This window comes from Pontixanthobacter rizhaonensis (assembly GCF_012972675.1).
Taxonomy (GTDB): domain Bacteria; phylum Pseudomonadota; class Alphaproteobacteria; order Sphingomonadales; family Sphingomonadaceae; genus Pontixanthobacter; species Pontixanthobacter rizhaonensis.
In genome coordinates, this window is sequence record NZ_JABCRE010000002.1 from 1,034,452 (window position 1) to 1,495,824 (window position 461,373).

Sequence of the window (461,373 nt, forward strand, 5' to 3'; positions counted from 1 at the left end):
ATAAAGGATTTTAGTGCGGACAATTCCCGCGCCGTGGAGCTGTTTCCCAAGCCGTCCTCGCGCCTGCTAGCCAAATGGGCCCGCAATGTGCCTGAGGTCATTTCCCCTATTTCGTTCCAACCACTATAATTTCCGCGTTCCAATAACAGTCGCGCTGCCGAAAGATATGCACGAACGGTATGTTCTGACCGTCTACGCCCTTGAACAAGGTGCTGTTGCCACTGCTCCAAGAAATCAGCTGCCGTCATGCGGACACCAAATCATAATGGACCAATTCACCCAGCAAGGCATCCAATACCGGTATTCCTTGAGGGGTCACGGTTAGGCGTGTGCCATCTTGCTTTACATATCCAAGCCGCTCCATCAGCGAGACTTGCTGCTGGTCAATCAATTGAGGCACCTGAAGGTTAAATCGATCAGCCAGTTGATGAACATCGACGCCCTCGCTCAAACGTAGCCCCATCAACAATGCTTCAGTGGCAGCTTCGGAGGTGCCAAGCTTCTGCTCTGATTTGAGCCCGCTGCCATTGGCCCCCACGCTGGCCAAGTAATTCTCCGGCTTCTTGTGGCGCAAGGTTGCCATACCGTTTCTACGTCCATGCGCACCGGGACCAATTCCGATATAATCCTGATACCGCCAATAGGTAAGATTGTGGCGGCTTTCCTGCCCGCACCGCGCGTGGTTGCTCACTTCGTACATCGGTATTCCTGCCGCATTGGTGAGTTCCTGCGTCACGCTGAACAGATCCGCTGACGGATCATCATCCAGCGGAGCAAATTTGCCAATCCGGACATCGGTCGCGAACCGCGTATTGGGCTCAATCGTCAATTGATATAGCGACAAATGATCAGTCCCGAACGCAAGCGCTGTGGTCAGTTCTTGCTGCCACATTTCAGCGGTTTGTTTCGGGCGTGCATAAATCAGATCACAGCTTACCCGGTCAAAGTTTTGTTGGGCCACATCCAAGGCCGACAGGCTTTCTTTGACGGAATGCAGCCGCCCCAAAAACTGCAACGCATCATCATCCAGAGATTGCAGGCCAAGGCTGACCCGGTTGATTCCGGCGAGCCTAAGGTCACCAAACTTATCCGCCTCTACTGAAGAGGGGTTTGCCTCCAAAGTGATCTCAATATCATCTTCAAACCCCCACAATCGTTCTGCCTCTGCCAGCAAAGCCGAGACAAGGGCGGGGGGCATTAAAGACGGAGTACCCCCGCCGAAGAAAATGGAATGGAGCCGTTCGCCAGAAGCAAGCTGCGCTTCATACCGCATGTCTTCCACCAGCGCTTTTTGCCACGCTGCAAAATCAACACCATCACGGACATGGCTATTAAAGTCGCAATAGGGGCATTTTTTCACGCAAAAAGGCCAGTGGATGTAGAGAGCGCGCGCCATCGTTCTTTCAGGACTTGTTAAACGCTTGAAGTCAAGGTGTAGCGATGCGGTTAAAGGTATCATCTTTCGTAGCGATGGCGCTGGTCACAGCCGGCATTGTCACGCACACTAGCGTAGCACAGGCGGAAACCAAGGCTTTGGTGTCGAGCTCACCCTCGAATGAGTTTGAGAAAGTTCTGCTCCAATTCCACAATACCGAAAGAGAACGGAAGGGCGCTGTTCCGCTGCGCTGGAATGACACTTTGGAGGATCAAGCAAGAGATTGGGCGCGGAGACTGGCGAAAGAGCGCCGAATGTATCATTCCACATATGAAGGCCGGCACCAAACTGGCGAAAACTTGTGGGCAGGCACAGCTGGGCGGTTCGGTCCGGATGCCATGATGACTGCATTCCTTAACGAAAGAGAATACTTCAAAGCGGGTCAATTCCCGAAAGTCTCTTCCACCGAAAAGTGGCAGGATGTGGGCCACTACACCCAGATCATATGGCGAAGCACAACGCATGTGGGGTGTGCCATTGAGAATGGCGGCGGGTTTGATTTTCTTGTTTGCCGATACTGGCCGAGCGGAAATGTAACGGGCACCTGGATCGACTAAGCGCCGAATTGCTCAGCAACTAATTTGGCAAAAGCATCTGCCCGGTGGCTCATCGCGTGCTTTTCAGCAGGATCTAGCTCGGCAAAAGTCTCTTTCCGCCCGGACGGCACAAACACCGGGTCATAACCGAACCCTAATGTGCCCCTTGGCGGCCAGGTCAGCGAACCGTCTATGCGGCCTTCATAGACCACGCTTTCGCCATCCGGCCAAGCCAGCGCCAACACACAAGAAAACCACGCATCGCGCGGCGTGTCCGGACCCTGTTCAGCCAGCAGCCCTTCGACCTTGCCCATTGCCATATACCAATCGCGGCCTGGCGAACCTTCAAAATGCTGCCGTTCTGCCCAATCGGCAGTATAAATTCCGGGGCGGCCATCCAACGCAGCGACCGAAAGACCACTGTCATCGGCCAGAGACACAATGCCCGATGCCTCGGCAGATGCTCTCGCTTTGATAAGCGCGTTTTGCGCAAAAGTTGTTCCTGTCTCCGGTGGTTCCGGCAGGCCCAGTGAGCCTGCCGAAATGCACTTCACACCATACGGGTCGAGCAGAGCCGAAATCTCTTTCAACTTACCTGCGTTATGCGTGGCGATTACAAGCGAACCGGAACCAAGACGTTTAGACACCCTTATGCCCTCACTGTGTCGCTTTAAGTTGCTCTGCGAAAATGCCGTCGCAGCCGATTTTGGCTAGGCGGAGTAGGCGCAGCAAGCCTTCCTCGTCATAGGTTGCGCCCTCCGCTGTTGCTTGCACTTCGGCAATCTGACCGCCCTCGATCAGGACAAAATTCGCATCCGTGTCTGCATCGCTGTCTTCTGGGTAATCCAGATCGAGAACAGGTGTGCCTTTGTAGATACCGCAACTGATCGCGGCGACCTGAGCAGTGATCGGATCATGGGTTATATCACCGGATGCCATCAAAGAATTGACCGCGAGACGTAAAGCCACCCAAGCGCCTGAAATTGAAGCAGTACGGGTTCCGCCATCGGCCTGGATGACATCGCAATCCAGAGTAATTTGACGCTCGCCCAGCTTCTTGAGATCAACAACAGCGCGCAGAGAACGCCCGATAAGGCGTTGAATTTCCTGTGTCCGACCGCTTTGCTTGCCGCGAGCCGCCTCACGGCTACCGCGGGTATGAGTGGCGCGGGGTAGCATTGAATATTCGCCGGTGACCCAACCTTCACCTTTGCCCCGCAACCATGGCGGGATCCGCTCTTCGACGCTTGCGGTACATAAAACTCGCGTATCGCCGAAACTGATCAGGCAAGACCCTTCTGCATGTTTGGTGAAACCAGTTTCGATAGTGATAGCGCGCATTTCGTCAGGCGCACGTCCAGAAGGTCGCATAGATTGTCCTTTGATGAATCGGTTGCGCTTCGTTAGGCCTAAGGGGCTTGAGCCTGCAAGGCCGTTGATTAGATTGACCCCATGACAAATGTACCTTTGACGGAATTGACGAACAGAGCGCGGGAGATATTCCAGCTCGTTGTCGAAGGGTACATTGAAGATGGCACTCCGGTTGGATCCAAGGCGCTTGCGAGTAACGACCGGCTGGAATTGTCACCTGCGTCAATCCGTTCTGTCCTTGCCGACCTCGAACAAATGGGGTTGTTAGCCGCCCCGCATACCAGCGCGGGACGGATGCCGACTGAAACCGGACTTCGACTGTTTGTCGACGGGATGATGCAGGTCGCAGAACCGTCCCGCACGGAACAGGCGGCTATTGAGCAACGGCTGTTAGAAAACGGTCCGATAGAGCAAGCCCTGGAAGCAACGAGCACGTTGCTGTCGGACATTTCTGGCGCAGCAGGCGTGGTCATGATTCCCAAGCGGGAGAACCGGTTAAAACAACTCAGCTTGATCCGCCTCTCTGAGACACAAGGCTTGGCGGTCTTGGTAAGTGCTGACGGGCAGGTTGAGAACCGCGTATTCGCGTTAGATGCTGCCGTGGACAGCTCTGACTTGGAACAGGCATCCAATTATATCACCGGGCGCCTGTCAGGCAGAACTCTAGCCGAGGCGCTGAAGGTTCTGAGACACGAAATCGCTTCCGAAAAAAATGCGTTGGACACAGCGAGCAAGGCCTTGGTTGAGAGTGGCTTGGCGGTTTGGACGCAAGATCCCGCACAGCGCCCTGTGTTGATAGTCAGGGGACAAGCTAATTTGATTGACGATGGCGCTCTGCAAGATATCGAACGTGTCCGTTCTCTGCTCGACGATCTTGAAAATAAGCAATCTGTGGCTGCTTTGCTGGAAGATGCCCGCACTGCCAATGCAACCAAAGTGTTTATCGGCGCGGAGAATCGGCTTTTCGCGCTGTCCGGATCTTCCGTGATTGCCTCGCCATATCGTGATGGCGAAGGAAAAGTGGTGGGAGTATTGGGAGTGATTGGACCGACCCGGTTGAATTACGCGCGCGTTGTCCCCATGATTGATTTCACAGCGCGTTCGTTGGGCAAACTCATCGGATAGCGAACCAAAAGATAGCTGGATTTAGAAAATGATGAATGACGATAAATCGGAGCCACAGGGTTCCGAAACTCAAGATGCAGCCGTTGAAGCGGAATTGAAAGGCGTTCCAGAGGAAATGCTGGCTGATGATGATGGAGAAGACGCAGCCGAAGAAGGCGGGCTTGAGGAAGCACTGAGCAATTTGCGCAGCGATCTTGAAGAGCAAAAGCAGCAAGTGCTTTATGCCCGCGCGGAAACGCAAAATGTGCGTCGCCGGATGGAAAAAGATATTGCCGATGCACGGGCCTATGCCGCGACCGGCTTTGCGCGGGATATTCTGTCCGTTGCAGATAATCTGTCACGCGCGATTGAAGCTGTGCCCGCTGATCTGCGTGAAGATGAGAAGTTCAAGGGGCTTGTAGTTGGTATCGAAGCCACTCAGCGCGAGGTCGAGAAGGTATTCGCCCAGCACGGGATAACAAGAGTTGCGGCGATGAACATGCCGCTCGATCCGAACCAGCATCAGGCCATGATGGAAATTCCAACCGATGCGCATGAACCCGGCACGATCATTCAGGAAATGCAATCCGGATATATGATCAAGGATCGCTTGTTACGGCCAGCGATGGTGGGTGTGGCTAAAAAGCCGGACTAACGACAATTTCAGCCAGCTGCGCCGGGAAACCGCACCAAAACGTCATATGCGGCTGCGCTGGCTACGCCTGCTAATTTGGCACCATTTCGTAGCATGAATGCATGCTTCACGATTTCGGCCTGTTGTTCGATCCCATATCGTTCCAACGGCCAACCGGGCTTTAGGGTGTAGTCATATCTGGCCCATGGCATTCGGTTAAATACCAGCCACCAGCGCCCCTTGCGCTGCGCTTGCCAAACGTGAACCATTTCGTGGATAAAGTGCGCCTGCGGGCCAATCGGCTGAACCGAGAAATCGTCACAATAGCCCATCGAACTGGGGTGAAAATGGATATGTCCGCTCGGCGCCATCGTGACGTTCCGCGGCTGGAATGGCATCCATTTTTTCCGTCGGATCTTGACCAAGCTGTAATCAATTGCAGAACCAAACACCGATTGGGCCAGCGTGACTTCGCCAGCGGTCAGGGGCCGTTCTCCGCCTGCCGGGCAGAATAAGGTCTGTTCCGTTTGAAGTTTGTTCAATTATTGCCCGATCAATGGCTATGCTCACGCTCGCCGCCAGCGGCAATAATTTTGGCCGGAACGCTTTGTTTGTCGCCACCAGAAACGATCAATGTGACTTCGGTGGTGCCGCCTGGTTTGAGCTCTGGCGAGACACCCATTGCCATGATGTGCTTGTCCCCCGGCTTAAAACTGACTTCCGTCCCCTTAGTCAGTGGAACCGGCAACATTTCCATCATCTGTACTTTAAAATCATACTCACCATATTCGTGCATCATAGCGCTTTCCGCACCTTCAACCGCGACCCGGCTGAGAGACACGGCCCGATCGCCTTCGTATTTCAAGTCCAGATAGACCGCTGCTGGGTTTCCTTCTACCGGAGCGAGCACCATCCGCACATTCTCAACGGTTAGCCCCTCAATACCTTCAGGCGCCTCGACGACCTCTTCGGAGGATTGCCCGCAGGCCGCGAGGGTCACTGTTGAAATACCCAACGCCAAGCTTGCTAGAAAACGTTTCGCCACGACAAAAGACTCCTGAATTGTTTCTGTATTGGGACTAGCTGTCTCAATCCCTTGTGCCAACAAAAACCGCACCTATATCCAGCTCCGAAGTTGCAAATTTAACAAGCTCTGTTGTGCAGCATTCTTGGACGATCGTTGGCAGCAGGGCTGAAACATTTTTAATCAAGTGGGGAATCCATGGCTAAAGTAATTGGTATCGATCTGGGCACGACAAATTCGTGTGTCGCCGTTATGGACGGAGGCAAGCCTAAAGTTATTGAAAATTCAGAAGGCGCTCGCACGACACCTTCTATCGTAGCGTTCACTAAAGATGGCGAGCGTTTGATTGGCCAGCCTGCAAAACGTCAGGCCGTCACCAATCCGGACAACACTCTGTTTGCCATCAAACGCCTGATTGGCCGCCGCTTTGATGATCCAATGACCAAAAAGGACATGGATCTCGTCCCGTATAACATCGTCAAAGGCAAGAACGGTGATGCTTGGGTCAAAGCTGGTGAAGAAGATTATAGCCCGTCACAAGTTTCCGCATTCATTCTTCAGAAAATGAAAGAAACCGCTGAAAGCTATCTTGGTGAAACAGTCACACAAGCTGTGATCACCGTTCCAGCTTACTTCAACGATGCGCAGCGTCAGGCAACCAAAGATGCCGGTCAGATTGCTGGTCTTGAAGTACTGCGTATCATCAACGAGCCGACTGCTGCTGCTCTGGCATATGGCATGGACAAAGATGACGGTAAAACTATCGCCGTTTACGATCTTGGCGGCGGTACTTTTGACATCTCAGTTCTCGAAATTGGCGATGGCGTGTTCGAGGTGAAATCTACCAATGGCGACACGTTCCTTGGCGGTGAAGATTTCGACAATGCCATCGTTGAATGGTTGGCTGGCCAATTCAAAAAGAAAGAGAACATGGATCTGGCAACAGACAAACTTGCTCTCCAACGCTTGAAAGAAGCCGCCGAGAAAGCGAAGATCGAATTGTCGAGCTCGCAAACTACGGAAGTGAACTTGCCGTTCATCACAGCGCGTATGGAAGGTGGTTCGTCCACTCCATTGCACTTGGTGGAAACAATCAGCCGTTCCGACCTTGAAAAAATGGTTGGCGATCTGATCAAGCGCACTCTTGAGCCGTGCAAGAAAGCTATTGCCGACGCCGGTGTTGATAAGAACGGCATCGATGAAGTTGTTCTCGTTGGCGGCATGACACGGATGCCAAAGGTTCGTGAAGTTGTTGAAGAATTCTTCGGCAAGAAACCGCACACCGGTGTGAACCCTGATGAAGTTGTTGCCATGGGCGCAGCCATTCAAGCTGGCGTTCTGCAAGGCGACGTCAAAGACGTTCTGCTGCTCGACGTAACACCGCTGTCATTGGGTATTGAAACACTTGGCGGCGTCTTCACACGAATGATTGATCGTAACACGACAATCCCGACGAAGAAATCGCAGACTTATTCAACCGCTGAAGACAACCAGCAGGCGGTGACTATCCGCGTTGGCCAAGGCGAGCGTGAAATGGCAGCTGACAACAAACTGCTGGGTCAATTTGATCTGGTTGGTATTCCGCCAGCACCGCGCGGTGTTCCGCAAGTTGAGGTGACTTTCGATATCGATGCCAACGGCATCGTGAACGTTTCTGCCAAAGATAAAGGCACGGGCAAAGAACAACAAATCCGCATTCAAGCATCCGGCGGCTTGTCTGATGCCGATATTGATCAGATGGTCCAAGACGCTGAGAAATTTGCGGACGAAGACAAGAAGCGGAAAGAATCTGCGGAAGCACGCAACCAGGCTGACAGCTTGGTACACGCGACCGAAAAACAGCTTGAAGAGCATGGCGACAAAATAAGCGCCGATCTGAAGGGCGAAGTTGAAAGCGCCTTGGCAGAAGCAAAGACCGCGCTTGAAGGTGAAGACACTGATGCCATCAGCGAAAAGGCACAGGCTCTGACCGAAGTTGCCATGAAGATGGGTCAAGAGATCTATCAACAGGAACAAGCCAATGCGGCACCAGAAGGCGAAGCGGGACCAACCGAAACTCCTTCTGATGATGAAGACGTGGTTGACGCCGAGTTTTCTGAAGTGAACGAAGACGAAAACAAGGGTTAATACCCTTCTTGAAACTCTGCCCGCCACCGGCATACGTTGCGATCAACGTGTGCCGGTGGCGGCAACGGTTTAGGATCGAACCATGTCCGCAGATTTCTATGACTTGTTGAATGTCAGCCGGGATGCTGACGATAAAACCATCAAGTCTGCTTACCGAAAAATCGCTATGGAGTGCCACCCGGACCGTAACCCGGGTGATGCAGACGCAGAAGCTAAGTTCAAGTCAGTAAGTGCAGCCTATGACTGCCTTAAAGACCCGCAAAAACGCGCTGCCTATGACCGTTTCGGGCATGAAGCCTTTGAACAGGGTATGGGTGGCGGCGGCCAGGGCCCGCAAGGTGACTTTGGTGATATTGGCGACATCTTTGAGACCATTTTCGGGAGCGCGTTCGGCGGCGGTGGCGGCAGACAACAGGCCCGGCGGGGGGCGGATCTTCGGTATGATATGGAGATCAGCCTCGAAGATGCATTCCACGGTAAAAATACCCAGATCGAAATCGAAGTTTCACAAGGCTGCCGGACTTGTGACGGCTCGGGCGCGAAGCCCGGGACCAGCAGCCGCGTTTGCGACTTATGCAAAGGCCACGGGAAAGTCCGGGCCAAGCAGGGGTTCTTTGTAGTAGAACGACCTTGCCCGAGCTGTAGTGGCCGCGGCGAGGTTCTTGAAAGCCCGTGCGACGATTGCCGGGGCGAGGGACGTGTAGATCGCCCCATCACCTTGGATGTCGAAGTGCCACCGGGCGTCGATACCGGAACCCGCATTCGGTTAACCGGTAAGGGAGAGGCAGGCCCTCGCGGGGCTGCTCCCGGTGATCTTTACATATTCGTTCATGTTGCGCGGCACGGTGTGTTTGAACGCGACGGGACCACTCTGATTACCCAAGTTCCGATCAGTTTTACTACCGCTGCGCTTGGGGGGAGTGTCGACATTCCTGATTTGGACGGCAGCACAAATACAGTAGACATTCCCGCAGGCATTCAGTCAGGCAAGCAACTGCGTGTACGCGGTGCAGGCATGCCGGTTCTGCAAGGGCGTGGCCGCGGGGATTTGGTGGTAGAAATTGCGGTTGAAACACCAACCAAACTAACCAAAGCCCAGAAAGAAATTCTGTGTCAATTCCAAGAAACAGAGACGGGCGAAGAATGTCCTGCTAGCAAAGGCTTCTTGGATAAATTGAAAGATGCATTTTCAGGCTAGGACACAGGGCTTTGCTGCCATCAATTTCTATTATTGATGATTTTTTGGTCGACCCTTGGGCAGCCCGGCAGCAAGCTTTGGCGCTCAATTACGATCCAGCCATGCAGCATGGGAATTTTCCGGGACGTAATTCTACCGAAGCCCTATCAACGAGCTCGATTGATCAGACTGTATCTCGTTACCTGGGGACCAATGTCAAAGGCGCGGTTGGCACAAATCACGGTTACTGCCGCATCACCGGCAAAGCAGATAAAGGGAAAAGCGGAGTCCACATCGACCCCGCATTTTTTTCTGGTATTCTGTTTCTTTCAAAACCGGAAGACTGCATTGCGCCAAGCGCAGGGGGCACAGACTTCTTCCGGCACAAGCGGACAGGTTTTGAGAGCATTCCTAGAGATGCTCCGTCCATTCAGAACGCAGGATATAGCGACGTTAATCGGTTGATCGAAGACGTCGTCAACAAAGACACGAACTCCCCGGCGAAATGGGAGCGGACAATGCGTGTTCCGATCCGGTTCAACAGGCTCTTGCTGTTCTCACCGTGGCAATTTCACACGGCGGCTGGCGGCTTTGGCAAGACCGACGATGATAGCCGGTTGGTGATGCTTTTATTCTTCGATAGGGCTTAACCAAGCCGCTCCAAAACCTCTCCTCGGACCGTCGTCAGCAGCTCCGGATTGGCTTTTAGGCGGTCTTCTTCCTCATCCAAGATGGCGAGGAATACCTGCCGCTTAAATCTCAAGCATTCCTCATCCGGAAGCTGTTCTTCTGCTGTTGAGCAAATCAGATCAATCATGCGTTCGGCACCGTGTAAACGGCCCCATAGATAGTCATTCTCCCGGTAAACCCGGCTAAAGAACGCCCCGAAGTTATAGAATTCTGTGCCGCGTAAAGTTGCATTGGTGCCGCCTTCGCGGATCGCCCGCGCATCATCGGGTGAAATGCGATCAACCTTGATTGGGTCAAATTCCGTCAGCCCCTCATTTCGCATCAATGGAAGAGTGGCCACGTCATAAAACGGGAACCCAAGATACGTCAGGAGCATCCGCCGCCTTAAGTTTTTAGGCATCTGATCTAGCGCTTCCGCAAGCAGTTCTTCCGCCTTGTCGTCTATCTCTGGCAACAGTCTGTGCTCCGCCAAATGGGTCAGTACCGCACCGGGAGCGAGCAATGAATTGCCAGCCAAAGCGGAAAAACCACCCCCGAGCACCTGTGCTTTCTCTTGATCGAAGTACAGGGCAAGAATCCGATAGATTGCCGCCCGCGCGACTTCCAAAGCCTCATCCGGGATTTCCGGGTCTGCCTCCCAATCGCGCGCGAGCCGGCGTGCCAACAAACGAAGCCTGCGGATGCGAAAGCCCAAATCGTGCGCTCTAAAGAACGCAATAGCCTCTTCTTTCGTCTCACCGTCTTGGCACAGAACATCAAGACCGTTCTGCGACAGCTCTGCATAGAAACTATCAGCAATTGGAGTGCTATCCGGTAGTCCGAGTTCTGGTGCAGCCGCGTGAGTGATCTGCGCCAGCTTCTCGACAATTCCAGTAAATTTCGCCTGGGCATAAGATTGGAAAGCATAGCCCGCTTCATCAGCCGCAGCCTGCTGGGCTTTACCGCGCCATGACGCCAAACGCTTAGGGGTAGGGCGGTTGAGAAACAGAGTCCGTCCAAATAATTTTTCTACAGCGCGCTCAACTTCCGGACGCAGCGCCATCACCATTCGCTGCATACGCTCTGCATCAAGAGACTGTTCTTCCAGATCTTCCAGATTATCGCGAATAGGCTGTTCGCGCGGAATGGTGGATAGGGATCCGAATATTGCAGAGAAGAAACCGATAGGCTTACTGTCCTTCTCCGCATTATCACTGAAACGGTCTGGGCGCGGATCGATATAGACGAACCGCCGATCAACCTGGCGCTGTGCCGGCCGTCCTTGTAGCGCGTCCAATGCCGCACCGAACGGAGCATTGACCAGAACAGACCCGTCAATCAGCACAACATCATCTGCGGAATTGGCCCGCGACCGCACCGGCATCACACGCGCGATAAACTTATCTCTTCCGGTCCATGACAAACCCTCGTGGCTTACCAGCTGATCTATTTCCTTCAATTGGAGCGGTGGGAACGCTCCGGGAAAGCTGGCTGTTGCCCTCGCAGCGACAGTCAATTCCATCGGATCAGCCAAGCTTCGCCCGCCATCACCCGGTGTCACGGCAGAAAAACCGATCGGAAGCCGGTGCTCGCTTTCTTCAACAACAGCAGGACTATTCAAGCGCAGCAGTTCGACATGGCCCCTAAAATCGGTTGCTGTTACGAGCAAATCGATTGGATGGCCGGGCGGTAACAGAGGCTTTTCGATGTCGCTATCCGCCATAGACTGTAACGCGTCATGAAGCAGTTTCGAGAATCCCAGACCTGAGAAGGGCGGTTCAAACCACCGGCCCTTAATCAATTGGGTAACTTTGCGGCGCACCTCCGCCCGTGTTTCAGGAGCCACGCTTTCAGAAACCGCATTACCTGGGCGTTTCAAAAACCACGAGACAAAGGGTTGCGACCAGAATTTGGCAAAACGCCAAACTGGACGGGCATCAGGATCGACGAGTTGATCGACGTCGGCATTTTCTAACCATAGGTCTGTTAGGGGCTCGAGAGATTGGCCGGAATGGATAGCTTGCGCCAAAAATACAGCGTTTATCCCACCCGCACTGGCGCCCGTCAGGATGTCTGGAAGCACACGAATACGCAGGCTTTGATGGCTTTCGATACGCTCTAGCAGATCACGGTAGACCCCTTGGACACCTTCACTTCGTTCTACGCCAGAATGATATGCGCGGCTCGCCTTGGCGAGTTTCCATATTTCTTTGGTGACGCCATGCATGTAAACCGCAAGGCTGACACCGCCGTAGCAAACAAGGGCAATTCTAAGTTCTTTTTGTCTCACTTCACCACTGTGACGGTGAAAAGCTTAGATGGCAATTGCGTTCCGCTTATGTTCTCACTAAAGAAACTGCATGGCGAAGGCAAAAAAACGATATGTTTGCGCAGCATGCGGCGCAGTTGCACACAGATGGCAGGGACAATGTCCGGATTGTTCAGAGTGGAACACGCTGACCGAGGATATGCCTGCGACTGTATTCTCACAAAAGCATGACTTATCCAGCGGCGGGCGAGCGGTCGAATTCGTCGCGCTCAACACGCCCAGCGAACCTCTTACCAGAAGGCCTACCGGGCTTGAAGAATTCGACCGCGCTTTGGGCGGCGGGCTGGTTCCCGGCTCTGCCATATTGATGGGCGGAGACCCGGGGATCGGGAAATCGACCTTGCTGCTGCAAGCCGCAGCCAAGATCGCTAAAGATGGGGCTCCCACAGTATATGTTAGCGGAGAGGAAGCTTCAGGACAGGTTCGGATGCGTGCCGCGCGATTGGGGTTGGCGGATGCCCCCATAAAGCTGGCCGCAGCCACTTCTGTTCGGGATATTCTGACCACTCTGGGCACCATGGAAAAACCTGCCCTGCTGGTGATCGATTCGATCCAGACGATGCACTCTGACACGATTGAGGGTGCTCCCGGTACTGTAAGCCAGGTAAGAGGGTGCGCCTTTGAGCTTATCCGGTACGCCAAAGAAAATGGCGTTGCACTGGTGCTGGTTGGCCATGTGACAAAGGATGGAAGCATCGCTGGGCCAAGAGTGCTTGAACACATGGTCGATGTGGTGATGAGTTTCGAAGGTGAACGCAGCCACCAATATCGTATCCTGCGCGCCCTCAAAAATCGGTTTGGCGCGGTGGATGAAATTGGTGTGTTCGCAATGGCTCAGCAAGGGCTGGAAGAAGTCACAAATCCATCAATGTTGTTTCTGTCTGGCCGGGATATTCCGCTGGCAGGAAGCGCGGTGTTCCCTGCGTTGGAGGGGACACGGCCGGTATTGATCGAAGTGCAAGCACTGATTGTGAGATTACAAAGCGGGGCAACGCCGCGACGCGCCGTGGTTGGCTGGGATAACGGGCGTTTGGCCATGCTGCTTGCTGTGCTTGAATCGAGGTGCGGGTTGAACTTCAGTTCGGCAGAAGTGTATCTAAACGTTGCAGGCGGATATCGCTTATCCGATCCCGCCGCAGATTTAGCCGTGGCGGCAGCGCTCATTTCGGCGCTGACGGATCAGGCATTGCCAAACAACAGCATTTGGTTTGGTGAAGTATCGCTGGCTGGCGAGATTCGGCCCGTTTCCCATGCAGGCTTGCGGATCAGAGAAGCGGCAAAGCTCGGTTTTACCGAAGGCAGTGGCCCCCAAGACGGCGAAACCACTAAGGGACTAAATTACAGGGGGTTAAAACAATTACGGAACCTCGTTGACCAAGTGATGCCAAAAGAATAATCATCACACGCATGGGCGGTTTTGATATCATTGTTCTGGCTATTGTCGGCGTGGCAGCGATCGGCGGTTTCGCCCGCGGCATTGTTCAAGAAGTCTTGTCACTGGCATCTTGGGTATTGGCTCTGTTTGCGATCCATTATCTCCATACACCGTTTTATGAGCTTTTAAGGGATTATATGGGCCCCGGCACGGCTGTTGCCGTATTGGCTTTCGCGATCCTGCTTCTGGTACCTTATGCTGCCATGAAGCTTATCGCTGGGCGAGTAGGGGAAGCCTCCCGAAATTCCATTCTTGGACCGATTGACCGCGTGCTGGGCTTTGGCTTTGGCGCGATAAAAGGGACCCTAATCGTCGTCCTAGGGTTCTCATTGCTGGTTCTCGGGTATGATACCGTATGGGGTGTTGCCGGGCGGCCCGCTTGGATGACGACGGCGAGAACATATCCCGTAATCAACGCAAGCGCCGATTCATTGGTGCAAATGATCGAAGATCGCCGTGCCCGTTTGCGGGACAGCAGCACCGCCCTTTGATGGCTCAAACAAACGCTGCAAAATTATACACACCTGATGTGTTGGCTTTGGCCGTTACTCTCGCTGATTTCCGATTGAAGCACGATAGCAGTCATCAAGCTGACGCCAGATCATCCACCTGCGGCAGCACCATTACGGTTGGAATGGATTGTGACGAGAGCGGCTTGATCGCTTCAATTGGCCTATCAGTATCGGCATGTGCAATTGGGCAAGCCTCCGCGGCCATCATGGCTCAAAACGTGATTGGGCGCGATCAAGCTTGGGTTCGGTCGCGGCAAAATGAAATTGAAACTTGGCTGTCAGGCGCGAAGCCTACTCCAAATATTCCATCTTTTGATCTGTTGGATACAGCAAAGCACTATCCCGCACGTCACGGTGCAATCTTGCTTCCGTGGAGAGCTGTCACTGCGGCGCTTTCCAACGAAGGATCAGCAAGCTAACACTTCGGCCTGTTCATAGGGGAGAACCGTTTGTCATGAGTGACGCAGCCGCATTGAAAGCGCATCAACCGAGCGAGAAAGAGATTCGCCTCGTTATTGCCGCATCATCCGCAGGCACGATCTTCGAATGGTACGACTTTTTTATCTACGGCACCCTGGCTGCTTTGATCGGAGCTGCTTTTTTCCCGTCGGACAATGAAACGCTGCAACTCCTGCTTGTCTGGGCCGGGTTTGCGGTGGGTTTTGGTTTCAGGCCACTAGGTGCGATCCTGTTTGGTTTTCTGGGTGATCGGCTGGGGCGGAAATACACGTTTCTTGTGACCGTCACCCTGATGGGCATCGCGACAGCCGGGGTGGGCTTCATTCCAAGTGCTGCCACTATCGGTATTGCCGCGCCCATAATCGTCATCCTGCTGCGCATATTACAAGGCCTCGCATTGGGCGGGGAATATGGCGGCGCAGCGATCTATGTTGCTGAACACGCTCCACCAGAGAAACGCGGATTTTACACCAGCTTCATCCAGGCCAGCGTGGTCGGTGGGTTTGTTTTATCGATCGTAGTCGTCTTGGCATGCCGCGCCCTGATCCCCGCAGAAGACTTTGCGGAATGGGGCTGGAGAATTCCATTCTTACTCTCGATCATTCTCCTGTTCATATCCCTGTGGATGCGGTTGAAGCTCTCAGAAAGCCCTGTGTTCAAGGCCATGAAAGAGGCCGGCGAAACCGCCAAAAATCCGTTTGTCGAAAGCTTTACTTATCCAGGCAACAAGAAGCGCATTTTTGTGACACTGTTCGGTGTCACGGGCATTCTGACAACGATCTGGTACACGGCGTTCTTTTCGGGCCTGTCGTTCTTGCGCGGCCCCATGCGGTTAGATCCAGGCATGGTAGAAATTATCATGCTTGTGGCTGGCGGCGCATCGATGGTTTTCTACATCCTCGTGGGGAAATGGTCTGACACTGTTGGCAGGAAGAAGCCGATTGTGGTTGGCGCTATCCTGTCGCTGCTGCTGTTGTTCCCAGTGTTCTGGGGAATTGGCGCGTTGGCCAATCCGGGATTGCAGCAGAGCGCGGTCGATTCTCCCATCACTGTCGCCGGAGAGTCATGCCAATACGACCCATTCGCAGAAGCTCAGGAAACCCGATGCGGGCGAGTGCTACAGGATCTGACATCGCTTGGTGTGAGTTACAACATCGCGCCCGCCAAAACGCTGACGGGTGATCAGTTTGCGGTATCGATTGGGAAAGAGCGAGCAGACTTCAACGAGGCATACCCATGGGACGATGGAGCCGCTCGTAAAGCGGAGTTGCAGTCGATGCTTGAAACTGCTGGCTACGACTTCTCGGTTCAAAATCCGCCTATGATTAACATCCTTGGGATAATCGCACTGTTGCTGGTTTTGGGTGTATTATCGGCGCTGACCTATGGTTCTGTCGCAGCATTGCTGTCGGAAATGTTTCCGCCAAAAATCCGCTATAGTTCGATGTCGATTCCCTATCACATCGGCGCGGGTTATTTGGGCGGCTTCCTACCGTTGATTGCAGGCTACATCATAGCTTCAACCGGGGATCCATATTCAGGGCTGTGGTATACTTGGGTCGTAGTAGCATTCGGCTTGGTTATCGCGTGGTGGGGCCTGCCGAGCGGGCCGCCTACTGACTTTGACGAGCATGCCTGAAGCCCCGCCTGCGCATCTTCGGCTGACAGTCGATACGGGCGCTTTGACAGACAACTGGCGCGCGCTTGACCATCTGTCTGGCAAGGCGGCAGCTGGCGCGGCGGTGAAGGCCAATGCCTATGGTGTCGGGGCCCAAAGCGTAGTGCCCGCTCTAGCCGATGCAGGCTGCAAATCGTTCTTCGTTGCCCACTGGGCGGAGGCGGCTGAGCTACTTAACTATGTACCCGCCGCCCAAATATCTGTCTTGCACGGCCCGTTGACCACGGCAGATGCCAATTTCGCGCGATCAACTGGGGTGAAGCCGGTCATAAACAGTCTGCATCAAGCCCGGCTCTGGCAAGATACAGGCGGCGGCATTTGTGACCTAATGATAGACACCGGGATCAACCGTCTGGGCCTATCCCCAAACGAAGTATCTGACAGGCGCATCGCTGAGTTGGATGTCGATATTTTGATGTCGCATTTGGCTTCTGGGGATGAAGACAATCCATTCAATCATATGCAGATGGATGCATTTCGTTCTGCTGCTGCGAGAGTAGGATATCAGCGGTTGAGCTTGGCCAACAGTGCCGGGATCGCGTTAGGCCACGAATTCACCTTCGATCTGACCCGACCTGGCCTTGCGCTTTACGGTGGTATTCCGCGGCAAGAATTGGACGGGATCATTAAGCCGGTGGTGGGTATCGACGCTGCTGTTCTACAAACTCGGATGCTGAGCGCAGGAGACACCGTTGGCTACAATGCTACCTTTACGGCGCCCCATTCTATGCGGGTAGGGGTGGTATCATTGGGGTATGCTGATGGGTATCTGCGTTCTTGGGCCGGTCGGGGTATGCTGCAATATCAAAGCGCAGCATTGCCGGTGCTTGGAAAGGTATCGATGGATATGATCGTCGTAGACCTCACAGACGCGGCAAATTGTCAGGAGGGTGACTGGCTCACTGTTCCATATGCGCTACCGGAGGCAGCGCGGAAAACAGGTTTGTCGCAGTATGAACTGCTGACCATTTTGGGACAACGATTCAGCCGCTGAGGACATTTTACCGACTTATGTTGCACTGCACATGCTGCACCTGCTAATGCAGCATCCATAGCGACATTTAGGACACTCCAATGGCCAAGCGCAACGCGCAACCCGGTGATAAAGTCACCATCAAGAAATACGCTAACCGGCGTTTGTATAACACCAGTTCATCTAGCTACATCACGCTTGATGACCTTGCAGCAATGACGCGTGAAGGTACCGACTTTGCGGTTGTTGATGCCAAAAGTGGGGAAGACATCACCCATTCAATTCTCACGCAAATTATCATGGATGAGGAAGCAAGCGGCAAACAAATGCTGCCGGTCAGTTTCCTGCGTGATCTGATTGCGATGTATGGCAATTCCATGCAGTCGATGATGCCGCAATATCTCGAAGCCACAATGTCCAATTTCCGGGCCAATCAAGCCAAGATACAAGACGCGTTGAAGGATGGCTTAACCGGCAATCCGATTGCAAAAATGGCAGAAACGAATTTGGCCGTGATGCGCGCTGTGGGCGAAGCTATTCTGCCAACTGGGAAAACGGCTGATACTGCGGAAAGCACATCTGACAGTGACGAGATTGCAGCCCTCCGCAAGCAAATGGCAGAAATGCAGAAAAAGCTCGACGAAATCGGTAAATAAGCCGCCGATATCACGCTGCATCCAATCTCTAAGAAACAGGAATTTTTGTGTCTAACATTCGCCACGCATTGAACGTGAAGCGCGCAGACGATTTTGCGCAATGGTACCAAGAAGTCATCTCGGCTGCTGACTTAGCAGAGGAATCTGGCGTCCGCGGATGTATGGTCATCAAACCGTGGGGCTACGGCATTTGGGAACGTATCCAGAGGCTACTGGATGACCGCATCAAGAATACAGGTCATGATAATTGCTATTTTCCGATCTTCATCCCGCTAGCGAATTTTGAGCGTGAAGCGGAGCATGTGGATGGATTTGCCAAAGAAATGGCGGTCGTTACGCATCACCGGTTGATCCAGGATCAGAAGGGCAAGCTGGTTCCCGACCCAGCAGCCAAATTAGAAGAACCTTTGGTGGTCAGGCCAACCTCCGAGACTATCATTGGCGACGCAATGGCACGTTGGGTCCAAAGCTGGCGCGATCTGCCCTTGAAGACGAACCAATGGGCAAACGTTGTGCGCTGGGAAATGCGCACACGAATGTTCCTGCGCACAAGTGAATTCTTGTGGCAGGAGGGGCACACAGCACATGCCGACGCAGCTGAGGCAAAAGAGCACACTCTGCGTATGCTGGAGGTTTACCGCGCTTGCGCTGAAGAAGATTTGGCAATGCCTGTTATTGCAGGTGAAAAACCAGAGAATGAACGTTTTCCCGGTGCCGTAGAAACGTGGTCGATTGAGGCCATGATGCAGGATGGCAAAGCACTGCAAGCGGGCACATCGCACTATCTCGGCACCAATTTTGCCGAAGCATCAGGGATTAGATATCAGGATCCAGAGGGCAGCCAGCAGCTGTGCCATACCACCAGCTGGGGCGTATCAACACGGATGATTGGCGGTGTCATCATGACACACGGGGATGATGACGGCCTTCGTGTTCCGCCCACAATTGCACCGCGCCAAGTCGTAATATTGCCAATGCTGCGCGGGAAAGAGGGTGATGATGCGCTGATTGAATATTGCCAGTCGCTGCATGATCAACTAGCCAAACAATCTGCCTTTGGCGAACGGCTGCGGGTCCTGCTCGATACACGGCCCGGTAAAGCGGCGGCAAAGCGCTGGGACTATGTCCGCAAAGGCGCGCCGGTGATTATCGAAGTTGGTGGCCGCGATATGGACAATGACGTTGTCAGCCTGCTTCGGCGCGACCAAATGTGGGCTGAAAATGGTAAGCCCGATTTCCAAACGCCAACGCGGGAAGAGGCCGCTAACGGGATGCAGGAGTTGCTTTACGCAATCCAAGCAAATCTGTTCCAACAAGCTAAAGAACGGCGGGATGCCAATATCCGGACTGACATTACCGACATTGAAGGGCTGAAAGAACACTTCGCTGACACAGCAGTTCACCCTGGCTGGGTTCAAGTAGCATGGTCCAAGCCGACTGGTGCCGATCTTGATGCGGTTGTTGAGACGCTGAAAGACATGAAGTTGACAGTCCGCAACGTTCCGATGGATGATACACCAACAACCGGTGCCTGCATCTTTACAGGTGCGCCGGCAGTTGAGCGCATCTACGTCGCAAAAGCATATTAGACTTAGGGGGAGGGGGCCGATGTTCGCATCTATTGCCTATAATCTGAAGAATCTGACAAACATTCATGGCCGAGATGGTCGTAAAGTGTTTTGGCTCTATGTGTTGTTCATCGTAATACTAAACGTTCTTGCTTCAATCTTAGCGAGCATTCCGATGATGGTGGCTGCCGCAGAAGTTGGCATCGCCGCTGCACAGTCTGGCAATCAAGCAGCAGCCGAAGCAGCCATATTGGATGAGGTAATCAACTATGCTCCGACACTGGTTTGGTTCAGCATCATCCAGTCAGCTGTCAATATTGTCCTGCTCGCGGCGTCTTTTATGCGCCGAACTCACGATGTAGGGCTGCCGGGTATTTTGGTCGCAGTACCCATAGCTATACAGGTTATTTGGATGTTTATCGCTTATCGCCAACTGGATGGAATTGCAGACACAATGCGGTCTGGTGCCCAGGCAGAACTGGCAGGCAACAGCATGCCTCTGGAACCGGGTATGATCGCACAAGACTTATTAGGCTGGCTGGCCTTTTTGATAGTTGTCTTGGTTGGATTGATGAAATCTCAACAAGGGCCCAACGCTTATGGTGAAGGCCCGAAAGTACTCTGAAGACCTTTCCTTCCCGGACAGCAGATATCAATAGCAGCGTGTTTGACTAAGTCCGTGACAGGGGCCGCGGCCCCGTCCATAGGGCGCAAATGGCCAAACAATCCAAACCACGCGCAGCTGGTCTGCCCACTCGCGAACAAATTCTCGAATTCATTCAGTCTGCCGATAGCATTGTCGGCAAACGGGAGATCGGAAAAGCGTTCGGCCTTAAGGGACAGGAGAAGATTGCTCTAAAACGTCTCTTGAAAGATATGGCGGAAGAAGGTTTGATCGACGGCAAACGCACCGCCTATCACCGTATGGGCGGCGTCCCGAAAGTCACCGTTTTCAAGGTTATGGATATCGAGGATGGCGAAGCTTTTGCCATTCCAGAAACCTGGCAACCCGATGACGCGACACCGCCGCCGCGGCTGAGGGTGATCGAAGGAAAGAAAAAGGGTGGTGGGCGATATCCCGCCCTCAAGATTGGCGACCGCATCTTAGCGAGAACGGAAGAAGCGGGCTCAAATCTAGAAGCGCACGTCATGAAAAAGCTACCGGCGAAGACCGATGGCTTGATGGGTGTTGTGGAAATTGACGCGGGCGGAAAAGCATGGCTGGCACCCGTCGATAAACGTATCCGTACATCATCCGCCATTGCCGATCTCGGCGGAGCTGAAGCGGGCCAATTGGTACTGGCCGAGCCAGCTGGTCGTGGCACCCGGGCAGGGGTGAATGTCATCGAAGTGCTCGGCGATCCACTGGCCCCCAAAGCTTTCAGCCTGATAGCTATTTCCAAACATGGCATCCCGAACGTTTTCCCGAGCGAAACATTGGCGGAGGCAGAGCGGGCAACAAAATTACCGGTAAGCACTGACAAACGGGAGGACTTGCGACACTTACCGATTGTGGCAATCGACCCCGCTGATGCGCGAGATCACGATGATGCAATATGGGCAGAACCTGATGGGGAGGGCGGTTTCAACGCATTAATCGCCATCGCCGATGTCAGCTATTATGTCCGCCCCGGAGGCGCGCTGGACCGGGAGGCACGGAAACGCGGTAACTCGGTATATTTTCCCGACCGTGTGGTGCCCATGCTGCCAGAAGTTCTGAGCGCAGATGTATGCTCCCTAAGGCAGGGGGAAGATCGTGCAGCAATGGCCTGTCATTTGCGGGTATCGAGCACGGGCAAGATTACATCGCACCGCTTCTCACGCGCGATCGTCCGGATTGACGAGGTTATTCCTTACGAGGATGCTCAAAAGAGAATTGATGATGGCAGCCCTCCTGAAAACCTCCGCAATCTATGGGATTGCTGGAAGGTTTTGGCAGCTGCCCGTGAAGCACGCGATCCGCTGGATCTCGACCTTCCAGAGCGGCGCGTTGTCTTGGATGATCAGGGCAAGATCGCAGAAATCGCCGTTAGGGAACGGCTGGATGCCCACCGCGTCGTGGAAGACTTTATGATTGCAGCCAACGTCGCTGCGGCAAAAGCTCTGGAAAGCAAAACTGCCCCTGTTGTTTACCGGGTTCACGAACAGCCGAGCCGCGAAAAACTGGTGGCCCTTCGTGAATATCTGGAAACTTTTGGTAAGAAACTGGCGCTGGGTCAGGTCATCACGCCCGCCTTGTTCAACAAGATGCTGAAGGATGTAGAAGAGACTTCAGAGAAGGCTCAGGTGATGGAGGCGGTACTACGGTCTCAAACCCAAGCATATTACGGCCCAAATAATGCGGGCCATTTCGGGCTAGCGCTCGGATCATATGCTCACTTCACTTCGCCCATTCGTCGGTATGCCGATTTGCTTGTTCACCGGTCACTGGTCGATTCATTTGATCTGGAACAAGCCAAACCGTCTTTTGATATTCCGGCATCGTCAGGACTATCAGACAAAGACCGCGATGATCTTGGTAAAATTTGCGATGCGATTAGCAAAACCGAACGCCGCGCGATGGAGGCGGAGCGGGATACCATTGATCGTTATGTTGCAGCGTGGCTTTCCGGAAGAGTGGGCGAAACCTTCGAAACCCGAATTACCGGGGTCCAGTCGTTTGGTTTCTTTGCCACAATCGTTGGATTGGGCGGAGATGGCTTGGTTCCGGTATCAACACTCGGGTCAGAATTTTTCCGCTATGACGAAGCGGCACAATCGCTGGTCGGCGAGCATAGCGGTACTAGCTATTCTTCCGGTGACACCCTCAAGCTCCAGCTAGGCGAAGCAAACCCTCTGACCGGCGCGCTGAAATTCGTTCCGCTCGACGGTGATGGCAATCCGATAGAGCCGCGGGGGCAAAGAAATGCGCCAAAGGCCAAGACGGGACATCGCGGCAAAGGCCCGCAAAAGCACATGCGTGGGAAGCGGGGACGACCTGGAAATATCCGTCACCAAGGGCGGAAGAAGCGCTAATCGCTTATCTAACTTGCGACGCGGTCAATATCGTCATTGGTAAAACTCCCGGGGACCACATAAAGCGGGCAGGGCAAACTGCCGGAATGTGACGAGAAATGCGATATTAGCGGCCCAGGTGTACCGTCTGCTGCCGCACCTAAAACCAGCGCCGCAACCTCGGGATGTTCGGCGAGATATTCTTTGATGACGGCATGGCCTTCACCAGTCTTCACAGAAATGGTCGGCATTTTGCCGCTTTCAGAAAATAGATTACCAGCGGCGCTGCTCGCCATAACTTCCGCCCGGTCTTTCGCTTCCTGCTCAATCGTCGCTTGCACAGCTCCGAAGGCATTGAAATTCTGCTTGGCGACAAGCGCCAAAATATGAACCGCTCCGCCGCTCGCCATCGCACGATGAGAAGCAAACCTAAGCGCTTTTCGCGCCTCGGCTGTCTCATCCATAATCACCAAATAAACACGCATATCGCTACTCTGCCCCACACCGTCAGGTGCGAGGTATCGGATGAAAACGTATTCGGCGCAAGAACCTTGCTCGAAACCGCTAAATTGGCCACAGAGAGTTTGTAGGCCAAAACAGGAAATTCAGACCGATATGCCCACCCCAATTAAGATGCCCGCATTGTCTCCGACTATGGAAGAAGGCACGCTTGCCCGTTGGCTCGTGAAAGAGGGAGATACCGTCAGTTCAGGCGATATCATGGCCGAAATTGAAACCGATAAAGCGACCATGGAATTTGAAGCTGTTGATGAAGGTGTCATCGTCAGTATAGATGTTGCCGAGGGCACTGAAGGTGTCCAAGTCGGTACCGTGATTGCCACGCTCGCTGAAGAGGGTGAGGACCCTGCAGAGGCAAAAGCTGCCCCGGTCAAGGAACCACAAGCTGAAACCAAGACAGAAAAGGCTGAGCCTGCGAAGGCCGCGCCTGCTGCTGCAGCTGCGGCTCCTGCTCCGACAAAGACACCCGAACCAAAAGGTGATCGCATTGTTGCGTCACCTTTGGCAAAGCGGATCGCGGAGCAAAACGGTGTGGACCTAACCGGTATCACAGGCAGCGGACCAAATGGCAGAATTGTGAAAGCAGACGTCGAAGGCGCCAAACCGGCAGCGTCGGCAGTCACCGCACCTGCAGCCACGCCGTCCGCGCCCGTTCAAACCGACCTGCCAGACTTTGACATTCCGCATGAGGATGACAAACTCAATAATGTTCGCAAAGTTATTGCTCGCCGCCTAACAGAGGCCAAGCAAACTATTCCGCATATCTACCTCACCGTTGATGTGCGTCTGGATGCGCTGCTGGACCTGCGTAAGCAGCTGAACGCTTCGCTGGAGGCGCAAGACATCAAGCTCTCGGTCAATGACTTGTTGATTAAGGCCTTGGCGAAATCTCTGGCGATGGTCCCGCAATGTAATGTCAGTTTTGGCGGAGATATTCTGCGGACCTACACTCGTCAGGACATTTCTGTAGCAGTGGCAGCCCCCAGCGGTTTGATCACGCCGATTGTCAAAGATGCCGGAAACAAAACGGTTTCCCAGATATCGACCGAAATGAAGGAACTGGCTGGCAAGGCCCGCGATGGCAAATTGCAACCACATGAATATCAGGGCGGCACTGCCAGCCTGTCCAATCTGGGTATGTTTGGCACGAAACAGTTCGATGCCGTTATTAACCCTCCACAGGCAATGATTTTGGCTGTCGGAGCTGGCGAACAAAGGCCCTACATTGTGGATGGCGCGCTTTCTGTCGCAACCGTGATGAGCGCCACTGGCAGCTTCGACCACCGTGCAATCGACGGTGTTGATGGCGCTAAGTTGATGGCGGCGTTTAAGGGATTGGTTGAAAGTCCCTTTGGCTTGGTGGCGTAAACCTTATGAATATGCTCACCGCCATTGCATTGGTTGCTCTGCAAATCGGACCTGCCGCACCTGAACGCTTCGACGATGAAGGCCGCGCGCCGATGATTGGGCTTGAGGGGCCATCAGCTGACGCCTGCCCGGGCATTGGCCGCATCGCCAGTTTTGAAGCGCGCAAGGGTGATTTCATGCGCGTTCGTGTGGATGCATATGAACTGGCGGCGACAAAAGACAAACTGCCATTATCGACGCTTGTCTGGCTGTGTGAAGCCGATGAAGGTTGGCAAGGGATCGTCTACCCAATGGGTGACAATCAAGATCTGGGGGACTGCCGCGTCAGCAGCGCTTTGGCTGTTTCGGAACCCTATAGCGGACCATGCCAATATGGCTGGATTCCAGCAAAACACATTGAACTGGTTGCTGGGTAAAGCACCACTTCCACAACGGAGTATCTATGGCTGCGCAATATGATGTCATCGTTCTTGGCTCGGGCCCCGGCGGCTATGTCGCGGCGATCCGCTGCGCTCAGCTGGGTCTCAAGACTGCGATTGTCGAACGTGAGAACCTTGGCGGTATCTGCCTCAATTGGGGCTGCATCCCGACTAAGGCGCTGCTGCGTTCGGCAGAGATATTTCACTACATGCAGAATGCCGGTGATTACGGGTTGAAGGCGCAAGGTATTGAGGCTGATCTGGAAGCGGTGGTAAAGCGCAGCCGGGGTGTAGCCAAACAATTGAATCAGGGCATCGGACACCTGATGAAAAAGAACAAAATCACTGTTCATATGGGTGAGGGGGTGCTGAACTCTCCGACATCGCTAACCGTGAAGGGCGATAGAGGCGAAGAAAAGCTCAACGCCAAACATGTGATCGTGGCAACAGGGGCGAGAGCACGGGATTTACCTTTTGCGCCCGCTGATGGCGAACGTGTTTGGACCTATCGTCACGCCATGACGCCAAAAGAGATGCCGGCAAAACTGCTGATAATCGGTTCGGGAGCAATCGGTATCGAATTTGCCAGTTTCTACAATGATATGGGCGCTGATGTGACCGTGGTTGAAATGCTGGACCGGATCGTGCCGGTCGAGGACAATGAGGTGTCCGCGTTCCTGCACAAATCGCTTACCAAACAGGGCATGACGATCATGACTGGTGCCGGTGTCGAGGATTTGAAAATCGGGACCAAAGGCGTAACTGCGAAGATCAAAGGCAAAGACGGAAAAGTCGAAACCAGCGAATTCAGTCATGTTATTTCAGCGATTGGGATTGTCCCAAACACGGAAAACATCGGTCTGGAAAAAGCAGGTGCAAAGATGGACCGGGGATTTATCCAGATTGACCCTTATGGACGTACCGCCGCAAAAGGCTTGTGGGCCATTGGCGACTGTACTCCGGGACCGTGGTTGGCGCATAAGGCCAGTCACGAAGGTGTGTCCGCAGCAGAAGCCATCGCGCAGGAACTTGGCAATAAAGATGTCCACCCTCATCCGCTTGACCGCAACAACATTCCGGGCTGCACATATTGCCACCCGCAAATAGCCAGTGTCGGCCTGACGGAAGCCAAGGCCAAAGAAGCAGGCTACGACCTAAAAGTCGGCAACTTCCCCTTCATTGGTAATGGTAAGGCTATTGCGCTTGGGGAAGCGGAAGGCTTTATCAAAACTGTGTTTGACGCCAAGACCGGCGAACTGCTGGGCGCCCATATGATCGGCGCGGAAGTCACAGAGCTGATCCAAGGATATACAGTCGGCAAGACGCTCGAAACGACAGAGGCTGAGCTAGGACAAACGGTATTCCCGCACCCGACACTCAGCGAAATGATGCATGAAAGTGTCTTGAGCGCGTATGGTAAGGCTCTACATATTTAAGCATGGCCCACGGAACTCACAGCTATCTCCCCGATCCGCGCAATGAGAACGTAATCATTGATGTAAACGGTGAGCACTTCGCTCGTCCTGAGGCAAAAATATCCGTTTTCGATAGCGGGTTCATGTTGGGTGATGGTGTGTGGGAAGGGCTCCGGCTGCATGCCGGAAAACTTGCTTTCCTGGATCAACATTTAAACCGCCTCTATCGCGGCGCCAAGGCGATCGCGATGGACATCGGTATCACGAAGAGTGAACTGACCGAGCGGCTTTATTCTGTCCTTGCCGCCAATGAAATGGACGGCGACGGGGTCCATATCCGCCTGATGGTAACGCGCGGCATCCGCTCGACGCCCTATCAAGATCCCCGTGTGGTGATCTCACCAGCAACAATAGTCATCATTCCAGAATGGAAAGAGGCCCTGCCAGAGACGGCGACGCGCCTGCTCAGTCTTTTTACAGTGCATGTTCGGCGTGGATACCCCGATGTACAAGACCCCAAATTGAACAGTCACAGCAAGCTGAACTGTATTACAGCCTGTATCCAGGCGACCCAAGCCGGCGCTGATGAAGCGTTGATGCTCGATCCGCACGGCTTTGTTGCCACCTGTAATTCGACCCACTTCTTTATCGTCAAGGATGGTGAAGTTTGGACATCGAGCGGCGATTATTGCCTCGATGGGATTACGCGGGGCATGGTAATCGAGATTGCGCGTAATGCTGGTATTCCAGTCTACGAGCGCAATTTTTCTCTAACCGACGTTTACGGCGCGGATGAGGCCTTCACCACAGGTACTTTTGCAGGCCTTGCCCCGGTGGGAACCGTCGATGGAAGAGAGCTGAGCACCAAACGCGGCCCTATGGTTAAACGGCTCCAACAGCTATATCTGGAAAGACTCTCCCACGAGGCAGCTGGCACCACCGGATGACTATTCGCATCGCCATGTGGTCTGGGCCGCGCAATATTTCCACTGCGATGATGCGTAGCTTTGGAGGGCGCACGGATTGCACGGTGAGCGACGAACCGTTTTATGGCGCTTACCTGAAACAGTCTGGCGAACCTCAGCCGATGGCAACTGAGATCATCGAAGATATGGAATGTGACTGGCATGCGGTAACCGCTGCTATGAACGGGCCACCTCCGGTTGATGCAGCAATTTGGTATCAAAAGCACATGCCGCATCACATGATTGATACCGTGGGGATCAGCTCTTTTCCCGATCATCGACATGCATTTCTAATCCGCGAACCAGAGCGTGTCATCGCGAGCTACGTTCGCAAGCGGGCGTCCGTTACGTTTAAAGATCTTCGCTATGACAAGCAGCTGGCATATTTCGAAGAAGCCGCGACGCTGTCCAACACACCGCCGCCCGTGATCGAATCGACGAGCTTTTTGAACGACCCGGAAGGTCATTTGAAAGCGCTGTGTGCCGCACTGGAAATACCTTGGGATGCCGGGATGTTGAAATGGGAAGCCGGGCCCCGGGAAACTGACGGGATCTGGGCCTCGCATTGGTATGACCGTGTGACAGCATCAACGGAATTCGGCGCCCCTCCGAGCGAGATGCCGAAGCTGACCGGTGATGCTTTGAAGTTGGCCGACCAGTGCCGGCCGTATTATGATGCAATGAGAGCCTTTGCCCTAACATCATCACATGAATAAAATCCCGTTCCAAAGAAGGGTAGGGGGGTGAGACCATCCAACCTTGGAACGGGATAGCACTAGGGTTAAATACTGCTCGCGCAGTACATACATCACCGCTGAAAAATTCAGCTTTGATGTGCGACCCCAAGGGCTCTCGATTATTTGCTTCGGCTGATGAGAGCGCGAAGCTTCGAGTTGATTTCGCCTAACAGAAACCATCGCCATCGGTTGTAAAATCATATAACGCAAACTGCATTGTAAGGTTAGCGTCAGTTTTACCCGCTATGCAGCGCGTGTATAAGTTTTTGTGTGTACCACTGAGGGATATGAACATGATCCGCCAATCACGTGTGCTTTTTGGGTTTATTACCGGCATTTTGCTCGGATCTTTTTCCAGCACTGCTGCCGTGGCAAATGACGACGCACCTATCACGTATAAGGTAGCCCAGGGTGATACGCTGTATTGGCTGGCGAAGCGGTACATGGTCGGACCGCGATCGGCAGAGATCGTGCGCCGGCTCAATCGGGTCACTCACCCCACGCAGATGCAAGCCGGTAAGGTGTTAAGAATTCCGAGGGAGCAATTGCGTTCAAAGCCTGTACTACTTCGGATCCAAAGTCTCAGCGGGCCGGTAACGCTGATTGCCAACGGGCAGCGTCTAGCTGCTACCAAAGGTGCTGTTTTGCGGCAGGGTATGGAGATCGAAACTGGCCGAAAAGGCTTCGTCGCCTTTAGTGGTGACAGCGGATCACTGGTTACTCTGCCATCGCGCTCTCATGCACGGCTAAAAAGCGCAAAGCGGTATCTCATAAATGACGCGCTCGACGTAGATTTGGAAATTGTGAATGGCCGGAGCTCGATCAAGGCGCCGAAACTCCGTGCACAGGAACGGTTCCGGACACGCACTCCTGTTGCCGTGTCCGCCGTTCGCGGTACGGAGTTCAGAGTGGGTTTTGATGCGGAGACTTCATTAGCCACAACGGAAGTTATTGAAGGCAGCGTCAATGTGTCTGACATGGCAGAAGCCGCCTTGGCAGACGCTGGTTTCGGAGTGGCGTCTAGTCCTGCCGGCATTAACGAGCCGGAAGCACTTTTAAATGCTCCATTGATGAATGACCCTACCCGGATCCAGACATCGGAATTGGTGGAGTTCTCTTTTGCCCCCGTAACCGGCGCGAAGGCCCACCGAGTGCAAGTCGCACAAGACGCTGGGTTCGTCTCAATTTTGGACGATCAACTTGTCGACGGCGATGACGCTGCCTTCCGTGAACTTCCAAACGGGCGGTATTTTGTGCGCACTCGCGCAATCGCCACAAGCGGGCTGGAAGGCTTGTCCGAGACGCATTCTTTCCGTCGGCAAAGGGTCGGCGTAACCGCCTCTGTCGCACAATCACCTCTGGATGACGGTTTCAAATTCGCTTGGCTGTCACAAGGTGATGGCGAAGTATTGTACGGCTTCCAGATGTGGCGCAAAGATGATCCGAACACCTTGTTAGTCGATGAGCTTGGAACGCAAGATAACTCTCTCACTTTGACCAACCTGAAACAGGGACGTTACGTTTGGCGGGTCGCCGCCTTGCAAATGCTGCCGGAAGGATTGGTGAAAGTCTGGGCGGATCCACAGGAATTGACCGTTGGGGAGTAAATCCGTACTTCCCACCAGGTATTCAGGGGTCGTGTCCTCACAGCAGATCAATTAGGAACAGCTAGTGCGGATTAGACTGATTGCGGAATGGCTAATTTTGCTGGCCTTCGCCTGCATTATTGCTGTTACCAGCCTCGTTACCGCCATTAGCAGCAAGGTTGATTTCGCGCTTCTCGATTACAGTACCGCCCTGATAGACCGTCCTGCAAATCAAGATATTACTATCGTTCAAATTGACGATGCCAGTCTTCAACAAGTCGGCAGTTGGCCTTGGCCACGCAATACGCATGCTGCCCTTGTTGATAGGCTGAGTGCAATGGGTGCCCGCCTTATTGTGCTCGATATTCTGTTTTTTGAAGAGACAAGCACCGATAGCGACGCAGCTCTGGGGCGAGCGATTAGTGATGCGAATAATGTACTCCTCCCGATATCCTTCCAAACCGCTTTTGATGGATCAGGTCGAAATGAAACCATCGAACCTATCGCTGAAATTGCCAGCGGAGCCATAGCAACCGGGCATGTCGCACTGGAATTCAGCGATGATGGAATTGTACGGCACATATCGTTAGCCCACGATCTAGATGGTCGAGAGGCCGTTCCCCATTTGATGATCGCCGCCCATCAGCGTGCCTATGGCGAGCTACCGGATCAAGTTCTGGGGCAACAACAGGGCGCACCGTGGCCCTTGCTAGATTTTCAACAGGCGGGGCATTTCAAGACTGTGTCCGCGGCATCAATTTTGGACGGTTCCGTCCCACAAAATCTGATTGAGGATCAAATTGTACTGGTTGGCGCAACAGCGCAAGGAATGGGTGACGCTTACGCCGTACCTGCGCATGCTGGCGGTATCATGAGCGGAGTAGAGATTCAGGCGAACCTGCTTGAGTCACTTCAAAGCGACCAGTTTATTTCCAAGAGCAGTTTTTGGACGACCGTGTTTGTTACGCTGCTGACAATCTCTTTACTGTTCCTTGGCTTTTGGCAACTGCCACCGCAATTCAGCCTTATCCTTACCGCATCGCTGGCCGGTGCGTTGCTGCTCATGTCAGTTGGAGGCGTAGCTGCGGTTGGATGGTGGTTTCCACCGGGATCCGCATTGCTCGCCATCGTCATCTCATACCCGCTATGGGGATGGCGCCGCCTTGCATCGGTCAGCAATTTCCTCGATCGGCAGGCTGTTAGCCTTGCAGGAGTGAGCACGCGCATCTCTGACCGGGGCGGGGGCGGTTTTGACTTTGTCGCTCGGCAAGTTGACCGGATGCGCGGCCTTCTCAGCGAGTTTAGTGAACGCTTTTCGTTCATCAGAAATATTATTGAAGCGGCACCAGACGCGATCATTGTGTTGGATAAAAACCGGCTGGTTACGATGAAAAACCAGAAAGCCGTGACGCTGTTCGGTCCTGAAGAGGGCGATCAATATCTACCTGAAATGCTGTCATCGGTTGGCGCGGTTTTGGACGGGGCGAAAGGGGATCTGAACCTCCCAGACGGCCGCAGCTATCTGGTAGCAGAAGCATCCTTTGCCTCAGAAGAGCAGCATGATGACAGCCATACAGGCCAGATCATGGTGTTGCGCAATGTCACGGAACTAAAGCGTAAAGAAGCTGAACGCCAAGAAATGCTGGAGTTCCTGTCCCACGATATGCGCACCCCGCAGGTCTCTATCATTGGCCTTTCTGGTCGCGACTCAGTTATTGCCGACAATGACAAACGGTTTGAGCGTATCCAGCAGCAGGCCAAACGCACTCTGAAGCTTGCAGACGATTTTGTGCAGCTTGCAAGACTGTCAGAAACCCCGGTAGAAAAGGAAGATACGGACCTTTGCGCGCTGATCAATGAGGCGGCTGACCGGTGTTACACCACTGCCAAAAAGAATGCGGTTACGATCCATCAAGAGCTACCTGATGATCCCGTATTTATATATGCAGACCCGTCATTACTGGCCCGGGTGTTTGATAATCTGCTCAGCAACGCCTTAAAATTTTCACCTGCTGGTTCCACAATATCGATTTGTATTGCCGAACTGCTCGAGAACGGTGAATATGTTTCGGTTAGCGTTGCGGACCAAGGGCCAGGCTTGCCAATCGAACGTCAGGACAATCCATTCGCACGCTTTGGCCACCATGATGATAGCGCTGGCCCAAGTGTAGGCTTGGGTCTCGCCTTTGTAGAAATGGCAGTGAATGCCAATGACGGGCTAATCAGTGTTGATACTGCCACGGGCGAGGGCACCAAATTCACTATTCAACTACCCGTGGCGCCAGAGATTTAAGGCATTAGCGATTGGCAGCGCTCGCGACGAGCTCATCTGCCATCACGGAAACTGCCGTTTCGGTAACCTCGCACACGTCCGACTCACGCATCCCGCGAAAAGCCACACTGCCATCTGACCGGTCAAATACGATGAGTGTAGCCCGTAGGCGCTCGCCATCACATTCTTGAAGAAATTTCCGCTTCCGCGCTGCCGAGACATAGGCCACTTCTTGGTCAGTATCCTTGACCACGGCTATTGCGCTATTAGATGCCCTTGCGGAGATCGCGAAATCAGCGACATATCTGCCGTCTGTGGCAATGGAAAAACCCCGACCACGGAAAGATTGCTCAAGCGCTTCTTTGTAAGCTGTATGGTAAGACCCATTGCCGGAACTATGAAGCGATACTGAATCCGTTTTACTCAGGCCAGGACCGTACCCTTCCAATGAAGGATTCCCGGCCAAGCTACAGCCAGACAGAATTACGGAAGCCGCGACCAGCAATGCCGATTTCGCATTCACCAATACCGCAGCTGAAACTGTTTTGCTCATGAATACACACCCTCTTTGGGATGGGTTAGTCGACTTCTAAATAGGTGTCCATTCTGTATCCGAAGCCGAAGACGGTTTGGATGACAAATCCATTTTCGGGTTTCAAGGACAGCTTTGATCTCACTCTGGAAATATGCATATCGAGCGTGCGTGTTGCGATGTCTTCTGACGTTCCCCAGACTTGCGAAAACAAGTACCCACGAGACAATGGCCGGTTCATATTTTCAAAGAACAATGCGCCGAGCTGGAATTCCTTTGAAGTGAGTTTAATTTCCTCGCCATTGACCAAGAAAGTGTTTTCCAAGCTGTCTATTTTGTAAATGCCGTACTCTTTGAAACGCTCACGCGTGACCTGTGCTTTCCCGCGTCTTGCTGCAGCTTCAATTCGCGCCAGAATAACAGCACTGCTTTCTGGCTTGATGACATAGTCACACGCGCCTGTCTCCAAACCACGGATGATGTCACCCTTACTGCTGCGGCTTGTCAGCATGATAAACGGTGGAGGCGATTCGATATTTTCTGCCGCCCAACCCAGTACTTCAATTCCGGTTGCACCGGGCATGCTCCAATCCAACAACACTACATCGAAAGTCTCACGCTTTATGGCATTTAGCACATCTTTACCGTTGCGATATGTCACACATTCATGACCCGCGCCGCGGATGGCCGCTTCAACTTGGCTGATAACTTCTTGATCGTCGTCTGCAATTGCGACCCGAATTGGCATATGCTGCGCCTCCTGCGTGCGGGCAATTATGTTGTTTACCTGTATTGGCAGCCCGATTTATTTTACAATTAGGCGGGATCGATCGGTTGGCCAAGGCCATGTTGCGTCATTTTACAAGTCTGTATTTAGCTTTGAAAAATAGGAGCAATCTATGTTTGAGCACACAGGCGCACGCATAGAAAACTCTCGGTAAGAGAGCCGCTGCAAAGATCGTGATAAAAAGGGAAATGGCGGGCAGTAAGGGATTCGAACCCTTGGAGGGCTTGCACCCTCGCTAGTTTTCAAGACTAGTGCATTCGACCACTCTGCCAACTGCCCGCAAGCGCATTAGTTGCGCTTCTCTCACAGGTAAAGAGCCAAGTTTGCCCCGAAGCCAAAAAATGTGACAGCCGATCATTTGATCGGCTTTCCCCATCATATTGACGAAATAGACTTGCAGTTATTCTGCTGTGTGACACCTATTAGCGATGAATTTCAAACCCATGCTAGCCGCGCTCGCGGCGATGATCGTTATGTCGCCCGCGACGCCGGCCCAATCCCAAGACATGTCATTTGATGCCTATGTGCAGCTGATGTCCGCCAAGGCGCGTGCGCAAGGTGTTAGCGAGCGCACGATCACTCGTATGACCGCCGGATTGACGCCGAACCAGCGCGTGATCCAGCTGGATCAGGGGCAACCGGGCTCTCCAACCCGGACCGGTTATCCGGCGCTGGCACCCTATATCAACACGCATGTGAACCCGACCCGCATCCGGCGGGGGCGTGAAATGTTTGGATCGACTCGCGGGATCCATCCCCGTGTTGAAGAAAAATACGGCGTCCCCGCAGAGATATTGATGGCCATTTGGGGGCATGAGACCAATTACGGCGGCTATAAGGGCAATTTTGATTTGTCGCGCTCGCTCGCAACGCTGGCCTGGGAAGGGCGCCGCCGCAATCTGTTTGAGAGCGAATGGATCGCGTTACTCAAGGTTGCAGAAAAGGGATATTCCCGTTCGGAATTGGTCGGCAGTTGGGCTGGAGCTTTTGGAAACCCACAGTTTTTGCCGAGCGTATACCTCCGTCTCGCCACTGACGGGGACGGGGACGGCCGTGCTGACATCTTCAACAACCGCGCTGACACGCTTGCCTCGATCGCCAGATACTTTCAGGATTCGGGCTGGCGTACCGGTCAGCCATGGGGCGTCCGGGCTTCTGTACCAAGCTCGCTTGATCGCGCCGCCATCGAAAATAAAGTCGTCTCGCCTGTGTGCCCTCGGGTTCATGAACGCCATAGCCAATGGAAAACCGTTGCAGAATGGCGCCAATTGGGCGTTCGGCCGCAAAAATTCTTGGCTGATGATGTGCTGGCATCCTTCTTCCAACCCGACGGTCCTGGAAAACCTGCTTGGCTCTTAACCTCAAATTATAGGGTTATCCTCGAATATAACTGCTCGAACTACTACGCTATGAGTGTGGGATTGCTTGCAGATGAGATTGTTAACTGACGTCCGTACCCGTTTCTTTGCCCTTGGCCTGACAGCCATGTTGGCGGCCTGTGGCCGTGGGGCAGACGACATTCCTAACTTCAGCAGCGCCGCGGAAGCGGCGCCGCAGACAGTCAGCTATGGCCCCGAGGCAGATTATCCGGTTGTCATCGGGAAGCCCTATACCGTCGAGGGACAGCTTTTCACTCCGGCGGACAGGCTAAATTACGATGAAGTCGGGTATGCCGGTGCTGATCCCCAAGGTGGAACCGGGATAACGGCCTCTCATAAGACGCTCCCTCTACCAAGTTATGTCGAAGTTACTTCACTCGACACAGGCAAGACTGCGCTGGTTCGGGTCGAACGGCGTGGCCCCATGACTACCCAAAGACTGGTCGGACTTTCGGCCGGTGCGTTGTCACAGTTGGGAATCAGTGATGGCAGCCCCATTAGAATCCGCCGCGTTAATGCGCTTGAAACCGATCGTGCAAAGCTACGCCGCGGACAAGCGGCATCAGAGCGGATGGAAACACCAGCATCTTTGGTCGCCATTCTGAAGCGCAAGCTTCCTGAAAGCGGCTCAGTAAGCCTTGCGCAAGCCAATCCGCCTGCTGCTAGCGTAGCCGGCGCAATGCCCGCCATGGCCAGCAGCAGTCGTGCAGTGCCAGAAAGCATAACGCCTGCTGCCGTCGCAGCCGCGAAGCCATCGACGGAGCTCCCGGCTGCAAATGCTGCGTCATTTGCTGATGCGTTTTCAAGAAACCGCGCGGCGGTAACGCAATATCCTTTGCCGCCCTTGTCTGGCGCAAGGCAAGCTGCCGCTCCTGTCCGGATGGCCCCTGCGGCCTCACCTAGAGCCGTACCAAGAGTGGCCCGCACCGCGCCGCCCGCTTCATCGGCCGTTACGAGCGGCGATATAGATGACGGTTTCGTTATCCAGGCAGCAGCGTTCTCTAGCAAAGCCAACGCAGAACGCGCTGCGAGTAAGATTGACGGATTTATTCAACAATCCGGGCGATATTACCGGGTTCGCAAAGGCCCGTTCGCCAATCGTGGACAGGCTGAAGCGGCACTCGCAAAGATACGCGCGGCCGGTTATAGAGACGCTCGCGTCTTTTCAGCAGGATAATAGCCGGTTCCTGCCCGGCGGCAGGAGTGGTTTTGTACAGTTCACGGAAATTGCTGGCTAATGCCGTTGCTGTTATCGCGGGCTTTATCAGCGCGCCAACAGCGTTGGGCACCAATATGCCAGACGTCAGCCAAACGGCGCCAATTGCGCTGTTGGTAGACGTTCAATCCGGGCAGACATTATTATCCCAAAACGCTGATAGACGCTTCATTCCGGCCTCTATCACCAAGGTGATGAGCGCATACGTTGCGTTTGAATTGCTAGCGGCAGGTAAACTCAGCCTCGATCAAGAATTTGCGATGAGCAATGAAGCGGCGGAAAGCTGGTACCGAACGGGTTCCACGATGTTTCTGGAACCGGGCGAACCCGTCCCGGTCGATCTGTTGCTCAAAGGCATATGCGCCGTGTCAGCAAATGATGGCAGCATAGTGCTGGCCGAAGGTGCTGCTGGGTCGGTGGAAGCTTGGGTTGCCATGATGAATGCAACTGCGCAGAAATTGGGTATGCGCAGCAGCCATTTCGCAACGCCAAACGGTTGGCCGGATGATGGGCAAACATTCACCACGGCGCGCGATCTTGAAAAACTGGCTAAAGCCATGATTACCTCTCACCCAGAATATTACGCCACGTATTTCGGCCAAGAAGGTTTGCGACATAACGGCTTTGCCCAAGCTAACCACGACCCGATATCCGGTATCATAGATGGCGCAGATGGCATAAAAACTGGCTATACAAACCAGGCAGGTCACGGCTTTTTAGGCAGCGCGGCACGCGATGGAAGCCGGCTGATAATGGTATTGGGCGGAATTGATACCGAGCAGAGGCGAGCGACAATTGCCCGAGAATTCGTTGAATGGGGTTTTGCCGGTTTTGAACGGAGGAGGATGTACTCCACTGGCGATCAAGTTGCCACGGCGAGAGTGCAAAATGCTGACCAGAGCTCCATCCCGCTCATTTCAGAACAACCTATCAATGTCGTAATGCCAACGGACTACACCGGCGACGTCACCCTGAATGTGATCTACGAAGGGCCTTTGAAGACACCTATTGCCCAAGGAGAAAAAGTCGCCGAGCTGGAGATATTGGTGGACGGATTACCTCCCGCACGTGTGCCATTAACTGCTGGTGAGACAATAAACAGGGCTGGAACGTTGCAGCGGATTTTCAACGCCTTTCAAAGTTGGATTAGCTGATGCGAGGCAAGTTCATAGCGCTGGAGGGCGGCGAAGGAACCGGTAAATCCACGCAGGCTAGACTGCTGGCTGCGGCGTTGGAGAAAAATGGCATCCAGTGCATCGTCACCCGGGAACCCGGCGGTACTGACGGTGCCGAAGCTATCCGGTCCCTGTTGCTGTCACCGCCTGGCTCTGGCTGGGGCGCGAAGGCCGAGGCACTGTTGTTTGCGGCCGCGCGGTCCGATCATGTTGAAAAGCTTATCCGGCCCAACATTGAGCGGGGCGCATGGGTAATATGCGATCGTTATTTGGATTCAAGCCGGGCATATCAAGGTGGTGCGGGCGGGATCGGCGATGAAGCAATCATCAAACTCCATGCGATCGGGAGCGATGGAATGCTGCCCGATCTTACCCTGTTGATAGATGTTCCTGCAGATCAAATTGCAGCCCGGCTGCAACAGCGGGACGGTGACGTTTCGGATGCCATTGGGGGTAGGGGAGTGGAATATCACTCTGCCGTGGCCCAGACATTCAAGACCATCGCCTCTGCTGAAGCCAACCGGTTCGCCACAATTAACGGTGCCGGCACGCCGGAGGAAGTTCATCACGCGATCTTAGCTGTCGTCCAGCAAAATTTGGGCGGAAAATAGTGGAACTAATCGGTCATCAGGAGCCATGGCGCCACTGGCACGATGCGATGTCAGGGGAGCGCATGCATCACGCGTGGATGCTGGCTGGCAAGCGCGGCATCGGGAAAATGCACTTTGCAGTTGAAGCGGCCCGGGCGTTAGTGTCGGACGGTGGTGTCTCCATGCCAGAGGGGAACCATCCCGATATTCTCACTCTTGAGCGTTTGCCGAAAGACGACAAAGAAGAGAAAAAGCGTGACGAAGGGAAACCCTTTGAAACCAAGCGCAACATCTCGGTCGCCCAAATCCGCGCGATGCAGAAACGGTTGACCACCAGGCCGACGCTCGGTTCAAAGCGGGCGATAATCATCGATCCGTCGGATGATCTGGAGAAAAGCGCCTCAAACGCTTTGCTCAAAAGCCTCGAAGAACCGCCGATTGGCACATTTTTTCTATTGGTTGCGCATCGCCCGTCACGCTTACTGCCTACCATTCGTTCGCGGTGCCGTATCATGAGGTTCCCCGATGTTCCCGACAGCGAAATGGATGCGCTGCTGAGCCGCGAGGCACCCGAGGTTGATCATAATACAAGACAAGCAGCGATTATGGCCGCAGCGGGATCTCCAGGCGTTGCGCTGGAGTTTGTCGAACGTGATCTCGGGCGTCTCTATTCTGTGATGCGGCAGATTGTTGCAGAGGGCGATGACGGCTTCGTGCTAAGAGGGCAATTGACGGACGCGCTCGGTGCACGGCCAAGCAGGGACAAATTGCTCGCCTCAATCGATCTTGCGCGGTCAGTATTGGCGAGCGGGATCAGAACCGCATCACCGGTCCAATATCCAGCAATTGTCGCTGCGCATGCAGAATTGGTGACCCTGTCTAGCCAAGCGCCAACTTACAATTTCGATTCCGGATTACTTATTGCAGAAATCGGGAGCTTGCTTGCATCTGCCGCCGGACCTAGGGACCGCGCCCATGTCTAAACCATACTATATTACAACCGCTATCAGCTATCCCAACGGGAAGCCCCATATCGGCCACGCATATGAGGCCATCGCTGCTGACGTAATCGCGCGGTTCCAGCGCGCCCAAGGCCGCATTGTTCGCTTCCAAACCGGAACTGATGAGCATGGCCTCAAAATGGCACGCAAAGCAGAGGAACAGGGCAAAACAGCGCGCGAACTCGCAGACGAAATGTCCGGTTATTTTCAACAGATGTGTTCCGCTCTGAACGTCAGCCATGACCGGTTTATCCGCACGGTGGAGGATGATCATCACCGCGCCAGCCAAGCGATTTGGCAAGCGATGGAAGCTAATGATGATCTATATCTCGATAGATATGAGGGATGGTACTCTGTCCGAGACGAAGCCTATTATGACGAGAAAGAGCTGACCGAGGGAGAGGGGGGAGAGAAGCTTTCACCCCAAGGAACTCCGGTTGAGTGGACCGTCGAGGAAAGCTGGTTTTTCCGGTTATCCAAATATCAAGACGCCTTGCTCGATCTCTACCAGAATACACCAGAGTTCCTCCAACCTGACAGTCGCCGGAACGAGATGATCGCGTTCGTTTCGGGCGGATTAAAAGATCTGTCAGTGTCGCGAACCAGCTTTGACTGGGGCGTTAAAGTGCCCAGAAGCGATAGCCACGTCATGTATGTGTGGGTAGATGCGCTGACAAACTATCTCACCGGCCTCGGCTATCCTGATATGGCTGGCGATATGGAAACGTTCTGGCCAGCGGATTTACACTTAATCGGCAAAGACATTGTACGGTTCCATACCGTGTATTGGCCCGCGTTCTTGATGAGCGCGAAGCTCCCCTTGCCTAAACAGGTCTTCGGTCATGGTTTCTTGCTTAACCGCGGGCAAAAGGAGTCCAAATCACTCGGAAATGTGACGGATCCCATCGCCTTGGCGGAGGCATATGGTGTAGACGAAGTCCGATATTTCTTGATGCGGGAAGTCGCGTTCGGGCAAGACGGAAGCTATTCAGCAGAAGCCATCGTGAACCGTTGCAACGCGGAATTGGCCAATAGCTTTGGCAATCTGGCGCAGCGTACTTTGTCGATGATTTTCAAAAATATGGACGGCGCGCTCGATTTCAAATGCGAAGCAAATCCCGCCGATGCTGCACTTGCTGCGACGGTGACAGATGGCTGTGACGCGCTGCAAAAGAGCTTTGAGAACCTTGCCTTCAGCGATGGGTTGGACGCCTGGATGAAGGCTGTCTTTGCTTGCAATCAATATGTCGATGAACAGGCACCTTGGACGTTGCGCAAAACAGATCCAGAGCGGATGAAAGCGGTCTTGATGACGCTGTTCAAACAGGTACGGGCACTGGCAATCGCAGTGCGTCCCGTTGTCCCCACGGCCGCAGACAAACTGCTCGAACAGTTAGGTATCGCCCCTGATGCGAGGGTCTATGCAGACTTGGCTGACGAGCAATGGCTGGCGAAACTTGAAGAAACAGGTTTTGTAGTAGAGAAACCTACCGGGGTATTTCCAAGATTGGACCTGCCTGAAACGGAAGCCGCATAATGTTGATCGATAGCCACTGTCACTTGGAATATAAGGGCCTGATTGAAGAGCAAGGCGCCGTGTTGGACAGAGCCCGTGCCGCAGGAATTCAGGGTTTCCTCAATATTTCCACTAAACAAAGCGAGTGGGACCAAGTCGTTGCGACGGCCGCTCGCGAGAATGATGTTTGGGCGAGTGTGGGTATCCATCCTCACGAGGCGGATCAACATGCCGATTTAGACATCGACGCATTGCGGCGGGCCACACAGCACCCCAAAGTCATCGCAATCGGCGAAACCGGCCTGGATTACTACTATGACAAGTCAGACCGTTCAGTGCAGCAAAGGCTGTTTCGGTCTCATATAAAAGTGGCGCGTGAAACAGGTTTGCCCGTGATTATTCACACGCGCGATGCAGAGGACGACACCGCCGCTATTCTTGAAGATGAGCTGGGGAAGGGCGCTTTTCCCGCTCTCATCCATTGTTTTACCGCCTCTTCCGAGTTTGGAAAAAAGGTTTTGGATTTAGGTCTGACGATCTCTCTATCCGGTATAGTCACCTTTAAGAATGCCAAGGAACTGCAAGAAATAGCAGCGGAACTTCCGCAAGATCGGATTCTGGTAGAAACAGACAGTCCGTTCCTTGCGCCGGTGCCGCACCGCGGAAAGACTTGCGAGCCTGCCTTTGTGCAAAACACTGCTCAGTTCATCGCTGATTTGCGAGGAACAACGATGGAGGAGCTTGCTGAAACAACAACAGAGAACTTCTTCAAACTGTTCTCAAAGGCAGCTGCCGCGTGAAGCTGATCGTCCTAGGCTCTGGAACATCAACCGGTGTTCCGCGAATTGGCAATGATTGGGGTGAATGCGACCCCAACGAACCGAAAAACCGGCGGACCCGGGTGTCTGTGATCGTTGAAAGCAATGCCGGTCAAAGGCTGCTGGTCGACACTTCGACTGATCTACGCCAGCAGTTTCTTGCCAATAATATTGACACCATTGATGGGGTTTTCTGGACCCATGATCATGCGGACCATTGCCACGGTATTGATGATCTGCGGGTGCTGCGATTTGATCGGAAAGGGCCCATTCCCGGCTTCGGATCGACCGAAACTGTGCGCCGTTTGCGGCAACGTTTTGATTATATTTTTGCTGGCCAGCATGGCTACCCGACAATTTGCAGTATCGATACGCTGGACCGGGTGCGGATGTGTGCCGGGTTTGGCGTAGAATGGTGCCAGATGCCGCATGGCCCAACCGAAAGTACCGCTTTCCGGTTTGATGCTGACGGTAAATCAATCGTTTACGCGACAGACTTCAGCGATGTGACCGATGAAATGGTTGATATGATGCGCGGAACGGACATCCTCGTTTCAGACTGTTTGAAGCGGAAAAAGCATCCAACGCATGCCAATCTGGAGATGGCACTCGATCTGGCCAAACGGACGGGTGCGAAACAGACCGTTTTGAGCCATTTGGACAAGACTATGGATTATGCGAGCGTAGCCGCCGAAGTGCCGGCAAATGTCCATGTCGGCTATGATGGATTGGAATTGATTGCATGAACCAGTTTGACGGCTTGAACATTGCATATCTGATCGGATGCCTGATCTTGGTCGGCAGCGCGCTCGCTGCATACAAGCTGAGTTGGAAACGCAGCATCCTGTATCTGTTGATGTGGGGATCAATATTCGCCGTCGTTACGTTAATTATCAACGCGGTACGGTAGTGATAAACTTCACCCCGCGCCTCACTCACCCATCGCTTACTTAACATAATATATATTATCATTCTAAGGTGTCCGTGGAATGACCACACAGATTTCCCGCCTACTCTCCATCATGACAACACTTCGCGACCCTAAGAATGGCTGCGAATGGGATCGTGCGCAGAATTTCCAGTCCATCGCACCGTATACGATCGAAGAAGCGTACGAAGTTTCGGATGCAATCGACCGCGGCGACATGGCGGATCTTCATGAGGAATTGGGTGACTTACTGTTCCAAGTCGTTTTCCATTCACAAATGGCCAAGGAGGCCGGCGATTTCTCCTTCGAAGACGTGGCCAAGGCCATATCGGATAAAATGGAAGCGCGGCATCCGCATATTTTTGGCGACGAAGACGGGCAGATGGGCGAAGCCCGTTGGGAAACACTGAAAGAGGCTGAACGCACACAGAAAGGTGCAGAAAGCGCGATGGACGGGGTCGCAACCACCCTTCCGGCCTTGCTGCGCGCGGAAAAGCTCCAAAAACGTGCTGCACGGACTGGATTTGATTGGCCTGATGTCGATGGCCCCGCCGCAAAAGTTCATGAAGAGATGGCGGAACTGTCTGAAGCCGATCAAGGACACCGTGCGGAAGAAGCAGGTGATTTACTGTTCGCTGCAGTCAATTTGGTAAGAGCGTATGGAATTGCCCCAGAAACCGCTCTCAAAAATGCCAACCTCAAATTTGAACGCCGGTTTCGCGGGATGGAAGCCAAAGCAGAAGGGAATTTCTCCGACCTATCATTAGACGAACAGGAAGCTCTTTGGTCTGCTGTAAAAGCCGGTGAAGCTTCGGGCGAAAGCTAAATAGCGCCAATATACCTAGCTAGATTGCGCGGACAGGCTTTCGAACCTGCCGAATTCCTTCGGCGTTAACCGCACCGATACGGCGCGAAGCGGGCCATCAGCCCCTTCCCCACCATCGGTCTCCGACAACACGTGCCCATGGGCGTACAACCAAGCAATTTTCTGGCCCGCGCTAGCAGGTAGAATAAGATCATACGAAACTGCCTCAGCTGTCAGAAGGCGATCCACTTCGGCAACGAACTCTTCCACGCCCTCGCCAGTTTCCGCCGACAATGGGAGGATATCTCGGTTGCCCGCAGCCAATTCAGACAGCTCTGTCTTGCTGTCCGATCCCAGTAGATCCCACTTGTTCCACGCTTCGATAATGGGGATTTCAGACGTTCCATCTTCTTGATCGAGGACGCCCAAATCGGCCAATACACCCAGCACTTGCGACTTTTGCGCTGCTGCCGCCGGATTGGCCATATCCCTGACATGGACAATAATATCCGCTGCCGTCACTTCTTCCAAGGTTGCGCGGAATGCCGCGACCAGTTGAGTGGGAAGGTCGGAAATAAAGCCAACCGTGTCCGACAGGATAGCCTTTTCAACGCCCGGCAACCGGATGGCACGCATAGTGGGATCGAGCGTAGCGAACAGCAAATCTTCAGCCATTACCTCTGCGCCGGTCAGGCGGTTAAACAGTGTTGATTTACCAGCGTTGGTATACCCCACCAGCGCGATGACAGGCCACGGCGCCCTGCCCCGCCTTGCCCGATGGAGCGCGCGAGTCTGGCGCACTTGCTCAAGTTCTTTGCGCAGCCGCGACATCCGCTGGCGGATCATCCGGCGATCAGCCTCAATCTGCGTTTCGCCTGGTCCGCCTAGGAAGCCGAAGCCGCCCCGTTGGCGTTCCAAGTGCGTCCAGCTGCGAACTAATCGGCTTTGCTGATAATCTAAATGCGCCAGCTCAACCTGCAACCGGCCTTCTGCAGTTGCAGCCCGTTCTCCGAAAATCTCCAAGATCAAACCGGTCCGGTCGATCACCTTGCGTTTCAGCTTTTCTTCAAGGTTACGCTGCTGGATGGGAGACAATGCACCATCGACAATAATCAGCTCGGCTTCTTCCAGCGTCGCTTGGGTATCGATATTGACCACTTGCCCTTCACCGAACAGCGTGTTCGGCTTCACATCGCGGACGGGAATAACCACCGCATCTGCCACGACAATGCCGATGGCTAGGGCCAGACCGCAAGCTTCTTCCAGACGCGACTCCGCATCCAGATCATACGCTTGGCGTTTGATATCCGGGCATATGACGATAGCTCGCGCACCGCGCGACACTTCGCCCATCAAGTTGTCGTCAAAGCTCAGTCTTCATCGCTTTCCCATTCGCCCGACAAATCGACATGGCGATCAGGTTGAATGGTGGAAACAGCGTGTTTGTACGCGAGTTGGACAAATCCATCGCGTTCAAGCAGCATACAAAACAGATCATAGGCAGCGATCACACCTTGCAGCATAACCCCGTTTACAAGGAACATTGTGACCGGCGCTTCCTCTTCGCGCACGCTCGACAAAAAAACATCTTGCAGCAGCCGCTGCTTGCGATTGCTGTCTTGGCTTGCGAATTCACGCGCGTTCATCGGCTGACTTGGCATGATTGTGGAAATCGCGTGCTTATAAACCAGCTGCGATTGGCCATCCCGCCGCAATAGAATTGAAAAATTATCGAACCAAGTGACAATGCCCTGCAGCTTGACACCCTTGACCAAAAACATGGTCACAGGCGCTTTGTCTTTTCTCAACTGATTGAGGAAAGCGTCTTGTAGATTGGCATGCTTGGTCGTGATTTCGGGTTCCGGTTTTTTCGGTATTGCACGCGCAGAAAGGGTCCGTCCCTCAGCCATTCTTTTTCTCCATTATTGGTGGACAGCTTGTGCCGGCCACTATCTGGTGAAGTACAATTTGCCCCTCACCGAAAAACTATGCTTAAACTATGGAGAAACAGGCCGCTTTACAACAGCAAATAAAAGACAGTTTTGTGACAAATCATTCCTCAGCGTTGCTCTTACGGTCACCCATACCCAAAAGCTTGAGTTTCCGGTGCAAAGCAGAGCGTTCCATACCGATGAAACTGGCTGTTTTTGAGATATTGCCAGAAAACCTGCGGATTTGAATGCTCAGATATTCGCGCTCGAAAGCCTCGCGCGCCTCACGCAGAGGCACGCCCATCAGTGCTGCGATACCGCCGTTCCCGCCCAGCTTTCCGCCAGTAACTTCGCTCGGCAACATCATCGCCTCCACCGTGCCTATTTCATCCCTCGGGGTGAGAATGATCGTTCGCTCAACCACATTGCGCAACTGCCGGACATTGCCCGGCCAATCGTAAGCCTGCAGTGCTGCCATCGCCTCTTCTGAAATACCCGGAGCGGAAATCCCTTGCTCTGCGGCATGGCGTGTGAAGAAATGCTCTGCCAAAGCCGGAATATCATCGCGGCGCTCTGCCAATGACGGAACCGAGACCGGCACCACATTGAGGCGATAGAACAGATCCTCGCGGAAGTTCTTCTCTTCCATTTCTTTCTGTAAGTCTCGGGCAGTCGATGATACCACGCGCACATCCACACCAATCTGCCGGGTTCCTCCAACTCTGACGAAGCTCTGATCGGTTAGGACTCTGAGAATTCTTGCTTGGGTGGATAATGGCATATCAGCCACTTCATCCAAGTAAAGCGTTCCTCCATCAGCCAATTCCAGCAGTCCTGGCCGCACTAGCTTGCCATTGCTTTCTTCGCCAAACAGCTCCTGCTCGAAGCGTTCCGGAGTAATGCGGGCGCTGTTTACAATCACAAACGCGCTTTGGTCTCGCGCGCTCCAACTATGCAGCAACCGCGCGGCGACCTCTTTCCCTGCACCCGCAGGGCCGGTGATCAACACTCTGCTACCCGTGTTCGCTACCCGTTTAAGAGTAGCCCGCACCTGATTAATTGTTGTGGAGTTGCCGGTGAACTCTTCCCCCCGGGCAAATCCTTGGCGCAGCCGGTCATTCTCGCGGCGCAAACGTTCTGTCTCAGTCGCACGGGCGACCAGCATCAACAGACGCTCCGCCTCGAACGGCTTTTCAATAAAGTCCATCGCACCGCGGCTGACCGCCGACACCGCGGTATCTATGTTGCCATGACCGGAGAATATGATGACCGGCAATTCCGGTTCGCGCTGCTTGATCGCATCCAGCACTTCCAGGCCGTCCATCTGGCTGCCGTGCAACCAAACATCCAACAGGACCAGGCTGGGCCGACGTTCGTCTATGGCTGCCAAAGCAGAGGTACTGTCGCCAGCGACGCGGCATTCATACCCTTCATCGCTTAGTACGCCAGAGACCAGATCACGAATATCGCGCTCATCATCAACTACGAGGATATCTAGCGCCATTGCGCCACGTCCTTTCCGGTACAGTACCGACTGTTTCCAAGGGGGGTAAAAACAAGAATGACACTTGCCATCATCACACCGTCTCCGGCTCTGCGTGGGAATGAATGGCCGTTGCAGGATCCCGAGCGAACTTTAGCGTGACCCGCGTTCCGCCTGTACCAACCTGGGTGAATGTCATTTCCCCGCCATGTTCTTCGACAATCTTATTGACGATCGCGAGTCCAAGACCGGTGCCTTTGTCCCGCGTAGTGACATATGGTTCGACAATGCGCTCACGCTCCTGCGGCAGCCCAACCCCGTTATCTTCCACCATAGCCATCACATAATCATCCGAGGCTTCGACGCGAACCAATATTCTGCCGCGATAATCGATGTCTGCCTGAGCTGATCGTGACTCAACTGCCTCAACCGCGTTTTTCATCACATTCGTCATCGCTTGCCCAACCTGATGACGATCACAGGCAATCGACAATGGCGGCTCAAGATCGGTCTGGAATGCAAAATCGACGTTCGGATGGGCGACCTCTTGAAGAAACAGCGCCTGACGCACGAGGTCCAACGCATCCTCATTACGGAACACAGGCTTGGGAAGCCGAGCAAAAGACGAAAATTCATCGACCATTTTGCGTAAGTCGCCAACCTGCCGGACAATAGTATCGGTCAGATCATCAAATAGCTCACCGTCACTTTCAATCTGGCGACGGTACCGGCGTTTCAAGCGTTCCGTAGCCAGTTGAATAGGTGTCAGCGGGTTTTTGATTTCATGCGCGATACGCCGGGCCACGTCCGACCAGGCGGCTTGCCTTTGATCAAGCAATTGCCGGGTAATATCTTCAAACGTAATCACTTTTCCATCAGGGGCATCGGCAATCTTGACCGCCAGCGTTAGCAAGTCACCCTCGCGGTTATAGGATACAATCCCGTCAGCCACTTTGGCATCAACAAGAGCGGTTATTTGCGGGGCAACTTCAGCAAGAGAACCACCGCTTCGATCACTTGACGCCTCACCCAATAGCACGGTTTGCGCCGTGCTGTTCATGAGCAGAATATTCGCATTGAGATCGATCGAGATGATCCCTGCCGAGGTGGATTCGAGCAGCGCTTCCATAAATGCACGGCGCTGATCCAACTGTGCGTTGGCGCCGACCAAATCAGTGGTTTGCTTTTCAATTTGCGCGGTCATCCGATTGAATGCCCGGTTGAGCAGTCCAATCTCATCCGCTCCTGTCCGACCTTCTAGTCGCAAGGCGAAATTACCGGCCCCGACCTTACCGGCTGCGAGAACGAGATCGGTGATTGGTTCAACCTGCCGATCTGCAAACCGCAGAGCGAACCAGACAGCCAACCCCACCAATCCAAGCGATACGAAAAACAGCGCGAGATTAAAGCGCAACTGCAGCGCACGCGCCCTTGTGGTGAGGATTTCATACGCTTCGGAAATTGCTGTTGCACTTTCCCAAGACTTGAACGGCAAAGCCTCTGAATTTCTGGCGGTATACAGGAAAATTCCCGAATCCTGATCAATGGCCGCGAGCCCTTTGATGCGCTCTGAATCGCCCTTTACGACGACTGCTTCACCCGCTGCCAAACGTTCAAATCCATCATCGGGCAGTTCTTGAACAGGGATAAGCTCTGTGCCCAAATTGACGGCAGCCGCAGTCCGGATGGTTTCATCCGGTAGTCTCTGGAGAACGGCGGATTCCGATAGCTCCCTTGCTTGCACTTGATACTGATAGAAATCGGCAAACGCTGGATCGCTGATCGGGACATTCTCAAGAATGGCCCGCATATCGGCTGCCATTGTGATGGTTTCATCCGACACTTGAAGCTGGTTCTGCTCGTAATATCCCTGCGCCAATTCATTGGCGTTCCGCATCAAACCGCGCGAATTATCAGAGAACCAGAAATCTACCCCTGACTGGAACAAGACGGCTGCAAACGCGACCACCAGCAGTGTCGGGACGGCGGCAATTAGGGAAAAGAAGAAAACCAATCGAACATGCAGACGCGCAGTACTGCCTGCAGCGCGGCGCAGCGCGACCCGGCGGCCAAACAATACCAGCAATCCCATTGCCGGAACCAGCGTGCCAATCAGCAACCAAGCGACTTGCGCCGAAGGCAATAAGCGCCCGTCCGGCGGCGCTGTTGTGAATGCCAGATAAGTGGTAAACACCATCACGACGACTGAGATAAGGGCAGCAATCTCTAGCAAGAGGAAGAAATTGGCCCGTCTGGAAGCAACAACAAGCCGCCGCCAAAATCGCGGGCTTTTCCGATCCGCCGTCTGAACTGAAATATCAGTGCCGCTCATAGTTGCAAACTAACAACACTAGTGTTGCCTGTTTGCAAGAGAATTCTGAATATGGCCCATCAGCCCATCCTGTTAGAGCACCGTTTCACCTGCCATAGTCATCGGCAGTGAGTTTCAGCTCTGTAATCCGTTTGCGCAGGGTGTTCCGGTTGATACCCAATAATTGGGCCGCTTTCAGTTGATTACCGCCTTTCTGCGTCAACGCCCATTCAAATAACGGTTTTTCAAAAGCACTGGTGGCAGCGTGGTACACGGTGCCCGGGCTCGGGCTCTCTTGCTCCAGCCAGAGATACAGCGTCTTGCCAAAACCATGTTCGGTGATTGCAGATACGGTTTTACCCATATCCTCAATGATGGCCGCCACGCTATCCGCTTCGATCACATCGTCCCGCGCCATAACAATCAAGCGGAACATGGCGTTGCGCAGCTCACGCACATTACCCGGCCAGTTTTGGTCCTTGAGGATGTTCAAAGCCGCCGGATCGATTTGCCGCGCAGGCAAGCCTTCCTCGGTCGCGACTTTTAAAAAGTGCTTTGCCAATGCCTCAATATCGTCCCGGCGCTGCCGCAACGGAGGGATCTCAATTGGCACTACGTTAAGCCTGTAAAACAAGTCTTCCCGAAAAGTGCCCGCTGCGATCATCGGCCTGAGATCGCGGTTAGTGGCCGCAACAATCCGGACATCAATCGCAATTTCCTGACGTCCGCCCACACGGCGAATTTTGCCAGATTGCAGCGCCCTCAACAGCCTGGTCTGGGCATCCAGCGGCATATCTCCGATCTCGTCCAAGAACAAAGTCCCGCCATTGGCTTGCTCAAACTTACCAATTGATTGCGCCACAGCGCCTGTGAACGCCCCTTTTTCGTGGCCGAACAATTCGCTCTCAATCAAATCGCTGGGAATTGCTGCGGCATTCACTGCAACGAACGGGCCGGACTTACGGTGGCCCAATTGATGGATAGCCTCGGCAACGAGCTCCTTCCCGGTCCCCGATTCTCCTAGCACCAAAACAGTCAGGTCATTGCGCAAGACACGGGTGATCATCCGGTACACGCCCTGCATCGCTTGACTGCGACCGACCAATGGCAATCCGCCACCGGCTTCTTCGGTATCGGGGGACTGTTCCGCCCGGGTGCCGACAGCCTGATTGACGGCGCGGCTTAGCTCATCAAGATCAAATGGCTTGGGGAAATATTCAAATGCGCCGGTATCCGTCGCCCGAACCGCAGTATCCAATGTGTTCTGCGCTGACAGAATGATGATCGGCATAGCAGGGTGAGCGGCCGTAACCTCTGGCAAGCTTTCAATACCATCGCCATCGGTCAACATGACATCCGTCAACATCACGCTGTAGCTTTGGCCGGTCAGCGCTTTATCTCGCTCCAGAATACTGGCGCACCGCGTTACAGAATATCCATCATCCTCCAACGCCGCGGACACGACAGTGGCAATGGCATCATCATCTTCGACCAAAAGGATGTTGTGCATGGGTGTTTGTTCGCTTTTCAACGGTCTACTCCGCCAATGACAGATGAAGGCGGAACTGGGTCTGTCCCTTTGCCGTATCACGCTTATGCGTGACTCTACCGCCCATATCGCCGATCAACTTCTTCACTAAGGCCAAGCCCAGCCCCTGCCCGTTCTTTTTGGTGGTCACAAACGGTTCAAACACGTGATCCCCTAGCTCCGGGTCTAAGCCTGGCCCGGTATCACAAACGGCCACTTCAATAGGTAACCGCACGGATTGGCCAGCCAATCCAACATTGGCAGCCAACCCGCTGACAAAGCGCGTGCGAACAATAATTCGCCTTTCATCCGATCCAGCGCATGCATCAACCGCATTGCTGAGCAGATTTATGAGCACTTGCTCGAGCGTGTCGCGATGCCCGGCCACAGCGGGAAGCGACGGATCGAACTCCTCGATCAGCTCGGCACGATCACCTGCAGCAGCCCTGACGCTGGCCATCGCGCTGCGAATAGACTCGTGGAGATTAACCGGCTTAACAGGTTCCACACTGCTACTGCCCAGCTCCTGCATTCGATCAATGAGGCGAGCGATCCGGTCTACTTCATCCGCTATCATTGATGTCAAGCGTCGGTCATTTTCGTCAAGCTTACGGGCAATCAATTGCCCTGCCCCCCGTATCGCTGACAGCGGATTCTTAATTTCATGTGCCAGAATGGCTGGTGCCTTTAAAGCACTGGAGGCGTCCACGTCGCTTCGCATATCATCACGCCCGGCGTCGGAAAGTGTCAGTACGCGCCAACCGGCATTTCCCAACACCGATGATGCCGTGAAATTGATTTGCCGATCATACCCGCCTAGCTTTAGCTGAATACCGCGAGCCACCAATGGGGCATCGCGAACTGACAGTTTTTCCGCCAACCCAACTTGGTCCAAGTCGATAATATCAGTCAGCAGCTGCCCGCATAATCGCTTGGAACTTCTCCCTAGCATGTCTTCTGCGGCATGGTTCACTTCGGCGATGCGCTGATCGGGATCGATCAAAACGACAGCAAACAGCAAACCTGCCAGCTGTTCATCAGAACTGGGTTTACGATGCGGCATGAAAAGCGGTTACGCGGCGCGGCGGTGCATGAACGGTTCGTAAAAACGCTCTATTTCACCCAGAACTTGCTCAGGGTCATCGATAAAGTTCACATGATTGCGGAACTCGGCAGAACCATGCATCCCCTTGGTGTACCAGCCCAAATGCTTGCGCGCGACTTTGCTACCAACCTCAGCCCCGTAATGGTCCAGCATACGTTTATAATGTTCGACAAGAACCGCATACTGTTCATCGAAACTGGGCGTGGCAATGCTCTCACCGGTTTTGAGCCAATGCATGACCTGCCCCAGAAGCCAGGGTTTGCCGTAAGCGCCGCGCCCAATCATCAGCCCATCAGCGCCCGATTGCTCCACTGCTTTTGCAGCGTCCTCGATTCCGCAAATATCGCCATTGACGATAACCGGAATAGACACCGCGTCTTTCACTTTGCGGATAAAGCTCCAGTCAGCGGAACCTTTGTACATCTGGTTACGGGTTCTGCCGTGAACAGTGATCATTTTGACCCCGATATCCTCGGCAATCTTGGCGAGCTCGGGCGCGTTAAGGCTCGCGTGATCCCAGCCCATGCGCATTTTAACAGTCACCGGAACAGACACAGCTTTCACCGTGGCTTCCATGAGCTTTGTCGCCAATGGAACTTCCCGCATAAGAGCTGAACCAGCCAAACCATTGGTTACTTTTCTTACCGGGCAACCAAAGTTGATATCGATAATCGCCGCACCGCGATCCTCGTTCAGCTTGGCCGCCTCTGCCATCGGCTCTGGATCGCACCCGACGAGCTGCATCGAAACCGGCTCTTCAACAGCGTCCCATGCCGCCTTTTGAATGGATTGCCGCGTTTCGCGGATCATGGCTTGGCTGGCGATCATTTCTGTCACGTTCAAGCCAGATCCATAGCGGCGCACAAGCGTTCTAAAGGGCATATCCGTGACACCGGTCATCGGCGCCAAAATAACGGGGCAATCGATGCGGATATCGCCAATTTCAATCGGCTTAAGCTCTGGCGGGGTTGGTAAAGTCGTCATGTTTTTGTGTGCCTAAAATTTGGGCAGCGCATAGTGCATTGCAGCAATCCACGCAAGCAGCTAGCGCGTGGGGCCATGTCTAACGCTCCATCATCCCAACCATTTGCCGCGATCATTGTTGCCGCTGGTAAAGGGCTGCGCGCAGGACAACCACTGCCCAAGCAATTTGCACAGTGGCAAGGCAAGCCCGTGCTACGGCATTCCGTCGAGGCTTTTATCAAAGCAGGGGCCAGCCCTATTGTGGTCGTTATTCCCGAAGGGGCCAGCGATATTGCGATGGAAACGCTCAAGGGACTGACAGGCGTTGCTTTCGTGATCGGCGGAATGACGCGTCAAGATTCCGTCCGCGCGGGACTGGAGGCCCTCGCGAGTCGGCATGCGCACCATCCCATCAGCTATGTCATGATCCACGATGCAGCAAGAGCGACCCTACCGCAAAGTGTGATCACTCGGTTGCGCCAAGCATTGCAGCAGCATAGCGGCGCCATTCCGACCTTACCGGTGGTAGATAGCCTGTCTGTCGACAAAGACGGCTTGATGGCTGGTTCCGCAGATCGTGCAGCCCTTCGCCGCGTACAAACGCCGCAGGCATTTCATTTTTCTGCAATTCTGGCGGCGCATCGCAACTGGACCGGCGTTACCGATGCAGGTGATGACGCTCAGGTTTTTGCTGCCTCGGGCGAGACTGTTGCCCATGTCTTGGGTGACGAAGCACTCAAAAAACTGACTTTCTCAGAGGATTTCATGACGACTTCACCAATATTCCGCACGGGCATGGGCTTTGACGTCCACAGGTTGGTCGAAGGCGAAGAATTGTGGCTTGGCGGATTGCATATACCGCACTCCCACGGGCTGGCGGGCCACAGCGATGCTGATGTGGCGCTGCACGCTATTGTTGATGCGTTGCTGGGCGCTATCGCTGCTGGCGATATCGGCGATCATTTTCCGCCCACCGACCCACAGTGGAAAGGGGCTGCGTCGTCCCGTTTTGTGGAGCACGCGGCCAAGCTGGTTCAGGAAGCGGGCTTTACGATCGCAAATGTCGATCTCACGATCATCTGTGAAGCACCGAAGATCGGCCCGCATCGCCAAACCATTCGGGAAATCATCGCTGGTCTACTGGCCGTTGACATCAGCCAGATCAGCGTGAAAGCAACAACCACAGAACGTCTCGGCTTTACCGGTCGGGGCGAAGGGATCGCCGCCCAGGCCATTGCTAGCGTGATAAAGGAAAGCCAATCATGATGAAGCCCAATCTTAGACATCTGTCAGCTGCAATCGCCGCTACGATTGCTCTGGCACAGCCCCAGATCGCTTTGGCCCAGCAATGCGTCGACCAAGACGATGTTGCTGATGCAACAGTCTATGCAATGCCCCTGCTCGCTTCAGCGTTCACTGGTAAATGTTCTGACAAGCTCGCAGCCGATGGCTTCATGATGACCAGTGGGGATGCTTTCGTTGCACGCTATGCTGAATTGCAAGATCAAAAATGGGCCGGCGCTTACAGATTGTTACTGAGCTTTGCCGCTGAGGGCAAAGGCGGTGGTCCGATGGCCGAGATGATGGCTAATTTACCCGAAGAGTCTGTGCGGCCGTTCGTCGACGCTATTATCGAACAAAAAGTCGCCGACGAAATCAAAGTCAAGGACTGCGCAAAGATCGAACGCGGGATCGAAATGCTGGCTCCACTGCCGCCAGAGAATATGGGCGGATTGCTGGCATTTATTATGGATATGTCCGGTGTCGATAAGCCATCACTCTGCGCATACGAGCCCAAATGACCGATTCAGTGCTCCCTGACGATATTGGTGAACTTGCCGCCCGAGTAGTAGCCGAGAACGCTGCAATAGGGCGCAAAATTGCAGTCGCCGAAAGCTGTACAGGCGGGTTGGTTGCAGCCGCAATTACCGAAGTCCCCGGATCTTCGGCGGTTCTGGATCGCGGGTTTGTGACCTATTCCAACGAAGCCAAGATGGAAAGCTTGGGTGTCGCCAGCGATATCATAGAAACCTTCGGCGCGGTTTCAATCGCCTGTGTGTGGGCGATGGCAGAAGGCACGCTTAAGAACAGCAATGCAGACGTTACAGTGGCGATTAGCGGTGTTGCTGGCCCAGATGGCGGAACAGAGCTTAAGCCAGTTGGAACAGTTGTGTTTGCACGGTCTATTCGCGGTGATGAAGGCGAGCCGGAAGGCGAACTGAAAAATTTTGGACAACTCAGCAGAGCTGAAATCAGGCGTCAGGCGACACTCTGTGCGTTGGAATTGCTATTGCCATAAAGCTCGTCTGCGCGGGCTTCAAATGCGGCGACCATTTTGCGAAATGCACGATCGAAGTACTGACCGGCCAGCTTTTCAAAAACCCTGTTCTTGAACGTAAATTCAACCGAAAAATCGACACGGCAACCGCCATTTTCTGCGGGTTCAAACGCCCACCGATTATCAAGGTCCCGCAAAGGTCCATCGACATAGTGAACTTTCAATTCCCCAGGCCGGGTTTTCAATACTCGCGACGTAAACTTTTCCCGTAACGATTTGAAGCCGACTACCATGTCAGCCACCATTTCAGTTTCGCTATCGGAGCGCACGCGGGTCGCAATAACCCACGGCAGAAATTCTTTATAGCTGCCCACATCTGCGACCAGATCAAACATCTGTTCACAGCTATAGGGCAGTTCCCGAAATTCGCGAATACCGGGCATTAGGTTGTCTGCTTTGCCGCCTGTTTCACAAACTTTGCCTCACGCGCTGCGCGCATTTCTGCAAAGTCATCGCCAGCGTGATAGCTCGACCGAGTAAGCGGGGAAGAAGCCACCTGCAAGAAACCCTTAGCGCGCGCAATGGCACCAAACGCATCAAACGCTTTGGGTGTCACGAAATCTTCTACCGTCGCATGTTTCGGCGTCGGCTGGAGATATTGCCCCATCGTCATAAAATCGATGTCTGCTGATCGCATGTCGTCCATGACTTGATGGACTTCCAACCGCTGTTCCCCCAGCCCGAGCATAATGCCGGATTTGGTGAAAATCATCGGGTTGTGGCTCTTCACTTCTTCCAACAAGCGCAGGGAAGCATAGTAGCGCGCGCCAGGCCGGATGGTGGGATAGAGCCTCGGGACAGTTTCGAGATTGTGGTTATAGACATCAGGTCCAGCCTCACAAATCGCCTCCACAGCTGCGCGCATTTTGCCGCGAAAGTCCGGTGTCAAAATTTCAATTGTGGTGTTCGGAGTCTCCCGGCGGAGAGCCTTGATCACCTTCACAAACTGCCCTGCCCCGCCGTCCGAGAGATCATCCCGGTCAACCGAAGTAATAACGATATGCTCAAGCCCCATTTTACCGGCGGCAATGGCTGTATTTTCCGGCTCCATCGGGTCGACAATCCGCGGCATTCCGGTTTTCACATTGCAGAACGCGCATGCCCTTGTGCACACGTCGCCCAAAATCATCACGGTCGCGTGTTTTTTGGTCCAGCATTCGCCAATATTAGGGCAAGCTGCTTCCTCGCAGACAGTATTGAGATTGAGTTCGCGCATCAACTTACGCGTTTCATGATACCCCTTGCTAACCGGGGCTTTCACCCGGATCCAGTCGGGTTTCCGCTGACGGAGTGGGCGGTCGCCATCAGGCGTTGGGGCGCTGGAGAGATCATTCATAACCGCCATTTAGGGGTCTAGCTTCAGCTTCGCAATGCCAGTCACGTGCAAAGCTATGCGAGCTATCATGCCATTATTGCAACAGATCGTGATCGGGGATGAAGCCATGGCTCGATTGCTCTTTTTCCGCTTGGCTATTAACGAAGATGTATGGATATAGCCGCCTTACAAACATTCACATCCCCCGTGGTGCTGTTCTTTCTCTTAGGCTTGCTTGCCGCAGTCGTGCGCTCGGACCTCGCAATCCCGGAAGCGATAGCAAAGGGCATGTCTCTTTATTTGATGGCAGCGATTGGTCTGAAAGGCGGGGTTGCTGTCTCCAAATCAGGGTTGGATGCCACAATCATCACTGCGCTCGCCGCAGGTATAGCCGCCAGCTTCCTGCTTCCTTTCATCGCCTACGCAGTTCTAAAAACTTTCGGCAAGCTGGATCGGCTAAATGCGGGTGCGGTTGCTGCGCATTACGGCTCCGTCAGCGTGGTTACCTATGTGACGGCGGTCGAAATCTTTGAACTGTCGGCTGTTCCCGCAGCCGGGTTTATGGTGGCTGTTTTGGCGGCAATGGAGACCCCCGCAATATTAAGCGGCCTCTTGCTGGCCAAAGGCGGAAGCAAAAATGGCGATCCAGAGGAACGCGGCGAAATGTTGCGGGAGGTGTTCCTCAACGCATCAGTCGTTCTCCTGCTTGGCAGTTTTGCAATCGGAATGGTTGCTGGCCCCTCAGGTTTTGCAGAGGTTAGCCCGTTCTTCGAAGCTGGCTTCAAAGGCGTCTTGTGCCTGTTTCTGCTGGATATGGGACTCATTGCCGCGAGACGAATGATGGATAGCCGCGCAATCACTTGGCGCTTGGTAGTGATCGCAATCGCATTACCGCTTTTCAACGGGGCTTTGGGAGTTCTGGCGGGAACGGCGATTGGATTGGATGTTGGTTCTGCGGCGGCGTTTGGGGTGTTGTGCGCCAGCGCAAGTTATATTGCTGTGCCGGCAGCCATGCGACTGGCATTGCCGCAGGCAGATCCCGGAATTTACCTGACAATGTCGCTCAGCATCACCTTCCCGTTTAATATTCTCGTCAATATCGGGCTACTGACCGCGTTGGCCAAAGCCTTAGGAGGAATGCCGCTATGATCGAAACTGTTGTCAGAAAGCGAATTGAGATCCTCGCCGATACACCATTGGCGAAACGCGTTACACGCGCGATCGACAAGGTAGAAATCAGCGGCTGGACAATCTTACCTGTTCAGTCTGGCAGCGGCCGTGATGGGCCGTGGCGTGACGAGCGCGTGACGGGTTCCGACAAATCCCTCATTCTCACCATCGCGTCTGAAGAAAAGGCCAGTCTCTTGTCAGAAGAATTGGTCCCGATTCTCTCCAGCCACGGACTGTTGCTAACAATGTGGGATGTTGAAGTGGTACGCGGGGAGCGCTTCTAATGCCAGAGTTTGCCCAACTACTAGAAGGCTACCGGCGTTTTCGCACAAACGGCTATCAGGCCCAAAAGGACCGGTACAATAGCCTCGCGGCCAATGGCCAATCACCCAAGTTGATGGTTATCGCTTGCTCCGACAGCCGAGTGGATCCTGCGCAGATTTTCGATGTTGATCCGGGTGAAATTTTTGTGGTGCGCAATGTTGCTGCGCTTGTTCCTCCATTTGAAACCAATCCCGGCCTGCATGGGGTGTCCGCTGCATTGGAATTTGCAGTAAACGTGCTTCAAGTTCGCCAGATAGTAGTCATGGGCCACGGATTGTGTGGCGGGTGCAAAGCAGCGCTCACTCAGGAATTAAGTGGCTCCGCTCCGGGCGAAGGTGGGTTCGTTGCAAATTGGATTGGATTGCTGGATCAGGCGCGTAAACCAGTGGTTGACAAATTTGGCCAAACTGGGCGCGACGCAGAGCGCAGTATGGAGCTTGCCGCCGTTAAAGTCAGCTTGGAGAACCTGCTGACATTTCCAAATGTAATCGCGCGGGTAAAATCTGGCAACTTGGTATTGCGCGGGACATACTTCGCGATCGCAGATGGCGTTTTGCACGTCCTCGATACAGATACAGGCGAGTTCTCGCCTCAGACATAAAAAAGGCGCGAGCATCGCACTCGCGCCTTTTAAGACTGTATTGGACTTGGCGAATTACATCGCTGAGGCCGCACTTTCAGCTGTATCAGCAACCGGCGCTGCATTTTGCTCCGCATAAATGCTCCACAAAGTCGCAATTGGGCCGCGAACCCCGGTCACCTTGGCGAAAGTCGCAGCGGCTTCTTGGTTCTTACCTTGGTCTGCTTGCGCAATACCAAGCCGGGTCAGTACCCGAGGCATATCAGCCCCGCTCTTGTTAGAGGCGATCATGTACATTTCCTCAGCCTTCGCGCTCATGCCGTAGCTCAGCATCGCATCGCCAGCGGCGGTCGCCGTCAGTGCAGTAGAAGAGGATTTACGCGCATCACGCTCCAAAGCGGGAAGGTCCGCCTTGTCAGCCGCCAAACGCTGGCTAGCAATAGATTGCGCTTCAACCACGAACGGGTCGTTTGATTCCAGCAAACCAGCAGCAACGCCTGCTGCGGCCACCCGCTTTACTTCGCCAGGCAAACGTCGAGCATCTGCGGACTCGATATAATCAGCGTAATCCCTTCCATCGCGCAAACTGCCGGTCCGGTCTGCCAACCGCAATAGATCCAGCATCGCATTATTGTCATAATCGAAATAATTGCGCTGGATTGCGATCGCATCGCCCCAGCTCGTCGTGGATGGATAAAGTCGCGCATATTCAGCGCTCAACACCACAGCCTCGCGCGCCAGATCATTCGTGTAGGCGACCGCGACACCGCGCCTCAACCAACCTTCATCTGGCAACAATCCTGCGCTTTTCTTCTTTTCAATCTCGTCTTTTAAATAGGCCAAACCTTCGGCGTATTTTTCTTCATCGAAATAGCTCTCTGCAATCACACCCTCCAGTCCAGGCGAACCGCTATAACCGCCTGCAATTGCGCGCATGAACATCTTCCTTGCAGCCGCAAAATCGCCATCGTCTGAGGCCAGTTGCCCAGCTGTGAGAATATACTGCTCTAGGCGGTCAGCTGGCAACTTTCCGCTATTTAGCATCATGTCCAAAGCCTGCCTCTGCAGTTTCAGATCTTTTGTGGCGATACCAATATTGTAGATCAGGCCACCACCAGCCAGTTTGTCATCGGCTGTTTCCATCGCAGCGACCACACCAGGTACGCCTGCTTTCAAGGCTGCAGCATCGGCAGCAGGATCCTGGGATAGCGTGTTGAGCGGCGTGTAGGCAGCAACAAAACCCTTCGAATAGTCAGGCTTGCCAGCCTTGTTTTTCTTATCCTTTTTTCTTTGCGCGTGTGCGGTGTCTGCGAACGCTGTCAGTCCAACAGCGGAACCGCACAGAAGTGCGATTGCTAAAGCGATGTGCGAGCCGGTTCGTTTGGCCTGCTTAGGGGCGGATACAGTCATCTGGGTCTCTCCCACGAGAAGTTAATTTGAAGCCTTAATAGGCTGAAAAGCAGTTACGATCGCAGCTAATGCCGGTTCGCGTCTGCTATTGCAATCGTCATAGCTCCATTGCCCTGAACAGGCTTTGAACGCACTTGGAGAAAGCACCGCGGCATGGTCCAGATGCAGACCATAGTGATATGTGGAAAACACCTCGATTCATGGCGCAATACAGGCCGCCCGAGTGGTGCAGAACACGCAAATGCTATATGCCGACGGTATAAATTCCCGCCCGGGAAGCAGTTAGAGAAGATATCCTTTGAGCGACGATTCCGAAACACTGACACCGCCTTCTCCATCAGATGAATATGCGCGCATCGACATCGTCGATGAGATGAAGACCAGTTATCTCGATTACGCGATGAGCGTGATCGTCAGCCGGGCGCTTCCTGATGTTCGTGACGGCCTAAAGCCGGTCCACCGCCGTATTCTATTTGCCAGCCAAGAAGGCGGATTCGTCGCTGGCAAGCCATATCGTAAATCAGCCAAGATCGTCGGTGACGTTATGGGTAACTATCACCCTCACGGTGATAGCGCGATTTACGATGCCCTTGCCAGAATGACGCAAGATTGGTCACTGCGGGTTCCGCTGATCGATGGTCAGGGTAACTTTGGCTCCATGGACCCGGATCCACCGGCTTCCATGCGTTATACAGAAGCCCGGCTTGCTAAAGTGGCAAATTCGCTGCTTGACGATCTCGACAAGGATACGGTTGATTTCGCGGAAAACTACGACGGGTCGCGTGAAGAACCGCAGGTTTTGCCTGCTCGCTTCCCCAACCTGCTCGTTAATGGTGCAGGCGGCATCGCGGTTGGCATGGCCACCAACGTACCGCCACACAATTTGGGCGAAGTGATAGACGGCTGCCTTGCATTCATAGAGCGGCCTGAGATCAGTTCAGAAGAACTGTTTGAAATTATCCCCGGGCCGGACTTCCCGACAGCCCCACTAATCTTAGGGCAGTCTGGCGCGAAGTCAGCGTACACCACAGGCCGCGGTTCTATCATTATGCGCGCGCGCCATGAAATCGAAACCAAGCGCGGTGATCGTGAGAGCATCGTTCTAACCTCTATTCCCTATCAAGTGGGCAAGAGCGGGCTAGTTGAGAAGCTGGCTGACGCGGCCAAGGAAAAGCGGATTGAAGGCGTTTCTGACATTCGGGATGAGTCGAGCCGCTTGGGTGTGCGCGTCGTGATCGACCTTAAACGCGATGCAACTGCCGAAGTTGTCCTCAACCAGATTTGGCGCCACACCCCTGCCCAATCCAGCTTTCCAGCCAATATGTTGGCGATCCGCGGCGGGCGTCCCGAAGTTTTATCGCTCAGGGATATTATACAGGCCTTCATCCAGTTCCGTGAAGAAGTCATCACACGGCGCACCAAATTTGAATTGAATAAAGCGCGTGACAGAGCGCACATCTTGCTCGGCTTGGTAGTTGCCGTTTCCAACCTCGACGAAGTCGTGGCGATGATCCGTAGCGCCCCCAATCCAGCAGAAGCGCGGGCAAGGTTGCTCGCCAAAGAATGGCCGATTGGTGACATTGCCCAGTACATCCGACTGGTCGAGGCGATCGAACCTGATGCCGATCAGGCCGGCGGAACATACCGCCTTTCGGAACGCCAAGTTAGAGCCATTCTTGAACTGCGCCTCCATCGCTTAACCGCATTGGGCCGCGATGAAATTGGTGACGAACTTAAGGTTCTGGCAGACGCTATCGCAGAATATCTCGCAATCCTTGCTGACCGGGTAAAACTCTACGCTATCATGCGTGAAGAGTTGCTGGAAATTCGTGAAAACTACGCCACACCGCGTGTTGCCGAAATTGCACCTGCTTGGGATGGTCTTGATGATGAAGACTTGATCGAACGAGACGAAATGGTCGTTACCGTGACACTTGATGGTTACATCAAACGCACGCCGCTATCGACTTTCCGCGCGCAGAACCGAGGCGGCAAAGGCCGTGCCGGAATGGCGACGAAGGAAGAAGACGCTGTCAGCGAAATGTTCGTGACCAGCACACACAATCCGGTGCTGTTCTTCTCCACATCGGGCAAGGTGTATCGCCTGAAAGTTTGGAAACTGCCGGAAGGCGGGCCGACTACTCGGGGCCGTCCGATTATCAACCTTTTGCCAGCTTTGGACGAAGGGGAAACCATCCGCACTGTGCTTCCTTTGCCCGAAGATGAGGATAGCTGGGAAGCACTAACCGTAATTTTTGCGACAGCGATGGGTAATGTTCGCCGCAACAGCATGGGATCATTCACGAATATCCCGTCCAACGGCAAATTCGCGATGAAATTTGACGATGATAGCAATGATAAGCTGATCGGCGTTGGCTTGTTAGAGGAAGGCGATGATGCCCTACTCGCGACTAAGCTGGGCAAAGCTATCCGTTTCAGCGGTGAAGATGTTCGTGAATTCCAAAGCCGGACATCTACCGGTGTTCGGGGAATGCGCCTGAAAGACGACGACCGTATCGTATCTCTTTCAATCCTTCATGGCGGTTCCGCTACGCCCGAAGAGCGCGATGCCTATTTGAAGGTTGCCCCGTGGAAATCGGATGATGATGCTGTTGAACTGTCTGCAGAACACGCAGAAATGGCAGAAGCAGAACAGTTTATCCTGACCGTTTGCGCCAATGGGTATGGCAAGATTTCATCAGCCTATGAGTATCGCCGTGCCGGACGCGGTGGCCAAGGTATCACCAATATCGACAATATTGCGCGTAACGGACCAGTCGTTGCCAGCTTTACTGCCACCAAATCGGATCAACTTATGCTGGTCACAGACCAGGCCAAGCTTATCAGGATAGGTTTGGACACTTTGCGCGTAATCGGTAGGGCAAGCGCGGGCGTCCGCTTATTCAACGTGGCGGATAACGAGAAGATCGTGAGTGTCGCAAAGCTTGACGAAGACAAATCCGAAGAGGAATTGGACGATAACGGAACGGAGGAAGGCACTGTCCCTGAAGGCAGCAATGGTGATGAAGCAACATCTTCCGCCCAAGACGAAAAGGACGCGCCAGACGCATGACCCTACAGATCGAACCCTCTGACAGCACGTGCGGTGCGCGTGTCACGGGGTTTGATCTGTCCGGGGCACTTGATACTCAAACCATTGCAGAGATCCGCCGCATTTGGCTGAAGCATCGGGTGATTTGTTTTCCTGACCAATTTTTGTCAGATGCGGCTCTGGAGGCGTTTACCGTCAAGATGGGTGGCTTCGGAGAGGATCCATTTTTCGATCCAATCCCCGGCCACGACCATATTGCAGCTATTCTGCGAGAAGCGGATGAGACCGCTCCCCTATTTGCAGAAAACTGGCATAGCGATTGGAGCTTTCTGGCAGTTCCGCCTGCGGGAACATGCCTAGCGGCAATTGAAATCCCGCCCACTGGTGGCGACACTCTTTTTGCTGATCAAATTGCGGCCTTTGCCGCATTGCCAGATGAACGCAAAAACCACCTGCGCAGCCTAACGGCGATCCACAGTGCAAAGGGCGCATATTCCACCGATGGGACTTATGGAAAGTCCGATATCGGCCGCAGTATGGCAATCAGGCCTAATGACAGCGCGCATCAGACACGCACACATCCTCTGGTTCAGACGCATCCGGAAACCGGAGAGGAAGCCATCTTCAGTTGCGCGGGTTATCTCGTTGGCATCGAGGGTATGAGTGACGAAGAAGGGTTCGCTTTCCTGGTGGATTTGCTTGCCTGGCAATCGCGCGATGAATTCGTCTATCGTCATGTTTGGGAACCCGGCATGGTGGTTCTGTGGGACAACAGGTCTGTTTTGCATAAAGCCACTGGCGGATATGAAGGCCACCGGCGCGAGCTGCACCGCACGACAATCGCAGCAGCCTAATTCATCCAGCGCTAGGCAGCTCTTTGCGCAAAGTCTGTATGACCCCGGTCGCAATCAAAAACTGTCCAAGATAATAGAGCGGCCACACCAAATTAGCGGACCATCCCGGCAAACCGCTGTTTCCCACACCCGCGAATATCAACCAGTCTGACACCACAAATACAATAGCACCGACACCAACCCGGTATCGCGAAAAACGGCTGAGCCAAGCAGTCGCTGCCATCCCGCCCAGTGCCAATCCGTAGATCGCAATTCCCGGATCATGAGAGACAAGCCAGCTAACCAACGGCGCCAAGGCCAGCAGCGCCAAAGCGGCAAACATTTGGCTTTTGGCAGGATTGTGCCGGCGGTTTTTCAGATAGAGAGCAATGGCAGCGAGATGTGACAGGAAGAACGCTATCCCGCCCCATATCAAATCAAGCTCAATCAACATATCGCCCGCCGCAGACAGCAGCATCACGATTGCCAGTATCTTTGCATCGATGCTGTTGTGCCGCTGGAGCGCATAAACCGCGAGCAGGCCCGCAGCACTGCCTTTTAGCAGAATTAGCCAAGTTCCGCCGATGGCAGTGTCTTTAAGGAAGAAATAGGCAATCGCGACGGCAATGCTCGCAAACAGCCAAGGGCGTTTTTCCGTCAGTGCTCGTTTAACCATGTGAAGCCGCCCCTTCAACTTGCCGCAAGTGTGATCCGATCACATCTTGCCCGACATACTATTGCTGCTATCCGATATCACCATGACACAACAAACACCAACCCACGACGTTCACATTATTGGTGGCGGATTGGCCGGCAGTGAAGCCGCCTGGCAATTGGCCAAGCGGGGTTTCCAAGTACGTCTTTCGGAAATGCGCGGAGCACCTGCTGATAAGGGCGGCGAGATGACCGCGGCACATCAGACGGACGGGCTGGCAGAAATGGTGTGCTCCAATTCCTTTCGGTCTGACGACCATGAACGTAACGCGGTCGGGTTACTGCATCACGAGATGCGGCGGCTGGACTCGCTCATTATGCGCGCTGGAGAAAAAGCCAGAGTACCGGCTGGCTCGGCAATGGCGGTTGATCGCGATGTATTTTCGCAAGAAGTCGAGCGTGAGCTACAGGCGCACCCGAATATCACCATTGTGCGGGAACGGATCGACACCTTACCCGATAGCGGGCCGACCATCGTTGCAACGGGGCCGTTAACAGCAGCCTCTCTAGCCGACAGCATCGTCAAGGCAACCGGGCAAGATCGTCTGGCATTTTTTGATGCCATTGCCCCAATTGTACACCGCGACAGTATCGATATGGATATTTGCTGGTTCCAATCACGGTGGGACAAGCCATCAGCCGGTGGTGGCAGCGGCAATGACTATATCAATTGCGCAATGGACAAGCAGCAATACGCCGCTTTCCATCAGGGGCTGCTCGACGCGGAAAAAACGGAATTCAAAGAATGGGAAGAAAACACTCCGTATTTTGAAGCCTGTATGCCGATTGAGGTAATGGCGTCTCGCGGGATCGACACATTACGTTATGGGCCAATGAAACCGGTCGGGCTGGATAACCCGCACGATAGAACGCCGGAATTCCCTCAAGGCCGCTGGGCTCATGCAGTCGTGCAGTTACGGCAGGACAACAAGCTCGGCACGCTTTGGAATATGGTCGGCTTCCAAACCAAGATGAAATACGGTGCGCAGGTTGAACTTTTCCGCACCATTCCAGGCTTACAAAACGCTGAATTTGCGCGACTGGGCGGGATGCACCGAAACACATTTCTCAATTCGCCGCTTGTTCTCGACCGGCAGATGCGCCTGAAAGACGCACCCCACATCCGCTTTGCCGGGCAAATAACCGGCTGCGAGGGCTATGTGGAAAGCGCATCTGTCGGGCTGCTCACAGGGATGATGACGGCCGCACAAATCGCAGGCGAGGATTGGACCCCGCCACCAGCAACCAGCGCGATGGGGGCCTTGTTATCTCACATCACCGGCGATGCTGAGGCTGACACCTACCAACCGATGAATGTTAATTTCGGGCTGTTTCCACCGATGCACGATGTGAAGAAGAAACAACGCAAAGAAGCATACACAGATCGCGGAAAAACAGAATTTGGCAAATGGCTTAACGCGCTGGAAGCTGTACCGGCGTAAATTTTAGCACCGGCAAGCGGGTTTGGCGGCCTTGCGCTTGGGGCGGGTTGTAGCGAACTCTTCCGGGGTGAGCTTCTCATTCCCGTTTGCATCAGCTTTGTCGAACCGGTTCGCCGTTGCCACGGCCCATTCTTCAAAGGTGAGCAAATTGTTGCCATCTTTGTCCAGCTTGCGAAATGCAGCACTTCGGGTCGATAGCATTTCGTTTCTTGAGATGGAGCGATCTCTATCCCGATCATAGCGAAAGAACCGCCGTTCCTCTCGGGACAATTCGGTGGCCTCTGGCGGTTTTGGGCCGACCATATCCCCTGCATCCGAAACCGGAATATCGGATGTTACGATTGCAGGTTCAGAGGCCTCAATTGCAGGAGGCGGCGCCGCTTCTTCCACTTGCGCCCTGCCCTGCCACCAGAACAAACCCAATCCAACCATCACAAGTGTAATCAGACCGCCTAAAAGCATCCGGTTCATTATCCGCTCCTTATGAAACGGAATACTATACTATCTACCGAACAATCCAACCCGGGTGACGGTAAGAAAATCTCGCCTGCCTTGGATCAATGGCCCTCCACCTTTAGAAATCGCATTCTCAGCCAGTATCCCCAAAATGGATAAAGACCTTAGCTGGTACGGTAATCGCTGATTGCGTACTTCGGCAGTTTGACATTGAGACAGAACAAACTGCTTTTCGTCTTGGTCACTCATACGAGAAAGCAAGTCCGCATATGCCCACACAGTACCGACAGAGTACGCCTGAGCCTTAGCTGAGGGTAAATCACACAAATGGGCGATGGCCGCGAAGCACTTCGCCCGGCCCTCTGTAAATTCTTGTGCGGCTGTATCGGGTAAAGGAGGCTCCGCCAAAAGCGCTTCCCATCCATCGACCAATGCAACCAAGGCAGATTCTTGCCTAGCCCAATGGGCTGATAGCGCATCCAATACAGGATCGCCTTCGGGTCGTTGTTCGACAGGTTTTCCCAATTGATCACGCCACCAAGCAATCCGCATTTGTGTCAGAACCGGTTCTTTCGACTGACTGACAAACTGCGCAAGACGGTTGTCTAGAACAAAAAAGGGTTCAATGATCCTCCGGTCCGCTGCAGCGCTGTGTGCGACGGCCAATTTTTGCGGAAGCGGAAGCTCATCGTGTACCATTGAAACGGCGCTGTCTCATCCAGCACAATTTCGCAAGATTAAAGGTTCATTCGCACTCAGAGTCGGAATCGCCGCCGGTTAACCCAGGAGTCAAATTCCGGTCGTCACGAATCAAATAGGCAGCTTCTTTACGTAGAGTACGATCACCGGAACCAAACGGGTTCTCGAACAACGCCTTATAAGTGTATTCAACCTCCACATACATCACCGCCATCCCGGATTGGGCAGTGACCTTGGATGCGCCCCGTCCCATGCCATTGATAGGTGAGCCTGTGAGCCCATTCAGCGTTGTATCGTTGCCGTATTTGGAATCTACATCCAAGTTTCCGCGGCAACGCTGCCACCGGATGAACTGACGGTCCGTAAAGTCGTCATACTCCAGGCTCGTCAAAATGATCCGCCCTTCGGTTTCGAGATCAATGGCCTGCCCGTCACGAATAGCTCCTGCCAGAACTGCATCCACATTGCCTTCGGTAATAGTTGGCGTGACACCACTATTATCAGTCTGCCCCAAACGCGAAGCGTTATCGGCGAGCGATAGAGCGATTTGGCTGAGCGTCATGTTGACTGTCGCCATTCGTGCGATTTCTGTCCCGTACAGCCCCATGGTGAGCAACACAGGAAGTACCAGCGCAAATTCGACCATAGAGACACCGCTCAAATTGGCCTTCAGATCACGAGCCAGGGCCCGAAAACTGCGGCGCCTTGGCGTAGCTTTGGTTGCGTTAAGCATCGTCACACACCCCTGCATCTGAGCCATAATTTGCCTGATCGGCGAATGGCTGGTTCTTTTTGACAGAAGAAGCGCTTAATTCCCGCTTTTCGGTGCCGCCAGGAATGAATGGGTTCGGGAACAGCGGATCATATTCAATTTTGACGGTGTAAATAACAACGTCGCCCGCGCCGCCATTACCTGCAGCGCCAATATCTTCGTCCCACTGCCCATTCCGGTTTTCGTCAGTGTAGGCTTCACCGCCATTGCAGAATCCGTCACCATCTTCATCGTTCCAAGATTCCGGCCGTTCGACATCTTCAAAATCGAAATAGCTCACTCGAGTGCTGGTAACCTCAGCATCAATGGCAACCACACGCACAGCATTGCGTACTTCCAAATCGGCAGCAGCCGTATTCGCGGTTTCAAGAGAAGACGACCGGGCCGCGTCCTGTACTGCGCCTTTCAAGATGGCGTTTGCATAAGCCATTTGCCCGAGGTCAAACAAACCCAACAGTAACGTCATGAACACGGTAATCATTAAACCGAATTCCATCACTGTCGCGCCGCGCTCGTCCCTCTTGAGACGGCGCATCAGCGCTACAGCGGGATGGCAGGCGAGCCGGATCATTGGACGACCCGCAATTCGCCAACATCTTTAGCAATCTCTTGGAAAGCGGCGTTGAGCTGGGACGCGTTGGCAGCGAGGAAGGAACTGTCATCGGATGAACACTCCACCAAATCTGAGGTGAGGCTAGATGCGAATGCAATCACCCAGACTCTGAGACCCTTAGCCTTGGCTTGTTCGCAAACGGCGAGAAACCTTGCAGTGTGACGGCTTGCGTGGTTCGAATATCCATTATCGGTAACACGTTGGTCATGGTATTCCAGACCATAGCTGCTCTGAATTCCGTAGTTGGGAACCATGGCACCATCGGTCATGAAGATGATATGGCGCGCAACGGAACCACCATTGGCTGGATCCTCCGTCACGTTGTCCCGGAAAATGCCTGTAGGAGACCCAATCCGCGCGCCCCAGATCATCCCGAGGTCGTGATATGTGAATCCTTCAGCACTGAGCGAGTCAGCATAAGCATCAAAATCACTTTCATCCATCTCGCCCAATGTACGTGCGGCTTGTGGACAATATGATCTAGCCGAGAAGCCCCAGTTACTCTCACTATTGCGAGTGTAATACCGACCGGACGAATCCGATGTTCGATAGTAAATCATCTCAGGCCACATGGGTTTCCATTGGGTCGCCGGATCTGAAGTGGGAGCCATGTCCACATCCAAGTCGAAGGCGCTGCTTGGGTTCAAACCAGTCAGCGAGTTCCAGCTGAAGGTTGAACTGGCAACTGTTTGACGTTCTTCAATGCACCCCTCCCAAGTCGAAGATTCATTCGAACCGTCTGGTCCCGTAACCGTGGAAACGCTGCTGAACGTCTTGTAGTCGCTTGTATCGAAATCGACCGGCTTATAAACGTAACGATCAAATTCGGTGGTCGTTGTTGTAATGTAGCGTGGGTCGCTAATTTCGATGTCTGATGTGTAGGAAGGCCGGGTCTCTGTCCGTACTTGGACGTACCACTGGCGCCGGCCAGTCCGTACACACTGATATGACGACCGGGTTTGGTTTTGGGTCACAGTAGTCGTTACAACCCGCTGACCGTTGCCGTTGATCTGGGTTTCAGTCGAAGTTGTGGTCGAACCCGAGTTTACCCAACTGGTATTGTTAGGCTGGCTACGCCGACAAATAAACCGAAAGCGATGCGGGCCGGAAAATTCCGTCCAGTCGCTGCCGGTTACTTCTCCAGTAGAGGTTTCTTGGTAATAAGTCGGATCTTCCCAGCCATCTGCGACTTGGACTTCTACTTCCTCGTAAACAGCCTCTTTCGACTGAATACGGGTAGTATCCGCCAGATATGACGAATCTAAATCATTCAATATTCCGCCTACATTCACGGATGAACTGTAGGGCACGAAGCCATAACGGATACGCGCGTTGCTGCCAGCGCTCGCAGTTTTGACTGTATCGTAGAAGCCTTTCATTGCGTCTTGCAACGCACGTAACCGTGTTTGACCGCCCAAGTTGCTGCCCATCGAGCCGGTCGTATCCAATACCATCACAACATCGCTGTTGCCGACCGACATGGATGCGGTGCAATCGACCGAAATATCGATCTCGTCAAAACCAAACAGGCTCATCACTGCTGTATCAAGCTTTGTCGTTGCAAGACCATCGATTCGGTTATCGTTTTCGGTCGCAGTCGTGACAAAGGTAGTTGAGTTTGATCCTTCGATCGCCTGGTCAAAGTTAGTATAGAAATAATTTTCAGCTTGGGTCGCCGCGGCAGTATTATAGCCGTTTTCTGCAACCGCGCGCCGTCCAGCGAGAACGCCGGAGTCGCAAGCGTTTTGCAGGCGGTTTTGCACCATGTAGCCGCGCGATATGTCAACGCCGCCGCCTACCATGCCAGCCATAGCAATCATTCCGATCGCTGCCATCGGCATAATATTCCCGCGCTGATCGTGCAGAAATTGTATGACGCCAGAGCGTTCGGTTAGCCCGGCTGAATTGTTTGTTCCGTATGTCGGCATTTCGTGTTTGCCCCTTTGCATGCGTCGAGGGACATACGAACAAACGTTAAAGAAACTCTAAATTCGGGGCGAGTTTCAACATTCTGTTACAAGTGACTATTTGTTAACCAAACTTCTTATCCGTACCATTACCGCAGCGCTCTAAATGCCGTGGAATGATCCGCAAATTTTCTTCCTGCGTAGAGCGCCAAAGCGATACTGTGCGCCACACCGGCTTCATGGCCCGTTTGGCCCATGATCGATCCGGAAATACGCTCGCTTTAGTTGCCGCATCGATCCTGCCGCTGGTTGGTTTGGTAGGTAGCGGCATCGATATGGGCCGAGCCTATCTTGCCTCAAGCCGCTTACAAGCGGCGTGCGATGCCGGTGTTCTCGCCGCTCGTAAAAGCCTTGGCACAGAAGCCGCTGTTACAGGCAAGATATCGGACAAAGTCGCAGCCGACGGATACAAGTTCTTCAATCTCAACTTTGCCGACGGCAATTATGGTACGGATAGTCGCGACTTTACCATGGCATTGGAAAGCGATTTCGCCATCACCGGTCAGGCGTCGGTGAATGTTCCGACGAGCATTATGACCGTCTTTGGTTTCGACAATGTACCGGTATCGGTGGATTGTCAGGCGCTTTTAAGCGTGAGCGACCTTGATGTAATGATGGTGCTGGATGTCACCGGATCAATGCGGCACGCCAATGACGGTGACACCCTGTCGCGCATGGACAGCATGAAAAGCGTGATCAGAGACTTTCACGCCCAGCTGGAAACTGCCAAAAACCCGAAAAGCGAAATTCGATATGGCTTTGTGCCATATGCGACGAATGTGAATGTCGGGCATTTGTTAGAAGATAGTTGGGTCACCACAAACTGGACCTATCAATCGCGCGAGATCGACAGTGAACAAACCACGACGACACCGCAGACGGTTACGCGAAACTGGGTGGCAGAAAGCGGCACCCGTACTCCTTGGACCACCGAGTCCGAGTATGCTGCGACATATGTACCTCCTACCTCCGGTGGCACTGGGGACACTGGCGGTACCACTGGCGGATATTACAGTTGCACCAATTCAGTGCCGAGCAGCACCTGGACCTTTGCTAACGAGTTGATCTCGAGCGAAACCGGTACCGATGAGAACGGCCAGCCCACGACAACCGAATATTATCGCAGAACCAGCAACGGGACCAATTACCGGCAAATTATCTCAGGCGACAAATGCCTGATCCAATCTTCGACAGACACCAACTACGTCGAGACTTTCGAGAGCTACAGCTACGAACAGACATCTTCGACTCCGGTGTATGAGTACAAGCCGATTGCGTCTGATGTGACCAATTGGCGCACTGATCTTAATGGATGTATTGAAGAGCGCCGCACGAGTGAGATCACTGATTACGACAATGTCGATATCACCCAGAATTTGGACTTGGATATCGACACTGTCCCGACAGCTGGTGATTCGGACACTCAATGGCGGCCATCAAATCCTAACGCCATTTATGCACGTTCGTTCGACTATTTTGGCAATGGATCGTTCACGCCTGAAGCTGTGAAGACAACAGAAGGGTTCGCACCGACCGGCCAATGGTGGTTTTCCCACTGCCCGGCCCGGGCTCAAAAACTCGCTCCGATGACGAGTGACGAGGTCGATACGTATCTCGCCACGCTTAGCCCATTTGGCGCGACTTACCACGATATCGGGATGATTTGGGGAGGCCGTTTGATGTCTCCAACCGGTCTATACGCGGCAGAGAATGCAGACGGCACCAATGGTCAACGCGCTCGCCACTTGATCTTTTTGACTGACGGCCAGACCGAACCTTACGATCTTGCCTACGGTGCTTACGGCATTGAAGGCCTTGATCGTCGCCGGTGGAACCCATCCTCAACACTGTCACTAGCAGACACTGTCGAGGCGCGGTTCGGCGTCGCTTGCGCCGAAGTGAAGAAGAGAAACATAACTGTATGGGTTATCGCTTTCGGCACCTATCTGAATGACGCGATGGTCGAATGCGCAGGCAACGGTCAGTATTTTGAGGCAGCCAATGCGGATGACCTCAACAATGCATTCACATCGATTGCCCGATCCATTGGTGATCTGAGGCTGTCGAAATGATGCAGAAAACAACACAACAAATTTGGCATGACGAGAACGGAGTTTCGATCGTAGAATTCGCGATGGTGGCCCCGCTCCTGCTTATGATGTTGCTGGGCTTTTTTGACGTCTCTTACAACATGTATGCCAACACTATGCTTCAAGGCGCAGTCCATGAAGCGGCGCGCGATTCATCATTGGAAGCAGCAAACGAAGCTGCCTTGGATGCAGCCGTAACGTCATCGGTACGCGAAGTGGCCGGCGAAGCGACATTGAAGTTTGAGCGTAAAGCCTACGCCACCTTCACCGCAGTTGCGAAGGCCGAGGAATTTACTGACATCAATAATGACGGCCAGTGCAACGATAACGAACCATTTGAAGACGCCAATAATAACGGGGTCTGGGATGCTGACCAAGGCGAGGCCGGCAGCGGCGGCGCCCGCGATGCGGTGCTCTATAACGTTACTATCCGGTATCCCCGTGCCTTTCCAATCGCCCCATTTATCGGAATCTCGGAATATCACGAAACCACTGCGACAACAGTTCTTCGCAATCAGCCGTTTGATGGCGAAATAGACCGATCAGCGATTGGGAATTGCATATGAATACGCTGTCGAAATTCGCCGTCGCCTTACGCAATGATAAAAAGGCCGCCGCGCTCACCGAATTTGCGTTAGCTACACCTCTTGTGTTGACGCTCGGCCTATGGGGCCTCGAGACGGCAAACCTCGCCATGATGCATATGCGGGTCAATCAGGCCGCTATGCAGATTGCCGATAATGCGGCGCGGATTGGCGACACATCGACACTATCCAACCAAAAGATCTACGAGGATGACCTCAACGACATTCTGCGCGGCATGGATATTCAGGCTGGGGAGAGCATCGATCTTTACCAGCACGGCCGCGTGATCATCAGCAGCTTACAAGTTGAACCAGGCAGCGACCCGGACCAGCAGTATATTGCATGGCAACGCTGCAAAGGCCGAAAAGAGGTTTCATCCAGTTACGGCGATCAAGGTACAGGCGTTGGCGATCCAAGCTTTACCGGGATGGGGCCAGCAGGTGAGGAAGTAACTGCCATTGCCAATGACGCTGTGATGTTTGTCGAAGTGCAATATAATTATCAGCCTTTGGCTACCGATGCGTTCATCAGCGACCCTGTCATCAGAAGCCGGGCGGCTTTTCAGGTTCGCGCAAGCCGCGATCTCACGCAGATTTATGAGCGCAATCCCGGATCACCTGCGGAAATTGCACGGTGCGACATCTTTGATTCCTACAAAGAAGCCCCTCCCCCGCCACGCAAGACCGGCGGCTGGTCGTGGATATTCAGCGATGACCCCAACGCTGGCGGCGGTAGCTCAAGCAGCTCTGGGGGATCCTCCAGCACTAGCGGCGGCAGCTCGGGTGGCTCGTCAAGCCCTGGCGGCGGTACTACCAACAACAGTGGCACGGGCGACGGAAGCGGCAACGGCGGAAATAATAACTCCAGCAGCGGCGGAAATGACGGCACCGGAGATGGCTCTAACGGCAATGGCAATAATGATGATGATGGACAATGGTGTCCGTCGTGGAACTGGTGGTGTTAAACCACCAACCCGTGCGCCGCACCCACCTTGGTCACAGCCGTTGATCTATACGTAGCAGACCTTTTTCACCGCCTCTACGATCCGCGGCGTGTCAATCAGTGCCAGCTTCTCCAAATTTGCGGCATAGGGTAGAGGTACATCTTCATTGCAAACGCGCATCACTGGCGCATCCAGATGATCAAAACCTTCTTCCATGCAGATCGTCGTTATTTCTGAAGCGATCGAACAGGTCGGCCACCCCTCCTCTGCAATAACCAAACGATTGGTCTTCGCCAGACTATCCAATACCGCCTGCTTATCGAGAGGTCGTAATGTACGGAGGTCGATAACTTCGGCGTCAATGCCTTGTTCCGCAAGCTCATCAGCCGCTTCAAGCGACAAACCCACTCCGATCGAATAACTCACAATGGTAACGTCACTGCCTTCGCGCATGATCCGCGCTTTGCCAATTGGCAGAACATGATCATCAAGTTCTGGCAGCTCAAAATTACGGCCGTAAACCAGCTCGTTTTCGAGGAATACGACAGGGTCTTCACATCGAATTGCGGCTTTTAGCAGGCCCTTGGCATCCGAGGAATCATAAGGAGCGATCACAATCAAACCGGGTACGCTTGCATACCAGGGGCCATAGTTCTGGCTGTGCTGTGCCCCTACCCGGCTAGCAGCGCCATTGGGACCGCGGAATACAACAGGGCAGCGCATCTGCCCGCCGGACATGTAGTTTGTCTTCGCGGCAGAATTGATGACGTGATCAATGGCTTGCATCGCGAAGTTAAATGTCATGAACTCCACAATCGGACGTAGACCGCCCATCGCAGCACCCGCGCCGATACCGGCGAAACCGTACTCCGTAATCGGCGTATCGATAACCCGCTTAGGGCCGAATTCATCAAGCAACCCCTGCGTGACCTTATAGGCACCTTGGTATTGGGCCACTTCTTCACCCATTACGAATACGCGTTCATCCCGGCGCATTTCTTCTGCCATCGCGTCACGCAATGCTTCGCGAACAGGTATGCTTGCCATATTGGTACCGTGTGGAACCTCGGGATCTGCTTTCGGCTGGCTCGGCGCTGGTCTTTCGGCCTTCTCAGCAACGATGGCGGGGTCTTCTGCTGGCTCCGGGGCCGCATCTTGCGTGTCTGTAGTCGTGGCGGCATCCTCGCCCTCACCCGACAGCATAGCTATTACCGTTCCGACAGCTACATTTTCAGTACCTTCGGCGACCAGAATTTGCCCGACGACACCATCATCAATCGCTTCAAATTCCATCGTGGCTTTGTCGGTTTCAATCTCTGCCAGAATATCGCCGGGGGCAATTTCATCACCCTCTTTGACAAGCCACTTCGCGAGCGTGCCCTCTTCCATTGTTGGTGACAGGGCGGGCATTTTGAGTTCAATCGCCATGCTCAATACTCCTCCACCAGAACATCGGTGTACAGTTCGCTCGGTTCCGGTTCGGCAGAGCTTTCCGCAAAATCAGCCGACTCAGCGACCCGTGACCGGATAGCCTTATCAATCGCCTTGAGCTCTTCCTCTGTTTTGCCCCGCTCAAGCAGAACCTTCTTGAGGCCCTCAATCGGATCTTTATGGTCGCGCATATCCTGCACTTCGTCCCGCGTACGGTACTTCGCGGGATCGGACATAGAGTGCCCGCGATAGCGATATGTGTTCAATTCCATCAGCACCGGGCCTTTACCGTCCCGGACGTGCTTGAACGCAATTTCAGCCGCATTGCGCACTTCCAGAACATCCATGCCATTTACATGCATACCAGGAATGCGGAACGCAGTACCCCGGCGGTAAAATTCTGTTTCTGCGGAGCTGCGGCTTACCGCTGTGCCCATCGCATATTGGTTGTTTTCGACGACGAATACGATGGGAAGCTTCCACAAAGCCGCCATGTTAAATGTCTCGTAAACTTGCCCTTGGTTCGCTGCCCCATCGCCAAAATAGGCAAGGCAAATGCCGCCATCATTATCGTATTGGTGCGCCAATGCCAGACCGCCACCAAGGGCGACTTGTGCGCCCACAATGCCGTGCCCGCCATAGAATTTATGCTCAGTCGAAAACATATGCATCGACCCGCCCTTCCCCTTGGAAATGCCCGCCTGACGTCCGGTCAACTCAGCCATAATAACATTGGGATCGATACCGTAGGCCAACATATGGCCATGATCGCGGTACCCTGTGATCACGCTGTCCGTATCTCCGTCGAGCGCGCTTTGCAGGCCAATGGCCACCGCTTCCTGCCCGATATAGAGATGACAAAAACCACCAATCAAACCCAAACCGTAAAGCTGGCCAGCCTTTTCCTCAAACCGCCGGATCAGCAGCATTTGCTCGTAAAACTGCAACAATTCCGCGTCCGATGCGTCATAGCTCGGCGCAACTTCATGCGCATCTTGTAGGCTATGGAGAGCGAAATCTTCGCTACTTTCAGCTTTGCTTGCAGCTGTTTTGGAACCCGCTTTTTTAGCAGGCGTTTTACGAGTCCGGGCTTCTTTGGCCAAAACGGAAAATCCTCAATTGTTAGGTACCTGGGGAGGCGTTGTCATACTATTTGATCTGGCGGGGGTATAGGCGCAATTTTACGCAACACGCAATGTTTGCAACAAGCCTGCATACGAAATCGTTACGCTACGGAAAAAGGAATTATCCGTCGGATTTAGGAAGTGTCAGAACCACTTCATCTGGGTGCACGACATTCAAATTACGGCGCAGTTCTTCACCAACCAAATCCGCATCGGCATGATCTGGATGCAGCAAATCGACGCGATTTTTCAACGCATCGCGCTCAGCAACCAGCGTCGCAATCTGGTCATGACGCTGCTCCAGCAGCTGAGAGTTTTCACCCCAAGCAAGAATGCCGCTAGGCCCGGCAATAGCCAATCCAAGGAGAACCAGCAGAGAGGCCAATGCCAACCTCTGCGTCAGTTGCTCTTTCGGTAGAGCAATTTTGTGTCCCTCTTTGGTCATGCCCCTTAGAATCACAGTTGATTCGCCGACACAAGAACTATTTCAAAATAATTTGCCGCAGCGCATCATTTAATACGATCTGGGTAGCCCCAAAACATGCTCTGCCAGGTAGCTCAGGATCAAATTAGTGGAGATCGGCGCCACAGTGTAGAGCCGCGCTTCGCGGAATTTTCGCTCCACGTCATACTCCTCTGCGAACCCAAAACCGCCATGCGTCTGTACGCACATATCCGCCGCAGCCCAGCTCGCCTCTGAAGCTAGCATTTTGGCCATATTGGCTTCTTCGCCAGCATTCCCGCCTGCATCAAATGCTTGCGCGGCATCGTGCACCATCAATTCCGCTGCCCGCATCTGCGCATAGCACCGCGCAATCGGGAACTGGACGCCTTGATTTTTTCCAATCGGGTTGCTGAAAACATTCCGGTCTTTTGCGTAGTCGGTCGCCTTTTCGATAAACCATTTCGCATCACCAATACATTCCGCCGCAATCAGAATACGCTCTGCATTCATACCGGATAAAATGTACCGAAAGCCCTTTCCTTCTTCACCAATCAGTGCCGAATCCGGGATGCGCATATCGTCAAAGAATACCTCTGTCGTTGAATGATTCATCATTGTGCGGATCGGTTTGATCGTCATTCCATTGCCGACGACATCGCGCATGTTGACGAGGAAAAGAGACAAACCTTCGGTCTTCTTCTCAACCTTGTCGCGGGGAGTGGTTCTGGCAAGCAGCATCATGAGGTCGGAATGTTCGGCCCGGCTAGTCCAGATTTTCTGGCCGTTGACCACGTAATCGTCGCCATCGCGCTGGGCAAAAGTGCGCAGACTTAGCGTATCGGTGCCGCTGGTCGGTTCAGATACTCCGAACGCTTGCAACCGCAATTCACCTGCCGCGATACCAGGCAGATAAGCAGCCTTCTGTTCTGCGCTTCCGTAACGCAGCAAAGTGTTCATCACATACATCTGCGCATGGGCCGCCGCCCCGTTGCATCCAGCAGCCTGAATCTCTTCCATAATAACGGCTGCTGCATCCAGAGAAAGTCCGCTGCCGCCAAACTGTTCCGGGATCAGAGCGGCCAAGAAGCCAGCTTTGGTCAACGCGTCCACAAATTCACCGGGATAGGCCCGATCGCGGTCTTTCTCCCGCCAATACTCACCGGGAAACTCTTCGCACAAAGAACGCACCGCACGGCGGATTTCCGCCAATTCTTCTGTATCTTTCATATTACGCCCTAGCGCCCCGTATTCATTAAAATCAGTTGCCAAAAAATCCGTCCAGCGCCGCCATTTCTACCATCGGATCAGAACGATCATCAAACTATGTCTGCAACGCGCGCCTCATTACCGCATGCATATCATACAAGCAGGTAATATATGTAAGTTCCAACATCTCTTAGTCGGAAAATATTGTTTCCGTTCCGCGAACAGCGCGTCTGGCACCCGCCCTCTATGCGTTACCAAATGTCTGGCCAGACAATGCATGGGGTTATCCCATTGGGCAAGAAGCAGGAGCGGATCTTTGACAAAACACCTTCGATGATCCATATAGTTTCTATTGTAACTAGTTTGGAACAACTGATGCCAGATCTTTTCGATAATCCCGCCGGCCTGGATGGCTTTGAATTCGTCGAGTTTTGCGCGCCGGAGCGTGGACAGCTTGAACCTGTCTTTGCAGCAATGGGTTTCACACTCGTCGCCAAGCATCGCAGCAAAGATGTCGATCTGTGGCGTCAAGGCGGCATCAATCTGATTGCTAACTACCAACCGCGTTCAGCAGCATGGTTCTTCGCACGCGAGCATGGCCCCAGCGCCTGCGGCATGGCCTTCCGCGTGAAAGATGCGGCCAACGCCTATGATCATTTGATCGCGCAAGGGGCAGAGCCTGTTGCAAATGAGCCTGGTCCGATGGAGCTACGCATTCCCGCAATTCGCGGGATAGGCGGAGCTATACTGTATCTGGTGGACCGTTACGCGGATGAGAACGGCGACGGCCTGTCAATTTACGACATCGATTTCGAGTATCTGCCCGGCGTTGAAAAACATCCGATTGGCGCGGGTTTCAACATTATCGATCACCTGACACACAATGTTTACACAGGCCGGATGGCGTATTGGGCTGACTATTATGAAAGCCTGTTTAACTTCAAAGAGATCCGCTTTTTCGATATCAAAGGCGAATATACCGGACTGACTTCAAAAGCGCTCACCGCCCCAGACGGTAAGATCAAAATTCCGCTCAATGAAGAAGGCGAAGGCGGCAAAGGTCAGATTGAAGAATTCCTGCGGGAATTTAACGGCGAAGGCATCCAACATATCGCGCTTATCTGTGATGATCTGGTGGCGTGTTGGGACCGGCTGAAGGAGTTTGGCGTCCCGTTTATGACCGCCCCGCCCCAGACATATTACGACATGCTGGACGAGCGTCTGCCCGGACATGCGGAAGATACTGAAGCACTTCAGATGCGCGGAATTCTGCTAGATGGCACAACCGAAGGCGGAGAGCCACGCTTGCTGTTGCAAATTTTTGCTGAAGCACAGGTTGGCCCGGTATTCTTCGAATTTATCCAGCGTAAGGGTGATGATGGGTTTGGCGAAGGTAACTTTAAAGCCTTGTTTGAAAGTATGGAACGCGACCAAATCAACCGCGGCGCTTTGGACGTCGACAATATGGAACCTGCCCAATGAGTACATCCAGCCCAGTTAAGCTAGGCGGCGTTCATCACGCAGCCTACCGCTGCAAAGACGCCAAAGAAACCGTTGAATGGTATGAGCGTGTGCTGGGTATGGAATACACATCTGCGTTTTCGGAAGATCATGTGCCGTCGACTGGCGCTTATGATCCTTACATGCATGTCTTCCTTGATGCGGGAAACAATAACATCTTGGCGTTTTTTGAGCTGCCACATCAGCCCGATATGGGCCGCGACGAAAACACACCCGCTTGGGTCCAACATTTGGCGTTCCGCGTGGAATCCGAAGAAGCGCTTTTGGCGGCGAAGGCGCATGTTGAAGGGTTAGGCATCGATGTACTTGGGCCCACCCATCACGGTATCTTTAAATCGATCTATTTCTTTGACCCCAATGGCCACCGGGTTGAGCTGGCAACCGATATCGGCACGGTAGAACAATATGCAGAACTGAAAAACGTTGCGATGCCAATGTTGGAAGAATGGAGCGAAACCAAAACAGCGCCCCGCCATGCTGACTGGTTGCACGAAATCGCGCGGGGCGAGCATAAAAAGCTTAAAGACTAAGAATCGGAACCTTTCTTGGGCCTGCCGCATTGGTTGCTTGAGAAAAGGAATTTCATGCAAACCGAAAACGCTGCACCATCGAACGATCAGATCGATACCACAATCAACACGTTGGCCACTTTACAAGACCAGTTGATCGGAATGGGTGAAAGCCTGATCCGGGCACTGCCCAACATTACGATTGCGCTGGTCATTTTGGTGATCACTTGGGTGCTTGCAAAGTTTGCTGTCAAAATTGCAGATCGCCTGACGAACAAAACCGATATCCGGCCAAGTCTTCGCACGTTGCTCGATACGCTAGTGAAACTGGCAATCTGGTTGATTGGATTGATGACCGCTCTAACGGTCATCATGCCGGGTCTAACCCCTGCAAGTCTGGTCGCCGGTTTGGGTATTGGCGCAGTTGCCATCGGTTTCGCTTTCCAGGATATATTCGAGAACTTCCTCGCAGGCGTGCTGATCATGCTGCGGGAAAAGATGCGCATTGGTGATGTGATCGAATGCGAAGGCATAATCGGTAAGGTGGAAAACATCACATTGCGTGAGACGTATGTGCGCAAACTCTCTGGTGAAGTTACGCTTGTTCCCAACTCCATCCTGTTCAAAAATCCGGTTGAAATCTTAACCGACGACACATCCCGCCGACACGAAATTGTTGCCGGGGTATCCTACGACACTGATCTGGACCACGCTGCGCAAGTTATTGTCGATGCTGTTTCCGAACTGCCAATGGTACAAAAGGATGAGGGCGTCGACGTGTTTGCGTGCGAGTTCAATTCCAGCTCCGTTGATTTCCGTGTGCGCTGGTGGGCTGGTAGCAAACCAAGAGACATGCATGAAAGCCGCGACGCTGTGGTTCGCGCAATAAAGCGTGGACTGGATGATGCGGGAATTGAAATCCCATTCCCTTACATCACCCACACCTTTAAGGAAGCGGTACCGATAGGCACGCCAGACGGCTAGGCCTCTTAAAAGTGGCTTATGGCAAATACCAACCAACCAAGTTCCTATCTGAGCCGCAAGGCTGAATTTACCTTAGCCACGGTTGGCGGCATAATTGTCGCCAACGCGTATTACATCCACCCGATCATTTCAGAGGTCGCTGACGATTTTTCAGTCAGCGCCTCTACAATCGGGTTGGTTCCAGCCTTCAACCAGATAGCCTTGGCGTTGGGCATATTTTTGCTCCTCCCTCTGGGCGATCGCTACAGCAATAGGCGGCTATCGATACTGTTCGCTGCCGGACAAACGATCTCTCTCGGGATCATGGTTCTGGCCAACAGTTTCATAGTATTTCTGGTCGGCTCGACCATTTTGGGCTTCTTCACTATCGGCCCATATTTGTTGCCGACATACGCTTCCAAGCGTGTCTCCCCGGACAGGCTGGGATCGGTCACTGCAACCCTCACCGTGGGCACTATTTTCGGCATATTGATCGCGCGGACTGGAGCCGGTGTGATTGCTCAATATTTTGAGTGGCAGCTCATCTATATCATTGCCGCGTGTCTGATGATTGGCACCACCATATCACTACCCTTCATCATGGAAGGCAGGCGTGAAACATCAGTGCCAGAGGACCGCCCAAACTATTTCCGGTTGGTCGGCTCGCTCTTTCCCTTGCTTAGACAGCACCCGCAGGTTTTTGTCTCAGGTATTATTCAAGCGTTTAACTTCGGGATCTTTCTGTCCGTTTGGCTGGGGCTAGCGCTGCATCTAACCAGCCCCGCGATGGGTTATGGCGTCGATATTGTCGGGTATCTCGCCGCTTTCGCAGTCGTTGCAATTTTCGCGACACCAAGGCTGGGCAAGTGGGCAGACAAGATCGGTCCGGAGAAGGCACGCTTACGGCTTGCGCTCGTCCAAATGGCTGGCGTCGCTTTGCTCTATCCTCTGGGTCAAAACCTATGGCTATTGATGATACCAGTGGTTGTCATGAACACAGTGGGGCCCGGCATTGATGTGACCGGGCGGATGACATCTTTGTCGCTGGCACCAGAGATCCGGACCAGGTTGATGACCGGCTATATTGTCCTGATGTTTGTTGGCGCGGGTTTCGCCAGCTGGGTGGGAACGGCATCTTATGAATGGGCAGGTTGGGCTGGCAGCTCTGCGATGGCTTTTGCACTATCAGCAGGATTGGTTGGATTATCCTGGCATCAGGCGCGCGCCGCTTTGCCGCATAGCGTAAACTGACTTGGCATTGCCAAGCCACGCCGCCAACCTTAAACGGCTAACTGGCAGCGCCCGTAGCTCAGGTGGATAGAGCATCAGATTCCTAATCTGGGGGCCACAGGTTCGAATCCTGTCGGGCGCACCACACAGTCTCGCAGGTACCTTTGGGTCGTTTCAGTTCACGTCTTCTGGCGGTGCTACCGGAAATAGCAGCGGAGCAACGGATACACCTTCATCCAGCAGATCTTGCGCCTGTTCCGGCGTAGCTTCCCCGTGAATAATTTCAGTCTTCTCTTCGCCATAGTGCATAGCGCGCGACTTCTCGGCGAAATCTTTGCCGACCCATTGGCTATCTTTGAGCGCCTTCGCCTGGGCCTCGGCAAGTTTCTTTACTGCCTTCATGACGTCAGCTGGAATTGGCACGTTCGGCACGGGCGCTGCAACGGCTTTACCACTTTTAGCCCCCTCGTTCTGAGGTGTTTCAGAAGATTGATCCCCCGCCGAATGCCGTACTTGATTGCCTTTTAGTGGTACCGCGGGGGCCATTGGCGCTTTGGTTACCGCAGCTGAACCGCACTCCGGGCAGGTGAGCAATCCCCGTTCCAACTGAGCGGCAAAGTCGCCGGATGAGCCGAACCAGCCTTCAAACCGGTGGCCATCTTCACAAGAAAGATCATAGACAATCATTGAGCAGACGATTGCGGAATATGGCGGCGATTGGCAAGGCTTGGCAATTGCGCCCTTACCTCTGCCAAACGCGCATTATCTAGGTCGACAAAAGCGATATCCGGCTTGTCCCCCATATCCAACAGAACCTCACCCCAAGGATCGATCACCAAACTATGCCCATAGGTGCGCCGTCCGTCAGCATGGGAACCGGCTTGCGCAGCAGCCACAACATAGCAGCTGGACTCAATCGCACGCGCGCGCTGGAGGATATGCCAGTGCGCCTGTCCAGTCGGCACGGTGAACGCAGCAGGGATTGCGATAACGTCACAGCTAAGCCTGCCAAGCTCTTGATATAAAGCTGGGAACCGGATGTCATAGCAGATGCTGAGCCCTAGATGGCCCGCTGGTGTTTCGATCGTGACCACATCTTGCCCCGGTCGGTAGGTCTTTGATTCCCGCCAGCTTTCGCCGCTGGCCAAATCCACATCAAACATGTGCATTTTGTCATACCGCGCGCAAATGCGGCCAGAGGCATCGATCACCAATGCCCGGTTCGCCCAACGCTGTTCACCAGCTAACACCGCACATGATCCAAGCGACAGCCAAACCCCGGTTTCAGAGCACGCCCTCCTAAGCCGTTCAATATAAGGGTTATTGTCCTCAGTTGTTATACTGCCACTAGCACGCTTACGGTTGCTATCGAGCGCAATACTCATCTCAGGAGTGAACAACATGGCGGCCGAGCCGCTCGCCGCTCTTTGCAGTGCATCAACGATCACATCGGTATTATCGTCCGGATCGACACCCGAACACATCTGAAGGACTGCAATCCGGGTCATACCGCTTCTAACGATTCAGCCGGCCAACAATGCGTCAAGCTTGCCATCACGCTCCAACGCGGCCAGTTCATCAGAGCCCCCCACGTGGACATCACCGATGAAAATCTGCGGCACAGTACGCGCAGTAGGCGCTCTCTCCAGCATTTCAGCTTTTTTGGGGCCGCCCATAGAAATATCAAATTCGTTGAATTCAGCGCCCTTTTTGGACAGCAAGGCCTTTGCCCGGTGACAGAAAGGGCACGTGAATTTCGTATAAATATCGATCGTTGGGCCGGTCATTGTGATCCCTTTGAAGCTGTAAGGCGGTAGTTTGCAGGTCTTGAAACCTGTCGTCCTTTGCCTAAATAGTCTGTTGTACCCTGTGCCGCAACGGACAGGGACAAAAAGCCGGAGCGCCGCTTGATGCGGGCTTCATTTACACAGATTGCTCAATAGAGGATTTGCACTATGTCTCGTTTTGATTTCACCCCATACCGCCGCAGCACAGTTGGCTTTGACCACTTGTTCGACCTGCTTGAGAACCAAGCTCGTAAGAACTCCGGCGAGAATTACCCCCCCTTTAACATCGAGCGCCGCGGTGAAGATAATTACCGCATAACTCTCGCTGTCGCTGGCTTTAAGTCCGACGATATCGAAGTAACCGCTCAGCAAAATTTGCTCACCGTCGAAGGCAAAAAGCGCGAAGATGCTGGTGATACAGGCGACATCCTTCATCTCGGCATCGCCAATCGCGGCTTTGAACGACGTTTTGAACTGGCCGACTTTGTGTTCGTGCAAAATGCGGCACTGGAAGATGGCTTGCTGATTATTGATCTGGTGCGCGAAGTGCCCGACGCTATGAAGCCCAAAAAAATCGCCATTAACGGTCAGGCAGCGTTAGAAATCGTCAAGGACGATAGCGCGGACGCCGCGTAAATTTCGGCTACTGATTTGACGCCCGGCTCACATCATGTGGGTCGGGCGTAATTGTGTCATGATAAAGCGGCATCGCTGCCACAAAGTATAAGGGGGTAGACCCTCAGACCCACCCCCAACGACGCATAAGCGCCGTCTTGTTTGAGCCTCATCGTCCGGGTCGCAAAAGACGATCAAGTTCAAAACAAGCCTTTCACAGCAAGAAAAGATCTTGCCGAACAAGCAGCTATTAACACCAATGTTAGTGAGATCGGTAAATTTTTCCAGTATAATCAACGGATAAAGTTGCAAAAACTGCAACACATTGATTACTCTGGATTGTTTTACGCTTTAGACCAAGCGCGACTTTTTCAAAGCAGCGGCGATAAAGCCGTCAAACAATGGATGCGGTTCAAATGGGCGCGATTTCAGTTCTGGATGGAACTGTACGCCAACGAACCACGGATGATCCGGCCGCTCGACGATTTCTGGAAGCAAGCCGTCTGGTGACATTCCGGAGAAAACAAGACCAGTGCTCTCCAAAGCGTCTCTATAAGCGACATTGACTTCATACCGATGACGATGGCGTTCTGATATGGAAGTAGCGTTACCATAAATACGGCTTACATGGCTGTTCTCTGACAGTTTTGCATCATAAGCGCCGAGACGCATTGTTCCGCCAAGGTCACCGCCATCTTGGCGCTGCTGCAACCCTTCTTTGCCCATCCATTCAGTAATGATCCCGACGACAGGCTCTTCCGTTGAACCAAACTCGGTCGAAGATGCTTCCTTATGGCCGGCCAAACGCGCGCCTTCGATGCACGCCATTTGCATGCCAAGACAAATGCCCAGGAACGGTACTTCCCGCTCACGCGCGAACCGTACGCTGGCGATTTTACCTTCCGAGCCGCGCTCACCAAAACCGCCCGGGACCAAGATAGCGTCAAGCGGCTCCAACTGGGCGGCAATATCCGAATCGTCCTGCTCGAATACCTCGGCATCTATCCAGCGGATATTAACCTTCACACGGTTAGCCAGTCCGCCGTGGATTAGCGCTTCGTTGAGAGATTTGTAAGCGTCTTGCAGACCAACATATTTACCCACCACACCAATGTTCACCTCACCCTCAGGATTGAAGTAGCGATCAGTGACATCCAGCCATCGGGTTAAGTCAGGTTTTTTCGCATCGGTTATGCCAAAGCCCCGCAGGACTTCGCTATCCAGACCCTCTTTGTGATATTGCAAAGGCACCGAATAGATCGAAGGAGCATCCAACGCCTGGATGACGGCCTCTGGCCTCACATTACAGAACTGCGCGATCTTGCGTCGTTCGCTTTCAGGCAATTCATGCTCGCTGCGGCAGAGCAACACATCAGGTTTGATGCCCAATGACGACAGCTCCCGCACGGAATGTTGCGTAGGCTTCGTCTTTAATTCGCCTGCAGCAGCGATGTACGGCACAAGTGTCACGTGAACACTTAGCGTCTGCTGCGGCTCCAGTTCATTTCGAAGCTGCCGAATTGCCTCCATGAACGGCAATGACTCAATATCGCCCACCGTGCCGCCAATTTCGCACAAAACAAAATCAAGGTCATCCGCATCCGACAAAGCAAATGCTTTGATCTCGTCGGTAACATGAGGAATAACTTGCACTGTAGCGCCGAGATAGTCGCCGCGCCGTTCACGAGCGATGATGTCTTGATAGACGCGGCCACTGGTCACATTGTCGCTCTGCCGCGCTGAGACGCCTGTAAACCGTTCATAGTGGCCTAAATCCAGATCAGCCTCAGCCCCGTCGTCTGTCACATAGACTTCACCATGTTGATACGGGCTCATCGTGCCCGGATCGACATTCAGATACGGATCAAATTTGCGAATCCGAACCTTATATCCGCGACCTTGCAGCAATGCTGCGAGGCTTGCTGCCATGAGACCTTTGCCGAGCGAGGAAACCACGCCGCCGGTGATAAAAATGTACCGCGCCATGGGAGGGAAGCCTTAAGGTTGGAAATGGAGTCGGCGCAAGCAGAATGACGCAGCGAATTGCCGCAATCCACAACTGCCCGGTAATTTTAGAAAAAATGTTAGTTTGGAGCGTCAGCCAGTGGATCGTCCGAAGGCGCCGCTGGAGCCGCTACCGGAGCACCTTCAGCCGGAGCAGTGCCGGCCAGTGGGTCCTGCTCAGACGTAACAGTTCGATCGATCGTAGATGTGATTTCGTCTGAGCCAGTTGCGTCCACAGCTACTGCTGCCAAAACAATCGACAAGGCCACGAAGGCAACCGCCAACCACTTGGTCGATCTGGTCAAAAAATCAGCAGCGCCGCGCGCGCTCATCATACCGTTCGGGCTGCCGCCAATACCAAGCCCCCCGCCCTCAGACCGTTGCATGAGAATGACGACTACCAAAGCGGCAGCGACTATAGCTTGAACAACGGTCAGAAACAGAAACAGGGACATTTTGATATACTCTATAGTGTCAGTGCGCGTTATCTAGTCGCGAGGCGGCTGTGAAACAAGCCCAGCAGCTAGCTCGCTCTATGGGTCTTGTGTCTCGGCAGCAGCGATCACGATGCCAAGGAAACTTTCTGCGGTTAGGCTAGCGCCGCCAACCAGTGCGCCGCCGACCTCAGCAGCGCTGAGAAGTTCTTTGGCGTTTTCCGGCTTAACCGAGCCGCCATATAGGATACGCACCTCAGCAGCCTGCTCAGCCCCGTAAAGCGAAATCAACAGAGAACGGATGGCTTTGTGCATCGATTCGATGTCATCAACTGTTGGCGTACGGCCTGTGCCGATTGCCCAGATTGGCTCGTAAGCGATTGTCAGCGCTTCTTCCGCCTTATTAAAATCGGACGGCAGCGACTCTTTCAGCTGATTGCAAACATAGTTTTCCGCATCACCCGAATCGCGGGTTTCTTCTGTTTCGCCGCAACACAGTATAACTCTCAGCCCCGCCTCAATTGCAGCATTGATCTTAGACTGCACAAGCGCGTTGCTCTCACCGTGATCCTGCCGTCGTTCGCTATGGCCAAGAATGACAAACTTCGCGCCGGAATCTGCCACCATGGCGGCAGAAATATCTCCGGTATTTGCTCCATCCGGGCCTGAATGGCAGTCTTGCGCACCGACGCCGATCTGCTCAACTTCCCGGTGGACCGCGTGAATCAGCGTGAATGGAGGAGCAAGAGCAACCTCTACTTTCATCAAACGCTGTGCAGAACGGTCTATTGCACGCGCTTCAGAAAGCATCGCGCGTGTGCCGTTCATCTTCCAATTACCAACGATATAAGGCCGATCGGCCATAGAAAAATTCCTGAAAACTATAAAAATCAAACGGTTGTCGTTTTACGATCCCGCGTCACAAAATCTACACGGCCCTTATATGGGACGAACAATCCGGTCCGCTAGCCGCAGAATGGTAATAGGTCAAAACAAGTCTCAAACTGTTGCCGTCGGGTCGCAGGGTCGATAAAGGCTTCATCTCGCGATTTCAGCATTTGGCTGCGCGCAGCTCATTTGGATTTGACCAAACTATGATTCAGACGTTCCGTAGGTTTTTCCAGTCGAAAATCGGTATTTTCGTAACCTTGGCCTTTCTTGGTGTGATTGCTTTTGCTTTCGCCAGCAGTGATGTCGCCAATACAGGCACGTTCGGCGGTGTCGCTGGCGGCGACCGAGTTGCAGTTGTTGGGGACGAGAAAATCAGCGCGATCGAGCTCAGCCAAGCGGCCACAAGCGCGATTGACGGCTTACGGCGTGAAAACCCAACCATTTCCATGCCATCGTTCATCGAACAAGGCGGGCTGGATCAAGTGCTGGAACAGCTGATCGAACGTGCGGCAATTGGTGGATTCGCTGAAAAATACGGATTGCGAGCCGGGGACAATCTGGTGAACAGCCAGATCATGACCATCCCGGCCTTTCGCGGTCCTGACGGGAACTTTGACGATGATGTTTATCGGCAAGCGCTGTCTCAACAACGTCTAACCGATGCCCAAGTGAGAGATGATTTGGGCAAAGGTCTGCTCGCTCAGCAAATCTTAATCCCGGCGGCATTTGGCGCGGGAACTCCCGACAAATTTGCGCAACAATACGCATCATTGCTCAAAGAACGTCGCCAAGGCTCTATCGGAGTTATCCCGTCTGCTGCTTTTGTACCGGAAGGCGATCCGACCGATAAACAGCTAAGTGCCTTTTACGAAGAAACCCGTGGTGATTACATTCGCCCAGAACGCCGGACGATCCGCTATATTGCCTTCGGTGATGACGCCATCAGCGACAATATTGATCCGACCGACGAAGAGATTGCAGCGCGGTATGAAGCAGATCGCGACAAATACGCCCCAAGCGAATCGCGCACTATCACGCAGTTGATCGTACCCACCCCGGAAGCAGCCGCAGCGATCCAGAAACGCGTTCAAAGCGGCACAGGTTTGGAAGCCGCAGCCCGCGAGGCCGGATTACAAACCGCAAAAATTGGCCCCATCACTAAGGCAGAGCTGACCGCTCAAACATCTGCTGCGGTCGCCAACTCAGTATTTGCCGCGGCCAGAGGAACGATTGCGGTGCCTGCTGCCAGCGGTCTTGGCTCCCACGTGGCGCGGATTGACGGAATTGAACGCCAACCAGGCAAAAATCTCGAACAAGCAAAAGGCGAAATCACCACTCTTCTGCGTGAAGAGAAAAGGCGCCGCGCGCTGGGTGATCTGGCCGCAAGTGTTGAAGAGCAAGTGGAAGAAGGTGTTTCACTTTCTGAAGTAGCGGAGCAGCTCGACCTGGAGATCACAACCACCAAACCGATTACTGGTGCTGGAATGGTGTATGGAAATGCCGAAGAGCGTGTTGCCGATATTGTCGGCCCAGCCTTGCAAACGGCCTTCCAAATGGAAGAAAGCGAACCGCAATTGGCGGAGGTTGTGCCGGGGCAAACATTCTTAGTGTTTGAAACAACTGACATCACTGAATCCGCCGCCGCACCTCTAACGGAAATCAAGGACCGTGTAGAAGTGGCGTGGCGCCTCTCGGAAGGCTCAAAAGCAGCTAAAGAGGCAGCCGATCGAATTTTGAAAGCGGTTGCCGATGGATCTTCGATAAGCGCTGCCATGTCGGCAGAGAGCGTGCCCTTGCCGCAAGCTGATACCGTCAATTTAACGCGCGAACAGTTGGCGGCCCAAGGGCGGCAAGTCCCGCCTCCGCTCGCGCTGATGTTTAGCATGGCCGAAGGCACTGTTAAAAAACTGGAAGCCCCGCGCGACGGTGGATGGTTTGTCGTCAATCTCACCGATATTGATGCAGGCACAATTGCCAAGGACGATCCAATTTTCGCGCAAACCAAGGCAGAACTTTCCCAAACAATCGGCCGCGAATATGGAGAACAACTCCGCGCCGCGATCAGTGCCGAACTGGGTGTGGAACGTAACGAAACCGCGATTGAAGCTGTCAGCAAGCAACTGACCGGTGAAAACTAAGCATTTTACGGTCGCTGGATGATGTCTTCAAACAGCACTGGTCTGCACAATGAAACCGCAGCGCTCTCTCAGCTGGCGGCAGGTCAACCCGCGCTCGTTTGGCGCAAGATTATTGCGGATACGGAAACGCCGGTTGGTGCGGCGGCGAAGCTCATCGAAGCTGGCCGTGGCGACTTTTTGCTAGAGTCAGTCGAGGGCGGTGAAATTCGCGGGCGATATAGCCTTTTGGGGTTAGATCCCGATCTGGTTTTTAGAGCATCGGGAATCAACGCAGAGATTAATTCTCAATGGCAATCTGACCGCGATAAGTTTGCCACCTGCGATGATAGCAGCCTGCCTGCCCTGCGAGCGCTGGTGGAATCGTGCCGGATCGACGTGCCGGAAGCACTCCCCCCGGCCCTCGCCTGTATTGTTGGGTATTTTGGATACGAAACCATTGGGCTAGTCGAGAAACTGCCACGGGCACCCGAGAACAATCTTGGTCTTCCAGACATGCTATTTGTCCGGCCAACCGTTATTTTGGTATTCGATGGTCTGACCGAAGAGCTGTTTGCAGTCGCACCGATATGGCCAACTGAGACGTCAGCGACGCAGCTAATGGATGCTGCCGCGGACCGAATTGACAACGTTTTGAGACGTCTTGAACAGTCGCCGCCCCGTATGGAAGCCCCACCCGAACTTCCGGAAATGACACTCACACCCACCATGCAAGATGGCGAATACGCCTCCATGGTAGCGCGGGCGAAGTCATACATAGAGGCAGGCGATATCTTTCAAGTCGTTCTGGCTCAGCGTTTCACCACGCCGTTCCCGTTACCGCCGCTGTCGCTGTACCGGGCACTTCGCAGGGTAAACCCCTCACCCTTTTTATATTTTCTGGATTTGCCCGGATTTGCGGTTGTCGGGTCCAGCCCGGAAATCTTAGTGCGGGTCCGCGATGGTGAGGTCACTATTCGGCCCATCGCCGGAACGCGGCCAAGGGGCTTGACCGAGCAGGCGGATAAAGCAGCCGAGAGCAGCCTTTTGGAAGACCCCAAAGAACTGGCTGAACATCTGATGTTACTTGATCTTGGGCGTAACGATGTTGGCCGGGTGGCATCTCGCGGCAGCGTAGAAGTCACCGACAGCTTTACCGTGGAACGATACAGCCACGTGATGCATATCGTCAGCAATGTGATCGGGGCACTATCGCCAGATTACGATGCACTCGATGCCATGTTTGCCGGTTTTCCAGCGGGAACTGTGAGCGGTGCCCCAAAAATCAGAGCGTGTGAGATTATCGCGGAATTGGAACCTGAAACTCGCGGAGCTTATGCTGGCGGCGTTGGTTATTTTTCCCCTGATGGCTCAGTCGATAGCTGCATTGTTCTGCGGACCGGTGTGGTTAAAGATGGGACTTTGCACGTTCAGGCCGGTGCCGGTATTGTCGCAGACAGCAACCCTGAATATGAACAACGCGAATGCGAGGCCAAAGCCGGCGCACTTATCGCAGCAGCACAAGAGGCGGCTCGCATCGCAAGTGAGCCAAAGTTCGGTCAATGATGAAGAAACTCGCCCTTATTGCCACGCTTGTCCTTGCAGGATGTAATCAAGAACCAGAGGGGCAGCCGGTTTTAAGAACAGAAATCGGCAGCGGCGTTGCAGAAGAAGTCCCAAAGCCCACTATCGCGATCAATGAAACGCCTGACGAGGCCGTGCCAGAGATCGCCTCAGCCTGCCGAGAAGTTACTTTCGAGAATGTATCTCTCACGCACTGCGTCGCGGATCCGGCGAAACACCGCATCTCGACAATTCTGTCCGGCGCCGATGGGAAACCTTACCGCAGCCTCGCTAGCTTAGCTGCGGGCCGCAAACCCGACGCTGCCCCGGTCGCATTCGCTGTTAATGGCGGCATGTTTAACGGGGAAGGCAAACCGATCGGATACTACGTCGAAGGGGAAGACCGGCAAAAAGAACTTAGCCGGACGGATGGTCCCGGCAATTTCCACCTTAAACCAAACGGTGTATTTTTCGGTAGCAACGGGAAGTGGCAAATACGGTCCAGTGATGATTTTTACCGTAATGTCGGAGACCGGCCAGTCTTCGGAACGCAATCAGGACCGATGCTCGTGATCAAGGGGAAACTTCATCCTGAAATCTCGGAAAACGGCCCATCCAAAGCGATCCGCAACGGTGTTGGTGTTGATAATGACGGGAAGGCCCACTTTGTTATCTCGAACGCACCGCTGTCATTTGGTATTCTGGCCAGATTCTACCGTGATGAGTTGAAAGTACCCAATGCTCTGTTCCTTGATGGAAACGTCTCTGCGCTTTGGGATCCTGCGAAAGATCGGCTCGACACCGGCGCCCCGCTAGGTCCGCTGATCGTGGTCGAGGATCGCCAATAGCGCGGGGCTGATGATGCAGAGCAAATCAACCATTCTCGTGATCGACAATTACGACAGCTTTACCTTCAATCTGGTTCATTACCTGATGGAGCTTGGTGCTGATGTCCGTGTTGAACGCAACGATGCCATATCGGTTGAAGAGGCAATTGCGATCGATGCCGCCGGGTATCTAATCTCCCCCGGCCCCTGCACACCGAACGAAGCTGGAATAAGCCTTGATCTTGTGGCTGCCTGTGCAGAGGCCCGCAAACCACTGCTGGGCGTCTGCCTTGGCCATCAGGCTATTGGGCAACACTTTGGCGGGGCCGTTGTCCGTGGCGGGCTGATGCATGGCAAGACATCGCCGGTTTCGCATGACAGCACGGGCGTCTTTGAAAACCTGCCCTCACCCTACACCGCCACACGCTACCATTCGCTGATCGTGGAAAACATCCCGGATCAGTTAGTTGTCAATGCAACCAGCGACACGCCGGGCGCAGACACTGATTGTGTTATGGGTTTCCGGCACGCAACACTTCCTATCCACGGTGTCCAGTTCCACCCTGAAAGCATTGCTACCGAACATGGACACGCATTGCTGGCAAATTTTCTGCGGATATGCGGCATAGAACCGAAAGCCATTTCATGAAGAATCTTCCCGCCGCAGACAGCCATCTGAATGAAGCCGAAGCCGAGGAAGTGTTCGGCATATTGCTCGATGGGCAAACATCGGAAGAAGAAATTGCCCGTTTTCTGACTGACCTGTCTGACCGCGGCGAAACCGGTGCGGAGATCGCGGGTGCGGCACGGGCATTACGGGCACGGCTGATACCCATTTCCGGCCCTGATAATGCGATTGATGTCTGCGGTACGGGCGGAGACGGACATCACACTCTGAACGTTTCCACGGCCGTATCGCTCGTGGTGGCGGCTGCTGGGATACCTGTTGCGAAACATGGCAACCGTGCCGCATCGTCCAAATCCGGAGCAGCGGATACGCTGGAAGCGTTGGGCCTCGATATGGAGGCTGCTGGCAAAACCGCCGAAAAGACACTGTCTGAAATCGGCATCTGCTTTCTCTTCGCGAAGAACCACCATCCTGCAATGGGCCGCATCCAACCAATCCGGCAAAAGCTTGGCCGCCGCACAATCTTCAATTTGATGGGGCCGCTATCCAACCCCGCTGGCGTAAAATCCCAATTGATTGGCATTGCTCGACCTGGCTACGTCCCGATTTACGCTGCTGCGAAGGCCGCTCTTGGAACGAAACACACCATGATCGTTTCCGGTGATGAAGGTTTGGACGAACTCAGCTTGGCCGGCGGCAACGAAGTGGCGGTCGTCAAAGGCGATAGTTTTGAGATGCAGCGCAAAAGTGCGAGTGAACTCGGCCTGCCATCTTCGCCCGTGGCCGCTATTCGCGGCGATGATGCAATATACAATGCGGCCGCCCTCACCGCCTTGCTCGATGGTAACCCCGGCCCGTATCGCGATGCCGTTATATTCAACGCGGCAGCTTCACTCATTGTGGCAGGCACCACCGAAGACTGGAACGAGGGCGCCGATATAGCGCGCCAATCCTTGGATTCTGGTGCCGCAAAAGACCTGCTCGCCCGCTGGATTGCGATGGCAAAATGAATAAGCTCGACGAAATATGCGCAACGACTGCCAAAGAAGTTGCTTCCCGCAAAAGCGCTCAATCATTTGCTGAATTGGAGGCGCTCGCCAAAGAACAAACACGCCCCCGCGGTTTCCACGCGGCTTTGGCAAAGAAAGCCGCGGACGGTTTTGGGCTGATTGCTGAAATCAAGAAGGCATCACCCTCCAAAGGTTTGATCCGGGAGAATTTCCATCCGGCAGAACACGCGAAATCCTATGAGCTTGGCGGCGCTGCCTGCCTTTCGGTATTGACCGACGCGTCCTATTTTCAAGGGCATGACGATTATCTCATCGCCGCCAGAAACGCCTGCACGCTGCCGGTTTTACGCAAAGATTTTATGGTGGATCCCTGGCAAGTGGTGGAATCCCGTGCGCTTGGCGCTGATGCAATTTTGATTATCGTGGCTGCGTTGACGGACGGGCAAATGGCAGAAATCGAAGCTGCAGCCATCCATTTTGGCATGGATGTGCTTGTAGAAGTTCACGATGAATTGGAGATGGAGCGGGCAGCTGCCCTCAAGTCGCGCTTGATCGGCGTAAACAACCGCGATTTGAAACGTTTTGTCACCGATTTGGCGGTCACTGAAAGACTGGTACCACTGGCTCCAGAGGGTGCTTTATTAGTCGGCGAAAGTGGAATTTCGGCCCATGCTGACTGCTTACGGCTTGAACGTTCCGGGGTCAGATGTTTCTTGGTCGGGGAAAGCCTGATGCGCCAAGATGATGTGACCGCTGCAACTAAGGCTCTGCTGCACGGATGAGTACGCTCAGCCACCTCGATGCCGAAGGCGCTGCGCATATGGTCAATGTCGGCGACAAAAAATCTACCCTAAGAACCGCAATTGCATCTGGCAGAATAACCATGTCTGCAAACGCTTTGACCGCTATCAAAAACGGTGACGCACCCAAGGGCGATGTTCTGGGAACCGCCCGTATCGCCGCTATCATGGCAGCCAAGAAAACGAGCGATCTTATCCCCTTGTGTCACCCGCTCGGGCTGGACGCGGTCGATGTTAGTTTTGGATATGAAGACAATGCGATTTCTGTGACCGCAACAGCCAGTCTAACCGCTAAAACCGGTGTAGAAATGGAAGCAATGGCGGCAGTCTCAATTGGTCTATTAACGATCTACGACATGGGTAAAGCGCTGGATAAAGGCATGGTAATCGAATTTATCCGCCTTATTGCCAAGACAGGCGGCAAGTCGGGCGATTGGCACGCGCCCGAATGACTCGTCCGATTGCCTTGTCCGAGGCACAGCAGCAGCTCCTCAATCTGGCAACGCCTCTGGGGAGCGAAACGGTCGCTGTCGACTCTGCGTTGGGCAGATACCTCAGGGAACCGGTTGTGGCCCGCCGCACACAGCCACCTGCGGACCTATCTTCGATGGATGGCTATGCCACTTGCGGGGATGGCCCGTGGTCACTCATCGGGGAAAGCAGGGGCGGCAATCCTTTTCCCGGTCAACTAGATGCGGGCCAAGCTATTCGTATCTCGACCGGCGCAGTCATGCCCGATGGTGCCGATACGGTTCTGATCCAAGAACACGCCAAAATTGACGGTAATCAGCTGAACCAAACAGCGCAGTCGTCCGGTCGGACATATGTCAGGTCAAAGGGTTTTGATTTTGCCGCGACGGAACACGTGCTTGGTGCCGGGGATCAGATAGGCCCGGCACAAGTCGCCTTGGCCCTCAGCGCTGGATGCTCAACCGTTACTGCACACAGATTGCCCCAGCTGGCCCTGATTGAAGGCGGAGACGAGTTGGTCAGCGATCCAGCATTGGCTGACACGCACCATATCCCGGCCACGAACAATGCAATGCTTGCTGCCATGACGCATGGCATGACTTGCGACACACGCATGATCGGTCCTGTCACTGACAGTTTGGACGCCTTGACCTCCGCGTTCAAAAGCGCGGGTGATACGGATATTATCGTAACCAGCGGTGGGGCCTCTGTCGGGGATCACGATCTGGTCCTGCCAGCTCTCGAGTCATTGGGCGCTGAAATAACCTTCTGGCGCGTCGCCCTAAAGCCGGGCAAGCCCTTGCTGGTTGCGAAACTTGGCCATCAAGTTGTACTCGGTCTACCGGGCAATCCGGTTTCCAGTTTTACCACAGCATTTCTGTTCCTGCTTCCTTTGCTGCGACATATGGCGGGCGCGCCCTTTGCTCTTCCCCGCAGTACCACTGCTCAGCTTAGCCAGCCCCTACCCGCCAACGGTTCCCGGCGTCAGTTCTTGCGCGCTGTTTGGGATGGAACACATGTCGCAGCAGTCGACGAACAAGACAGCAGCGCTCTGCGCGCCTTGGCGTCTGCCAACGCCTTTATCGAACGCCCGGAAAATTGTGCGGGGACCGAAGCAGGAACATTTGTTCCAATCTACCCACTCAAAAATGGCGGAATTGCTTGACCTTGGGAAATTAGTTGCCTAATTGTTCTTCATTCGTTCGCATTGTGGTGAATGAACTGGAACAGGCGGCTAAGGAGCATTGCCCCATGCTGACAGCAAAGCAGCACGAACTTATTAGGTTTATCCAAGCACGATTGGAAGAAACAGGTATCTCGCCTTCGTTTGAGGAAATGAAGGCCGCGTTGGATTTGAAAAGCAAATCCGGTGTTCACCGGCTGATCTCAGCTTTGGAAGAACGCGGCTTCATTCGCCGCCTCCCCAATCGAGCCCGCGCTTTGGAGGTTTTGAAAAATCCGGAAGATGTATTGCCGGATAACGCGGTACCGGCTGCGGCGAACGATCCGGTCAGTGCTGCGGTCTCTCGGACGATCACGCCGCCACAACGGCAGCCAGAGCCAGCTAATGATGTGATAGAATTGCCGCTGCACGGGCGGATTGCCGCCGGTGCGCCGATTGAAGCACTGGAAGGCCAAAGCAGCTTGCCTGTGCCAGCTGCTCTGCTCGGCCCCGGAGATCACTATGCGCTAGAAGTGTCTGGTGACTCGATGATCGACGCTGGCATTTTTGATGGCGACTTCGCTTTAATCAAACGAACAAACACTGCCCGCGATGGTGAGATTGTTGTCGCCTTGGTTGATAATGAAGAAGCTACTCTGAAATATCTGCACAAAGACGCGGGTATGGTTCGGCTCGATCCAGCCAATGCCTCCTACTCGCCGCAGGTTTATCAGCCAGGCCAAGTTGAAGTGCAAGGCAAGCTGGCCGGATTGTTACGCCGTTACCATTGATAATAGCGCGGCGGGTTAGCGTTTCGCTTCCTCGCCGCGCCACCAGCCATGATTGCCCATTGATTGGGATACCGACTGAATTCTCTCATCGCTCAAGTGGATGGATAGCCCCCCTGTCTGATCGAGCAGCCGCCGGTCTGCTTTTAGCCACCGTGGTTTGCATGATCTGGGCAGATACCGGTCAGCGATAACGATATCGGAACGGTCACAAGCAGCAGTCAATGCCAAGGCCTCGACACGGTCACGGCTTCTTGCCATCAATATGTGCCAAGATTTTCCCTGACGTTCGACCGTCAATGAACAGAAGTCACGGCTGCAATTTGCGCCTTTCCAATCGGCCAATGGAACGGGCACACCGTCCATCCCGGCCTGTTCCAGCAAATTATCGCGGGCATATGTGCTTCGGCTGTCGCGCAAGACCAGCAGCTGGTCGCCCTCCCCCGTGACGCCGACATGCCGGCCATCACCCGATATCAGCAAGTCCGGCGGCGGCTGCCCGACAAACAGCATGGTGGCAATGGCGGATGGGATAAACCCTGCCAGTCGCACCGGGCCGCGCCACAGAGCCAGCCACAAGCCGCCAATCAAGAACAGCGCATAGATCATGCCGCTCATTTCCGGCATCAACTTCACCGCCCCCGGCTGCTCGGCTGTGAAATGGGCAATGCCGATCAGCAAATCCAGCGACTTACCTGCCAGCCACCATGCGGGCGCACCCAACCCGACAATATCGAGCAGCAGAGCCAATGCAATTAGCGGCATCGATGCGAAGGTAGTCAAAGGTATTCCGATGACATTCGCAAACGCCCCATAAACCCCCGCCCGATGAAAATGGAACAGGACGATCGGCATCAGCGCTATCTCAATCACTAAACCTGTTATCAGCAGCATCAGTGTTCTGCGCGATATCCTTGCCAGCCAGCTTTCCTCTCGCGGGGCCAGAAAGTCTTTCACCGGCTGGGAATTATGCAAAGCGACAATCGCTATCACCGCCGCAAAACTCATTTGGAAGCTCGGGCCGACCAGTGCTTCGGGCCATAACAACAACACAAAAAACGCAGCCACAGCAACCATGCGTAGCGACAGAGGTTCGCGCCCTAAACTCAATGCGATCAGCACCAGAATGGCGCCAACGCAGCTGCGTACCGTTGGGACTTCAGCTCCGGTCAAAAGGGTATACCCCACCCCTGCTAACGCCCCGATCGCCGCCGCAACAATAGGCAAACGCCACCGCAAGGCTACATAGGGAAATAGCGCAAGCAACTTGATCGCCAGCAAATAGGCCGCAGCGATGACTGCGCTCACATGAAGCCCACTGATGGAGAGCAAATGCGTAAGTCCCGCATCGCGCATAGCGTCTTCATCAGCATCGCTGATTGCGCCGCGATCACCGCTCGCCAATGCCGCCGCAATGGACCCGGCAGATCCATCCAAATTACTTCTGACATGCGCAGCAAGCCTACGCTGGGTTTCCGCCAACAACTCGGTCTTTTGGGCAGGCTCCAGCAGCTCGATTTCGCCTAGCGCAGAGCCGGTTGCTGACAACCCTTTGAACCACGCAGCGCGAGAGAAATCATACGCCCCAGGCAGCATTGGCGGTGCTGGGGGCATCAACCTAACCCGCAATCGGATGCGGGCACCCTCTTCCAATCCCGCGGCGTCATTCGCAATCGGCACATTGACCCGGATTTTCTGGGCAGTGCCAGTGTCCGCGTTGCGCATAGCGAGTATCAGACGAACACGATCACGGGCAGGCTGTTCATCCCGCTCCAGAATACGGGCATCAACGATGCTGACTTGCGGCCGGTCTAAAGGCTCTGCACCAACGATCTCCGACCTCAGCCAGATCACCGCCACTCCCAAAGCGAACACGCTTGCGACCGCGATCACCGCCTGACGCAGTTCAGTTCGGTCTTCCAGGCCCCGCCACACTGCTAAAGCCCAAATTCCGGCAATAGCAGCCACTCCGATAGCGGCAGACCATTGCCACTGGCGGTCCAAACTAAACCATGCCGCGATCCCGGCTGAAAACGCCACCGTCAACCACGGTCCCTTGTCGAACCCCGAATGCCCCAAAAAGCGGTCAAACTGGTCACCAAAACTGGACAATAGCCGTTCGCTCCGCCATTGGCGCTGCACTGCAGCATTTGGGCTGGCATCAGCATCTTGGCGCTCGTCAGCGGTATCGCCTTCAATCGGTACGTTTGGGATGCCGGTCGCCATGGACAGAGTTGGATAGGAAACAAGTGGTTATGGCAAGCTCTAGCGGTATTGAAGTGGGTAAAGTTGTCACCCGGTTTGCCCCTTCACCCACCGGCTTTCTGCACATCGGCGGCGCACGCACGGCTCTGTTTAATTGGCTTTTCGCGCGTCGCTATGGCGGGAAAGCGTTATTGCGGATCGAAGACACCGATAAGAAACGCTCTACTCAAGAAGCCATTGATGCCATTTTGGACGGACTGGACTGGCTGGGTCTGGACTATGATGAAAAGCCAACGTTTCAATCCTCCTGCGCACAGCGTCACGCGGAAGTGGCCAATGTTCTTCTTGAGAACGGTTATGCCTATCGCTGTTACGCGACGCCGGAAGAATTAGAAGAAATGCGGGCCGAGCAAAGAGCCGCCAAGCTGCCGCTACGCTATGATGGCCGGTGGCGCGACCGCGACCCGAGTGAAGCACCGGCAGACGCCAGCTTTACCGTCCGGGTCAAAACGCCAGTCGATGGCGAAACAACAATCACGGATCTGGTTCAAGGCGATGTGTCCGTGAAAAATGAAGAGATCGATGACTATATCATCCTGCGGGCAGATGGCACACCAACCTATATGCTCGCCGCAGTGGTGGATGACCACGATATGGGCTGTACGCATATTATCCGCGGTGATGATCATTTGAATAATGCCTTCCGCCAGCTGCCCATATATCGGGCGATGGATGCGATAGAAGGAGGTTGGAGCGACCCGACTTATGCCCACATCCCGCTGATCCACGGATCTGACGGTGCGAAACTATCCAAACGTCATGGTGCGTTGGGGGTTGATGCTTATCGCGATGAAATGGGAATTTTGCCTGAAGCGCTCTTCAACTACCTGCTCCGCCTGGGCTGGGCTCACGGTGACACAGAAGAGGTTTCGCGCGCTGAAGCAATCGAACTATTCAGCCTAGACGGTGTCGGCAAAAGCCCATCACGGTTTGATATCAAAAAGCTAGAAAACCTTAATGGGCATTATATTCGCCAAGCCGATGATGCGCGATTGGCGCGATTGGTAGCGGATATGCAGGGCGGGAAAAACGAAAGCGAGATGGACTTGCTCACCAGAGCCATGCCGCTGCTGAAGCCCCGTGCAAAAAACATCCACGAATTGGTCGATGGCTCAGGCTTCATCTTTGCCAAAATGCCGCTGGAAATGACTGAGAAAGCGCAAAAGTTTCTGACTGACGAGGGCCGCGGATATCTTTCGCTTGTTTCCGCCCGTTTGGCAGCAGAAAAGAACTGGACATTCGACGCGCTCGAAGCCAGTACAAAGTCACTTGCTGAGGAGCTCGGACTGGGCTTCGGCAAAATAGCGCAGCCCATGCGAGCCGCGCTTACCGGAACGACAACGTCACCCGGGATTTTCGATGTGCTGGTCCTTTTCGGACGAGACGAGGCTCTTGCGCGAATTGACGCTCAGGCAGTTTCAGTAAGTCTCGACTGAACCAAGCTGGCGAAAAGATCGGGTTGAAGGAGAATGAATGTGGCCGATAATCAGGCGAAACTGGAACTAAACGGGCAAACCCACGAATTTCCCGTGCTGCAAGGCAGTGTCGGTCCCGATGTGGTCGACATCCGCAAGCTGTATGGGGCGACCGGAGCCTTTACTTTTGACCCCGGCTACAAATCGACCGCCAGCTGTGAGAGCGCCCTTACCTACATTGACGGTAATGAAGGCGTATTGCTCCATCGTGGCTATCCAATCGGCCAGTTGGCAGAACATTCCAGCTTCATGGAAACTGCCTATCTGCTGCTCAATGGCGAGCTGCCATCGGGCGAGGAATTGGACGACTTTAATTACACGATCACGCGCCACACGATGCTGCATGATCAGCTTCGCCAGTTCTATCAGGGCTTCCGTCGGGATGCCCACCCTATGGCGATCATGTGCGGTGTAGTTGGTGCACTGTCCGCTTTCTATCACGACAGCACGGATATTTCCGACCCGGAACACCGCAAAATCAGCAGTCATCGCCTCATCGCGAAGATGCCTACGATTGCGGCGATGGCCTATAAGTACTCCATCGGTCAGCCCTTTATGGACCCGGACAACTCGCTGTCTTACACCGGCAACTTCCTGCGTATGACTTTCGGCGTGCCCGCTGAAGAATATGAAGTCATTCCAGCTGTCGAACGCGCAATGGACAAGATCTTCATTCTGCATGCCGATCACGAACAGAACGCATCAACATCGACTGTCCGCCTCGCTGGTTCGTCAGGTGCCAACCCGTTCGCGTGTACTGCTGCAGGCATTGCGTGCCTTTGGGGTCCAGCCCATGGCGGCGCCAATGAAGCAGCTCTTAACATGCTGCGCGAAATCGGCACGCCCGACCGCATTCCTCATTATATCGAGCGGGCCAAGGATAAGAATGATCCATTCCGCCTGATGGGCTTTGGTCACCGAGTATATAAAAACCATGATCCCCGCGCGACTGTGATGCAAAAAACGGTCCGTGAAGTGTTCGAAGCATTGAATGTCACCGACCCAGTCTTTGAGGTTGCGCTGCAACTGGAAGAAATGGCGCTGAACGATGACTATTTCAAAGAGAAGAAGCTGTTCCCGAACGTGGATTTCTACTCTGGCGTGATCCTGTCAGCGATTGGCTTCCCGACAACGATGTTCACCGCCCTGTTCGCGCTCGCACGCACAGTCGGTTGGGTAGCACAATGGAACGAAATGATTTCTGATCCAGGCCAGGTGATTGGCCGTCCACGTCAGCTGTACACTGGTCCGACAGAGCGGGATTACGTGCCGGTTGGCAAACGCTAACAAACAAAACCGCTAAGCGGCTTCGGCCGCCGGTAAATCAAGTACAAAGCGCGCCCCCTTACCGGGCGCGCTTTTTACTGTGAGGTCGCCGCCCATCGCTCGGGCGATCCGCCTTGAGATATATAGTCCAAGACCAGACCCGCCATCTCCGGTACGGCCCAAACGTTCAAATTTCTCAAATATGACGGCCTGCTGCTCATCACTTAGACCCGGCCCCATATCGCTCACGATAATTCGCGGGCCGAATTTGGTCTCGTCGATAGCGATGTCAACCGGCGATCCATCTGGTGAGTAGCGTATCGCATTGGTGATGATGTTGAGCAATATCTGCAAAACTCTTCGGAACTCGGCTGTCGCGAGTTTCGGTTCGGCTGCGGAGGGAACCTGCAACTGAATGTTCTTCTCTTGTGCGCGGACCGCCAAAATACCAACAGCCCGTCGCGCCACATCGCCCGCATCAATATGGTCAGGCGCGGTGGAAAACCCTTCTGATTCCACAACTTCAAGATCTGACAAGTCTTCAATCAGGCCCATCAGATGTTGTCCGGCGGCGGCAATATCGGCAGCATAGTTGCTGTATTCTTCAGCCAGCGGCCCAGCCATTTTTGACCGAATTGTCTCTGCATTGGCGATAATACGAGCGATCGGCTGCCGCAGCACGGGCGACAAGTCACGGCCAATAGAATGCATTGTCGATTGGGCCGGTCGGGATCCGGCTTTACGGCGGTCTACCAAAGGCCTGTTGGGGACGAGATAGAGATCAAACCCACCACTCCCCGGGTCAGGTCGGCCCAAAGGCACCAAGCTGGCCGTCCAGATACGATCGGAGCCTTCGATTTCGCACTCTGCACCGTCGAGGAGACGCCAATGGAGCGGTTGTTGGTGGCTGTTACCTTTAATTGCGATCAGATCCGTCCAGGGATGTCCGCGGGCTTCCCGCATTCTAGCAGTAAGGTCAGCTAGGTCGCGGGCCTCACTTTCCACCGTAAGAACACACTGTTTCGTATCCAGACGGGCAGTTAATTCGGCAGCGGATTGGTCGACATCACGTTTGCGGTTCAGCTGCGACGTATCGGTTTCTTCGGGAACAGGCTCGCTCTGCCAATTGGCCACACCAATAAAGCAGCCGCCGTCCTTTTTTGCATTGGGTGCCGCTTCGATCCAGGCTGTTATGATCTCTTCGCCATCAAAAGCCGTGACTGTGCGCGCTAGACGCAATTGCGATTCCTGAACCTTTGCAACCAGCTCGCGCAATTCCGGAATAGCAATTTCGCCCGGCAGCGTCCCCCCACAGCGCTCTTGCAGGGTCGCAAGCGGCTCCTGCGCTTGCAGCAAGCGATTGTCAGCATCGGTAGATGCACGAGCCATGAAAGATCCAGATAAAGCGCTCATAGGATCAGCCTGCCATCCGACCAGCAGATTCGGCTAGAATCTCAGCCGCTTTATCAATTCGCAACATCTCAAAGCCCTCAGGCAAAGCTACCTCCGGGTGGATATGGACAAACTGCTCTTCCACTTGGCGCGGTTTTAAACCCGCAGCCCGAAGTGCCAACGCCAATCTGCCCAACTGGCGATCATTAGTGGACATCGTAGCGATATCGCGGCTTTGCCCTAAACTCTTGGCAAGCGCTGTCAGAAAAATCGCAACACCTGCATGACTGAGCGATAATGCCGCCAGCGCGCCGTTACCCATCCCGGATACTAAGCGCGATAGGAGCCCTACCCGGCTGGCTGATTCGTCATACACAGACCGCAATTGCATCTCTGCCTGAGCGACAATCTGATCAGGGTCTGTTGCAGCAAAGTTGCGCCAAATCAGTAGCACGGAATGAAACAGATCACCGGGCAAGTCGTTGATCGATAGCTCCATCCGCTTCTGCTGCTGGACGAACCGAGCCTGGGCAGCCAACGCCGCCATTGCCAAACTGGCTGTTTCCGGATCATCAGAAGAGATCAAAGCCTGCAGTAAAGGCGACAACACCAAATCAATCGCGTTCCTCTGCTCCAACCGCGTGGCCAATTGGGCTTCGACCGTTAGAGCATGGCAATGGGAAAGGAAGCTATTGTCCGCCAGTAAGTCAGCCGCAAGATCGGGCTTACGGTGCGAGACGAATGCGAGCGGGTCTTCAATTTCAGCGGCTGTGGCCTGAGCTCCAAGCAACTGGGTAGCCATGCTTTCCGCAGTGCCGCGGATATGTGCGACCACTTGATCGCTAAAAAGTGCATTGCCGGAATTTGTTACAAGATGCCCCAAAATAGGCGCAACTGTACCCAGTACTGCATCGCCGTGAGCCAATTCATCGCGCAACACTCCCTCAACGGGGATAGAAGCATTCGAAGGGTTGGCAGCGTCGCTCATTGCGCTCTCTTAGCTCAGGATGGTTAAGTTGGCGTTAGCCTTGCTCGATAGTTTTGAAATAAAAGAACCATCAGTACGGCTACCGCAAGTATCTGAAGAATAACCATAAAGGCTCCGGTGAATGCCAGGCCTAAAAACCCTAGCGACAGAACACCGCGATCGCTTCCTAAAGCCTGCCATGATCGCCACAAAGAATTCCCCAAAATTAGTTCTGTTACCCGTAAAAGGCCGATCAACATCACGGCAGCAAACCCCATCTCTATCTGATCATGCGCTGGGGTAATCACGATACATAAACCAACCAGAACAGCATCTAAGGCCAGCAGAGACGCCTCATAAGCGACGTTCTGCGTGGTGGTTGCCGTGTCTCTCAGAACAACTGACAGTGTTCCGGCGAACCGTCGCGAAAATGCAGCCAGCGCTGCAACCCCAAAACCGATCGACGCATAGCCAAAATATCCTAACAACCCGGCGATCGACAAAAGAACCAGCATCCCGCCGTGGCTGAGAACGGCAGCCAATCGCAAATTAGGGTGCTTCTTAGTAACGGTAATCGCGGCCTGATCAGCCAATCTGTAAGTCGGCGCTATAAAAGGAGCGACCTCGGTGCGATCTTGTAACCACCTGGTTTCAAAATTCTGAGCCAGCTGGGCCGAACTTGCCAATACCCAATGGCTATCCGTGACCGCCTTATCAGGCACCGCAACGCAGCCGGTTCCGTTCTGCAAAGCCAAGCGCAACAAACTGGATTGAGGGTCAATATCGCTCGGCATCTCAGCCAGTTGTTCAACGAGCGCACCAGCAATCACCATGATACCCGCCCAAGCCCTGTCCCGATCCAGCCTTTCAAAACCCGTATTTACAGCCGGATCCGCTGCGATTGTTAAAACGGATCGATGCGGGCCGATATGCGCCGCCGCAATATCAGTGTCGAAAGCCAATCCATCAGAAATAACCATCAGATCATCCGCAATACTCACCATCCCGGAGAGATTTATCGTACTGCGCACCGCATGAAACACAGCCCCTGCCCGCTCGGCGCGGTGCTGGATATCAACGATCTCGGGGCTGAGATCATCCACGAGGCATATAATTCTCTCACACCCGGAATTGAGTGCGAAACTCACTTGTCTTGAAAGAATGCTTTGACCGCCCACACGCAAAAATCCGCGCGGGGTTGAGCCGGCATCGGATGCCAATTCCTGCGATGACAATAACGCAACCAACATAATGGCAGCTCCTCGTTGAACTGCCTGTTACTGGGTTATGGTAGAAGTGCCAAGCGAACCGCTGGCGATGTGCTCAGCTCGACGAAAAATCTGCGTAGAATTTTTCGATCCGGCGGATAACCGTCGGTTCGCCAGGGACGGTTTCGATGGCTTCATTGGCCAACGCCAGCAATTGGTCAGCATGGAAACTGGCAGCGATCCCCTTAAGCCGGTGCGCTGCCATGATCCAATTGGCATCACATCTGGATCGCTTCAACAGATCTATTTGCCGTTCCAAACTCTCGGCGAATGCACCCCGCAGCTCTGCCAAGAGAGCTGGATCATCGCCCGCAGCAGCAGCCAGAGTCGCGTCGAAAGAGCCGTTTTCATATACCATAGTTACAGAACTACGCGCCCTAAGGTTAAAGCAGGGTTTATCCTTTGCCAAAAACTGCTAGATTCCGGGTATGACCGGGGGATCAAAGATCAGGGCGATTGGCCCAGAAGATGCGCAAGATGCGCTTGTGGACACCGACGCTGGCGAAGCGGAGGCTGCCCTTTCACTGGATGACGAGTTCATTCAAGAGGACGAAGAGGCGTGGGAGTATGATGAAACTCCTGCCCGCAACTTCAGGTGGATAGCGCCCACACTGGCCGTTCTTGGAGTGTGCGCATGGACCGGATTCTATGGGTGGGCTCATCAGTCAGAGCTTCTTTCAGGCGGCACGCCGCAACAATGGACCGGCTGGATTACCGCCTGGTCAGTGCCCGTTTTGCTGATTGTTTCGGTATGGATTCTCGCGACTCGCAATAGCAAAACCGAAGCCAGACGCTTTGGAGAGATTGCCCATAGCCTATCGACTGAATCAGCCCTGCTGGAAGATAGGTTGACTACGGTTAATCGCGAACTCAGCTTGGCGAGAGAGTTTTTAAGTTCGCAATCACGCGAACTGGATTCAGTTGGCAGGATCGCCAGTGAACGGCTTTCCGAACATGCGGACCATATACAATCGCTCGTCGCGCTGAACGCTGACCAAATCGATTCCATCGCAGATGTCAGCACGAAAGCGTTGGAAAATATGGACCGTCTGCGGGACGATCTGCCCGTTATCGCCAATTCTGCGCGCGACGTTTCCAATCAAATCGGAAATGCGGGCGAGACCGCCCAAGGGCAAATTGCAGAACTTATCGGCGGGTTCGAAAACCTTGAGGGTTTGAGTAAAACCAACACCGGTCGGGTATCCAAAATACGCGCCGAACTGGACGATCTTGTCGCTGAGTTTGAACGGCGCACCACACAAATGGGCGAGCTGTCCTCTGCTCGCTTTACCGCTTTGCAGGACACCAGCGAAACATTCCGTGCTGAGTTGGACAGCCGCGAAGTTGAAAATTTGGCTGCCGCCCGCCGCCGGGCGGACGCATTGGCAGACGAGTTTGCCACCTCCCGCTCAACCCTGGAAGAAGAAGAGGAAGAGGCTCTACGCTCGCTGAGAGCGCGGCTTTTGGCTATTCGTGAAGAAGCTGGCACCGTCTCTAACTCTGTTCAGGAAAGCGAAGCGATGGCTCTTGGCTTGTGGCAAGATCGGATCGCGGCTTTGAAGCAGCAACTGATTGAAGCCATTGCGGAAGTCGAACGCGTTGATCAGCGAGGCATGGATGCCGCCAATGCCAAACTCTCTGTCTTGCGGGAAGAAGCCGAAGCCTTTGAAGCCAATCTGGCAGACCGCGACGCGCGGATGATGGATCAATTGCGATCTCGCCGGGATCAATTGGCTAAAGATGAAGAACAGGCATTCGCCAAATTATCCGAGAAATTGGATATATTGGATAGTAATATTACCGAGCGTAGAGAGGCTCAGCAAGCAGGCGCGGATACTCTATCTGCCCATAGCGAAATGATCGCAGCGAAGTTTGCTGACCTGCAGCAGTCTCTCGAAGAAATCGCCGAGCTGAGCGGCAGCACGACAACATCGCTATCAGACGGTGCCGATAGGCTCGAAACCAAATTGGCGCAGAGCAAAGAAACGCTCGCAGTGACCGATAATGCGGTAAGCGAGCTGACCGACGCGACCGTTCGCTTGTTGGAGCTGATCCAAGCTAGCGTGCAGCATAGCTCTGCGGACTTACCCGAAGCGCTGACAGTTGCGGAAGACCGCTTGAAGGAAGTCCGCGTGGAGGCAGAAGGTCTGCGAGATGTGGTCGGGGCAGCTGAAACGAGCGGCGAGGATCTGTCGGCTTATGTTCTGTCCGCACGCGAAACAGCCCAAGCTTCGATTGCAGATGTCGATACGATGCGCGAAAATCTGGAAACGACCAACGAAGGTACGAGCCAAACGATTGCGGGTCTGGCAGACAGTTTGGCAACGCTGAACGAGCAAAGCGACATCTTGTCCGCCAAAGCGCAAGATCAACTTCGCGATGCGATACAAGCGCTCGAAGAAGCCGCGAGAACTGCCCCAGCGACCATAGAACTCGGCGTTCGTGAGAGTGTCCTCGCTCTGGCGGCGAATGTCGGCAAGGAAACCGGCGAAGTACTCGACCGGACGTTGAATGAAAGCGCGAAGGAATCAATTGCCCGGCTGGAGGAAGCTTCCCGCTCGGCCGCAAATGCTGGCCGCGACACGGCCATACAATTGCGGGATCAACTGTCGAAAGTGAACGAGCTGGCCGGAAGCCTTGAAACGCGTGTCGCGAGAGCCCGCGAACAGGCTGAAGAACAAGTCGGTAATGACTTTGCGCGCAGAATGGCCCTGATCACAGAAAGCCTCAATTCTAACTCAATCGATATCGCCAAGGCGATAGATACCGATGTGACAGATACCGCCTGGGCATCTTACCTGCGCGGTGATCGCGGTATCTTTACCCGCCGTGCCGTGCGCTTGCTCGACAATACAGAGGCCCGCGACATAGCCGAAATTTACGACGAGGATGCTGACTTCCGCGAGAATGTGAGCCGGTACATCCACGATTTCGAAGCAATGCTGCGTTCAATGCTATCCACCCGTGATGGCAATGCCTTGGGCGTAACATTGCTCAGTTCCGATATGGGTAAACTGTACGTGGCGCTGGCCCAAGCCATTCAGCGGTTGCGGGAGTAATCTGCCTCTGGAGCGGGTGGCTCGCCGAATACGTTAAGCGCATCAACACCGATCCAACCATAGGTATAGTTCAGAACGTAAAGAGCCGTCAGGACGGCAGAAATGATGGTTGCGCGCAATAGCAGCCGGCCCGGACGGAAGTTGGCGGGCGCGCTATCGGCTTGGCCGGGCACCTTGGCGATGCCTGCCTCATCATGTGTTTTGATGCCGAATGGCAATGAGACGAACGCCGTCATCACCCAGACCAATGCATAGATTGCGATTATCGATGTTAGATCCATCGCCTTAATCCCCGATCATCATGACTTTGACTTGCGGCCGCTTACCGCTCCAACGCTGTGTTGCCCGGCGTGTGGCAAGGCGGGCTGCTTCCATAATTTGCCCCATATCTTTGTGCGCGTTGCCTTTCAGCCCTTTGATAGCCTTCATGACGTCACTCTTCGCTTCGCTCAAGAAATCCTCGTAATCCTCATCAAGCGGCAGGCCATACCCTTCAATGGTCGGCTGCAATGAAGGGCTGAGCGCCACGATCACCAGCCCATTGTGGGCAAGACGGCGGCGCATCACGATGGATTCCCCATCCGCCGGTACGATCAAATCCCCATCCAGAACCAATCTGCCTGAGTGTACCTCAGCCAGCTTACCTGGTTTGCCGGGTGCAAGCCGGACAATATCGCCATTCTTCTGGAAGACGTTGTGTTCAATTCCGGCTTCGCGCCCTACCCGCACCTGTTCCCGCATATGACGAATTTCCCCGTGGACGGGAACGAGGATTTCAGGACGCAGCCAGCTATACATGGCTTCCAGTTCAGGACGCCCCGGGTGGCCTGATACGTGGATCATGCTCTGCCGGTCAGTCACCATCACAATACCGCGATCCGCCAATTTATTCTGAATCTTACCAATCGGGATCTCGTTGCCGGGGATCTGGCGGCTGGAAAACAGCACAACATCGCCGCGCACCAGCTCTATCGGGTGATTGCCATCTGCCACCCGCGACAGGGCTGCACGCGGCTCCCCCTGCCCGCCGGTTGCAACGATCATCACATCCCCGCGCGGCAAGCGCATGGCAGTGTCGAAATCAACAGGCTTTGGAAAATCTGCAAGATACCCATGCGCCTGGGAGACTTCCACAATCCGGTCCAGCGACCGCCCGGCGACACAGATTTGCCGGCCTGTCTCATTCGCTATTTCCCCCAAGGTCTGCAATCGGGCGACATTGGAAGCGAACGTAGTCACCAGAACACGTTTGCCGGTGTGCTTGCCGACCTCTTCCAACAACCCCTGATAGACGGCCCCTTCCGAACCGCTGGGGTTGGGATTGAACACGTTGGTGGAATCGCACACCAGCGCAAGGATACCGTCGTCTCCGATGGCCCTCAATTCTTCTTCGCTGGTGGGTTCGCCAATGATCGGGTCTTCATCAAGTTTCCAGTCACCGGTATGGAAAACTTGCCCGTAGGGCGTGTCGATTACCAGCGCGTTCCCTTCCGCGATGGAGTGCGCCAGCGGCACATAACGGACACCGAACGGGCCAACTTGGAATTGTTCCAGATCATCAATGATGTTGAGCTCGACCTGGCCCGACAGGCCTGCCTCTTGCAGCTTCCGTTTTACCAGTTCCGCGGTAAACGGCGTCGCATAAAGGGGTACATCCAACTCAGCGGCAAAATACGGCACAGCTCCGATGTGATCTTCGTGCGCGTGAGTTAAAACGATACCTGTGAGGTCGTCCAAACGGTCCTCGATGAACTCCAGATCAGCGAACACCAAGTCGACGCCGGGATATTCATTTCCGGAAAATGTCATCCCCAAATCGACCATCATCCACTTGCCATCACAGCCATAGAGATTGACGTTCATGCCAATCTCACCAGACCCACCTAAAGCAAGGAAAAGCAGTTCTTTTTCTGGTCGAAAGTTCTTTTTCACGTCTGGGATTTGCCCTTCTTGCCCGCACGATCTGCCAGGATCGCTAAGCCTTGGATGGTGAGATCATTGTCTACCACATCGAATATTTCAGTATTATCGTCGAACAGTATTGCGAGACCGCCAGTGGCTACCACCCGAACCGGGCGGCCTATCTCGTCTCGCATCTTCCTAATCAGGCCCTCCATCATCGACACATAGCCCCAGAACACCCCAATCAGCATCTGGTCCTCTGTGTTACGCCCGATAACGCTTTTCGTTTCCGGCGTCCGGATGGCGATCCTAGGTAATTTGGCCGTTTTACCCACCAGCGCATCGAGCGACAGGTTGATTCCCGGCGCAATAATACCGCCTTTATATGTGCCGTTGAAATCGACAGCTTCAAACTTTGTTGCTGTACCAAAGTCGACGACGATCAAATCGCCGGGATATTGTGCATGGGCGGCCACACAATTGAGCGCGCGATCAGCACCTAAAGAGCTTGGGTGATCTACGTCTATCTCAAAGCCCCAAGCGGCATCACCTTTGCCGGCGATCAGCGGCGTTATCCCGAAATACTTCTGTGACAAAACGGTTAGATTGTGATCGGCACGCGGTACAACCGAACCAAAGATGATCTGGGTGACATCCTCGCGGGCGTGACCTTCAATTTTCATCAATTGAAGCAGCCACACCGCATATTCATCTCCGGTCCGGCGCGGATCGGTGGCTATACGCCAGCGTGTCTTGATCTCCTCACCATCAAATAGGGCGAAGACGACGTTCGTGTTTCCGACATCGGCTACCAACAGCATGATCTGTTTCCTCTAATCAAGCAGTACATCGCCAGCGTGAATGGCACGGGTCGAGCCATCCGCCAAGCGCAGCAATAAAGAACCATCATCGGCAAGCCCATCGAATGTGCCCGTTTGGACATCCGCGCTGCTATCATGAACCGACAGCGCCGTGCCCACCGGATGCCCAACAACCATCCACCGGCGCAGCAACGGTTCAAGTCCGTATGTCCGCCACCGTTCCAATTCGATAGAGAACTGTGATCGCAAACTTTCGGCAAAGTGATCCCGGTCTGGCGCGGGCCCATAATCCGAAAAGGCGGCGGTCGCCCGGTCCGGAAGGTCTGGAGCTTTCGCCAGATTGACCCCGATGCCGACGATGACAGCACCAGCGCTTCCTTCAAGCAACACACCTGAAAGCTTCGCATCGTTCAGCAAAAGATCGTTTGGCCATTTCAATATTAGGGAAGCGTTATCGGGACACAGCGGCTGGCACACCTCAAACAGCGCAAGACCTGCCGCCAAAGCCAAACTGGAGATGGGCGGATCAGCGGGTGCCGGATGCACAACCGTCGACCCCATAAAGTTACCCGATCCATCGAACCATTCGCGCCCTTGACGGCCCCTGCCGGCCATCTGGCGGTCTGCGACCAGCCAATCCCCCTCCCTGACAAGAGCGGCTGATTGCAACCGCTTCGCCAAATCGGCATTGGTAGAGCCAGTTTCGGCTATGTGCTCAATCAAATGATGAAGAACAGCGCTGCTGCCGCACGACTGGCCAAAGCCCCCAGTGGAACTATCAACAGATAGCCCAAAGGCGACACGATCAGCGCAGTAACTGCCAACACGGCCCAGCGGGCTGTATCATGCGAAGGTGCAACGACGCCTGCAGGCTCATCAAAATACATGATCTTGACGATCTTGAGGTAATAGAACGCGCCGATAACGCTTGCCGCGATACCAAGAGCCGCGAGCAACACCATGTCCGCCTGTACGGCAGCTTGGAACACCACCAACTTACCCCAGAACCCGAACAATGGCGGGATACCAGCCAAGCTGAGCATCATCATCGCCATACAAAGCGCCAACCAAGGTTGAGACCGGGACAGTCCACCAAGTTTGGAAATCTCTTCAACTTGCTTGCCGTCCGCATCGCGCATCATCATCACGACAACGAAACTGCCCAATGACATGGCAACGTAGATCGTCAAGTACACCAGCATGGCCGCTGCGCCCGCTTCCGTCGCCGCCGCAAGGCCGATCAGAATAAAACCAACATTGTTGATAGAACTGTAAGCTAGCAGACGTTTGATGTTGTCTTGGCTGATAGCGCCCAATGCGCCGACCACAATCGATGCCAAAGCGGCGAATATAACGATCTGCTGCCAAGCATCACTTTGGCCGCCAAACGGATCGAGCGCGATCCGCATCATAATCACGATCGCAGCCACTTTTGGTGCGGTTGCAAAGAATGCGGTTACCGGCGTTGGTGCGCCTTCGTAAACATCTGGCGTCCACATGTGGAACGGTACGGCTGCAATTTTGAACGCCATCCCCGCCAAAACGAACACGATACCAAATAATGCCCCGGTGCTCAGCCCGTCTTGCAAGGCAACACGGATGCCAATGTAGTTTGTGGAGCCGGTAAAACCGTAGACCAGGCTCATACCGTACAACAAAATACCTGACGCCAAAGCGCCCAAGACGAAGTATTTCAGACCCGCTTCTGCGGACCGGTCATCGCTTCGCGTAAAGCTGGCCAGAACATATGAAGCAAGGCTGGTCAGTTCGAGCCCCATGTAAAGGGTCATCAAATCAACCGCAGACACCATCAGCCCCATGCCCACTGCACCAAACAGCATCAGAACAGGGTATTCAGGACGATATTCGCCCGTGGCATCAAAGAATTTCGGGGTGACGATCAAACAGCCAATCGCGGCCAGATAGATCAGGATTTTGGAAAAGCTACCAAACGCATCCATCCGGTAAATACCGGCCCATGCATCACCGCCCAATTCAAAGGCAGGATTGGTGAGAAAGTCTGCAGTGATCGCAGTCGCGCCGAACAACGCAGCGACCGCCAGGATGGTTACAATACGTGCGGCTTTGTCACCGACAAACGCACACACCATCAGCAAGATTAGCCCGCTGATCGTCAGCAGTATCTCAGGCGATGAGAGCGCGAGGGAGTTAACGATATCCATTATTCTGGTCCCTCAGAATTATCATCGCCATGATCATCACCATGGCCCTCACCATGTTCGCCGTCCGGCATTGCATTGGCCGCAGCCGTCAAAGGCTCACCCGCTACTAACTTGGCATCACCTTCAGGGGCGGCCCGTGCCAAACGCGCATCCAGTGCAGCAATGTCCGCACGCATCGGTGCAAGGAAACTCTCCGGATAGACACCCATCCACAATACTGCTGCCGCGATAGGCCCTAGCATAAACCACTCACGCAAATTCAAGTCACGCATGGCTGCGGCATCAGCATTTTTCTGTTCGCCAAATGCAACCCGGCGATAGAGGTATAGCATGTAACCCGCGCCCAAGATGATACCTGTGGTGAGTACAAATGTGGCTAAGCTGGACACTTCATAAATACCCGCAAGGCTCAGAAATTCTGCCACAAACCCACTGGTCCCCGGAAGACCGATGCTGGCCATCGTGAACAACAGGAAAAAGATCGCATATTTGGGCATATTGATCGACAGACCACCATACCGGTCAATCTCTCGTGTATGCAGCTGGTCGTAAATAATCCCAACGCACAGGAACAACGCGCCCGATACCAAGCCATGGCTGAGCATCATGATCATCGCACCTTCCAGGCCTTGCACGTTGAAGGCGAACAAGCCCGCAGTCACAATCGCCATGTGGGCAACCGAACTATAGGCGATCAGCTTCTTCATATCGTGTTGCACCAGAGCAATCAGGCTAGTCACCACCACAGCAACCATCGACAGCCCCAGGATCAACCATACGAATTGCGCAGAAGCCTCTGGGAACATGGGCAGGCTGAACCGGATAAAGCCGTAGCCTCCCATTTTCAGCAGCACGCCCGCCAGAATAACCGAACCGGCCGTTGGCGCCTGAACGTGTGCATCGGGCAACCATGTATGCACCGGCCACATCGGCATTTTCACCGCAAAGCTGGCAAAGAACGCCAACCACAGCCACGTTTGTGCCGCCGGTGGGAAGTCATATTGCATCAGCGTCGGGATATCAGTCGTCCCGGCTTCATTGATCATCCACAGCATCGCGATCAGCATCAGGACAGAGCCGAGCAAGGTGTAGAGGAAGAATTTGTAGCTGGCGTAAATCCGGTTATCGCCGCCCCAAATGCCAATGATCAAGTACATCGGGATCAAACCCGCTTCAAAGAAGATGTAGAACAGCAACATATCCTGCGCTGCAAAAACACCGATCATCAGCAGTTCCATGATCAGGAACGCCGCCATATATTCACCAACGCGTTTTTGGATGCTGTCCCAACTTGCCAAAATACAGGCTGGCATCAGGAACACCGACAGCACGATCAACATCAAGGCAATGCCATCAATACCCAGCGCATAACTGAAACCGGCAAACAGGTCAGCCCGCTCGGTAAATTGCCATTGCGGGCCGCCCACTTCGTAGCTCAGCCATAGGCCAATGCCCAATGCCAGATTGACCAGAGTAGCGCCCAGAGCCGTCCACCGCGCACCATTGGCATCAAGGAACAAGCATAGCACCGCTGCAACCAGCGGCACCGCGAGCATTACGGAAAGGATCGGAAAGCCGTCCATTACATCAAAATCCAAGTGATTGCCGCGACCAGCCCGAGGAGCATGATCAACGCGTAGCTATACAAATATCCGGACTGGACCTTCTTGGCCGCGATAGCGCCCTTCTCGACCACCCAGGCAGCGCCATTGGGTCCAAAGCGGTCGATGATCCCTTGATCGCCGATGATCCACAATTTCCGCCCAATCCAGAAAGCAGGCTTGACGAAAATCGCGTCATACAGCTCGTCAAAGTACCACTTATTCGACACAAACTGGTGCACATACCGGAACTGTTCAACGAACTTACCCGGAATGGAAGTGTCTTTGATATAGGCCATCCACGCGCCGAGAAGGCCGAGCAGCATGACCACAAAGGCTGAGTACTTCACCCAGTATGGCACTGCGTGCATCGCATGGATCAGTGCTTCATTATAGAATATCGAACCTGCCCAGAAACCGGCATCGTCCAGGAAGCTTGGCGCAAATACCTGTCCAGCGGCGATTGCACCAACGGATAGCAGCACCAACGGTATCAACATTACAATCGGGCTTTCATGCGGTTTGTAACCGCCGGTCGTATCCTCACCAACTTCCTCAGGGGTCTTATGCACCGTATGCTGGATGTGCTCGCTCTCGATCCAGCGTGGTTTACCCCAGAAGGTCAAGAACATCAGACGCCAGCTATAGAAGCTTGTCAGCAGCGCCGCAGTCACGCCCATCCAGAATGCGAACATTCCCAGATCGGTGCCGCGAGCGAACGCAACCTCTAGGATCGCATCTTTCGACCAGAAACCGGCAAAGCCAGCACCCAGATGATAGACACCCACGCCGGTAATCGCGAGCGTACCAAACATCATCGCCCAGAAGGTGACCGGGATTTTCGTCCGCAGACCGCCATAATAGCGCATGTCTTGTTCGTGATGCATCGAATGGATCACAGAACCCGCACCGAGGAAAAGCAGTGCCTTAAAGAACGCGTGCGTAAACAGGTGGAATATCGCGACGCCGTAAGCACCAACGCCGGCAGCAAAGAACATATAGCCAAGCTGCGAACACGTTGAATAGGCAATAACCCGTTTGATGTCCCACTGCGTGGTACCAACCGTCGCAGCGAAAATACACGTTGCCGCGCCGATGAAAGTCACCATGCCAAGCGCGACGGGTGCAGTTTCAAACATTGGCGAAAGACGGCACACCATGAACACGCCAGCCGTAACCATTGTCGCCGCGTGGATCAGTGCAGAAACCGGTGTTGGCCCCTCCATCGCGTCGGGCAACCAAGTGTGTAGGCCAAGCTGAGCCGACTTACCCATCGCGCCAATAAACAGCAGGATGCACAGAATATCCATGGTGTGGAGGCGGTAACCAAGGAAACCGATTGTCGACCCGCTCATAGCAGGCGCAGCTTCAAGGATCTCCGGAATTGACGTGGTACCAAACACCAGGAATGTTCCGAAGATGCCCAGCATAAAGCCCAGATCACCAACACGGTTGACCACAAATGCTTTAATCGCGGCCTTGTTCGCGCTTGGTTTCTTAAACCAGAAACCAATCAGCAGGTAGGAAGCGAGGCCCACCCCTTCCCAACCGAAGAACATTTGAACCAGATTGTCTGCTGTCACCAGCATCAGCATCGCGAATGTGAATAGGCTGAGATAGGCGAAGAACCGCGGCTGATCCGGGTCTTCCTCCATATAACCCCAGCTATACAGGTGCACGAGCGCGGAAACGCTGGTGATGACAACCAGCATGATCGCCGTCAGCGCGTCTACCCGCAATTCCCAGTCGAAGCTGAGATCGCCGGATTGGACCCACTGCAAAACGGGTACAACATCAGCCGTCATGCTGTCGGTCAGGAAGCCGATAAAGATTGGCCAGCTAAGCGCACACGACACGAATAACGCGCCCGTTGTCAGCAACTTAACAGGTGTGTTGCCCAATGCCTTGTTGCCCAATCCGCCAATGATGGCAGCCAGCAACGGCAGGAAAACAATGAGCAGGATGGAGTTCTGGAGCACCGGTGCTTATCCCTTCATCCGGGTCACATCGTCGACGGCGATGGTGCCGCGTCCGCGGAAATAGATAACCAAAATAGCCAAACCAATGGCCGCTTCACCCGCAGCAACGGTCAGGACGAGCATCGCAAACACTTGGCCGGTGAGATCACCTAGAAAGGCGCTGAAAGCCACCAGATTGATGTTCACCGACAGCAGAATGAGCTCGATCGCCATCAGGATGACAATCACATTCTTCCGGTTGAGAAAAATACCAAGCACGCCCAGCACGAACAGGATCGCACTGACGACTACGTAATGTTCGACGCCAATCACAAATCGACCCCTCTGCCAATTTCGGGTTTGACCAGATCGGTCGCGTCTTCCGGACGGCGACGGTTCTGCTTGCCTATATCCTGATGTCCGCGCGCGCCTTCTGGGCGTTGGCGGTGGGTCAGCACAATTGCGCCGATCATCGCCACCAGCAGGATGATACCCGCTGCCTCGAACAGGAAGATGTACTTGCCGTAAAGCAGTGCGCCCAGCGATGTAATGTTGCTCTCACCCACCAATGGGGCGTTTGCACCATCCGCTACGCCCAATACCAATCCGCCAGCACGATATGCGCCGATGCCGAGCACCAGTTCCGCCAGCAGGACCAGCGCAATCGCAATCCCCAGCGGGAAGTTCTTGATGAAACCGGCCCGCATTTCAGCAAAGTCGATATCGAGCATCATCACCACGAACAAGAACAGCACCGCAACGGCCCCGACATACACAATGACAAGCAGCATCGCGACGAATTCTGCGCCCAGCAGAACCATCAAGCCAGCAGCGTTAAAAAATGCCACAATCAACCACAGCACAGAATGCACCGGGTTGCGCGCCAAAATGGTCAACGCGCCGCTGGCCACAACCAGTACGGCGAACAGATAAAAGGCTAAGGTCTGGATCATCGGATCTCACTCATTTCTGGGCGGCCCCTAACGATACGGCGCATCGGCTTCAAGGTTCGCGGCAATCGCCCGCTCCCACTTGTCCCCGTTCGCCAGCAATTTTGCCTTGTCATAGAGCAGTTCTTCGCGCGTTTCGGTCGCATATTCGAAGTTTGGCCCCTCGACCACAGCATCTACAGGGCAAGCTTCCTGACAGAAGCCGCAATAGATGCATTTAGTCATGTCGATATCATAGCGCGTGGTCCGGCGGCTGCCGTCCTCGCGCGGTTCGCTTTCGATCGTGATTGCCTGCGCCGGGCAAACCGCTTCGCACAGCTTACAGGCGATGCAGCGCTCCTCCCCGTTCGGATAGCGACGCAAAGCATGTTCACCCCGAAAACGAGGGGAAAGCGGGTTCTTCTCGAACGGATAGTTGATCGTCACCTTGGGTTTGAAGAAATACTTCAAGGTCAGCATATGCGCCTTGACGATTTCCCATAGGGTGAAGGATTTTATGAGGTGTGTGAGGGTGCTCATTGCGCCACCTTCGATTTCTTACATGTACCCAGCATCACCATCTGGAAATTCTCACGGTCTCCGTTCTCTTTCAAAACAGAGCCCATGGGAACAATCGAGAAACTGGCTTTTTTCTCGCTAAAGTCCGAGATTTGTACGAGCGCCCCGCATGCCTCTTCAGTGAACAAGCAGTTCGAATCTTTGCGTGTTGCGAACGCAAATTGGCGCGGTGCGATTTCCGTAGCCAAATATTGCCCACCCAGACCCAAAGCATCCAATATTCCGGGATCATGACTGACGAGCAAGCTGCCGTCCTCCGAACGGGAGGTTACGAAAGTCCAACGGAAAGTTTCTTGCTCTTCGCGTGTCACTTTGTCTGCACTGTAAGACCAATCAGACTCATCGCTCATCAGCAGGACACGCTTCTCTGCGGTACAGTCATATTCGATTCCCGCACCTGCAAGAGATGCAGCGACAGCCAAAACAGGAAAACCGATCATACCCCGTACCTCGTCAGCATAAGATATCCGGAAACAAGGAAGACAAACAGCAGGCTCAGCGGCAGGAAGACTTTCCAGCCCAAACGCATCAGCTGGTCATAGCGGTAGCGCGGCACCGTCGCCCAAGTCCAACTGAACACCAGGAAGAACAGGAACGTCTTGCCGAGGAACCAGATCCAGCCCGGCACCATGTAAAGCGGTTCCCACTCAAACGGCGGCAACCATCCGCCCCAGAACAGGATCGCGCACAATGCACACATCAGCAGGATGTTGGCATATTCACCGAGCCAGAACAGCGCGAAGGCCATCGAGCTGTATTCGGTCTGATACCCGGCGACGAGTTCGGATTCCGCCTCGGTTAAGTCGAACGGCGCGCGCGCCGTCTCTGCCATTGCGGAGATCAGGAACATCACGAAGAGCGGGAACAGCAGCGGGTTAAACGCAAAGGCATTCACAAAACCCAGACCGTGGCCACGCTGCGCCTCAATAATGTCGTTGAGATTGAACGACCCGGCCCACAGCACAACGCAGACCAGAATGAAGCCGATGGAGACTTCGTAGGAAATCATCTGCGCCGCTGCGCGCATGGCGGAGAAGAAGGGATATTTGGAGTTGGACGCCCAACCCGCAATCACCACGCCGTAAACGCCCAGCGAACTGATGGCGAGGACATAGAGCAAGCCGACATTGATGTCCGCCAATACCGCGCCCGAATTAAACGGGATCACCGCCCAAGCCGCCAGCGCCACTGTGAAAGTGATAATCGGCGCGAGAAGGAACAGCACTTTGTTGGATGCAGATGGAATGATCGTTTCTTGCAAGAAGACTTTCAGGCCATCCGCGAAACTCTGCAACAGACCAAAGGGGCCGACCACGTTCGGTCCGCGCCGCATCATAACCGCGCCCAGAACCTTCCGGTCCACATAAATGATCATCGCCACCGCCAACAGCAGCGGCAATGTGATCAGCAAAATGCCGGAAATCGTCGCGGTAAACCACGCAAATTCATAGCTCATGCCGAGGGAGAGGAAGAAATCGGTCATTAGTCGCCACCCCCGCCATCAGCGCCGCCGGAATCACCGTAGCCATCAGAATTTCCATGACCCGAATCGTGCCATGGATGCGTGCCAGAAGCCTCTTTCCGATCCGTCATCCACATTGAAATACGCAACACTCCGAAGATCAGCGCGCCCGCCATCGCGAGGGCCAGCGAAATAGTCAGGACATAGATCATTCCGCGGCCTCCAACATCTCATCCGCGTGAAGCAATTCCTGAGAACATTGCTGCATCACAGCGCTTGCCCGCGCGATGGGGTTGGTCAGGTAGAAATCCTTGATCGGATATGCCGAAATTACGCCTTCCGCCTTTGCTTTCGCATCGGCTTTCGGAAGATCACCGTAATCGGCCAAGCCTTCGTCGCCCAGCGCCGGCACTGCCTTCATCATTGCGGCCTGCAATTGGTCAAAGCTATCGAAACCGACTGTCACGCCCAGCGCATCCGCCAAGGCGCGCAGAATGGTCCAGTCTTCACGCGCATCACCCGGCGCAAACACGGCTTTTTCGGCAAATTGCACGCGGCCTTCGGTGTTGACGTAGGTTCCGTCTTTTTCCGCATAGGAGGCTGCTGGCAGGATAATATCCGCCGCATGTGCGCCCTTATCGCCGTGGTGCCCGATATAGACTTTCAGACTGTCTGCGAATGGCTCAAAATCCATTTCATCTGCACCGAGTGACAGGACGACCTTCGGTTTCGCCTTAACGATATCCGCCATGCCGTTTTTCTGCGCATAGCCAAGCATCAACCCGCCCATGCGTGCGGCAGAGAAGTGCATGACGTTGAAGCCGTTCCAGCCATCCCTAACCAGTTTGAACTTATCAACCAGCTTCAACGCAGGGGCCAGCGCACCCTTCGCCAGAGCAGCTCCGCCCAGAATAACGGCCGGACGTTCCGCCGCCTTCATCGCATCACCGAGAGCTTTCGGAATGCGGTTCAGAACTGCAAGATCATCGCCCAAGAACGTCGCAGGATATGTCGGATCCCACTCAGGGCCGACAATGAACACTTTCGCACCGTTCTTCACCGCTTTGCGAATACGCGCATTGACGAGGGCTGCTTCCCAGCGAACGTGACTGCCGACGATCAGGATCGCGTCAGCCGTCTCAATGCCGGCAAAGCCGGAGTTGAAATTGACGGCGGCCAAGTTTGACACGTCATAATCCATGCCGGTCTGACGGCCTTCGAGCAGTGTACTGCCCATCGCGCCAAGAAGCGCTTTCGCTGCAAACATCGTTTCGCAATCAACCAAATCACCAGCAATCGCGGCGATGTTCTTGCCGGGTTTCGCCTTGGCGATAGCTTTGAAAGCTTCGTCCCAGCTGGATTCGGTCAGTTTACCGCGTTTCCGCATGAACACTTTATCGAGACGGCGCTTGGTCAGGCCGTCCACTTGATAGCGTGCTTTATCGCTCAACCATTCCTCGTTCACATCATCATTGATGCGGGGCAGCGCGCGCATAACTTCGCGGCCACGACTGTCGAGGCGGATGTTAGCACCGACAGCGTCGGACACGTCGATGCTGAGCGTTTTCTTCAGTTCCCAAGGGCGCGCTTCAAACGCGTATGGGCGTGACGTCAAGGCGCCAACCGGGCACAGATCGATCACGTTCGCGCTTAACTCATGCGATGCAGCCTGTTCCAGATAGGTGGTGATCTGCATATCTTCGCCGCGATACAGAGCGCCGATTTCGTCAACGCCAGCGATTTCCTCGCTGAACCGGACGCAGCGTGTGCAGTGGATGCAGCGCGTCATCGTGGTCTTGATCAACGGGCCCATATACTTCTCGGTCACAGCGCGCTTGTTCGCATCATAACGCGATGAACCGCGGCCATAGGCAACCGACTGATCCTGCAAATCGCACTCACCGCCCTGATCGCAAATCGGGCAATCAAGCGGGTGATTGATCAGCAGAAATTCCATCACGCCTTCGCGTGCGGTTTTCACCATTTCGCTGTCGGTGCGGATTTCCTGACCCTCAGCAGCAGGCAGCGCGCAGGATGCTTGCGGCTTGGGCGGCCCCGGCTTCACTTCGACCAGACACATGCGGCAATTGCCCGCAATGCTCAGCCTCTCATGATAACAAAAACGCGGGATTTCTTTGCCCGCAAGCTCACAAGCCTGAAGGACAGTCGCGCCTGCTGGAACTTCGAGTTCCTGTCCGTCTACGGTGACTTTAGGCATTAGTCACAACCTCCATCACCATCAAAGAACCCGTTACCACCCACATCATTGGCGCCTTGATGAAACCGAAAAACCTTCGCTGCGATAAAAAGAGCGATGGCACTAACGAAAAAAATCGAGCCTGCGTTTTCCGACAAAAAGTCCGTCATTCCGCCGCCTCCGCGAATTGTGCGTTATGTTCGTGAATGCGCCGCTCCAGTTCAGGGCGGAAGTGTTTGATCAGCCCTTGGATCGGCCAAGCCGCGGCATCGCCCAGCGCGCAGATAGTGTGGCCTTCGACCTGCTTGGTAACTTGCTGCAGCATATCGATTTCTTCGATTGCCGCATCGCCGGTGCGCAGACGTTCCATCATGCGCCACATCCAACCGGTTCCCTCACGGCACGGGGTGCATTGGCCGCAGCTTTCATGCTTGTAGAAATAGCTGATTCGGCTGATCGCGCGGACGATGTCGGTGGATTTATCCATCACGATAACCGCAGCGGTCCCCAGTCCCGATCCAACGCCTTTCAGGCCGTCAAAATCCATCGGGCAGTCGATGATGTCTTTCGCCGGAACCAGCGGAACGGACGAACCGCCGGGGATTACTGCCAACAAATTATCCCAACCGCCGCGAATTCCGCCGCAATGGGTCTCAATCAGTTCGCGGAAGGAAATGCTCATTTCCTCTTCAACCACACACGGTTTTTCAACATGGCCGCTGATCTGGAACAGCTTGGTTCCGTGGTTACCCTCTGCGCCGAAGCTGCTGAACCAGCTCGCCCCGCGGCGCAGGATCGTGGGCACAACTGCGATACTTTCGACATTGTTCACTGTGGTCGGGCAACCATATAGCCCAGCACCCGCCGGGAATGGCGGTTTCAAGCGCGGTTGCCCCTTTTTGCCTTCCAGGCTTTCGATCATTGCGGTTTCTTCGCCGCAAATATATGCGCCCGCACCGCGGTGCATAAAGACGTCAAAATCATAGCCTGATTTGCAGGCATTGTTGCCAATCAGACCGGCGGCATAGGCCTCGTCAATGGCTTTCTGCAGCACTTCGGCTTCGCGGATATATTCGCCGCGAATGTAGATATAGGCAGCGCGCGCGCGCATGGCGAAACCGGCCACCAATGCGCCTTCGATCAGCTTGTGCGGATCATGGCGGATAATCTCGCGGTCTTTGCACGAACCCGGCTCAGACTCGTCGGCATTGATCACGAGGAAGGACGGGCGACCGTCCTTGCTTTCCTTCGGCATGAAAGACCATTTGAGACCGGTCGGGAAACCCGCCCCGCCCCGTCCGCGCAGGCCCGATGCTTTCATCTCGTCGATGATGGCATCATTACCCATGGCGATCAGGTTCTTGGTTTTGTCCCAATCACCGCGTTTTTTCGCAGCCTTCAGCCCCCAATCTTGGAAGCCGTACAGGTTAGTGAAAATGCGATCCTTATCAGCGAGCATCGTTGTCGCCCTTCTTCAGCATTTTGATTTGTCGCAAAGCGAGAACTTGAAACAATAGTCCGACACCCATCATAGCTATGCCGGATTCGCGGTCACCTGTGGATGCCAGATAGGCCCCAATCAGGAAGCTCGCCAAACCTGCAAAAATGAGTGCCAAAAGCCCGCCGTTCATCACCATTCCTTCCGGTAATCGTGATTGGCATCGACCATTTCTTTAAGCGTAGTCGGTCCGCCGGATGGTTCGGACGTATGGCGGCCCGGCTCCTGCGTGCCTTCTTTCGGCTGCTCGCCAGCGGCCAGCGCATCCAGCACCGCGTCAAGGCGTTCGACCGTCAAATCTTCGTAATTTCCGTCATTGATCTGAACCATCGGCGCAGTGGCGCAATTGCCCATGCACTCGACCTCCGTCAGCGTCCAAAGACCATCTTCGGAGACTTTGCCCTTCTCCATCCCGCGCTTTTTGCAGGCGGCGATGATATCGTCCGATCCGCGCAGCATACACGGCGTGGTGCCGCAGACCTGCACGTGGAATTTACCCACCGGAACAAGGTTATACATAAAATAGAACGTCGCGACTTCGAGCACGCGGATGACCGGCACATCGATATAGGCGGCGACATATTCGATCACCGGCAGAGGCAACCAGCCCTGCGTATCGGTTTCCGCGCCAACCTGACGCTGCGCCAGATCAAGCAACGGCATAGTCGCAGATTTCGCGCGACCTTCTGGATAGGATGCGATGAATTTATCGGCTTTCGCCTTGTTCTCTTTCGTCCAAGCAAAAGAGCTCCACCGAGCGCGGAGTTCAGGCGTATCAGGTGCGAGTTGACGATTAGCCATTAGCCTTCTCCTGGCGACTGCCTAGCCAATTGCAGAATAAACCTGGGACTAGCGCGACGAGAGTCCATGCCGCGACTTCCTCAACGCCGAAGATCCACTTTGCGATCATCAGGCCAAACCCGGTCAAGATCAAAATCGTGCCGATGACAGTCCAAATATTCACCGGTCACACTCCCCAAAAACAACATCAATAGCGCCGAGGATCGCGGTCGCGTCCGGCAGCATGTGGCCTTTGCTCATAAAATCCATCGCCTGCAGGTGACTGAACGCGGTCGGGCGGATCTTGCACCGATATGGCTTGTTCGTTCCGTCCGCGACCAGATACACCCCAAATTCGCCCTTGGGGCTTTCTGTGGCGACATAGACTTCGCCAGCAGGCACGTGAAAGCCTTCTGTATACAGCTTAAAGTGGTGGATAAGCGCTTCCATCGATTGCTTCATCTCGCCGCGCTTTGGCGGGGAAACTTTGCGATCGTCGGAGCAGATCGGGCCATCGGGCATCTCAGCGATACATTGTTTGATGATCTTGGCACTTTGATAGACTTCCTGAACACGGACCATAAAGCGGTCGTAACAGTCAGAGTTTGTGCCAACCGGAATCTCGAAATCCATCCGGTCATACACATCATAAGGTTGCGATTTACGGATATCCCACGGGATACCAGCGGCCCGGATAAGCGGACCAGAGAAGCCCCAAGCCAGCGCATCTTCCTTGCTCACATGAGCGATATCGACGTTGCGCTGTTTGAAAATACGGTTGTCGATCACAAGGCTCATCGCATCGCCGAACAATTCGGGCAGCCGGTTATCAACCCAGTCACCGATATCGGTCAGCAGCTTCAGCGGCACATCCTGATGGACCCCGCCGGGGCGGAACCAAGCACTATGCATTCTTGCGCCCGAAGCACGCTCAAAGAAGTTCATGCAGTCTTCGCGAATTTCAAAGACCCACAAGTTTGGCGTCATGGCGCCAACATCCATCACATGCGCACCAATGTTGAGCATATGATTGGAAATACGGGTTAGCTCTGCGAACAGAACACGCAGATATTGCGCCCGCTCCGGCACTTCCAGATTAAGCATCTTTTCGATCGCCAGAACATAAGAATGCTCCTGACATAGAGGCGAGCAATAATCCAAGCGGTCAAAATATGGGAGCGCTTGCAAATAGGTCTTATGCTCGATCAGCTTTTCAGTACCGCGGTGGAGCAAGCCCACATGCGGATCGATACGCTCGATAATTTCGCCATCCAGCTCCATAACCATCCGCAAGACGCCATGCGCAGCGGGGTGCTGTGGACCGAAATTGATCGTGTAGTTGGAAACGACTTCGCCGTCTGTGGTGGGCGATTCTTCAAGCTGCATGCTCATTTCGCATCTCCTGAAGGTTTGGCCGCTTTTTTATCAGCCTTTGGCCCGGCACCAGTTTGCTTGGGGCTTTCAGTCACTTTAGGTTTATCAACGTCGGGCACGCTGACTTTTTCATCACCGGGCAAGACGTATTCGGCACCTTCCCACGGGCTCATAAAATCAAACTGCCTTAAGTCTTGCGCAAGCTCCACCGGCTCATAGACAACGCGCTTGTCCTCTTCAGAATAGCGCAGCTCTGTATAACCAGTGAGCGGGAAGTCTTTACGGAAAGGATGCCCTTCAAAACCGTAATCGGTCAGAATACGGCGCAGGTCGGTATTCCCATCAAACAGCACGCCGTACATGTCGAACACTTCACGCTCTAGCCAGCCAGCATTGGGCCACAGCGTTGTGACTGTTGGAACAGGCGTGTCTTCTGATGCGCTAAGTTTCACCATCAAACGGTGATTTTTTGTTACGGAAAGCAACATATAGACGACTTCGAAACGCTCTTCACGTTCCGGATAATCGACACCGGCCATTTCCATCAATTGCTGATATTCATGATCATCACGCAGGGCGCGAAGAACATCTTCGATGCCATCTCGCTTAACCGTGAAAATCAGCTCACCATGCTGCTCTTGAACAGCAAGCAGGTTAGCCCCCATTGCAGCAGAAAGCGTATCTTGCACGCCATCATTGCTGGCGAATTTCGGTGCGGAGTGAAGAACAGCCATGTTAACGCTCTATCGTCCCTTCGCGGCGGATTTTACGCTGCAACTGCATCACACCGTATAGCAGCGCTTCCGCAGTTGGAGGGCAACCGGGGATATAGATATCCACTGGTACGATCCGGTCACAGCCGCGAACGACGCTATAGCTATAGTGATAATAGCCGCCGCCATTGGCGCAGCTCCCCATCGAAATAACATATTTAGGATCGGACATCTGGTCATACACTTTACGCAGCGCAGGAGCCATTTTGTTGCACAAGGTTCCAGCCACAATCATCACATCAGATTGGCGCGGGCTGGCGCGCGGTGTCACGCCGAAACGCTCCATATCATAGCGCGGCATGTTCACATGGATCATCTCTACTGCGCAGCACGCCAAGCCGAACGTCATCCACCAGAGCGAGCCAGTACGCGCCCAGTTGAACAGATCTTCCGTGCTCGTGACAAGGAAACCCTTGTCATTCACTTCTGTCTGAAGCGCATGAAAATAATCCGCGTCAGGATGGCGCACATCGCCGCCCTGAGCTGTGGGTTGCGCAGTGGGAACATTGCCCAAATTTACAGGCGAGCTTTGCGCCGCGAGAGGTATCTGCTGGTTACTCATTCCCAGTCCAACGCCCCTTTCTTCCATTCATAAGCAAGCCCAATCGCCAGTATCCCCAGGAAAACCATCATGCCGACCCAGCCCTGCCAACCGGTCTGTTCAAGACTGACCGCCCAAGGAAACAGGAACGCTGCCTCAAGATCAAAAATGATGAAGGAAATAGCCACCAGATAAAACCGGATGTCAAACGGGCTGCGCGGGTCTTCAAACGCGGGGAAGCCGCATTCATACTCGCTGTTCTTTTCCGTATCTGGATTGTGAGTCCCCGTGAGACGGGACACGCCCATCGGCAGGAACACAAACAAGGCAGATAAACCCAATGCAATGAAAAGGAATATCAAGATAGGCAGGTATTGAACTAGCTGTTGGTTGGGATCGACCAAGGGGCTGACTCGACTGGTTATTATAGATAGGCGCGCCCTAGTACCCTACCCCGCGCTTCGCAAGAGGGCGCAGGGTTGAAATCCCCGCGCCCGTCCTTGCATTTCGCGCAAGCCATCAATTCGGCTTACTTTTTTAACTGGGTCGCGATCGCTTTTTTGGTCGCCTTCCCGTAGGGCGGCTTGAAGCCGGCCAGCTTTGCAATGTCCATTTTCGGCTGCGAATATACAGACCGTGCGTGGCTGAATTCCTTGAAGCCTTCCGGCCCGTGATAGGATCCAATTCCCGACGGACCGACACCGCCAAATGGCAAGTCATCCATAGATACGTGGAAAATCACATCATTGACGGTTACGCCGCCCGATACGGTTTTCTTCAAGACCCGCTCGCGCTCACCCGCATCTTCGCCAAAATAATATAGGCCGAGCGGACGATCATTCTCGTTGATATAGTCGATCGCTTCATCGACAGCCGAATAGGTTTTAACCGGTAGCACTGGTCCGAAGATTTCTTCCTGCATTGCTGCCATATCATCCGTAACATTGCGCAAGATCGTAAGCGGCATTTTGCGGCCGTTAGAGCTTGAGAAGTCCTCATCAGCGGGGTTTACTTCGATAATATCGGCGCCTTTCTCCTTGGCGTCGGCCACCATACCCTGAAGCCGATCAAAATGGCGATCTGTCACAACAGAGGCATAATCATCATTATCGAGCAAAGTGGGATACATCGCCTCTGCTCCTTTGGTCACACCGGCAATGGCGGCGTCCTCGCTCTCTTCCGGCACAACCATATAATCTGGCGCTAGGCAGATTTGACCGGCATTGAGCATTTTACCCATCGCGATCCGTTCACCCGCTTTGTCAAAATCAGCACTGCGGCCAAGAACAACTGGAGATTTGCCGCCTAGCTCCAACGTCACTGGCACCAAATTGCGCCCTGCGGCCTCCATTACGCGGCGGCCCGTGGCAGTTGACCCGGTGAAGACCAAGTGATCAAATTGTAGCGAGGAAAACGCCTGAGCAATTTCCGGGCTACCCGTAATCACCGCTACTTCGTCCTGCGCGAAGTATTTATCGACCAGCTCGGCCATCAATGCCGAAGTTGCCTCGGTAAATTCGGATGGCTTGATCATCGCGCGGTTGCCCGCCGACAGCACTTGCATCAGCGGATTGAAAGATAATTGGACAGGGAAATTCCACGGGCTGAGAATACCGATCACACCCTTAGGCTCATACCGTAACTCGGCCTTGGCACCCAGCAGCCCAAGTGGAAACTGGACCTTGCGCTTTTCTGATTTGGACCATTTGTCCATATTTTTCAGACAGTATTTGCCGAAATTCACCGATCCGACAATATCGGTCATCATGCTTTGATCAGGGCTACGATTGCCGAAATCGTCACTCATCGCTTTGCACAATGCTTCGCCGTGATCGACCAGCAGAGAAATAGCGCGATTGATCCGGTCTTTGCGGACAGACATATCCTCCGGCCGGGCTGCGGTGAAAGCCTCTCGCTGTGCCTTGAGGATTGCTTCCATCTCGTCTTTGCGATCTGCCGCCATGTCGTATTCTCCCATAAGTATCTATTTGCCACTATTCCTTCACCAGAAGACCGAGAAAGACAAGAGCAATACGCAAACCGGTCAATAGCGGAACGTTGCTTTTGGCGCGCTGTGACTCTAACTGAAGGGCAACAGTTCCCCTCTTTGAAAGGCGTTTCATGGCCCAGTTTTCCGCTGCCGATCCAATTGTAATCTTGTCCTATGCCCGTACTCCGATGGGGAGCATGCAGGGTGCTTTGTCCGATGTTTCGGCCACCGATCTTGGCGCGACGGCTGTCAAAGCCGCGGTAGAGCGCGCGGGTGTTTCCGGAGACGATGTTGACCGCATTTACATGGGCTGCGTGCTACCCGCCGGTCTAGGCCAAGCACCTGCCCGACAAGCAGCCATCAAGGCTGGCCTGCCGAAATCTGTACAAGCCACAACCGTCAACAAAGTTTGTGGGTCTGGTATGCAAACAGTGATCATGGGCGCGGAAGCACTCGCGTCCGGCAGCGTCGACACTGTTGTTGCTGGCGGCATGGAAAGCATGACCAATGCACCGTATTTGCTGAAGAAGCACCGCTCTGGCGCGCGCATCGGCCACGACACAACGTATGATCACATGTTTTTGGATGGGCTGGAAGATGCCTACGAAGCGGGCCGCGCGATGGGTACTTTCGCGCAAGACACCGCTGATGAGTATCAGCTTAGTCGTGCCGAGATGGATGAATACTCTATCGAGTCGCTCCGCCGGGCCAATGCTGCCATCGAAAGTGGAGCATTCGCCGATGAAATTGTACCGGTAACATTTTCAACTCGTAAAGGTGATGTGTCCGTCGATACGGACGAAGCACCCGGGCGGGGTCGCCCAGACAAGATACCGGCTTTGCGGGCGGCATTTGCCAAAGACGGTACCATTACCGCTGCCACATCCAGCTCCATCTCCGACGGTGCTGCCGCAGTCGTGCTCAGCAGAGCAAGCACTGCCAAGGATCAAGGCAAAAACGCGGTCGCTACAATTGTCGCGACAGCGGCCCATGCTCAAGAACCGAAAGACTTCACAGTTGCACCGGTCGGAGCGATTACCAAACTTCTTGAAAAGGCCGGATGGACCACAGACGATGTTGATTTGTGGGAAGTGAACGAAGCATTTGCCTGTGTGGCGATGTTTGCCATGCGCGATATCGGCATCCCCCATGACAAGATCAACGTTAATGGCGGCGGCACCGCATTGGGTCACCCGATCGGTGCCAGCGGTACACGTATCATCGTAACCTTGCTCAACGCGATGAAGCAGCAGGGGAAAAAGCGCGGCGTTGCAAGTTTGTGTATCGGCGGCGGTGAAGCGACTGCAATTGCCGTGGAAATGGCCTGAGGCGCAAATGGTTTGAAGCGCAGCTAGGTCAACTGTGACTCGATAGAAGCGTTCGTGGGTGTTAGGCTTCGCCTATTACTACTGGAGGAAAATATGAAAAAACTAATTCTGATCGCAAGCTGCGTTTCGCTCGCCGCGTGTTCACAAGGCGATGCGCCCGCCGAGGCCGACAAAGAAATGATGGCCGCCGAAACAACCACAGAGGACACCCTAGAAGGTACATATGACGCTACCGGTGCCGATGGTGTTAGCAGTGTCACAACGGTTGATGCTGAAGGAAACTATACAGTATCCGTTGATGGCGCAGAGGTTGAAGCCGGAACCGTTGTGGAAACCGCAACCCAAACATGCTTTAACTCGGCAGAGGAAGGTTCGGCGCCAAAATGCTGGACTGATGGCGAGCCCGCAGAAGATGGTAGCTGGGTTGCGACGTCTGATGATGGTGAGACAATGACTATCAAAAAGCGCGCGGAAAAAGCCGTAGCTGAATAAGCTGCTTCGACACCGTAGGAATAGAAAAATAAGAAAGGGTCGTGATCGCATCTCGGCCCTTTTTTATTTCTGCTATTAAGGCTCTCCCGTACCCCACAAACGGTCTTCGCGCACCCAGCCCTCCCGTCCGCCTACATCGAATTCGCACCAGCCAGATGTGCAATCCCCCAAATAACCGACGACACCCGGTTCAGCATTCCATTTCAAAGTTCCGCCATCGTTCGGAGTTGCACGGATCGCCGCCAGCCCCTTACCAATGACCAGTGCGCTGCGGCGCGGGCTCAGGAAGCTGGACAAGACCCAACCCTGCGCACCATCAACATCCTGTATCAAACGCCATCCTCCGGCCAGGCGAACAACCTTTATCGGCAGTCCCGCCCGCCGGTAAACCCAGTCAATTTTATATTCGGTGCTGGGCCCTACCCGCATGTTCAATTCATCGGGTTTGATCGTTGCCCAATATGGCGCTTCGCGAGTTTGCGCGCTTACCGGTGTTGCAAAACACACTGCCAGGGCGACTATAGTTGATGGAATGAAGCAAAGAATCCGTTTCAGCATTCCGCCAATATACAATCATGACAAGCACAGCATCAACCCACACTTGACGCTTACGCCCTGTCCAGCCTAGCGACTGCCCATGCCTGACCATGTAGACACAACCACACGCCGCATAACGGGAACGCCAAAAATCGCGGTAACCCGGCATCTTATGCCATCCATCGAACACAGGATGAGCGAGCTATTTGAGGCAGAACTCAATACTGGCGATATCCCGTTTTCGCGGGATCAATTGGCGGCGGCCATGAGCGACATCGATGTTCTGGTGCCAACCGTGACCGATCGAATTGATAGAGAACTGATCGAAAAAGCCGGGGATCGGCTGCGGCTGATCGCAAACTTCGGCGCTGGCACCGATCATATTGATCTCGCCGCCGCGCGTGACCGCAAGATCATGGTTACCAACACTCCCGGCGTATTTACGGATGATACGGCCGATTTGGCGATGCAGATGATCATTGGCGTTCCACGCCGTGTTCGCGAAGGAATCAGCTTGGTCCGCAAGGGTAAGTGGACCGGCTGGGCACCGTCAGGCCTATTGGGCAGGCAAATCGGCGGCAAAACTCTGGGGATCATCGGTATGGGCCGGATTGGTCAAGCCGTGGCGCATCGGGCCCGCGCATTCGGCCTCAAGATTGCATACCACAACCGTCATCGGCTACCCCTCGCTGTGGAAACCATGTTGGGCGCGGAATTTTACGATAATCAAGATGATCTGATCGCATCAGCCGACATTGTGTCGCTCCATTGTCCCGCCACTGAGAAAACAATCGGCTTCTATGATGAACGGCGATTTGGCTTAATGAAAGAGGGGGCGTGCCTGATCAATACTGCGCGCGGCGATCTGGTCGACCAAGAGGCTATGATTGCAGCGCTGGAAAGCGGACATCTGGTTGGTGCTGGCCTCGATGTTTACCCTGATGAACCCACTGTAGACAAACGCCTTATCGCCCATCCCAACGTCATGACCCTGCCCCATATCGGCAGTGCCACGGTGGAAGGGCGTGAGGCATCAGGCGAGAAAGTGATCGCCAACATCCGGTTCTGGGCTGATGGGCACAGACCCCCGGATCAAGTGTTGGATGCTTTGGTACGGTAAAACCTATTCCCGGCAGCACGGGGTAAAGACAACGAAAGCCTTTATTCCACAGCCCCCTAGTATTTCACCGCCAGGTGAACGTGCTTGGGAATTGGATTAAGGACCTCATCGTACATAACTCAACGAACGAGCGCAGCGGATCAAAGGTTGTCGAATTGCGGCATCCCTAACACGTGGAAACCGCCATCCACATGAATGACCTCACCCGTCGTACAGGCACCGGCATTGCTGCACAGATATACCGCCGTACCGCCAACCGCCTCTAGCGTCGCATTGCTGCGTAGCGGGGCGTTAGCCTCCGTATGCCTGTAGGTGCTGCGTGCACCGCCAATGGCCGACATCGCAAGTGTCTTCATTGGCCCGGGACTGATTGCGTTGACGCGAATACCCTCAGGCCCCAGATCATTGGCAAGATACCGCACAGCCCCTTCCAGGGCGGCCTTCGCCACACCCATAACATTGTAATTCGGGGTCACCCGCTCTGCGCCAAGATAGCTTAGCGTCAAAACCGTACCGCCATTTTCAACCATCATCGGATGGGCACGGCGCGTGACTTCGATGAGGCTGTAAGCAGATATATCCATGCTCGTTTTGAAATTCTCGCGCGATGTATCGAGAATACGGCCGGACAGTTCCGATTTATCGGCATAGGCAACTGCATGGATCACAAAATCCAGCGTGTCCCAGCGCGCTCTCAGCGCTTCGAACGCTGCATCGAGCGAGGCATCATCGGTAACATCGACATCCAGCATGATATCGGAACCAACACTGGTCGCTAGCGGCTCCAACCGCTTGCCAAAACTCTCACCCTGATATGTAAATGCCAGCTCGGCCCCAGCTTCCGCACAGGCCTTGGCAATTCCCCAAGCTATTGATCGGTCATTGGCAACGCCCATCACCAGGCCCCGTTTTCCTGCGAGCAAACTCATGCCTAAGTCACCTTACTCCAGCGCTGGAACTCAACCACGAAACTTTGAAAGCAGCATCGAGCCATTGGTCCCGCCAAAACCGAATGAATTGGTCATCACGGTATCAAGCCCCGCATTCTCTACCAGCGACGTAGCAATCTCTTCCGGCTTCAGCGCCGGATCGAGGGTTTCCACATTGATCGAAGGAATAATGAAATCATGTTCTAGCGCCAGCAAGCAATAGATTGCTTCTTGCGCGCCAGTGGCCCCTTGGCTGTGCCCTGTCATCGACTTGGTTGAGCTGACCGGCGGCGTTGCGCCCTCCCCGAATACCCGGCGCACCGCCTCTATCTCGCCAACATCGCCAACCGGTGTCGACGTGCCATGAGCGTTAATATAACTCACTGTGCGGTCTTCACCAAGTGTCCTGATCGCACCGCGCATCGCCCGCTCGCCGCCTTCGCCCGACGGCGCAACCATATCAGCCCCATCAGAAGTTGCCGCAAAACCAGTGACTTCGGCGTAGATCTTTGCCCCGCGTGCTTGCGCGTGCTCTAGGCTCTCCAGCACAACAATCGCGCCGCCGCCGCCGATCACAAACCCGTCACGGTCAGCGTCAAAGGCGCGCGATGCTTTTTCTGGCGTGTCATTATACTTGCTCGACATCGCGCCCATCGCGTCAAACAGGCAGGATAGCGTCCAGTCCAACTCCTCGCCGCCACCACCAAACATGACATCTTGCTGGCCCAAAGCGATCTGCTGTGCCGCCATGCCAATGCAGTGCAGCGATGTGGAACACGCCGATGTGATCGAGAAATTCATCCCCTTGATCTGATAGGCTGTGGCGAGGTTCGCACTGACCGTGGAGGACATGGTTTTAGGTACTGCGAGCGGACCAATACGCTTGGTCGCGCCTGACTTCAGCACTACTTGGTGCGCCGCAAGCATTGCCGATGTCGACGGGCCACCGGAACCGGCAATCACACCAGTCATCGGATTGATGACATCTTTTTCCTCTAAACCTGCATCTTTGATAGCCTGCCCCATCGCGATATGCGCATAGGCAGCACCCGGCCCCATGAAGCGCAAAGTCCGCTTTTCGACATGGTCCTTAATATCAAGGTCCACGGCACCCGCGATTTGGGAGCGGAAGCCATGTTCCGCCATGTCTTCATTGAAAGTAATGCCGGATTTGCCCGCTTTTAACGAGGCCAGCACTTCTGCTTGGTTGGTGCCGATTGAAGATACGATCCCCAATCCTGTTATGACGACGCGGCGCATATTATTCCCCTAACGCTTCTGAACCATTCGGCCTTGTGCCTGACTTATGCTTCTGAAAGCGCGACTTTCATATCTTTAACTTGATAAATGACTTCACCGTCCGCTTCCACGCGGCCATCGGCAACCCCCATCGTCAGACGCCGGGTTTGGATGGCTTTGGTAAAATCGACAAAATATGTGAGCTTTTTACGGTCAGGGCGAACCATCCCGGTTAACTTAACTTCGCCAACGCCCAAGGCATAACCACGTCCCTGCCAACCGCGCCAACCAAGATTAAAACCTGTCAGCTGCCACAAACCGTCAAGGCCAAGGCAGCCGGGCATGATCGGATTGCCCGGAAAATGGCAATCGAAAAACCACGCGTCGGGCTTGATATCAAATTCTGCAACCACATGACCTTTTTCATGCGGGCCGCCATCTGCCGAAATGTCGGTAATCCGGTCCATCATCAGCATCGGCGGTTCGGGCAATTGCGCATTGCCGGGGCCAAACAATTCACCCCGTGCACACTTCAACAGATCATCACGGTCAAAGCTTGTTGGATAGTCGGTCATGCGTGGCGGTACCCCTAATTTTTATGCAATATCCTTTAGTCAGCGCCTAGCACCCTGAATTGGCGATAGAAAGGGTACAAGCGAGGACGGTTCACAACTAGACGCGATTTCCGGGAATTGCTGGAAACGTCAGACGACGGTTCAATCGGCGTCTTTATCTTCTTGGCTCGAAACCTCAGAAGAGGACGCCCTGGTGTCGCTGCTCCGACATGGCTGAATATCGCTTGGTTTCGGCCTCGTTGCAGCCGCTTTGAACTGTGCGTAATAGCCAGCCAGTTCGGGCGCGTCTTTGAACGTGACCAAATCGAAGCCGACTTGGCGGAACTCACAACTCAGCAAGAGCGGGTCTATTCCATTTTGATCGGTTGGCCGATCTACATCCACCACGATCACTTCGCCGCCTTCCCTAAGCGCTGGCCATAACCGCCATAGAAAGGCGTAAGGCTCGCTCACTTCGTGGTACATATGCACGAGAAAAATGCGGTCAAAACTATCTTCGGGCAACCGGGGATCATCACTGGCCCCCAATTTGATGGAGACATTGTCAAACCGCTCCTTCTCGACCCGGTTGCCAAGCCGCTCCAGTGCATCCCCATCAATATCCTGCGCCAAAACGCGGCCCTCCGCGCCGACGCGTTCCGCCAAACGAACGGTATAGTAGCCCTCGCCCGCACCAATATCGGCCACCGTCATCCCGGGGGAGATTTCGGCGAGATCCATCACTCGTTCGGCTTCGCCACGCTCATCGCGCGCAGTTTCAGTGGAAAATGCATTGCTGCCAAGGTCAGAAACGGGCCGGTCTGGAAGAGGAAATTCCAGCGCTGTTTCAGGTCGATCGCTGCCGGCAGGTTTACATCCAGGCAGGGCGAAAACGGCCAAGGCGACAACAGAAGCGAAACGCGATCCAATCATATTAAAAGGCCTTAGTCCTACACAGCCAAGCGTGCAAAGGGTGAAGCAAATTAAATTGGCGTTCGGCAGAGGAGCGACCGATCCAGCCTATGGGATCGGCAAGCTGCGCATCCCAGCAATGAAGACATTAAAAGGCAAATCACCCTGCCGCCATGGTGACTGCCTGCCATCGGTGTCTTGGTTTACCTGAACAGCCGTACGGCGAAACGCTTCATCCAGCGATTGCCGCCGCTTAATCTCGCGCGCAAAAACTTTAGCAAACGGGCTGCCTTTACCAGGTGTTGCACCGTCTTCTGCTACGTTGCCAGGTTCGGTTGAAAAGAAGACAACCGCCGACAGCCCCCGCAGATTTCCAATCTGAGACAAACCGCGACCGGCATTGGCCAAATCAAACAGAGAAATAGGTTGGATTGCGCGCGTCGCATCTGCAATTTCAACCACTGAGAATTCTTCATCCTCGCCGACGGCGGCAATCGGGTTGTTCCGGCAGGCATCGACAATAACCACAGCGCCTTTGGCGCGTTCTGTCATTTGTTGGATAAGCGGATCCAAAGCAATCAGCGCGCCCCCGTCAGCAGATAAGAAATAATTGATCCCATCCACCTGAAAACCGTGCGCAGCCACATATAAGACGGCAATATCGTCACCTGAAAGCGAGTCAGCAAAATCCGTCACAGCGGACCGCCAAGTATCGGCATCCGGCTCCTCTACGAGCGTGACTTCATCAATAGTCGTTCGGCGCATCGCTGCGCCAATCATGCGGATATCCGCGATCGGGTTGGCCAATCGAAGTTTCTCGTCAGTTGCTTTGGAATAGTTTGTTCCAACCAACAGGGCCTTGGTTTCCGCCAATACAGGCGGCGCAATCGCCAATAAAAGCAGCGAAGCCAACCCAAAGACCCAGTTTAGAAAGCGCATCACAACCTCAATGACAATCCAAGATTAACTCCGTGGTTCACGCGCGAGTCGCCAAAGTCAAATTCACCTGACAGAGGGAAGAATAAGATCGCGCGATAGCGGATGTCCAAAGCCAAATTTTCTGTCAGTACAAATTGCGAGCCAACCGCAAAATCCGGCCCTACACTGAACTCGCCCGTATCTGTCCGAATTTCGGAGCGTACTTCCTCCCCATTCCGCCCGATAAAGGAGCTTCGAAATTCGCTGTCCGGTTGATAGCTACCCTGAACCATACCGCTGAAGAATGCGACGGCATTCTCTCCGAATGGAACGAACGCCGTAACGCCCATCCGCCCGCTAAATGTGTCTAGCGAGGTATTCGTAAATACTGTCTGCGGCGCTCTTTCGCCATCCAGGTTTCTGGTCGGCGCATTCTGCCCCAACGCATCAGCAACAAACTGACGTACTTCGTCAGTTTCTTGAATGGTGACAACTCCTCGGCCGCTGGTATCGAGGCGTTCATATCGCACTCCGGCTAAAATCGCGAAGTTCTCGTTCAGCCGCCGTTGCCAAGTCAGCTCCATGTCGATCCGGTCGATATCTTGGTCTGTCACAGTTTCGATTATTGAAATTTCCCGAAATCCGATATCGGCGACTTCAATTTCTGTCGTTCTTGACGACACCAACTCTGTCACAGTTGACGAACTGCCATACATCCCGATCAACGTTACGCGGTCGCGATCGTCACCAAAATTGACCATACCGCCCACCATTGGGAAGCCAACCTGATCCGAATTGGAAGCTGATCCGTTGTTCTGCGTGGTGACAGTCAAATCATCAAAACCAGTAGCAGCTCGAAGATCCTCGGTCAGACTGCGATCGACAACAGTGCGGGCATCTTGCAGCCCCTCAAGGTCGGATGTACGTAAATTTGAATTATCGAAGTAATAGGAAAACCGCGGACCGACCACGACTTCTGCCTTGACAGAGGTAGACACACTCAGCGCCGCCGCGAACGGGGCTATCATCACTGCTGTTCGCATTTTCATGTCGCTATCCTTCAAGTCAAATCCGTTACGCCGGGCAAATCTCAAGCAAATAAATCGGAACTGTCGAAGTGATGAGGACTTTTGGGGTTATTGACCAAATCTGCGCATGCCTGGATGACGCTAGCGAATTTTACCGGGTTTGAACGGTATAAAGACGCGGGCGAGACCGTGGTCATTCGACATCCTCCACATCGACTGTCTCCCCGGTTACGCGCTGCGCCAATGCCGCGGAGATAAATTCGTCTAACGCCCCATCTAACACCCCGTCAGGCGCTGTCGAAGTCGTGCCAGTCCGCAGGTCTTTGACCATCTGATAGGGTTGCAGGACATACGACCGGATTTGGTGTCCCCAACCGATTTCCGTCTTGGCCTCATACTCGCTGCCGGCAGCCGCTTCCCGTTCCGCCATCTCTTTTTCGTACAAGCGCGCCTTGAGCATATTCATGGCCGTCGCCCGGTTTTTATGCTGGCTTCGATCATTCTGGCTGGCCACCACAATACCCGTAGGTTGGTGGGTAATACGGACCGCTGAATCGGTGGTGTTAACGTGCTGGCCACCAGCACCTGACGCACGATAAGTATCTATTTTGAGATCACCTTCGTTGATGTCGATCTCAAAGTCATCATCGATTACAGGATAGACCCAGACCGAACTAAAACTGGTGTGACGCCGTGCTGAACTATCATAGGGACTAATCCGGACAAGACGGTGCACGCCGCTTTCTGTCTTGGCATAGCCGAACGCGTTTTCGCCTTTCACCAGCAATGTCGCTGATTTGATCCCGGCCTGTTCACCGGCATGGTAATCCACCAGTTCCACTTTGTAACCGCGACGCTCTGCCCAGCGGGAATACATGCGTTGCAGCATTTCAGCCCAGTCTTGGCTCTCGGTTCCGCCAGCTCCAGCATGAATTTCAATATAGGTATCGTTGCCGTCGGCTTCGCCTGACAACAGGGCCTGGACTTTATCGGCGTCAGCACGCTCCGCCAATTTGGCGAGTGATGCATGGCCATCATCCACTATCTCATCATCGCCTTCGGCTTCGCCCATTTCGATAAATTCAATCGCATCGGCCATTTCAGCCGAGATTTCGTTGACGGTGCCGATTGAGCTATCGAGTAGACGGCGCTCGCGCATGATCTTTTCCGCCTCTTTGGGATTATCCCACAGAGTTGGGTCTTCTACCCGCGCGTTGAGTTCATCGAGACGGCGCAGAGCCCGCTCCCAATCCAATGATTGACGTACGAGCTGCAACGCAGCTTCGATCCGTTCGATGTGGGCCTGCCCCTCGGCACGCATAATGTAATCTCCAGCAGTTGGAGGACCGCTTAACGCGCGGTCGATGTTTGTAAAGCTTCGCGCTTGCTAAGTTATGGCCACAATCAATCTGGCCAACCTAGCATTGCTAATACAAGCCGCCCTGTTCCTCGACGAAATCGTCTGGCGGCTGTTCACTTTCAGTTTGAGGCGCAGATTGTGCCGCTGCGGATGACCCCCGCCGGATCAGCGCGAGAATTTCCTTGCGCTTGGCTTCCACTTCATCGCGGCGTGTTTTCCGCGGCGGTTCAGTGTCGGGTTTAAATGCTTCCCAAATCACAGAGGCTTTAGGATCGCCGGTAGGCCACGCATCAAATACACGCTTGCCCGATGCACGATCAACGCGGACCATGCGCACCCCGGCAGGAGCGATGAAAGGATCACCGCTTTGCCGGTCTTTCGTTTCACGGAAGAATTGCTTGATAATCGGCGCTGCAATGGTTCCGCCTTGGGCGTAGCCCCCCATATTGCGCGGAGTATCAAACCCGATATAGGCGCCCGCGATCACGTCGGACGTTCCCCCTACAAACCAGACATCTTTTGGCCCGGTAGTAGTTCCGGTCTTGCCGAACAAAGGCAGCCCCAAATCGCGCAGCACTGTGCCGGTACCGCGCTGAACAACGCCTTCCAACATATGCACGGTCTGGAACGCTGTACGGGCATCCATGGCTTGCGTCCCGCCCGGAGCGATGCGCGGCATTGGCTGCCCGTCCCACTCCGCCATATTGCACCCTTCACACGCGCGTTTATCCGCACGGTAGATCACCTTGCCCCGGCGATCCTGAACGTAATCAATCAGCGTCGGTTCATTCAGCCGCCCATGGTTAGCCAAAGCGGAGTAGGCATTGACCATTTTCATCACAGTGGTTTCACCAGCACCCAACGCGAAAGCCGGATAGGGCTCATAGCTGCCAATACCCATTTTTTCGATCGTTTTGATAACTTTGGGCATGCCAGATTCCATCGCGACCTGAACGGTCATGATGTTTTGCGACTGTTCCAACCCATAGCGCATAGGGAAGCTGCCACCGCGCCCGCCCCTGAAACACTTTTCGCCATAACGGGAACCTTGGTAATAACAGTAGGTCCCGTTTTCGATTTCTGTCGCAGGCGTCATGCCATTGTCGAGGCCTGTGGCATAGACAAACGGCTTTATCGTCGAACCCGGCTGGCGATTGGCCTGTGTTGCCCGGTTAAATGATCCCAATCGTGAATCAAAACCACCCTGCATGGCCAGCACTCGCCCGGTTTGCGGGTCCTGCGCCACAAACCCGCCCGACGCCTCAGGCAAAGTCCGAACGCTGTAACGATTGCCGGTTTTGAGCGCGGCGATAACATCCCCAGCTTTCAACTTGTTCGGCAGGTTTGTTAGCGGAAACTCTTCACCATCGGAGAAACCAACAGTGGCATTGCCGCCTTCACGAGCGGTAACAACACCAACCCGCCAGCCTTCATAATTGATACTAAGGTTGGAGCTCGCAAGCTGACGATCCCACGGACCGTCGTCAAAATTAATGGTCGCTATGGGGCCGCGCCAACCTTTACTGCCATGATATCTGATCATTCCCCGGCGTAGCGCGTTGCGCGCCGCCTCTTGCATTTCCGGATCAAGCGACGTGCGCACCCACAAGCCCCCACCGTAAACGCTGTTTTTGCCATCATCGGCAGTTTCGCCAAACTTATCGATCAGCTCCCGTCGGACTTCTTCCAGAAAATACCCTGCATCCACACGGCGAGTTGATGATCGCTGAGTTGCGAGACCAAGATCCTTCGACTTGGCAACGCCGGCCTCGGCCAGTGTAATAAAATCGTTCTCGACCATCTTATCCAAAACGAAATTGCGCCGTTCCATGGCGCGTTCGGCATTCTGTAAACGCCCATATACCTCGGGCGCTTTGGGGAGAATCGCCAGAAAAGCCATTTCCTGCAATTCCAGATCCGTGACATCCTTGTTAAAATACGCGCGAGCGGCAGCCTGGACACCAAAGCTCCGGCGGCCAAGTGGGATTTCGTTCAGATAAAGCTCAAGAATTTCCTGCTTGGTCAAAACGCCTTCGATCCGGCGCGCCAGCATCATTTCTTTTACCTTGCGCGTTATGGAATATTCGTTGGTCAGCAGAATATTCTTCGCCACCTGCTGGGTAATTGTCGAACCGCCGACGGCGCGTTGGTCCGACCCCAGTTTGCTGACATAATCGATGACTGCGCCGGCAAGGCCACCTGCATCAATACCGCCATGACTGAAGAAGGTCTTATCTTCGGCAGCCAGATAGGCCTCAATCAAAGTTTGCGGGAAGTCTTTATATTGGAGCTGGACTCTCCGATCGCGCGCATAAGAATGAACGATATCCCCCTCGATACCCCGCACAACCGTTGGCAAAGGCGGCTCATATTCCAACAGCATTTCTGCATCGGGCAGAGATCTTGCCAGCAAGGCCCATGCAATCAGCCAAACTGCCAAGAACACTCCAAGAGCGATCGCTCCCCAGCGAAACCAGCGCCGGTCCCGCCAATTGTTCTTGAACCAAGCCGCGGCGCCGCTTGCATCCCGGCGGATTCGGTAGCTCAGCGATTCAAATTTCGATGTTTCTGCCATAAGTCGTGAAGCCTTAGCACGGAGCAAAGCCAGGTTGCCAGATAGTTTAGTATTCGCCCCACATCTAGCTTAAGTTCACGGCGCGGACAGCCATGCTAGTTCCTCGTCTGCCGCGCGAAATAGATCCGGATGGCACGGGCCATCACATCTGCAAATTCTTGTCGCCCTTCGGTCGATGTCAGCCGTGCGACATCTTGCGGGTTGGTGATGAAGCCAGCTTCATACAAAACCGCCGGGACATCGGGCGCGCGCAACACCGCCAGCTCTGCAGATCGCCTCTCTTGCGGGTGGAACCGGATTGTGCCCCTTCCCTCGCGGGTAATCAGTCCGGCAAATTCTGCGGAGTTTTCCTGAACTTTGCGCTGCGACAATTCCACCAAGATGTCATTCACCTGGGCGCTTTGCCCGGTTAATACCGCCCCGTTCACACCATCAGCCGCATTTTCCCTTGCAGCAAACCGGGCGGCCGCTTCGCTGGAGGCTTTGTCTGACAAGGTGTAAATACTTGCCCCCTGTACCCCAACGACATCCCCTGCCGAATCTGCGTGAATTGAGATAAACAAGTCAGCATCCAATCGGCGGGCAATTTCCGGACGTTCTTCAAGAACCAGAAAAGTGTCATCATCGCGGGTAAGTGCAACCCGAACGCCGCCCTGATCGATCAATTCGTCTCGCAACGCCTTTGCCAGACCCAGAACGATGTCTTTCTCGCGCCGGCCAGCCCCGCTGGCGCCGGGATCTTTCCCGCCATGCCCGGCATCGATAACCACCAAAGGTCTGGTTTTGTCCTCAGGACCTAAAACTTCGGGCAGGTCAACTTGCTCCCCAGCAACAGGAAGGATCAACCGAACGACATAATCCCGCCCCAGATGTGGTACCGGAATAGTTAGCCCGAACGCATAGAGCCCCCCGACCAACAAGACAGGCGCAAGAAAGATCAACCAAATTTGAACGCGTAATGACATTGCGCGCCGTTGTTAGGGTGTTCTACACGACTTGCGCAATATGGTTGCAGTAGGAAACCCACGGTGCTAGTTACATTTCACCGGAAGATGGCCGGATAAGTTGGTATAGCGATTGCAAAATCCTCGCCTCCCAGCCATTAAGGTCCGATCAGGCTGATACAAACCGTATCAGCATTTCGACAGGTTGTTGCAGTAATGAGAAGTCTCTCCCCGCCCCATATGATGCCGCCGCAAGGCTGCGTCATGAGTTGGGCGGGCCGGGCAGCGCAAACAATGCGCAATCTCGATACAGCAGACACATCACTCCGGCACGGCGCTCCATTACATATGACAACGCGCCGCTGCCGGTCCGACATTGCCGCCACTGTTAATTTGGCACGCGGCTATCACACAAAAATGCGCAACTCTTTGGCTGGTGAGGTTCCCGGTTTCGGCCGTTCGCTTCCTCCGCCCGGTTGCGCTTGGAGAAAATTCAATGGCAACGCGCATGCTAATCGATGCGCGCCACTCGGAAGAAACCCGGGTGGCGGTACTCAAAGGAAATCGGATTGAGGAATTCGACTTTGAATCTGCTGAACATAAGCAAATCAAAGGCAATATTTACCTAGCCAAAGTTACGCGGGTAGAACCATCCCTACAGGCGGCATTCGTCGATTTTGGCGGCAATCGTCATGGGTTCCTTGCGTTCAACGAGATCCACCCGGATTACTACCAGATACCAAAAGAAGATCGTGAGGCTCTGCTCGCTGAAGAAGCAGAAGCGGCTGACGAAGAAGCGCGTCTGCGGGCCGAGGAAGAGGAAGAAGGCAACCTCCCCGGTGATGAATATGACGCTGATGACGAATCAGCGGAAGCTCTCGCAGAAGATCTTGCCGAAGATGGCATGGAAGAAATCGACACTTCCGAAAAAGACAAAGTAGCAACTATCGAAGAAGGCCATGTAGATGGCGACGACGATAGCGATGACGAGAATGACGACGACGATTCCTCCGAAAATGAAGAGGAAGACGAGAAGCCCAAAGGCCGCCGTGGACGCGGACGTAGGGGCCGCAATGGCCGTACTGGCAAAAGCGGCGGACGCCGGCAGGGCGGCGGCAATGGTCGCAGCAGAGCCAAAGAAGTAGACGAAGTACGCGCCAAACGGATGGCACTTCGCCGTCGTTACAAAATTCAAGACGTAATTCAGCGCCGCCAAGTGCTGCTGGTTCAGGTGGTAAAAGAGGAGCGCGGCAATAAAGGCGCGGCGCTCACATCCTATCTTAGCCTCGCCGGCCGCTACACGGTATTGATGCCCAACAGCAGCCACGGCGGCGGCATTTCGCGTAAAATATCGAGCGCGCAGGATCGCAAACGTCTGAAACAAATTGTCGGCGACCTCAGCCTGCCAAAAACGATGGGACTGATCGTCCGGACTGCGGGATTGAGCCGCACAAAGACTGAAATTAAACGCGACTTTGATTATCTGGCCCGGCTGTGGAGCGAAATTCGCAACAATACGCTTGGGTCCAGCGCACCGTCACTGATCCACTCAGACAGCGATCTTATCAAGCGCGCGATCCGCGACATCTACAATCGTGAGATTGAGGAAGTCATCGTTGAAGGTGAAGACGGATATAAATCCGCCAAAGCCTTCATGAAGATGCTGATGCCCAGCCATGCACGCCGGGTAAAAGCCTATTCTGACCCGGTACCTCTGTTCCAACGCTACGGAGCGGAAGACCAATTGCGGGCAATGTATGACCCGGTGGTCCAGCTGAAATCCGGCGGATATCTGGTCATCAACCCCACAGAAGCTTTGGTGTCGATCGACATCAACTCCGGCCGGTCAACCAAAGAGCACGGCATCGAACAAACCGCGACGGCGACCAATGTAGAAGCTGCACGTGAAATCGCCCGTCAGTTGCGTTTGCGCGATATGGCTGGACTGGTTGTCATCGACTTTATCGACATGGAATATAATTCCAACGTCCGGAAAGTTGAGCGTGCGATGAAAGATGCGCTCAAGAATGACCGGGCGCGTATTCAGGTCGGCCGCATTTCAGGCTTCGGCTTGATGGAAATGAGCCGTCAACGGCTTCGTACTGGCGTTTTGGAAGCATCAACCCGCCCTTGTCCGCATTGCGATGGCACTGGCCTCGTTCGTACAGCATCAAGCGCCGGCCTTTCTGCGCTTCGCCTGATCGAAGACGAAGCAGCAAAAGGCAAAGGCACCGTCATTTCGCTGTCAGCCAGCACAGAGGCAGCGGTGTACTTGCTCAACTCCAAACGATCAGACCTTACCGAAATTGAAGAACGGTATAATGTCGCGGTCGAAGTCATTCCCGAAGGCGAAGATGAAGGCGCCAAAATGGAAGTTGGTAGCTCAGGCCCTCGCCCGAGCGAGCCGCCGAAATTTGCTCCCATCATCGACGAGGATGACGATGATGATCTGCCCGAGGAAGAGGAAGCGTTCGAAGAAGAAGATCGCCCTCGCAAGAAGCGCCGCCGGCGTGGTGGCCGTGGCCGCAACCGGAACTCCGATGGCGCTACGGAAGACAACAATGACGACGATTCCGAAAACTCTAGCGACGATAATACGGGCGACGAACGTCCTGACCCTGAGCTAGATGAAGACGGCAATCCCAAGAAGAAACGCCGCCGCAGAGGCGGTCGTGGTCGCCGTGGTGGACGTGGACGGAACGATGCTGAGCAAAGTGACAATTCCGCTGACACCACGGATGAAACACAAACAGGTGATGATACACCAGTAGAGGCTGCAGCTCCTTCGGAAACAGAAGGATCGGCGGATACAGCGGCAGAGGAAAAACCAAAGCCGAAACGCACACGGCGGAAGAAAGCTGAACCGAAGGCTGACGCTGCGGCGGGTGGAGACGCTTCGGAAGCACCAGCAGAGGCTGAGGAGAAACCTAAGCCTAAGCGGACTCGCCGTAAGAAAGCGGACCCTAAGGCTGATGCTGCAACAGAGGCAGAAGCCGCACCGGAAGAGGCCGAAAAACCGAAGCCAAAGCGGACCCGCCGGAAAAAAGCGGAACCGAAAACTGACGACACGGCAAAGGCCGAAGCAACCGTTTCTGAGAAACCGGAATCCGCTGAAAAGGCTGCTCCCGCAGCCGAGGAAGCCCCGGCGCCCAAGGACGACAAGCCTGCCAAAAAGCGTGGTGGCTGGTGGCAGCGGACATTCGGCGAATAGATAGAAAACTTGCCCCCTCCTTGCGCAATGGCGAGGAGGGGTTTCTATCCAGCGACTAGCCGGCTTTCACACCAACGCCCCATTCCATCCAGCCAACCGGCTTGGGTGTCCCGGGCGTATAGCGTTCTCCCATAAGCTCAGCTTCAAACCCGCCATCCCTAACGGCGGATGTTATAGGACGGGTAAGATGGCAGCCCCCGGCAAGGGGTTTCCATATCGGCTCGATCCGGTCCTGCCATTTGGCGATATTGGCATCGGGCGCGCGGCCATGCTCCAGAAACAGCATTCTGCCACCGGGTTTCAGGATACGGCGCATTTCCCGCACAACTTGCGTCTGATCTTGAACCGAACACATAGTGTAAGTGCATACGACGGTATCGAAACTATCATCCTCAAACGGGATATCCTCCCCGATCCCGTCTTTCACGTCTGCTTGCCATCCATTCTCTGCCGCCGCCGCGCGGGCATAGTCGAGCAGCTTCCCTCCGGGATCAATTCCAGCATAACGATTGACAGCGGCCGTATTATAGAATTGCTGATTAATCCCGCCACCGCAGCCAATCTCAAACACATCTCCGGTGGCCAATGGCACCAGCTGAGACCGCAATTTCATGATTTGGGGAGCCCCGCAGGCAACTTTGATAAGGCGCGGCACACCATGCTCATCCCACCAGCTTTGCAGCCCCATACGTCGCCCCTTCCCAATTGCATTTTCCGAAGGCATGATACGTCTTAGGGAGACAAAATCTATGGTGAAGTTTCATCGCACACCGGACGCTTGCTTTGCCAATGTGCCCGACTATCCGTTCGATCCGCGCTACCACATTTTGAAAAGCGGGCTTCGCCTCCACTACGTCGATGAAGGACCGCGGGACGCAATACCGGTTCTAATGATGCATGGGGAACCCAGCTGGAGCTTCCTATACCGCAAGATGATCAGCCCGGTAGTGAATGCCGGTTACCGGGTTATTGCACCCGATCTGATCGGTTTTGGTAAGTCTGACAAACCAACCTCCAAAAGCGATTTCTCTTATGCCCAACACGTCGATTGGATGTTGGAATGGTTTGAGGCAATGGGGCTGAACCAAGTACTGCTCGCGTGTCAGGATTGGGGTTCTCTCATCGGATTACGGCTTGTTGCTGCGATGCCAGATAAGTTTGCCGGGGTTGTCTTGTCCAACGGAGGATTGCCAGCTGGCCAAGAGCCACCGCCGGCTTTTGTAAAGTGGAAGACATTTGCCAAATTCAGTCCGGTTTTCCCAATCGGAAAGATCATCCAGAAGGCCACCACCACTGACTTGGCTGATGATGTAGTGGCTGCCTATAACGCACCCTATGATACCCGCGCCAGCAAGGCTGGATCGCGAATATTTCCCGCTCTTGTCCCGTTGGGCGATAATGTAGAAGTGCCCGCTCAACGAGAGGCGTGGAAGGTGCTTGAACAATTCGATAAGCCATTCACGTGCTGCTTCAGTGATCGCGACCCTATCACAAAAGGAGGATTCCAAATCTTCCAGGATCAAGTTCCGGGTGCCAAACACGATCTCCATCGCACTCTCAGCGGCGGGCATTTCATTCAAGAGGACGACCCGGAAGGCTTCGTTAACGCGATCTTGGACACAGCAAAACTGGCTGGGGTTTAGATTATTGCTGCTGACGGTCGAGCAACGCTTTAACGTCCGCCAGATCCTCCGGTTTATCAATATCGACAGCAGCAAGCCCGTTACTTGCGGAAACTAGCATGGGCTTAACCCCAATGCTCTTTCCCAACCGGGACAATGCCTGCTGTAAGGTAAGTTTCCCCAAGAGGTAACGAAACAACGTCCCTACCCCCAAACGCCGGACAATCCGCAAGGGGCGTTTTCGGTCTGCTTCTATCTTTTGCCACAGAAGAATTGCTTCACGCGCACGGCCATTGCGCAAGAAAAACAGATTGCATCCTGACCAACTGCCATCTGCAAACCGCAAATAGGTTCTCTTGCTGCCTAGCATTGCCTGTTCGACCGCTTCTCTGTTGGCGAGCATTACCCCCAAATCAGCCTGCTCAGCCGTGCCGTCAATAATCTCTCTCACCCACGCAGCGCGCAGCAAGGCATGGTCGGCTGTCGTTACCAGCAGCGGTGTTCCCAAATGATCCAATGCATCAAGTACACTACCGCTCGGTCCGGTCGCAGGCGGTAACACCTCAAGCCCCAAGCCGCGCGCGCAATCGGCCACTGCGCCTTCGCTGCACGACACCGCGACAGTATCAGCGCCAGCTTCATGCAATGCGGCCGCCACGCGCGCCATCAATGGTTGGCCCTCAAGCTGGATCAGCGCCTTGTGGGAAGCGCCGCCAAAAGCATCTGTTCCCTCTTCGCCAGCGCGTGACCCCGCCAGAATGAGAGCCGAAAATTTCATCCTTCGGCCGGCTGCACGTTCATGCCGCGTAGCACGAACCACACGGTGACACTCATCAGCACATACCCTGTGGCAAACCCCAATGCGACCGCCCAAGCCACACCGATCGTACCGTAACTAACGAAAGACAGAATGCCGATCGTCAAGACAACAAGCGACAGCAACCTCACCATAAAGGAATATCGCGCATGACCGGTTGAATACAACACCGGTTCATAGGCGACACTTGCCAGCTCAAATGCCGCACCGATCGCAAGCGGGATCAGGACGATGTTGGCTGAAGAGAGCCCGTCTCCCCCGATAATCTGAATTGTCCATTCGCCCAGTAGCATGGCCAAAATCACAACCGAGATGCCGGATAAGATGACCATGATATTGATCTGGCGGATCAACTTGCGGAATTCGTCCCCTGGCGAGAGGTGCTTCAACCGATTGATCTCTGGGAAAAGGGCCTGCGTTGAAAGGTTTGATAGCTTCGACATTCCTTTAGCCAGCTGATCAACCACGCGGTAAATCCCCGCTGCACTGGTTCCAAGGAAATAGCCCACTGCCAACAGCGGACCTTGCTGCAAAATCGCCATCAGGCTGTCATTGGCATACGTGATGCCCATAAACCGTTTGATGCCGACATTCTCATCAAGGGTAGTTTTCCACTGGTGAACCAGACCAAATTTCAACGTTTCCGGCTTCTGGCGCCAAGCGGCGATCCACAAGAGCACTGCCGTGATAAGTTCGATCATGCCCCATGCAAACAAGAAGCGCTCCACCGTCGGCCCTACCCACCAAATGAGGCAAGCTGCCAACAATCTGGAAGCGGGGGTCACAGCATTGACGTAAACCGCCAAGTCATATCGATCCAGCACACGCAAGATGCCCATGGCGGCGGACCCTCGCGCGAACAGCAGGGTACATACGAAAAGAAATGCTACGTCCACGTAGTTCGGATTTAATTCCAGCTCCGTCCCAAACCCGTAAATGATGGCAAATGCCATCAGGCAACCGATAACTGCCCCGAGGACATCAACGACCCCACCAAAGACCGCTAAGCGACCGAATCTTTGCCAATCTCCGTTCAAAATATAGGGCGTGCCAAACTTCACGATTGCTTGCCAAACTTGAAAACCAGACAAGGCCACAAACGCTTGGGCAGTCGCAAATATCAAGGCAAAGTGACCAAAGTCCTTCACGCCAAGCGATCGCACAAGTATGGCAAGGTAAACCAAGCTGCATACCGCACCGAACACTTTTCCGCCCAGCAACCAACCTATGTTCTTAAGAACACGACGGAATCCCGTTGCAGCATTTTGTTCGGATTCTACCGTCTTGGACATTACCAAGCCTGTGGCTTAGAACAGCGTAAAGTTCAAGGATACCGATTCAGCCCTATGAAACTCGCATTCATTTTTATTGCTGAAGCGTATCAGCTCTATCACGCTGCAGCCGTTTTATTTGAATTGGTGGATCGTGAAGACGTGACGGTTGATGTCTTTCATATTGACCCGGCAGTACCCCATCATTTGGAAAAGCTGCGTAAAGTCCACAACGCCAGTCCTGTACGCAGCGAACATCTAGAAGCAGGCCTTCTGGGCAAAGCAATCCAAGCGACGCGGTTGCTCGGCCTCGCAAAACCGCAGGTACTGGCAAAGAATGAAGCCCGCTTTGCCAGCTATGACGCAGTTATCTCAACTGAAGATGGAATTGTGTTCCTATTCAAAGGAATACCAGAACATCAGCGCCCTCAGCGTATTCTTATTACGCATGGGGTCGCTCAGCGGAGCTTCCCATCTATAAAATCATGGGTTGACTGTGACTTAATACTGGCAAATTCGGCCGCTGACATTGCAGCATATGGCAATGCCGGCTGTCAGCATCTTGATCGACTGGTATCGGCAGGGTACCCCAAATTTGTATCGACCCGGCTGTTGTCCAGCGCAACGAAGTCATTTTTCGATAATCCTAATCCAGTCGTTATGTACAATCCGCATAAAGAACCGAAAGAGCGCAGTTGGGATCGGTTTTTTGAGCCATTGATGGACGGATTTGCCAATGACCCATCAATGAATTTGATTGTTGCGCCTCACGTAAAACTGTTTCGCCGAAGGTCTGAAAGGCTACGTTCCAAGCTCCGAGCCCGCTCAACCGCCAATGTCATCGTTGATCCCGGTTCTGAACAGTCACTCGACAACACATATAGCGAGGCTGCCGATATATATGTTGGCGATGTAAGCAGTCAGGTCTTTGAATTTATCTATCGCCCTCGCCCCTGTGTTTTCCTGAACGCCCACAATGTCGATTGGCAAGATAACCCGCAATACGCCTTCTGGCATTTAGGAGAGGTCGTTTCCGATCCGGCGGAAGTGATGGCGGCCATCAAACGCGCACCGGAACGCCATCATGAATTCAAAGATCGACAAGCCGCCACTGCGGCCTCTTCATTAGGAGACCCGAGTGAGGCTTCGGTCATACGCAGCGCGGACCTCATCCAGAATTTCGTAAGAACACGTCAGAGGCCCCAATGATCTCTCCTGCAAAACAGGTAATGTTTCTGTTCAATCATGATGCGGCCCACCAGGCTGCGCATACCGCTGGGATTATGGGCGAACTGGCGGCGAGCAAGCCGCAATTGGATGTTGTCGCAGCCACCGGCAATCCAGCCATAGAGCGGCAAATTCGTGATTTGATCCCGGCCAGTCAGGCACAGGCCGTCCGCTGGCTAGATCTTTCCTTGCCCCGCCTTTGGGATCAATTGCTTGCCTTACCCAACAAAATTGCGCCGGTTATCCGGCTGGCCCGGTTACACAGGAACATCGATGCTTTCAGCAAGGCAGACATCATCGTGTCACCGGAACGAACGTGTCTGCGCGTAAAGCGCAGGCTGGTGCGCAATTATGGTTCAAAAGCGACGCGGTTTGCCTATGTGCCGCATGGATCGGGTGATCGGAATGTCGCTTACAATCCTGAGTTGGTGCAATTCGACTATTACCTACTCAGTGGCCAGAAACTGATCGATGAAATGGTGGCTCACGGATTGGCCACAGCGGAAGATTGCCACCTGATTGGGTATGCTAAATTCGATGTTGCCGGTGATACGCCAAAGGCAAAATTGTTTGATAATGATCGGCCAACGATTGTTTATAATCCTCACTTCGATCCCAAGCTGTCATCATGGTTTGATCATGGCCCTGAGTTCTTACGATGGGTTGCGGGCCAATCAGATCGCTTCAATTGCGTCTTTGCTCCCCACGTTATGCTGTTTCGCAAAAAGCTCCATATTTCACCCGAGTATAAGATTTCACGCAACCGGCCGGAAATTCCCGCAGCAGCATATGCAGCGGAGAATATTCTGATCGATACTGACAGCCCCAGACTGTTTGACATGACCTATACAAATTCGGCGGATATCTATGTCGGAGACGTAAGCAGTCAGATTTACGAGTTCCTGAAACAAGCGCGCCCAGCCTATTTTATCGATGCAGCAGAGCAAGGCCAAGATGCTTATCAATTCTGGCAAAATGGGCCGGTCGTGAAGGATATACCGCAATTAGAACACGTGCTTATCAATCACGCTGAAGTAGGTAAAACATATCGCACAACACAAGAGCGATTGTTCGATTACACTATTAATATCGATCCAGAACGCAGTGCGGCGCAGCGCGGCGCTGATGTGCTGGCTGGGTTAGTAAACGGGGAATGACCTTACGGCGCGATCAGCTGACCGTCATAGGCAAAGACACTGCCGCGATCGTCAGCACTCAGACCGTTCAATACGGTCAGCAGGTTTGTTGCGGATTCCTTTGGTTCAGTCAGCTGTCCATCAGCCAAGTTTGATTGGAACGGCTTAGACAAATCGCTATCGACTGTGCCAGGATGCAGACCTGCAATTATTGCCTGTTTATGTGTCCGTGCCAGCTCGATTGCGAGGTTCTTTAACAGCATATTGAGCGCCGCTTTGGATGCGCGATACGAATGCCATCCTCCCAAACCGTTATCGGTAATGGAGCCTACCCGGGCCGACAGCGCGGCCAGCACACTGCGCTCTTTTCGTGGCAATAGCGGCACCATATGCTTGGCTATGATTGCGGGACCGATTGTGTTCAGATGGAAAACTTCGGCCATTACCGCGGGGTCTAATTTGCGGTAGCTGCGTTCCGGACCGATACCTCCTGCCAGGGTGAGCACTCCAGTGGCGATGATAACAAGTTGCGGTGGGTTTTCGCCCATTGCTTCGGCGGCGTCTTGGACGCTCTGCTCATCAGTCAGGTCAAATGCGAAAGGAGTGAGATGCGCTGACTGCTGGCCATTACCCGATCTTGATCCAGCCCAGACGTGAATGCCCCGCTCTACCAACAGATCTGTCAAAGCCTGACCAATCCCCCCGCTAGCACCAAAAATAGCCGCCGAGCGAACTGAGGAAAGAAAATCATCACTGTCTGTCATGCGTGTTAGACGGTTTTCGCTGCTGTTCTGTTCCCAAGTTCATAGGCTGCACAGACCAACCGGCTGAATTGATGCACATGTAGCAACACTGTCTGCGAACTCTTCAACACTCACTGCCTTGCTCTCACGCGCAGAAACGTTAGATAGAGCCAGCAAAGAAACAGGATTCACGCGACTATGGCGACTTTCACTCTTCCGAAAAACTCCAAGATCAACGGCAAAGGCGTCAAGCACACCGCCGAAGGTGCTGGCCGAGTGAAATCATTCAAAATCTATCGCTATGATCCCGATACGGGCGAAAACCCCCGTTACGACACTTTCGAAGTGGATCTGGACCAGTGCGGCCCGATGGTTCTTGACGCTCTGTTCAAGATCAAGAACGAGATCGACCCGACACTGACTTTCCGCCGGTCCTGCCGTGAAGGTATTTGCGGTTCCTGCGCGATGAATATGAACGGTAAGAACGGCCTTGCCTGCACATCGTCAATCGAAGACATGTCCGGCGAAGTCCAGATTACCCCGCTTCCCCATATGGAAGTGATCAAAGATCTGGTCCCTGATTTCACGCATTTCTACGCGCAATATGCGTCTATCCGTCCTTGGTTGCAGGCTGTGACGCCGACACCAAGCGGCAAAGAACGGCTGCAAAGCCCGGAGCAGCGCGAGCAGCTTGACGGCCTGTATGAGTGCATTCTGTGCGCCTGTTGCTCGACCAGCTGCCCATCATACTGGTGGAATAGCGACAAGTTCCTTGGCCCTGCCATCTTGTTGCAAGCCTATCGTTGGCTCGCTGATAGCCGTGATGAAATGACGGGTGAGCGCCTGAACGAGTTGGAAGATCCCTTCCGCCTCTATCGCTGCCACACCATCATGAACTGCGCCAATGTTTGCCCGAAAGGGTTGAGCCCCGCCAAAGCGATCGCAGAGACCAAGAAAATGATGGCGGAGCGGACGATCTAAGCCTTCGGATTTCAAACCGTGCGCGCGCCGCCTGATTTCTTTACCTACCATCCAATCCCTGACCAACCCGGCTGGTATTCTTGGGATATGAAAGACAATTCCCGGTTCAACACGCAAGTGATGGGCCCGATGATGGTGCGTCAAGAAGGCAATAAATGCCGGTTGCGGATGATGCCTGAGCACAGGCATACTAATCTGCAAGATATGATCCACGGTGCCGTTACGCTGTCTCTCATCGATATCTCGTTATTTTCCGCAATGCATGTTTTGCGCGAGAGTGAGGCAGGCATGGCGGTAACTCTTGAACTTTCGACCCAGTTTATCGGAGCCGGAAAACCGACTGAACCTCTGGACGCAGTTGTTGAGGTGATGCGGGAAACTGGCAAGTTGATGTTCATGCGCGGCGAAGTGGCGCAAGGCGATCATCTGGTGGCCGCTTTTTCAGGCTTAGTCCGCAAAGCTACAGCCAAGAAATGACTGGTTCTCCAGTCTCTCGATATGAAGAGCTTGTCGCAGCTGGTGAGCTGAAGTCTGATCCAGAACAACAGACCGCTGCACGCCGGCTCGCCCAATTGCGGCATGAACTGGCAACCCAATCTCCAACTGGATTTCTCGGCAGGTTATTTGGGAAAGCCCCCCCTTCCCCCCGCGGTATCTATATGTGGGGCGGCGTGGGTCGGGGAAAATCCATGCTGATGGACCTATTTCACGAATCCTTGGCCATAGAACAGAAAAGACGCGTCCACTTTCATGCCTTCATGCTAGAGGTCCATGCACTGTTGCGGAAAGAACGGAAAAAGGAACAAGGCGATCCAATCCCGCCAGTTGCAGCCACGATTGCCCGAAATGTCCGATGTCTCGCCTTCGATGAAATGGTGGTCAATAATTCCGCGGATGCGATGATCATGAGCCGTCTGTTCAAGGCTCTAATCGTGGATGAAGGCGTTACCGTGGTGAGCACTTCCAACCGCGCGCCAAGCGAACTTTATAAAGACGGTCTGAACCGTGAGCATTTCCTGCCTTTCATCGATCTGATTGAAGACAGGTTGGACGTAATGCCGCTCAACGGGCCAGTCGATTACCGGCTAGAGCGGCTCGCTGGTATTGATAGCTGGCACACCCCGCTGGGCGATGCAGCAACCGCACAAGTTCGTGAGGCGTTTTTTCGGCTGACGGATTACTCCCCCGACGATGCCGATAACGTACCTTCCGCTGATCTTGATCTGGGCGGCGGACGAAAGCTGCATGTTCCACGCGCGCTTAAAGGCGTGGCTGTATTCAGCTTTAGTCGTCTTTGCAAAGAGCCGCGCGGAGCGAGTGATTACCTAGCAATTGCAAGGACATATCACTCAGTCATCATAGTTGGAATACCCACGCTTGGCCCTGAGGACCGGAACGAGGCTGCGCGCTTTGTTACTCTGATTGATGCGCTTTACGAATACAGGGTGAAATTGTTCGTCACCGCAGCAGCAGAACCCGAAACGCTCTATCAAGCAGGCGATGGCAGTTTCGAGTTTGAACGCACAGTCAGCCGCTTGATGGAAATGCAAAGCGACGATTACATGGCGCTAGGCCATGGTGTTGAAGAAAATCCCAATATCTGAAGTCAGGCTGCGTTAGCGAGCCGTTGCTGCGCGGATGCCAGACGAGTCATGACTTTCAAATCGCGTTCGCTAAGTTGCAGTGCGGCGTCAGCCCAAAGCTCCGTAATCCGGTTAAGCTCTTCCAGCTCCAAACCCCAGGAGACCTTCATTGCCTTCCGCGCATTGACCATTCCTGCATGGCGACGGTCCGACTTTTTGATGAAGTCACGGCACACTGTCAGGCCTTCACCCTTTTCCGCTAGGTGGTGGACTATCCCCAGATCATACATCTGTTCGGCAGTGTATGTCTCATTGGAAACAATCAAACGATCAGCCATCGCGCTGCCTAGCTTGCGAGACAGGAACGCGTGCGCGCCCATACCCGGGAACAGGCCAAACATAATCTCTGGCAGGCCGAACGTGGCACCCCGTTCTGCAACAATGTAATCAAAAGATAGCAATGCCTCGAACCCGCCGCCCAATGCAGAGCCTTCGACCAGACCGATGGTAAGCATCGGAATATCAAGCGTATTCATATTACGGTGCAGTATCTCACAGCACCGGTGGCCATAGCGTTCAAGACCAGCCCGGTCGCGATCCCGGATCAGTTCGTGGAATAGCTTCAAATCACCGCCGAAACAAAAGACATCCGGCGCGCGACTGCCCAAAACTAAGAATTTGAGCGGAATTTTCCCTGGACCGAACTTCGTGCCAATCAATGACTGCCACTGTTCAAAATCGGCCAACATAGTGCGTGTAAAACTGGGTCTGCCACTGGGCCGCATATAGGACCACAACGTTTGGGTGTCTTCTTGATAGAGGACATCCAGTTCTTTCAGAGACAGCAGCTCATCAGGAGTTACAGGCGATGCTCGCTCAGCAATGAGCGATTGATCGCTGTCCGCATCCATTGGCAGCGCACTATCTGTTCCGGAAGTCACGGTAACCGCACCCTCCGTTAATCTCGACGTCATCCGATCCATTTGCGACCCCCTCGTGGGTGAATTCGGTTACTCGCTGTTACAAAGCTAGTCAGACACCACTTGCTTGGCAAATGAATAATTTCCAGATTCGATTTGAGGACGTCCCGAAAAAGGGCAGTGGGCAAGTATTGATATCGCCGTTTCAGCGATTTATCCCGCAATACTCAGATGATCTATTGATTTATCAAGCATCATTAGCTGCCAAAGAATTCGGCCATAGTCCGATTTACCCGAAATATGATCCTCGATGATCCCCGAAAGAACTTTGTTGTCGAACCAGCCGGTCCGAGCGAGCCCTGCACCGCTAACGATCCCGCGTGCTTCGGCTGCCAATGGCCCGCGAAACCATTCTGAAATCGGGGTCACAAAACCCTGCTTCGGACGGTAGAGAATATCTTGCGGCAAATACCGTTCCATGGTGTTTTTGATCAGCCACTTACCCTGCGTACCTTTTATACGCGCCTTGTGCGGCAGTGCTGCGCCAAACTCGATCAAGCGATGATCAAGCAACGGTTCGCGGGCCTCAAGCCCGACAGACATGCTCGCCCGGTCGACCTTGGTGAGGATGTCCCCCTGCAACCAGAACTTAAGATCGGCATATTGCGCGCGGTCCAAACCGGATTGAGCGGGTGCATTACGCATCATCTCGATCAATGGTTGTTCGGCGCGGTAATCCCCCAATTGCCGTGTTAGTTTATCAGAGAACAAGTGCTCCCTGAGCTCAGGCGGTATCACAGAAAGCGATCGAGCGTATCCAACTGCACCATCCTCCGCGAGCGATAATAGCGTCGACTTCGCCCGGAGGGGACGCGGTGCCCAGTCCGCCTTTGGCCAGACAGCCCCAAGCGATCCGAATAGCGGTTTCCGCAGACCAGCAGGGATAATCCCCCTCGCCTGCTCCTCTCGGGCGTGGAAAACCTGCCTGCGATAACCGGCAAAGGCTTCATCAGCGCCATCGCCCGATAGTGCCACCGTGACATGTTCCCTAGCCAATTCACACACCCGAAGTGTGGGCAGCGCAGAAGCATCCGCGAACGGTTCGTCGTAAATTTGTACTAAGCGATCAATGGCATGAAAATCGTTAGGATCGACTATCCGGCTATGGTGGCTTGTCCCAAACTGTTTCGCGACAGTTTCGGCATAGCCAGTCTCATCCAAAGCCGCGACGTCAAACCCGATTGAGCAGGTAGTGACAGGATCCTGTGTCGCTTCTGACATCAAGGCGACAACGCTGGATGAATCGACCCCGCCAGACAAGAACGCCCCAAGCGGCACATCGGCCTGCATCCGGGAGGTCACGCCGTCGCGCATATGATGCAGCAGTTCAGCAGACAGGTCCGCTACACTGCCCTGTTTTCTATTAGAAAAATCAACGTCCCACCATTGCCGCGGGGGTGCTGGCTGTGTGCCGTGCTTCAGCAGCCGAAAATGGCCGGCAGGCAGTTTCTCGACACCCTTCAGTATCGAACGATGATCGGGCACGTAGCCCCATGTCATATAGTCTTCGACCGCGCGCGGATCTGCTTCACGTCGCAGCAGCGGATGGACAAGCAGCCCTTTGAGCTCCGATGCAAAGGCAAGGCTGCCGTCGCTTAACTCCGCCATAAATAGCGGTTTAACGCCCAACCGATCCCGCGCGAGCAGGAGCTCTTTACGTTTCAAATCATACAGCGCGAAGGCAAACATACCGTTCAGGCGATCAAGACAATCAACACCCCAACGTTGCCAGGCGGCAAGGATTACTTCCGTGTCGCCATCTGTCCGGAATACTGCCCCCTGTCCTTCCAGTTCGCGGCGCAGTTCGCGGAAATTGTATATCTCGCCATTAAAGACGATCACAGCATCACCATCCGCCGAATGCATCGGTTGGGGCGAGCCTTCTAAATCAATGATAGAAAGACGCCGGTGCCCAAGGCCAATACCGGCAGCGGTCCAAACCCCGGAGCCATCTGGCCCGCGATGGGCGATCGCGTCGCACATCCGAACGACCCGGCTGGGGTCAACCGGCTTGGGTACACCGCAATGAAAAATTCCAGCAATTCCGCACATGGCCGCGCTCTAACGAAGACCAACGATGCGGTCTATCCATTCACCTTCATTGTCGATGGAGCGACGGAATGCCGCGATGGAGTCAGCCGGGACTTGCCCATCGCGCTCTTCGGCAGAGATGATCAGCAAAGTGGTCGGTTGAGCGTGCAAGAACAAACGATCTCGCATATTGGACAGTTTGAGGCCAATCGCACGACCGGTTAGCAAATTGCCCGTGCGGTAGGATGTTTCCGCCCTCCGCTTCACACTGCCATGAGCCAGCAGGTAATCGCCCTTGGCACTGCCATCAGTTTGCGCAGGCGCCAGCCACCGCCATGGGGTGTCCGGGATCAAAGCACCTTCGCCGTCTGCGCTGGCTTCTTTTCCGTCTTCTTGTGCGGAATATAGCGCAATGAACACGTCTACTTCTTGGCCTGCAGCATTGCGGTACCGGCCAAGTAGACGATGGTCAGCCCCGCTTGCTGTGGGTGCCCAGGGAACGACGGGTGCATAGTCAACTTGCGTCCATCCCTCTATCTGGGGAAGTTCTATGCTGTCTGGCAACTCCGCTTCAAGCTGTGACGCCACAACATTCCAAACGCCCATAACGACAATCAGTGCGAGCGCGCTCGCAATGGCAGCCTTGGGCGCGATAGTCCGCGCCTGTAGCCACTGAAACCAGCGATAGTCTTCTATCGTAGGTGTATCATCGCCCAGATCATCGGGATCGCGATCAAAGTACCGCCAAAACACAGCAAGCAATGCCGCCACCACCACTGCAAAGAAAACCCAGCCATAGACAACATGGTCAAAACCTTCCGCGAAGGCGATACCCTGCGATTGAGCGATGTAGATCGTACCCCAAGCACGCACTCCGTTTGCAAGAATGGGCAGCGCAATAGCAGCAGTCATAAATGCGATACGGCGCTTCCAACTGCTGAAGCAGCTATAGGTTACCAGGGTTCCCAATGCGATCATCGCGATCAGGAACTTTACGCCAGAACAGGCCTCAGCCACCTCGAACAGACCCGCAGGTGTATCGATAAACACACCATCAATAATCGCTGGAATACCGCTCCACTCGGTCAAAGCGATCACCAGTTTTGCGGTGATCATCTGTAACGCAGGAACCAATTCATCCCCGAAAGGCACCAGGAACAGCATATAGGCCAGCGGGAACAGATTTGCTGTGGCTACCCGCGGACCAAGCACCAACACGACCGCCGATTGAAGCGCAACCACGGCACCAAGCTGGCTAACCGTGTTTACTCCGGCCAGTGAACCGATCAGCCAAATGAATAGCGATCCACCGAGAGGCACTAGCGCTGGCCACCATGCCTGCGGCACCAGTTTCGCAAGGTCGCTCGCCCGGGAATAGACAAGCCATCCGACAATGAACGGGACAAACAAGATGTGGTTATAAGTGGATATATTCCACCACTTATCGGCCATCACCCACCAATCACCAGCGGTTAAAGCCAGTATGGCAACCCAGACCACGCCCAGTTGCAACAAGGCTACGCGCCAGGCATCTGGCACCCCGTCAAGCCACCGAGTAAGCCATTCGCTTGATCGGAGCTGCCCGGCCGACACGTCAGGCTGCATTGCGCTCACCTGTAGACAGGTCGAAACCACAAATGCTCGCTAACGGGGAGAGCATCGCAGACCAACTTTGTTCTGTGGTCACATAACGCCGAGCGGCTGCGGCCATTTGCAGTGATTTAGGCCCGTCGGATAGAAGATCCAACGCAGCAGCGATGAGGTCTTGATCATCGTCACCAATCGCGAAGTGATCGCCATCGACTGCATCAATGCCGGTTGCCGCTTCGCTGGATAGCACAACTGGCCGCGCCATAGCCATGGCCTCCAGAACTTTGTTCTGGACACCCCGCGCAATCTCGAGCGGCGCCATGACGATATCCGCTCCGGCTAGAAACGGTCGGACATCAGGCACTTCGCCCCAAACGCGAATACCATCCTGACCATCCCGCGCAGTCAATTTGCTAACGGGTGCACGGCCAACAAGGTGGAACGTAGCATCCGGATGAACCGCTCGGATGGCTGGAAGGATGCGATCCATCACACGGATGGCAGCGCCGATATTGGGTGCGTAATCCATCTGGCCTGTAAACACGATGTTTGGCCCAGTGGATGCAGCAAGGTCCGGCTGTGGTGCGACTGTTGATGGATTGAAGAAGTCGAAATCAATGCCGTTGCGAATAGCGGCTACCTGATGCGCCGCCGGATCAGATATTCGGGAACGGAATAGCTCCGCCTCGACATCACTGATCAAAACGGTTGTATCCGCTCTGTCAGATAGTGCCTCTTCAACGCCAGACAGTAGCTTGCCTTCACGGGCATCAATCCAGCGTCTGGGCCAAGAACCGTCTTTGGCATATGCTTCAAATTTTGCGGAATCCACATCGCACAGATCAACAACAACACGGCCTTTGAATGAAGCCGGGATATACTGACCCATCTGGCCGGAAAATACGACAATGGTTTGGATGGTTTGTTGGCGCAATGTGCGTCCAACCCAATCATGAATATCCCGATGTCCGAAGGCCGTCAGGCTTACCGGGTTGCCCGAAGCCAATGCTTCCAGACCTGCTCGAACCATCGATTTTGATCGGCGCACAAGGCAATGGCTTGATGCCACCGCCGCCAGCTCGTGCTCATGGGTAAAGTCAGCGTCTGTATCACCAAAACACGCCACGTGGACGGCCGCGATGTCAGCCAGAGACTTTAGCAAATGATGAGACCGGATTTTGTCACCACGATCAGGCGGAAATGGCATCCGGTGTGCCAAAAACAGAATGTCACCCATCATGCCAATCCCTTGGCAATCATGGGTCCTATCAAATTGGCAACTGGCAGAGGGAGCTTCTTCCACAAAGCGATCTTCGCGGAATATGCTTCATTATTCGGATTGATATCGCGGCGCTGGTGCCCTGCGGCGGTCCAGCTTGCATAGGCAAGCGGTTCTGGCTCGAAACCCCAGTTCTTCTTGTAAGAATACGGCCCACTGCCAGTTTTGGATCGACCAAAGTCAAACCGGTCACAGCCCCGTTTCCGGGCGTGGCACATAAGCTCGTAATACATCCGCTCATTTGCGCGCAGATGGCGGGCGGCAAAGGTACCCCCACCCCAATATGGATATACTGTATTTTGGTGATAGAGGGACAATACGCTCGCCACAGGAATGTTGTTATTCCAGACCGTCAAAATATCCGCCTGTTTACCAAACGTGCAAAGCACCGCATTGAACAGGCTGCGCGGAAACACCGGCGTACCCAGATTATGCACGCTTTGGGCATATACTGAGTAATGCGCGGCACGGTCGCGCTCTAAAGTTCCGACGGTAACTTTGAGATCGTTCTTAAGGCTCTTACGTACTTCAGCGCGCTGTTTACGCGGTACGGCGAGCAACTGAGCCTCATCATCATCGGCCAAATCACTGACAAAGCCGCAGTGGCTATCGTTCCACGAATTCCAATCCGCCGGGGCATGGCCGCCGCGCAGTTCGACTGTCGGGCAAGATGACCGGATCGCGAGTTCCTCAGCCATGCGGCACAAATTTTCAGCGGTTTCCGGTGTCTCTGCGAGTGGTCCGCCATCCACCCCGAACCCGCTCGATACTAGAGCGCGACCGAAGATCGGCGAATGGGCCTCTGTCAATGGCAACCAACCCGTCAGCTGGCCACATTTCTCGGCCACGATCCCAGTTGCTTTCTGGCCTGTACCCTTGGCAATGGCTTGTAACCATGCAGGACGGTGGAAAGGTGTCCCGCGCATCTCTGCGACAAAGCCCTCCAGCCGCGCCAGTTCACCTGGGTCGCGAAGATCAACGAGGGAAACGCTTTCAGTGCTCAAGGGGAATGGCGCATTCATGCTGGTTCGACTTGTACCGTTTTTAGGAATGCACGGCTATCCAGCTCGGTCGCCAATGCAGCTTCACGGAAGGCAATCAGATCCATTCTGCCCCATGCAAAGTCTTCCACCAGTTTCGTTAGCTTGGGCGCCATCTTGTCCAGATTGGTATAATGCCGCAGCCGTGATTTTACCGGTGCTCCTGGTACACGCGGTTGATCGGGATCAACCTCCCAAGGGTGAAAATAGAATATTGCCGGACGCTGGTCTTGGGTATTCACTTGCCGAATAGCCCAACGCGAAAATGCATATGGCAGGACGCGGAAGAAACCTCCGCCGCCGGCTGCAACGCGCTTACCGCCTAATATGGCCGTCGTTACCGGTATTTCGATCAGGTCAGACGTTGATAGCGGCTTAAATGCAAAGCGCGGCGCATCACGCCAACCGTAATGGTCATGAACGATCGGAGCGACACTGGAAGAATAGCTATATCCCTGCTCGGCCAGTTCTTCATAGGCCCAAGGAGTACGCTGATCGATAGAAAAGCTTGGCGCACGGTAACCGCTGACACGCTGGCCAGTGGTGTCTTCCAATATCTTGCGAGCCTTTAGGATGTCTTCCCCAAAAGCTTTGCGGTCAAAATTGAACACGCGCGCGTGATCATAGCCGTGACTGGCGATTTCATGGCCTGATTGCGCAATGCGCCGCATAATTGGTGCTGCGCGCTCCGCCACCCAGCCGAGTGTAAAGAAGGTAGCCTTGACGCCGGCAGCATCAAAAAGGTCAAGAATACGCGCCACATTATCTTCAACGCGTAACGCCAGATTATCCCAGTCATCACGGGCAATCACATCTTCAAATGCCCCGACTTGAAACCAGTCTTCAACATCAACCGACAAGCCGTTGACGATCGGTGCAGGCGTAATTTCCGAATGTTCCATCGGCCCTACCCCCTACGCCGCGACGCGAGGAGGAGTACCGCTTTCGACCCACTCGATCAGCATTGTCAGAATATGGCGAACCATACGCTCTTGCTCCTCAAGTCGGGCTTCAAGGGTAGCGATTTTTTCAACGGTTTCAGCTGGGACATTGCTACCGCCACTTTCTTCCACCTTGCGTGAAAGCTCGACAACAGCCTGCTGTAGCTCGACAATCTGGGCATCGCGCTCTGCCAAAGCGCCAGCAAGATCTGCCGGTGCGGCTGCGGCGACCTGCGGTGCCCCCATATGCTTGACCGGGCCCGGTGCTGGCGCAGGCGCCAGTTTCTGCATCGGCTTAGGCGCAGCTTCAGGAAACGTGTTGTCGCTCTGCATCTCTTTGAGAACAGAACTCAACATTGCATTATCAATACGGGTGCGTTGTTCGACAGCGCCGAGCAACAGCAAACGCGTGACAACTTGGTTGACCCGGCGCGGGATACCATCAGTTGCTTCATAGAGGCCCGCGAAGACACGTTGATCGAAATCGGGATTGCCTTCCCAACCAACACATTCAAGACGGTGCTTGATGTAGGGTTCTATTTCGCCTGGCTCCATTGAGCCGAGGTGATGCGCAGCAATAACCCGCTGACGGAGTTGCTCCAATTCGCTATGTTCAGCCAGAACTTGTTTGAACTCTGGTTGCCCCAGCAGCAGCACCTGCAGCAGCGGGTGTGAACCGAGTTGGAAGTTCGACAGCATCCGCAGCTCTTCCAGCGCTTCCACAGAAAGGTTCTGGGATTCGTCGACAACAAGCATCGTCCGGCGGCCTTCACGCGCTTCCTCGTGCAAGAAGTTCTCGATTGCACCGAGCGCAGTCGCCTTGTCATGACCTTCGACTTCCAGACCGAAGCTTTGGGCAGCAATATGGACAAGTTCATCGCCATCAAGATTGCTGGTCACAACTTGACCGACAGTCATCTGATTGCGGTCAATCTTCTGCATCAAGTGAGCAACGAGAGTTGATTTACCCGCACCGACTTCACCGGTGATGACAATGAAGCCCTCGCTCTGCGCCATGCCATAGCCCAAGTATGACAGCGCCTTGCGGTGCGTCGCACTCTCGAAATAAAAATTCGGATCTGGGGTCAGCTGGAACGGGCGCGCCGTCAAACCATAAAAATCGTCAAACATTCTGAATTATCCCCTGGATCAGAAATCGTACCGCAGGCCAAGCAAGGCCGACGCAGTGGTGAAGTCTTCGCTCGCGATGTCGCTATCGAGATGATCAACAGAAATCGCTGCGCGCGCTGACAAACGAGAAGTTAGGTTCCGGCGATAAGCAGCAGAAGCGCCAACGGCCAAGACGTCACCCGACAAGTCAAACCCGCTCTGGATCAATGTCGCATACGCATTGGTTGAGAAGCTTGAATTGCGGTCGATCTGGCCGTTCAGGAAGACTGTTCCGTAGTAGCTTTCATCAACGGTGCCATTTGCAGCTGCCAGAACAGTATTGTTGCCAGCAATGAACTCACGTTCATCATATCCGGCGCCTACACCTGCTGTTAGCCCCCCGACAGTTGCCTGGTAACCAAGACCTACACCGCGGGACCGGAATACCGATGACCGGACAGAGCCAAACGCACTACCAAGGTTGGCTGTGCCGTCTGCACCGGTAACGCTGCCGGTAAAGTCACCCGTCAATGGATTACGATTGGCGGCAAATTGCGTCGGGAGATTCGCGAGCGCGTTGTTGAGCTGTGAACCGAAGCCTGAAACTGTGTCGTACACGTTGACGCTGAACGAACTGCGGCTGTCAGGAGCCCAAGCGAAATTGCCGTAATACGTCGTTGAGTCATAGCGGCGGCCAACGGTTGCTTCCAAGCTTGTTCGCGCACTTGGACGCCAAGCTACACCGACATCCCAGATGAGGCCGGAAACGTCATATGCCAACTGGCGCGGCTGCGATGTGTCAGTGACCAAACGGCCATCATCACCCACAACAGGGTCTCCGTTGACGTCAAGCAGCGCGTCCCGGCTGGACACTCCAACATCTTCATAGCCGACCCCGCCAACAACGGCGAAGGTGGTCGTAATTGGAACGGTCACGTCGCCGCGGACGTAAACATCGCGCACACGCTGATCGAGGTTGGAGATATCTTCTTGGTCCCAACCCGCTTCAACGCCGACGCCGACTGGTAAAGCACGCCCTGCGGGTGTTTCCAAACGCAATGCGGCGCTCTGGTTGATACTGTCATCAAATACGTCGAGCGCTTGAGCACCCGGCGCTGCGACAATTGCATCGGGTTGTTCGACGCGGGTATAGCCGATGCGGTAGTTTGCATCGATGTTTACCGGTCCAGCTTCGGTGCTAAGCGTCGGCCCGGCATAAGCAGAATATGTCCGTGTTTCTGTATTGTCGCCGTTCAGAGCGTTGAACGTGGCGCCGCCATTGCCATCAACCCGTGTACGGGCGGCCAAAGCGCCAGCTTCGACGGTCAGTGCGCCGGGGACAACCGAGGCATAACCGCGGGCAATACCGGTAAGAGTGTCACTATCGAGAGCGTCATCATCATACCCGATGTTGCGCTCGTATCGAAGCGAGACCGAACCGCCATTGTTGCGGCCTGTAACAGAGGCATCAACCCCGGCAGCGATCTGCGTGTAGGTCACGACATCATCGCCAGGAGACAGCTCCGCAACACCGATCTGCGAGACCTCAATGTAGGGGTCGATCCGCACACGGCTGGAGCGCTGGCCTTGGCTGCCGGACTGGCTTTCTTCGCCGCCGGTCACGCCGTCTCCGAAATCTCCGCCGAAATCCTGCGCGACGGTTGGCGCTGAAAAGCCGATGGCTGCGATGGCGCCTAGCGCCAGAATGGTGTATTTAGTCATGGCGGGTTATTCCCCATATCCATAGTAGGAGCCGAATTTACGGCCGCTTGGGCTGAACTGCGCCGCGTTAAGGAGCAGCTTGATATCCGGACAGGCAGAGAGGAGCTGACACGCATCCTCCAATGCAGATTGTCCGGTCTTGTCTGCACGGGCGACCAACAGCGCTTGTCCAACATGTTGGGCAAGCTCTGCTGCTGGTGATGCAGCCAGTGCAGGTGGAGTGTCGAAAATGACCATTCGGTTAGGTGCACCCATCGTAAACCGATCAAGCACTTCAGCCGTCCGGTCCGCAGCGAGATATTCGCTGTCCGAATTGGTCTGATTGCCAGCGGGTAGAACCCACAGACCCGGAATATCCGTACCGATCACAAGGTCTTCCGGTTTGATGGACGAATCTGCGAGGCAATCCATGAACCCAGCGCCTTTTGGTAAGCCGAGCGTTGACAGAATTGACGGCTTGGCAAAATCGGCATCAACGAGCAGCACTTCGCTGTCACGTTCCGCAGCCATCGCAATCGCCAGGTTCGTCGAACAGAATGTCTTACCTTCGCCTGGATGCGGCGAGCAAACCAGAACACGGCGCGATTCCGCAGTCCCGCGTTCTCTGGCAGCGCTGAGTATCTTACGCTTCACAATCCGGAATTCTTCGATCAGCGCAGTGGTCGCGGCCTCGGGCACGATCATCCCCTGATCGCGCAAATGTTCGCGGTCGATCGGGAACTTTTTACCTGTCAGGGCAATCGGGCCGATCGACTGTTCGACCACCAAATCGGTAGATCCGCGCGGCACCGGCAGGTTTACTACGGGTGCAGCGGCATCGGCCACTGGTTCATACTCGGCAGGGACAGCCGGAACACGGGCTTCAGAAGAAGAACTCGCAGCAGGCTCTGCTGCAGGTTCGGCCTTCTGCTCTGGCGTTTCCACCGGAGCCGCAGTGCGTGCAGCAAGCTCTTCCTGCTTGTCTTGATCAGCCTTTTTGCGCGCTTTCGCCCGCTTCATTTCCCGCTCGGGGAGCTTCCCTTTGATCGGAGTTGCCTTGAACGGGTCAAAGCCAAACGCGCCACTTGCGCGCTCGAACAATGAGCTGTCCTTTGGCTCGTCACCGTCTTCAGGAAGAGGAATATTGCGATGTTCAGTCATAGCTGTTTCCTCACGCCACCATGCCGCGTTGGAGGAACTCCACCGCAAGAAGTAAGATGCAAAGCCCGCCCAAAGCGGCAGAGCCTGCGACGAAGTAGCGCATACGTTTGGCCCGTAACGCACGAGCAGAATCGGTCATCGTTTGTGAAATTGATCCAAGTACCGGCAGGTCCAGTGACCGTTCCAACTTAGACGTTGTTGCGAACGTTGAGCGCAGTTGACCGATAGCAAAGGCGGCACCGACACCAGCGGCAATACCTGCAAACAGGACGCCAATCAGCAACAATGGCCGGTTGGGTGCCGAAGGTGACCGAGGCGTTGTTGGCGGATCAATCACTTCGAATTTGAACGAGCTCCGCTCATTCTCGACCTGGCCGCGCAGCTTCATTTCTTCACGATCTTGAAGCAGTTCGTCATATTTCTTTTTCAGAACTTCATAGTCGCGCCCGATCCGGTTCGCTTCTGCAGCAACTGCCGGTTCGTTAGATTGGCTGGCCATCAATCCAGACAGTTCTGAATTCAATGCCGCTTTACGCGATGCCAAAGCTTGCACATTGGCTTGACGCTCTGCCTTAATGGCAATCAGCGAACTATAAGCTGGGTTGGTTGACCCGACATTGTTCGGATTTTCATTGGCTGCTTGCGTTCTCAATAGGCCAATCTGTTTTTCAAGAGCGACAACATCGGGATGGCTTGATGTCAAACCGCGTGCTTGAAGGGTTGCCATTTGGCCTTGCGCCTGTGCCAGCGCTGCACGCGCACCGCCTTGCGGACCAGCGGTGACCAATGTTCGCGGTGTACCCGCCAATTGACCGTTGATCGCAGCCAGAGCACTTTGCGCGGCTGCTAGATCAGCATCCACATCCCGCACATCCTTACGCAGTATTTGGACGCGGCTGGACAATGTAGTCGTACCGCCAATGAGGTCTGGATTTTCTGCTTCGAACGCCAGACGGCGCGCTTCTGCAGCTTCCAGCTCCAATTTCCGTTCTTCCAATTGCTGGTCCAGGAAAACAATCGTTTCGGCAACGTCACCGCGATTACCTGCAAGGTTTTCTTCGCGGAAAATGTCGATCAATTTTTGAACAACACTTTGCGCCAGTTTGGCGTTGTCAGCATCAGACAGATCGCTCTGTCCGATCTCAGCCTTCAATTCGAAAAGGTTGTCCTCTTCGCTTTTGACGGTGACCTTTTTGGTCAAACCCTCGATGGCGTTCTCCATCTCGAGCTGCGTAGTCACGCCGTCGCCGAGCCGGGTCGAACGAATCACTTTCTCAAGGTTGACGGAGCTCGCCAATGTCTGGCGGATACGCGTGATTTCACGCTCGGTCCCGCCAGCAATCTTCAATTGCTCCGCCAGGACATCATCCAATTGCACGTAAATGCGTGCTTCGGATTCGTACGCGTTGGGAATCAGTGCGACAATCAGCCACCCTAGAACACACACGCCCCAGGCGACCGCCAAAGCAAGCCAACGGCGTTGCCAGACAGTAAAAATCGCTGCGCGAAGATCTTCAAAGACTTCATTCATAGGTCTAGCCGATCCCTCAGAACATGCTTTCCGGGATAATGATCACATCACCCGGTTGGAGGAGAACATTGGCGCGTACATCGCCTTTGCGGAGCAAATCATTGAGCCGCAGCTTGTATTCTTCTTGGCGTGATGTGCCCTTGTTGAAGCGCACCAACTTTGCCTTATTGCCCGAAGCAAATTCTGACAGACCGCCAACGGCAATCATCGCGTCCAACACAGTCATATTCGCACGATATGGCAGAGAAGCAGGTTTGCTGGTCGCGCCGATGATGCGGATTTGCTGGCTGATCGCGCCTTTGGATTCGTTGACGATTACGGAGACCAGCGGCTCTTCAATATACTGGGACAGTTGAAGGCGAATGTCTTGCGCCAGCATCGTCGGTGTTTTTCCGACCGCTGGCATATCCGTAATAAGCGGTGTTGTGATCCGTCCATCGGGCCGGACCTGAATTTCCTCTGCACCAAGTTCCGGGTTACGCCACACGTGGATCGTGATGGTATCCAGCGCACCAATAATATATTCAGAGCTTGGCCCTTCTTGCATAGCAACAAAGGACGCTGGCGGCAGCTGCGTCCCACCACTGGCACAACCCGCCAGAGTCATTGCAGCCAACGCGCTGCCTGCGAGCAATTTCGGAAATCGGTTACTAATCATCTATGCGCATCCTTCCCAGTTAAGGGTCCCCTTGCGGGTCTTGGTGCGGGCTATTTTGTACAGAATGGGAGCTACCCAGTTTCCATACACCCGCGATCTAGGATGCGTTTTCGTCAAAAAGGGTGAATATACCGTTAGCCTTTTTGTGTTTACCGGCGTTTAGTATGGCACGGTCCCAAAGCGGGACAATTCTTGTTGAATGGTTAAACCAGAATCTCGGCGGCAGGACCGTGGCCAAGGAAGTTGGCTGGTGATGATGTCGCGCCATAAGCACCGGCACAAAACACAGCGACCAAATCACCTACATCTGCTCTGGGTAGCTCGGCATTATCTGCCAAACGATCGAGCGGGGTACATAGGCAGCCCACAATGTTGGCTATTTCTTCGGGCTCTGCATTAAATTTTGTAGCGATCGCAGCGGGATAGTTACGCCGCACGACTGTCCCGAAATTTCCCGATGCGGCCAATTGATGGTGCAATCCGCCATCTGTGACGAGGTAAATCACCCCGTGACTTTCCTTACGATCAACAATCTCAGCAAGATAAACGCCCGCTTCGCCGACCAAATGCCGGCCCAGCTCTATGCAAAAATACGTATTGGCCAAGTTGGCAGGCAAATTTGCCATACGCTTTTCCAACGCCGCACCGATGGCGGCAGTATCAACCGGTTGATCACCGTGGAAATAGGGAATTCCGAAACCGCCGCCCATATTGAGCTTGGGAAGCGGCAAACCAATTTGTGTAGAGAGCTCATCTGCCAGGTCGAGGACATTGCCCTGTGCTTCAATCAATGCATCGGCACTCAATGCCTGGCTACCGGTAAAGATGTGCAGCCCGCTCCATTCCGCGCCAGACGCAATGATATGCTTCGCCAATGCAGGAACGCGATCTTGGTCTATCCCGAATGGCTTAGCGCCGCCGCCCATTTTCATCCCTGAACCGCGCAGCTCGAAATCCGGGTTTACCCGAATAGCTAACCGGGGCGTTACCCCCAGACGATCACCAATTGCCAAAGCCCGTCTGGCTTCATTTTCTGATTCGAGATTAAGGGTGACACCCGCAATGATGGCAGCTTCCAATTCCGCATCACGTTTTCCCGGTCCAGCGAAGCTAATACGCACTGGATCAAGCCCGGCGTCTTGGGCCATTTTCAACTCACCGGCAGAGGCGATATCAAATCCATCGACCAGCCCGGCCATATGCTGCAGCACCGGCGCAAACGGGTTGGCTTTGATAGCGTAATTCAAATGAACATTGCCCGGCAAAGCCGCCCGTAGATCGGCCACACGTTGGGTCAAGTGACCCTTGGAATAGACAAAGGCAGGTGTTGCACCGGCCTTAGCCACCAGCTCACGCGCTGTCAGACCGCCGATGGCCAACTGCCCGTCTTTGGCATTGTATCCAGCGGGGATGGGGCCAAGAGGTTTTGCCTTCATTGCTTTGCCTCTACCATATTTTTCGTCTCAACTTCTTGCTGGATCTGTTTGCCGATAGTCGTGCGGTCCAATTTGCCATTCGGATTGGTCGGCATTGTATCCCGCCAGTGGATGGCGTGCGGCTGCATGAAATTGGGTAGCTCTTTGGCCAGCGCTTTGGGCAGATGCAATTCGGCCTCATCGCTGCCCGCTGCGGCGCGTACGACCAGATGGATCGCGTGACCCAATCGCGGGTCGGGAACGCCCAATGCCACTGCTTCGGCCACCAGCCCGGTAGCAACCGCTGCCTCTTCAATATCTTGCGGGCTAATGCGGTTACCGGCGCTTTTGATCATCGAATCGCGCCGGCCAACGAAATATAAAAGTCCGTCTGCATCCCGTTTGACGCGGTCCCCAGACCATACCGCCATGCCGCCGTACCGTGACCCTTCTGGCGCGGCCTTGAATCGTTCTGCGGTACGTTTGGCATCCTGCCAATAACCTTGAGCCACCAGCGGGCCGCAATGGACTAGCTCACCTTCTTCATCCGGTGCCGTGATCGCGCCCTGATCGTTAATCACCATTATCTCAGCGAATGGTATCGCAGTGCCCATCGAAGTCGGGTGGCTTTCGGCCAATTGCGGCTTGAGATAGGTCGATCGGAATGCCTCGGTCAGGCCATACATCGGGAAAAGGTCCGCTTCGGGAAAAATATCGCGAAGATTGCCAACCAATTCTTCAGTCAACGCGCCGCCACTATTCGTCAATCTGCGCAAAGGTTTGACCGATTCCGCAGGCCACTCAAGCTCGGTCAATTGCACCCATAAAGGCGGCACCGCCGCCAACGTGGTAATACCGTATTTTTGGCAAGCCCGGACGACATCCTTGGCGAACAGATAATCGAGCGGAACAACGCTGCCACCTGCATACCAAGTGCTAAGCAGTTGGTTTTGCCCGTAATCAAAAGATAGTGGCAAGACCCCCAAAGTCACATCACCCGCTGCCATCCCTAGATAATGAGCCACGCTAACCGCACCAAGCCAGAGATTGGCATGGCTCAACATAACCCCTTTCGGGCGTCCGGTAGAGCCGCTGGTGTAAAGGATGGCACATAAATCATTCGGATCGTTTGAAGAAATTCCAAGAGGCGCTTCAATCTCGGCCAGAGAACCGAGTATCAAATCTTCATCAATGCACTCTACGCCGACCGGAATATCCTCCGCATCCAAAGTGGCCAGCCGCGCCTTGGTCCCCAGTAGCAATGATGCGCCGCTATCCGCCAATATATGCGCAACTTGGCCGTGTTTGAGCAATGGATTGATCGGTACATGGACCAGCCCCGCGCGCGCAGCAGCAAGCGGCATCAAACACGTCAGTTCATTTTTTGCGGCCCATGTCGCAACCCGGGCACCATTCTGCGGCAGCCGATCTCTTAACCAGCCACTAAGACGACTGACACGGTCCTTTAAGTCCTTGTAGCTAAAGGTTCGGTCACGCAAAACCAACGCTGGGCTATCATCATGACCACATTCAGTCAGATGATCGAGCGGTTTTGGTTCTGGATTTGGTAAGTCGGGCATTCAGGCTCCGCAAAAGGAAGTGTAACCATTGGTCAGCGTCAGCTATCACAACACAGTTAACGTCTTGCAAGGGATGAGTAAAAAACTCTCTCGTCCTGATAGCATTGCCGTGACCCCGTTCGACAAACCCGAATGGCTCGCATTGATTGCCGCCTCTGGCTGTGAACCATTCATAGCCGTCGCTGCCAATGTTCAGGAAGCCGCGGCGCTACCGATGACGCGCGAAAACGGGCGGTTGGAACCCCTAGCCAACTGGTACAATTTCATTTGGCGGACATTGGGCTCTGCTGACCCCGCTATTATGCGTGAGCTGGCACAGGCGCTCAAATCGCAAACACACCGCGTCACTTTGTGGCCTATACCAGACGAAGATGGTTCGGCTTCTGCGTTAGAGGCGGCCTTTCATGCCGCGGGTTGGTCTGTGCGGAAAACAGCGTGCGATCATAATCACGTCCTCGAAGTAAATGGTCGCTGTTTTGCGGATTACTGGGCGACACGGTCAGGCAGGATGCGCACCACCTTGAAGCGTAAGGCGAAGAAAGTGGAAGTGGCCATCTACGATCACTTCGATCCTGCGGCTTGGTCCGCCTATGAAGATATCTACCGCCAAAGCTGGAAGCCGGAAGAAGGCGACCCCGATATGCTCCGCGCCTTCGCTGAACAGGAAGGTAGGGCGGGCCGGATCAGGCTTGCAATCGCGACGCATGGAAACAATCCAGTTGCCGCTCAGTTTTGGACCGTCGAAAATGGCACCGCTTACATCCACAAGCTCGCCCATCTGGAAGAGCACAAGAACCTCTCTGCAGGTACCACATTGACCGCCGCGTTGTTCCAACGCGTAATTGATGATGACGCAGTCAGTCTGGTCGATTTTGGCACGGGTAACGATGGCTATAAGCAAGATTGGATGGAACTTGACCGCCCGCGCTATCAGCTTGATTGCCTTGATCCGAAACAACTGAAGGCGTGGCCTGCGCTGCTAAAACGCACAATTCGCCCTTAAACCGCCGGGTTGCGTCATTTCTGCGGCAAAGCTAAGGGCGGCGCCACAGTTCAGGGGAATACAAACAAATGAACGGGAAGCGCGTGACAGAAGCACCTGAAAACGCAGAGCGCAAGAGCGGCCTTGCCCCTTCGCGCCAGGCCATCGATACCCAACTCCGCTCGATCTTGTGCGATGTGCTTGGTCTAGATGCTGACGATGTCGAGACGTTTGATGGCGACACAGGCCTTTTCGGGCATTTGCCAGAGCTTGATTCCATGGCCGTGGCCGGTCTTCTGACTGAAATGGAAGACCGGATGGACATCATTATCGATGATGATGATGTGGACGGTGAGATGCTAGAGACGTTCGGCGGGCTATTGGCCTTTGCTGAAGCCAAAGCCATTGAAGGCTGATCATGCGCAGCTTCACCTACTGGACCGCGCCTTTGCCGGGCGGCGGAACCTCTGAGGAAACTGCGCTTACCTTCGATCAGGATCGTGAATGTCGCCTGTTGGTGCTGCCAAGCCTGTTCGACGAGGCAAACAAACTTCGCCGCCAAACGGTAGAAGTGATGCACCGGCTGGATCTGTCCGGCATTGATAGCATCCTGCCTGACCTGCCCGGCTGCAATGATAGCCCCCAGCCTAGTGGTACGCAAACCTTGGAAGACTGGCGATTTGCAGCCGAAACAGCAGCACTCCATTTTAAAGCAACCCATCTGCTAACCATCCGCTGCGGCGCATTGCTTGCCCCCGATGATTTGCCAGGTTGGCGATATGCCCCCGTCAATGGGCGCAGCATCGTGCGATCTATGATCCGCGCGCGCACGATTGCCGCTAAAGAAGCTGGTGCTGACGAGAGCTCCTCAGAGCTGGAAAAAATCGCCAGGCAGCAAGGCATAGAACTGGCTGGCTGGGGCATTGGCAAAGATCTTTTTGCGTCGCTGTATGATGCTAAAATCCCCGAAAACGACATGTTGATCGACATAGAACAAGGTATTGTGGGCGGCCCCGGACTATGGATGCGCGCCGAACCGGATGAAGACCCGGAACAAGCAGATGCTTTGGCAGCCATCATCGCAATTGGCTTGGCAGATCAATGAAACGTCTTAGTCTCACATTCGGATGCCAAGGACATCAGCTCGCTGGAACGCTGGATATGGCACCTGGCACAGTTGGCCTTTTGATCGTCAGCGGCGGCAATGAAATCCGCTCTGGAACATTCTCCGGACAGTCAAAATTGGCGGCTCGTATTGCCGCCGCAGGCTTTCCCGTTTTTCGATTCGACAGACGGGGTATAGGTGACAGCGACGGGGAAAATCGCGGCTTCCGCAATAGTCGCAAAGATATTGCAGCGGCCATCGAAGCCTTCAAGGCCCTCGCTCCTCAGTTGGAGCGCGTGATAGCCTTCGGCAATTGCGACGCAGCTAGTGCGCTTATGTTGTCAGAAGGCGACGATTTGGATGGGCTGATACTGTCCAACCCTTGGACGATCGAAGACGATTCGGATGACACCCCGCCACCCGCCGCAGTACGTTCACGCTACTTAGAAAAGCTGAAAAATCCCAAAGAGTTGTGGCGATTAATTACAGGCGGTGTGAATCTCCGCAAGCTGGCGGCGGGTCTCAAGCAAGCCTCGACCACCCGTGATGAAATTACCGAGCTAGCCATCAATATGCGCGATGGGATCGCCCACTTTAACGGCCCTGTGCGCTTCTTGCTGGCGAGCACAGATCGAACCGCGCAAGCATTTGAAGCCAACTGGCCGTCTCAGGATGATCGCATCTATCGCTGCAATGGCGCAAGCCATGCTTATGTCGAGCCCGAGGCGCGTGAGTGGCTGGAGCAGCAAATTTTGGAAGTGCTCAGAACATAAGCCTATTCGGCCACATTCCGAACAAAAAGACTGGTCAACTCGACATGAGTTGACCAGCGGAATTGCCCAACTGCCCGCAATTTTTCCAAGCGATACCCACCATCAACCAGTTTCTTCGCGTCCCGCGCCCAACTGGACGGATTACAACTGACATAGACAACACGTTCAACGGTGCTTTGTGCTAGCAGGTCGACCTGATCCCGCGCACCGGCACGCGGCGGATCCAGCAACACCGCGCTAAACCTGTTCAATTCGTCCAATTGCAACGGGTTACGAAACAGATCACGGTGGATGGAATGCACTGGCTTGCGAAATATGCCTGCAGCCGATTTACAGGCGAAATGGGCGTCTCTGGCCGCTTCGGCTGCCAACACTTTCGTCTTTCCCGCCAATGCAAAAGCAAAGGTCCCTAGCCCGGAAAACAAATCTGCAACCGTTGCCGCTTCAGCCAGCCAGGCTCGCGCATCGTTGACCAGTATTTCTTCCCCATCAGAGGTCGCTTGCAAAAACGCTCCGCTAGGGAAGGATACAGGGGTTCCCGATAGCGTAATCGTGGCAGGTTCAGGTTCCCACAAAGTCTCCGGTCCATAGCCCTGATCCAGTGTCAGCCGGGCCAAACCTAGCTCGCGCGCGAAGTCGAGAATACCCTCGGTCTGCTCCAGCCCTTCGATAGGTAAGTTTTTGAGCGAACAATCCACGCCCTGATCGACTAAGGTCAGTTCGATATCGACAGCATATTTGCCGCGTCTTCTGGCGAGCAACTGTCTTAACGCAGTGATGGTATCAAACAGCTCAGGGGCCAGAATATGGCATTCGGTTAAACCGACCACTTTGTGGGATCCGCCCTCTCGAAAACCGATTAAGGGTTTCCCGCCGCTGCTAATGGCATGAAGCGTTGCCCTACGACGGCTCCGTGGCGGCGAAAGATGGGTTGGGAGCAGTTCACCTACCGCGATGCCCTGCCCTTCAGCAGCATTTGCCACACGCGAAGTGACAAAGTCAGCCAGTGACTGCTCATCGGCATTTTGCAATTGGCACCCGCCGCACTTTCCGAAATGGCGACACGGCGCTTCAACATAGCGCGGGCCACGTTGCAGCGTTCCATCATCCTGCATGATATCGCCCGGGACGGCGCCCGCGACATGGCGGCCATCAGCAGTGATTCCGTCGCCCTTGGCGGCGATACGGAGTATTTCAGAAGCTTTACTCATACTGCCGCCGGTAAGCGTCAGTCACCGGTCATACAAGCCCTAGCAGAAGCCTATTCGCCTTCATCGGCCTGTGCTGGTGTGTCTTCTGGCGGCGCTTCTTGCGTTTCGGCAGGCGGAGTGTCGGTCTTTACGGCCGCTGGGAAACGATAACGGTCTGCGCCAATTGTGATGAGCAAAGTTCCATCCTCCAAAGCACGGCTGACTTGGTCAGCGCCATCGACTTCTACCAGGCCCCTGCCATCATCCAATTGCTGAAAGCGGCGAAAACCCCCGTCGGGATGCCGAATGGTGAGCAGCGTCTGGCCATCGACCTCTTCACGCTCGACCAGACAATCCGCACCAAACGTGCTGCCATCACCAAGCGCACATTCAATAGCTTCAGAGCCTTCTTCCGCCTGCGGTTGCTCCGCTGGTGGCTCAGAACACGCCGCCAGGACTAGAGACCCGGCGATCACAGAACCGAGAGTTACATTAGATATCCGCATAGACGTGCTTTTCTGCTTTTGCGCCTGGATGGGTCAGCGCGCCCTTGCTGGCCGGACCAACATTTTGGGCATAGCGCCACAATGCACCCGATTGGTAATCATTTTCGCGTGGTTCCCATTTGGCACGGCGAGCTTCTAAGGTTTGTTCATCGACCTGTAGATCGATTGTGCCAGCAACGGCGTCGATCGCGATGATGTCCCCGTCTTCCACCAGACCAATAGGGCCGCCTTCAGCCGCTTCTGGACCGACATGGCCAATGCAAAAACCGCGGGTAGCTCCGGAAAACCGTCCATCAGTAATCAACGCCACTTTTTCGCCCATCCCTTGGCCATATAATGCGGCAGTCGTCGATAGCATCTCTCGCATACCCGGGCCGCCTTTGGGTCCTTCATACCGGATAACCACAACGCTGCCCTCATGAATTTCTTTGTTACCAACGGCGGCAAAGGCATCTTCCTCGCAATCAAATACTTGCGCTGGACCGGTGAATTGCAGCCGATCCATGCCAGCCACTTTCACAATCGCCCCCTCGGGTGCGAGAGAACCCTTCAGACCAACAACACCGCCGGTTGGCGTGATTGGGGCCTTGACGTCATAAATGACCTTCTGATCAGGGTTCCAGGTAATCTCTTCGATATTCTCGCCCAGAGTTTTACCGGTGACAGTCATCGGTTCGGGGTCGAGAAAACCTCCATCGAGCAGGGTTTTCATCAGCATGTAAACACCGCCGGCATCATGCATATCTCTCGCAACATACTGACCGCCGGGTTTGAGATCTGCGATGTAAGGCGTTGATTTGAATATCTCTGCCACGTCGAACAAATCGAAATCGATACCGCATTCGCTCGCCATTGCAGGCAGATGCAGCGCGGCATTGGTGGAACCGCCAGTTGCGGCGACAACACGCGCGGCATTCTCGAACGCGGCTTTGGTACAGATGTCGCGCGGCCGGATATTGTGTTCCAGCAAATACATGATTTGCTTACCCGCTCCGATGGCTACTTCCTCACGCGACCGATAGGGTGCTGGCGCCATATTACTGTTCGGCAAAGACAGGCCGATCGCCTCGCCCACACAGGCCATGGTATTGGCGGTAAATTGCCCGCCGCAGGCCCCGTGACCGGGGCAAGCGACCCGTTCCAGTGCTGTCAGATCTTTCAGCGGGCAATTACCAGCCGCGTGCTGCCCCACTGCCTCAAACACATCGACAACGGTCACATCTTTATCATGGAACCGGCCCGGCAAGATCGATCCGCCATAGACGAAAATTGATGGAACGTTGAGCCGCACCATCGACATCATCATACCCGGCAGACTTTTGTCACAGCCAGCAAAACCGATCAGCGCGTCATAGCAATGGCCGCGGACAGAAAGCTCGACCGAATCTGCGATCACTTCCCGGCTGACGAGCGAGCTTTTCATGCCTTGATGGCCCATCGCGATACCATCTGTGACAGTAATCGTGTTAAACCGCCGCGGGGTACCGCCCGCTGCAATCACACCCTCGCGGCAGATATTGGCCTGCGCATCCAAGGCGGTGTTACAAGGCGCGCTATCATTTCCGGCAGAAGCAACCGCCACAAATGGCTGATTGATCTCTTCCTCCGTCATACCCATCGCGTAATAGTATGAACGGTGCGGTGCGCGTTCTGGGCCAACCGAAACATGGCGGCTAGGCAATTTGGTTTTGTCGAATGTGTGAGTCACGCTGGTACTTCCTCCATCAGACGTCCGCTTTCGCTGGGATGGGACAGATTTACAAGACCAACCGATCTTTAGATGGCCCTAGCTGCCCTTCAGAGCCAAGGCGGTCTGGTTGGCGACATCTGTTACCAATGCGGCCCAGCGCGCTTGCTCAGCCTTGGTCGCAATCAGATCCTGCCTGATTTCTATAGTCAAATATGGCCTGCCATGTGCCTCTGCATGACGGTCCATCGTCGCATTCAGCAATTTGCCTGAATAGGGTTGATTGTCGCCTACAGTAAGCCCGTGATCCCCGAACAACCGAATGGCATGACGTGCCGCCCGATCATCCTGATTATACAGTAGCGCGACTTCCCACGGGCGGTCCTCTGCTTTGGATTGCAGTTCGGGCGTAAAACTATGGAGCGCGACGATCAATTCAGGATCAGCCGCTGCCAGCCATTCAGCCATTGCCGTATGATATGGCCGGTGGAAGCGGGTGAGACGGTGTTCGATATCCGCCCCGATATTTCCGGGTATCACATGGCCATCGCTCTCGGTCGGCACCAATCCCGGCGCATCCTCGGTCCGGTGAAGGTCGCACACTAGGCGGCTTATAGTGGCGATATGAGCCGCGATCCCGTGTCGTCGCGCCAATCGATCCGCGATACCTTCGGTCCCGATATCGATCGCGATGTGATTGTCCAGTAGATGCTCTGGAATACCCAATGGGACATCTTCCGGTACGAAATTGGATGCGTGATCGGCCACACAGACGATACCGCCTTTCTGTGGTTCGCCGACTTGGCGATAGGGACGATCGTCTGTCATTATCTTAGCTTGCCTTGCATCTGCCACCATTCTGGCTGGTGATGAGCAATTTCTTCCGAGGCAGCACGCATCGAAGCGTCCTCCTTGAACAAAGCAAAGCACGTCGCGCCAGATCCTGACATCCGCACCAAGAATGCATCAGAGGTTTTCAGCGCCTTCAACACGTCACCAATTTGCGGACACAAGGAAAGGGCCGGCCCTTCCAAATCGTTGCGGCCGTTCATGGCAATTTCGGACACTGAACCAGTTGGCATAGGTCCGCGGTCGTTGCCGTCCCACGCAGTGAACACTGGGCCGGTTGCCAAGGGCACGCGCGGATTGACCAACAAGACCGGCGTGCCCGTCAAATCACTGTCGATAGCTTCGAGCTCGGTTCCCGTTCCGCGTCCGATGCAGGTCAGACTGTCCACGCAGGCCGGTACATCCGCTCCGAGCTTTGCCGCGCGGTCCTGCCAATCATCGGGCAGCCGGTACAATTCACGCACAATCCGAAACACGGCGCCCGCATCAGCGGAGCCACCACCCAGACCAGCAGCAACCGGCAGGTTCTTCTCCATGACAATCTCGAGCCCTTGCGAACGCGGCAAAACGCTCAACGTTTTGGCTACAATGTTGTCCATTGGATCAGCGAGTTGCCCGCCAAACTCGCCAACGGTTTTAAGCTGATCGATATCGGCTGAGGACGCGCTTAACAGATCGCCCTGATCCACAAACGCAAACAGCGTCTCCAGCTCATGATAGCCATCATCCCGCCGCGCACGAACGTGCAGCGCAAGGTTGATTTTGGCGTAGGCTGTTTCGGTCGGCACTTAATTCTCCCCAAAACAGGGAGTATTGTTGGCAATAATCCAATCGGCTTTGCTCACCAATCACATCACATATTCGGATAATTCGGCCCGCCGCCGCCTTCGGGCGTGGTCCAGTTGATGTTCTGGTTCGGGTCTTTGATATCGCAGGTTTTGCAATGGACGCAGTTTTGCGAGTTGATTTGGAATTTCATCTCGCCATCTTCCTGCTCCAGCCATTCATACACACCGGCAGGGCAATAGCGCGTTGATGGTCCGCCATATACGCCCAGCTCGCTTTGCTTTTGCAGGTCCCAATCCTTGACCTTCAGATGGACCGGCTGGTCCTCTGCATGGTTGGTATAGCTGAACGCGACCGACGTCAGGCGGTCAAAGCTGATCACGCCATCCGGTTTCGGATAGTCGATCGGACGGAACAGATCGGCGCGGCCCGTATGGGTATAATCCGGCTCATGCTTCATCGAAATCGGCAGGCCGATCCGCAATTGCCGCATCCACATATCAATACCCGCAACCACAGTACCGATATCGCCGCCAAATTTGGCCACCGCAGGCTGCGCGTTTTGAACCAGTTTCAGCTCTTTTGCGATCCAGCTTTCGCGGAGGTTCGCGTCGTAGTCAGCCAGTTCGGTCTTCTCATGTCCTGCTGCGACTGCCGCTGCTGCAGCTTCGGCGGCGAGCATGCCGCTCTTCATCGCAGTGTGGCTGCCCTTAATGCGCGGAACGTTTACGAAGCCCGCCGCGCAGCCAATCAATGCGCCACCCGGAAATGCGAGCTTCGGCACAGATTGCCAGCCACCTTCATTGATGGCGCGTGCACCATACGCCACGCGCTTACCGCCTTCGAGATATTCCTTGATTGCGGGATGCGTTTTCCAGCGTTGGAATTCCTGGAACGGAGAAACATAGGGATTTTGATAATCAAGCGCCGTCACGAAGCCGAGCGCAACTTGGCCGTTGGCTTGGTGATATAGGAAACCGCCACCCCAACTATCGCTTTCAGACAAAGGCCAGCCTTGCGTGTGGATCACGCGGCCCGGTACGTGCTTGTCGGGATCAATGTCCCACAATTCTTTGATGCCAAGGCCGTAAACCTGCGGTTGGCAATCCGCCTCTAGGTTGAACTTGGCCTTCATTTCCTTGGTCAGATTACCGCGAACACCCTCTGCAAACAGAGTATATTTCGCCTCGATTTCCATGCCCGGTTGGAAGTCTGGCTTGTGCGATCCGTCTTCGGCAATACCCATATCTTGGGTAATCACACCGCTGACGGCGCCCGCATCATCAAACATCACTTCTGCCGCAGGGAAGCCCGGGAATACCATTACGCCCAATGCTTCTGCCTGATCACCGAGCCAGCGGGTCAAACTGCCCAGCGAGCCGGTGTAGCACCCATTGTTCGACATGAATGGAGGCATCGCGATGTGCGGCATATTGTAGCTTTTGTTTTTGGACAAAACCCAATGCAAATTGTCCGTCACCGGCGTTTCCGCCATCGGGCAATCCATGTCGCGCCATTCCGGAATCAACTCATCCAATGACTTGGGATCGACCACCGCGCCTGAAAGGATATGCGCGCCGATTTCAGATCCTTTTTCAAGAACCACGACTTCCAGCTCATCATTGATTTGCTTGAGCCGGATCGCCGCTGCGAGGCCAGCAACCCCGCCGCCAACAATCACGACATCGCAAGGCATCGATTCCCGCTCAATGGTTTCGGCGATAGGTTCGGCGCTCATCCGGTCTGTCCTTCAGGTAAACTGCATTAGAATATGGCGGAAACCCTTGAATAGTACAGCGCAGCAGGTCAAGACCTGTCCATCATGACCGGTCCCTCCGCCACCCCTACTGACGGCAATCTTGTCGAAGAATTTGAAGCCGCTTTGGCGTGGTGGAATGCGGCGGGTGTCGATCAGGATTTCTCCGATGACGCTACGGACTGGCTGGCAGAACCCGAACCTGCATCAGCGCCTTCTGCCAATGCTGCTCCGCCCGCGATCAAGAAGAAAGTCGCCCCGCCCCCTCCGCCGCCTCCCAAAATTGGTGGCGAAAAAGATTCATGGCCGACCGATCTTGCCGGATTTCAGCATTGGTGGGTGAACAATTCATCCATCGACGAAGGCGGCGCTTTTCCGGTGATTGGGCCGGCAGGTGATGCGGGTGCACAACTGATGGTGATCGTAGCTGAACCGGAGGAGAGCGATGTTGAAACCCTGCTGAGCGGGCCACACGGCAATCTGCTGGCCGGAATGATGCGGGCTGCGAATATTAGCGCAGGTGAAATATACACAGCGTCCGTTTTGCGCCGCCATACGCCGATGCCCGATTGGCAAGCACTAACCTCGTCCGGGATTGGCGATTTAACGCTGCATCATGTCAAACTTGCCGCGCCAAAACGGATTCTTACCTTCGGACGCAACATTCCGCCGCTTTTTGGGAACGATACGGCGCAAGGTGGTGCAATTTTACAAAATGTTAACCATGAAGGTCGAAGCACACCATCAATGGGTGTCGGATCACTGTCAGACTTACTGCGTTCGGCAGGAAGACGGCAAAGGTTCTGGCAGCGCTGGCTCGAATGGACGGAATAGTTGGTTTGAAAAACTCTCGCGGAATTTATGGTACGCTGGCAATTGCGCTGAGTGCGTTTGTGGGTGGCTCGTTTGCGTATTCAGCACCGGCTGCGGCCAATCCTGTAGTATCCAACAGCAGTGCGGCGGAATATTTCCGGGCCCGCACCCAAACCAGCCAAGTCCCCACTCTGCTAAGCCGCAGTGACAAGAATTTTTACCGGACGTTGTTTGACGCGATTGACGATCAGAATTGGTCGCGCGTTGAAACGATGCTGGCGAGCCGTGCTGACGGGCCTTTGCATCAAGTCGCCCGCGCCGAATATTACTTGCACGCCAACAGTCCCCGTGTGGAAGGCAACCAAATTCAGAACTGGCTCAGCGCCAGTCGGGAACTCCCGCAAGCCAGTCAGCTCAGCCGGCTTGGCGAACGCCGCGGTCTGGAGCAGGTGTTTTCACTGCCGCGCGAGCAGGCATTTGTCCGGCAGCCTTATGCCTCGAAGCGCATTCGTCCTTCTTCGGTAAAAGACGGCACAATGCCGGGCTCTGTCCGCAGCGCCATTCTGGACCGGATCAAAAACGATGATCCCGACGGCGCAAAACAATTGCTAGACGGGATTGATGCGAGCCTGAGCGGAGCCGCGCGCGCCGAATGGCGCCAACGCGTGGCATTTAGCTATTACATAGAAAATAATGATCCAGCCGCTTTCGCGGTCGCGCGGACTGTTAACGAAGCAAGCGGCGCATGGGTTGCCGAAGGCAATTGGGTTGCAGGCCTCGCCGCATGGCGGATGCAAGATTGCGGCAGCGCAGCTGTGTATTTTGAACAAGCTGCGATGGGTTCCACCAATAACGAACTCACCGCCGCGGCCCGCTATTGGGCAAGCCGGTCCTACATCCGGTGCCGCGCTCCAGAACGCTCTGCGGAGCAATTGCGCGCAGCCGCGTTGATGGACGAAACACTTTACGGCATGCTCGCCCGCGAACAATTGGGGCAGTCGCTGCCACAAACCCATTCCAGCGCTGATTTCGATCTAACCGATTGGAACAGTTTGCGCGGCGAAGAAAACGTCCGCACAGCAGTCGCGCTGGCAGAGATTGGCCGGGATAATCTGGCAGACGAAGTCCTTCGTCATCAGGCCAAGATTGGTGACGCATCGCAGTATAATGCGCTGTCACGATTGGCCCGCGAATTGGGTGTTCCTTCTACGCAATTATGGATGGCGCATAATGCACCGCGCGGTGCACAGTCAGAGCCAGCACTCCGCTTCCCTGCACCGCGGTGGGAGCCCGTCAATGGCTGGAAAGTCGATCCGGCGCTGGCCTATGCCCACACTCTGCAAGAATCGAATTTCCGCCCGGCTGTGGTTAGTCCCGCTGGCGCGCGCGGTTTAATGCAAATCATGCCTGCTGCGGCCATTGATCATCGCGCAAAGTTGGGCGTGCGCGGTGATGCACGCGATTTGTCCAAGCCTGAAATCAATCTCGCTTTTGGGCAGGAACATCTGAACATGCTGCGCGACAGCCAAGCGACGCAAGGCAAATTGCCGAAGATCATGGCGGCTTACAACGCTGGCCTGCGACCGGTAGGCCGTTGGAACAGCGAAATCCGCGATCAAGGCGATGCGCTTCTGTATATGGAAAGCATTCCGTATTGGGAAACACGCGGCTATGTCGCCATCGTAATGCGCAATTACTGGATGTATGAACGGCAAGCAGGCGGCGCATCTGAAAGCCGCAAAGCCTTGGCCGAAGGACAATGGCCCGGCTTCCCCGAACTATCCGGCAGCAGAGTCCGGTTTAGCTCAGCCAACTAACAGGCGTTCCAAATGGCAATTGATGAAAGTCTGACCTTCAAACCGATCAACATTGCCGTTTTAACCGTATCCGATACCCGCACGATTGAGGATGACACTTCGGGCAACATCCTGATTGATCGGCTGACCGGCGCGGGACACAGCCTGGCAGAACGGGCGATCGTCACAGACGATGCCGTTCTGGTCGCACAGCAGCTCACGCAATGGATCGATAGCGACACGGTCGACGCCATTATCACCACCGGAGGCACTGGCCTAACCGGGCGAGACGTGACCCCCGAGGCTCTCGACATGGTGAAAGAAAAAGACATCCCCGGTTTCGGCGAAGTGTTTCGCTATCTCAGCCTAAAAACCATCGGCACCAGCACCGTACAAAGCCGCGCCTGTGCTGTGGTAACACGCAGCACATATATCTTCGCGTTACCCGGATCGAATGGTGCAGTGAAAGATGGCTGGGACGGTATTCTGGCAGAACAATTGGACAGCCGGAACCGGCCCTGCAATTTTGTGGATTTGATTCCCAGACTGCGCGAGGTTTAGGCCCGCTGCGGTCCCTTGCTTTCAAGGCAGCTTCGAACAGCAACCACCTGTTCTTCCGACATATCTCGCTTTGGCAGAATATTGTACAGCATCGCTGACTGGTACAGCATAAAATAGTCTTCAGTTTCGTGCCAGCGATGGAACTCGTCCCATGCAAATCGGGCATGAGAGCGCTCATTTCCCAATTCAATCTGATCCTCGTCAAAACTGAATGTCACAGGTTCACCCAGCGATACAGATTGACGAAATTGCCGCCGTGCAGACAATGGTACCGATACCCAACGGAGCAACCCGATCATCAGCCCTAGTGTTACAAATCCAGATCCTGCCATGATGAGCAGCACGTCCAGAAACTCGCCGTCGCGTGCCAGCAACCATGCCACCGCTGTAATGACCACGACTATCACGCTCACAAAAATTGCGAACGGCCGCCGCTTCAAAGCCAGTCGCTGAAACGCCAGTGCGGCGGCAACAACATCCTGTTCTGTATGGGTGGTTTGGAAGCTACTGCTGTTTGGCATGGCTTACCTTTATCCGACACGACCGGGATTTTCTATAGACGCTACAAAGGCCAGACAGGCAGGAAACCTCTCGCTATGGAGCACGAATGGCCGGTTATCTTACACTATTCATGTCAGCCCTTATCGCTGCGACGATCCTGCCTATGCAATCAGAAGCTATTTTGGTGGGGTTACTGGTTGCAGACGGATATTCCGTCATATTGCTGCTCGCGGTAGCGACGGTGGGAAACGTATTGGGATCAGTCATCAATTGGTACTTGGGGCGGCATTTGCTGCGGTACAAAGACAAACGCTGGTTCCCCGCCTCAACGCAGCAATTGGAGCGCGCGCAAGAATGGTACGGACGGTACGGCCGGTGGTCATTATTAGGGAGCTGGCTACCATTCGTGGGTGACCCGCTTACCTTGGCCGCAGGTGTATTGCGGGAGCCGATCAGCTCATTTCTGATACTGGTAACGATTGCCAAGGCGGGGCGGTATATAGTGCTGGCCGCGATAACTTTAGCCTGGTTCTAGCGCGAAAGGAATTTTACCCTAGCTGACGACATCCGCCAGGGGTTCACCCAAACCCTCCGCCGGTTTCGCCCGGTTCGAACCGCATCAGGCGGCTATCGACCAATGCAGCGGTGCGGTTCACAACAGCCAGCTGATAGTTCGCATCCGTGATCATTTCAAAGAAGGCCCCCGCATTGGGATAATGCGCGACAAAGCCGCTATGCCATTGTTTGGCATCGGGGCCCGTCACCATCGTTTGAAATGCACCGCGCCATACGATGCTGCCGCCAACGCGCTCAAAAATGGGCCCGCTGGTTTTGCCGTATTCCACATAGGCCCGCCGTCCGCTCCAACCCTTATCCGCGTGCTCATGCCCTGCTGGATATTCCGCTTGATCGCGAAATTGCAGCAGGTTGAGCATCTGGATAGGCTCGTCGCGCGGCAGGTCTTTGAAGGCCTGAAAGTTGGCCGGGCTTGGATCAATATAGGTTTGCGACATATCTACCCCGCCAACGTATAATCGCTGAACCGCTCGCGCAGATCTTTTTTGCTGATCTTGCCCGTTGCAGTGTGCGGGATGTCATCCACAAATTCGATTGCATCGGGCATCCACCATTTGGCAATCAATGGGGCAAGGTGCGCATTAATATCATCAGCCGTCACGCTGGAACCTGGATTGCGAACTACGAAAAGTACCGGGCGCTCATCCCATTTGGGGTGCGGCATCCCGATACAGGCGGCTTCTGCCACTTCAGCATGACCGACAGCGGCATTTTCGAGCTCCACCGAACTGATCCATTCACCGCCAGATTTGATCACGTCTTTGGTCCGGTCGGTCAGCTGCAAGGTGCCATCAGGGTGGATGATGCCAACATCGCCTGTATCGAACCAGCCGTTCTCGTCGGCGCAGTCCTCCTCCGCTTTGTAATATCGCTTAATGATCCAGGGCCCACGAATTTGTAGTGCGCCGGATGTCTTGCCATCACGCGGCAGTTCGATGCTTGGATCATCCAGATCAATCGTGCGTAGTTCGACGCCGAAGATCGGACGTCCTTGCATCGCGGTTTTATCGACCTTTTGCTCAAAAGTCAGATCGTCCCAATCATGGGTTGGCCCGCCAACCGTGCCAATCGGGCTGGTTTCCGTCATGCCCCAAGCGTGTTGAACACGTGTGCCGTTCTTCATCAGCCGTTCGATCATAAAGCGCGGACAGGCCGAGCCGCCGATTGTGGCAGCTTTCAACTTCGGCAGATCAAGCCCTTGGGCGTCGCAATACTGGAAATGGGCGAGCCACACTGTCGGCACCCCTGCACTATCCGTCACGCCTTCGCGTTCCATCAACTCATGCAGAACGGCGGGGTCGTTTACGGCGGAGAATACGAATTTGATACCCGCCATCGCACCTGCATAGGGCAGACCCCAGCTTGCCGCGTGGAACATCGGCACAACCGGCAACATCACGCTGGAGGCACTGAAATTGAAGGTCGAGGGTTGAAGGCCGGATATGGCATGGAGCACTGTTGAACGGTGCTCATATTGCACGCCCTTGGGGTTACCTGTCGTACCACTGGTGTAACAGATCATGCATGGGTCACGCTCATCACCGGTTACCCACTCAAAATTGCCGTCCTGCTCGCCGATCCAATCTTCAAAAGCCAGCCCATCAAAACCATCTGCCGGATCGTAGCAGATATAGTGCTCAATCGTGGTCCATTTGGACTTCATTTTATCAATAATCGGCTGAAACGCGGCGTCGTAAATCAGCGCTTTGTCTTCAGCGTGATTGGCAATGTACTCCAGCTGGTCTTCGAACAATCGCGGGTTAATTGTGTGGAGCACGCCGCCCATCCCGGCAACGCCGTACCAGCTGACCAAATGGCGGGAATGGTTCATCGCCAGGCTAGCAACTTTATCGCCTTTCTTTAGGCCCAGCGCCTGCAGCGCCTGCGCCATCTTCAAGGCATCGCTGCGAATACCCGCCCAGTTGGTCCGGGTTTCTGTACCATCAGCCCAGCGGGATACGATCTCGCGATCACCCGCCTCCCGTGCGGCGTGATCGATCACATGAGTCACCCGCATGGTCCAATCCTGCATCGCTCCTAAAGCTACAGTTCCCATCAGCATTCTCTCCGAAATTTATATTGTTGTTGTACGCACCATGCCTTTGCTTGCCAGTCAAGGCAATCACTCTAAGAACCGAATGTATGGAAGCGGTAATTCAAATGAAAGTGGCACTAACCGAATGGTCGGGCCTCGCACGCGACGCGATGCACATCTATGTCGCCTTGATTATCTTTATGCTCGCTTGTTTGCGCTGGCGGGCGTGGCAATGGAAACCGTGGTTTTTGGTTTTGCTGGCTGCACTTATCGGTGAAGCGATTGATATCAGGGAATCGCTCAGGCTCGATAATAGAGCGTATTTGGCCGGAAACTGGCATGACCTTTGGAACACCATGCTGCTGCCGACCGTTTTGATGCTCACAGCACGTTACACCACCATTCTTGCCCCGCGCAGCTGCAATCAGTCTGATAAGGAGAGCTGCTCAGGCGACGAGCCGTAAATGAGACGCGCCGCGCCTCGTCGTCAAAGCAACTTTGTCGACACCTTCAATCAAAGCGAGTCGTTCAGCCAATTCTCCGTCGAGAGCAAAATCCCGCCCCAGCCGCATCATCGGCTCGGTTTCAGTACCCGTTTTCAACTTTACCAATACTTCGCCGTGGCCCGCTGTTCCGGGCACCAGTTCGAGCTTGAGATCCTGTAATGCCGCTGCGTCAGTCAGCTCCAAATTGAGCACCATACGTGAGCTTCCGGTTATGTCTTCCAGTGGCCGCCCCCCTCTAATGGTAACGCGCGGCGGTTCGTCTGGGCTTGGCGAATCCAGTTCTACGTTGAGCAAAATGCACGTGCTTTCCGCTGCCCATTTTTGAAAGTCTTCTACCAGTGTTTCTTCAAAACACGCTGCGCTGAATTGCCCGGTCGCATCGGAAAAATCGGCACGGATGAAGTCTTTACCGCGCTTGGTTTTACCCTTGTTGACGCTTTCCACCATGGCAGCCATCACGGCTTGCTGGCGGCCGCCGGGCGGCGCGCCAGATTCCATCAGACTTTGATACGTGCGCGCGCCATTGGCGGAGGCCACGGCCCAGTGCTGCTGGACCGGATGAGCGGAGAAATAGAACCCGAAATTTTCGCGCTCTTTTGCCATACGTTCCGGGCGGGGCCAGTCGTCCGCCGGCTTTAGCCGCAGATCATCGCTGCCATCTTCTTCTCCGGCAAAAAGCCCGACCTGCCCGCTCTCACGTTCGCGAATTGCAGCATCCGCAGTTGCCAGTAGCAACTCCACATTGGCGAACAACATCCCGCGATTGGGTTCAAAACAATCAAGAGCTCCTGCGCAAATCAAGCCTTCCAATTGCCGCCTGTTCATCGAACCGGGCGGCAAGCGTTCAAACAAGTCTTTCATGCCAGTGAAAGGACCATTCGCCTCGCGTTCTTGGACAATTGCATCCATCGCTTTTTCACCAACATTGCGAATGCCCGCCAACGCATAGCGAACGGCGTAACCATCGTCGGTTTGTTCGACCGAATATTCGGCCTCAGACGCATTCAAATCCGGCGGAGCAATTTCGATCCCGTGCCTGCGGGCATCGTCAACAAACAGCGCCAGCTTTTCCGATTGATGCATATCGAAACACATCGATGCAGCGTAAAATTCTTCGGGATAATGCGCTTTCAGCCACGCAGTTTGATAGGCAAGCAGAGCATATGCAGCCGCGTGAGATTTGTTGAAGCCATAGCCTGCAAACTTGTCGATCAAGTCAAACAGCTCATTCGCCGCTTGTTTCTCGATATTAGAATTGATCTTGCACCCATCGACAAAACGTTCGCGCTGGGCATCCATTTCCGCCTGGACTTTTTTACCCATTGCCCGGCGCAGAAGATCCGCATCACCCAGTGAATAGCCCGCCAAAATCTGGGCGGCCTGCATCACTTGTTCTTGATAGACAAAAATGCCGTAAGTTTCGGCCAGAATACCTTCCAGCTTCGGGTGCGGATATTCGATGGGAACATCGCCAGCCTTACGCTTCCCGAATAGCGGAATATTGTCCATCGGACCCGGTCGATAGAGCGATACAAGGGCAATAATATCTTCAAACTTGCTTGGCTTCACGGCCGTCAGCGTGCGGCGCATACCTTCAGATTCCAGCTGGAATACACCAACCGTATTGCCTGATTTCAGCAAGTCAAAGACCGCCGGATCATCCCAAGCAAGCGCGCCCAGATCAATGGTGATGCCGCGCTTTTCCATCAGATCGGTGGCTTTGCGCAGCACAGACAATGTTTTCAGACCAAGGAAATCGAATTTTACCAACCCGCTCGATTCAACATGCTTCATGTCAAATTGAGTTACCGGCATGTCAGAGCGCGGATCACGGTAGAGCGGTACCAATTGCGCCAGTGGACGGTCGCCAATGACAACGCCTGCCGCATGGGTGGAACTATTGCGAGGAAAGCCTTCCAGCTGCATGGCCAAATCGACCAGCCGCTTTACTTCATTGTCGTTCTGATATTCACGCTTGAAATCTGCCGCACCGTTCAAAGCGCGCGGCAGCGTCCACGGATCGGTCGGATGGTTGGGCACCATCTTGCACAGCCGGTCAACTTGGCCGTAACTCATTTGCAAAATACGGCCGCAATCGCGCAGCACCGCACGCGCTTTCAGCTTACCAAAAGTGATAATCTGGGCGACATGATCATCGCCATATTTCTTTTGAACATACCGGATCACCTCACCGCGCCGCGTCTCGCAAAAATCGATGTCGAAATCGGGCATCGACACACGTTCCGGGTTGAGAAACCGTTCAAACAGCAGGCCAAGTTTTAGCGGATCAAGATCGGTAATGGTCAGCGCCCAAGCGACCACAGACCCCGCACCAGACCCCCGCCCCGGCCCGACCGGAATGCCATTGTCCTTGGCCCATTTGATAAAGTCGGCAACGATCAGGAAGTAACCGGGAAACCCCATATTGACGATAACTTCAATCTCGAAATCAAGCCGGTCAAAATAGGCTTTGCGGTCTTCATCAGACATTGGACCATACGGCTCAAGCCGGGCTTCCAGGCCTTTGCGAGCATCCTGTGCCAAAGCCTTTGCCTCGCCCTCCAGATCGCCAGCCAAACTGGGCAGGATCGGATCGCGATAGGGCGGCGCATAGGCGCAGCGCTGCGCAATGGTGAGAGTGTTCGCCAAAGCCTCTGGCAGATCACCAAACAATTCTTCCATCAGCAAATGCGACTTTACGAACGCATCACGATTGGAACGGGGCCGCTCCTCCGCCTCAACATGGGTTGAATGGGCAATGCACAGCATGGCATCGTGCGCGGAGTTCATATGCGGTTCGGCAAAATTGGCCGGGTTTGTCGCAGCCAAAGGCAAGTCGCGTGCATAGGCCACGGCGATCAAACCCTCTTCCGCGGCATCCTGCACATCAGCATTGTTGCGGGCCAGCTCAATATACAACCTATCAGGAAATAGCGTTTGCAACCGGTCAAGATAGGCCTCGCCATGCTCGACCTGCCCTTCCCCAAGCAAACGCGAAACAGCCCCCTCGCCGGAGCCTGTCAACGCGATCAACCCGTCGGAATAGCCTTCTAGATCGGACAGCCGGACATGGGGTTCAAACTCTAACGGGCGATCCAGATGCGCCTTGCTCACCAGATGACACAGATTTTCATACCCGCGCTCGTCCTGCGCGTAGAGCGGCAAGTAGTCGACCTGCTTACCTTCTTTGTCCCGCGCGATGCCAAGCAAGGTTCCGATGATCGGCTGAATGCCCTCATCAAAACACGCCTTGGCAAACATCACCGCGCCATACAGCCCGTTCCGGTCGCAAATCGCGATGGCCGGGAAACCGCGTTCCTTGGCCAGCTTGGCGATCTGTTTGGGATCAATCGCCGCTTCCAACATGGAATAGGAAGACAAAACACGCAGCGGGACAAAGGGAGCAAATGGCATCGCCAGAGAGTAGGAATTTATCCGGGCTTGGGAAGCCTACACCCGTTCAAGCAGCCTAAAAAGCAGAGGAAAACTCTGCCGAGAAGAAGTTAGGAGGCTTCTTCTATCGCCTCTGCCTTGGCGGCGGCGATTTTCTTGCGGGTATCGCGAATGCTCGACCATGCGCCATAGACAATCAATGCACCCAGGAAGAACCACACCCAGACCGGGATATTATTGCCGACAATGGCTAGGTAAATATACGCAGAAACGAAGAAGAAACCGGCGCTCATTGTCGGAAGAACGGTCGATTTCCCTCGCTTGGCGTTCCGCACCAACCAACCGATCGACAGAATGAAAAACGGGATCGCGCCGATATAAATCGCACCGAAAATGTACGGATTAACCCCATATTCCGCGCCGAGGGACAGAAACCATGTATTGAATGTTTCGAGCATAGTGCCCTCCTAAAATATCTGCCCTGTCATTCGTTCGTGCGCAACAATTGTTACAGCAACGCGGCGATATCCTTCTCGATTTTGGCAGGCGTGTCTTGCGGGGCGTAGCGGCGGATAACTTTGCCGTCGCGGCCGATCAGGAATTTGGTAAAATTCCATTTCACCGCTTTGCTACCCATCAGGCCGGGTGCCTCGCCCTTCATCCAATCGAACAACGGACTGGCATTGTCGCCATTTACGTCAATCTTTTGCATCAACGGAAACGTCAGGCCGAAATTGACTTTGCAAAACTGGTCAATCTCTTCCGCATCGCCCGGTTCCTGACCGCCAAATTGGTTGCAGGGAAAGGCGAGAACTTCAAATCCTTGATCGCCAAACTTCTGATGCAATTCCTCAAGCCCGTCATATTGCGGCGTAAACCCGCACTTGCTGGCGGTGTTGACCACCAGCAGCACTGTGCCCAGCTTTTCGGACAGGTCTAGATCGCTGCCATCCGGCTTCTTCACGGTAAATTCTGCTATCGTGGTCATAAATTGGTACTCTTGAAACAACACGGACGGCGTCCGGTTTTATGGCTTGGCTTGGGATAAGTTACCCTAGCACACCCTCATGCAACCTGACCACTCGGTCCATACGGGCAGCCAAACGTTCATTGTGGGTTGCCACCAACGCTGCGCTGCCTTGACCGCGCACAAGACTGAGGAACTCTTCAAAGACTTTGTCAGCCGTGGCTTCGTCAAGATTGCCGGTCGGCTCGTCTGCCAGCACCAATTGCGGCTCGTTCGCCAAAGCCCGCGCAACGGCAACCCGTTGCTGTTCACCACCGGACAATTGACTTGGCCGGTGCGTCAGGCGGTGAGACAGACCCAGCGACGTCAGCAGGCTGATCGCGCGTTCGTCAGCATCGGCGCGCGCAACGCCAGACACCAGTTGCGGCAGGACCACGTTTTCCTGTGCGTTAAAGTCCGGCAGCAAGTGGTGGAATTGATAGATAAAGCCCATTTTTGACCGGCGAAGCTCCGTGCGGCCATCAGACGGCAGCTGACTGGCGTCGACACCGCCTATTGCAATAGATCCGCCAAAGCCGCCCTCAAGCAATCCGACCGCTTGCAGCATTGTCGATTTACCCGAGCCTGACGGCCCCAATAGCGCTACGATCTCGCCAGGCTGAATCTCCAGATCGACACCGCGCAGCACGTCAATACGAACGCCGCCTTGTTCAAAAGACCGAGTCAGCCCTGCAAGTTTGACCACCGGATTATTCATAACGCAGCACCTGAACTGGATCGGTATTGGCCGCCTTAAAAGCGGGGTACAGCGTGGCTAGGAAACTCAGCCCCATTGCGAGCACGCAGATGCCAATCACTTCTGCGGGGTCAACGCGCGATGGCAAATCGGTCAGGATGCGAACATCCGGGTTCCATAGCGCCTGCCCCGTAACAATCTCGAAAAAGCGGACGATGCCTTGGCGAAAATACAGGATGATGAACCCCAGAACCAGCCCGCTCGCGGTGCCAATTGCGCCGATCACCGTACCCGTTGTCACAAACACTTTCAGAATGTTTCGCCGGGTCGCACCCATAGTCCGCAAGATGGCGATATCTCTTGTTTTTGCCCGCACCAGCATGACAAGCGATGATAGGATGTTGAAAGCGGCCACCAGAACAATAAACGACAATGCAAAGAACATCGCGGCCCGTTCGACTTCCAAAGCTTCAAAAATGCTGGCGTTGATGGTCCGCCAATCGCTGATGATTGCAACCCCCTGCAATTTTGGCTGTAGCGGTTGCAGGATCCGGCCAACGTTCTCCGCATCGGTTGTCGTCACCTCGATCAGTCCGATCTGATCCCCGGTAAGCATCAAAGTCTGCGCGTCCTTAATCGGCATCACGACGAAAATCTGATCGAAGTCATAGACGCCTGTTTCGATCAGAGCAGACACTTGATAGCCAACCTGACGCGGCACAGTTCCAAACGGCGTTGATCGCCCGGCCGGATTCACAATAGTAATCGTGTCCCCGATCCGGGCACCCAAATTCATCGCGAGCCTGGATCCGATGGCAACCTTCCCTGCATCGGGCTTCAGTTCCGACAGATTGCCCTGGATCAAGTTCTCGCTCAGCTCGCCAATGTCGCTCTGGGTGTTGCCGCGCACGCTGATGCCAGCGACCCTGCCATTGAACGTCGCCATTAAAGGTTGCTCAATGAGCGGAGACGCGCTGACAACATCGGGCGTGGCTTGCACTTCTTCGAGAATATCTTCCCAATTATCCAGTCGGCCGTTGAAACCCTGAATAATCGCGTGGCCGTTCAAATTGACGAACCGATCAAGCAGCTCGCCGCGAAATCCGTTCATCACGCTCATCACAACAATCAGCAAAGCGACGCTGAGCATGACCACGCCGATACTTATCCCGGCGACAAGAGCGATAAAGCCCTCCCCCTTGCCGGGCATCATATAGCGCCGGGTAACAGTCCATTCGAAAGGTGTTAAAAGCACGGGAGTTTTGGTTTCCAATTGCTAAGCCGAGTTCAGTTGCACAGCGTTTAGGGGGGCTTTCCTTTCGCTGCAATGAAATCCAACCAGAAGCCGGTAGAACTACAGGCAGCTTAATTCCCAAACTCCGTGCATTTCGCCGTTTCTGGCCTTGTAATTAAACTGCAACACCGCCATTGAGCCTCGCGTAGCTGACATCCCACGCAAACACTCCGGGCGGGCCAATTTATGAACCTTTCTCATCCGTTTTACGATGATAATGGAGACAAGCTTCGCGAAGAGTGCGGCGTATTTGGCGCGATTGGCGCAGATGAAGCTTCTACAGTCACCGCATTGGGGCTGCACGCATTACAACATCGCGGGCAAGAAGCCGCTGGCATCACCAGCTATGACGGCGACATGTTCTACTCACGCCGCGGCAACGGGCACGTGGCGGAAAACTTTTCTACCGCAGAAGCACTGGCTGAATTGCCCGGACATATGGCAGCTGGCCACGTCCGGTATTCCACCACTGGCGGCGCGGGCCTTAGAAACGTGCAGCCTCTCTATGCCGATTTGGCCAGCGGCGGCTTTGCCGTCGCCCATAATGGCAACATCTCGAATGCCCAGAAGCTGCGTGATGAATTGGTCGGACGCGGAGCAATTTTTCAATCGACTTCGGACACAGAGGTCATCATCCATCTTGTGGCCACCAGCCGTTATCCAACGATGGTCGACCGCCTGGTGGATGCCTTACGCATGGTCGAAGGGGCATATTCCCTGATTGTCATGACGCCGGAGGGGATGATCGCCTGCCGTGACCCGCTGGGCATTCGCCCTCTGGTAATGGGTAAAATCGGCGAAGCGACCGTATTCGCTAGCGAAAGCGTGGCTTTTGATGTGATCGGGGCCGAATTCGTCCGCCAAGTGGAACCCGGTGAACTGATCAAAGTCGGCTTTGACGGGCAGATCGAAACACTCCGTCCATTCGGCAACCATAAAGCACGGCCTTGCATCTTTGAGCATGTCTATTTCAGTCGGCCAGATTCCATCTTTGATGGCCGCTCCGTTTACGCCGCCCGTAAAGCGATTGGCGAACAGCTCGCCATCGAAAATCCGTGCGATGTCGATCTGGTTGTACCTGTGCCCGATAGCGGCGTTCCGGCCGCCATCGGCTATGCCCAGCAATCCGGCATTCCTTTTGAACTAGGGATCATCCGGTCCCACTATGTAGGCCGCACATTCATCCAACCTTCTGACGGGGTCCGTCATTCGAACGTCAAGCGTAAGCACAACGCCAATCGCGGCTTGGTCGAGGGCAAACGTATTGTTTTGATTGACGATTCAATCGTGCGCGGCACCACTTCGATGAAAATTGTCGAAATGATGCGCGATGCAGGCGCGAGCGAAGTCCATTTCCGTGTGGCAAGCCCGCCGACAGCACATAGCTGCTTTTATGGTGTAGACACGCCGGAACGCTCCAAATTGCTGGCAGCACGGATGGACGTGGAACCTATGCGCGATTTCATCCGCGCAGACAGTCTCGCTTTTGTGTCGATTGAAGGGCTGTACCAAGCTGTCGGCGAACAGCCCCGTGACGCAGCCTGTCCGCAATATTGCGATGCGTGTTTTACTGGCGACTACCCAACACCGCTGACAGATCTTGCCCAGCGTAAGGACAAAGACGCCCAGCTTTCTTTCGATAAGGTAGCCTGATGAGCGAGAGCGCTCCACAAGATCGGCCATTTGAAGGCAAACTGGCACTCGTAACAGGATCGAGCCGGGGCATCGGCGCTGAAACGGCGAAATCGCTTGGCGCGGCGGGTGCGCACATTATCCTTACCGGCCGCGATGTGAAGGCATTGGAAGCAGTAGAGGATAAAATCCACGCAGTCGGCGGCAGCTCCACCATCGCTCCGCTCGACTTAACCGAACCCGATTCTATCAGCCGCCTCGCTTCTGCCATTGCTGGGCGCTGGGACAAGCTGGATTTCTTGGTAATTTCAGCAGCATACCTGCCCACGTTAACACCAGTAACCCAAATTGACCAAAAGCAATTTGGCGTCGCAATCACGACCAATTTGCTGGCAACACAGGCCTTGCTGGCTGCTTTTGACCCGATGCTGAAACGTGCTGATGCCGGCCGCGTGATTGGCCTGACAAGCAGTGTCGGTTCGACAGCCCGCGCTTACTGGTCAGCCTATGGCTCGACCAAGGCCGCGTTTGAGTCGCTGCTTGATAGCTACGCGCAAGAGGTGGAGAAAATCGGCGGAGTGAAAGTTGCCATTGTCGATCCTGGTGCAACTCGCACGGGCATGCGGGCAAAAGCCTATCCCGGGGAAGATCCGGCGACGCTGAAAACACCTGATGTTGTTGCAGAGCGTATTAAGGATTTGCTGATCGCAGATTTTGCGACGTCACACCGGATGCGGGTGTAGTAAATCTTTCTTAACCCATTCGGGTAATTTCATAGCAACCAGGCACGGCCACTCTCTGGAAAGCCTGACCAGACACCCGCTGGAAAGGTTTCTGGTCAAACTTCTAATGGAGGGTAGTTTCGTGCTCCTCGACACACATCAGTCTTATGAAATGGCAGCGCAGGAAGATCGCTGCGCACCGCGAACCCGTCTGGCGATACCCGGCCAATTGCGGCCGTCGGGCGCAAGGTCACGCCCCACAATGGTCCATGATCTATCCTTGTCTGGCTTTTCAGCGTCGGCAATTAACCGGATGATTCCCGGGCAAATTTGCTGGATCACCTTGCCCACACTCGAATCTCTTCAGGCTGAAGTCGTGTGGTGGGACCGTAGCTTGGTTGGCTGCGCTTTCATGGATTTGCTCAGCCCTATCGTGCACAGCAACATCCTGCAGCTTTACAGTCCTGATATGACCTACCGCAGCGCGGTCTAGGCATAGTGTTCACCCCGAGGCGAGCTGATATCCCCTTCAGCTCGCCTCACCCTTGGGGCGTTCTCGTCAATCAGCAGTAGCTATTGCTGTGACCAGCTTTTGCCATTCACTGCGATATTCGCCGCTTGTCGCAGTTGGCCAGTTGCTGACCACGGCAACAACCAGCCTTTCCTCTGGTACGATGGTTATGGCTTGGCCGAAAATACCTTGGGCGCCATAATTGCCATCGGGGTAAGTCCACCACTGATATCCATAGCCGAACCCGTTATCGCCAAACGATACTTGCGGGCCGCCAGCCTTGTCGAACCACCCTGAAGGCACCACGCCATTGCCACCTTCCAACGCAAGTTGTCCCATTCTCGCATAATCACCCAATGTGATTGAAAGACAGCAGCCGCCAATATTGCGACCCGACGGCTCGATCATCCAGAATAGCGGTCCCTCAAAACCAGCAGGATCGACAATTTTGAGCTTGGCATATTCAGCTAAGCTCTGACCGGTCGCGCGTTCAACCAATACGCCAATCAGATTGGTTTCACCGGTTTTATAAACGAACTTCTCGCCCGCCGGGGCCTCGCGCGGGAGCGCTTTCAATTGGGTAACAATGGCATCTTCACCCTGTGCAGCAACGATTGCGCCCATTTTTGCGACATCGCTATTGGGATCGGTGTAACTCTCGTTCCATCGCACGCCCGAAGTCATGGTAGCGATTTGCTCGACCGTGACCCCTTCATAGGCGGAGCCTTCCATCTCAGGCAGATATTTCGTGACCGGATCTTGCAGGCTGGAGATCCAACCATCCTTCACCGCCGCGCCAAGCAAAGTCGATGTAAACGACTTGGCGACTGAAAAACTGGTCCAACGCTGATCAGGTTTGAAACCCAACCCATATGCCTCATGGCGCAGCTGGCCGTCTTTCAGCACCATGATTCCCGCAGCATTTGTGTCTGCTACAAATTGAGCGATTCTGGCCTGAAGTTCTTGGGAATAGGCAGCACCTTTGGGAAATGTACGCGCTGCTGCAGGGGCATCCACTTCGATGCCGGGAAACCAGCTTTCCATATCGCGGAACCGGGCTTCACGTTGTGCGTCTGTCCAAAACAGGACGTTCAGATCAGCAGGCGTGACGCTTGCCGGGGGCATAGTCAGCCGAAAACTGTCTTTCGAAGCGCCCATCGCAGCAGGTGCCGCGCGCTCCGCCGGAACGGTGGAATTCGCCTGCGTAGCGGGCGGAGCACTTGCGGGATCGTAATCTACATATCCGCAGCCAGCCAACATCGTAGCCGACAACAATCCTACTAGTGCTTTCATCATGCTCTCTCCCTCAACGCCTGATTTTAGCGCCTGTCTTGGCAGCTTTCTTTAGCCACCATCTTTCACCAAGGTCACTTGGCTCACTTCAATTCCGCCAGCGCGAAACCCACCTTCACAATACATCAGATAAAAGCGCCAAAGGCGAACAAAACGTTCATCAAACCCGGCGGGAAGACGGCCTTCTTCCGCCGCTGCATCAAATCGTTCACGCCATATTTTGAGTGTTTCGGCGTAATCCTCCGCGAAATCATGCTGATCTTCCCAGCTTAAGCCGCGCTCTTTCGCCAAACGCTGGAATTCGCTGGTGCGGATCAACAGGCCGCCGGGGAAGATATAGGCCTGAATGAAATCAGCGCTGCCCGCGTAATCATCAAATATCGCATCATCGATACTGATATATTGGATCGCTGCGCGCCCACCCGGTTTGAGGTTTCTGGCGATGCAATCAAAATAGCTGGGCCAGTATTCGCGCCCCACCGCTTCCACCATTTCAACGCTGACAATCGCGTCATATTGGCCATTGGTATCGCGGTAATCCTGCTTACGGAATTCAACCTCGCCATCTTGATGGTCGCGAGCCCAATCCAGCTGCTCGTTGGAAAGGCTAATCGCTGTCACTTTGGCACCGTCATCCGCCAGATGCCCGGCCAATGCGCCCCAACCGCAACCGATTTCCAACACTGTTTTGGGTTTTCGCAGCCGTTTTGACAGATGCACCCATTTGCGCCGTTGAGCGGCTTCCAGATCGTCACTGGTGTCAAAAATGGCGCTGGAATAGCTCATGGTTGGGTCGAGCCATTGGGTGTAGAAATCATTCCCAAGATCGTAATGCGCGTGGATGTTGCGCTCTGATCCCGCTTTACTGTTCCGGTTGAGCCAATGAGCGACCTTGGCCGCGAGCCGAAACAGGCCCTTCGCCCTACCCGTCTGCCCTAAAGAAACAGCGTTGGCATTGAACACGGCGAAGACAGTGACCGGATCCGGGCTATCCCATTCGCCAATTTCCCATGCCTGGTACCAACCGATCGAACCATTCGATGCGAGGCGCATTACGCCGCGCCAATCGCGCAGATTGACAACAGCATCAAAACCCGGCTGACGTCCGCCCAGCAATCGCGTGGTGCCATCAGGCAAGTGTCCAAAGATAGAACCCGTTTCCAGACCGCGATCAATCCGGTCGAGAATTTTGTGCAAACTCGGCGCGATCATGCGTTCCAGCAGGCCGGATTTACGGGCAAACCGTTCTCCGCCGCCGATCAGGTCTTTACCGCGTGTTCCCCCATGCACATTCATGCAGCCCCTATGCCGCGCAGTCCACCGGCCCGCAAGCCCGCTAACCCTTCATATGTTTATAGGCTGCCAAAGCGCGTTCGCGCCCTGCTTTATGCGCAATGATTTTACGTGGGTAGCTGCGCGGACGGCAGCCATGTTCTTCCGGATCATGAATGTAGGGCACGCTCAAGTCTGACAGTTCCGGCACATATTCGCGGATATAGGCAGCCGCATCAAACTTTTCTGACTGGCTGAGCGGCGCCATGATCCTGACGAACATATTGCTGTCCACACCGGTACCGGCGACCCACTGCCAATTGGTTCCGTTGGCCGCGTAATCTGCATCTACCAAAGTATCCCAAAACCATTTTTCGCCGTGCCGCCAATCGATCAGCAAATGCTTGATCAGGAAACTGGCTGCGATCATCCGGACACGGTTATGCATCCACCCGGTTTGGTAGAGCTGCCGCATTCCTGCATCGACTATCGGATAGCCGGTTTTCCCCCGTTGCCATGCCTTGAGATCATCGGCCGCTTTTTCATCGGTTTCAGGATCACGCCATTCAAGGCGGTCAAAATCCTCGCGATAGGATTGCACTGGATAGGCCGGGAATTGGCAAATCACATTCTGCGCATAATCGCGCCAAATCAGTTCTTTGGCATAAGTATTCCACCCCTGCCCCTCACGATGTTTCAAGGCATGCCAGATTTGCGCAGGTGATATCTCTCCGAAATGCAAATGCGGCGACAGGCGGCTTGATCCATCTTGAGATGGCAGATTACGGCCTTCATCGTAATCGCCAACGTCACCTTCCCACTCCGTCAAGCGATCATGTGCGGCGGCTTCTCCGACTTTCCAAAACTCCGCGATACCGCCCGACCAATCAGGTTTCGTCGGCAACAGATCCCAATCGTCCAGCGTATCACTGTGCGGCCAACTGTCTGGATGAGACAGCGTTTCTGGCTCCGGCAAGGTATCGCGCGGCGGCATATGTTCCAGCGTTGCTTTGGAAAACGGAGTGTAGATTTTATACGGCGTACCCGATCCCGTTTTTACCGCGCCCGCCGGTAGCAGGAAATTGCCGTCATACAGTTGCAGATCAAGCACCTCTGCCAACTTACCCTGAGCTTTGCGCCACCAAGGTTCATAGTGACGGATTGCATGGATGGCTTCTGCACCGGTTTCTTCCGCCAGTTTGGTAAGCTCTTCCACCGCATCGCCGCGGCGTAAGATAATACGGGAATGACGCGAACCGAGAGCTTTGGACAAATCGGCAAGCGAGTGATGCAACCACCAACGCGACGCCCCGCCATAGGCGTGATGCCCAGCGGCGCCATCATCCAGAACATATACCGGGATTACCGGTCCAAGCTGCGCCGCCGCATGGAATGCGGGCTGATCTGCGAGGCGCAGGTCCCGCCGCAGCCAGACGATGTGTGGTTTTGTCATGATGCTCCCTTTTGCAGGGTAACGGTCTTAATGCGCGTGTGGTTCCGCCGTTATTGGCTTGCACGGCACATCGGGCAAGGCAACCGTAAAACGATCCCGTGCGCGCGGATCATAGAACCGCGCATCCCTCAGCAATATACCGCCTTTGCCATCATCTTCCACGAATGGAGTACGCGACCAAAACAGGAAAGCATCAAGGTCGGAATTGGTCTTACGCATCTCTGCAAAGTCGGGCCAAGCACACCGGTTTTCGCTCACTCTTTTGGCTTTCCAAGGGGACGGAAGTTCACCAGCAGGGACGATCCAATAATCGTTGCGATCTCCTACGATGATTTCCCTCTGGAAAGACAGGAACGGAGGGGGAGAGGGAATAAACACGCCGTCGGGAATATCGGGTTTGACCGCAGGGCTATCAGCTCCGCCCGACAGAGCTTTATCATTGATGGAATACGCAACCTGAGTGCCGACGGACGTCACAAAATTGGCGCCAATATACAATACGGTAAGCACCAACGCCGCGATGGCCGGCCAACGCCAAGTCTTGTCGTTCTTTTCCCGCCAAAGAGAAAACCACGTCGTAAAACCCATCCCGATCCATAGCCAGATATCGATGATAAACAGCGTATTACCGTAAGACCATTGGCTCGAAAAAGGCTCGAGCAAGCGAATACCGTAGACGTTCAGGAAATCGAGAGCTGGATGGGTCAAGCAACCGATGAAACTCAGCAGATAGAGCCATTTGAAACTCACTGGGAGCCGCCCCTCGGGCCGTTTTCCGCGCTTCGCCTGCCACCGGTCAAAACCATACAACAACGCAGCAAGTATCAGCGGCAACAGAATCAAGGCAGGCGGCCCATGGGTAATTCCGCGCCGGAAACCGAGATGTTCTGCACCGTCCAGCCAGAAGAAACATGCCGCATCAACATCGGGCAAGTTAGCCCCAATAATCAACGCGGGCATAGCAAGGCCCGTCTTGCGTTTTAAGCCAGCTTGACCAAGCAACGCACCGACGAGCGAGTGGGTTAGATTATCCATCGCCAATCCCTAGACATAACTGGAGGGAATTTACAGGCCGCGGCGACCGAAACCACCGCTTCTGTGTATGCCACCATGCTGATTGGACGCGGGTTCGGATGTCAAAGGCCGCGCAAGCATATCATTAATTTCGCGGACCAATTCTTCAAGTTCGTGGACAGAACCCACCAACGTCGCTCCGTTGCGCGGCCCGCTGGATCCCTCAACATATAACACTGTGCTGCCTCCGACATTGCGGACATCCGTCGATGTCTGAGAGCCGGCATAAAACCGCTCAATCTCGGCAAACGTCATGCGGTGCTTAACCTTGAAGTCAGCCTCTGGCTTAACCGAACCCAATCGCACTTCACGCTTATCGGGATCGACTTCTAATTGGGTGACAGACTTACGCGGGTACAACGCGCTCCAGCCAATCACAGCCCCGATCAAACCCAATCCGCTGCACAGTGCAATCCGCGCTAAGTCGGTACCGATACCGGTACTCTCCACCGGCATTTGCCAGAAAAACAGACCGCCTGCGATGAATGCCGTTCCGCCGATTGCTGCAAACACCCTACCCAGCACACTAACATCAGGGTTTTCACGCACCAGAAGCTCGTCGCCTCTATTGGCCCGCAGTAATGTTCCGCCTTCTACAAAATGGATCATCAAACCCCCTTGCCGGATTGTTAGTCGGTCGGGTGCCCCTCTGCCGCATCGACCGTCCACGTCTGCCCCTTGGCCAGCAATTTCGCCAGATTGGCTTCCTTGCCAGCGGCTGATTTTGCCCGCTCTTCAACCACGGCAGCTTCAAATGTAGGCGCCGGATCATCGTAAATTACGCCCAGCGCCATCGGGAATGGACCGAATGGCATTTCGATCAGCAAATGAGCAAGACTGCGATTGGTTGCATCGTGGACCAGAACGTCCGCTGCTTCCCAATCGCCATCGACAACATCGACGACTTTCAGAGCTAGGTTTTCCCGATCCAAAGCAATGCCTTTGTCGAAGCCCGTTTTGGGATCGCCGAATAGCATCGGCTTATCATGTTCCAGCCATAGCTGACGGTCGCCTGCACCCTTGGGAGCGGCAAAATCCTCGAACACGTCTTTGTTATAAACGATACAGTTCTGGAAAATCTCAATAAATGCTGCACCTTGATGGCCGTGGGCAGCTTTCAAAACATCGGGCAAATTCTTCGACACATCGAAGCCGCGACCGATAAAGCGGGCCCCCGCGCCCAGTGCGAAACTGCATGGGTTGGCCGGACGATCATAGGAGCCGATCGGGGTGGACGGGCTCTTGGTCCCTTCCCGGCTTGTTGGTGACGCTTGGCCTTTGGTCAGACCGTAAATCTCATTATTGAACAGCATGATCTGCATATTCACATTGCGACGCAGCACATGCATCATGTGGTTGCCGCCGATGGATAGTCCATCGCCATCACCAGTAACCAGCCATACATCCAAATCTGGATTGGCCAGCTTCACGCCGGTCGCAACGGCTGGCGCGCGGCCATGGATAGTGTGGAAGCCATAGCTTTCCATATAATAGGGGAACCGGCTGGAGCAGCCGATGCCGCTGATAAACACTGTATTTTTCGGGTCACAGCCAAGCTGAGGCAGCGTACGCTGGACCGCCTTCAAGATAGCATAATCACCACAACCAGGGCACCAACGGACTTCCTGATCGGTCTCCCAATCTTTGAGCGTGGTTTCAAACTTTACAGGTGCGTTCATGACAAAGCTCCTTCAATCGCGGATTCAAGCTCGGCGATTGTGAATGGCTGCCCGCTTGTTTTGGTCAACGGTTGTGCATTGACCAAGAACTGATCGCGTAAAACGGTTTTAAACTGGCCTGTATTCATCTCAGGCACCAATATTGTATCATAACCCTTCAGCAACTCTCCAAGGTTGCCCGGCAACGGCCAAATATGGCGAACATGGATGTGCGACACATCCAAACCCTTGGCGCGCGCATTGTGCACCGCTCGCTTGATCGGGCCAAAGGTGGACCCCCAGCCGACCAGAGCCAACTTGCCTGATGTCTCGCCCAGGGTCACTTCCTGGTCAGGCACCTCGACACCCAGAACCTTATTAACCCGGGCATCGGTCATCGCCTGGTGGTTGTCTGGCGCATAATCGATGTGACCTGTATCGACAGCTTTCTCAATCCCGCCGATCCGGTGCATCAAACCTTCAGTGCCCGGCTTGATCCAAGGACGCGCGCCCTTCCCATCCCGTTTATAGGGCAGCAATTGCTCGCCGTTCTTCTCTTCCAAAAACTTGGCGGGGAACGGTTCAAAAGTCTCCGGATCAGGCACTTTCCAAGGCTCCGCCGCGTTGGCGATGTAGCCATCTGTCAGCAGCATTACCGGCGTCATATATTGTGTCGCGATGCGGCATGCCTCGATCGCGCATTCAAATGCGTCGCCCGGTGCCGAACAGGATACAACCGGCATCGGCGCATCACCGTTACGGCCATAAATCGCCTGATACAGATCGCTTTGCTCAGTCTTTGTCGGCAGGCCAGTTGATGGTCCGCCGCGCTGGCTGTTGACGATTACCAGCGGAAGCTCAGTCATAATCGCGAGGCCCATCGCCTCACCCTTTAGCGCGATGCCGGGGCCTGAAGATGATGTCACGCCCAACTGCCCCGCATAGGATGCGCCAATCGCAGCACAAATCGCGGCAATCTCATCCTCCGCTTGGAAAGTGGTCACGCCAAACTCTTTCAGCCGTGCCAAATGGTGCAAAATCGCGGAGGCTGGTGTGATAGGATAACCGCCGAAGAACATCGGCAGTTCTGCCAATTGCGCCCCTGCCACCAAACCGAGCGAGATAGCCTCCGCGCCAGTGATGGTACGGTAAAGACCCGGCGCACTTTCCACCGCAGGCATTGACATTTGCTGGATCGGGCCAGCCAATTCTGCCGTTTCACCATAGGCATGGCCCGCATTGAGTGCCGCAATATTGGCATCTGCAATTTCCGGCTTGCTTTTGAATTTGGATTTCAACCAATCTTCAATCGGGGCTCGCTCCCGGTCGAACATCCACAGGGCTAGACCTAGCGTCCACATATTCTTGGAACGCAGGGCATCTTTGTTACCCAGTCCAAACGGCTTCACTGCTTCAATCGTCAGTGCAGAAATATCGAATGCGAGCACATCCCACTTCGCCAGAGTATCATCTTCCAGCGGACTGACATCATACTTTGCTTTGTCGAGGTTCCGCTTGGAAAACTCACCTGTGTCGATAATGACCAAACCGCCAGGCTTGAGCGATGGCAAATTCACTTTTAGCGCCGCCGGGTTCATCGCAACCAGTACGTCTGGCGCATCACCCGCCGTGTTAATCTCGCGGCTGCCGAAGTTGATCTGGAACGCTGACACACCGAATAAAGTGCCCTGCGGTGCGCGGATCTCTGCCGGGAAATCGGGAAAAGTCGCCAGATCATTGCCGGCAAGCGCGGTGGAAAGCGTAAATTGACCGCCGGTCAGCTGCATTCCATCGCCAGAGTCACCAGCAAAACGCACCACAACTGCATCAGGGGTTTCAGTCAAAGTATCTTTGGCCAAGGTAGCCATCAAAATTCCTTCTCGTGCGCCGTCAACTCAGCGCTTCATTACTATACACTGGCACCTATGCACCGCGCACAAATGTCGCAATGAAGTTTTTCTCCTAGAATGGCAAAAAGTCGAGTGGAAAAAAGCGGGAACCCTGTCTAACCCACCTCACGTCCCAATCGGAGAGATTATTTTGCCAGACGATACAGCCCATTCTGCCCCCCTCCCGACAGCATACCGATCCTGCGTCGGCGTGATGTTGGTGAACTCCGACGGGAAAGTCTTTGTCGGCAAGCGCATTGATAGCCGTGAGACCATGGGCACAGAAGATATGTGGTGGCAGATGCCCCAAGGCGGGGTTGATCCGGGCGAAGACCTGGAAGCCGCAGCCTTTCGTGAATTGGCCGAAGAAACCGGCGTTGTGGCGGCAAACGCTGTTATTATTGGGCGAACCTCCGAACCTATCCGGTATGATTTGCCTGAGGAACTGCTCGGCAAATTATGGAAGGGCAAATATCGCGGGCAGGAACAAGTCTGGTTTCTAATGCGCTTCTCCGGAGATGATGCAGATGTCGACCTGAACGCGCATGATCCCGCAGAATTTGACGCATGGCAATGGGTCGATCCCGAACAGCTGCCAGACCTGATCGTACCTTTTAAGAAGAACGTCTACCGCTCTGTTTTGGCAGAGTTTCGGGAACTGGTTTGATGTGGTGGATCTAGGGTTTCGGGTACCCTGTAATACGGCCAAGCCGCAGCCGCTCAGCCGATAACAGCCACAGATATTCTCAATTCTGTGTTACTTGCGCGTTGGGCAAGACTGCCTCCGCACGCAAAACGGGTTGCTCCGGCCCCTGCCGGATCGCCATTGCTAAACGCCGTGTTTCAGTGCAGCCACTGCCGCAGATTGACTGTAGTTTGCTCAAGTTGACGCGCGCTTTTTCGACCGCGCCCTTTTCCACCAAGGCCGCTCCTTCGCCCGAGATAGCGGCCAAATTGCCCGGATCACGCTTGAGTGCCTCACGGTAATAGCGGATTGCTTTTCCTTGCAGACCTTCACGGCGGGCTGCTTCTGCAAGATGTAGGAAGACAGGCGTATAGGCCGGATCCACGGCCAATGCCGCTTCAAATGCATCAATCGCTTTCTGGGGCTGGCCGGAATTCAGCGCCGACTTACCTTCCGCAATCAGCATCGACGCCCGCATATTCGGTTCCGGATCGCGTGCCTGACCAACGCTTGCGGTCATCGCAAGGGCAAGGGAAAGAGCGGCAGCGGCAGGTCCAAAACGCATGATTAACTCCAGAAAGGCAGATTTCTCAGATGTGTGCGACTCTGCCATGACTTAGAGAGTTAACATGGGGAAGTGAGCTGCGCGATGAAAAATCCATCCGTACCGTCATGGAACGGTGTGAGCCGCGTTCCTTGCGCCCCTTCAACGCCGTGGGGGCGGCCAATCGGCAGATCAAGCGGAGTGGCCGTCCAATCTTTATGCCCCATCAAAAACGCGGCAATACGGTCGGAACCTTCTTCGTTCAGTAACGAACACGTCACGTAGATAATCCGGCCACCCGGTTTCACCAGCTGGGCTGCCATGCGAATTAGGTTGGCTTGTGTTTCAGCAAACTTCAGAAGCTCAGCCTTGTCCAAGCGCCAACGCGCTTCTGGATTGCGGCGCCACGTGCCGGTGCCTGAACATGGTGCGTCGACCAAAACGGCATCTGCTTTGCCGCGAAATTCATTAAGGGCGACCAGTTCTTTGCCATGATCCAGCAAGACCCGTTCGATCATGCTCGCTCCAGCTTTTTCTGCACGGGGCCGCAAACGCGATAGGCGGCTCCGATCAGTATCACTGGCAATTAGGGTGCCGCGATTTTCCATTGCTGCGGCGAGCGACAGTGTTTTGCCACCGGCACCCGCGCACATATCAATGATCGTCTCGCCAGGTTGTGCTTTAACCGCCCGGCATGCCCACTGGCTGCCGTGATCCTGAACTTCGATCTGGCCATTTTGAAAGGCTGGCCATTGTTCGACTTGAGTTCCCGAGGGGTACCGCAAACCGTTATCCGCCAACAGTTCTTCGCCCGCCGCTGGCAGTTCCAAATTGTCCCGCGACGCTTTGAGCGCGTTGACCCGCAAATCCAGCGGAGCGCGTTCTAGCAAGGCCTCGGCTTCATTCCCGGAAATCCAAGACTTCCCCAAATGCCGCACAACCCAGGGCGCTGCTACACCCCCGACAGCAGCAGCTTCATTTTTACCAATTGCGGGCGGCCCATAGTTTGAACCGTCGAAGAGATCCGCCAGTTCCGGCTGCACTTCAACCAACCGCAGCATCGCCGCGCGGCCACTGTTTGGTATTGGCCCGCACGCGCGGATCGCACCGTAAATCAGCTCGCGAATAGCCCGGCGATCTTTAGAACCCGCATAGCGGTTGGCACGGGCCCATTCAGACACAACACGGTCTGCCGGTGCGCCTCTGCTACGGGCTTTCTCGATAATAGTATCCAGTATGCCAATGGCGGATTGAACTCTGGCTGCGGGGGTCATTTTTGGTTCTCAAATTCGTTCTTGAGTGCAGCCTCGAACTCTTCGCGGCCAGGGATAGTCATGCAGCGGAATTCATAACGGGCACCGCTTTGCCCCTGCGCAGCCGCGTTCATTTTGGCGACCATCTTCGTGCCAGCCAGTTCGCAGTCTTCAACACTTGTGAACACAATTTCTGGACGCTGTAAATCGATCTCACCCGGTTTGTCTGGATGCCACCCAAGAATGAACAGCATAACTGGGATAATTTCGATCATATCATGTCCTTACCGCGTCGGGTAATTCGGGGCTTCCCGCGTGATTGCAACGTCGTGGACATGGCTTTCGCTCAAGCCCGCGCCAGTGATCCGGACAAACTTCGCCCGCTCGCGCAAATCAGAAAGTGTGGCCGAACCGGTATAGCCCATCGCCGCTTTAATCCCCCCAACAAGCTGGTGGACCACATCTTTCGCAGGGCCCTTATAGGGCACCTGGCCTTCGATGCCTTCTGGAACCAGCTTCAATGCGGAAACGTCCGCTTGGAAATACCGATCTGCGCTGCCGCGCGCCATTGCACCAACACTGCCCATGCCGCGGTAGCTTTTATAGCTACGACCCTGGTACAGGAATGTCTCACCCGGTGCTTCTGCTGTCCCGGCCAGCATCGATCCAATCATGATGCTGGACGCGCCGGCAGCCATCGCTTTCGCGGCATCGCCCGATGTACGCAAACCGCCATCAGCGATAATTGGAACGCCAGCCTTGGCGGCTGCGTTGGCGCTTTCCATAATCGCTGTCAGCTGCGGAACGCCGACACCCGCAACCACCCGCGTGGTGCAAATAGACCCCGGCCCGATGCCGACTTTAACCGCATCAGCACCGGCATCAATCAGCGCACGGGTCGCCTCAGCGGTGGCAACATTGCCAGCAACAACCTGCACAGTGCTCGACAATTTCTTGGCACGCTCAACCGCGCGCGCGACTTCTTTGTTGTGCCCGTGCGCGGTATCGATAATCACCACATCGCATTCGGCATCAATCAATGCTTCGGTACGCTCGAAACCCTTGTCACCCACCGTCGTGGCTGCAGCCACTCGCAAACGGCCTGCTTCATCTTTTGTGGCATGAGGATAATTGACCGCTTTTTCCATATCTTTGACAGTGATCAAGCCGATGCATTTGTAATCACTATCAACCACGATCAATTTTTCGATCCGGCGGTGATGGAGCAACCGGCGTGCATCCTCTTGGCTGGTACCCAGCGGCACCGTAGCCAAGTTTTCTGTCGTCATAAGCTCGCGAATGGGCTGCTTGGGATTTTCAGCAAAGCGCACATCGCGGTTGGTCAAAATACCGACCAGCTTTTCATCCTTGTCAGTCACAGGAATGCCGCTGATCTTGTTCTGATCCATGATCATTTGCGCATCGCCCAATGTGGCATCAGGCGCGATCGTAATCGGATTAACGACCATGCCGCTTTCAAAACGCTTCACCGCGCGCACTGCAGCGCATTGCTGAACGATATCAAGATTGCGGTGCAGCACGCCAATGCCGCCCATTTGCGCCATGACTATCGCCATATCGGCTTCGGTCACAGTATCCATCGCCGCAGATAGTACCGGAATATTGAGCTCAATACCGCGCGTTAGTTTGGTGCGCGTGTCGGCCATGCTTGGCAAAATGTCGCTTTCCGCCGGGCGGAGCAATACATCATCAAAGGTAAGACCGAGAGGGATATCCATATTCGCCGCTTTCTTTCTACGGTTGGCAGCCATCCGGCTTTTGCGCTTCTTTTCCAAATAGGCCCCGAATAAGCAAAAACCACGCGCGGAACGCGGAGCTTTCAGTCACGGAAGGAATCGCACCATTGGCAACAGTGCAGGCCCCTTTACCGACGAATTGCAGCAGTCGCTAGAGGGTGTGGCCAATTATCCTCTTTCGGTTGTGAAAGCGCCCTAAGGCCTGACGGGCGGATGCGAAGCCGTGCTGCCAAAATGCCGGACAAGCTCCAGATGCAGCAACATGTCTTCTGCCGCACCGCCCAGCTCGATCTCATCCATTTCATCGGAAGGCTTGTGGTAACGATCCTTGGTATAATCCCGCAATGGATCCGGACTTGCGAAGGCGCTCGACACCATCAGTGTCGGGACATCCGCTTGCAGCAAGGCCCAGCCGTCTTGACGTTTTACGAATTGTTTGGCGAATTGAGAATTACCAAGCCCGCGCCCCATTTGTGCAGCGATCAACTTCACTTCATCATCAAGCGGCGTCAGCCCCTCCCCCACAATGGCGACGGGCGAGCCTCGTTTCGCAATACCCACGGCATCCAGATTGAAGGCCGCCACAACAGTGTCCAACGGAATGGGCGGATCACGGGTAAAAGCACGGGCGCCCAGCAAGCCCCATTCTTCCGCCGTAGTACCCAGAAAATAAACATCCCGGTCCAATCGGGGGCCCTTGCCTAACTGTTCTGCAATTTCAGTCAGCATCGACAATCCGCTGGCATTATCGACTGCGCCGTTGCAAATTTGATCACCCGTCGCCTCGTCACCGCAGCGCCCGAAATGGTCCCAATGGGCCAGCAGCAGAACAGCCCCGCTATCAGGCTTTTTCCCAGGCAACTTCGCGATCAGATTATGCGTGCGAACCGTACCCGGTATTGATCGGGCTTCTAAACTCGCCGTTTCATCCAATGGATGTGGCCGGAAACCGGGCATTTTTGCCGTGTCGAGCAAGGCATTGAGCCGTGCAAGCCCCAGCATTGAAGCCGCGCCATCCAGCGACATAACGCCGTCTAACACGGATCCTGCAGACTCTTCTGCCAAGCGGTAAGCGCCATTCTTTCTAATATGGACAAGCTCGGCGAACGCCGCCTCGTCAGAGATGATTGCCAATACCCCCGCAGCGCCGTTTTCCAGCAAGGCATCACGCTGGTCATTGCGATCGTTATGATCCCAAATCATCACAGCAATACGGCCAGCCAGTTCAGCGCGGTCCAAACTCGCCCCAAGTTTGCCGACAAAGACCATTGGGGCATCATCAACCAATGCTCGGCTTCCCGAAGTGAACAGTTTAACCTGCGTTTCCGGGATGGTGATGGATTGGCCATCGCGCATGATCCGCACAGATTGTGATTGCGGAGTCATCAGCGATAATTCTACCGGTGCGAACCAAGGGTGCGCAGGATCGTTAGTAGCGGACTGCAATCCCGCAGCCTGCCATACGTCCGCCAAATACCGCAGCGTTTTGCGTTCGCCCTCGCTACCGGGCCGGCGGCCTTCAAACTCGTCGCTTGCGAGCACTGCGATATGCGCGCTTAACCGGCTCTCAATTCTGTCGAGATTATTCGCATCTGCCCGGGACAGACCGTCTGAACCGGCACAGCTACCAAGCCCGATCAGCGCGCACAGGCAAACCGCCAGTCTAATGCCAGTTTTCACAGTCACACGCCCCTGTTATGCCGCGTTACTCGGCGGTCCAACCGCCATCAATGCTCCAATTAGCACCGGTGACGTTGCCCGCCTCTTCGCGGCACAAGAACACTGCCAGAGCACCTATTTCCGCTGGCTGAACGAACTTCTTGGTGGGCTGCTTTGCAAGCAAGACATCATTGATGACTTCATCACGGGTCAGATCACGCGCCGCCATCGTGTCTGGAATTTGCCCCTCGATCAGCGGGGTCCAGACATATCCAGGACTGATACAGTTTGCTGTGACACCGGTTTGCGCCAATTCCAGAGCCACCGTTTTAGTGAACCCGTCAATCCCATGCTTTGATGCATTATAGGCGCTCTTGAATGGAGAAGCCGTTTTTGAATGGGCGCTCGCGGTGTTGATAATCCGCCCCCAGCCTTTTTCCTTCATGGCTGGCACGGCCAGACGGGTCGTATGAAACACCGCCGTGAGGTTCAGCGCGATAATGGCGTGCCACTTATCGACCGGAAATTCGTCCACCGGTGAAACATGCTGCATTCCGGCGTTATTGACCAGAATATCAACCGGGCCAGCCTGGTCCATCAATGCTTCGCAGCCCTCTTGGCTCATCAGGTCAGCGGCAACATGGCGCGCGCCCATCTCTTCACACAAGGACGCAATCAACGCCTCATCACCAAACCCGCTCAGAACCACCTCTGCGCCCTCTTCAGCCATAGCGCGCGCAACCGCCAGTCCGATGCCGGAGGTGGAGCCGGTTACAAGCGCCCGCTTGCCAGACAGTGTGGCGGATGATGGCATTGGGGTCTCCTGAGAAGAATTTACGCAGCAACCTTTGCGCAACCGGATATTTGCGGGCATCATAGCCGCTGTCCAGAATTATATGCGGCATGGCGACTGCAGAGGGGGGAGTTTTATGCGATTAAGGCGCTATAATCCAAACAATATCAATGTTGAATCTACCGGCGCCGGTGGCCGTGGGCGCTTTCCTGGCGGCGGAGGCGGCAAAGTTGGCCTTGGAACGATAATAATCGCTTTGATCGCATATTTTGTATTTGGCGCTGACCCCCAACAGTTTCTTGGCAGCGGGCAAAATAGTGGGAACGGGCAGATGTCGCAATCTGCCGGCAGCCAACTATCGGAAGAGCAGGCCTGCAATCAGAGCGAATACGCGCTGGAGGCGTGCAACGCGCTGTCATCGCTCAATGAAACGTGGGAACCGATATTTGCGGCTAACAATGTGCGGTTTAAAGCGCCGGGCTTGAACCTGTTCCGCGATGGCCGTGTCAATACTGGCGGCTGCGGATCAGCGACCAGTGCCGCCGGGCCGTTTTATTGTCCGGCGGATCAAAAGATCTACATCGACACAAGCTTCTACGACATGATGGCCCAGCGCATGGGCGCCGGCGGCGATTTCGCACGATACTATGTGATCGCGCATGAATACGGACATCACATCCAGACCGTAACCGGCTTGTCAGAACAAATTCGCAGCGCGCAAGCGCAGAACCCAAGGGCGAGTAACCAGCTGCAAGTGCGGATGGAATTACAGGCAGACTGCTATGCCGGAGTATGGGCGAGCAAAAACCGAAACGCGATTGAGCCGGGGGATCTGGAAGAAGGGCTGACGGCAGCTGCTGCGATTGGTGATGACACATTGCAACGCAACGCCGGTCAGCGAATTAATCCGGAAGCCTTTACCCACGGCACCAGCGAACAACGAATGCAATGGCTCCGCACCGGATTGCGGACCGGCGATTCGAACGCATGCGATACGTTTTCAGACCTAAGGGGCTAGAAAATAGAAAGGCGAGCAGCTCAATGCTGCCCGCCTTTCAGGTCTTTCAGAAGGCGGGGACTGTGGGTATCAGCCTTCTGAAGCCCAATTTGCAATTTGTTCGTCCAGGGCTTTGAGGACTTCTGTACGGGTTTCCTCATCAAGTTCTTTATTCGTGGCCAAAGCTGCCCGCGCCTCTTTCAAGCCGGTCAGGGCGCTAGCCATGATTTTGCTTTTGCAAATGCGGATCACACGTTTGCCGTCGGAGTCAGTGGTTTCACCGGCTTCACCTGCATCGGTACACTCCATCGAAATGTTCGTGACGCCTTCATCCCGTAACTCGATGATAGCGACTTCAGCCTCTTTCATCGCTTCTTTGACTTCAACTCTAACGTCGACCAGCTCTTCGCGAAGTTCGCGGAGAAGCTCTTCGCGTTCTTCCGGCGTCATGTTGTCATCCCCTTGGATGTACACGCTCTTCGTGCGGTTGATCACTTTGACCGTCTTCTTGTCGTCACTCTCTTCAGCCGCGGTGTCGACAACGTAAACACGGGTTTCGTTTTCGGGCGCTACAGCGCTGGAAGCAGCGCTTTGCACAGCCAGCGGGGCTGGAGGAGGCGCAGGAGGTGCTGGCGGCGTAGGTGTGCCGCCCATGCTTACCGAAGGCGCAGCGGGCGGAGCCGGAGGAGCCGTTGCCAAAGCTTCGGCATAGCTAACCGATGCAGTCAAGGGCAGCGCCAGAACGGCAGCGCCAAGAAGTACACGGCCGGCAGTCCGGCGGCGCGGTGAAATATCAGACATGGTAAGGCTCCTCAAACGATGGATAATAGATTTTTCGCCGATCACAGGACACGCCATTGGCGCCGCAAGAGCGATATCCGGGCCAGCAGCAAAACTGGCAATAACAGTGGCGTAGGCAGCTTTGTCAGCATCGCCTCGCATAGCGATCACTCTGGCATCACAGGCGGCTTCTTGATCGCGCCGCATCGCACGCCAGCCATACCACCCAAGCGGGTTGAACCAGTGCAGCGCGAACAGTGGTTGCACCAACACATTAGCGAGGAGATCCTGCGCGCGGTGATGCGACAATTCATGCTCAATCGCCAGGTCACGCTCGGTCTTGTCAGTGCATGCCATAAAACCAACCGGCAGCGCGACCACCCGGTCGATCACACCAAATGCGATCGGTGAGTTAGTGTCTGGTGTTTCCACCAGATTGACCCCATCCACCTGGCCAACCGGCCTTGCCTCAAGCAGCAGCTGCGAGCGCATCCTAAAATAGTAGTAGAAACGCACAGCGAGGAACATCAGCACCCCGATCAGCCAAATTCCCATTGCCAGAGCAGCCCAATCCACGGCCGCAAATGGCGTCTCTGCTATTGTCTGATTACCGATCGCGCTGGCGGCAATTCCAGTTAACGCAGTTGGTGCCTCCGAAGCCACTGATGTCACCTCCGGCATGGTCCCGGCGGCAATTAACGGAGCTTCGGCTAAAGCTGCCTCTTCTGGTGCAAGCCATGCTGGTAGAACCACTGGCGGAACCACCAAGCGGACCAGCGGTATCATCCATAACCAATAGGCCACATGGGGGCCAAAATATCGCGCCACCGGTCGGCGAACAAACAGCACCAAAGCAATCAATGCTGCAGTCCAAATGAGTGTATCGACTAGCCAATCGGTCATTTGCGCAGCTCCTTCAACAGAGCTTCCATTTCCGCCAAATCATCATCCGACAACGCCTCGGATTCTGCCAGATAAGCAAATAGCGGTGCTGCCCGCCCTCCAAATAAACGATCGACCAACCGCCGCGACTCTCCGCCGACATAGTCAGCGCGCGCGATCAACGGCGCATATAAAAAACGGCGACCATCAGGGCTGGTAGAAATCGCTTTCTTTGCAACCAATCGTGACAATAAGGTTTTTACGGTGGCAAGGCTCCACTGGCGCTTCTCACAAACGCTGTCGCAAACCTCTGAAGCTGTGATCGGGTTGCGCTGCCAAAGCGCTTCCATGACCGCGAGTTCCGCCTCACTAATCCGGTCTGGTTGTTCAGATTTTGACGATGTCATGTGATCCACCCTCTCATTCGATTACATCTGTAGCCATGACGACTACGGATGTAAACATGAAGACTGGATGAATGGCAGATACCGTTCGCCGGATGACGTTTAACAGCCGTCTCAAACGCAATTCGGGCGGAGAAGCACGCTCCCCCGCCCGAATATTCTCAAGTCCTAGCCGCTTTAGCTGTCAGCAGCGGCCGCTTCTGTTTCATCCTGCGAACCGGTGAGCCCGGACCATTGGATGTTGCGGGTTGCATACATCAGCACCGCAAGCGCTACGAACAGCAGTACCGAACCGATCATCAGCGACCATGCTTCAAGGCTAAGCAGAACATATAGCGTCGCATATAGGCCGGTCAGCATCCCGCCGATCATCCATGCGCGCCGCCATCCCCCAAGTACCGCCGCACTGTAGGACGTAAGCAAACCGATGATCGCAAAGCTGGCAACGATATAGGCCCATGTGAAGCCGATCACTTCCGAGAATGCGAGCAGCATCACAAAGAACAGCACCAGACCCACGCCAGTCAGCAAATATTCTGCCGCTGCAACTCGTGCGCCTGCAACCACATCAAACATGAAGAAACATACGAAGGTAAAGCCGATAAACAGGAAGCCATACTTCACCGACCGATCAACCTGGCTGTAGAGATCAACGGGTTCAATCAAGCGGATCGAAGCGAATTTGGTTTGCGAATTATCGGCGGCAACCGATGCATAATATTCTGCATCACGCCCACTGCCGTCCTCAATAATAGGAGCAGGCGCATCGCTCAAATTCACCAACGCCTCGCCCAAAGCCAAATTGGTTATGCCTTCGTAATTGGCGGTGAACCCTTCTTCGGAAACCTCCGGATTGTCCGGCAGAAAGCTGCCTTTGAAGCTTGGGTGCTGCCACGGGGATGTTACTTTCCATTCCGTCTCACCGCCACGTGGTACAAGCGAAATCGAGCGGCTACCGCGCAAACCATACTTCCAGTTTACGGCCAGTTCTCCACTGCCGTCCCAATTTACAGCAGTGGAGAACCCTGAGCCATTGGTGCTGGCAGGCCCGTTTCCAGGATGCAATTCCTGTACGTCTCCGGCGACCGTAACAGTCGTGCCATCGGTCAGTCCTCTCGGGTCGGACACCCCGAAACGAAGCTCTGCCTGATCAAATAGCAGCTTGTCACGGCCCACACCGCTCCGGTCCAGATCAGTGGGCAGGACAAAGCTTGCAAGACCGCTGAGATCGGATTGATAGATGACCGAGCGATAGATCGAATATTGCTTCACGTCCGGCGCTAAATCGGTCTTTATGCTTTGCTTGAGCGGAGACAGGAACATCTCGCGCCGGACGGTGACAGAGCGTGTCACTTGTTTGCCATCGACGGTTTCTGTTTGAACCGACTGGTCCTCGTAAGGGATGACCAAAACTGGACCGGTAACGGTTTGCGCCCCGCCCCAACCGGCGGTGATAGACTGCTGCGCGGTGCGGGATTGGTTTTCCCTATCACCCACCAACGCATACACCATCAACAACGGTATCAGCAGCACTACACCGATAATTGCTGCTAGAAACAGCTTCACGCCAGGACTTCGATCACGCTTCATTTTTACCTCCCACAATACGATAAACCGTGCATTGAGAGCGACGAACTGAACACTTTGTGAATGGCAGCCGGAACAATCACATGACGCTGGAAAATAGCGCCAAAGATTGGCACCATTGCCATATGATTACAGTGCTAAAGCAAATTGTATCCCTATTCGTTCTGGTCATCGCACCAATTTCGTTGGCCGCACAACCGGTTTCGGAACCCGTCGAAAGCCCTGCGCAATACAGCGTTACCAATGTTGTTTTGGAAACATCGCTCGGCGATCTTGTTATTGCGTTGGAAACCGAACGAGCACCGATTACGGCCAATAACTTCCTGCGCTATGTTGATGAGGGCCGCCTAGATGGCACCGTGTTTTACCGCCGGATGGAATTGGATTGGGGAACGCAGCCCAATGGGCTAATCCAAGGGGGCACGCAATTCGATCCTGATCGTATACTGCTTCCCATACCCCATGAACGTACGACCGATACCGGTGTGCTGCATCTGCGGGGCGCACTGTCGATGGCGCGCAACGAGCCTGGGACAGCAACCGGTGACTTTTCCATCATGCTGCAAGACGCACCCGGAATGAATGCCAACCCCGACAGCCCTGATCCCCTGTGGCAAGAGGGCTATGCCGCATTTGGCTACGTCACCAGCGGCATGGACATAGTCGAGGCCATCCACGCCGCACCCACAGATCCTGACAAGGGAGAGGGTTGGATGAAAGGCCAGATGTTGGCAGAACCGGTGATGATTATGAAAGCCCGGAGAGCGGACACCCCGCCGGACTAATCAGTCACCAGCACACATAACACAGATACAATCGCAGTTTTGATGGCCGAGCCTGAAGCCCGGCCAAAAATCAATAAACCCGCTTTTTCGGTTTGATATATTCCGCATCATCAGTGAGCGTATATTCATGAACCGGGCGATAATCGATTTTCACTTCGCCGCCAGTGCCGCCCCAGCCGTTAAACCAGGCTGCGGTGTGCTTCATCCATTTCTTATCATCACGCTCAGGGAAGTCTTCATGCGCGTGGGCGCCGCGACTTTCCTTGCGGTTTTCAGCAGACGCCATTGTCACGCTGGCTTGCGCGATCAAATTGTCGAGCTCCAGCGTTTCGATCAAATCGCTGTTCCAGATGAGTGAACGGTCAGAAACCTTGATATCCGACATCTTCTTATAAGTGTCTGCAAGCTGCTTGACGCCTTCTGCCATCAACGCGCTGTCACGGAAAACGGCGGCGTGTTTCTGCATCGTCTTTTGCATATCGCTACGCAGTTCAGCAGTTGGTGTACCGCCATCCGCATGGCGGAAGTGGTCAAGACGGCCAAGTGACAAATCAGCGCTGTCTTTCGGCAGTTCTGGCTGCGCTTTGCCTGCTTCGGTGATTTCCTTGAGGCGGTGACCGGTTGCCCGGCCAAATACGACCAGATCAATCAGAGAGTTAGAACCAAGGCGGTTCGCCCCATGCACGGACACACACGCTGCTTCACCAACGGCAAACAAGCCGGGTACAACTGTGTCAGGATTGCCATCCTTGCCAATGGTCACAACTTCGCCGTGGTAGTTACACGGAATGCCGCCCATATTGTAGTGAACCGTTGGGGTCACTGGCAAAGGCTGGCGCGTCAGATCGACGCCGGCAAAGATTTTGCCGCTCTCTGTGATACCCGGCAGCCGCTCTGCCAATACCGATTCTTCGATGTGATCGAGATGGAGATAAATATGATCGCCATCATCGCCAACACCGCGTCCCTCGCGCATTTCCAGCGCCATTGAACGCGATACAACGTCGCGCGACGCCAGATCTTTGGCAGAAGGTGCATAACGTTCCATGAAACGCTCACCTTCGGAATTGGTCAGATAACCGCCTTCACCCCTTGCACCTTCTGTAATCAGCACACCTGCGCCGTAGATACCGGTCGGGTGGAACTGGACGAATTCCATGTCCTGCAATGGCAAGCCAGCGCGCAGCACCATACCGCCGCCATCACCTGTACATGTGTGCGCAGATGTCGCGGTGAAATAACACCGTCCATACCCACCAGTAGCCAGCACAACATTTTGCGCGCGGAACCGGTGAATGGAACCATCATCCAAACACATAGCGATAACGCCAACGCACTTGCCGTCATTCATAATCAGGTCGAGCGCAAAATACTCGATGAAGAAATCCGCATCATATTTCAGGCTCTGCTGATACAGCGCGTGGAGCATGGCGTGGCCAGTACGGTCCGCAGCTGCACAGGTCCGTTGGACCGGCGGGCCTTCACCCATATTCTGCATGTGGCCGCCAAATGGCCGCTGATAAATTGTTCCATCCTCATTCCGCGAAAACGGAACACCAGCATGTTCAAGTTCGTAAACAGCAGCCGGAGCTTCACGCGCGAGATATTCGATCGCGTCTTGATCGCCCAGCCAGTCGGCACCTTTGACGGTGTCATACATATGCCACGACCAGTGATCCGGCGTGTTGTTACCGAGCGAGGCAGCAATGCCGCCTTGCGCTGCAACTGTGTGCGACCGGGTCGGGAAAACCTTGGAAATATTTGCTGTCTTGAGCCCCGCTTCAGCGCTGCCCATTGTGGCGCGCAAGCCGGAGCCGCCAGCACCAACGACCACAACGTCATATAGGTGATCGATGATCTTATAAGCTGGTACATCAGCCATTATGCGGCTCCTCCAAGAGCAAGTCGAGCGACGCAGAAAATGCCAAATGCACCGCCGCCAATAGTAGATAGATTAAGCAAAGCGAGAGCGCCGAACTTGTTCCCCGCCTCATGCACGTAATCCTCGATCAGAACTTGCAGACCAAGCCGTGCGTGCCAGAATACGCAGATAATCAGCAGCACCATCGCGGTTGCAGGAACCGGCTTCGCCAGATGCGCGCTGACTGTTTCATACGATAGGTTCGGCAGCAAAATGAAAGTTGTCATTAGCCACAACATCAGCACGACATTGCCGATCGCGGTAAACCGCTGGATCAACCAGTGATGCGCCCCTTCGTGAGCAGACCCCAGCCCGCGTACTTTCCCGATGGAGGTTCCGTTACCCATGTTCAAATCCTTAAAGATACAGCACTGCCGCCCAGAAGGCGGCAGTCAGTAAAATAGCGATAATCGGGCTCGCGATCGACCAGACCTTATTCGCGTCCAATTCGTAACCGGCACCGATATCCAAAACAAAGTGCCGCATACCGGAACAGAAATGGGTGAAGAACGCCCATGACAAACCGATCACAACCAGCTTCAATATGATTTTGATAATCGAATACAGGATATCAATCCCTGCAAAACTCAACGCGCCCAGATCAGCCCAAACCCAGCTCTGAAATGTCGCATATGCCTCTGGCCCGCTCGCCAAAGCGCCAAGCCACCACAGCAGCATGGCAAGGCCGGCAATAGCCATCCCGTCGCCCGATACGCGGTGCAATATGGAAACCAGCATATGCGGTCCCCATTTCCAAATCGACAAATGTGGTGAAAGCGGCCTGTTGGTCATAAAAATATCCGGCAAAGTCCCCAGTTGAACGCACTCCCATAGCGCAATGCGTCTGCGAAACAAGGCACTGGCGCTCGACATTGGCTGCAAATTTGCGGATAGGCGTTGCATGACATGCATCCTCCTGACTGGATCAAGCCGAGGTATTGGCGCCGCTATCCATAGCCAACTTGAACAGCGCGGTGTTTCCGTAATTGGTCATGCGACGAAACCGCATGGCGGAACACACATTGCTGCAGATTTTTCTGACCCGGCTGCACCGCGCCAATTGTGGGATGCTGCGCTGCAAATGTCTGGCGGCACAATCGATGTTCTCATCAACAATGCCGGCCTATTCGAAGCATCGCAGTTAAATCAGCCGGATGAGGATTGGTCGACCGATTGGCGGCGAGCTCTTGATATCAACCTGACTGCCGCCGCCGAATTATCCCGCCAGGCGGTGCTTCATTGGCAAGACAAAGGCATTCCCGGCCGAATTGTCCACATCGCCAGCCGTGCCGGGCATCGCGGAGACAGTCCCGCACATTGGCACTACGCCGCGGCCAAAGGCGGAATGCTGGCGATGCACAAGACCATTGCCCGCGCCTATGCCAAGGAACGGATTTGCAGTTATGCCATCACTCCGGGCTTCACTGACACGGCCATGGCCGGTGACTATCTTGAAAGCCGAGGCGGCGCAGGGCTGCTTGCAGATATCCCCTTAGGCCGTGTGGCAGAGCCGGAAGAGATAGCGAATATTGCCGTTTATTGCGCGCTTGATGCACCCGAAAGCCTAACCGGCGCCACACTCGACGCGAACGGAGCTAGCTATGTCCGCTAAAGATGCCGACAGCTGGAAGATCATAGCCTTCGCCCCAAAAAAGGTGGTCCAAGCCGTTCTGCTCGCACATGATAATGCGTGGGATTGGGATCCCGAAATTGTTCTTTCGGGCAGCGAAATCGCCGAGGACACACCGGATGAATGGCAGTTGGAGGCCTGGCTGCCGCGCAACCCAACCGACGCCGACATGGCTGCCATTGCCGCGCTATTTTCCGCCTCGCCACCAAAATTGATATCAGAAAAGCTGGAGCAACAAGATTGGCTGACACTTAGTCAACAAGGTGTTGAACCGATCAGCGCAGGCAAGTTTTTGGTCCACACGCCAGATCATCCGGCCAGCAATAAGGCCGGGGTCAGAAGCTTTGCGATACCGGCCAGCCAAGCCTTCGGCACAGGGCAGCACGAAACAACTGCCGGATGTTTGGCGATGCTGACACTGATGAAACAAACCGGAATTCAGGCGCGAAACGTTGCAGATATCGGGACCGGCACTGGATTGTTGGCCTTCGCCGCGCTTGATCTATGGCCGCGAGCCCTCGCCACCGCGAGTGATATCGATGCAGTCTGTACTGGCGTGGTAGAAGATAATTGTGCCGCCAATGGATTTAATCTGGGCCATCGTCCGGGTGAGCTGACCATGATCATCGCGGACGGAATGGATGATCCCTTGCTGCAAGCGCGCGGGCCGTATGACCTTCTGATTGCCAATATTTTGGCCGGGCCACTGGTCGAACTGGCGCCTGATTTCGCGAGGGCCGTTCCACCGGGAGGAAGCGTGGTTTTGGCGGGCTTGCTCACTGAACAAGAACCCAAAGTTCGCCGCGCTTATCGCAAAGCCGGTTTCCGCTTAGCCAAGCGCCTGATCAATGGTGATTGGTCGATATTGTGGCTGCGCAAGCGAAGCCAAACCTAGACCTAAACCGACTTTAGCGTTTTTTCCAAATGCGCCAATGCCGCGCGAGTAAACGCTTCCATATTTCCAATCCGGTCATCCCGGCCTGTTTCCGTCACCTGTACCCAATCGCCATCGGGGCCGACTATCGCGGCGCAGCTGGTCCCTCCCGGCGCGCCGGTGGGATGAGTACTGCCCCCTACTGAACCGCTTTCGGCAATGCCCCAATCAGCATGGAAATTATCGCGGATCGATCGCGCTTGCAGCAGCGCATATTCCGGACTGGCGCCGCGCATTCCTTTATACGCCTCACGCGGCTGATCGAACAGCACGTCGCGGGCACGGAATGAATATACCGTCCCGCCCCCGACAAAGAAATCCAGCGCGCCTGGTACCGTCAGCAACGATGCCGCAATCAAGCCGCCGGTCGCGCCATCTGCCACTGCGATTTTCTCGCCCCGTGCCCGCAATAACTCAGCAATACGCAGCGCTTGGGGATGAAGCTCGGTCAGCATCAATCGGTCTTTTCGCCGGTGCGCGTCAACGGATAGAGGAACTGCTTACTATATCCCTTTGGCACATCCTCTGGAATGCCGTAATCTTTCGGCCAGCGATCCTCCGGCAAATGGAAGGTCCCGAACATCTTGTCGATAAACGGGAAATGGATTGCGAAATTCACGTCAAAAGCTTCACGTTCCAATCCGTGATGCCAGTGGTGGAAGCGCGGCGTCGCAACCCAGTGCCCCAACCGATTGAAATTGCCGCCCACATTGGCGTGTAGCAATGACGAGTAGATATACACGAAGCCGATATAAGCTTGCATCACAGACGCATCAAAACCGAGGGTGAACAGCGGCAGGGATGTGATTGTTCGCAGCAGGATAACCTCGACAATATGCATCCGCGATCCGGCCAGCCAATCCATGCTCTTGGCGCTATGGTGGACCGCGTGGAAACCCCACAGGAACGGCACCTGATGGAACAGCCGGTGATACCAATATTGCGCCATGTCAGAAATGAACACCGCGATCACAAATTGCAGCAACCACGGCATACTCGCCACGAATGCGCGGAACGCATCCCAATTGCTGGTATTGGCGTTGATAATCTCTGACGGTGACAGCGTGATAAAGGCCAGCACTTGGACAAACATCGTGCTGACCAGAAAATAGAACAAGTCTTCGCGCCATTCATTGCGGAACAAGCGTTGTTCGCGGCGATGCGGACGGAACCGTTCCAGCGGCGCGAACATAAAACCCGTGACCAGCAGGTTGACGATAAAGAAATCCAACCCGAAGAATATGCCCCAGCTCTGCGTTTCTTCCGCTCGAACGGCAGATCCGCCAATCAACGCTGCACCAAGACCAATCACCAATGCGACCAACCCCAGCGCTTTGCGCGGCCTCAGCAGCAAGCTGAGCAAGGACAAAGCATAGCTGCCGAGCAGGATGACATGGAGAACGGTACGAAAACCGCTCCAATCCTTAATCACCGCAAGTTCAGGTGTCGCGAACCAATCAGGAAAGCGCAAGGCGACAACCATAATCAGGCCAGCCGCCGCCAGCAAAATGGCGAAGAAACCGGAAAGCCAACCGCTGCCGAAACGGCGCACTTGCGCCGGTGACTCAAGATCACGCATGAATTGGCGCAGAAGCGGCAGCGCCTTTTCGTCGAGCTTTTCCTCCAGTTTCAAAGCGTATCCTCTGTTGGTTTTGGAAGCATTTGCTCAGGAACGCCCTGCCCCTTCGCCCGATAGTGATATGCGACAGTAGCGGTGACAATCCTGTGCATCAATTCCATCCGCTCTGGTACCGGCGTTGCCGTCCTACCGATCAGCACAACAATAGCATAACGATGCCCGTCTGGCGCTGTCAGTATCCCCACATCATTATAGCCTGTCTGGTCGCCGATTACGCCGGGCGGGACGATATCCAGCACTTGCCCTGTTCCCGTCTTGTGCCCGATCGACCAGCCCGAAGGTACCCCCCCTTTCAGTCTGTTTGGACCGCTTTTCACATCATCAAGCAGGCCCAGCATCAACGCCGTTGTTTCAGGCTGCAACAGCTCTCCCTTGGCCAATTTGGCCAGTGCCAGCGCAATCGCATTCGGGGTTGCCCCATCGACCGGGTCCGCAACATATTCATCAAATATCACTTTGCGCTGCGCAGCGGGGACAGCTTTTCGTGCTTCGAAAAACCGCTTACCAATGGAAAAGGAAGGATCCCATTCCAGCCCCGCAAGCGCGCTTTGCATCTCACGTTCTCCGGGGCCGAATTTGATCCCGTCCAGCCCGGCGCTGATCAAACTATTGCGTACACCGGGCGGGCCACCGACGCGCTTCAGCAGCATGTCGTTCGCGGTGTTATCGCTCTCGGTAATCGCCCTGCGCAGCAAATCTGCATAGTTGGTATGAAATGCCCCGCGCGCGAGAACGATCTTGCGGATCGGTTGGTGAAAGACGGTAAGATCGCTGCGAAACACCGATACGCTTTCATTCAGGTCCAGCTCGCCTGTATCCACTCTTTGCAACGCGGCGAGCGCCACCCATAATTTACTCAGGCTTTGCTGGGGAAGCAGACGTTCTCCGTTATAGTGGATGAGCCGGTCACGCTCCACATCACGCACCGCTAGGCCAATCACTCCGTCAAACGCGGCCGCGTTGGATTTCAGTTGTGCATCAAGTGCAACCTGTTCTGCTGGCAATGCTGGAACAGCAACGGGGCTTTCAGTTGCCTCTCCCTGCGGTTGCGCAGCCGTAATATCGTCTTCGCCAGATGTGCCACATGCAGCAAGTGCGATGCAGGATAAAGCGCATAGCGCCTTGGCCAATGCAGCGCGGAATATCATCCCGCCGCTTTCACGATATCTGCCCACGCCGCTTCATCAATCACTTCGATACCCAGATCAGCCGCCTTTTTCAGCTTACTACCTGCGCCCGGCCCTGCGACCAGCAAATCGGTTTTTGCGCTGACGGAGCCTGATGCCTTCGCCCCCAGCCGTTCTGCCTGTGCTTTCGCCTCGTCCCGGCTCATCGTTTCCAATTTGCCAGTGAACACCACCACTTTGCCGGCTACCGGGCTGTCCAACGTCTCAACCTCATAAAGCGGCGGACTGACTTCGTTCAGCAAATCTTCCCAAACCGCCACATTGTGCTCTTCATGGAAAAAATCGCCTAGCGCCTCTGCAACCGCTCCGCCGATACCGTCGATAGCCGTGATTTCGGACTCGCTGCCATCGCCAGCATTGCGTGCTGTTTCCGCTGCCATGCGGACAGCCGGCAGGGTATGAAATGTCTTGAGCAACTCGCGTGCTGTAACCGCGCCGACATGGCGGATACCCAGTCCGAATAACAGCCGTGCTGCATCGGGCGCGCGTTTATTTTCGATGGAATCCATCAGCTTCTCAACCGACCTTTCCTGCCATCCTTCCAGCGCAAGAATAGCGTCTTTGCGGGTATGCAGCCGGAAGATGTCAGCGGGGCTTTCCAGCCAGCCAAGCGCAAAGAACTGATCAATGGTTTTCTCGCCCAATCCATCAATATCCAGCGCGCCGCGGCTGACGAAATGCTTTAGCCTTTCCGTGCGCTGCGCCGGGCAGATTAACCCGCCTGTGCACCGTATATCAACTTCACCTTCCTCAGCGACAGCTTCGCTATCACATTCGGGGCACCGATCTGGAAACTGGTACGCGTCCCGCTGTGCATCAAGTGTCAAATTCTCGACAACTTGCGGGATGACATCCCCAGCGCGTTGCACCTTCACTCGGTCACCGGGCCGAACGCCCAGACGCGCGATTTCGTCCCGGTTGTGCAAGGTCACATTGGTCACGGTAACGCCGCCCACCAGCACCGGCGCGAGCCGCCCGACCGGCGTCAACTTGCCCGTGCGCCCAACTTGGATGTCGATGCTTTCCAATGTTGTTTCGGCCTGTTCAGCAGGGAATTTCCGCGCGATGGCCCAACGCGGAAACTTGGTCACAAAACCCAGCCGCTTTTGCCAATCCAGCCGATCGACTTTGAACACGACCCCGTCAATTTCATAAGGCAAATCCGGCCGCGCAGTGTTGATCTGCTGATAATGCGCCAACATCTCAGCCAGTGTTTCGCAGCGCGTGAACAACGGGGATACCGGCACGTCCCACGTCTCTAACTGGCGCACAACATCTGCTTGCGTTTCGCCGGGGATGGCCGAGGCATCACCCCACCCATGTGCCCAGAACTTCAACGGGCGTTTTGCAGTGACGCTCGCATCCTTCTGGCGTAGCGATCCGGCGGCTGCGTTTCTGGGGTTCGCGAACAGCTTCCCGTCCGCCTTTTGCTGCGCAGCATTGAGTGCAGCAAAATCAGCGCGAGACATATATACTTCGCCCCGAATTTCGAACACATCGGGCGCACCTTCCGGCAGTTGCTGGGGTATATCCGGAATATATGCGACGTTGGTCGTCACGTCTTCCCCCACTTGCCCATCGCCGCGTGTTGCCGCGCGAACCAGTTTGCCATTTTCATAGCGGAGCGAACAGGACAGCCCGTCAATTTTGTCCTCTGCGGTGAAGGCAATTGGCTCACCATCAGGCAATGCCAAAAAGCGGCGAACACGTGCAGCAAATTCTGCAACTTCCTCGTCGCTAAACGCATTGTCGAGGCTCATCATGCGAACCTCATGCGTTACCTTGCTCAATGGCGATGCCGCGACCGCATGACCGACTTTCTGGCTCGGGCTGTCTGGCCGGACCAAATGCGGAAACGCTTCCTCCAGCTCACGATTGCGGCGGATCAGCGCATCATATTCCTGATCCGAAATCTGCGGCGCATCCTTGGCGTGATACAGCTCATCATGCTTCGCAATCTGGCGAGCAAGGCGCATCAGTTCATTGGCGGCATCGGCTTCCGAAGGCTCGGTCATCTTGGCGCCACTTTGGCGACCATCCAGGCTTCGTCAGACTTCTCGGCCCAAATCCAGACCGACTTCTCGATCGTATGTCCAAATGATAGTCCGGTGATCGCCGTGCAACGCCGGCTCAAACATCGGATTTCAGCCAGATCAATCAATACGGCGAATTGCTGGTCAATGTAGTCGGGAGAACAAGAATATCGACCTTTTATGATCACTCCAAGATCGGAAAACCGCTCAATATAGTCTTGGGTCGGTTGTCCGTAGGCATATGCCAGACAGACGAAATCGAGCTTCTCACCAAACCTGTCCTGGGTTTGCTTTATGCGATGCCGGAACATGGCTTCGACAGCGTCTGGATCAGCACTCTCTAAAGGCCACTCTCCGAACTCGATAATCGCCGCCGGCGGCATGGTGATCGCCTCAGACGATTGCGCCACCCTAGGTAGCAACAATCCGAAAATCGCGAGCAAAAGCGCCGCTACTCTGGTGGACATATCACACCCCCTCCAACAACCGCACTGCTTGCGCCCTAGCCTCCGGCGTCACTTCAGCGCCGCTGAGCATTCGTGCGATTTCTTCTTGGCGGGCATCAGCATCCAGCAAGCCAACCGACGTCCGCGTGACCGTACCCTCGCTCGACTTGGCAATCATATAATGCTCGCCGCCGCGTGCAGCCACTTGCGGGCTGTGGGTTACGGCGAGCAATTGTCCTCCGCTCGCCAGCCGTGCCAAACGGTCGCCTATCGCGGATGCCACTGCACCGCCAACCCCGCGATCAATCTCGTCAAAAATCACTGTTGCCGCGCCGCCTTTCTCTGCCAGCGCCACTTTTAACGCGAGGATAAATCGCGACAGTTCCCCGCCCGATGCGATTTTGTTGAGCGGTGCGAAAGGCGCGCCGGGGTTTGTGGAAATCAGAAACTCGACGCTGTCCATTCCCGTCGGGCCCCAGCGGTCTTCCGGCAAGGCTTCCACCGCCGTTTGGAATTTCGCCGCATCCAGCTTGAGCGGGGCAAGTTCCGCGGCAACTGCCTTGTCCAGCTTCTTCGCCGCACTCGCGCGTGCATCATGCAGCTTTTGCGCCGCTGAGCGATAGGATTCCGCCGCCGCCTGTGCCGCTTTTTCCAGCGCGCCAACACCCGCTTCGCCGCTTTCAATGGCGTCCAGCTGCGCTCTCATTTCAACCATCAAGGCGGGCAAAGCCTCAACATCGCACCGATGTTTGCGCGCCGCCGCCCGCAATTCAAAAAGCCGCGTTTCCGCATCATCTAGCGCCGCCGGATCATGGACGAGAGAATGACCAGCTGCGGTGAGCTTATCCTCTGCTTCTCCCGCCTCCACCACGGCGCGATCAAGCGATTCCAGCGCGTCTGCCAGCAGCGAATGTTCTTCTGCAATCCGATCAAGCTTGCGCGCTGCACTGCGCAGCAGCGCTAGTGGCGATTTTGACCCATCCCACACCTTGCGCAAATCTTCGAGCTCGCCTTGCAGCCGCTCGCCTTTTTGCATGTCGGACCGCAAGCCCGCCAATTGTGCCTCTTCGCCTGCAATTGGTCGCAATTCAGTAAGCTCTGCCAGATGTGCGATCAGCAGATCTTCATCTTCTTTGGCCTGATCAATCGATGCCTTCGCCTCAGCCAGCTTAGCCTCCGCATCGCGCCACACTGTCCACGCGCGGGCAACCTTATCCGCATCAGTTCCGGCATACCGGTCCAGCAAACGCATATGTCCGCGCGGATTGACCAACCCGCGATCATCATGCTGCCCATGCAATTCAACCAGCGTCCCTGCCATTTCGCGTAGGAGAGCAACACCAACTGGCTGGTCATTCACAAACGCTTTGGAACCACCATCCGCTTTCAATCTGCGCCGGACAATCAGCGGCTCACCCGGTTCAATTTCAATCTCTGCATCGTCCAGAATTGACTGGAGCGCAGCCGGAATGACCGAATATTCAAATGTCGCAGTTGCACTGGCTTGATCTGCGCCCGCTCGGATCAGGCCCATATCGGCCCTATTACCCAGCACCAACCCCACTGCATCAAGCAGAATCGACTTACCGGCACCCGTCTCACCCGTCAGCACACCAAGGCCGCCTGCAAAATGCAGATCGAGCGCTTCGATGAGAACGATATTACGGATGGAAAGCTGAGTAAGCATAATGTTGTGACAGGTGTTAGCCCAAGGCGCGCGCGGCGTCACGATTGCAGTTCGCTTTCGCAAACAATTTTGTTGATGCAGCGGCATTGAATTGTCCCATTTGCGCCGATCTGTCATGCAAACGCTCTGGAATTGGGCAATTCCGGTTAATCTGCTACGACTATCTTTCACTTGAGGGGGAAGAGATGAAAAGCTTTAATCAACGATGGTTCGCGGCCGTATTTCTTTTCGGTAGTTTTGCCTCCTCCCCGGCAGTCAGTGCGCAAGATCCTGTAGCCGAATCGACGCCGGTCGATCCGTTTGTCGAACTGGATCAATTGGCCGATGCCTCAGCGGAAGAAGAAAGCGGCCTGTTGCTTGCCCAAGAACAGGCAAAACGCGGCGAGTTTTTGGAAGCATTGGGCACGATCGAACGGGTGCTGGCGCTTCACCCCAAATCAGATTCGGCGCGGATTTTGCACGCCGTATATCTCTGCCGGATCGACGATCTACCCGGCGGTGAGGCAGAGCTGGGCAAGTTGAAAGAGAAGCGTTTTTCTGAAGAATTGTGGGCGCAGACCCAGAAGATTTGCAAACTTGGCACCGGAGAAGCGCAATGAACGCTGCCGTACTCACTTCGCCCAAAGCTCTATTTCTGGCTTTCATCGCGGCCTTTATCGCGGTTACGCCTGCCGCATCTGCCCCTGTTCGCGTTGGCATCGCCGCATCGGTCGTGGGCGATGTCAGGCTGAACAATGCTTCGATCAAAAAGGCGGTTAAGATAAAGCGCCGTCAGCGTCTTGCTTGGGGCGATACGGTGCAAACCAAGAGCAAAAGCAAGGTCCAGATCATGCTGCTGGACCGGTCGACATTGACGCTGGCATCCAATGCTCGCCTGACGATCAATAAGTTTGTCTATGATCCCGGCAAAAGCCGCTCGACCAGCGCGACTGTGAGTACCGGTGCCTTCCGCTTCATGTCTGGACGGCGGACAAAAAAATCATCTGCTAAGGTTAACACGACAACCGGATCGATTGGTATTCGCGGTACAGTTGTAGATGGTATTGTCGGCAAGCGTGCCGCAAAAATTGCCAAGGACGAACCCTTCCTTGATGGAGTAGATAGCGACAAGGACACCGCCACGCTGATCGTGTTACGCGGCCCGGGCGCAGCGACTGCAGGGGGCCTGGATGTCGGCTTGGCCGATGTCACCGCAGCCGGCGAAACAGTCAGCCTGACTGAGCCAGCACTTGCCGCCTACATCCCCCGCCCAGGGGCACCGCCAATCGGGCCGTTCCGCTTGTCTCAGCCCGGCTTGGCCAAAGTGCAAGACGAACTCGCCCCGCGCGTTACCAACGCGAATAAAGGCGGCTTGTTGAAAACGCTGATCCCGGCTGCCGTCGCAGGGGCCGTCTTGGGTGCGATCTTGACGGGCGGAGAAGAAGATTGCGTTCCTGCACCGGGCGCCAACATCTGTTGAGATTGGCCGCTATTTCTCTGTCGCTTGAAATACGCCGTCCCACGTTGGCGGCGGTGGAACCTTTTGCAGCTTAGCAATGCGCGCCATCATAATCTGGCGTAACTTGCCCAGACCTGCGGTTTCATATGATGCCGCATTATCTGTCAGAAAACGCTTTGCATCGGCCCACTTCTGGCTGCGATAGGCGGACAGGAATTCCCTATGCTGTTCGGATAGCATTTGATGCTTGTCGCAGCCGGCAACCGTCTCGTCACCAATCAGCGCAAAGATGGTATCCGGCGCGTCACGCCCGACTACTTTGACCCGGTCCAATTCCAGAAGCGCAAACCCATCCAATTGATCCGCCAGCGCACTGCCAATCAATATCGCCACACCATATTGCTTGGTCAGCCCTTCAAACCGCGATGCAATGTTTACCGTGTCACCGATCAGCGAATAGGATAGACGCTGCTGCGATCCCATATTCCCAACGCAGCACAGGCCCGCATTGAGGCCAATACCGATCTGCACATCATCGGGCCACACTTGGCCGTTATTGGTGGGCATCGTCTGGTTCAACTCTGCAAGCGCGGCATTCATAGCCAGCGCAGCCCGTGCGCCGTTCTTGAACTGATCGGGATCATCCAGTGGCGCGTTCCAAAACGCCAAGATTGCATCGCCGATAAACTTATCGACTGTCCCTTTGTGCCCAAGCAAGATGTCGCACATCGGCGTCAGGAACCCCGTCAGAAAATTGATGACTTCCTGTGGTTCATATTGCTCGGAAATACGGGAGAACCCTCTGATGTCGCAGAACAGCACAGTCATCTCCCGCTCCTCTCCGCCTAGTTCCAGCTTGTCAGGGTTGGCAGCAATCTGGCGGACCATTTCCGGCGAGAGATAGCGGTCAAAAGCATTGCGAATATAGGACCGTTGCCGTTCTTCTTGATAGAAGCCCAACAGTGTTTGAAGCCCGTAAACGAGAACAATTACGGTTATTGGAAAAGTCGGATCGAGCAGATATCCCAAACTACTGAATGCAGCCCAACTGCCAGCTGCAATAACGCCAATTCCGGCTAGACCGACGATCGCACCCGGCAATGCCCCCAGCTTCGGCAACAGCACCGAAAGCGCCACCCCCAGCACTATGACAACAAGCAGCTCAAGCCCCCTCGCCCAATCAGGGCGTGTCAAATACTCGCCCAGAATCATCTGTTCAGCTGCTTGAGCGTGCACCATCACCCCTGGCACCTGACCTGCCAATGGCGTCGTCACCAGATCACGCAGACCCACCGCGCTAGCACCGACGAAGACGATTTGCCCTTCAATCCCCTCTACGGAATCGCCGGAGCCACCCGTTCCTTCCAGTATCTGCCATGCGGGAATAGTTCGGCCGGGAACATTGTCCGTATAATGCAGCCACAGCTCCCCTTGCGCAGTGGTGGGTGCAGTGAATTGGCCCGCCTGTACAGAGACCACGGCCCCCGCGGCCCCAGGCGTTTCACCGCTGCCATCGCTGGTCCTGATCATCGTGGATTCGGCCTGTTGAGCTACACGTAGAGCCTCTACTGATAAGGCAGGTACGGCTTGATCACCGTATAGGAACAACAGCGGCGCTTTGCGGACCACCCCGTCGACATCCTTGTCGATACTGAGCGAGCCGAGGCCGGCGGAGGCCTCTCGCAAGATCGGAAGCGGCTGCACTGTGCCGCGAAAACCAGTTGGCGCTTCGGTCGGAGGGGAACCAAAAATTGCCATGCCTGATGGCAATTCCAATTCCGTATTCCGCTCATCCCGCACCAGAAACAGGCCGTTCACAACCGGCGAAAGCGCGAAGCTATCCGCCAATCGTTCATCATTGCTGGGCAAGTTCGCCAATGTCGTAGCCAGCGCCCGATCGCTATCGCCAATCTGACGGGCGATCTGTTCCGGTGACGTCCGGTCAGCTTCTGAAAACACAATATCAAAGGCAATTGCAGCAGCCCCTGCCTCTGCCAACCGGTCGGTCAGTTTCGCAATTTCTGTGCGGGGCCATGGCCATTGCCCGATCCGCCCGATCGATTCTTCGTCAATGTCGATCACGCGGACGGCGGCGTCTTCATAGGGGCGCGGGGCGGCGCGTTGATAGGTATCGAACACCGCCATACCGGGCCGGTCAGTCGCCGGAATATTGGCGAATTGCAGGATCGCGACCAACGCCACGATCAGCAGGCCAGCCATCACCGGCCCCGCTTTCAACCGGCCTAACCAGTGTGCGATGTCACTCCCCCTTATTCCGCTCCGTCAGTGGAAGCAGAGGGCAAGCCCCGTCACTTTGCAAGTCAAATTGTGGAACAGGCCTTAGCTGGCGGTTACACCCGGCGCCTCGTCACCCACCAGTTCAAAGGCTTTTTCATACCATTCATTGCCGGGATAGTTTGCACCCAAAACGGCGGCATATTTCACCGCCTCTTCCGGCACACCCAAAGCAAGACTGCTTTCTGTCAGACGGTACAACGCCTCAGGCGCGTGGCTGGTCGTTTCGTATGTCTCGATCACATTCTGGAAGCGGATTTGCGCCGCAAGCCACCGGCCAGACCGCTGATAATACCGCCCGATTTCCATTTCCTTGCCCGCCAAGTGATCATTCACAAGGTCCAGCTTCAGCCGCGCATCGGCGGCATATTCGGTGGTCGGGAAACGGCGCGTTACTTCGGTCAAGGCAATCTGCGCTTGCTCGGTAATTTTCTGATCGCGGGTTACGTCGCTGATCTGCTCGTAATAGCTCAGGCCGATCAGATAATAGGCGTAGGGCGCATCCCTGTTGCCCGGGTGGATCGACAAGAAGCGCTGCGCACTGGCAATCGCCTTGTTATAATCGCGGCCAACGTAATAGCTGAAACTGCTCATCAACTGCGCCCGCCGCGCCCAAGGTGAATAAGGGTGCTGCCGCTCCACCTCGTCAAACAGGGCTGCTGCCACCTGCGCATTACCCTGGTCGAGATAGCCTTTGGCAGAACTGTACAAAGTCTCCACATCGCGTGCGACATAGGCGGTGTCGTTGGTCCCACCGCCCCCGCCGCCAATACCGCCACAAGCGGTCAGCAACAGAGTGCTGGCACAAAGAGCGGATGCCATAAGGGCAGAACGAGAAATAGCGCGCGGACGGCGTGAAGCATTAGTCATAGGCCTGCCTATACCCACCCATATGCTGAACGCCAAGTGAAGGTTGCGACCTTATCCCGCGAGTTTGCAAAAACATGGCCGCAACACCTTTGGAAGCGGCGCCAGATGATGGACCGAATGAGCCACCCAAGCGCGGCCCCAATCCTGTAGGAAAGGGACACATGGGACACTGTCCAAGGGGAAAAACTATTCGAGGCGGATAGAGGGCGGAGAACAGGGGAAATACAGCGAGTTACGTGTGACTTTTGGCGGTACATCTGGCTATTTTAGCGCGGGATGGCGGGTGTAGGAAAGGCGCGAGGCAAGAGCGCGACAAATAGATTGCAATATTCTGATCGGCCTTTGAAGGCTAGACGGCGCCAATAGTTCCGGATGGTACCAGCTCCAATAATCAACAATTTTAGTTAGCGGCCAGTCACTTATTCAGCTAGGAATAGTTTTTCTCTTGCCAGTTATCAAAAATCCCTCCGGTGCAGGCTTGTACTGGTCTGTTTTCTTTGGCCACCGTGTAGCGCGACTTTGTTGAGCTCGCAGCATACGCGGATCAATCTCTACGATTACCAATTGGTCATTTATTCCGCCTCGTACCCTGCACAAATCTCGCTCGAAAGATTTCTTTGCTGGTCGGCGAACTCGACTGTCGCCGTAAGCTCTGTTGTTGGACAGTGCGACGTAAGAATGTACGTCAAGGCTTGCGGAATCAACTAATGCCGCAAACGTTTCAATATCCTTGTTCCACGAAACAATGAAAAGGCAATCGATCTTTCCTTGTAGATCATTACGATAGACTATGTTCTGGAGTTCGCTGCAGACCAGCACAGAAAAATGGAAATCGTTGTGAGAATATACTGGTTTTAGCTCAGTCCGTGGCTTGTTCCATCTTTTCCCATGACTCACATGCAAGTTCTCATCTTCACCGGGTGCTGGTTCAGATTTCCGCTGCCTTAACTGTAACGAAGTGGGATAACCGAGCCGGTGATCATCAAGGACCAAAACAGCAGAACTTTCAATTGTACCGTCGGGCAGGTGCGTATAGTCTAAACCACCTATCAGGCTTATTCCACCCTCTCTTAGTCTACCTGATATTGTTGGTATCCAAGCCGCTGGTAGCGATAGTTCCGGAAAAACAATGTAATCAGGACTTTCCGGCTCCCTCAAAGCCTGATTTATCAGCCCTGCGATCGCACGGTAGCGGGCCGGTGTGATATCAGATACCCCGCTTGCACTCTGCGCCCAAGTTTGATCTGAAGTCTTGAAATTCGTAATCCCGACCTTGATCGGGAAGTTACGATTGCTGCCTTGAATCTTCACATAGTCACTATCAATGGGCCACTTTGGTCCATCAGTACCTTCCACGCTCTGTGAGTTTTCTTGCTTTTCCGAAGGGGCGCGAGCTGGCAAGACTGATTTCTCGGCCAATTCGCTTCGCACCCAGACCCCTCTAACCGCTCTGGTATATTCCGCCCAAGTATGGGCAGCTACAATTGGATCACCTGCAACACATTCTGTTGGCAGATACAAGGCAATCTCTTCCGGAGTGTATGCTCTGGTCGGAAATAGGAATGGAAAGAAAGAGTCGAATGGCGACTCGCTAATATCAACAGATAAGCGAGATGGTTCGCGAGCACCATGTTTTCCAATTGAACTATTCAGGAACCTTCGCAGCATTTCATGATGCGTATACAATGCCGACAGGGAATCTTCTTCAGGTTTAAGAGGTGCGTGTCGATCCGCATGAAGGCGAATATGCTCTTTATACGGTAGGCGTGACCAGTCAGCCTCTCTAGATAACAAAGCCAACCTGCTAAGCTCTACGGCTTGAATTCCGATTTGATCGAGCATTGTTTCAAAAGCTCTTGCCTTTGGAACGCCCTGCTCTGTCGGGTAAGCTCTAATCAATGCTTCTCTGAAGTATGAATCAACTCGAGATCGTGTCTCGTTCCACATCTCCGCATTGGCCGGCTCACATACTTCTCCGTTCACCCTCGCCTTGCCCGTTGCCAGCGTCTCAAGAGCGTAAATCGCTGAGATCGTTTCGCTATAAATCCGCTTTGCGGCTGGCCAGTCTGCCAGCGCTACCGTGATAGCAAACAAACGCGGAAGCCTATCAATATGGCCCAAAATTCTATCGGCCCGGATGACATGCTCGTGTGCAAAATCATAGAATTTATGCCGTTCTTCGGACCAGTCGGCAGGACGCAAATCTCTCGCCAATACTTCAACAGAACGCAAAAGAACCGACCAACCGAGCCGTCGAAGAGTGAGGCCATCAGCTCTCCTTAAACTGTCAGCTTCATCTAACCCGCCGGAAGCGGTCAACGCTCTTGCAGCCTGCCCTTGTTCCAAGTCCTCCGGCAAAGGCATGAGCCGTCGCTCACTGGATATTTCACGAATTTGCGAAGAGATATTGTCTATAAGATCGAGCCCTGATCTCCCTTTCAAAAAAAAGCATTTCTGCTTTTGGGTATGAAATTTCAGAACTGTCTTCCCGCCCCATTTGGGTAAGTCAATTTCCACACTATCAGAACCCTCCCGCTGCTTCAGCATAGGAATACGAGCTAAGATAAACCTCCAAAGATCTTCTTGCGAAGAAAATTTTCCAGTATCCTTAATGACAAGGAAAATATCATCTACGTATCTCGCGTAATAGATGGGAAGAATCGAGTTCTCAACTGCACGGTCGAGAACATCCAAGACACTATTTGCCAAAATTCTTACAATCGAGAGGCCGATAGGAAGGCCCCCTACAGTTTGCTCGCTACCTCCAAACTCTTGAATTTTATTCGCACATAATTCAGCCCAACGATTTAAGAAGTGAACAAAACTCTTGGTGAAGTCAGATTCGAAATCGCTGAGTTCAAATCCTAAACTTTGATGGAATTCAGTGTCCGCTGCAAACGAGCAATCGATGCTATGGTAAAAATTACTCACATCTAAGGTCAAAGCAGCCACACTTAGGTCGTTTCGGAGTGCCTCTTCAATGGCATTCAGGCCGCCATCTCGCCAATGCTTATATGGGGTGTAATATGGCTCAAATGATCCAATAGCCTCAACGTGATACTTTCCTCTAATCCCTTGAACCATATTGGTTCGATAACGCCTTAAACGGGATGCCAAGGCTGTGTCACTTAGAGCAGCATCAAATTTATGCCCAATCAGATTCACCCAAAGGGCCGATAGAACATGCACCTCAACACTAAAATCACCTATTATACGAAATTCTGGCGACGCATCCTCATCCTCAAAGCTTCTCGTGTTTCTTGCAGCATCAGAGAAAAAGGAATGCCCCGCCTTCTTATTCGGGTCGTTCTTTCCAAACACGAGTTGTTTAGGAAAGATTGCAGCTTGTTCATTCTTGACTAACAGAATGCTTTCGCATTGTCCTGTTTGAATTTTTTGAAGCAACTCTGCAAGGTTTCCGCTCAAATTTTGTTCATATTCAATGAATGCCTCAGCGACTCTTACTGAAGTTTCATAATAGCAATCTACTTTTGCTTTACGAAAGGCATAAAATAGGTCCGTAAGGGTAATTTCCGACCAAGAAGTAATTGGTTTTTCGTTCATACTAAGAGAGATAGAATAGCAGCCAAGCAAGTAAACCCCTTAAAGGTCACTCCTCCCCCATCCGAAGCGCAGCAATAAACGCCTCCTGCGGGATACTCACGTTTCCGTACTCTCGCATCTTCGCCTTACCCTTCTTCTGTTTCTCCAGAAGTTTCTTCTTGCGGCTGATGTCGCCGCCGTAGCATTTGGCGGTCACGTCTTTACGCATCGCGGCGATCGTTTCGCGGGCGATGACTTTGCCGCCGATGGCGGCTTGTACGGGGATTTTGAACAGGTGGCGCGGGATCAGGTCTTTCATCCGCTCACAGATGTGGCGGCCCCTCGCCTCGGCCACGCTGCGGTGGACGATCATGCTGAGCGCATCGACCGGTTCATTATTCACCAGAATGCTCATTTTCACCAGATCGCCTTCGCGCAGGCCGATTTGTTCGTAATCAAAGCTGGCATAGCCGCGTGAGATGCTTTTGAGCCGGTCGTAAAAATCGAACACCACTTCGTTGAGTGGCAATTCATAGGTCACTTGCGCGCGGCCGCCGACATAGGTCAGGTCTTTCTGCACGCCGCGCCGGTCCTGGCACAGCTTCAGGATGGAGCCGAGATATTCGTCGGGGGTGTAGATCACCGCCTTGATCCACGGTTCCTCGATCATGTCGATCCGGCTGGGGTCGGGATAATCGGCGGGGTTGTGCAGCATCAGCTCGCGCGCATCATCATTGCGCGATTTGTTGAGCTGCATCCGGTAAACCACCGACGGCGCGGTGGTGATCAGGTCCAGATCATATTCGCGGGTCAGCCGTTCCTGGATAATCTCCAAGTGCAACAGGCCGAGGAACCCGCAGCGAAAGCCGAAGCCGAGCGCGGCGCTGCTTTCCGTCTCGAACGTGAAGCTGGCATCATTCAGCCGCAATTTGGCGATGCTTTCGCGCAGCTTCTCAAAATCTGCCGCATCGACCGGGAACATACCGCAGAACACCACGGACTGGACTTCTTTATAGCCGGGCAATGGCTCTGTCGCGCCGCCTTTCACGGTGGTGATGGTGTCACCCACGCGGGCCTGTTCGACTTCCTTGATTTGGGCTGTGATAAAGCCGATCTCGCCCGGGCCGAGTTCTGGCAATTGGGTAATTTTCGGGCTCATGCAACCGACGCGGTCAACCAGATGCTCGGTCTCGCCGATCATGAATTTGACGTTGAGGCCTTTCTTGATCACGCCATCAATCACGCGGACGAGGATGACCACGCCGAGATAGGGATCGTACCAGCTATCGACCAAGCTGGCCTTGAGCGGCGCGTCGCGTTCCCCCTTGGGCGGCGGGATTTTGGCGACGACTTGTTCCAGGATTTCCTCAATCCCGATGCCCGATTTGGCGGAGGCCAAGACCGCCTCCGATGCGTCGAGGCCGATCACATCCTCGATTTCCTGCCGCACTTGCTCCGGCTCTGCCGCGGGAAGATCAATCTTGTTGATCACCGGCACGATTTCGTGATCATGTTCGATGGATTGGTAGACATTGGCGAGCGTCTGCGCCTCAACCCCCTGCGCCGCATCCACGATCAGCAAAGCGCCTTCGCACGCGGCAAGGCTGCGCGATACTTCATAGGCGAAGTCAACATGGCCGGGCGTGTCCATCAGGTTGAGCTGATAGGTTTGGCCATCCTTGGCGGGGTAGGACAGACGCACGGTCTGCGCCTTGATGGTGATGCCGCGCTCTTTCTCGATATCCATATTGTCGAGAACTTGCTCGGACATTTCGCGATCGGTCAGGCCGCCCGTGAATTGGATCAGCCGGTCCGCCAAGGTGGATTTGCCGTGGTCAATGTGCGCAATGATGGAGAAATTGCGGATATTTTTTAAGTCGGTCATGAATCGCCGGTACAGTAGGAAGGAACGCACACCATAGTGCTTTCCCCGCCTTTAGCGAGAGAGCGAGCCGCTGTCAGCAGGTTCTCTCATCCAGAACCCGCAATATTGGATCAATCGAACTTATTGCTCATATCAATTTGCATAAATTGAGGCCGCGATGCTGGTCCGTCATTGAGTTGCGGCATCAAGGGGTAATTGCCTTGAGGCAGCGCGGCAAGCGGCATTCCAGCCGCTGCCAGCGAATATGGATTGACCCGGTGGCGGGTACACAATCCGTCGGCACCGTCGCTGACAAGGCTGCTTTCAAATTCAAGCCCTTGAGTGGCCCCTTTGGACCGGCGGACACAGCCAACCGCAAGCTGCCCTTGCCCCAAATCCAAAACAAGCTCCGTCCCGATTGGAACGTCTAGCATACCTTCAATCATCGCACCGGTTTTGGAAATGTTACGCAGCACAGCTTCATACCGGTGATCTTCGTGGATCACACCAATTCTGCGATACACCGTCCGGCGATCTGCCCGGTGTTTGGCCGGGCCGGACGGGGTGAATTCCAGATTGCCATTTTCCAAACGTTCAAGCACATCTTTCTGAGGCATAGCTCGTGAAAAAATGAACCCTTGAATCAGTGTGGCACCGCGCTGCGTTACAAGCTCCAACTCATCCTGAGCTTCAACGCCTTCAGCAACGGTGTCCATTTTAAGCGCCTGTGCCATGCTAACAATCGCGGTGATAATCGCTGCGTTGTTATTGTCGCTTTCGGTGGAGCCGCGCACAAAACTCTGATCAATCTTAATCTTGTCAAACGGAGCGTCGCGAAGATAGCCGAGCGAGGAATAGCCGGTACCAAAATCATCTAGTGCCAACCGGACACCGATTGACTTTAACGCTTTGAAAGTTCGAGCGGTTGCATAGGGATCACCCATGAAAATACTCTCGGTAATCTCTAACTCCAGCCGGTCCGGATGGAGACCCGTAGCTGTCAAAGCCCGCTGTACAATATTCGGAAAATCCTCATTGTTGAACTGCACTGCGGATACGTTCACGGAAACACGCAAATCGCCGGGCCATTGAATGGTATCACGGCACGCTTGATAGAGCGCAAATTCACCGAGATCAGCAATGATGCTGGTTTCCTCAGCGATCGGAATAAACTGGCCCGGGCTAATCCAACCCCGCTCAGGATGGTTCCAACGCATCAGGGCTTCAAACGCAGCTACCTTATTGGTACCAGCTTGAACGAGCGGCTGATAATGCAATTCGATCTGGTTCTGCTGCAACGCGTCACGCAGATCTTCTTCGATCTCTTTCCGCTTGCGCGCGCCCTCTTTCAAATCACTGGAATAGAAGCGATACTGCCCGCGCCCGCCACCTTTGGCTGAATATAAAGCCAGATCGGCACTACTAACCAGCTCGTCCGCTTCCAAACCATCATAGGGTGCAATTGCAATACCGACAGAGGTGCCGATGATTGCCCGGCTACCATCAATAGAATAGGGCTGGGAAATCATTTGGATTAGGCGTTGGCCAAGGTCGCCCAGCCGCCCGCGGTCATCGATATCGGGCAGGATGATCAAAAATTCATCACCGCCAAGTCGGCCTATCTCACCCGTCTCGCCCACAATCGTTTTCAGCCGTTGTGCGACTTGCTTCAAAAGCTCGTCACCAGCCGGATGGCCCAACGTATCATTCACTTGTTTAAACCGGTCGAGGTCGAGCATCATCAATGCACAACTGCGTTTTGCAGCCTTGTAAGCTGTCAAAATAGCGGTCAGCCGCTTTTCCATCCGGTGCCGGTTTGACAGGCCGGTGAGCGCATCAAAACGGGCCAAACGCGATGCATCACGATCACGCTGTCTACGATTGGTTATGTCTTTGGCCGTGCCCCGATATCCAACGAATTCTTTCTCGCTATTATATTGCGGCTTACCCGATATCGCCCACCAAATGTCCGGAGCATCTTCGTCATCTTTTTCCAGCCGGACCGCGAGCTCGGTGAAAGCATTTCGCGCACTGATCAAGAAGGGTAGCGGCCTTTCGGCTTTGTCTGATTCGTCATTATCTTGGGGGACAAATAATGAGCCCAAGGCGGCGCCCAGTATCTCTTTTTCTTCTTTTCCGATACATTGTGCAGCACGGTTGGAAAGATATGTCATTCTTCCGCGCGCATCGGTAGCCCAGAACCAGCCAAGGTTGAGGTTCTCGAAGCTATCGAACAATTCAAGCCGCTGCTTTGAATCGCCTTTAGTGATCGCGCTGATAGGCTCGGAACCCACTTCCGACCCGTTAGAATTACTCAGCCGTGATAGAAAACTACCCTTGGCCATGATATTTCTCCATAGAAATTAATTCTGTTCTCATGCTCGTTTCCTTGCCTGTTCCGCAGGGAAGGCAGGCGAAGCAGCTGTTTTGATTGCCATATCGTTACCGTCAAAATGGATCGGCAGAGCGAACGTCACGCCCATGCGCTCGCTCTCGCTCCAAACGGTCGTTACCGCCACAATTTGTGTTTCAGACAGGGCCAGGTTGAACCGCGTACCCGCAGGAACGTTCCACAACCCTTCGACCAAGGCGCCAGTCGTGGACATGTTACGGATTGTCGCGTTGTAAAACTGCCCGTCATTTTCGAGCACCACCTTACGCAACATTGTATGCCTATGGCCTCTGGCTGATCGCGGCCCCTTGGGCATCAGAACCACACTATCGCTCAGTTGCTGTTTTGCGTCTTCACCGTTCATCGCTTTGGCATAAATATACCCTTGCACATGGCTGCAGCCCAACGCGCGAACAAGGTCAAGTTCGTCGAGCGTTTCCACGCCCTCAGCTGTCGTATCCATATTCAGATCTTTGGCCAGACGGGTGATTGATGAGATGATCGCGCCGTTGCGACTGCCAATTTCTGTTGCGCCGCGAACAAAGCTTTGATCGATCTTAATTTTATCGAACGGGGCTTTCTTCAAATACCCCAGCGAAGAATAACCCGTGCCAAAATCATCGAGAGCCAAGCGCACACCAATAGCCTTAAGCGCGGCAAACATGGTATCTGTGCCCTCATCATCATTGAGGAAAACGCTCTCGGTAATTTCCAGTTCAAGTCGCGACGGGTGAACGCCGGAACGGGCCAATGCATTGGCGATAACCGCTGGCAATTGAGGGTTGGCGAATTGTATCGGGGAGACATTGACCGCGCAGCGAATATTGCTTGGCCATTGCGCCATATCATCACACGCCATGCGAATGGCCCATTCGCCAATCGTATTCACCAGCCCGGTATCTTCGGCGATTGGCACAAATTTTGCCGGCGACAACCAACCTTTACTGGGGTGGTTCCACCGGAGCAGCGCCTCAAATCCGGTAATGGTGTCATTACCAGAATCCACTACTGGCTGATAATGCAGTTCCAGGCCGCCATTGGCTATCGCATCGCGTAAATCTTCTTCTAGAGCGCTACGTTCCTCAGCAGCAGAGTGCAGATCATTTGAATAGAAGTGATATCTGCCTCGGCCACCATCTTTAGCAGCATATAGCGCGAGGTCAGCATTACGAATGATGTCTTCGCTTGTGCTGCCATCTTCCGGCGCACGCGACACACCAACAGAGGCGCCGATAACCACGCGCTGCCCGTCAATTGAGTACGGCTGCGACAGAGAGTGAATGATCTCATGCGCCAAGTGGGCCAGCATTTCCAAAGACGTACGCCCGGGAATGATAACTTCGAACTCATCCCCGCCCAGGCGCCCTACCCGTCCTTTTTGTTTCACCGCAGCCTGCAAACGCTCGCTAACTTGCTTAAGCAGCGCATCGCCAGCCGGATGGCCGAGCGTATCATTGACGTTCTTGAACCGGTCTAAATCGAGCAAGAAGACGCTACATTCGCGTTCACGTTCTTGGCGTGACTTCAGGATCTTATCCAAAGTCTCTTGCATCTGGAAACGGTTCGCCAACCCGGTAAGCGAGTCAAACTGTGCCAACCGATTGACGTTTTCGGCGCTGCGCTTCTTCTCTGTTAGATCAGTACCCGACCCACGGAAGCCGACAAAATTTTGAAATCCGTCATAGGCGGGGCGGCCGCTGACCGACCACCAGCGCTCGTCTTTGGTAACCTTGGCCTTGACCCCAAGCTCGCGGAAAGATGATCTAGCAGACATGTGAAAGGCGAGCGTCCGCTCACCTTCTTTGTCGCCATCATCCAGATCGAACAATTCTGTGAAGGGCCTTCCCAGAATGTCTTCTTCGGCCTTACCGGTCGTTGCGATGATTGACGGGGAGATGTACGAGATCAGGCCCCGTCGGTCTGTTTCCCAGAACCAGCCTTGCCCGGTTTCCTCATAATCGCGCAGAATATCTTCCGCCCGGTTTCGTTCCCGCTCTTTCGCTTGTGATCGTTCCGCTCTCAAACGGTTGATATTGGCCTGATGGCGTCCGACAATTGCCGCGATACCAGTAGCGAATGCGAACGCCAGAAAGGCCGCCGGGCGTCCATCGACTATTGCAATCGGGGCCCAGCTGGAAAGTTGGCCGACAAAATGCTGGATCACCCGGCCGCTCAAGAGCGTAGCAGCCAATGCATTGACCGATACCAAACCTGCTAGCGCCCAAGGCCATGCCAGATTGCCGTAGATCGCCCAAAAGCCAAAGACAAATCCAGACGCCGCAAGGGGAAAAAGAATTGTGGCCCACGCAGCGGCGGTGAACGCTTGTGAATTGAAATCGTGTTCACGCTCCCGGATCGCCAAATGATTGCCACAAAACGCAGCCGCTATAGTGACGATCGTGGCAAGTATGATCGACCAATGCGGCATGGCAACGGTCAACACAGATGCCAATGGCGAACCAACAATAACAGGTGCTGCTACCCACTTCCAATCAGTCGGAATCAGATAGTTGCGATTGGTCTGGACCCGGTCCGGTGACTGCGGCGGCCGGTTTCCGCTGCTTCGACGCTGCGCACCGGTCCTGCGATCGGCTGAATCGGGGTTAGTTGGGGCCTTTGCCGAGCTTTTTTGCGCTGCCTTAGCACCCTCTGCAGGCGCGGCTTTACGCGCACCAAATTGCGCTGGTTTTACGGGCGCGCGAGATGGCTCGGCAGTGTTGCCGGCAGCAGTCCTCGATTGGTTTTGGCGGTCGCCCATTCGCTCCCAATGCCGGAACCCTTTTGAAAAACGGTTAATTTTCGCAAAATCATCTGCATATTTTGGACTGTCATTTGTGGATGCTTGCCAATCGCCATACCGCCGTGCATGAAAGGCGAAAATTACGGGCAGGAGACACCATGGCTGAAGGCACCAAGCTAGAAGACGAAGCAGCACAGTCGACGACGGCTCTGGGGCCGATGGTCGGACTTGCTAGAGAAGATTTTGTCGGTGCGATTGCCTTACTTTTACGGGAAACAGCCTCCGATCCGATGCGTTCCGTGAAGCATGCCCAGGAAATGGGTCAGGACATGATTAAGATCCTGACCGGAAAATCCGACCTTGCGCCCGATCCCAAAGATAAACGATTCCGCGATCCTGCTTGGCAATTTAACCCGTTTTTCCGGGCAGGTGCGCAATATTACCTGGCCATCCAGAAAGGCATGGGGAATTGGTTGAACGAATTGGAGCTGGACGATCTTGAACGTGATCGTGCCAACTTCATCTCCAACATCATCATCGACAGCCTGGCCCCAACCAACACACTGATCGGCAATCCGACCGCCCAGAAACGATTGGTCGACAGCGGCGGCCTGAGCTTGGTCAAAGGTCTGAAAAACGCCTATGATGATCTGGTAAACAACAAAGGGATGGTCAGCCAGGTCGACAAACGGCCGTTCAAGCTGGGCGAGAATATCGCGACATCCAAGGGCTCTGTCGTTCTGCGGACGGAAATGATGGAGCTGATCCACTACGCCCCGACAACGGATGAAGTGTTTGAAATTCCGCAGCTAACCATCCCGCCGCAGATCAACAAAATGTACATCAATGATCTGAGCCCCGAAAAATCGATTGTGAAGTGGCAGCTCGATAACGGCATCCAGACATTTGTGATTTCCTGGCGTAATCCCACCAAGGAACAAGGCCATTGGGATATGGCGGATTACGTCCGGTCCTGCCGCGAAGCGATGGAGGCTGTCTCAGCGATCACCGGCTCCAAAAAAGTCAACGCGTCAGCCGGGTGTTCTGGCGGCCAGACAGCCGCGATGCTGGCCAGCAAAATGGCCTCAGACAAAGACAGCCTGCTGGGCGCTTTGACGCTGATGGTGTGCGTGCTGCACCCCAAGCAAAACGATATTGAAGCGGGTTCTCTTGTCAGCGAGAATGGTATGCAACTCGCCCGCCGGCGCGCCGCCAAAAAAGGCGTGATCAAGGGCGATGATCTGGCCCGCGGCTTTGCATGGCTGCGCCCCAATGATTTGATCTGGAACTATGTCATCAACAATTACCTGCTGGGCGATGATCCACCAGCCTTTGATGTTCTGTTCTGGAATGCGGATGCCACGAACCTGTCCGCCAGCCTGATGGGCGATTTCCTGACCGCGTTTGAAACACTGGCATTCACCCGTAAGGGCGAAGTGGAAATGATCGGTCACAAGGTCGATCTGTCCAAAGTGACCAGCGATCTGTTCATTTTGGGCGGCGTGACCGATCACATCACGCCGTGGAAAGCCACCTATCGCTCGACCCAACTGTTCGGCGCCAAGAACGTGACATATGTCCTCAGCCAAGCTGGCCATATGCAGGCGATTTTGAATCCTCCCGGTAATCCCAAAGCCAAATATTTCGTGCAGAAAGGCGGCGGAAAACTGCCGGCAACTGCCGATCAATGGCTGGAAGGTGCCGAGGAAGTGGCTGGCAGCTGGTGGCCCTATTGGGCCGAATGGGTATCCAAACGCTCCGGCAAAAAGAAAGCGTCGCCCAAGAAAACGGGTAACGCCAAATACAAACCGCTCGACCCGGCGCCGGGTCTGTATGTGCTGGAAGAAGTCTGAAGCGCCCCCTAATATCAAAGGAATTTTGTTTGACTGATCCAATGGCTTCAGCAGAAGTAACGATGGAAAATGTGGGCGGGCGTGTGTTGCGTGTGGCCCGTTGGAACCTCGACAAACCGAGTGACCACCCGCCAATCCTGTTCTTCAACGGCATCGGGGCCAATATTGAAGCAGTTGCGCCGCTCGCAGAGGAACTGAGTGATCGCGGCTTTATCATGTTTGATATGCCCGGCGTGGGACAGTCGCCTGAGCCGACCATTCCTTACAACGCGGTGACAATGTCGTGGACAGCGACCCAGTTGCTCGACCGTTTCGGCATCGACACTGTCGACGTTATGGGCATCAGTTGGGGCGGCGCTATGGCCCAGCATTTTGCCTTGCAACATGGCGCGCGCACCCGCCGCTTGGTGTTGATCGCCACCACTGCTGGCATGATCATGGTCCCCGGCAATCCGGCGGCGCTCACCAAAATGGCCAACCCCCGCCGCTATATCGATCCCGAATTCATGGCGCAGCATTTCGAGACGCTGTATGGCGGCGCTCTCGGCAATGAGTTGGCAGCAGATGGCAAACCCGCCAGCGGCAAAAGCCAGCATATGTCACGCCTCACCCCGCCAACCCCGCGCGGCTATATGTATCAACTTCTCGCGATGATCGGTTGGACCAGTGTACCGGCCTTGCCATTCTTGAAGAAAGACACACTGATCATGATGGGCGATGATGACCAGATTGTGCCGCTCATCAACGGCAAAATTCTCAACTCGCTTATTCCGAACAGCGAATTGGTTGTTGTCGAGGGCGGCGGCCATTTGTTCCTGCTCAGCCATAAAGACAAAAGCGTAAAAGCCATTCGCGATCATCTCGACGCGCCAGATGACGGAGAACTGTCACAAGCGGCTTAAAACTTGGGAGGGGGATGTATGCGGCATATCGCGATTATCGGTTCCGGTCCGGCAGGATATTACACTGCCGAGGCTGCCCAAAAACAGTGGGGCGATGATATTCGGGTCGATATTTTTGATGCCCTGCCCGTACCCTATGGCCTCATCCGCACCGGGGTCGCACCCGATCACCAATCGATCAAAGGCGTCTCTAGGCGATATGAAAAGACGGCCCTGACCGATAATGTCCGCTTCGTTGGTAATGTTGCAATCGGCAAAGATATCACGATTGGCGAGCTTCAAGAATTGTATGACGCCGTCGTCTTGGCAACCGGCGCACCCAATGATCGCCAATTGGGTATTCCGGGCGAACAGTTGGGTAATGTCTTTGGCAGCGCAGCCTTTGTCGGGTGGTATAATGGCCACCCGCAATTTGCCGGCTTAGCACCCGATCTGTCAGGCAAACATGCGGTCGTTATCGGCATGGGCAATGTCGCGCTGGATGTCGCCAGAATTATGGCAAAAACCGCAGAGGAATTCGCGGGTAGCGACATCGTCGGGCACGCGCTTGATGCCCTCACTTCCTCCGGCATTGAACAGATCACGATTATGGGCCGCCGCGGGCCGCATCAGATCATGATGACCCCCAAAGAACTTGGCGAACTTGGCCATTTGAACACAGCATCGCCCCGTGTGGACAAAAGCGATCTGCCCGATGAAACAGAAGATGCATTTCTGGAACCGGGTATCCGCAAATCCGTCACCCACTTGCGTAGTTTTGCCGCAATCCCGGAAGATATCCACGCGGAAAAACCGGTTGAAGTTGAGTTCGACTTTTACGCCAACCCCGTCGCACTGGAAGGCGAAGGAAATGTTTCCAGCGTTAAGGTGGAACGTACCGAAGTTGAAAAAGGCCGCGCCATTGGCACTGGCGAATTCTATTCAGTCCCTGCCGATGTGGTTATTGCCTGTATTGGCTACCGCACATCGCCCATTCCCGACGTTCCATTTGATGAACGCGCGGGCCGGTTTGCCAATGATGAAGGGCGGATTTTGACCGGGCTGTATTGTGTCGGATGGGCACGGCGCGGCCCCTCTGGCACCATCGGTACCAACCGGCCAGATGGCTACAGCCTGATAGAGAAAATCGCTGAAGACATGGATGCCGGCTTGTTAGGCAGGATTGGGAAAGCCGGCCGCGAGGGGTTTGATGCCCTTGCCAGCACCCGCGGCATTGATGTCGTCACATTTCAAGACTGGAAGAAAATCGAAGAAGCGGAGACTGCAGCCGCCCGCGATGGTGCCCCTCGGGAGAAATTCACCGATATCGAAGCGATGATCCGCGCCGCAAACTGAAAATACCTGCCTAGCCTTCCAGCCACGATTGCAATTCAGCATTCACGGCATCCGGGACATCCTGCTGCACCCAATGGGATGCCTCAGGAAAACGTTTTATCGTTAGGTCGGGGACATAGTCCTCCAGCCCATCGAGCAAGTGAATATCCAGCGCAATGTCCTGTTCCCCCCATAATACCAGCGTGGGTATATCGACCTGATATGTCGGCAGATCGCGTCCATCGGGTATCTGCAACAAAGCTCTGTAATAACTCAGCATCGCGGTTAGCGCGCCGGGCCGCAGCGCCGCCTGGCGATAGGGTTCCAAGGCCTGATCATCGAACAATTCGGTATTCACCGCATTGCCGCGAAACGCCATCTGGATCGCCCTGCCCTTACCCCGCGCCAACAGTTTTTCCGGCAACCATGGGATTTGGAAGAAGAATATGTACCAGCTCTTTTTCAGCTGCCGCCATTTCTTGATTTCTCGCTGGCCGCATTTCGGGTGCGGCACATTCAAGATGATCAATTTAGTCAGCGGTCGCAGTTTCTTGATCGCAAAGTGCCACGCCACGATCGCGCCCCAATCATGGGCAATCAGGGTCACATCTTTGGCACCGCTTGCATCAATCACATCGGCAACGTCCTGGGCCAGCCTGTTCAGCCCATAATGCTCCGTACCAACGGGTCGGTGGCTTTCCCCGTAGCCCCGCATATTAGGGGCCCAGACGCGGTATCCCATCTCCGCAAGCATCGGCATCTGGTGCCGCCAGCTATAATGCAGTTCAGGAAAACCATGCAGACACAGCGCCAGCCTATCGCCCGCGCCAGCCATCGCGACTTCGTATCGGTTTCCCCCTGCCTCAACGAATTTGATCGAAATCCCGCTGTCTGCGGGCGGTTGCCATGAGGTAATCTGCTCGGTCGCCATATCGCCTCTTCCTTTAATACGCTGCCGTTTATGGCTGGAGGATGGCGTATTGGCCGGACTTGGGCAAGCAATCTGCGCGGGATACGGAATAGCTAGACTCTGCCGCGTTCCTATGGAATTCTCTTAAGAAAACTGGAGAGAGACAATGCCCGCTTTTGACCTGATTATCCGCAATGGAACCATTGTGGATGGCACCGGTAATGACCGTTTTACAGGCGACGTTGCCATTAAAGATGGACTGATTGCGCAAGTCGGTGAAGTGCGCGGCGATGCAGCAGAAGAAATAGATGCGGGCGGCAATCTGCTGACGCCCGGTTTTGTCGACATTCACACGCATTATGATGGCCAAGCCACTTGGGATCAGGAAATGGCCCCATCGAGCTGGCACGGTGTCACAACCGTTGTCATGGGCAATTGCGGCGTCGGCTTCGCCCCCGCCAAGCCGGATCGGCATGAATGGTTAATCAGCCTGATGGAAGGCGTGGAGGACATTCCCGGAACCGCTTTGGCAGAGGGTATTACATGGGATTGGGAAACCTTCCCCGAATATCTCGATGCGCTGGAGAAAATGCCGCGGGCAGTCGATATCGGTACCCACGTGCCGCATGGCGCGGTCCGCGCATATGTGCTGGAAGATCGCGAACAGCCAGGTGCTGTTCCGACTGAAGAGGACATCAAGAAAATGTCCGACATTGTCGAGGAAGGCGTGAAAGCGGGTGCGCTTGGCTTCTCCACTTCACGCACAGTGCTGCACAAATCAATCGATGGAGAGCTGGTACCCGGCACGACGGCAACCTCGGAAGAACTCGTCGAGATAGGCCGCGCGATGGGCCGTGTGGGTCACGGTGTGTTTGAAATGGCAAGCGATCTACAACGCGACTGGAATGAATTTGAATGGATGGGCGACCTCAGCCGCGAAACCGGTTTGCCTGTTACCTTCGCCGCATTGGAATCCATCGCCAAGGAAATGCCGCTTGCCGAACAGATCCAAACGATGCGCGCCCAGAATGACAATGGCGCCAACATCGTCGCCCAGATTGCGCTACGCGGCAACGGGATCATCATGGCTTGGCAAGGAACCGTGAACCCGTTTGTCTACCGCCCCAGCTGGCAATCCATTTCCGAGCTGCCTTGGGAAGAACAGAAAGCCAAATTGCTCGATCCTGCTTTCAAGAAGCAGCTATTGTCAGAAGCAAATGACTATTCAGAAGCGCCCAAAGACATCCTCGGCGTGGTCATGGTCATCACGCAAGGCTGGGCCCTCCAATACGAAATGGATCCGGATTTCGATTACGAACCGGATGAAACCGCCAGCGTCAACGCACGCGCCAATGCCAAGGGAATTGATCCGCAAGAATACGCCTATGATATGCTGTGCGCGGATGACGGAAAAGGCTTCATCTATTTGCCGATCCTGAATTACGCAGATGGAAATTTGGACTTCCTCCACCCGCTTCAACATTCGGATGATACAGTGAATTCTCTGTCCGATGGCGGCGCGCATTGCGGCACGATTTGTGATGCTGCCAGCCCGACATTCATGCTGGAACATTGGGTTCGCGACCGGAAGCGCGGCGACCGAATAACGCTCGAAAACGCGATCAAGCGCCAATGCTGGGACACCGCCCGGCTGTATGGCCTCGAAGATCGCGGGATCATCGCCCCCGGCTATCTGGCAGATTTGAACATTATTGACTTTGACGCGATTAAATTGGGCAAACCATGGTTGGCCTTTGACCTGCCCGCAGGCGGACGCCGCTTGCTGCAAAAGGCTGATGGCTATGTCGCCACAATCAAGAATGGCACCGTCACATTCCAAAACGGCACGTGGACCGGTGCAACACCCGGCGGTTTGATCCGCGGGCCGCAGCGCGCCGAATTGGCGGAGGCAGCAGAATGAAGGCTGTCTGCACAGGCTCTGCGCCCTCCACACTCGACACTCTGAAACTGGTCGAAGTGGATGCACCACCCGCGCCCGGCCCAGGCGAAATCCAAGTCGCTTTGAAAGCAAGCTCGCTCAACTATCACGATTACGCCGTCGTCAAAGGCATGATCCCGACGCCCGAAGGCCGCATCCCTATGTCGGATGGTGCGGGTGAAGTGATAGCAGTCGGCGATGGTGTGACCGCCTATGCGGTGGGTGATTTGGTCGTATCGACGTTCTTTCCTGACTGGCTGGACGGCCAACCGCCCGCGACCGCTTTTACGCGTGTGCCCGGCGATGGGATCAACGGGTATGCTTGTGAGCAGATCACCGCGCCGACCACTTGGTTCACGCGCGCCCCCACGGGGTATGATGCCGCGCAAGCTGCAACATTGACCTGCGCTGGCTTAACCGCTTGGCGCGCTTTGTTCGTCGATTACACGCTGAAGCCCGGCGACACTGTGCTCGTCCAAGGCACTGGCGGCGTATCCATTTTCGCCCTGCAATTGGCCAAGGCGGCAGGCGCGACCGTCATCGCCACCAGCTCCTCCGACGAAAAGCTGGAACGGGTAAAGGCGCTCGGCGCGGACCATGTGATCAATTACAAAGATGTTCCGGCATGGGGGCCAAAGGCGCTCGAACTAACCGGAGGGCGCGGCGTGGACTGCGTGGTCGAAGTGGGCGGTGCCGGAACGCTGGATCAATCGATGCTGGCGGCCCGGGTTGGCGGACACATCGCCCTGATCGGTGTTCTTACAGGAATGGCCGGACCGGTGCAGACCGCCCTGCTCTTTGCGAAGAACCTGACCGTTCAGGGCTTGACCGTGGGCAGCCGCCAGCACCAATTGGATATGATCGCCGGCATCGAAGCCAACGGGATTGAACCGGTCATTTCGGATCGCTTCGCATTGGCCGACCTCGCCGATGCTTTCCGCCATCAAGAAAGCGGAAAGCATTTCGGCAAGATCGTTATCGATATCTAAGGGCCGTTCGGCCAAATAATCTACGGTTGGTCAACCTTACGGTTGGATCACGATACCTTTTGCGGGGTCCACCTTGCCGCTGAGCATGGTCAAATAAGTCTCACGCGCTGCGTCGAGGCCGTTCAACGTGACGATGTCCACAGTGCCTTCGACCGCGCTGAGGAAGCCGTGCCACGTCTTCGCAATCATCTTACCACCTTCGACCGGGCCATGTGCCTTGAAGAAGGAGACAAAGTGATCTGGCGCAAAGAATAATGTTGGCTTTGGACCGGGCAACTGCGCTGCCCCGCCAAACCCCGGGCCGCGCTCTTCAATATGCGTTGCCCCGACAAGGCAGGAATATTTCAGCGCATCACCAAAGTGGGTGTGGATGCTGGATAGGAGTTCAGCGTTGCCGGCGAAATCGACGCTGACACTGTCCTCCGCCGCGACCGAACCCAGATCATCATAGGCGACGACTTCATCATATAGCCCAGTTGATTTCACAAATTCCACATTGCCGGGCGAGGTTAAGCCGATCCGCTTCACATCGGGGGAATTCTGCTTGGCCACGCTGGCCAGCCCCATTGCAGTTTTGGAAGATGCGCTGGTCAAGATGACTTGCCCTGCCCCGAACCAGTCTTCAGAGCGCAGGAAATAATCGATGACAAAACCGGTTTTGAACAACGGACCGTAGATCATCCGCTCGTTCTCACGTGCAGGATCATGTTCTGGATCAGCGGCCAACCGATTGTAATTATTGTAGACTGGGCTCATTGGCTGGCGATAATCGGTCATGTCGGAAAAACTCGCCGCGCTGACATTGCCCGGCACGACATCCAAATGGCTGCCCATCGGCAAATATCCATAAACGCGTTCGCCCACGGCGAATTCGCCATGATTGCTCTCAATCACTTTGGCGTGTCCCCACATCGGGACGATACCCAAACCGTCGGCATTGTCGGCCTTTGGCGGAAAGAAATTCCAATATCCAAAGCCATCACCAACCACCGCATAGGTGATATTGTTCGCGGTGACGGAGAAACTTTCCACCTCCAACCGCACAGCCCCTTCTGCGAGCGGGCCGGTTTCCGCCTCGACCAGCGCGGCGGTGGTGAGTTCATCCTTGCGAACGTGAACTTGATGTAAGGTCATTGGGGCATCCTTTGTGATTTTTTGTTGGGCCACCCCTAACCGATCACGTCTCACTTTCCCAGCGGGTCGCTTTTATGGAAGCTCGCTGACGGCACTGCACCATCCACAGCGGCAGGACTTGCAGTTGCGCAATCCCCGCTGCCCCCTCTGGCGTCAGCTCCACGCCGCGCAGGATACAGTACAGAAATATGTCCGCCATAGTGAAACCATCATTGGACCATGCGCCGTCGCGCTGCATTTCCAAATCGATGAAGGACAGCGTCTTCGCGATATCGGGCAAAGCCTTGGCAATGCGCCCTTTGTCGAGCTCCGCCCCGGCATAGCGGTGCATGATATACGGCATGACAAGCCCGCGCTCGAACAACGGGAAGAGATAGGAATTCCCCACGCCAATCCAACGTTCCATCGCCGCGCGCCGAACAGGATCGGCGGGCCGCAACGCCCCGCCATTATGCGCTGTATCGATATAATTGGCGATCGAGACAGTCTCATACATCTCGTGCCCGTCAATATGTACAACCGGCACCTTGCCAAATGGGTGGCGGTTCTCCGGCGAATGCGCGGGCGTCGGCACGACCTCATGCGCCAAACCCGCTTCTTCGCAGACAATTTCGACTATGCGGACATAGGTGGAGATAACCGGCCCGAAGATTTGGACCGGACTGGACACAGGTTAAACCCGCATCGGCATCAGAACATACATCGCCGGGCTTTTGTCGTCCTTACGGATCAGCGTCGGTGCGCCTGCATCGGCAAGATGCAGCTCAACGACATCGCTGTCGATCTGGCCGAGAATGTCTTTCAGATAATTGGCGTTAAAGCCGATCTCAAAACCTTCAGAACCATAATCGGCTGCAACTTCTTCCGTCGCAGTACCATTGTCAGGGCTGGTAACAGACAAGATGACCTTATCGGTATCGAGCCCCATTTTCACAGCGCGGGTCTTCTCCGTTGCGATTGTGGCAACGCGGTCAACACCTTCAAAAAAGCTCTTCGGGTCGATTTTGAGCAGCTTGTCATTACCGGTCGGGATAACGCGGCTGTAATCGGGGAATGTGCCGTCGATCAGCTTCGATGTCAGCACGACGCCGCCCTCACCGCCCATGGTGAAGCGAATTTTGCTGGCGGACAAATCGATCTGGACATTGCCATCGAGCGATTCTTCCAGCAGCTTTCGCAGTTCTGCGATTGCTTTGCGCGGCACAATCACATCCGGCATTCCATCAGCGCCATCGGGCTGGTCAATCGTAAAGCGCGCGAGACGGTGGCCGTCGGTCGCTGCCGCTTTCAGAACCGGCTTACCATCATCGGCCACGTGCAGGAAAATGCCGTTGAGGTAATAGCGGGTTTCTTCGGTAGAAATCGCAAACCGGGTACGGTCAATCAGCTCCGCCAGCAGCTTTGCAGGCAGTTCAAAGCTGGTCGGCAAATCGCCTTCCACAATCACCGGGAAATCATCCCGCGGCAATGTCGGTAAGGAGAACCGGCTGCGGCCAGCTTTGATCGCCATGCGGTTGTCAGCTGTTTCGAGGCTGACCTGGCTGCCTTCCGGAAGCTTGCGGGCGATGTCGAACAGCAAATGCGCTGAAACAGTGATCGCGCCAGCCGCTTCGACGGAAGCTGCGGCCATGTTCTCGACCACTTGCAAATCAAGGTCGGTCGCCATCACTTTCAGTGATCCGCCGGCATCGGCCTCAATCAACACGTTCGACAGGATGGGGATCGTGTTGCGACGCTCCACAACCGATTGAACGTGGGACAAACAACGCAGCAGCGTAGCGCGTTCGATAGTGGCCTTCATCGCGTTTCAATTCCCTTTTGCGCGCAGAGTGGCGGAAAATAGCCAGCCACCAGCGCCGGTAAAGTCCATAAGACCTTAGCGGCGCAGGGCGGTGCGGCAAAGGTTCACCGCCCCCATTGGGGTGCTTTCAGACCGATTCCTTGGGGATAAACCCTCTCCAGAACCGGCTGACGGCCCCAATTGTCACCCCAGCATGGCCATACCGCCATTTACGTGTAGCGTTTGCCCCGTGACATAGGATGCCTCATCCGACGCCAAATAGGCGACAGCAGCGCCAATATCGTCGCCCTCTCCCATCCGGCCCATCGGGATACGCCCGTTAAGCGCTTCTTTCTGGGCATCGGGCAATTCGTCGGTCATTGCGGTGCGGATAAAACCCGGCGCGATGCAATTGGCGGTGACGCCGCGACTGGCGAGTTCCTGCGCGAGGCTTTTGGTTGCGCCAACCAGCCCGGCTTTCGCTGCTGCATAGTTCATTTGTCCCGGATTGCCGGTGGCACCGACCACGCTGGTGATCGAGATAATCCGGCCGTGTTTGGCTTTCATCATCGGGCGGGCGCTGGCGCGCATCAGGCGGAAGGCAGCCTCCAGATTGACTTTCATCACCTGGTCCCACTCTTCATCCTTCATCCGCATCGCGAGATTATCCCGCGTGATACCGGCATTATTGACGAGGATATCCATTTTCCCCAGCGTATCGACGGTCGCCGGAACCAGTTTCTCAACATCATCCGCGTCAGACAGATTGCAGGTAATCTCCACATGATCACCGCCCAGTTCATCATTCAGCTGTTCGCGAAAAATCCGCAATTTTTCTCCGTTGGAACCGGATACAGCCAAGCGTGCCCCCTGTTTGGCAAGCGCATAAGCAATCGCAGAACCGATCCCGCCGCTGGCACCGGTTACGAGAGCTGTTTTTCCAGAGAGATCAAACATTCATTGGCTCCTAAAGTTCTGAGAATGTAGCTTCGGTATGGCGCAGCAAGGCCTCCATACCGATCAGTGAACCGACTATATTCTGTTCGTCTTCGCTAATGCCGGGCGAGAAGCGCAGGATTGTCGTACCGATGAACATAAAGTCGGCGTTGGTGGGCTGAAATTCTGTACCGGCCGCACCTGTTGCGGACGTCATGATCGACCAAAACCGCTCCCGTTCTGCATCGGGCAGTTCGGTGTCTATCTTATCGAGCACAACCTTCGCCTCTGGGTGCTTCTGCGCGATAGAATCGGCGGTAAGATCGCTGAACTGGTACAGGCCGGCAGCCTCGGATGCTTCTTCAGACCAGCCATATTCCGATGCACATTCCAGCGCTCGCTCGTCAATGATCGCAAGCACTTCAAGCGGGCGGTCTTTGATATCCATATCGGATATTTCAAATGCGGCGACATAGGCATCAAGCACCGCCTTCTGTTCTGCGCTATAACCGGTTGCAATACAGTCCAGCTGATCCGCGACTTGCGCCGAGGCAGGCAATGCTGACCCGGCCAATGCGAGCGAAGCCCAAAAATATTTCATGACAGTGATTTCGCCAATTCTTCGATTTGCTCCATCGTCACCACGCTGGAAACCTGGGCTTCCTTATCGATCCGGCCAATCATCGGGCCAAGGACTTTCCCGCCCAGTTCAACAAACTGCTGGGTACCCGCAGCACGCATAGCGATGACACTTTCCCGCCAGCGGACGCGCCGGGTCACTTGCTGAACCAATAAATCGCGTTCTTCGGCGGGATCAGCCACCAATGACGCGGTTACATTGGCATAGATCGGCAGCGCCATGCTGTCGGGTGAGGTCTCGGCCAACGCCTCTGCCATTGCATCGGCGGCTGGCTGCATCAGCGAGCAATGGAACGGCGCAGAAACCGGCAGCGGAACGCCCCGTTTGATGCCATGATCCTTAACCATCGCAACCGCCCGTTCAATCGCGCCAGCATGGCCCGACAAGACAACTTGCGTGGGGTCATTATCGTTCGCGAGTTCGCAGATTTCCCCTTCTGCCGCGGCGGCGGCGAGTGCGAGCGCCTTGTCCACATCCGCGCCCAGCAAAGCGCACATCGCGCCAACGCCAACCGGCACTGCCGCTTGCATCGCTTCGCCCCGTAATTTGAGCAATCGGGCGGTGTCCGCGAGGGAAAACGCATCCACCGCACACAGCGCCGTATATTCGCCCAGCGAATGGCCCGCTACGCAGTGGCCTGCCTCTGCCAAAGAGACGCCAAAATCCTGTTCCAAAACCCGCAAGGTGGCGATGGCATTCGCCATGATTGCGGGTTGTGCGTTTGCTGTCAGAGTAAGTTCTTCTTCCGGACCATCACGCATGATGGTCGACAGGTTTTGCGATAGAGCATCGTCTACTTCTTCAAAAACGGTCCGTGCCGCCTTGCTTGCATCGGCCAATTCAGACCCCATGCCGACTTTCTGGCTGCCTTGTCCTGGAAAAACAAACGCTCTCATCTATGTGCTCCTGATGCAGCGCGTTATTATCGCGCCTGCCGATATGCTCTTAATATTCACGTGCCGCCTATGCGTGCAGCGGCGTTCTCGCAAGCCCGAATGGGACGATTTTGTTCGCGGCATCATGGCCGATATCGGCGAAACCAAGATACGGGATATCGCATTTTTCGCACCAATACCGGGCAATCTCCTCCGGACTGGAACCAAACGGCCGATCATTTTCGGGTACGGCAGACACTCTGCCCAGCCGCAAGCCCGCAATCCCTTTCAAATGCTGGGTCGCATGGAATAACAGCCGGTCGACTGCATATAAATGCTCTGCCACTTCCTCCACCATCACCACATGTCCGGTGAGGTCGGGCATCAAATCTGTTCCGGCAATCATTGCCAGCGTTGTGAGATTGAAGGCCACCGTCGGCGTACCCGCTAAAGTCGGCTCCAGCCCTTCTTCGCTGCCGCCTATCCAGCCAAGCACACGGTCAATCGCATCTGCCCCATTATCGCGGTAAACATCGCCCACCAGCGGCGCATGGACCGCTTGCCCAATGCCGTGACGGTACATCGCGGCGAGCAAATACCCATTGTCGGAATAGCCGAGATACGGTTTTTCGCGCGCTTCCTTGCCGCATTGCGCAACAAAATCGGCCGCAATCCTGTTCGCGCCATATCCGCCCATAGCGAACCATACCGCGTCAACCTCCGGATCATTGGCGCATTCCAGCAAAGCTGCCAGCCGCACGCTATCATCCCCTGCAAAATGGCCGTGGCGCGCGAAACACTGCTTGTGAAAAAACAGCTCAACATCAGATCTGGCAGATACGAGATCCTGCACTGCATCAGCGCGTGCGCGCTCCAGCCGTTTTCCCGGTGCACAAATGGCAATTCGTTTCATTTGTCTATGTAGCCATCTTGCAAGGCCGCGCACAACTGCATACCGCACAGCGCATGAGCGAATTCCCCACTTATGAAGAACTTCTGTCCCGGCCATTCTTTTTCTGCGGCATTGGCGGGTCCGGTATGCTGCCGCTGGCGCAGATCCTGAAAGGGCGCGGCGCCAGTGTCGCCGGATCAGATCGCAGCCGCGATCAAGGCCGCACGCCGGAAAAATTTGCTGCGTTGGAGACACAAGGGTTCGCCTTGTTCCCGCAAGACGGCAGCGGAATGACATCTGCTGACCAAATTCTGGTCGCCTCCGCCGCTGTTGAAGACACTGTGCCGGAAGTCATCCGCGCCAATGAACTTGGCTGTCTGCGGATGACACGTGCGGAATTGCTGTCGATCCTGTTCAACACATCCGGGGCCGGCATCGGCATTGCAGGAACCAGCGGCAAATCCACCGTGACCGGAATGCTTGGCTGGATCCTGTTTGCTGCCAAAAACGATCCGACTGTCATGAACGGCGCGGTGATGAAAAACTTCGTCAGCAAAGAACGCCCTTTTGCCAGCGCAATCGTCGGCGGTGCCGGGCCGTTTGTCAGCGAAGTGGATGAAAGCGACGGTTCAATCGCTCTCTACCGCCCATCGGTCGGGGTGCTGTTAAATGTCAGCCTCGATCATAAAAGCATGGAAGAATTGCGGGTTCTGTTCGGTGATTTTCTGGAACGCAGCGGTGTTGCCGTGATCAATGCCGATGATACTGAGGCGCTGGCTTTGCTTCCGCGCGCGCAGAAGGCGATCACGTTCGGGATTGATCAAGACAAAGCGCAGATCGGCGTCGTAGCCGGGAGTATTGCCGACGGGCCAGTGCGTCAGGCCGCAACCATTATCGACCGCCATGATGGCAGCGAGCACCCCCTTATTCTGAATATGCCGGGCCGCCACAATCTGTCGAATGCTTTGGCGGCCATCGCTGGCGCAGTGGCAGCCGGAGTTCCAACCGCCGCCGCCGTCGCCGCTCTGGCCGGGTTTGAAGGCCTGTCCCGCCGCTTCAACATTATCGGCACCAGCGATAGCGGCATCACGGTGATTGATGATTTCGGGCATAATCCGGAAAAATGCGGTGCGACTTTGCGCACACTGAAAAGCCATCCGGGGCGCGTTATCGCCTTCTTCCAGCCACATGGATATGGCCCGCTGCGCCAGATGGGTCACGAATTGGCTGAGACATTTGCCCATGAATTGGGGCCGGATGATATCACCATCTTGTGCGATCCGGTCTATTTCGGCGGCACGGTGGATCGCAGCATCGGCAGCGAACGCATTATCGAATTGATCGAAGAAGCGGGCGGACTGGCTGACCACGTCGCGGCGCGCGATGATTGCGGCAAGCTGATTGCTTCAATGGCAAAATCGGGCGACCGAATTGTGGTTATGGGCGCGCGTGATGACACGCTGACAGAGTTTGCAAAACAGCTGCTCGCGAAACTCTAGATCACGGAAGGTTCAGCGCCTTCCATCGCTATCGCAGCCTTAAACCCGTCCCGTTCCGTCAAGCGGTCGAGATAGGCGTTCAGTGGCGGCGTCAGATACTCCGCCAAGCCGATCCGGCGCGCGAGATACAATGCATAGCCAACGCAGATGTCGGCAACGGTAAAACGGTCGCCGCATAAAAATTCGCGCCCTTCCAGGCGGCGTTCGACTTTAATCAGCCGTTTTCCGAACCACTTTGCATAGGCTTCTCCTGCTTCTGCAAAGCCCTTGTCCTTTTCAAACTTGGCAAACCGCAGAAATACGGTTTGCGGAAACGTGATCGTCGCATCAGCGTGATAGGTGAAATCGAGATACTCTGCGTAATCTGCTTCATCGGGGCCAATAACCAAGGACACTGCCCCACCCTTCACCGCCAGATAATGGGCGATCGCGCAGCTTTCGGTCATGGACGCATCACCATCGACCAGCATCGGAACTGTACCAAGCGGGTTCACGTCCAAATAGTCTGGCGATTGGAAGCGAGGCGGAAATGGCAACATCCGCAGGTCGAGATTGACCTGTGCTTCCGCTGCGGCCCATGTTGCCCGCAACCCTCGCGATCCGGCGCAGGTGTACAGAGTGGGTTGCCAGCTTTCAGTCATCCCGCCCCCTCGATCTTCAATGCGCTTCTTCGCCGTGACCGACTTTCAAGACCTTGTGCAACACGAACACGATAATCGCCCCGACGACCAGCGCCAGCACAGCAGACAGCGCCGCATAGGTAAGCCAGCCCAGCAGTCCGCCAAATGATCCGGTGGTTGATTGCACCGCCGATTCCAAACCATGCGTGGCATCATACAGGGCATGAAACCCAAGCTCATGCGTTCCGTGCAGCAATATGCCGCCGCCAACCCACAGCATTGCAATGGTCCCGATAAAACTCAAAGCCGTCAGCAAGTGCGGGACAAATGCCACCAGACCGCGCCCGAAACTGCGTGCGATTTGCGAGCGCTTCTTGGTTAGATACAGCCCGATATCATCCATCTTTACGATGATCGCGACTGCGCCGTACACCGCAACGGTCACCATGATGGCAACCAACGCCAAAGCCAATCCGCGTTCCCACCAAAGGTCCAACTCAATTTCATTGAGCGTGATGGCCATAATTTCGGCTGACAGGATCAGATCGGTCCGGATGGCGCCAGCTATGCGTTGCTTCTCAAACTCTTCCGGATTGTCGATCGGATCATCAAGCGTCTTGCCATGTTTGGCGCCGCCGAGTTTCTCGATGACTTTCTCTGCCCCTTCATAGGCCAGATAGCCGCCGCCGAGCATCAGGATAAATATGATCGCACCGGGCAGGAATTCGCTGAGCAGAATCGCGCCAGGCAGCAATATCAGCAGCTTATTCTTGAAACTGCCTTTCGTTATGCTCCAGATAATCGGCAATTCACGCGCCGGGGACAGGCCCGTGACATAGCTCGGCGTCACGGCGGCGTCATCAATCACGACACCTGCGGTTTTGGCACCGGCGCGGCTGGCGGCCACAGTGATGTCATCAACCGATGCAGCTGCCGTTTTCGCTATGATCGAAATGTCGTCTAATAATGCAACCAATCCGCCGGGCACGCTGTTCTCCTCCGCCACCTTGATCAGGCATAGACCTTAATCAGGCCAAAACCTCAAGAGGGCGGCAGATTTATGCAGACATTGCTTTCATGGCGCGTGCTTACAGACCAAACATCTGGCTGAGGCGGCTTTTAGGCGGAATGGGGCGTTCTGCGGTCGCTACGTCAGTCCGTTCATCAGGCTTTGTCCAAGCAGCCTGGATTGCGCGTGATTGGGCGGCCCACTCTTCGCTGGCCACATGATCAGCCACCCTTTTGGTAATGGGCCCAATCGCCGAGCTATCACAATCACGCGCAGGTTCGTCCAGATCAAAATCAGCGCGAATATAGCGGTCTTTCAAGATCATGCCCGCATAGCGTTCCGACATTTGTGCCGAAGCAGAGCTGGTGGCATTAATTAGCGGAACAGCGGGTATCGATTTACCTTCACAAGCATAGGGCTTCATCCACTGCCATGCCCCCCAGCACTCTGCGCGACCCAGTTCACCGCTATCGATACCGCCGTTGGACCTACCTGTGCCGAAAGACACCATCTCCACATCATGATGATCGGCCCGGCAATATTGGTCGGCGTATTCGATAGCCGCCATCGAGGGGTTCGCAGCGAACAGGCCGCCATCCGCAAAATATCCGCAGTCTCCCGCCATCGGCAGCGATGGCTTAAATGGCGCGAATAATGTCGGGGTCGCCATAGAAGCCATCGCTGCGTCGGCCAGGAGCATTTCAGACAGCGGATCTTTACGGCTGCTGCCAATGAGAACAGGTTTCCATTGCGCAGCTGAACCGCGCGTTACTGCGCCCATTTGCAACGCCGCGACTGCTACTTGCGGGCCGGAGCGCGGCAATTCACTGAGGCGGGCGTTGCCGAACAAGCCGATCAATGCGTCTCGTAAATTTCGGGACAGGTATTTGGTTTGAAAGACCGATTTAATCGTCTCTCCATTGGCTGCCTTGTCGTATGTGGGCACGGTATCCAATGCGATTTGCTGTTCAAAGGAGAAAGGATTGCCCTCATTCCAATCGGTATCGGCCGGCTCGTAAATTTTGGCAGCATTGTTCGCAAAAAAATCTGCAATCGCGCCCGCTCTGATACCATAGGCCAGCGCCAAGGCGACTATTGCACCCGACGACGTTCCAACAAACAGATCAGTCTTCTGTGCAAGATGGCCTTTTGGATCAGCATCTTTCAGAAGCAGCGCAGACACCAGGCTGCGCACGCCGCCGCTATCAAAAGACATCACTCTAAATGGCATTGCTCATATTCCCGTGATCAAAATTGATATGCCCAGCCTAATGCACCATCCGGTTTTCTACTTATTGTATCAAACGGACATAGAGGTCTGAATTTGTTAACTTTTGGCCAAGTGAAGGGTCGTTAAGCGATAGGCTTCTACCTTTTTCCTTGCCATTTCCCCCTTTGCCGCTATGTGCCCGCTGTCGCGGTCTACGGGCTGTGACATCAAGAAAGCCGGAGGGGCCCCGCAATCCCGCGGATCAGCCAGCGATCGGCATTACAATGTGAAGGAAGCGAAGATGGCTCATTACGAGCATGTCTTTCTCGCACGTCAAGATTTGAGCCAGGCTCAAGTAGACGCGCTGGCTGCATCAGCCACAGAGATTATCGAAGCAAATAACGGTAAAGTCACCAAGACCGAAACTTGGGGCCTGAAAAATCTTGCCTACAAGATCGACCGTAACCGCAAGGCACATTTCGTACTTCTCAACATCGACGGCCCCGGCTCCGTTGTTGCAGAACTCGAACGCCAAACCCGCATCAACGAAGACGTGATCCGTTATATGACGATCCGTATGGAAGAGCCTGAGGAAGGCCCGTCTGTCATGATGCGCAAGAATGACCGCGACCGGAAAAAACGGTCTGACCGTGAGGAGCGCAGCTAATGGCACGTCCTTTCTTCCGCCGCCGCAAATCTTGCCCGTTCTCGGGTAAGAATTCACCTGTAATCGACTATAAAGACGTACGTCTGCTGCAGGGCTTCATGTCCGAGCGTGGCAAAATCGTCCCTAGCCGTATTACTGCCGTATCCGCCAAGAAGCAGCGCGAGCTGGCCAAGGCAATCAAGCGCGCACGCCACATCGGCCTGCTGCCATACATCGTTAAGTAAGGGAGAAGACACATGGATATCATTCTCCTCGAACGGATCGAGAAGCTCGGCACAATCGGTGACATCGTCACTGTGAAGGACGGCTATGCCCGTAACTTCCTGCTGCCAAACAAAAAAGCTCTGCGTGCCAACTCGGCCAACAAAGCTGTTTTTGAAGCCAACCGCGAACGTCTTGAAAAAGAAAACGCTGAAAAGGCTGCCGAAGCAACAACCGCTGGCGAGAAAATCGCTGGTGCAGAAGTTGTTCTGATCCGTGCATCGTCAAACTCTGGCCAACTGTATGGTTCGGTCACAGTGCGCGACATCGTTGAAGGGCTTACTGCTCAAGGCCACGAAGTGACCAAAAAGCAAGTTATCCTTGGCGCACCGATCAAGACCATCGGCATGTTCGACGTCAATGTACGTCTGCACGCTGAAGTGGACGTGATTGTTAAAGCCAACGTCGCCCGCAGTGACGACGAAGCTGAATTGCAACGCCAAGGTGTGGACGTTCTGGCCGCGATCTTCGAAGAAGAGCAAAGCGAGAAAGTCGGCTTCACCGAAGCTGTTGACCCATCGCTTGAGCCCGGCGAAATTCCAGCAGACATGCTGGAAGACGGCGCTGAAGAAGACGCATCTGAAGCAGGCGAAGAGCCAGCTGCAGAGTAATCACTTCGCAGCCCGCCCCGTTCGGGCAGCAATCAAAAAAAGGCGCGGTTCCCAGTGGGGACCGCGCCTTTTTTGCAAGAGCCACCGGTAACAGGCGCCCTTTTAATTTTGGGGCAGACTTTGAATTGTAAGAGAGAAGGCGCTATCTGCCCAAGATGAAAACAGTAGAAACGATAATTGGCGGACTGGATCGCCTATACAATATTTCCGTCGAACGCCTGCGGGCTGACGTGATTGCCTTTGGCCGCGATGGCACTTTGCCATCCAAAACACGGCGCAGCGATGGCAGCTATGCCTACCCCGAACTTGTTCTGCGTTTTAAAGGCGGTGATCAGCCTGAAGATCGCAGCCGCGCCTTTGGCCGGCTGAACGAACCTGGCACGTATGCAACCACAGTGACGCGCCCGTCCATGTTCGCAGATTACCTGCGCGACCAACTGGAACTGATTGGCAGCGATTACGATATCGAATTGGAAGCGCGGGTTTCCGCTCAGGAAATCCCCTTCCCCTATGTGCTCGACGGGGAAACAGCGGCAGAACTCGCAGGGATAAGCCCGCAAGACATTGCACGACATTTCCCCTCCACCGAACTGGCAGATATCGGAGACGAACTGGCGGACGGGATCGAGATTGATGATAGCGGCGAATCCATCCCGCTATCGCTGTTTGACGGTTTGCGCACTGATTTCAGCCTGGCGCGTCTGGCGCATTATACCGGCACCGCGACTGACCATTTCCAACGCTTTATCCTGTTCACCAACTATCACCGCTATGTCGATGAATTCGTTGATTGGGCGGGCCAGCAAATCGGTAAGGACGGATACACCGCCCTGGCCGGTGCTGGCGGCCTGTATCTGACTGAGCCAGCGGACAACGCGTCCAGCCAGCTATCCGATACTGCATGGCGCAAACACCAAATGCCTGCCTATCACTTGGTCGGCAAAGATCGCGGCGGAATTACGCTGGTCAATATCGGTGTTGGCCCCTCCAACGCGAAAACCATTTGCGATCACTTGGCGGTATTGCGGCCCGAAGCATGGCTGATGATCGGCCATTGCGGCGGCCTGCGCCCCACGCAGAAGATCGGTGATTACGTCCTTGCTCACGCCTATCTGCGCGATGACCATGTGCTTGACCCGGTTCTGCCGCCGGAGATACCCCTGCCCGCCATTGCAGAGGTCCAGCAAGCCCTTGCCGGAGCGGCAGAAGAAGTTTCCGGCGAGCATGGCGCTGATCTGAAAAAACGGATGCGGACGGGCACCATCGTAACGACTGACGACCGCAATTGGGAGCTACGCTATACCACCAGCGCCAAACGGCTGAGCCTCAGCCGCGCGGTCGGCATCGACATGGAAAGCGCCACTATCGCCGCGCAAGGATACCGCTTCCGCGTCCCCTATGGCACGCTCCTCTGCGTCAGTGACAAACCGCTTCACGGCGAGATCAAGATGCCCGGCCAAGCGAACAAATTCTACGAAGAAGCCATCGCCGCCCACCTCCAGATCGGTGTGAAAGCGTGCAATTTACTGCGTGAAGAAGGGAACCGGTTGCACTCGCGGAAACTGCGCGCGTTTAATGAGCCGCCATTTAGGTAAAGCCGGATATCACGCAGGTTCAGGGTGACACTTGGTTGACACAGTTGACACTGCGTCAACCAACTCGAAATTTCTGATAGTATTGATTTTACTGGTTTTTAAAAAAGATTAGGCGAAATCATATCAGCAGGATGGCCCCGCCCCATACGCCGCGCCTACGTAGCATCGCGCCGGCAACCGAAGAGAAGCATCGGCATCGGCATCGGCATCGGCATCGGCATCGGCATCGGCATCGCACTAGCTGGACTAATGCATTTAGGAAAATGGATTTTTTGCTAAGAACGCGACAGCCTCCAATTGATATAGCCACTCGCGTTCGACGATCCGTTATACAGGTTAGGCTAAGTCAGCTTTCGCGTGGCAACCGACCAATGACCAATTTGATTGCCGGGATCGCCTGTTTAACTGAAGCTAGATGAGTCTTCGATTGCAGGATCATGATTGAAATTACCAGCAACGCCAACGCTCGATCTCGTCTATTACAAATGACTTCTACTGTGGTTTGACTGACTGGAACCGAGCTATCAGATGCGTACAACAGAGTGTTTCTTTGATTGGCTCGCCCTTTTACTAACTTGGCTATGTTTTGAAACTGAGAGTTTTCAGATAACCTAGATAGAGCCTCAAAAAAAACTTCGTTCTCTGGAACGCCTGCTTGACTATGTAACAAATCTAGCGGCTCTACAGGTTGAAATGCAATATCTGCTCCATCCTCAACGCCAAAGTTGGATAACGGAACTTTCAAATCAATTCTGACTTTCGAGAAATCGAAATGTAGTTGGAAATGTTCCAGAATAGGTTGCAATTCTCTCCCGATGGCAAGGACGCAAACGATTATAGCATTCTTGTGAATATGGTTGTTCGGTTTAATTCGACTAACCTCATCGTAGCCCCTAAGTTTGATTGCATGAATAACGCACGAAGCAGCCTCTTCCTCCCCTGTAATAGCGCGAAAAGAAGCCATTTCTAAATCATGCTCAACAAGCTTCAATGCGCGTTCAAAATTATCAATGCAGTTTCGCAATCGATACTTCACATGCTGCGGGAGATCATCGCTCAAACGCACTAACGCGTCGCAAACCCTCAGCTTCTCCTGTTCTACATCGTCACGATTCTCTATCACCCCTTACCCTTAGTCTTGGTATTCCCCGTTTTCGCATTCGCTGCGATGAAGTCGATAATCTGGCCCGCAATGTCTTTGCCGGTCGCGTTCTCGATGCCTTCAAGTCCTGGGGATGAGTTCACTTCCATAATCACCGGACCGTGATTGCTGCGCAGCAAATCGACGCCGCATACATTCAGGCCCATCACTTTTGCCGCGCGGACTGCGGTGCTGCGTTCTTCAGGAGTGATTTTGACCAATTGCGCGCTGCCGCCGCGGTGCAGATTGCTGCGAAATTCGCCTTCCGCCCCTTGGCGTTTCATCGCGGCGACGACTTTGCCGCCCACAACCAGACAACGGATATCCGATCCGCCCGCTTCCTTGATAAATTCCTGCACCATGATCGCGATATTCGCCCCGCGGAACGCCTCAATAATCGATGCGCCGCCTTTCAGCGTTTCTGCCAGAACCACGCCGATACCCTGCGTCCCCTCCAGCAGTTTGATCACCACCGGCGGGCCATTGACCGCTTTGATCAGATCTTCTGCCTGTTTCGGGTCATTGGCATAGGCGGTCAGCGGCAGGCCCAGCCCGTGTTTCGCCATAATCTGGGTGGAGCGCAATTTATCGCGGCTGCGGCCAATGGCCACGCTCTCATTCAGCGGCCAGACACCGCCCATTTCAAACTGGCGTAATACTGCAAGGCCGTATGCCGTGATCGAGGCACCGATGCGCGGAATTACCGCCTCGTATCCTTTCAACGTTTCGCCCTTATACATTACTGTCGGGCGGTGGCTCGCGATATTCACTGTGCAGCGGGTGGTGTTGAGAATATCCAGCGTATGGCCGCGCTGTTCCGCCGCCTTCACCAGCCGCTTATGTGAATAGAGGTTGGGGTTACGCGCAAGCATTGCGATCTTCATAAGAACTCTTCCTTCGCGTCGTCCCGGTTGGAAATCAGGTAAGATCGCCCGGGATTGACGAGGAACCTGCTTTTTAATGCTGTGCGCCCGATCAACATGGGAAAGACCATGTCCGACCGGTCTGCCAGGCTGAATTCTGCGCGGAAATCGTGCCCGCCCATGGATAGAACGGTCTTCACGATCAGTCGTTCCTCGGCCGTACCATTGGAACTGGTGATTGTACGGTGCGCAACCCGCACCGCTTCGCAGTGGCGATAGGCCTGCCCGCGCCCGAAATCGAGATCGAAACGGGCCATCTCCTCCCCGTCTCGGTCAAACAGATCAATGTTCACCGCATGGAGAGATGAGGTCCGCGCGCCAGTATCAATCTTGGCGGGAATGCCGATAATGCCTAGTTCGGGTAAGGCCACCACCTCACGCCAACCGACAACCTGCTTCTCCATGGCGATGATACGCTTCCCTGCACTTGCTCTTAGGGTTGATAGTAGCCGCGATTACCGGCTCTGGATACGCTCAATAATAAGCGCCGCGATTATACCGATGAACGTCCCGATCCACACGGCCATTTTGATTGGCCGCAATGTTGAGGCAAAGTTGGCCAAACTGTCGGAGCCTTCGCCATTCGTCAGTTGAATAAATTGCGCGATTGTCTCTCCGTAATCGGTCAGCAGAAAGACCACTCCGCAAATCAGAACAAAGGTGCCGATATGGCGCACGATACCCGTTCCAACGGCGCGAAAATACAGGCCGCCCAGCACGCAGCCGATACCGTAAATACCAATGAAGATCAGATCGCCGATCATGGCGATTTTCGCATCGCCGATCACACCCGCTTCTGCCCAGGCAGACTGGATGGCATTGACAGTCGCAGCATCCGGAGCGGCCTGGTGTTCCCCGATGCCGCCCGGCACCGCATCAGTTATCAGCGGGAAATGGAGGAACAGGACAATTGCAAAGGACAGCAATCCGCCGCCCCACCACACCAGAAACTTCTTGCGCTCCGTCATCTCTCTCACCCCTAAAAAAACTAGGCCCCCAAAAACTCCACCAGAGCATCCCCCAAGGCACCCTCTGTCACAGAACCCATATGCGTGCCCGGAATCTCCACATAATGCGCATCGGGCAACGTCTCTGTCAGCCGGGTTGCAGAGCCATTATCATTGTCCTGATCGCCGCACAGAACCATCGTCGGCATGGTCAGGGCCGCCAGTTCATCGGGCCGGGTATCCGCGACCGATTGCAGCAACAGCCGCCCCGCGACCAAATCGACCTTCATGGTTTTCATAAAAGCGACTGTCATAAAGGCCGGATCGCCGCGCTTGATGTCATCAAACCGGTCAATCGCATCGATGAAAAAGGCGGCGCGATTGTTCCAGCCCGATAGCCCCTCCAGCCCCATGCCAGACAGGACAAGTTTACTTGGACGCAATCCGCCTATGACTGCCCGCGCCGCAGTACGTGCCCCCAGCGAAAAGCCGACCAGATCGAAATCGGTCAGGTCCAGCGCCTCCACCACCGCGGCCACATCCTTGGCCAGAACATCATCGGGATAAGCGGCGGGATCATGCGGCGCAGCGCTATCCCCATGCGCGCGCAGATCGGGCATAATAACCTCGCACCCCGCATCGACCAGCTTCTGCGCATGGCCGAATTTGATCCAGTTCATCTGCGCATTGGAGAACAGGCCATGCACCATCAGGACAGGCCGCCCTGCCCCCATCCGGTGGACGGCAAGTTCGGTTCCATCAAAAGATCGGACGGCTTCTTGCTGAGATGAAGTCACCGTTCCGTCAGACCTTTCTCGTTCATCCGCCACAGCGCCATTTCAATGCGGTCTTGGCCGAAGAAAGGTTCACCATCGAACACCAATGTCGGCACGCCCCAATGGCCAGCGGCTTCAAGAGCACCCTGATTGGCGGCGATTTCTGCGTCCAATGCCTCTGCGTCGGATTCGGCTTCTGCTTCCAGTTCCGCAAAGTCCAGCCCCGCTCTGGCCGCGGCACCGGCCAAGTGATCGCCCTCGTGCCAATTATCGACTTTGCCGCTAAAGATCAGTTTTGATGCCTCATCAGCAAATACGATCCCTTTGCCGCGCCGGCTTGCTGCCTGTCCCAACCGGCACATCCGGTGAATATAGGGTTGGTCGGCGGCAATCTCGCGCGTTGCGAAATCCTGCACCACAGGGTCAGGCTGCGGCCAGCGGTATGGAATATCCAGCATCTGCGCCGTGCGGAACGCGTCCATCATGATGTACCGCCCGACATTGGGATTGCCGGTGAACAATATATCCGGATCGCGGATAGCGATCGGCCACACAACCCGCAGGTCAATCTCCACATCGAAAATCTCTGTCAGGGCGCGGTACCGGCCAATCGCCAGATAGCTGTAAGGAGAGCGGAAACTGAAATAGAGGTCGGCTTTTAAGGTCATATCATTCCTATACTAAATTAATCACCTCAACTTATGTCACAATGATCGGCGGGCTTGGAACCTGTTTGCAATCGATGGTGCCATCAGCCATCGCGGCGTTGCCTTCATCCACCGCTTGAACCACCAGCTGATCGGCACGCTGAAACAACCCCTCAGGCACATCCAAAGATATAACTGAATTGCTAATGTGATTGTTGTTCGCAGTGTCGGAGGTGATTTTCTGCACTCTCACCAGCAGCTTGTCAGCTCGCCCTTCAAGATCGCGTAAAATCGGCCAAAATCCCGATGCGTAATAGGTGTTATTATCACTGCGCTGGCTGGTCGCACCAAAAGTCATACCCCAATGGTTATACCGGTAGGCCCAGGGGTGAATTTCAACCCTAGCGAGTTTTGGGCCACGCTTTTTGGGGGTGATAAATATATTGAATTGTGCCTGCTCGCTAAAAGACTGGAGATAGTTACCGCTCTGCCACCAACCACGCAAAACGACAGTGCCCTGATCATTGGTCAGGCGATGTTCCCACGCAACATAAATGGGCTTTTTGTGGCCTTCATCAGGCCAATAGGTGATTTTGGCAGTACCAGCCGCGCTCTGTACCTCATACTCACACGCCGTCATCGTGGGGACAGTGTCCTCCTCGGCATAGGCTGGAACACCAGCCAACACCGGAAGCAACCCAGCCAGTATGAGGCGCGTTTTTCTTAGTCCCTGCATCACCGCTCTCCTCTCAACCAAGTCAAGCAACAATGGGCACTAAACACAAGAGCGGAGCTGCCTTCGATTGATGCGATGAGCCCGCAGCTTACCCCTTTTTCAGATGCGTACGCCCCAACAGTTCGGCAATTTGCACGGCATTCAGTGCCGCGCCTTTGCGCAGATTATCCGATACGCACCACAGGACCAGTCCGTTATCAACGGTCGGGTCTTCGCGCACGCGGCTGATATAGGTCGCGCCATCACCGGCACATTCCACCGGTGTGACATAGCCGCCATCTTCGCGCTTATCGACCAGCATGATGCCCGGTGCCTCGCGCAATATCTCTTGCGCTTCCTTGGCCGAAATCTCGTTTTCAAATTCGATATTCATCGCTTCGGAATGGCCGACAAATACGGGCACACGGACACAGGTGGCAGACAGTTTGATTTTGGGATCAAGGATCTTCTTGGTTTCGGCGACCATCTTCCATTCTTCTTTGGTCGACCCGTCGTCCAAAAACACGTCGATATGCGGAATCACGTTAAATGCGATCTGCTTGGTGAACGTGGCAGGCTCCGGCTTATCGCCGACAAAGATAGCGCGGCTTTGTTCAAACAATTCGTCCATGCCCGATTTACCCGCGCCCGATACCGATTGATAGGTGGACACGACCACGCGCTTGATTTTCGCCGCATCGTGCAGCGGTTTCAAAGCGACGACCATTTGCGCAGTCGAGCAATTGGGGTTCGCGATGATGTTCCGCTTGGCATAGCCATCAATCGCGTCCGGGTTCACTTCCGGCACGATCAGCGGCACATCCGGATCCATCCGGTAAAGCGAGCTGTTATCAATCACCACGCAGCCCGCCGCGGCCGCTTTAGGCGCGTATTCCTTGGCCACAGAAGAACCTGCGGAGAACAGCGCAATATCCCAGCCTGCCCAGTCAAAATGCTCGATATTCTTACATTTGAGCATCTTGCCGGTTTCACCGAATTCCACTTCGCTGCCTTGCGAACGTGAACTGGCAACCGCCGCGATTTCCTCAATCGGAAATTCTCGCTCTGCCAAAACCGCCATCATTTCGCGTCCGACATTACCCGTCGCACCAACGACCGCTACCCGATAACCCAACTTCGTTCTCCTGAACCGTATAGTGCCGCACAATCTGCGGCACACTTGCTTAGTTATGTGGGGCCTCTAGCATCAATTTTCGGCAGCGAAAGCAAGCAAAGCTATGCACGGCTGCTGCCAAAGGTTTTTGGGGCAGTCAGCCGCGCAGGATGGCTGATCAAATTTGCCTGTCTTATTCGGGCGGCGTGACACCGTTCCGCTTCAAAAACGCAAACATCGTATTCCATAGATGGGGGCTGATATTCTCGCCCGCGACGCGGTGCGTATATCCGGGATACAGCATCATCTCGAACGGGACATTGGCTTCCTGCAAAACAGAGATCAGCTCGGATGAGTTTTCAAACACGACATTATCATCCGCCATCCCGTGGATCAGCAGCAACGGATCGGTCATTTTGGTGGCATCGGGAATGGCGCTGGCTTTCTCGTAAGCCTCCGGCACTATGCGCGGATCACCCATGAAGCGTTCGGTATAGTGCGTATCATACAGGCCCCAGCGGGTAACTGGCGCGCCTGAGATACCGGCGGCATATAGCCCCGGATCGGCCTGCATTTGCTTAAGCGTCATATAGCCGCCATAGGACCAGCCATAGAGCGCGATCTTATCCGGATCGACAAAGTCGAGCGTCTTGAGATATTCCGCGCCCTCGCGTTGATCATCCACTTCGACCCCGCCCATCGCGCGGTAAAGCGGCTTTTCAAACGCTACGCCGCGATTGGCAGAGCCGCGATTATCGAGCTCAAACCAGATATACCCGGCATCTACCACTGCTTGCTGTAATGCACCATCCCAACCGTTTGTGACTATTTGCGGACCGGGGCCGCTATAGTGGTAATAGAACACGGGGTATTGCTTGCCCGCTTCCATTTCAGGCGTGACCATCTTCCAATGCAGATCGGTTGTACCATCGGCGGCTTTGATTTTGCCAAACTCTGCCGGACGATGGCTGGCGAGATGCGGCGCGTAGGGATGGTCTGCGTCCAGGGCGTTTTCTTCCACCCATGCCAGCCGGTTACCTTCGCTATCGGCGAGATAGGTTTGCGTGGGTTGGTTGTGATTGGACCGCGAAATAAGCAGCGTCTTGCCGTCTTTATCCATGCTGGCCGAATGGGTGTAGCCGCGCTCCGTCAAACGGATCGGGGTAAGCTCCCCATCTTTCACGCCCAACCGGTAGACATGTTGTTCCCGCACATCATCATGTGTGCCGACGAAGAACATTTCACTATATTCTGCTTTTGCACTCAGCAGCTTGGTGACCACCCAATCACCTTGGGTATTGCGATACCATTCGCCATCTTTGAATGTGTAGAGATGGCCAAATCCGTCGCGCTCGCTCCACCAGACTAACGACCCATCGTCGAGGAATTTGTAATTGTCGGACAGGTTGATCCAATAATCATCCACCGCCGCTTTTTCAGTAAACAATATCTCGCTGGAACCGGTGACCGGATCGACTTTTAACATATCCAGCACCGTCTGTTCGCGGTTTTGCCGCTGGACATAGAGGAAATCATCAGGCCCCCAATCCGCGCGGGCGAGATAAATATCGGTTTCCTCGCCAAGATCGACTTCGATCGTGTTACCGCCATCGGGATCCATCACGAACAGCTGGACTATCGCATTGTCGCTGCCGGCCACGGGGTATCGCTGATCGAACACTTTGGTGCCGGTTGCGCCAATTGCGGCGCGCGTCACAATGCCCACAGGGCTTTCATCAGTCCGCTGCACGGCAATGCGTGTGTCGTTCTGGTTCCACCAATAGCCGGTCAGGCGGCTCATTTCTTCCTGAGCAACAAATTCCGCCTCGCCCCAGCGGATCGTATCATCTTCCTTGGGAGTTATTGGCTTTGCATCCGCCCCCACTTCACCGACCCATAATTGCCGGTCCCGCACGAAGGACACATATTTGCTGGTCGAGCTAAGCGCCGGATTAAGCTCGCTTTCCTCAGTATCGGTCAGGCGCGAAACCGTGCCGTCCAGCTTGGCGAGATACAGATCGCCATCCAGCGGCACCAGAATGCCGGTGCCATCGGCGGTCCATTGATAGTTGATAATACCGCGCAAATTGCCGACCCGCGCCCGTTCGCGCTGCATCTTCTCGTCTTCGGACAGTTCCCGACCGGTGCCCAGCTTCTCGCTATCTACCAGCATCGTCCACTCGCTGGCTTCACGGTCATAGGCCCACAGATCATACCGCTCCCGCTCGTCATCACGGTTGCGCAGCAATGTGAGATAGCGACCATCGGGCGAGAGTTTCGCCTGACGCGGGCTTGCGCCATCGAGAGACGGGCTGGCAAAAACGCGCTCAAAAGTAAGATCGGCTGTTTCTATCATTTCGCTGCTCTCCGCATGGTCATCGGCAAAGGCCGGGCTGGTAAAGGCAGTGGTGGACATAAGGGCAGCAGCCGCAAGCAATAGGCGCATAGCAATGGATTACCTCTCAACATATGTTGCGCGGAACCTAGCGAGCAAACCATCAGCCGCCAAGGCGGCGGCCATAGAAAAAAGGGCGCTCCGGTCTAACCGAAACGCCCTTCTCTAATCCGTTGATCCGAGAATTACTTCTTCGGAGCGTTAACCCGGCGTTCCGCGATACGCGCACGCTTACCAGTGCGGCCACGCAGATAGTACAGCTTCGCACGGCGTACGATACCGCGGCGAACGACAGTGATGCTGTCGACTGTTGGTGAGTAGAGCGGGAACACACGTTCCACACCTTCACCGAAGCTCATTTTACGGACAGTGAAGTTACTGCCCATTTTGCGGTTGCTGCGGGCAATACACACGCCTTCAAAGTTCTGGACACGCTCACGTGTACCTTCAACAACTTTCACACCAACGCGCACGGTATCACCCGCACGAAACTCTGGAATTTCTTTCGTGACCTTGCTGATTTCTTCAGCTTCGATCTGTTGGATAAGGTTCATTGACCTTGTTCCTTCTTCTTCTCGCCGCGCGCCAGAGGCAGGTCAGTCCCGATCACCGATATGGCGATCCCAAAGGTCTGGCCTGCGTAACCGAGTATGATCTTCTGACATTGACTTGCGCCATGCAGCGATCTTCGCATGATCCCCCGATCGCAGCACTTCGGGGATCGTGCGCCCTTCCCATTCCTGAGGTCGGGTATATTGAGGGTATTCCAGCAGTCCTTCCTCGAAAGACTCCTCGGTACCACTCGAAGCCGCGCCCATTACGCCGGGAAGCAGCCGAATGCAAGCATCAAGAATCATCAAAGCCGCTGGCTCTCCGCCCGACAAAACAATGTCGCCAACGCTAACTTCCTCGATCTCGCGGCCCTCGAATATCCGCTCGTCAAATCCCTCGAACCGGCCGCACAAAATTGTGACACCCGGCCCTTCGGACAATTCACGAATACGCGCCTGAGTAATCGGCTTTCCGCGCGGCGTCATGGCAAGGATGGGAATTGTGCACTTCCCGTTCGTGTCGAGCGAAGTCGAGACACCCTTGCCCCCAGCTCCGCCGTCTCTCGACTGCGCTCGAGACGAACGGAGATGTTGCTCGTTCATCTTGGCAGCATGATCGACCGCGCCCGCCAGCACATCGACTTTCAGGACCATCCCAGCCCCGCCGCCCGCAGGCGTGCCATCGACATTATTGTGCTTGTCAGTCGCAAAATCGCGGATCTGGATAGTGTCGAGCGACCACTTCTGCTCCTCCAGCGCCCGTCCCGCGAGCGACAGCCGCAGAGGCCCGGGAAACATCTCTGGGTAGAGAGTAAGGATGGTAGCGGCGAAGGTCATTTTCTTTTGAAGAAACCCCAAACCGCTTTCCAGAACCGTGCTTCTAAAATCATCAATTTTGCAATCCATTCGGGCATTGCAAATTCGCGTTCGAGTGTTTTGGCGTCAACGTTGCGTTTATAAACCGCCGTGACCACTTTGTAGAGTACCCACCCTTCAAACACGAGCACAAAGGCCAGAACAAAATTACGCACATATGCAAGTTCAGCTATCACAAACTGATTGGCCTCGGGTACAATAAGCCGTGCGGAAAACAATCCTAAGCCAGCAACTCCCAACGTGCGGATCAAACGCGGCCTAGTTTCAAGCGACTTGGAGAAAAACATAAAATAACCAAGTGGCACGAACAAGCATAGATCAACCAGAGCGACCCACTCGCTACGAGGGTAATCCTCCCAGTTCAATGACGCCGCAAATGCCCACTCACACGCAATGGCAAGTGGCAGAACAAATAAGAAAAAATATCGCTCGCGAAATTGAAAACGGCCTTTGATGTTTGTCATGATTTCTTCCTCCATCTGATGACGCGCCAAAACTTCGTCTTAGCTCCAACTCACCCCACCCTTCGCGCGTGTATCGACGCTTAGCTCGAACACATCAGGCCGCGAATAGTGACCGTCGGTGTCGAGTGAGGTCAAGTTCGCGCCGATTTCGGACAGGTCGAGGTCAGCGTAGAGGATTTCTTCGCCCTCGCCAGCTTGTGCCAATACTCGCGAGTCCGGTGCCGCGATCAGGCTTTTGCCTTTGTTAAGGACATCGCCTTCAATGGCTTCGATCAGTTCCTTTGCTTCAGCATCGCCGCCAACCCGCTCCAGGCCGTCGAACAGATCATCCTTGGTCTGCACCAGCCCTGCGGCCAGCACGAAACACCGCCCTTCAAACGCATAGTGCCGTGAATTAAGCGCATATTCCTCGCGCACGGTCGGCCAAGCCGCCACATGCACCGCCTCACCCAGATTGTGCATCGCGGCGCGGGCCAGCGGCATCCAGTGTTCCCAGCAAATCAGATTGCCGACTTTGCCCCATTCTGCCTGATGCACGCCCAAGGTCGAGCCATCACCGCGCATCCAGATAAGGCGCTCGCCATGCGTCGGCACCAGCTTGCGATGCGGCAGTGGATCTTCGCCCGGCCGCAGCATCAATTGATTGTTATATAGGCTGGAGCGAACTCGCTCATGCGCGCCGATGGAAATGCAGGCGTCATGCGTATCGCACAGTTCCTGCAAAGGCAGCAGCCGCTCGTCATTGGCAACCACTGCATTGTCGAGCATGATCCGGTGCATCGCCCGCGTGCCGGGATGATCCCACAGCGCCGCCCCGGGTGCTTCATCCAACCATAGCGGATAGCCGCCGAGAAACGTCTCCCCAAAGGCCACCAGTTTTGCGCCTTGTTTGATCGCCTCGCCAGCAAGTTCGACGGCTTTGGTGATCCCATCGCTGATCGCGAGCGGAATCGGCGCGGCTTGAACAATGGCGACAGGGAGAGTTTGGGTCATAGCAACGCCCCCTAGTCAAATATCTTGGGTTCGGATGCCGCATCTCTGTTTTGTTCGCGCCGACGGGTGAAGAAATACGCCGCGGGAAATCCGACCAGAACCGTCATCAACCCAATGCCAACAATCAAAGGCAGCAAGAGAATAACCAGATTGCCATCACCTGACGCGGTGCTGAGTATCGTTCCGATTGGTACCATCATCGGAACCGCCGTTGCCACAAAACCCGCGATCAGGGATCGTTTCTTCCACCCTACTGAGCGAAGAGTTACATCGAGCAAAAAAGCGACCCCGATCGCCAAAACCGCGATCATGACCACACCGAACAAAATTCCGAAAACACTTATCATAGAGGCCTTCTAACCCTCTGCGAAGGCTTCCGCCACCACCAAACGGTTCGCATCCCATTCAGGTACCGCAGCCACTGTCATCGGGATCATGAACTTCTTGCCCGGCTTGCCATCCACTGATGGGCGCTCAATTTCGATCACATCCTGCGCGCCGAAATTTTCAACCGCGCAAATGGTGCCGAGCGGTTCGCCTGTGTCAGACACAGCGGGAAGCCCCAGCAGATCGGCGTGGTAATATTCACCCTCGCCCAGCTCAGGCAGAGTGTCGCGGGGGATAGTCAGAACGGTACTGCGCAAGGCCTCTGCCGCGTTGCGGTCCGTAATTTCTTCAAAACGGGCAACCGCGCCGCCTTTATTGTCGCTACGGATTTTTTTGAGTGTCAAAGCGCCATCATTGAAGCGTTTATGCTGCTTCAATTCGGGCAACCCTGCACCGAATAGTTTCAGGCGAACTTCGCCCGTCACACCAACGGCGCCGGAAACGGCGGCAAGCGTAACTGCATTATCTTCAGACACTCAGTTCCCCTCCCGTTCACGGTAGGGGTTAGGGGTGGGCCCGGCCGGGCGCGTGGTTTGAACACGCGCCCACCCCCGGCCCCTCCCGCAAGCGGGAGGGGGGAAGAGCATCAGCCTTCAGCCTTGTCTTCAGAAGCTTCCTCTGCAGGTGCTTCTTCAGCGGCCACTTCAGGCGCAGCTTCTGCTTCTGGAGCGGCTTCTTCTGCTGCTGGTTCTTCTGCAGGTGCAGCAGCTGCTGCTTTTGCTTCTTCTTCAGCGGCCTTCTTGGCTTCGTCAGCCGCAGCTGCTTTTTCAGCTTTTTCTTCAGCACGCTCGGTTGCTTTTTCACCCGGCTTCGCTTTGTTCGGGTTGTTGCGGGCTGCACGCTCACGGATGCCGGCAGCATCAAGGAAACGCGCGACACGGTCAGAAGGCTGTGCGCCCACGCCGAGCCAGTAACGAACGCGGTCTTCGATCAAAGTCACACGCTTTTCATCGTCTTTGGCAAGAAGCGGATTGTATGTGCCGATCTGCTCCAGATACTTACCATCACGCGGCTTGCGGCTGTCTGCAGCCACGATGCGGTAGTAAGGACGCTTTTTCGCGCCACCGCGCGACAACCGTAGTGAAATTGCCATTGTAGATTACCTTTCGAGTATAAATTCTTGAATTACTTAATATGTTTGATCGGGTTATTTCTTTTTGGGGCCGCCTAAACCGGGAAGTCCGGGGGGTAAGCCGCCCATTCCGCCGCCCATACCTCCGGGCCCGCCCAATCCGGGCATCGCGGCATCCATACCGCCCTTCCCGAACATAGCGCCGAGCCCTTTCAGGCCGCCCATCTTCTTAATCTGTTTCATCGCGCGGGACATTTCCTGATACATTTTCAGCAAACGGTTCACGTCCTGAACTTGCATCCCTGCCCCTGCTGCGATGCGCTTCTTGCGTTTCGCATTCAGCAGCGCAGGATTGCCGCGCTCTTTTGGCGTCATGGAACCAATGATCGCGTCCATATGGACCAAAACCTTGTCATCCATCCCGCTATTGGCGAGTGCCGCCTTGGCTTTCTTCATGCCCGGCATCATGCCAGCGAGCATTCCAAGACCGCCCATATTGTTCATTTGTTGAAGCTGGGTGCGCAGATCATTCAGGTCAAACTGACCCTTGGCCATGCGCTTGGCCATGGCTTCCGCGTCTTCTTCCTTGATCGTCGCAGCGGCTTTCTCAACCAGAGAGACGACATCGCCCATGCCCAGAATGCGGTCCGCAACGCGTTTGGGGTGGAATGCCTCCAGCGCGTCCAGCTTCTCGCCCGTACCGGCAAATTTGATCGGCTTACCCGTGACATGGCGCATAGATAGCGCCGCACCGCCGCGCGCATCGCCGTCCATCCGGGTCAGGATCACGCCGGTTAGCGGAACCTCCTCGGTAAAGCTTTTCGCAACGTTGACCGCATCTTGGCCGGTCAAGCTATCGACAACCAGCAGCACCTCTGTTGGCGCGGAAATACTGGAAACGGCCTTCATTTCGGCCATCAGCGCTTCGTCTACGTGCAGACGGCCAGCCGTATCGAGCAGCAAAACATCGGCGGCTTGCAATTTGGCCGATTCCATTGCGCGGCGGGCAATATCGACCGGCTGCTGGCCAGCCACGATCGGCAAGGTCGCGCATTCGATTTGCTCACCCAGCACCGCAAGCTGTTCTTGCGCGGCCGGACGGTTCACGTCGAGCGACGCCATCAGCGCCTTCTTGCCGTGCTTCTCGCGAATGAATTTCGCGAGTTTGGCGGTCGAAGTCGTTTTACCAGAGCCTTGCAAACCGACCATCATGATGACGACCGGCGGTTTCGCTTCCAGTTCAAGACCGACAGTTTCTTCACCGCCGAGCATTTCGACCAGCTCGTCACTAACAATTTTGACGACTTGCTGGCCTGGCGTGACCGATTTCAGAACATCGGCGCCAATCGCCTTTTCCGTAACCGCATCAATGAAGCGGCGAACAACCGGCAGGGCAACATCGGCTTCGAGCAGAGCAATGCGGACTTCGCGCATCGCATCGCGCACATCCTGTTCTTTCAGCGCACCACGGCCGCGCAGGCCGTCAAAGACGCCGCCTAACCGGTCTGACAAACTGTCGAACATATGTTCTACTCCTATGTTGTTCTCCTAAAAATATAGGAAGACCAACGCCAAATGCCAAAAACGCCGGCGAACGAAACCTCGTTGGCCAGCGTGCGGAGTTCTCAATAGAAAACCGACTTGAACGTAATTTCGATGGTGGAGCCTAGCGGGATCGAACCGCTGACCTCAACACTGCCAGTGTTGCGCTCTCCCAGCTGAGCTAAGGCCCCATTGCCATCGATGTGATCTACACCTTGGTGCAGAGCGCCGCCCTCTATTGATGAGGGCGGCGTATTGCAAGACTTTTTACAGCCGCGCGATTAATTGCAGCTTAGCTTTCAGGTGCTTCGTCGTCACCCTTGCCTTTGGATACCGCCATATCTTCGTTGTCATCACCAAGATCGACATCAGCGTCCGGACGGTTTTCTTCCTCGTCCACATCGCTCAATTCGTCATCAGCCAGATCACTATCGGCTTCGCCGCCCTTCTTCCCGTCATCAAACGGAATCGGCTGCTTGGTCTTAAGAACCGGCTCCGGCTCCCACTCTTCACCGCATTCGATGCAAGTGGCAGGCGAATCTTTGCCCAAATCGTAAAAGCGGGTGCCGCATTTCGGGCAAGTACGCTTTGTACCCCATTCTGGCTTAACCATTGTCATTCCTTGATTGCTGTCCCCACCATCAGCGAGGAGCGATAAATTCAACTGTTCTTTCTGGGATCGGCCCGCATGGAATACAAGAGGCCGGAATCACGTGCGGGCGCGCCTTGCCATAGGGCAATGGCGCTGTCAAAGCGCGCGAGTAACTCTCGCACTTTTCCTGAAAGACGCTTTGTGTCCGATACTTCGATTTCTGGCCCTGACCCCAAACGATTTTCGCCGATGGGCGCGCTGACCGGTACCATTCGGGTTCCGGGTGATAAGTCCATCAGCCACCGGTCCTTGATGTTCGGTGCCCTCGCAATCGGCGAGACAAAGATCAGCGGATTGCTGGAGGGGCATGACGTTATTGCCACGGCAGATGCCCTACGCGCGATGGGCGCGACAATTACACGCAAGGCCGAGGGGGAATGGTCCGTTCACGGTGTTGGCGTCGGCGGTCTGCTGCAACCCACGCAAGCGCTGGATATGGGCAATAGCGGTACGTCTACACGTTTGCTCATGGGGCTTGTCGCCAGTCACGCGATTACCGCCACCTTCATCGGCGATGCCAGCCTGTCTGGCAGGCCGATGGGCCGCGTGATGGAACCGCTGGGCCAAATGGGCGCATCCTTCCAACCCAGTGCCGCATCAAACGGGGGCGGCACATTGCCTTTGATGATGACCGGCCTTCAGCCAGCGGTGCCGATTGAATACCGCCTGCCTGTTGCCAGCGCGCAAGTGAAAAGCGCCGTCTTATTGGCTGGCCTCAACACGCCGGGCATCACAACCGTGATCGAACCAGTGCCGACGCGCGACCATTCGGAGCGGATGCTCAAGGGATTCGGGGCCGATCTGACTGTCGAGGAGGAGGCTGGCGAACGGATCATACGTATTCGTGGGGATGCAGAGCTCAGCCCGCAAACCATAATTGTGCCGAGCGATCCCTCCTCTGCGGCGTTTTTCATTGTTGCAGCGCTGCTTGTCGAAGGGAGCGACCTGACGATTGAGAATGTTGGCCTCAACACCACGCGCGCGGGGCTCATCACGGTTTTGCAGCAAATGGGCGGGCGGATTGATCTACTCAATGAACGCGAAGTTGGCGGCGAACCGGTGGCGGATCTACGCGTCCGGCACTCGGCGCTGACCGGGATCGAGGTTGATCCTGCGATCGCCCCCAGCATGATTGATGAATTCCCGGTCTTGTTCGTGGCGGCGTCGGTGGCCAAAGGCCGCACCGTGACCAGCGGGCTTGACGAATTGCGCGTAAAAGAAAGCGACCGGTTATCCGCAATGGCAGCCGCTCTGACCCTTGCGGGGGCGAAGGTTGAAGAGAGCGAGGATGGATTGGTGATCGATGGCACCGGCGGAGAATTGCTGCGGGGGACTGCCGCACCGGTTACCACCCATCTCGATCACCGGATCGCCATGAGTATGGCCATTGCCGGATTGGTTAGCACAAACGGGGTAGAGGTTGACGATACGCGGCCCATTTCAACCAGCTTCCCGATTTTTGAAGAACTGCTGGCGAGTGCATCAAATGGGTGATTTCACATTACCGCCGCTGGACTGGGCGACTTTGGTTGGCTTCCTCGGGACAATCCTGATCGTGTCCGCCTATGCCTACCTTACCGCGAAGGATGATCCGAACCCATTTGTCCTCCACGGGATGAACTTGTTGGGCGCTATTCTTCTATCTATCTCATTGCTGGTTCACACCAATTTGCCGTCCCTGATACTGGAAGTTATCTGGATCAGCGTTGCCATATGGGGTCTGGCCAAAGCGGTGTTGGCGCGGAGAGCCAAGCCATGATTATCGCTATCGATGGACCAACCGCTTCAGGCAAAGGCACCTTATCCAAAAAACTCGCCGCTCATTTCGGTCTGCCGCATTTGGACACAGGCCTGCTATACCGCGCAGTCGGGCGGCAAGTAATCGTAAATGGCGGCGACCCCGACCATCCGGAGCAGGCATTGGAAGCAGTCGCATTCCCTGATGCGTTGCTGGATGATCCGGTCCTTCGCAACGAGGCCACCGGCAGCCTGGCAAGCCGGGCGTCGGTCCATCCTGCGGTGCGTCAGGCTTTATTTGAACGGCAACGCGCCTTCGCGCTGCAAGATGGCGGCGCAGTGCTGGACGGGCGCGATATCGGCACGGTAATTGCACCCGACGCGGACGTGAAATTGTTCATCACTGCCAGCGTTGCCTCACGCGCAGTCCGGCGCTTCAAAGAGATGGAAGCCAAAGGCGTGTCGATCACTCTTGCTGAAATCGAGGCCGATCTTGAACGCCGCGATGCCCGCGACACTGGCCGCAAAGACGCACCATTGATGGCCGCACCTGACGCCGTCACAATCGACACGTCCGAGCTGGGCATTGAAGACGCTTTCGCTGCGGCACTGGCGGCGGTGGAAGCGGCCACGGGTTAGAGCCGCCTTCCGCTGCAGTTCAAGTTCCAGCGCCAGCGCATTACCGGCCCATTTCGCTTGCTTTTTGCGTCCCCCTCCCCTAGGCGCGCGTCCGTCTGAAGGGTGCGTGCATCCGGAGGGCCTCTATCGCGGCATTCGGCACGATGGAGAGTTTCGGCCCTCTTGGCCCGCAATGGCAATCCCGCCAACGCGGAGAAAAGACCCCGGGAAACAACTCGGCGGCCGGTAAAATTACATATTAGGATACTCCTAACTTATGGCAACTTCAGCCAACCCTACGCGCTCGGATTTTGAAGCGCTTCTCAATGAACAACTTGGCGGTGCAGAAGATGGCGGTTTTGAAGGCCGCGTCGTTAAAGGCACTGTTACAGCAATCGAAAACGGTAAAGCCGTTGTCGACGTCGGCCTCAAAAGCGAAGGCCGCATTGATCTTAAAGAATTTGCACGTGGCGATGAAGGCCACGGCCTGACAGTCGGCGACGAAGTCGAAGTCTATGTTGATCGCGTTGAAAACTCCGATGGCGAAGCCATGCTGTCCCGCGACCGCGCACGCCGCGAAGCTGCTTGGGACAAGCTCGAAAACGAATTCGGCGAAAGCGCCCGCGTCAATGGCCGTATCTTCGGCCGCGTCAAAGGCGGCTTCACTGTCGACCTCGACGGCGCTGTGGCCTTCCTGCCCGGTTCGCAAGTCGACATTCGCCCTGTGCGCGACATTACACCGTTGATGGATATCGAACAGCCGTTCCAGATCCTGAAAATGGATCGCCGCCGCGGCAATATCGTTGTTTCGCGTCGTTCGATCCTTGAAGAAACACGCGCTGAACAACGCAGTGAACTGATCGGTGAACTGGCTGAAGGTCAAGTCATCGAAGGCGTCGTTAAGAACATCACCGATTACGGTGCGTTCGTTGATCTGGGCGGCATTGACGGCCTGCTCCACGTCACCGACATGAGCTACAAGCGGGTTAACCACCCAAGCGAAATCATCGAAATCGGCCAGTCTGTGAAAGTACAGATCGTTCGCATTAACGGTGAAACACAGCGCATCAGCCTTGGTATGAAGCAGCTGGAAAGCGATCCATGGGATGGTGTTGGCGCGAAATACCCAATCGGTGCGAAACTGAGCGGTACTGTCACCAACATCACTGAATACGGCGCATTTGTTGAACTGGAAGCTGGCATCGAAGGCCTCGTCCACGTTTCTGAAATGAGCTGGACCAAGAAAAACGTTCACCCTGGCAAAATCGTTTCGACAAGCCAAGAAGTCGACGTTCTGGTTCTCGAAGTGGATTCGGAAAAGCGCCGCATCTCGCTCGGTCTCAAGCAAGCTCAAGGCAATCCTTGGGAAGAATTCGCTGATAAGAACCCAGTTGGCACCACTGTCACTGGCGAAGTCAAGAACGCGACCGAATTCGGTCTGTTCATCGGCCTCGAAGGCGACGTGGACGGCATGGTTCACATGTCCGACATCGCTTGGGGTATCTCCGGCGAAGACGCGCTGGCGCTGCACCGCAAGGGTGAAGAAGTCCAAGCCGTTGTTCTTGATGTCGACACCGATAAAGAGCGCATTAGCCTTGGTATGAAGCAACTTGAAAAAGGTGCTCCATCAGCAGAAGGCGCCGCTGGCGGCGGTTTGAAGCGTGGCGACGTGGTGACGGTAACTGTGCTCGAAGTTCGCGATGGCGGCCTCGAAGTGCAGGCTGGCGAAGACGGTGCTACCGGCTTCATCAAGCGTTCGGATCTCGGTCGTGACCGTGACGAGCAGCGTCCAGACCGTTTCCAAACCGGCAACAAGTTCGACGCAATGGTTACTGGTTTCGACCGGTCCAAAAAGCCGAACTTCTCGATCAAAGCCCGTCAGATTTCGGAAGAGAAAGAAGCAGTGGAACAGTTCGGTTCATCCGATTCCGGTGCATCACTCGGCGATATTCTCGGCGAAGCTCTGAAAGGCAAAGAAGACTAAACAACCCATGCCGTCATTCCCGCGAAAGCGGGAAACTAGGGTGGCTAGGTAATCACCTAAAACTCTGGGTCCCCGCTTTCGCGGGGATGACGAGAGTTTGAATAGGAGGCCCGCTTGCTCAAATGAGTAAGCGGGCCTTTCTTCCTTTGGGGGACTGTCCTACACTGGCTGGATGATAGAGATTCACCAATTCCCCTGCCTGTCCGACAATTACGGATTCCTTGTTCACGACCCTGCCAGCGGTCAGACCACCTGCATCGATACTCCCGATGCTGATGTTTATCTGGCGCAGGCAAAAGCCAAAGGGTGGAAGATCACCCATATTTGGAACACCCATTGGCACCCTGATCATGCTGGCGGGAACGACGCGATTAAAGCAGCGACGGGATGCACCGTCATCGCACCTGCGGAAGTGAAGCAGATTACCCAACCCGATCAGGTCGTGGCGCATGGTGACACCGTGTCTTTGGGTGCATTCATAGCAAACGTCATCGATGTGAGCGGCCATACAAATGGGCATATAGCCTTCCACATTCCGGAAGCTGGCGTCGCCTTTGTCGGTGATGCGGTGTTCGCGCTGGGCTGTGGCCGTATGTTTGAAGGCACGCCTGAACAGTTTTGGGGCAGTCTGGAGCGGATTAAAGCTCTTCCCCCTCAGACCATCCTCTATTGCGCGCATGAATACACACAGGCCAACGCGAAGTTTGCGGTTCACGCTGATCCAGACAATGCGGCCCTTGCCGAATATGTGGCTGAGATCGAACGCAAACGGGCTGAGGATACGCCCACCGTGCCAACCGACCTTGCACGCGAATTGGCGACCAATCCGTTCCTGCGGGCCGATGACCCGGCGCTCATGGCAAAATGGGGCGGCGCAACACCGGTAGAAACCTTTGCCGCGCTGCGTGCGGGTAAGGATAATTTCTGACCTTGATGAAGGCCCTACAAGTCAGCTCGCTTTCATCTGATCTTTCGGGATGCGGTCTGGTGGATGTTCCAATTCCCCAACGCAAAGACGGGGAAGTCCTCGTCCGCATCCATGCGGCTTCGCTGAACTTCCCTGATCTCCTCATGACGCGCGGAGAGTACCAATTTAAGCCGGAACCGCCGTTTATCGCCGGAATGGAGCTGGCTGGTGAAGTGATCGAGGCGGACGCGGATAGCGGTTTCTCGGTCGGGCAACGCGTAACGGGCGGCGCGAAAACCGGCGGGATGGCTGAATATGCAAGTGTTCCTGTGCGGAACCTGCGCCCTGCCCCTGACGCACTCACTTACGCCCAAGCCGCTGCGCTCGGGGCTGCCTACACCACTGCCTATACTGCGCTGGTCGAACTGGGTGATCTAAAGGCCGGGCAATCTGTGCTGGTTCACGGCGCCAGCGGCGGAGTCTCGTTGGCGGCCATCGATCTGGCGAAACACATGGGTGCAGTGGTTATTGCGGCAACCGGTTCACCAAACAAAATGGAGCGGATCACAGCGCTCTATAACCCTGATCATACTATTGAAAGCAACGGGCGTTTCCGCGAGCAGATCAACGATCTTACACACGGGAAGCTCTGCGATCTTGTGCTCGATACTGTCGGCGGCGATGTGTTTGACGAAAGCACCCGCTGCGTGACCTTTGGCGGCAAATTGCTCGTGGTTGGCTTTGCCGGTGGCCGGATCGCAGAAATCGCAACCAACATCCCGTTGATCAAAGGATTTTCTGTCGTTGGAGTACGCGCGGGGGAATATGCGCGCCAATTCCCGGAACGCGGAAAACGGATTGCAGCGGCTGTCTCGGCCCTAGCCGAAGAAGGCGCTATCAACCCTGCAATCGACCGCACCATACCACTGTCCCAGTGGCGCGATGCATTTACGGCAATGGACCACCGGGAGCTGGTGGGCAAAGTCATCCTCACCCCCGGAAGCTAAGTTCAGCTCAGCCAAGCAAGCACTCTGCCAAAACGCAAAAGGGCGACCCTATGGCCGCCCTTTATGCTTGTTCAAATTGTGAAGGCTTAGATGCCGGCAATCACCTGATCAGCCAGCTTGCCATCAGCGCTCGCGTCATGCTTCTTAGCAATCAGCTCTTGTGCGGCAATCGTAGCGGCCGATGCCGCAGCAGCACGAACTTCGTCAACAGCATCGCGTTCAGCGGCAGCGATTTTATCTTCCGCCATTTGTTTGCGGCGCGCGACCATCACTTTGCTGTCTTCTTCCGCTTTCACGACAATCGCGTCAGCTTCTTTTTGAGCGTTATCGAGCATTGCACTCGCGTCTTTTTCAGCATTCGCAATTTTGGCGGCATATTCATTGCGCAAAGCTTCTGCCTCTGCGCGCAGCTTTTTGGCTTCGTCCAATTGCTCGCGAATGGCAGCGATTTTGGCATCGAGGCCGCCTGTGATCATGCCCGGAACTTTCTTCCACAGCATCACCAAAATCAGCACCAGCATCGCCACAGAGACAACCTGATACGGCTCCATACCCCACAGGGTCGGACCTACGGCCTCTCCGTCTGCCCCAGAAGCGAGGATCAATAGCGTGTTATGCATTGGTCATAGCTTTCTTTACAGCAGTCTTCGCCACGGCTGCGGTTACTTTGACACCTGCCAATTGCTTGACGATATCCTGTGCAGCCTCAGCAGCAACGCCTTCAACCTCTGCCAGTGCAGCCGTGCGGGCTTCTGCAATCTCGGTAGCGGCTGTTTCCAGCTTGGTATCGAGACGCTTTTGCGCCGAAGCGAGTTTCTTTTCACTCTTGGCGGCAGCATCAGCCTTAGCCTTAGCCACCAACGCCTGTGCAGCAGCGCGATTTTCATTCTCGCGCTTGCGCCAAGCCTCTTCTTCATCGTCTGCTTGAGCGCGTGCCGCTTCGGCGGCAGCCAGATCGCTAGCGATCTGATTGTCGCGCTCGGCAACAGTATCCATGACCCGCGGAACCATACCGCGGCCCACAACAAAGAAGACAAACCCAAAGGTCACCAGCAACCAGAATATCTGGCTGGAATAGGTTTCCATTATCTGAGCTATCTGAGGCATAGGATCGGATCCCGGCGTTTAAGCGGACAAAGAATATGTAGCGGGGCCAGAAAACCGGCCCCGCTGCAAAAAAATTAGGCTACGAAGATCAGGATCATCGCAACAACGAATGACAGCAGGCCGAGAAGCTCAGCAGCCGCGAAGCCGATGAACAAACGTCCTTGCTGACCATCAGCTGCGCCTGGGTTGCGAAGTGCGCTCTCAAGGAACGAACCAAATACGTTACCCACACCGATAGCGGCCATACCAGCACCGATAGCTGCCAGACCCGCGCCGATGAGCTTTGCTGCTTCTGCGTCCATTGTAATAACTCCTTACGAAAATTCTAAATGTTGATCAGTAACTTAGTGAAGATTCTCAGCATCGTTGATGTACAAGGACGTCAACAAAGCAAAAACATAGGCCTGAATGCCGGCGACCAAGATTTCCAAGGCGCTAATGCCGATCATCAAGATGAAACTGGGGATGCCGACGAGAGCAGCAAACTCTGGCCCGGCATTGGTGCCGTCGATAACGAAGCTCGACAGGACTTTCAACAGCACGTGGCCCGCCATCATCGCGACAAACAAACGCAGCGCAAGACTGAATGGGCGCACCAAGAACGAAATCAATTCGATCGGGAAGATGATCGGAATCATCGGCAGCGGCGTACCGTGCGGCACGAACAGGCTGAAAAAGTGGAAACCATGCTTCCAAAAGCCAACAATCAGAACAATCGCGAAGCTGATAATCGCGAGAACGCCGGTGACTGTGAAGTGGCTTGTAAAGGTGAATGGGTGAAGACCCACAATTCCGATGGGCAGCAGGCCCAACAGGTTGGCGAACAGGATGAACATGAACAGGCTAAAGATGTAGGGTACATATTTGCGCCCCTCTTTGCCAATATTTGCTTCCAGCATATCGTCGATGAAGCCGGTTGCGGATTCAACCATCATTTGCCAGCGGCCAGGCACGAGCTCTCGCTTCATGCCGCCTGCGACAAATAACGTCAGCAAAACGGTTGTAATTGCCATCCACAACGCGCTGTTCGTAAACGCGATGTTGAATCCTGCGAGTTCCCAACCACCAGAACCCATCAAGGGTTCAATGGTGAACTGGTGCATCGGATCGACTTTGCCTTCTTCGGCTGCCACGTCTGAAACGTCCCTGCGCGTAAAGAACAATCGCCTTCGGTTTATTCACCTTGCGGTGGATCACCCGACTGCGTGTTCGCCATTCGGAAAATGTTCCTGAAAGCCACGCCTATTCCGAGGAACAGACCGACCAACAGACCCCAGGGTGATGTACCGGCAAAGTAATCAATCGTTCCGCCAATAACCGTTCCACCGAGAAGCCCACCAAGTAAATCCGCCAATACCCTGTTTCCGCTGCGATAATTCGCATCAGTCCCAGATACTTGCGGCCGGTTGCGTACTTCTTCACGCTCTCGTGCAGCTTTAAGCCGCGCTTCGAGCGCATCAATGCGCGCATCCTCGGCGATGGGTTCCCGTGCGGGCTTCTCGTCGCTCATGCCGTTTTCCTCCATCAGGGTGCTCCTTAATAGGGGTCAGCGGCACGGGCAAATAAGCTGCCCGCCGAGGGCGAGGCCCCTTTAGGCAGGGGGCGTTTTCAAGTCAACTAGTGTGATGCTGCAACTGCGAAATTATCAGCAATTTTTGTAAGCATTCAATGGCGAAGACGCGTTACACGCCTGCACAACGGCCGTCGCGCAGCGGCGGAGAGCTTGTCCGCGTTTGCCAGCTACCGTCGGGCGCTTGATATTTTTCACCAGGTACAGTTCGCGAAATCGCGATACAACCAGAGGTGAAGGCGTATTCTTCAACGGTGGCACCCTCGGCACTCGCGCGCTGGGTATAAACAGCCCGGCGTTTGATATTGATCTGCTTCACCAAGCGATCGAGATTCGCGTTGGACGCTCCGACCACGGCGAGATAGCCATCCATCTTCTCGCCAACTTGGCCCGCAGACCGCGCCGCAGCATAGGCCGGGTCACGCTGCGCATAGGCAGTCCCAGCAATACCAGTCAGCGCCAGAGCGGCAGCGGTTGCAATCAAAATTGGCTTCTTCATCATTACGTCCTTTTTCACAAATATCTTCAGAAGATATCTGCGTTCTCATCAATCGTATTGCCCGCATCCTCTGCGAGCCGGTAAATCACTTCCTGCGTAATATTGATGTTCAATTCGATAACGATGGGTTCGCTGGGTGCATTCACATTGATACACCCGCCCAGCGCGCTCAAACCGGCAACCAATGCCGTCGCAGTAGCGATCTTCCTATAGTCCATGCGGCCTGCCCCTATCATTGCGATTCTTGTCGCATCCGGTTTGGCATAGGTCAATCTGGTACCCCTCATGGCATTATCTCACTGTCTGAAGTCTGAATGGACGGTTCACTGGGCCGTACAGCATTGGTTTGGTCGATGATGTCGGGTGAAGACGGGATGTTGGGATTAGATGGATCGGCCGGCGCCGGTTCTTGCGGCGCAGCAATCGGGTTACCGTCTGGGCCGACCAGCCCCAGATCGCGCGGGTCGCGCTGGGTCGATGGATCATAAATCGACTGATACGTGCCCAACAATTTATAAAATGGCGCCCGAATGTTCACATTGAGCCGAATCGGCAAGTCAGCAATCTGCCGGGTAATAAAGTTCTGCTCAGTGCCCTTACCTTGTTTCACACCATCAAAACGCACGCGCGTAACAATGTCGCCCGTCAGTGCACCTTCCATACCGATCTGCATGGTTTCGTAATCGAGGCTGCGCAGCGTCTTAAACGCGTAGTTCGCAATCGGCGATAGATCCTCATAGGTCAGCTCGCCAACATAAGAGACCGTGCCGCCAGGCGCCCGCGATTGCAGAACACCGCTTTCAATCTTGCCGAAGCCCAGCTCGTCAAACACGATTTGGAGCGAGCCGTCGAAAATACCGGTCGCCGACAAATTCCCAAGCTCCAGATCCTCGACAAACAATGCAGCATCGAGCGCGTCGACTTCCAAAATATAGCGGCGCTCTTCCGCGGCCGCCAAATTCAGCTGTGTGGGCCTCAATTTCAGCGTGCCGCCCATAAAGGGCCATGACCCGCCGGTGACTCCCAGAAACTGGCCATCATTCAAAGAAAACCCGATGATACCGTCTCGTGCTTCAATACCCGGATTGATCGATGCAATAAAAATTTGCTGATTGGGCGCTGTTGTCAGACTGAGCAAATCAGTGAACTCGACCTCTCCTCGAGCGCCCTTAACCGGGCCAAAAACCGCTGCAAAATCAAGCGCGTCGGAGAAAAACCTGCCAAAGCTCGACACATCTTCGGGATTCCAATCGATGCGCCCCTTCCCGGCCACTGCGCCGCTGACATTTGCGACAACACCCAATGCCAGATCTGTCAGTTGATCGGGTTGCAGCCCTTCGTCGAACTGCAAACGATCGACGTTGATGTTCGCAAACCCCACTGCTGATCCCAGATCATGCCGGATATCAACCCTGCTGATTTCCCGCTGGCTGGCGGGATGGCGCAGGGTAGCGTCAGCGTTTATCATATTATCAAATAGTGTGAGCGACCCTCCTTGCACCGACAGAGGTTCAAAGCGGGCAAATTCATTCCGGTCAGTTATCGTGAAAGCTGCGTCAGAAATTGTCAGAACATCATCGGCATAGGCCCACTCCCCCGCCGTCTCGCTAATATCGAGCGGGACAGCGAATAGCTGGATATCTGCATCTGTGAAACTGCCCGAGATGGTATCCCTAAAGTTCGCCGTTAGATCGGTCACAGCGAACCGGTTTGCTTCAGCTGCTGGACCCAGAACAACTTCGACAGCCTTGGCCTTGGCAATTCCGGGATAGGCGATACCAACCGGTCCACTCGACATCGCAATATCGGTATCGGCCAGTTTGCCATTAAGGACCAGCGATGATGTTCCGGCCGCAATCCGCAATCCCTGCGCATCTTGCCTCACGATAGCACCGCCGGGCGGAGGGCACAGCGTCAGGCCTCGGCTGGCTAAGTCCAAACTGGCGAAACTGAGCGAATCGAATGACACCGAAGTGCAGGATCGCCAGAGGCTTAACCCATTGGCATATGCCCAACTGCCTTGCAGCGGCACGGTTAAATTGCGCGCCGCCCCGCCCGGTAGAATGCCATTGGCCAATATCGCGCCATCAAAGCGCACAGCACCTTTGCTTTGTTCAACCAGAAGTTCGGGCAACTCGATCCAGTTTTCACCGGCGGCGTAACGCTGCATTTTTAAACGGAAGATCGAGCTATCGCTGCCGTGCTGTTCCATCCGGCCAGCGATAGCGGGCAAGCCGCCACCGCCCATCCGGAAATTGCCAGATACGCGTGCCTCGCGGCCAGACGCTTGGCGATATTCGATTCTGGAGAGGGAGAGCACGTCGCCCCCGCGATCATTGCGCACAGCCCCCTGCGGCATCACCAGACTGAGGCCGCCTTGATCATTTCGTGCATTCAGCAGACCGGTGAAACTGGCACCGCGCAATTGGGCGCGCTGCGCGGTATCGAACTTTGCCAATAGCGGTTCAAGCAATGTACCGGCCACTGGCGCAGAATAGCCCCCCAAAAGGCCAGAGATCGCAGGCCCAACATCAATAGCTGCGGCGGCCAGGTTCGCTTCGACTTCTGCGCTGCGATACCCGTCGCGCAACCGGGCCGTACCATCGACCGCGAAACTCCCGATGCGCGCTTGCCGAACGCTGAGCCGGGCCGCTTGCAAATCAAACGATGCAGTCATCGTTTCAGAACTTGCGGTCAACTTTACCGGGCCAGCAATAGAATCGCCCAATGCGTCTGCTACGGAAAAAGCGCCGGTCTCAAGCGATGCCGCCAATTCGACCTGCGCAAAAGTCGGATCGACCGTCAGATCAATCGACGCGTCTGCTGTATCGGCCCGAACACCCGCATCGCGGCAATTAAGTTCCCGAAGCCTGACAGGACCATCCAGTGATAGCGCACCGTCTGCTGTCGATAATTGCCCGTAAAGAGTGGCAGTCCCTGCAGAACAACCAGAGATTTGGACTTCTGGCGCAGTCACCGCTGCTATACCTGCAAAGCCATCATCCAGCCCACCAGCCCCGTCAACTTTCCAGCCGATCCGGCCAAAATCGGTATCCAGCAGGCCGCGTCCATCAATCACTGTCGCATCAAGATCCGGCAAGCCGGGCGGTGCGTCGCTCTCCGCAAATAGAACAGGGTCAAGGCTGCCAAAGCTCATCTGACCGTCGGAGTAGGTTCCGTAAAGCCGGGGCTTTGTGAGAACGATCTTACCCAGTTCAGGCGCCCCAAACCCATAGACAAGCTCGACCTCGACCTTTTCAATTGTCAAATCCGGATCGGATGGATCGCCAACCACGATATTGGTCAAAACCTGGCGGTCAGCAGAAATTTGTTCGACATCGTAGGAAGCGGGAAGATCGAGCTTCGCCAGTTCATCACCAATCAGATCGCGGGCTATGTCCTCGCGAGTGAACCACCCCAGCAAGGCGGCGCCAATCACGAAGCCGAGCAGCAGAAATGCCAATCGCCGCAGCAACTTGCGCTTTTTCGGGCGCACGCTTTCTGTTGCGATATCGCCGTCAATGTCGGATGAAGCTGGCATTGCGGCTTATTTGCGCGGTACAGCCAATAAAGGCAATGCGTGGTCGCTGCCCAAACAGGATAAATTGTGCCCGAGACACGTGAAACAGCAACGAAACATAGCGGGACAGGCCACCGGTCCCGTTTGCGCACACGATTGCTCGACGGCGGGGCAGAGGCGCTGGCTGATTATGAAGTGCTGGAATATCTTCTGTTCGCCGCAATAAAACAGGGCGATACGAAGCCGGTGGCAAAGGCGTTGATTGACCGGTTTGGATCTTTAGCAGCAGTGCTAAATGCGGATGCTAAAGCGCTCCAGAGCGTGAAAGGTGTTGGCGAGACGAGCGCGGCGGCGCTCAAAAGCGTCGCCTTGGCCGCACGGCGTATGGCGCGCGGTGAGATCAATCAAAAGCCGGTTTTGGGAAGCTGGCAAGCGCTGCTCGATTACCTAACCATCGACATGGCCCATCTAACGGTCGAGCGTGTTCGGGTTCTGTATCTCAACACCCAAAACAAGCTGATCCTGGACCATCACGTTGGCGACGGTTCGATCGACGAGGCAGCAATCCACCCGCGCGAAGTCATCCGGCAAGGATTGGATATAGGAGCCACAGCGCTGATCCTCGTCCACAACCATCCCAGCGGCAATCCGGAGCCCAGCCGCGCTGATATTCAGATCACGAACCGCATTGCAGAAGCCGGCAGGCTTCTGGGGATCGTGGTCCATGATCATGTTATCATCGGGCGCGACGGCCATGTGTCTTTGCGAGCGAAAGGCCTGATTTAAACGGCTCTGGCCGTGCGACTGTCAAAGGTCCGGATTTATCCCAAAATTGGTATAGTATCGTTGCAATTGCGGCGACTGGCGCAGCGCCGATTCTACCAATTTTCGCCCTTCTTTGTCCCCGCGTTCCATCAAGATAACGCCTCGTAAATAGCGCGAGGCCGACATCCCCGGTGCGAGCTTTAGCGCAGATTCCAAATCAACGAGCGCAGCATCATAATCGCCTTTGGCGTAATGAACCATCGCGCGGCTATCCAACAAAGATGCTGGATATTGGGTTCTTTCAAGCGCCCGATTGCAATGCGACATGGCATCATCCAAACCCGTTCTAAAGATGCCCCTGTACCAGCAACTGGCGTTGAGCAGGATTGAGCTTTCGGGTTTCTCAATCAGCCGCTCTTCCAGCATCGCCAAGCCCATATCCAAATCACCAGCGAGCCCCAGAACAAAGGATTGGGCGTCCACAAACCCGTTACGTTCATCTTCCGAAACAGGCAGCAATTCCAGCAATTCTAACGCCCCGTCACTATCCCCGTTGCGGGCCATTATTTCTGCTTGGAAATAGGCCGTGTCATTCGTTGGGGAAAGTTCATAGGCCGATTGGATATTCGCAATCGCTCCGCTGAGATCGTCCAGAGCAATCAGGACATTAGCACGGGACAGGAACAAGTTCGCTGTCGGTTTTTCTTCAATAATCTGGTCCAGGTCACGAAGCGCATTGTCATAATCGAACACCACGCGGAAAAAATTTGCGCGCGATTTTAATGCCGAAAAATCATCCTCATCTGCTTTCTCGACGGCAACAGTATAGGCATCTTGTGCCGCCTTGGTTCTTTTCCGAAGATCTGCTGTGCTCAAATCCCACCGCCAAACGGCATCATCCGGCGCGTTGAGCGTCAGATCCGATTTGGAAATCCGCAAGGCTGCACGGCGGTGTACAGCCAAGTCTCCCACCGCAATTTCACCCAATTGCCGAATAGTTTGTTCTTCGACCCTGATCTCACCGTCCAACAAGTTGGCGTTGCGCAACAACCGAGTGGTCGCAAAACTGTCATTGAATTGCTCGACACCGGAAAAGGTGAAACCTTGGCCGTTCTGGGGCAAAAGAACACGAGTGTTGCTATGCTCCCGGTACGAACCATCGGTCGCCACCGGTATCCCACGCCATTTGCGTTGAACCCTGTTGGGCGCGAACGATACGTCATCCGCAGATGCGACATCCAATGTCATCTCGCCGCGTTCAAACTCGAACATCGAACTTGATACACCTTTGACAATGATGGTGCCGACAGCCTCCTCTTCATCATACGACAAAGAAACCGACGTCACTTGTGCGCCCAATTCGCTGCTCTCGCCGAAGCTTTCTCCGATCCCTTTAATGACTTCCGGATCACCTTCATCGACAGCGGCCTGAATGCCAGTACCCTGAGCGCCTGATATACTGATTGCCATGCTGAACAGCGCCGGCAGGTCGATACCAGCGGTGTGATCAAAGACTACATCGGCGGACATATCCGGGAATGCACGGGGACGCTGCTCCATCTTCGCCAGATCAGCACCTTCTGGACTGAGCGTCAGCGCATAATGAAACGGCGGAACATTGGCTAAATTGTTCAGACGCGTGGCGGTACTTGTCCCGTCGAGCCAATAATCGACCCCGTCGATGCTCGCTTTGACAATCATGTGATCGAAATTGGCGGGCATAGGCAATAAATCAGGCAGCGCATCACCGCCTTCGGAGGCGACGAGCACAACATCCGCCTCGACCCCCAATTGGCGAAGGACAGCCATCAGAAGAACCGATTTGGCTTTGCAATCACCATACCGTTTTTCCCATGTTTCCTCCGTCGTTTGGGGAAGATAGTTTCCGCCATCCAATCCGTTGAGAAGATAACTGACCTGGTCCTGCACCAGCCGAACAGCCAAAGCCGTCCGTTCAAGCGGATCGTCGGTCGCGGCAGCGATCGTGGCCGCTTCTGCTGACAATTTGCCACCCGGCACTATAGTGGCTGCTTGGGTAAAATGCGGCTCCATAACCATTGAAAGCTCTTGCCAGCTTTCAAAGCTGCCTGCGCGCAGCACATAGGGCCGGCTGAACCGGGATGGTGCATCGCCGGGCATATCATCCCGTTCGGCCAGCGGTAGTTCAACATTCAGAAAATTGTAGCCATCCCGCACGACGGGATCGGGCAGAATAACGGCCGCCTCCGCCCGAAACGCGATGTCGGATCCCACCGGCCAGCTCATAATCGCGCGGGCCTGCCCCACCCTCCACGGTTCTGAGGGCAAATATTGCAGGGCCTGGACTTCTTCGCCCAAAGCTTGGTCCGACAAAGTAATGCTGTGGGCGACGCGCAACACGTCTCCTTCCTGCAGACCGGGCACAGCCACTGTCGCAGTTAACCTGCCATCGAGCAGCCTGCTCTCCAGCCCTTTTTCCCGCCGGATGATATCAAATTCTACCCCTTGGGCAGCAAGATCGATAATTTCGCCTTCCCGCAAAATTTCAAAGCGGTGGATGAAAAGGTCCCCTTTGTCCGGAGCCCAAGTGTATTGAAGAGTGCCCTCGTCACGCAAAGAAGTCGGATTATCAATCCGCACAACACGATCACCATATTCATGGACCATGCCGCCATCCAACCGGTGTTGCCAATCATACAAAATGTCAGACGGGCCGCTATCAATTGTTGCGGGATCAATAGTAGCTTCTACCACCCAGTCCGGCGTAGCTTCATATTGGACTTCCTCGCCCGCATATGCCGGGGCAGAAATTGCTACCAGTGCAAAGGCACTGATACCGCTGAATTTATACATAAAAGTCCCTGTTTGAATGGCGTATGGGTAGCGTACAGATTGGCACGGCCAATGCAATCGGAACCACCCGCTATTCTTTCTGCTGACACGCTATGAAAATCGTGGCTGACAAACGCTTTACCCGATAGTCTTGGCGCGCCACTTGCCAACACACCGTTGCCCGCTTAGCCGCTGCCCCAGCACATCCTCTAAGATTCGCCTGTTACGGAGTTACTATGGTCCCGCGTTATGCCCGCCCCGCAATGTCCGCCATTTGGGAACCGGAGGCACGCTTTCGCATCTGGTTTGAAATCGAAGCCCATGCGACAGAAAAACTGGGCGAACTGGGTGTAGTGCCGAAAAGCGCTGCCAAGGCTTTGTGGGACTGGTGGGCGACAGAGCCCGAAATTGATGTTCCGGCAATCGATGCCATTGAAGCAGTCACTAAACATGATGTGATCGCGTTTCTGACTTGGGTTGCAGAGCAAGTCGGTGACGAGGCCCGCTTTATGCACCAGGGCATGACGAGTTCAGATGTGCTCGATACAACTCTGGCGGTTCAGCTCGCCCGATCTGCGGATATTCTGCTGGAAGATTTGGATCTATTGCTAGCCGCGATCAAAAGGCGTGCGGAAGAACACAAATACACCCCGACAATCGGGCGTAGTCACGGTATCCACGCAGAGCCTGTGACGTTCGGCCTCAAACTCGCACAAGCCTATGCCGAATTTGACCGTTGCAAGACGCGCCTGATCGCGGCCCGCAAAGAAATCGCAACCTGTGCAATTTCAGGTGCAGTCGGAACTTTCGCCAATATCGACCCCAGCGTTGAGGCCCATGTGGCCGACAAGCTCGGTTTGGAAATCGAGCCAATCTCTACTCAAGTCATTCCGCGTGACCGGCACGCCATGTTCTTCTCTGTCCTAGCAGTAATCGCTGGTTCTATTGAACGGGTTGCGGTCGAAGTTCGGCATTTGCAGCGTACTGAAGTGCTGGAAGCTGAAGAATATTTCTCGCCCGGTCAAAAAGGGTCGAGCGCGATGCCGCATAAGCGCAATCCGATCCTGACTGAAAACCTGACCGGCCAGGCGCGGATGATCCGCGGATATGCGATGCCAGCGCTTGAAAACGTGGCTTTGTGGCATGAGCGGGATATTTCCCACTCATCGGTAGAGCGCTTCATTGGGCCAGATGCGACCATTACGCTCGACTTTGCGCTGGGCCGGTTGACAGGCGTGATCGATAAACTGCTGATCTATCCAGAGCGGATGCAGAGGAATATGGACCGCATGGGCGGCCTGATCCATTCGCAGCGCGTGCTGTTGGCACTGACTCAAGCAGGCGTGAGCCGCGAAGATGCATATCGTTTGGTACAGCGCAACGCGATGAAAGTGTGGGAATCGGATGGCGCCATGTCGCTGCTCGATCTGCTGAAAGCCGATAGCGAAGTCACAGCGGCGCTTTCCGATGCAGAAATCGAAGCAAAGTTCGATCTCGATTATCATTACAAGCAGGTCGATCACATTTTTGACCGGGTATTTGGTTGAGGTCATACCGGCCTAAGGTGGCAAGGGGGGCAGCGAGTTCCCCAGCCGCTCGTTTGGTCCAGCCCTTCACTTTGCCCGGCAAGCGGCGTAGAACCCTAGATCAGTTTTCGGAGTAGCATAATGCAGGTTATCCGCACCATCTTCTGGGTTTTGTTGTTCGTCTGCCTATTGGCATTTTCGTTCTTCAACTGGACACCAGTGGAAGTTACCATTTGGGACAATTTGATCGTCGAGACGAAGGTTCCGGCGCTGGTGATTATCGCCTTTCTGTTCGGCATGGTACCAACATGGCTGCTGCATCGCGGTACAAAATGGCGCTTGAACCGGCGGATCAAGACACTGGAAAACGCGGCTAAAGCAGCAGCAATAACTCCATCAGCCAGTGCCGCCGGTGTCGTCAGTTCCAAACCAGTGCCCACGCCTGCCGGTGATCTGTCATCAGTCAAACAATCCGAGCCCAAAACACTATGAGCAACCCAGTCTATCTCGCGTTAGATGTGCCGCAATTGGATGCCGCGAAAGCATTGGCCGAGAAAGTCAAAGGCCATGTGGGCGGGTTGAAATTGGGTCTCGAATTTTTCTGCGCCCACGGTTCGCATGGCGTTCATGAAATAGCCCAAGTTGGCTTGCCCATTTTCCTCGATCTGAAACTGCATGATATCCCGAACACGGTCGCTGGCGCGATGCAGGCGATCCATGTTCTGGAACCGGCTATTGTGACAGTGCACGCCAGCGGCGGCCGGGCCATGCTGGAAGATGCCAAAGCAGCGGCGGGGGAACACACCAAAGTCGTGGCAGTCACCATGCTCACCAGCCTTGATGAGCGTGACCTTGCCAAACAAGGTATCGGCGGCACCCCGCATGATCACGTTATGCGCCTTACCGAATTGGCCCATGCATCCGGCATCGATGGAATTGTCTGCTCTGGCCAAGAAGTCGGCGCGGCACACAAACAATGGAAAGACGGCTTCTTCGTGGTGCCCGGCCTGCGTCCCGCGGGTAGCGCAGTCGGAGATCAAAAGCGGGTGGTAACGCCGCGCAAAGCGCGTGATGATGGGGCCAGCGTGCTGGTAATCGGGCGGCCTATCAGCCGCGCCAGCGATCCAGCTCAAGCAGCCCGGGACATCGAAGCGACATTATGATGGCGCGTGTACTTCGGATTGGCGCAGCCGCGCTGGTGATGGCAGGCTGCGCGTCGTGCACGTATAAAGAAATCCGCCCCTCTATCGCGCAGCAGGAAAGCGAGCGAACCAGCGCCCAGCAATTCGGGCCAGCATCTTTTGAAGAGCTTGCCCCCGGCGTGTGGCAGCACACAGCCTATCTTGATGTGCCTGGTTTTGGCGCGGTGCCCAGCAACGGACTGATTGTGGTGAATGGCGACACATCATTGCTGGTCGATACCGCATGGACCAACCAGCAAACCGAAGCGATCATTGAATGGTCGCGCGCGGTACTCAACAAACCGATCAAAGCCGCTGTGGTGACGCATGCGCATCAGGACAAAATGGGCGGTGTGGACGCGCTCCACGCGGCCGGCATAGACACCTTTGCGCTGGCGCTCAGTAATGAAATTGCACCCAGCAAAGGACTTACGCCTGCAAAAAACGCCTTCAGTCTTAATGCAGGAGAATGGCATAGCGGAGCTGCCGCATCAGCGTTGGCCCCGCTGAAAATCTATTACCCGGGCGGCGGCCACACAATCGACAATATTACCGTGGGTATAGCAGGTACGGACATCGCTTTTGGCGGCTGTCTGATAAAGGCATCGAGTGCCAAAACGCTGGGTAATCTCGCAGAAGCTGACCTTGATAATTACGCTTCTTCCGTCAGGAAATTTGCCAACGCCTTTCCAAACGCGACCAACATCGTCATGAGCCATTCCCAGCCCGAGGGGCGGGAGGCCATCGCCAGGTCTTTGAAACTCGCTAAAGAGCTGTAATGGCTTCCCCGATGACCACCCAGATCAAAATTTGCGGGATTTCGACCGCTGAAACGATGGCCGCTGCATTGGATGCGGGCGCGACTCATGTCGGCCTGGTCCATTTTGAACCCAGCCCGCGCCATGTCTCCTTGGCGGATGCGTCGCGATTGCGGGCGCTGGCCCGCGGTAGAGCGAAAGTCGTGCTGCTGCTGGTGAATGCAGAGATCGAACTGACTTCTGCCGCGATTGAAGCGATCAAGCCTGAAGTTATCCAGTTTCACGGGTCAGAAACGCCCGAATGGACAGGCTTGGTACGCGATAAGCTGAACATGGAAGTGTGGAAGGCGTTGGGCGTCAAAGATAAACCGACATTGGCCAAGTCAGAACGCTTTTTGGGGAAAGTCGATCGCTTGCTTTTCGATGCGCCTGCGACTGCCCTGCCCGGCGGGAATGGTACCAGTTTCGATTGGAGCCTGATGGCAGATCATGAACACCAGATGCCGTGGGGACTTGCCGGCGGGCTAACACCCGACAATGTCGCCGATGCGATCCGCCAAACCGGCGCCCCTCTGGTCGATACATCCAGCGGCGTGGAAAGCGCGCCCGGTGTGAAAGATATTGGAAAGATTGCGGCTTTCTGTAATGCGGCCCGCAACGCCTGAGGATTATCGATGAACAAGCCTTCCCCTAATTCCTTTAGAACCCAGCCCGATGAACGCGGCCATTTTGGTGATTATGGTGGCCGTTACGTTGCCGAAACACTGATGCCGCTGATCCTCGATCTGGAGAAAGAGTACCGCGCGGCGCAAGCTGATCCGGCTTACAAAGCGGAATTCGACGACCTGCTTGAGCATTATGTAGGCCGCCCTTCGCCGCTCTATCATGCAGAACGCCTGACCGAAGCAGTCGGTGGCGCGCAAATCTGGTTCAAGCGGGACGAGCTCAACCATACCGGCGCGCATAAGATCAACAATTGCATCGGGCAGATTTTGCTCGCGATCCGCATGGGCAAAACGCGGATTATCGCGGAAACCGGTGCGGGCCAGCACGGCGTCGCCACTGCCACCGTATGCGCCCGATTTGGCCTGCCCTGCGTAATCTATATGGGCGCGACCGATGTTGCCCGGCAGCAGCCCAACGTGTTCCGCATGAAATTGCTCGGCGCAGAAGTTGTCCCCGTGACCAGCGGCGGCGCAACGCTGAAGGACGCGATGAATGAAGGCCTGCGCGATTGGGTCGCGAATGTGCATGACACATTCTACATCATCGGCACCGCGGCTGGCCCGCACCCCTACCCGGAAATGGTGCGCGATTTCCAAAGCGTGATCGGCACCGAAGCCCGCGCGCAAATGCTGGACCGCACGGGCCGTTTGCCCGATCTGCTGGTCGCTTGCATTGGCGGTGGTTCCAACGCGCTCGGCCTGTTCCACCCGTTTCTCGATGATGCCGATGTGAAAATGCTCGGCGTGGAAGCAGCGGGCCACGGGCTGGACGGAGACGAACACGCCGCCAGCCTGACCGGCGGCGCACCCGGCGTTCTGCATGGCAACAAGACCTATCTGCTGCAAGATGAAGACGGCCAGATTACCGATGGCCACTCGATCAGCGCAGGCCTGGATTATCCCGGCATCGGCCCCGAACACGCATGGCTGAAAGAAAGCGGCCGGGTGGACTATACTTCGGTTACCGATGACGAAGCACTGGAAGGCTTCCAACTCCTCTGCCGCACTGAAGGGATTATTCCTGCTTTGGAGCCCAGTCACGCGATCGCCGCTGTGGCAAAAGTCGCGAAGGAAATGCCCGATGATGCGATCATCTTGGCCAATTTGTGCGGGCGCGGTGACAAAGACATCTTCACTGTGGCTGAAGCGCTTGGGGTGGATATCTAGAATATGACCCGTATCTCCAACGCCTTTTCCAAACCCGCTCTCGTCTGCTTCGTTACAGCTGGTGACGGGGACACGGCGGCCAATCTTGACGCTCTGATAGAGGGCGGCGCGGATGTTATTGAGCTCGGAATGCCCTTCACCGATCCGATGGCCGATGGCCCGGCTATTCAGGAGGCAAACCTGCGCGCGCTAGCCAAACGGACCACCACGGCTGATATTTTCGCTCTCGCTGCGCAATTCCGTCTGCGGCATCCCGATGTTCCGCTGATCCTGATGGGCTATGCCAATCCGATGATCCGGCGCGGGCCGGAATGGTTTGCCGATGAATGCGCGAAAGCCGGTGTCGACGGCGTTATCTGCGTCGATATTCCGCCAGAGGAAGATCAAGCGCTCGGCCCTGCTCTGCGCGCCAAGGGCGTTGCGCCGATCCGGCTTGCCACGCCCACCACCGATGCCAAGCGCCTGCCGCAGGTTTTGGAAGGCTCGGACGGTTTCGTCTATTATGTCTCGGTCGCCGGAATTACCGGCAAGCAGCAAGCCGCCACCGCCTCTATCGAAGACGCCGTGGCCAAGCTGAAAGCCTCTACCGATCTGCCCATCGCGGTTGGCTTTGGTGTGCGCACGCCCGAACAGGCCAGCGCCATTGCCAAAGTGGCTGACGGTGTGGTGGTCGGATCCGCTCTTGTCGAATTGGTCGGCAAGCATGGCGCAAATGCTCCATCTGCGTTAAAGGAACTGACTTCGGCTCTCGCAAACGCGGTTCATTCCGCGCGCTAAGGACACAACAATGAACTGGCTTACCCGCGTCCGCAATTCGCTTCCCTTTGGTGACAAGCGTGAAACCAATGACAATCTGTGGGTCAAATGCCCGCATTGTCAGGAAATGCTGTTCGCCAAGGAATTTGAAGAAAACCAGCAAATTTGCCCGCGCTGCGATTATCACGGGCGGATTGGCGCGGATGAGCGGCTGAACCAATTGCTCGACATCGGATATGATCTGCTGGAACAGCCAGAGGTCAAGGAAGACCCGCTTAAATTCCGCGATTCCAAAAAATATACCGACCGGCTCAAAGAAGCCCGCGCGAAAAACCCACACCGCGATGCCTATTCAGTGGGTTCAGGCCAGATCGAAGGCCATGATGCGGTTGTTGGCGTGCAGGACTTCAAATTTATGGGCGGATCGATGGGCATGGCTGTCGGCACCGCTTTTTGCCAAGGGGCGGAGCGCGCTCTGGCCCGTAAATGCGCCTATATCGTCGTAACCGCTGCTGGCGGCGCGCGGATGCAGGAAGGCATTCTCAGCCTGATGCAAATGCCCAAAGCGACCGTGATGACTCGCCGCCTGAAAGAGGCCGGTCTGCCCTATATCGTCGTGCTGACTGATCCGACCACCGGCGGCGTTACTGCCAGCTATGCGATGCTGGGCGATATCCACATTGCCGAACCGGGCGCATTGATCGGTTTCGCCGGACAGCGCGTTATTCAGGATACTATCCGGGAAAAATTGCCCGAAGGCTTCCAGCGCGCAGAATATCTGAAGAAGCACGGGATGGTCGATATGGTGGTTCACCGCCATAAATTGCGCGAGACACTGGCCGGACTGCTCGATTATTTGCAGGGTTCAACAAAGGGCACAAAAGCGGCCTGACGCCGGTGGCAGACTTCGGTACGTCCGATCATCCGGCGGTCCGGCAGCAGCTTGACCGATTGGCGAAACTGTCCTTGCCGCAAGGGCGATTTGGCCTTGATACCATGCGCGCGATGATGGCGCGGCTGGATAATCCGCACCGGAAACTTCCTCCGGTTTTCCATGTTGCCGGAACCAATGGCAAAGGCTCTAGCTGCGCCTTTCTGCGCGCGATGCTGGAGGCTGATGGCAAGCGCGTCCACGTCACCTCCAGCCCGCATCTGGTTCGGTACAATGAGCGGATCCGCATTGCCGGAACGCTGATCGAGGATGACTATCTGGCGGAGTTATTGGCAGAAGTTCTGGATAGCTGTGAGGGTCTTGGGCCCAGCTTTTTTGAAGTTACCATTGCTGCCAGCTTCCTCGCTTTTTCCCGCAACGCCGCCGACGCCTGCGTGATCGAAGTCGGTCTGGGCGGGCGGTTCGATGCGACGAATGTTATCGAACAGCCAGCCGTTTGCGGGATCGCTGCACTGGGCATTGATCACGAACAATTCCTGCTGGCACCAGAGGAAGGCACGCCGGACATTCCCATCGCGCGGATCGCATTTGAGAAAGCGGGCATTGCAAAGGCCGGGGCTGCGCTGGTCACGCAAAGCTACGCCGCCGAGGCTGCATTAGAAATAGAAAAAGCCGCCACCAAGCATGGCGTGCCGTTGGTGATGCGCGGAAACGCTTGGAATATCACGGCAACGGACAGGCTGCATTATAGCGATGATTTCGGTGATCTGGACCTACCCTTGCCGTCATTATTCGGCGCGCACCAGGCCGAAAATGCTGGCCTCGCCATCGCCATGCTGCGCCATCAAAGGCAAGTGCCGGTTAGCGAGGATGCAATAAAAACTGGTGCGGGCACAGCCCAATGGCCCGCAAGAATGCAGCGGCTGAAAGATGGGCGGCTACATGATATCGATCATTGTTTCGATATCTGGGTCGATGGCGGCCACAATGCGAATGCAGCAGAGGCCATCAGGGAGACACTGTCAAAAGACCCAAGGGCGGTCATTAACTTCACCGAAAATGGGCCTAAAATCAATGTGATATTGGGAATGCTTAGTAATAAGAACGCCCAGCAGTTCATTCAGACAATCGCCCCCGTCACCGACGTGTTAGTCGGCGTTCCTATACCTGGACACGACTGTCACAGCCCCGGCGCATTGCGTGCTATGGCCAAGGCTGCGGGCATTGCCGGGCACGGCGCTGCCGACGATGTCGAAAGCGCATTGCATATGCTCAACAGGGGTAGACCGAATGATGAATGGCAACCCGTCGCCATCCTCGGCTCACTGTACTTGGCAGGCGAAGTCCTGAAACTGCATGGCGAACTGCCGGATTAGGCGTTTTTGAGCGCGACCTCATCCATCCCGCTATCTTTGCCCAGCCGGGCAACGCGCACCCATTCGATCAAGCACAGTGCAACTGCGACGAAGCCGATCAGCGTGGTCAGAATAAACACGTCGTAATAGCTTTGCTCCTCGATCATTTTGCCCAGCGCCCCGCGGCCCAAAGTGCCGACAAGCATCGTCAATGACGACAGCAGCGCATATTGGACCGCGCTATATCCGCGCGCCACAATGGAGGAGAGCCACGCGACGAAGGCCGCACCCGCTATCCCGACCGCGAGATTTTCCGCGCCGATAGTGACCATCAGCTTGGCCAGTCTTTGGTCGCCGCCAAACTGTTCAACCGCCCATGTAAAGCCGATGAAGTCGCTGACTGCCGCCATACGAAAACCGCCAATGGCAAGGTCAGCATATAGCAGATTGGTGAGTGCCGCGAGAAGCGCGCCCAAGGTCAGCGTCATCATCCGGCCCAGAACGGTGAGCAAATATCCGCCCAAGGCAAGGCCAAACACAACCGCCCCCACGCCGAAGAATTTGGAAGCAATCGCAACTTCATCTTTGGAATAGTTGAGTTCGCCCAAATAGAATGGATAGGCAAATGTACCCCACACTGCATCGGTAATGCGGTAGGTGAGTACCAGCGCCAATATCAGCACCAGCGACCAGCCCATCCGGCCGACAAATTCCACCAATGGCAATACCAATGCGCGGTAGAGGTGATCCCCTGCCCGCTCCAAAGACGAAGCTGCAGGTTTTGGCGCGTTCAACAAATTGGTGCCGCGCTTTTCCTGCTGCACAATCCATGCGGCGATCAGAGCGGGTATAACCACCGTGGCCACGACCACCAGCGGCCCCATCGTCGATATGAACGCCACCGAATCCGGGCGCGCATCAGGGTCATTGGCGAGCGAGCGGACCATGAATACGCCCACAGTAATCAGTGCCCAGCCCCACAATGCGCCGACGCCGATCAAAGCAATCATGCGGGTGCGCGGATTAACCTGCCCAGCTTCGCGCAAACCATAAGGGTCTTCCCCCTTGGCATCCTGCGCATCTTTCAAATCTTTGGCATTCGTATCGGGCGCGAACAGGCCCAAGAAACCGACAAACAGCAATATTGCGCCCATGATCAGATAGACTGTCGGCCAACTTGTCCGCTCTGCCAAAAACAGTGCCAGCGCGCCGCCAACCAGAGCCGCGATCCGGTAGCCCATTTGATAAACGGTGGAGAGAATATCGATGGTCGCGGTTTCATCCGCAACATCCACGCGCCATGCATCAATCACCACATCCTGCGTCGCGCTGGCAAAGGCACCGATCCCGGCGAGTAGAGAAAACCAGCCAAGTTGGGAAACCGGATCAAGCATCGACAGAATGACAAGGATCGCGCCAAGCAGCAATTGCGCGGTCACCATCCATTGCTTGCGTTTACCGAGCAATTTCAGGCCGGGTATATCGACCCGGTCAAGCGCCGGGGACCATAGGAATTTGAACGCATATGACAGGCCGATCAGCGAGAATACGCCCATCGTTTCCAGATCGACCTCTGCATCGGACAGCCATGCGTACAGCGTACCCAGCAGCAATGCATAAGGCAGCCCGGCAGCAAAACCGAACAACAACATATATCCGGTCTTGCGGTGCCTCAACGCGGCCAGAACCTTGCGCCAACCCGGCTTTTCCTGTGCGGCGGCTTCGCCCATAGTATCCCCGTCCCTTTGAATGCGGCAAATTTCGTGCGACACTAGCGTCTCGGCGCATTTAGGGAAGAGTGGTATGAACGTGATCGGAACTGAAATCGGGGGATTGCAGCCGACAAGCGGACAATTAGCGCTTGCTCAGGCCATTGCACGCGGCGAAAACCGAACGGATACAGGCATCACCCATGTCCCGGCGAGTGTGTATACCGATCCAGAGCATTGGCTGGCAGAGAAAGCCGCCTTGTTCGATCGGCTGCCGCAAGTGATCGCGCCATCCGCACTGCTACCTGATGCCAATATGGCTGTTCCGCACGATCAGACAGGCAAGCCGCTTCTAATTACCCGCGATGCAGATGGCGCTGCCCATGTCTTCCTGAATGTCTGCCGCCACCGCGGAACGCGGCTGATGGAAGGCGAGGATGTGCAATGCGCGAAACGGCTGGTCTGCCCCTATCACGCTTGGACCTATAAGCTGGATGGAAAGTTGCTGGCCCTGCCCCGCCCGGAGACTTTCCCCGGCCTCGATAAATCGGATCATGGCCTGATCGAATTGCCCAGCTGCGAAGCTGGCGGACTTATCTGGTTCGCACCGGAACAGGGCGCAGATTTCTCCGATGCGCGAACACTTGGGGAAGATTTTTCCGCTTTCGGCATGGATGATCTGTTCCTGTACCGGCGTAAAACGCACGAAGTTGCCGGCAACTGGAAGCTCATCATGGATGCGTTTCTGGAAAGTTACCATGTCACGCGGCTCCACGCGAACACCATCGGGCCGTTTTTCAAAGACGGCGTGACAGCGGGGGATATGATCGGGCCACATGCGCGCTCTGCGGTTGGGCGATTGGAGGAAATGGAGACCGTCGATCTGACCGATATGGCTGCGATGCGCCGCGTCATCACTTTCGCCTATCAATTATTGCCCGCGACAATCGTGATCCCCAGCCCCGATTATGTGAATGTCATGGTCTTGATGCCCGATGCGCATAATCACACAGTGGTGGAGGACTTCATGCTAATCCCTGAAAGACCCACAACTGATAAAGCGCGCGACCATTGGGAACGGAGCTGGAATCTGCTTGATGGCGGGGTATTTGCGAGCGAGGACTTTCGCGCTGCCGAGCTGGGTCAGCAAGGGCTCGAAACCGGCGCTGTTCCCGAATTGACGTTGGGGTCGCTCGAAACCGGCATTTTGCGCTTTCATGAAACGGTTCAACAGGCGATACGCAGTAAAGCTTGAGTGCGACGGGCCAAGCGCGTAACCGCCCGCCATGGTCAAAATCACCCCCACTCCTGCCACCCCATCTGAAAAACCAGACAATTCCAAGCCTGAAGGCCACCGGATTGCCAAACTGCTCGCTCGTGCCGGTGTTGCCAGCCGCCGCGAAGTGGAACGGATGATCGATGATGGCCGCGTGGCTATTGATGGAAAGGTTCTGGAAACTGCGGCTACCATTATTCCTAACCTCAACGGGGTTACGGTGGATGACAAACCCGTTCGAAAGCCCGAACCGGCGCGGCTATTTTGCTTTAACAAACCGCCGGGCCTGTTGACCGCAGAACGGGATTTCAGCGGTCGCGGCACAATTTATGATGCGCTAGAAAACTCAATGCCGAAAGACGCCCCGCGTGTAATGCCGGTGGGCCGGCTGGATTTTAATACCGAGGGCTTGCTGCTTATGACCAATGATGGCGAGTTGAAGCGCGCGATGGAATTGCCCAGCAGCGGCATTCCGCGCACCTACCGCGCCCGTGCGTTTGGCGATATCTCCCAAGCCCAGCTGGAAGATTTGATGGATGGTATCACCATTGAAGGTGTCCGTTACGGCTCGATCAACGCCAATCTGGAACGCCGCACAGGCCGCAACCAGTGGATCGAATTGACCCTGACAGAGGGTAAAAACCGCGAAGTCCGGAATGTTCTTGAATATATGGGCTTGGAAGTAAACCGCCTGATGCGGACCGCCTATGGTCCGTTTTTGCTGGGTGATATCAAACGCGGAATGGTCAGCGAAATCAAACAAGCTGATGTAGAGCGGTACCGCAAACACTTGCTGACGAGCGGAAAATAATGCGGATTATTGCTGGCGAATGGCGCGGACGTAAGATTACCGCACCCAAGGGCGATACAACCCGCCCAACGGTTGATCGTACCCGTGAAACCTTGTTCAATATGCTCAACAGCCGTTTGGGATCATTCGAAGAATTGCGCGTTGCGGACCTGTTCGCCGGGTCTGGCGCATTGGGGCTGGAAGCGCTTTCGCGGGGCGCGGCACATTGCCTGTTCGTCGAGCAAGACGATAGCGCCGTGAAAGCCATCCGTGCCAATATTGCAGCATTCGATGCAAAGCTGCGCACCGATGTTCGGGCCAGTTCGGTGCTGTCGCTCGGCCCCGCAAAATCCCCGCTGGACCTTATACTGCTCGACCCGCCCTATGATACCGGCGCCGGAATGGTTGCGCTTGATAAATTGTACCGGCTCGGCTGGGTCGGCCCATCGACATGGTGCGTTCTGGAAACTGCACGGCACGAAGATGTGATGCTGAAAGACTATAGCCTTGAGGCGGAGCGCAATGTCGGCAAGGCCAAGCTCAGCTTCCTGCGCAGCGCCGCTTGATCCGGCGAGCAATGTTCTTTACCTGTTCCGCTGCATGACCAATCCCCCTTCCCCCCAAACCAGCGCCCCTAAAACCAACAACGCGGGCGGTGATATTCCCGCCTATGCTGCCCGTCTCAACGATCCGCAGAAGGATGCTGTACTGACCACAGAAGGGCCAGTGCTGATGCTTGCCGGTGCCGGAACAGGAAAAACCGCAGCCCTTACCGCACGCCTCGCGCATTTGGTCGCGATGCGCAAAGCGTGGCCCAGTGAAATTCTGTGCGTGACCTTCACCAACAAAGCAGCGCGTGAAATGCGCGAACGGGTTGGCGGACATATTGGCCCTGCAGTAGAAGGAATACCGTGGCTCGGCACGTTCCATTCCATCGCCGCAAAAATGCTACGCCGCCATGCAGAGCTGGTCGGGCTTCAAAGCAATTACACGATCATTGATACCGACGACCAGCTGCGACTTTTGAAGCAGTTGATCCGCGATAATGATGTCGATGAAAAACGCTGGCCGCCGCGCCAATTGGCCGGATTGATCGACAGTTGGAAAAACCGCGGCCTCAACCCCAAAGATTTGGACGCGGTCGATAATGAAACCTACGCCAATGGCCGTGGGCAAGAGTTTTACCGCCTATATCAAGACCGGCTAAAGGCGCTGAATGCCTGCGATTTTGGCGATTTGCTGCTGCATGTGCTCAATATCTTCCGCACACATCACGAGGTGCTGGGGCAATATCGGCAACGGTTCAAATATATTCTGGTGGATGAGTATCAGGACACCAACCAAGTCCAATATTTGTGGCTCCGGCTACTCGCCCAGGAACGCAAGAATATCTGCGTGGTGGGGGATGATGACCAGTCAATTTACTCGTGGCGCGGTGCAGAGGTTGCCAATATCCTGCGGTTTGAGAAAGACTTTCCCGGTGCGAAAGTGATCAAGCTGGAACAAAATTACCGCTCCACTCCGGAAATTCTCGGGGCCGCCTCCGGCTTGATCCATGCCAACAGCCAACGGCTTGGCAAGGAATTATGGACCGAGCTTCCCAAGGGTGACAAGGTTCGCGTTATCGGCGTTTGGGATGCGCCGGAAGAAGCCCGGCGTGTCGGTGAAGACATCGAGCGGCTGGAACGTGAAGGCGCACCGCTAGACGAAATTGCGATTCTGGTACGGGCCCAATATCAGACGCGCGAATTTGAAGACCGGTTTATTCAGATCGGCCTCAATTACCGGATTATTGGCGGCTTCCGTTTCTATGAACGCGCTGAAATTCGCGATGCTCTGGCCTATTTGCGGGTCATTGCGCAGCCGGCTGACGACCTCGCTTTTGAGCGGATATATAACCAACCAAAACGCGGGCTTGGCGCAAAGACGCTGGAAAAGATGTACCAATATGCCCGCGCGGCCAATATGCCGCTGGCTGCTGCTTCCCTCCAATTGGCCGATAGTGACGAACTGCCGAAACGCGCTGGCAATACAATCGGCGCATTGATGCGTGACTTCCTGAGATGGCGGGAATTGGAAACACAGACCGCACCGGCTGAATTGCTGCGCATCGTCCTGGACGAGAGCGGATATAGTGCGATGCTGGAAGCAGAGCGTTCCACTGAAGCTGCAGGCAGAATAGAAAACCTGTCCGAACTCGCCCGTGCAATGGAAGACTATGAAACGCTGGGTGATTTTCTTGAACATGTCAGCTTGGTGATGGATAATGATTCCTCCCCGGATGAGGAAAAAGTCACCATTATGACCATGCACGGTGCGAAGGGGCTGGAATTCAACAATGTCTTCCTGCCGGGTTGGGAAGAAGGCGTATTTCCCTCGCAACGATCTCTCGACGAAGGCGGCCTTGCCAGTTTGGAAGAAGAACGCCGGCTTGCCTATGTGGCGATCACGCGGGCACGGCGGCGTTGTACCATTCTCCATGCCGCAAATCGCCGGATTTACGGGCAATGGACCAGCTCCATCCCAAGCCGCTTTGTGGAAGAGCTGCCTGAAGAATTTGTCGAGAAAGAAACCACTATGTCGGGCGGCGCTTCCCTGTGGCGCGCCAATTGGTCAGAAAGCGATGACCCGTTTGCCCATGTGAGCACAAATCGCAGCGGCACGCGCGGCCCCGGCTTTCAGCGGGCTTTATCGGGTAGCTATTCCGCCTCTCCCGCAGTTGTCAAAGAACCGCGGCGAAGCGCTGCCAGTTTCGCTGCAAAACCGCGCAGCGACATCGCGCTGGGTGCGCGGGTGTTCCATGACAAGTTCGGCTATGGCACCGTGATGGCGCAAGAAGGCAACAAGCTGGAAATTAACTTTGAACAATCGGGCACCAAGCGCGTAATCGACAGCTTCATCAGCCTAGCTGACTAGACCTCAGCTGCTTGCATTCGCCAGACTGATCCAAATCGCCGCGAAGAAGGATGACCCGCCGAGCAATCCGAAAAAATGCCAGATCGGATAGCGGAAGCTGAGCGATTTGCTTTTATAAAACAGCGTGCCAACCGTGTAGAACAATCCGCCAGACCCCAGCGCCACTAAGGCGGAGGTTGGCAATGCGTCCCAGAAATCCGGCAATGCAAACAACCCAAACCATCCCAGCCCGAGATAGGATGCAAGCGACCATTTCGCTTCAATATTGGTGCCGAACACTTTGAACAACACACCCGCAAAGGCGAAAAACCACACCACTGCCAAAATGACATAGGCGCTGGTCGTGTCCGATAAAACGAGCAGAGGGCTAAATGTCCCGGCAATCAGGGTATAGATCGCCGCGTGATCCCACCGCTGCAATGTCTTGCGCATATGGTGATGGGGCAACAGGTGGTAGGCACCGGAGATGCTGATCGAGGCCAAAATCGCAGTCACATAGATTGCCGTTGCCGACACCAGCTTGGGGTCGCCCTGCGCTGCGGCCACCGGCAGCAAAAAAGCGCCAGCTATAAAGAACGCCACCAGGCTAAGAGCGTGAACCATACCGTCGGCATAGCGTTCTGGTGCTGTTGGACTGGGATACATTTATCGTGCTTTTATAGGACCTGCAGTCTGGCTTAGTCGAAACCTACACCCAAGAAATCAGGTTTTGGCCCGTTCCACTCGCCTGCTGGCACTGGCTCGTCATCCTGATCTCGGCGGCGGCCGCGAGGCTTGGAATCCTCAGTTTTCGTAGGCCTATCATTGCGTGGTTTTTTGGGGCGCTCTTCGCGCTTATCATCACGCTTGCTATCGCGCTTACTATCTCTGGGCTTGCGCGCTTCACGAGGTTCGCTTTCGTTCTTCTTCGAACGTGATCGTTTGGGCTTCTCGTCCTCAGTCGAATCTTGCTTCGGTGCGCGTTTCGCTTTCGGCGCGGTTTCTTCTTTCAATTCGACACGGACATCTTCCTTGCCGAATATTTTGATTTCGCTGCCGGTCAGTTTCTCAACGTTGCCAATCGCTTCAGCGTCAGCATCGGTTACAAATGTAAAAGCGCGGCCTTTGGCCCCTGCCCGGCCTGTCCGACCAATCCGGTGGACATAATCATCGGGGTGCCACGGCGTATCATAATTGAATACGTGGCTAACGCCTTTAATATCCAATCCGCGCGCCGCGACGTCGGAAGCGACCAGAATGTTCACTTCACCTGATTTGAACCGTTCCAGTTCTTTCTGCCGGCTGGCTTGATCGATATCGCCATGAATTTCACCGCTTTTGAAACCGTTACGCTGCAGTGTTTTGTTGAGCTCGCGAACTGTCGTTTTTTTGTTGGAAAATACAATTGCGGTTTCAACATGATCGTTGCGGAGCATCCATTCCAGTGTTTCCCGCTTTTGACGCGGCTTCACCATCACTTTGAAGGATGTGATATTCTCGTTTGTATTGCCCGCCCGGCTGACTTCGATCTGCTTGGGATTGGTCAGAAACTTATCCGCCAGTTTCTTGATCACTGGCGGCATCGTTGCCGAAAACAGCATTGTCTGGCGAGTAGTTGGCAGCTTGTCACAGATAAACTCGATATCGGGGATGAACCCCATGTCGAGCATCCGGTCAGCTTCATCGATCACCAACAGCTCGCAGCCATTGAGCATGATCTTGCCGCGTTCAAACAGATCCATCAGGCGGCCAGGGGTTGCGATCAGAACATCGACCCCTTCATTCAGGGCCTTCAACTGATCACCCATTTGCACACCGCCAATCAGAAGTGCCATTTTAAGATCATGGTTCTCACCATATTTCTCAAAGTTTTCGGCAACTTGAGCGGCGAGTTCACGCGTTGGTTCAAGAATGAGCGAGCGCGGCATCAAAGCGCGGCGGCGGCCACTGGCCATCACGTCAATCATGGGCAGCACAAAGCTGGCGGTTTTTCCCGTTCCCGTCTGGGCGATCCCGATCAAGTCCTTCATCATCAGGACGGCGGGAATAGCTTGCGCTTGAATGGGCGTAGGTTCGGTGTAGCCAGCGGCTTCAACCGCTTTCAAAAGCTCATCGGAAAGGCCGAGATCGGCAAATTTCATAAAGGTCTAAATATCCGGATAGGGCGGGAAATTCCCGCGAAGGTGCCAAGCAGCGCGCCCGAGCGTTAAAATCGCTTTGCACCTGTGCGCAAAAGCGTAAAAAGTCAAGAATTCGCCCGAGCTGGGCCAAGCCCTGCGCCCCGAAGGCTTAGGTCTGGGCTGGTATCAGCTGGCGCAGACGTTTCATTTCGCAGTTTGCGCCGGTCCGAGATTTCAATTTGTCGCGATCAATACAGATCTGCCCGTCCTTGTTCGGCTCAAGGTAAAACCCTGAATAGAAATCGCGTGCGGAACAGGCTTTTTCGAGGTTTGCCGCAATCAACTTGCGGTCCCGCATAAACAGCATCAGCCGATTATCGCGCATGGGCTGCACACCGGCAATCTGGTTGGCCTTTACGCATTTACCCACTTTGCGCTCGGCCATTTCCTGAGGCTGTTCACCCTGCGGCAGGGTCGACAAGAAACTGCGCTGTGCATTCCTGCTGGGCGACACGCGAATGATCACGCGTTGCTGGATGCGGACCTGCATCTGGACAGGCACCCCGTTGGCGCCTTCCAACATCAACCATTCTTGCGAAGACGATTGCTGCGGTACGTCTGCTTCAGGGGTCAAATTGCTGTTCTGTGCATCATCGCCGTTTCCTGCCGGCAAGCCGGGAAGGATAAGCGCCAAGGGCGCTAGCATGGCAAAGAGGTTCGGCATCAGAACTGTATTCAGCCTTTTAACAACGGACACGGCCAGATGATTCGTCTTAAGAAACCATCGAGCCAGTGCCAATTAGCAAAATAGGTTGAACGACGGCTTAATTATGTCACGGCAGTACGCAAGAGGTGGCATTTGGCAAACTGAACAGCCATATTGGGCCGATGATCGATTACACCGCCTTTATTTCCGCAGCGCATGATGTTCTCGGCCCGCGGGGATTTACCTGTGATGCAGACCTGATCGATCCTTGGCTGACCGATTGGCGTGGTCGCTATACGGGCAAGGCGATTGGCATGGCCTCCCCCCAATCCACAGAGCAAGTTTCCCAGCTGGTTAGACTGTGCGCACAGCACGGCGTGAATATCGTGCCGCAAGGCGGAAATAGCGGGATGTCTGGCGGCGCGACGCCGGATGCCAGCGGCACCGCAATCATCCTCTCGCTGCGGCAATTGAACGATATCAGCCCGATCGATCCCAATGCACGGCAAGTAACCTGCGGGGCCGGTGTCATCCTGCAATCGCTTCACACCGAAGCAGAACAGCATGATCTGCGTTTCCCGCTCACGTTGGGCGGTAAGGGTTCCGCTACGATTGGTGGGCTCATCTCAACCAATGCCGGCGGCACGCAAGTGCTACGTCACGGCACTATGAGAGAACAAGTCGCCGGAATCGAGGCCGTGATGGCAGACGGGCAAATCTACAATTCCCTCACCCCGCTGAAAAAAGACAATCGCGGCTTTGATCTGAAACAGCTCTTGATCGGCTCGGAAGGGACTTTGGGGATTGTAACCGCAGCGACATTGTTCTTGTCCCCGCGAATCGGCGGGAGGACTGTTCTATGGGTGGGCTTGCCGAAGGTGCAGAATGCCCGCGACCTGCTGATCATGTGCAAAGATATGTGCGGCGACGGGCTGGAGGGATTTGAAATACTGCCCGATCACTGTCTGTCTGCTGTTTTGGATTACCTCCCATCTGCTCGCAATCCTCTGAGCGACAGGCATCGATGGTACGCGTTAATCGAGATTGTCGCTGGTACCGATAATGCAGAGGCGTTGAACGACCTCGCCGAAAGCGTTTTGGCGAAAGCTTTAGAAAGCAGCTTGATCGAAGACGGCACCTATTCAGCCAATGAAACACAGGCGGAAGCATTCTGGCTGTTGCGCGATTCGATATCGCCTGCCGAACGCGCCATCGGTCCGGCGATGCAGCACGACATCTCTGTTCCTGTGTCGCGCATGGCAGACTTTATCGCTGATACTGTGCCGCGCGTTGAGAACGCTTTCCCCGGCACCGCTGCGCTGGCTTTTGGGCATCTGGGCGATGGTAATGTGCACTACCACGTGTTGGCTCCGAAAGGCGCTATAGGCGGCGTTTGGGAAGAGGAAGAGGGCAAGCAGATCAGTATTTTTGTTCATGATTGTGTTACTGAATGGAATGGATCCATCAGCGCGGAACACGGCATTGGGCAAATGAAACGTGACGAGCTCGGCAGGTTGGGTGATCCCGCCGCCCTGTCCATTCTGCGGTCGGTCAAAAACGCGCTGGACCCGCAAGGGCTATTGAATCCCGGCAAGCTCATTCCGGCCGAGCCAACCTGATCCCGATTGGTGAGCGATGATCAAAAACGCGCCCACTTGCGCGCCCACTTGCGCAGGGACCTAACACACCGTAAAGCGCGCGCTGCATATCAGACGGGGTCTTAGGGGATCACGTCGACCACGGAATATTCAGAAGAACCGGAGACGTAATCATGGCCAGCGCGCCGCAGCCTAACCTGCCTTTGTTTTACAATGATTTGATGCCGCTTAACAGCCGCGACCATGCCACTTGGAATACCAAGTCTTTGGATTCAGCGGTTTGGCTTAGCAAACATCACGCAATCCCTTTGACCGTTGAAGAATTTATCCAGGCACAACGCGATTTTCCAATCGTATTCTCTTCTGGCGAAAATCCTTTGCCACTAGCACTGATGGGCTTGAATGAAGGCGTGAACACTTACGTTGATGATGAAGGTAAGATCAACGATCCGATCTATTTGCCGGCCTACATACGCCGCTATCCATTTATGTTGGCCAAACTTACCCCTGAGGGTGACGACTTGTCGCTTTGCTTCGATCCAACTGCTGGTGCAGTCGGCGAGTTTGAAGACGGTGAAAAACTGTTCGACGCAGAAGGTCAAGCAACTGACGCTACCAAGCGTATTCTAGAATTTTGTGAGCATTTTGAAAGTGCCGGTCAACGCACAAAGAGTTTTGTAGACGAGCTTAAAAAGCACGATCTGTTGATGGATGGTGAAATCGCGATCTCACAACCCGAAAATGAAGACAAGCCATTCGTCTATCGCGGCTTCCAGATGGTCAATCAGGAAAAACTGCAGGAAGTTCGCGGAGATGTTCTGCGGGAGTGGAATAAGAACGGTATTATCGGACTGATTTATGCCCATTTGATGTCTCTAGAACTGATGCGTACGATTTTTGCTCGTCAGGTTGGTCAAGGCAAGGGCCCGAACCTTGAAGGCCCAGCGGCCTAAATACCGATAAATTGTGTTTTAATGGCGATGGTTTGGGGTTGAAAGACCGCCAAGCCATCGCCATTTTATTTGTATCCGGAAGGCACCCCTCCCTCATAGCCGACCGGACAATACGCTAACGCGTATTACTCCCTGAACCTCGGCCACTCCGTATGTTTTATACGGGGTGGTTTTTTTTGGATGGATTACAGCCCGGTAAACTCTCGAATGAACAGGGTTATTCTGCCGCTAACGGCTGTCGACCTTGCCGGCCCAGCATCGCTACTTGCTCACCTAATTCCCGCACAAGATTGCCAATGAGATCGCCGACAGCCTGCATCCGGGTAGTAGGCTGAGAGAGTGCCTTATCCAAATAAAGAGAGCGGCAAATCTCGATCTGGATGGCATGGATTTGGCGCCCCTGCTTCGCGTGACGATCCAGCACATACCCGCCTGCATATGGACGGTTATGTGCAACATTGGCGCCCTCTGCATTGAGTAATTGGATTGCCGATGCCACCAATCGGTCATTGGCTGAACCACCAAAACGATCACCGATCACGAAATGCGCTGGTCGGTCGTCTTCATGCGCTTTCTTAAGCGGCGGCATAGAATGAATGTCCAGCAGTAACGCGGCCCCCCAATGATCACGTATACCTTCCAATGACCGCGCGACGGCAGAATGGTAGGGTTGGTGAATATGTGCAATCCGCTGGTTCAACTCGTCTGAGGGTAACGATTCCCGCCAAATCTCACCCAGACCAGCTAGCCTGCGCGGAACAAGGCCAAGCCCGCTGCGTGCCCGTCTGTTTGTGCCAGACTGAGAGTGGCCATCGGGCGCCCCTTCGGCAACCATAGTCCAGTCCACATCATCGCTTGCCCGGTTCAAATCTAGCATCGCGCGCGGCGCATGCGCGACCAGCAAATCTGCCCCCGTCATCCGCGCGGCATGTGCAGCCACCCCATCGACATAGCGATCTTCCAATCGCACTTGTGAATATTCCGGCCGCCGCATCTTACTGAGCAAAGCCTCGGGATAGTGTCTCCCGGCATGAGGGGCTGCAATCAGCACCGGGATCGGCCTATCTTCCCGAACCGATAGAGAGAATGCTGGCCTTCGGGTGCCAGGGATACGCCCACCACGGGTGGTCACAGTACTGTATGGCACAGAATCATTGGCGTGGAGCTTGGTCGGCATCGCATGAAGACTTAACCGAGGCTGCCCGCAAGTCCAAGCGAACCTTTTTTGTCGGTCGCCCTGTCTCAAAGCTGGTCAACTGCAACAATGCGAAAGATTTCTTAAGTGAATTGGCCTATCAACACCTTCATGACGGAATCACACGCCCCCCGAATCCTTCTTGCTGAGGATGACGATGCCATGCGCGGTTACCTTACCCGCGCTCTTGAAAAAGCTGGTTATGAGGTGGTGTCTGTTGATCGCGGAACGGAGGCTGTGCCGCGTCTGGAGGCGGAGCATTTTGACCTCCTATTGTCTGATATAGTCATGCCAGAAATGGACGGCATCGAGCTGGCCCAGCGGTGCAACGAGGTTAGCCCCCACACAAAAGTGATGTTTATAACGGGCTTTGCTGCCGTGACCCTCAAAGCGAGCAAAGAACAACCGACCGCAAAAGTTCTGTCTAAACCCTTCCATTTGCGGGATTTGGTGCTGGAAGTTCAACGGATTTTTGAAGATCAAGCCCAGGCCAGTCTTTAGGCATCACAGTTTAATCGATAATATCCAAGACTGCTCTTGCGCCGCAGATTGGCTGGCGCTAATGGGCGCACCTGCATTTAGCAGGCACATGATGGTGTGGGCGTATAGCTCAGTGGTAGAGCACTACATTGACATTGTAGGGGTCGGGAGTTCAACTCTCTCTACGCCCACCATCATTGAAAAAAGGCATCGCAATCGCGGTGCCTTTTTTGCATTGTCGCGCCTCTCTCGACCTTGCCTCTGGCCCCTCCTCTGCTAAGGCGCACCCACACCCTAGAAGAAGGCATATCTCCCCATGGCGAAAATCACCGTGAAGAACCCCGTTGTCGAAATCGACGGCGATGAAATGACGAAAATTATCTGGCAGTGGATCCGCGAACGTTTGATCCTGCCATACCTCGATATCGATCTGAAATATTATGATTTGTCCATCGAGAAGCGTGACGAAACTGATGACCAAATCACCGTTGATTGCGCCAATGCGATCAAGGAACACGGTGTCGGCGTGAAATGCGCGACCATCACTCCTGATGAAGCCCGCGTTGAAGAGTTTGGCCTGAAGCAAATGTGGCGCTCGCCAAACGGCACTATCCGCAACATCCTCGGCGGGGTTGTCTTCCGTGAGCCGATCGTAATTGACAATGTACCGCGTCTGGTCCCGGGTTGGACTGACCCGATTGTAGTCGGCCGTCACGCGTTTGGTGATCAGTACCGCGCCACCGACACACTGATCCCGGGTGCAGGGAAGCTGCGCTTGGTGTTTGAAGGCAATGATGGCGAGAAAATTGATCTCGACGTATTCGAATTTGAAAGCTCCGGCGTCGCGATGGCGATGTACAATCTGGACGATTCGATCCGTGATTTCGCCCGCGCCAGCCTGTCTTACGGCCTTGATCGCGGATGGCCTGTGTACCTCTCGACCAAGAACACCATCATGAAGAAGTATGATGGCCGCTTCAAAGATCTGTTTGAAGAAGTGTTCGAGAATGAATTCAAAGCAGACTTCGATGCTGCGGGTATCACATATGAGCACCGTTTGATTGACGATATGGTTGCTGCAGCCCTGAAATGGAGCGGCAAATTCGTTTGGGCCTGTAAGAACTATGACGGCGATGTTCAGTCCGACATCGTGGCGCAAGGCTTCGGCTCGCTCGGCCTGATGACATCGGTTCTGATGACGCCGGATGGCAAGACTGTCGAAGCAGAAGCTGCGCACGGCACCGTCACCCGTCACTTCCGCCAGCATGAGCAAGGCAAAGCGACATCGACCAACCCGATTGCTTCCATCTTCGCATGGACGCGCGGCCTTATGTATCGCGGTAAGTTTGACGAAACACCTGAAGTGGTGAAATTCGCCGAGACGCTTGAGCGTGTGTGCATCGAGACTGTCGAAAACGGCCAAATGACCAAAGATCTGGCACTGCTGATCGGCCCGGAGCAAAACTGGCTGACAACCGAGCAATTCTTTGAAGCGATTGTGACCAATCTTGAGAAAGAAATGGCCGCTTAAGCCTCTCTTTTTCTAGCCATTTGAAAGGCGGGTGTCGGGAAACCGGCATCCGCCTTTTTTGTGGCGCAATTCTGCACTGGGCGGGGCAGAAATCGCCTGCTAATCATCGGCGGATCAAACAACAGGACATAAATGCGTGGCCAAGCCAACCCAAAGCACACCTCCGCCGAAACAGCCGCGCCGCGTAGCCCGTAAATCTGCTGAAAAATTCGGCAAGCGCCGCCTCGAAATTCGCGGTGCTCTGGTCAAGGATATTCGCGGCATCGCCGCTCTCATCCGGCGCGTTTACACTGAACTTCCGCCTTATACTCTGGGCGAAATTCGCGGGCAGATTAACAACTTTCCCGAAGGCTGCTTTGTCGCGCTGCTCGATGATGAAGTCGTCGGCTATTGCGCGTCGATGCAATTGCCCGAGCCGGTGGTCTTTACCGATCACGATTGGGACGAGATCAGCGGCAATGGCTATGGCAGCCGTCACGATCCGACCGGCGACTGGCTGTATGGCTATGAAATGTGTGTCGATCCCAAAGTGCGCGGTGTGCGTATCGGGCGGCGCCTATATGAAGAACGCCGCGCCTTGGCCGAGGACCGCGATCTGACCGGTATCGTCTTTGGCGGACGGATGCCCGGATACGCCCGGGCAAAGCGCCGTAAGACCGGTGGAGCGGACAGCCCGCAGGATTATCTCGACAAAGTCATCGCCGGAAAAATCCACGATCCGGTGCTGCGTTTCCAATTGGCCAATGGCTTTGAACCGGAGCGCATTTTGGAAGGCTATCTGCCGGAAGATAAGCAATCGGCAGCTAACGCCGTTTTGATGGCCTGGCGCAATCCCTATGTCGAGCGCGATCAGCCGGTCAAAAAACGCCTCCCTCGCGGGGTCGAGGCGGTCCGGGTGGCGACGTGCCAATTGCAGGCCCGCGCGGTCAAAAGCTATGAAGAGTTCATCGCGGCGGTTGAATATTTCATTGATGTCGCAAGCGATTATGAAGCGGACTTCATCGTCTTTCCCGAATTATTTACTCTGATGCTGCTCAGTTTCGAGGAGAAAGAACTCTCTCCCGTCGAAGCCATAGAACGGCTGTCTGAATATACGCCGCGCCTGAAAACCGATTTTTCCGATTTTGCCATGCAGTACAATATTAACATCATCGCTGGATCGCACCCGACCCGGATGGATGATGGTGACATCCACAATATCGCCTATGTCTGCCTGCGCGATGGATCGGTCCATGAACAGGAAAAGATCCACCCCACCCCGAACGAACGCTATTGGTGGAACATCAAAGGCGGCGATACGGTCGAAGTGATCCAGACCGATTGCGGCCCGATTGGCGTTCAGATCTGTTACGACAGCGAATTTCCCGAACTCTCCCGCCGATTGGCCGATGAAGGCGCGCGGATAATCTTCGTACCGTTCTGCACCGACAGCCGTCAGGGCTATTTACGGGTCCGCTATTGCGCTCAGGCGCGCGCGATCGAGAACCAGTGCTATGTCGTGATGTCGGGCAATGTCGGCAATCTGCCCAACGTCGCCAATATGGACATCCAATATGCGCAAAGCTGCATTCTGACGCCGTGCGATTTCCCTTTTGCGCGTGACGGCATTGCCGCCGAAGCGAGCGAGAATGTCGAAACGCTGACTATCAGCGATATCAACCTTGCCGATCTGAGTTGGGCCCGCGCGGAAGGCACAGTGCGCAATCTGGCGGATCGCCGGTTCGATTTGTACCGGATCGAATGGGATGAAGAAGGCGAACATGGCGGCCGTTCCAAACCGCGCCGCGCGCCCATTGGCACAGCGACCGCTGGCGGCGGATAAAAAGTCGCAACCTTTGCCGTGACATGATTGTACACGCGGTGTAACTTGCCGTTATGGCGGGAGAACTTGACACATCGGCAATGGGCGACGCGCTGGTAATTCTCGGCGCGGCCGGCCTTGTCATCCCTGTGTTTACCCGGTTCCGGATTACGCCTGTTATCGGGTTCATTCTTATCGGTATCGCTGTCGGCCCATTTGGCCTTGGCAGCCTGGTGCCGGACATACCGTGGCTTTCCCACATAACCATAGGCGATCCGGCGGCGCTTGAGCCCTACGCTGAATTCGGGATTATATTGCTGCTGTTCACCATCGGGCTGGAATTATCGTTCAAACGATTATGGCAGATGCGCAAGCTGGTGTTCGGCTTGGGCGCGCTGGAACTGCTGATTATCGGGACCAGCCTCGCCATTGTGCTGACCATGATGGGCCAATATTGGACCGGGGCAATGGCACTTGGCCTCGCATTGGCATTTTCGTCTACCGCCATTGTGCTGCCAATATCCGGCACATCCTCGCCCGTTGGGCGCGCGGCTTTATCGATGCTCCTGTTTGAAGACATTATGATTGTCCCGATCATCTTTGTGCTCGGCGCGATGGCCCCTGCCGCGCAAAGCGACGGCTGGTCGGGTCTACTTACAACCTTGTGGCAAGGCGGGTTAGTGGTCGCTGCGCTGCTTGTATTCGGGCGCATCGCCCTGCCCCGGCTGTTTGCCCAAGCTGCCCGAACCAAAAGTCCGGAGCTATTTCTCGCCGCCAGCTTGCTGGTGGTGATTGGCGCCAGCCTCGCTACCTCGGTCGTCGGCCTTTCCCCCATTGTGGGTGCGATCATCGCAGGCCTGCTGATCGCAGAGACTGAATATCACAATGAAGTCGAAGGTATCATCGAACCGTTTAAAGGGCTTGCTTTGGGGATCTTCCTGATCACCATCGGAATGTCGATTGACCTCTTCACAGTATGGAAAGATCTGGGAACAATCGCATTTGCCGTCATATCTGTGCTGCTGTTTAAGGCGCTGGTTACGGGCGTGCTCCTACGCCTGATGGGTGCGCGGCGCAGCACAGCGGCAGAAACGGGCATCTTGATGGCCAGCCCATCAGAGACCACGCTGATTGTTCTTGCAGCAGCAAGCGCAGCGCTTCTGATTGATGCTGAAACTGCCCAGTTCTGGCAGATTGTGACCGCCATCGGCCTGACGGTGACACCGCTGCTTGCACGCCTCGGGCGAGTCATTGCGCGCCGCGTAGAGCCGGTTCCGCAATTGGACGAAGGCGATGACGAGGCGGAACCGAGGGTTTTGATAATTGGTATCGGCCGGGTTGGCAGATTGGTGGCGCAGATGCTCACGCGCCACGAGAAGCCTTACGTCGCGATTGATTCCGATGCCGACTTGATCGAGTCCGCCAAACGCGACGGGTACCGCGCCACCTTTGGCGATGCAGTGCGCGGTGATGCGCTCAGCCGATTGGGGATCGAAACATCGCCCGCAGTCGTGCTCACTATGGATGAGCCGGTTTTGGCCGAGCGCCTGACGCGCAAATTGCGCAAAGAGTATCCCGACCTTCTGATTGTTGCCCGTGCGCGCGATACTGCCCACGCCGCAGATCTCTATCGCGCCGGTGCGAGCCACGCGATTCCGGAAAATCTGGAAAGTTCGTTGCAACTATCAGAAGCAGTGCTGGTCGACATTGGCGTGCCAATGGGCCCGGTCATCGCGTCAATTCACGAGAAGCGTGATGAATTCAGGGTCAAAATCGAGCAGGAGGGTGCGCTGGACTATAAACCCAAATTACGCACCTCGACTGCCGAATAATAACCCGAGTTCTTACCCTGCGATGATGGCACGCACTGCTGCCAAAGCATCATCTGCCTTGGCACCGTCAGGACCGCCGCCTTGCGCCATATCGGCCCGGCCACCGCCGCCCTTGCCGCCCAAAGCCTCGACACCGGCTTTCACCAAAGTCACAGCATCAAACCGTTCTGTCAGATCGTCCGTCACAGCAGCAGCAAAGGCTGCCCGGCCATCATTGACGGCCACTGCCGCTGCAATACCGGAACCGAGCCGCGTTTTGGCGTCATCTAGTAGGCCGCGCAGCTCTTTCGGGTTGAGCCCTTCGAGGACTTGCCCAGAGAACTTGATGCCGCCAATATCTTCATCCGCTGTCGGCGCAGCGCCGCCGCCATTGCCGCCAAGCGCCAATTGCTTGCGGGCGTCGGCCAGTTCTTTCTCCAACGCTTTGCGTTCGCTGACCAGTGCCGCCACACGCTCTGCCACTTCATCGGGAGACGTCTTGAGCGCTCCGGCCACTGTCTTTAATGTGTCTTCACGTTCGACCAGCCAACGGCGGGCATTCTCTCCGGTCAATGCTTCAATCCGGCGAACACCGGACGACACCGCGCTTTCGGATACAATCCGGAAAACACCAATATCACCCGTCGCTTTCACATGGGTGCCGCCGCACAATTCGACCGAATAATTGCGGCCGGTATCGCCCGCTTGTCCCATCGACAATACGCGAACCTCATCACCATATTTCTCGCCGAACAGGGCCATCGCGCCCGCTTCGATTGCATCATCGGGGCTCATAAGCCGCGTTGATACTTCTTCATTAGCGCGGATTTCAGCATTCACTTCAGCCTCAATCAGCGCAATATCCTCGTCGCTCATCGGTTTGGGGTGGGAGAAGTCAAACCGGAAGCGATCCTCTGCCACCAAAGAACCCTTCTGGGTAACATGATCGCCGAGACGGTTGCGCAAAGCAGCGTGGACGAGGTGCGTTGCTGAGTGATTGGCACGGATCCGGTCCCGCCGTGCGGAATCGACATCCAAATGCACAGTATCGCCGACCGCAATCGAACCGGCTTCTATTGTCGCTTGATGGGTATGCAGCCTGCCCAGCGGCTTGCCAGTGTCTGAAACCGCAGCCTTCAAACCTTCTGGTGTCGATATGACGCCGGTGTCGCCCGCCTGCCCCCCGCTCTCACCGTAAAACGGCGATTGGTTGGTCAAAATGATGATCTCGTCACCGGTCTTGGCCGACTGTACTTCCCCGCCATCCTTGACCAAGGCAACCACAGTACCTTCGCCGCTGGTTGAGGCGTAGCCGGTAAATTCTGTGCTGCCTTCCCGTTCGGCAATATCAAACCACACTTCGGTAGAGGCAGCATCGCCAGACCCCTTCCATGCCGCGCGCGCGGCGGCTTTTTGCCGGTCCATCGCGGCATCGAAGCCAGCCCGGTCAACACCGATATCGCGGACGCGCAAGGCATCCTCGGTCAAGTCATAGGGGAAGCCATAGGTGTCATAGAGCTTGAATGCCGTTTCACCATCCAGCTGATCGCCGCTGCTCATCGCGCCAGTGGCATCATCGAGCAACCGCAAGCCATTATCGAGCGTACGGCGGAACTGCGTTTCTTCGCGTTCCAACACTTCGGTGATGAGTGCTTGGCCGCGTTGCAGTTCGGGGTAGGCTTGCCCCATTTCAGTGACCAGTTCCGGCACCAAACGGTGCATCAGCGGATCCTGCGCGCCCAGTAAATGCGCATGGCGCATGGCGCGCCGCATAATACGGCGCAGGACATAGCCACGCCCTTCATTAGACGGCAACACACCATCGGCCAGCAAGAAGCTGGTGGACCGCAAGTGATCCGCGATAACGCGGTGGCTGGCTTGCTTATCCCCAACGGCGGCAACGCCGGTCAAACTCTCTGACGCCGCAATCAGCGCCTTGAATGTGTCGGTGTCGTAATTGTCATGAACACCTTGCATGACGGCAGCGACCCGTTCCAAGCCCATGCCGGTGTCGATGCTGGGCTTGGGCAAATCGGTCCGATGGCCGTCAGCGTCTTGCTCGAACTGCATGAAGACAAGGTTCCAAATCTCGATGAACCGGTCGCCATCTTCATCTGGCGAACCAGGAGGGCCACCGGGAATGTGATCGCCGTGGTCATAGAAGACTTCGCTGCACGGGCCGCACGGGCCGGTATCACCCATCGACCAGAAATTATCATTCGTTGCGATCCGGATGATGCGGTCTTCCGGAAGGCCGGCGATCTTGCGCCACAGGTCGAAAGCCTCATCATCTGTATGATAGACGGTTGCTGTGAGTTTTTCCGGCGCCAGGCCCCATTCTTTGGTTAGCAAATTCCATGCATGCGTGATCGCTTCTTCCTTGAAGTAATCACCAAACGAGAAATTGCCGAGCATCTCGAAAAAGGTGTGATGGCGCGCAGTGTAGCCAACATTGTCCAAATCATTATGTTTACCGCCAGCACGGACACATTTTTGAGAGCTGGTTGCGCGCGGTGCGATCGGCGTTTCGAGGCCGGTGAAGACGTTTTTGAACGGGACCATACCGGCATTGATGAACATCAATGTGGGGTCATTATATGGCACCAAAGGTGCGCTCTGCACGGGCGCATGCCCATTGCTGCCAAAGTAGTCTAGGAATGACCGGCGGATATCGTTCGTGGATTGCATCAGATGCACGTAATGGTTGAAAGCCTGAGCGACAAGCCAGATTCAGTGATCTGTATGACCCAATAAGGCGATCTATAGATTTTGAGTAACAGCACCCGGCAAGACGAAGGCGACCGCAAAGCGAAAAGAGAAAAACCGGCACGGGCCATAAAGGCGCGCATGCCGGTCTTCCGTTTTCCCGGGTGCTGGCTAAATCAGCCGCTTACATGCACCCGCTTGAAAAAATGATGTCAGTCTTCGTCGCTGGCCTCTGCGTCCGGACCTGCCATCATCTCTTCGGCGACTTCATCGGTGCGGCCGCGGATCGCAGCTTCCAACTTGTCGCGCATTTCTACATTCTCATCGAGGAAGGTTTTTGAGTTCTCACGCCCCTGCCCGATCCGGACCGAGTCATAGGAGAACCAAGAACCCGATTTTTCTACCACACCGGCTTTCACACCCAGATCGAGGATTTCACCGGTCTTGGAAATACCTTTGCCATACATGATATCAAATTCGACCTGCTTGAACGGCGGAGCAACTTTGTTCTTCACCACTTTCACACGTGTCGAGTTGCCAATAACTTCGTCACGGTCTTTGATCTGTCCTGTCCGGCGAATATCAAGGCGGACAGAAGCATAGAATTTAAGAGCGTTACCACCGGTTGTAACTTCCGGGTTACCGTACATCACGCCAATCTTCATCCGCAGCTGGTTGATGAAAATCACCATGCAGTTGGAACGGTTGATCGAACCGGTAAGTTTGCGGAGGCTTTGCGACATCAAGCGTGCCTGCAAGCCTACATGGCTATCGCCCATTTCGCCTTCGATCTCCGCACGCGGGACCAGTGCCGCAACAGAATCGACCACGAGTACGTCAATCGCATTAGATCGCACCAGCGTATCGACAATCTCCAGCGCTTGCTCACCCGTGTCAGGCTGTGAAACGATCAATTCGTCAATATCCACGCCGAGCTTCTTGGCATAGACCGGATCAAGGGCGTGTTCTGCATCAACAAAGGCAACGGTTCCGCCACCCTTTTGGGCTTCTGCCAAAACATGCAGAGCCAATGTCGTCTTACCCGAGCTTTCCGGGCCATATACTTCGATAACACGGCCTTTTGGTAAGCCGCCAATACCAAGCGCAATATCCAAACCAAGCGAGCCGGTTGAAATTGCTTCAACATTCATCGCTTCTTTGGAGCCCAGCTTCATCGCTGAGCCTTTACCGAATGCGCGATCGATTTGTGCGAGCGCCGCGTCCAGAGCCTTCTGACGGTCCACGTTTTTTTCCTTACCATCTACCAGTTTAAGACTTGCTGCCATGACACGGCCTCCAATGATTGCCTAGAGCGGCGTTTAACTCATCAACTGTTGGAGTATGTACACACTTTGTTCCAAAAGAACAAGAGCGGAACAAATTTATTTTTGAACGAACGCCTAATGCGTATCATTCGGCAGAAAAGTAGCTTTTCGGTCGCCGTAGTTTCCAGCGGAAATCGCGCGTATCATTGGCCGGCACCGTCAGTTCGACAGTCTGTTCCCCGTTTTTTAGTCGCGGCTTGTTCCGGCCGGTCCGAATCTCCCACTCGCCAGCCTGCCCGATAGCGAGTCGAACAGTGACCGCGTGTTCGTTGGCGTTGCTCAACTTGGCCCGCATCGGAATCCAGTTGCGCTTTGCATCCGGGTCAATATCCCCGTCCTGAGCGCATTCGGAGAAAACGGCGCTGCTATCGCCGAGGCCGATCTCCACGTCTTGTCCCACCGCGTGATCTCGCAAACTTTGTTCATTGACCAGCAGCTCGCCCGCGATGGTCGGCTCAAACATCGTAAATCCGCCCATCGGCATCGCAACACCCAGCCCGTGTTCTTCATCATTAACGGTTTCAAACACCATTTGTGCTGGGCTGAGGGCATCGCCAAAATCACCATACGGGTTACACCTGGCGGTGTAAATAAACTCTCCGCTCACGTTCTCTTTGTTAAGAAAAGCAACCTGTTTGAGACTGTTGGCGCTCACATCGACTTTTTCCGGAATGCGATAGAGTTTCAGATCACCCAGCTGTTCTTCTTTCGCAACCATTGCAGGTTGGGACAGGGCGGCACCCGTGACCACGATATCAGACATCGATTCCATCATGACAGGTGCTGGCGCAGATTGCCGGCGCACCATCCCGCCTGCGAATTTGTCGTTCTGATTCTCGTATCGATAGATTGGCGTACCGGCCGCAGTGCTCCCCAACGGATAACAGGTCAGCCGCAACGGCCGCGCTGTTGGCGGGTCCGACAACCCTTCAAAATCGCTTTCGACATTGAGCGTGCCCGCAATTGCCAGCAGCTCTGCGTTGGGGAAACCCTGACCATTGTCATTGAGCAATGTCAGCCATGACATCAGCCGCATAGTGACTGCGCCCCTCGCGCTTTCATCTTTCAAGGTCGCTACGTAATGCGCCTCCCAATCAAAGCCCCATGCCAAATAGGTGAGCGTAACTTGATACGTGCCGCCCGCTTCGTCTTGCGTGTCGATGCTAAAGATCGGTTTCGACGACAGGCCATCCGGCACGCGGTCAAACGACAAGCGTTCCGGCACACCCGAGCACCGCACCGCTTCATATCCATCGCGGGTTTGCAGGACGAGCCCGCCATCGGCCCGGGTACGCACCACCCCCGATTCTGTTGTTTCCACACCGGTTCCGGGATTGGTTCGAGTAATGCGAACCCGGTTGCCCAACGTTCCATCAAGCAATGCAGCGGGCGATAACAAGTCAGCATTACGGTTCTTCTCAATCGTGCCGCCGGGCAAGCCCGTGACGATGGCGCTGACCGCCACCATGCCTTCTGCAACCCCTTCAAAGCGAATGGTCGATTGCCCGGCCGGTAACGTGACGGTCCGCGCCTCGCTGATCATCGCGAAACCCTGCGGCCAGTCGCGCTCCATGGCCTCGTCAGCACTGCGATCGGGGTTGCGGTAGACTGTTACAGAAACGTCTTGCGGCGCAGAGGCTTCGACAATCTCGCGTGCCGCAGTGGGCGCGCTAAACAGTGCGCCAATCGCCAATATGGATAAGGCCCAGCGCATAGCGCGGCTCAGTACCGCGTGGCGTAAGTCACGCGGAATTCGCGTTTGCCATTGGCGGGTACGGGAACGACCCATTTGCGCCGGTCTGCATTAAGCTGCTCGCCAGGACCATCCTCGCTCACAATCCGGTAATCGCGGCTCCACCACCCGCGATCCAAACCGGCCTGCACGAGATCCACGTCCACTGCTTCTGATTTGGCATTGGTTATGGTGTAGCGCATTGTGGTTTGCCAATAGCGGTCGGGGCGCTCTTCTTCGATCCGGCGGGTTTCCTCGCCATCTTTATAGACAATGTAGCGTGCAGTTTTGGTCCACTCGCTGGTGGTCAGAACCTCACGTTTTTCCACTTCGGCCTGAATAAGGACATCGAAGGCATCGCCGGTGCGGAGCGACAATTCGCTTCCCATCGGCGTATGGCCGATTGTGTTCTCACCGATAAATTGCGGCGTGCCTTGGCTGTCGCGTTGGTAGAAGCGCACTGTGCCGGCAGGTAGCGCATCGCCAAGTCCGCCCTCACGCGAAGACGAAAACGCGATTTCACTGGAAACATTGACAGGGTTGCGATCATTGCTGAGCCAACCGACCGTGCGGCGATAGACTTTGTCCGCTTTTACCCCCTGCACATCCATAAAGCTCACTTGCTTGGTCTGCCGGTTGGCAATCGTGGTGCGGGCATCAATCGGGTAGAGATAGAAGTCGCCAACTTGCTCACGGCCCGATGATTGTGTTCCAGCACGCACCATGTTGCGGTTGTTATTGCGCCCGCCACCATTGGGGTTGCCGGCAACCAGCATAGTGTTGGCATTGTGGAATGTGGTGCCAGTTGTGTTGGTTAGCGTGACCCAGCCTTGCATATCTATACTGCCGTCCTGCTCGTTATACAGCGCAACATAATCGGCGGTCCATCCAAGGCCCGGCGTGAGATAGCGTATCGATGCAGGGCGTGTACCCGACCGGCTGCTTTCCAGCGTTACCGATAGCGTTGGGCGGGCACGCAAATTAGGAGGCACACGGTCAAATACCGCGCGGACCGGCAGCCCGTCATCCCGGAGGACTTCGATCCTGTTACCAATTTGGATCACCACACCGCCCGCAGTCGAAAGGATCTTCGCACGTTCGCGGGTTTCTTGACCGGTAGCAGGATTGGTTCGCACAAGCGTGACCGTCTGACCAATCGCCTTTTCCATCAGCGCACCCGGTGTGAGCAGATCGAAGTCAAAGTTCTGTTCAATAATCCCGGTATTGGCGGCGGCGAAGCTCAAAGTTTGTGGGCGAATCTGGGCGGAGACATCGGGGAATTCGATCCGGCTGCGCCCGCTTTGAATGTTCAATTGCCGGATGTCCTGCACCAGCGATTGCCCATTTTGATAAATCGTTACAGACACATCACCCTGCGATGTCTGATCCGGGTCTGGGATAGATTGCGCCTGTAATGCCGGAATCGCGGTCAATCCAACCATTGCGGTAACGGCGAGAAATCCAAATTTTGCTGACACGAACCAGTCCTCCCAAATCACCACCATGTCGCGATGCTTATCCGCGCATGGTCCAATACCCAGCCCTCAAACACAACCAAAAAAGGGCGCAGAAATATCTGCGCCCTTCAAGATTAGGCGTAGATGAACGCTAGTCCATCAAAGCTCCAGCATTAGCTACGAGATGGATACTGACCAACCATAGCGATACAATTCAGCATGCCGAGATACGGGTTACGACTGTTAAAGGCCTGACCATTGCCAGCATTGGCAACAGTAATCGCACCACTGTTCAGCGTCGCATTTGCAGCCTGATCACTATACTGCTGGGCAGCGGATGACGAAAGCAATCGGCCTGCTGGCTGCGCCCGATCACCGGCGGTGCCACTTACAGCATTCATTTGCGCGCTGTGAGAGTGCGCGGGCAGATTAGCTGTAGTCAGTGTGATGTTTTCTCGCCCACCTCTTGAGCCCCAACGAATATTGGCCAGTCCAGGACCTGTATTCATCCCGACAACCGACCGTCCGCGCAGATCAGGCAGCGCAAATGTTGTCCGGCCGTCACCGCCATACGTTGTTCCCAAAAGAGAAAACAGTGCTGTGTTAGAGCTGATTGGCAGCAATTGCCCCGCAGCCTCACTCCAGCCGCGTGGACAGAAGTTAAAGCCGACGGTCATCATCTCGCCGAGTAGCGGATCGGCGCTGGCCTGAGCCGGTGCGGAAACGCTGAACGCCATGGAAGATGCCAAAGCCAGTGCTGCAATTTTCGATAGTGTCTTCATAAAAACCCCTCATGTTTTTGTGTGTCATTATTATTATTCGGGGCGACCGACGACGATAGGTAACGCCGGTTTTACGAAGCGCAAGGAAACAGAAAATTTTGTCGTTTTTGTACGTCACTTTTCTTACGTGAAAACGTCGGAAAGATACGCAACCTTATGATTTCACGTCTTTTTCAGCAGACCTAGCCACTGCCAGAACCGAACCAACCTTGTCGCTGATTTGCTGCACACTGAACGGTTTCGGGATAAAGTGCATATTATCAATGTCGATTTCCTTGCGGAGCTGTTCCTCCGCATAACCCGACATGAAAACAATGGGCATATCTGGTTGCTGTTTGCGCAGCGCCTTGACCATTGTCGGCCCGTCCATCCCCGGCATCACCACATCAGACAAGACCAAATCGAATGGCCCTGCATTGGCAATTGCGGCCAAGCCTTCTTCGCCATCCGATGCGGCGGTAACGGTGAACCCCGCGCGTGATAGAGCCCGTTCCGCAACAGCCCGAACCATATCTTCATCTTCTACCAACAGCACTTTGCCGCCGGTTGACCAATCACTCGCCGCGCGCTCTTCTTCTGCCGCTTTGGGCTGCGGCAATTCTCCGCGGTGCACTGGCAGATAGACTGTAAAGCGCGCACCGGCAGGCTGACGGTCTGTCGCGCTGACATTGTCGGCAAAGATAAACCCGCCAGACTGCTTTACGATGCCGTATACGGTGGACAGACCAAGCCCGGTGCCTTTGCCCTGTTCCTTCGTGGTAAAGAAGGGTTCAAATATCTTGCCCAGCAGCTCGCCCGGAATACCGCCGCCAGTATCTTGCACGATCAGAACCGTGTAATCCGCCACGGGGATAAAGTCCGATCCCATCTTGCGAATATCGGCGGCGCTTACACGGCGCGTTGCCATCGTCAATTTGCCGCGGCCATCCCCGCGCATTTGCATCGCATCGCGTGCATTCACCGCCAAATTGACGATTACTTGTTCCAGTTGCTGAGGGTCAGCCCGAACAGGTCCCAAGTCGCGATCATGGTGAACACGGAATTCGATCTTCTCGCCCAGCAGACGTTTCAGCAATTGGCTGACTTCGCTGACAACATCAGGCAGTTGCAGCACTTCGGGCCGCAAGGTTTGCTGGCGGGAAAACGCCAACAGTTGACGGGTTAGAGAGGCTGCCCGGTTGGAATTCGCACGGATTTGCTGGATGTCGTCATAATCGCTGTCGCCGGGTGTGTGGCGCAGTAACATGAGATCACAATAGCCGATAATGGCGGTCAGCACGTTGTTGAAATCATGAGCAACTCCGCCAGCCAATTGTCCTACGGCTTGCATCTTGGTCGCCTGTGCTACCTGACGCTTCAGCCGTGTTTCTTCGGTGGAATCGGTCAAGCTGAGCAGAACGGCGGCTTCCCCCAATCCCCGCACACCAGCCAGGCCGAGCGACACCGGGTCTTCTGGCTGTGAACGCAGCCGGATTGCCATGTCGCCATTATTGGCGGGCCCCTTGCCAAACCGGCGAACGGCGTCAGCCAGCGCGCCTTTATCTTCACGGACCACCAGATCAGAGGGGTATTGCGGCAGCGCTTCTTCTTCACGGTCCACAGCGCGCAAAAAGGCCTGATTGCCGAACAGGAACCGGCCATCGCGGTCGGTCATTGCCAACCCCAGCGGAAGCGCTCCAAGCAATGCCTCCAATTGAGGTGTCGCAGCGCTGCCAACGGCTTCTTCGGCGCCGCCAATGGCAAGTCCGCTTTCGATCAGCATCATCAATGACGCAGATGGTGCGTCACCGCGGCCGCTATTCCGCTGCTCCAGCGGCACTTGAGTCAGCAATTGAGCAGGGCCTTTGCGGCCTTCCCTGGCGAAATATATCCGTTCTTGATCATCGGACCGCAGCAGAGAGACAAATTCCTGCCCTGCCAAAGTGGCACTGGCATCGCCTACACTGCGATACGCGAAACCCTGACTTACGGCGCGAATTATGCCGTCATCGCCAACAATAGCTGTTTCGACACCCGCTTCGGACAACAACGTGCCGAAATGCCCTGTAATCGCCCCGGCGATCATCCCTTGCGCATCAGCGGAATCCAGCGCGGTAAATCGCCAGATTAGATAATCATCACCGCGGCCCGCCCGCTGGGCAGCGCATGCCCATTTGGCTTCACCCTGCGGGGTTTTAAGCTCGCCAGTTGCGCTGGCTCCATCTCGCCATGCTTCACGGGCCGAGCGTGTCAAAGCCTCTAGCGAAGGCCGGTCCAGCGACAGATTGGGCGGCGCAGTCCCGGTGCCGAACCAGTCGGTAAAAGTACCGTTCGCGCAGGTGAGACGGTTGGCACGGTCCGTAATGGCAATGCCGATACCAGGTTGTTCAATTGCGGCGACCGTCACCGACCAATCGGGCGGTGCCAATTCGTCAACCTGCGCCTCAGTCCCAAAGTTCCGGAACGCAAAAACCGCAGCCGCCAGAACCAAAATTCCGCCAAAAAATACTGCCGTGAGTAAGGCGCTTTCGCTGGCAAACCACAACACCGCTACGCTGGCAGCCAAAGCCAATACCAAACCGGCCAGCCAAAGGCGCTGCCGGGTTACCGACTGGTCAGAATGTTGTCCCTGCAGCGTAGTTATCATCGCTCAGAAGCCCCAAGACCCAGATCAGTGCGGGTTGCCATTTGCGCCAGCCGCTTTTTGCGTTTGTGGGCGACGATGAAACGCCAGGCAAAGCTGGATGTGACATACCCAATGGCCGCGCCAACAATCGCGAGCACAATAAAGCCAAAGACCGTTACCAGCACGGTTACCCCCGCCCCGGCGAACAATTCGATCAGCCACGCCCACCTGCCGCTGGCCATCTCTTCCTCGGCAGCCCCGGCCATATCGCGGTCAAACTTCAGGATAAACGCACCGATCCGATTGGCGATCACGGCCCAGAACGGAAACGTGAACGGGTTGGTGATGAATGTCACCAAAGCGGATAGCGGCACGTTGGCGCGCGCTGGCAGGGCCAGAAACGCCGCCAGAAAAATCTGCCCGACCGGAATAATAAAGCCAGAGAATATCCCCAGCGCAACACCGCGCGGCACAGAGCGGCGCGTGAAGCGCCACAGTTCTGGCGTCAGGAACCGATGCGCAATTGGCGCGAGGTATTTATTACGCGCCATTTCCTCACGCGTCGGCGTGTATTTGCGAATGGTATCCGCAAGCCAGGTCTTTGGAGGCATCTTGATCATCGGTCTGCGCTCGCAATGGCCCCGACATCCCGTTTTGGCAACAGTGCGGAGGCGCAAAATCGGGAGAATTCGGGCGAACGGGTCATAGCGATCGATATGGGAGGTCTCGCGCACAAAACCAGCCGAATATTCAAGGAACCTAGCCCTTGTCGCGCATCAATCGGGCTTTGTCCCGTTTCCAATCGCGATCCTTGATATATTCGCGCTTATCTTGCGACTTGCGCCCCTTGCCCAGTGCCAGTTCCACTTTGGCTCTGCCGGTGCGGTTAAAATAAACCGACATAGGCACCAGCGTCATGCCCTTACGTTCAACCGCACCCATCAATTTGTTGATTTCACGCTGGTTCAGCAGCAATTTGCGCGGGCGCTTGGCCTCGTGATTTTCGCGGTTTCCGTGGCTGTATTCGGGGATGTTGGCATTGATCAGCCAAACCTGACCGTCTTTCACTTCGGCATAGCTTTCCGAAATGGTCGCCTCGCCCGCACGCAATGCCTTCACTTCGGTCCCTTGCAGCATCAGACCCGCTTCAAACTTGTCCTCGATGGCATAATCGAACCGCGCACGCCGATTTTCGGCGACGGTCTTGAGCTTATCAAAGGTGACGGGTTTGGGTCTGGCCATAATATTTCAAATAGGGTGCTTGGGCGCTCAAACCAACCCTGCGTGCTCCAACGCCGCATCCACGGCCTTCCGGGCATGATCGCTGCACGTCACAATCGGCAAACGCACTTCGTCAGTCATCCAATCGCACACCCGGCTGAGGGCGTATTTCACTGGCGCGGGGCTGCTATCTTCAAACATGGCGTAATGCAGCGGATAAAGCCGGTCATTCAGACGGCGTGCAGCGACCAGATCATTGTCGGCACAGGCTTTCTGGAATTCGGCGCATAGCTCCGGTGCAACATTGGCGGTGACAGAGATGCAGCCCTTCCCGCCTGCCGCATTAAACGGCAGCGCCAGTTCATCATTGCCCGATAACTGGCAGAAATCGCGGCCAATACCCATCCGGTGATCCGCAACCCGGGACAGATCTTCGCTCGCATCTTTGATGGCGATGATCTGGTCAGGATATTTATTGGCCAGTTCAATAGTCGTTTCCGGCGCGATGTCCGTAACGGTCCGGCCCGGCACATTATACAGCACAACCGGCAAATCGCAGTTTTCAACCAAATAGCTGAAATGCGCGATCAAGCCTGCTTGGCTCGGCTTGTTATAATACGGGGCCACACACAGTGCCGCGCTTGCACCAGCCTTTTTGGAAAATAGCTTATGCACCAGTGCGTTCTGCGTGTCGTTCGATCCGCAACCGGCGATAATCGGCACCCGGCCAGCAGCCTGTTCGATGCACACTTCAATCACCCGGTGATGCTCTGCATTGGATAAGGTAGAAGCTTCACCAGTGGTACCGCAGGGGACCAATGCTTTGCTGCCAGCGTCTATTTGCCAGTCAACAAGACGGCGAAAAGCGCCCTCATCAAACGATCCATCGCGAAAAGGAGTCACCAGAGCCGGAATTGAGCCGGAGAACATTTGCGTATTTCCTTCAATAGCCTCATGAGAATCAGTAACAATTCCCACCCAAAAGGCGTGTCATTCAGCGTCTGATAAGGAGCCGCGACCCACTATGTCCAGCATGGACCGCAAACCCCTACCCCTAATCGCCCTTTTGGCCATCCCGGCCCTCACCCTTTCCGCCCCCACTTGTGCGCAAGATGCGTCAAGCTGGGACCGTGCCCGCCAGCAAATGGTGGCCAGCGCGCCGACCCAAATGGCGCGGGCTATTGATCGGTGGGAATTTTTGATCGCCAATGACCGGATGAACTTTGATGATTATGCCGGTTTCGTGCTGGCCTATCCCGGTTTCCCGCAGGAAGAACGCCTGCGGACACGCGCGGAAAATGCGCTCGACCGTGAACCGGTTGAAGCGCAACGTTTGGTTGCGTTTTTTGATCAACACCCGCCGCTGACCAATTCCGCTCGCGCGCGTTATGCGCTCGCCTTGGCCAATTTGGGCCGCCCCGAAGCGCGCGATGTCGCGATTGCAGCGTGGCGCGGCGGCGAAATGAGCGGGCCGTCTTCTGCCTACCTCGAAGGTCTGTTCGGATCACAATTTTCGCAAGATGACCATGACACCCGGATGGACGCATTGCTGTGGCAGGGTGACGAGGAAGCCGCCCGCCGTCAGATGCGCAGGGTTTCGCAGGACAAGCAGCCGCTTTATGCCGCGCGCCTGTCTTATGTAAGCGGCTCTGCGCCGAGCAGCGCGGGAGTGCCTGTACCGTCCAATGCAGCTTCGGATTCCGGCTATGTCTATAACCGTGTGCGCCATTTGCGCAGTACGCGCCAAGGCAGTTCGGCAGTAAGCACCTTGGCCAACCGGCCAACCTTCGACGCGACGCCCTTCGATTCAGAGGCATTACTGATCGAAATGCTGCGTCTCGCCAGAACCGGTACGCCGCGTCAGGCGCAGCAGATCGCCGCCAAAGTCGACGATATGTTTGAACCCGATGTCGATATCCGGACCAAATCGTACCGCATTCGCGATGATTACACTTCGCTGATGTGGCTGGGCGGCACAAAGTCCCTATGGACCTTGGGCGATCCGTCCAGCGCTGCCCCGTTATTCTATCGCTATGGTGCGGCCGCACAAACGCCGCAGACCCGGTCCAAAGGATTCTATTGGGCAGGCTTAGCCGCATCACAAGCAGGCGATATGCAAGCTGCCAATAATTACTGGGAAATGGCCGCAGCGCACCCTGATCGGTTCTATGGCATGTTGGCACTCGAAAAACTGGGCCGGGAAATGCCTTCGCTCAACCGGATGCCAACCGAAACGCCTACTCCGCAGCAAGCCGCCGCGTTCCAAAACTCCGCCATCGCCAATGCGGTTCGCGAAGTGTCAAAAGATGCACCGTGGAAAACGGGTATCCGGTTCTACCGTGAAGTCGCTCAGTCCGCTGATACGGTGGCGGAACACGCATTGGTCGCTGATCTGGCACGCGAAACCGGCCGGCGCGATCTGGCGGTGAACGTTGCAGAGGCTGCTGGTGCAGATGGGTTGAAGGAATTCGTCGCGTTCGGGCATCCCTTGCTGGAAACACCACGAGGCACCAATTGGACGATGGTCCACGCTATCTCGCGGCAAGAAAGCCAGTTCGCTGGCAATGCGATCAGTCACGCTGGCGCACGCGGTTTGATGCAATTGATGCCCGCCACTGCGCGCGAACAATCAGGCAAGCTGGGTCTCAGCTATGCCCGCAGCAAACTGATCGACGATCCGACCTATAATATCCAACTGGGCGATGCGTATTTCGCGCGGATGCTGGCCTATTATGACGGCGCTTATCCGCTGGCCGTGGCTGCCTATAATGCGGGGCCTGGCAACGTGAACAAGTGGCTGCGCCGTAATGGCGATCCCCGCAAAGGCGGGATCGATTGGGTCACATGGGGTGAGCGTATCCCGATTTTCGAAACCAAAAACTATGTCCAGCGCGTGCTGGAAAATGCGGTGGTGTATGAGAATCTTTATCCGGACAAGGCGCGCTTCGGCACACCGCGTCCGCTGAGTTCTTACTTACGCTAAGTCCGCCCGTGAAATCGCCATCCAACCCCATAACGCCCGCTGGTCTGGCTGCGATGAAAGCACGCTATGACCACTTGTTCGGGACTGAACGTCCTGAAATGGTGGAAACCGTCAGTTGGGCGGCGGGCAATGGGGACCGGAGCGAAAACGGTGATTACTTATATGGCAAGAAACGCCTGCGCGAGATTGACCGCGAACTGGGCCATTTGTCGCGCAGGATGAAAGCAGCACGCGCGATTGATCCAGCACAGCAGCCGGACAGAACGCGGGCCTTCTTCGGCGCGACAATCCTTCTGGCCGATGATGACAATCTAAGACAGGAAGTAACGCTGGTGGGCGATGACGAACAAGATGCGTCGGCCAAACGGATCGGGTGGAGCTCCCCCCTCGCCCGCGCATTAAAGGGTGCGGCGATTGGCGATGTGCGGACAGTCCGGCTGCCCGGCGGCAGTAAAGAATGGGAAGTCATGGCAATCAGCTATCCCGAACCGGCAAGTGCCGCGGCATGAACATGGCCAAACCCGTTCTGCTGGGCCTCGCGGCGCTCACCCTGGCAGCACCCTTGGCAGCCCGTGACAGCCTTGGCGTGTTTTCCGATTGGGGTGCGTTCCGCGATCCGGATGTCCCGCGCTGCTATGCCATTGCGAAAGCTGCGCCCAGCCGGATGCAGCGCGACAATGATCCCTATGCCAGCATTGGAACATGGCCCCGGCGGCAAATCCGCAACCAATTGCATTTCCGGGTATCCCGCAACTTGGCGGCTGACCCGAAAATGAGTCTGAAAATAGGTGGCCGGACCTTCACTCTCACCGGAGCGGGCGGCAATGCGTGGGCGCAAAACCGGCGAATGGATGCCGCGATCGTGGCCGCCATGCGATCTGCAGGCAGCATGACCCTCAGCGCTACAGACAATCGCGGCCGGCGGTTTTCCAACACCTATGATTTGGACGGCGTTGCCACCGCGATGGATGCTGCGACCGTCGCCTGTGCATCTTTGGGGCGTTAGCGCGACCGCTAGCTTTCGCGGCGCACCGCGCCTATATCGCCTTCCATCATGGCCGATACAGCACTCATGTCGATTCCGGGACAAGTCGATCCCGTTCCCGTCGCGCGCGACATAACCCCGCGCAGCGATGGCCGCGTCGATCTGCTTGGCCTGCCCAAAGCCCGGATACGCGAACTCTTTGCCGAAGCCGGCCTCGATGCGAAACAGGCAAAGCTCCGGTCGAAACAGGTCTATCATTGGCTGTACCACCGCGGCGTGACCGATTTCATGCAGATGACCGATATCAGCAAAGCGATGCAGCCATGGATGGCGGAGCGTTTTGTAGTCGGCAGGCCAGACGTGGTGGAAGCGCAGCATTCTTCTGACGGCACCCGCAAATGGCTGCTGAAAACGAATGACGGCCACGAGTTTGAAATGGTCTTCATTCCCGATGACACTCGCGGAACGCTGTGTGTCTCCAGCCAAGTTGGTTGCACTCTCAATTGCACATTCTGCGCCACAGGAACGATGCGGCTGGTCCGCAATCTGACGCCAGGTGAAATTGTCGGCCAAGTCATGCTGGCCCGTGATGCTTTGGGCGAATGGCCCAAGGGGCGAATGGATGTCAGTGGCACAGCTGATGAAGATACCGAAAGCGAGGCGGAATACCGCGCCGATGGCCGCTTGCTGACCAACATCGTGATGATGGGCATGGGCGAACCGCTCTATAATTTTGATCATGTACGTGATGCGTTACAACTGGTGATGGATGGTGAAGGCTTGGCCCTGTCCAAGCGCCGGATCACCCTATCCACCAGCGGCGTGGTCCCGATGATGTATAAATGCGGCGAGGAAATAGGCGTCAATCTGGCGGTTTCGCTCCATGCTGTGACCAAAGAAGTCCGCGACGAAATTGTTCCGATCAACCGCAAATACGGCATCGAAGAACTGCTTCAGGCCTGTGCTGATTATCCCGGCGCCTCCAACGCGCGGCGGATCACGTTTGAATATGTGATGCTGAAGGACAAGAACGATAGCGACGATGACGCGCGCGAGCTGATCCGGCTGATCCATGAATATGATTTACCGGCCAAAGTGAATTTGATCCCGTTCAATCCCTGGCCGGGCGCAATTTATGAATGTTCCACACCGGAACGGATCAAGAGCTTCAGTAAGCTGGTGTTTGATGCAGGGATCAGCGCCCCCGTGCGGACCCCGCGCGGCCGGGATATCGACGCCGCCTGCGGCCAGCTGAAAACAGCGGCGGAAAAGAAAAGCCGGGCGCAGCGTGACCGGGAAGCGGCGGCGGCTGAAGCCAATTGATGGCTGCCACTCGGTCGGATCCAAGACGGGAAGGTATTGCATGACCAAATGGAGCGTTGATCATCTTCTGACAGGTACCGCTGCGAAATTCCGGGACAATGAAAAAAGCGCCATATGCAAGCAGCCGGTCAGCGACCCCGTCCGCATCACAAAGCTTGGTTTGGAAGGCGACGAACAAGCGGATCCGAAACATCACGGCGGGCCGCATATGGCAGTGCATCACTACCCCTTTGACCACCATAGGTTCTGGCGCGAACAGATTGGCGATCATGCATTACTTGATGATGTGGGCGCGTTTGGCAGCAATCTGTCGGTCAAAGGCCTGGACGAGACAGCGGTAAAGCTGGGTGACCGCTTCCAACTGGGCTCTGCCGTGCTGGAGGTTAGCCAGCCGCGTATGCCATGCTGGAAAATTGAGCATCGCTTCGGCCGAACAGGGATGGTCGCGAAAATTATCAAAACCGGAAAATCAGGGTGGTATTACCGCGTGATAACGGAGGGCGTGGCGCAAGCCGCGGACACGCTGGAAGCTATCTCCACATCCGCGACCGAATGGACCATCGAGCGTATCCTGTTGGCGATTGCCTATCCGAAGACGGAAGTCGATATTGCCGAGCTGGAAGCGATGGCGGCCTGCGATTTGCTCGGTCCGTCATGGCGGGCGGGTGCGGACAAGAAGATCGAATACCTCAAAACACTCTGATCTGCCATTCACCTAAGGCATGGTTTGAACAGCATTTTTCTTTCCTAACGCGCCGTAACGTGCTTGGCTGTGTCTATGAAATTGAGACACGATAATGCGAGTGATCGCGGCGCCATGCATGGAATAAAACAGCAGCGCAGTTCGCGGAAGGTTTTTGTTCTAATACCGTGTCCCATGTGTCCCTTTGGTTCAGCATCCGGGGCAGAAACATGAACCGTCCGGCGGTACTCATTACTGGCGCTGCAAAACGGATCGGGGCAGAAATCGCGCGACGCTTTGACAGCGCGGGATGGCACGTGATCATCCATTATGGAAACTCAGCGACAGAAGCGGAAGCGCTGGTGGCAGAGTTAGCATCGGCAGAAGCAATCCATTGTGATTTGGCCGACACAGATGCCGCAGTGGCTATGATAGTATCTCTTGCCAAAAGGCTTCCCGATTGGCGGGCCCTGATCAACTCGGCATCGATTTTTCGTTATGACGATGCAACCAATCTTGATCGGTCAACGTATAACCGTTCAATGATTATCAATGCGAAAACTCCGGCCCGCATGGCGCAAGCCTATCTGGCCCATGCCATCGCCCCGGGCGGGCGGCGCGTTATTCATGTGACCGACCAAAAGCTGGAGAACTCCAATCCGGATTTCTTCTCTTATACAATGAGCAAGCACGCCCTGAACGCGACGATCGAAATGCTGCGCGATGGGGCCGCATCTGGGCAAGATCGGGTCTATGGCGTTGCGCCGGGGGCCATCCTCGCCAGTCATGATCAGACGGATGATGAAACCGATGCCTCGCACGTTCTCAATCTGTTGGAACGCAAGACAGACGCGTCTGAAATAGCCGATGCAATGCTGTTTCTGACAGAGGGCCATCTGGCAAGTGGCGAGACGCTGTTCATCGATAGCGGCCAGCATTTGCTAAATCAGCCGCGTGATGTCATCTATCTCGCCAGGGGGGATCAATAATATGGGCAGACCGGCCAAGCGGCATGGGCTCATCACGCGGCTCTGGCACTGGATCAATCTGATCACAGTAGTGGTGCTGTTTATGTCGGGCCTAACGATCTCGAACGCACATCGGCTGCTTTATTGGGGGCACTGGGGCTTTTCACGCGAGCATGCTTGGCTCGAAGTGCCACGCTTCCCTGGTTGGATGACACTTCCCACAGAATACAGTCTGGCCGTCGCGCGCGATTGGCATATCTTGATGGCTTGGCCCTTCGCTGTCGGCTTGCTGGTCATGTGGATATACATGCTGATCGGCGGGCATTTTTGGCGCGATCTGCGCACCAGCTTCAAAGAATGGCGCCCCAAGGCAATTTGGGCCGACATTGTCCAACATTTGAAATTGAATTTCGACCACGGGGCCGCGAAATTCAACTTCCTGCAAAAATTGACCTACGGATTGGTTTTGGGTGTCCTTTTACCCGGAATGGTCCTGAGCGGAATGGCGATCAGCCCAGGTTTTGAACCCGCTGCGCCGTGGTTGGTCGATATGTTTGGCGGCCGCCAAAGTGCCCGGTCGATTCACTTCATCTTCGCATGGGGCATTTTCGCCTTCTTCGTGGTGCATATTGTGCTCGTGCTGCTAGCCGGGCCGATCCACCAATTGCGGGACATGATCACTGGCGGGCAGTTTGATCCAGAGGCGGCTGAACAGGCGAAAAAGGGAGAAGCATCATGAACGCCCCATTGGGACGCCGCGGGTTCCTTGCCGGAGCCAGTATGCTGTTTTTGGGCGCATGTTCCAAAGTCGCTGACAGCTCTGTGGGGCAATCATTATTCAATTCTGCGGAGAAATGGCACCAGAAGATCCACCGCTCTTTGGCGGATCGTAATGCCCTCGCCCGCGAATATGACAAGTCGGATATTTCACCATTCTTTCGCGGAAACGGTTCGCTCACTGTGGGTACGCCTGAGTATGAGGCCGCGATCGAAAACCAATTTGCCGATTGGCGGCTGGAAGTGCGCGGGCTGGTAAGCAACCCCATGTCGCTCAGCATGGATGATATCCGTGCCCTGCCCCAACGCACACAGATAACCCGCCATGATTGTGTCGAAGGGTGGAGCGCAATTGGCGAATGGACCGGGCCGCAATTATCCAGCATTCTGGAAGCGGCCGGCGTTCAGGAAAATGGTCAGTTTGTGGTGTTTCGCTGTGCCGATAATCTCAATGGCCAAGACTACTATGAAAGCGTCGACATGGTCGATGCCAATCATCCGCAAACCATTGTCGCCCATATGCTCAACGGTGAAGCTTTGCCGGTGATCAATGGTGCCCCGCTAAGGGTGCGGATTGAACGCCAGCTTGGTTATAAACACGCCAAGTATCTGACCGCGATCGAAGTGGTCGATACGTTGGAAGATATAGCTGGCGGTGAAGGCGGGTATTGGGAAGATCGCGCCGGATATCAGTGGTATGCCGGAATTTAGAGCTTAGTCTTCTGGATAGATACGTCGCATGGCTTCCCAGTCTGCGGCGATCATGTCTTCCAACACGGCGAGGTCGATATCGGCCAATTTGTTGATGTAGAGGCAGCTTTTCCCGCGCGAATGTTTGCCCAACTTCTCCAGCTGAGCATCGCGCTTTTTACCCGCCAGCTCATCGCAATAACCGCCCATCAAATATAGGGAATGTTTGGCTTTTCGCGGACTGAAACCGGCCCGCATCCAATGGACATCGCGCCCGCTGGCATAAGTGGTTTTGTAAGAACCGTATCCGATAATACTGCTGCCCCACATGACCGGCTCGGCACCGGTTACGCGCCGAAAAATCGCATCGAGCAATTCTGCATCTTCGCGCTTTCCTACTGGCTCCACAGCTGCAATGAAATCTGCTGCGGATACCTGCGTTGGTTGCGTTTTCGCCTCGGACATTGCTCGATCTCCCCTTGCGGCAATTTACCGCTGCAGCGGTTCAGCGCAAGCGGAGGGAACTCACGGCGTTAGGAAATGGCAATCAGATGTTCTTTGATTTCTTTATTGCCGGGCGCCAATTGCTGGGCTTTCCGGATAAGATCGCGCCCTTCGCTGCTTTGCTTGTCTATCTGCACCAAGCTCCAGCCGAGTGTGTCCATGATAATCGGATCATTCGGAGCAAGCTCGAACGCTTTGCGCGCCAATGTGACGGCTCCCTCGGTGTCGCCAGTTTTCAGCCGTGCGTTGGCAGCATTGTTGAGTACCACGGGGCTGTTACTACCGCCCGCTTTGAGTGCGTCTTGATACAAGGCGTCAGCCTCCGCCCATTTCCCGGCCCGCATCGCTTCGCCGGCCTTGACCATGGCTGCGGCAAAAGGATCTGCACTTTGCGCCTGCTCTGCGCGTTGCATAAGGTTTGCTTGCTCGGAACGGCCCAGTTTACCAGCGATGGTCGCGCCCAGCGCAAGGGCTCCTGCATTGGCGTTTGCGCTTTGCAATACGGGTTGCAGTATAGTCCAAGCCTTTTGGTCCGCACCTGTCGCGCTATATTGCTGGGCCAGAGCAATCCTGCCTGCTGTGTTGTCGCCGCCCAAACGGAAGAACCGCTCCAACTCGCTTATCGCAGTATGAGTTTGCCCGCGCTGCGCAGAGATCATCCCCCGCAACAGACGAAGAGCGGGAAATTCGGCGCTCTTCGTTCCAAGCGATTGGACCAAGATATGTGCCTGATCGACATTACCCGCATCATACGCCATCTGCGCCGCGAAATATGTCCCAATCGGGTGGCCGGGTGCAATTTCCTTCGTCCGGTTGATCCAATCCTCCGCGCCTTGCTCGTCATTCTGATCCCTGGCAATCGCCGCCAAAGACAGCATTGCCGGCAAATTCCAGGGGTTCAGTCTGACGACTTCCTCAAATTGTGTTTTTGCCGGCTCCAGCTCCCGATCATTCATTTCAACGCGGCCCAGCAGCAGGCGCGCTTCAATCAAGTGGGGTTCTGCTTCCAGAACTTCTGTCAGCAAGGATCGTGCACCACTAACATCGCGCCGGTCATAGGCCCGTTTGGCATCAAGTACCTTCAGGTCGATCGATTGCGGATATTTCTCCAACCCCTGATCCAAGGCAGTTACAGCCTTATCCGCCTCGCCCTCGCTCAGATGGGCCACAACAGCGACCGCATAGGCCAGGCCGCTTTTCATGCCCCCTGCCTCAAGCGTTTCAAAAGCGAGTTTCGTGTTGCCTGATTGAAGGTAAGCTTTGGCAAGCAAATCACCTGCCTCGGCACTCAAAGCGGGATTATTAGCCAGCTTCTTGAATTCTTCCGCAGCACCTTCGGGGTTTTCCAAAGCCAACTGAGTCTTACCGTATAGCAATATCGCATCCGCGTTGTCCGGTGACGCATCCAGCGCTTGCCTCAACAGAAGCCGTGCTGCCTGTAAGTCACCCTCCTCACTTGCCTCGACGGCGGCGGCATAAGGATCAGAAGGCGTACTGTCGCAAGCTGCTGTTAGAACCAACAAAGTTCCGACAGTTGCGGTCAATAGGGCGTGCGAGCGTGACTTAACGAGATTTTTCATGCGCTATATATCGCAGCTTAGCATTCCCAATTGGTTAATCCCGGGCCAGAATTACAGGCGAAATTTGTCGGGGTTTCTTACAGTCCTGCAAACAGTGACTTGCCCGTTAACCATTAAAACCCGCTGAAAAGCGTGGTTCTGACAAAGCTGGCACGCGAAGTGCTTTACCTTCCACATCTGATTTCCGGCCTTGGTAAGCGACTTATTCACCCTTTGTTGCGACGCTCAAGGCACACAGTTGAACTTTTTAGGAGGACTTACCGATGAAGAATTTGAAAAAAGCATGTTTGGCTGCAGCAGCCGCAATGGCTGTGACAGCAGTTCCAGCATCTGCCGCCATCTTTGACTACACAATGACCAATGGTGATGTGCTGTCGATCAACACCGATACATCAAGCGCAACCTTGAAGGGCGCCGAAATTGATGCAGTTATGACCAGCTCCAGCTTCGCTACTTTCACTGGCGGCGAGCTTCCACAGTTTGGCTTCGTGCTGGACTCCTTGGACGGTACCCGTTTGATCAACGGCCAACGCGTCACTGATAACGAGCGTGACATCAACACCACGCACCCACAGAAACTATACTCATACGGCAATGGCCGGGTTAACTTGTGGGCTTGGTGGGGCGATCCCATCACTGGCGGTGACTACATCACCAACATCAAATCTTACAGCGCGCAAGTTCCTGAACCAGGTGCTCTTGGCCTGATGGCTCTGGGCCTTGGCGGCCTCGCCTTCGCGCGTCGCCGTCGCCGCAAGCAGGCAGCTGCGTAACTTTAGAAAGCCTTCCCCCCCTTCTTGGGTGGGACAGAAAGCCCCTTGCCGCAGGCAGGGGGCTTTTTTCTTGCGTTGCGGCTGGATAAACTTGCCCCAAAACCTTTTGCGATATCGACCGTCCCCTGATACCGGCGCGTCGTAGTAAATTTAAAAAACCACCTGGCGGAGCTACTTCCAATGTCTGACATCAAACGCGTAGTACTCGCCTATTCAGGCGGCCTGGATACCAGCGTGATTGCCAAATGGCTGGAAGTAGAGCGTGGATGCGAAGTCGTTACATTCACCGCTGACCTTGGTCAGGGCGAAGAAATAGAACCTGCGCGTGACAAGGCCCGTGCAATGGGCATTCCTGACAAGCACATCTTCATTGAAGACGTGCGTGAGGAATTTGCCCGTGATTTCATTTTCCCGATGATGCGGGCAAATGCCCGATATGAAGGAGACTATCTGCTTGGCACATCGATCGCCCGTCCTCTCATTTCGAAACGTCTGGTAGAGATCGCCCGGGAAACGGGCGCCGACGCGATTGCGCACGGTGCCACCGGGAAAGGGAATGACCAAGTCCGGTTTGAACTTTCAGCCTATGCACTGGCGCCCGACATTCAGGTCATAGCCCCTTGGCGCGAATGGGATCTCACCAGCCGTACCGCGCTGATCGCTTGGGCAGAGAAGCACCAAATTCAGGTGCCAAAGGACAAGCGCGGCGAGAGCCCGTTCTCGACCGATGCCAATATGTTACACACGTCGAGCGAAGGCAAAGTTCTGGAGGATCCGTGGGAAGAAACTCCGGATTACGTTTACTCACGGACAGACAACCCGGAAAATGCACCGGATACGCCGGAATATATTACCATCGACTTTGAACGCGGTGATGGCGTAGCGCTGAACGGGACCGCCATGAGCCCAGCTACATTGGTAGAAGCACTCAATGATCTCGGCCGTAAGCACGGCATTGGCCGGCTGGATCTGGTTGAAAACCGCTTCGTCGGGATGAAAAGCCGCGGGATGTACGAAACACCCGGCGGCGAAATTTACGCTCGTGCCCATCGCGGTATTGAACAAATCACTCTGGATCGCGGCGCCGCTCACCTTAAAGATGAATTGATGCCGAAATATGCCGAGCTGATCTATAACGGGTTCTGGTACAGCCCTGAGCGTGAGATGCTGCAGGCAGCGATTGACCTTAGCCAAGAAAAGGTCAGCGGCACCGTCCGGCTAAAACTCTACAAAGGCAATGCCGATGTTGTCGGACGTAAGTCTGCAAACAGCCTCTACAGCGAACAGCACGTCACGTTTGAAGACGATGCCGGCGCTTATGATCAGCAAGATGCAGAAGGCTTCATCAAGCTCAATGCGCTCCGTTTGCGGCTGCTGGCCCAACGCGATCGGTAAAAGAATCGCAGCGCGACTCGGTCCCAGCAGAGCCCGATGATCCCCGCTGACGCATCGACAAAACACGCCGATTTCATCCTTTCCGCACGGCAAATAGCCCCGAAATTACGGTAAACGCCCGTGAGCGGGATGATTTGGCGCCGCTGTGCCTGTACAATCGCGGCCTATGGAAACGGCACACAACACCACCCATAATGCGACCACGGCGAGGCCCCGGTCTTTTGCCGCAGCGTGCCTGCTGGCGGTTATTTTGGGCGGCACCGCGCTGGCTAATACGGGGGCCAATACGGGGGCTAATACGGGCTCTAACCCCGGCGCGGAGGAAACCGCTGATCCCGCACACGCCGCCGAAGATGCCCCGTTTGAGGAGCAGTTCACGGCGTTTGAAACATTGCCTGACGAGCCGGAAACACCCGATCACGCGGTGGATATTACCGAGATCGAACCACCGGTTGAACCCGAAGCAAAACCCGAACCCGAACCCGACAGCGCCGTCACCCGCACCCTGGGCAATGGTGTTGCCAGCTATTACGGCCGCCGCTTCCACGGACGGAAAACCGCCAATGGCGAACGGTTCAATATGAACGCGATGACCGCCGCCCACAAAACGCTGCCCTTCGGCACCAAAGTCAAGGTCACAAACCGCCGCAATGGCCGTTCTGTGGTGGTCCGCATCAATGATCGCGGGCCGTTTATCCGGGGCCGCACGATTGACCTCAGCCGCGCGGCTGCATCAAAAATCGGCCTGATCCAATCGGGCCATGCCAGGGTTAAGCTGGATATCGTTAGCTAACCCTAACCGCCACAATCCGGCCCGATAATCAGACCCCACAATCTGGCCCACACTCAAATCGTCTTCTTCGCCCGCTCAAACGCGGCCATCGTTTCGCGCGCATGGTCCTGACTTGCCGTATTCAGCGCAATATCTGTGCCGCAATCATCGCAAGAGAACGTCGCGCCGTGCAGCAATTCCGCTGCATTGAAACAGATCTTCGTCCCGCATTCCGGACACGCAATGGATTGCTGCATAGTCATCATTCACCCCCGGCGATCGCGCCCTTCCCCGGGCCATTCACACAGGCTTCTCTGATACAGTTTTTCCCATCACGCCTGTACGGAAGCGACATAATACACAGCCTATATCGCCAGCAGTGCCCTACCCGCGCCGTCGGGCCGCCCGCTTACCCCGCATCGGCATCCATTTCGGCAATTATCTCGGCCGCGCATTCTTCACCAATAGCCATCATCTTGTCTTCGTCGAGCATATCCATCGGGCCCAGCTCCTGCTCTTTCACCTTACCGGCGGAACATTCACAGGTCTTTTCCGCCAGCGCCTCCGGAATATCCTGACCTGCCATGCCCTGTTTGCAGCTATCGGCAAAGGCGGTCATCATCTCCTCGCTATCGGCGATATTCCCGCAAGAGGCGAGCAGCACGCAGGCCGGAACGATAGACAATACATATTTGGTCATAGGACCCTCCCAATATTCTGATCAAACAGCAGAGTACCGCCCCGCCCGCTCAGCACAAGCGCTGTATTGGGTCATGAACCACTTTAAGAAGCGGCGCGTTTTGTAGGAAAGGGACACATGGTACACAGTCCTAAACCAAAAAAGCAGACGGGTCTGGCGCGCCATCATCCCCCACCTCGTCCGGTCCTTCTTCCGCCTCTTCCTCTGCCTCTGGCGGTTCTTCCGATCTGGCCGCCTCTTGTGCTTCGAGATAGAGCAGCGCGCGTTCGACCAAGGGCACTGTCTCATCATCCCACGGATGCTCTGGCGGAGGCCTATTCCTGCCATCCGCCCCTTCACAGGCCCCGTTACTGGCCCCATCACTGGCACAAGCTAGCTCCGCATCTTCTTCAAGATCATCTGCTGCCTCATTCACGGGTTCGTTCCCCAGCTCATTCCCCGCCTCATTCCCCGCCTCATTCACAGCAGAGCACGCGCCCGTCGCCGCAAATTCCTCCAGCGCGGTGTCAAAATCTGTCGCGATACCGGCCAGCGCGGGGTCGTCTGCCTTCGCATCCAGCCGCGCCAGATGCGCGAGTAACAGCCGGTCGGAATAGCGCCGCCGCCGCGCGATTTCCTCGCCGTGATAGAATACCGGCTCCTCTATGCCGTTGAGCGCGCGGTCGGCCAGAACCTGTTCTGCATGGGCGCGCGCAGAGACCATCGCCGCATCCCACAGCCGCGCAAAATCGGCAGAGGCCCGCCGCCAGCGATAGGCGGTGTTCGGCCCAATCCCGACCGCGCGGCAACAGGCCCGCACATTGCCCGAAAGAGCGAGCGTTTCGAGAAACCGTGCTTGGCGTTCGAGCTTAAAGGGCTGCTGGAAGGAGGATTGATCGGGGAGATAGGTCATGCGGTTTGCTCCTGCGGGCGTGGGAGGAAACCGGTTTAGTTAGGGGGTGTTTGGGGTGTAGGACAGGGGTTAGTCTGAAAGACCCACCCCACCTGTATGACACTAGACGATAGTCTCGTAGGATTTATATTTGCCCGCACGAACTAACGTACTAACCCATTCAACTATTTGTTTTTAGGCTTTTTTTGGATAGCCATTACAACGCCTTCCAAATTTATGTTCTAGGCCACTAACGTTACATGCCATTCTACCGGCGAGCCATATAGCATTTACGCTTGGTATTGGGCGAATTTATCCCCAAATATAAATATGAGTCCGAATGCACATACCTTGACACACCTGCAGAGATGTACGATTTGCCGTTCATCAATAGATAAAGGAATAAGGGATATGACTAGCGTAAAAGCATCAATGCAAATCGGAGTTTCGCAATTCAGTGCCGAGGGTTCCGAAGAATTCGTAAAATCTATGTTGGATACGTGGATTGATCTATCTAAAAACGTGGTCACTTCTAACTCTAATTTTTCAGAATCACTTAATCAAGACAATTCAAGTAATTCAAGTAGCGTAAAATCGAATCAAGGCATTGAAAAATTTGAAAATGTTTTTGACGAGATTGATGGAGAAGTAAAAATAATCGCGCAGATGCCAGGTAATAATAAGGCCGAAAAAACTCGTAATACTGCTTTAGCGCTTCTTTACGCGAACCACCTGAATGGCAAACAATCGATTAGCGCGGACGATATAAGAGACGCTTGTCAAGACCAAGGCTGTTACGATTCGTCGAACTTCGCAAGCCACTTGAAGGGTTTGAAAGACAAGGTTGCTATGAACAAAACCAAAGCTGGCGGTGGTTATGATGTAAAACTGACTGCACCGGGCCGGAAAGCTGCATCTTCATTCGTCGAGCAAATGAACAATGAATCTGAATGACTTTTTGGTCCAGGCTTCCAATGAAGAAGTCGGCAATGCCCTGACGGTAGCCTACGATGATATTGTCACCCATTACACACTCGGAAGATGGAAGTATGCGGGTCTTGATGCTGGACATTTCGTGGAAGCAGCGAGGCGGTTTTTGGAACTGAAGCTGTTCGGTGCAGCAACACCGATAAGCAAGGGATTGTCGAACTTCGGGGACAAGGCTCTGTCTAGTTATCTAAATGGCAACGGTGACGAGTCTTACCGCATTTTGATACCGCGAACACTATGGTCGATATATGCCCTTCGTAACAAGCGCAGCATCGGCCATCTAGGCGCCGTTCCAGCAAGCGAAATTGATGCCACCCTATTACTTAGCGGCGCCAAGTGGGTTCTGTCCGAAATTGTTAGAATAGAATCTTCACTAACAGCGGAAGACACGCGCGAATTGGTGAATTCACTAATTGCAAGACAGCAACCGACGATTTGGAGAGATGGACAAGTTCTCCGAGTATTGGACTCGAGCCACGAAACTCGTGAAAAGGTCCTAATACTGCTGGCATTTAACGGCGATATGTCAGAAACGGCGCTCCGTGACGCATCGCAATATAAAAACCTAAATAACTTCAGAAAAATATTGAGACGGCTGGATGAAAAGAACCTAATTTCGTACACGCCAGATCTTTGCAAAATCTCCCCGAGCGGGCTTTGCCTTGCGGAAGAGACGGTGAATACGAGAAAAAGTAGCAAATGACGAAAAGTCCAATACTCGAAACGGACCACTAAAATTGAAACAACCTGCCCTTCCTCTCGCTAAGTCCCAGTCACTAATTACGCTTCCCGCAGACGAACTGCTCGACGAATTTGGTTCTGGAGGCCATTCCCCCGGTTCGGGGAGTGCAGCGGCCCTTATGGCTCTTTTGTCGGCCCAGCTTAGTGCTACTGTCTACAAAATCGCAATTCGGAAAAATCACGGAGATACTAGCCAGTTCTCCTACCTACTTCGGCAATTAGAAGGTGTCGTATTGCCGCGATTGAAAACTCTATTTCAAGAAGATGCAGAAAAATTTGACGAGGTCATTCGTGTTCGGACCGCACGCGATTTAGAAACTGATCTAACCCTAAAGAGGCGTCTACGCGCACGAGCACTCACATTACTTCAAGAAGCCACCGAAATTGTCATGGAAATAATAGAGATTTGCAAGCAATTAATCGACTTTGGCATAATCGCCTTCGATTCCGGAATGAACAGAGTTCGGGGTGATTCGGGTTCTGCAATAAGTGTTGCAATCTCCGGCGCTATGTCAGGCCTCTTTATTCTTAATCTGAACCTAAATTCTTTCGCAGGAGGAAAGTGGGCAAACCAGCAAAGGGAACGGCTTGAAGAAGCGCAAAGGACCATTCTGGAAAAGCAAGCGGATGCGCTTCGGCGAATAGCTCGTTTACGTCCGGATGAATCGTCTTCGACACAGCCATCTTTTTTCTAGATTCTTTATGACCGGCTACCCAAACACTTTGCGCGCTTAGTCCCAGTGTAACTTCTCCCATAACCTGCCGGCCGCGCACGCAGCCTCGAGGCCCCTGCACACGATCTAGCTGCCCGCTCATTCCAAGAACCGTTTTTTGTTTTAGCCCCTCAAACGGCGGGCGGAATGCATCCGCATTCCTTGCCTACGCGCTAACCGCGCGTCGGGCGGTCGCCCTCTGGCTGCCGCGACCAAGATTGGTTTTGCAATCGGTTGCAAATGCGCGGGACAGGTGGCCTGCGATCATTCCTGTTGCAGGATATATACTTTGCTGGCGATGATCCATTCGCCGTCGATTTTGGTCAGCGTGATGGCGTCATACACCCGGTCTTCCGCTTTCAGAATAACTTGGGCGATGCGGTTATCTGCGGCGGTAATGGACAGGATGGGGAATTTGGCGATGTCCAGATCGGGCAGTCCCGGATTGGCCCATTGCTCAACCTCTTTATGCATATCATCCGTGATCGTCAGGACTGACCGGCCCTGATCATCCTTTTGCGGGATCATCATCACGGAATCAGGGTGGAGCGATGCGCGGATTGCCTCCACATCGCTGCGTTTCTGGCCGCCCAGATATTGGTCATATATCACCGCGCGAATGGCCGCCTCATCCGTGTCACTTAAAACCGTGATGTCCGACAGGGCGCTATCCTGCTCCGTACCCCCTGATCCGTCTGACACGTCTGATCCGCCGCCGGACATATCCTGACTGCAACCGCTCAGCAGCCCTGCCGCCAGCAGCGAAGAACCGATCAAGGCTGTGGTGAGTTTCCGGTGATGTTTCATAACTATCCTTACCATTGCGATATACTAACGCGGCGGACGCCGCGGGGCGTTGCTACCCCGCTAATTAGCAGGAACGCCCACTTGCTGCGCGCAGAGGCCATAGACTTGCTTGGCCGCTTCCGACCCGCCGCCAAACATGGTGCCGCTTTCCAGCCCGCGTTCCTCCAGCTTGCCTTCCATACAGCCGCACAGCGCATCGGCTTGCTGCGGCGAGGTGGTCATCATGCCAAACTGTTCCTTGCACCGGACTATATCAGACGCGCGCAATTGCTCCGGCGTGGCCGGGCTGCATGCTGTTAGCGGGGCGGCCAGCAGTACCGGAACCGCCAGAAAGGCCGCCATCGGCAGTGACAAGATGGATCGCGTAGTCATCATACCCCGCCCCTATTTCGCGAGCATATCCTTCAGATAGCCGCCGGTGAAACTGCCCTTCGTCCCCGCGACTTTCTCCGGCGTGCCTTCGGCCACCACCTGCCCGCCGCGCACCCCGCCTTCGGGGCCCATATCGACGATCCAGTCCGCCGTTTTGATCACATCCAGATTATGTTCGATCACCACCACGGAATTGCCCTGATCAACCAGCCGGTGGAGGACTTCCAGCAGTTTGCGGACATCCTCAAAATGCAGTCCGGTGGTCGGTTCATCCAGAATATACAGCGTCTGGCCGGTGCTGCGTTTGCTCAGTTCCTTGGCCAGTTTCACCCGCTGCGCCTCCCCGCCCGAAAGCGTGGTCGCTTGCTGGCCCACTTTGACATAGCCCAGGCCAACCTCGTTCAGCATATGCATTTTATCGCGGATCGGCGGGACAGCTTTGAAAAACTCCTCCGCATCCTCCACCGTCATATCGAGCACATCGGCGATGGAGAGGCCCTTGAACTTCACCTCCAAAGTCTCGCGATTATAACGCTTTCCGCCGCATTCTTCGCAGGTGACATAGACATCGGGCAGGAAGTGCATTTCGATCTTGATCAGGCCGTCGCCCGTGCATTTCTCGCACCGGCCGCCTTTGACGTTGAAGCTGAACCGCCCCGGCTTATATCCGCGCGCGCCGCTTTCGGGCAGGCCCGCGAACCAGTCGCGGATATTGGTGAAAGCGCCGGTATATGTGGCGGGGTTACTGCGCGGGGTGCGGCCAATCGGGGATTGGTCAATCTCGATCACCTTGTCGCAATATTCCAGACCCGTGACCTTGTCATGCGCGCCCGCAATCACCCGTGCGCCGTTGAGAGTGCGCGCGGCGGAGGCATAGAGCGTGTCGATGGTGAAGCTGGATTTGCCGCTGCCCGATACGCCGGTGATGCAGGTAAATGTGCCCAGCGGGATCGCGGCGGTGACATCCTGCAAATTATTCGCCCGCGCGCCGTGGACCGTCAGCTTATGCCCGTTGCCCTTGCGCCGCTCGGCCGGAACCGCGATTTCCCGCCGCCCGGTCAGATAATCCGCGGTGAGCGAGTTCTTCGCCTTGAGCACTTGTTTCAGCGTACCCTGCGCCACCACTTCGCCGCCGCGCACACCTGCGCCCGGCCCCAGATCGACCACATGGTCGGCCTGACGGATGGCATCCTCATCATGCTCCACCACGATCACAGTGTTGCCCAGATCGCGCAGCCGCTTGAGTGTTTCCAGCAGCCGGTCATTATCGCGCTGATGCAGGCCAATGCTGGGCTCATCCAGCACATATAAAACGCCGCTCAACCCGCTGCCGATCTGGCTGGCGAGCCGGATCCGCTGGCTCTCGCCGCCCGACAAAGTGCCGCTGGTCCGGTCGAGGTTCAGATAATCCAGCCCGACATTATCGAGGAAGCCAAGCCGTTCGTTGATTTCTTTCAGGATCGCCTTGGCAATCTGGCTTTGCGTTTCATTTAGCTGATCATCCAGCGCGAGGAACCAGTCCTTCGCATCAGACACCGACATCCGCGTCGGCGCACTGATATGTGTGTCTGCAATTTTTACCGCGAGCGCTTTTTCATTAAGCCGCGCGCCGCCGCAGGTTTCGCATGGCTGGGCGGTCTGGAACTTGGCCAGCTCGTCGCGCATCCACGCGCTTTCGGTTTGGCGCAACCGGCGGTTGAGATTGCCGATCACACCCTCAAACGCCTTGTTGACGGTATAGGTCTTGCGTCCATCCTTAAAGGTCAGCGGTACAGCCATGCCGCCGGTACCGTGCAGAATAATCATCTGCTGGTCCGGCTCCAGCTGGTTCCACGGCGTATCGAGGCTGAACTCATACGCTTTGGCCAGACTGCCCAGAACTTGCATATAATAGGGCGATGGCGGGTTGCTCTTCGCCCACGGCACGACTGCGCCCTTCTTCAGGCTGAGCTCCTCATTCGGCACCACCAATTGCGGGTCGAACAATTGTTTCTCGCCCAGCCCGTCACAGGTCGAACAGGCCCCTTGCGGCGAGTTAAAGGAAAACAGCCGAGGTTCGATTTCCTCAATCGTGAAGCCGGATACCGGACAAGAAAACCGCTCCGAAAAAACGATCCGGTTCGCGGGCAATCCTGCACCTTTCATCTTTCCGCCGTCCGAAGGCCCGTTCGCATCGAGCGAAGTCGAGATGCCTTTTTCGCGTGTCTCGACTTCGCTCGACACGAACGGCTGCTTGGACATAGCTTCCTCAATAGTCCCATCCGCCAAATCAACATATGCGAGCCCGTCCGCCAGTTTCAGCGCAGTTTCAAAACTGTCCGCCAGCCGCGTCTCCAGATCCGGCTTAATCGCCAGCCGGTCGACGACCACTTCGATGTCATGCTTGAATTTCTTATCGAGCGCCGGCGCTTCCTCGATCGCATAAAACTCCCCGTCGATCCGCACGCGGGTAAAGCCCGCCTTCTGCCATTCGGCCAGTTCTTTACGGTATTCGCCTTTGCGCCCGCGCACGACCGGCGCGAGCAGATAGAGCCGCGTCCCTTCGGGCAATTCCATCACCCGGTCGACCATGTTGGACACTGTTTGCGCTTCAATCGGCAATCCGGTGGCAGGCGAATATGGCACACCGACCCGCGCCCATAGCAGCCGCATATAATCGTAAATCTCGGTCACCGTCGCCACGGTGGAACGCGGATTGCGCGAAGTGGTTTTCTGCTCAATCGAAATCGCAGGAGACAGGCCGTCAATATGCTCGACATCGGGCTTCTGCATCATCTCAAGGAACTGCCGCGCATAAGCGCTCAGGCTCTCGACATAGCGCCGCTGCCCCTCGGCATAGATCGTATCAAATGCCAGCGACGATTTCCCGCTGCCCGACAGCCCCGTGATCACGATCAACGCATCGCGCGGCAGATCAATATCCACGCCTTTGAGATTATGCTCGCGCGCGCCGCGCACGGAAATTTTTGTATGAGCCATGCAAGGCATTTGGGGGGTGTATTGGCCAGAGTCTAGAGGCGCGTTTCCTCGCCTTCAGTTTATCCCAATGTTCTTTATTTGTTCAAACGTCATTCAAGCGCCGAGCAAAACACCCTTCAGAGAACCAGGGAGTGGACAGTATTTTACCGACAGACTGGTATGACCACCGCACGGCTTGAAATATCAGGAACAGTCGATTGAAACTCGCCCTGCCCGCACTGCAATTGTTTAAGACTTCCGCACTATAGAGATGCTCTTAGGAGTACCTCTTTGCTGCAATCTTTTCTCTCGAAATGGTCTCAACCGGATGGCGATGCGCCGTCCGAGCGCCATGCCGAGTGGGCGACTGAGGTTCAGCTGGAGATTGTCCGCGCCGTTGCAGAGCGTGAAAAACGATCTTTAACCGCCAACCTTATTGGCTGGGCGGCCTGCGTCGTTGCGGCGATTGCGATGCCCGGCGGCGAGGTGTTTGCCGCGCCTGTCATTTGGCGGCTATTCTCGATTTTTTATGTGCGCCATTCGTGGGGCCGTTTGCGAGAGAAGCTCGCCAATTACGAGCCCTATGAGGAAGAGCTTGCGCTTGCCAAATTTAGTGCCGTTGTCAGCGGGTTCTTCTGGGGGCTGCTGCTATTGCCATTGGCCGTTGGCGCGATTTGGCATCCACTCGCCTTGATTATTCTGACGGTAGCGACAATCGGAGTGAGCCTGGCCTGTGCCCTATACGGGCCAATACCACGTTTGCTGCTGGGCTATTACGCATTGTTCATGACCACCGTCATCGGCGCGGTTACGATCACCCACGTATCATTTGACTGGTGGGTTCCAAGCTTCGTCGCGGTCGCAGGGTGCGGAATTATCTCTTATGCGCTCGGTTCCGGGAAAGAGCATCGCAAATCGGCGGAGACTCTGGTCGAGAACCGGCGGCTTGGATATGAGCTGAAACGCGCGCTGTCCCGGTCGAAATATCTGGCCGAACGGGATCCCCTTACCGGCCTGCTTAATCGCCGCGCCTTCTTTGATCAGGTAACTACCACACAGCGCAATGGTACTGCCTTCCTACTGGCGATTGATCTGGATCACTTCAAACAGATCAATGACCAATTTGGCCATGCTGTGGGTGATCAAGTCCTCGAAAAAACAGCCGAGGTGATCAATAGTCTGCTTAACGGATTGCCTGGCGGCCAGCATCTCTCTGTCCGGCTTGGCGGTGAAGAATTTGCAATCCTGCTGCATCAGCTGGATCGGGCAACCGCCGTTTCGACTGCCGAGGCCCTGCGCGAACGCATTGCGGCAATAGCAGATCTGTTGCGGGTAGACGGCCTTACCGTCTCAGCGTCCATCGGGCTGGCACAATATGGTGAAGATGATACTGTTGAAGAGGCTCTCGCTGGCGCAGACAGAGCGCTGTACGAAGCGAAGAATGGCGGCCGCGACAGGGTAGTTGCCGACGCCGCCTAAGCCGCCCACGCCTGCGAGGCCCGGCGCAGCTACCGCATAAATTTCCCTGCAAACCGGCTGTGAGCCAGATCACAGATGCTGCGCCGCCGCTTTTGTACAAGCTCCCCTGCGCCAAGGGGGATACCTCTTGCACGTCACGGCCGCCGGTTCCCGGCGTTCACATTAGACTTCAGGGGGTGAAGAATGATTGACCAACAACAAGACGTCCTATTGCTGGCGATGTGTACGGAGTTTTTTGCCGACACACTGTCTAACGCGACAACTTTATACTGGATTGCCGAACTGGCCTTCAAAGCGGCGATTGCGCTGCTGGTCGTGCAAGGCATTATCGCATTGGTCCTATTGGCCAAACCCATCTGGTCGAAAGACGGCGGGGGGTTTAGAACAGCTGACTCAGAACAGACTGGTTCGCCGCTAGACTTCTTTAAGGCGCTGTCAGCATTGGTTGATTCTTTGGCGAAGGCCCCAGCCCCGATTGTACTGCTTGCCATTGGTCTGTTACTAATCTGGGTGCCGACTGTGGACGCCCCGCAAGTGTGCGAGAAACCGCTGGCGCAATCTGCTGGGAATAATAATTCGGGCAATTCAGTGACCAATCCCGACACTGTGCCGATTGCAGAATAAGTGCACCGATCACTGAGTAATTTGGGCAAAAACATAGCGGCCTGCATGCTGGCCGGATGGGCCGCGGCGTGCACCACCATTCAGGTCGATTCCGGAGGGGGCAGCGCCATTACCGGCATCGGGTTGGTGCGGGTTGAATTGCCACCAGTGCAGGGAAAGACTCTGGCGATTGAACGCAGCGGTGTCGGCTTTGGCTGGGAAAGCACGCCCGGTGGCGGTGCTTGGCTGGGATACAGCGCCTCTCAATGGGTACTGGCCGACCCGGCGGATTGCCAATTGCTGATCATTATCCGGTCTGCCGCTCAGGCAGACAATGCAAAAACCATATTAGAGACAATTGAAGGGGAAAAACCATGCGTCGTCGATCATACAGGTACATTGCAGCCCTAAGCCTGCTGCCGCTTGCCGCAGGCTGCGTTCAGGCCACTCGGCACAGCAACACAATGGTGTTCGGGACCAATACCAGCGTTGGCGTAAAAGTAGGGACGAATACGGGTGAGACCCCGCAGATTCTGATCGGCTATGACCGGCAAGAAGCAGTTATCATGCCCCTGCTGGCGAATACCAGCGAGCATTCCGCAAATGGCAATTTGCTGTCGCCTTGCGATCCGGCAGAAGATTACGATGGCGATGATGATGCTTTGCACCCTTGCCTGTTTGTCGCCAGTCGCACTGACGGGCAGAACCGGTCCAGCCAAGACAGCTACTCCGTCTTGGCCAGTTTCGGTGCTGAAATTTCGGCAGATTCGACAGCTGGTAAGGGCAGCGTTGGTCTGGCGCAGTATTTCTCCACCGGCCTTGCTGCTCAATTGCTTGCGGCAAATGGCGGTGCCGCTGTTGTAGCGGTCGGCAAAGCCGCTGAAGATGCCGCGAAAAACCCCAACAACGCGCAGACGACTGCGGCTGTGTTGGGCGCCGATGCATTCGCGCAAGGAGATGGAAAACAGAATATGCAGGGCCGGACAATCTTACTCTCCAAAATTGCCGAAATGAGTGATGCCGACGTCAGATCAAAATTACCGGGCGTAATTGGCTCCCTGTCCCTCAGCCCAAGACAGAAAGGGGCCTTCGACCTGGCGTGTACAGGAGCACGGAGTACGCGGGAGACTTGCCTCAACTTCATCAATTCAAACAAGCAGCTGATCGAAGGTTTCTCACCTGCCAAAGCAAATGCACTTTAATCGAGCGGAAGGATAAGAGGATGAGATTTTTCGACATAAAATGCTTCACTGACGAAGCAACAGCAAAGGCCTATTACCGGAACGTTATTCGGGAGGACGACGAGGCCGCAGCGATCTTTGTTCGTGACGCCGGGCTACTCAGTCATTCGCACAATAACTCCCCTCCTCAGGACATTGGGCCGAACGAAAATGTGTATACCGTCATCCGTGTTCCCGTGGGAACCAAAGTCGCGGCAGATCAGATAACGCTGGAGAACACCGAGATCTGACCACCAACAGTCGGCATCATTCGACCAACACCACTTGCAAACACGATCAATCTCCGGTTCAAGCATCCCCAGCTATTGATGCGATATTCGCGCGCGGCGGAGGGGCTGCGCATAAAAGATAATGGACCGGAGACTGATCCACATGAAAATCAAACTATTCGCCGCGAGCGCAATGGCGCTCGCTCTTGCCGCTGGTACCGTCGCGTGCTCTGCCCCAGAGGCACCGCCGCGCGTGCTCAGTGAAGAAACGACAGCATTGTTCGCCAATATCCCCGCAGGCAGCGGCTATTTCGCCAGCGACAGCACATTGCCGTTCCAAGCGCCCGATTTCTCCAAAATCACCGAAGAAGACTACCTACCGGCCTTCCGTGAAGGGATGAAAATCCACACCGCGCAAATAGACGCGATCAAGAACAACCCTGCCGAAGCGAATTTCGACAACACGATTGTCGCCTTGGAAGTGTCGGGCGAAATGCTGGGCCGCGTTGCCCGCGTATTCTTTGCATTGACCGGTTCCAACACCACAGACGGTCTGGATGCGATTAACGAAGAAATCTCTCCTGAACTGACCGCCCACGGCGATGCTATCACGCTTGATCCGGTTCTGTTTGCCCGCGTGAAAGCAGTGTATGACAAGCGCGACAGCCTTGATCTGAATACCGAAGACACCACCCTTCTGGAGCGGACCTATGACGATATGGTCCATGCCGGCGCTTTGCTGACCGAAGAACAGAAGGAAGAAGTTAAAGCCATCAACACCGCGCTGTCTGAAAAGACAACCGCATTCGGCAAGATGGTGCGCGAGGCGACTGTCGCCGGTGCGCTGGTGGTTGATAGCCGCGAAGAACTGGCTGGCCTGTCAGACACCGATATCGAAGCCGCTGCCAAGGCTGCTGCCGAACGCGGCATGGCGGGTAAGTTTGTTATCCCGCTGCAAAACACCACCCAGCAGCCGCTGCTGCCAAACCTCGAAAACCGCGATGTGCGCGAGAAACTGTTCACCAACAGCGTCAACCGCGCGGATCAGGGCGGAGAGAATGACACCCGCCTGATCCTGGCCGAAATCGCCAGCCTGCGCGCGCAGAAAGCCGCGCTGTTCGGCAACCCTGACTGGGCCACCTACACCATGTATGACCGCATGGCGAAGGAACCCAAAACCGCGCTCGACTTTATGGAGCAAATGGTTGGCCCGCTGGCAGAAACACAGCGCCGCGAGGCCGGTGTTCTGAACGAGCAAATCAAGAAAACCGGCGGCGATTTCGAGGTGAAACCTTGGGATTGGTACCGCTATGCAGAGCAAGTCCGCAAAGAGAAATACGACCTCGATGAAGAGCAGGTAAAGCAGTATTTTGAGCTGACATCTGTGCTGGAAAACGGCATTTTCTACGCCGCAACAGAGCTTTACGGCATTACGTTTGAAAAGCGTGACGATCTGCCGGTCTATCACCCGGATGTGACGACCTACACCGTTTTTGAAGCCGATGGCAGCGAAATGGGCGTGTTCTATTTTGACCCGTTCCAGCGTCCATCAAAACGCGGCGGTGCGTGGATGAGCAACTTTGTCGATCAGACCTATCTCAAAGGCACCAAGCCTGTGATTTACAACGTGCTCAACATCCCGAAAGCTGCCGAGGGTGAGCCGCAACTGGTCAGCTTCGACAATGTGAACACGCTGTTCCACGAATTTGGCCATGCGCTGCACGGCTTCTTCGCAGACCAGAACTATGCCTCTATCTCAGGCACGGCCACAGCGCGCGATTTCGTGGAATATCCCAGCCAAGTGAACGAGATGTGGGCGACGTACCCGTCCGTGCTGCAAAACTATGCCAAGCATCACGAAACGGGTGAAACCATTCCGGACGAGCTGATTGCGAAGATCGAAGCGGCGGCCAAATTCAACCAAGGGTATGATTTTGGTGAAGTCGTGGAAGCAGCCTTGCTTGATATGAAATGGCACGCGCTGTCACCAGAGGAAGCAGCCGCGATCAACACGGTCGAAGCGGTGGACGAGTTCGAGCGTAAATCGCTGGAAGAACTCGGCCTCGAAATCGGTCTGGTCCCGCCGCGTTATCGCAGCACGTACTTCAACCACATCTTCTCCAGCCCGGCAGGCTATAGCTCCGGCTATTACTCCTACCTCTGGACGGAAATGCTCGACCGGGACAGCCGCAAATGGTTCATGGATAATGGCGGCCTGACCCGCGAAAATGGCGACCATTACCGTAAGACAGTGCTCAGCCGCGGCGGCACAATGGATTACTTTGAAATGTTCGACAATTTCGCCGGACGTGAGCCAGACGTAACCCCAATGCTGGAAGCCCGCGGACTTACGGGTAGCGACAAGTAACATTCTAGCAGTACAGAAAAGCCCCGCTTCTCGGCTGAGAGGCGGGGCTTTTTCTTTGGAACCTCTGGAATTCGCCACGATCTATACCGGAAATTAATATGGCGAGCAGTCTCTTGCCGCAGATATCTCGGGTTGAAAACTTCACCATCCGGTTCAGCTCACTGGTTCAGTAAGGCTGTCCATGTGATCGCGCCGACTATGCCGTCTGCTTGTAGATTATTATCAGCTTGGAATTGCATAACAGTGTCCAGCGTGTTCGGGCCAAACACGCCGTCATCGGTCAATTCAAGCAACCGCTGTAGTTCCTTAACGTAATCGCTCCGCGATCCGAAACGGACCAATGGCCGGTCACCCACGGCAATCTGTGTGTCTTCTGTGACATCACTATCAATCACAGTGTCACGGATGGCTGTTTTACCGAGCAACTTGGTCCATGTATTGCGGCCAACAACTCCATCAGCCGAAAGGCCTTTATCTGCCTGAAATGCAATCACAACATGTTCGGTCATGGGGCCGAATTCACCGTCGGTGGAAACTCCTAAATACCGTTGAAGAAAGCGGACATCTTCGCCGTCTGCCCCTTCCCGTAAAATAGGGCGGTGCTTGGCTTGGCCGACCTGTCCTTCATCTGTGTAACTGATCGCGCCCCAGAACTGCTTACCTAAATTCGCAATATGCTGCGCCTTGTCCAGCCGGTTAATCACTTGCCGGCAGTGGTACCAATCATTCTTGCTGTTGGTGAGATAATTTCCGACTTTGACCCCGGTAAACGTGCCCTTGATCGATCCCTCCATCAATATTCGGGTCGCGATGTCCTGATCCAGAACCCGTTCGGGATGGCTTACAATATCGACCCCTAACCGGCGTTTCCAATCCGTGTAGTTGGCCCGCCCGGTCAGCTGGACAAACCCTCTGCCGTGGAACCGGTTACCATCGCCGGGTTGCGTGTTGCCCAATACCCTACCGACCGGCGTTCCTGGACCATACCGTTCATTGAAATAGGCTGCACCGCCATATTCACTTATTGCTTCCATCGTGTGGGCAGTTTCATGGTAGGTTGTGCCCAAGAGATACGCCAACCAGCGATCACTTTTATCGGGATATTTCTCTTCCCAATAATCAATAATTGCATTGCATCCAGTCACATGCGTGGGCAGCAAGCTACCACCAAATGGTCTCTTCCTCACTTCATTGAAGAAAAATTCTCGATCAATATTGCCCATGACACCCCCGAAAGTAACATTTCCGAAGCCGCTATCATCAAAGAATATAGCGGCTTCCCGACTTCTGGAAACGAAAGACTGGAACGCAGGTTTTACTGCGAATCAACTATCTAAGACGCTCCTAAGCGAAACTTAACACACGAAAACGCGTTTACCAGCCTAACCAACCCGCACTGTTCTTATACCGTCGCCGGATCGAGCGTTACCGTCTTTGATGGAGCGTTCGGTACGCCAAAAGAGAAGCCCATTTCTCCGCATATCCGGATTTGCTTGAGGCAGCCGAACCGCCCCGGCTCTCAATCCCGATCGCTTCAATTGAGGATATACCTCGGTTTTACATCAACCACGAGTGACATGCAGCAAGGGTTTCATAACTGAGCCACTGGCTAACTTCCCATGACCGGCTAACCAACGCCATTGCACCTTTATTGCCGATCCATTCGCAGTCGACGCCCCACACGCGCTTGATCACGGCGCTGTCGAGGGCGCTTTTCCGGTTGTCATCCTGCACCAGCTCCCCCTTATCCAGCACCACAACGCGGCCCGCGTGGTTCATGGCTAGCGCGCGTGCCGCAATCCAAAACCGCCCCGCCCGTTAGTTCGGCTGCTAGACCAGTGTCTGTTCCAATGGAACGGTAATTCCAGCCTGCTTTGCGATCAAACCTACCCACTGGCTAATCTGATCGATTTCTTCCAAAAGCTGCTTATCATCAATCTGTTCAGCATCGGCAGAGAAAGCACCTCCAAGCTTCGCATGCTGAGAGAACACCGGCCCCTGTGACAAACTTGATATCAAACCGGCGGGCGTATTGATCTGCCAATGCGCCAATGCGGCTGCGAGTGTAGTTTCGCGGTCGGCATCGAATTTGTCTCCATCCAGTACTTTTAGGCGGGTGCTTGAAACGCCCTGCACTTGGTTGTTCATAAGCATCGCAAAGAAGCGCTGGTTGAGGAACCAGGCAAGGCCAGCCGTCTGCATATCGGTCATCGCAAAACTTTCACGTGGATCCATCCCGAAATCCATTCCAGCATAGCTTTGCAATTCCAGAAAAAGTTTGCGTGCCCAGTTCCGGCCCATCAACCCCTTGCGTGCCACGGACCGCAGGAACGATGGCATTGGGTTACTCATCAATATGGCGTGGCTTTGCGGACTTGATCGCAGCAGTGCAGGAAGCAGCATATTGGCATGGTTGGTCGGCTTAACGATCACAGCTTCCCCATCCCGCCAAGGCCGGGACAGCAAAGCGACAATTGGCCCAATGATATCCTGCAAGTCTGCTCCAGCATTGGTCATGCTCGGGACAATTGCAGGCTCGCTCAGACCTGCTGCGACACCCGGCGCGTCGACTGCACGCACCAGCAGGGTAGAACGGCAAAATGCAGTGTGAAAAATGAAATGTAGCGCCCCGGTTTGCGGGCGCATGGCTTTCACATCATCCCAAGAAATTGTCACGCGTTCAGATTGTGGTGGATCACGATCAGCCAGAAAGCCGCGGTCCGACAGACTTTCCCGCGCGATATACAAGAATTCCACCGTCTTGGTTGCCACATCAATCCGATGAGGAAGCCAAGAAGCGTCGTTTTCGATTGTTTGGATACTACTCATGCCGCTGGATTAGCGGATCATCCGATCTTAGCAAATGTCGGCGCGTGATCTACCAGCTATCTGATTGACAGCGCCTTGCTACCACTTTCGCCAAGCCAATCGATGTCCAACTTCCAGACTTCCGAAATAACAGCGTGCGACAACATTTTTTCAGCAGCCCCTTGCCCAGCAAAACTACCCTTATCAAGCACCACAACGCGGTCTGCGTGGTTCATTGCCAGCGCCAGATCGTGCAGCACGATCACTACGCCGGTTCCCGCATCGGCCTGTTTGCGCAAATGGCCGATCAACGCCAATTGATGCGCCAGATCGAGCGCGGCCAAGGGCTCGTCCGCCAATATCCATTCCGGCTGCCCCGCCAGCACGCGGGCGAGTAAAGCGCGGGCTTTCTCTCCGCCTGATAGCTGCGATATTGGCCGGTCTTGCAGCGCCTCCAGATCAAGCGCAGTAATGGCTGCATCCACGGGCTCGCGCGCTGCATCACGGTGCGGCATCCGGCCCAGCGCGACCAGATTGCGCACTGCGACATCCCATGCCGCTTCGCCATTTTGCGGCAGAAAGCCGATCTGTTTGGCCCGCTCTATGGGTGCCATGTCGGATAATGGCACTCCGCCTAGCTCGGCATAGCCATTGTCAGGGGTAATCAGCCCGCCAAGGCAGGACAGCAGGGTCGATTTGCCCGCGCCATTGGGTCCGCAAATCGCGGTGATCTTTCCGGGCTCCAGCGTGGCAGAAACATCGGCAATCCGGCCCGTGACGGTGATATTCTTGGCAGACAGGTTCACATTAGCCCTCCTGAATATCCGCGCCGCATCCGCAGCAGCAACCACAGGAAGAATGGCGCACCAATCAGGCTGAGCGCAATGCCAAGCCGCAGCTCTGTGATGGTCGGCAATATCCGCACCACGCTGTCAGCCACCAGCACCAGCAACGCGCCCGCAAGTGCGCTGGGAATGATCAATGCCGACGGCTTACGGTCGGTAAAGGGACGCACCAGATGCGGTACGATCAGACCGACAAAACCAATGATACCCGCGACAGCCACGCCGCTGCCCACGGTCAGGCCGACGCCCGCGATCAGCCAAAACTGAAGCACTCCGGGCCGCATCCCCATCGACCGCGCAGCAGCATCGCCAAGGATCAGCGCATCCAGATCGCGCCGGGCCATCAAGAAGCACAGGATGCCCGCCAATGTCAGCGGCGCGGCCAGATAAACCTCGCGCCAGCTGCGGTCGGTCAGCGCGCCCATCAGCCATGTGACAATCTCGCTCATGGCGAAAGCATTGGGCGCAAAACTGATCGCGAGGCTCATCATCGCGCCAGCCAGACTGGCGATCATCATGCCCGCCAGCGTGAACAGAGCGATGCCGCCCGTCCGCCCGGCAATCAACGCCAGCAACGCCATCGCGCCTGCCGCACCTGTCAGTGCGAAAATTGGAAGCAACCACGCGCTAGCGGAATAGCCGAACCAGAAACTCGCCACTGCGCCCAAGGCAGCCCCCGGCGCGATGCCGAACAGGCCCGGATCGGCCAGCGGATTGCGTAAATAGCCCTGCATGGCCGCGCCCGCAGCGCCCAGCCCTGCCCCGACAATAATCGCCAAAAGTGCACGCGGCAGCCGTAATTGTGCAAGGATTACTTCGGCATTGGGGGTGACCCCGAAATCCAGCCACACCCGGCCCGCCAACAATGACAACGGCAATGCCAGCGCAAGTAAAACGAGCAGGATCATATTGGCGCGCTTCATCCAATCTCTCCGCGAATGTGGCTCAGCCGGTCCATCATCCGGATGATCGTGGGCCCGCCGCAATAGAGCAAACTACTATCCAGTGTGGCCCGGTGGGTGTCCGGCAATTGGCCCAATACAGGGTGCTGCTGCGACCGTTCCTGCCCAGCGAGAAGGAGCACTTCGGGCGGATTGGTCAACATCCGTTCTAGGGATAGATAATCCGCCTGCTGCAATCCCATCGCTGCGCTGTGGCTGGTAAAACCGGCATGACGCAGAAGTTCACTCACCAGAGCGTCCTCTCCCGGCACAATGCCTGATGGCTGCCACAAGACGGCGCTGATCGCGTCGCCTGCCGGTTTGGCGTTCAGCAACGCTGCATCCACATCAGCCACCAGACGGTCGCCGCTATCCACTGCTCCGGCAAGCTGCGCCAAATCACGGATCTGGGTCCGTGCATCCGAAATGCTGGAGACAACGCCAAAGGTCACGACTTCAAACCCCAGATCGTCCAGCGCAGCGCGGGTTGCGGGCGGCATGAACGCCCCCGCGACAACGATATCGGGCTGGAGCGCGACCACTTCTTCCACCGTTCCGCCGGTTACATTATAACGGCGCGCCTTGGCCAAATCCATCGATGTGGAGGCCGCCGAATGGCTGTAATGCGAAATTGCCAGCAGCTGCTCTGGCCCTGCAACCTCCGCCAAAATGGCATCGGTGCAGGGGTTTAGGCTGACGATAGTGGGCTGCGCGCGCGCCTTTTCCGGTGGCTCCGCTTGTCCGCACGCAAACAGACTAAGGCTGCCTAAAAGAAGCCAAAGTCCGTTTGCAGATTTGGCCATCAGAACTTCGTCCGCGCCCCGACAAATGCACCCCGGCCAGCCGTGCCGAAGCCCGCCGCCGTTTGATAGTCCTCGTCCATCAGGTTCTCTACCCGGCCAAACAGCTCCAGATTTTCGCCCACGGGCAAAGCTGCCCGCAGAGTGAACAGCTGATACCCGTCAAGCCGCGCCGTATTGGACGCGTTATCAAAACTATCGCCGACCAAGCGGATATCCCCGCCGATGGTCAGACCATACAGCGGCGTTTCCCAATCAGCAGAGAAAGTCAGCGCGTGTTCCGGCCGGCGCGCCAGAACATTGCCTTCATTCGCCCCGCCCGCAGTGCGGTTTTCCGTATCGGTATAAGCATACGCTACCCGTACCCCGAATGTGTCAGACGGGTTCGCACCCGCTTCCAGTTCCACACCCTGCGCGCGGACTTTTCCGATATTGTCAAAGGTACCGAAGGTGCGCGGATTGTCCGGATCATTACAAATCGCGATCGGGTTCATGAAACAACCGATAAATTCGATCTGGTTTTCGCTGTCACGCTGGAACGCGGTTGCCCCGGCATAAAACGCATCATTCCGGTTGTTCCAAGCGATACCAAGATCGAAGCTGGTGCTTTGTTCCGGTGTCAGCGCCGCGTTGCCGAAATCGGAGAATAGCTGGAACAGGCTGGGCGCTTTGAAGCCTTCACCCACGCTGGCTTTAATCCGGATATCGTCTGCTATTTCATAACTGATATCAGCGCCGAAACTTGTCGCGCCGCCAAAATCCGCGTGATCATCATGGCGCGCGCCAATGTGGCCGGACAGACCGCCAAATTCGATGCCCAATTGCGCATAGGCACCGATGATGCGCGTTTCCTGCCGCGCGGTGAAATTGGTTTCGAGACTGGTCCATTCGCTTTCACCGCCAAAATTGACGATCAATGGCCCGATTGGGCGCCATTCGCCGCGCAGTTCGACACGGTCAGAATGGCCATCACTGGTAAAGCCGGGCGCGGTACCGAATGCAGGATTAAAGTTCTGCCGCTCTGTATCCGCGAAGGAGTATGACGCGGTCAGGAAAAGCGGCCCGTTGTCATAGGTGGCGCCGGTCGCAACCGAATATTGCTGCGTTTTGGAGAACTCGTCTGTATCCGCAAGCGCAAAAACAGGTGCCGGAAAACCGTCAATCTCCAGATCGCCTTCGGCATAACGGCCACGTGCAAACAGGGTAATTTCATCCGACAGATACAGGCTGGATCGGCCCGAAATGTCCCATTGTTCAAACCCGTCGGCCTCTGTTCCGCTGGCGGCGGAGGAGAAACCGTCTGTGGTGAGATAGCTGCCGGAAAGGCCCGCATAGAACAGGTCGGTATCGATCCCTCCGGCAGCAGTACCGAAGAACGTATCACGCGCGCCATATTCCGCACTGGCGGACAATCCGGTTTCCGCGCGAGTGGTGACAGCCAGCACACCGGCAACTGCATCGCTGCCCCAAATGGTAGAGTTGGACCCGCGCAGCAAATCAAGCTTCGCAATATTGCCGGTTTGCAAATTGCCAAAATCGAAACCGCCGCTGGGGGAAGCGGGGTCAGCGACACGCACGCCGTCGACCAGAACCAGCAATTGCTCCGCCTCCGCGCCGCGCACACGGACGCTGGTGACTGCGCCCAACCCGCCATTGCGGCTGAATGCCACACCCGGTGCGCGTTCGAGTACGCGGGTGATATCTGCGCCCTGCACCGCCTCGATTTCATCGCGGGCGATAATGGTGACCGCTTGACCAGTGTCTTCGACCTCTGACCGGCCACCCGTAGCGGTAACAGTGATTTGGGCTTCATCGATCTTAAACGCAGCAGTGCAGACCACATCTGGATCACCGCACGTACCTTGGGCAGCCACAGGCGTTGCAAAGCCAGTCACAGAACAACTCAACAATAACAGACATTTACGCATAATAACTCCATCATAAACGCTATCGCTCATGACAAAGACGGCGCACGTATTCGCGCCTCTTATATCTGCCCTCGGTACACCCCGCCCGCCAGCTCGAACGACCACCATGGGCAGGTCTCCTGGCTCCCGGATCATTGCGCCGCTTCCGCCTTCCCGGTCTGCCCAAACAGCATTCCAGTGGCATATTGGAGGCGGCCCTCCCCGGTCACAGTTGCGGGGGCAGCGGATGGTTTGGGGATTATCCCCGCACATCCTTCCCTCTTAGGTCTGCACTACACAGACAACCTATGACGTCGCGGGCCGGATAGGCTGCCTCCCTCATTGCTGCAAGTGCGAATTAACGAATTTTCCCGGCGAGGTAGCGAATTCGGCCGGTAAGAATTCATTCATCATGACGCTTAACGCTGTCTTGTCGCTGTACCGCTAAGGGACACTGACAATCTATGTGTCGCGCGCCCTTTGCGGCGATGATACGCGCGGAAGCGCGCCCCGATCAGCGGGGTATAGCCACGCAAAGCAAGGACGATATTGACCCAACCTGCTGCCCTTTCAGCGATTGAACGCACCGCCCGTTTTCAGGCTCGTATGAGCCAGAAGCGCGCGCCTGCGCATACTCGCCTGCAAGACCGATTGGGCTCGGCAATCAATTCTTTGAAAGGCATGAAGCATAGGGGGCGGCGATTGGCCGCACTGGGTATTGCTTTCGCCGTTCCTGCGATGGCCGCCGCGGCAGAATGGAAACCGTTCGAGGCCACAGCACCAGAAATCGAAGCAGCGCCCGAATTGGAACTGATGCCTTTTGAACAGCCGGGCAACAGTTTCCCCGGATCTGCCTTCTACTATCTGGAAGATGCACCGCGCGCAGCCGCCGGATTGGAAGAAACCGACCTTGCCGTTTTTGATATGTCCGGCACAGGCGAAACAGAGGCAAGTGAATTGGCCGCCGCACGCAATGCCGGCCCGGCCGCCCGCGCCTTTATGGCAAGCGGCGCTGGCATCAGTAAAGCGCGCGCGCTGCAATGCATGACCAATGCGATCTATTACGAAGCTGCCAGCGAAGCGATTGGCGGGCAGCGCGCTGTTGCTCAAGTGGTCCTCAACCGTGTCGCGCATCCCAGCTATCCCAACAGCGTGTGCGGCGTCGTATTCCAAGGCTCCGAACGCACTACCGGTTGCCAGTTCAGCTTCACATGTGATGGCAGTATGCGCCGTAAACCAGGCGCAGGCGCGTGGGCGCGGGCACAGCGTGTCGCACAAGATTCGCTTTCGGGCACAGTGTACGAACCGGTCGGATTGGCCACGCATTATCACACTGTATGGATTTACCCCTATTGGGCGCCAAGCCTGGATCACATCGGAACCATCGGTGCGCACCGTTTCTACAAGTGGAAGGGATCGGCTGGTAAGCCTGCCGCTTTCCGTGCGCGCTATTCGGGCAACGAACCTGCCGCGGCAGCCCGGACCCGCAATGCAACTGCGGACACCGCTGGTGATACGTCTGCACCCGATCCGGTCGCGCTCGCCAATGCCTATGAAGAAGCACGCTTGAAAGCTGTTGCAGAAGCCGAACGCAGCGCACCGGCACAACCTGCACCATCCTATTCTGCGCGCGTCGAAGAACGCGGCGGCGATGAAATCTTCCAAGCGGAAAATCTGCCGGACAGCAGCGGGGTAAAACCTGAATATGCCAATAGCGGGCGGTGGATCAACGATCCGGCCAAGGGGCAATAAGCCCCGAAAAGCCAATAGTTAACACTGCTGAAACCGTGAGTTGGAACAGTCTTTTAGCGCAACCCCGCTAATGGCTGCCCACCGATTAGAGATCAGATAGAGAGTTCCCCCGACCCTATGACTGTCCACTTTGCCGCCGCGCGTAACGCCAACACATCGCCGGTTGCGCGTGTTCTAACACGTCGCCCGATTATGCGCGTAGCCAATGATAATGGCCGGCTGTCAAACGGTCTGGGCCGTGACAATCCGCTGATGCAGGCAGCATTGCGGCATTTCGCCCAGCACGGATTATCTGCCGCTGAAGAAGCAAAAAAATCTGCGGAAGAGGCATTTTTCGCAGGGGACCGGGTAGCCTATGATTGGTGGGTTGGCATTTGCCGGACCATCGACAAACGGCTAGCTGCGGAAATTCAGCGTAAAAATTCAATCGGTTAGCCTTCTGGAACGGCCAATCGGAGACACCACGGTAAATCGCTAAAGCTGCGTTAACCAAAAAGTGACGCATATGCCCTAGAGCATTTTACATGATCAAGGGTGTCCCCTTTGGACTTGTCCGAAAGTTCAAGTCCCGGTTTATGCGAACTGACCCGCTCTCAGAGCGTGTCCGTCGCACGTTGGTGCGTACCCTTTACACGCAGCCATCCAGCCTCATCATTGGCGCGTTTAACGGCATCGTCTCAAGCGGTGTCGTAGCCTATTGCAGTGGGGAATTCTGGCTGAATATCACGTGGGGCATCCTATGTGTCATTGCCATTGGCAGAATCCTATCAGCGCGTTCATTTTCCACCGAAAGTGAGGAGCAAAGCACCTCCCGCATGGAAATCGCCTATGAATTGGGCGCTTTCAGCTATGCTTTAATCTTCGGTATCATAGCCGCTCAAACCATTATCATGGATATCGGCGCACCGCTCGAAGTTCTGATGATTGCCAATGCGATGTGCTATGCCGTCGGCATTTGTGCGCGGAATGCGGGACGGCCCGTTATTGCCTTAGGCCAGCTTGGTCTGGTGGTGGCCCCTGTGTTTTTTGCAGCGTTGTACATTGCGTCGCTGCCGTTCATCTTCCTGGCTATCAACATCGCGCTGCTATTGCCTGCCATGGCATCGATCACCCTCAACGTTTTCAAAGTATTGCGCGATTCCATCGGCGCGGCGGAAACCAGCGGTCAGTTGGCAGAGAAGATGCGCGTATTGGCCCGTACCGACGTGGTCACCGGCCTCGCCAATCGCGCCGGTCTCAACCAAGATATTGTCGAAAAACTGATGCACGTGCGCGACGGTCAACAAATCGCATTGTTCTGGATGGATTTGGACCGCTTTAAGGAAGTCAACGATTTGCTCGGCCATCCGGTCGGAGACCGCGTGCTTCTGGAAGTCGCCAGCCGCCTGAAGGAAGTTGCGCCAGACCACGCCACAGTATCACGTTTTGGCGGCGATGAATTTATCATCTTCTGTGAGGTCGCAGACCGCAAGGAAAGCGAACGTCTAGCCAGCGAATTGCACGCCGAGATTATGCGTCCCGTCCGTATCGACGGGGAACGTCTGGAAATCGGTGCTTCAATCGGCATCGCCTTGCTGCCTGATGATGGTCAAGACGCGGATGCTCTGATGCAAAATGCCGACCTCGCGCTGTATCATGCCAAGGTCAATGGCCGCCGCCAGTCCTGCTTCTACGATCAAACGATGAGCCGCGATCTGGTTCGTCGGCGTGAAATCGAGGCAGAGCTTCGGTCCGCCATTGTCAAAAATGAACTGTCGATCTTCTTCCAGCCGATTATCGATCTGGATACCGGCCGGATCAAGACATTCGAAGCGCTGGTACGGTGGTTCCACCCTGAAAAAGGCGAACTGAAACCGGATGAATTCATCCCCGTAGCGGAAGAAACCGGCGTCATTGTCACATTGGGCAACTGGATCACAGCGCAAGCGGCCAAGGCTGCGGCGCAATGGCCAGAGGACGTGACCATCGCGGTCAACCTATCACCTTTGCAGATTAAAGCACCCGGCGCGGCGCTGGGGATCATGAATGCCCTGCGTGAAGCCGGCCTTGATCCATCACGCTTGGAACTGGAAGTAACCGAAAGCCTGTTCCTCGACGATCACGGCGCCACCGAACACTTTATCGAAGAACTGTCAGCCATTGGCGTGCGGTTCGCGCTTGATGATTTCGGCACCGGCTATTCCTCGCTTGGCTACATTCAAAAATACCCGTTCAGTAAGATCAAAGTTGATCGCAGCTTCGTGTCCGGCCCCAATGTCGGCAAGAAAACCGACGCGATTATCCACGCGGTGGCAGAGCTTGGCTCCAAACTGGAAATGGACATTGTGGCCGAGGGTCTTGAAACAATCGACCAGGTGCGCACCGTCCGCGATGCCGGTTGTACTCTGGGTCAAGGCTATTACTTCAGCCGCGCTGTACCCGATTATCTGGCCGCGATGCTGCTGTCTCAAGAAGAAGACACACGCATCCGTGCGACTGGCTGAATTGCTTCAAGCCACCTTACAAATTCCCGTTTACAAATTCCCGACTTTCCATCGGTAGCGATTACGCCTGCATAATTGCGGCGTTAACCCTATAAATGCAATTGCGAACTATTTGCAAAGATAGTTTGGAATTCCATAGCTTTACGGTTGCAATACCTCTTTTGCGGGCTTAATTCCGTTCACCTACGCTAGGGGCGCTTCTACGCGGGACGATGGGCGCACCACACAGCAGGCTTAAACTGGTCCCGCGTGCTTGGAAGGACACTCCCGGAATATGGCCAATACTGGACGTAATAAGATCGCTCTTATCGGCTCTGGCATGATTGGTGGCACTCTCGCCCACCTCGCCGCGAAGAAAGAAATGGGCGACATCGTCCTGTTCGACATCGCTGAGGGTATGCCGCAAGGCAAAGCATTGGATCTGTCGCAGTGTGGCCCGGTTGAAGGCTTCGACGCGAAGATCACTGGTTCCAACGATTATGCCGATATTGCGGGCGCAGATGTCATTATCGTAACCGCAGGTGTACCGCGCAAGCCGGGCATGAGCCGTGATGATTTGCTCGGCATCAACCTGAAAGTGATGAAGGCGGTCGGCGAAGGCATCAAGAACAACGCGCCTGACGCATTCGTGATCTGCATCACCAACCCGCTCGATGCGATGGTTTGGGCGCTGCGCGAATTTTCAGGTCTGCCGCACAATAAAGTGGTCGGCATGGCGGGCGTTCTGGATAGCGCACGTTTCGCGACTTTCCTCGCTTGGGAATTTGACTGCTCGGTCAAGGATGTGAACGCTTTCGTTCTGGGCGGCCACGGCGACACCATGGTTCCGGTTCTGTCTTATTCCACCATCAACGGCATCCCGGTGAAGGATATGGCGAAGATCAAGGGCATTTCCGAAGACCGCCTCGACGCAATTGTACAGCGTACCCGTGCTGGCGGCGGCGAGATTGTGAAACTGCTCGGCAATGGCTCCGCCTATTACGCGCCGGCAACCTCCGCGATCGCAATGGCCGAAGCCTATCTCGGTGATCAAAAACGCATCCTGCCATCTGCATCCTATGTGACGGGCAAATACGGCGTTGACGGCATGTATGTCGGCGTTCCGACAGTAATCGGCGCGGGCGGCACTGAGGACGTGGTCGAAATTGAACTGACCGAGGATGAGAAAACCAACCTCAAGGTCTCGACCGACGCGGTCGAGGAATTGCTCGAGGCGTGCAAGGCGCTGGATAGCTCGCTGGCGTGAAGGCGTTAGGCTCCCTCCTACTTGCATCCGGACTAATCGGAATGAGCACTCCTGCAACCGCACAGGATTACCCATTCGAGGAGTGGGCGAGCCTCTGGCAGAAGACCTGCGGGTCGCTCGACGCTGCTATTGCTGTGATCGACGACCCGGAGGCACATGGATGGAAAAATGCCGACGCTGACGTGGACGAACCGGCAGCGCGCATCATTGAAACCGCAACCATGAGCGCCCAAGCAAGCTCGGAAGAAGCCAAGCTCACTGGTCTTTATGTCATGCGGCAGTCGACCAACGGCGGAAAGGCTCTGGCGGCATTCCAAGAGATGCAGTTTGTTGATGAGCCCGACAGCTACCTAATGGCCTGCACCATCTACGACGTAAACGCGCCTGCGATGACCATCGAAGACCTCGCCCGGCTTTCTTCGGAGCGACCGTTTACGGACGTTTCAGCGAACGGTCTAACCGTGATCGAATGGCCTGAAGGTGCTGAAGGGTCGGGCCGCATCAAGATGACCGCTGGCAGTATCCCGCAAGATCATCCGGGCGCTGCGCTTCTGCAAAGTGGCCTCGTCCTAAAGACACAATTCGTTTTCTCGGAGACATATGAATGAGCATCCTCGTAAACAAAGACACCAAAGTTATTACTCAAGGCATGACCGGTGAAACCGGCACATTCCACACCCAGCAAGCGCTCGATTACGGGACGCAGATGGTGGGCGGCGTGACGCCTGGCAAAGGCGGCACAACGCATATCGGTCTGCCCAATTTCAACACAGTGCGTGAAGCGGTTGCGGAAACCGGCGCGACGGCATCCTGCATTTACGTGCCGCCACCCTTCGCAGGTGACGCGATCTGCGAAGCTATCGATGCAGAGGTTGAGCTGATTATCGCGATTACCGAAGGTATTCCGGTTCTCGACATGGTCAAAGTGAAGGCCGCGCTTGAAGGTTCCAAATCGCGCCTGATCGGCCCGAACTGCCCCGGCGTTCTGACCCCGAACGAGTGCAAGATCGGCATTATGCCGGGCAAAATCTTCCAGAAGGGGTCTGTCGGCGTTGTCTCACGCTCCGGCACGCTCACTTATGAAGCTGTGCACCAGACAACGATGGTCGGCCTTGGCCAGACCACAGCGGTTGGCATTGGCGGTGACCCCGTCAACGGTACCAACTTTATCGACGTGCTCGACTTATTCCTTGATGATGAGGAAACCAAGTCGATGATCATGATCGGTGAAATTGGCGGCAGCGCGGAAGAAGAAGCCGCTGAATTCCTGAAGCAAGAAGCTGCCAAAGGCCGCAGCAAGCCGACCGTCGGCTTTATCGCTGGCCGTACAGCGCCTCCGGGCCGCCGTATGGGCCATGCCGGTGCGATTGTTTCGGGCGGCAAAGGCGGCGCGGATGATAAAATCGCGGCGATGGAAGCTGCGGGTATCCGCGTATCGCCATCACCAAGCGAGCTGGGCACCACGCTCGACGCGATGCTGAAAGAAATGGCCTGAGGTCAAGCGGGCGGATGCTAGCCGTAATGTTGTGCATCCGCCCACTCCCGGCCTTCCCGTTCTCTACTCCCCAGGGACACGTTCATGAATAAGCCCACCTCCTCCCTCATTCCCGACCTTCCCGATCAGGAAGGCCCGCAGCCGGGCCCTTCTTGGGGTAACGCCAAATGGCTCAATCAAGTGAGCGGAGCGGGTGAGGATCTTGCGCAGGCAATGGACCCGACGCAGATGTCGCTGGATCAGTTGAAGGGCGCGGTCGAGAAGGCGGCCAAGCAGGCAGGCAAGCCGCTCGATAAAGATGCGCTCCAGCACGCGGCTGATATTTCGAACAAGGCGATGACATTGGTCCGCCTCTACCGTGTACGCGGGCATATGGCGGCTGATCTTGATCCGCTTGGTCTGTCCGATCACGGCAAAGTCGATGATCTCACTCTCGAATTCCACGGCCTTGCGGGCATGGAAGATGAAGAGGTTTACGTTAGCGACGTTCTTGGCCTTGAATGGACGACTATCGGCAAGCTGTATGCGCGCCTGCGCGAGGTATATTGCGGCAATGTCGGGCTGGAATATATGCACATCGCCGACACGGAGGAACGCCGGTTCCTGCAGGATAAGTTTGAAAGCCCCGGTGAGACGATCCAATTCAGCCCCGAAGGCAAGAAAGCCATTCTGGGCGCGGTTATCCGCGGCGAGCAATATGAAGCGTTTCTCGGCAAGAAATATGTCGGCACCAAGCGTTTCGGCCTCGATGGCGGCGAAAGCATGATCCCTGCGCTGGAAGCGGTGATCAAACATGGCGGCCAATTGGGCGTGCGCGAAATTATTTACGGCATGGCACACCGGGGCCGTTTGAACGTCCTCGCCAATGTGATGGCCAAGCCATATAAAGTGATCTTCCACGAATTTTCCGGCGGCAGCGCCAGCCCGGAAGATGTCGGCGGATCGGGCGATGTGAAATATCACCTCGGCACCAGCACGGACCGTGCGTTCGATGATATCGAAGTGCATATGTCGCTGGTCCCCAACCCCAGCCACTTGGAAGCGGTCAACCCTGTTGTCCTCGGCAAAGTCCGCGCCCAGCAAGCGATCCGTGATGATCTGGATGCACACGCGGAAGTTCTGCCGGTGCTGATCCACGGTGATGCCGCTTTTGCTGGCCAAGGCGTGGTGTGGGAATGCCTTGGCCTGTCGGGCGTGCGCGGTTATGACACTGGCGGCTGCATCCACTTTATCATCAACAACCAAATCGGGTTTACCACCAGCCCCAAATTCGCGCGCAACAGCCCCTACCCCTCTGATGTGGCGAAAGGCGTTCAGGCCCCGATCCTGCACGTAAATGGCGACGATCCAGAGGCGGTGACATTCGCGTGTAAGCTGGCTGTGGAATACCGCCAGAGATTTGGCCGCGATGTGGTGATCGATATGTGGTGCTATCGCCGCTTCGGCCACAATGAAGGCGACGAACCAAAATTCACCCAGCCGCTGATGTATGATGAAATTCGTAAGCACCCCAAGGTCAGCAAGGTCTATCAAGACCGGCTGATCGCGGAAGGTGAGATCGAGGAAGGCTTTGCCGATGGTTTGGTGAAGGAATTCACCGATCACCTCGAAGAAGAATTTCAGGCCGCTAAGAGCTACAAACCGAATGAAGCGGATTGGTTCGCGGGGCGTTGGAGCGGCTTGCACAAACCCGCCGATGCGGAAAGCGCACGGCGCAATATCGAAACGGCGGTTTCGGATAAGCTGTTCGACAGTCTTGGCCGCACGCTGACAACCGTTCCTGATGATGTGACGATCCACAAAACACTGGGCCGCGTGCTGAAAGCCAAGGCCGAAATGTTTGAAAACGGGCAGGACTTTGACTGGGCAACCGGTGAAGCGCTGGCCTTTGGCAGCCTGGTGACCGAGGGATATGGCGTGCGCCTGTCCGGTCAAGACAGCGGACGCGGCACATTCAGCCAACGTCACGCGGTGTGGATCGACCAGAAAACCGAAGATAAATACATCCCCCTCTCCACTCTGCCGCATGGCAAGTTTGAGGTCTATGACAGCACGCTCAGTGAATATGGCGTGCTGGGCTATGAGTATGGTTTCGCGATGGCGGACCCGAAAACACTAGTCCTGTGGGAAGCGCAATTTGGTGATTTCGCCAATGGCGCGCAGATCATGATCGATCAGTTCATTGCGAGCGGTGAAGCAAAATGGCTGCGGGCCAATGGTCTCGTGATGCTGTTGCCGCACGGATATGAAGGCCAAGGGCCAGAGCACTCTTCCGCCCGACTCGAACGGTTCCTGCAACTCTGCGCGAACGACAATATTCAAGTGTGCAACATCACCGAACCGGCCAATTACTTCCACGTATTGCGCCGTCAAATGCTGCGTCCGTTCCGCAAACCATTGGTCATAATGACGCCGAAAAGCTTGCTGCGGCATCCCATGGCGAAAAGCCCGGCGAGCGACTTTACCGGCGATAGCCACTTCATGCGCATATTGTCTGACCGGACTGAAATTGCGGATGAGAAGGTGAAACGTCTGATCCTGTGTTCCGGCAAGGTCGCCTATGATCTGATCGAGAAGCGCGATGCCGAAGGGCTGGATGATGTATCTATCGTGCGGCTGGAGCAGCTCTATCCGTTCCCGGGCGAACCGCTGGCTGTCAGGCTTAAACGCATGACCAACCTGCAAGAAATTGTCTGGTGTCAGGAAGAACCGCAAAATAACGGCGCGTGGACCTTTGTTGACCGCCTGATTGAAGATGCGGCAAATGCTGCCGGAAAATCAATGCGGCCAATCTATGCCGGACGCGATGCGGCGGCATCTCCGGCCACTGGCCTCGCCAAGCGCCATCAGGAACAGCAGGAAGCGCTCGTCGCGGATGCTCTCGATCTCAAGTCTAACTCTTCTGGCAAGAAGGCCTAAGGAAACATATTATGGCCACTGAAATTACAGTCCCCGCACTCGGAGAGTCGGTTACCGAAGGAACCATCGGCGAATGGCTAAAACAGCCCGGCGATGCTGTTGCCGTGGATGAACCGATCGCAAGTCTGGAAACAGACAAAGTTGCAATCGAAGTGCCTTCTTCCGTCGCCGGCGTGATGAGCGCGCACAAGGCCGAAGTCGGCGATACAGTCGAAGTTGGCGCGGTTATCGCGATCATCGAAGCAGGCGGTTCTGCCGCTGCTGCACCCGCCACACCGGAACCGGCGGCCAAAACTGCCGCATCGGCATCGACAACGACCGAGAGCAGTTCCGACGTTTCGCAAACATTGTCGCCCGCCGTCCGCCGCGCAGTTCTGGAACACGGCATTGATCCTTCCACCGTGAAGGGCACCGGCAAAGATGGTCGCCTGACTAAGGAAGACGTGATCGCCGCCGCCAAAGCAAAAGGCGATACGCCTGCACCGGCCCCCGCCGCTGCCTCCGCCTCCGCAGCGCCAGCACAAGCGGCCGCGCCAACCTCCGCTCCTGCGGGAACCCGCAACACAGAGCGCGTCCGGATGACCCGTTTGCGCCAGACAATCGCCAAACGCCTGAAAGGCGCACAAGATACCGCCGCGCTGCTCACCACATTTAATGATGTGGATATGACCGCCGTCATCGAAGCGCGGGCCAAATACAAAGACCTGTTCGCCAAGAAGCATGACATCAAGCTGGGCTTTATGGGCTTCTTCGCCAAGGCAGCGCATCTGGCATTGAAAGACGTGCCGAGCGTCAACGCGCAAATCGACGGTGATGAAATTGTCTATCACGACTATGTCGATATTTCAGTCGCCGTCAGTGCGCCCAATGGCCTCGTCGTTCCCGTTGTCCGCGATGTCGATAAGAAGGGCTTCGCCCAGATCGAGAAAGACATCGCTGATTTCGGTCGCCGCGCCCGCGATGGTTCGTTGACGATGGATGATATGTCTGGTGGTACCTTCACCATTTCCAATGGCGGTGTGTTTGGCAGCCTGATGTCCACCCCGATCATTAACCCGCCGCAAAGCGCCGTGCTTGGCCTGCACCGGATCGAAGATCGCCCGGTTGTGGTCGATGGTGAAGTGGTGGTGCGCCCGATGATGTATATTGCCTTGTCTTACGATCACCGTCTGATCGATGGCCGCGAGGCTGTAACCGCACTCAAAATTATCAAAGACGCAATCGAAGATCCGACACGGATGCTGATCGACCTATAGGATACGAATAATGGCTGACCATTCATACGACTACGATTGCCTGGTAATTGGCGCTGGCCCGGGCGGCTATGTCGCCGCCATTCGCGCCGCACAATTGGGTCTGAAAACCGCCTGCGTGGAAAGCCGCGAAACATTGGGCGGTACGTGCCTCAATGTGGGCTGTATCCCATCCAAGGCGTTACTCCACGGCTCTGAGCTGATGGACGAAGCCAATAATGGTCACATGGCAACATGGGGCCTGAAGGCCAATGTCGAGCTCGATCTGGATGCCATGATGGCGGAAAAGACGAAGGCTGTGGGCGAGCTTACGGGCGGAATCGAGTTCCTGTTCAAGAAGAACAAAGTCACGTGGATCAAAGGCCATGCGACCTTCAAAGACGGTCACAGCGTTACCGTTGGTGACGACACGGTGACCGCGAAAGACATCATCATCGCAACCGGCTCCAGCGTTACCCCGCTGCCCGGTGTCGATGTCGATAATGCTGCCGGACGGATTGTGGATTCCACAGGCGCTCTCGAATTGTCCGAAGTGCCGGAACATCTTGTCGTGATCGGCGGCGGCGTGATCGGTTTGGAACTGGGTTCCGTTTGGCGGCGTTTGGGCGCGAAAGTCACCGTCGTTGAATATCTCGATATGCTGCTGCCGGGCATGGACAAAGACGTTCGCAAAGAAGCTGGCCGCATCTTCAAGAAACAGGGCATGGACCTGAAATTGAAGAGCAAGGTCACTGGCGCTTCGGTCAAAGGGAAAACGGTTTCTCTTACCGTAGAACCAGCTGCCGGCGGAGAGGCAGAAACCATCGAGGCCAGCCATGTGCTGGTGTCAATCGGTCGCCGTCCCAACACCGACAAACTCGGCCTTGAGAATATCGGTATTGAAACCAACAAGCGCGGCCAGATTGAAGTGGATCATGACTTCCGCACGCCAGTCGATGGCGTTTGGGCAATCGGCGATGTCGTACCCGGCCCGATGCTTGCCCACAAAGCCGAGGATGAGGGCATTGCTTGTGCAGAAAACGTCGCTGGTCAAACCGGTATCATCAATCACGCAGTGATCCCCGGCGTGGTCTATACCATGCCGGAATTTGCTGATGTCGGCCTGACTGAAGAAGCCGCCAAAGAAGCCGGGCACACCGTCAAAGTGGGTAAGTTCCCGATGATGGCCAATAGCCGCGCCAAGGCAAACCGCGACACAGATGGTTTCGTGAAGGTTGTCGCAGATGCAGAGACTGACCGGGTTCTGGGCGTGCATATCGTTGCCAGCCTTGCGGGCACCATGATCGCGCAGGCAGCACAGGCAATGGAATTTGGCGCAACGTCAGAAGATATCGCCTATACGTGCCACGCACACCCAACCCATGCGGAAGCTTTGAAAGAAGCGGCAATGGCCGTGCAGGGCAAACCGATCCATATGTGATCGGTTGCTTTTGACCAATTTGGGCCCGCCCTCACCCATTCGCGAAAAATTGCCAGCAATGGCAGCGCTCGCATTACCGGTGTTGGCGGGCTTATTGTATCTGGCGCTGGCAAGCGCACCGCAAAATCATCTCATCATCAACGGCGCTGCTCTGGCCGCCGCGCTGCTGTGGGCGGCCTTCGGGCAAGGCCCGTCCACACTCGCATCGGCCCGGATCATGTGCGGGCTGCTGTTGGCTCTGCTCTATATTCCGTTGATCACGGGGCCCGATATAATCGGTGTTACGCGTTGGCTGCCGGTTGGCCCATTCATGCTCAACGCCGGCACATTGGCCTTTCCCGCGCTGGCAGTGCTGAGCGCGCGTGACGAACAGTACGCACCCGCCATACTGCTGTTGGCGCTATTCGCGGCATTGCTGCAACCGGATGCGGCATTGGGGTTCGCGATCACCTTTGCCGCTGCGGGGTTGCACGATGTGACCAAAGACTGGCGGATCGGCTTGGTCACTATCATAGGCTTTATCGCCAGCATCCTGATGGCCCTGCGCGGAGAGCTGCCGCCCCAACCCTTTGTTGAAAGAGTGCTGATCGACGCGCTGGCATCGATGCCGGCAGTCGCATCACTTTTGATCATCAGTCTTGTCGGCAGTTTCTGCCTTATACTGTTTGGTATCCACCTCCCTCGCCGCCAACGGTTTGCGCTGGCTGGCGCTATGTTCGGCTTTGTGATTACGGCGATGATGTCAAACTACCCCAGCATACTCATCGGCTATGGTGCCGCACCTATACTGGGCTTTGGTTTAGCCTTCGGCCTTGCTGTCCGGCGCAAAAAGGATTTAACTATTTAACATCAAGAGCTTGCGTTCCGCAATCCTTATGCAATACTTACGCAAAAGGGTGATGCTATGGGACTACCAATTCTTACCAGTGAACCGGGCGCGCAAGACATCGCGGCGCAGATACGCGATGGTAAGCTCTCGCCGAGCGAAGCGGTCGACCAAGCGATAAAACGGATCGAAGAGCTAGATGGCGACATCAATGCTGTTCCGGTGCGTGACTTTGACCGGGCACGCGCCGCCGCGAAGGAAATGGACTCCGTCACGCCATCCTATGACCGCCCATTATTCGGCGTCCCGATGACGATCAAAGAGAGTTTCGATATCGAAGGTTTGCCGACCAGTTGGGGGCATGAACAGTTCAAAGGCAACATCGCCAAAAGGGACGCAAAAGTTGTGCGCCAGCTAAAGGGTGCTGGTGCGATTTTTCTTGGCAAGAGCAATGTGCCACCGGACTTGGCCGATTGGCAGTCTAACAATCCGGTCTACGGCCAGACGCGCAACCCACACGATCATACGCGCAGCCCCGGCGGTTCCTCCGGCGGGGGCGCTGCTGCCGTTGCGGCGGGAATGGTGCCCTGTGAATACGGCACTGATATTGGTGGTTCTGTGCGTGTTCCGGCCCATTTTTGCGGCGTCTGGGGCCATAAATCCTCTTGGGGTCTGATCAGTAAACAGGGCCATGACCATCCGCAAATGTCAGGGCGTGACGCGCATGATGGCGTTCTTTCAATTGCCGGACCGATTGCCCGCAATGCGGATGATCTGGATCTACTTATCCGGATGACGGCGACAGTTTCTTTAGGAGAGGCTGGCAAGCCGCTGAAAAGCTGCAAGTTCTTGGTCATCGCCGATCAAACGGCAAGCCCGGTAGATGCTTCGGTAGCAGGCCCGATGGAGAACGCGCTGGCTGAACTGGAGAAGGCCGGCGTATCTATCGCACGCAGCAGCGATCTTATCCCTGATCTCGAACAACAACACGCTGACTATATGCGGATGCTCGGCATCGCGATGGCCCGGGGCGCACCGGGGCCCGACGGGAAACGGGCGAGCGCGACAGATTGGTTCGACTTGCTGGATATACAATGCCGCAGCGAATTGTCGTGGGCCGCACTGTTCCAAAAATTTGATTATGTCATCGCGCCCCCCGCGCCTGTGGTCGCGATCCCGCATGATGACCGGCCAGTCAGGGATCGAACGGTGTCGATTAACGGAACCGACCGGCCCTTTGCAGAGGTGTTTGCATGGGCGGGCATATCGACCTTTCCCAACCTGCCCGGCACAGTTCTGCCGGTGGGGGCGAGCGGCGGCCTGCCCACAGGATTGCAAATTATCGGTCCGCGCTGGTCCGACTTGGACTGTATTGCTATCGCACGCGCGGTTGGTGAGATTCTGCACCGCTAATACCTGTCTAAGGAAACCGAAATGCCATCGCATAATTGGATGCTGCGCGTCGCTCCTCCGCATATCCGGTTGGAATGCTTCCTTACGGCCTACTGCCGGAAAGCCGCATCCTTCGATGCTTGAACCAGTCGCTATCTTGACCCCTGTCGTCGATATTCTTGATCTGCTGGGCGTGGCCCTCTTCGCGCTCACCGGCGCATTGCTTGCAGCCAAGGAACGCCAGACATTTGTGACCATGGCATTCTTTGCTCTGGTAACGGGCGTGGGCGGCGGTACAATCCGGGATCTTCTGATTGATGCGCCTGTATTCTGGGTGGCGGATGCGTGGGTGGCTGCGATTTGTCTGGGCACCGCGGTCATCGCATGGTTCACGCCGACCAAGTGGTGGGACGGCAAGTTTCTCGATTACGCGGACGGGCTGGGTTTGACCGCCTATGCTGTTTTGGGCGCGGCAAAGGCCATGACATACGGAATACCGCCAGTCCCAGCAGCGATGATGGGTATTATCACAGGCTGCGTTGGCGGGATCATCCGTGATGTCGTCGCCGGACGGCCGTCAATTATCATGCGGCCAGAGCTTTACGTCACCGCAGCAGCCCTATCTGCATCCATCTGCGTCGCCGGAATGATGGCCAATCTGCCCAATGTGATCACATGGTCCGTCGCGACCACTGCCGGGTTTCTTCTGCGCGGCGTGGCCATCAGATACAATTGGGCCCTTCCCTCCTATAGAGAGGGAAAGGCCGGAATTGCTGATAGCGAATAAGAGCAGCCTATCGCCCGATAGGCCGGCGCAGACTTAACCGCCGAAGCCGTCTTCTTCATAATATTGGCCGTTTACCGGACCGCCGGGATAGGCGGGTTGGCCATTGCTAGGCGTTGTGCTGGGTACAGAGCCTTGGGCATCTGCCTGACGGCGCATTTCGGCATAACGGTCGGCGCTATGCTGGCGATCTTGGCCCTGATAATTTGCACCGCCTCCGGTGTAAGACACGCTCTGGCTGCCATAGGAAATATTGCTCACCCGGCCATCATTACCAATCTGGCAATTGAACCCTTCGCCATCATAGAGGCGTCCGGTGACATTCCAGCCAGCCCCGGTGCGATCGACCCCGTCGACGCTTTCCACACGCACGTCGCGCTCAATCTCTTGCAGGCACATATTGACTGCCCGGTCGAGGCCCTGTCCGCTATTGGACCGGCGCGGTTGATAGTTAGGCTGCGTTGACGGGTAACTGCGAGCATCACGGCGCGGCTTTGACGCGGCGCTGGCAATGGCAGCAATACCGCCCAGAATAAGTACACCTGCGATCACATCACCGGCATCCACTCCGCGATGGCGATGATGACGCCCGCGATAACGGCGGTAGCGGTCTGCATTCTCGCTATCAGCCTCGAATACAGAAAAGCCAGCCGGAGCAGTGCCTGCCGGTGCAACGGGTAAATCCGCAGCAGCAACCGGCACCGCGGCCATAGATAGGGCCGCCGTCATGGCTGCGATAGATGATAGAGTTTTGAAACGGGTCATAGTGTGCCCCCAGAATTGGTAGAAACGGCCTTTGCCGCGATTGTGACAACACTAGGCGGCCCAGGCTTGCTTCAGCCTGAACCGCCCGGTGGGATGGTTAGAGGGTTAAAATGCTACTCAACGCAGGCCGCGAATACCGCGATAGTTTAAGCCCTGCACACGGCCCCGCGATACATCGCAAGAGAACCGGCCGCGATCCGCGCCATAACCTCGACGGTCATATCCGCGCGATCCTTGGACCTCGATCCGGCCCTTTACGCGCCAGCCATAGCGGGTCCGTTCAACGTCACGGATTTGCGTGACATCGGCATAGCGGAAACCAGACCGGCGGGCATCGCGTTCAGCGGCGCGGATACAGCGTTCTACTGCGCGCTCTCCATTCCCGCGGCGGCGATCATAGCGGGCATCGTAGCGATTATCATGACGGTAGCCATCGCGGTACCGGTCACGCTTATTTCCGGAAGAGAGGATAGCTGCAAGTCCGCCGATGATCACGGCGCCAGCGATTACCTCGCCAGCACTAATCTTGTCATTGTGCCGATCACGGGCATAGGCTGGTGCAGCAGAAGTCACCGCCATCGCGCCTGCGGCGACGGCAACAACCGATTTTTTGGCAAGTGCTTTGGAAATGGTCTTCATGGGGTATTTCCTCGTTCTATGCCGGGGCAACATCGCCTCGACTTCAAACTCGGTATAGCCACCCCCCTATGTGAAGAGCCTGAATTACCCTTGCAGCAAATGTTCAGGAAAGTGCACACTTTCCTGAACGCTGCGTAATTTGGCTATTATTCACCCACGCCGGAAAGATCGAGACCGGTGTGGTATGCCAGGAAAGCCCCCACATCAGCCGCTTCTTCGATGGCCTTGTCCGTCGGTTTACCTGAACCGTGGCCAGCGCGGGTCTCGATGCGGATCAAATGCGGCTTGTCACCAATATCGGCAGCTTGCAGGGCTGCGGTATATTTGAAGCTATGGCCCGGTACCACGCGGTCATCCGTATCCGCCGTAGTGACCAAGATTGCCGGATAGTCAGTGCCATCCTGCACATTGTGGTACGGCGAATAGGACAGAAGCAGATTAAAGTCGGCCTCTTTCGATGGATAGCCATAATCATCGACCCAATACCGTCCGGCAGTAAAGCGATCAAAACGCAGCATATCCATTACGCCCACAGCCGGATGGGCTGCATCAACCAGGTCCGGGCGTTGATTGGTCACTGCCCCAACCAGCAATCCGCCATTGGAACCGCCTTCAATCGCCAGGCCATCCGGGGTCGTGATCCCGTTGGCCTTCAGATATTCACCTGCAGCGATGAAATCATCGAACACGTTCTGCTTGTTTTCGCGCCGGCCGCCATCGTGCCATGCTTTGCCATACTCTCCGCCGCCGCGAATATTGGCCAGCACATAGGCACCGCCGGCATCGAGCCAGGCAATCCGGGAGGGGTTGAAGCCCGGTGTCAGCGAGATATTAAACCCGCCATAGCCATATAATAATGTCGGGACCGCCTCGCCCGATGCAGCAATATCTGCCCGGCGGACGAGGAACATCGGCACCCGTGTTCCATCTTTGGAAGTGTAGAATTTTTGTTCTACTGTGTAGTCTTTGGGATTGAAGGCGACCTCGGGCCGCTCCCAAACAGAGCTCTCACCGCTTTCCAGATCATATTTATAGATCGCGGTTGGCTGGTTGAAGCTGGAGAAGGAGTAGAACACCTCTCTATCATCGGCATCACCGCCAAATCCGCCCGCGCTCCCGATGCCGGGCAAAGCTACTGTGCGGATCTCCGAACCGTCCAGCGCGTGGACACTGACTTCGCTTTTCGCATCGACCAGATATTCGGCGACCAGCTTGCCGCCAACCATCGACACACCATCAAGCTTCGTTTCCCGCTCAGGAATAATCACTTCACGGGCCAGATCGTCGCTGGTGATGTCAATTGCCACGACTTTCTGTAGCGGCGCATTCTCGTTGGTAACGAAGAAGAAACGCGGCCCCTTATTGCCGATATAGCTGAAATTGCTCTCAAACCCCGGGATGATCACGCGCGGTGTGCGGTCTTCCCCAGCAAGGTCAATCAAGGATACTTCATACCGGTCGTCAGTGCCGCTAGAAGAATAGGTGATCAAATAGGCGCCATCATTGCTGACCACGCCAACATTGTTCAGCTCCGGCCGATCAGCCGTTTCAAAGACCACCACATCATCCGATTGCGGCGTACCCAGCTTGTGAAAATACACTTTCTGATTGGTATTCAGCGCCTGGAATGTCTCGCCCTCTTCAGTGACAGGGAAACGGCTGTAATAGAAACCGGAACCGTCCTTCGCCCATTCCAATGCGGAAAACTTGATCCACTCGACCTTATCTTCCAGCACTTCGCCTGTGGCGACATCCAGCACGCGGGCTGTTCGCCAGTCGCTACCGCCATCTTGAATACCGTAGAGCAGCTTTGATCCGTCTTCCGTCGGCACCCAGCCCGCCAATGCGGTCGCGCCATCCTCAGCCCATTTATTAGGGTCAATCAGAACGCGCGGTTCACCGTCAAGGCCGTCCCGGACATAGAGCACGGATTGGTTCTGCAATCCGTCATTGCGGGAATAGAAGTAATTTCCGCCCTTCTCGACCGGGATGCCGAACCGTTCGTAATTATAGAGCTCTTTTATCCGCGCCTCATAGGCTTCGCGGCCCGGCAAGGCAGCCAGATAGTCTGCCGCCAATTCGCTTTGCGCTTTGACCCAGTCTGCCACTTTGGCGCTGTTGCGCACATCCTCTTCAAGCCAGCGATACGGATCAGCGACTTCATTCCCGAAAATTGTCTCAACAACATCACCGGTTTCGGATACGGGATAAGCGGGCAAAGGAACCTCATGATCATGGGCGGAAAGCGGGCCAGACACCGTCAATGCAGCGGCCGACGCAGCGAGTAAAAGGGTACGCAAGCGAGTTGGGGTACGCATCGTTCTCTCCGGAAATTTCTATTGGTTACCGATGTAATCAAATGACGGCGTATTACAATGTTTGCTGCCACACCATCTCTAACCGCGGACACTCCGCACCGATACGCAAAGAAAAAGGGCCAGCAAGTTTCCCTGCTGGCCCCTTTGGTGATTTGTGAAATGCGGCGCCTTACGCGTCGTCATCCTCATATTCATCAGTCATTACCGGGCCGCTATCTTGGCCTTTGGCGTCAACATCGCGGTCAACCAGTTCGATGACAGCCATCGGTGCGGCATCACTGCCGCGCAGGCCCGCTTTAATGATGCGTGTATAGCCGCCGTCGCGATCTGAATAACGCTCTGCCAGAACGTCAAACAGCTTCTTCAGTTGGGTTTGGTCAAGCAAACGGCTTTGCGCCAAGCGGCGATTGGACAGGCCGCCTTTTTTGGCAAGCGTGATCAGCTTTTCAATATAGGGGCGCAGTTCTTTGGCTTTTGGAAGCGTGGTGTGGATCTGTTCGTGCTTGATCAGCGCAGCTGACATATTGCGGAAAAGAGCCTTACGGTGGCCGGTTTTACGGCTCAAAGTACGCTGTGAAAGACCGTGACGCATAATGTATTCCTTTTAATGCTGACCCTTCTAAGCGGAAAAGCGCAAGCGGCTTTTCCTGAAGGGATCAGGCGTTCGTAAGGGGCCCGTATCAGGTAGCCCAGTGCTGGCGGCGCTTTCCCACTATCGGGAGGTGCGCCGCCGAAACCTGTTTTAACCGAGCAGCTCTTGTTCGAGCTTCTTGGCCATTTCTTCGATGTTCTCTGGCGGCCAGCCTGGGATATCCATGCCAAGGCGCAGACCCATGCTCGACAGCACTTCTTTGATCTCGTTCAGAGACTTGCGGCCAAAGTTTGGAGTACGCAGCATCTCTGCTTCGGTTTTCTGTACCAGATCGCCGATGTAGATGATGTTGTCGTTTTTGAGGCAGTTTGCCGAACGGACGGACAGTTCCAACTCGTCGACCTTCTTGAGAAGGTAACGGTTGAGCTGGTTCGCATCGTCTTCTTGCGGTGCAGCAGCCTGACCGATCATGGCGCTTTGCGGTTGCGGCACGCCATCTTCGAAGTGGACGAACAAAGTCAGCTGATCCTGAAGAATACGGGCAGAATATGCCACTGCATCTTCCGGAGAAACGGTACCGTCTGTTTCGACAGTCAAGCTGAGCTTATCGAAGTCCAGCTCTTGTCCAACACGGGCCTTGTCGACCTTGTAGCTGACCTGACGGACAGGTGAGTACAGCGAGTCAACCGGGATCAAACCGATCGGCGCATCTGCCGGGCGGTTTTGAACCGCGGGCACATACCCGCTGCCAACATCCGCTGTCAGTTCCATGTTAAAAGTCGCACCATCATCAAGATGACAGATGACCAGATCTTTGTTCATCACTTCGATGTCGCCAGAAACGGCAATATCGCCAGCTTTCACTTCAGCCGGACCAGTCATGGAAAGTTGAAGACGCTTAGGACCCTCGCCTTCCATTTTCAGCGCGATTTGCTTCACGTTAAGAACGATGTCGGTCACGTCTTCGCGCACACCAGCGAGCGAAGAGAATTCGTGAAGGACATTCTCGATCTTGATAGATGTAATTGCAGCACCCTGAAGGCTGGACAGCAATACGCGGCGCAGCGCATTGCCGAGCGTCAGGCCAAAGCCGCGCTCCAATGGTTCAGCGATAAAAGTGGCCTTGCGAGTTTTATCGCCGCCTTCTTTAATCTCCAGAGTGTTGGGTTTCTTGAGTTCCTGCCAGTTCTTCGTGTTGACGGACATGAAATTCCCCTAATTCGCTTTAAAGCGTGTTCAGATGCGGGCTGGACCGGTGTGCTGGGTGTCTGATCCCCAACATGTCCGGTCCGAAAAAACATGGCGGCCCCGCGCGGCACCGCCATGGTAATACGGATCAGACGCGGCGACGCTTAGATGGCCGAACCCCGTTATGCGGGATCGGTGTAACGTCACGGATCGACGTGATTGTGAAGCCCACTGCAGCAAGACCGCGCAGCGCACTTTCACGGCCCGAACCCGGGCCCTTCACTTCGACTTCCAGCGTACGGACGCCGTGTTCGGCTGCCTTCTTGCCGGCATCATCTGCTGCGACCTGTGCAGCGTAAGGAGTCGATTTACGGCTCCCCTTGAAACCCATCATACCAGCGCTGGACCAGCTAATTGCATTGCCCTGTGCATCGGTGATGGTGATCATGGTGTTGTTAAAGCTGGCATTGATGTGTGCAACACCGCTTGAAATGTTCTTTTTGTCGCGTTTTTTAACCCGACCTGCTTCGCGTGCCATAGTTTCGGTTTCCTAACTCTATCGGAAGAATGAATAAGCTGCTGCCTGCAATTAAGCGGCTGCGCTTACTTCTTCTTACCCGCGATTGGCTTCGCCTTACCCTTGCGGGTACGGGCATTGGTGTGCGTGCGCTGACCGCGAACGGGCAGACCATTACGATGACGCAAGCCGCGATAAGACCGGAGGTCCATCAGGCGCTTGATGTTCATCGCAGTTTGGCGACGCAAGTCACCTTCGACAGTGTGCGCTTCGTCAATCGCTTCGCGAATTGACAGCACTTCTGCGTCAGTCAGATCCTGCACCCGGCGGGTGTGATCCAGACCAAGCTGGTCGGCGATTTGGACAGCCGTTGTGCGGCCAATTCCGTGAATGTAGGTGAGCGCAATAATCACGCGCTTATTTGTGGGTAGGTTTACCCCGGCAATACGAGCCACTTACTTCTCCAATGCTCCACAAAGGCTCTGCACATATTCGCTTACCGAAGCTGTGCGCCCTCATCTCATAGCGATACACATCCGAAGCCTGCTTGCTGCTAACGCAAAAATCCGGTTGGCTCACAAAACTGCGGGCCTGCCGGATTTATCCGAGACTGACGAATGAACCGCGCGCTTAGTAGGATTCGCGCGCATGGTCAATACTAATGAGGAAGTCTTTGTTCGAAGGCGTAAAATGGGGCGATGTTACGCAATTTCAAGACGGCCTGGCCATTATGATCGCCGCTGCCCGATCAGATGTAAAACCTTCTGTTCAAAGGGGCGAAAGTAACAGTCCATTTACCACACAACGCCTAGATTAATCCCGTGATATTGCAACCGTCCCGTCTGCGCGCCTGGAGCGCCTGGCTATTGGCCGCATTGTGCGTATTCTGCGTGCAAGCCATTGCGCCATCTGCTGCCCATGCCGGCAGGCTGGAAGCAGGCACATTTACCGCCCATGATACGTTCGCCAGCCACGACCCGGTAAGAGTGAATTTTCAGCAAGCGTTTGATGTTCCCCCCGTTGTAATCGCGATTACATCCCAAGCAGGTAGCAACTCGGCCAGCATCAGAATCACCAACGTCACCACAACCGGTTTTGACGAGCTCGGCCTCGAACCCGACAATTGGGATGGACGCCATATCGCGATGGTAGTCTATTACATAGCTGTCGAGCCGGGTCGGCACGTCTTGCCGGATGGCTCTGTCATCGAAGCCGGGCGCACCACCACCACTGCCACACAGTTTGGCAGCGGATTTACAGGCGGCACCGCCAGCTGGGCGACCGTCAATTTCTCCAGCGCATTGCCGGGCACGCCAACTGTGATCCACCACTTGCAAACTGCCAACAGCGAAACGCGCGATGTCGCCAACGTTGCCTCGCGGCCGCATATCACCTCCGTGGCACAATCGCTTTCGCCGTCCAGCTTCCAGTTGGCGATTGATCGCAGTCAAGCCAATAGCGGCCCCTTCCCCTCCGCTGAAACGATCGGCTGGGTTGCATTCCCGGCAGGCGGGACCGGCACGTTTCCTGACACATCTGGCACGTCCGTCACGTGGAGCGCGGTCAACACTGCCGCCAATGTCAGGGGCTGGGATAATGGATGTTTTACAAACGGTTTTGGCCAGACAAGCGCAACACGGATTGCCGTCGCCAAAAAAATCTCGCGCAATAACCCTGATGGCGGGTGGTTCCGTTGGTGCAGCCTTAGCAGTACAACCATCGGAGTTCGGGTTGATGAAGACCGCGATCAGGACAACGAACGCGGTCTCTCAACGGCCGAGGCGGAACAGGCCGGCATCATTGCATTTTCGCGGGCTTTTCATGCGAACTTGTCCGCCAGCCTATCGGTTACCAAAACCCGTTCATCCATCGTCGATCCGCAGAGCCGCGGCTTTGCCTTGCCGGGGGCCTTGGTCGATTATCTGATTACCGTGACGAATGCAGGCAACGCGCCGCCCAATTATGACAGCGTCATTATAACCGAAGCCCTTCCGGCAAATATGGCTTTGGTCGTTGCGGATTATGCAGGGCCCGGTAGCGGCCCTGTCCCGTTTACCGATGGCTCTCCGGCCAGCGGCCTAACCTGCACATTCGTGTCGCTTGCCAGTGCAAGCGATTGCCTGTCCTTTTCGACCGACGGCACCAGCTTTAGTTATAGTCCGGTGGACTCTGGCGACGGCACAGACCCATTGGTGACCCATATCAGGATCCAGCCATCCGGGTTTATGGCCGCCGACACTGGCGCGGGCCCCAGCCAATTCCGCCTGAGGCTCCGCGGCCAGATCGACTAATGGCTTAGACTACGCCGAATGCCAGCATGGCGTCGGCAACTTTTTTGAAGCCCGCAATGTTGGCGCCTTTCACGTAATCAACATGGCCGGTGCCATCATCGCCATATTCGACGCATTTGTCGTGAATGCCCTCCATAAGCTCGGTCAGCATATCGCCAAGACGTTCTTGGTTCCAACTGATCCGCTCAGAATTCTGGCTCATTTCAAGACCTGACACGGCAACGCCGCCCGCATTCGCGGCTTTACCGGGGCCATACATAATCTTCGCATCATGGAAGACGTGCACACCCTCAAGCGTGGTCGGCATATTGGCACCTTCTGACACGCCTTGAACGCCGTTTTCGACAAGCGTTTTGGCTTCGTCCTCATTCAGTTCGTTCTGGGTTGCACATGGCAGCGCAAGATCACACTTCACGCCCCATGGACGGTCGCCTTCGTGATAGGAGGCGCCAGAAAACTCGTCGCAATATTCACTGATCCGGCCGCGCTTTACGGTTTTCAGATGTTTGATCCAATCGATCTTTTCTTGCGTAATGCCGTCGGGATCATGGATAAAGCCGCCGGAGTCCGACAGTGTCAAAACCTTGCCGCCCAGCTGTGTGATTTTTTCCGCCGCATGTGTCGCCACATTGCCCGAGCCGGAAATTACCGCCGTTTTCCCTTCAACATCTTCACCCTTATGTTTGAGCATATTCTGCAGGAAATACACGGCACCATAACCAGTCGCCTCTGGGCGCATCTGCGAACCGCCAAATTCGATAGCTTTGCCGGTCAGAACCCCTTCCCAGCGATTGGTGATCCGTTTGTACTGGCCGAACATATAGCCAATCTCGCGTCCACCAACACCGATATCGCCCGCAGGAACATCTGTATCTGGGCCAATATGGCGATAGAGTTCAGTCATAAATGCCTGACAAAAACGCATCACTTCGCTGTCGGACTTCCCGCGCGGGTTGAAGTTGGAACCACCCTTCCCCCCGCCCATCGGCAGGCCGGTAAGAGAGTTTTTGAAGGTCTGTTCAAAAGCGAGGAATTTCAGCACACTTTCCGTCACGCTGGGGTGAAAACGGATGCCGCCTTTATAAGGGCCAATGGCATTATTGTTTTGGACCCGCCAACCGCGCTGGACGCGGATGTTGTGGTTGTCATCTTCCCAGCAAACCCGGAATGATACCACCCGATCGGGTTCAGCAATGCGGCGGAGGATCTGGGCAGCGTGATATTCTTCTTTATCGTCGATAAAGCCGTAAACATCTTGCGCCACTTCTTGCACGGCCTGGATAAATTCCGTCTGTCCGGGATTACGCTTCTTCACACCCGCCATGAATGTGTCCAAGTCTACGTGGTCAGTGACTGCCATTTGTAATCCCCCTTTATGTCGGCCCAAAATTTTAAGCGCCGGTTATGCCATCATCCTATTGGTCGCCCAAATCAAAGTCGCCAAAGGCATCTTCGACAGAAACCTTGTCTTCCTTCTCTTTCGCCTCAGCATCCTCACTGGTTACATCCGTATCCGATGCGCTTGCTGGTTCTTCAGGCTCGGCTTTTGGCGCCGCTTCATCCGGCCCCTCCTCCGTTGATCCTTCGATAGAAGTGATCGGCTCCAGTTGCTTGGACAAACCTGACAATTGCTGGCTTACCACCGCATCAACGGCTTTCGCGATAACGGGAACATCAAACCGCATGTACCCACCGACAGCATATTCAAAGGTGACGGTTGTCCCCTCATCGCTTTCCGCCATTGTCACTGTTAGAATTCCGGTAACAGGCTCGCTCTGCAACGGGCCAAGGCTGCCGCGCATCCGCAAGGCTGTATCAGGTATCGATAGCAGCACGGTCATATGCTCGACACTGCCGGCAAGGCCGATCTTGCTGGCACTGTCATTGGCTGGAATGCGCTCACAGAAACAACCCCCTGCTTGCGGGGTCAGCATCATATTTGCAGCATCGCCGGAAAAGGTGTGGCTGGAATTCCACCACTCACCCGGTGAGATCAGCTTGAGCCACGTCTCGCGCGCAGTCGCCTTAACAGTCACACTATCCTTGGTGACGAAAGCGTCCGCTTCCTGCTCCACGACTTCCGCTTGTGCAGGCGCGGCAAAAGCCAATGCAGCGGCTAGCGCTGCAGAATATATTGGAATTCGCATCAAATCCTCCGTTACCGGCCTTCTATCCCAAGAAAGGCCAGCTTTGGAAAGGACCGAATACAGTTAGGTGAGAATTGCGTCCAATGCGGCGGTCACAGTTTCGATGCTATCCATGCCATCCACCCGGGTCACAATGCCGCGCGCTTCGTAGATTGGCAGGATCGGTGCGGTCTTACCGCGATATTCCTGCATCCGTTGACGGACAGTTTCTTCATTATCATCTGCGCGGCGTTTGAATTCTGTAGACCCGCATTTGTCGCACACGCCGTCCTTGGCGGGTTGCTTGTGACGGTCATGATAGCCGGTACCGCAATTGCCGCACGTGAAACGCCCAGTGATCCGGTCAACCAGCGCGTCTTCATCCACGCTCAGTTCAATCACATGGTCAAGCGACCGGCCATGCTTCGCCAGAATATCATCAAGCGACAGCGCCTGCGCTTCGGTCCGCGGGTAACCGTCAAAAATCGCGCCGGTTGTTTCCGGCATAGACGCCAGTTTGGCATCAATCATGGCCGAAACAATCTCGTCTGATACCAACTGGCCGGAATCCATCACATCAGCAACTTGGCGGCCCAGTTCCGTGTCTGCCTTGCGCGTTTCACGGAGCATGTCACCGGTAGAAAGCTGCAGCATCCCATGCTTTGCTTCCAAGTTCGCAGCTTGCGTACCTTTGCCTGCACCCGGAGGTCCCAGAAGAATGATGTTCACGCTAGAAACCCCTATTTCTAATCTGCGTATGAAGGCGATTATGCCTTAACGCTTGCGGCCCTTCAATTTAGCCTTCTTGATTAGATCACCATATTGGTGTGCCAACAGATGCGATTGCACTTGGCTAATCGTATCCACAGTCACGTTGACCACAATCAGCAAGCTGGTTCCGCCGAGGAACAGCGGAATACCGGTTTGCGCGATGACATATTCCGGCAACACGCAGACAAATGTCAGATAGATCGCGCCGACCACGGTGATGCGTGTCAGAACGTAATCTAGATAGTCAGCCGTCCGGTTACCCGGACGAATACCGGGAATGAAACCGCCATTCTTTTTCAGGTTTTCCGCTGTCTCTTCCGGATTGAACACAACCGCTGTGTAGAAAAAGCAGAAGAAGATAATGCCAGCAGCGTACAGCGTCATATAGAGTGGCTGGCCGTGCTGCAGATATTGCAGAACCTGCTGCAAGAACCCGCCTGCTCCGCTGCTTGTGTCGAGCGAATTACCAGCGAACTGAGTAATCGTCAGCGGCAGCAGCAATAGCGAGCTAGCAAAGATGGGAGGGATAACCCCTGCGGTGTTAAGCTTAAGCGGCAAGTGCGAGCGATCCGCCTGCATCATACCCTTGGCGTTGGCGCGTTTCGGATACTGGATCAGCAACCGGCGTTGGGCCCGCTCCATAAAGCAGATCAGCAAAATCAGCACGATCACCATCACGACAAAACCGATAATGATACCCGGCGCGATCGAGCCGGTACGGCCGCCTTCAAACAGGTTTGTCACAAAGGTCGGGAATTGGGCGACAATACCCGCCATAATGATCAGTGAAACACCATTACCGATACCGCGCGCAGTAATTTGCTCACCCAGCCACAGCAGGAACATGGTACCGCCCACAAGGCTGATCACCGCGCCGATGCGGAACATGTAACCCGGATCGACAACCGCAGCGATGCCGCTTTGCGCGCCGAAGCTTTCGAGCCCCGCCGCCAGGAACCAGCCCTGAATCGCGCACAAAAACACTGTGCCATAGCGCGTATATTGATTGAGTTTTTGCCGGCCAGTCTGGCCCTCTTTCTTCAACGCAGCCAGTGTCGGGTGCAAGGAAGATGCGAGCTGCACAACGATCGACGCCGTAATATACGGCATCACGCCAAGCGCGATCAGGCTCATCCGCTCCAGACTACCGCCGGTAAATGCATTGAGGAGATCAACCACACCGCCGCTGGTCAATTCAGCCAGCGAAGCCAAAGCCTGCGGGTTCACACCCGGCAATGGAACAAAGCTTAAAAAGCGGAAGACAATCAAAACACCGATAGTGAACCAGATACGGCTCTTCAGCTCGGTCGCTTTGGAGAAATTGGCGAAGCTTAGATTGCTCGCAATATTATCGGCGCGTGATGCCATAACAGACTGTTGATCCCGTCATTTCGCCGGACCGCAATATTGTCCTGTCCAGCCTCAAGGATGGTACATAGGGAGCGCAATCCGATATGTCGAACCCGCGCTCCCTATTTAACCAGATTATTTGGCTTTATTTGCGGCTTGCTTTTTGGCGAGGGTTTCCGCGGCTTCGGCTTTCTCAGCTTTAGCACGCTCAAACCCTTTGCCTTTAGGCGCCTTATCACCCTGACCGCCATCATGCTTCGCAGCAGGAAGAACTTCGACAGAACCGCCGACCTTCTCAACTGCTGCCAATGCACCTTTGGATGCACCGTTGACGATGAACTTGGCTTTGGTGGTCAATTCGCCTTTTGCGAGCAAACGAACACCGTCTTTGCCGCCTTTAGCAAGACCAGCAGCCTTCAAGGCAGCGTGATCAATATCCTTTTTGGCGTCGAGCTTCTTTGCGTCGATGAACTTCTGGACCATGCCCAGGTTCACTTCAGCAAAATCCTTGCCGAACGGGTTGTTGAAGCCGCGCTTTGGCAAACGCATGTGAAGCGGCATCTGACCGCCTTCAAAACCCTTGACTGCAACACCGGAACGGGATTTTTGACCCTTTTGACCGCGTGCGGATGTCTTACCCTTGCCAGAACCGATACCGCGACCAACGCGCATACGGCCTTTACGGGCACCATCATTATCTCTGAGTTCGTTAAGTTTCATAGTTTTGCACTCGCTTTCGCTTGCAAGTCTCTGCTTAATGCAGAGAATTCGCGCTTAATGGGAAAGGCCCGGTACTCGCCCGGGCCTTTAAATTCAATCTACAATCGCAACCATGTGGGGAAGCTTCGCAATCGCACCGCGAACTTCAGGGGTATCCTGCAATTCGACAACTTTGTGCATCTTGTTAAGCCCCAAACCAATCAGCATCTTACGCTGTTTTTCTGGGCGACGGATCGGTGAACCGATCTGCTTGATCTTGATGGTTTTCTTACCGGCCATCTATCTTACTCCGCTACAGCTGCAGCGTCGGCTTCAGCCTCTGCTTCGCTTGCGCCACCACGGCCAAGAAGGTCTGCAACCTTCTTACCACGACGCTGGGCAACTGACTTCGGTGAAGTCTGGTTAGCCAGCGCATCAAAAGTAGCGCGGATCATATTGTACGGGTTCGATGTACCGTTGGACTTGGTCACAACGTCAGCAACACCCAGGCTTTCGAAAACGGCACGCATTGGACCACCAGCAATAATGCCGGTACCCGGAGGTGCAGTACGCAGAACCACTTTACCAGCACCGAAACGGCCCTTGGCATCGTGATGCAACGTGCGGCCTTCTTTCAAGGCAACGCGGATCATCTTCTTCTTAGCAGCGGCAGTCGCTTTGGTGATGGCCTCAGGCACTTCGCGTGCTTTACCCTTACCAAAACCGACACGGCCGGAACCGTCACCAACAACAACCAGCGCAGCAAAGCCGAAACGCTTACCACCCTTCACTGTTTTGGATACGCGGTTGATGTGAACCAACTTCTCAGCAATGCCATCATCAGGCTCGTCGCGGCCACCACGGCGACCATCACGGCCTCCGCGACCACGGCCACCTTGGCCACCGCCACGATTATTGTCGCGACCACCACGGCCACCACGACCACGAGGCTGCTCTGTCGCACCGGCGGGAGCTTGCTCGGTCGGCGCTGGCGCAGCTTCCGCTGCGGGTGCTTCCGGAGCGGCTGCTTCAGCTGCTGGTGTTTCAGTCGCGGCGACTTCAGGCGCTGCAGTTTCTTCTACTTTCGGCGCTTCAGTAGCACCTTCAGTTTCAGGGGTTTTGTTTTCGTCAGCCATCATCAGAACTCCAGCCCGCCTTCACGGGCGGCATCGGCCAGCGCTTTAACGCGGCCATGGAACAGGAACCCGCCGCGATCGAACACGACAGTGGTGACGCCAGCTTTCTTGGCAGCGGCTGCGATGTCTTTGCCAACCGTTTCAGCTGCGCCGATATTCGCACCAGACGCCTTGGCACCGAGAGTAGAAGCGGCAGCAACAGTGCGGCCATCCTTATCATCAATGATTTGGGCGTAGATGTGACGGCCAGTGCGGTGCACGGACAAACGCGGACGACCACCTGCGCGGCTTTGGAGAGCCGAACGGACGCGACGACGGCGACGTTCAAAGAGAGATAGTTTAGCCATCTTACTTCTTCTTCCCTTCCTTACGGAAGACGTATTCGCCTTGGTATTTGATACCCTTACCTTTGTAAGGTTCAGGCTTACGCCAGCGGCGGATTTCGGCAGCAAGCTGGCCAACAGCCTGCTTATCGATACCACTAATGATTACAGTCGTTTGATCGGGACATTTCACGTCCAGCCCTGCTGGAACATCAATATCCACATCGTGACTAAAGCCGAGCTGAAGCTTGAGCTTGCTACCCTGCGCAGAGGCACGATAACCAACACCGCTGATTTCAAGTGTCTTGCTAAAGCCGTCAGTAACGCCTTCAACCAAGTTTGAAACGAGTGTGCGTTGCATACCCCAGAAGTCACGAGCACGGCGCGATTTGTTCGCCGGTGTCACAGCGATCGAACCATCTTCGATCTTATATTCGATGTCATCGGCCAGACCCATCGTCAAAGTACCCTTAGGGCCCTTTACGCTGAGCGTGCCATTCTCGATTGCAGCGGTAACGCCGCCCGGAATAGCAACAGCCTTCTTACCAATGCGGCTCATCAGAAGACCTCCGCAAGCACTTCGCCGCCGACATTCTCAGCGCGTGCTTCGGCATCCGAAAGCACACCCTTAGGGGTCGAGACGATGGTGATGCCCAAACCGTTGCGGACTACCGGCAGTTCTTGCGAACCCGAATAGACGCGGCGGCCAGGCTTGGAAACGCGGGCGACGTGCTTGATAGCAGCTTCACCCTCGAAATATTTCAGTTCAATCCGCAGCGCAGGGTGCTTGCCGGAAGCATCGTCGGAATAGCCACGGATGTAGCCTTCACGCTGAAGAACTTCGAGGACGTTAGCACGCAACTTAGAAGCAGGCGAAAGCACGGAATCCTTTTTAGCCTGTTGTCCGTTACGGATACGGGTGAGCATATCACCCAATGGATCGGTCATAGCCATCGGTCAGATCCTTACCAGCTTGACTTCGTAACACCGGGAATCATGCCACGGTTGGCAAGATTGCGGAGTTCGATGCGGTTGATGCCGAACTTGCGATAGTAACCGCGTGGGCGGCCAGTCGTTGCACAGCGGTTACGGACCCGTGTTGGGTTACCGTTACGCGGGATTTCAGCCATCTTGAGGCGAGCGATCATACGCTCGCTTTCGTCGAGCGACTTGTCATCAGCGATCGCCTTAAGCGCTGCGTATTTTGCAGCATACTTTTTGACGAGCTTCTTACGACGCTCATTCTTGTTGATGGAACTCAGTTTCGCCATGGACTTAAGCTCTCTTCTTTCGAGTAATCATAATCTGCGGACGGCTCACGCCGCTGCCTTTTCGTCATCCTGCGCTTCTGCAGGGAACGGGAAACCGAACAAACGCAGCAATTCACGTGCTTCGTCGTCAGTTTTCGCAGTGGTGGTCACAATGATGTCCATCCCGCGAACCGTATCGATCTTGTCGTACGAGATTTCAGGAAAAACGATCTGTTCCTTGAGGCCCATTGCGTAGTTACCACGGCCATCGAACGACTTAGCGTTCAGACCACGGAAGTCACGAATACGAGGCATCGCGATCGTCACCAGACGATCAAGGAATTCGAACATACGTTCACGGCGCAAGGTAACCTTACAGCCGATTGGCATGCCTTCGCGCAGCTTAAACTGAGCGATGGATTTCTTGGCTTTCGTGATAACCGGCTTTTGACCAGCGATCAGCGCCATTTCTTCAGCTGCAGTCGCAACTTTCTTCTTGTCCTGGCTTGCTTCGCCAACACCCATGTTGAGTGTGACTTTCAAGATCTTGGGGACTTGAAGAGCATTGGTATAACCGAATTTCTCGGTCATCGCTTTGACGATCACATCGTCATAGCGCTGCTTCATGCGAGGTGTGTAATCAGCCATCGATTGTCTCTCCGGATTTCACAGCGACGCGAACCTTCTTGCCGTCTTTTTCTTCAAAACGGACACGAGTTGGTTTGCCATCCTTAGGATCAGCCACAGCAACTTTGCACAAGTGCATCGGCGCTTCGAAACGATCGATACCACCCTGCGGGTTTTCCTGGCTTGGCTTACGGTGACGGGCAGCAATGTTCATGCCTTCGACGATGACCTTGCCATCTTTTGGCATGACCTTCTGGACAGTGCCGGTACGGCCCTTATCCTTGCCCGAAAGCACGACGACGCTGTCGCCTTTTTTAATCTTCGCGGCAGCCATTAGAGCACCTCCGGCGCGAGCGAAATGATCTTCATGAAACCACGGCCACGCAATTCGCGAACCACAGGGCCAAAGATCCGAGTGCCGATTGGCTCTTCGCTCTTGTTAACAAGAACAGCTGCGTTGCCGTCAAAACGGATCACACTACCGTCCGGACGGCGAACGTCCTTACGGGTGCGGACGATCACAGCACGGTGAACGTCGCCCTTTTTAACCTTAGCGCGCGGCTGCGCTTCTTTGATAGAGACGACGATCACGTCGCCAACGCTGGCAGTGCGGCGCTTGGACCCGCCCAGTACTTTAATGCACTGAACGCGTTTGGCACCGCTATTGTCTGCCACGTCTAGATTTGACTGCATCTGAATCATTGATTCAGTTCCTTCTTATCCGGCTTGTCAGAACCAGTCTGACAGTTCCAAAAACTCAAACTCTTACGTTGTGCTACCGGCGGCAGCTTCAACTTCCAGATCAGCCTCTACAGCCTGACCCTTACTCGCATGGACCGTGTCGAGTACTTTCCAAGTCTTAGTCTTGGAAATCGGCTTGGTCTCTTCAATCCGGACAGTGTCGCCCATCTTGTATGCGTTTTCTTCGTCGTGAGCGTGATACTTCTTCGAACGACGAATGATCTTCCCGTAGAGCGGGTGCTTCACTTTGCGTTCGACCTTCACGGTCACTGTCTTGTCGGTCTTGTCAGATGTGACGGTCCCGATCAGAATACGTTTCGGCATAATGTGCTCCTTACGCCTTAGCTGCTGCAGAGCGTTCACTCTGAAGCGTCTTAATCTGGGCGATCGAGCGACGGACTTCTTTGATCCGTGCAGGACGCTCCAACTGGTTAGTCGCAGCCTGGAAACGCAGGTTGAACTGCTCTTTCTTCAAATCTGTCAGATCAGTATCAAGTTGATCGTCAGTTTTGGTGCGGAGATCTTCAATCTTGCTCATGATCAACCCTCCAAGTGCGAGGTATCACCCAAACGGGCAACGACCTTGGTTTTAATAGGAAGCTTCATGGCCGCACGCTCAAACGCAGCAGCAGCCAATGGGCCTGGAATACCGTCCAGTTCGAACAGAATGCGGCCCGGCTTAACCCGTGCAGCCCAATATTCGACCGAACCCTTACCTTTACCCTGACGGACTTCAGCAGGCTTCTTCGACACTGGAACATCAGGGAATACACGGATCCATAGGCGACCTTGACGGCGCATATGACGTGTAATCGCACGACGAGCAGCTTCGATCTGACGCGCAGTGATACGCTCAGGCTCAAGTGCTTTCAGGCCGTAGGAACCGAAGTTCAAAGCTGTACCGCCCTTGGCGTCGCCTTTGATCCGGCCTTTAAAGGCTTTGCGGAATTTATGTTTTTTCGGTTGTAGCATGGTGCTTACTCTCGAATTCTATCAGCGGGCCGGACGGACGCCGGAAGTTTGCGCTTCCATCATCAGCCGGTCTTGTGCGGTTGGATCTTGACCAAGGATTTCGCCTTTAAAGACCCAAACCTTGATGCCGATAATGCCATAAGCAGTCAGTGCTTCGGCCTCAGCATAATCGATGTTCGCGCGAAGTGTATGCAATGGCACGCGGCCTTCACGATACTGTTCAACACGGGCGATCTCTGCACCGCCAAGACGGCCACCACACAGGATTTTGATGCCTTCAGCACCCAAACGCATGGCGGATTGCATGGCGCGCTTCATCGCACGGCGGAACGCAACACGGCGGATCAACTGATCAGCAATACCTTGAGCGATCAGCTTCGCGTCGACTTCCGGCTTGCGGATTTCGACGATGTTCAGCTTCACTTCGCTGTCAGTCATCTTGGCCAGCTTGCTACGCAGCTTCTCGATGTCTGCACCCTTCTTACCGATGATCACACCGGGACGGGCTGCATAAATCGAAACGCGGCACAATTTGGCTGGACGTTCGATGACCACCTTGGAGATCGCTGCCTGAGGCACCGTGTCCATGATGAATTTGCGAATTTCAATGTCTTCCTTGAGGAGCTGTGCATAGTCACGCCCTTCAGCGTACCAGCGGCTATCCCAAGTGCGGTTGATCTGCAGACGCAGGCCGATCGGATTACTCTTCTGACCCATGGCTTACGCCTCCTCTTCTTCGTGCTCGCGAACGACGATGCGCAGGCGGCTGAATGGTTTCAGGATACGGGTAGATTTACCGCGGCCACGTGTGTGGAAGCGCTTCATCGTAATCGCCTTACCAACGCTCGCTTCCGCAACGATCAGCGAGTCAACGTCGAGGTTGTGGTTATTTTCTGCGTTAGCAATCGCAGAAGCCAGAACCTTCGTTGTGTCTTTCGCCATTCCTTTGCGAGAGAATGCGAGGATGTTCAGAGCATCTTCAACCTTCTTGCCGCGGATCAGCGCAGCAACGAGATTGAGCTTCTGAGCAGAGCCACGGATGGTGGTGCCCACAGCCAAAGCCTCATTATCGCCAACGCGGCGTGGAGTTTTTGCCTTACCCATTATCGCTTACCCTTCTTGTCGGCAGCGTGGCCGGGGAATGTGCGGGTTGGCGCAAATTCACCGAGCTTGTGACCGACCATGTCCTCATTCACGGACACCGGAATAAACTTATGACCATTATAGACGTTGAACGTCAGGCCAACGAACTGCGGCAGGACAGTAGAACGGCGCGACCAAGTCTTGATCGGCTTGTTGCCACTGTTTTCCTGCGCATCTTCTGCCTTTTTCAGCAGGTGGAGGTCTACGAACGGACCTTTCCAGACGGAACGAGCCATCTCGGTTACCTCTTCTTCTTGGCGTGACGCGAACGGATGATCATTTTATCCGTCTGCTTGTTCTTACGAGTACGAGCACCCTTAGTTGGCTTACCCCAAGGCGTAACTGGGTGACGACCACCCGAAGTACGGCCTTCACCACCACCGTGTGGGTGATCGACAGGGTTTTTCGCAACACCGCGTGTCAAAGGCTTAATGCCCATCCAGCGGCGACGACCAGCTTTACCAAGGTTTTGGTTCTGGTTGTCCGGGTTAGAAACCGCACCAACTGTACCCATGCAATCGCTGCGCAGGTACCGTTGTTCACCAGAGTTCAAGCGTACGATAACCATTCCGCGGTCACGCCCAACGAGTTGGACATATGTACCAGCAGAACGAGCGATCTGACCGCCCTTGCCCGGCTTCATTTCCACATTGTGGCAAATGGTACCGACTGGCATCTGACCAAGAAGCATGGCGTTGCCAGGCTTCGTATCGGTCTTTTCGCCAGCAACAACCGTATCACCAACAGCAAGACGCTGAGGACATACGATGTAAGCTTGCTCGCCATCTTCATATTTCAAGAGCGCGATGAAGGCTGTGCGGTTTGGATCATATTCGATCCGCTCAACAGTCGCAGGAACATCCCACTTACGACGCTTAAAGTCGATGAAGCGATATTTCTGCTTGTGACCACCGCCGATGCCACGTGAAGTGACATGGCCTTTGTTGTTCCGGCCGCCGGTCTTACGCTTACCTTCCGTGAGCGACTTGACTGGCTTGCCTTTATACAGGCCAGACTTGTCGACAAGGATAAGGCCGCGTCGTGCGGGGCTTGTCGGTTTATAATTCTTGAGTGCCATCTGTCTCGCCCTCAGATTCCGCCAGTAACGTCGATCGGGTCTTGCCCGGCAGCCAACGTTACGACCGCTTTCTTGAAATCCGAACGCTTATAGGGACGACCCTTCCAGCGCTTGGTTTTGCCCTTCTGGACGATGGTGTTCACGCTCTTCACTTTCGTGTCGAACAATGCCTCAACCGCTTCTTTGATCTGCGGCTTAGTGGCGTCATTCGCTACCTTGAAGACAACCGCGTCATTTTCAGACAGCAAAGTCGACTTCTCAGTAATGTGAGGTGACAGCACAACGTCATAATGACGGGCGTCGATTTCTTGCTTTTTAGCCATTGAAACGCGCCTCCAGCTTTTCGACTGCATCCTTGGAAAGGATCAGCGTGTCATGTTTCAGGATGTCGTAAACGTTGGCACCAGCTGCCGGGAGCACATTGACACCCGGAAGGTTGGCTGCGGCATTCTTGAACCCGTCATTCACGGCTTCACCGTCAATCACCAGAACCTTGCCTGCTACGCCTGCTTTTTCAAAATGACCCATCAAAGCTTTGGTCTTGGCATCTTTCAGCTCAAGACTATCGACAACCACAAGGCCGTCTTTCGCTTTGCTGGACAACGCCATTTTCAGGCCGAGTGTCCGGATCTTCTTGTTAAGCGACTGGTTAAAGTCACGCTTGCGAGCACCGTGAGCCTTACCACCACCGATAAAGATCGGAGCAGCGCGGTCACCGTGACGGGCTACACCGCCACCTTTTTGCTTGCCGTGTTTTGCACCGGTACGCGCAACGTCGGAACGCTCACGTGTCGGGCGGGCGGTACCGCGGCGGTTTTCAAGCTGCCACGTAACGACGCGGTGCAAGATGTCAGCGCGTGGCTCAACACCGAATACGGTATCATTGAGCTCAATATCGCCAGACGCCTTACCGTCGATTTTTTGGACCTTCACCTTCACGGATCAGCCCTCCTTGCCGGTTTCGCTGGCGGCTTCAGTAGCCTCAGCTTCGTTGGTTTCTACTGCCGGCGCTTCTTCCTTAGCTTCAGGCTTAGGAGCGTTCTTCTCGATGACAGCACCCGGGAAAGGGACACCTTCAGGAAGAGCAAGCTTTACGGCATCACGTACGACGAGCCATGCATTCTTGTGCCCAGGGACAGATCCCTTAACGAACAACAAGCCGCGATCAGCGTCGGTACGGACAATCTCGAGATTTTGCTGGGTACGCTGGCGATCACCCATGTGACCAGCCATCTTCTTACCCTTAAACACGCGACCCGGATCCTGACGGTTACCCGTCGAACCGTGCGAACGGTGAGAGATGGAAACACCGTGCGTCGCACGAAGACCACCGAAGCCCCAGCGCTTCATCGCACCTGCAAAGCCTTTACCTTGCGTATGGCCGGTAATGTCTACCTTTTGACCCGCAAGGAAGTGGTCTGCAGAAATGGTCGCACCAACCGGAAGCAAGCCTTCGTCATTTTCCAGACGGAACTCAGCAACCTTTTGCTTCAACGGGACTTCTGCTTTCGCGAAGTGCTCACGCTGAGGTTTGGCAACATTTTTTTGTTTGGCTTCACCCGAACCAACCTGAAGTGCGGAATATCCATCACGTTCAGCGGTGCGGTGAGAAACGACTTGGCAATCTTCAAGAGCAAGAACAGTCACGGGAACGTGACGTCCATCCTCCTGAAACAGGCGGGTCATCCCAACCTTCTTTGCGATCACGCCAGTGCGCATCGTCAAAACTCCTAACACAGAGGCACCTAAGGCCCATCCCTAGGTGCGTGCCAGCCCATTTTGTGATACGTCGCCCCGCCCGGGCTGAGTGCTCCCCCAATTGCTTGGGCTTGCGAGACGGGGAACGCAGTCCCGGACAATATCCCCATCAGGGGTGGCCGGCGGTATTCCTAAGTCTTCGCTTTAGAACTAACTAAAGCCGAGAAAATTAAGCGAGCTTAATTTCCACGTTAACGCCAGCAGCAAGATCGAGCTTCATAAGCGCGTCCACTGTTTGAGCGTTAGGCTGCACAATATCAAGCAACCGCTTGTAAGTGCGTACCTCGAACTGCTCGCGCGACTTCTTATCGATGTGCGGGCCGCGGTTCACGGTAAACTTCTCAATTCTCGTCGGCATCGGAATGGGGCCACGAATGAGCGCGCCAGTACGGCGGGCGGTTTCTGCGATTTCACCAGTTGCCTGGTCAAGTACGCGGTGATCAAACGCCTTGAGGCGAATGCGAATATTCTGGGCTTCCATGTCCAACTACCAATGAGAAAGAGCAAACAACAAAAACCAGCGACCCGCCCTCTCCCGTCTCCGAGGGAGAGCATGGCAACTGATCAAACTTTTCCGAATTTTGAGACGAATCTCGTTCGTTGAGACGCCCTATATGGGGAACACCCTAACGTTGCAACCCCCGTAACGCGATTTGCGCTGACTTTCGGAGCAGGATTGCAGAAACAAAAACGCCCGGCAACCAATATGGCCGCCGGGCGCTTTATTGTGTCTAAAAAGACTTAGGCCTTAATGGCGCCAACAACGCCTGAACCTACAGTCCGGCCACCTTCGCGGATCGCGAAGCGCAGACCTTGGTCCATAGCGATCGGTGCAATCAACTTAACGTCGATAGTCACGTTATCGCCAGGCATAACCATTTCAGTGCCCTCAGGAAGGATCACTTCACCGGTTACGTCAGTTGTACGGAAGTAGAACTGCGGACGGTAGTTCGCGAAGAATGGTGTGTGACGACCACCCTCGTCTTTCGACAGAACGTATACTTCTGCAGAGAACTCTGTGTGCGGGTTAACAGAACCTGGTTTCGCCAGAACCTGACCACGCTCAACTTCTTCACGGCCAACACCGCGAACAAGCGCACCAACGTTATCGCCAGCTTCACCGCGATCAAGCAGCTTACGGAACATTTCAACACCAGTAACAGTTGTTTTGCCGGTTTCTTTGATACCAACGATTTCAACTTCGTCGCCAACGTTCACAACGCCAGTTTCGATACGGCCAGTAACAACAGTACCGCGACCAGAGATCGAGAATACGTCCTCAATCGGCATCAAGAAGTCTTTGTCGACTGGACGATCCGGCTGTGGGATGTGCTCATCAACAGCTTTCATCAGTTCAACAATCGATTCTTTACCGATGTTGTCGTCACGGCCTTCAAGCGCAGCCAGAGCCGAACCCTTAACGATAGCGATATCGTCGCCTTCGAAGCCATACTCGCTGAGGAGTTCACGAACTTCCATTTCAACCAGTTCAAGAAGCTCTTCATCGTCAACCTGGTCAACTTTGTTCATGTAAACAACCAGAGCCGGAACACCAACCTGACGCGCAAGCAGGATGTGCTCGCGAGTTTGTGGCATTGGTCCGTCAGCAGCGTTCACAACCAGGATAGCGCCGTCCATTTGGGCAGCACCAGTGATCATGTTTTTAACATAGTCGGCGTGACCTGGGCAGTCGACGTGAGCATAGTGACGTGCGTCAGTTTCATACTCAACGTGCGCAGTCGAGATAGTGATACCACGCTCGCGCTCTTCAGGTGCTTTATCGATGTTTGCGAAATCGACAGCTGCACCACCGTACACTTCTGCCATCACTTTAGTGATCGCCGCAGTCAACGTCGTTTTACCGTGGTCAACGTGACCAATGGTGCCGATGTTGCAGTGCGGCTTGTTCCGCTCGAATTTTTCCTTCGCCATTTTCAATAACCTCTATGGTCTAACTTAAAACAAATACGGGATATGTGCGGCACCCGTGGAATCAGGCGCCGCCACTAGACGGTCACTCGCGCTTAGGCAAGCTTCTCCTTAACTTCGAGAGCAACACTCGCTGGAACTTCCTCGTAATGAGAGAATTGCATCGAGTAGTTTGCACGGCCCTGACTGAACGAACGCAGTTCATTCACGTAACCGAACATGTTGGCCAGCGGTACGAATGCTTCGACAGCTTGCGCGTTGCCTCGTGTGTCGGTGCCTTGGATTTGGCCACGACGCGAGTTGAGATCGCCAATAACATCACCAAGGTATTCCTCAGGTGTAATGACTTCAACCTTCATCACTGGCTCAAGCAGCTTAATTCCGCCGCGCTCGCCAGCTTCACGCATTGCACCACGTCCACAGATTTCGAACGCGACGGTCGAACTATCGACGTCGTGATACGCACCATCTGTTACGTGAATGGTGAAGTCGATGATCGGGAACCCGATGAGATAACCGCTTTCGGCCTGCTCACGGATACCCTTTTCAAGAGACGGGATATATTCTTTCGGAATATTACCGCCTTTGATGCTGTCTTCAAACACGATGCCTTGACCGCGCTCACCCGGTGTGAAGGTCGCTTTGGCGCGGGCAAATTGCCCGGTACCGCCAGATTGCTTCTTGTGAGTGTAGTCGACGTCGATCTCACGGCCCAGCGATTCACGATATGCCACCTGCGGCGCACCGACATTCGCTTCAACCTTGAATTCGCGCTTCATACGGTCAACCAGGATGTCGAGGTGAAGTTCACCCATACCCTTGATGATCGTCTGACCGGATTCGTGGTCAGTCGTGACACGGAACGATGGATCTTCAGCAGCCAAACGATTGAGCGCAACGCCCATCTTCTCTTGGTCAGCTTTGGTTTTCGGCTCAACAGAAAGCTCGATAACCGGATCCGGGAATTCCATCCGCTCAAGAACGATCGGCTTGGCAGGATCACACAGCGTATCGCCAGTGGTCGTTGCCTTCATCCCTGCAAGAGCAACGATGTCGCCTGCAAATGCTTCCTCAATGTCCTTACGGTCATTGGAGTGCATTTCGAGGATACGGCCGATTTTCTCTTTTTTGTCCTTCACAGAGTTCAGAACACTGCCCTTCTCCAGCTTGCCGGAGTAAATGCGGGTGAACGTCAAAGAACCCACGAACGGGTCGTTCATCACTTTGAATGCCAAAGCAGAAAATGGCTCATCGTCGCTGGATGCGCGCGAATCTTCTTCTTCGGAATCCGGCAGAACGCCTTTAATCGCAGGAACGTCGAGCGGGCTCGGCATGTAATCAACAACAGCGTCGAGCAGAGGCTGAACGCCCTTGTTCTTAAACGCAGAACCGCACAATACCGGCACGAAGCTCTGGTTCAGCGTACCCTTACGGATCAGTGACTTCAGCGTTGCCGCGTCAGGCTCGTTACCTTCAAGATACTGCTCCATCACATCATCGTCTTGCTCAACAGCAAGTTCGATCAGCTTCTCACGGTACTCATTGGCTTCGTCGACCATGTCTTCAGGAATATCGCCATAGACGTATTCTGCGCCAAGATCTTCGTTCTTCCATGTGATCGAACGCTGATTGACGAGGTCAACCAGGCCGCTCAGGCTGGATTCAATGCCGATTGGCAAATACAGCACAGCAGGTACCGAACCCAAACGATCAATGATCGACTGAACGCAATATTTGAAGTTTGCACCCGTGCGGTCGAGCTTGTTGATGAAGCACATCCGCGGGACTTGGTACTTGTCAGCCTGACGCCATACGGTTTCGGATTGCGGCTCAACACCGGCAACGCCGTCAAAACACGCAACCGCGCCATCAAGCACACGCAGCGACCGTTCAACTTCAATCGTGAAGTCAACGTGACCCGGTGTGTCGATGATGTTGATCCGGTGCTCTGGACCGTTGCGGTCGTCAGCATTCCAGAAACAGGTCGTCGCAGCAGAGGTAATGGTAATACCGCGCTCTTGCTCTTGCTCCATCCAGTCCATCGTCGCAGCGCCATCATGCACTTCGCCGATTTTGTAGGATTTACCTGTGTAATAAAGGATCCGCTCTGTAGTCGTGGTCTTACCGGCGTCGATATGCGCCATAATCCCGATATTGCGGTACCTGTCTAAGGGATGGCTACGTGCCATGTGGAATTCCTCGATTTGCTGGACGGGTGCGCTTTCAACGCTGCCCGCCCGATATAGTTGCAAATGTGACCAGTTAAAGACACACCCGGCTTACACCGCGCACGCCTCAACCATTCACTTACCAGCGATAGTGCGAGAAGGCACGGTTGGCGTCGGCCATCCGGTGCGTATCTTCACGCTTTTTCACAGCGTTGCCGCGGTTGTTGGACGCATCCAGCAACTCACCCGACAGACGTGCTGACATGGTGGTTTCCGGACGGCCACGAGCCGCACCAATCAGCCAGCGAATAGCCAGCGCCTGGGCGCGCTCAGGGCGGACTTCAACCGGAACCTGATAGGTCGCACCACCAACACGGCGGCTGCGAACTTCCACTTGCGGCTTGATGTTGTTCAGCGCATCATGGAACATCTGGATCGGATCGGCCTTGGCCTTTTCCTGAACTGTGTCGAGCGCACCGTAAACGATGCGTTCTGCTGTAGATTTCTTACCGTCGAGCATGAGGTTGTTCATGAATTTCGACAGGACCAGATCCTTAAACTTAGGATCAGGCAGGATGACCCGCTTTTCGGGACGACGACGACGTGACATGTATTTGTCTCCAAAATTCTATTCGTCTCCCCGGACTTGATCCGGGGCCCCGCTAACTTCTGGCTTGCGCTACAGTAATAAGCGGGATCCCGGCTCGGCGGCCGGGATGACGGGGAAGCCTAATTATTTAGGACGCTTCGCACCATATTTGGAACGAGATTGCTTGCGGTCCTTGACCCCTTGCGTATCCAGAACGCCGCGCAGGACGTGGTAACGCACACCGGGAAGATCGCGCACACGGCCGCCGCGGATCAGCACAACGCTGTGTTCCTGGAGGTTGTGGCCTTCGCCCGGGATGTAGGAGATGACTTCACGCTGGTTGGTCAGGCGAACCTTGGCAACCTTACGAAGCGCAGAGTTCGGCTTCTTTGGTGTTGTCGTATAAACACGTGTACAAACGCCGCGCTTCTGCGGGTTCGCTTCCATCGCAGGGACTTTGGATTTAGCCTTCTGCGGAACGCGGCCCTTGCGGACCAGCTGGTTAATTGTAGGCATGAAGTACTCTTCACCTGAATTGATGAAGCGTTCTGTTTTCAGGAGAAATGCAAAACCCGCGCTCTATACCGTCATCCCGGACTTGATCCGGGATCCAGCTCAAAAAAAACACCGCGTAGCGACATTAATAGCGCGAGCTGAAAACACTCCACCTGAAACCTTCCGGCTCCGGGTTACTTTGGCGGCTGCCCCGTGGTTTCACTTACGTCATCCCCGACTTGATCCGGGACCCCGCTAGCATAACCCCAATAGAAAAAAGCCTGTTCGATCACTCGAAAGGCTCCCGGGACATAACCGGCAATGTTCAGCTCTATTTGACCAAAGCAAGCTTCCGACGAGTCGGGAGCGTGTTTCGGTTGGCGCGCTGTTAGGGGGTGTTGGGGGCTGGGTCAAGTGTGTGGTGTGGATGTCGCTTTTCGAAAGTTCATCCGACCGTTTGGTTGAAAAGTCACAAATTCGATTTGGAATTTATGGAATAATACCATACCTTAAAAATATGGAATTTCGCTTAATACCTGCATTGATTGTTTTTCTTGGTTCGTATTTACCGCTGAGCATCATACTATTAGCACAGAATTTCGAGTACGATTCAATTGGCTCAAGCCTCTGCAACCCGCTGAATTCTTCGGCTTGCTCAATTCCTTTTGTTAGTCCTGCAGCAACGATAGCGTTTGCAATAATCTGCGCTTTCTGCATGATTTTCACACTCTTTGTATTGGCGACGACCAAGCCCAAACATACGATACAAATCACCAAGTTTGAATATATTCCAACAGATCTAATGAACTACACATTACCGTATGTGGTTTCGTTTATGAATGTTGATTTTTCAGATATTGGAAATTTTTTTGGTTTTATAGTATTTTTGGGTTGGATGTTCTGGATTACGCTTCGGTCTGGACAGATTTTACTCAATCCAGTTTTGATCGCCGCTGGATGGCGGCATTACACCCTTGAGTACAATTTTTCGGGAAGTCATGAACTACAAACTGCAACATGCCTTAGCAAAGTTCACCTGCAAACAGGAACGGCTAAGCAAATGCAAGTCCAATCAATTCTGTTGATTTCTCAAGAGGTTTCCTAATGCCGTTACCACAAAACCTACTAGATTACGACATAACTAACGCCAGTGTTACCGTTTGGCTGTTCAAAAAATCCGGTGGGACCGGCGGAACAGTGCCAAACTACAATGGCCGCTGGATCACGACCACAGATGCTCTCGACACAGCCCTGCGCACTGCGATGCAAACGCAGCGGGACCAGATCGAAGAAACAATACCGTTCAGCTTGTTGGCACAAAATAATGAAGCAAGCGCATTAGCAATCGACACGCTTGAAACGCACGCCCCGATAGTGGCCGAAAAAACGCATGCTCCTTTGCAAGACAAGGCTGTCCGGTCCTTACAGCAAATTCAAAACACTTCCTTCTATGTCATTCGGTTGGTGCACAACAATATACCCCTCTTGGGCGTCAGAAAAACTGACACCACTTGGCAATCGAAGAAACGTAGAATGAAAATCGATGTCGTATTTGACAACGAAGGGCTGACGCTTGATGAACAGCCCGCATTTTCACTTTCTCAGTACCTCGATTTCTTCATTTTTGGTGAACAGATTTTCGTCCTTAACAAATCAAATTTCGAATCAGTGCTTCACTATAAAGCTGCTCACGAAGAAGATTTCGCGGCACTTCGATCCCAAGACGAATTTGCTGCGCTATTTTCTGATATGACAGCAATACAAACATACGTTGGTACAAACAAAATTCATCTCAGGCGCGCATCTGCTATCCGGCAAAAAGGACACTATCTGGACGAGGAGTTCATGCAACGGCTTCGTGCAGGTTTCGCTAGAGTCGGTCTAAATATCGAGTTCGACAACAACGGTAGAATCGTACCAACAATAGATACATGCCCAGACATTTTTCAAGCACTGCTAGACCATCGACTGACGTCTTCTTTTTCTGAGACAAACTACGATGTGCAAGACGCAACTCCCATAATTTGATTAATCTGATCAAGAAATGTCTCATAATTTTCGCAACCTAGAAGCGCACATTCTTCAGCTTTCAAAGGCCGATGTATTCGATTTAGCAAAACGTGAATGGCAATTGGTTGCTGTCGAAATTTCTGAAGACTGGGACAATTGCCCGTGTGGCCAAGACATCAAAGAGCATTGCTACATCGAGAATCGAGAAACCGGATTTAAGACCTACGTCGGTAATGTTTGCATCAATCGCTTCATAGGTATCGATACAGGAACCCTCTTTGATGGACTTAAACGAATTGCCAAAGACCCCGCGGCTAACGCCAACCTAGCTTTGATTGAGTATGCCAATGAACGAGGGTTCTTGTATAACGAGAAAGAATACAACTTCCTGCTTAGAACAGTACGAGATCGCAAACTCTCGCCTAAACAACTGGCGTGGAAGGAAAAGATTAATCGGCGCATTCTCAACCAAACGGTCGTCGCAAGGCGGTCGAAAAGATAAGCCAATTTATCACTGGAAAATTTTTTGCCTGAGCCCCTCAAACGCCGGGCGGAATGCATCCGCATTCCTGGGCTTCGCCGCATTAGCGGCGGCGGCCAGTCGGCCTTGCGGGCCGCTGGTCGTGGCCCGGTCCATTCCAAGCCATGTTTCTCGTGCTAAGCTCTTGGTGCCGGATAGCTGGGGTGTACTAACCCGGTTAGCGACGGTGGCGCCTTGTGGCGGCGCGGCGATGCTGTGGGCGCCTCAGGCACTTACTCAAACGACAGCTTCGCGCCGCGCGGTGCCCTACTTTTGATGCGGTTCCCTTATGATAGGGCCTTTGGTTCTCGGTTCGCCTTCAGCAATTCCTGCAACTCTTCAAGCCGCATTGGCGCGGCGAATGCCAGGCCGAGCAAGCCATATTGAGACCACCGCACAATGGCTGACTGGAAAACGAAATTGCCGATCACAACCGTCACCAGTTTCCCTTTCTCGAGCCCGTCAACACCAAAGGCGCACAGCCCTCTAAGGGAAATGTTCGAAACCAAACAGGATGTCGGCTGGCCATCAATCCACATCGTGGCCAGAATCTCACACGGGACACGCACTGAACGAGTCGGTTGAAGGGCGCTGATATCATCGCACGTTTCGTGGTTGCGAACCCCCACATTGTCATCCCGGTGCCAGACAACCCTGCCCGAAAACCGATGGCGGCTATCCCAGTAATAGGTAATCTCATCACCTACCGACAACGGCAATTCGGTGCAGAATTGGGCGCCGCCTGATGAAATGTTTTTGACGACTGCCAAATAGGATTGGCCCTGATACTCCACACAGCACGGCCGAAACAGGCTTATGAAGCGCTTCTGCTTACGCTGGTCTGGATATGGCGAACTGGCGCCCGATTTACGCAATGACAGCGGCGTTCGTGTCTCTGTTAAGGCGGAATCACTACCACAACCTCCAGCGTTTCTGGGCGACATCTCTCCGGCCGTTGTCTGGTAAGCTGCCATTATCCACCTTTCGAAATGAAATGGATATCGACCGGCGATACGCGAAGATCGTAACTTGGTACCGCCGGTACGATATCATCAACCATGCGACCTGACTGCAGGGCTAGGAGACACCACAGATAGGTCGCCGGGAGCTGTCCCGGGGAAGGAACAGCGTTGCGCAACTTTGTGTCCCCGAAGGACCAGCAATAGGAACGAAGAGTACCAAATCCTCGTGCTATTGATGAAGGAACAGTCAATTGCCCAATCGGAATGGCCGAGATTTTGGCAAAGCGCGAGTGTTTCACGGTAAATGTAACGGTGTGTAATCGTTACACTAAAGAAAAAACAAATACTTACTGGACTTTATGCAAGAAATTGGCAGTATGAAATAATCAGGGTTAAACGTTCTGATATGGGGTGATTTTGATGGCTGATAAAGATTCAGACAAGTCTGAATTTTCAAAGTTGTTGGCTGAAGAGTGTACTCGTATTCTGGCGAGTGACGTGTTCGCTCGCGCGCCTGTCCAGTCCAAACTATTGTCTTTCTTGTGCGCGAAAGGCGTTGAAGGCGATACCAGCATCAATCAGTATATTGTTGCTGTAGACGGACTGGGTCGACACGAAGATTACAATGTCGACAGCGACAGTTATCCGCGGGTGCAAATGTCCCGGCTGCGCTCAAACTTGGCAAGTTACTACGCCAGCCACCGATCGGCCCATTCTCTATGTGTTTACATAAAACCCGGAGAATATGGTCTCCGGCTCGCCTCGCGCGACCTAGCCTACCCCTCTCTATTCAAATATAATGAGCAATCTGAGGATAAAGCTCCCGCCATCGCGGAAACTGCGCAGTCTGGGGCGGTATCTCAGAACGGCGAACCAACCCCAGAGGCAGCAAAGACGGGCATTGCGCAGGGGTTCAGTACAACCACCAAAGTGGCTCTGGCATCTATAATCATCGCCGCAGCTTTGCTGCTCTATGCGTCAATGCAGTATAATTCGCACCCTGACCACAAGCCGGCATTGTCAGGGCCCCCGAAAGTAGCACTGGAAGTTCCACGCAGCGGGTATTTCAACTCGAACGACCGCAATCGGCAGCTGGCTGCGAATGTTGAACGGTTGGCTCGCAATCAAATTGCGGAGTCATTCGTTTCAAATTTGGCGATGTTGGACACATCAGCGGATACGATACCCAGCTACACAGTCAGGATTGATTTGGGAGACGGGCTGACCGGGCCTGAGGCCACGATCTTTTTAATTGATAAGGCGGACACGGAACTGTTTCAAACGTCAGTTGAAGTGTCCGGTGAGAGAGAGCGATTTTTGCGCCGCGTTAACGCTGCACTGGCTGGGTTGATGGGACCAAGCGGAATGCTCGCCAACCGCGAAGTGGCGCAGATCGACAGCGAACCACGGTCGGCATATGAATGCCAATTGATGATCGAAAACGAACGGGCGCAAGGAATAAGCATCGCCGACAGGGTCGAGAGTTGCTTGCAAAGCTATCCTGACGATAAACATGCCGCGTCTTGGCTTTCACGAAAAGCTATGGGGATGTTTTTCAGCCAAATTGCCCAAGGCGATCCTGTGACCGTTGAGTCAGAGGCCTGGCAATTGATACGGCGTGCTTTGGCCATCGATGAATATAATCCATACGCGAATTTTATCGCTGCAAAGGTCAGGATCGCAGAAGGTAATTGCGAAGCCGCCCAAGTTTTTCTGGAGCGCGCCAGAGACCGTAGCAAAAGCTACCCGACGTTGATCGCCGCAACCTATGCAGAATCTGGCGGCTGTATCACCAATGCCGAAACTCTCGAAACTTCAACGCAGGAACAAAGGGCTGAAATTCTGGCGTTAATTGAAACAAATCCAATGCCCCCGGTACCGCTGCGCACAAACTTGATTTTGGCAGGGCTATCCATGGGGCGTGCCGATCTGGTAACTATGGCCGGGAAGTTGCCAGTAAGCTATAACCCAAATGGAGATGATCAGGGGCTGGCAGAGGCTTTGTCATTTTCCAATGAGCTGCAAAAAGCCAATAGCGACGTAGCCTTCTTTCGGACGAACCGCGGACGTATTGAAACCAAACTTCGTATTTACATCTGGAATGAATCAGCGAGAGAAAAAGTCCTCGAAACGCTTGATGAATAAAGCGTATTGGTGCCCGCCCTTGGCCACAGCAGTACACTGATCAATCTTTGATCAACCAGTCCATTCGCGGGCGAGCAGTCCCCAAATCAAACTGTCGCACCAACCGATATGTGTTTTCATGGCGTCACGCAGATGCGCTTCCTGTGTGAAGCCCAGGCTCTTGATCAAATGATTGGATGCATCGTTGCGGGGATCGATATCGGCGATAATCTTACGGACTTCTCCGCTACCGAATAGATGATCAATCAAGCCGGTCACACATTCTCTGGCGATACCTTGCCGTTCACAGCCCAGCACGGTCAAATACCCAATTTCGCATAGCTGATCGCTATTTGTATCGGCCACAACCCGGCATAGTGCAGGGCCGCCCTCCGCAGGTTCTGCTATCCACGTTTGGCCCGGCCAGTCTGTGTCAAACAGCCAATCACGTAATTCCGCCTGTGATGCAAAAGCCCCCCTGCTCCAATACAGCATGGCCTTATCGTCCGAGAAACTGGGCCAAAGCGCGTCCACATCGCGCTCCAGCAAGCTCCGCAAGCGGAACCGCTTGGTCCACAATTCTGGAACGGGCGCAATCACCCGGCTGTCAGATGCTCAATCAGCGCTTTGACCTTTTTCTGGCGCCATTGCGGCGCGGGTGCCACCAGCCAATAGGCGCGGCGGCCTTCATCGGGCCCCTCCAAAATATCCAAGCGGCCAGCCTCCACAGCTTCGGAGACGAGCAGATACGGCAACACAGCTTTGCCCATACCCGCCATGGACGAGCTGAGCGCTTGCCCGGCATTGCCAACTTCCACAGTTGCCTCTGCCCCTTCTGGCAGCGGCGCGCCGGGCCAGTTGATCCATTCATCAGGCGCACCATCGGTCGATACGACAACCCGCTTGGCTGGTGCCAGCTCGACACCTTTCAAATCGCCGGGGCCATCAATCAAACGAATTGCCACATCCAGATTGGCCTCGGTGAAATCGGCATTTTCATCTTCCACAAGGTGATAGCGGATTTCCGGATGTTGCTTGCGGAATGCAGCCAGACGCGGCGCCAGCCATTGGGCATAAAATTCACGCGGCGCGGCAATTGTGTAATTGTCACTGGCTTGCCCTGCCTGCATCGCTTGCACGCTCTCTTCAAACCGAAGAAAACCCTCCCGCAGCGAATCAAGCCCTGCGCAGCCCTCAGGTGTCAGTTCCAAACCCTTGCTTGTCCGCCGGAACAGGACCGTACCCAAATGATCTTCGAGCGCGCGAATTTGCTGACCAACAGCAGCAGGGGTCACCGCCAGCTCGTCCGCAGCGCGGGTGAAGCTCAGGTGCCGGGCGGCGGCGTCATAAACGCGCAATGCGTTCAAAGGCAGATGGGTTCGTTTCATAACGCATCATGATTTAGGCGCAGCGCTGCTTTGTCGCAACCAGTGACTTTATGATGATCCTTTTTTGAACGTTCTGGGTTTGAACGTTCTGGGTTTGAACGTTCTGGATCTAAACATTCTGGGGAAGCGAGAAGCCCCGCCATCAAGGTTTGCGCGATATTAACCGCTTGGCGTTACGAACCCCGCAAGTGACCAGAAAGAGCGTAGCGTGAAACCGATTGACCTGCTTCAGTTATTGACCAGCTTTGTGCTTGTTTGTGTGGCCCTGATGTGGCTGCTCAACCTTCGGAAACGTAGGGCAAAACTGGCCTTCGCCCCTGCGGTGCCGGACGACAAGCCGGCCTTCTCTTTCCGCCGCAAATCCAAAAAAATCGCCGAGGAAGAAGCGGCTGCGGAGGCTGAGGCACCTGTGCCATTGATGCGGCGACGGCAGATCCTGCCACCCGCGGAAACGACAGAAACTGACAATGAGCCCAGTGCCGAGCCAAGCAACCCATCGGCTGCGGCCGAGCACAGCACACCCATCGGCGACACCGACTGGTCCGAACCGGAGCAGGCTGATGCAGAGGCAGGCCAATTCACGCAGCCTGATGAAGCCGGGGTCGCCGTTGAACCATCGCCGGAACCTTCTGACACACCGGACCAACTGAGCAGTGATGGTTCGATTAGCGACGAGGAATCGATCTCTGTTATCCTGCGCCGCCCCGTAATGCCGGACGCTGACGCGCATGTTCGATCATGGCTTGGCGGCCTGCCAGAAATGCCCGATGACGTTGAGTGGCCGCAGGCAATATCTGCTGAAGACCCTTCCCTCGGAAAGGTTCCGCACCATTTCCTGGCGCAAATATCATGCGCAGATTTGCCCCAGGAATTGTGGGGCGGCCGCGGCCCGCGTGAGGGGTCGCTGTTGTTTTTTGTCGATCCCAATGTTGGATGCCCCGACGATGACACCTCCCACAGTGTGCTGCACATCACTGGCTCGGGAACAGAACGGCCAGCGCCTGATACGCTCGGTCCGGTACACAACAAGGTGTACACCGGCGGTAGCTATAATTGGCTACCAATCGACAACGTGCCTCCTGTCTGGCGGAAGTGGCCGGTCGAACTGCTCGAAACCCCCAATGTTCTGCATGACATCGATGGACATCCTTCGGCAACGCCCGCTGGCTTTTCCAGCATCCTGTATGACGGCGCCCCTGTTGCAGATAGGGTGACCGGCACTGTCACTACGCCGTACACCTATGGCCAATCCGCCAACGCGTTACGGCAATTGGCAGCAAGGATGCGTAACGAGCCGCGCGAAGTGGCCAGCACAGAAGCCCTGAACATGGTAGTCGAAAATCGCGCCATCAATCGCCTTCTGGAAAGCTTGCAACACGCACGGGCAAAAATCGACACACAAGAAGACCCAGATCTGCGCGCCCGCCAGCTAGAAGACTTACTGCCACGTTTGGCGCTGGTAACAGAAGTCTCGTCAGCCGGCGAACTGGTTGAAATGCTCAATCGGGAACGCAGCAAGGTCGCCAAATGGCGCGCCAGCATCGCAAAGCACTGCGTCAATTTGGAAAAACTGCTAGCGGGCGAAAACGATGATACCCCCTTGCCCCGTGAAAACTGGGAAGAATTGCAGCAGTGCTTTGTTGGTCAGTCTGCGAGTATGTTTGAGGTGGGGATCGACTATAATCACCCCGACGGGAAAGCCTTGACCCTGACGACGGTAAAGGAAACGGCAGAATTGGAAGCAGCCGATGGCTTATCCCAATTGGCCATTCTTGACAGCCTGGATGCCGATCGGTCCGCACTGGTTCCGGATACCGTCAAAGAAGCTATCAAGCCTGCTTTGCGTAATCTCTACGCCAATCGCCCGCACCGGCTGGGCGGATATCACGATGGTGTTCAAACCACCGTATCTGAGCGCGCGGATGACACGGTCTTGCTGCTACAGATCGCAACTGACGAAGCGATGGACTGGTGTTGGGGAGATTCCGGCGCGTATTATTTCTGGATCGACAAGAGCGACCTTGCTAATGGCGACTTTTCGAGAGTTTCAATGACGTTGGAATGTTGCTGAGCACGCCCAGCCAGCACCAGTATCAATCAATTCGCCGTCGCAGGCGCTGAGAGCGGGAAATAGGGGATCCGGACTTCCAACGGGCTCCCATCGGTGAGCCCGAAGGTGAAGAACCCTTCCATCGATCCGCTGGGTGTCGTGAGCGGACAGCCCGATACATAATCATGTGTTTGCCCGGGGTTTAGCGTCGGGGTCTCTCCCACAACACCCTCCCCATCGACATGATTGACCATGCCGCGCGCGTCAGTAATGCGCCAGTGGCGTGTTTTCAGCTGGATCGTGTCGTCGGAATCGTTTTCGATCCGGACGTGATACACCCAGAACCATTTCCCCGATTCCGGCTGAGATTGCTCAGGCAAGAAATTCACTGCCACACGGACAGCGATGTCTTCAGTTATGGCGCAATGCTGAAATAGCTCTTTCATAATGCGAGGTAGACTAGCGAGGCTTGGGAGAGTCGGCAAATGCCGAACGTAATTTTATGTGCCGCCAATTTAATGCGGCGCAAGTCCCGTTTCCAGCCCAGTGCGATCTTCCAATGCGAATCTGTCGAACAGATCGGCACTAGCTTTATTCAGGCCGACAATCCGCGTATGCCGGCCATTGCGGCGCATCCGGTCGACTACTTTATCCAGCGCCTCAATCGCAGAAATATCCCAGAAATGCGCGCCGGACACATCGATAACGACATGATGCGCTGCGTCGTCATATTGGCTTTCCGGGCCAAGTTCGCGCAGCAGACGGTCCACGCTGGCAAAGAAAATTTGGCCGGTCACGCGGTAGACAGAGCTATGTTCCCGCCGGGTACGCTCGACATTGAACATCGTCCGTACTTTACCAGCAAAGAAGATACCCGACAGCAACACACCGACCAAAACGCCAAGCGCCAGATCGTGTGTCCACACGACTACGACGACTGTTGCGACCATCACGATGGATGATGTCGGCGGGTGACGGCGCAAATTGGCGATCGAGTTCCAGCTGAATGTGCCAATCGACACCATGATCATCACCGCGACCAAGGCCGGCATTGGTACACTGCCGACATAGGGACCAAGTACGGTGAGAAGGAACAGCAGAAACGCGCCTGCGGTGAAGGTAGACAGGCGCCCACGGCCACCCGATGCCACATTGATCACTGACTGGCCGATCATCGCACAACCGCCCATACCGCCGAAGAATGCGGCCACGATATTGGCAATGCCCTGGCCGCCGCTTTCACGCTGTTTATTGCTGTCAGTGTGCGTCATATCATCGACAATCTGCGCAGTGAGCAAGCTTTCCAGCAAGCCAACCGCCGCCATTGTCAGCGAGTATGGCAAAATGATTTGCAGCGTTTCCCAAGTGAATGGAACGTTTGGAATAGCAAATACCGGCAGGCCGTCGGGCAGCTTGCCCTCGCCCGCCACGTTGTTCACCGGAATATTCCAGAACACCACAGCCGCAGTCAGGACAATAATCGCGACCAATGGGCTTGGGACAATTTTGGTAATGCGCGGGAAGCCGTAGATGATCGCGAGACCGGCGGCGACCATGACATAGGTTTCCCAGCCAACATTGGTCAGTTGCGGAATTTGCGCCATGAAGATCAGAATGGCCAGCGCGTTGACGAAGCCGGTAATCACGCTGCGGCTGACAAATTGCATCAGCAAATCGAGCCGCAGCAACGCCGCGATGCCTTGAATAATACCCATCAAAATGGTCGCGGCGAACAGATATTCGACCCCGTAATCCTTCACCAGCGGGATCACCACAACCGCGACCGCAGCGGTGGCAGCAGAGATCATGCCGGGCCGGCCGCCGACCAGCGCGATCACCATCGCAATGGCTACCGAAGCGTATAGGCCAACGCTGGGATCAACGCCCGCAATCAGGGAAAAACCAATGGCTTCTGGAATAAGTGCCAGAGATACCACAATACCAGCCAGAATATCTGCCCGGATATTACCGAACCATTCTTGCATAGTTTTGGAACGCGCAGGTGCAGCACCAGCAGTTGCAGCCGTCATAAATAAGTCCTGTGGAATGTGTTTGAAAGCCCCTCTGGTTCCAAACAGAATTTCTGTGAACGCTTCTTAGCCGCATATGCTGCAACGCACAACCAGCGCAAAAACGAGAGCGATTTCTGCCCCAAAAATTACCACCGACGCTCTGCAATTATTTGTTGCGAGTAATTATCATTAGCGTTAGCTTCTGTTCGAACTTGGAGGATGATCTGTGAAACAATCCGATTCTGCCAACAGCCCAACGCTGCTACCCATGCCGATACATGGTGTAGACCGCGCAGTCCTAATCATGATGCGCCGCATGGGCGGTTATGGCCTGCGCGATGCCCATGCAGCTATGCTGGCACTGAAACATTTTGGCACCGGCTTCCGCCAGCCATTGGTCCTGCTGCGCTGTTATATGGCCGAAATCGCCCAAGCCTCTGAACGCAGCATCATGATTGCCAATTGCTGCGCGCCCAAAATGACCCGCGATGAAGGGTTACTGCTGGAAACGCTGGCCCAAGCAGGGCAGCAACCCGGCGGCAATCCTGAGCGGGCACAGCGCAATCTGCAGGAACTGACCGGCGGCCGTAACGCCGGGCGCGCTCTGACGGTGGCAAGCGCATTCAGCAACGCGCTCCATAATTCCGGTATTCAGCTAGAGGGGTAAAACCGTGCGAGGTTAACTCGCCAGCATATCCTCGATCTGTCCAAGGCGTTCTTTGCCGAAGAACATTTCACCGCTAGCCGTATCGGTGCTGACATAAAATGTCGGAATACCAAAGGCACCGCGCTCCACGGCGGCTTCGGTATTGTCCATCAAAGCTTGTTTGACCGCTGGATCCTGGGTTGTCATCAACAGTTCCGCCGCATCGAAACCGGCAGCAACCAATACCGGGCCAACCGCTTCCGGATCGGTCGGATCGACGCCATCATGCCAAATAGCTGGAAACAACGCGTCGAGCATTTTGAGCCGATCATCATTACCCACCGCGCATAGCAACCGTTGGAGCATCACCGAGTTAAACGGGAATTTCGGGTTCATTTTCCAATCGGTAAAGCCATGTTTGGCAATGAACCGGTTCATTTCCAGCATGGCATATTCATTCTTGCCCTTCACCTCAGCATCGCGAATGAACGGCGGCGCGTTGCCGGTATGCTTGTGCATTCCGGCCAGAAAGACCGGTGTAATTTCAATCGCGGCGTCAGTCCGCTGGGCAATATCCTTGAGCGGGAAATACGCGAAATACGCGTTCGGGCTGACAAAATCGAAAATCAGTTCGACGGTTTTGGTCATACTACTCTCTCCCTAAAGGCCGGCAGCTTTGAGCGCCTGGTCCATATCTTCGATCAAATCTTGCACATCTTCCAAGCCGACATTGATCCGCAGCATACCCTCGCTCACGCCCATTTCTTCGCGGGCTTCTGCGCTCATACCGGCATGGGTTGTGCTGGCGGGGTGGCACATCAGGCTGCGTGCATCGCCAATATTGTTGCTGATATCGATCAGCTTGAGCGCATCCAAAATGGCATGAGCTTGCGGGCGCCCATCAACGGTAAAGCTAAAAATCGGACCGCAGGCATCCATCTGCTTTTGCGCCAAAGCGTAAGACGGGTGGCTCGCCAAGCCGGGATGCATCATGGTGCCGCCAGCCGCGGCAATCCGTTCCTCCATAAATTGCCCCAGCTTTAGCGCGTTTTCGCTGTGCTTGTGAGCGCGCAGGGACAGAGTCTCCAGCCCCTTCAGCACCACCCAAGCGTTAAACGGCGCGCAATTGGGGCCGGTATTGCGCTGGAACGGCAGCAAGCTATCATTGATAAATTCTTCTGATCCGCACACCGCACCGGCCAGCACGCGGCCCTGCCCATCCATCAGCTTGGTGGCAGAATAGGCGACAACATCGGCGCCAAATTCCATTGGCCGCTGCAAAGCCGGTGAACAAAATGCGTTATCGACCACGCTGGTAATGCCGTGAGCAGTGGCAAGACCGCAGACGTAATCCAAATCGACGATATCCAGTGTCGGGTTGGCCGGGCTTTCAAAGAAGAACACTTTGGTGTTGGGGCGGATTGCCGCTTCCCATGCAGCGTTATCTGCACTGTCCACCACTGTGGTTTCAATGCCAAAGCGCGGTAGCAAATTATCGACCAGCCAACGGCAGGATCCAAAAGCGGCCCGTGCAGCCACACAGTGATCCCCAGCGGATAATTGGCACAGCAAGGCCGCCGTCATCGCTGCCATCCCGCTCGCCTGAGCGCGGCAAGCCTGCGCCCCTTCCATCAGGGCAATCCGTTCTTCCAACATGGCCACAGTCGGGTTCTGAAGCCGGGAATAGGTCATGCCCTGCTCGTCACCCGCAAAGCGCGCAGCAACGGTTGCCGCATCATCATAGGTGTAGCCCGATGTCAGGAACAGCGCCTCGCTCGTTTCCCCGTGCTCGCTGCGCCACGTGCCGCCGCGCACAGCCTGCGTCGCAGGGCGCCACGATTGCGTGATAGAGCGATCAGTTCCGGTGGTCTTTTTCATGATTTGGTTTTCTGGGCCCTAAATTCAGTCGATGCGTTTAGTTTTGGAGGATGGTCGACGTTGCAATTCCGGCGATCTATCCTGCAGGCCGGTAATCGGCAAGCAAACTAAAGTTCGCCAGCCGCAATCCCTGCATCGGCTATTTCGCTGCGCCCGACTGCGTCCATCATCAATGCGCCTTCTATAATGGTAAACATCCGCCGTGCCCCGCCCACCGGGTCAGGATCATCAATCGGCATATGCTGTTCCAGCCATCCCAAAAGCTGATCCATCATAGCCTGCGCGCTGGCACGATAATGTTCATTCCCGCCAGACGCCCCTGCGACCAATTCCCACCATAGCCGCATGAACGGAGCGAAAGGCGGAGTTCGCGTGGTCCGGACAACTTGAACGACCGTATCCTTACGCGATGCCGCCGGTTCTGACGGGAACACCGCATCAAGCGACTGCGCATATAGGTCAGCGAGATATTTCAAAAGCTCGGCAAGCAACGCGTCCTTGCTGCCAAAATGATACAGCAGCATTCGGTCGCTTGTTCCCGCAGCCTTAGCCAATGGCCGCAAGCTGACCCCCGCCAAGCCATGCTGCAACACATGATCCGCGAGAAGCGGCAACAACATCTCACGCGACATCCGCTCTTTCACTGGCAATGTGTCTGGTTTCACCATTCAGCTATTGTAGCAGTCGCTACATGATGCTACAAGTGTAGCAACTGCTACATTCGAGTCGGGAGAATTGCTATGACGATATTTCAAATGCTGGCGTTGGCCGGAGCTGTGGTGGCGGTGCCCGTCATTATCTACCTCGCAATGGCACAGAAGCTGTCTGAAAACGCTATCCTAGCCGCCTCGCTATCGGCTGGTTTCGGCGCATTTACTGCGGTTACTCTATGGTCAGAGGGTATTGTGCCGCTGGTTGCCAATCACACGGTTAACCTATGGGGCGTTCAGGTCTGGTATGACCTACTGATCTCGGTCACGGTCGCGCTATTCTTCATCATCCCGCGCGCGCGCAAGGTTGGTATGTCTATCCCGTTTTGGGTGATATTGGTCGGCAGCACGGCCAGCATCGCACTGCTGGCAATGATCGCCCGGCTATTTTGGTTGGAACACGCCTTAGCTGAAGACGCCGCCGACGCCGGATAAGCCTCGCCTATTTACGCAAGCTCGCGCTTTCTGGGATGAGGGAGCCGGTTTTCGGCACCATCGGCGCTCTCGTCAAACATCCGCCAGCCGTTGCGGTCGCGCAGCAATTCTGCGCTGCATCTCGTGCATGATGTGCGATTATTTCGCCCGTCATGCCACACGCGATTGCGATTTACACTGTGCCCTTTGGCAAGGCACATTACAGATTTTATCACCCCATCATCTCCTTCACACGACCCGTGAAGCCGATTTATGCGATTGTCTTACCGCTAACCCTGCGGACGTGATTGTACGTATTAGCCAAATGTAAAAGATTCGTGGCAAAAATTTTACATGTCTATGATCTGGACACTCCTTGCTGAGATCCCCGCACCCGCCTAACCCTGCAGAATGGTTGCTGCGCGTGAACCCGACTCTGATCCAATTCTATGGACCGTTCTGATTTGCCTTACTTTTTTGGCGCTTTCGGCCATCCGGCTCACAGTCCCTTCCGCCCCGTTTTTTGATGAAACGCATTATGTACCGGCAGCTCGCGCATTGCTCGACAACGGAGAATGGCTGAACCGCGAGCACCCGATTTTGGGCAAACAGTTGCTGGCATTGGGCATATGGACGTTTGGTGACACGCCGATCGGTTGGCGATTCGCGCCTGTCATCTTTGGCACGCTCGCGCTGATGGCAATGATGCGGGCGATGTGGTTCGCCAGCCTCTCGCGCTTTGCCGCACTCGCATTTGGTGTGCTGATCGCAACCGGCTTCATACTGTTCGTCCATACGCGGATCGCCATTCTGGACATCTTCATGGTCGCGTTTTTTGCCATTGTTTTGTGGCAATGCGCGGCCGCATTACGCCAACCGGAAACCGGCCGGTGGAGGTTGGCGATTGCCGGCATTGCGACCGGGCTGGCGATGGCTTCCAAATGGAATGTAGTCTTTCTGGCGATGCTGCCCGGCCTCGCATTTTTTACGGTACGCCTTACCGCAGGCCGCAAACGATTACTGGTTAGTCGGCGCGGCATTCCGGTACCCGGCATATCTCTGCTAGAAGCCATGTTCTGGCTCGGTGTGCTGCCCTTGGTGATCTATTGGCTGACGTTCTGGCCCGCATATCTGGCCCCGGACAGACCACTGGAATTCGGCGGCTTCATCGCGCTGCATGCTGATATGATCGCCTTGCAGCAATCGGTTAAACAAGAGCATCCTTATCAAAGCAATTGGCCCGATTGGGTGCTGAATATCCGGGCTATCTGGTATCTGTATGAACCTGTTGATGGAACACAGCGGGGTATTGTCCTGATTGGCAATCCACTGACTATGCTGCTTGGCTTACCTGCGCTTGCATGGTGCGCTTGGCAGGGGTTCACCCAAAAGCGCTGGGATGCACTGGCCGTGGTGGTTCTCTATGCGGTCAGCATCGGCATGTGGATGATCGTCAACAAACCGATCCAGTTCTATTATCACTATTTTCTGCCCAGCTGTTTCTTGCTCGCCGCATTGGCGTTGGCATTGGATGCGATGTGGCAACGCGGTATTCGCTGGATCCCGATCACGGTGCTGACCAGCAGCGCCGCGATGTTTGTCTATTTTTTCCCGATCGTAAGCGCCGCCCCGCTCAGTGATCCTGGTGCATTCCAACAATGGATGTGGCTTAGCAGCTGGCGTTAATACCGTCCCCAAACAAAGCGGCTCGACAGGGCATAATTCCATACTGCCCCGATAATGATACCCACCAACGCGGCCAATAGCCAATAGACACCCCGCGCCTCCAGCACGGTTGCGGCTGCTACATTGGCGAAGGCACCGATGGAGCAGGTGACGCAAAATCCCAACCACCCTTTGGCCATAGAGGCAAACCCGATCAGCCTTTGGTCGCGATAAGTCAGTGCGTTGTTGAGCCAGAAGTTAAAACTCATCGCCGCGAAAGTTGCGCCTATACTCGCCCACAGGAAATCGCTGCCTAACAGGCGGAACAGCAGCGCAAGCACGCTCATATGGACGACCACGCCGACCGCGCCGACTGTGCCAAACAATGCGAAACGCGTGGGAATTATCTGGCCGAAAAACCGATCATACAGGCCGGTAAGAAATTCAAACGCTATGACGCGGTCCAATTTACTTTGCCCGCTGCGGCGCTCGCCAAAGGTCAGCGGCAGCTCAGCCACTTTAAGCGTAGACGACGCGGCAAGTATATCCAGCAACAGTTTGAAACCAATACCGGATAATTTGGGGGCAAGTACCCTCAGCCGGTCCGTTTCCATCACAAAGAACCCGCTCATCGGGTCGGTAAGATCCATGCCGGTGATACGCCGCGCAATGCGGTTGGCCCAGCCTGAGGCCGCCAGCCGATCCTGGTTAGCCAGCCCGTCAGCCGCCGCCCCATCCATAAACCGTGACCCCACAGCGATATCTGCCTGCCCGGAACGGACGCGGTCGAGCATATGCGGCAACATAGCGGGATCATGCTGGTGATCGGCATCCATCAGCGCAACATAGGGCGCGGCGGTGGCACACATCCCTTCAATTGCAGCAGACGCCAGACCTTGCCGGCCAATACGGTGTAATATGCGGATACGGGGGTCGGCACGCGCCAGACGGCGCGCTTCGTCCGCAGTGCCATCAGTGCTATCATCATCAACGATTATCGCTTCCCAAGCGATATCGCCCAACGCTGCAGCAATACGGTCAATCAGCGGGGCCAGATTGTCACGCTCATTGAGCGTGGGCAGTATGATTGCAAGTTCGGGCATCCCCGCCCTTATACGGGCCTGACCGCATCCGGCCAAACTCACAAACGTGCGAGTACCGCATCCCCGATGGCAGATGTCCCCAGATCACCGCCCAAATCACCGCCTCGGACGCCGTCCGCAAGCGCCGCCGAAACCGCATTCTCAATCCGCACGGCTTGCGCCTCGTTCCCGAAGGAATGCCTTAGCATCATCGCCGCAGACAATATCATTGCCATCGGGTTGGCAATGCCTTGCCCAGCAATATCCGGCGCGCTGCCATGGATCGGTTCATACAGGCCAAACGTGCCAAATTCGGTGGTCCGTTCGCCCAAAGATGCGCTGGCGAGCAGGCCGATAGAGCCAACACACATACTGGCAAGATCCGACAAGATATCGCCAAACAAATTGCCCGTCAGAACGACATCAAATTGACCGGGATCTTTGACCATCTGCATCGCCGCATTATCGACATACATATGGCTGAGCGTGACATCAGGATATTCCGCCGCAACTTCGATTACTACGTCGCGCCATAGCTGACTGGTTTCCAGTACGTTGGCTTTATCAACACTGCACAGTTTGGAACCGCGCTTGCGTGCCGCCTGAAAACCCGAATGGGCAATGCGGCGAACCTCGCTTTCGGAATAGGACATCATGTCCCATCCCTCGCGCTCCCCCTCAGGGGTTTCGCGCATACCTTTATCGCCGAAATACACGTCACCGTTTAGCTCGCGCACGATCAGCATATCAATCGAACGCGCAAGTTCAGGCTTCAAGCCCGACATATCTTCCAGCCCTGCAAAAACCGTCGCTGGCCGCAGGTTGGAGAACAAGCCAAGCTCTGCCCGCAAACCCAGCACGGCCTGCTCTGGCCGCAAATGCCGTTCCAGATTGTCGCACGTCGGATCTCCGACCGCGCCGAATAGCACCGCATCGGATGCACGCGCTATATCCAACGTCTCAGCAGGCAATGGATGGCCATGCCGGTGATAGGCTACGCCGCCCACATCACCTTCAAACAATGTCAAACCGGGGAGGTCGACCGCCTCCAGCACGCGAACCGCTTCACGAGTGACTTCTTGTCCAATACCGTCGCCGGCAAACACTGCAATTTTCATGAATTCTCAGTCCCCGAAATTTTGGCAAGCCGCGTCCGCAGCAAGGTTCGGGCCGACATAACATCGCCATAGGTGCCAGCAAGCAAGTGTTTCTCTATCGGGGTAAACAATCGGTCGAAGGTCGCCATGGCATCGTCAAAACCCGACACTTGCGGCGCAGTCCCGCCGCCATATCCCAGATCGCGCAATAACAATATCTCATAGGTTACCAGCGCACCAAGCCAGCCCCGCGCCGAGGGGGCACCGCAAATCGCATCCAGCACCGCTTTGAGCACCGTATATAATTCGGGATAGCTTTGCCGTTCGGGCAAAACCGAGGCGGTGAGTGATGTGAGCCAGTTGATCGCGGCAGCCGGTAGGGGTTCAGACAACCACGGCCCGCGGCTTTCCAGCAATTCCAACCGGGCGAAAGGCAATTGGCTGTCCGACTTCGCGCGTAATTCCGCATCCACCAGATTTCCCGGTATCACAACAGGCCGCAAATGCCGGCCCCGCCCGCCAGCCACATATCCGGCCAACATGCCGTATTCTTCGGTTAAGATACGGGCGATGACCGCGGTTTCACCATGCGGCCGGGCCGACAGGAAAATACCCTGCGCGCGCGCATTCATTTGGCAGCCTGAGCCCGTCCGTTCGGCCGGTCAGCAGTCTGCCACCTGCCCCCAGTGGCACCGCATGGAGCAATGGGTACATTACCAAGCTGCGCAAACCGGTTCTTGAAATGTTGTCCTGAAAACAGAACGGGCATGGTTTACTTAGCGAGCTTGGCTTCGATCGCATCCAAACGCGCAGACAATTTCTCGTTTTCCTCACGCGCTTTAGCAGCCATATCTTTTACTGCATCGAACTCGTCACGATCAACAAAGTCCATGCCGCCCATCGTTTCTTTGATCCGTTCACGGGCGCTTTCGCGCGCTTCGCGAGTCATGCCCGCAAATGTGCCAGCGGCACCATTCATCAGTTTCACAAAATCGGCGATCATGGGGTTTTGGCTTTGCATGGATTCTATGTGGGTTCTTATGCGGTTTTTGTCCAGTCCCGCAGGCGATGCAGTGATCGTGGCGGATATGCTAAAAACCAAGTCGCGGCAGCCATAGGGCAAGGGGCCGCCCGCAACGAAGCGATCTTTGATCGTGAAAGTGAGGATAGCCTAAGGGAACGGAAGCGACCGCCGGCGCCTGAGGCTAAACCAAAAGCGCCCTAAATCTCGAAGCGCTGCATGGCTTGGGTCGGGTCTTGCCCGTCCGCATCGGGGTTCAGTTTCAGAAATTCGTAATTGAGCAGCGTCGCGAAACACACCCAAGCGAGATAGGGGATAAGCAACACTGCGGCGAGTTTCCTGACGCGGTAAAAAAGCGCCATCACCACCAGCAAAGTAACCACGATGGCAACCAGCGTATATAGCCCGAACGTCAATTGATAAGCACCGAAGAAAATCGGTGTCCACGACAGGTTGAGCGCGAAATGCAGCACGAAAACAACCAACGCTGCGGTTCGCCCGCGCGCACCCCACGCAGCGCAAATTAAAGCCGCGGCAAAGCCGATCATCACATATAAGATTGTCCAGACGATCCCGAACCATTTGGGTTCCGGATAGATATCCGGCTTAATCAGGCTTTGAAACCAAATGCTGTCTGGTCCGCCGCCGAACTGACCCGCGAGAAAACCCAGCAACACACAGGACGGCACAGTCAGTAAAGCCCAGCGGAAGAAGCTGGCACGCAATTGCCCTTTGGAAGCCAAACCCGAATTACTCATCTGAGGTCCTCAATTGATTCGCAGTGCGATTGTCTTGGCCCGTCAATGCGAATGCCGCAATGGCTGCACGGGCAGTAATCCGCATCCTGTCCCGCATTGAGTCAATCCGCGTGTCAATCCGGCAATCAACCCTGCTGGATTGCTCACCCGCGCACAGCGGAAATCAGGAATTCCACATTGCCTTCGGGGCCGGTGATCGGACTGCGGGTGATGCCATCAATGGCCCACCCCTCATTAGCGAGCCATTCCTGCACTTCATCGCACACCCGGCGGTGTAAAGCTTCGTCACGAATAACCCCGCCCTTCCCCACTTCCTCGCGGCGGACTTCAAATTGCGGCTTGATGAGCGCGACCAACCGGCAATGCGCCGCAGCGAGTCTGAGCGGTACTTCCAATACTTTGCGTAAACTAATGAAGGATGCGTCACAGACCACCCAGCTATAGGGGTGAGGGATCATATCAGGCGTCAAAATTCTTGCGCTGGTTTGCTCCAGCACAGTTACCCGGTCATCCTGCCGCAGCTTCCACGCCAGTTGATTGGTCCCGCTATCCACCGCGATCACGTGATCCGCACCGCCTTGCAGCAGCACGTCCGTAAATCCGCCGGTAGAGCTGCCCACATCCATTGCCGTGACGCCAGAGGGATCCAGACCATATTCTTCCAACGCATGGGCCAGTTTAATACCGCCCCGGCTGACCCACGGATGGTCGCGCCCGCGCACATCCAGCGGGGCATCTTCGGGCAATTGCTGCCCCGACTTGGAAAGTTTGGTTTCCCCGGAAAAAACCAGACCTGCCATCACCAACGCCTGTGCCCGGGTGCGGCTTTCCACAAGCCCCCGTTCCACCAGCATTTGATCAAGACGTCGCTTTTTTGCCATAGACCTGACCGCCGATAGCCGCCATGAGCAGGCAAAGAAACCGATATTGCGGTAAACAAATTGAGAGAAGTTGCTTTGAACACTCTACGCGCCGTCGCCTTAGTACCATCATTGGCACTCGCTTGCTGCACGCCAGCGCCTGAACCGACCCCGCTACCATCGCCAGTATCCCAGCCGGCACCAAGGCCTGCGCCAGCCGCGCCGCCGGTCGTCCAAGAGCCGGTTTACGAGAATTTTCTCGATGCACCGCAAACGCCAGGCAATTGGACATATCGCAATGGCGACGGTTTCAGCTATGCTTTGTTTTCGCCAGCCAGCGAACCTGCTCGCTTCGGAATAGAATGTATGAAACCCAGCCGCCAAATCCGGCTGGTTCGCGGAACCGGCGGCTCTGGCCCCACCCCAATGCGCATCCGCACCGAAACTGCCCAGCGCTTAATCACGGCCAATCCCGACAGAAGCGGCCGCCCGATGCTGGTCGCCACATTGCCAGCCGGCGATAAGCTGCTTGATGCGATGGCGCTCAGCCGCGGCCGCTTTGCGGTGGAAACTGGCGGTGTTGAAACGCTGTATCTGCCTGCATGGGCAGAGGTTACCCGTGTGATCGAGGATTGCCGCTAAACCGCCCTGATCCGCAAACATCACCCATCATCGGGTAAAAGCTGAAATCAAGGCTTGCATTGCGCGGCCAAAAGACTCAGATTGCAATCAAGATCAGCGGCGAACGCGGTCTTGGGCTCCCCGGTGAACGGCGGGCTCTGGCTTTATAGCGCGAAAGGAGGTGATCCGATGTCTCATGGTTCAGTATTAATGGGGTCGGTTAAGTTCCACACGGGAAATTATTGCGGCTAAACTGCAATAAAGTTTTCGTGGGCGGCACTTCCGGCCGCTGACCATGCGAAAGGCGGTACTCAGCTCAGCTGGGGCCGCCTTTCACATTTTTGGCATTAGCTTTTCCTGACACACAGACATAATTCCCTCGCTTGCGAAACACAAAAACTCGCACTAACCGAGCGGTATGGAATTCAAGACACTCCCTCACCCGTCACCCACCCCCGCCGCAGACCGCACAGCGGCCTTAGTCGATCCCGGTTTTGGCAAGCTGTTCTCCGATCACATGGTGGTCATTGATTATGTCGAAGGCAAAGGATGGCATAATGCTATGGTTGGCCCGCGGGAACCGATTGCGCTCGATCCGGCAGCCTCCGTTCTGCACTATGCGCAGGAAATCTTTGAAGGCATGAAGGCCTACCGTCAGGATGATGGCGGCATCGCACTGTTCCGCCCTGAAGAAAATGCGCGCCGCCTGAATGCAAGCGCCGACCGGATGGCCATGCCGCATATTCCCGAAGACCTGTTCATCGAAGCGGTCCAGAAACTGGTGGCGATTGATCGTGATTGGTTTCCTTCGGTTGAAGGCGGATCGCTGTATCTGCGCCCCTTCATGTTTGCGAGCGAAGCCTTTTTGGGTGTTCGGCCAGCGACGGAATATAAGTTCGTGGTGATCGCCAGTCCGGCCGGGAATTATTTTAAATCGGGCGTTCCAGCCGTTTCGATCTGGACCAGCGAATATTCGCGAGCGGCTCCAGGTGGCACTGGCGCAGCGAAAACCGGCGGTAATTACGCCGCCAGCCTTGTGCCAACGCGTGAGGCGTTCAACCGCGGCCATGATCAAGTGCTGTTCCTTGATGCGGTGGAGCACAAATGGATCGAAGAACTTGGCGGAATGAACCTGTTCTTCGTGATGGATGATGGCACTGTCATCACCCCGCCACTCACTGGTACAATCCTGCCCGGCATTACCCGTAACAGCCTGATTCAATTGCTGCGCGATGAAGGCCTGACAGTGCGCGCGGAAATGTACAGCATCGACCAATGGCGCGCTGATGCGACCAGCGGTAAGTTGCTGGAAACAATGGCGTGCGGTACCGCTGCGGTGGTAACGCCGGTCGGCACAGTCGATGGCAAAGACGGCGCCTTCACCATCGGCAGCGGCGGCCCGGGGCAGCTCACCAACAAGCTTCGCGAACAATTGGTCGGCATTCAACGCGGCGCTGTGGAAGACACTCACGGTTGGGTAATGCGGCTAGACTAAACCAGACATTGCGCTGCATCTTGCATCTGCATACGGGATGCAATCCTATGGCTGATTTCCGCTTTGCCTAAGCTGGCCTGAGCCCATCGCGAAGTGCATCGATTAACCAGCGGGTGGCAGGGCCCGGCTTTGTGTCGCGCCGCCACAATGCGCTGATCACATATCCGTCGCCCGGCTTCTCCGGCAGATCAAGCTCAACCAAAATGCCGCTGGCCAGATCATCTTCCACCGCGTGACGCGGCATATTGCCCCAACCAATACCTTCTTTCAGAAGCGCGTGCTTTGCGCCCAGATCGGCCAGCCGCCAGCTTTCCGGGCTGAGGACCGAAAACTCGCGGCCTTTGGTAAGCGGGGAGCGGTCAGATAGTACCAATTGCAAATGTTTGCGGCTTTCACCCGGCTGTGTCCCTGCTTGTGCCAGCGGGTGACCGGGCGCGGCAACCGGGATCAGCTCAACCTCCCCGATAGCTTGACGGTCCAATTGCGGATGGTCAGCCACCACGGGGCCTGCCACAGCGAGCTCCGCCTCTTCCTCCAACAAACACGCGGCCACTGCTCCCAAAGCCTCTACGTGCAAGCGCAAAGCAACTGTCGGAAACATGGTGCGAAACTCCCGCAGCACCCGTGCGGTAACTTCCCCCGGTACCATCACGTCAACCACCAGCGAGACGTCGCTTTCCAGACCCGAATGGAGACTGCGGGTCTTGGCGAGCAGCGCATCCACCCGATCCGTTACGGCGCAGGCTTCTGCCAGTAATCCCAGACCGGCATCGGTCAACGAAGGTTTGCGCGACCCTTCTCGCGCAAATAGAGTGACGCCCAATTGCGCCTCCATCTGCGCGATGCCGTAACTGATCGCGGAGATCGCCCGGCCCATTCGCTTGGCTGCACCGCCAAAGCTGCCCTCCTCCTCCACGGCGAGGAATATCCGCAACTGGTCGAGTGTGGGTTCACCAATTCTCACAGCATCACCTTATATTCTAAATATCCGAACATTATGAGTTATTTTATCTCACTTATCTGAATTTAGAACAAGCCCTATCTCCACCTCAACACAAACACAGATCACGGAGATTTCGCATGATCGAATTACGCCCGTTTAACTCGCTCGGCTCTGCCAATCACGGCTGGCTTGACGCGCATCATCATTTCTCTTTCGCCAGCTATCATGACCCCAAACGGGTCAACTGGGGCGCTTTGCGCGTGTGGAACGACGATACCATCGAGGCAGGAACTGGTTTCCCGACGCACCCTCACGAGGACATGGAAATCATCACCTATGTCCGCAAAGGTGCCATCACCCACCGCGATAGCATGGGCAATGAAGGACGGACCGAGGCCGGTGATGTTCAAGTGATGAGCGCCGGTACAGGCGTCAAACACTCCGAGTATAACCGCGAGGATGAAGACACCACTCTGTTCCAGATCTGGATCATTCCTGACGAGCGTGGCGGCGAACCAAGCTGGGGCGCAGCCAAGTTCCCAAAAGATGACCGCAGCGGGCACTTCGTACCGCTCGCGTCAGGCGATGCCAGTGACAATGGCGCCCTGCCGATCCGGGCAAATGCCCATGTTTTGGGTGCGACGGTAAAGGCCGGCGAAAGCGTCACCTATCAGGCATCGGCTGACCGGCACCTCTATCTGGTTCCGGCCACAGGCAAGATCGAGGTCGGAGGCGTGGAAGCGCAGGCCCGGGACGGCGTCGCCATTACTCAATTGGACAGCATCACCATCACCGCACTTGAGGACAGCGAACTTGTCCTCGTCGACGCGGCGTGAATTCAGGAGACTATCATATGACCAACATTCTACACATCAGCGCCAGCATTCGCGGCGATGAGTCCGTATCGCGTACCCTTAGTACTGCATTGGCAACGGGGCTGGCTGCCAAGACAGCGGGCACGGTTACGCACCGTGACTTGTCTGCCAACACATTGCCCTATGTCGATGCAGCAATCTTCGCCGCCAATGGAACAGCAGCAGGGGATCGCACAGCGCAGCAGCAACAGCTTGCCGCCATTGGCGATGAACTGATCGCTGAACTGCAAGCAGCCGACACCATTGTCCTGGGCGTACCGATCTATAATTTCGGAGTGCCCGCAATCGTCAAAGCTTGGGCGGATCTGGTGGCCCGTGCGGGTACCACCTTTGCCTATACCCCCGATGGGCCCAAGGGTCTGCTGGAAGGGAAGAAAGCCTATATCACAGTCGCATCGGGCGGCACGGCAGTTGGTAGCGATATCGATTTTATGACCCCGTGGCTGACATTCTTTCTTGGCTTCCTCGGCATTCACGATGTGAAAGTTATCGCGGCAGACGGCATCATGGGCAGCGATGGAGAAGCCAAGATTGCTGAAGCAACCGCAACAGTGCACACTCTCACGAACTAAAACGGCGGAGGGAAAACACCATTATGACACATACTGACACTTCTGGCGGCGTATCGCGTGATGCGGCGGCATTGATTGGCCGGGTATTGCTGGCTGCTCTGTTCATCATAGCTGGCGTCAATAAGTTGACCGACCCGGCAGGGACCATTGGCTATATCGGATCGGTCGGACTGCCCTTACCCGAAGTCGCTTACGCCGGAACGGTTGCGGTCGAGATATTGGGCGGACTGGCATTGTTGATCGGCTTCAAGGCACGGTGGGCCGGTTTGGCTCTTGGCCTGTTCTGCGTCGCCACTGCGGTGCTGTTCCATAATGACTTCAGCCAGCAAAGCGAGATGACAGCATTCCTCAAGAACCTCGCCATTGGCGGCGGTATGTTCCAAGTCTTTGCCTTTGGTCCGGGAAAGTACTCGCTCGATAAAGGGTGAACAATACTCATCGCGGTGAAGTGCCGGGGAGCGTCAGTTTTCCGGTACTTTGCTGCTAAGCTCTTCCAACCACACATCGGCCACTGCATCGCTCGGTGCGCGCCAATCGCCGCGCGGCGATAATGCCCCGCCAGCGCTGACTTTGGGACCATTGGGCAAGGCGCTGCGCTTAAACTGGCTGAACTGGAAGAACCGCCACAAAAACTTCTCCAGCCACATACGAATGGTGGCCAGATCATATTGGTTTTTCTTCGCTTCAGGAAAATCCGCTGGCCACAGACCTTCGCCCGCATCTTTCCAAGCGTGATAAGCCAAAAACGCGACTTTGCTGGGCCGCTGCCCCCAGCGGATGATATGATGCAGGAAGAAATCGTTCAGCTCATACGGGCCGATCTTGCTTTCTGTGCTTTGCATCCCGCCCTGTTCATCGGCAGGGACCAATTCCGGGCTGATTTCCGTATCGAGGATCGCTTGCAGGACATCATCGGTGGCTGCATCAAACTGGCTGGTTTGGATCGACCATCGGATCAGATACTGGATCAGTGTTTTGGGTACGCCAGCATTAACGCCGTAATGGCTCATCTGGTCACCCACGCCATAGGTACACCAACCCAGAGCCAGTTCAGACAGATCACCTGTGCCCAGTACAAAGCCACTATGCTGCCCTGAAAGGCGGAACAGATAATCTGTGCGCAGGCCCGCCTGAACATTCTCGAACGTCACATCATATTCCGGCTGCCCATCTGCAAAGGGATGGCCGATATCTTCCAGCATTTTGGTCGCCGCCGGAACAATATCAATCTCCTCGGCCGATATGCCCATCGCCTCCATCAGTTTCCACGCATTGCTTTTGGTGTAATCGGATGTGCCAAAGCCCGGCATGGTGAAACCTTTGATCATCTTCCGGTCCAGCCCAAGCCGGTCACACGTCTTCGCAGCAACAATCAGCGCATGGGTGCTGTCCAGCCCGCCAGAAATGCCGATTACGATGCTTTTGGCTTTGGTGGCGGTTATCCGCCGCATCAAACCGTCGATCTGAATATTGAACGCCTCGTAGCAATCCTCGTCCAGCTTGTTGGCGCGATTGGGCACAAAGGGGAAGCGCCGGATCGGGCGGTGCAAGCCGATATCGCCGCCAACTGATTTGTGCTCAAAACTAATGGTACGGAACCAGTTTTCCGGGCAATCCTCCGCCTCCGCAGCGTCGTTGAATGTCTGATTGCGCATCCGTTCCGAAACTATCCGGTCGCAATCCACATCCGCTATGCTGAGCTGCGCGTCCAAGCTGAACCGCTCGCTTTCCGCCAACAAATCACCCAATTCATAGATCATGCCCTGCCCGTCCCACGCGAGGTCGGTGGTGCTTTCACCATGCCCGCTGGCGGAATAGGCATAGGCAGCGATGGCGCGGCTCGATTGCGCGCGCGCCAGCATATGCCGTTCATCAGACTTACCGATCGTGACGTTGGATGCCGACAGATTGGCAAGGATTGTCGCCCCTGCCAAAGCGCCCAAAGTCGATGGCGGATTGGGGCTCCAGTAATCCTCGCAAATCTCGGCAAAGACTTTGAACCCGGGCAAGTTTGACGCGGCAAAAATCAGATCGGTCCCGAACGGAGCGGTCAATCCGGCCACAGTAATGTCCTGCCCCTGCACACTGCGACCATGCGCAAACCAGCGTTTCTCGTAATATTCTCGGTAATTGGGAAGGAAGCTTTTGGGGATCACGCCCAGCAATTTGCCGCCCGCAATTACCAAGGCACAATTGAATATTTTTCCATTCCGCCGCAGCGGCGCGCCGATCATCAGCATCGGTGCCAACTTAGCCGACGCACTCACGATCGCCCCGATTGCTGTTTCTACCGCATCCAGCAACGCCGCCTGCAAATGCAGATCATCAATGGCGTAAGATGAAACGCACAGCTCCGGATATACCACCAGATCAACCCGGGCATCATGGGCCCGCTTGGCCTCTGCCAAAATGGCATCACGATTAAACGCCACATCCGCAGTGCGTACCTGCGGTGTGCTGGTCGCGATCCTGACAAAGCCGTGCGCGTGCGCGTTGTAGAAATCGGAAGTATCGTTGATCATGTGGGTCGGGCTTTCAGGAAGGGTCGTAGTGTCAGCAGGGGCAAGCCAATCGGCTGGTTCGCAAATACCAAGCTGGGACAAGCGCGTTTGCACGGCAGCGCGGGCAATCTTGCCCTTCACTTCCCAGCCATAGACCGTGCGGCTCGGCCATGGTTTTGGCGCGCCATATTGCGCCCCGAATTCTTCGGCATTGAGCGGCGGAGAATGGGCCTCCCGCCACAATCGTATTTTTTGACCTGCACTATGCATATCGAACAAGTATCCCAAAAGGATACCGAAAGGCAAGGGCTGCTTCTAGGCAAGCAATCCGATCTTTGCTTGTTCTCGTAACCCGTGCGCTCCACCTATCGAACATACAAGAACACGATGCAGGAGAATTCCGATGGCAGATCCGACATACACCCCGCCCGCAATATGGACATATGATAGCGAAAGCGGGGGCCGCTTTGCCGCGATCAACCGCCCAACGGCTGGCGCTCAACGGGAAGAGGAATTGCCTAAAGGTAAGCACCCGCACCAACTCTATTCCTTGGCGACGCCCAATGGAGTGAAAGCCAACATCATCTTTGAAGAACTGCTAGAAGCGGGGCATTCCGATGCTGAATATGACGCATGGATCATCAATATCGGTGAAGGCGCGCAGTTCACCAGCGGTTTTGTCGACATCAATCCGAACTCTAAAATTCCGGCGATGGTCGATTTTTCTGCCTCATCACCGATCCGCGTCTTTGAAAGCGGCGCCATTCTGATGCACATGGCCGAAAAGTTCGGCAAATTTCTTCCAACAGATGCAGCAGCACGCGCCGAAACACTTAGCTGGCTGTTTTGGCAAGTCGGTAGCGCCCCCTTTATCGGTGGCGGTTTCGGCCACTTCTACGCCTATGCGCCGGAGAAATACGAATACGCCATCAACCGCTATTCGATGGAAACCAAACGCTTGTTCGATGTGGCTAACAACCGGTTGAAGGAAACGCGGTTTCTGGCCGGTGACGACTACACGATTGCTGACATGGCTGCCGCCCCGTGGCTCGCCCCCTTTACCACTGGCGAGATTTACAACGATGCGAAGACGTTCCTGTCGATTGATGAATATGAAGCGGTGAATCGGTGGGCATCCGAAGTGATGAATCGCCCAGCCGTAAAACGCGCCAAAATGGTCAACCGGACCTGGGGTGAAGAAGGAACCAACGTTCCCAACCGCCATTCAGCCGATGATTTTCCCAAGTCGTAAGGCGTAAACGGGCCTAAATTCACGAAGTGGGGCAATTTGATACGATTGCCCCCTTCCCTTCCCAGATTGGCGCGCTATATGGGCCGTCCCTGACAACGCTTTGACAGATTCTGTTATAGTATGGTCAGGCTGCTGGGGCGTCGCCAAGTGGTAAGGCACCGCTTTTTGGTAGCGGCATTCGCAGGTTCGATCCCTGCCGCCCCAGCCATTTTCTTATCGAAAATGACAGCGCCGTTCGGGTGGCGCAGGTTCGATCCCTGCCGCCCCAGCCATTTTCTTATCGAAAATGACAGCGCCGTTCGGGTGGCGCAGGTTTGATCCCTGTCACCGAGCTGTTTTCTTTCATAGATTTGAGGAACGATCCCCGGCCTATTCGGATACGGCGCCAGGATCACTATCTGATCCGGCTTCGGCAGCATCTGCCTCATCCGCATCATCATCGGCAGGCTCTTCAACAGCAGCGTCACGGGGATAATCCTCCGCGAGCCGGTCCTCGACCGCTTTGCTGAGGTCTGCGATCCGTTCTGCGTTGACGCCCAAATCGCTGGTGCCGACGCGCGAAGTGGATCGGAAATCAACATTTACGCCGCCTTCTACCGCGCGGATACGGGCTACGATGTCATCCTGGAAACCGTACCAGAACACGGTTGCTGTGCCTTCTACGGTACCGGCATCCTCATCTGCCACAACGCCAGAGAAGCCGCGCATTTCCATTGCGCCCTTAACTGCTGCCAGCACGTCTTCAGGACTATGCTGGACATACAGCGTCTCAAGATCGGGATAACCCTCTGCAATCAAAGTTGCGGCGGTCACATCAGCCAGTTCCGCATTGCCTTTCCACATATCCTGCTGGCCAAGCGGCGCGGCAAAATCGATCATTGGATTAGCACCTGCATCAGCGCGCGCCTTTAGCAAGTCGGCTGAATAGGCAGGGGCATCATCAGTGTTGGTGGTGATGTCATAGATAAACGGGAATTTAGCCGCAGTGCTTTGCAACCCCGCCAAACCGCCAAAGAAGGCAAGCGGGACAATCAAGGCCAACAGCGCCGACAGAAAACCGCTGCGCGGCTTCATAACCAGCGATACGACAATGCCGATTAGCGCAAGAACGCCGATAATACCGGCTGCAATCAGCCCCCAGCCAATTGTCATGGTGCCAAAGGCAAACAGCTTGTCGATCAGGCCAAATTTGGCACCGAACATGGCAATGGCGAGCCAGATAACGAAAATAATGGCGAGAGCCAGCGCGAGACGCGGCGTTTTTCTAAGAATGTTCATGCGGCGCGTGATGCACCACCAAGCCATCCGTCGCAAGAGCAACGCAACGCGCAGTATCTAATCAGCAGTCTGTTCCAGCACAGGTTGCGGGTTATTGGGCGTGAGGATCAATGTGCTGTCTTCCACCCGCCATCCTTTCAAACGCGATAGCAAGTTCATGCCGATGACATTGGTATCACCCAGATTAGGTGCCATGACGGCATCAAGGCCGCGCGCCGCGACATTGCCGAACCGCAATTCATCAATTGTCGTAACCTCTGCCGTGATTGTCCCGTTCGCGGTGTTGAGCGTAATCGGGATGCCGCCGCGCCGCGGTTCCAGCCCGGCACGCTCTGCCACAGGCATGGAGACTGCCGTCAGCGTTGCGCCAGTATCAATCATGAAATCTACCGGCGTGCCATTTACGTTGGCTTCCAGCCAGTAATGCCCGTCTGGCGCCAGCGGGATGCGCGTTTCACCGCCTTCAACCACTTGGTCAGGCAGGCCGACGCCTTCCAATGCAAAATCCAATCGCGGGTCAAAGCGCGACATTTGCAGCACGACCGTGACCAATATTCCCGCAAGCGCAATCGTGCTGGTGGTCCGGATCAAACCGCCAAGCGGGATTTCTCGACGGGCCATGATGGAACCAAGCCAGCCCATCAATACTGCAGCAACGGTGGCGACCAACAGGCCAGATCGCGGCACCGCTTCAATCAGCGCGCTGCTTGTCTGCCACAGATCAGCCAAGTTGCCGGGTACTTCCATGGATGTCATATAGGGGCCGCATGGCTGCTGGTCCATGAACGGGACCGAAAATAGCCGCTAAAGGGCCGCAACGACCGCCTCAGCCATTGCCCGGCCAGACAGCCAGGCCCCTTCAACTTTGGGCTTGACCAACCAGTCGCCCGCCGCGCCGATACGCCGCTTCTCGTCCCACAATACGCGCGGTGTCGCATTGGGTCGCGGCATAGAATAGCGCCAACGATGGGCGGTCAGATATGTTGGCGTGACCGCCGTTATGCCGGCCTCTTCAAAGAACCGCGCCAGTAATTTGGGCGCAGCCACTGCTGCATCATCTTCCAAATGCTCGCGGGAATAAACAGCCGAAGCCTGTATAACCCAGCTTTCAGGACCGGACCGATCAGGCTTTGCGCTGTTACGCGACGCCCATGACACGTCAGCCTTGGGTGCCCAGATCGTATCTGTATCAATCGGTAGCGTCCGATCAAACGCCGCCATCACGGTCCAGCACGGATCCGATACCACCCCATCAGCAAATCGTGCCATATCCGGCATGACATCGCTTAACAAATCAGCCGTTTGTTCAGCCGGAATGGCGCATACACAGTGCGAAACCTTCTCCGCCCCGCCGTCATGCTCGAGCAACCAACCGGCATTCTCGGAACGAACCTGAGTGATCCGTGTACCCCACCGAACATCGAGGGATTTGGCCATATGTTTAAGCGGCCCGTTCATGCCCGGAATACCGACATAGGCGTTCTCTCCCGCCGCTGGCCAATTCGCGACCACGCCCCTCGCCAGCCATTTGCCAATAGTGGCAGTGAAGGTGGAATCGTGCGCAGTGAAATATTGGGCGCCGTGGTCAAAGAACAGCATTTCGCCATCATGCTCTGCGCGCCGGGTTGCCATCCGTCCGCCGGGCCCACGCCCTTTGTCGAACAACACCGTCGGAATGCCCTGTTTATTGAGCTCTGTCGCGCAAGCCAGCCCTGCCATTCCAGCGCCGACTATCCCGATACAAACACCGCCCTGATCCGTCATATCAAGGCGCACTTCGCACGATGCTGGCTTCTGCCAGAATCAATGAAAAACGCCTTTGGCTATCGGTCCAGCGCTGCATCGGGGTCCACCCCCCTGCGAGCAGCAGAGTATTCGCGCTGCGCCGGTCAAACTTATGGCTGTTTTCGGTATGGATGGTGTCCCCCTTGGCCATTGCAAATTGCTGACCCGCGACTGTGAATTCTATATCGTCCAATGCTTCGCAGTGCATTTCGATCCGGGCGAAGTCATCATTCCACAATGCAACATGGCGCAGCTGATCAACGGGAATGGTCGCATCCAATTCACGGTTTATCCGCCGCGCAAGGTTAAGGTTGAACTCCCCAGTGACACCCGCCGCATCGTCATAAGCGGCGGTCAGGACGGCAGCATCCTTGATCAGATCCATGCCGATCAACAGCTGCGCCTTGTCCCCCAAAGTGTCACGCATTGTCCGCAGTAAATCGACCGATGTCCGCGCCACCATATTGCCGATCGTTGATCCAGGAAAAAAGCCGAGCTTCGGTAAATCAGTGACTTGGTCCGGCAAGCTGACCTTGCGCATGAAGTCAGCTTCTACGGGGTGCACCGGCAGCCCCGGAAACTTGGCCGAGAGTTGCTTGGCCGATGCCCGCAGGAAATCGCCTGAAATATCGAGCGGAACATAGGCAGCGGGCGCAATCGCCGATAGCAGCAGCGGCGTTTTGACCGAGCTGCCGGAGCCGAACTCTACCACCGCGCAGCCCGGCGCAATTGCCGCGGCAAATTCTTCGCCATGATCCTGCAAAATCTCTGTTTCGGAGCGGGTCGGATAATATTCCGGAAGCTTCGTGATATCCTCAAACAGCTGCGAACCTGCGTCATCATACAGCCACCGCGCAGGGATGGCTTTTTGTTCTTGAGACAGGCCTTTTAAAACGTCTGCCCGAAAGGCGCGGTCAACGCCGCTCTCATCCCGGTCAACCAATTCCAACCCTTGTCGTGCCGTGCTGCTCGTGCTCATCAAATATCCTTGGCGAGCCTGAGCCCGGTAAATTGCCACCGCTGATGCGGGTGGAAGAAATTGCGATAGGAAGGCCGCGAATGGCCGCGCGGCGTCGCGCAACTGGCCCCGCGCAGCACAACCTGCCCGCTCATAAATTTGCCATTATATTCACCAATCGCACCCTCAGCAGGTTTGTAGCGCGGATATGGCAGATAGGCGCTGCGGGTAAATTGCCAGCAATCACCAAACAGATTGGCATGACCTTCGGGCAGCAAATGATCGGTACCATCAAACTGATTGCTGGTTGGCGAGGTATTCTGCTCCCGCGCTATAACTTCCCATTCAAACTCGGTCGGCAGGCGGGCACCTGCCCATGTCGCAAAAGCGTCAGCTTCATAATAGGAGATATGTGTGACCGGCTGACTGGGCTCCCGCTTGACCCAGCCATAATGGCTGAATTGCTCATGCTGCCCCTCATCATCGTGCCAATAGAGCGGCGCGGTTATGGCATTTTGCTGCACCCACGCCCATCCATCGGATAGCCACAATGCCGGATTACGATATCCGCCATCGTCGATAAATTCTTGCCACTGCGCATTATTTATCAGTCGCCGGGCCAATTCAAACGGGGTCAAAACCACCTGATGCTGCGGCCCTTCATTGTCATAGGCAAAGCCGGCCCCATCATGGCCGATCAGCACACTGCCGCCCTGATGGACATAGGATAGTTCATTGTCCTGATACCCGCAGGCGAATACACCGCAGCGATCAAACATGGCCGGGCCAAGCGGGTTCTGGAACAGCGCGTGCTTGATATCGGTCAGCAACAATTCCTGATGCTGCTGTTCATGCGCGATGCCCAGTTCTATCAGATCGGTAAATCGCGGATCGTCTAGTAAAGGCTCCATCGCGTCGTCCACCGCGCTGCGCCATTCGCGGATTTCCGCCACCGCTGGACGGGACAGCATTCCACGTGAGAACCGCCCGATCCGCTTGCCCTCAGCTTCGTAATAGGAATTAAACAGGAACGGCCAGCGATCATTGTGCAACCTGTATCCAGCCACATGATCACGCAGCAAAAAGGTTTCAAAAAACCAGTTAGTATGCCCCAAATGCCATTTGGCGGGTGAGGCATCCTCCATCGATTGCAGCGTCGCATCAGCTTCTGATAGAGGTTCTACCAGTGCCGCTGTCAATGCGCGTGTTTCACGGAACCGGTCCGCCAAACGCGTACCGATTTGCCGTTTTCGGGCTGTATTCACTTGTGGCAATGCACTCTTTCTGTCGCCGCGGTCTATCCGTATAGTGGCGGATTAGCGTGACATATGAAAGGGCTACTTACTGATAATTGCGCTTAAGCAGCGTTGGCCTGCGTGGCCCCTGCTTCTGTCGTCATCATCTCCGCCAGCAAGAACGCAAGCTCCAAAGACTGCGCGGCATTGAGGCGCGGATCGCAGTGCGTGTGATAGCGATCACCAAGACGCTCATCTGCAATACCAACAGCACCGCCAACGCATTCAGTGACGTCTTGGCCGGTCATCTCGATATGAATGCCCCCAGCATGCGTACCTTCTGCACGGTGCGCTGCAAAGAAGCCCTTCACTTCGGTCAGAATACGGTCAAACGGACGGGTCTTGTACCCGCTATCCGACTTCACGACATTGCCGTGCATTGGGTCGCAAGACCAGATCACCGGATGGCCTTCTGCCTTCACGGCCCGCAGCAATTTGGGCAAGCCAGCCTCTACCTTGTCATGGCCAAAGCGGCTGATCAGAGTAATCCGGCCTGCCTCGCGGTTCGGGTTCAGCGTATCGAGTAGCTTGAGCAAAACGTCCGGCTCCATCGACGGGCCACATTTCATGCCCAGCGGATTGCCGATGCCGCGCGCGAATTCGATATGCGCGCTGCCTTCAAAGCGGGTACGGTCGCCGATCCACACCATATGCGCGCTGGTATCGTACCAATCGCCGGTCAGGGAATCCTGCCGTGTCAGGCTCTGCTCATACGGTAGCAGCAATGCCTCGTGACTGGTGTAGAAGCTGGTCCGTTGCAATTGCGGAACCGTTTCAGGATCAACACCGCACGCTTCCATAAAGTCCAACGCTTCACCAATCCGGTCGGCTGTCTGCGCAAACTTATCTGCCCACGGGCTGCGCCCCATAAAGTCCAATGTCCAATTATGGACTTGGCGCAGATTGGCATATCCGCCGCCGGCAAAGGCACGCAGCAAATTCAGTGTGGAGGCAGCCTGCGAATAGGCACGGACCATCCGTTCCGGATCGTTCTTCCGCTGGGCCGGATCAAATTCGATCCCGTTGACATTATCACCGAAATAGCTCGGCAGTGTAACGCCGTCTTTTGTTTCAGTATCGCTGCTGCGCGGTTTGGCAAATTGCCCGGCCATCCGGCCCACTTTGACCACTGGCACTTTGCCAGCATAGGTCAACACAACTGCCATTTGCAGCAGCACGCGGAACGTATCGCGAATGTTGTTCGGGTGAAATTCTGCAAAGCTTTCAGCGCAATCGCCGCCCTGCAGCAAGAACGCCTTACCCTCTGCCACATCAGCCAAGTCTGATTTAAGCGCGCGCGCCTCACCAGCAAAGACCAAGGGCGGATAATTAGACAAAGTGGTTTCTGCCGCTGCCAATGCATTGGCATCATCATAGCGCGGCAAATGCCGTGCTTCGTGTGCTTTCCAGCTATCGGGAGTCCAGTTCTGTGCCACTGTGTACCTGTCTTTCACTACTAATTTTGCGCCGAAATAGGCGGCCTACTGTCCAATAGCAAAGCAATTGGACGCGCAAGCGTAAGAAACTTTGGCGTGCATGAAGCGCCGCTTTGCAGTCAAACCGGTGCTTACCCATCGACGGAGCAGAAGTTAGCGGCCGATAATTTCCGCAGCCCGGTTGGCAGAGCTGCCCGTTTCGGATGCCAATTTCTGCCCTTCAGGGATGATTGCGATCCGGTAAGCCCCGTCGGCGGTGAAATACCGTTTGGCCAAAAACTGCATCGCAGCAGCCGACGTCTGGGTATAATCCGACAATAGTGACCGCACCATTCTGATCCGGCGGGGATCGCTGCTCGACCCTTCCAATTGCCCAACCCAAAACTGGTTACCGGTCGACGCACGATTGATCAGTTGCCGCAATGGCTCTGTCACGCGCTGCAATTCTTCCGCAGTCGGCGGGTTAATCACCAAGTCTTGCGCGATAGCTTCAGCTGCCGCGTAAAACACTGGTACATCTTGCGGGCGCAGTTGAGCAATTGCTGTCACCCGGCCACCGCCATTGATCTCCACTGGCCAGCGTGAACCGACATTGGGCGCATAGCTGGCCCCTGCCCGCTCGCGCATCGCATCAATCAAACGGTTGTTGAAGACATCGACCAAAATATCCAGCTGACGGGATTCGGGCAGCCCGGCGACACCGCCGCCGCTGGGCCAAGCAATCACCGCCGCGGCTTGGTTTGCATCGCCGCGATGTGTCAGAACTTTTACCGCTGAGCTGCCTTGTGGGAAGGAAGGAATTCTTGCTGCAACGTCAGCCGGGATCGGATCGCGCGGCGGCAAAGCGCCAACAGTTTTGCGCAATGCCTCCACCGCCTGTTCTTTGTCGAAATCACCGAAGATGATCACTTCGACATCACCTTGTTTTAATAAAGGTTCCCACACTGCGCGGAAGCCTTCGGGCGTTGCAGCCGCAAGTTCTTCAGGCGTTGGCGTGCTGAAACGCTCATCATTATTGCGCAAAATATATTCCAGATCACGGCCCAAAACGCCGCCCGGGCTGGTGGCATAGCTTTCATAGGCAAGCCGCTGCGCCGCCTTTGCCCGGTTCACCGGATTGACATCCCAGCGCGGCATGGCGAGCTTACCCGCAAACAGATAGAGCTGATCGGCCAAATCCGCATTGCGCGTGGTCGCCCCGAAGGTGAAATTACCATCTCCGATACCGAAATCAAAGCCGAGCACTCGACCGGTTGAAATGCGGTCCAATTCTTCCTGACCCAGATCGCCCAAACCAGAACCAATCAACGCCATTTCAGCAAGGCTGATATACGCTGCGTCATTTTGCCCGAAACCGCGATATCCAGAACCGAAGCGCATTTTGACCGATACCCGGCCGCGTTCGGCGGAGTGGGACCAGATCAAAGCACGCGCACCATTGGCAAACTCTATCCGTTCAATTTCCGGAATGCCTGTAACGCCCAAGGAAGCACGGGAAACGATCGTTCCCGGCTCACCAATGGGCGGCAGTTCATCGAAAGAAATCGACTTTGCAGCCAGCCGGGCCGATCCGTCTGCTTCTGCTGGCGCCAGCAAGGCAGCCCTTAGACTGCCCTCATCCGCCTCACCTGACTGCGGGGTTAGATAGGTTCCGCGAATAACGTCGCCTTTGAACAAAGCCCGCGTGTGTTTCAGCACAGCTTCTGGCGTGATCTTCGCCTTCATCCCGCGAAACACTTTAAGGACCGTGTCCGGCGCTGCAATGGCCTCCCGAATATCGACAGCCTGAATGACATTATCCGCCAAAGCGCTGCCGGCTTGCACATCCGCTTGCTCCAACTGACTGACAAAAATGGAATCGAATTCAGCCACTTCGCGGTTGATCTCTTCCATAGTCGGCGGGGTTGCCAAGGCATCGGCAATAACGCCGCGCACATCCCTCAGGGCTGACTGCCAGTCATTGTCTAGCGGACCGACCGAAACGAATGTCGCATCGGTGGATCGGCTGACATCATCTTGGCTCACTTGGGCGTATAAGAATGATCCACCAGACCGGGCGCGCGATTCCAATCTGCGATTGATGATCGCTTGGCTAAGCGTATCGATTAGCAAGCCTTCATTATAAACGATGGTGTCTTGGACAGGGCGCCACGGACGCATAATCGCATAGGTCATGCTGCGGGGCAGATCTGGTTCCACAATGACTGCCACTTCACCGACTGGGTTGGCAGCGTCTGCCCCGGCCGGAGCAACAGGATCACCAAAATTCGGTTCCGGTGTCAAAGGGCCCTTGCCCTGCCAATCACCAAAATACTTCTCGACCAGCAGCGCCAAAGTTATCGCGTCGGTATCGCCGGCAACCACGACCACGGCATTTTCAGGGCGGTACCAACGGTCATGGAACGCTTGCATTGCGGGCCCTGTAGCACCTTTCAGCGTTGCCTCTGTACCGATAGGCAACCGGTTCGCTAGCCGCTGGCCGGTGAACAATATTTGGCGGGATTTCTCAGCAACACGCTGCGCCGCACCGCCCCGCTCACGCTTCTCCGCCAAGACGATGGGTATTTCAGCGGCAAGGGTTTGGTCCGATAAAACCGGCTCCCGCATCATTCCCGACAGCAATTTGAAACTTTCTTCCAAAGCCGCAGGCGTCGCATTGGGCAGGTCCAATTTATAAACCGTATGGGTGGGGCTGGTTTCGGCATTGGTATCACTGCCGAAAGTCGCGCCGAGTTCCTGCCAGCGAGTGATCGCCTCCCCGGCTTTCAAATATTTGCTTTCGCGAAAACTGAGATGCTCCATCAAGTGGGCAAACCCTTGCTCGCTATCTTCTTCGTGCAGCGACCCTACATCCAGCCGGATACGGATGGACACCTGATCCGGCGGAACGCCGTTTTCCCGCACCGCATAGCGCAGGCCATTATCCATTTTGCCAAACAGCCATTCCTCGTCCCGGGGGACATCGCTGCCTTCATAAATCCACGGAGTCTCGTCACCGGTTTGCGCCGCCACCGGCAGCACAATGTCCCCACCGTTGGGATAGTCTAGTGCCGGAGGCTGGATAACGGGGGTACGCGCTTGAATAGGGCCCGCAAGAAGCAGAGCAGGAAGAACACAAACAAACGGCCGTACGGCACGGGAAATTTTGATCATAGTCAGCATATAAGCCATCAACTGATGAAGCGATAGTGAATGGAGCACAACTAATTCAGCCGCTTCATTCGGACCTTGTGGCACGGCGCCTTACGACCTACATCAGCGGCATGTTTATAGAGACAGAAACCACACCGAACCCCGCCAGCCTTAAATTCCTGCCGGGCCAGCAAGTCATGCCATCGGGCACACGCGAATTTACTTCGCCTGAAGCAGCCGAGGCATCACCGCTTGCGCAAGCGATTTTTGATACTGGTGAAGTGACATTGGTATTCTTCGGCGGTGATTTCATTTCGGTTACGGCAGCGCCCGGTGTCGATTGGTCGGCGCTCAAGCCGCAAGTTGTCTCGATCCTGCTCGACCATTTCATTTCCGAAGCTCCGTTGTTTGTCGGCGGTGATGCATCTGGCATCTCTGTTCCGGCAGAAGACACAATGGTGGTCGAAGATGATCCGGAGAACGCAGATGTCGTGGCGCAAATCCACGAACTGCTGGAAACTCGCATCCGACCAGCCGTGGCTGGTGATGGAGGCGACATTGCCTATCGCGGGTTCAAGGATGGAATCGTGTATCTAACGCTACAAGGCGCCTGTGCAGGCTGCCCCTCCTCAACCGCAACGCTCAAGCACGGCATTGAAGGGCTGTTGAAACATTATGTGCCCGAAGTATCGGAAGTTCGCGCTGCGTAAATATATCTGAGGTTACCATGACTAAACAATTTCACGACGCCGTTCTGGGCAGCGATGCGCTTGACCAACTGTTCCGCGAAGCACGCACATATAATGGCTGGCTCGGCAAAGAAGTGTCCGAAGGGCAGATTCACCAGATATATGATCTGCTGAAAATGGCGCCTACCTCTGCCAATATGCAGCCCGCCCGTTTTGTTTGGGTGCAATCGCCTGAGGCCAAAGCCAAGCTGGTCGATTGTGTAGCAGAAGGGAACAAGGATAAAGTCCAGGCAGCACCGGTCACCGTGATCATCGGTTTCGATATCGACTTTCACGAGGAACTGCCGTGGTTATTCCCCCACGCCGACGCGAAGAGCTGGTTTGAAGGTGATGTCGAAGGGCGGAAAGAAGGCGCATTCCGCAATTCAGCGCTGCAAGGTGCTTATCTCATGCTTGCCGCACGCGCGGTTGGGCTCGATTGCGGTGCTATGTCAGGTTATGATACAGACGCTGTGAACGCCGCCTTTTTTGCAGACACACCGACTGTCAAAGCCAACTTCATATGCTCTATCGGATATGGCGATCCGGAATCGATCTTTGATCGCAGCCCGCGTCCTGATTTCGATACATTCAATTCCGTAGTTTAAAGGCCGGTTCACTTGCCCCGTACGCTGGCCATTGATTGCGCGACAGAGGCCTGTTCTGTGGCGCTGTTTGAAGAACATCGGCTGATCGCGTTTGACCACAAAGTTCTGGGCCGCGGCCATGCGGAACGCCTTGTTCCGATGATCGCGGCTTTGCCTGAAAAAGGGCAGGCAGATGATATTCTGGTATCGCGCGGTCCGGGCAGCTTTACCGGTGTCAGAATTGGCATTGCCACAGCACGTGCGCTGGCATTTGCATGGGGTGCGGCCATCAAAGCCTATCCAACACTGGCCTTGGTCGCGGCCCTCGCCCGTGCTGAAAAGGGGGATGTTCCGGCCCTCGCCTGTATGACCGGCGGGCATGGCGAATGGTTCATTCAGGAATTTGGCAAAGATGGCTTGCCGGTCGCTGACCATGCCGCATTGATACCAAAAGAGGCTGTGGCTGCGTTTCAAACCGAGTTAGTGGTTGGAACGCAATCGGAAGCATTCACCGAATTGCGCGGCTCAGGCACCGCCATCGTGACTACGGCTGATGCTCGCAAAGTACTCTCTATTCCCCGCGAATTGTTCAGCGACGATATTTCGCCGCTCTATGGCCGTGCGCCTGATGCCAAGCTTCCTAAGTAACCCGCTTATGAACGACGATATCGACACGATCATGACCCTGATGGAAGCCAGTTTCGATCCGGTATGGGGCGAAGCATGGAATCGCCGGCAATTGTCGGATTCTCTATCGATGCCGCACACCCAATATAGCTTGATCGATGCTGGCGGTAACTGTCCCCCTGTTGGTGATAAAGCCGCTGGTTTTGCGCTGACGAAATATGTCGCCGGAGAAGAAGAAGTGCTTCTGATTGCGGTCGACCCAGCCCACCGGTCTAAAGGTATTGGCAGCGCGTTGCTGCGCCAATGTTTCCAAAGCGCCATAACCAGGGGCGCAGAGCGTATCTTTCTGGAAATGCGCGATAATAATACAGCGCGTTCACTATACGAAAGACTTGGGTTCGAAGCGATCGGCCGCCGTAAAGACTACTATACCAGCGCTAATGGTAGCCGTATCGACGCAATCACATTTGCGAAAACACTGCTATAGTAAATGTGCTGGGTGTAACGAGCATTCATTTTGAATTTAAATGCGCATACTTGCCCTGCAAGAATAATTCCGCCAATGGCAGACGAGCCGTGTAAAACGGGTCGTAAAAGTGGTCGCACACTGATGAGGACAATCATGGATAATTTTGAGAATGATATGGCGGAAACGCTTATTACGCTCACATCAGATATTGTTGCTGCACATGTCAGCAATAATGATGTTGAGGTAGACGACGTACCGACGCTAATTTCAAATGTTTACGGTGCTTTGGCGTCTCTTGGACAGGATGAGGACCCTGTTGAAGAATTGCCGGAGCCAGCAGTTTCAATCCGCGCTTCGATCAAGCCAGATTACATCGTTTGTCTTGAAGATGGCGCGAAACTAAAGATGCTCAAGCGGTACTTGCGCACCAATTATGATATGACGCCGGAACAATACCGCGCGCGCTGGAGCTTGCCAGCCGACTATCCAATGGTCGCACCAAACTATGCGGAAAAGCGCCGCGAACTGGCCAAGAAAATCGGCCTTGGCCGGAAACCGGGCCAAAAACGGGGTCGCCGCAAGAAAACGGCATAACCATCAGAAAAATGCGCGGCGGATTGTTGAAGCCATCGCGCTTGAGAAGAACGCCCTAGCCCTCTATAGGTCTGGGGCGTTTTTCAATTGGGGAATAATGTGAACCAACGTATCGACTTAGAACAGCTATGTGCGGAACGCGGCTTGCGAATTACCGAGCAGCGCCGCGTAATCGCCCGCGTCTTGTCGGAAAGCGATGATCACCCGGATGTAGAACTGCTGCATGAACGGGCATCGGCCATTGATCCCAAGATCTCGATTGCGACCGTGTACCGCACAGTGCGCCTGTTCGAAGAAGCCGGCATTCTTGATCGCCATGATTTCGGTGATGGCCGCGCCCGGTATGAGGCCGCACCCGAAGCCCATCACGATCACCTGATTGATGTGGAAAGCGGCGATGTGGTGGAATTCGTGGATCCGGAATTGGAAGCCTTGCAAAAAGTGATTGCAGAAAAGCTGGGCTATCGCCTGGTCGATCACAGGATGGAATTATACGGCGTCAAAATCGGGCGTGAGAAGGATAACGCTGCCTAATGGATCAGGCCCTTCGTGATGCAGCCGAACGCGGGGAAAGCACCCCGCTTTCGATCCGCGGATGGTTTCGCTTCACAATGCGGACGCTGGGACTGATTGGCCTGCTGCTGCTATTTGTGCCGCTCCATTATCTCTACCGTATTTTCAAATATGGCTCCCCCTTCCCCATGCTTTTTCTGCGCTATGCGGGATGGATAGCAGGCGCCAAAGTACGGAAAATTGGCACCCCGCTGCGGCGTGATGTGTTCTTTATCGCGAACCATGTCTCTTGGCTGGACATTCTCTCACTAGCGGGGGCCAGCGGAACAGCGTTCGTTGCCAAAGCCGAGTTGAGCGAAGTGCCCGTCATCAGTTGGCTGTGCCGCCTGAACCGGACAGTGTTTGTAAAGCGCGAAAACCGTTTGGGCGTGGCCAACCAGATCAACCTGCTGCGGGAAGCTCTGGCTGATAATTGGTCAGTCACGGTATTCCCCGAAGGCACAACGACCGATGGCCAGTCTTTACTGCCCTTCAAAACATCTATGCTCAGCGTGTTAGAGCCACCACCGCCCGGTGTGATGGTTCAGCCCGTCCTGATTGATTACGGCACGGCTGTGGGCGAAGAACTCGGCTGGGTCGGTGAGGAAAGCGGCATCAACAACGCCAAACGCGTGCTTGGGCGTAAGGGCAGTTTCGAGCTGAGGCTCCACTTCCTCGAACCCTTCAGCCCCGAAGAATTCCGCGGCCGCAAAGCCATCGGCGCCCGGGCGAGAGAGGCAATAGAGGGTGCTTTGCTGGCATCACTGGACAAGCCGCTACGCGACTTCAAGCATGATGTGCTGCCCATACGATATGCCGCACCAAAGCATGATCTAGAACGGGAAGTGCAAGACTAATCCCGCCTGTCCGCCATTGCGAGATGAGCCGTAAGTCCGTATGGGCGCGGCGATGAAACAAACACCTCCCCCCAAGACCTACCGTGTCAAAAGCTTTGGCTGTCAGATGAATGTCTATGATGGCGAACGCATGGGCGAAATGTTGGCTGAAAAAGGCATCACAGAAGCGCCAGAAGGCGAAGATGCCGATCTGGTGGTGCTCAATACCTGCCACATTCGCGAAAAGGCAGCAGAGAAAGTCTATTCCGACATTGGCCGGCTGACCAAGGGTAAAACGCAGAAGAAAGCCCCGATGATCGCAGTGGCTGGCTGCGTCGCTCAGGCAGAGGGCGAAGAGATTATGGCCCGCGCGCCATCGGTTTCGATGGTTGTCGGCCCGCAAGCCTATCACCGCTTGCCCGCGATGATTGATGATGCTGTGTCCGGCAAACGCTCTACCGATACCGATATGCCAGCCGATGCGAAGTTTGCCGCATTGCCGCAGCGCCGCAAATCAGCGCCATCAGCCTTCCTGACTATTCAGGAAGGCTGCGATAAGTTCTGTACCTACTGCGTTGTGCCTTATACGCGCGGTGCGGAAATCTCGCGCCCTTATGCGGCGCTGGTGGATGAAGCGAAATTGCTGGTCGAAGCGGGTGCCAAAGAAATCACCCTGCTAGGGCAAAATGTCAGTGCGTGGACTGGTGAAGATGGCAAAGGCCGCAAGCTGGGCATGGCTGGCCTTATTCGCGAGATTGCGAATATCCCTGAGCTTGCCCGCATCCGGTACACAACCAGTCATCCAGCCGATATGGATGACGAGCTGATAGAGACGCATGGCGAGATTACCAAGCTGATGCCCTATCTGCATTTGCCTGTCCAAAGCGGCAATGACCGCATTCTGAAGGCAATGAACCGCAGCCATACGGCAGAGAGTTACCTGCGCCTGCTGGAGCGGTTCCGTGCTGCGCGGCCCGATCTGGCTTTGTCGGGCGACTTCATTGTCGGCTTCCCGGGGGAGACTGACGCCGAGTTTGAAGACACTTTGAAAATCGTCGACGAAGTGCGTTATTCGCAGGCCTATAGCTTCAAATATTCGCCCCGCCCGGGCACGCCAGCCGCGACGATGGATAACCAAGTCCCGCTCGAAGTGATGGATGAACGCTTGCAACGGCTGCAAGCCTCGCTCCGCCGCGATCAGCAGGCCTTTAATGACGCAAGCGTTGGTAAAACCTGCGAAGTGCTGGTCGAACGCAAAGGTAAGATGGACGGGCAATGGCTGGGCAAATCACCATGGTTGCAATCGGTTCACTTCACCGGCGATGTGCAAATCGGTGATCTAGTCACCGCAGAATTGATCCAAGCAGGGCAACAGTCTCTTGGTGGACGCTTGGTCTAAGTTGAAACATCCGTGCCATTTACATGACAGGTGAGTGACTTTCCCCACATTGAGTAATGGCAATCGCTTGCCAGTCTCGCCAGCGGCCTTACATTCCGAATCAGCAATGAAAGGTAATCGCTAAAACGCATGGGAAGAAAACCCACTAAGGCCGCTGACCCGGCACTCTCCACACCTCCCTCACCGCAGCGGGAAATTCGCCGGGCGCAGGTCGACATGAATTTTGAGAACCAGTCGCTGCTGGTCCCCTTATTCGGGCAGTTTGATGCCA

At 55.0% G+C, this 461,373-nt stretch carries 444 protein-coding genes, 5 tRNA genes and 1 riboswitch (2 of these 450 cut by a window edge); of the genes, 185 read left to right on the forward strand and 264 right to left on the reverse strand.

The window, feature by feature from the left end; all coding sequences use genetic code 11:
• Positions 1–248, reverse strand: partial view of a tyrosine recombinase XerC gene (locus tag HKD42_RS04905; protein ID WP_170010839.1) — the start only. The gene continues 649 nt to the left of window position 1, outside the view; only the first 248 of its 897 coding nucleotides appear in the window; the start codon lies at positions 246–248; its stop codon lies beyond the left edge, outside the window.
• On the reverse strand, positions 245–1,396 hold the full coding sequence (gene hemW / locus HKD42_RS04910; protein WP_170010841.1) for a radical SAM family heme chaperone HemW: 1,152 nt from the start codon (positions 1,394–1,396) through the stop codon (positions 245–247). Before hemW ends, HKD42_RS04905 begins: the two co-directional genes overlap by 4 nt.
• A 44-nt stretch (positions 1,397–1,440) precedes the next feature.
• On the opposite strand from hemW, the gene HKD42_RS04915 reads away from it, so the two are divergent.
• Complete coding sequence (locus HKD42_RS04915; RefSeq protein ID WP_246236741.1) at positions 1,441–1,992, forward strand: CAP domain-containing protein; 552 nt, start codon at positions 1,441–1,443, stop codon at positions 1,990–1,992.
• Here the strand turns inward: HKD42_RS04915 and rdgB are convergent.
• Both rdgB and rph read right to left on the reverse strand, forming a co-directional pair.
• Positions 1,989–2,618 (reverse strand): RdgB/HAM1 family non-canonical purine NTP pyrophosphatase, encoded by a 630-nt coding sequence (rdgB, locus tag HKD42_RS04920; protein ID WP_170010843.1) that lies wholly within the window; start codon positions 2,616–2,618, stop codon positions 1,989–1,991. The genes HKD42_RS04915 and rdgB overlap by 4 nt on opposite strands.
• Positions 2,619–2,628: 10 nt before the next feature.
• Positions 2,629–3,342, reverse strand: coding sequence for a ribonuclease PH (gene rph, locus HKD42_RS04925; RefSeq protein WP_170010845.1), 714 nt, complete (start codon positions 3,340–3,342; stop codon positions 2,629–2,631).
• 81 nt (positions 3,343–3,423) lie between these two features.
• Here rph and hrcA point away from each other — a divergent pair, with 81 nt between their 5' ends.
• Complete coding sequence (hrcA, locus tag HKD42_RS04930) at positions 3,424–4,467, forward strand: heat-inducible transcriptional repressor HrcA (protein ID WP_170010847.1); 1,044 nt, start codon at positions 3,424–3,426, stop codon at positions 4,465–4,467.
• A gap of 31 nt (positions 4,468–4,498) precedes the next feature.
• Complete coding sequence (locus tag HKD42_RS04935) at positions 4,499–5,101, forward strand: nucleotide exchange factor GrpE (protein WP_170012117.1); 603 nt, start codon at positions 4,499–4,501, stop codon at positions 5,099–5,101.
• A gap of 8 nt (positions 5,102–5,109) precedes the next feature.
• On the opposite strand, the gene HKD42_RS04940 is transcribed toward HKD42_RS04935, so the two are convergent.
• Together HKD42_RS04940 and HKD42_RS04945 are read right to left on the reverse strand one after the other, a co-directional pair.
• Positions 5,110–5,622 carry a vgr related protein gene (locus HKD42_RS04940; protein WP_170010849.1) on the reverse strand — a complete coding sequence of 171 codons (513 nt, stop codon included), beginning with the start codon at positions 5,620–5,622 and terminating at the stop codon, positions 5,110–5,112.
• Positions 5,623–5,633: 11 nt separating this feature from the next.
• Positions 5,634–6,125, reverse strand: coding sequence for a copper chaperone PCu(A)C (locus HKD42_RS04945; protein ID WP_343042185.1), 492 nt, complete (start codon positions 6,123–6,125; stop codon positions 5,634–5,636).
• A 177-nt stretch (positions 6,126–6,302) separates the two neighbouring features.
• On the opposite strand from HKD42_RS04945, the gene dnaK reads away from it, so the two are divergent.
• The 3 genes from dnaK to HKD42_RS04960 all read left to right on the forward strand — a co-directional run bounded on the left by dnaK (position 6,303) and on the right by HKD42_RS04960 (position 10,058).
• On the forward strand, positions 6,303–8,231 hold the full coding sequence (dnaK, locus tag HKD42_RS04950) for a molecular chaperone DnaK (RefSeq protein ID WP_170010851.1): 1,929 nt from the start codon (positions 6,303–6,305) through the stop codon (positions 8,229–8,231).
• A gap of 82 nt (positions 8,232–8,313) precedes the next feature.
• Positions 8,314–9,429: a molecular chaperone DnaJ gene (dnaJ, locus tag HKD42_RS04955; RefSeq protein WP_170010853.1), complete on the forward strand. Its 1,116-nt coding sequence runs from the start codon at positions 8,314–8,316 to the stop codon at positions 9,427–9,429.
• Positions 9,430–9,440: 11 nt separating this feature from the next.
• Entirely contained in the window at positions 9,441–10,058 is a 618-nt protein-coding gene (locus tag HKD42_RS04960; RefSeq protein ID WP_170010855.1) for a DUF6445 family protein, read from the forward strand.
• Here the strand turns inward: HKD42_RS04960 and HKD42_RS04965 are convergent.
• Positions 10,055–12,367 (reverse strand): patatin-like protein, encoded by a 2,313-nt coding sequence (locus tag HKD42_RS04965; RefSeq protein ID WP_170010857.1) that lies wholly within the window; start codon positions 12,365–12,367, stop codon positions 10,055–10,057. The genes HKD42_RS04960 and HKD42_RS04965 overlap by 4 nt on opposite strands.
• A 70-nt stretch (positions 12,368–12,437) precedes the next feature.
• Between HKD42_RS04965 and radA the strand changes: the two genes are divergently transcribed.
• The 9 genes from radA (at position 12,438) to rnr (ending at position 22,702) form a co-directional block, all read left to right on the forward strand.
• Entirely contained in the window at positions 12,438–13,802 is a 1,365-nt protein-coding gene (gene radA, locus HKD42_RS04970; protein WP_170010859.1) for a DNA repair protein RadA, read from the forward strand.
• Positions 13,803–13,813: 11 nt separating this feature from the next.
• Positions 13,814–14,332, forward strand: a complete 519-nt coding sequence (locus HKD42_RS04975; RefSeq protein ID WP_170010861.1) for a CvpA family protein — start codon at positions 13,814–13,816, stop codon at positions 14,330–14,332.
• Positions 14,332–14,772: an iron-sulfur cluster assembly scaffold protein gene (locus tag HKD42_RS04980; protein WP_170010863.1), complete on the forward strand. Its 441-nt coding sequence runs from the start codon at positions 14,332–14,334 to the stop codon at positions 14,770–14,772. The genes HKD42_RS04975 and HKD42_RS04980 overlap by 1 nt, the downstream gene beginning before the upstream one ends.
• Before the next feature lie 35 nt (positions 14,773–14,807).
• Positions 14,808–16,451 carry an MFS transporter gene (locus HKD42_RS04985; RefSeq protein WP_170010865.1) on the forward strand — a complete coding sequence of 548 codons (1,644 nt, stop codon included), beginning with the start codon at positions 14,808–14,810 and terminating at the stop codon, positions 16,449–16,451.
• Positions 16,444–17,484, forward strand: a complete 1,041-nt coding sequence (alr, locus tag HKD42_RS04990) for an alanine racemase (RefSeq protein ID WP_170010867.1) — start codon at positions 16,444–16,446, stop codon at positions 17,482–17,484. Before HKD42_RS04985 ends, alr begins: the two co-directional genes overlap by 8 nt.
• Before the next feature lie 80 nt (positions 17,485–17,564).
• Positions 17,565–18,119: a polyhydroxyalkanoate synthesis repressor PhaR gene (gene phaR, locus HKD42_RS04995; RefSeq protein ID WP_170010869.1), complete on the forward strand. Its 555-nt coding sequence runs from the start codon at positions 17,565–17,567 to the stop codon at positions 18,117–18,119.
• 47 nt (positions 18,120–18,166) lie between these two features.
• Entirely contained in the window at positions 18,167–19,708 is a 1,542-nt protein-coding gene (gene proS, locus HKD42_RS05000) for a proline--tRNA ligase (protein ID WP_170010871.1), read from the forward strand.
• Between the two features lie 19 nt (positions 19,709–19,727).
• Entirely contained in the window at positions 19,728–20,312 is a 585-nt protein-coding gene (locus tag HKD42_RS05005) for a DUF805 domain-containing protein (protein ID WP_170010873.1), read from the forward strand.
• An 89-nt stretch (positions 20,313–20,401) separates the two neighbouring features.
• A complete protein-coding gene (gene rnr, locus HKD42_RS05010; RefSeq protein ID WP_170010875.1) occupies positions 20,402–22,702 on the forward strand; it encodes a ribonuclease R in 2,301 nt (766 codons plus the stop codon).
• 8 nt (positions 22,703–22,710) lie between these two features.
• Here the strand turns inward: rnr and HKD42_RS05015 are convergent, their stop codons facing one another.
• A complete protein-coding gene (locus HKD42_RS05015; protein ID WP_170010877.1) occupies positions 22,711–23,166 on the reverse strand; it encodes a universal stress protein in 456 nt (151 codons plus the stop codon).
• A gap of 130 nt (positions 23,167–23,296) precedes the next feature.
• Here HKD42_RS05015 and HKD42_RS05020 point away from each other — a divergent pair, with 130 nt between their 5' ends.
• The 7 genes from HKD42_RS05020 (at position 23,297) to HKD42_RS05050 (ending at position 31,983) form a co-directional block, all read left to right on the forward strand.
• The gene (locus tag HKD42_RS05020; RefSeq protein ID WP_170010879.1) at positions 23,297–24,568 is read left to right on the forward strand and encodes a pyruvate dehydrogenase complex dihydrolipoamide acetyltransferase; all 1,272 of its coding nucleotides are present in this window, start codon (positions 23,297–23,299) and stop codon (positions 24,566–24,568) included.
• A gap of 5 nt (positions 24,569–24,573) precedes the next feature.
• Complete coding sequence (locus tag HKD42_RS05025) at positions 24,574–24,984, forward strand: hypothetical protein (RefSeq protein ID WP_170010881.1); 411 nt, start codon at positions 24,574–24,576, stop codon at positions 24,982–24,984.
• Between the two features lie 26 nt (positions 24,985–25,010).
• Positions 25,011–26,423, forward strand: coding sequence for a dihydrolipoyl dehydrogenase (gene lpdA, locus HKD42_RS05030; RefSeq protein WP_170010883.1), 1,413 nt, complete (start codon positions 25,011–25,013; stop codon positions 26,421–26,423).
• 2 nt (positions 26,424–26,425) lie between these two features.
• Positions 26,426–27,349, forward strand: a complete 924-nt coding sequence (locus HKD42_RS05035) for an aminotransferase class IV (protein ID WP_170010885.1) — start codon at positions 26,426–26,428, stop codon at positions 27,347–27,349.
• Complete coding sequence (locus tag HKD42_RS05040; RefSeq protein ID WP_170010887.1) at positions 27,346–28,083, forward strand: sulfotransferase-like domain-containing protein; 738 nt, start codon at positions 27,346–27,348, stop codon at positions 28,081–28,083. Before HKD42_RS05035 ends, HKD42_RS05040 begins: the two co-directional genes overlap by 4 nt.
• A gap of 314 nt (positions 28,084–28,397) precedes the next feature.
• A complete protein-coding gene (locus tag HKD42_RS05045) occupies positions 28,398–29,711 on the forward strand; it encodes a FecR domain-containing protein (protein ID WP_170010889.1) in 1,314 nt (437 codons plus the stop codon).
• A 64-nt stretch (positions 29,712–29,775) separates the two neighbouring features.
• Positions 29,776–31,983: a CHASE2 domain-containing protein gene (locus tag HKD42_RS05050; protein WP_170010891.1), complete on the forward strand. Its 2,208-nt coding sequence runs from the start codon at positions 29,776–29,778 to the stop codon at positions 31,981–31,983.
• A gap of 4 nt (positions 31,984–31,987) precedes the next feature.
• Here HKD42_RS05050 and HKD42_RS05055 read toward each other — a convergent pair whose 3' ends face one another.
• The 3 genes from HKD42_RS05055 to HKD42_RS05065 form a co-directional block, all read right to left on the reverse strand.
• Positions 31,988–32,515: a hypothetical protein gene (locus HKD42_RS05055; protein ID WP_170010892.1), complete on the reverse strand. Its 528-nt coding sequence runs from the start codon at positions 32,513–32,515 to the stop codon at positions 31,988–31,990.
• A 25-nt stretch (positions 32,516–32,540) separates the two neighbouring features.
• On the reverse strand, positions 32,541–33,242 hold the full coding sequence (locus HKD42_RS05060; RefSeq protein WP_211483493.1) for a response regulator transcription factor: 702 nt from the start codon (positions 33,240–33,242) through the stop codon (positions 32,541–32,543).
• Between the two features lie 228 nt (positions 33,243–33,470).
• A tRNA-Ser gene (locus HKD42_RS05065) sits at positions 33,471–33,560 on the reverse strand.
• 149 nt (positions 33,561–33,709) lie between these two features.
• Between HKD42_RS05065 and HKD42_RS05070 the strand changes: the two genes are divergently transcribed.
• The 10 genes from HKD42_RS05070 (at position 33,710) to mazG (ending at position 42,730) form a co-directional block, all read left to right on the forward strand.
• Positions 33,710–34,729, forward strand: a complete 1,020-nt coding sequence (locus HKD42_RS05070) for a lytic murein transglycosylase (protein WP_170010894.1) — start codon at positions 33,710–33,712, stop codon at positions 34,727–34,729.
• Positions 34,713–35,837, forward strand: a complete 1,125-nt coding sequence (locus tag HKD42_RS05075) for an SPOR domain-containing protein (RefSeq protein ID WP_246236743.1) — start codon at positions 34,713–34,715, stop codon at positions 35,835–35,837. Before HKD42_RS05070 ends, HKD42_RS05075 begins: the two co-directional genes overlap by 17 nt.
• Before the next feature lie 32 nt (positions 35,838–35,869).
• Entirely contained in the window at positions 35,870–37,030 is a 1,161-nt protein-coding gene (locus HKD42_RS05080) for a D-alanyl-D-alanine carboxypeptidase family protein (RefSeq protein WP_246236745.1), read from the forward strand.
• A complete protein-coding gene (gene tmk, locus HKD42_RS05085) occupies positions 37,027–37,662 on the forward strand; it encodes a dTMP kinase (RefSeq protein WP_170012127.1) in 636 nt (211 codons plus the stop codon). The genes HKD42_RS05080 and tmk overlap by 4 nt, the downstream gene beginning before the upstream one ends.
• Positions 37,662–38,624 (forward strand): DNA polymerase III subunit delta', encoded by a 963-nt coding sequence (locus HKD42_RS05090; protein ID WP_170010896.1) that lies wholly within the window; start codon positions 37,662–37,664, stop codon positions 38,622–38,624. The genes tmk and HKD42_RS05090 overlap by 1 nt, the downstream gene beginning before the upstream one ends.
• On the forward strand, positions 38,617–40,179 hold the full coding sequence (metG, locus tag HKD42_RS05095; protein WP_170010898.1) for a methionine--tRNA ligase: 1,563 nt from the start codon (positions 38,617–38,619) through the stop codon (positions 40,177–40,179). Before HKD42_RS05090 ends, metG begins: the two co-directional genes overlap by 8 nt.
• A complete protein-coding gene (locus HKD42_RS05100; RefSeq protein WP_170010900.1) occupies positions 40,179–40,958 on the forward strand; it encodes a TatD family hydrolase in 780 nt (259 codons plus the stop codon). Before metG ends, HKD42_RS05100 begins: the two co-directional genes overlap by 1 nt.
• Positions 40,955–41,722 (forward strand): MBL fold metallo-hydrolase, encoded by a 768-nt coding sequence (locus tag HKD42_RS05105; protein WP_170010902.1) that lies wholly within the window; start codon positions 40,955–40,957, stop codon positions 41,720–41,722. Before HKD42_RS05100 ends, HKD42_RS05105 begins: the two co-directional genes overlap by 4 nt.
• Positions 41,719–41,886 carry a hypothetical protein gene (locus HKD42_RS05110; RefSeq protein WP_170010904.1) on the forward strand — a complete coding sequence of 56 codons (168 nt, stop codon included), beginning with the start codon at positions 41,719–41,721 and terminating at the stop codon, positions 41,884–41,886. The genes HKD42_RS05105 and HKD42_RS05110 overlap by 4 nt, the downstream gene beginning before the upstream one ends.
• A 79-nt stretch (positions 41,887–41,965) precedes the next feature.
• Positions 41,966–42,730 (forward strand): nucleoside triphosphate pyrophosphohydrolase, encoded by a 765-nt coding sequence (mazG, locus tag HKD42_RS05115; protein ID WP_170010906.1) that lies wholly within the window; start codon positions 41,966–41,968, stop codon positions 42,728–42,730.
• 15 nt (positions 42,731–42,745) lie between these two features.
• Here mazG and hflX read toward each other — a convergent pair whose 3' ends face one another.
• The 7 genes from hflX to dusB form a co-directional block, all read right to left on the reverse strand.
• Positions 42,746–44,062, reverse strand: a complete 1,317-nt coding sequence (gene hflX / locus HKD42_RS05120; protein WP_170010908.1) for a GTPase HflX — start codon at positions 44,060–44,062, stop codon at positions 42,746–42,748.
• Positions 44,063–44,079: 17 nt separating this feature from the next.
• Positions 44,080–44,619 (reverse strand): RNA chaperone Hfq, encoded by a 540-nt coding sequence (hfq, locus tag HKD42_RS05125; protein ID WP_170010910.1) that lies wholly within the window; start codon positions 44,617–44,619, stop codon positions 44,080–44,082.
• A 142-nt stretch (positions 44,620–44,761) separates the two neighbouring features.
• Positions 44,762–46,144: a nitrogen assimilation response regulator NtrX gene (gene ntrX / locus HKD42_RS05130; RefSeq protein WP_170010912.1), complete on the reverse strand. Its 1,383-nt coding sequence runs from the start codon at positions 46,142–46,144 to the stop codon at positions 44,762–44,764.
• 73 nt (positions 46,145–46,217) lie between these two features.
• Entirely contained in the window at positions 46,218–48,455 is a 2,238-nt protein-coding gene (locus HKD42_RS05135) for a sensor histidine kinase (protein ID WP_170010914.1), read from the reverse strand.
• A gap of 85 nt (positions 48,456–48,540) precedes the next feature.
• The gene (locus HKD42_RS05140; protein WP_170010916.1) at positions 48,541–49,944 is read right to left on the reverse strand and encodes a sigma-54-dependent transcriptional regulator; all 1,404 of its coding nucleotides are present in this window, start codon (positions 49,942–49,944) and stop codon (positions 48,541–48,543) included.
• A gap of 25 nt (positions 49,945–49,969) precedes the next feature.
• A complete protein-coding gene (locus HKD42_RS05145; protein WP_170010918.1) occupies positions 49,970–51,025 on the reverse strand; it encodes a two-component system sensor histidine kinase NtrB in 1,056 nt (351 codons plus the stop codon).
• 9 nt (positions 51,026–51,034) lie between these two features.
• Positions 51,035–52,051, reverse strand: coding sequence for a tRNA dihydrouridine synthase DusB (gene dusB, locus HKD42_RS05150; RefSeq protein WP_170010920.1), 1,017 nt, complete (start codon positions 52,049–52,051; stop codon positions 51,035–51,037).
• A 75-nt stretch (positions 52,052–52,126) separates the two neighbouring features.
• Here dusB and HKD42_RS05155 point away from each other — a divergent pair, with 75 nt between their 5' ends.
• The 3 genes from HKD42_RS05155 to HKD42_RS05165 are packed head-to-tail and all read left to right on the forward strand — an operon-like array spanning position 52,127 to position 54,329.
• Positions 52,127–53,296, forward strand: coding sequence for a bifunctional 2-C-methyl-D-erythritol 4-phosphate cytidylyltransferase/2-C-methyl-D-erythritol 2,4-cyclodiphosphate synthase (locus tag HKD42_RS05155; protein ID WP_170010922.1), 1,170 nt, complete (start codon positions 52,127–52,129; stop codon positions 53,294–53,296).
• Positions 53,293–53,832, forward strand: coding sequence for a hypothetical protein (locus tag HKD42_RS05160; protein ID WP_170010924.1), 540 nt, complete (start codon positions 53,293–53,295; stop codon positions 53,830–53,832). The genes HKD42_RS05155 and HKD42_RS05160 overlap by 4 nt, the downstream gene beginning before the upstream one ends.
• Entirely contained in the window at positions 53,829–54,329 is a 501-nt protein-coding gene (locus tag HKD42_RS05165) for a CinA family protein (RefSeq protein ID WP_170010926.1), read from the forward strand. The genes HKD42_RS05160 and HKD42_RS05165 overlap by 4 nt, the downstream gene beginning before the upstream one ends.
• Here the strand turns inward: HKD42_RS05165 and HKD42_RS05170 are convergent.
• Together HKD42_RS05170 and lipA are read right to left on the reverse strand one after the other, a co-directional pair.
• Positions 54,290–54,751, reverse strand: coding sequence for a type II toxin-antitoxin system RatA family toxin (locus tag HKD42_RS05170; protein ID WP_170010928.1), 462 nt, complete (start codon positions 54,749–54,751; stop codon positions 54,290–54,292). The genes HKD42_RS05165 and HKD42_RS05170 overlap by 40 nt on opposite strands.
• Positions 54,751–55,713, reverse strand: coding sequence for a lipoyl synthase (lipA, locus tag HKD42_RS05175; RefSeq protein WP_170010930.1), 963 nt, complete (start codon positions 55,711–55,713; stop codon positions 54,751–54,753). The genes HKD42_RS05170 and lipA overlap by 1 nt, the downstream gene beginning before the upstream one ends.
• Before the next feature lie 141 nt (positions 55,714–55,854).
• On the opposite strand from lipA, the gene HKD42_RS05180 reads away from it, so the two are divergent.
• Genes HKD42_RS05180 through HKD42_RS05190 form a run of 3 tightly spaced genes read left to right on the forward strand, consistent with a single transcriptional unit; the run spans position 55,855 to position 57,778 of the window.
• Positions 55,855–56,832 carry a sodium-dependent bicarbonate transport family permease gene (locus HKD42_RS05180; RefSeq protein ID WP_170010932.1) on the forward strand — a complete coding sequence of 326 codons (978 nt, stop codon included), beginning with the start codon at positions 55,855–55,857 and terminating at the stop codon, positions 56,830–56,832.
• Positions 56,829–57,137 carry a P-II family nitrogen regulator gene (locus HKD42_RS05185; protein WP_170010934.1) on the forward strand — a complete coding sequence of 103 codons (309 nt, stop codon included), beginning with the start codon at positions 56,829–56,831 and terminating at the stop codon, positions 57,135–57,137. The genes HKD42_RS05180 and HKD42_RS05185 overlap by 4 nt, the downstream gene beginning before the upstream one ends.
• Positions 57,137–57,778, forward strand: coding sequence for a carbonic anhydrase (locus HKD42_RS05190; RefSeq protein ID WP_170010936.1), 642 nt, complete (start codon positions 57,137–57,139; stop codon positions 57,776–57,778). Before HKD42_RS05185 ends, HKD42_RS05190 begins: the two co-directional genes overlap by 1 nt.
• 54 nt (positions 57,779–57,832) lie before the next feature.
• Here the strand turns inward: HKD42_RS05190 and HKD42_RS05195 are convergent, their stop codons facing one another.
• Entirely contained in the window at positions 57,833–59,167 is a 1,335-nt protein-coding gene (locus tag HKD42_RS05195; RefSeq protein ID WP_170010938.1) for a hypothetical protein, read from the reverse strand.
• A 298-nt stretch (positions 59,168–59,465) separates the two neighbouring features.
• Between HKD42_RS05195 and gyrA the strand changes: the two genes are divergently transcribed.
• On the forward strand, positions 59,466–62,240 hold the full coding sequence (gene gyrA, locus HKD42_RS05200) for a DNA gyrase subunit A (RefSeq protein ID WP_170010940.1): 2,775 nt from the start codon (positions 59,466–59,468) through the stop codon (positions 62,238–62,240).
• Positions 62,237–63,073: a TauD/TfdA dioxygenase family protein gene (locus HKD42_RS05205; RefSeq protein ID WP_170010942.1), complete on the forward strand. Its 837-nt coding sequence runs from the start codon at positions 62,237–62,239 to the stop codon at positions 63,071–63,073. Before gyrA ends, HKD42_RS05205 begins: the two co-directional genes overlap by 4 nt.
• Position 63,074: 1 nt before the next feature.
• Here HKD42_RS05205 and HKD42_RS05210 read toward each other — a convergent pair whose 3' ends face one another.
• On the reverse strand, positions 63,075–63,728 hold the full coding sequence (locus HKD42_RS05210) for a lysoplasmalogenase family protein (RefSeq protein ID WP_170010944.1): 654 nt from the start codon (positions 63,726–63,728) through the stop codon (positions 63,075–63,077).
• Positions 63,729–63,810: 82 nt separating this feature from the next.
• Between HKD42_RS05210 and trmFO the strand changes: the two genes are divergently transcribed.
• Complete coding sequence (gene trmFO, locus HKD42_RS05215; protein WP_170010946.1) at positions 63,811–65,208, forward strand: methylenetetrahydrofolate--tRNA-(uracil(54)-C(5))-methyltransferase (FADH(2)-oxidizing) TrmFO; 1,398 nt, start codon at positions 63,811–63,813, stop codon at positions 65,206–65,208.
• 3 nt (positions 65,209–65,211) lie between these two features.
• On the opposite strand, the gene HKD42_RS05220 is transcribed toward trmFO, so the two are convergent.
• The 5 genes from HKD42_RS05220 to HKD42_RS05240 are packed head-to-tail and all read right to left on the reverse strand — an operon-like array spanning position 65,212 to position 69,676.
• A complete protein-coding gene (locus HKD42_RS05220; protein ID WP_170010948.1) occupies positions 65,212–65,679 on the reverse strand; it encodes an EF-hand domain-containing protein in 468 nt (155 codons plus the stop codon).
• A 30-nt stretch (positions 65,680–65,709) separates the two neighbouring features.
• Complete coding sequence (locus HKD42_RS05225; RefSeq protein ID WP_170010950.1) at positions 65,710–66,363, reverse strand: hypothetical protein; 654 nt, start codon at positions 66,361–66,363, stop codon at positions 65,710–65,712.
• 46 nt (positions 66,364–66,409) lie between these two features.
• Complete coding sequence (locus HKD42_RS05230; protein ID WP_170010952.1) at positions 66,410–67,096, reverse strand: TadE/TadG family type IV pilus assembly protein; 687 nt, start codon at positions 67,094–67,096, stop codon at positions 66,410–66,412.
• Entirely contained in the window at positions 67,089–67,706 is a 618-nt protein-coding gene (locus tag HKD42_RS05235; RefSeq protein WP_170010954.1) for a TadE/TadG family type IV pilus assembly protein, read from the reverse strand. The genes HKD42_RS05230 and HKD42_RS05235 overlap by 8 nt, the downstream gene beginning before the upstream one ends.
• A complete protein-coding gene (locus HKD42_RS05240) occupies positions 67,703–69,676 on the reverse strand; it encodes a TadE/TadG family type IV pilus assembly protein (protein WP_170010956.1) in 1,974 nt (657 codons plus the stop codon). The genes HKD42_RS05235 and HKD42_RS05240 overlap by 4 nt, the downstream gene beginning before the upstream one ends.
• Before the next feature lie 155 nt (positions 69,677–69,831).
• Between HKD42_RS05240 and HKD42_RS05245 the strand changes: the two genes are divergently transcribed.
• From HKD42_RS05245 to HKD42_RS05255, 3 genes are read left to right on the forward strand one after another with little or no spacing between them, the layout of a single operon-like run.
• Positions 69,832–71,787 (forward strand): TadE/TadG family type IV pilus assembly protein, encoded by a 1,956-nt coding sequence (locus tag HKD42_RS05245; RefSeq protein WP_170010958.1) that lies wholly within the window; start codon positions 69,832–69,834, stop codon positions 71,785–71,787.
• Complete coding sequence (locus HKD42_RS05250; protein ID WP_170010960.1) at positions 71,784–72,371, forward strand: TadE family protein; 588 nt, start codon at positions 71,784–71,786, stop codon at positions 72,369–72,371. Before HKD42_RS05245 ends, HKD42_RS05250 begins: the two co-directional genes overlap by 4 nt.
• A complete protein-coding gene (locus HKD42_RS05255; RefSeq protein ID WP_170010962.1) occupies positions 72,368–73,354 on the forward strand; it encodes a TadE/TadG family type IV pilus assembly protein in 987 nt (328 codons plus the stop codon). The genes HKD42_RS05250 and HKD42_RS05255 overlap by 4 nt, the downstream gene beginning before the upstream one ends.
• Positions 73,355–73,399: 45 nt before the next feature.
• On the opposite strand, the gene HKD42_RS05260 is transcribed toward HKD42_RS05255, so the two are convergent.
• The 4 genes from HKD42_RS05260 to HKD42_RS05275 form a co-directional block, all read right to left on the reverse strand.
• Positions 73,400–74,761 (reverse strand): pyruvate dehydrogenase complex E1 component subunit beta, encoded by a 1,362-nt coding sequence (locus HKD42_RS05260; RefSeq protein ID WP_170010964.1) that lies wholly within the window; start codon positions 74,759–74,761, stop codon positions 73,400–73,402.
• Positions 74,762–74,763: 2 nt separating this feature from the next.
• Entirely contained in the window at positions 74,764–75,867 is a 1,104-nt protein-coding gene (gene pdhA, locus HKD42_RS05265; protein WP_170010966.1) for a pyruvate dehydrogenase (acetyl-transferring) E1 component subunit alpha, read from the reverse strand.
• Positions 75,868–76,009: 142 nt separating this feature from the next.
• Positions 76,010–76,333 (reverse strand): FtsB family cell division protein, encoded by a 324-nt coding sequence (locus HKD42_RS05270; protein WP_170010968.1) that lies wholly within the window; start codon positions 76,331–76,333, stop codon positions 76,010–76,012.
• A 69-nt stretch (positions 76,334–76,402) separates the two neighbouring features.
• A complete protein-coding gene (locus HKD42_RS05275; RefSeq protein ID WP_170010970.1) occupies positions 76,403–77,560 on the reverse strand; it encodes an acyl-CoA dehydrogenase family protein in 1,158 nt (385 codons plus the stop codon).
• 354 nt (positions 77,561–77,914) lie between these two features.
• Here HKD42_RS05275 and hppD point away from each other — a divergent pair, with 354 nt between their 5' ends.
• The 5 genes from hppD to HKD42_RS05300 all read left to right on the forward strand — a co-directional run bounded on the left by hppD (position 77,915) and on the right by HKD42_RS05300 (position 81,907).
• Positions 77,915–79,021 carry a 4-hydroxyphenylpyruvate dioxygenase gene (hppD, locus tag HKD42_RS05280; protein WP_170010972.1) on the forward strand — a complete coding sequence of 369 codons (1,107 nt, stop codon included), beginning with the start codon at positions 77,915–77,917 and terminating at the stop codon, positions 79,019–79,021.
• Positions 79,018–79,590, forward strand: a complete 573-nt coding sequence (locus tag HKD42_RS05285; protein ID WP_170010974.1) for a VOC family protein — start codon at positions 79,018–79,020, stop codon at positions 79,588–79,590. Before hppD ends, HKD42_RS05285 begins: the two co-directional genes overlap by 4 nt.
• A 54-nt stretch (positions 79,591–79,644) precedes the next feature.
• The gene (locus HKD42_RS05290; RefSeq protein ID WP_170010976.1) at positions 79,645–80,553 is read left to right on the forward strand and encodes a mechanosensitive ion channel family protein; all 909 of its coding nucleotides are present in this window, start codon (positions 79,645–79,647) and stop codon (positions 80,551–80,553) included.
• 18 nt (positions 80,554–80,571) lie between these two features.
• Positions 80,572–81,783 (forward strand): MFS transporter, encoded by a 1,212-nt coding sequence (locus tag HKD42_RS05295; RefSeq protein WP_170010978.1) that lies wholly within the window; start codon positions 80,572–80,574, stop codon positions 81,781–81,783.
• Positions 81,784–81,830: 47 nt separating this feature from the next.
• Positions 81,831–81,907: transfer RNA gene (locus HKD42_RS05300), tRNA-Arg, on the forward strand.
• Positions 81,908–81,936: 29 nt separating this feature from the next.
• On the opposite strand, the gene HKD42_RS05305 is transcribed toward HKD42_RS05300, so the two are convergent.
• Genes HKD42_RS05305 through grxC form a run of 3 tightly spaced genes read right to left on the reverse strand, consistent with a single transcriptional unit; the run spans position 81,937 to position 83,549 of the window.
• Positions 81,937–82,449, reverse strand: coding sequence for a DUF1178 family protein (locus tag HKD42_RS05305; RefSeq protein ID WP_170010980.1), 513 nt, complete (start codon positions 82,447–82,449; stop codon positions 81,937–81,939).
• Positions 82,446–83,270, reverse strand: a complete 825-nt coding sequence (locus HKD42_RS05310; RefSeq protein WP_170010982.1) for a carbon-nitrogen hydrolase family protein — start codon at positions 83,268–83,270, stop codon at positions 82,446–82,448. Before HKD42_RS05310 ends, HKD42_RS05305 begins: the two co-directional genes overlap by 4 nt.
• A gap of 15 nt (positions 83,271–83,285) precedes the next feature.
• On the reverse strand, positions 83,286–83,549 hold the full coding sequence (gene grxC, locus HKD42_RS05315; RefSeq protein WP_170010984.1) for a glutaredoxin 3: 264 nt from the start codon (positions 83,547–83,549) through the stop codon (positions 83,286–83,288).
• Between the two features lie 168 nt (positions 83,550–83,717).
• Here grxC and HKD42_RS05320 point away from each other — a divergent pair, with 168 nt between their 5' ends.
• Positions 83,718–84,185 carry an Hsp20 family protein gene (locus HKD42_RS05320; protein WP_170010985.1) on the forward strand — a complete coding sequence of 156 codons (468 nt, stop codon included), beginning with the start codon at positions 83,718–83,720 and terminating at the stop codon, positions 84,183–84,185.
• Positions 84,186–84,515: 330 nt separating this feature from the next.
• Here the strand turns inward: HKD42_RS05320 and pyrG are convergent, their stop codons facing one another.
• The 3 genes from pyrG to tpiA all read right to left on the reverse strand — a co-directional run bounded on the left by pyrG (position 84,516) and on the right by tpiA (position 87,466).
• Complete coding sequence (gene pyrG / locus HKD42_RS05325; protein ID WP_170010986.1) at positions 84,516–86,150, reverse strand: CTP synthase; 1,635 nt, start codon at positions 86,148–86,150, stop codon at positions 84,516–84,518.
• Positions 86,151–86,248: 98 nt separating this feature from the next.
• Positions 86,249–86,617, reverse strand: coding sequence for a preprotein translocase subunit SecG (secG, locus tag HKD42_RS05330; RefSeq protein WP_425500376.1), 369 nt, complete (start codon positions 86,615–86,617; stop codon positions 86,249–86,251).
• Positions 86,618–86,701: 84 nt separating this feature from the next.
• Positions 86,702–87,466 carry a triose-phosphate isomerase gene (gene tpiA / locus HKD42_RS05335; RefSeq protein WP_170010988.1) on the reverse strand — a complete coding sequence of 255 codons (765 nt, stop codon included), beginning with the start codon at positions 87,464–87,466 and terminating at the stop codon, positions 86,702–86,704.
• A 230-nt stretch (positions 87,467–87,696) separates the two neighbouring features.
• Here tpiA and HKD42_RS05340 point away from each other — a divergent pair, with 230 nt between their 5' ends.
• The 9 genes from HKD42_RS05340 (at position 87,697) to lexA (ending at position 96,859) form a co-directional block, all read left to right on the forward strand.
• Positions 87,697–89,631, forward strand: coding sequence for a peptidylprolyl isomerase (locus HKD42_RS05340; RefSeq protein WP_170010989.1), 1,935 nt, complete (start codon positions 87,697–87,699; stop codon positions 89,629–89,631).
• An 18-nt stretch (positions 89,632–89,649) separates the two neighbouring features.
• The gene (gene trpE, locus HKD42_RS05345; protein WP_170010990.1) at positions 89,650–91,173 is read left to right on the forward strand and encodes an anthranilate synthase component I; all 1,524 of its coding nucleotides are present in this window, start codon (positions 89,650–89,652) and stop codon (positions 91,171–91,173) included.
• Entirely contained in the window at positions 91,170–92,018 is an 849-nt protein-coding gene (locus HKD42_RS05350; RefSeq protein WP_170010991.1) for a phosphodiester glycosidase family protein, read from the forward strand. Before trpE ends, HKD42_RS05350 begins: the two co-directional genes overlap by 4 nt.
• Before the next feature lie 10 nt (positions 92,019–92,028).
• On the forward strand, positions 92,029–92,646 hold the full coding sequence (locus HKD42_RS05355; protein WP_425500364.1) for an anthranilate synthase component II: 618 nt from the start codon (positions 92,029–92,031) through the stop codon (positions 92,644–92,646).
• On the forward strand, positions 92,643–93,635 hold the full coding sequence (gene trpD / locus HKD42_RS05360) for an anthranilate phosphoribosyltransferase (protein ID WP_170010992.1): 993 nt from the start codon (positions 92,643–92,645) through the stop codon (positions 93,633–93,635). The genes HKD42_RS05355 and trpD overlap by 4 nt, the downstream gene beginning before the upstream one ends.
• Positions 93,632–94,417, forward strand: coding sequence for an indole-3-glycerol phosphate synthase TrpC (gene trpC, locus HKD42_RS05365; protein ID WP_170010993.1), 786 nt, complete (start codon positions 93,632–93,634; stop codon positions 94,415–94,417). The genes trpD and trpC overlap by 4 nt, the downstream gene beginning before the upstream one ends.
• Complete coding sequence (moaC, locus tag HKD42_RS05370; protein WP_170010994.1) at positions 94,414–94,887, forward strand: cyclic pyranopterin monophosphate synthase MoaC; 474 nt, start codon at positions 94,414–94,416, stop codon at positions 94,885–94,887. Before trpC ends, moaC begins: the two co-directional genes overlap by 4 nt.
• Positions 94,884–96,071 (forward strand): molybdopterin molybdotransferase MoeA, encoded by a 1,188-nt coding sequence (locus HKD42_RS05375; protein ID WP_170010995.1) that lies wholly within the window; start codon positions 94,884–94,886, stop codon positions 96,069–96,071. The genes moaC and HKD42_RS05375 overlap by 4 nt, the downstream gene beginning before the upstream one ends.
• Positions 96,072–96,157: 86 nt before the next feature.
• Positions 96,158–96,859, forward strand: a complete 702-nt coding sequence (lexA, locus tag HKD42_RS05380) for a transcriptional repressor LexA (RefSeq protein ID WP_170010996.1) — start codon at positions 96,158–96,160, stop codon at positions 96,857–96,859.
• Between the two features lie 15 nt (positions 96,860–96,874).
• Here lexA and HKD42_RS05385 read toward each other — a convergent pair whose 3' ends face one another.
• The gene (locus HKD42_RS05385; RefSeq protein ID WP_170010997.1) at positions 96,875–99,082 is read right to left on the reverse strand and encodes a ComEC/Rec2 family competence protein; all 2,208 of its coding nucleotides are present in this window, start codon (positions 99,080–99,082) and stop codon (positions 96,875–96,877) included.
• 29 nt (positions 99,083–99,111) lie between these two features.
• Between HKD42_RS05385 and gltX the strand changes: the two genes are divergently transcribed.
• Positions 99,112–100,557 (forward strand): glutamate--tRNA ligase, encoded by a 1,446-nt coding sequence (gltX, locus tag HKD42_RS05390; protein WP_170010998.1) that lies wholly within the window; start codon positions 99,112–99,114, stop codon positions 100,555–100,557.
• Between the two features lie 39 nt (positions 100,558–100,596).
• A complete protein-coding gene (locus HKD42_RS05395; protein WP_425500365.1) occupies positions 100,597–101,883 on the forward strand; it encodes a citrate synthase in 1,287 nt (428 codons plus the stop codon).
• A 12-nt stretch (positions 101,884–101,895) separates the two neighbouring features.
• On the opposite strand, the gene HKD42_RS05400 is transcribed toward HKD42_RS05395, so the two are convergent.
• The 4 genes from HKD42_RS05400 to HKD42_RS05415 all read right to left on the reverse strand — a co-directional run bounded on the left by HKD42_RS05400 (position 101,896) and on the right by HKD42_RS05415 (position 105,847).
• Positions 101,896–103,251, reverse strand: coding sequence for a sensor histidine kinase (locus tag HKD42_RS05400; RefSeq protein WP_246236749.1), 1,356 nt, complete (start codon positions 103,249–103,251; stop codon positions 101,896–101,898).
• 28 nt (positions 103,252–103,279) lie between these two features.
• Positions 103,280–104,242, reverse strand: a complete 963-nt coding sequence (locus HKD42_RS05405) for a hypothetical protein (protein WP_170011001.1) — start codon at positions 104,240–104,242, stop codon at positions 103,280–103,282.
• A gap of 23 nt (positions 104,243–104,265) precedes the next feature.
• Entirely contained in the window at positions 104,266–105,369 is a 1,104-nt protein-coding gene (locus tag HKD42_RS05410; protein WP_211483494.1) for a hypothetical protein, read from the reverse strand.
• Positions 105,370–105,544: 175 nt separating this feature from the next.
• Complete coding sequence (locus tag HKD42_RS05415) at positions 105,545–105,847, reverse strand: Hpt domain-containing protein (RefSeq protein ID WP_170011003.1); 303 nt, start codon at positions 105,845–105,847, stop codon at positions 105,545–105,547.
• Positions 105,848–105,917: 70 nt separating this feature from the next.
• Here HKD42_RS05415 and HKD42_RS05420 point away from each other — a divergent pair, with 70 nt between their 5' ends.
• Entirely contained in the window at positions 105,918–108,548 is a 2,631-nt protein-coding gene (locus HKD42_RS05420) for a coiled-coil domain-containing protein (protein ID WP_170011004.1), read from the forward strand.
• Here HKD42_RS05420 and HKD42_RS05425 read toward each other — a convergent pair.
• From HKD42_RS05425 to HKD42_RS05535, 23 genes are all read right to left on the reverse strand, one after another.
• Positions 108,530–108,829 (reverse strand): DUF1467 family protein, encoded by a 300-nt coding sequence (locus tag HKD42_RS05425; RefSeq protein ID WP_170011005.1) that lies wholly within the window; start codon positions 108,827–108,829, stop codon positions 108,530–108,532. The genes HKD42_RS05420 and HKD42_RS05425 overlap by 19 nt on opposite strands.
• 4 nt (positions 108,830–108,833) lie before the next feature.
• Entirely contained in the window at positions 108,834–110,480 is a 1,647-nt protein-coding gene (locus tag HKD42_RS05430; RefSeq protein ID WP_343042194.1) for a ribonuclease J, read from the reverse strand.
• Positions 110,477–111,271: a type III pantothenate kinase gene (locus tag HKD42_RS05435; protein ID WP_170011006.1), complete on the reverse strand. Its 795-nt coding sequence runs from the start codon at positions 111,269–111,271 to the stop codon at positions 110,477–110,479. Before HKD42_RS05435 ends, HKD42_RS05430 begins: the two co-directional genes overlap by 4 nt.
• A gap of 12 nt (positions 111,272–111,283) precedes the next feature.
• Positions 111,284–111,994: a biotin--[acetyl-CoA-carboxylase] ligase gene (locus HKD42_RS05440; protein WP_170011008.1), complete on the reverse strand. Its 711-nt coding sequence runs from the start codon at positions 111,992–111,994 to the stop codon at positions 111,284–111,286.
• On the reverse strand, positions 111,991–113,454 hold the full coding sequence (gene nuoN / locus HKD42_RS05445) for an NADH-quinone oxidoreductase subunit NuoN (protein WP_170011010.1): 1,464 nt from the start codon (positions 113,452–113,454) through the stop codon (positions 111,991–111,993). The genes HKD42_RS05440 and nuoN overlap by 4 nt, the downstream gene beginning before the upstream one ends.
• A complete protein-coding gene (locus tag HKD42_RS05450) occupies positions 113,454–115,037 on the reverse strand; it encodes an NADH-quinone oxidoreductase subunit M (protein WP_170012133.1) in 1,584 nt (527 codons plus the stop codon). Before HKD42_RS05450 ends, nuoN begins: the two co-directional genes overlap by 1 nt.
• Entirely contained in the window at positions 115,037–117,034 is a 1,998-nt protein-coding gene (gene nuoL, locus HKD42_RS05455) for an NADH-quinone oxidoreductase subunit L (protein ID WP_170011012.1), read from the reverse strand. The genes HKD42_RS05450 and nuoL overlap by 1 nt, the downstream gene beginning before the upstream one ends.
• A gap of 6 nt (positions 117,035–117,040) precedes the next feature.
• Positions 117,041–117,346 carry an NADH-quinone oxidoreductase subunit NuoK gene (gene nuoK / locus HKD42_RS05460; RefSeq protein ID WP_170011014.1) on the reverse strand — a complete coding sequence of 102 codons (306 nt, stop codon included), beginning with the start codon at positions 117,344–117,346 and terminating at the stop codon, positions 117,041–117,043.
• Positions 117,343–117,966 (reverse strand): NADH-quinone oxidoreductase subunit J, encoded by a 624-nt coding sequence (locus HKD42_RS05465; protein ID WP_170011016.1) that lies wholly within the window; start codon positions 117,964–117,966, stop codon positions 117,343–117,345. Before HKD42_RS05465 ends, nuoK begins: the two co-directional genes overlap by 4 nt.
• A gap of 27 nt (positions 117,967–117,993) precedes the next feature.
• Entirely contained in the window at positions 117,994–118,482 is a 489-nt protein-coding gene (nuoI, locus tag HKD42_RS05470) for an NADH-quinone oxidoreductase subunit NuoI (protein ID WP_170011018.1), read from the reverse strand.
• On the reverse strand, positions 118,479–118,961 hold the full coding sequence (locus HKD42_RS05475) for a hypothetical protein (RefSeq protein WP_170011020.1): 483 nt from the start codon (positions 118,959–118,961) through the stop codon (positions 118,479–118,481). The genes nuoI and HKD42_RS05475 overlap by 4 nt, the downstream gene beginning before the upstream one ends.
• Positions 118,958–120,004: an NADH-quinone oxidoreductase subunit NuoH gene (gene nuoH, locus HKD42_RS05480; RefSeq protein ID WP_170011022.1), complete on the reverse strand. Its 1,047-nt coding sequence runs from the start codon at positions 120,002–120,004 to the stop codon at positions 118,958–118,960. The genes HKD42_RS05475 and nuoH overlap by 4 nt, the downstream gene beginning before the upstream one ends.
• Positions 120,004–120,195, reverse strand: a complete 192-nt coding sequence (locus HKD42_RS05485; RefSeq protein WP_170011023.1) for a hypothetical protein — start codon at positions 120,193–120,195, stop codon at positions 120,004–120,006. Before HKD42_RS05485 ends, nuoH begins: the two co-directional genes overlap by 1 nt.
• The gene (nuoG, locus tag HKD42_RS05490) at positions 120,192–122,201 is read right to left on the reverse strand and encodes an NADH-quinone oxidoreductase subunit NuoG (RefSeq protein WP_170011025.1); all 2,010 of its coding nucleotides are present in this window, start codon (positions 122,199–122,201) and stop codon (positions 120,192–120,194) included. Before nuoG ends, HKD42_RS05485 begins: the two co-directional genes overlap by 4 nt.
• A 145-nt stretch (positions 122,202–122,346) precedes the next feature.
• Positions 122,347–123,639, reverse strand: a complete 1,293-nt coding sequence (gene nuoF, locus HKD42_RS05495; RefSeq protein WP_170011027.1) for an NADH-quinone oxidoreductase subunit NuoF — start codon at positions 123,637–123,639, stop codon at positions 122,347–122,349.
• Complete coding sequence (locus tag HKD42_RS05500) at positions 123,629–123,811, reverse strand: hypothetical protein (RefSeq protein ID WP_170011029.1); 183 nt, start codon at positions 123,809–123,811, stop codon at positions 123,629–123,631. Before HKD42_RS05500 ends, nuoF begins: the two co-directional genes overlap by 11 nt.
• Positions 123,811–124,479 (reverse strand): NADH-quinone oxidoreductase subunit NuoE, encoded by a 669-nt coding sequence (gene nuoE, locus HKD42_RS05505; RefSeq protein WP_170011031.1) that lies wholly within the window; start codon positions 124,477–124,479, stop codon positions 123,811–123,813. The genes HKD42_RS05500 and nuoE overlap by 1 nt, the downstream gene beginning before the upstream one ends.
• Entirely contained in the window at positions 124,472–124,642 is a 171-nt protein-coding gene (locus tag HKD42_RS05510) for a hypothetical protein (RefSeq protein WP_170011033.1), read from the reverse strand. The genes nuoE and HKD42_RS05510 overlap by 8 nt, the downstream gene beginning before the upstream one ends.
• The gene (locus HKD42_RS05515; protein ID WP_170011035.1) at positions 124,639–125,850 is read right to left on the reverse strand and encodes an NADH-quinone oxidoreductase subunit D; all 1,212 of its coding nucleotides are present in this window, start codon (positions 125,848–125,850) and stop codon (positions 124,639–124,641) included. Before HKD42_RS05515 ends, HKD42_RS05510 begins: the two co-directional genes overlap by 4 nt.
• Positions 125,847–126,566, reverse strand: a complete 720-nt coding sequence (locus HKD42_RS05520) for an NADH-quinone oxidoreductase subunit C (RefSeq protein ID WP_170011037.1) — start codon at positions 126,564–126,566, stop codon at positions 125,847–125,849. Before HKD42_RS05520 ends, HKD42_RS05515 begins: the two co-directional genes overlap by 4 nt.
• Before the next feature lies 1 nt (position 126,567).
• Positions 126,568–127,167, reverse strand: coding sequence for a NuoB/complex I 20 kDa subunit family protein (locus HKD42_RS05525; RefSeq protein WP_246236751.1), 600 nt, complete (start codon positions 127,165–127,167; stop codon positions 126,568–126,570).
• Positions 127,164–127,550: an NADH-quinone oxidoreductase subunit A gene (locus HKD42_RS05530; protein WP_170011041.1), complete on the reverse strand. Its 387-nt coding sequence runs from the start codon at positions 127,548–127,550 to the stop codon at positions 127,164–127,166. The genes HKD42_RS05525 and HKD42_RS05530 overlap by 4 nt, the downstream gene beginning before the upstream one ends.
• 125 nt (positions 127,551–127,675) lie before the next feature.
• Positions 127,676–129,109 (reverse strand): coniferyl aldehyde dehydrogenase, encoded by a 1,434-nt coding sequence (locus HKD42_RS05535; RefSeq protein ID WP_170011043.1) that lies wholly within the window; start codon positions 129,107–129,109, stop codon positions 127,676–127,678.
• A gap of 158 nt (positions 129,110–129,267) precedes the next feature.
• Here HKD42_RS05535 and HKD42_RS05540 point away from each other — a divergent pair, with 158 nt between their 5' ends.
• Both HKD42_RS05540 and HKD42_RS05545 read left to right on the forward strand, forming a co-directional pair.
• The gene (locus tag HKD42_RS05540) at positions 129,268–130,464 is read left to right on the forward strand and encodes a thiolase family protein (RefSeq protein WP_170011046.1); all 1,197 of its coding nucleotides are present in this window, start codon (positions 129,268–129,270) and stop codon (positions 130,462–130,464) included.
• Positions 130,465–130,557: 93 nt separating this feature from the next.
• Positions 130,558–130,956: a hypothetical protein gene (locus tag HKD42_RS05545; protein WP_170011048.1), complete on the forward strand. Its 399-nt coding sequence runs from the start codon at positions 130,558–130,560 to the stop codon at positions 130,954–130,956.
• Positions 130,957–131,031: 75 nt separating this feature from the next.
• On the opposite strand, the gene HKD42_RS05550 is transcribed toward HKD42_RS05545, so the two are convergent.
• Positions 131,032–131,463: an SH3 domain-containing protein gene (locus HKD42_RS05550; RefSeq protein ID WP_343042198.1), complete on the reverse strand. Its 432-nt coding sequence runs from the start codon at positions 131,461–131,463 to the stop codon at positions 131,032–131,034.
• A 130-nt stretch (positions 131,464–131,593) separates the two neighbouring features.
• Between HKD42_RS05550 and HKD42_RS05555 the strand changes: the two genes are divergently transcribed.
• Complete coding sequence (locus HKD42_RS05555; RefSeq protein ID WP_170011052.1) at positions 131,594–132,613, forward strand: 2-hydroxyacid dehydrogenase; 1,020 nt, start codon at positions 131,594–131,596, stop codon at positions 132,611–132,613.
• Between the two features lie 140 nt (positions 132,614–132,753).
• Here the strand turns inward: HKD42_RS05555 and HKD42_RS05560 are convergent, their stop codons facing one another.
• From HKD42_RS05560 to HKD42_RS05600, 9 genes are all read right to left on the reverse strand, one after another.
• Positions 132,754–133,542, reverse strand: coding sequence for an enoyl-ACP reductase FabI (locus HKD42_RS05560; protein ID WP_170011054.1), 789 nt, complete (start codon positions 133,540–133,542; stop codon positions 132,754–132,756).
• A gap of 30 nt (positions 133,543–133,572) precedes the next feature.
• A complete protein-coding gene (locus HKD42_RS05565; protein ID WP_170011056.1) occupies positions 133,573–134,802 on the reverse strand; it encodes a beta-ketoacyl synthase N-terminal-like domain-containing protein in 1,230 nt (409 codons plus the stop codon).
• A gap of 44 nt (positions 134,803–134,846) precedes the next feature.
• On the reverse strand, positions 134,847–135,356 hold the full coding sequence (fabA, locus tag HKD42_RS05570) for a bifunctional 3-hydroxydecanoyl-ACP dehydratase/trans-2-decenoyl-ACP isomerase (protein ID WP_170011059.1): 510 nt from the start codon (positions 135,354–135,356) through the stop codon (positions 134,847–134,849).
• A gap of 141 nt (positions 135,357–135,497) precedes the next feature.
• Positions 135,498–136,268 (reverse strand): class I SAM-dependent methyltransferase, encoded by a 771-nt coding sequence (locus HKD42_RS05575; RefSeq protein ID WP_170011061.1) that lies wholly within the window; start codon positions 136,266–136,268, stop codon positions 135,498–135,500.
• 87 nt (positions 136,269–136,355) lie between these two features.
• Complete coding sequence (locus HKD42_RS05580) at positions 136,356–137,186, reverse strand: caspase family protein (RefSeq protein ID WP_170011063.1); 831 nt, start codon at positions 137,184–137,186, stop codon at positions 136,356–136,358.
• Entirely contained in the window at positions 137,186–138,214 is a 1,029-nt protein-coding gene (locus tag HKD42_RS05585) for a hypothetical protein (RefSeq protein ID WP_170011065.1), read from the reverse strand. The genes HKD42_RS05580 and HKD42_RS05585 overlap by 1 nt, the downstream gene beginning before the upstream one ends.
• 172 nt (positions 138,215–138,386) lie before the next feature.
• Entirely contained in the window at positions 138,387–139,514 is a 1,128-nt protein-coding gene (prfB, locus tag HKD42_RS05590) for a peptide chain release factor 2 (RefSeq protein ID WP_170011067.1), read from the reverse strand.
• A gap of 106 nt (positions 139,515–139,620) precedes the next feature.
• Entirely contained in the window at positions 139,621–142,128 is a 2,508-nt protein-coding gene (locus HKD42_RS05595; RefSeq protein ID WP_170011069.1) for a penicillin-binding protein 1A, read from the reverse strand.
• Positions 142,129–142,223: 95 nt separating this feature from the next.
• On the reverse strand, positions 142,224–143,093 hold the full coding sequence (locus tag HKD42_RS05600) for an N-acetylmuramoyl-L-alanine amidase family protein (protein WP_170011071.1): 870 nt from the start codon (positions 143,091–143,093) through the stop codon (positions 142,224–142,226).
• Positions 143,094–143,568: 475 nt separating this feature from the next.
• Here HKD42_RS05600 and HKD42_RS05605 point away from each other — a divergent pair, with 475 nt between their 5' ends.
• Entirely contained in the window at positions 143,569–146,283 is a 2,715-nt protein-coding gene (locus HKD42_RS05605) for an Rne/Rng family ribonuclease (RefSeq protein WP_170011073.1), read from the forward strand.
• A gap of 55 nt (positions 146,284–146,338) precedes the next feature.
• Here the strand turns inward: HKD42_RS05605 and HKD42_RS05610 are convergent, their stop codons facing one another.
• Complete coding sequence (locus HKD42_RS05610; protein ID WP_170011075.1) at positions 146,339–146,971, reverse strand: class I SAM-dependent methyltransferase; 633 nt, start codon at positions 146,969–146,971, stop codon at positions 146,339–146,341.
• Positions 146,972–147,032: 61 nt separating this feature from the next.
• Here HKD42_RS05610 and HKD42_RS05615 point away from each other — a divergent pair, with 61 nt between their 5' ends.
• Complete coding sequence (locus HKD42_RS05615; protein ID WP_170011077.1) at positions 147,033–147,926, forward strand: haloalkane dehalogenase; 894 nt, start codon at positions 147,033–147,035, stop codon at positions 147,924–147,926.
• A 1-nt stretch (position 147,927) separates the two neighbouring features.
• Here the strand turns inward: HKD42_RS05615 and HKD42_RS05620 are convergent, their stop codons facing one another.
• Together HKD42_RS05620 and HKD42_RS05625 are read right to left on the reverse strand one after the other, a co-directional pair.
• Positions 147,928–148,683, reverse strand: a complete 756-nt coding sequence (locus tag HKD42_RS05620) for a nucleotidyltransferase family protein (RefSeq protein ID WP_170011078.1) — start codon at positions 148,681–148,683, stop codon at positions 147,928–147,930.
• Complete coding sequence (locus HKD42_RS05625; RefSeq protein WP_170011079.1) at positions 148,680–150,014, reverse strand: lipopolysaccharide biosynthesis protein; 1,335 nt, start codon at positions 150,012–150,014, stop codon at positions 148,680–148,682. Before HKD42_RS05625 ends, HKD42_RS05620 begins: the two co-directional genes overlap by 4 nt.
• 54 nt (positions 150,015–150,068) lie before the next feature.
• Here HKD42_RS05625 and HKD42_RS05630 point away from each other — a divergent pair, with 54 nt between their 5' ends.
• Entirely contained in the window at positions 150,069–151,202 is a 1,134-nt protein-coding gene (locus HKD42_RS05630; RefSeq protein WP_170011080.1) for a hypothetical protein, read from the forward strand.
• Positions 151,199–152,377 carry a hypothetical protein gene (locus tag HKD42_RS05635; protein WP_170011081.1) on the forward strand — a complete coding sequence of 393 codons (1,179 nt, stop codon included), beginning with the start codon at positions 151,199–151,201 and terminating at the stop codon, positions 152,375–152,377. Before HKD42_RS05630 ends, HKD42_RS05635 begins: the two co-directional genes overlap by 4 nt.
• A 2-nt stretch (positions 152,378–152,379) precedes the next feature.
• Here the strand turns inward: HKD42_RS05635 and HKD42_RS05640 are convergent, their stop codons facing one another.
• Positions 152,380–153,120 carry an SDR family NAD(P)-dependent oxidoreductase gene (locus tag HKD42_RS05640; RefSeq protein WP_170011082.1) on the reverse strand — a complete coding sequence of 247 codons (741 nt, stop codon included), beginning with the start codon at positions 153,118–153,120 and terminating at the stop codon, positions 152,380–152,382.
• A 177-nt stretch (positions 153,121–153,297) separates the two neighbouring features.
• On the opposite strand from HKD42_RS05640, the gene HKD42_RS05645 reads away from it, so the two are divergent.
• The 3 genes from HKD42_RS05645 (at position 153,298) to zapE (ending at position 155,684) form a co-directional block, all read left to right on the forward strand.
• Positions 153,298–154,080 carry a succinate dehydrogenase iron-sulfur subunit gene (locus tag HKD42_RS05645; RefSeq protein WP_170011083.1) on the forward strand — a complete coding sequence of 261 codons (783 nt, stop codon included), beginning with the start codon at positions 153,298–153,300 and terminating at the stop codon, positions 154,078–154,080.
• A gap of 87 nt (positions 154,081–154,167) precedes the next feature.
• Positions 154,168–154,557: a PaaI family thioesterase gene (locus HKD42_RS05650; RefSeq protein WP_170011084.1), complete on the forward strand. Its 390-nt coding sequence runs from the start codon at positions 154,168–154,170 to the stop codon at positions 154,555–154,557.
• Complete coding sequence (zapE, locus tag HKD42_RS05655) at positions 154,554–155,684, forward strand: cell division protein ZapE (protein WP_170011085.1); 1,131 nt, start codon at positions 154,554–154,556, stop codon at positions 155,682–155,684. The genes HKD42_RS05650 and zapE overlap by 4 nt, the downstream gene beginning before the upstream one ends.
• A gap of 2 nt (positions 155,685–155,686) precedes the next feature.
• Here the strand turns inward: zapE and HKD42_RS05660 are convergent, their stop codons facing one another.
• The 13 genes from HKD42_RS05660 to HKD42_RS05720 form a co-directional block, all read right to left on the reverse strand.
• Entirely contained in the window at positions 155,687–156,646 is a 960-nt protein-coding gene (locus HKD42_RS05660; protein ID WP_246236753.1) for a crotonase/enoyl-CoA hydratase family protein, read from the reverse strand.
• Positions 156,647–156,796: 150 nt separating this feature from the next.
• Positions 156,797–158,695 (reverse strand): XrtA/PEP-CTERM system amidotransferase, encoded by a 1,899-nt coding sequence (locus tag HKD42_RS05665; RefSeq protein ID WP_170011087.1) that lies wholly within the window; start codon positions 158,693–158,695, stop codon positions 156,797–156,799.
• A gap of 9 nt (positions 158,696–158,704) precedes the next feature.
• Positions 158,705–160,279: an exosortase A gene (gene xrtA / locus HKD42_RS05670; protein WP_170011089.1), complete on the reverse strand. Its 1,575-nt coding sequence runs from the start codon at positions 160,277–160,279 to the stop codon at positions 158,705–158,707.
• Complete coding sequence (locus HKD42_RS05675; protein WP_246236755.1) at positions 160,269–161,504, reverse strand: TIGR03087 family PEP-CTERM/XrtA system glycosyltransferase; 1,236 nt, start codon at positions 161,502–161,504, stop codon at positions 160,269–160,271. Before HKD42_RS05675 ends, xrtA begins: the two co-directional genes overlap by 11 nt.
• Positions 161,501–162,565, reverse strand: a complete 1,065-nt coding sequence (locus HKD42_RS05680) for a FemAB family XrtA/PEP-CTERM system-associated protein (protein WP_170011091.1) — start codon at positions 162,563–162,565, stop codon at positions 161,501–161,503. The genes HKD42_RS05675 and HKD42_RS05680 overlap by 4 nt, the downstream gene beginning before the upstream one ends.
• On the reverse strand, positions 162,562–163,485 hold the full coding sequence (locus HKD42_RS05685) for an XrtA system polysaccharide deacetylase (protein ID WP_170011093.1): 924 nt from the start codon (positions 163,483–163,485) through the stop codon (positions 162,562–162,564). Before HKD42_RS05685 ends, HKD42_RS05680 begins: the two co-directional genes overlap by 4 nt.
• Before the next feature lie 12 nt (positions 163,486–163,497).
• Complete coding sequence (locus tag HKD42_RS05690; RefSeq protein WP_170011094.1) at positions 163,498–164,655, reverse strand: XrtA/PEP-CTERM system-associated ATPase; 1,158 nt, start codon at positions 164,653–164,655, stop codon at positions 163,498–163,500.
• An 18-nt stretch (positions 164,656–164,673) separates the two neighbouring features.
• Positions 164,674–166,356, reverse strand: a complete 1,683-nt coding sequence (locus HKD42_RS05695) for a preprotein translocase subunit YajC (protein ID WP_211483495.1) — start codon at positions 166,354–166,356, stop codon at positions 164,674–164,676.
• Positions 166,357–166,362: 6 nt separating this feature from the next.
• Positions 166,363–167,496 carry a P-loop NTPase family protein gene (locus HKD42_RS05700; protein WP_170011096.1) on the reverse strand — a complete coding sequence of 378 codons (1,134 nt, stop codon included), beginning with the start codon at positions 167,494–167,496 and terminating at the stop codon, positions 166,363–166,365.
• A gap of 10 nt (positions 167,497–167,506) precedes the next feature.
• Positions 167,507–169,027 (reverse strand): XrtA system polysaccharide chain length determinant, encoded by a 1,521-nt coding sequence (locus HKD42_RS05705; protein ID WP_170011098.1) that lies wholly within the window; start codon positions 169,025–169,027, stop codon positions 167,507–167,509.
• 16 nt (positions 169,028–169,043) lie between these two features.
• Positions 169,044–169,685, reverse strand: a complete 642-nt coding sequence (locus HKD42_RS05710; RefSeq protein ID WP_170011100.1) for an XrtA/PEP-CTERM system exopolysaccharide export protein — start codon at positions 169,683–169,685, stop codon at positions 169,044–169,046.
• 203 nt (positions 169,686–169,888) lie between these two features.
• The gene (locus HKD42_RS05715) at positions 169,889–171,121 is read right to left on the reverse strand and encodes a pyridoxal-dependent decarboxylase, exosortase A system-associated (RefSeq protein ID WP_170011102.1); all 1,233 of its coding nucleotides are present in this window, start codon (positions 171,119–171,121) and stop codon (positions 169,889–169,891) included.
• Entirely contained in the window at positions 171,118–172,680 is a 1,563-nt protein-coding gene (locus HKD42_RS05720) for an acyl-CoA ligase (AMP-forming), exosortase A system-associated (protein WP_170011104.1), read from the reverse strand. The genes HKD42_RS05715 and HKD42_RS05720 overlap by 4 nt, the downstream gene beginning before the upstream one ends.
• A 73-nt stretch (positions 172,681–172,753) precedes the next feature.
• On the opposite strand from HKD42_RS05720, the gene HKD42_RS05725 reads away from it, so the two are divergent.
• The 4 genes from HKD42_RS05725 (at position 172,754) to HKD42_RS05740 (ending at position 175,540) form a co-directional block, all read left to right on the forward strand.
• Positions 172,754–173,683: a GNAT family N-acetyltransferase gene (locus HKD42_RS05725; RefSeq protein WP_170012140.1), complete on the forward strand. Its 930-nt coding sequence runs from the start codon at positions 172,754–172,756 to the stop codon at positions 173,681–173,683.
• A gap of 68 nt (positions 173,684–173,751) precedes the next feature.
• Positions 173,752–174,078, forward strand: coding sequence for an acyl carrier protein (locus tag HKD42_RS05730; RefSeq protein WP_170011106.1), 327 nt, complete (start codon positions 173,752–173,754; stop codon positions 174,076–174,078).
• A 2-nt stretch (positions 174,079–174,080) separates the two neighbouring features.
• A complete protein-coding gene (locus HKD42_RS05735; RefSeq protein ID WP_170011108.1) occupies positions 174,081–174,767 on the forward strand; it encodes a hypothetical protein in 687 nt (228 codons plus the stop codon).
• Positions 174,764–175,540, forward strand: a complete 777-nt coding sequence (locus HKD42_RS05740; protein WP_170011110.1) for a hydrolase 1, exosortase A system-associated — start codon at positions 174,764–174,766, stop codon at positions 175,538–175,540. Before HKD42_RS05735 ends, HKD42_RS05740 begins: the two co-directional genes overlap by 4 nt.
• Before the next feature lie 2 nt (positions 175,541–175,542).
• Here HKD42_RS05740 and HKD42_RS05745 read toward each other — a convergent pair whose 3' ends face one another.
• The 6 genes from HKD42_RS05745 to HKD42_RS05770 form a co-directional block, all read right to left on the reverse strand.
• On the reverse strand, positions 175,543–176,751 hold the full coding sequence (locus HKD42_RS05745) for a class I SAM-dependent RNA methyltransferase (RefSeq protein WP_170011112.1): 1,209 nt from the start codon (positions 176,749–176,751) through the stop codon (positions 175,543–175,545).
• Positions 176,752–176,801: 50 nt separating this feature from the next.
• Positions 176,802–177,236 (reverse strand): hypothetical protein, encoded by a 435-nt coding sequence (locus HKD42_RS05750; RefSeq protein ID WP_211483496.1) that lies wholly within the window; start codon positions 177,234–177,236, stop codon positions 176,802–176,804.
• A complete protein-coding gene (gene ilvD / locus HKD42_RS05755; RefSeq protein WP_170011114.1) occupies positions 177,223–178,944 on the reverse strand; it encodes a dihydroxy-acid dehydratase in 1,722 nt (573 codons plus the stop codon). The genes HKD42_RS05750 and ilvD overlap by 14 nt, the downstream gene beginning before the upstream one ends.
• Positions 178,945–179,022: 78 nt before the next feature.
• Positions 179,023–179,751, reverse strand: coding sequence for an N-formylglutamate amidohydrolase (locus HKD42_RS05760; protein WP_170011116.1), 729 nt, complete (start codon positions 179,749–179,751; stop codon positions 179,023–179,025).
• Positions 179,751–180,560, reverse strand: coding sequence for a 4-(cytidine 5'-diphospho)-2-C-methyl-D-erythritol kinase (locus tag HKD42_RS05765; protein WP_170011118.1), 810 nt, complete (start codon positions 180,558–180,560; stop codon positions 179,751–179,753). Before HKD42_RS05765 ends, HKD42_RS05760 begins: the two co-directional genes overlap by 1 nt.
• Before the next feature lie 65 nt (positions 180,561–180,625).
• Positions 180,626–182,296, reverse strand: a complete 1,671-nt coding sequence (locus HKD42_RS05770) for an electron transfer flavoprotein-ubiquinone oxidoreductase (protein ID WP_246236757.1) — start codon at positions 182,294–182,296, stop codon at positions 180,626–180,628.
• A gap of 84 nt (positions 182,297–182,380) precedes the next feature.
• Between HKD42_RS05770 and HKD42_RS05775 the strand changes: the two genes are divergently transcribed.
• From HKD42_RS05775 to moaB, 3 genes are read left to right on the forward strand one after another with little or no spacing between them, the layout of a single operon-like run.
• Positions 182,381–183,148 (forward strand): uracil-DNA glycosylase family protein, encoded by a 768-nt coding sequence (locus HKD42_RS05775; protein WP_170011120.1) that lies wholly within the window; start codon positions 182,381–182,383, stop codon positions 183,146–183,148.
• A gap of 5 nt (positions 183,149–183,153) precedes the next feature.
• A complete protein-coding gene (locus HKD42_RS05780; protein ID WP_425500366.1) occupies positions 183,154–184,944 on the forward strand; it encodes a lytic transglycosylase domain-containing protein in 1,791 nt (596 codons plus the stop codon).
• 12 nt (positions 184,945–184,956) lie between these two features.
• Positions 184,957–185,484 carry a molybdenum cofactor biosynthesis protein B gene (moaB, locus tag HKD42_RS05785; RefSeq protein ID WP_170011123.1) on the forward strand — a complete coding sequence of 176 codons (528 nt, stop codon included), beginning with the start codon at positions 184,957–184,959 and terminating at the stop codon, positions 185,482–185,484.
• On the opposite strand, the gene HKD42_RS05790 is transcribed toward moaB, so the two are convergent.
• The gene (locus HKD42_RS05790; RefSeq protein WP_170011125.1) at positions 185,481–186,005 is read right to left on the reverse strand and encodes a YcxB family protein; all 525 of its coding nucleotides are present in this window, start codon (positions 186,003–186,005) and stop codon (positions 185,481–185,483) included. The genes moaB and HKD42_RS05790 overlap by 4 nt on opposite strands.
• 86 nt (positions 186,006–186,091) lie before the next feature.
• On the opposite strand from HKD42_RS05790, the gene HKD42_RS05795 reads away from it, so the two are divergent.
• A complete protein-coding gene (locus HKD42_RS05795) occupies positions 186,092–186,520 on the forward strand; it encodes a YqaA family protein (RefSeq protein WP_170011127.1) in 429 nt (142 codons plus the stop codon).
• 43 nt (positions 186,521–186,563) lie between these two features.
• Here HKD42_RS05795 and HKD42_RS05800 read toward each other — a convergent pair whose 3' ends face one another.
• Together HKD42_RS05800 and HKD42_RS05805 are read right to left on the reverse strand one after the other, a co-directional pair.
• The gene (locus HKD42_RS05800; RefSeq protein WP_170011129.1) at positions 186,564–186,998 is read right to left on the reverse strand and encodes a DUF1330 domain-containing protein; all 435 of its coding nucleotides are present in this window, start codon (positions 186,996–186,998) and stop codon (positions 186,564–186,566) included.
• A gap of 2 nt (positions 186,999–187,000) precedes the next feature.
• Positions 187,001–188,617 carry a long-chain fatty acid--CoA ligase gene (locus HKD42_RS05805; RefSeq protein ID WP_246236759.1) on the reverse strand — a complete coding sequence of 539 codons (1,617 nt, stop codon included), beginning with the start codon at positions 188,615–188,617 and terminating at the stop codon, positions 187,001–187,003.
• Between the two features lie 86 nt (positions 188,618–188,703).
• Between HKD42_RS05805 and HKD42_RS05810 the strand changes: the two genes are divergently transcribed.
• Positions 188,704–189,060 (forward strand): hypothetical protein, encoded by a 357-nt coding sequence (locus HKD42_RS05810; protein WP_170011131.1) that lies wholly within the window; start codon positions 188,704–188,706, stop codon positions 189,058–189,060.
• Here HKD42_RS05810 and dnaE read toward each other — a convergent pair.
• From dnaE to HKD42_RS05835, 5 genes are all read right to left on the reverse strand, one after another.
• On the reverse strand, positions 189,043–192,516 hold the full coding sequence (dnaE, locus tag HKD42_RS05815) for a DNA polymerase III subunit alpha (RefSeq protein WP_170011133.1): 3,474 nt from the start codon (positions 192,514–192,516) through the stop codon (positions 189,043–189,045). The genes HKD42_RS05810 and dnaE overlap by 18 nt on opposite strands.
• 89 nt (positions 192,517–192,605) lie before the next feature.
• Positions 192,606–192,953 (reverse strand): hypothetical protein, encoded by a 348-nt coding sequence (locus tag HKD42_RS05820; RefSeq protein ID WP_170011135.1) that lies wholly within the window; start codon positions 192,951–192,953, stop codon positions 192,606–192,608.
• Between the two features lie 50 nt (positions 192,954–193,003).
• Entirely contained in the window at positions 193,004–193,483 is a 480-nt protein-coding gene (locus tag HKD42_RS05825) for a glutathione peroxidase (protein ID WP_170011137.1), read from the reverse strand.
• 61 nt (positions 193,484–193,544) lie between these two features.
• Positions 193,545–194,219 (reverse strand): ABC transporter ATP-binding protein, encoded by a 675-nt coding sequence (locus HKD42_RS05830; RefSeq protein ID WP_170011139.1) that lies wholly within the window; start codon positions 194,217–194,219, stop codon positions 193,545–193,547.
• The gene (locus HKD42_RS05835) at positions 194,212–195,453 is read right to left on the reverse strand and encodes a lipoprotein-releasing ABC transporter permease subunit (protein WP_170011141.1); all 1,242 of its coding nucleotides are present in this window, start codon (positions 195,451–195,453) and stop codon (positions 194,212–194,214) included. The genes HKD42_RS05830 and HKD42_RS05835 overlap by 8 nt, the downstream gene beginning before the upstream one ends.
• Before the next feature lie 225 nt (positions 195,454–195,678).
• Here HKD42_RS05835 and purF point away from each other — a divergent pair, with 225 nt between their 5' ends.
• From purF to HKD42_RS05850, 3 genes are all read left to right on the forward strand, one after another.
• Positions 195,679–197,145 (forward strand): amidophosphoribosyltransferase, encoded by a 1,467-nt coding sequence (gene purF / locus HKD42_RS05840; RefSeq protein ID WP_170011143.1) that lies wholly within the window; start codon positions 195,679–195,681, stop codon positions 197,143–197,145.
• The gene (locus HKD42_RS05845; RefSeq protein WP_170011145.1) at positions 197,145–197,867 is read left to right on the forward strand and encodes an SDR family NAD(P)-dependent oxidoreductase; all 723 of its coding nucleotides are present in this window, start codon (positions 197,145–197,147) and stop codon (positions 197,865–197,867) included. Before purF ends, HKD42_RS05845 begins: the two co-directional genes overlap by 1 nt.
• A 151-nt stretch (positions 197,868–198,018) precedes the next feature.
• On the forward strand, positions 198,019–198,339 hold the full coding sequence (locus tag HKD42_RS05850) for a PilZ domain-containing protein (RefSeq protein WP_170012146.1): 321 nt from the start codon (positions 198,019–198,021) through the stop codon (positions 198,337–198,339).
• A 66-nt stretch (positions 198,340–198,405) separates the two neighbouring features.
• Here the strand turns inward: HKD42_RS05850 and HKD42_RS05855 are convergent, their stop codons facing one another.
• The 7 genes from HKD42_RS05855 to HKD42_RS05885 are packed head-to-tail and all read right to left on the reverse strand — an operon-like array spanning position 198,406 to position 206,975.
• On the reverse strand, positions 198,406–199,653 hold the full coding sequence (locus HKD42_RS05855) for a serine hydrolase domain-containing protein (protein ID WP_343042201.1): 1,248 nt from the start codon (positions 199,651–199,653) through the stop codon (positions 198,406–198,408).
• Between the two features lie 48 nt (positions 199,654–199,701).
• Complete coding sequence (locus tag HKD42_RS05860; protein WP_170011147.1) at positions 199,702–200,946, reverse strand: SAM-dependent methyltransferase; 1,245 nt, start codon at positions 200,944–200,946, stop codon at positions 199,702–199,704.
• A gap of 40 nt (positions 200,947–200,986) precedes the next feature.
• Entirely contained in the window at positions 200,987–202,375 is a 1,389-nt protein-coding gene (locus tag HKD42_RS05865) for a cryptochrome/photolyase family protein (RefSeq protein ID WP_170011149.1), read from the reverse strand.
• 27 nt (positions 202,376–202,402) lie between these two features.
• On the reverse strand, positions 202,403–203,410 hold the full coding sequence (locus HKD42_RS05870; RefSeq protein ID WP_170011151.1) for a metal-dependent hydrolase: 1,008 nt from the start codon (positions 203,408–203,410) through the stop codon (positions 202,403–202,405).
• A 30-nt stretch (positions 203,411–203,440) separates the two neighbouring features.
• Entirely contained in the window at positions 203,441–204,058 is a 618-nt protein-coding gene (locus tag HKD42_RS05875) for a TMEM70/TMEM186/TMEM223 family protein (RefSeq protein WP_170011153.1), read from the reverse strand.
• Between the two features lie 20 nt (positions 204,059–204,078).
• A complete protein-coding gene (locus tag HKD42_RS05880) occupies positions 204,079–205,128 on the reverse strand; it encodes a 2-oxoacid:ferredoxin oxidoreductase subunit beta (RefSeq protein ID WP_170011155.1) in 1,050 nt (349 codons plus the stop codon).
• Positions 205,125–206,975, reverse strand: coding sequence for a 2-oxoacid:acceptor oxidoreductase subunit alpha (locus tag HKD42_RS05885; protein WP_170011157.1), 1,851 nt, complete (start codon positions 206,973–206,975; stop codon positions 205,125–205,127). Before HKD42_RS05885 ends, HKD42_RS05880 begins: the two co-directional genes overlap by 4 nt.
• Positions 206,976–207,144: 169 nt before the next feature.
• On the opposite strand from HKD42_RS05885, the gene HKD42_RS05890 reads away from it, so the two are divergent.
• A complete protein-coding gene (locus tag HKD42_RS05890) occupies positions 207,145–207,663 on the forward strand; it encodes an RNA pyrophosphohydrolase (RefSeq protein ID WP_425500377.1) in 519 nt (172 codons plus the stop codon).
• Positions 207,664–207,742: 79 nt separating this feature from the next.
• Here HKD42_RS05890 and HKD42_RS05895 read toward each other — a convergent pair whose 3' ends face one another.
• The 6 genes from HKD42_RS05895 to HKD42_RS05920 form a co-directional block, all read right to left on the reverse strand.
• The gene (locus HKD42_RS05895) at positions 207,743–208,246 is read right to left on the reverse strand and encodes a tetratricopeptide repeat protein (protein WP_170011159.1); all 504 of its coding nucleotides are present in this window, start codon (positions 208,244–208,246) and stop codon (positions 207,743–207,745) included.
• Between the two features lie 59 nt (positions 208,247–208,305).
• On the reverse strand, positions 208,306–209,499 hold the full coding sequence (locus tag HKD42_RS05900) for an RsmB/NOP family class I SAM-dependent RNA methyltransferase (protein ID WP_170011161.1): 1,194 nt from the start codon (positions 209,497–209,499) through the stop codon (positions 208,306–208,308).
• On the reverse strand, positions 209,496–209,753 hold the full coding sequence (locus tag HKD42_RS05905; protein WP_170011163.1) for a hypothetical protein: 258 nt from the start codon (positions 209,751–209,753) through the stop codon (positions 209,496–209,498). Before HKD42_RS05905 ends, HKD42_RS05900 begins: the two co-directional genes overlap by 4 nt.
• A gap of 9 nt (positions 209,754–209,762) precedes the next feature.
• Complete coding sequence (gene guaB, locus HKD42_RS05910) at positions 209,763–211,217, reverse strand: IMP dehydrogenase (protein ID WP_170011165.1); 1,455 nt, start codon at positions 211,215–211,217, stop codon at positions 209,763–209,765.
• Between the two features lie 213 nt (positions 211,218–211,430).
• Positions 211,431–212,921: a M28 family peptidase gene (locus HKD42_RS13440; RefSeq protein WP_170011167.1), complete on the reverse strand. Its 1,491-nt coding sequence runs from the start codon at positions 212,919–212,921 to the stop codon at positions 211,431–211,433.
• Positions 212,922–212,940: 19 nt separating this feature from the next.
• Positions 212,941–213,708, reverse strand: a complete 768-nt coding sequence (locus HKD42_RS05920; RefSeq protein ID WP_170011169.1) for a 3-hydroxybutyrate dehydrogenase — start codon at positions 213,706–213,708, stop codon at positions 212,941–212,943.
• 115 nt (positions 213,709–213,823) lie between these two features.
• Here HKD42_RS05920 and ypfJ point away from each other — a divergent pair, with 115 nt between their 5' ends.
• Positions 213,824–214,705 carry a KPN_02809 family neutral zinc metallopeptidase gene (gene ypfJ, locus HKD42_RS05925; RefSeq protein WP_170011171.1) on the forward strand — a complete coding sequence of 294 codons (882 nt, stop codon included), beginning with the start codon at positions 213,824–213,826 and terminating at the stop codon, positions 214,703–214,705.
• A gap of 69 nt (positions 214,706–214,774) precedes the next feature.
• On the opposite strand, the gene HKD42_RS05930 is transcribed toward ypfJ, so the two are convergent.
• The 3 genes from HKD42_RS05930 to creD all read right to left on the reverse strand — a co-directional run bounded on the left by HKD42_RS05930 (position 214,775) and on the right by creD (position 218,340).
• A complete protein-coding gene (locus HKD42_RS05930; protein WP_170011173.1) occupies positions 214,775–216,367 on the reverse strand; it encodes a M56 family metallopeptidase in 1,593 nt (530 codons plus the stop codon).
• Positions 216,364–216,753 carry a BlaI/MecI/CopY family transcriptional regulator gene (locus HKD42_RS05935; RefSeq protein ID WP_170011175.1) on the reverse strand — a complete coding sequence of 130 codons (390 nt, stop codon included), beginning with the start codon at positions 216,751–216,753 and terminating at the stop codon, positions 216,364–216,366. The genes HKD42_RS05930 and HKD42_RS05935 overlap by 4 nt, the downstream gene beginning before the upstream one ends.
• A gap of 174 nt (positions 216,754–216,927) precedes the next feature.
• Entirely contained in the window at positions 216,928–218,340 is a 1,413-nt protein-coding gene (gene creD / locus HKD42_RS05940; RefSeq protein WP_170011177.1) for a cell envelope integrity protein CreD, read from the reverse strand.
• 80 nt (positions 218,341–218,420) lie between these two features.
• Between creD and HKD42_RS05945 the strand changes: the two genes are divergently transcribed.
• The gene (locus tag HKD42_RS05945; RefSeq protein ID WP_246236761.1) at positions 218,421–219,122 is read left to right on the forward strand and encodes a peptidylprolyl isomerase; all 702 of its coding nucleotides are present in this window, start codon (positions 218,421–218,423) and stop codon (positions 219,120–219,122) included.
• Positions 219,123–219,192: 70 nt separating this feature from the next.
• Here the strand turns inward: HKD42_RS05945 and sdhA are convergent, their stop codons facing one another.
• Genes sdhA through sdhC form a run of 3 tightly spaced genes read right to left on the reverse strand, consistent with a single transcriptional unit; the run spans position 219,193 to position 221,835 of the window.
• Positions 219,193–221,004 (reverse strand): succinate dehydrogenase flavoprotein subunit, encoded by a 1,812-nt coding sequence (gene sdhA, locus HKD42_RS05950; RefSeq protein WP_170011179.1) that lies wholly within the window; start codon positions 221,002–221,004, stop codon positions 219,193–219,195.
• Positions 221,004–221,390 (reverse strand): succinate dehydrogenase, hydrophobic membrane anchor protein, encoded by a 387-nt coding sequence (sdhD, locus tag HKD42_RS05955; protein ID WP_170011181.1) that lies wholly within the window; start codon positions 221,388–221,390, stop codon positions 221,004–221,006. The genes sdhA and sdhD overlap by 1 nt, the downstream gene beginning before the upstream one ends.
• A 10-nt stretch (positions 221,391–221,400) precedes the next feature.
• Positions 221,401–221,835: a succinate dehydrogenase, cytochrome b556 subunit gene (gene sdhC / locus HKD42_RS05960; protein ID WP_170011183.1), complete on the reverse strand. Its 435-nt coding sequence runs from the start codon at positions 221,833–221,835 to the stop codon at positions 221,401–221,403.
• 109 nt (positions 221,836–221,944) lie between these two features.
• Between sdhC and HKD42_RS05965 the strand changes: the two genes are divergently transcribed.
• Together HKD42_RS05965 and HKD42_RS05970 are read left to right on the forward strand one after the other, a co-directional pair.
• Complete coding sequence (locus HKD42_RS05965; protein WP_170011185.1) at positions 221,945–222,655, forward strand: SDR family NAD(P)-dependent oxidoreductase; 711 nt, start codon at positions 221,945–221,947, stop codon at positions 222,653–222,655.
• The gene (locus HKD42_RS05970) at positions 222,645–223,568 is read left to right on the forward strand and encodes a 50S ribosomal protein L11 methyltransferase (protein ID WP_170011187.1); all 924 of its coding nucleotides are present in this window, start codon (positions 222,645–222,647) and stop codon (positions 223,566–223,568) included. The genes HKD42_RS05965 and HKD42_RS05970 overlap by 11 nt, the downstream gene beginning before the upstream one ends.
• Positions 223,569–223,570: 2 nt before the next feature.
• Here the strand turns inward: HKD42_RS05970 and HKD42_RS05975 are convergent, their stop codons facing one another.
• Genes HKD42_RS05975 through recN form a run of 6 tightly spaced genes read right to left on the reverse strand, consistent with a single transcriptional unit; the run spans position 223,571 to position 230,599 of the window.
• Positions 223,571–224,062 (reverse strand): CinA family protein, encoded by a 492-nt coding sequence (locus HKD42_RS05975; RefSeq protein WP_170011189.1) that lies wholly within the window; start codon positions 224,060–224,062, stop codon positions 223,571–223,573.
• The gene (locus HKD42_RS05980) at positions 224,062–225,240 is read right to left on the reverse strand and encodes a sterol desaturase family protein (protein ID WP_246236763.1); all 1,179 of its coding nucleotides are present in this window, start codon (positions 225,238–225,240) and stop codon (positions 224,062–224,064) included. The genes HKD42_RS05975 and HKD42_RS05980 overlap by 1 nt, the downstream gene beginning before the upstream one ends.
• The gene (locus tag HKD42_RS05985; protein WP_170012154.1) at positions 225,237–226,394 is read right to left on the reverse strand and encodes a serine hydrolase; all 1,158 of its coding nucleotides are present in this window, start codon (positions 226,392–226,394) and stop codon (positions 225,237–225,239) included. Before HKD42_RS05985 ends, HKD42_RS05980 begins: the two co-directional genes overlap by 4 nt.
• Complete coding sequence (gene ligA, locus HKD42_RS05990) at positions 226,391–228,448, reverse strand: NAD-dependent DNA ligase LigA (protein ID WP_170011193.1); 2,058 nt, start codon at positions 228,446–228,448, stop codon at positions 226,391–226,393. The genes HKD42_RS05985 and ligA overlap by 4 nt, the downstream gene beginning before the upstream one ends.
• Entirely contained in the window at positions 228,445–228,933 is a 489-nt protein-coding gene (locus HKD42_RS05995; protein ID WP_170011195.1) for a hypothetical protein, read from the reverse strand. Before HKD42_RS05995 ends, ligA begins: the two co-directional genes overlap by 4 nt.
• Position 228,934: 1 nt before the next feature.
• A complete protein-coding gene (recN, locus tag HKD42_RS06000) occupies positions 228,935–230,599 on the reverse strand; it encodes a DNA repair protein RecN (RefSeq protein WP_170011197.1) in 1,665 nt (554 codons plus the stop codon).
• 185 nt (positions 230,600–230,784) lie between these two features.
• On the opposite strand from recN, the gene HKD42_RS06005 reads away from it, so the two are divergent.
• Positions 230,785–231,198, forward strand: a complete 414-nt coding sequence (locus tag HKD42_RS06005; protein ID WP_170011199.1) for a hypothetical protein — start codon at positions 230,785–230,787, stop codon at positions 231,196–231,198.
• On the forward strand, positions 231,195–232,058 hold the full coding sequence (locus tag HKD42_RS06010; RefSeq protein WP_170011201.1) for a FecR family protein: 864 nt from the start codon (positions 231,195–231,197) through the stop codon (positions 232,056–232,058). The genes HKD42_RS06005 and HKD42_RS06010 overlap by 4 nt, the downstream gene beginning before the upstream one ends.
• A gap of 9 nt (positions 232,059–232,067) precedes the next feature.
• Here HKD42_RS06010 and HKD42_RS06015 read toward each other — a convergent pair whose 3' ends face one another.
• From HKD42_RS06015 to HKD42_RS06040, 6 genes are all read right to left on the reverse strand, one after another.
• On the reverse strand, positions 232,068–234,257 hold the full coding sequence (locus tag HKD42_RS06015; RefSeq protein WP_170011203.1) for a CHASE2 domain-containing protein: 2,190 nt from the start codon (positions 234,255–234,257) through the stop codon (positions 232,068–232,070).
• A gap of 120 nt (positions 234,258–234,377) precedes the next feature.
• Positions 234,378–235,202, reverse strand: coding sequence for an outer membrane protein assembly factor BamD (locus HKD42_RS06020; RefSeq protein ID WP_246236764.1), 825 nt, complete (start codon positions 235,200–235,202; stop codon positions 234,378–234,380).
• Between the two features lie 423 nt (positions 235,203–235,625).
• Complete coding sequence (locus tag HKD42_RS06025; protein WP_170011205.1) at positions 235,626–238,766, reverse strand: hypothetical protein; 3,141 nt, start codon at positions 238,764–238,766, stop codon at positions 235,626–235,628.
• A gap of 46 nt (positions 238,767–238,812) precedes the next feature.
• Entirely contained in the window at positions 238,813–240,630 is a 1,818-nt protein-coding gene (gene lepA, locus HKD42_RS06030; RefSeq protein ID WP_170011207.1) for a translation elongation factor 4, read from the reverse strand.
• Between the two features lie 110 nt (positions 240,631–240,740).
• Positions 240,741–242,954, reverse strand: coding sequence for an EAL domain-containing protein (locus HKD42_RS06035; protein ID WP_170011209.1), 2,214 nt, complete (start codon positions 242,952–242,954; stop codon positions 240,741–240,743).
• 30 nt (positions 242,955–242,984) lie between these two features.
• Positions 242,985–245,759, reverse strand: a complete 2,775-nt coding sequence (locus HKD42_RS06040; RefSeq protein ID WP_246236766.1) for a putative bifunctional diguanylate cyclase/phosphodiesterase — start codon at positions 245,757–245,759, stop codon at positions 242,985–242,987.
• Between the two features lie 140 nt (positions 245,760–245,899).
• Between HKD42_RS06040 and HKD42_RS06045 the strand changes: the two genes are divergently transcribed.
• The 3 genes from HKD42_RS06045 to HKD42_RS06055 are packed head-to-tail and all read left to right on the forward strand — an operon-like array spanning position 245,900 to position 249,831.
• The gene (locus HKD42_RS06045; RefSeq protein ID WP_170011211.1) at positions 245,900–247,594 is read left to right on the forward strand and encodes a PHA/PHB synthase family protein; all 1,695 of its coding nucleotides are present in this window, start codon (positions 245,900–245,902) and stop codon (positions 247,592–247,594) included.
• Between the two features lie 29 nt (positions 247,595–247,623).
• On the forward strand, positions 247,624–248,496 hold the full coding sequence (locus HKD42_RS06050) for an alpha/beta fold hydrolase (protein WP_246236768.1): 873 nt from the start codon (positions 247,624–247,626) through the stop codon (positions 248,494–248,496).
• An 18-nt stretch (positions 248,497–248,514) separates the two neighbouring features.
• Positions 248,515–249,831, forward strand: a complete 1,317-nt coding sequence (locus HKD42_RS06055; RefSeq protein ID WP_170011213.1) for an FAD-dependent oxidoreductase — start codon at positions 248,515–248,517, stop codon at positions 249,829–249,831.
• A gap of 10 nt (positions 249,832–249,841) precedes the next feature.
• Here the strand turns inward: HKD42_RS06055 and HKD42_RS06060 are convergent, their stop codons facing one another.
• Positions 249,842–250,741 carry an alpha/beta fold hydrolase gene (locus HKD42_RS06060; protein WP_170011215.1) on the reverse strand — a complete coding sequence of 300 codons (900 nt, stop codon included), beginning with the start codon at positions 250,739–250,741 and terminating at the stop codon, positions 249,842–249,844.
• Between the two features lie 145 nt (positions 250,742–250,886).
• Between HKD42_RS06060 and HKD42_RS06065 the strand changes: the two genes are divergently transcribed.
• Together HKD42_RS06065 and HKD42_RS06070 are read left to right on the forward strand one after the other, a co-directional pair.
• Complete coding sequence (locus tag HKD42_RS06065) at positions 250,887–252,641, forward strand: N-acyl-D-amino-acid deacylase family protein (protein ID WP_170011217.1); 1,755 nt, start codon at positions 250,887–250,889, stop codon at positions 252,639–252,641.
• Positions 252,638–253,648 (forward strand): zinc-dependent alcohol dehydrogenase family protein, encoded by a 1,011-nt coding sequence (locus HKD42_RS06070; RefSeq protein WP_170011219.1) that lies wholly within the window; start codon positions 252,638–252,640, stop codon positions 253,646–253,648. The genes HKD42_RS06065 and HKD42_RS06070 overlap by 4 nt, the downstream gene beginning before the upstream one ends.
• Before the next feature lie 36 nt (positions 253,649–253,684).
• Here the strand turns inward: HKD42_RS06070 and HKD42_RS06075 are convergent, their stop codons facing one another.
• From HKD42_RS06075 to HKD42_RS06105, 7 genes are all read right to left on the reverse strand, one after another.
• Positions 253,685–254,782: a DUF2855 family protein gene (locus HKD42_RS06075; RefSeq protein ID WP_170011221.1), complete on the reverse strand. Its 1,098-nt coding sequence runs from the start codon at positions 254,780–254,782 to the stop codon at positions 253,685–253,687.
• Between the two features lie 43 nt (positions 254,783–254,825).
• Complete coding sequence (locus HKD42_RS06080; RefSeq protein WP_170011223.1) at positions 254,826–255,452, reverse strand: glutathione S-transferase N-terminal domain-containing protein; 627 nt, start codon at positions 255,450–255,452, stop codon at positions 254,826–254,828.
• 3 nt (positions 255,453–255,455) lie between these two features.
• Complete coding sequence (gene dnaN / locus HKD42_RS06085) at positions 255,456–256,583, reverse strand: DNA polymerase III subunit beta (RefSeq protein WP_170011225.1); 1,128 nt, start codon at positions 256,581–256,583, stop codon at positions 255,456–255,458.
• Positions 256,584–256,766: 183 nt separating this feature from the next.
• On the reverse strand, positions 256,767–257,519 hold the full coding sequence (gene fabG / locus HKD42_RS06090; protein ID WP_170011227.1) for a 3-oxoacyl-[acyl-carrier-protein] reductase: 753 nt from the start codon (positions 257,517–257,519) through the stop codon (positions 256,767–256,769).
• Positions 257,520–257,529: 10 nt separating this feature from the next.
• Positions 257,530–258,099, reverse strand: a complete 570-nt coding sequence (locus tag HKD42_RS06095; protein WP_170011229.1) for a hypothetical protein — start codon at positions 258,097–258,099, stop codon at positions 257,530–257,532.
• Complete coding sequence (gene fabD, locus HKD42_RS06100; protein ID WP_170011248.1) at positions 258,096–259,034, reverse strand: ACP S-malonyltransferase; 939 nt, start codon at positions 259,032–259,034, stop codon at positions 258,096–258,098. The genes HKD42_RS06095 and fabD overlap by 4 nt, the downstream gene beginning before the upstream one ends.
• A 67-nt stretch (positions 259,035–259,101) precedes the next feature.
• Entirely contained in the window at positions 259,102–259,926 is an 825-nt protein-coding gene (locus HKD42_RS06105; protein ID WP_170011250.1) for an LD-carboxypeptidase, read from the reverse strand.
• A gap of 53 nt (positions 259,927–259,979) precedes the next feature.
• Here HKD42_RS06105 and HKD42_RS06110 point away from each other — a divergent pair, with 53 nt between their 5' ends.
• Positions 259,980–261,404, forward strand: coding sequence for a glutamate ligase domain-containing protein (locus tag HKD42_RS06110; RefSeq protein ID WP_170011252.1), 1,425 nt, complete (start codon positions 259,980–259,982; stop codon positions 261,402–261,404).
• On the opposite strand, the gene HKD42_RS06115 is transcribed toward HKD42_RS06110, so the two are convergent.
• The 3 genes from HKD42_RS06115 to HKD42_RS06125 all read right to left on the reverse strand — a co-directional run bounded on the left by HKD42_RS06115 (position 261,401) and on the right by HKD42_RS06125 (position 264,249).
• The gene (locus HKD42_RS06115; RefSeq protein ID WP_170011254.1) at positions 261,401–262,045 is read right to left on the reverse strand and encodes a glutathione S-transferase family protein; all 645 of its coding nucleotides are present in this window, start codon (positions 262,043–262,045) and stop codon (positions 261,401–261,403) included. The genes HKD42_RS06110 and HKD42_RS06115 overlap by 4 nt on opposite strands.
• Positions 262,046–262,061: 16 nt before the next feature.
• The gene (locus tag HKD42_RS06120) at positions 262,062–263,012 is read right to left on the reverse strand and encodes a DUF808 family protein (RefSeq protein ID WP_170011256.1); all 951 of its coding nucleotides are present in this window, start codon (positions 263,010–263,012) and stop codon (positions 262,062–262,064) included.
• Positions 263,013–263,112: 100 nt separating this feature from the next.
• Positions 263,113–264,249, reverse strand: coding sequence for a patatin-like phospholipase family protein (locus HKD42_RS06125; RefSeq protein WP_170011257.1), 1,137 nt, complete (start codon positions 264,247–264,249; stop codon positions 263,113–263,115).
• 295 nt (positions 264,250–264,544) lie between these two features.
• Between HKD42_RS06125 and rpsF the strand changes: the two genes are divergently transcribed.
• The 4 genes from rpsF to HKD42_RS06145 all read left to right on the forward strand — a co-directional run bounded on the left by rpsF (position 264,545) and on the right by HKD42_RS06145 (position 267,377).
• Positions 264,545–264,910 carry a 30S ribosomal protein S6 gene (gene rpsF / locus HKD42_RS06130; protein ID WP_170011259.1) on the forward strand — a complete coding sequence of 122 codons (366 nt, stop codon included), beginning with the start codon at positions 264,545–264,547 and terminating at the stop codon, positions 264,908–264,910.
• Entirely contained in the window at positions 264,910–265,134 is a 225-nt protein-coding gene (rpsR, locus tag HKD42_RS06135) for a 30S ribosomal protein S18 (RefSeq protein ID WP_170011261.1), read from the forward strand. Before rpsF ends, rpsR begins: the two co-directional genes overlap by 1 nt.
• Before the next feature lie 12 nt (positions 265,135–265,146).
• A complete protein-coding gene (gene rplI / locus HKD42_RS06140; RefSeq protein ID WP_170011263.1) occupies positions 265,147–265,782 on the forward strand; it encodes a 50S ribosomal protein L9 in 636 nt (211 codons plus the stop codon).
• Between the two features lie 155 nt (positions 265,783–265,937).
• The gene (locus tag HKD42_RS06145) at positions 265,938–267,377 is read left to right on the forward strand and encodes an AMP nucleosidase (RefSeq protein WP_170011265.1); all 1,440 of its coding nucleotides are present in this window, start codon (positions 265,938–265,940) and stop codon (positions 267,375–267,377) included.
• 346 nt (positions 267,378–267,723) lie between these two features.
• Here HKD42_RS06145 and HKD42_RS06150 read toward each other — a convergent pair whose 3' ends face one another.
• The 19 genes from HKD42_RS06150 to HKD42_RS06240 form a co-directional block, all read right to left on the reverse strand.
• Entirely contained in the window at positions 267,724–268,500 is a 777-nt protein-coding gene (locus HKD42_RS06150; protein WP_170011267.1) for a hypothetical protein, read from the reverse strand.
• The gene (rimK, locus tag HKD42_RS06155) at positions 268,497–269,402 is read right to left on the reverse strand and encodes a 30S ribosomal protein S6--L-glutamate ligase (RefSeq protein WP_170011269.1); all 906 of its coding nucleotides are present in this window, start codon (positions 269,400–269,402) and stop codon (positions 268,497–268,499) included. Before rimK ends, HKD42_RS06150 begins: the two co-directional genes overlap by 4 nt.
• Entirely contained in the window at positions 269,399–269,845 is a 447-nt protein-coding gene (locus tag HKD42_RS06160; RefSeq protein ID WP_170011271.1) for an ATP-dependent zinc protease family protein, read from the reverse strand. Before HKD42_RS06160 ends, rimK begins: the two co-directional genes overlap by 4 nt.
• A 51-nt stretch (positions 269,846–269,896) precedes the next feature.
• Positions 269,897–270,409: a hypothetical protein gene (locus HKD42_RS06165; protein ID WP_170011273.1), complete on the reverse strand. Its 513-nt coding sequence runs from the start codon at positions 270,407–270,409 to the stop codon at positions 269,897–269,899.
• A gap of 20 nt (positions 270,410–270,429) precedes the next feature.
• Positions 270,430–271,185: an alpha/beta fold hydrolase gene (locus tag HKD42_RS06170; protein WP_343042214.1), complete on the reverse strand. Its 756-nt coding sequence runs from the start codon at positions 271,183–271,185 to the stop codon at positions 270,430–270,432.
• Positions 271,182–271,832, reverse strand: a complete 651-nt coding sequence (locus tag HKD42_RS06175; RefSeq protein WP_170011283.1) for a DsbA family protein — start codon at positions 271,830–271,832, stop codon at positions 271,182–271,184. Before HKD42_RS06175 ends, HKD42_RS06170 begins: the two co-directional genes overlap by 4 nt.
• 31 nt (positions 271,833–271,863) lie before the next feature.
• A complete protein-coding gene (locus HKD42_RS06180; protein ID WP_170011285.1) occupies positions 271,864–272,547 on the reverse strand; it encodes a hypothetical protein in 684 nt (227 codons plus the stop codon).
• Positions 272,548–272,635: 88 nt separating this feature from the next.
• Positions 272,636–273,661, reverse strand: coding sequence for an aspartate-semialdehyde dehydrogenase (locus HKD42_RS06185; RefSeq protein ID WP_170011294.1), 1,026 nt, complete (start codon positions 273,659–273,661; stop codon positions 272,636–272,638).
• A gap of 172 nt (positions 273,662–273,833) precedes the next feature.
• Positions 273,834–276,056, reverse strand: a complete 2,223-nt coding sequence (locus tag HKD42_RS06190) for a S9 family peptidase (protein ID WP_425500367.1) — start codon at positions 276,054–276,056, stop codon at positions 273,834–273,836.
• Between the two features lie 164 nt (positions 276,057–276,220).
• The gene (rplS, locus tag HKD42_RS06195; RefSeq protein WP_211483497.1) at positions 276,221–276,589 is read right to left on the reverse strand and encodes a 50S ribosomal protein L19; all 369 of its coding nucleotides are present in this window, start codon (positions 276,587–276,589) and stop codon (positions 276,221–276,223) included.
• 42 nt (positions 276,590–276,631) lie between these two features.
• Entirely contained in the window at positions 276,632–277,423 is a 792-nt protein-coding gene (gene trmD / locus HKD42_RS06200) for a tRNA (guanosine(37)-N1)-methyltransferase TrmD (RefSeq protein WP_170012166.1), read from the reverse strand.
• On the reverse strand, positions 277,420–277,941 hold the full coding sequence (locus HKD42_RS06205; RefSeq protein ID WP_170011298.1) for a hypothetical protein: 522 nt from the start codon (positions 277,939–277,941) through the stop codon (positions 277,420–277,422). The genes trmD and HKD42_RS06205 overlap by 4 nt, the downstream gene beginning before the upstream one ends.
• A gap of 24 nt (positions 277,942–277,965) precedes the next feature.
• Positions 277,966–278,919, reverse strand: coding sequence for a carbon-nitrogen hydrolase family protein (locus tag HKD42_RS06210; protein WP_170011300.1), 954 nt, complete (start codon positions 278,917–278,919; stop codon positions 277,966–277,968).
• Positions 278,920–278,930: 11 nt separating this feature from the next.
• Positions 278,931–279,266 carry a hypothetical protein gene (locus tag HKD42_RS06215; RefSeq protein WP_170011302.1) on the reverse strand — a complete coding sequence of 112 codons (336 nt, stop codon included), beginning with the start codon at positions 279,264–279,266 and terminating at the stop codon, positions 278,931–278,933.
• 9 nt (positions 279,267–279,275) lie between these two features.
• Positions 279,276–279,782 carry a ribosome maturation factor RimM gene (gene rimM / locus HKD42_RS06220; RefSeq protein ID WP_170011304.1) on the reverse strand — a complete coding sequence of 169 codons (507 nt, stop codon included), beginning with the start codon at positions 279,780–279,782 and terminating at the stop codon, positions 279,276–279,278.
• A gap of 110 nt (positions 279,783–279,892) precedes the next feature.
• Entirely contained in the window at positions 279,893–280,399 is a 507-nt protein-coding gene (rpsP, locus tag HKD42_RS06225; RefSeq protein ID WP_170011306.1) for a 30S ribosomal protein S16, read from the reverse strand.
• 54 nt (positions 280,400–280,453) lie between these two features.
• Complete coding sequence (ffh, locus tag HKD42_RS06230) at positions 280,454–281,902, reverse strand: signal recognition particle protein (protein ID WP_170011308.1); 1,449 nt, start codon at positions 281,900–281,902, stop codon at positions 280,454–280,456.
• A 133-nt stretch (positions 281,903–282,035) separates the two neighbouring features.
• A tRNA-Ala gene (locus HKD42_RS06235) sits at positions 282,036–282,111 on the reverse strand.
• 101 nt (positions 282,112–282,212) lie between these two features.
• Entirely contained in the window at positions 282,213–282,533 is a 321-nt protein-coding gene (locus HKD42_RS06240; RefSeq protein WP_170011310.1) for an FYDLN acid domain-containing protein, read from the reverse strand.
• A gap of 228 nt (positions 282,534–282,761) precedes the next feature.
• Between HKD42_RS06240 and aroA the strand changes: the two genes are divergently transcribed.
• The 6 genes from aroA (at position 282,762) to HKD42_RS06270 (ending at position 288,825) form a co-directional block, all read left to right on the forward strand.
• Positions 282,762–284,066, forward strand: coding sequence for a 3-phosphoshikimate 1-carboxyvinyltransferase (gene aroA / locus HKD42_RS06245; protein ID WP_246236878.1), 1,305 nt, complete (start codon positions 282,762–282,764; stop codon positions 284,064–284,066).
• Complete coding sequence (locus HKD42_RS06250; RefSeq protein WP_170011314.1) at positions 284,059–284,331, forward strand: CBU_0592 family membrane protein; 273 nt, start codon at positions 284,059–284,061, stop codon at positions 284,329–284,331. Before aroA ends, HKD42_RS06250 begins: the two co-directional genes overlap by 8 nt.
• On the forward strand, positions 284,328–284,948 hold the full coding sequence (locus tag HKD42_RS06255) for a (d)CMP kinase (protein ID WP_170011316.1): 621 nt from the start codon (positions 284,328–284,330) through the stop codon (positions 284,946–284,948). Before HKD42_RS06250 ends, HKD42_RS06255 begins: the two co-directional genes overlap by 4 nt.
• 256 nt (positions 284,949–285,204) lie before the next feature.
• Complete coding sequence (gene rpsA / locus HKD42_RS06260; RefSeq protein WP_170011318.1) at positions 285,205–286,911, forward strand: 30S ribosomal protein S1; 1,707 nt, start codon at positions 285,205–285,207, stop codon at positions 286,909–286,911.
• A gap of 172 nt (positions 286,912–287,083) precedes the next feature.
• A complete protein-coding gene (gloB, locus tag HKD42_RS06265; RefSeq protein WP_170011320.1) occupies positions 287,084–287,839 on the forward strand; it encodes a hydroxyacylglutathione hydrolase in 756 nt (251 codons plus the stop codon).
• Positions 287,840–287,844: 5 nt separating this feature from the next.
• A complete protein-coding gene (locus tag HKD42_RS06270; RefSeq protein ID WP_170011322.1) occupies positions 287,845–288,825 on the forward strand; it encodes an NADPH:quinone oxidoreductase family protein in 981 nt (326 codons plus the stop codon).
• 86 nt (positions 288,826–288,911) lie between these two features.
• Here HKD42_RS06270 and HKD42_RS06275 read toward each other — a convergent pair whose 3' ends face one another.
• The 8 genes from HKD42_RS06275 to HKD42_RS06310 all read right to left on the reverse strand — a co-directional run bounded on the left by HKD42_RS06275 (position 288,912) and on the right by HKD42_RS06310 (position 295,542).
• Positions 288,912–289,445 carry a F0F1 ATP synthase subunit B family protein gene (locus HKD42_RS06275; RefSeq protein ID WP_170011324.1) on the reverse strand — a complete coding sequence of 178 codons (534 nt, stop codon included), beginning with the start codon at positions 289,443–289,445 and terminating at the stop codon, positions 288,912–288,914.
• Positions 289,438–289,932, reverse strand: a complete 495-nt coding sequence (locus HKD42_RS06280) for a F0F1 ATP synthase subunit B family protein (RefSeq protein WP_170011326.1) — start codon at positions 289,930–289,932, stop codon at positions 289,438–289,440. Before HKD42_RS06280 ends, HKD42_RS06275 begins: the two co-directional genes overlap by 8 nt.
• A gap of 74 nt (positions 289,933–290,006) precedes the next feature.
• Positions 290,007–290,234 carry a F0F1 ATP synthase subunit C gene (locus HKD42_RS06285; protein WP_160597915.1) on the reverse strand — a complete coding sequence of 76 codons (228 nt, stop codon included), beginning with the start codon at positions 290,232–290,234 and terminating at the stop codon, positions 290,007–290,009.
• Between the two features lie 42 nt (positions 290,235–290,276).
• A complete protein-coding gene (locus tag HKD42_RS06290) occupies positions 290,277–291,035 on the reverse strand; it encodes a F0F1 ATP synthase subunit A (RefSeq protein ID WP_170012168.1) in 759 nt (252 codons plus the stop codon).
• A 71-nt stretch (positions 291,036–291,106) separates the two neighbouring features.
• Complete coding sequence (locus HKD42_RS06295; protein WP_170011328.1) at positions 291,107–291,442, reverse strand: AtpZ/AtpI family protein; 336 nt, start codon at positions 291,440–291,442, stop codon at positions 291,107–291,109.
• Between the two features lie 172 nt (positions 291,443–291,614).
• Positions 291,615–292,001 (reverse strand): YdbL family probable chaperone protein, encoded by a 387-nt coding sequence (locus HKD42_RS06300; RefSeq protein WP_170012170.1) that lies wholly within the window; start codon positions 291,999–292,001, stop codon positions 291,615–291,617.
• 26 nt (positions 292,002–292,027) lie between these two features.
• On the reverse strand, positions 292,028–292,219 hold the full coding sequence (locus HKD42_RS06305) for a YnbE family lipoprotein (RefSeq protein ID WP_246236772.1): 192 nt from the start codon (positions 292,217–292,219) through the stop codon (positions 292,028–292,030).
• Between the two features lie 65 nt (positions 292,220–292,284).
• Entirely contained in the window at positions 292,285–295,542 is a 3,258-nt protein-coding gene (locus HKD42_RS06310; protein ID WP_170011332.1) for an intermembrane phospholipid transport protein YdbH family protein, read from the reverse strand.
• Positions 295,543–295,608: 66 nt separating this feature from the next.
• Between HKD42_RS06310 and radC the strand changes: the two genes are divergently transcribed.
• The gene (gene radC / locus HKD42_RS06315) at positions 295,609–296,307 is read left to right on the forward strand and encodes a RadC family protein (RefSeq protein ID WP_170011334.1); all 699 of its coding nucleotides are present in this window, start codon (positions 295,609–295,611) and stop codon (positions 296,305–296,307) included.
• Positions 296,308–296,328: 21 nt separating this feature from the next.
• Here the strand turns inward: radC and HKD42_RS06320 are convergent, their stop codons facing one another.
• Positions 296,329–299,118, reverse strand: coding sequence for a DUF3857 domain-containing protein (locus tag HKD42_RS06320; RefSeq protein ID WP_170011336.1), 2,790 nt, complete (start codon positions 299,116–299,118; stop codon positions 296,329–296,331).
• A 215-nt stretch (positions 299,119–299,333) separates the two neighbouring features.
• Here HKD42_RS06320 and purB point away from each other — a divergent pair, with 215 nt between their 5' ends.
• The 9 genes from purB to HKD42_RS06365 all read left to right on the forward strand — a co-directional run bounded on the left by purB (position 299,334) and on the right by HKD42_RS06365 (position 307,478).
• The gene (gene purB, locus HKD42_RS06325; RefSeq protein WP_170011338.1) at positions 299,334–300,644 is read left to right on the forward strand and encodes an adenylosuccinate lyase; all 1,311 of its coding nucleotides are present in this window, start codon (positions 299,334–299,336) and stop codon (positions 300,642–300,644) included.
• A gap of 120 nt (positions 300,645–300,764) precedes the next feature.
• A complete protein-coding gene (locus tag HKD42_RS06330; RefSeq protein WP_170011340.1) occupies positions 300,765–301,115 on the forward strand; it encodes a lipopolysaccharide assembly protein LapA domain-containing protein in 351 nt (116 codons plus the stop codon).
• Positions 301,112–301,786, forward strand: coding sequence for an orotidine-5'-phosphate decarboxylase (gene pyrF / locus HKD42_RS06335; RefSeq protein WP_170011342.1), 675 nt, complete (start codon positions 301,112–301,114; stop codon positions 301,784–301,786). The genes HKD42_RS06330 and pyrF overlap by 4 nt, the downstream gene beginning before the upstream one ends.
• Positions 301,783–302,583: a subclass B1 metallo-beta-lactamase gene (gene bla, locus HKD42_RS06340; RefSeq protein WP_170011343.1), complete on the forward strand. Its 801-nt coding sequence runs from the start codon at positions 301,783–301,785 to the stop codon at positions 302,581–302,583. Before pyrF ends, bla begins: the two co-directional genes overlap by 4 nt.
• 11 nt (positions 302,584–302,594) lie before the next feature.
• Positions 302,595–303,227, forward strand: coding sequence for a phosphoribosylanthranilate isomerase (locus HKD42_RS06345; RefSeq protein ID WP_170011345.1), 633 nt, complete (start codon positions 302,595–302,597; stop codon positions 303,225–303,227).
• Positions 303,228–303,236: 9 nt separating this feature from the next.
• Positions 303,237–304,454: a tryptophan synthase subunit beta gene (gene trpB / locus HKD42_RS06350; RefSeq protein ID WP_170011347.1), complete on the forward strand. Its 1,218-nt coding sequence runs from the start codon at positions 303,237–303,239 to the stop codon at positions 304,452–304,454.
• A 3-nt stretch (positions 304,455–304,457) separates the two neighbouring features.
• The gene (gene trpA / locus HKD42_RS06355) at positions 304,458–305,231 is read left to right on the forward strand and encodes a tryptophan synthase subunit alpha (protein ID WP_170011349.1); all 774 of its coding nucleotides are present in this window, start codon (positions 304,458–304,460) and stop codon (positions 305,229–305,231) included.
• A 10-nt stretch (positions 305,232–305,241) separates the two neighbouring features.
• Positions 305,242–306,102 (forward strand): acetyl-CoA carboxylase, carboxyltransferase subunit beta, encoded by an 861-nt coding sequence (gene accD / locus HKD42_RS06360; RefSeq protein ID WP_170011351.1) that lies wholly within the window; start codon positions 305,242–305,244, stop codon positions 306,100–306,102.
• Between the two features lie 5 nt (positions 306,103–306,107).
• A complete protein-coding gene (locus tag HKD42_RS06365; RefSeq protein ID WP_170011353.1) occupies positions 306,108–307,478 on the forward strand; it encodes a folylpolyglutamate synthase/dihydrofolate synthase family protein in 1,371 nt (456 codons plus the stop codon).
• On the opposite strand, the gene HKD42_RS06370 is transcribed toward HKD42_RS06365, so the two are convergent.
• Entirely contained in the window at positions 307,475–309,187 is a 1,713-nt protein-coding gene (locus tag HKD42_RS06370; RefSeq protein WP_170011355.1) for an AmpG family muropeptide MFS transporter, read from the reverse strand. The genes HKD42_RS06365 and HKD42_RS06370 overlap by 4 nt on opposite strands.
• A 73-nt stretch (positions 309,188–309,260) precedes the next feature.
• Here HKD42_RS06370 and HKD42_RS06375 point away from each other — a divergent pair, with 73 nt between their 5' ends.
• The 4 genes from HKD42_RS06375 to HKD42_RS06390 are packed head-to-tail and all read left to right on the forward strand — an operon-like array spanning position 309,261 to position 314,148.
• Entirely contained in the window at positions 309,261–310,421 is a 1,161-nt protein-coding gene (locus HKD42_RS06375; protein ID WP_170011357.1) for an aromatic ring-hydroxylating oxygenase subunit alpha, read from the forward strand.
• Positions 310,422–310,452: 31 nt separating this feature from the next.
• Positions 310,453–311,253 carry a pseudouridine synthase gene (locus tag HKD42_RS06380; RefSeq protein ID WP_170011359.1) on the forward strand — a complete coding sequence of 267 codons (801 nt, stop codon included), beginning with the start codon at positions 310,453–310,455 and terminating at the stop codon, positions 311,251–311,253.
• Positions 311,253–311,798, forward strand: coding sequence for a 16S rRNA (guanine(966)-N(2))-methyltransferase RsmD (gene rsmD / locus HKD42_RS06385; protein WP_170011361.1), 546 nt, complete (start codon positions 311,253–311,255; stop codon positions 311,796–311,798). The genes HKD42_RS06380 and rsmD overlap by 1 nt, the downstream gene beginning before the upstream one ends.
• Before the next feature lie 34 nt (positions 311,799–311,832).
• Positions 311,833–314,148, forward strand: a complete 2,316-nt coding sequence (locus HKD42_RS06390) for an ATP-dependent helicase (protein WP_170011363.1) — start codon at positions 311,833–311,835, stop codon at positions 314,146–314,148.
• 3 nt (positions 314,149–314,151) lie between these two features.
• Here the strand turns inward: HKD42_RS06390 and trhA are convergent, their stop codons facing one another.
• The 3 genes from trhA to HKD42_RS06405 all read right to left on the reverse strand — a co-directional run bounded on the left by trhA (position 314,152) and on the right by HKD42_RS06405 (position 316,971).
• Positions 314,152–314,793 carry a PAQR family membrane homeostasis protein TrhA gene (trhA, locus tag HKD42_RS06395; RefSeq protein WP_170011372.1) on the reverse strand — a complete coding sequence of 214 codons (642 nt, stop codon included), beginning with the start codon at positions 314,791–314,793 and terminating at the stop codon, positions 314,152–314,154.
• A 32-nt stretch (positions 314,794–314,825) separates the two neighbouring features.
• Positions 314,826–316,268, reverse strand: coding sequence for a DEAD/DEAH box helicase (locus HKD42_RS06400; RefSeq protein WP_170011374.1), 1,443 nt, complete (start codon positions 316,266–316,268; stop codon positions 314,826–314,828).
• Positions 316,269–316,416: 148 nt separating this feature from the next.
• Positions 316,417–316,971 carry a hypothetical protein gene (locus HKD42_RS06405; protein ID WP_170011376.1) on the reverse strand — a complete coding sequence of 185 codons (555 nt, stop codon included), beginning with the start codon at positions 316,969–316,971 and terminating at the stop codon, positions 316,417–316,419.
• Positions 316,972–317,135: 164 nt separating this feature from the next.
• On the opposite strand from HKD42_RS06405, the gene HKD42_RS06410 reads away from it, so the two are divergent.
• Together HKD42_RS06410 and HKD42_RS06415 are read left to right on the forward strand one after the other, a co-directional pair.
• Complete coding sequence (locus HKD42_RS06410; protein ID WP_170011378.1) at positions 317,136–318,572, forward strand: FAD-binding oxidoreductase; 1,437 nt, start codon at positions 317,136–317,138, stop codon at positions 318,570–318,572.
• A gap of 152 nt (positions 318,573–318,724) precedes the next feature.
• The gene (locus HKD42_RS06415; protein WP_170011380.1) at positions 318,725–319,504 is read left to right on the forward strand and encodes a SapC family protein; all 780 of its coding nucleotides are present in this window, start codon (positions 318,725–318,727) and stop codon (positions 319,502–319,504) included.
• Between the two features lie 217 nt (positions 319,505–319,721).
• On the opposite strand, the gene HKD42_RS06420 is transcribed toward HKD42_RS06415, so the two are convergent.
• Entirely contained in the window at positions 319,722–320,681 is a 960-nt protein-coding gene (locus HKD42_RS06420; protein WP_170011382.1) for an N-formylglutamate amidohydrolase, read from the reverse strand.
• Positions 320,682–320,810: 129 nt separating this feature from the next.
• Between HKD42_RS06420 and cpdR the strand changes: the two genes are divergently transcribed.
• From cpdR to HKD42_RS06445, 5 genes are all read left to right on the forward strand, one after another.
• Positions 320,811–321,200: a cell cycle two-component system response regulator CpdR gene (cpdR, locus tag HKD42_RS06425; RefSeq protein ID WP_170011383.1), complete on the forward strand. Its 390-nt coding sequence runs from the start codon at positions 320,811–320,813 to the stop codon at positions 321,198–321,200.
• 98 nt (positions 321,201–321,298) lie between these two features.
• A tRNA-Val gene (locus tag HKD42_RS06430) sits at positions 321,299–321,373 on the forward strand.
• Between the two features lie 122 nt (positions 321,374–321,495).
• On the forward strand, positions 321,496–322,710 hold the full coding sequence (locus HKD42_RS06435) for an NADP-dependent isocitrate dehydrogenase (RefSeq protein ID WP_170011385.1): 1,215 nt from the start codon (positions 321,496–321,498) through the stop codon (positions 322,708–322,710).
• 229 nt (positions 322,711–322,939) lie between these two features.
• Positions 322,940–324,532 carry a GNAT family N-acetyltransferase gene (locus tag HKD42_RS06440; protein WP_343042260.1) on the forward strand — a complete coding sequence of 531 codons (1,593 nt, stop codon included), beginning with the start codon at positions 322,940–322,942 and terminating at the stop codon, positions 324,530–324,532.
• Between the two features lie 53 nt (positions 324,533–324,585).
• A complete protein-coding gene (locus tag HKD42_RS06445) occupies positions 324,586–326,343 on the forward strand; it encodes a cation:proton antiporter domain-containing protein (RefSeq protein WP_170011389.1) in 1,758 nt (585 codons plus the stop codon).
• A gap of 12 nt (positions 326,344–326,355) precedes the next feature.
• On the opposite strand, the gene alaS is transcribed toward HKD42_RS06445, so the two are convergent.
• The 9 genes from alaS to dapA form a co-directional block, all read right to left on the reverse strand.
• Positions 326,356–329,010 carry an alanine--tRNA ligase gene (gene alaS, locus HKD42_RS06450; RefSeq protein WP_170011391.1) on the reverse strand — a complete coding sequence of 885 codons (2,655 nt, stop codon included), beginning with the start codon at positions 329,008–329,010 and terminating at the stop codon, positions 326,356–326,358.
• Between the two features lie 230 nt (positions 329,011–329,240).
• On the reverse strand, positions 329,241–330,314 hold the full coding sequence (recA, locus tag HKD42_RS06455; protein ID WP_170011393.1) for a recombinase RecA: 1,074 nt from the start codon (positions 330,312–330,314) through the stop codon (positions 329,241–329,243).
• Between the two features lie 124 nt (positions 330,315–330,438).
• Complete coding sequence (locus HKD42_RS06460; protein ID WP_170011395.1) at positions 330,439–332,142, reverse strand: DUF4139 domain-containing protein; 1,704 nt, start codon at positions 332,140–332,142, stop codon at positions 330,439–330,441.
• On the reverse strand, positions 332,076–333,527 hold the full coding sequence (locus HKD42_RS06465) for a DUF4139 domain-containing protein (protein ID WP_170012172.1): 1,452 nt from the start codon (positions 333,525–333,527) through the stop codon (positions 332,076–332,078). The genes HKD42_RS06460 and HKD42_RS06465 overlap by 67 nt, the downstream gene beginning before the upstream one ends.
• 188 nt (positions 333,528–333,715) lie before the next feature.
• Positions 333,716–334,324: a phage tail protein gene (locus HKD42_RS06470; protein ID WP_170011397.1), complete on the reverse strand. Its 609-nt coding sequence runs from the start codon at positions 334,322–334,324 to the stop codon at positions 333,716–333,718.
• A 154-nt stretch (positions 334,325–334,478) separates the two neighbouring features.
• On the reverse strand, positions 334,479–336,950 hold the full coding sequence (locus HKD42_RS06475) for a hybrid sensor histidine kinase/response regulator (RefSeq protein WP_170011399.1): 2,472 nt from the start codon (positions 336,948–336,950) through the stop codon (positions 334,479–334,481).
• Entirely contained in the window at positions 336,947–337,549 is a 603-nt protein-coding gene (locus HKD42_RS06480) for a DUF2062 domain-containing protein (protein WP_246236774.1), read from the reverse strand. The genes HKD42_RS06475 and HKD42_RS06480 overlap by 4 nt, the downstream gene beginning before the upstream one ends.
• Positions 337,550–337,688: 139 nt before the next feature.
• Positions 337,689–338,171 carry an SsrA-binding protein SmpB gene (smpB, locus tag HKD42_RS06485; protein ID WP_170011410.1) on the reverse strand — a complete coding sequence of 161 codons (483 nt, stop codon included), beginning with the start codon at positions 338,169–338,171 and terminating at the stop codon, positions 337,689–337,691.
• Positions 338,172–338,198: 27 nt separating this feature from the next.
• Positions 338,199–339,080 carry a 4-hydroxy-tetrahydrodipicolinate synthase gene (gene dapA, locus HKD42_RS06490; RefSeq protein WP_170011412.1) on the reverse strand — a complete coding sequence of 294 codons (882 nt, stop codon included), beginning with the start codon at positions 339,078–339,080 and terminating at the stop codon, positions 338,199–338,201.
• A 94-nt stretch (positions 339,081–339,174) separates the two neighbouring features.
• Here dapA and HKD42_RS06495 point away from each other — a divergent pair, with 94 nt between their 5' ends.
• The 8 genes from HKD42_RS06495 to HKD42_RS06530 all read left to right on the forward strand — a co-directional run bounded on the left by HKD42_RS06495 (position 339,175) and on the right by HKD42_RS06530 (position 346,579).
• Positions 339,175–341,133, forward strand: a complete 1,959-nt coding sequence (locus HKD42_RS06495) for a lytic transglycosylase domain-containing protein (protein WP_170011414.1) — start codon at positions 339,175–339,177, stop codon at positions 341,131–341,133.
• An 8-nt stretch (positions 341,134–341,141) separates the two neighbouring features.
• Positions 341,142–341,642 carry a GreA/GreB family elongation factor gene (locus HKD42_RS06500; protein ID WP_170011416.1) on the forward strand — a complete coding sequence of 167 codons (501 nt, stop codon included), beginning with the start codon at positions 341,142–341,144 and terminating at the stop codon, positions 341,640–341,642.
• A gap of 2 nt (positions 341,643–341,644) precedes the next feature.
• Complete coding sequence (locus tag HKD42_RS06505; RefSeq protein WP_170011418.1) at positions 341,645–342,139, forward strand: invasion associated locus B family protein; 495 nt, start codon at positions 341,645–341,647, stop codon at positions 342,137–342,139.
• 48 nt (positions 342,140–342,187) lie between these two features.
• Complete coding sequence (gene rlmN / locus HKD42_RS06510; protein ID WP_170011420.1) at positions 342,188–343,441, forward strand: dual-specificity RNA methyltransferase RlmN; 1,254 nt, start codon at positions 342,188–342,190, stop codon at positions 343,439–343,441.
• A 40-nt stretch (positions 343,442–343,481) separates the two neighbouring features.
• Positions 343,482–344,144 (forward strand): MOSC domain-containing protein, encoded by a 663-nt coding sequence (locus HKD42_RS06515; protein ID WP_170011422.1) that lies wholly within the window; start codon positions 343,482–343,484, stop codon positions 344,142–344,144.
• A 209-nt stretch (positions 344,145–344,353) separates the two neighbouring features.
• On the forward strand, positions 344,354–345,112 hold the full coding sequence (locus tag HKD42_RS06520; RefSeq protein ID WP_170011424.1) for an SDR family oxidoreductase: 759 nt from the start codon (positions 344,354–344,356) through the stop codon (positions 345,110–345,112).
• Position 345,113: 1 nt separating this feature from the next.
• Positions 345,114–345,830 (forward strand): cytochrome b/b6 domain-containing protein, encoded by a 717-nt coding sequence (locus HKD42_RS06525; protein ID WP_170011426.1) that lies wholly within the window; start codon positions 345,114–345,116, stop codon positions 345,828–345,830.
• Complete coding sequence (locus tag HKD42_RS06530; protein ID WP_170011428.1) at positions 345,827–346,579, forward strand: molybdopterin-dependent oxidoreductase; 753 nt, start codon at positions 345,827–345,829, stop codon at positions 346,577–346,579. The genes HKD42_RS06525 and HKD42_RS06530 overlap by 4 nt, the downstream gene beginning before the upstream one ends.
• 3 nt (positions 346,580–346,582) lie before the next feature.
• Here HKD42_RS06530 and HKD42_RS06535 read toward each other — a convergent pair whose 3' ends face one another.
• Positions 346,583–347,023: a DUF1801 domain-containing protein gene (locus HKD42_RS06535; RefSeq protein WP_170011430.1), complete on the reverse strand. Its 441-nt coding sequence runs from the start codon at positions 347,021–347,023 to the stop codon at positions 346,583–346,585.
• A gap of 68 nt (positions 347,024–347,091) precedes the next feature.
• Positions 347,092–348,642 (reverse strand): tetratricopeptide repeat protein, encoded by a 1,551-nt coding sequence (locus tag HKD42_RS06540; RefSeq protein WP_170011432.1) that lies wholly within the window; start codon positions 348,640–348,642, stop codon positions 347,092–347,094.
• 263 nt (positions 348,643–348,905) lie between these two features.
• On the opposite strand from HKD42_RS06540, the gene HKD42_RS06545 reads away from it, so the two are divergent.
• The 3 genes from HKD42_RS06545 to HKD42_RS13220 all read left to right on the forward strand — a co-directional run bounded on the left by HKD42_RS06545 (position 348,906) and on the right by HKD42_RS13220 (position 351,603).
• Positions 348,906–349,415 (forward strand): PEP-CTERM sorting domain-containing protein, encoded by a 510-nt coding sequence (locus HKD42_RS06545; RefSeq protein WP_170011434.1) that lies wholly within the window; start codon positions 348,906–348,908, stop codon positions 349,413–349,415.
• Positions 349,416–349,595: 180 nt separating this feature from the next.
• Positions 349,596–350,810: an argininosuccinate synthase gene (locus HKD42_RS06550; protein WP_170011436.1), complete on the forward strand. Its 1,215-nt coding sequence runs from the start codon at positions 349,596–349,598 to the stop codon at positions 350,808–350,810.
• A 166-nt stretch (positions 350,811–350,976) separates the two neighbouring features.
• On the forward strand, positions 350,977–351,603 hold the full coding sequence (locus tag HKD42_RS13220) for a septal ring lytic transglycosylase RlpA family protein (RefSeq protein WP_211483498.1): 627 nt from the start codon (positions 350,977–350,979) through the stop codon (positions 351,601–351,603).
• 53 nt (positions 351,604–351,656) lie between these two features.
• On the opposite strand, the gene HKD42_RS06560 is transcribed toward HKD42_RS13220, so the two are convergent.
• From HKD42_RS06560 to HKD42_RS06570, 3 genes are all read right to left on the reverse strand, one after another.
• Positions 351,657–351,848 (reverse strand): hypothetical protein, encoded by a 192-nt coding sequence (locus HKD42_RS06560; RefSeq protein ID WP_170011438.1) that lies wholly within the window; start codon positions 351,846–351,848, stop codon positions 351,657–351,659.
• Between the two features lie 143 nt (positions 351,849–351,991).
• A complete protein-coding gene (locus HKD42_RS06565) occupies positions 351,992–352,282 on the reverse strand; it encodes a hypothetical protein (protein WP_170011439.1) in 291 nt (96 codons plus the stop codon).
• Positions 352,283–352,412: 130 nt separating this feature from the next.
• The gene (locus HKD42_RS06570; protein ID WP_170011441.1) at positions 352,413–353,174 is read right to left on the reverse strand and encodes a hypothetical protein; all 762 of its coding nucleotides are present in this window, start codon (positions 353,172–353,174) and stop codon (positions 352,413–352,415) included.
• Between the two features lie 390 nt (positions 353,175–353,564).
• On the opposite strand from HKD42_RS06570, the gene HKD42_RS06575 reads away from it, so the two are divergent.
• The 3 genes from HKD42_RS06575 to HKD42_RS06585 are packed head-to-tail and all read left to right on the forward strand — an operon-like array spanning position 353,565 to position 355,579.
• Entirely contained in the window at positions 353,565–354,107 is a 543-nt protein-coding gene (locus HKD42_RS06575; protein WP_170011443.1) for a hypothetical protein, read from the forward strand.
• Positions 354,094–354,846 (forward strand): hypothetical protein, encoded by a 753-nt coding sequence (locus tag HKD42_RS06580; RefSeq protein ID WP_170011445.1) that lies wholly within the window; start codon positions 354,094–354,096, stop codon positions 354,844–354,846. Before HKD42_RS06575 ends, HKD42_RS06580 begins: the two co-directional genes overlap by 14 nt.
• Positions 354,847–354,880: 34 nt before the next feature.
• Entirely contained in the window at positions 354,881–355,579 is a 699-nt protein-coding gene (locus HKD42_RS06585) for a cyclodeaminase/cyclohydrolase family protein (protein ID WP_170011447.1), read from the forward strand.
• 282 nt (positions 355,580–355,861) lie between these two features.
• Here HKD42_RS06585 and HKD42_RS06590 read toward each other — a convergent pair whose 3' ends face one another.
• The 3 genes from HKD42_RS06590 to uvrA are packed head-to-tail and all read right to left on the reverse strand — an operon-like array spanning position 355,862 to position 359,755.
• Positions 355,862–356,404, reverse strand: coding sequence for a nuclear transport factor 2 family protein (locus HKD42_RS06590; RefSeq protein WP_170011449.1), 543 nt, complete (start codon positions 356,402–356,404; stop codon positions 355,862–355,864).
• Positions 356,405–356,464: 60 nt separating this feature from the next.
• Complete coding sequence (locus HKD42_RS06595) at positions 356,465–356,779, reverse strand: hypothetical protein (protein ID WP_170011451.1); 315 nt, start codon at positions 356,777–356,779, stop codon at positions 356,465–356,467.
• A 9-nt stretch (positions 356,780–356,788) separates the two neighbouring features.
• Positions 356,789–359,755 carry an excinuclease ABC subunit UvrA gene (gene uvrA, locus HKD42_RS06600; RefSeq protein ID WP_170011453.1) on the reverse strand — a complete coding sequence of 989 codons (2,967 nt, stop codon included), beginning with the start codon at positions 359,753–359,755 and terminating at the stop codon, positions 356,789–356,791.
• 270 nt (positions 359,756–360,025) lie between these two features.
• Here uvrA and HKD42_RS06605 point away from each other — a divergent pair, with 270 nt between their 5' ends.
• From HKD42_RS06605 to HKD42_RS06630, 6 genes are all read left to right on the forward strand, one after another.
• Positions 360,026–361,213 carry a GGDEF domain-containing protein gene (locus tag HKD42_RS06605; protein ID WP_170011465.1) on the forward strand — a complete coding sequence of 396 codons (1,188 nt, stop codon included), beginning with the start codon at positions 360,026–360,028 and terminating at the stop codon, positions 361,211–361,213.
• Between the two features lie 183 nt (positions 361,214–361,396).
• Positions 361,397–361,837, forward strand: a complete 441-nt coding sequence (locus HKD42_RS06610) for a hypothetical protein (RefSeq protein WP_170011467.1) — start codon at positions 361,397–361,399, stop codon at positions 361,835–361,837.
• 45 nt (positions 361,838–361,882) lie between these two features.
• Complete coding sequence (locus tag HKD42_RS06615; protein ID WP_170011469.1) at positions 361,883–362,227, forward strand: hypothetical protein; 345 nt, start codon at positions 361,883–361,885, stop codon at positions 362,225–362,227.
• On the forward strand, positions 362,191–363,018 hold the full coding sequence (locus tag HKD42_RS06620; RefSeq protein ID WP_170011471.1) for a hypothetical protein: 828 nt from the start codon (positions 362,191–362,193) through the stop codon (positions 363,016–363,018). Before HKD42_RS06615 ends, HKD42_RS06620 begins: the two co-directional genes overlap by 37 nt.
• A gap of 20 nt (positions 363,019–363,038) precedes the next feature.
• Positions 363,039–363,287, forward strand: a complete 249-nt coding sequence (locus HKD42_RS06625; RefSeq protein WP_170011473.1) for a hypothetical protein — start codon at positions 363,039–363,041, stop codon at positions 363,285–363,287.
• Positions 363,288–363,429: 142 nt separating this feature from the next.
• Positions 363,430–365,634 (forward strand): M3 family metallopeptidase, encoded by a 2,205-nt coding sequence (locus HKD42_RS06630; protein WP_170011475.1) that lies wholly within the window; start codon positions 363,430–363,432, stop codon positions 365,632–365,634.
• 158 nt (positions 365,635–365,792) lie between these two features.
• Here HKD42_RS06630 and HKD42_RS06635 read toward each other — a convergent pair whose 3' ends face one another.
• The 7 genes from HKD42_RS06635 to HKD42_RS06665 form a co-directional block, all read right to left on the reverse strand.
• Positions 365,793–366,857 carry a peptidoglycan-binding domain-containing protein gene (locus HKD42_RS06635; RefSeq protein WP_170011487.1) on the reverse strand — a complete coding sequence of 355 codons (1,065 nt, stop codon included), beginning with the start codon at positions 366,855–366,857 and terminating at the stop codon, positions 365,793–365,795.
• Positions 366,858–367,191: 334 nt separating this feature from the next.
• A complete protein-coding gene (locus HKD42_RS06640; protein WP_170011489.1) occupies positions 367,192–367,413 on the reverse strand; it encodes a hypothetical protein in 222 nt (73 codons plus the stop codon).
• A gap of 51 nt (positions 367,414–367,464) precedes the next feature.
• Complete coding sequence (locus HKD42_RS06645; protein ID WP_170011491.1) at positions 367,465–368,463, reverse strand: hypothetical protein; 999 nt, start codon at positions 368,461–368,463, stop codon at positions 367,465–367,467.
• A 56-nt stretch (positions 368,464–368,519) separates the two neighbouring features.
• A complete protein-coding gene (locus HKD42_RS06650; protein WP_170011493.1) occupies positions 368,520–369,248 on the reverse strand; it encodes an ATP-binding cassette domain-containing protein in 729 nt (242 codons plus the stop codon).
• Entirely contained in the window at positions 369,245–370,210 is a 966-nt protein-coding gene (locus HKD42_RS06655; RefSeq protein WP_170011495.1) for a FecCD family ABC transporter permease, read from the reverse strand. The genes HKD42_RS06650 and HKD42_RS06655 overlap by 4 nt, the downstream gene beginning before the upstream one ends.
• Entirely contained in the window at positions 370,207–371,031 is an 825-nt protein-coding gene (locus HKD42_RS06660; protein ID WP_170011497.1) for an ABC transporter substrate-binding protein, read from the reverse strand. The genes HKD42_RS06655 and HKD42_RS06660 overlap by 4 nt, the downstream gene beginning before the upstream one ends.
• Complete coding sequence (locus HKD42_RS06665; RefSeq protein ID WP_343042225.1) at positions 371,031–372,923, reverse strand: TonB-dependent receptor plug domain-containing protein; 1,893 nt, start codon at positions 372,921–372,923, stop codon at positions 371,031–371,033. Before HKD42_RS06665 ends, HKD42_RS06660 begins: the two co-directional genes overlap by 1 nt.
• A 125-nt stretch (positions 372,924–373,048) precedes the next feature.
• Positions 373,049–373,260: riboswitch (cobalamin riboswitch) on the reverse strand.
• Between the two features lie 224 nt (positions 373,261–373,484).
• On the opposite strand from HKD42_RS06665, the gene HKD42_RS06670 reads away from it, so the two are divergent.
• The 12 genes from HKD42_RS06670 (at position 373,485) to HKD42_RS06725 (ending at position 388,508) form a co-directional block, all read left to right on the forward strand.
• Positions 373,485–374,687 carry a cell wall hydrolase gene (locus tag HKD42_RS06670; protein WP_246236776.1) on the forward strand — a complete coding sequence of 401 codons (1,203 nt, stop codon included), beginning with the start codon at positions 373,485–373,487 and terminating at the stop codon, positions 374,685–374,687.
• 117 nt (positions 374,688–374,804) lie between these two features.
• Positions 374,805–375,122: a hypothetical protein gene (locus HKD42_RS06675; protein ID WP_170011499.1), complete on the forward strand. Its 318-nt coding sequence runs from the start codon at positions 374,805–374,807 to the stop codon at positions 375,120–375,122.
• 140 nt (positions 375,123–375,262) lie between these two features.
• A complete protein-coding gene (locus HKD42_RS06680; RefSeq protein WP_170011501.1) occupies positions 375,263–377,170 on the forward strand; it encodes a putative bifunctional diguanylate cyclase/phosphodiesterase in 1,908 nt (635 codons plus the stop codon).
• A gap of 274 nt (positions 377,171–377,444) precedes the next feature.
• Positions 377,445–378,416: a malate dehydrogenase gene (gene mdh / locus HKD42_RS06685; protein WP_170011503.1), complete on the forward strand. Its 972-nt coding sequence runs from the start codon at positions 377,445–377,447 to the stop codon at positions 378,414–378,416.
• 41 nt (positions 378,417–378,457) lie between these two features.
• A complete protein-coding gene (locus HKD42_RS06690) occupies positions 378,458–379,024 on the forward strand; it encodes a hypothetical protein (RefSeq protein ID WP_170011505.1) in 567 nt (188 codons plus the stop codon).
• Entirely contained in the window at positions 379,021–379,911 is an 891-nt protein-coding gene (sucD, locus tag HKD42_RS06695; protein WP_170011507.1) for a succinate--CoA ligase subunit alpha, read from the forward strand. Before HKD42_RS06690 ends, sucD begins: the two co-directional genes overlap by 4 nt.
• An 84-nt stretch (positions 379,912–379,995) precedes the next feature.
• Positions 379,996–382,830 (forward strand): 2-oxoglutarate dehydrogenase E1 component, encoded by a 2,835-nt coding sequence (locus HKD42_RS06700; RefSeq protein ID WP_170011509.1) that lies wholly within the window; start codon positions 379,996–379,998, stop codon positions 382,828–382,830.
• An 11-nt stretch (positions 382,831–382,841) separates the two neighbouring features.
• Positions 382,842–384,086, forward strand: a complete 1,245-nt coding sequence (gene odhB / locus HKD42_RS06705) for a 2-oxoglutarate dehydrogenase complex dihydrolipoyllysine-residue succinyltransferase (protein WP_170011511.1) — start codon at positions 382,842–382,844, stop codon at positions 384,084–384,086.
• A gap of 10 nt (positions 384,087–384,096) precedes the next feature.
• Complete coding sequence (gene lpdA, locus HKD42_RS06710) at positions 384,097–385,503, forward strand: dihydrolipoyl dehydrogenase (RefSeq protein WP_170011513.1); 1,407 nt, start codon at positions 384,097–384,099, stop codon at positions 385,501–385,503.
• Positions 385,504–385,561: 58 nt separating this feature from the next.
• Positions 385,562–386,350, forward strand: a complete 789-nt coding sequence (locus HKD42_RS06715; RefSeq protein ID WP_170011515.1) for a hypothetical protein — start codon at positions 385,562–385,564, stop codon at positions 386,348–386,350.
• Positions 386,351–386,407: 57 nt separating this feature from the next.
• A complete protein-coding gene (locus HKD42_RS06720) occupies positions 386,408–387,742 on the forward strand; it encodes an amidase family protein (RefSeq protein ID WP_170011517.1) in 1,335 nt (444 codons plus the stop codon).
• Positions 387,743–387,857: 115 nt separating this feature from the next.
• Positions 387,858–388,508, forward strand: a complete 651-nt coding sequence (locus HKD42_RS06725; RefSeq protein ID WP_170011519.1) for a trimeric intracellular cation channel family protein — start codon at positions 387,858–387,860, stop codon at positions 388,506–388,508.
• A gap of 33 nt (positions 388,509–388,541) precedes the next feature.
• Here HKD42_RS06725 and HKD42_RS13225 read toward each other — a convergent pair whose 3' ends face one another.
• The 7 genes from HKD42_RS13225 to rpsM all read right to left on the reverse strand — a co-directional run bounded on the left by HKD42_RS13225 (position 388,542) and on the right by rpsM (position 394,979).
• Complete coding sequence (locus tag HKD42_RS13225) at positions 388,542–389,270, reverse strand: hypothetical protein (RefSeq protein WP_211483499.1); 729 nt, start codon at positions 389,268–389,270, stop codon at positions 388,542–388,544.
• Positions 389,271–389,387: 117 nt separating this feature from the next.
• Positions 389,388–389,909 (reverse strand): hypothetical protein, encoded by a 522-nt coding sequence (locus HKD42_RS06735; protein WP_170011521.1) that lies wholly within the window; start codon positions 389,907–389,909, stop codon positions 389,388–389,390.
• A 146-nt stretch (positions 389,910–390,055) separates the two neighbouring features.
• Complete coding sequence (locus tag HKD42_RS06740; protein WP_170011523.1) at positions 390,056–392,227, reverse strand: prolyl oligopeptidase family serine peptidase; 2,172 nt, start codon at positions 392,225–392,227, stop codon at positions 390,056–390,058.
• A gap of 169 nt (positions 392,228–392,396) precedes the next feature.
• The gene (gene rplQ, locus HKD42_RS06745; protein ID WP_170011525.1) at positions 392,397–392,819 is read right to left on the reverse strand and encodes a 50S ribosomal protein L17; all 423 of its coding nucleotides are present in this window, start codon (positions 392,817–392,819) and stop codon (positions 392,397–392,399) included.
• A 150-nt stretch (positions 392,820–392,969) separates the two neighbouring features.
• Complete coding sequence (locus HKD42_RS06750) at positions 392,970–394,025, reverse strand: DNA-directed RNA polymerase subunit alpha (RefSeq protein WP_170011527.1); 1,056 nt, start codon at positions 394,023–394,025, stop codon at positions 392,970–392,972.
• A gap of 130 nt (positions 394,026–394,155) precedes the next feature.
• Positions 394,156–394,545 (reverse strand): 30S ribosomal protein S11, encoded by a 390-nt coding sequence (gene rpsK / locus HKD42_RS06755; protein ID WP_170011529.1) that lies wholly within the window; start codon positions 394,543–394,545, stop codon positions 394,156–394,158.
• A gap of 65 nt (positions 394,546–394,610) precedes the next feature.
• Positions 394,611–394,979 carry a 30S ribosomal protein S13 gene (gene rpsM / locus HKD42_RS06760; protein WP_170011531.1) on the reverse strand — a complete coding sequence of 123 codons (369 nt, stop codon included), beginning with the start codon at positions 394,977–394,979 and terminating at the stop codon, positions 394,611–394,613.
• A gap of 411 nt (positions 394,980–395,390) precedes the next feature.
• Here rpsM and HKD42_RS06765 point away from each other — a divergent pair, with 411 nt between their 5' ends.
• On the forward strand, positions 395,391–396,815 hold the full coding sequence (locus HKD42_RS06765; protein WP_170011533.1) for an H-type lectin domain-containing protein: 1,425 nt from the start codon (positions 395,391–395,393) through the stop codon (positions 396,813–396,815).
• A 4-nt stretch (positions 396,816–396,819) separates the two neighbouring features.
• On the opposite strand, the gene gdhA is transcribed toward HKD42_RS06765, so the two are convergent.
• From gdhA to rpsL, 29 genes are all read right to left on the reverse strand, one after another.
• Positions 396,820–398,175, reverse strand: coding sequence for an NADP-specific glutamate dehydrogenase (gene gdhA / locus HKD42_RS06770; protein WP_170011535.1), 1,356 nt, complete (start codon positions 398,173–398,175; stop codon positions 396,820–396,822).
• Between the two features lie 55 nt (positions 398,176–398,230).
• On the reverse strand, positions 398,231–398,962 hold the full coding sequence (locus HKD42_RS06775) for an SRPBCC family protein (protein WP_211483500.1): 732 nt from the start codon (positions 398,960–398,962) through the stop codon (positions 398,231–398,233).
• A gap of 63 nt (positions 398,963–399,025) precedes the next feature.
• On the reverse strand, positions 399,026–399,670 hold the full coding sequence (locus tag HKD42_RS06780; protein ID WP_170011537.1) for an adenylate kinase: 645 nt from the start codon (positions 399,668–399,670) through the stop codon (positions 399,026–399,028).
• Positions 399,671–399,715: 45 nt separating this feature from the next.
• Positions 399,716–401,080: a preprotein translocase subunit SecY gene (secY, locus tag HKD42_RS06785; protein WP_170011539.1), complete on the reverse strand. Its 1,365-nt coding sequence runs from the start codon at positions 401,078–401,080 to the stop codon at positions 399,716–399,718.
• Positions 401,081–401,197: 117 nt separating this feature from the next.
• A complete protein-coding gene (rplO, locus tag HKD42_RS06790) occupies positions 401,198–401,782 on the reverse strand; it encodes a 50S ribosomal protein L15 (RefSeq protein WP_170011541.1) in 585 nt (194 codons plus the stop codon).
• Between the two features lie 93 nt (positions 401,783–401,875).
• Positions 401,876–402,061 (reverse strand): 50S ribosomal protein L30, encoded by a 186-nt coding sequence (gene rpmD / locus HKD42_RS06795; RefSeq protein WP_170011543.1) that lies wholly within the window; start codon positions 402,059–402,061, stop codon positions 401,876–401,878.
• A gap of 5 nt (positions 402,062–402,066) precedes the next feature.
• Complete coding sequence (rpsE, locus tag HKD42_RS13300; RefSeq protein ID WP_246236778.1) at positions 402,067–402,900, reverse strand: 30S ribosomal protein S5; 834 nt, start codon at positions 402,898–402,900, stop codon at positions 402,067–402,069.
• Complete coding sequence (gene rplR / locus HKD42_RS06805; protein WP_170011545.1) at positions 402,900–403,244, reverse strand: 50S ribosomal protein L18; 345 nt, start codon at positions 403,242–403,244, stop codon at positions 402,900–402,902. The genes rpsE and rplR overlap by 1 nt, the downstream gene beginning before the upstream one ends.
• Before the next feature lies 1 nt (position 403,245).
• Complete coding sequence (gene rplF, locus HKD42_RS06810; RefSeq protein WP_170011547.1) at positions 403,246–403,779, reverse strand: 50S ribosomal protein L6; 534 nt, start codon at positions 403,777–403,779, stop codon at positions 403,246–403,248.
• Positions 403,779–404,174, reverse strand: a complete 396-nt coding sequence (rpsH, locus tag HKD42_RS06815; protein WP_170011549.1) for a 30S ribosomal protein S8 — start codon at positions 404,172–404,174, stop codon at positions 403,779–403,781. Before rpsH ends, rplF begins: the two co-directional genes overlap by 1 nt.
• 11 nt (positions 404,175–404,185) lie before the next feature.
• A complete protein-coding gene (rpsN, locus tag HKD42_RS06820; RefSeq protein WP_170011559.1) occupies positions 404,186–404,491 on the reverse strand; it encodes a 30S ribosomal protein S14 in 306 nt (101 codons plus the stop codon).
• Positions 404,492–404,536: 45 nt separating this feature from the next.
• Positions 404,537–405,118, reverse strand: a complete 582-nt coding sequence (gene rplE, locus HKD42_RS06825; protein ID WP_170011561.1) for a 50S ribosomal protein L5 — start codon at positions 405,116–405,118, stop codon at positions 404,537–404,539.
• Positions 405,111–405,431 carry a 50S ribosomal protein L24 gene (gene rplX, locus HKD42_RS06830; RefSeq protein ID WP_170011563.1) on the reverse strand — a complete coding sequence of 107 codons (321 nt, stop codon included), beginning with the start codon at positions 405,429–405,431 and terminating at the stop codon, positions 405,111–405,113. Before rplX ends, rplE begins: the two co-directional genes overlap by 8 nt.
• Positions 405,431–405,799: a 50S ribosomal protein L14 gene (rplN, locus tag HKD42_RS06835; RefSeq protein ID WP_170011565.1), complete on the reverse strand. Its 369-nt coding sequence runs from the start codon at positions 405,797–405,799 to the stop codon at positions 405,431–405,433. The genes rplX and rplN overlap by 1 nt, the downstream gene beginning before the upstream one ends.
• A gap of 63 nt (positions 405,800–405,862) precedes the next feature.
• A complete protein-coding gene (gene rpsQ, locus HKD42_RS06840) occupies positions 405,863–406,162 on the reverse strand; it encodes a 30S ribosomal protein S17 (protein WP_170011567.1) in 300 nt (99 codons plus the stop codon).
• A gap of 10 nt (positions 406,163–406,172) precedes the next feature.
• The gene (gene rpmC / locus HKD42_RS06845) at positions 406,173–406,376 is read right to left on the reverse strand and encodes a 50S ribosomal protein L29 (protein WP_170011569.1); all 204 of its coding nucleotides are present in this window, start codon (positions 406,374–406,376) and stop codon (positions 406,173–406,175) included.
• Positions 406,377–406,378: 2 nt separating this feature from the next.
• A complete protein-coding gene (gene rplP, locus HKD42_RS06850) occupies positions 406,379–406,810 on the reverse strand; it encodes a 50S ribosomal protein L16 (RefSeq protein WP_170011571.1) in 432 nt (143 codons plus the stop codon).
• 21 nt (positions 406,811–406,831) lie between these two features.
• Positions 406,832–407,527, reverse strand: a complete 696-nt coding sequence (rpsC, locus tag HKD42_RS06855; RefSeq protein ID WP_170011573.1) for a 30S ribosomal protein S3 — start codon at positions 407,525–407,527, stop codon at positions 406,832–406,834.
• Between the two features lie 3 nt (positions 407,528–407,530).
• Positions 407,531–407,914 carry a 50S ribosomal protein L22 gene (gene rplV / locus HKD42_RS06860; RefSeq protein WP_170011583.1) on the reverse strand — a complete coding sequence of 128 codons (384 nt, stop codon included), beginning with the start codon at positions 407,912–407,914 and terminating at the stop codon, positions 407,531–407,533.
• Complete coding sequence (gene rpsS, locus HKD42_RS06865; protein WP_170011585.1) at positions 407,914–408,189, reverse strand: 30S ribosomal protein S19; 276 nt, start codon at positions 408,187–408,189, stop codon at positions 407,914–407,916. The genes rplV and rpsS overlap by 1 nt, the downstream gene beginning before the upstream one ends.
• A 5-nt stretch (positions 408,190–408,194) precedes the next feature.
• A complete protein-coding gene (rplB, locus tag HKD42_RS06870; RefSeq protein WP_170011587.1) occupies positions 408,195–409,031 on the reverse strand; it encodes a 50S ribosomal protein L2 in 837 nt (278 codons plus the stop codon).
• A gap of 11 nt (positions 409,032–409,042) precedes the next feature.
• A complete protein-coding gene (locus tag HKD42_RS06875; RefSeq protein ID WP_170011589.1) occupies positions 409,043–409,354 on the reverse strand; it encodes a 50S ribosomal protein L23 in 312 nt (103 codons plus the stop codon).
• Positions 409,347–409,970, reverse strand: a complete 624-nt coding sequence (rplD, locus tag HKD42_RS06880) for a 50S ribosomal protein L4 (protein ID WP_170011591.1) — start codon at positions 409,968–409,970, stop codon at positions 409,347–409,349. Before rplD ends, HKD42_RS06875 begins: the two co-directional genes overlap by 8 nt.
• A gap of 3 nt (positions 409,971–409,973) precedes the next feature.
• Complete coding sequence (rplC, locus tag HKD42_RS06885) at positions 409,974–410,750, reverse strand: 50S ribosomal protein L3 (protein WP_170011594.1); 777 nt, start codon at positions 410,748–410,750, stop codon at positions 409,974–409,976.
• Positions 410,751–410,958: 208 nt separating this feature from the next.
• Positions 410,959–411,270, reverse strand: a complete 312-nt coding sequence (gene rpsJ, locus HKD42_RS06890) for a 30S ribosomal protein S10 (protein WP_061924928.1) — start codon at positions 411,268–411,270, stop codon at positions 410,959–410,961.
• Positions 411,271–411,530: 260 nt separating this feature from the next.
• The gene (gene tuf / locus HKD42_RS06895; RefSeq protein WP_170011596.1) at positions 411,531–412,721 is read right to left on the reverse strand and encodes an elongation factor Tu; all 1,191 of its coding nucleotides are present in this window, start codon (positions 412,719–412,721) and stop codon (positions 411,531–411,533) included.
• Between the two features lie 92 nt (positions 412,722–412,813).
• A complete protein-coding gene (fusA, locus tag HKD42_RS06900) occupies positions 412,814–414,907 on the reverse strand; it encodes an elongation factor G (RefSeq protein WP_170011598.1) in 2,094 nt (697 codons plus the stop codon).
• A gap of 118 nt (positions 414,908–415,025) precedes the next feature.
• The gene (gene rpsG, locus HKD42_RS06905) at positions 415,026–415,496 is read right to left on the reverse strand and encodes a 30S ribosomal protein S7 (protein WP_170011600.1); all 471 of its coding nucleotides are present in this window, start codon (positions 415,494–415,496) and stop codon (positions 415,026–415,028) included.
• A gap of 123 nt (positions 415,497–415,619) precedes the next feature.
• Entirely contained in the window at positions 415,620–415,991 is a 372-nt protein-coding gene (gene rpsL, locus HKD42_RS06910) for a 30S ribosomal protein S12 (protein ID WP_115366484.1), read from the reverse strand.
• Positions 415,992–416,397: 406 nt separating this feature from the next.
• On the opposite strand from rpsL, the gene HKD42_RS06915 reads away from it, so the two are divergent.
• The 3 genes from HKD42_RS06915 to HKD42_RS06925 are packed head-to-tail and all read left to right on the forward strand — an operon-like array spanning position 416,398 to position 418,482.
• Positions 416,398–417,075, forward strand: coding sequence for a hypothetical protein (locus HKD42_RS06915; protein WP_170011603.1), 678 nt, complete (start codon positions 416,398–416,400; stop codon positions 417,073–417,075).
• Positions 417,075–417,998 carry a Kiwa anti-phage protein KwaB-like domain-containing protein gene (locus HKD42_RS06920; protein ID WP_170011605.1) on the forward strand — a complete coding sequence of 308 codons (924 nt, stop codon included), beginning with the start codon at positions 417,075–417,077 and terminating at the stop codon, positions 417,996–417,998. The genes HKD42_RS06915 and HKD42_RS06920 overlap by 1 nt, the downstream gene beginning before the upstream one ends.
• Before the next feature lie 16 nt (positions 417,999–418,014).
• Positions 418,015–418,482 (forward strand): hypothetical protein, encoded by a 468-nt coding sequence (locus tag HKD42_RS06925; RefSeq protein WP_170011607.1) that lies wholly within the window; start codon positions 418,015–418,017, stop codon positions 418,480–418,482.
• 305 nt (positions 418,483–418,787) lie between these two features.
• Here HKD42_RS06925 and HKD42_RS06930 read toward each other — a convergent pair whose 3' ends face one another.
• A complete protein-coding gene (locus HKD42_RS06930; protein WP_211483501.1) occupies positions 418,788–419,474 on the reverse strand; it encodes a PilZ domain-containing protein in 687 nt (228 codons plus the stop codon).
• A gap of 408 nt (positions 419,475–419,882) precedes the next feature.
• Here HKD42_RS06930 and HKD42_RS06935 point away from each other — a divergent pair, with 408 nt between their 5' ends.
• Positions 419,883–421,607, forward strand: a complete 1,725-nt coding sequence (locus HKD42_RS06935) for a tetratricopeptide repeat protein (RefSeq protein ID WP_170011611.1) — start codon at positions 419,883–419,885, stop codon at positions 421,605–421,607.
• Positions 421,608–421,658: 51 nt separating this feature from the next.
• On the opposite strand, the gene HKD42_RS06940 is transcribed toward HKD42_RS06935, so the two are convergent.
• Positions 421,659–422,186, reverse strand: a complete 528-nt coding sequence (locus HKD42_RS06940) for a GNAT family N-acetyltransferase (RefSeq protein ID WP_170011613.1) — start codon at positions 422,184–422,186, stop codon at positions 421,659–421,661.
• Positions 422,183–422,974, reverse strand: a complete 792-nt coding sequence (locus tag HKD42_RS06945) for a LysR family transcriptional regulator (protein WP_170011615.1) — start codon at positions 422,972–422,974, stop codon at positions 422,183–422,185. Before HKD42_RS06945 ends, HKD42_RS06940 begins: the two co-directional genes overlap by 4 nt.
• Before the next feature lie 208 nt (positions 422,975–423,182).
• Here HKD42_RS06945 and HKD42_RS06950 point away from each other — a divergent pair, with 208 nt between their 5' ends.
• Positions 423,183–425,045 carry a DUF1963 domain-containing protein gene (locus HKD42_RS06950; RefSeq protein ID WP_170011617.1) on the forward strand — a complete coding sequence of 621 codons (1,863 nt, stop codon included), beginning with the start codon at positions 423,183–423,185 and terminating at the stop codon, positions 425,043–425,045.
• A 26-nt stretch (positions 425,046–425,071) separates the two neighbouring features.
• On the opposite strand, the gene apaG is transcribed toward HKD42_RS06950, so the two are convergent.
• Positions 425,072–425,470 (reverse strand): Co2+/Mg2+ efflux protein ApaG, encoded by a 399-nt coding sequence (gene apaG, locus HKD42_RS06955; RefSeq protein WP_170011619.1) that lies wholly within the window; start codon positions 425,468–425,470, stop codon positions 425,072–425,074.
• 69 nt (positions 425,471–425,539) lie between these two features.
• Positions 425,540–427,009: a SulP family inorganic anion transporter gene (locus HKD42_RS06960; RefSeq protein ID WP_246236886.1), complete on the reverse strand. Its 1,470-nt coding sequence runs from the start codon at positions 427,007–427,009 to the stop codon at positions 425,540–425,542.
• Between the two features lie 253 nt (positions 427,010–427,262).
• Between HKD42_RS06960 and HKD42_RS06965 the strand changes: the two genes are divergently transcribed.
• Positions 427,263–427,703 carry a DUF6628 family protein gene (locus tag HKD42_RS06965; RefSeq protein WP_170011623.1) on the forward strand — a complete coding sequence of 147 codons (441 nt, stop codon included), beginning with the start codon at positions 427,263–427,265 and terminating at the stop codon, positions 427,701–427,703.
• Positions 427,704–427,715: 12 nt separating this feature from the next.
• Here the strand turns inward: HKD42_RS06965 and HKD42_RS06970 are convergent, their stop codons facing one another.
• From HKD42_RS06970 to HKD42_RS06980, 3 genes are all read right to left on the reverse strand, one after another.
• On the reverse strand, positions 427,716–428,330 hold the full coding sequence (locus HKD42_RS06970; RefSeq protein ID WP_170011625.1) for a 2-hydroxychromene-2-carboxylate isomerase: 615 nt from the start codon (positions 428,328–428,330) through the stop codon (positions 427,716–427,718).
• Between the two features lie 12 nt (positions 428,331–428,342).
• Positions 428,343–429,560, reverse strand: a complete 1,218-nt coding sequence (locus HKD42_RS06975) for a trans-sulfuration enzyme family protein (protein ID WP_170011627.1) — start codon at positions 429,558–429,560, stop codon at positions 428,343–428,345.
• Positions 429,561–429,667: 107 nt separating this feature from the next.
• Entirely contained in the window at positions 429,668–430,228 is a 561-nt protein-coding gene (locus HKD42_RS06980) for a TetR/AcrR family transcriptional regulator (RefSeq protein WP_246236780.1), read from the reverse strand.
• Positions 430,229–430,300: 72 nt separating this feature from the next.
• On the opposite strand from HKD42_RS06980, the gene HKD42_RS06985 reads away from it, so the two are divergent.
• On the forward strand, positions 430,301–430,705 hold the full coding sequence (locus HKD42_RS06985; protein ID WP_170011629.1) for a hypothetical protein: 405 nt from the start codon (positions 430,301–430,303) through the stop codon (positions 430,703–430,705).
• A gap of 390 nt (positions 430,706–431,095) precedes the next feature.
• Positions 431,096–432,370 carry a phospholipid carrier-dependent glycosyltransferase gene (locus HKD42_RS06990; protein WP_170011638.1) on the forward strand — a complete coding sequence of 425 codons (1,275 nt, stop codon included), beginning with the start codon at positions 431,096–431,098 and terminating at the stop codon, positions 432,368–432,370.
• Here the strand turns inward: HKD42_RS06990 and HKD42_RS06995 are convergent.
• The 6 genes from HKD42_RS06995 to HKD42_RS07020 form a co-directional block, all read right to left on the reverse strand.
• Positions 432,367–433,452: a glycosyltransferase family 2 protein gene (locus HKD42_RS06995; protein ID WP_170011640.1), complete on the reverse strand. Its 1,086-nt coding sequence runs from the start codon at positions 433,450–433,452 to the stop codon at positions 432,367–432,369. The genes HKD42_RS06990 and HKD42_RS06995 overlap by 4 nt on opposite strands.
• A 38-nt stretch (positions 433,453–433,490) precedes the next feature.
• Positions 433,491–434,549, reverse strand: a complete 1,059-nt coding sequence (gene leuB, locus HKD42_RS07000; RefSeq protein ID WP_170011642.1) for a 3-isopropylmalate dehydrogenase — start codon at positions 434,547–434,549, stop codon at positions 433,491–433,493.
• Positions 434,546–435,160 carry a DNA repair protein RecO gene (recO, locus tag HKD42_RS07005; RefSeq protein WP_170011644.1) on the reverse strand — a complete coding sequence of 205 codons (615 nt, stop codon included), beginning with the start codon at positions 435,158–435,160 and terminating at the stop codon, positions 434,546–434,548. Before recO ends, leuB begins: the two co-directional genes overlap by 4 nt.
• A 140-nt stretch (positions 435,161–435,300) precedes the next feature.
• A complete protein-coding gene (locus HKD42_RS07010; RefSeq protein WP_170011646.1) occupies positions 435,301–435,549 on the reverse strand; it encodes an accessory factor UbiK family protein in 249 nt (82 codons plus the stop codon).
• Between the two features lie 200 nt (positions 435,550–435,749).
• Positions 435,750–436,307: a TspO/MBR family protein gene (locus HKD42_RS07015; protein WP_170011648.1), complete on the reverse strand. Its 558-nt coding sequence runs from the start codon at positions 436,305–436,307 to the stop codon at positions 435,750–435,752.
• A gap of 143 nt (positions 436,308–436,450) precedes the next feature.
• On the reverse strand, positions 436,451–437,188 hold the full coding sequence (locus tag HKD42_RS07020; RefSeq protein ID WP_170011650.1) for a TlyA family RNA methyltransferase: 738 nt from the start codon (positions 437,186–437,188) through the stop codon (positions 436,451–436,453).
• Between the two features lie 75 nt (positions 437,189–437,263).
• Between HKD42_RS07020 and HKD42_RS07025 the strand changes: the two genes are divergently transcribed.
• The gene (locus HKD42_RS07025; protein WP_170011652.1) at positions 437,264–437,809 is read left to right on the forward strand and encodes a hypothetical protein; all 546 of its coding nucleotides are present in this window, start codon (positions 437,264–437,266) and stop codon (positions 437,807–437,809) included.
• Positions 437,810–438,206: 397 nt separating this feature from the next.
• Positions 438,207–439,283, forward strand: a complete 1,077-nt coding sequence (locus tag HKD42_RS07030; protein WP_170011654.1) for a branched-chain amino acid aminotransferase — start codon at positions 438,207–438,209, stop codon at positions 439,281–439,283.
• Positions 439,284–439,350: 67 nt separating this feature from the next.
• On the opposite strand, the gene HKD42_RS07035 is transcribed toward HKD42_RS07030, so the two are convergent.
• The gene (locus HKD42_RS07035; RefSeq protein ID WP_170011656.1) at positions 439,351–440,247 is read right to left on the reverse strand and encodes a LysR substrate-binding domain-containing protein; all 897 of its coding nucleotides are present in this window, start codon (positions 440,245–440,247) and stop codon (positions 439,351–439,353) included.
• A gap of 116 nt (positions 440,248–440,363) precedes the next feature.
• On the opposite strand from HKD42_RS07035, the gene HKD42_RS07040 reads away from it, so the two are divergent.
• From HKD42_RS07040 to HKD42_RS07050, 3 genes are read left to right on the forward strand one after another with little or no spacing between them, the layout of a single operon-like run.
• Positions 440,364–441,062 carry a pirin family protein gene (locus HKD42_RS07040; RefSeq protein WP_170011658.1) on the forward strand — a complete coding sequence of 233 codons (699 nt, stop codon included), beginning with the start codon at positions 440,364–440,366 and terminating at the stop codon, positions 441,060–441,062.
• Between the two features lie 17 nt (positions 441,063–441,079).
• Positions 441,080–441,673 (forward strand): FMN-dependent NADH-azoreductase, encoded by a 594-nt coding sequence (locus tag HKD42_RS07045; RefSeq protein WP_170011660.1) that lies wholly within the window; start codon positions 441,080–441,082, stop codon positions 441,671–441,673.
• Positions 441,674–441,696: 23 nt separating this feature from the next.
• Positions 441,697–442,101: a DoxX family protein gene (locus HKD42_RS07050; protein WP_170011662.1), complete on the forward strand. Its 405-nt coding sequence runs from the start codon at positions 441,697–441,699 to the stop codon at positions 442,099–442,101.
• A 33-nt stretch (positions 442,102–442,134) separates the two neighbouring features.
• Here HKD42_RS07050 and HKD42_RS07055 read toward each other — a convergent pair whose 3' ends face one another.
• A complete protein-coding gene (locus tag HKD42_RS07055; RefSeq protein WP_170011664.1) occupies positions 442,135–444,444 on the reverse strand; it encodes an NAD(+) synthase in 2,310 nt (769 codons plus the stop codon).
• A gap of 133 nt (positions 444,445–444,577) precedes the next feature.
• Here HKD42_RS07055 and yghU point away from each other — a divergent pair, with 133 nt between their 5' ends.
• Together yghU and HKD42_RS07065 are read left to right on the forward strand one after the other, a co-directional pair.
• Entirely contained in the window at positions 444,578–445,426 is an 849-nt protein-coding gene (gene yghU, locus HKD42_RS07060; RefSeq protein WP_170011666.1) for a glutathione-dependent disulfide-bond oxidoreductase, read from the forward strand.
• A gap of 133 nt (positions 445,427–445,559) precedes the next feature.
• Positions 445,560–445,634: transfer RNA gene (locus HKD42_RS07065), tRNA-Gln, on the forward strand.
• A gap of 161 nt (positions 445,635–445,795) precedes the next feature.
• On the opposite strand, the gene HKD42_RS07070 is transcribed toward HKD42_RS07065, so the two are convergent.
• From HKD42_RS07070 to HKD42_RS07100, 7 genes are all read right to left on the reverse strand, one after another.
• On the reverse strand, positions 445,796–446,704 hold the full coding sequence (locus HKD42_RS07070) for a DUF1499 domain-containing protein (RefSeq protein ID WP_170011668.1): 909 nt from the start codon (positions 446,702–446,704) through the stop codon (positions 445,796–445,798).
• Between the two features lie 57 nt (positions 446,705–446,761).
• Positions 446,762–447,487, reverse strand: coding sequence for a retropepsin-like aspartic protease family protein (locus tag HKD42_RS07075; protein ID WP_246236782.1), 726 nt, complete (start codon positions 447,485–447,487; stop codon positions 446,762–446,764).
• 21 nt (positions 447,488–447,508) lie between these two features.
• Positions 447,509–448,468 (reverse strand): NAD(P)/FAD-dependent oxidoreductase, encoded by a 960-nt coding sequence (locus HKD42_RS07080; RefSeq protein WP_170011670.1) that lies wholly within the window; start codon positions 448,466–448,468, stop codon positions 447,509–447,511.
• Position 448,469: 1 nt separating this feature from the next.
• The gene (egtD, locus tag HKD42_RS07085; protein ID WP_170011672.1) at positions 448,470–449,468 is read right to left on the reverse strand and encodes an L-histidine N(alpha)-methyltransferase; all 999 of its coding nucleotides are present in this window, start codon (positions 449,466–449,468) and stop codon (positions 448,470–448,472) included.
• Complete coding sequence (egtB, locus tag HKD42_RS07090) at positions 449,468–450,721, reverse strand: ergothioneine biosynthesis protein EgtB (protein WP_170011674.1); 1,254 nt, start codon at positions 450,719–450,721, stop codon at positions 449,468–449,470. Before egtB ends, egtD begins: the two co-directional genes overlap by 1 nt.
• A gap of 83 nt (positions 450,722–450,804) precedes the next feature.
• Positions 450,805–452,178: a class II 3-deoxy-7-phosphoheptulonate synthase gene (locus tag HKD42_RS07095; RefSeq protein WP_170011676.1), complete on the reverse strand. Its 1,374-nt coding sequence runs from the start codon at positions 452,176–452,178 to the stop codon at positions 450,805–450,807.
• A 153-nt stretch (positions 452,179–452,331) separates the two neighbouring features.
• Positions 452,332–455,331, reverse strand: coding sequence for a M16 family metallopeptidase (locus HKD42_RS07100; protein ID WP_170011678.1), 3,000 nt, complete (start codon positions 455,329–455,331; stop codon positions 452,332–452,334).
• Positions 455,332–455,441: 110 nt separating this feature from the next.
• Between HKD42_RS07100 and HKD42_RS07105 the strand changes: the two genes are divergently transcribed.
• The 9 genes from HKD42_RS07105 to HKD42_RS07145 all read left to right on the forward strand — a co-directional run.
• Complete coding sequence (locus HKD42_RS07105; protein ID WP_170011680.1) at positions 455,442–456,020, forward strand: NifU family protein; 579 nt, start codon at positions 455,442–455,444, stop codon at positions 456,018–456,020.
• Between the two features lie 17 nt (positions 456,021–456,037).
• On the forward strand, positions 456,038–456,646 hold the full coding sequence (locus HKD42_RS07110) for a malonic semialdehyde reductase (protein WP_170011682.1): 609 nt from the start codon (positions 456,038–456,040) through the stop codon (positions 456,644–456,646).
• 12 nt (positions 456,647–456,658) lie between these two features.
• Positions 456,659–457,273, forward strand: a complete 615-nt coding sequence (gene tsaB, locus HKD42_RS07115) for a tRNA (adenosine(37)-N6)-threonylcarbamoyltransferase complex dimerization subunit type 1 TsaB (RefSeq protein ID WP_170011684.1) — start codon at positions 456,659–456,661, stop codon at positions 457,271–457,273.
• 7 nt (positions 457,274–457,280) lie between these two features.
• On the forward strand, positions 457,281–457,739 hold the full coding sequence (gene rimI / locus HKD42_RS07120) for a ribosomal protein S18-alanine N-acetyltransferase (protein WP_170011686.1): 459 nt from the start codon (positions 457,281–457,283) through the stop codon (positions 457,737–457,739).
• 135 nt (positions 457,740–457,874) lie between these two features.
• Positions 457,875–458,315, forward strand: a complete 441-nt coding sequence (locus HKD42_RS07125; protein ID WP_170011688.1) for a Ros/MucR family transcriptional regulator — start codon at positions 457,875–457,877, stop codon at positions 458,313–458,315.
• A gap of 99 nt (positions 458,316–458,414) precedes the next feature.
• A complete protein-coding gene (locus HKD42_RS07130) occupies positions 458,415–458,849 on the forward strand; it encodes a transcriptional repressor (protein ID WP_170011690.1) in 435 nt (144 codons plus the stop codon).
• The gene (locus tag HKD42_RS07135; RefSeq protein WP_170011692.1) at positions 458,849–459,724 is read left to right on the forward strand and encodes a lysophospholipid acyltransferase family protein; all 876 of its coding nucleotides are present in this window, start codon (positions 458,849–458,851) and stop codon (positions 459,722–459,724) included. Before HKD42_RS07130 ends, HKD42_RS07135 begins: the two co-directional genes overlap by 1 nt.
• Positions 459,725–459,776: 52 nt before the next feature.
• A complete protein-coding gene (gene miaB, locus HKD42_RS07140) occupies positions 459,777–461,102 on the forward strand; it encodes a tRNA (N6-isopentenyl adenosine(37)-C2)-methylthiotransferase MiaB (protein WP_170011694.1) in 1,326 nt (441 codons plus the stop codon).
• Between the two features lie 129 nt (positions 461,103–461,231).
• On the forward strand, positions 461,232–461,373 hold the beginning of the coding sequence (locus HKD42_RS07145; RefSeq protein WP_170011696.1) for a PhoH family protein. It continues 890 nt past the right edge of the window; only the first 142 of its 1,032 coding nucleotides appear in the window; it begins with the start codon at positions 461,232–461,234; the stop codon falls past the right edge of the window.

Excerpts from the sequence above, each read along its gene's own strand:
- HKD42_RS06175 (WP_170011283.1), bottom strand. The coding sequence starts at position 271,832 with ATGACCTTAAAAGCCGACCTCTATTTCAGTTTCCGCTCTCCTTACAGC.
- rplS (WP_211483497.1), bottom strand. The coding sequence starts at position 276,589 with ATGAACCTTATCCAACAGATCGAAGCTGAAGAAATCAGCAAGGTCACG.
- ffh (WP_170011308.1), bottom strand. The coding sequence starts at position 281,902 with ATGTTCGACAGTTTGTCAGACCGGTTAGGCGGCGTCTTTGACGGCCTG.
- HKD42_RS06405 (WP_170011376.1), bottom strand. The coding sequence starts at position 316,971 with ATGCCGAACCTCTTTGCCATGCTAGCGCCCTTGGCGCTTATCCTTCCC.
- HKD42_RS05680 (WP_170011091.1), bottom strand. The coding sequence starts at position 162,565 with ATGAATGCGCCATTCCCCTTGAGCACTGAAAGCGTTTCCCTCGTTGAT.
- HKD42_RS05400 (WP_246236749.1), bottom strand. The coding sequence starts at position 103,251 with ATGGCTCGTGCATCTACCGATGCTGACAATCGCTTGCTGCAAGCGCAG.
- HKD42_RS05620 (WP_170011078.1), bottom strand. The coding sequence starts at position 148,683 with ATGAAATTTTCGGCTCTCATTCTGGCGGGGTCACGCGCTGGCGAAGAG.
- HKD42_RS06330 (WP_170011340.1), top strand. The coding sequence starts at position 300,765 with ATGCAGGTTATCCGCACCATCTTCTGGGTTTTGTTGTTCGTCTGCCTA.
- HKD42_RS07070 (WP_170011668.1), bottom strand. The coding sequence starts at position 446,704 with ATGAACATTCTTAGAAAAACGCCGCGTCTCGCGCTGGCTCTCGCCATT.
- HKD42_RS05985 (WP_170012154.1), bottom strand. The coding sequence starts at position 226,394 with ATGATATTCCGCGCTGCATTGGCCAAGGCGCTATGCGCTTTATCCTGC.
- HKD42_RS05865 (WP_170011149.1), bottom strand. The coding sequence starts at position 202,375 with ATGACAAAACCACACATCGTCTGGCTGCGGCGGGACCTGCGCCTCGCA.
- HKD42_RS06280 (WP_170011326.1), bottom strand. The coding sequence starts at position 289,932 with ATGCCTCAGATAGCTCAGATAATGGAAACCTATTCCAGCCAGATATTC.
- nuoG (WP_170011025.1), bottom strand. The coding sequence starts at position 122,201 with ATGCCTAAAGTCACCGTAGACGGACAGGAACTCGAAGTTCCAGCAGGC.
- HKD42_RS05075 (WP_246236743.1), top strand. The coding sequence starts at position 34,713 with ATGAGATTGTTAACTGACGTCCGTACCCGTTTCTTTGCCCTTGGCCTG.
- HKD42_RS05690 (WP_170011094.1), bottom strand. The coding sequence starts at position 164,655 with ATGTTTGACGATTTTTATGGTTTGACGGCGCGCCCGTTCCAGCTGACC.
- lexA (WP_170010996.1), top strand. The coding sequence starts at position 96,158 with ATGCTGACAGCAAAGCAGCACGAACTTATTAGGTTTATCCAAGCACGA.
- rpsG (WP_170011600.1), bottom strand. The coding sequence starts at position 415,496 with ATGTCACGTCGTCGTCGTCCCGAAAAGCGGGTCATCCTGCCTGATCCT.
- HKD42_RS06595 (WP_170011451.1), bottom strand. The coding sequence starts at position 356,779 with ATGATGACTACGCGATCCATCTTGTCACTGCCGATGGCGGCCTTTCTG.
- creD (WP_170011177.1), bottom strand. The coding sequence starts at position 218,340 with ATGAAGCGTGATCGAAGTCCTGGCGTGAAGCTGTTTCTAGCAGCAATT.
- HKD42_RS06750 (WP_170011527.1), bottom strand. The coding sequence starts at position 394,025 with ATGTCCGTCAACACGAAGAACTGGCAGGAACTCAAGAAACCCAACACT.
- HKD42_RS07030 (WP_170011654.1), top strand. The coding sequence starts at position 438,207 with ATGGAATTCAAGACACTCCCTCACCCGTCACCCACCCCCGCCGCAGAC.
- HKD42_RS05700 (WP_170011096.1), bottom strand. The coding sequence starts at position 167,496 with ATGACTGAACATCGCAATATTCCTCTTCCTGAAGACGGTGACGAGCCA.
- HKD42_RS06300 (WP_170012170.1), bottom strand. The coding sequence starts at position 292,001 with ATGAAGAAGCCAATTTTGATTGCAACCGCTGCCGCTCTGGCGCTGACT.
- yghU (WP_170011666.1), top strand. The coding sequence starts at position 444,578 with ATGGCAGATCCGACATACACCCCGCCCGCAATATGGACATATGATAGC.
- HKD42_RS06460 (WP_170011395.1), bottom strand. The coding sequence starts at position 332,142 with ATGGGTCGTTCCCGTACCCGCCAATGGCAAACGCGAATTCCGCGTGAC.
- HKD42_RS05895 (WP_170011159.1), bottom strand. The coding sequence starts at position 208,246 with ATGCGTTTTGGACCTGCCGCTGCCGCTCTTTCCCTTGCCCTTGCGATG.
- HKD42_RS06680 (WP_170011501.1), top strand. The coding sequence starts at position 375,263 with ATGCGAACTGACCCGCTCTCAGAGCGTGTCCGTCGCACGTTGGTGCGT.
- gdhA (WP_170011535.1), bottom strand. The coding sequence starts at position 398,175 with ATGGCAGTCACTGACCACGTAGACTTGGACACATTCATGGCGGGTGTG.
- HKD42_RS05225 (WP_170010950.1), bottom strand. The coding sequence starts at position 66,363 with ATGGTACACGATGAGCTTCCGCTTCCGCAAAAATTGGCCGTCGCACAC.
- HKD42_RS06105 (WP_170011250.1), bottom strand. The coding sequence starts at position 259,926 with ATGAAACGAATTGCCATTTGTGCACCGGGAAAACGGCTGGAGCGCGCA.
- miaB (WP_170011694.1), top strand. The coding sequence starts at position 459,777 with ATGAAACAAACACCTCCCCCCAAGACCTACCGTGTCAAAAGCTTTGGC.
- HKD42_RS05260 (WP_170010964.1), bottom strand. The coding sequence starts at position 74,761 with ATGGCGATTGAACTCAAAATGCCCGCCCTGTCACCAACAATGGAAGAG.
- HKD42_RS06610 (WP_170011467.1), top strand. The coding sequence starts at position 361,397 with ATGATTGACCAACAACAAGACGTCCTATTGCTGGCGATGTGTACGGAG.
- mazG (WP_170010906.1), top strand. The coding sequence starts at position 41,966 with ATGACCACACAGATTTCCCGCCTACTCTCCATCATGACAACACTTCGC.
- HKD42_RS05650 (WP_170011084.1), top strand. The coding sequence starts at position 154,168 with ATGAAAGACAATTCCCGGTTCAACACGCAAGTGATGGGCCCGATGATG.
- rplN (WP_170011565.1), bottom strand. The coding sequence starts at position 405,799 with ATGATTCAGATGCAGTCAAATCTAGACGTGGCAGACAATAGCGGTGCC.
- HKD42_RS05205 (WP_170010942.1), top strand. The coding sequence starts at position 62,237 with ATGACCCTACAGATCGAACCCTCTGACAGCACGTGCGGTGCGCGTGTC.
- HKD42_RS05875 (WP_170011153.1), bottom strand. The coding sequence starts at position 204,058 with ATGATCCATTTTGTAGAAGGCGGAACATTACTGCGGGCCAATAGAGGC.
- rpsK (WP_170011529.1), bottom strand. The coding sequence starts at position 394,545 with ATGGCACGCGAAGCAGGTCGGGTTAAAAAACGCGACAAAAAGAACATT.
- HKD42_RS06550 (WP_170011436.1), top strand. The coding sequence starts at position 349,596 with ATGTCTGACATCAAACGCGTAGTACTCGCCTATTCAGGCGGCCTGGAT.
- lpdA (WP_170010883.1), top strand. The coding sequence starts at position 25,011 with ATGGCTGCGCAATATGATGTCATCGTTCTTGGCTCGGGCCCCGGCGGC.
- HKD42_RS07135 (WP_170011692.1), top strand. The coding sequence starts at position 458,849 with ATGGATCAGGCCCTTCGTGATGCAGCCGAACGCGGGGAAAGCACCCCG.
- apaG (WP_170011619.1), bottom strand. The coding sequence starts at position 425,470 with ATGAAAGAGCTATTTCAGCATTGCGCCATAACTGAAGACATCGCTGTC.
- rimK (WP_170011269.1), bottom strand. The coding sequence starts at position 269,402 with ATGAAGATCGCAATGCTTGCGCGTAACCCCAACCTCTATTCACATAAG.
- HKD42_RS05715 (WP_170011102.1), bottom strand. The coding sequence starts at position 171,121 with ATGAAGGCAAAACCTCTTGGCCCCATCCCCGCTGGATACAATGCCAAA.
- HKD42_RS06190 (WP_425500367.1), bottom strand. The coding sequence starts at position 276,056 with ATGTCCACCACTGCCTTTACCAGCCCGGCCTTTGCCGATGACCATGCG.
- HKD42_RS05665 (WP_170011087.1), bottom strand. The coding sequence starts at position 158,695 with ATGTGCGGAATTGCTGGAATTTTTCATTGCGGTGTACCCAAGCCGGTT.
- moaB (WP_170011123.1), top strand. The coding sequence starts at position 184,957 with ATGGCAATTGATGAAAGTCTGACCTTCAAACCGATCAACATTGCCGTT.
- HKD42_RS05625 (WP_170011079.1), bottom strand. The coding sequence starts at position 150,014 with ATGTCCAAGACGGTAGAATCCGAACAAAATGCTGCAACGGGATTCCGT.
- HKD42_RS04915 (WP_246236741.1), top strand. The coding sequence starts at position 1,441 with ATGCGGTTAAAGGTATCATCTTTCGTAGCGATGGCGCTGGTCACAGCC.
- tpiA (WP_170010988.1), bottom strand. The coding sequence starts at position 87,466 with ATGGCCGATCGGCCTTATATCGTTGGTAATTGGAAGATGAACGGCACA.
- rpsC (WP_170011573.1), bottom strand. The coding sequence starts at position 407,527 with ATGGGTCAGAAGAGTAATCCGATCGGCCTGCGTCTGCAGATCAACCGC.
- HKD42_RS05270 (WP_170010968.1), bottom strand. The coding sequence starts at position 76,333 with ATGACCAAAGAGGGACACAAAATTGCTCTACCGAAAGAGCAACTGACG.
- HKD42_RS07080 (WP_170011670.1), bottom strand. The coding sequence starts at position 448,468 with ATGACGGATCAGGGCGGTGTTTGTATCGGGATAGTCGGCGCTGGAATG.
- HKD42_RS05290 (WP_170010976.1), top strand. The coding sequence starts at position 79,645 with ATGCAAACCGAAAACGCTGCACCATCGAACGATCAGATCGATACCACA.
- HKD42_RS06655 (WP_170011495.1), bottom strand. The coding sequence starts at position 370,210 with ATGAAGCGCGCCAATATGATCCTGCTCGTTTTACTTGCGCTGGCATTG.
- HKD42_RS05930 (WP_170011173.1), bottom strand. The coding sequence starts at position 216,367 with ATGACCGATTGGCTAGTCGATACACTCATTTGGACTGCAGCATTGATT.
- HKD42_RS06005 (WP_170011199.1), top strand. The coding sequence starts at position 230,785 with ATGAAAAGCTTTAATCAACGATGGTTCGCGGCCGTATTTCTTTTCGGT.
- rplE (WP_170011561.1), bottom strand. The coding sequence starts at position 405,118 with ATGGCTGATTACACACCTCGCATGAAGCAGCGCTATGACGATGTGATC.
- HKD42_RS06465 (WP_170012172.1), bottom strand. The coding sequence starts at position 333,527 with ATGGTTGGATTGACCGCGATTCCGGCATTACAGGCGCAATCTATCCCA.
- lipA (WP_170010930.1), bottom strand. The coding sequence starts at position 55,713 with ATGGCGGTTATGAATGATCTCTCCAGCGCCCCAACGCCTGATGGCGAC.
- phaR (WP_170010869.1), top strand. The coding sequence starts at position 17,565 with ATGGCCAAGCGCAACGCGCAACCCGGTGATAAAGTCACCATCAAGAAA.
- HKD42_RS06215 (WP_170011302.1), bottom strand. The coding sequence starts at position 279,266 with ATGATAAGTGTTTTCGGAATTTTGTTCGGTGTGGTCATGATCGCGGTT.
- HKD42_RS05420 (WP_170011004.1), top strand. The coding sequence starts at position 105,918 with ATGACCGGGGGATCAAAGATCAGGGCGATTGGCCCAGAAGATGCGCAA.
- gloB (WP_170011320.1), top strand. The coding sequence starts at position 287,084 with ATGATAGAGATTCACCAATTCCCCTGCCTGTCCGACAATTACGGATTC.
- HKD42_RS05070 (WP_170010894.1), top strand. The coding sequence starts at position 33,710 with ATGAATTTCAAACCCATGCTAGCCGCGCTCGCGGCGATGATCGTTATG.
- HKD42_RS06010 (WP_170011201.1), top strand. The coding sequence starts at position 231,195 with ATGAACGCTGCCGTACTCACTTCGCCCAAAGCTCTATTTCTGGCTTTC.
- rpsN (WP_170011559.1), bottom strand. The coding sequence starts at position 404,491 with ATGGCGAAACTGAGTTCCATCAACAAGAATGAGCGTCGTAAGAAGCTC.
- HKD42_RS06470 (WP_170011397.1), bottom strand. The coding sequence starts at position 334,324 with ATGAAGACACTATCGAAAATTGCAGCACTGGCTTTGGCATCTTCCATG.
- HKD42_RS05320 (WP_170010985.1), top strand. The coding sequence starts at position 83,718 with ATGTCTCGTTTTGATTTCACCCCATACCGCCGCAGCACAGTTGGCTTT.
- HKD42_RS06625 (WP_170011473.1), top strand. The coding sequence starts at position 363,039 with ATGAGATTTTTCGACATAAAATGCTTCACTGACGAAGCAACAGCAAAG.
- trpA (WP_170011349.1), top strand. The coding sequence starts at position 304,458 with ATGACCCGTATCTCCAACGCCTTTTCCAAACCCGCTCTCGTCTGCTTC.
- rph (WP_170010845.1), bottom strand. The coding sequence starts at position 3,342 with ATGCGACCTTCTGGACGTGCGCCTGACGAAATGCGCGCTATCACTATC.
- HKD42_RS05565 (WP_170011056.1), bottom strand. The coding sequence starts at position 134,802 with ATGCGCCGCGTCGTCATAACAGGATTGGGGATCGTATCTTCAATCGGC.
- HKD42_RS05615 (WP_170011077.1), top strand. The coding sequence starts at position 147,033 with ATGGTGAAGTTTCATCGCACACCGGACGCTTGCTTTGCCAATGTGCCC.
- rpsA (WP_170011318.1), top strand. The coding sequence starts at position 285,205 with ATGGCAACTTCAGCCAACCCTACGCGCTCGGATTTTGAAGCGCTTCTC.
- HKD42_RS06435 (WP_170011385.1), top strand. The coding sequence starts at position 321,496 with ATGGCGAAAATCACCGTGAAGAACCCCGTTGTCGAAATCGACGGCGAT.
- HKD42_RS05810 (WP_170011131.1), top strand. The coding sequence starts at position 188,704 with ATGGAAGCGGTAATTCAAATGAAAGTGGCACTAACCGAATGGTCGGGC.
- purB (WP_170011338.1), top strand. The coding sequence starts at position 299,334 with ATGGTCCCGCGTTATGCCCGCCCCGCAATGTCCGCCATTTGGGAACCG.
- HKD42_RS06380 (WP_170011359.1), top strand. The coding sequence starts at position 310,453 with ATGGTCAAAATCACCCCCACTCCTGCCACCCCATCTGAAAAACCAGAC.
- rplO (WP_170011541.1), bottom strand. The coding sequence starts at position 401,782 with ATGAAACTTAACGAACTCAGAGATAATGATGGTGCCCGTAAAGGCCGT.
- HKD42_RS06980 (WP_246236780.1), bottom strand. The coding sequence starts at position 430,228 with ATGGTGAAACCAGACACATTGCCAGTGAAAGAGCGGATGTCGCGTGAG.
- HKD42_RS05135 (WP_170010914.1), bottom strand. The coding sequence starts at position 48,455 with ATGAGCGGCACTGATATTTCAGTTCAGACGGCGGATCGGAAAAGCCCG.
- HKD42_RS06045 (WP_170011211.1), top strand. The coding sequence starts at position 245,900 with ATGGCTGAAGGCACCAAGCTAGAAGACGAAGCAGCACAGTCGACGACG.
- alr (WP_170010867.1), top strand. The coding sequence starts at position 16,444 with ATGCCTGAAGCCCCGCCTGCGCATCTTCGGCTGACAGTCGATACGGGC.
- HKD42_RS06415 (WP_170011380.1), top strand. The coding sequence starts at position 318,725 with ATGGCCAGCGCGCCGCAGCCTAACCTGCCTTTGTTTTACAATGATTTG.
- HKD42_RS06180 (WP_170011285.1), bottom strand. The coding sequence starts at position 272,547 with ATGCAGGGACTAAGAAAAACGCGCCTCATACTGGCTGGGTTGCTTCCG.
- HKD42_RS06975 (WP_170011627.1), bottom strand. The coding sequence starts at position 429,560 with ATGAAAAAGACCACCGGAACTGATCGCTCTATCACGCAATCGTGGCGC.
- HKD42_RS06480 (WP_246236774.1), bottom strand. The coding sequence starts at position 337,549 with ATGATCAAGATGCCTCCAAAGACCTGGCTTGCGGATACCATTCGCAAA.
- alaS (WP_170011391.1), bottom strand. The coding sequence starts at position 329,010 with ATGCAATCCACGAACGATATCCGCCGGTCATTCCTAGACTACTTTGGC.
- ypfJ (WP_170011171.1), top strand. The coding sequence starts at position 213,824 with ATGCGATTAAGGCGCTATAATCCAAACAATATCAATGTTGAATCTACC.
- HKD42_RS06240 (WP_170011310.1), bottom strand. The coding sequence starts at position 282,533 with ATGGTTAAGCCAGAATGGGGTACAAAGCGTACTTGCCCGAAATGCGGC.
- HKD42_RS06070 (WP_170011219.1), top strand. The coding sequence starts at position 252,638 with ATGAAGGCTGTCTGCACAGGCTCTGCGCCCTCCACACTCGACACTCTG.
- HKD42_RS06125 (WP_170011257.1), bottom strand. The coding sequence starts at position 264,249 with ATGTCTTTTGATAGCGGCGGCGTGCGCAGCCTGGTGTCTGCGCTGCTT.
- HKD42_RS05795 (WP_170011127.1), top strand. The coding sequence starts at position 186,092 with ATGGCCGGTTATCTTACACTATTCATGTCAGCCCTTATCGCTGCGACG.
- nuoN (WP_170011010.1), bottom strand. The coding sequence starts at position 113,454 with ATGGATATCGTTAACTCCCTCGCGCTCTCATCGCCTGAGATACTGCTG.
- HKD42_RS06375 (WP_170011357.1), top strand. The coding sequence starts at position 309,261 with ATGAACGTGATCGGAACTGAAATCGGGGGATTGCAGCCGACAAGCGGA.
- HKD42_RS07015 (WP_170011648.1), bottom strand. The coding sequence starts at position 436,307 with ATGAGTAATTCGGGTTTGGCTTCCAAAGGGCAATTGCGTGCCAGCTTC.
- rplX (WP_170011563.1), bottom strand. The coding sequence starts at position 405,431 with ATGGCTGCCGCGAAGATTAAAAAAGGCGACAGCGTCGTCGTGCTTTCG.
- HKD42_RS05255 (WP_170010962.1), top strand. The coding sequence starts at position 72,368 with ATGAATACGCTGTCGAAATTCGCCGTCGCCTTACGCAATGATAAAAAG.
- trmFO (WP_170010946.1), top strand. The coding sequence starts at position 63,811 with ATGACACAACAAACACCAACCCACGACGTTCACATTATTGGTGGCGGA.
- HKD42_RS05820 (WP_170011135.1), bottom strand. The coding sequence starts at position 192,953 with ATGCTCGAAACATTCAATACATGGTTTCTGTCCCTCGGCGCGGAATAT.
- HKD42_RS05800 (WP_170011129.1), bottom strand. The coding sequence starts at position 186,998 with ATGTCGCAAACCTATATTGATCCAAGCCCGGCCAACTTTCAGGCCTTC.
- HKD42_RS06875 (WP_170011589.1), bottom strand. The coding sequence starts at position 409,354 with ATGGCTAAAAAGCAAGAAATCGACGCCCGTCATTATGACGTTGTGCTG.
- HKD42_RS05710 (WP_170011100.1), bottom strand. The coding sequence starts at position 169,685 with ATGATTAGTAACCGATTTCCGAAATTGCTCGCAGGCAGCGCGTTGGCT.
- HKD42_RS06410 (WP_170011378.1), top strand. The coding sequence starts at position 317,136 with ATGATCGATTACACCGCCTTTATTTCCGCAGCGCATGATGTTCTCGGC.
- aroA (WP_246236878.1), top strand. The coding sequence starts at position 282,762 with ATGGGCGCGCTGACCGGTACCATTCGGGTTCCGGGTGATAAGTCCATC.
- HKD42_RS05560 (WP_170011054.1), bottom strand. The coding sequence starts at position 133,542 with ATGAGTTTGCTCGCAGGAAAACGGGGCCTGGTGATGGGCGTTGCCAAT.
- HKD42_RS05850 (WP_170012146.1), top strand. The coding sequence starts at position 198,019 with ATGGCAGCGCAGGAAGATCGCTGCGCACCGCGAACCCGTCTGGCGATA.
- HKD42_RS05285 (WP_170010974.1), top strand. The coding sequence starts at position 79,018 with ATGAGTACATCCAGCCCAGTTAAGCTAGGCGGCGTTCATCACGCAGCC.
- HKD42_RS04985 (WP_170010865.1), top strand. The coding sequence starts at position 14,808 with ATGAGTGACGCAGCCGCATTGAAAGCGCATCAACCGAGCGAGAAAGAG.
- HKD42_RS06930 (WP_211483501.1), bottom strand. The coding sequence starts at position 419,474 with ATGGCAGCTTACCAGACAACGGCCGGAGAGATGTCGCCCAGAAACGCT.
- egtD (WP_170011672.1), bottom strand. The coding sequence starts at position 449,468 with ATGAGCACGAGCAGCACGGCACGACAAGGGTTGGAATTGGTTGACCGG.
- fabD (WP_170011248.1), bottom strand. The coding sequence starts at position 259,034 with ATGAGAGCGTTTGTTTTTCCAGGACAAGGCAGCCAGAAAGTCGGCATG.
- HKD42_RS05545 (WP_170011048.1), top strand. The coding sequence starts at position 130,558 with ATGAAAAAACTAATTCTGATCGCAAGCTGCGTTTCGCTCGCCGCGTGT.
- HKD42_RS06520 (WP_170011424.1), top strand. The coding sequence starts at position 344,354 with ATGAACCGTCCGGCGGTACTCATTACTGGCGCTGCAAAACGGATCGGG.
- HKD42_RS05340 (WP_170010989.1), top strand. The coding sequence starts at position 87,697 with ATGATTCAGACGTTCCGTAGGTTTTTCCAGTCGAAAATCGGTATTTTC.
- dusB (WP_170010920.1), bottom strand. The coding sequence starts at position 52,051 with ATGACGACTTTACCAACCCCGCCAGAGCTTAAGCCGATTGAAATTGGC.
- HKD42_RS06020 (WP_246236764.1), bottom strand. The coding sequence starts at position 235,202 with ATGACTAATGCTTCACGCCGTCCGCGCGCTATTTCTCGTTCTGCCCTT.
- HKD42_RS05155 (WP_170010922.1), top strand. The coding sequence starts at position 52,127 with ATGTCTAACGCTCCATCATCCCAACCATTTGCCGCGATCATTGTTGCC.
- HKD42_RS05145 (WP_170010918.1), bottom strand. The coding sequence starts at position 51,025 with ATGCCGCATCGTAAACCCAGTTCTGATGAACAGCTGGCAGGTTTGCTG.
- HKD42_RS06560 (WP_170011438.1), bottom strand. The coding sequence starts at position 351,848 with ATGATGACTATGCAGCAATCCATTGCGTGTCCGGAATGCGGGACGAAG.
- HKD42_RS05310 (WP_170010982.1), bottom strand. The coding sequence starts at position 83,270 with ATGACCCGGATTGCAGTCCTTCAGATGTGTTCGGGTGTCGATCCGGAC.
- HKD42_RS06620 (WP_170011471.1), top strand. The coding sequence starts at position 362,191 with ATGCGTCGTCGATCATACAGGTACATTGCAGCCCTAAGCCTGCTGCCG.
- HKD42_RS06935 (WP_170011611.1), top strand. The coding sequence starts at position 419,883 with ATGGCTGATAAAGATTCAGACAAGTCTGAATTTTCAAAGTTGTTGGCT.
- purF (WP_170011143.1), top strand. The coding sequence starts at position 195,679 with ATGAACCTTTCTCATCCGTTTTACGATGATAATGGAGACAAGCTTCGC.
- HKD42_RS06145 (WP_170011265.1), top strand. The coding sequence starts at position 265,938 with ATGAAAACAGTAGAAACGATAATTGGCGGACTGGATCGCCTATACAAT.
- dapA (WP_170011412.1), bottom strand. The coding sequence starts at position 339,080 with ATGTTCTCCGGCTCAATTCCGGCTCTGGTGACTCCTTTTCGCGATGGA.
- HKD42_RS05735 (WP_170011108.1), top strand. The coding sequence starts at position 174,081 with ATGCGCAGCTTCACCTACTGGACCGCGCCTTTGCCGGGCGGCGGAACC.
- HKD42_RS05060 (WP_211483493.1), bottom strand. The coding sequence starts at position 33,242 with ATGCCAATTCGGGTCGCAATTGCAGACGACGATCAAGAAGTTATCAGC.
- HKD42_RS05885 (WP_170011157.1), bottom strand. The coding sequence starts at position 206,975 with ATGGCTACCTTGGCCAAAGATACTTTGACTGAAACCCCTGATGCAGTT.
- HKD42_RS06970 (WP_170011625.1), bottom strand. The coding sequence starts at position 428,330 with ATGACCAAAACCGTCGAACTGATTTTCGATTTTGTCAGCCCGAACGCG.
- HKD42_RS06495 (WP_170011414.1), top strand. The coding sequence starts at position 339,175 with ATGTCCAGCATGGACCGCAAACCCCTACCCCTAATCGCCCTTTTGGCC.
- trmD (WP_170012166.1), bottom strand. The coding sequence starts at position 277,423 with ATGACCTTCGCCGCTACCATCCTTACTCTCTACCCAGAGATGTTTCCC.
- radA (WP_170010859.1), top strand. The coding sequence starts at position 12,438 with ATGGCGAAGGCAAAAAAACGATATGTTTGCGCAGCATGCGGCGCAGTT.
- HKD42_RS05630 (WP_170011080.1), top strand. The coding sequence starts at position 150,069 with ATGAAACTCGCATTCATTTTTATTGCTGAAGCGTATCAGCTCTATCAC.
- HKD42_RS13220 (WP_211483498.1), top strand. The coding sequence starts at position 350,977 with ATGGAAACGGCACACAACACCACCCATAATGCGACCACGGCGAGGCCC.
- HKD42_RS05970 (WP_170011187.1), top strand. The coding sequence starts at position 222,645 with ATGTCCGCTAAAGATGCCGACAGCTGGAAGATCATAGCCTTCGCCCCA.
- HKD42_RS06635 (WP_170011487.1), bottom strand. The coding sequence starts at position 366,857 with ATGGGCAATATTGATCGAGAATTTTTCTTCAATGAAGTGAGGAAGAGA.
- HKD42_RS05775 (WP_170011120.1), top strand. The coding sequence starts at position 182,381 with ATGACCGGTCCCTCCGCCACCCCTACTGACGGCAATCTTGTCGAAGAA.
- HKD42_RS05230 (WP_170010952.1), bottom strand. The coding sequence starts at position 67,096 with ATGCTTAACGCAACCAAAGCTACGCCAAGGCGCCGCAGTTTTCGGGCC.
- HKD42_RS06115 (WP_170011254.1), bottom strand. The coding sequence starts at position 262,045 with ATGACTGAAAGCTGGCAACCCACTCTGTACACCTGCGCCGGATCGCGA.
- trhA (WP_170011372.1), bottom strand. The coding sequence starts at position 314,793 with ATGTATCCCAGTCCAACAGCACCAGAACGCTATGCCGACGGTATGGTT.
- rplP (WP_170011571.1), bottom strand. The coding sequence starts at position 406,810 with ATGCTACAACCGAAAAAACATAAATTCCGCAAAGCCTTTAAAGGCCGG.
- HKD42_RS05305 (WP_170010980.1), bottom strand. The coding sequence starts at position 82,449 with ATGATTGTCTATGATCTTTCTTGTGAAGATGGCCACCGGTTTGAAGGC.
- HKD42_RS06285 (WP_160597915.1), bottom strand. The coding sequence starts at position 290,234 with ATGGACGCAGAAGCAGCAAAGCTCATCGGCGCGGGTCTGGCAGCTATC.
- uvrA (WP_170011453.1), bottom strand. The coding sequence starts at position 359,755 with ATGGCTCATACAAAAATTTCCGTGCGCGGCGCGCGCGAGCATAATCTC.
- sdhC (WP_170011183.1), bottom strand. The coding sequence starts at position 221,835 with ATGACCAACAGGCCGCTTTCACCACATTTGTCGATTTGGAAATGGGGA.
- HKD42_RS07045 (WP_170011660.1), top strand. The coding sequence starts at position 441,080 with ATGACCAACATTCTACACATCAGCGCCAGCATTCGCGGCGATGAGTCC.
- nuoH (WP_170011022.1), bottom strand. The coding sequence starts at position 120,004 with ATGACCGATTTCTTCCTCTCCCTCGGCATGAGCTATGAATTTGCGTGG.
- HKD42_RS05555 (WP_170011052.1), top strand. The coding sequence starts at position 131,594 with ATGCCTGACCATGTAGACACAACCACACGCCGCATAACGGGAACGCCA.
- HKD42_RS06310 (WP_170011332.1), bottom strand. The coding sequence starts at position 295,542 with ATGCCAGCTTCATCCGACATTGACGGCGATATCGCAACAGAAAGCGTG.
- HKD42_RS05465 (WP_170011016.1), bottom strand. The coding sequence starts at position 117,966 with ATGATCCAGACCTTAGCCTTTTATCTGTTCGCCGTACTGGTTGTGGCC.
- HKD42_RS06700 (WP_170011509.1), top strand. The coding sequence starts at position 379,996 with ATGAATAAGCCCACCTCCTCCCTCATTCCCGACCTTCCCGATCAGGAA.
- HKD42_RS06540 (WP_170011432.1), bottom strand. The coding sequence starts at position 348,642 with ATGAAAAATCTCGTTAAGTCACGCTCGCACGCCCTATTGACCGCAACT.
- rpsL (WP_115366484.1), bottom strand. The coding sequence starts at position 415,991 with ATGCCTACAATTAACCAGCTGGTCCGCAAGGGCCGCGTTCCGCAGAAG.
- HKD42_RS05975 (WP_170011189.1), bottom strand. The coding sequence starts at position 224,062 with ATGCTGACCGAGCTTCATCCCCAAGCGCTGCGTATTGCTGAGTTATTG.
- HKD42_RS07110 (WP_170011682.1), top strand. The coding sequence starts at position 456,038 with ATGACTAAACAATTTCACGACGCCGTTCTGGGCAGCGATGCGCTTGAC.
- HKD42_RS05005 (WP_170010873.1), top strand. The coding sequence starts at position 19,728 with ATGTTCGCATCTATTGCCTATAATCTGAAGAATCTGACAAACATTCAT.
- HKD42_RS05450 (WP_170012133.1), bottom strand. The coding sequence starts at position 115,037 with ATGGACGGCTTTCCGATCCTTTCCGTAATGCTCGCGGTGCCGCTGGTT.
- HKD42_RS05920 (WP_170011169.1), bottom strand. The coding sequence starts at position 213,708 with ATGCCATCATCCGCCACACTGTCTGGCAAGCGGGCGCTTGTAACCGGC.
- rnr (WP_170010875.1), top strand. The coding sequence starts at position 20,402 with ATGGCCAAACAATCCAAACCACGCGCAGCTGGTCTGCCCACTCGCGAA.
- HKD42_RS05830 (WP_170011139.1), bottom strand. The coding sequence starts at position 194,219 with ATGAATAATCCGGTGGTCAAACTTGCAGGGCTGACTCGGTCTTTTGAA.
- cpdR (WP_170011383.1), top strand. The coding sequence starts at position 320,811 with ATGACGGAATCACACGCCCCCCGAATCCTTCTTGCTGAGGATGACGAT.
- trpB (WP_170011347.1), top strand. The coding sequence starts at position 303,237 with ATGAACAAGCCTTCCCCTAATTCCTTTAGAACCCAGCCCGATGAACGC.
- HKD42_RS05160 (WP_170010924.1), top strand. The coding sequence starts at position 53,293 with ATGATGAAGCCCAATCTTAGACATCTGTCAGCTGCAATCGCCGCTACG.
- HKD42_RS06370 (WP_170011355.1), bottom strand. The coding sequence starts at position 309,187 with ATGGGCGAAGCCGCCGCACAGGAAAAGCCGGGTTGGCGCAAGGTTCTG.
- tuf (WP_170011596.1), bottom strand. The coding sequence starts at position 412,721 with ATGGCGAAGGAAAAATTCGAGCGGAACAAGCCGCACTGCAACATCGGC.
- HKD42_RS05475 (WP_170011020.1), bottom strand. The coding sequence starts at position 118,961 with ATGATCGGTTTTCCTGTTTTGGCTGTCGCTGCATCTCTTGCAGGTGCG.
- HKD42_RS06205 (WP_170011298.1), bottom strand. The coding sequence starts at position 277,941 with ATGGAGGAAGAAATCATGACAAACATCAAAGGCCGTTTTCAATTTCGC.
- HKD42_RS05605 (WP_170011073.1), top strand. The coding sequence starts at position 143,569 with ATGGCAACGCGCATGCTAATCGATGCGCGCCACTCGGAAGAAACCCGG.
- rpsF (WP_170011259.1), top strand. The coding sequence starts at position 264,545 with ATGGCTCATTACGAGCATGTCTTTCTCGCACGTCAAGATTTGAGCCAG.
- HKD42_RS05415 (WP_170011003.1), bottom strand. The coding sequence starts at position 105,847 with ATGGTATATGAAAACGGCTCTTTCGACGCGACTCTGGCTGCTGCTGCG.
- HKD42_RS05520 (WP_170011037.1), bottom strand. The coding sequence starts at position 126,566 with ATGGCTGTTCTTCACTCCGCACCGAAATTCGCCAGCAATGATGGCGTG.
- HKD42_RS05040 (WP_170010887.1), top strand. The coding sequence starts at position 27,346 with ATGACTATTCGCATCGCCATGTGGTCTGGGCCGCGCAATATTTCCACT.
- hfq (WP_170010910.1), bottom strand. The coding sequence starts at position 44,619 with ATGGCTGAGGGACGGACCCTTTCTGCGCGTGCAATACCGAAAAAACCG.
- sdhD (WP_170011181.1), bottom strand. The coding sequence starts at position 221,390 with ATGGGTAACGGAACCTCCATCGGGAAAGTACGCGGGCTGGGGTCTGCT.
- HKD42_RS06390 (WP_170011363.1), top strand. The coding sequence starts at position 311,833 with ATGACCAATCCCCCTTCCCCCCAAACCAGCGCCCCTAAAACCAACAAC.
- HKD42_RS07100 (WP_170011678.1), bottom strand. The coding sequence starts at position 455,331 with ATGATCAAAATTTCCCGTGCCGTACGGCCGTTTGTTTGTGTTCTTCCT.
- HKD42_RS04935 (WP_170012117.1), top strand. The coding sequence starts at position 4,499 with ATGAATGACGATAAATCGGAGCCACAGGGTTCCGAAACTCAAGATGCA.
- HKD42_RS06015 (WP_170011203.1), bottom strand. The coding sequence starts at position 234,257 with ATGGCTGGCCTGCTGATCGTGGCGTTGGTCGCGATCCTGCAATTCGCC.
- lepA (WP_170011207.1), bottom strand. The coding sequence starts at position 240,630 with ATGACCGACTTAAAAAATATCCGCAATTTCTCCATCATTGCGCACATT.
- HKD42_RS05515 (WP_170011035.1), bottom strand. The coding sequence starts at position 125,850 with ATGAGCATGCAGCTTGAAGAATCGCCCACCACAGACGGCGAAGTCGTT.
- HKD42_RS05500 (WP_170011029.1), bottom strand. The coding sequence starts at position 123,811 with ATGAACGGCGGGCTTTTGGCACTCATTTTTGCAGGTTTGGCGAGCTTC.
- nuoF (WP_170011027.1), bottom strand. The coding sequence starts at position 123,639 with ATGCTCGCTGATAAGGATCGCATTTTCACTAACCTGTACGGCTTCCAA.
- HKD42_RS06270 (WP_170011322.1), top strand. The coding sequence starts at position 287,845 with ATGAAGGCCCTACAAGTCAGCTCGCTTTCATCTGATCTTTCGGGATGC.
- HKD42_RS06570 (WP_170011441.1), bottom strand. The coding sequence starts at position 353,174 with ATGACCTATCTCCCCGATCAATCCTCCTTCCAGCAGCCCTTTAAGCTC.
- rpsE (WP_246236778.1), bottom strand. The coding sequence starts at position 402,900 with ATGATGGCTGACGAAAACAAAACCCCTGAAACTGAAGGTGCTACTGAA.
- HKD42_RS07020 (WP_170011650.1), bottom strand. The coding sequence starts at position 437,188 with ATGGCAAAAAAGCGACGTCTTGATCAAATGCTGGTGGAACGGGGGCTT.
- HKD42_RS06925 (WP_170011607.1), top strand. The coding sequence starts at position 418,015 with ATGTCTCATAATTTTCGCAACCTAGAAGCGCACATTCTTCAGCTTTCA.
- HKD42_RS06725 (WP_170011519.1), top strand. The coding sequence starts at position 387,858 with ATGCTTGAACCAGTCGCTATCTTGACCCCTGTCGTCGATATTCTTGAT.
- metG (WP_170010898.1), top strand. The coding sequence starts at position 38,617 with ATGTCTAAACCATACTATATTACAACCGCTATCAGCTATCCCAACGGG.
- HKD42_RS05195 (WP_170010938.1), bottom strand. The coding sequence starts at position 59,167 with ATGACTGTATCCGCCCCTAAGCAGGCCAAACGAACCGGCTCGCACATC.
- HKD42_RS06320 (WP_170011336.1), bottom strand. The coding sequence starts at position 299,118 with ATGTATAAATTCAGCGGTATCAGTGCCTTTGCACTGGTAGCAATTTCT.
- rplI (WP_170011263.1), top strand. The coding sequence starts at position 265,147 with ATGGATATCATTCTCCTCGAACGGATCGAGAAGCTCGGCACAATCGGT.
- gltX (WP_170010998.1), top strand. The coding sequence starts at position 99,112 with ATGGCAAGCTCTAGCGGTATTGAAGTGGGTAAAGTTGTCACCCGGTTT.
- HKD42_RS05595 (WP_170011069.1), bottom strand. The coding sequence starts at position 142,128 with ATGGCAGAAACATCGAAATTTGAATCGCTGAGCTACCGAATCCGCCGG.
- HKD42_RS05905 (WP_170011163.1), bottom strand. The coding sequence starts at position 209,753 with ATGATCGAAATTATCCCAGTTATGCTGTTCATTCTTGGGTGGCATCCA.
- HKD42_RS05675 (WP_246236755.1), bottom strand. The coding sequence starts at position 161,504 with ATGATGGGTGACATTCTGTTTTTGGCACACCGGATGCCATTTCCGCCT.
- HKD42_RS05100 (WP_170010900.1), top strand. The coding sequence starts at position 40,179 with ATGTTGATCGATAGCCACTGTCACTTGGAATATAAGGGCCTGATTGAA.
- HKD42_RS05275 (WP_170010970.1), bottom strand. The coding sequence starts at position 77,560 with ATGAAAGATACAGAAGAATTGGCGGAAATCCGCCGTGCGGTGCGTTCT.
- HKD42_RS05055 (WP_170010892.1), bottom strand. The coding sequence starts at position 32,515 with ATGAGCAAAACAGTTTCAGCTGCGGTATTGGTGAATGCGAAATCGGCA.
- HKD42_RS05880 (WP_170011155.1), bottom strand. The coding sequence starts at position 205,128 with ATGAACGCACCTGTAAAGTTTGAAACCACGCTCAAAGATTGGGAGACC.
- prfB (WP_170011067.1), bottom strand. The coding sequence starts at position 139,514 with ATGCGTGCCGAGGGGCAGGCCCACATCGAACGGATCGAAGCTGCGTTG.
- zapE (WP_170011085.1), top strand. The coding sequence starts at position 154,554 with ATGACTGGTTCTCCAGTCTCTCGATATGAAGAGCTTGTCGCAGCTGGT.
- mdh (WP_170011503.1), top strand. The coding sequence starts at position 377,445 with ATGGCCAATACTGGACGTAATAAGATCGCTCTTATCGGCTCTGGCATG.
- HKD42_RS05720 (WP_170011104.1), bottom strand. The coding sequence starts at position 172,680 with ATGCCCGACTTACCAAATCCAGAACCAAAACCGCTCGATCATCTGACT.
- rpmD (WP_170011543.1), bottom strand. The coding sequence starts at position 402,061 with ATGGCCGGTAAGAAAACCATCAAGATCAAGCAGATCGGTTCACCGATC.
- HKD42_RS05575 (WP_170011061.1), bottom strand. The coding sequence starts at position 136,268 with ATGATTGGATCGCGTTTCGCTTCTGTTGTCGCCTTGGCCGTTTTCGCC.
- HKD42_RS05025 (WP_170010881.1), top strand. The coding sequence starts at position 24,574 with ATGAATATGCTCACCGCCATTGCATTGGTTGCTCTGCAAATCGGACCT.
- HKD42_RS05805 (WP_246236759.1), bottom strand. The coding sequence starts at position 188,617 with ATGGGAACTGTAGCTTTAGGAGCGATGCAGGATTGGACCATGCGGGTG.
- HKD42_RS06035 (WP_170011209.1), bottom strand. The coding sequence starts at position 242,954 with ATGGCCAAGGGTAGTTTTCTATCACGGCTGAGTAATTCTAACGGGTCG.
- fabA (WP_170011059.1), bottom strand. The coding sequence starts at position 135,356 with ATGACCGACTATCCAACAAGCTTTGACCGTGATGATCTGTTGAAGTGT.
- HKD42_RS06065 (WP_170011217.1), top strand. The coding sequence starts at position 250,887 with ATGCCCGCTTTTGACCTGATTATCCGCAATGGAACCATTGTGGATGGC.
- HKD42_RS05660 (WP_246236753.1), bottom strand. The coding sequence starts at position 156,646 with ATGGATCGGATGACGTCGAGATTAACGGAGGGTGCGGTTACCGTGACT.
- ntrX (WP_170010912.1), bottom strand. The coding sequence starts at position 46,144 with ATGGCGCTAGATATCCTCGTAGTTGATGATGAGCGCGATATTCGTGAT.
- rlmN (WP_170011420.1), top strand. The coding sequence starts at position 342,188 with ATGGCCGATACAGCACTCATGTCGATTCCGGGACAAGTCGATCCCGTT.
- hemW (WP_170010841.1), bottom strand. The coding sequence starts at position 1,396 with ATGGCGCGCGCTCTCTACATCCACTGGCCTTTTTGCGTGAAAAAATGC.
- rsmD (WP_170011361.1), top strand. The coding sequence starts at position 311,253 with ATGCGGATTATTGCTGGCGAATGGCGCGGACGTAAGATTACCGCACCC.
- HKD42_RS05640 (WP_170011082.1), bottom strand. The coding sequence starts at position 153,120 with ATGACAGACAGTGATGATTTTCTTTCCTCAGTTCGCTCGGCGGCTATT.
- HKD42_RS06040 (WP_246236766.1), bottom strand. The coding sequence starts at position 245,759 with ATGGGCGACCGCCAAAACCAATCGAGGACTGCTGCCGGCAACACTGCC.
- rplR (WP_170011545.1), bottom strand. The coding sequence starts at position 403,244 with ATGGCTAAACTATCTCTCTTTGAACGTCGCCGTCGTCGCGTCCGTTCG.
- pyrF (WP_170011342.1), top strand. The coding sequence starts at position 301,112 with ATGAGCAACCCAGTCTATCTCGCGTTAGATGTGCCGCAATTGGATGCC.
- HKD42_RS06165 (WP_170011273.1), bottom strand. The coding sequence starts at position 270,409 with ATGACGGAGCGCAAGAAGTTTCTGGTGTGGTGGGGCGGCGGATTGCTG.
- HKD42_RS06535 (WP_170011430.1), bottom strand. The coding sequence starts at position 347,023 with ATGTCCGAGGCGAAAACGCAACCAACGCAGGTATCCGCAGCAGATTTC.
- HKD42_RS06255 (WP_170011316.1), top strand. The coding sequence starts at position 284,328 with ATGATTATCGCTATCGATGGACCAACCGCTTCAGGCAAAGGCACCTTA.
- dnaN (WP_170011225.1), bottom strand. The coding sequence starts at position 256,583 with ATGAAGGCCACTATCGAACGCGCTACGCTGCTGCGTTGTTTGTCCCAC.
- HKD42_RS06990 (WP_170011638.1), top strand. The coding sequence starts at position 431,096 with ATGGTTGCTGCGCGTGAACCCGACTCTGATCCAATTCTATGGACCGTT.
- HKD42_RS06640 (WP_170011489.1), bottom strand. The coding sequence starts at position 367,413 with ATGAACCACGCGGGCCGCGTTGTGGTGCTGGATAAGGGGGAGCTGGTG.
- HKD42_RS05740 (WP_170011110.1), top strand. The coding sequence starts at position 174,764 with ATGAAACGTCTTAGTCTCACATTCGGATGCCAAGGACATCAGCTCGCT.
- HKD42_RS05295 (WP_170010978.1), top strand. The coding sequence starts at position 80,572 with ATGGCAAATACCAACCAACCAAGTTCCTATCTGAGCCGCAAGGCTGAA.
- HKD42_RS07125 (WP_170011688.1), top strand. The coding sequence starts at position 457,875 with ATGGATAATTTTGAGAATGATATGGCGGAAACGCTTATTACGCTCACA.
- HKD42_RS05845 (WP_170011145.1), top strand. The coding sequence starts at position 197,145 with ATGAGCGAGAGCGCTCCACAAGATCGGCCATTTGAAGGCAAACTGGCA.
- sdhA (WP_170011179.1), bottom strand. The coding sequence starts at position 221,004 with ATGGCTGATGTACCAGCTTATAAGATCATCGATCACCTATATGACGTT.
- HKD42_RS06720 (WP_170011517.1), top strand. The coding sequence starts at position 386,408 with ATGGGACTACCAATTCTTACCAGTGAACCGGGCGCGCAAGACATCGCG.
- HKD42_RS05220 (WP_170010948.1), bottom strand. The coding sequence starts at position 65,679 with ATGAACCGGATGCTTTTAGGCGGTCTGATTACACTTGTGATGGTTGGA.
- recN (WP_170011197.1), bottom strand. The coding sequence starts at position 230,599 with ATGCTTACTCAGCTTTCCATCCGTAATATCGTTCTCATCGAAGCGCTC.
- HKD42_RS06660 (WP_170011497.1), bottom strand. The coding sequence starts at position 371,031 with ATGGCCAAATCTGCAAACGGACTTTGGCTTCTTTTAGGCAGCCTTAGT.
- recO (WP_170011644.1), bottom strand. The coding sequence starts at position 435,160 with ATGAATGCGCGCGCGCAGGGTATTTTCCTGTCGGCCCGGCCGCATGGT.
- HKD42_RS05245 (WP_170010958.1), top strand. The coding sequence starts at position 69,832 with ATGATCCGCAAATTTTCTTCCTGCGTAGAGCGCCAAAGCGATACTGTG.
- nuoI (WP_170011018.1), bottom strand. The coding sequence starts at position 118,482 with ATGAGCACCCTCACACACCTCATAAAATCCTTCACCCTATGGGAAATC.
- hrcA (WP_170010847.1), top strand. The coding sequence starts at position 3,424 with ATGACAAATGTACCTTTGACGGAATTGACGAACAGAGCGCGGGAGATA.
- HKD42_RS05900 (WP_170011161.1), bottom strand. The coding sequence starts at position 209,499 with ATGACCCCCGCAGCCAGAGTTCAATCCGCCATTGGCATACTGGATACT.
- HKD42_RS07010 (WP_170011646.1), bottom strand. The coding sequence starts at position 435,549 with ATGCAAAGCCAAAACCCCATGATCGCCGATTTTGTGAAACTGATGAAT.
- HKD42_RS06420 (WP_170011382.1), bottom strand. The coding sequence starts at position 320,681 with ATGCCGACCAAGCTCCACGCCAATGATTCTGTGCCATACAGTACTGTG.
- HKD42_RS05015 (WP_170010877.1), bottom strand. The coding sequence starts at position 23,166 with ATGCGTGTTTATTTGGTGATTATGGATGAGACAGCCGAGGCGCGAAAA.
- HKD42_RS05790 (WP_170011125.1), bottom strand. The coding sequence starts at position 186,005 with ATGCCAAACAGCAGTAGCTTCCAAACCACCCATACAGAACAGGATGTT.
- HKD42_RS06275 (WP_170011324.1), bottom strand. The coding sequence starts at position 289,445 with ATGCATAACACGCTATTGATCCTCGCTTCTGGGGCAGACGGAGAGGCC.
- HKD42_RS05645 (WP_170011083.1), top strand. The coding sequence starts at position 153,298 with ATGGCGACTTTCACTCTTCCGAAAAACTCCAAGATCAACGGCAAAGGC.
- pyrG (WP_170010986.1), bottom strand. The coding sequence starts at position 86,150 with ATGGCGCGGTACATTTTTATCACCGGCGGCGTGGTTTCCTCGCTCGGC.
- HKD42_RS07075 (WP_246236782.1), bottom strand. The coding sequence starts at position 447,487 with ATGGACCAGCAGCCATGCGGCCCCTATATGACATCCATGGAAGTACCC.
- HKD42_RS05585 (WP_170011065.1), bottom strand. The coding sequence starts at position 138,214 with ATGAAAATGCGAACAGCAGTGATGATAGCCCCGTTCGCGGCGGCGCTG.
- HKD42_RS06565 (WP_170011439.1), bottom strand. The coding sequence starts at position 352,282 with ATGACCAAATATGTATTGTCTATCGTTCCGGCCTGCGTGCTGCTCGCC.
- HKD42_RS06505 (WP_170011418.1), top strand. The coding sequence starts at position 341,645 with ATGGCCAAACCCGTTCTGCTGGGCCTCGCGGCGCTCACCCTGGCAGCA.
- hppD (WP_170010972.1), top strand. The coding sequence starts at position 77,915 with ATGCCAGATCTTTTCGATAATCCCGCCGGCCTGGATGGCTTTGAATTC.
- fabG (WP_170011227.1), bottom strand. The coding sequence starts at position 257,519 with ATGTTTGATCTCTCTGGAAAAACAGCTCTCGTAACCGGTGCCAGCGGC.
- HKD42_RS05685 (WP_170011093.1), bottom strand. The coding sequence starts at position 163,485 with ATGGAACATTCGGAAATTACGCCTGCACCGATCGTCAACGGCTTGTCG.
- HKD42_RS07050 (WP_170011662.1), top strand. The coding sequence starts at position 441,697 with ATGACACATACTGACACTTCTGGCGGCGTATCGCGTGATGCGGCGGCA.
- HKD42_RS06615 (WP_170011469.1), top strand. The coding sequence starts at position 361,883 with ATGCTGGCCGGATGGGCCGCGGCGTGCACCACCATTCAGGTCGATTCC.
- HKD42_RS05165 (WP_170010926.1), top strand. The coding sequence starts at position 53,829 with ATGACCGATTCAGTGCTCCCTGACGATATTGGTGAACTTGCCGCCCGA.
- grxC (WP_170010984.1), bottom strand. The coding sequence starts at position 83,549 with ATGACCGGCCCAACGATCGATATTTATACGAAATTCACGTGCCCTTTC.
- rpsS (WP_170011585.1), bottom strand. The coding sequence starts at position 408,189 with ATGGCTCGTTCCGTCTGGAAAGGTCCGTTCGTAGACCTCCACCTGCTG.
- HKD42_RS05350 (WP_170010991.1), top strand. The coding sequence starts at position 91,170 with ATGATGAAGAAACTCGCCCTTATTGCCACGCTTGTCCTTGCAGGATGT.
- HKD42_RS06250 (WP_170011314.1), top strand. The coding sequence starts at position 284,059 with ATGGGTGATTTCACATTACCGCCGCTGGACTGGGCGACTTTGGTTGGC.
- odhB (WP_170011511.1), top strand. The coding sequence starts at position 382,842 with ATGGCCACTGAAATTACAGTCCCCGCACTCGGAGAGTCGGTTACCGAA.
- HKD42_RS05580 (WP_170011063.1), bottom strand. The coding sequence starts at position 137,186 with ATGCGCTTTCTAAACTGGGTCTTTGGGTTGGCTTCGCTGCTTTTATTG.
- HKD42_RS05825 (WP_170011137.1), bottom strand. The coding sequence starts at position 193,483 with ATGACCACGATAGCAGAATTTACCGTGAAGAAGCCGGATGGCAGCGAT.
- guaB (WP_170011165.1), bottom strand. The coding sequence starts at position 211,217 with ATGGATATCCCTCTCGGTCTTACCTTTGATGATGTATTGCTCCGCCCG.
- rpsH (WP_170011549.1), bottom strand. The coding sequence starts at position 404,174 with ATGGCTATGACCGATCCATTGGGTGATATGCTCACCCGTATCCGTAAC.
- HKD42_RS06055 (WP_170011213.1), top strand. The coding sequence starts at position 248,515 with ATGCGGCATATCGCGATTATCGGTTCCGGTCCGGCAGGATATTACACT.
- HKD42_RS05425 (WP_170011005.1), bottom strand. The coding sequence starts at position 108,829 with ATGGATCTAACATCGATAATCGCAATCTATGCATTGGTCTGGGTGATG.
- HKD42_RS05190 (WP_170010936.1), top strand. The coding sequence starts at position 57,137 with ATGCCAGAGTTTGCCCAACTACTAGAAGGCTACCGGCGTTTTCGCACA.
- rplC (WP_170011594.1), bottom strand. The coding sequence starts at position 410,750 with ATGCGCACTGGCGTGATCGCAAAGAAGGTTGGGATGACCCGCCTGTTT.
- rimI (WP_170011686.1), top strand. The coding sequence starts at position 457,281 with ATGAACGACGATATCGACACGATCATGACCCTGATGGAAGCCAGTTTC.
- HKD42_RS05965 (WP_170011185.1), top strand. The coding sequence starts at position 221,945 with ATGACATGCATCCTCCTGACTGGATCAAGCCGAGGTATTGGCGCCGCT.
- rpsR (WP_170011261.1), top strand. The coding sequence starts at position 264,910 with ATGGCACGTCCTTTCTTCCGCCGCCGCAAATCTTGCCCGTTCTCGGGT.
- HKD42_RS05180 (WP_170010932.1), top strand. The coding sequence starts at position 55,855 with ATGGATATAGCCGCCTTACAAACATTCACATCCCCCGTGGTGCTGTTC.
- HKD42_RS06545 (WP_170011434.1), top strand. The coding sequence starts at position 348,906 with ATGAAGAATTTGAAAAAAGCATGTTTGGCTGCAGCAGCCGCAATGGCT.
- HKD42_RS06675 (WP_170011499.1), top strand. The coding sequence starts at position 374,805 with ATGACTGTCCACTTTGCCGCCGCGCGTAACGCCAACACATCGCCGGTT.
- HKD42_RS05770 (WP_246236757.1), bottom strand. The coding sequence starts at position 182,296 with ATGAGCGCCGAACCTATCGCCGAAACCATTGAGCGGGAATCGATGCCT.
- rpsQ (WP_170011567.1), bottom strand. The coding sequence starts at position 406,162 with ATGCCGAAACGTATTCTGATCGGGACCGTCACATCTGACAAGACCGAC.
- HKD42_RS05235 (WP_170010954.1), bottom strand. The coding sequence starts at position 67,706 with ATGATCCGGCTCGCCTGCCATCCCGCTGTAGCGCTGATGCGCCGTCTC.
- HKD42_RS05860 (WP_170011147.1), bottom strand. The coding sequence starts at position 200,946 with ATGAATGTGCATGGGGGAACACGCGGTAAAGACCTGATCGGCGGCGGA.
- smpB (WP_170011410.1), bottom strand. The coding sequence starts at position 338,171 with ATGGCCAGACCCAAACCCGTCACCTTTGATAAGCTCAAGACCGTCGCC.
- HKD42_RS05210 (WP_170010944.1), bottom strand. The coding sequence starts at position 63,728 with ATGGTTAAACGAGCACTGACGGAAAAACGCCCTTGGCTGTTTGCGAGC.
- HKD42_RS06110 (WP_170011252.1), top strand. The coding sequence starts at position 259,980 with ATGAGCGAATTCCCCACTTATGAAGAACTTCTGTCCCGGCCATTCTTT.
- HKD42_RS05750 (WP_211483496.1), bottom strand. The coding sequence starts at position 177,236 with ATGCGGATATCTAATGTAACTCTCGGTTCTGTGATCGCCGGGTCTCTA.
- HKD42_RS06095 (WP_170011229.1), bottom strand. The coding sequence starts at position 258,099 with ATGAAATATTTTTGGGCTTCGCTCGCATTGGCCGGGTCAGCATTGCCT.
- HKD42_RS06210 (WP_170011300.1), bottom strand. The coding sequence starts at position 278,919 with ATGACCCAAACTCTCCCTGTCGCCATTGTTCAAGCCGCGCCGATTCCG.
- HKD42_RS13225 (WP_211483499.1), bottom strand. The coding sequence starts at position 389,270 with ATGACCCGTTTCAAAACTCTATCATCTATCGCAGCCATGACGGCGGCC.
- HKD42_RS06960 (WP_246236886.1), bottom strand. The coding sequence starts at position 427,009 with ATGCAAGAATGGTTCGGTAATATCCGGGCAGATATTCTGGCTGGTATT.
- bla (WP_170011343.1), top strand. The coding sequence starts at position 301,783 with ATGATGGCGCGTGTACTTCGGATTGGCGCAGCCGCGCTGGTGATGGCA.
- HKD42_RS05725 (WP_170012140.1), top strand. The coding sequence starts at position 172,754 with ATGAGTAAAAAACTCTCTCGTCCTGATAGCATTGCCGTGACCCCGTTC.
- HKD42_RS06445 (WP_170011389.1), top strand. The coding sequence starts at position 324,586 with ATGGCGGGAGAACTTGACACATCGGCAATGGGCGACGCGCTGGTAATT.
- HKD42_RS05945 (WP_246236761.1), top strand. The coding sequence starts at position 218,421 with ATGACGCTGGAAAATAGCGCCAAAGATTGGCACCATTGCCATATGATT.
- HKD42_RS05355 (WP_425500364.1), top strand. The coding sequence starts at position 92,029 with ATGATGCAGAGCAAATCAACCATTCTCGTGATCGACAATTACGACAGC.
- secY (WP_170011539.1), bottom strand. The coding sequence starts at position 401,080 with ATGGCATCACGCGCCGATAATATTGCGAGCAATCTAAGCTTCGCCAAT.
- lpdA (WP_170011513.1), top strand. The coding sequence starts at position 384,097 with ATGGCTGACCATTCATACGACTACGATTGCCTGGTAATTGGCGCTGGC.
- HKD42_RS05760 (WP_170011116.1), bottom strand. The coding sequence starts at position 179,751 with ATGACAGACGATCGTCCCTATCGCCAAGTCGGCGAACCACAGAAAGGC.
- HKD42_RS06400 (WP_170011374.1), bottom strand. The coding sequence starts at position 316,268 with ATGAAATTTGCCGATCTCGGCCTTTCCGATGAGCTTTTGAAAGCGGTT.
- HKD42_RS05385 (WP_170010997.1), bottom strand. The coding sequence starts at position 99,082 with ATGGCGACCGGCATCCCAAACGTACCGATTGAAGGCGATACCGCTGAC.
- HKD42_RS06915 (WP_170011603.1), top strand. The coding sequence starts at position 416,398 with ATGTCGCTTTTCGAAAGTTCATCCGACCGTTTGGTTGAAAAGTCACAA.
- dnaJ (WP_170010853.1), top strand. The coding sequence starts at position 8,314 with ATGTCCGCAGATTTCTATGACTTGTTGAATGTCAGCCGGGATGCTGAC.
- HKD42_RS06530 (WP_170011428.1), top strand. The coding sequence starts at position 345,827 with ATGAACGCCCCATTGGGACGCCGCGGGTTCCTTGCCGGAGCCAGTATG.
- xrtA (WP_170011089.1), bottom strand. The coding sequence starts at position 160,279 with ATGCAGCCTGACGTGTCGGCCGGGCAGCTCCGATCAAGCGAATGGCTT.
- HKD42_RS07040 (WP_170011658.1), top strand. The coding sequence starts at position 440,364 with ATGATCGAATTACGCCCGTTTAACTCGCTCGGCTCTGCCAATCACGGC.
- HKD42_RS05855 (WP_343042201.1), bottom strand. The coding sequence starts at position 199,653 with ATGATGAAAGCACTAGTAGGATTGTTGTCGGCTACGATGTTGGCTGGC.
- HKD42_RS05170 (WP_170010928.1), bottom strand. The coding sequence starts at position 54,751 with ATGCCCGGTATTCGCGAATTTCGGGAACTGCCCTATAGCTGTGAACAG.
- trpE (WP_170010990.1), top strand. The coding sequence starts at position 89,650 with ATGATGTCTTCAAACAGCACTGGTCTGCACAATGAAACCGCAGCGCTC.
- HKD42_RS06575 (WP_170011443.1), top strand. The coding sequence starts at position 353,565 with ATGACTAGCGTAAAAGCATCAATGCAAATCGGAGTTTCGCAATTCAGT.
- HKD42_RS05485 (WP_170011023.1), bottom strand. The coding sequence starts at position 120,195 with ATGATCTATGTCCTGACTATTTCGCTGGCCCTCGCGATGGCGGGCGCG.
- recA (WP_170011393.1), bottom strand. The coding sequence starts at position 330,314 with ATGGCAGCAAGTCTTAAACTGGTAGATGGTAAGGAAAAAAACGTGGAC.
- HKD42_RS06305 (WP_246236772.1), bottom strand. The coding sequence starts at position 292,219 with ATGGACTATAGGAAGATCGCTACTGCGACGGCATTGGTTGCCGGTTTG.
- HKD42_RS05110 (WP_170010904.1), top strand. The coding sequence starts at position 41,719 with ATGAACCAGTTTGACGGCTTGAACATTGCATATCTGATCGGATGCCTG.
- rplF (WP_170011547.1), bottom strand. The coding sequence starts at position 403,779 with ATGAGCCGCATTGGTAAGAAGGCTGTTGCTATTCCGGGCGGCGTTACC.
- HKD42_RS06775 (WP_211483500.1), bottom strand. The coding sequence starts at position 398,962 with ATGCGAATTCCAATATATTCTGCAGCGCTAGCCGCTGCATTGGCTTTT.
- HKD42_RS06345 (WP_170011345.1), top strand. The coding sequence starts at position 302,595 with ATGACCACCCAGATCAAAATTTGCGGGATTTCGACCGCTGAAACGATG.
- HKD42_RS05745 (WP_170011112.1), bottom strand. The coding sequence starts at position 176,751 with ATGAGTAAAGCTTCTGAAATACTCCGTATCGCCGCCAAGGGCGACGGA.
- HKD42_RS05240 (WP_170010956.1), bottom strand. The coding sequence starts at position 69,676 with ATGCCGACATACGGAACAAACAATTCAGCCGGGCTAACCGAACGCTCT.
- HKD42_RS05870 (WP_170011151.1), bottom strand. The coding sequence starts at position 203,410 with ATGGATAATCTAACCCACTCGCTCGTCGGTGCGTTGCTTGGTCAAGCT.
- HKD42_RS05250 (WP_170010960.1), top strand. The coding sequence starts at position 71,784 with ATGATGCAGAAAACAACACAACAAATTTGGCATGACGAGAACGGAGTT.
- HKD42_RS06985 (WP_170011629.1), top strand. The coding sequence starts at position 430,301 with ATGACGATATTTCAAATGCTGGCGTTGGCCGGAGCTGTGGTGGCGGTG.
- HKD42_RS05185 (WP_170010934.1), top strand. The coding sequence starts at position 56,829 with ATGATCGAAACTGTTGTCAGAAAGCGAATTGAGATCCTCGCCGATACA.
- HKD42_RS06920 (WP_170011605.1), top strand. The coding sequence starts at position 417,075 with ATGCCGTTACCACAAAACCTACTAGATTACGACATAACTAACGCCAGT.
- HKD42_RS05600 (WP_170011071.1), bottom strand. The coding sequence starts at position 143,093 with ATGTCATTACGCGTTCAAATTTGGTTGATCTTTCTTGCGCCTGTCTTG.
- HKD42_RS05705 (WP_170011098.1), bottom strand. The coding sequence starts at position 169,027 with ATGAATGAAGTCTTTGAAGATCTTCGCGCAGCGATTTTTACTGTCTGG.
- HKD42_RS06630 (WP_170011475.1), top strand. The coding sequence starts at position 363,430 with ATGAAAATCAAACTATTCGCCGCGAGCGCAATGGCGCTCGCTCTTGCC.
- HKD42_RS05995 (WP_170011195.1), bottom strand. The coding sequence starts at position 228,933 with ATGTCCACCAGAGTAGCGGCGCTTTTGCTCGCGATTTTCGGATTGTTG.
- HKD42_RS06295 (WP_170011328.1), bottom strand. The coding sequence starts at position 291,442 with ATGAGCGACGAGAAGCCCGCACGGGAACCCATCGCCGAGGATGCGCGC.
- rpsP (WP_170011306.1), bottom strand. The coding sequence starts at position 280,399 with ATGGCAATTTCACTACGGTTGTCGCGCGGTGGCGCGAAAAAGCGTCCT.
- rpsJ (WP_061924928.1), bottom strand. The coding sequence starts at position 411,270 with ATGGAAGCCCAGAATATTCGCATTCGCCTCAAGGCGTTTGATCACCGC.
- HKD42_RS05045 (WP_170010889.1), top strand. The coding sequence starts at position 28,398 with ATGATCCGCCAATCACGTGTGCTTTTTGGGTTTATTACCGGCATTTTG.
- rplB (WP_170011587.1), bottom strand. The coding sequence starts at position 409,031 with ATGGCACTCAAGAATTATAAACCGACAAGCCCCGCACGACGCGGCCTT.
- rplV (WP_170011583.1), bottom strand. The coding sequence starts at position 407,914 with ATGGGTAAGGCAAAAACTCCACGCCGCGTTGGCGATAATGAGGCTTTG.
- fusA (WP_170011598.1), bottom strand. The coding sequence starts at position 414,907 with ATGGCACGTAGCCATCCCTTAGACAGGTACCGCAATATCGGGATTATG.
- HKD42_RS05535 (WP_170011043.1), bottom strand. The coding sequence starts at position 129,109 with ATGGCGGCAGATCGCAAAGACGAGATGGAAGCAATCCTCAAGGCACAG.
- HKD42_RS06290 (WP_170012168.1), bottom strand. The coding sequence starts at position 291,035 with ATGCACCAGTTCACCATTGAACCCTTGATGGGTTCTGGTGGTTGGGAA.
- HKD42_RS06735 (WP_170011521.1), bottom strand. The coding sequence starts at position 389,909 with ATGAAGACCATTTCCAAAGCACTTGCCAAAAAATCGGTTGTTGCCGTC.
- HKD42_RS06580 (WP_170011445.1), top strand. The coding sequence starts at position 354,094 with ATGAATCTGAATGACTTTTTGGTCCAGGCTTCCAATGAAGAAGTCGGC.
- dnaK (WP_170010851.1), top strand. The coding sequence starts at position 6,303 with ATGGCTAAAGTAATTGGTATCGATCTGGGCACGACAAATTCGTGTGTC.
- HKD42_RS05635 (WP_170011081.1), top strand. The coding sequence starts at position 151,199 with ATGATCTCTCCTGCAAAACAGGTAATGTTTCTGTTCAATCATGATGCG.
- HKD42_RS07055 (WP_170011664.1), bottom strand. The coding sequence starts at position 444,444 with ATGCATAGTGCAGGTCAAAAAATACGATTGTGGCGGGAGGCCCATTCT.
- HKD42_RS06690 (WP_170011505.1), top strand. The coding sequence starts at position 378,458 with ATGAGCACTCCTGCAACCGCACAGGATTACCCATTCGAGGAGTGGGCG.
- HKD42_RS06525 (WP_170011426.1), top strand. The coding sequence starts at position 345,114 with ATGGGCAGACCGGCCAAGCGGCATGGGCTCATCACGCGGCTCTGGCAC.
- HKD42_RS06590 (WP_170011449.1), bottom strand. The coding sequence starts at position 356,404 with ATGAAACATCACCGGAAACTCACCACAGCCTTGATCGGTTCTTCGCTG.
- HKD42_RS05405 (WP_170011001.1), bottom strand. The coding sequence starts at position 104,242 with ATGAGCGACGCTGCCAACCCTTCGAATGCTTCTATCCCCGTTGAGGGA.
- HKD42_RS05935 (WP_170011175.1), bottom strand. The coding sequence starts at position 216,753 with ATGACATCGTCAAAATCTGAACAACCAGACCGGATTAGTGAGGCGGAA.
- HKD42_RS05375 (WP_170010995.1), top strand. The coding sequence starts at position 94,884 with ATGACTCGTCCGATTGCCTTGTCCGAGGCACAGCAGCAGCTCCTCAAT.
- HKD42_RS06160 (WP_170011271.1), bottom strand. The coding sequence starts at position 269,845 with ATGGAGAAGCAGGTTGTCGGTTGGCGTGAGGTGGTGGCCTTACCCGAA.
- HKD42_RS05610 (WP_170011075.1), bottom strand. The coding sequence starts at position 146,971 with ATGGGGCTGCAAAGCTGGTGGGATGAGCATGGTGTGCCGCGCCTTATC.
- HKD42_RS06025 (WP_170011205.1), bottom strand. The coding sequence starts at position 238,766 with ATGAACGAAAAACCAATTACTTCTTGGTCGGAAATTACCCTTACGGAC.
- hflX (WP_170010908.1), bottom strand. The coding sequence starts at position 44,062 with ATGGGCGAAGTGTCGCGCGGTGCGCGAGCTATCGTCATATGCCCGGAT.
- trpD (WP_170010992.1), top strand. The coding sequence starts at position 92,643 with ATGAAGAATCTTCCCGCCGCAGACAGCCATCTGAATGAAGCCGAAGCC.
- HKD42_RS06995 (WP_170011640.1), bottom strand. The coding sequence starts at position 433,452 with ATGCCCGAACTTGCAATCATACTGCCCACGCTCAATGAGCGTGACAAT.
- HKD42_RS05035 (WP_170010885.1), top strand. The coding sequence starts at position 26,426 with ATGGCCCACGGAACTCACAGCTATCTCCCCGATCCGCGCAATGAGAAC.
- HKD42_RS04975 (WP_170010861.1), top strand. The coding sequence starts at position 13,814 with ATGGGCGGTTTTGATATCATTGTTCTGGCTATTGTCGGCGTGGCAGCG.
- HKD42_RS05140 (WP_170010916.1), bottom strand. The coding sequence starts at position 49,944 with ATGCACAACATCCTTTTGGTCGAAGATGATGATGCCATTGCCACTGTC.
- moaC (WP_170010994.1), top strand. The coding sequence starts at position 94,414 with ATGAGTACGCTCAGCCACCTCGATGCCGAAGGCGCTGCGCATATGGTC.
- accD (WP_170011351.1), top strand. The coding sequence starts at position 305,242 with ATGAACTGGCTTACCCGCGTCCGCAATTCGCTTCCCTTTGGTGACAAG.
- HKD42_RS06740 (WP_170011523.1), bottom strand. The coding sequence starts at position 392,227 with ATGCGTACCCCAACTCGCTTGCGTACCCTTTTACTCGCTGCGTCGGCC.
- HKD42_RS06475 (WP_170011399.1), bottom strand. The coding sequence starts at position 336,950 with ATGATAACTACGCTGCAGGGACAACATTCTGACCAGTCGGTAACCCGG.
- rpmC (WP_170011569.1), bottom strand. The coding sequence starts at position 406,376 with ATGAGCAAGATTGAAGATCTCCGCACCAAAACTGACGATCAACTTGAT.
- HKD42_RS05540 (WP_170011046.1), top strand. The coding sequence starts at position 129,268 with ATGGCCCAGTTTTCCGCTGCCGATCCAATTGTAATCTTGTCCTATGCC.
- HKD42_RS05020 (WP_170010879.1), top strand. The coding sequence starts at position 23,297 with ATGCCCACCCCAATTAAGATGCCCGCATTGTCTCCGACTATGGAAGAA.
- HKD42_RS06715 (WP_170011515.1), top strand. The coding sequence starts at position 385,562 with ATGGCAGCGCTCGCATTACCGGTGTTGGCGGGCTTATTGTATCTGGCG.
- dnaE (WP_170011133.1), bottom strand. The coding sequence starts at position 192,516 with ATGCCATTTGCTCCCTTTGTCCCGCTGCGTGTTTTGTCTTCCTATTCC.
- HKD42_RS05695 (WP_211483495.1), bottom strand. The coding sequence starts at position 166,356 with ATGACTAAATACACCATTCTGGCGCTAGGCGCCATCGCAGCCATCGGC.
- HKD42_RS06515 (WP_170011422.1), top strand. The coding sequence starts at position 343,482 with ATGACCAAATGGAGCGTTGATCATCTTCTGACAGGTACCGCTGCGAAA.
- HKD42_RS06075 (WP_170011221.1), bottom strand. The coding sequence starts at position 254,782 with ATGACCTTACATCAAGTTCACGTTCGCAAGGATGAACTCACCACCGCC.
- trpC (WP_170010993.1), top strand. The coding sequence starts at position 93,632 with ATGAATAAGCTCGACGAAATATGCGCAACGACTGCCAAAGAAGTTGCT.
- HKD42_RS06060 (WP_170011215.1), bottom strand. The coding sequence starts at position 250,741 with ATGGCGACCGAGCAGATTACCTCATGGCAACCGCCCGCAGACAGCGGG.
- leuB (WP_170011642.1), bottom strand. The coding sequence starts at position 434,549 with ATGAAAATTGCAGTGTTTGCCGGCGACGGTATTGGACAAGAAGTCACT.
- HKD42_RS05730 (WP_170011106.1), top strand. The coding sequence starts at position 173,752 with ATGAACGGGAAGCGCGTGACAGAAGCACCTGAAAACGCAGAGCGCAAG.
- HKD42_RS05435 (WP_170011006.1), bottom strand. The coding sequence starts at position 111,271 with ATGCTGTTGGTAGCCGATGTCGGAAACACGAACGTCGTCTTCGCCCTA.
- sucD (WP_170011507.1), top strand. The coding sequence starts at position 379,021 with ATGAGCATCCTCGTAAACAAAGACACCAAAGTTATTACTCAAGGCATG.
- HKD42_RS06945 (WP_170011615.1), bottom strand. The coding sequence starts at position 422,974 with ATGAAACGAACCCATCTGCCTTTGAACGCATTGCGCGTTTATGACGCC.
- HKD42_RS05525 (WP_246236751.1), bottom strand. The coding sequence starts at position 127,167 with ATGAGTAACCAGCAGATACCTCTCGCGGCGCAAAGCTCGCCTGTAAAT.
- HKD42_RS07105 (WP_170011680.1), top strand. The coding sequence starts at position 455,442 with ATGTTTATAGAGACAGAAACCACACCGAACCCCGCCAGCCTTAAATTC.
- HKD42_RS04980 (WP_170010863.1), top strand. The coding sequence starts at position 14,332 with ATGGCTCAAACAAACGCTGCAAAATTATACACACCTGATGTGTTGGCT.
- HKD42_RS06645 (WP_170011491.1), bottom strand. The coding sequence starts at position 368,463 with ATGAGTAGTATCCAAACAATCGAAAACGACGCTTCTTGGCTTCCTCAT.
- nuoE (WP_170011031.1), bottom strand. The coding sequence starts at position 124,479 with ATGGCTAATCGTCAACTCGCACCTGATACGCCTGAACTCCGCGCTCGG.
- rplQ (WP_170011525.1), bottom strand. The coding sequence starts at position 392,819 with ATGCGTCACGGTCTTTCACAGCGTACTTTGAGCCGTAAAACCGGCCAC.
- ligA (WP_170011193.1), bottom strand. The coding sequence starts at position 228,448 with ATGACCGAGCCTTCGGAAGCCGATGCCGCCAATGAACTGATGCGCCTT.